Annotated in this window: 445 protein-coding genes, 3 rRNA genes, 15 pseudogenes, 4 riboswitches and 1 other annotated feature (2 of these 468 only partly in view); of the genes and pseudogenes, 356 read left to right on the top strand and 107 right to left on the bottom strand. The window is 30.0% G+C overall.

Annotated features, from left to right (window positions below):
• Positions 1-289, bottom strand: the start of a protein-coding gene (locus tag I6H46_RS03100) for a putative DNA modification/repair radical SAM protein (RefSeq protein WP_019119032.1). Its footprint begins 947 nt before the window's first position; the window shows 289 of its 1,236 coding nt (coding positions 1-289); it begins with the start codon at positions 287-289; its stop codon lies off the left edge, out of view.
• A gap of 144 nt (positions 290-433) precedes the next feature.
• Here I6H46_RS03100 and I6H46_RS03095 point away from each other — a divergent pair, with 144 nt between their 5' ends.
• On the top strand, positions 434-709 hold the full coding sequence (locus tag I6H46_RS03095) for a hypothetical protein (RefSeq protein WP_019119033.1): 276 nt from the start codon (positions 434-436) through the stop codon (positions 707-709).
• An 826-nt stretch (positions 710-1,535) separates the two neighbouring features.
• Positions 1,536-3,530 carry a C69 family dipeptidase gene (locus I6H46_RS03090; RefSeq protein WP_019119036.1) on the top strand — a complete coding sequence of 665 codons (1,995 nt, stop codon included), beginning with the start codon at positions 1,536-1,538 and terminating at the stop codon, positions 3,528-3,530.
• A gap of 279 nt (positions 3,531-3,809) precedes the next feature.
• Here the strand turns inward: I6H46_RS03090 and megL are convergent, their stop codons facing one another.
• On the bottom strand, positions 3,810-5,000 hold the full coding sequence (gene megL / locus I6H46_RS03085) for a methionine gamma-lyase (RefSeq protein ID WP_019119037.1): 1,191 nt from the start codon (positions 4,998-5,000) through the stop codon (positions 3,810-3,812).
• Between the two features lie 79 nt (positions 5,001-5,079).
• Between megL and I6H46_RS03080 the strand changes: the two genes are divergently transcribed.
• A complete protein-coding gene (locus tag I6H46_RS03080) occupies positions 5,080-5,997 on the top strand; it encodes a LysR family transcriptional regulator (RefSeq protein WP_004839646.1) in 918 nt (305 codons plus the stop codon).
• Here I6H46_RS03080 and I6H46_RS03075 read toward each other — a convergent pair.
• Positions 5,960-7,354 (bottom strand): Na+/H+ antiporter NhaC family protein, encoded by a 1,395-nt coding sequence (locus I6H46_RS03075; RefSeq protein WP_019119038.1) that lies wholly within the window; start codon positions 7,352-7,354, stop codon positions 5,960-5,962. The genes I6H46_RS03080 and I6H46_RS03075 overlap by 38 nt on opposite strands.
• Before the next feature lie 218 nt (positions 7,355-7,572).
• On the opposite strand from I6H46_RS03075, the gene I6H46_RS03070 reads away from it, so the two are divergent.
• The 3 genes from I6H46_RS03070 to I6H46_RS03060 all read left to right on the top strand — a co-directional run bounded on the left by I6H46_RS03070 (position 7,573) and on the right by I6H46_RS03060 (position 11,625).
• Complete coding sequence (locus tag I6H46_RS03070) at positions 7,573-8,268, top strand: ABC transporter ATP-binding protein (RefSeq protein ID WP_019119039.1); 696 nt, start codon at positions 7,573-7,575, stop codon at positions 8,266-8,268.
• Positions 8,268-10,508, top strand: coding sequence for an ABC transporter permease (locus I6H46_RS03065; protein ID WP_019119040.1), 2,241 nt, complete (start codon positions 8,268-8,270; stop codon positions 10,506-10,508). The genes I6H46_RS03070 and I6H46_RS03065 overlap by 1 nt, the downstream gene beginning before the upstream one ends.
• A gap of 163 nt (positions 10,509-10,671) precedes the next feature.
• A complete protein-coding gene (locus tag I6H46_RS03060) occupies positions 10,672-11,625 on the top strand; it encodes a 3-hydroxyacyl-CoA dehydrogenase (RefSeq protein WP_019119041.1) in 954 nt (317 codons plus the stop codon).
• Positions 11,626-11,695: 70 nt separating this feature from the next.
• Here I6H46_RS03060 and ade read toward each other — a convergent pair whose 3' ends face one another.
• The 14 genes from ade to I6H46_RS02990 form a co-directional block, all read right to left on the bottom strand.
• On the bottom strand, positions 11,696-13,387 hold the full coding sequence (ade, locus tag I6H46_RS03055) for an adenine deaminase (protein WP_019119042.1): 1,692 nt from the start codon (positions 13,385-13,387) through the stop codon (positions 11,696-11,698).
• Positions 13,388-13,397: 10 nt separating this feature from the next.
• Positions 13,398-13,835: a solute carrier family 23 protein gene (locus I6H46_RS03050; RefSeq protein WP_019119043.1), complete on the bottom strand. Its 438-nt coding sequence runs from the start codon at positions 13,833-13,835 to the stop codon at positions 13,398-13,400.
• Between the two features lie 225 nt (positions 13,836-14,060).
• Entirely contained in the window at positions 14,061-14,606 is a 546-nt protein-coding gene (locus I6H46_RS03045) for a GNAT family N-acetyltransferase (protein WP_019119044.1), read from the bottom strand.
• 346 nt (positions 14,607-14,952) lie between these two features.
• Positions 14,953-16,635: a sensor histidine kinase gene (locus I6H46_RS03040; RefSeq protein ID WP_200226128.1), complete on the bottom strand. Its 1,683-nt coding sequence runs from the start codon at positions 16,633-16,635 to the stop codon at positions 14,953-14,955.
• Complete coding sequence (locus I6H46_RS03035) at positions 16,636-17,376, bottom strand: response regulator transcription factor (protein WP_019119047.1); 741 nt, start codon at positions 17,374-17,376, stop codon at positions 16,636-16,638.
• Positions 17,377-17,382: 6 nt separating this feature from the next.
• A complete protein-coding gene (gene msrB / locus I6H46_RS03030; protein WP_019119048.1) occupies positions 17,383-18,552 on the bottom strand; it encodes a peptide-methionine (R)-S-oxide reductase MsrB in 1,170 nt (389 codons plus the stop codon).
• A gap of 9 nt (positions 18,553-18,561) precedes the next feature.
• Positions 18,562-19,113, bottom strand: a complete 552-nt coding sequence (locus tag I6H46_RS03025; RefSeq protein ID WP_019119049.1) for a redoxin family protein — start codon at positions 19,111-19,113, stop codon at positions 18,562-18,564.
• A gap of 8 nt (positions 19,114-19,121) precedes the next feature.
• Positions 19,122-19,838, bottom strand: coding sequence for a cytochrome c biogenesis CcdA family protein (locus I6H46_RS03020; RefSeq protein ID WP_004839634.1), 717 nt, complete (start codon positions 19,836-19,838; stop codon positions 19,122-19,124).
• 191 nt (positions 19,839-20,029) lie between these two features.
• Positions 20,030-20,146, bottom strand: a 5S ribosomal RNA gene (gene rrf / locus I6H46_RS03015).
• A gap of 49 nt (positions 20,147-20,195) precedes the next feature.
• Positions 20,196-23,260: ribosomal RNA gene (locus I6H46_RS03010) — 23S ribosomal RNA — on the bottom strand.
• A 143-nt stretch (positions 23,261-23,403) separates the two neighbouring features.
• Positions 23,404-24,930 (bottom strand): 16S ribosomal RNA (locus I6H46_RS03005).
• Together the 16S, 23S and 5S rRNA genes form the textbook arrangement of a ribosomal RNA operon.
• A 401-nt stretch (positions 24,931-25,331) precedes the next feature.
• Entirely contained in the window at positions 25,332-27,116 is a 1,785-nt protein-coding gene (pepF, locus tag I6H46_RS03000) for an oligoendopeptidase F (protein WP_019118877.1), read from the bottom strand.
• A 28-nt stretch (positions 27,117-27,144) separates the two neighbouring features.
• Positions 27,145-27,810: a rhomboid family intramembrane serine protease gene (locus I6H46_RS02995; protein ID WP_026074091.1), complete on the bottom strand. Its 666-nt coding sequence runs from the start codon at positions 27,808-27,810 to the stop codon at positions 27,145-27,147.
• On the bottom strand, positions 27,792-28,943 hold the full coding sequence (locus I6H46_RS02990) for a glycerate kinase family protein (RefSeq protein WP_019118875.1): 1,152 nt from the start codon (positions 28,941-28,943) through the stop codon (positions 27,792-27,794). Before I6H46_RS02990 ends, I6H46_RS02995 begins: the two co-directional genes overlap by 19 nt.
• Before the next feature lie 330 nt (positions 28,944-29,273).
• On the opposite strand from I6H46_RS02990, the gene ahpC reads away from it, so the two are divergent.
• Complete coding sequence (gene ahpC, locus I6H46_RS02985) at positions 29,274-29,843, top strand: alkyl hydroperoxide reductase subunit C (RefSeq protein ID WP_019118874.1); 570 nt, start codon at positions 29,274-29,276, stop codon at positions 29,841-29,843.
• A complete protein-coding gene (ahpF, locus tag I6H46_RS02980) occupies positions 29,843-31,369 on the top strand; it encodes an alkyl hydroperoxide reductase subunit F (protein WP_019118873.1) in 1,527 nt (508 codons plus the stop codon). The genes ahpC and ahpF overlap by 1 nt, the downstream gene beginning before the upstream one ends.
• A gap of 194 nt (positions 31,370-31,563) precedes the next feature.
• On the opposite strand, the gene I6H46_RS02975 is transcribed toward ahpF, so the two are convergent.
• On the bottom strand, positions 31,564-32,061 hold the full coding sequence (locus tag I6H46_RS02975) for a helix-turn-helix domain-containing protein (protein ID WP_200226126.1): 498 nt from the start codon (positions 32,059-32,061) through the stop codon (positions 31,564-31,566).
• Positions 32,062-32,198: 137 nt separating this feature from the next.
• Here I6H46_RS02975 and I6H46_RS10250 point away from each other — a divergent pair, with 137 nt between their 5' ends.
• A complete protein-coding gene (locus tag I6H46_RS10250) occupies positions 32,199-32,687 on the top strand; it encodes a TM2 domain-containing protein (RefSeq protein ID WP_019118871.1) in 489 nt (162 codons plus the stop codon).
• A 103-nt stretch (positions 32,688-32,790) separates the two neighbouring features.
• Here the strand turns inward: I6H46_RS10250 and I6H46_RS02965 are convergent, their stop codons facing one another.
• The 17 genes from I6H46_RS02965 to dnaA form a co-directional block, all read right to left on the bottom strand.
• Positions 32,791-33,180: a hypothetical protein gene (locus tag I6H46_RS02965; protein WP_019118870.1), complete on the bottom strand. Its 390-nt coding sequence runs from the start codon at positions 33,178-33,180 to the stop codon at positions 32,791-32,793.
• Positions 33,181-33,225: 45 nt separating this feature from the next.
• Positions 33,226-33,471, bottom strand: a complete 246-nt coding sequence (locus I6H46_RS02960; protein ID WP_019118869.1) for a glutaredoxin family protein — start codon at positions 33,469-33,471, stop codon at positions 33,226-33,228.
• 68 nt (positions 33,472-33,539) lie between these two features.
• Positions 33,540-33,728, bottom strand: a complete 189-nt coding sequence (locus I6H46_RS02955; protein WP_019118868.1) for a hypothetical protein — start codon at positions 33,726-33,728, stop codon at positions 33,540-33,542.
• Positions 33,725-35,341, bottom strand: coding sequence for an ABC transporter ATP-binding protein (locus tag I6H46_RS02950; RefSeq protein WP_019118867.1), 1,617 nt, complete (start codon positions 35,339-35,341; stop codon positions 33,725-33,727). Before I6H46_RS02950 ends, I6H46_RS02955 begins: the two co-directional genes overlap by 4 nt.
• Positions 35,328-36,332, bottom strand: a complete 1,005-nt coding sequence (locus I6H46_RS02945; protein WP_019118866.1) for an ABC transporter ATP-binding protein — start codon at positions 36,330-36,332, stop codon at positions 35,328-35,330. Before I6H46_RS02945 ends, I6H46_RS02950 begins: the two co-directional genes overlap by 14 nt.
• Positions 36,333-36,340: 8 nt before the next feature.
• Positions 36,341-38,242: an ABC transporter permease subunit gene (locus I6H46_RS02940; RefSeq protein ID WP_019118865.1), complete on the bottom strand. Its 1,902-nt coding sequence runs from the start codon at positions 38,240-38,242 to the stop codon at positions 36,341-36,343.
• 1 nt (position 38,243) lies between these two features.
• Positions 38,244-39,206, bottom strand: a complete 963-nt coding sequence (locus I6H46_RS02935) for an ABC transporter permease (protein WP_019118864.1) — start codon at positions 39,204-39,206, stop codon at positions 38,244-38,246.
• A 713-nt stretch (positions 39,207-39,919) separates the two neighbouring features.
• A complete protein-coding gene (locus I6H46_RS02930; protein ID WP_019118863.1) occupies positions 39,920-42,046 on the bottom strand; it encodes an ABC transporter substrate-binding protein in 2,127 nt (708 codons plus the stop codon).
• 364 nt (positions 42,047-42,410) lie between these two features.
• The gene (locus I6H46_RS02925; RefSeq protein WP_019118862.1) at positions 42,411-43,181 is read right to left on the bottom strand and encodes a SigB/SigF/SigG family RNA polymerase sigma factor; all 771 of its coding nucleotides are present in this window, start codon (positions 43,179-43,181) and stop codon (positions 42,411-42,413) included.
• A gap of 2 nt (positions 43,182-43,183) precedes the next feature.
• Complete coding sequence (locus tag I6H46_RS02920; RefSeq protein WP_019118861.1) at positions 43,184-43,516, bottom strand: ATP-binding protein; 333 nt, start codon at positions 43,514-43,516, stop codon at positions 43,184-43,186.
• Positions 43,516-43,824: an STAS domain-containing protein gene (locus I6H46_RS02915; RefSeq protein WP_004839615.1), complete on the bottom strand. Its 309-nt coding sequence runs from the start codon at positions 43,822-43,824 to the stop codon at positions 43,516-43,518. The genes I6H46_RS02920 and I6H46_RS02915 overlap by 1 nt, the downstream gene beginning before the upstream one ends.
• A 2-nt stretch (positions 43,825-43,826) precedes the next feature.
• Positions 43,827-46,268: a DNA gyrase subunit A gene (gene gyrA, locus I6H46_RS02910; RefSeq protein ID WP_019118860.1), complete on the bottom strand. Its 2,442-nt coding sequence runs from the start codon at positions 46,266-46,268 to the stop codon at positions 43,827-43,829.
• Between the two features lie 8 nt (positions 46,269-46,276).
• A complete protein-coding gene (gyrB, locus tag I6H46_RS02905) occupies positions 46,277-48,181 on the bottom strand; it encodes a DNA topoisomerase (ATP-hydrolyzing) subunit B (RefSeq protein WP_019118859.1) in 1,905 nt (634 codons plus the stop codon).
• A gap of 14 nt (positions 48,182-48,195) precedes the next feature.
• Positions 48,196-49,269 (bottom strand): DNA replication/repair protein RecF, encoded by a 1,074-nt coding sequence (gene recF, locus I6H46_RS02900; RefSeq protein WP_019118858.1) that lies wholly within the window; start codon positions 49,267-49,269, stop codon positions 48,196-48,198.
• Positions 49,269-49,478 carry an RNA-binding S4 domain-containing protein gene (locus I6H46_RS02895; protein ID WP_019118857.1) on the bottom strand — a complete coding sequence of 70 codons (210 nt, stop codon included), beginning with the start codon at positions 49,476-49,478 and terminating at the stop codon, positions 49,269-49,271. Before I6H46_RS02895 ends, recF begins: the two co-directional genes overlap by 1 nt.
• An 8-nt stretch (positions 49,479-49,486) precedes the next feature.
• A complete protein-coding gene (dnaN, locus tag I6H46_RS02890; RefSeq protein WP_019118856.1) occupies positions 49,487-50,599 on the bottom strand; it encodes a DNA polymerase III subunit beta in 1,113 nt (370 codons plus the stop codon).
• Between the two features lie 232 nt (positions 50,600-50,831).
• Positions 50,832-52,208 (bottom strand): chromosomal replication initiator protein DnaA, encoded by a 1,377-nt coding sequence (dnaA, locus tag I6H46_RS02885; protein ID WP_156328714.1) that lies wholly within the window; start codon positions 52,206-52,208, stop codon positions 50,832-50,834.
• Positions 52,209-53,010: 802 nt separating this feature from the next.
• Between dnaA and rpmH the strand changes: the two genes are divergently transcribed.
• The 31 genes from rpmH to I6H46_RS02730 all read left to right on the top strand — a co-directional run bounded on the left by rpmH (position 53,011) and on the right by I6H46_RS02730 (position 89,664).
• On the top strand, positions 53,011-53,145 hold the full coding sequence (gene rpmH / locus I6H46_RS02880) for a 50S ribosomal protein L34 (protein WP_004815746.1): 135 nt from the start codon (positions 53,011-53,013) through the stop codon (positions 53,143-53,145).
• Positions 53,146-53,202: 57 nt separating this feature from the next.
• Complete coding sequence (rnpA, locus tag I6H46_RS02875; protein WP_004839608.1) at positions 53,203-53,553, top strand: ribonuclease P protein component; 351 nt, start codon at positions 53,203-53,205, stop codon at positions 53,551-53,553.
• Positions 53,543-53,755 carry a membrane protein insertion efficiency factor YidD gene (gene yidD, locus I6H46_RS02870; RefSeq protein ID WP_004839607.1) on the top strand — a complete coding sequence of 71 codons (213 nt, stop codon included), beginning with the start codon at positions 53,543-53,545 and terminating at the stop codon, positions 53,753-53,755. Before rnpA ends, yidD begins: the two co-directional genes overlap by 11 nt.
• 41 nt (positions 53,756-53,796) lie before the next feature.
• On the top strand, positions 53,797-54,555 hold the full coding sequence (locus I6H46_RS02865; RefSeq protein WP_019118855.1) for a YidC/Oxa1 family membrane protein insertase: 759 nt from the start codon (positions 53,797-53,799) through the stop codon (positions 54,553-54,555).
• The gene (gene jag, locus I6H46_RS02860) at positions 54,521-55,390 is read left to right on the top strand and encodes an RNA-binding cell elongation regulator Jag/EloR (protein ID WP_200226123.1); all 870 of its coding nucleotides are present in this window, start codon (positions 54,521-54,523) and stop codon (positions 55,388-55,390) included. Before I6H46_RS02865 ends, jag begins: the two co-directional genes overlap by 35 nt.
• 118 nt (positions 55,391-55,508) lie before the next feature.
• Positions 55,509-56,873 (top strand): tRNA uridine-5-carboxymethylaminomethyl(34) synthesis GTPase MnmE, encoded by a 1,365-nt coding sequence (gene mnmE / locus I6H46_RS02855; protein WP_019118854.1) that lies wholly within the window; start codon positions 55,509-55,511, stop codon positions 56,871-56,873.
• Complete coding sequence (gene mnmG, locus I6H46_RS02850) at positions 56,863-58,779, top strand: tRNA uridine-5-carboxymethylaminomethyl(34) synthesis enzyme MnmG (RefSeq protein ID WP_019118853.1); 1,917 nt, start codon at positions 56,863-56,865, stop codon at positions 58,777-58,779. Before mnmE ends, mnmG begins: the two co-directional genes overlap by 11 nt.
• The gene (rsmG, locus tag I6H46_RS02845; protein WP_019118852.1) at positions 58,772-59,401 is read left to right on the top strand and encodes a 16S rRNA (guanine(527)-N(7))-methyltransferase RsmG; all 630 of its coding nucleotides are present in this window, start codon (positions 58,772-58,774) and stop codon (positions 59,399-59,401) included. Before mnmG ends, rsmG begins: the two co-directional genes overlap by 8 nt.
• A gap of 88 nt (positions 59,402-59,489) precedes the next feature.
• The gene (locus I6H46_RS02840) at positions 59,490-60,704 is read left to right on the top strand and encodes a CinA family nicotinamide mononucleotide deamidase-related protein (RefSeq protein WP_019118851.1); all 1,215 of its coding nucleotides are present in this window, start codon (positions 59,490-59,492) and stop codon (positions 60,702-60,704) included.
• A complete protein-coding gene (locus I6H46_RS02835; RefSeq protein WP_019118850.1) occupies positions 60,682-61,680 on the top strand; it encodes a ParA family protein in 999 nt (332 codons plus the stop codon). The genes I6H46_RS02840 and I6H46_RS02835 overlap by 23 nt, the downstream gene beginning before the upstream one ends.
• A gap of 2 nt (positions 61,681-61,682) precedes the next feature.
• On the top strand, positions 61,683-62,522 hold the full coding sequence (locus I6H46_RS02830) for a ParB/RepB/Spo0J family partition protein (protein WP_019118849.1): 840 nt from the start codon (positions 61,683-61,685) through the stop codon (positions 62,520-62,522).
• A complete protein-coding gene (locus tag I6H46_RS02825; protein ID WP_019118848.1) occupies positions 62,509-63,114 on the top strand; it encodes a cyclodeaminase/cyclohydrolase family protein in 606 nt (201 codons plus the stop codon). Before I6H46_RS02830 ends, I6H46_RS02825 begins: the two co-directional genes overlap by 14 nt.
• Positions 63,102-63,572: a DUF4446 family protein gene (locus tag I6H46_RS02820; protein ID WP_019118847.1), complete on the top strand. Its 471-nt coding sequence runs from the start codon at positions 63,102-63,104 to the stop codon at positions 63,570-63,572. The genes I6H46_RS02825 and I6H46_RS02820 overlap by 13 nt, the downstream gene beginning before the upstream one ends.
• Positions 63,573-63,637: 65 nt before the next feature.
• Positions 63,638-64,624 carry a phosphate acetyltransferase gene (gene pta / locus I6H46_RS02815; protein WP_019118846.1) on the top strand — a complete coding sequence of 329 codons (987 nt, stop codon included), beginning with the start codon at positions 63,638-63,640 and terminating at the stop codon, positions 64,622-64,624.
• Between the two features lie 94 nt (positions 64,625-64,718).
• Complete coding sequence (locus tag I6H46_RS02810; RefSeq protein WP_019118845.1) at positions 64,719-66,110, top strand: DUF1538 domain-containing protein; 1,392 nt, start codon at positions 64,719-64,721, stop codon at positions 66,108-66,110.
• Complete coding sequence (locus I6H46_RS02805; protein WP_004839594.1) at positions 66,110-66,706, top strand: P-II family nitrogen regulator; 597 nt, start codon at positions 66,110-66,112, stop codon at positions 66,704-66,706. The genes I6H46_RS02810 and I6H46_RS02805 overlap by 1 nt, the downstream gene beginning before the upstream one ends.
• Positions 66,707-66,742: 36 nt before the next feature.
• Positions 66,743-67,051: a thioredoxin family protein gene (locus I6H46_RS02800; RefSeq protein ID WP_019118844.1), complete on the top strand. Its 309-nt coding sequence runs from the start codon at positions 66,743-66,745 to the stop codon at positions 67,049-67,051.
• Positions 67,051-67,902 (top strand): NAD(P)/FAD-dependent oxidoreductase, encoded by an 852-nt coding sequence (locus I6H46_RS02795; RefSeq protein WP_019118843.1) that lies wholly within the window; start codon positions 67,051-67,053, stop codon positions 67,900-67,902. Before I6H46_RS02800 ends, I6H46_RS02795 begins: the two co-directional genes overlap by 1 nt.
• A gap of 311 nt (positions 67,903-68,213) precedes the next feature.
• Positions 68,214-68,684, top strand: coding sequence for a MarR family winged helix-turn-helix transcriptional regulator (locus I6H46_RS02790; protein ID WP_019118842.1), 471 nt, complete (start codon positions 68,214-68,216; stop codon positions 68,682-68,684).
• The gene (gene ftsH / locus I6H46_RS02785) at positions 68,685-70,772 is read left to right on the top strand and encodes an ATP-dependent zinc metalloprotease FtsH (RefSeq protein WP_019118841.1); all 2,088 of its coding nucleotides are present in this window, start codon (positions 68,685-68,687) and stop codon (positions 70,770-70,772) included.
• A 102-nt stretch (positions 70,773-70,874) separates the two neighbouring features.
• Positions 70,875-71,714, top strand: coding sequence for a MurR/RpiR family transcriptional regulator (locus tag I6H46_RS02780; RefSeq protein WP_019118840.1), 840 nt, complete (start codon positions 70,875-70,877; stop codon positions 71,712-71,714).
• Between the two features lie 185 nt (positions 71,715-71,899).
• Positions 71,900-72,805, top strand: a complete 906-nt coding sequence (locus I6H46_RS02775; protein ID WP_234287406.1) for a MupG family TIM beta-alpha barrel fold protein — start codon at positions 71,900-71,902, stop codon at positions 72,803-72,805.
• Positions 72,771-73,658, top strand: a complete 888-nt coding sequence (murQ, locus tag I6H46_RS02770; protein WP_026074089.1) for an N-acetylmuramic acid 6-phosphate etherase — start codon at positions 72,771-72,773, stop codon at positions 73,656-73,658. The genes I6H46_RS02775 and murQ overlap by 35 nt, the downstream gene beginning before the upstream one ends.
• Entirely contained in the window at positions 73,655-75,094 is a 1,440-nt protein-coding gene (locus I6H46_RS02765) for a PTS transporter subunit EIIC (RefSeq protein WP_019118837.1), read from the top strand. Before murQ ends, I6H46_RS02765 begins: the two co-directional genes overlap by 4 nt.
• A gap of 330 nt (positions 75,095-75,424) precedes the next feature.
• Positions 75,425-76,426 carry a signal peptide peptidase SppA gene (gene sppA / locus I6H46_RS02760; protein WP_019118835.1) on the top strand — a complete coding sequence of 334 codons (1,002 nt, stop codon included), beginning with the start codon at positions 75,425-75,427 and terminating at the stop codon, positions 76,424-76,426.
• Positions 76,427-76,434: 8 nt separating this feature from the next.
• Positions 76,435-76,929, top strand: a complete 495-nt coding sequence (locus tag I6H46_RS02755) for an RDD family protein (RefSeq protein WP_019118834.1) — start codon at positions 76,435-76,437, stop codon at positions 76,927-76,929.
• Positions 76,930-77,175: 246 nt separating this feature from the next.
• Positions 77,176-78,780 carry an ATP-binding cassette domain-containing protein gene (locus I6H46_RS02750; RefSeq protein ID WP_200226121.1) on the top strand — a complete coding sequence of 535 codons (1,605 nt, stop codon included), beginning with the start codon at positions 77,176-77,178 and terminating at the stop codon, positions 78,778-78,780.
• Positions 78,781-78,956: 176 nt separating this feature from the next.
• On the top strand, positions 78,957-81,485 hold the full coding sequence (locus tag I6H46_RS02745) for a ribonucleoside-diphosphate reductase subunit alpha (protein WP_019118832.1): 2,529 nt from the start codon (positions 78,957-78,959) through the stop codon (positions 81,483-81,485).
• A gap of 589 nt (positions 81,486-82,074) precedes the next feature.
• Positions 82,075-83,094, top strand: coding sequence for a ribonucleotide-diphosphate reductase subunit beta (locus I6H46_RS02740; protein ID WP_200226280.1), 1,020 nt, complete (start codon positions 82,075-82,077; stop codon positions 83,092-83,094).
• Positions 83,095-83,994: 900 nt separating this feature from the next.
• Positions 83,995-88,950 (top strand): FMN-binding protein, encoded by a 4,956-nt coding sequence (locus I6H46_RS02735; RefSeq protein WP_200226119.1) that lies wholly within the window; start codon positions 83,995-83,997, stop codon positions 88,948-88,950.
• 27 nt (positions 88,951-88,977) lie between these two features.
• Positions 88,978-89,664: a ferric reductase-like transmembrane domain-containing protein gene (locus I6H46_RS02730; protein WP_019118828.1), complete on the top strand. Its 687-nt coding sequence runs from the start codon at positions 88,978-88,980 to the stop codon at positions 89,662-89,664.
• 57 nt (positions 89,665-89,721) lie between these two features.
• Here the strand turns inward: I6H46_RS02730 and I6H46_RS02725 are convergent, their stop codons facing one another.
• From I6H46_RS02725 to I6H46_RS02700, 6 genes are all read right to left on the bottom strand, one after another.
• On the bottom strand, positions 89,722-90,711 hold the full coding sequence (locus tag I6H46_RS02725) for a hypothetical protein (protein ID WP_019118827.1): 990 nt from the start codon (positions 90,709-90,711) through the stop codon (positions 89,722-89,724).
• Positions 90,708-91,214: a sigma-70 family RNA polymerase sigma factor gene (locus tag I6H46_RS02720; RefSeq protein ID WP_019118826.1), complete on the bottom strand. Its 507-nt coding sequence runs from the start codon at positions 91,212-91,214 to the stop codon at positions 90,708-90,710. Before I6H46_RS02720 ends, I6H46_RS02725 begins: the two co-directional genes overlap by 4 nt.
• Positions 91,215-91,341: 127 nt before the next feature.
• On the bottom strand, positions 91,342-92,340 hold the full coding sequence (locus I6H46_RS02715; RefSeq protein WP_019118825.1) for an ABC transporter substrate-binding protein: 999 nt from the start codon (positions 92,338-92,340) through the stop codon (positions 91,342-91,344).
• Positions 92,330-93,016: an ABC transporter ATP-binding protein gene (locus I6H46_RS02710; protein ID WP_019118824.1), complete on the bottom strand. Its 687-nt coding sequence runs from the start codon at positions 93,014-93,016 to the stop codon at positions 92,330-92,332. Before I6H46_RS02710 ends, I6H46_RS02715 begins: the two co-directional genes overlap by 11 nt.
• A complete protein-coding gene (locus I6H46_RS02705) occupies positions 92,994-93,770 on the bottom strand; it encodes an ABC transporter permease (protein ID WP_019118823.1) in 777 nt (258 codons plus the stop codon). Before I6H46_RS02705 ends, I6H46_RS02710 begins: the two co-directional genes overlap by 23 nt.
• A 201-nt stretch (positions 93,771-93,971) precedes the next feature.
• Positions 93,972-95,201 carry a hypothetical protein gene (locus tag I6H46_RS02700; protein ID WP_200226117.1) on the bottom strand — a complete coding sequence of 410 codons (1,230 nt, stop codon included), beginning with the start codon at positions 95,199-95,201 and terminating at the stop codon, positions 93,972-93,974.
• Positions 95,202-95,393: 192 nt separating this feature from the next.
• On the opposite strand from I6H46_RS02700, the gene glpX reads away from it, so the two are divergent.
• From glpX to I6H46_RS02625, 15 genes are all read left to right on the top strand, one after another.
• Positions 95,394-96,356 (top strand): class II fructose-bisphosphatase, encoded by a 963-nt coding sequence (glpX, locus tag I6H46_RS02695; RefSeq protein ID WP_019118820.1) that lies wholly within the window; start codon positions 95,394-95,396, stop codon positions 96,354-96,356.
• A 561-nt stretch (positions 96,357-96,917) separates the two neighbouring features.
• Positions 96,918-97,241 carry a V-type ATP synthase subunit H gene (locus I6H46_RS02690; RefSeq protein ID WP_019118818.1) on the top strand — a complete coding sequence of 108 codons (324 nt, stop codon included), beginning with the start codon at positions 96,918-96,920 and terminating at the stop codon, positions 97,239-97,241.
• Positions 97,228-99,168 carry a V-type ATP synthase subunit I gene (locus I6H46_RS02685; RefSeq protein ID WP_019118817.1) on the top strand — a complete coding sequence of 647 codons (1,941 nt, stop codon included), beginning with the start codon at positions 97,228-97,230 and terminating at the stop codon, positions 99,166-99,168. The genes I6H46_RS02690 and I6H46_RS02685 overlap by 14 nt, the downstream gene beginning before the upstream one ends.
• Positions 99,161-99,628, top strand: a complete 468-nt coding sequence (locus I6H46_RS02680; RefSeq protein WP_004839566.1) for a V-type ATP synthase subunit K — start codon at positions 99,161-99,163, stop codon at positions 99,626-99,628. Before I6H46_RS02685 ends, I6H46_RS02680 begins: the two co-directional genes overlap by 8 nt.
• 9 nt (positions 99,629-99,637) lie before the next feature.
• Positions 99,638-100,189 carry a V-type ATP synthase subunit E gene (locus tag I6H46_RS02675; RefSeq protein ID WP_019118816.1) on the top strand — a complete coding sequence of 184 codons (552 nt, stop codon included), beginning with the start codon at positions 99,638-99,640 and terminating at the stop codon, positions 100,187-100,189.
• 10 nt (positions 100,190-100,199) lie between these two features.
• Complete coding sequence (locus I6H46_RS02670) at positions 100,200-101,195, top strand: V-type ATP synthase subunit C (RefSeq protein WP_019118815.1); 996 nt, start codon at positions 100,200-100,202, stop codon at positions 101,193-101,195.
• Positions 101,188-101,499 (top strand): V-type ATP synthase subunit F, encoded by a 312-nt coding sequence (locus tag I6H46_RS02665; protein ID WP_004839563.1) that lies wholly within the window; start codon positions 101,188-101,190, stop codon positions 101,497-101,499. Before I6H46_RS02670 ends, I6H46_RS02665 begins: the two co-directional genes overlap by 8 nt.
• A gap of 13 nt (positions 101,500-101,512) precedes the next feature.
• Positions 101,513-103,279 (top strand): V-type ATP synthase subunit A, encoded by a 1,767-nt coding sequence (locus I6H46_RS02660; protein ID WP_019118814.1) that lies wholly within the window; start codon positions 101,513-101,515, stop codon positions 103,277-103,279.
• Positions 103,279-104,670: a V-type ATP synthase subunit B gene (locus I6H46_RS02655; RefSeq protein WP_019118813.1), complete on the top strand. Its 1,392-nt coding sequence runs from the start codon at positions 103,279-103,281 to the stop codon at positions 104,668-104,670. Before I6H46_RS02660 ends, I6H46_RS02655 begins: the two co-directional genes overlap by 1 nt.
• Positions 104,671-104,673: 3 nt before the next feature.
• Positions 104,674-105,315: a V-type ATP synthase subunit D gene (locus I6H46_RS02650; RefSeq protein ID WP_004839560.1), complete on the top strand. Its 642-nt coding sequence runs from the start codon at positions 104,674-104,676 to the stop codon at positions 105,313-105,315.
• A gap of 93 nt (positions 105,316-105,408) precedes the next feature.
• Entirely contained in the window at positions 105,409-106,743 is a 1,335-nt protein-coding gene (locus I6H46_RS02645; protein ID WP_019118812.1) for a hemolysin family protein, read from the top strand.
• 197 nt (positions 106,744-106,940) lie between these two features.
• Positions 106,941-107,657: a glycerophosphodiester phosphodiesterase gene (locus tag I6H46_RS02640; protein WP_200226115.1), complete on the top strand. Its 717-nt coding sequence runs from the start codon at positions 106,941-106,943 to the stop codon at positions 107,655-107,657.
• A gap of 13 nt (positions 107,658-107,670) precedes the next feature.
• Positions 107,671-109,017, top strand: a complete 1,347-nt coding sequence (locus I6H46_RS02635) for an alanine/glycine:cation symporter family protein (protein ID WP_004839557.1) — start codon at positions 107,671-107,673, stop codon at positions 109,015-109,017.
• A 10-nt stretch (positions 109,018-109,027) separates the two neighbouring features.
• On the top strand, positions 109,028-109,684 hold the full coding sequence (locus I6H46_RS02630) for an MgtC/SapB family protein (protein ID WP_019118810.1): 657 nt from the start codon (positions 109,028-109,030) through the stop codon (positions 109,682-109,684).
• 96 nt (positions 109,685-109,780) lie between these two features.
• Positions 109,781-110,836, top strand: a complete 1,056-nt coding sequence (locus tag I6H46_RS02625) for a s-methyl-5-thioribose-1-phosphate isomerase (RefSeq protein ID WP_019118809.1) — start codon at positions 109,781-109,783, stop codon at positions 110,834-110,836.
• Positions 110,837-110,925: 89 nt separating this feature from the next.
• Here I6H46_RS02625 and I6H46_RS02620 read toward each other — a convergent pair whose 3' ends face one another.
• Positions 110,926-111,693 (bottom strand): DeoR/GlpR family DNA-binding transcription regulator, encoded by a 768-nt coding sequence (locus I6H46_RS02620; protein ID WP_019118808.1) that lies wholly within the window; start codon positions 111,691-111,693, stop codon positions 110,926-110,928.
• Positions 111,694-111,887: 194 nt separating this feature from the next.
• Between I6H46_RS02620 and I6H46_RS02615 the strand changes: the two genes are divergently transcribed.
• The 8 genes from I6H46_RS02615 to I6H46_RS02585 all read left to right on the top strand — a co-directional run bounded on the left by I6H46_RS02615 (position 111,888) and on the right by I6H46_RS02585 (position 119,601).
• Positions 111,888-112,907, top strand: coding sequence for a Na+/H+ antiporter NhaC family protein (locus I6H46_RS02615; protein WP_234287405.1), 1,020 nt, complete (start codon positions 111,888-111,890; stop codon positions 112,905-112,907).
• A gap of 27 nt (positions 112,908-112,934) precedes the next feature.
• Complete coding sequence (locus I6H46_RS09700) at positions 112,935-113,207, top strand: Na+/H+ antiporter NhaC family protein (RefSeq protein ID WP_325100619.1); 273 nt, start codon at positions 112,935-112,937, stop codon at positions 113,205-113,207.
• Between the two features lie 14 nt (positions 113,208-113,221).
• Complete coding sequence (mtnK, locus tag I6H46_RS02610) at positions 113,222-114,388, top strand: S-methyl-5-thioribose kinase (protein WP_026074088.1); 1,167 nt, start codon at positions 113,222-113,224, stop codon at positions 114,386-114,388.
• A 15-nt stretch (positions 114,389-114,403) separates the two neighbouring features.
• Positions 114,404-115,381 (top strand): 2-hydroxyacid dehydrogenase, encoded by a 978-nt coding sequence (locus I6H46_RS02605; RefSeq protein WP_019118805.1) that lies wholly within the window; start codon positions 114,404-114,406, stop codon positions 115,379-115,381.
• Positions 115,382-116,821, top strand: coding sequence for an FGGY-family carbohydrate kinase (locus I6H46_RS02600; protein WP_019118804.1), 1,440 nt, complete (start codon positions 115,382-115,384; stop codon positions 116,819-116,821).
• Positions 116,821-117,477 carry an L-fuculose-phosphate aldolase gene (locus I6H46_RS02595; protein WP_019118803.1) on the top strand — a complete coding sequence of 219 codons (657 nt, stop codon included), beginning with the start codon at positions 116,821-116,823 and terminating at the stop codon, positions 117,475-117,477. The genes I6H46_RS02600 and I6H46_RS02595 overlap by 1 nt, the downstream gene beginning before the upstream one ends.
• A 5-nt stretch (positions 117,478-117,482) precedes the next feature.
• Positions 117,483-118,661, top strand: a complete 1,179-nt coding sequence (locus I6H46_RS02590) for an iron-containing alcohol dehydrogenase (RefSeq protein ID WP_019118802.1) — start codon at positions 117,483-117,485, stop codon at positions 118,659-118,661.
• 211 nt (positions 118,662-118,872) lie between these two features.
• On the top strand, positions 118,873-119,601 hold the full coding sequence (locus tag I6H46_RS02585) for a putative ABC transporter permease (RefSeq protein ID WP_200226113.1): 729 nt from the start codon (positions 118,873-118,875) through the stop codon (positions 119,599-119,601).
• A 209-nt stretch (positions 119,602-119,810) separates the two neighbouring features.
• On the opposite strand, the gene I6H46_RS09695 is transcribed toward I6H46_RS02585, so the two are convergent.
• From I6H46_RS09695 to I6H46_RS02565, 5 genes are all read right to left on the bottom strand, one after another.
• On the bottom strand, positions 119,811-120,896 hold the full coding sequence (locus tag I6H46_RS09695; protein WP_234287404.1) for a hypothetical protein: 1,086 nt from the start codon (positions 120,894-120,896) through the stop codon (positions 119,811-119,813).
• Between the two features lie 77 nt (positions 120,897-120,973).
• Positions 120,974-121,759 (bottom strand): Ku family protein, encoded by a 786-nt coding sequence (locus tag I6H46_RS09690; RefSeq protein ID WP_234287403.1) that lies wholly within the window; start codon positions 121,757-121,759, stop codon positions 120,974-120,976.
• Between the two features lie 8 nt (positions 121,760-121,767).
• Complete coding sequence (locus tag I6H46_RS02575) at positions 121,768-122,559, bottom strand: metal ABC transporter permease (protein WP_019118799.1); 792 nt, start codon at positions 122,557-122,559, stop codon at positions 121,768-121,770.
• Positions 122,552-123,235 (bottom strand): metal ABC transporter ATP-binding protein, encoded by a 684-nt coding sequence (locus I6H46_RS02570; protein ID WP_019118798.1) that lies wholly within the window; start codon positions 123,233-123,235, stop codon positions 122,552-122,554. The genes I6H46_RS02575 and I6H46_RS02570 overlap by 8 nt, the downstream gene beginning before the upstream one ends.
• Positions 123,228-124,160 carry a metal ABC transporter solute-binding protein, Zn/Mn family gene (locus tag I6H46_RS02565; RefSeq protein ID WP_019118797.1) on the bottom strand — a complete coding sequence of 311 codons (933 nt, stop codon included), beginning with the start codon at positions 124,158-124,160 and terminating at the stop codon, positions 123,228-123,230. The genes I6H46_RS02570 and I6H46_RS02565 overlap by 8 nt, the downstream gene beginning before the upstream one ends.
• A 225-nt stretch (positions 124,161-124,385) precedes the next feature.
• Between I6H46_RS02565 and nagA the strand changes: the two genes are divergently transcribed.
• Positions 124,386-125,513, top strand: a complete 1,128-nt coding sequence (nagA, locus tag I6H46_RS02560) for an N-acetylglucosamine-6-phosphate deacetylase (protein ID WP_019118796.1) — start codon at positions 124,386-124,388, stop codon at positions 125,511-125,513.
• A 140-nt stretch (positions 125,514-125,653) separates the two neighbouring features.
• Here the strand turns inward: nagA and I6H46_RS02555 are convergent, their stop codons facing one another.
• Genes I6H46_RS02555 through yajC form a run of 5 tightly spaced genes read right to left on the bottom strand, consistent with a single transcriptional unit; the run spans position 125,654 to position 128,660 of the window.
• Positions 125,654-126,079: a PTS sugar transporter subunit IIA gene (locus tag I6H46_RS02555; RefSeq protein ID WP_019118795.1), complete on the bottom strand. Its 426-nt coding sequence runs from the start codon at positions 126,077-126,079 to the stop codon at positions 125,654-125,656.
• Positions 126,079-127,074, bottom strand: coding sequence for a PTS system mannose/fructose/sorbose family transporter subunit IID (locus I6H46_RS02550; protein ID WP_019118794.1), 996 nt, complete (start codon positions 127,072-127,074; stop codon positions 126,079-126,081). Before I6H46_RS02550 ends, I6H46_RS02555 begins: the two co-directional genes overlap by 1 nt.
• Positions 127,064-127,870, bottom strand: coding sequence for a PTS mannose/fructose/sorbose/N-acetylgalactosamine transporter subunit IIC (locus tag I6H46_RS02545; RefSeq protein ID WP_019118793.1), 807 nt, complete (start codon positions 127,868-127,870; stop codon positions 127,064-127,066). The genes I6H46_RS02550 and I6H46_RS02545 overlap by 11 nt, the downstream gene beginning before the upstream one ends.
• An 18-nt stretch (positions 127,871-127,888) precedes the next feature.
• Entirely contained in the window at positions 127,889-128,365 is a 477-nt protein-coding gene (agaV, locus tag I6H46_RS02540; protein WP_004839538.1) for a PTS N-acetylgalactosamine transporter subunit IIB, read from the bottom strand.
• Between the two features lie 19 nt (positions 128,366-128,384).
• On the bottom strand, positions 128,385-128,660 hold the full coding sequence (gene yajC, locus I6H46_RS02535) for a preprotein translocase subunit YajC (RefSeq protein WP_019118792.1): 276 nt from the start codon (positions 128,658-128,660) through the stop codon (positions 128,385-128,387).
• A gap of 555 nt (positions 128,661-129,215) precedes the next feature.
• Between yajC and I6H46_RS02530 the strand changes: the two genes are divergently transcribed.
• From I6H46_RS02530 to I6H46_RS02505, 6 genes are all read left to right on the top strand, one after another.
• Entirely contained in the window at positions 129,216-130,133 is a 918-nt protein-coding gene (locus tag I6H46_RS02530) for an N-acetylglucosamine kinase (RefSeq protein ID WP_019118791.1), read from the top strand.
• On the top strand, positions 130,130-131,065 hold the full coding sequence (locus tag I6H46_RS02525; protein ID WP_019118790.1) for a hexose kinase: 936 nt from the start codon (positions 130,130-130,132) through the stop codon (positions 131,063-131,065). Before I6H46_RS02530 ends, I6H46_RS02525 begins: the two co-directional genes overlap by 4 nt.
• The gene (locus I6H46_RS02520; protein ID WP_200226110.1) at positions 131,062-132,042 is read left to right on the top strand and encodes a tagatose 1,6-diphosphate aldolase; all 981 of its coding nucleotides are present in this window, start codon (positions 131,062-131,064) and stop codon (positions 132,040-132,042) included. Before I6H46_RS02525 ends, I6H46_RS02520 begins: the two co-directional genes overlap by 4 nt.
• Positions 132,043-132,162: 120 nt before the next feature.
• Positions 132,163-133,296 (top strand): SIS domain-containing protein, encoded by a 1,134-nt coding sequence (locus I6H46_RS02515; protein WP_200226108.1) that lies wholly within the window; start codon positions 132,163-132,165, stop codon positions 133,294-133,296.
• Between the two features lie 15 nt (positions 133,297-133,311).
• A complete protein-coding gene (locus I6H46_RS02510; RefSeq protein WP_019118787.1) occupies positions 133,312-134,025 on the top strand; it encodes a GntR family transcriptional regulator in 714 nt (237 codons plus the stop codon).
• A 149-nt stretch (positions 134,026-134,174) separates the two neighbouring features.
• On the top strand, positions 134,175-134,801 hold the full coding sequence (locus I6H46_RS02505) for a PepSY domain-containing protein (protein ID WP_019118786.1): 627 nt from the start codon (positions 134,175-134,177) through the stop codon (positions 134,799-134,801).
• 706 nt (positions 134,802-135,507) lie between these two features.
• Here the strand turns inward: I6H46_RS02505 and I6H46_RS02500 are convergent.
• From I6H46_RS02500 to I6H46_RS02480, 5 genes are all read right to left on the bottom strand, one after another.
• Positions 135,508-135,699 carry a DUF3784 domain-containing protein gene (locus I6H46_RS02500; RefSeq protein ID WP_200226106.1) on the bottom strand — a complete coding sequence of 64 codons (192 nt, stop codon included), beginning with the start codon at positions 135,697-135,699 and terminating at the stop codon, positions 135,508-135,510.
• 9 nt (positions 135,700-135,708) lie between these two features.
• Complete coding sequence (locus I6H46_RS02495; RefSeq protein ID WP_019118783.1) at positions 135,709-136,257, bottom strand: folate family ECF transporter S component; 549 nt, start codon at positions 136,255-136,257, stop codon at positions 135,709-135,711.
• Between the two features lie 39 nt (positions 136,258-136,296).
• Positions 136,297-136,377: riboswitch (THF riboswitch) on the bottom strand.
• 54 nt (positions 136,378-136,431) lie between these two features.
• Positions 136,432-137,373, bottom strand: a complete 942-nt coding sequence (locus I6H46_RS02490; protein WP_019118782.1) for a 2-keto-3-deoxygluconate permease — start codon at positions 137,371-137,373, stop codon at positions 136,432-136,434.
• 64 nt (positions 137,374-137,437) lie between these two features.
• On the bottom strand, positions 137,438-137,698 hold the full coding sequence (locus I6H46_RS02485; RefSeq protein ID WP_004839526.1) for a prevent-host-death protein: 261 nt from the start codon (positions 137,696-137,698) through the stop codon (positions 137,438-137,440).
• A 151-nt stretch (positions 137,699-137,849) separates the two neighbouring features.
• Complete coding sequence (locus I6H46_RS02480) at positions 137,850-138,536, bottom strand: GntR family transcriptional regulator (RefSeq protein WP_019118781.1); 687 nt, start codon at positions 138,534-138,536, stop codon at positions 137,850-137,852.
• 202 nt (positions 138,537-138,738) lie between these two features.
• Positions 138,739-138,925 (top strand) — a binding site (T-box leader).
• 139 nt (positions 138,926-139,064) lie between these two features.
• Between I6H46_RS02480 and thrS the strand changes: the two genes are divergently transcribed.
• The 12 genes and pseudogenes from thrS (at position 139,065) to I6H46_RS02420 (ending at position 149,241) form a co-directional block, all read left to right on the top strand.
• Positions 139,065-140,990 (top strand): threonine--tRNA ligase, encoded by a 1,926-nt coding sequence (gene thrS, locus I6H46_RS02475; protein ID WP_019118780.1) that lies wholly within the window; start codon positions 139,065-139,067, stop codon positions 140,988-140,990.
• A 134-nt stretch (positions 140,991-141,124) separates the two neighbouring features.
• On the top strand, positions 141,125-142,300 hold the full coding sequence (locus I6H46_RS02470) for a carboxylate--amine ligase (protein WP_019118779.1): 1,176 nt from the start codon (positions 141,125-141,127) through the stop codon (positions 142,298-142,300).
• 59 nt (positions 142,301-142,359) lie between these two features.
• Positions 142,360-143,679 (top strand): annotated as a pseudogene (locus I6H46_RS02465) (MATE family efflux transporter).
• Positions 143,680-144,216: 537 nt separating this feature from the next.
• On the top strand, positions 144,217-144,426 hold the full coding sequence (locus I6H46_RS02460) for a hypothetical protein (RefSeq protein WP_200226104.1): 210 nt from the start codon (positions 144,217-144,219) through the stop codon (positions 144,424-144,426).
• Positions 144,339-144,742: pseudogene (locus tag I6H46_RS10245) on the top strand (hypothetical protein); the annotation flags it as partial. The gene I6H46_RS02460 and the pseudogene I6H46_RS10245, both read left to right, overlap by 88 nt.
• A 6-nt stretch (positions 144,743-144,748) precedes the next feature.
• Positions 144,749-145,243, top strand: a complete 495-nt coding sequence (locus I6H46_RS10240) for a hypothetical protein (RefSeq protein WP_200226102.1) — start codon at positions 144,749-144,751, stop codon at positions 145,241-145,243.
• Positions 145,244-145,290: 47 nt separating this feature from the next.
• Positions 145,291-146,465: pseudogene (locus I6H46_RS10510) on the top strand (endo-alpha-N-acetylgalactosaminidase family protein); the annotation flags it as partial.
• A gap of 9 nt (positions 146,466-146,474) precedes the next feature.
• Positions 146,475-146,942, top strand: a complete 468-nt coding sequence (locus I6H46_RS10505) for a glycoside hydrolase family 101 beta sandwich domain-containing protein (protein WP_407648125.1) — start codon at positions 146,475-146,477, stop codon at positions 146,940-146,942.
• An 85-nt stretch (positions 146,943-147,027) separates the two neighbouring features.
• The gene (locus I6H46_RS02435) at positions 147,028-147,504 is read left to right on the top strand and encodes a hypothetical protein (RefSeq protein ID WP_234287402.1); all 477 of its coding nucleotides are present in this window, start codon (positions 147,028-147,030) and stop codon (positions 147,502-147,504) included.
• On the top strand, positions 147,501-148,229 hold the full coding sequence (locus I6H46_RS02430; protein WP_200226095.1) for a hypothetical protein: 729 nt from the start codon (positions 147,501-147,503) through the stop codon (positions 148,227-148,229). The genes I6H46_RS02435 and I6H46_RS02430 overlap by 4 nt, the downstream gene beginning before the upstream one ends.
• 16 nt (positions 148,230-148,245) lie before the next feature.
• The gene (locus I6H46_RS02425; protein WP_200226093.1) at positions 148,246-148,626 is read left to right on the top strand and encodes a discoidin domain-containing protein; all 381 of its coding nucleotides are present in this window, start codon (positions 148,246-148,248) and stop codon (positions 148,624-148,626) included.
• 345 nt (positions 148,627-148,971) lie between these two features.
• Positions 148,972-149,241: an albumin-binding GA domain-containing protein gene (locus I6H46_RS02420; RefSeq protein ID WP_234287401.1), complete on the top strand. Its 270-nt coding sequence runs from the start codon at positions 148,972-148,974 to the stop codon at positions 149,239-149,241.
• 108 nt (positions 149,242-149,349) lie between these two features.
• Here I6H46_RS02420 and I6H46_RS02415 read toward each other — a convergent pair whose 3' ends face one another.
• Positions 149,350-150,012: a hypothetical protein gene (locus I6H46_RS02415; protein ID WP_234287400.1), complete on the bottom strand. Its 663-nt coding sequence runs from the start codon at positions 150,010-150,012 to the stop codon at positions 149,350-149,352.
• Between the two features lie 250 nt (positions 150,013-150,262).
• Here I6H46_RS02415 and I6H46_RS02410 point away from each other — a divergent pair, with 250 nt between their 5' ends.
• A complete protein-coding gene (locus I6H46_RS02410) occupies positions 150,263-150,913 on the top strand; it encodes a hypothetical protein (RefSeq protein WP_019118776.1) in 651 nt (216 codons plus the stop codon).
• A gap of 282 nt (positions 150,914-151,195) precedes the next feature.
• On the opposite strand, the gene I6H46_RS02405 is transcribed toward I6H46_RS02410, so the two are convergent.
• Positions 151,196-152,470: a glucose-6-phosphate isomerase gene (locus I6H46_RS02405; RefSeq protein WP_019118775.1), complete on the bottom strand. Its 1,275-nt coding sequence runs from the start codon at positions 152,468-152,470 to the stop codon at positions 151,196-151,198.
• Between the two features lie 391 nt (positions 152,471-152,861).
• On the opposite strand from I6H46_RS02405, the gene rbr reads away from it, so the two are divergent.
• The 5 genes from rbr (at position 152,862) to I6H46_RS10230 (ending at position 156,359) form a co-directional block, all read left to right on the top strand.
• Positions 152,862-153,455: a rubrerythrin gene (gene rbr, locus I6H46_RS02400; RefSeq protein ID WP_019118774.1), complete on the top strand. Its 594-nt coding sequence runs from the start codon at positions 152,862-152,864 to the stop codon at positions 153,453-153,455.
• Positions 153,456-153,728: 273 nt separating this feature from the next.
• Positions 153,729-153,998 (top strand): ACT domain-containing protein, encoded by a 270-nt coding sequence (locus I6H46_RS02395; RefSeq protein WP_004839516.1) that lies wholly within the window; start codon positions 153,729-153,731, stop codon positions 153,996-153,998.
• Between the two features lies 1 nt (position 153,999).
• Entirely contained in the window at positions 154,000-155,355 is a 1,356-nt protein-coding gene (locus I6H46_RS02390) for a PFL family protein (RefSeq protein WP_019118773.1), read from the top strand.
• A gap of 126 nt (positions 155,356-155,481) precedes the next feature.
• Positions 155,482-156,204, top strand: coding sequence for a glucosamine-6-phosphate deaminase (gene nagB / locus I6H46_RS02385; protein ID WP_019118772.1), 723 nt, complete (start codon positions 155,482-155,484; stop codon positions 156,202-156,204).
• A gap of 23 nt (positions 156,205-156,227) precedes the next feature.
• Complete coding sequence (locus I6H46_RS10230) at positions 156,228-156,359, top strand: hypothetical protein (RefSeq protein WP_267907453.1); 132 nt, start codon at positions 156,228-156,230, stop codon at positions 156,357-156,359.
• 31 nt (positions 156,360-156,390) lie between these two features.
• Here the strand turns inward: I6H46_RS10230 and I6H46_RS02380 are convergent, their stop codons facing one another.
• The 4 genes from I6H46_RS02380 to I6H46_RS02365 all read right to left on the bottom strand — a co-directional run bounded on the left by I6H46_RS02380 (position 156,391) and on the right by I6H46_RS02365 (position 158,102).
• The gene (locus I6H46_RS02380) at positions 156,391-156,867 is read right to left on the bottom strand and encodes a hypothetical protein (RefSeq protein ID WP_019118771.1); all 477 of its coding nucleotides are present in this window, start codon (positions 156,865-156,867) and stop codon (positions 156,391-156,393) included.
• A 79-nt stretch (positions 156,868-156,946) separates the two neighbouring features.
• Positions 156,947-157,468 carry a sigma-70 family RNA polymerase sigma factor gene (locus I6H46_RS02375; protein WP_019118770.1) on the bottom strand — a complete coding sequence of 174 codons (522 nt, stop codon included), beginning with the start codon at positions 157,466-157,468 and terminating at the stop codon, positions 156,947-156,949.
• Positions 157,469-157,678: 210 nt separating this feature from the next.
• Positions 157,679-157,900, bottom strand: a complete 222-nt coding sequence (locus I6H46_RS02370) for a DUF2922 domain-containing protein (protein ID WP_019118769.1) — start codon at positions 157,898-157,900, stop codon at positions 157,679-157,681.
• Positions 157,901-157,919: 19 nt separating this feature from the next.
• Complete coding sequence (locus I6H46_RS02365; RefSeq protein ID WP_004839510.1) at positions 157,920-158,102, bottom strand: DUF1659 domain-containing protein; 183 nt, start codon at positions 158,100-158,102, stop codon at positions 157,920-157,922.
• 159 nt (positions 158,103-158,261) lie between these two features.
• Between I6H46_RS02365 and I6H46_RS02360 the strand changes: the two genes are divergently transcribed.
• The 12 genes from I6H46_RS02360 (at position 158,262) to I6H46_RS02305 (ending at position 182,113) form a co-directional block, all read left to right on the top strand.
• A complete protein-coding gene (locus tag I6H46_RS02360) occupies positions 158,262-159,170 on the top strand; it encodes a class C sortase (RefSeq protein WP_019118768.1) in 909 nt (302 codons plus the stop codon).
• Positions 159,154-160,035: a class C sortase gene (locus I6H46_RS02355; RefSeq protein ID WP_019118767.1), complete on the top strand. Its 882-nt coding sequence runs from the start codon at positions 159,154-159,156 to the stop codon at positions 160,033-160,035. Before I6H46_RS02360 ends, I6H46_RS02355 begins: the two co-directional genes overlap by 17 nt.
• Positions 160,004-160,843, top strand: coding sequence for a class C sortase (locus I6H46_RS02350; RefSeq protein ID WP_019118766.1), 840 nt, complete (start codon positions 160,004-160,006; stop codon positions 160,841-160,843). The genes I6H46_RS02355 and I6H46_RS02350 overlap by 32 nt, the downstream gene beginning before the upstream one ends.
• Positions 160,844-161,490: 647 nt before the next feature.
• Complete coding sequence (locus I6H46_RS02345) at positions 161,491-168,003, top strand: SpaA isopeptide-forming pilin-related protein (protein ID WP_234287399.1); 6,513 nt, start codon at positions 161,491-161,493, stop codon at positions 168,001-168,003.
• Positions 168,004-168,082: 79 nt separating this feature from the next.
• Positions 168,083-175,741, top strand: a complete 7,659-nt coding sequence (locus tag I6H46_RS02340; RefSeq protein WP_234287398.1) for a SpaA isopeptide-forming pilin-related protein — start codon at positions 168,083-168,085, stop codon at positions 175,739-175,741.
• Positions 175,742-175,934: 193 nt separating this feature from the next.
• Positions 175,935-176,726, top strand: coding sequence for a pilin N-terminal domain-containing protein (locus tag I6H46_RS10410; RefSeq protein WP_200226091.1), 792 nt, complete (start codon positions 175,935-175,937; stop codon positions 176,724-176,726).
• Between the two features lie 14 nt (positions 176,727-176,740).
• Entirely contained in the window at positions 176,741-177,160 is a 420-nt protein-coding gene (locus I6H46_RS02330; RefSeq protein ID WP_200226089.1) for a hypothetical protein, read from the top strand.
• Positions 177,115-177,465: a hypothetical protein gene (locus I6H46_RS02325; protein WP_200226273.1), complete on the top strand. Its 351-nt coding sequence runs from the start codon at positions 177,115-177,117 to the stop codon at positions 177,463-177,465. Before I6H46_RS02330 ends, I6H46_RS02325 begins: the two co-directional genes overlap by 46 nt.
• A 35-nt stretch (positions 177,466-177,500) precedes the next feature.
• The gene (locus I6H46_RS10405) at positions 177,501-178,037 is read left to right on the top strand and encodes a SpaA isopeptide-forming pilin-related protein (RefSeq protein WP_200226271.1); all 537 of its coding nucleotides are present in this window, start codon (positions 177,501-177,503) and stop codon (positions 178,035-178,037) included.
• Between the two features lie 24 nt (positions 178,038-178,061).
• The gene (locus tag I6H46_RS02315; protein WP_200226087.1) at positions 178,062-179,306 is read left to right on the top strand and encodes an MSCRAMM family protein; all 1,245 of its coding nucleotides are present in this window, start codon (positions 178,062-178,064) and stop codon (positions 179,304-179,306) included.
• 147 nt (positions 179,307-179,453) lie between these two features.
• The gene (locus I6H46_RS02310; protein ID WP_019118761.1) at positions 179,454-180,395 is read left to right on the top strand and encodes a hypothetical protein; all 942 of its coding nucleotides are present in this window, start codon (positions 179,454-179,456) and stop codon (positions 180,393-180,395) included.
• Positions 180,396-180,592: 197 nt separating this feature from the next.
• A complete protein-coding gene (locus tag I6H46_RS02305) occupies positions 180,593-182,113 on the top strand; it encodes an RNA-binding domain-containing protein (RefSeq protein WP_019118760.1) in 1,521 nt (506 codons plus the stop codon).
• A gap of 512 nt (positions 182,114-182,625) precedes the next feature.
• On the opposite strand, the gene I6H46_RS02300 is transcribed toward I6H46_RS02305, so the two are convergent.
• From I6H46_RS02300 to I6H46_RS02285, 4 genes are all read right to left on the bottom strand, one after another.
• Positions 182,626-183,342, bottom strand: coding sequence for a TraX family protein (locus I6H46_RS02300; RefSeq protein WP_019118759.1), 717 nt, complete (start codon positions 183,340-183,342; stop codon positions 182,626-182,628).
• 428 nt (positions 183,343-183,770) lie between these two features.
• The gene (locus tag I6H46_RS02295) at positions 183,771-185,732 is read right to left on the bottom strand and encodes a sodium-translocating pyrophosphatase (RefSeq protein WP_019118758.1); all 1,962 of its coding nucleotides are present in this window, start codon (positions 185,730-185,732) and stop codon (positions 183,771-183,773) included.
• 387 nt (positions 185,733-186,119) lie between these two features.
• Positions 186,120-186,779, bottom strand: coding sequence for a YitT family protein (locus I6H46_RS02290; protein ID WP_019118757.1), 660 nt, complete (start codon positions 186,777-186,779; stop codon positions 186,120-186,122).
• Positions 186,780-187,838: 1,059 nt separating this feature from the next.
• Entirely contained in the window at positions 187,839-189,077 is a 1,239-nt protein-coding gene (locus I6H46_RS02285; protein ID WP_234287397.1) for an aminopeptidase, read from the bottom strand.
• Positions 189,078-189,145: 68 nt separating this feature from the next.
• Here I6H46_RS02285 and pepF (I6H46_RS02280) point away from each other — a divergent pair, with 68 nt between their 5' ends.
• The 3 genes from pepF (I6H46_RS02280) to I6H46_RS02270 all read left to right on the top strand — a co-directional run bounded on the left by pepF (I6H46_RS02280) (position 189,146) and on the right by I6H46_RS02270 (position 193,279).
• Complete coding sequence (pepF, locus tag I6H46_RS02280) at positions 189,146-190,945, top strand: oligoendopeptidase F (RefSeq protein WP_200226082.1); 1,800 nt, start codon at positions 189,146-189,148, stop codon at positions 190,943-190,945.
• Positions 190,946-191,284: 339 nt separating this feature from the next.
• Positions 191,285-192,172, top strand: a complete 888-nt coding sequence (locus I6H46_RS02275; RefSeq protein ID WP_200226080.1) for a hypothetical protein — start codon at positions 191,285-191,287, stop codon at positions 192,170-192,172.
• A 429-nt stretch (positions 192,173-192,601) separates the two neighbouring features.
• Positions 192,602-193,279 (top strand): CPBP family intramembrane glutamic endopeptidase, encoded by a 678-nt coding sequence (locus I6H46_RS02270; RefSeq protein WP_019118752.1) that lies wholly within the window; start codon positions 192,602-192,604, stop codon positions 193,277-193,279.
• Positions 193,280-193,359: 80 nt separating this feature from the next.
• Here I6H46_RS02270 and I6H46_RS02265 read toward each other — a convergent pair whose 3' ends face one another.
• Positions 193,360-194,352, bottom strand: a complete 993-nt coding sequence (locus I6H46_RS02265) for a hypothetical protein (protein WP_019118751.1) — start codon at positions 194,350-194,352, stop codon at positions 193,360-193,362.
• Positions 194,353-194,740: 388 nt separating this feature from the next.
• On the opposite strand from I6H46_RS02265, the gene I6H46_RS02260 reads away from it, so the two are divergent.
• The 8 genes from I6H46_RS02260 (at position 194,741) to I6H46_RS02230 (ending at position 201,151) form a co-directional block, all read left to right on the top strand.
• Positions 194,741-195,406, top strand: a complete 666-nt coding sequence (locus I6H46_RS02260) for a winged helix-turn-helix domain-containing protein (protein ID WP_004839493.1) — start codon at positions 194,741-194,743, stop codon at positions 195,404-195,406.
• A 235-nt stretch (positions 195,407-195,641) separates the two neighbouring features.
• Positions 195,642-195,756, top strand: a riboswitch (FMN riboswitch).
• 277 nt (positions 195,757-196,033) lie between these two features.
• On the top strand, positions 196,034-196,630 hold the full coding sequence (locus tag I6H46_RS02255; protein WP_004839492.1) for an ECF transporter S component: 597 nt from the start codon (positions 196,034-196,036) through the stop codon (positions 196,628-196,630).
• 233 nt (positions 196,631-196,863) lie between these two features.
• Complete coding sequence (tsaE, locus tag I6H46_RS02250; RefSeq protein WP_019118750.1) at positions 196,864-197,289, top strand: tRNA (adenosine(37)-N6)-threonylcarbamoyltransferase complex ATPase subunit type 1 TsaE; 426 nt, start codon at positions 196,864-196,866, stop codon at positions 197,287-197,289.
• Positions 197,290-197,298: 9 nt separating this feature from the next.
• Complete coding sequence (gene tsaB / locus I6H46_RS02245) at positions 197,299-197,967, top strand: tRNA (adenosine(37)-N6)-threonylcarbamoyltransferase complex dimerization subunit type 1 TsaB (protein WP_019118749.1); 669 nt, start codon at positions 197,299-197,301, stop codon at positions 197,965-197,967.
• Positions 197,960-198,397: a ribosomal protein S18-alanine N-acetyltransferase gene (rimI, locus tag I6H46_RS09665; protein WP_019118748.1), complete on the top strand. Its 438-nt coding sequence runs from the start codon at positions 197,960-197,962 to the stop codon at positions 198,395-198,397. Before tsaB ends, rimI begins: the two co-directional genes overlap by 8 nt.
• A complete protein-coding gene (tsaD, locus tag I6H46_RS02240) occupies positions 198,398-199,408 on the top strand; it encodes a tRNA (adenosine(37)-N6)-threonylcarbamoyltransferase complex transferase subunit TsaD (protein ID WP_019118747.1) in 1,011 nt (336 codons plus the stop codon). It begins immediately after the preceding gene.
• A 17-nt stretch (positions 199,409-199,425) separates the two neighbouring features.
• Positions 199,426-199,773, top strand: coding sequence for a hypothetical protein (locus tag I6H46_RS02235; RefSeq protein WP_019118746.1), 348 nt, complete (start codon positions 199,426-199,428; stop codon positions 199,771-199,773).
• Positions 199,757-201,151, top strand: a complete 1,395-nt coding sequence (locus I6H46_RS02230) for a S41 family peptidase (protein ID WP_019118745.1) — start codon at positions 199,757-199,759, stop codon at positions 201,149-201,151. Before I6H46_RS02235 ends, I6H46_RS02230 begins: the two co-directional genes overlap by 17 nt.
• Positions 201,152-201,497: 346 nt before the next feature.
• On the opposite strand, the gene I6H46_RS02225 is transcribed toward I6H46_RS02230, so the two are convergent.
• The gene (locus I6H46_RS02225; protein WP_019118738.1) at positions 201,498-202,817 is read right to left on the bottom strand and encodes a C1 family peptidase; all 1,320 of its coding nucleotides are present in this window, start codon (positions 202,815-202,817) and stop codon (positions 201,498-201,500) included.
• 355 nt (positions 202,818-203,172) lie between these two features.
• On the opposite strand from I6H46_RS02225, the gene I6H46_RS02220 reads away from it, so the two are divergent.
• The 24 genes and pseudogenes from I6H46_RS02220 (at position 203,173) to I6H46_RS02115 (ending at position 218,266) form a co-directional block, all read left to right on the top strand.
• A complete protein-coding gene (locus I6H46_RS02220) occupies positions 203,173-204,516 on the top strand; it encodes an LCP family protein (protein ID WP_234287428.1) in 1,344 nt (447 codons plus the stop codon).
• Between the two features lie 147 nt (positions 204,517-204,663).
• Positions 204,664-206,624, top strand: a pseudogene (locus I6H46_RS02215) (polysaccharide biosynthesis protein).
• Positions 206,624-207,841 carry a DegT/DnrJ/EryC1/StrS family aminotransferase gene (locus I6H46_RS02210; protein WP_234287396.1) on the top strand — a complete coding sequence of 406 codons (1,218 nt, stop codon included), beginning with the start codon at positions 206,624-206,626 and terminating at the stop codon, positions 207,839-207,841. The pseudogene I6H46_RS02215 and the gene I6H46_RS02210 overlap by 1 nt, the downstream one beginning before the upstream one ends.
• 31 nt (positions 207,842-207,872) lie before the next feature.
• Positions 207,873-208,883, top strand: a complete 1,011-nt coding sequence (locus I6H46_RS02205) for an NAD-dependent epimerase/dehydratase family protein (RefSeq protein ID WP_004839481.1) — start codon at positions 207,873-207,875, stop codon at positions 208,881-208,883.
• Positions 208,873-209,517 (top strand): sugar transferase, encoded by a 645-nt coding sequence (locus I6H46_RS02200; protein WP_004839480.1) that lies wholly within the window; start codon positions 208,873-208,875, stop codon positions 209,515-209,517. Before I6H46_RS02205 ends, I6H46_RS02200 begins: the two co-directional genes overlap by 11 nt.
• 29 nt (positions 209,518-209,546) lie before the next feature.
• A complete protein-coding gene (locus I6H46_RS02195; RefSeq protein WP_234287395.1) occupies positions 209,547-210,365 on the top strand; it encodes an ATP-grasp domain-containing protein in 819 nt (272 codons plus the stop codon).
• Between the two features lie 68 nt (positions 210,366-210,433).
• On the top strand, positions 210,434-210,586 hold the full coding sequence (locus I6H46_RS09660; protein ID WP_234287394.1) for a hypothetical protein: 153 nt from the start codon (positions 210,434-210,436) through the stop codon (positions 210,584-210,586).
• Positions 210,556-210,744, top strand: coding sequence for a hypothetical protein (locus tag I6H46_RS09655; protein WP_234287393.1), 189 nt, complete (start codon positions 210,556-210,558; stop codon positions 210,742-210,744). Before I6H46_RS09660 ends, I6H46_RS09655 begins: the two co-directional genes overlap by 31 nt.
• A gap of 361 nt (positions 210,745-211,105) precedes the next feature.
• Positions 211,106-211,381, top strand: a complete 276-nt coding sequence (locus I6H46_RS02190; RefSeq protein WP_200226076.1) for a hypothetical protein — start codon at positions 211,106-211,108, stop codon at positions 211,379-211,381.
• A 100-nt stretch (positions 211,382-211,481) separates the two neighbouring features.
• Positions 211,482-211,649, top strand: a complete 168-nt coding sequence (locus tag I6H46_RS02185) for a hypothetical protein (RefSeq protein ID WP_200226074.1) — start codon at positions 211,482-211,484, stop codon at positions 211,647-211,649.
• Entirely contained in the window at positions 211,634-211,885 is a 252-nt protein-coding gene (locus I6H46_RS02180) for a glycosyltransferase (protein WP_234287392.1), read from the top strand. Before I6H46_RS02185 ends, I6H46_RS02180 begins: the two co-directional genes overlap by 16 nt.
• A 13-nt stretch (positions 211,886-211,898) precedes the next feature.
• Complete coding sequence (locus I6H46_RS02175; RefSeq protein WP_200226072.1) at positions 211,899-212,540, top strand: glycosyltransferase; 642 nt, start codon at positions 211,899-211,901, stop codon at positions 212,538-212,540.
• A 17-nt stretch (positions 212,541-212,557) separates the two neighbouring features.
• Positions 212,558-212,905 (top strand): glycosyltransferase, encoded by a 348-nt coding sequence (locus I6H46_RS02170; protein ID WP_200226069.1) that lies wholly within the window; start codon positions 212,558-212,560, stop codon positions 212,903-212,905.
• Positions 212,906-213,230: 325 nt separating this feature from the next.
• Positions 213,231-213,494, top strand: coding sequence for an EpsG family protein (locus tag I6H46_RS10225; RefSeq protein ID WP_200226067.1), 264 nt, complete (start codon positions 213,231-213,233; stop codon positions 213,492-213,494).
• Positions 213,495-213,528: 34 nt separating this feature from the next.
• Complete coding sequence (locus tag I6H46_RS10500; protein ID WP_200226065.1) at positions 213,529-213,729, top strand: EpsG family protein; 201 nt, start codon at positions 213,529-213,531, stop codon at positions 213,727-213,729.
• A gap of 143 nt (positions 213,730-213,872) precedes the next feature.
• Entirely contained in the window at positions 213,873-214,070 is a 198-nt protein-coding gene (locus I6H46_RS02155) for a hypothetical protein (protein ID WP_200226063.1), read from the top strand.
• Positions 214,071-214,170: 100 nt separating this feature from the next.
• Positions 214,171-214,383: a hypothetical protein gene (locus I6H46_RS02150; RefSeq protein WP_200226061.1), complete on the top strand. Its 213-nt coding sequence runs from the start codon at positions 214,171-214,173 to the stop codon at positions 214,381-214,383.
• 32 nt (positions 214,384-214,415) lie between these two features.
• Positions 214,416-214,658, top strand: a complete 243-nt coding sequence (locus I6H46_RS02145) for a hypothetical protein (protein WP_200226058.1) — start codon at positions 214,416-214,418, stop codon at positions 214,656-214,658.
• Entirely contained in the window at positions 214,631-215,248 is a 618-nt protein-coding gene (locus I6H46_RS02140; protein ID WP_200226263.1) for a glycosyltransferase, read from the top strand. Before I6H46_RS02145 ends, I6H46_RS02140 begins: the two co-directional genes overlap by 28 nt.
• Before the next feature lie 34 nt (positions 215,249-215,282).
• Entirely contained in the window at positions 215,283-215,714 is a 432-nt protein-coding gene (locus tag I6H46_RS10220) for an ATP-grasp fold amidoligase family protein (protein ID WP_200226056.1), read from the top strand.
• A gap of 52 nt (positions 215,715-215,766) precedes the next feature.
• Positions 215,767-216,219 carry an ATP-grasp fold amidoligase family protein gene (locus I6H46_RS10215; protein ID WP_200226054.1) on the top strand — a complete coding sequence of 151 codons (453 nt, stop codon included), beginning with the start codon at positions 215,767-215,769 and terminating at the stop codon, positions 216,217-216,219.
• Positions 216,220-216,388: 169 nt separating this feature from the next.
• Positions 216,389-217,576, top strand: a complete 1,188-nt coding sequence (locus I6H46_RS02125) for a lipopolysaccharide biosynthesis protein (RefSeq protein WP_200226053.1) — start codon at positions 216,389-216,391, stop codon at positions 217,574-217,576.
• Between the two features lie 151 nt (positions 217,577-217,727).
• Positions 217,728-217,901, top strand: coding sequence for a hypothetical protein (locus tag I6H46_RS02120; RefSeq protein ID WP_200226051.1), 174 nt, complete (start codon positions 217,728-217,730; stop codon positions 217,899-217,901).
• Positions 217,902-217,903: 2 nt separating this feature from the next.
• Positions 217,904-218,266 (top strand): serine O-acetyltransferase, encoded by a 363-nt coding sequence (locus tag I6H46_RS02115; RefSeq protein WP_200226049.1) that lies wholly within the window; start codon positions 217,904-217,906, stop codon positions 218,264-218,266.
• Between the two features lie 70 nt (positions 218,267-218,336).
• Here the strand turns inward: I6H46_RS02115 and I6H46_RS10400 are convergent, their stop codons facing one another.
• The 6 genes from I6H46_RS10400 to I6H46_RS10630 all read right to left on the bottom strand — a co-directional run bounded on the left by I6H46_RS10400 (position 218,337) and on the right by I6H46_RS10630 (position 220,801).
• Complete coding sequence (locus tag I6H46_RS10400; protein ID WP_234287391.1) at positions 218,337-218,474, bottom strand: hypothetical protein; 138 nt, start codon at positions 218,472-218,474, stop codon at positions 218,337-218,339.
• 188 nt (positions 218,475-218,662) lie between these two features.
• Positions 218,663-218,872, bottom strand: a complete 210-nt coding sequence (locus tag I6H46_RS10395; RefSeq protein ID WP_325100612.1) for an NAD-dependent epimerase/dehydratase family protein — start codon at positions 218,870-218,872, stop codon at positions 218,663-218,665.
• Positions 218,873-218,918: 46 nt separating this feature from the next.
• Complete coding sequence (locus I6H46_RS10390) at positions 218,919-219,419, bottom strand: GDP-mannose 4,6-dehydratase (RefSeq protein ID WP_325100611.1); 501 nt, start codon at positions 219,417-219,419, stop codon at positions 218,919-218,921.
• Positions 219,420-219,427: 8 nt separating this feature from the next.
• Positions 219,428-220,180 carry a UDP binding domain-containing protein gene (locus I6H46_RS10640; protein ID WP_456151202.1) on the bottom strand — a complete coding sequence of 251 codons (753 nt, stop codon included), beginning with the start codon at positions 220,178-220,180 and terminating at the stop codon, positions 219,428-219,430.
• Between the two features lie 41 nt (positions 220,181-220,221).
• The gene (locus tag I6H46_RS10635; RefSeq protein ID WP_456151200.1) at positions 220,222-220,596 is read right to left on the bottom strand and encodes a hypothetical protein; all 375 of its coding nucleotides are present in this window, start codon (positions 220,594-220,596) and stop codon (positions 220,222-220,224) included.
• Positions 220,565-220,801, bottom strand: a complete 237-nt coding sequence (locus I6H46_RS10630) for a hypothetical protein (protein WP_456151201.1) — start codon at positions 220,799-220,801, stop codon at positions 220,565-220,567. Before I6H46_RS10630 ends, I6H46_RS10635 begins: the two co-directional genes overlap by 32 nt.
• A gap of 451 nt (positions 220,802-221,252) precedes the next feature.
• Here I6H46_RS10630 and I6H46_RS02095 point away from each other — a divergent pair, with 451 nt between their 5' ends.
• The 24 genes and pseudogenes from I6H46_RS02095 (at position 221,253) to I6H46_RS01980 (ending at position 243,402) form a co-directional block, all read left to right on the top strand.
• Positions 221,253-221,810 carry a YveK family protein gene (locus I6H46_RS02095; protein WP_234287389.1) on the top strand — a complete coding sequence of 186 codons (558 nt, stop codon included), beginning with the start codon at positions 221,253-221,255 and terminating at the stop codon, positions 221,808-221,810.
• A gap of 1 nt (position 221,811) precedes the next feature.
• Entirely contained in the window at positions 221,812-222,474 is a 663-nt protein-coding gene (locus I6H46_RS02090) for a CpsD/CapB family tyrosine-protein kinase (RefSeq protein WP_019118723.1), read from the top strand.
• A gap of 45 nt (positions 222,475-222,519) precedes the next feature.
• The gene (locus I6H46_RS02085; RefSeq protein WP_200226046.1) at positions 222,520-222,972 is read left to right on the top strand and encodes a peptidase M23; all 453 of its coding nucleotides are present in this window, start codon (positions 222,520-222,522) and stop codon (positions 222,970-222,972) included.
• A gap of 848 nt (positions 222,973-223,820) precedes the next feature.
• Positions 223,821-224,168, top strand: a complete 348-nt coding sequence (locus I6H46_RS02080) for a CidA/LrgA family protein (protein WP_019118721.1) — start codon at positions 223,821-223,823, stop codon at positions 224,166-224,168.
• Between the two features lies 1 nt (position 224,169).
• Complete coding sequence (locus I6H46_RS02075) at positions 224,170-224,913, top strand: LrgB family protein (protein WP_019118720.1); 744 nt, start codon at positions 224,170-224,172, stop codon at positions 224,911-224,913.
• A 23-nt stretch (positions 224,914-224,936) separates the two neighbouring features.
• Positions 224,937-226,112, top strand: a complete 1,176-nt coding sequence (locus I6H46_RS02070) for an ArsA family ATPase (RefSeq protein ID WP_019118719.1) — start codon at positions 224,937-224,939, stop codon at positions 226,110-226,112.
• Positions 226,109-227,272, top strand: coding sequence for an ArsA family ATPase (locus tag I6H46_RS02065; protein WP_019118718.1), 1,164 nt, complete (start codon positions 226,109-226,111; stop codon positions 227,270-227,272). The genes I6H46_RS02070 and I6H46_RS02065 overlap by 4 nt, the downstream gene beginning before the upstream one ends.
• A 32-nt stretch (positions 227,273-227,304) precedes the next feature.
• Entirely contained in the window at positions 227,305-227,856 is a 552-nt protein-coding gene (locus I6H46_RS02060) for a LutC/YkgG family protein (RefSeq protein WP_019118717.1), read from the top strand.
• Between the two features lie 26 nt (positions 227,857-227,882).
• On the top strand, positions 227,883-230,042 hold the full coding sequence (gene ldhH / locus I6H46_RS02055; RefSeq protein ID WP_200226044.1) for an L-lactate dehydrogenase (quinone) large subunit LdhH: 2,160 nt from the start codon (positions 227,883-227,885) through the stop codon (positions 230,040-230,042).
• 2 nt (positions 230,043-230,044) lie between these two features.
• The gene (locus I6H46_RS02050) at positions 230,045-231,046 is read left to right on the top strand and encodes a polyprenyl synthetase family protein (RefSeq protein WP_019118715.1); all 1,002 of its coding nucleotides are present in this window, start codon (positions 230,045-230,047) and stop codon (positions 231,044-231,046) included.
• The gene (locus tag I6H46_RS02045; protein ID WP_019118714.1) at positions 231,046-231,966 is read left to right on the top strand and encodes a prenyltransferase; all 921 of its coding nucleotides are present in this window, start codon (positions 231,046-231,048) and stop codon (positions 231,964-231,966) included. Before I6H46_RS02050 ends, I6H46_RS02045 begins: the two co-directional genes overlap by 1 nt.
• A gap of 1 nt (position 231,967) precedes the next feature.
• Entirely contained in the window at positions 231,968-232,651 is a 684-nt protein-coding gene (locus tag I6H46_RS02040) for a ubiquinone/menaquinone biosynthesis methyltransferase (RefSeq protein WP_019118713.1), read from the top strand.
• A gap of 20 nt (positions 232,652-232,671) precedes the next feature.
• Positions 232,672-233,964, top strand: a complete 1,293-nt coding sequence (locus I6H46_RS02035) for an FAD-dependent oxidoreductase (RefSeq protein ID WP_019118712.1) — start codon at positions 232,672-232,674, stop codon at positions 233,962-233,964.
• On the top strand, positions 233,965-234,249 hold the full coding sequence (locus I6H46_RS02030; RefSeq protein WP_004839456.1) for a hypothetical protein: 285 nt from the start codon (positions 233,965-233,967) through the stop codon (positions 234,247-234,249).
• Positions 234,250-234,751: 502 nt separating this feature from the next.
• Positions 234,752-235,906 carry an iron-containing alcohol dehydrogenase gene (locus tag I6H46_RS02025; protein ID WP_019118711.1) on the top strand — a complete coding sequence of 385 codons (1,155 nt, stop codon included), beginning with the start codon at positions 234,752-234,754 and terminating at the stop codon, positions 235,904-235,906.
• Between the two features lie 349 nt (positions 235,907-236,255).
• On the top strand, positions 236,256-236,459 hold the full coding sequence (locus I6H46_RS02020; RefSeq protein WP_019118710.1) for a helix-turn-helix transcriptional regulator: 204 nt from the start codon (positions 236,256-236,258) through the stop codon (positions 236,457-236,459).
• A gap of 9 nt (positions 236,460-236,468) precedes the next feature.
• Positions 236,469-236,885, top strand: coding sequence for a hypothetical protein (locus tag I6H46_RS02015; protein WP_019118709.1), 417 nt, complete (start codon positions 236,469-236,471; stop codon positions 236,883-236,885).
• Positions 236,886-237,128: 243 nt separating this feature from the next.
• Positions 237,129-238,394, top strand: coding sequence for a tyrosine--tRNA ligase (gene tyrS, locus I6H46_RS02010; protein WP_019118708.1), 1,266 nt, complete (start codon positions 237,129-237,131; stop codon positions 238,392-238,394).
• A gap of 84 nt (positions 238,395-238,478) precedes the next feature.
• Positions 238,479-238,688: a TOBE domain-containing protein gene (locus tag I6H46_RS02005; RefSeq protein WP_004839451.1), complete on the top strand. Its 210-nt coding sequence runs from the start codon at positions 238,479-238,481 to the stop codon at positions 238,686-238,688.
• A gap of 324 nt (positions 238,689-239,012) precedes the next feature.
• Positions 239,013-240,950, top strand: coding sequence for a methionine--tRNA ligase (gene metG, locus I6H46_RS02000; RefSeq protein ID WP_019118706.1), 1,938 nt, complete (start codon positions 239,013-239,015; stop codon positions 240,948-240,950).
• Positions 240,950-241,716, top strand: a pseudogene (locus tag I6H46_RS01995) (TatD family hydrolase). The gene metG and the pseudogene I6H46_RS01995 overlap by 1 nt, the downstream one beginning before the upstream one ends.
• Positions 241,717-241,721: 5 nt before the next feature.
• Positions 241,722-242,252 (top strand): ribonuclease M5, encoded by a 531-nt coding sequence (rnmV, locus tag I6H46_RS01990; RefSeq protein ID WP_019118704.1) that lies wholly within the window; start codon positions 241,722-241,724, stop codon positions 242,250-242,252.
• The gene (gene rsmA, locus I6H46_RS01985; RefSeq protein ID WP_019118703.1) at positions 242,249-243,097 is read left to right on the top strand and encodes a 16S rRNA (adenine(1518)-N(6)/adenine(1519)-N(6))-dimethyltransferase RsmA; all 849 of its coding nucleotides are present in this window, start codon (positions 242,249-242,251) and stop codon (positions 243,095-243,097) included. Before rnmV ends, rsmA begins: the two co-directional genes overlap by 4 nt.
• A 74-nt stretch (positions 243,098-243,171) precedes the next feature.
• The gene (locus I6H46_RS01980; protein WP_004839446.1) at positions 243,172-243,402 is read left to right on the top strand and encodes a glutaredoxin family protein; all 231 of its coding nucleotides are present in this window, start codon (positions 243,172-243,174) and stop codon (positions 243,400-243,402) included.
• A 200-nt stretch (positions 243,403-243,602) separates the two neighbouring features.
• Here I6H46_RS01980 and I6H46_RS01975 read toward each other — a convergent pair whose 3' ends face one another.
• Both I6H46_RS01975 and I6H46_RS01970 read right to left on the bottom strand, forming a co-directional pair.
• On the bottom strand, positions 243,603-244,421 hold the full coding sequence (locus tag I6H46_RS01975; protein WP_019118702.1) for a MurR/RpiR family transcriptional regulator: 819 nt from the start codon (positions 244,419-244,421) through the stop codon (positions 243,603-243,605).
• A gap of 24 nt (positions 244,422-244,445) precedes the next feature.
• Complete coding sequence (locus I6H46_RS01970; protein WP_019118701.1) at positions 244,446-245,951, bottom strand: PTS transporter subunit EIIC; 1,506 nt, start codon at positions 245,949-245,951, stop codon at positions 244,446-244,448.
• A 349-nt stretch (positions 245,952-246,300) separates the two neighbouring features.
• Between I6H46_RS01970 and ilvA the strand changes: the two genes are divergently transcribed.
• The 11 genes from ilvA (at position 246,301) to I6H46_RS01915 (ending at position 259,426) form a co-directional block, all read left to right on the top strand.
• Positions 246,301-247,485 (top strand): threonine ammonia-lyase, encoded by a 1,185-nt coding sequence (gene ilvA, locus I6H46_RS01965; RefSeq protein ID WP_019118699.1) that lies wholly within the window; start codon positions 246,301-246,303, stop codon positions 247,483-247,485.
• Positions 247,486-248,916, top strand: coding sequence for a UDP-N-acetylmuramoyl-L-alanyl-D-glutamate--2,6-diaminopimelate ligase (locus I6H46_RS01960; RefSeq protein WP_019118698.1), 1,431 nt, complete (start codon positions 247,486-247,488; stop codon positions 248,914-248,916).
• Positions 248,913-250,115 (top strand): aminoacetone oxidase family FAD-binding enzyme, encoded by a 1,203-nt coding sequence (locus tag I6H46_RS01955; protein WP_019118697.1) that lies wholly within the window; start codon positions 248,913-248,915, stop codon positions 250,113-250,115. The genes I6H46_RS01960 and I6H46_RS01955 overlap by 4 nt, the downstream gene beginning before the upstream one ends.
• Positions 250,108-251,400: an NAD(P)H-dependent oxidoreductase gene (locus tag I6H46_RS01950; RefSeq protein ID WP_019118696.1), complete on the top strand. Its 1,293-nt coding sequence runs from the start codon at positions 250,108-250,110 to the stop codon at positions 251,398-251,400. Before I6H46_RS01955 ends, I6H46_RS01950 begins: the two co-directional genes overlap by 8 nt.
• Before the next feature lie 287 nt (positions 251,401-251,687).
• Positions 251,688-252,764 (top strand): NAD(P)-dependent alcohol dehydrogenase, encoded by a 1,077-nt coding sequence (locus I6H46_RS01945; RefSeq protein WP_019118695.1) that lies wholly within the window; start codon positions 251,688-251,690, stop codon positions 252,762-252,764.
• Positions 252,765-253,646, top strand: a complete 882-nt coding sequence (locus I6H46_RS01940; RefSeq protein ID WP_019118694.1) for a GTP-binding protein — start codon at positions 252,765-252,767, stop codon at positions 253,644-253,646.
• 82 nt (positions 253,647-253,728) lie between these two features.
• Positions 253,729-254,397: a response regulator transcription factor gene (locus I6H46_RS01935; protein ID WP_019118693.1), complete on the top strand. Its 669-nt coding sequence runs from the start codon at positions 253,729-253,731 to the stop codon at positions 254,395-254,397.
• Positions 254,398-254,585: 188 nt separating this feature from the next.
• The gene (locus I6H46_RS01930; RefSeq protein WP_234287388.1) at positions 254,586-255,329 is read left to right on the top strand and encodes a sensor histidine kinase; all 744 of its coding nucleotides are present in this window, start codon (positions 254,586-254,588) and stop codon (positions 255,327-255,329) included.
• 122 nt (positions 255,330-255,451) lie between these two features.
• Positions 255,452-256,225, top strand: coding sequence for an ABC transporter ATP-binding protein (locus I6H46_RS01925; protein ID WP_019118691.1), 774 nt, complete (start codon positions 255,452-255,454; stop codon positions 256,223-256,225).
• A complete protein-coding gene (locus I6H46_RS01920) occupies positions 256,212-258,203 on the top strand; it encodes an ABC transporter permease (protein WP_019118690.1) in 1,992 nt (663 codons plus the stop codon). The genes I6H46_RS01925 and I6H46_RS01920 overlap by 14 nt, the downstream gene beginning before the upstream one ends.
• 2 nt (positions 258,204-258,205) lie before the next feature.
• Entirely contained in the window at positions 258,206-259,426 is a 1,221-nt protein-coding gene (locus tag I6H46_RS01915; RefSeq protein ID WP_200226042.1) for an erythromycin esterase family protein, read from the top strand.
• 32 nt (positions 259,427-259,458) lie between these two features.
• Here the strand turns inward: I6H46_RS01915 and I6H46_RS01910 are convergent, their stop codons facing one another.
• A complete protein-coding gene (locus tag I6H46_RS01910) occupies positions 259,459-260,640 on the bottom strand; it encodes an NAD(P)/FAD-dependent oxidoreductase (RefSeq protein ID WP_019118689.1) in 1,182 nt (393 codons plus the stop codon).
• A gap of 149 nt (positions 260,641-260,789) precedes the next feature.
• On the opposite strand from I6H46_RS01910, the gene I6H46_RS01905 reads away from it, so the two are divergent.
• The 32 genes and pseudogenes from I6H46_RS01905 (at position 260,790) to I6H46_RS01750 (ending at position 288,538) form a co-directional block, all read left to right on the top strand.
• Positions 260,790-261,281 (top strand): AMMECR1 domain-containing protein, encoded by a 492-nt coding sequence (locus tag I6H46_RS01905; protein WP_019118688.1) that lies wholly within the window; start codon positions 260,790-260,792, stop codon positions 261,279-261,281.
• A 10-nt stretch (positions 261,282-261,291) separates the two neighbouring features.
• Entirely contained in the window at positions 261,292-261,705 is a 414-nt protein-coding gene (locus tag I6H46_RS01900) for an EamA family transporter (protein WP_026074082.1), read from the top strand.
• Positions 261,706-262,012: 307 nt separating this feature from the next.
• Complete coding sequence (ileS, locus tag I6H46_RS01895) at positions 262,013-265,123, top strand: isoleucine--tRNA ligase (RefSeq protein ID WP_019118686.1); 3,111 nt, start codon at positions 262,013-262,015, stop codon at positions 265,121-265,123.
• Positions 265,124-265,176: 53 nt separating this feature from the next.
• Positions 265,177-265,635: an NUDIX domain-containing protein gene (locus I6H46_RS01890; RefSeq protein ID WP_019118685.1), complete on the top strand. Its 459-nt coding sequence runs from the start codon at positions 265,177-265,179 to the stop codon at positions 265,633-265,635.
• Between the two features lie 355 nt (positions 265,636-265,990).
• On the top strand, positions 265,991-267,085 hold the full coding sequence (locus I6H46_RS01885) for a DMT family transporter (protein ID WP_040401662.1): 1,095 nt from the start codon (positions 265,991-265,993) through the stop codon (positions 267,083-267,085).
• On the top strand, positions 267,085-267,348 hold the full coding sequence (locus tag I6H46_RS01880; RefSeq protein ID WP_019118683.1) for a hypothetical protein: 264 nt from the start codon (positions 267,085-267,087) through the stop codon (positions 267,346-267,348). The genes I6H46_RS01885 and I6H46_RS01880 overlap by 1 nt, the downstream gene beginning before the upstream one ends.
• Positions 267,349-267,356: 8 nt before the next feature.
• Entirely contained in the window at positions 267,357-267,650 is a 294-nt protein-coding gene (locus I6H46_RS01875) for a BMC domain-containing protein (RefSeq protein ID WP_004839425.1), read from the top strand.
• A gap of 8 nt (positions 267,651-267,658) precedes the next feature.
• The gene (locus I6H46_RS01870) at positions 267,659-267,949 is read left to right on the top strand and encodes a BMC domain-containing protein (RefSeq protein WP_004839424.1); all 291 of its coding nucleotides are present in this window, start codon (positions 267,659-267,661) and stop codon (positions 267,947-267,949) included.
• Positions 267,950-267,959: 10 nt separating this feature from the next.
• On the top strand, positions 267,960-269,393 hold the full coding sequence (locus I6H46_RS01865; RefSeq protein WP_200226040.1) for an aldehyde dehydrogenase family protein: 1,434 nt from the start codon (positions 267,960-267,962) through the stop codon (positions 269,391-269,393).
• A gap of 8 nt (positions 269,394-269,401) precedes the next feature.
• Positions 269,402-271,951: a choline trimethylamine-lyase gene (cutC, locus tag I6H46_RS01860; RefSeq protein WP_019118680.1), complete on the top strand. Its 2,550-nt coding sequence runs from the start codon at positions 269,402-269,404 to the stop codon at positions 271,949-271,951.
• Positions 271,952-271,968: 17 nt separating this feature from the next.
• Positions 271,969-272,931, top strand: a complete 963-nt coding sequence (cutD, locus tag I6H46_RS01855) for a choline TMA-lyase-activating enzyme (RefSeq protein ID WP_019118679.1) — start codon at positions 271,969-271,971, stop codon at positions 272,929-272,931.
• Positions 272,932-272,939: 8 nt separating this feature from the next.
• Positions 272,940-273,278 (top strand): BMC domain-containing protein, encoded by a 339-nt coding sequence (locus I6H46_RS01850; RefSeq protein WP_004839420.1) that lies wholly within the window; start codon positions 272,940-272,942, stop codon positions 273,276-273,278.
• A complete protein-coding gene (locus I6H46_RS01845) occupies positions 273,275-273,730 on the top strand; it encodes a EutP/PduV family microcompartment system protein (protein ID WP_019118678.1) in 456 nt (151 codons plus the stop codon). Before I6H46_RS01850 ends, I6H46_RS01845 begins: the two co-directional genes overlap by 4 nt.
• Positions 273,718-274,266 carry an ethanolamine utilization cobalamin adenosyltransferase gene (locus I6H46_RS01840; RefSeq protein ID WP_019118677.1) on the top strand — a complete coding sequence of 183 codons (549 nt, stop codon included), beginning with the start codon at positions 273,718-273,720 and terminating at the stop codon, positions 274,264-274,266. The genes I6H46_RS01845 and I6H46_RS01840 overlap by 13 nt, the downstream gene beginning before the upstream one ends.
• Complete coding sequence (gene eutJ, locus I6H46_RS01835; RefSeq protein ID WP_234287426.1) at positions 274,247-275,092, top strand: ethanolamine utilization protein EutJ; 846 nt, start codon at positions 274,247-274,249, stop codon at positions 275,090-275,092. The genes I6H46_RS01840 and eutJ overlap by 20 nt, the downstream gene beginning before the upstream one ends.
• Before the next feature lie 2 nt (positions 275,093-275,094).
• On the top strand, positions 275,095-275,388 hold the full coding sequence (locus I6H46_RS01830) for a BMC domain-containing protein (protein ID WP_019118675.1): 294 nt from the start codon (positions 275,095-275,097) through the stop codon (positions 275,386-275,388).
• Positions 275,382-275,651, top strand: coding sequence for a EutN/CcmL family microcompartment protein (locus tag I6H46_RS01825; protein ID WP_004837443.1), 270 nt, complete (start codon positions 275,382-275,384; stop codon positions 275,649-275,651). The genes I6H46_RS01830 and I6H46_RS01825 overlap by 7 nt, the downstream gene beginning before the upstream one ends.
• Before the next feature lie 9 nt (positions 275,652-275,660).
• A complete protein-coding gene (locus I6H46_RS01820) occupies positions 275,661-275,948 on the top strand; it encodes a hypothetical protein (protein ID WP_019118673.1) in 288 nt (95 codons plus the stop codon).
• 1 nt (position 275,949) lies between these two features.
• Positions 275,950-276,594: a phosphate propanoyltransferase gene (locus tag I6H46_RS01815; RefSeq protein WP_019118672.1), complete on the top strand. Its 645-nt coding sequence runs from the start codon at positions 275,950-275,952 to the stop codon at positions 276,592-276,594.
• A gap of 138 nt (positions 276,595-276,732) precedes the next feature.
• On the top strand, positions 276,733-277,014 hold the full coding sequence (eutM, locus tag I6H46_RS01810) for an ethanolamine utilization microcompartment protein EutM (RefSeq protein ID WP_026065049.1): 282 nt from the start codon (positions 276,733-276,735) through the stop codon (positions 277,012-277,014).
• 29 nt (positions 277,015-277,043) lie between these two features.
• On the top strand, positions 277,044-278,636 hold the full coding sequence (locus I6H46_RS01805; protein WP_019118670.1) for an acetaldehyde dehydrogenase (acetylating): 1,593 nt from the start codon (positions 277,044-277,046) through the stop codon (positions 278,634-278,636).
• 42 nt (positions 278,637-278,678) lie between these two features.
• Positions 278,679-278,954, top strand: coding sequence for an ethanolamine utilization microcompartment protein EutM (eutM, locus tag I6H46_RS01800; protein ID WP_019118669.1), 276 nt, complete (start codon positions 278,679-278,681; stop codon positions 278,952-278,954).
• Between the two features lie 5 nt (positions 278,955-278,959).
• On the top strand, positions 278,960-279,751 hold the full coding sequence (locus tag I6H46_RS01795; RefSeq protein ID WP_200226039.1) for a tetratricopeptide repeat protein: 792 nt from the start codon (positions 278,960-278,962) through the stop codon (positions 279,749-279,751).
• The gene (locus I6H46_RS01790; protein ID WP_019118666.1) at positions 279,748-280,674 is read left to right on the top strand and encodes a DUF4037 domain-containing protein; all 927 of its coding nucleotides are present in this window, start codon (positions 279,748-279,750) and stop codon (positions 280,672-280,674) included. The genes I6H46_RS01795 and I6H46_RS01790 overlap by 4 nt, the downstream gene beginning before the upstream one ends.
• A 1-nt stretch (position 280,675) precedes the next feature.
• A complete protein-coding gene (locus I6H46_RS09635; protein ID WP_234287387.1) occupies positions 280,676-281,065 on the top strand; it encodes a DUF4125 family protein in 390 nt (129 codons plus the stop codon).
• Between the two features lie 241 nt (positions 281,066-281,306).
• Positions 281,307-282,167 (top strand): MerR family transcriptional regulator, encoded by an 861-nt coding sequence (locus I6H46_RS01780; protein WP_019118664.1) that lies wholly within the window; start codon positions 281,307-281,309, stop codon positions 282,165-282,167.
• Positions 282,164-283,249 carry a 1-propanol dehydrogenase PduQ gene (locus I6H46_RS01775; RefSeq protein ID WP_019118663.1) on the top strand — a complete coding sequence of 362 codons (1,086 nt, stop codon included), beginning with the start codon at positions 282,164-282,166 and terminating at the stop codon, positions 283,247-283,249. Before I6H46_RS01780 ends, I6H46_RS01775 begins: the two co-directional genes overlap by 4 nt.
• A 195-nt stretch (positions 283,250-283,444) precedes the next feature.
• Positions 283,445-284,572, top strand: coding sequence for an ABC transporter ATP-binding protein (locus I6H46_RS01770; RefSeq protein ID WP_019118662.1), 1,128 nt, complete (start codon positions 283,445-283,447; stop codon positions 284,570-284,572).
• Positions 284,565-285,362 (top strand): annotated as a pseudogene (locus I6H46_RS01765) (ABC transporter permease). Before I6H46_RS01770 ends, I6H46_RS01765 begins: the two are co-directional and overlap by 8 nt.
• Positions 285,352-286,149 (top strand): ABC transporter permease, encoded by a 798-nt coding sequence (locus I6H46_RS01760; protein WP_004839403.1) that lies wholly within the window; start codon positions 285,352-285,354, stop codon positions 286,147-286,149. The pseudogene I6H46_RS01765 and the gene I6H46_RS01760 overlap by 11 nt, the downstream one beginning before the upstream one ends.
• Complete coding sequence (locus I6H46_RS01755) at positions 286,146-287,225, top strand: ABC transporter substrate-binding protein (RefSeq protein ID WP_200226037.1); 1,080 nt, start codon at positions 286,146-286,148, stop codon at positions 287,223-287,225. The genes I6H46_RS01760 and I6H46_RS01755 overlap by 4 nt, the downstream gene beginning before the upstream one ends.
• Before the next feature lie 131 nt (positions 287,226-287,356).
• Positions 287,357-288,538 carry a diaminopimelate decarboxylase family protein gene (locus I6H46_RS01750; protein ID WP_019118658.1) on the top strand — a complete coding sequence of 394 codons (1,182 nt, stop codon included), beginning with the start codon at positions 287,357-287,359 and terminating at the stop codon, positions 288,536-288,538.
• Between the two features lie 56 nt (positions 288,539-288,594).
• On the opposite strand, the gene I6H46_RS01745 is transcribed toward I6H46_RS01750, so the two are convergent.
• Complete coding sequence (locus I6H46_RS01745) at positions 288,595-289,308, bottom strand: GntR family transcriptional regulator (RefSeq protein WP_019118657.1); 714 nt, start codon at positions 289,306-289,308, stop codon at positions 288,595-288,597.
• Between the two features lie 126 nt (positions 289,309-289,434).
• Between I6H46_RS01745 and I6H46_RS01740 the strand changes: the two genes are divergently transcribed.
• The 9 genes from I6H46_RS01740 to I6H46_RS01700 all read left to right on the top strand — a co-directional run bounded on the left by I6H46_RS01740 (position 289,435) and on the right by I6H46_RS01700 (position 295,937).
• Positions 289,435-289,656, top strand: coding sequence for a DUF3343 domain-containing protein (locus I6H46_RS01740; protein WP_004839399.1), 222 nt, complete (start codon positions 289,435-289,437; stop codon positions 289,654-289,656).
• Between the two features lie 60 nt (positions 289,657-289,716).
• Positions 289,717-290,862, top strand: a complete 1,146-nt coding sequence (locus tag I6H46_RS01735; protein WP_019118656.1) for a double-cubane-cluster-containing anaerobic reductase — start codon at positions 289,717-289,719, stop codon at positions 290,860-290,862.
• Between the two features lie 175 nt (positions 290,863-291,037).
• Positions 291,038-291,985, top strand: a complete 948-nt coding sequence (gene moaA / locus I6H46_RS01730; protein ID WP_019118655.1) for a GTP 3',8-cyclase MoaA — start codon at positions 291,038-291,040, stop codon at positions 291,983-291,985.
• Positions 291,986-292,456 (top strand): cyclic pyranopterin monophosphate synthase MoaC, encoded by a 471-nt coding sequence (moaC, locus tag I6H46_RS01725; RefSeq protein ID WP_019118654.1) that lies wholly within the window; start codon positions 291,986-291,988, stop codon positions 292,454-292,456. It abuts the gene before it with no gap.
• The gene (locus I6H46_RS01720; RefSeq protein ID WP_019118653.1) at positions 292,437-292,928 is read left to right on the top strand and encodes a MogA/MoaB family molybdenum cofactor biosynthesis protein; all 492 of its coding nucleotides are present in this window, start codon (positions 292,437-292,439) and stop codon (positions 292,926-292,928) included. The genes moaC and I6H46_RS01720 overlap by 20 nt, the downstream gene beginning before the upstream one ends.
• On the top strand, positions 292,915-293,373 hold the full coding sequence (locus tag I6H46_RS01715; protein ID WP_019118652.1) for an MOSC domain-containing protein: 459 nt from the start codon (positions 292,915-292,917) through the stop codon (positions 293,371-293,373). The genes I6H46_RS01720 and I6H46_RS01715 overlap by 14 nt, the downstream gene beginning before the upstream one ends.
• The gene (gene modA / locus I6H46_RS01710) at positions 293,363-294,229 is read left to right on the top strand and encodes a molybdate ABC transporter substrate-binding protein (RefSeq protein WP_019118651.1); all 867 of its coding nucleotides are present in this window, start codon (positions 293,363-293,365) and stop codon (positions 294,227-294,229) included. The genes I6H46_RS01715 and modA overlap by 11 nt, the downstream gene beginning before the upstream one ends.
• Before the next feature lie 6 nt (positions 294,230-294,235).
• A complete protein-coding gene (modB, locus tag I6H46_RS01705; RefSeq protein WP_019118650.1) occupies positions 294,236-294,910 on the top strand; it encodes a molybdate ABC transporter permease subunit in 675 nt (224 codons plus the stop codon).
• A complete protein-coding gene (locus tag I6H46_RS01700) occupies positions 294,903-295,937 on the top strand; it encodes a sulfate/molybdate ABC transporter ATP-binding protein (RefSeq protein WP_200226034.1) in 1,035 nt (344 codons plus the stop codon). Before modB ends, I6H46_RS01700 begins: the two co-directional genes overlap by 8 nt.
• A 14-nt stretch (positions 295,938-295,951) precedes the next feature.
• Here I6H46_RS01700 and I6H46_RS01695 read toward each other — a convergent pair whose 3' ends face one another.
• Genes I6H46_RS01695 through selD form a run of 4 tightly spaced genes read right to left on the bottom strand, consistent with a single transcriptional unit; the run spans position 295,952 to position 298,963 of the window.
• Complete coding sequence (locus I6H46_RS01695) at positions 295,952-297,085, bottom strand: aminotransferase class V-fold PLP-dependent enzyme (RefSeq protein ID WP_019118647.1); 1,134 nt, start codon at positions 297,083-297,085, stop codon at positions 295,952-295,954.
• On the bottom strand, positions 297,072-297,341 hold the full coding sequence (locus tag I6H46_RS01690) for a DUF3343 domain-containing protein (RefSeq protein ID WP_019118646.1): 270 nt from the start codon (positions 297,339-297,341) through the stop codon (positions 297,072-297,074). The genes I6H46_RS01695 and I6H46_RS01690 overlap by 14 nt, the downstream gene beginning before the upstream one ends.
• Entirely contained in the window at positions 297,341-297,925 is a 585-nt protein-coding gene (gene yedF / locus I6H46_RS01685) for a sulfurtransferase-like selenium metabolism protein YedF (protein ID WP_019118645.1), read from the bottom strand. The genes I6H46_RS01690 and yedF overlap by 1 nt, the downstream gene beginning before the upstream one ends.
• An 18-nt stretch (positions 297,926-297,943) precedes the next feature.
• Positions 297,944-298,963, bottom strand: a complete 1,020-nt coding sequence (gene selD, locus I6H46_RS01680; protein ID WP_019118644.1) for a selenide, water dikinase SelD — start codon at positions 298,961-298,963, stop codon at positions 297,944-297,946.
• Between the two features lie 254 nt (positions 298,964-299,217).
• On the opposite strand from selD, the gene dpaL reads away from it, so the two are divergent.
• The 8 genes from dpaL (at position 299,218) to I6H46_RS01635 (ending at position 313,727) form a co-directional block, all read left to right on the top strand.
• Entirely contained in the window at positions 299,218-300,462 is a 1,245-nt protein-coding gene (gene dpaL / locus I6H46_RS01675; RefSeq protein ID WP_019118643.1) for a diaminopropionate ammonia-lyase, read from the top strand.
• Between the two features lie 12 nt (positions 300,463-300,474).
• Positions 300,475-301,689: a knotted carbamoyltransferase YgeW gene (ygeW, locus tag I6H46_RS01670; protein ID WP_200226032.1), complete on the top strand. Its 1,215-nt coding sequence runs from the start codon at positions 300,475-300,477 to the stop codon at positions 301,687-301,689.
• 28 nt (positions 301,690-301,717) lie between these two features.
• Positions 301,718-303,037: a YgeY family selenium metabolism-linked hydrolase gene (locus I6H46_RS01665; RefSeq protein WP_019118642.1), complete on the top strand. Its 1,320-nt coding sequence runs from the start codon at positions 301,718-301,720 to the stop codon at positions 303,035-303,037.
• Positions 303,038-303,288: 251 nt separating this feature from the next.
• Positions 303,289-306,147, top strand: a complete 2,859-nt coding sequence (hydA, locus tag I6H46_RS09630; RefSeq protein WP_234287386.1) for a dihydropyrimidinase — start codon at positions 303,289-303,291, stop codon at positions 306,145-306,147.
• A gap of 130 nt (positions 306,148-306,277) precedes the next feature.
• Entirely contained in the window at positions 306,278-309,313 is a 3,036-nt protein-coding gene (ygfK, locus tag I6H46_RS01650; protein ID WP_019118640.1) for a putative selenate reductase subunit YgfK, read from the top strand.
• Positions 309,314-309,322: 9 nt separating this feature from the next.
• A complete protein-coding gene (gene ssnA, locus I6H46_RS01645) occupies positions 309,323-310,645 on the top strand; it encodes a putative aminohydrolase SsnA (protein ID WP_019118639.1) in 1,323 nt (440 codons plus the stop codon).
• Between the two features lie 206 nt (positions 310,646-310,851).
• Positions 310,852-312,222: a uracil-xanthine permease family protein gene (locus I6H46_RS01640; RefSeq protein ID WP_200226030.1), complete on the top strand. Its 1,371-nt coding sequence runs from the start codon at positions 310,852-310,854 to the stop codon at positions 312,220-312,222.
• A gap of 98 nt (positions 312,223-312,320) precedes the next feature.
• Positions 312,321-313,727: a uracil-xanthine permease family protein gene (locus tag I6H46_RS01635; RefSeq protein WP_019118637.1), complete on the top strand. Its 1,407-nt coding sequence runs from the start codon at positions 312,321-312,323 to the stop codon at positions 313,725-313,727.
• An 89-nt stretch (positions 313,728-313,816) separates the two neighbouring features.
• Here the strand turns inward: I6H46_RS01635 and I6H46_RS01630 are convergent, their stop codons facing one another.
• Entirely contained in the window at positions 313,817-314,890 is a 1,074-nt protein-coding gene (locus tag I6H46_RS01630; protein ID WP_200226028.1) for an MFS transporter, read from the bottom strand.
• A 627-nt stretch (positions 314,891-315,517) separates the two neighbouring features.
• Between I6H46_RS01630 and xdhA the strand changes: the two genes are divergently transcribed.
• The 14 genes from xdhA to I6H46_RS01570 all read left to right on the top strand — a co-directional run bounded on the left by xdhA (position 315,518) and on the right by I6H46_RS01570 (position 328,904).
• Complete coding sequence (xdhA, locus tag I6H46_RS01625) at positions 315,518-317,833, top strand: xanthine dehydrogenase subunit XdhA (RefSeq protein WP_019118636.1); 2,316 nt, start codon at positions 315,518-315,520, stop codon at positions 317,831-317,833.
• 12 nt (positions 317,834-317,845) lie between these two features.
• Entirely contained in the window at positions 317,846-318,139 is a 294-nt protein-coding gene (locus I6H46_RS09625) for an FAD binding domain-containing protein (RefSeq protein WP_234287385.1), read from the top strand.
• Positions 318,123-318,731, top strand: coding sequence for an FAD binding domain-containing protein (locus I6H46_RS01620; protein WP_234287384.1), 609 nt, complete (start codon positions 318,123-318,125; stop codon positions 318,729-318,731). The genes I6H46_RS09625 and I6H46_RS01620 overlap by 17 nt, the downstream gene beginning before the upstream one ends.
• On the top strand, positions 318,724-319,323 hold the full coding sequence (gene xdhC / locus I6H46_RS01615; RefSeq protein WP_019118634.1) for a xanthine dehydrogenase subunit XdhC: 600 nt from the start codon (positions 318,724-318,726) through the stop codon (positions 319,321-319,323). The genes I6H46_RS01620 and xdhC overlap by 8 nt, the downstream gene beginning before the upstream one ends.
• A gap of 15 nt (positions 319,324-319,338) precedes the next feature.
• The gene (gene hydA / locus I6H46_RS01610; RefSeq protein WP_200226026.1) at positions 319,339-320,721 is read left to right on the top strand and encodes a dihydropyrimidinase; all 1,383 of its coding nucleotides are present in this window, start codon (positions 319,339-319,341) and stop codon (positions 320,719-320,721) included.
• A complete protein-coding gene (gene xdh / locus I6H46_RS01605) occupies positions 320,721-323,357 on the top strand; it encodes a selenium-dependent xanthine dehydrogenase (protein WP_200226024.1) in 2,637 nt (878 codons plus the stop codon). The genes hydA (I6H46_RS01610) and xdh overlap by 1 nt, the downstream gene beginning before the upstream one ends.
• Positions 323,358-323,403: 46 nt before the next feature.
• On the top strand, positions 323,404-324,111 hold the full coding sequence (yqeC, locus tag I6H46_RS01600) for a selenium cofactor biosynthesis protein YqeC (protein ID WP_040401680.1): 708 nt from the start codon (positions 323,404-323,406) through the stop codon (positions 324,109-324,111).
• Positions 324,101-324,673 (top strand): nucleotidyltransferase family protein, encoded by a 573-nt coding sequence (locus tag I6H46_RS01595; protein ID WP_019118630.1) that lies wholly within the window; start codon positions 324,101-324,103, stop codon positions 324,671-324,673. The genes yqeC and I6H46_RS01595 overlap by 11 nt, the downstream gene beginning before the upstream one ends.
• Positions 324,660-325,481 carry a selenium-dependent molybdenum cofactor biosynthesis protein YqeB gene (gene yqeB / locus I6H46_RS01590; protein WP_019118629.1) on the top strand — a complete coding sequence of 274 codons (822 nt, stop codon included), beginning with the start codon at positions 324,660-324,662 and terminating at the stop codon, positions 325,479-325,481. The genes I6H46_RS01595 and yqeB overlap by 14 nt, the downstream gene beginning before the upstream one ends.
• The gene (locus tag I6H46_RS01585) at positions 325,462-326,238 is read left to right on the top strand and encodes an XdhC family protein (protein WP_019118628.1); all 777 of its coding nucleotides are present in this window, start codon (positions 325,462-325,464) and stop codon (positions 326,236-326,238) included. Before yqeB ends, I6H46_RS01585 begins: the two co-directional genes overlap by 20 nt.
• Before the next feature lie 69 nt (positions 326,239-326,307).
• Positions 326,308-327,291 carry a molybdopterin-binding protein gene (locus I6H46_RS01580; RefSeq protein WP_019118627.1) on the top strand — a complete coding sequence of 328 codons (984 nt, stop codon included), beginning with the start codon at positions 326,308-326,310 and terminating at the stop codon, positions 327,289-327,291.
• A complete protein-coding gene (locus I6H46_RS01575; protein ID WP_019118626.1) occupies positions 327,291-328,454 on the top strand; it encodes a M20 metallopeptidase family protein in 1,164 nt (387 codons plus the stop codon). The genes I6H46_RS01580 and I6H46_RS01575 overlap by 1 nt, the downstream gene beginning before the upstream one ends.
• 8 nt (positions 328,455-328,462) lie before the next feature.
• Positions 328,463-328,609, top strand: a complete 147-nt coding sequence (locus I6H46_RS09620) for a hypothetical protein (protein ID WP_234287383.1) — start codon at positions 328,463-328,465, stop codon at positions 328,607-328,609.
• On the top strand, positions 328,566-328,904 hold the full coding sequence (locus I6H46_RS01570; protein ID WP_019118624.1) for a hypothetical protein: 339 nt from the start codon (positions 328,566-328,568) through the stop codon (positions 328,902-328,904). Before I6H46_RS09620 ends, I6H46_RS01570 begins: the two co-directional genes overlap by 44 nt.
• A gap of 225 nt (positions 328,905-329,129) precedes the next feature.
• Here I6H46_RS01570 and I6H46_RS01565 read toward each other — a convergent pair whose 3' ends face one another.
• Positions 329,130-329,534, bottom strand: a complete 405-nt coding sequence (locus tag I6H46_RS01565) for a hypothetical protein (protein ID WP_019118623.1) — start codon at positions 329,532-329,534, stop codon at positions 329,130-329,132.
• Between the two features lie 92 nt (positions 329,535-329,626).
• On the opposite strand from I6H46_RS01565, the gene I6H46_RS01560 reads away from it, so the two are divergent.
• Both I6H46_RS01560 and I6H46_RS01555 read left to right on the top strand, forming a co-directional pair.
• Positions 329,627-329,851, top strand: coding sequence for a hypothetical protein (locus I6H46_RS01560; RefSeq protein ID WP_004839362.1), 225 nt, complete (start codon positions 329,627-329,629; stop codon positions 329,849-329,851).
• A 60-nt stretch (positions 329,852-329,911) separates the two neighbouring features.
• Positions 329,912-331,213 (top strand): pyrimidine-nucleoside phosphorylase, encoded by a 1,302-nt coding sequence (locus I6H46_RS01555; RefSeq protein ID WP_019118622.1) that lies wholly within the window; start codon positions 329,912-329,914, stop codon positions 331,211-331,213.
• A gap of 69 nt (positions 331,214-331,282) precedes the next feature.
• Here I6H46_RS01555 and I6H46_RS01550 read toward each other — a convergent pair whose 3' ends face one another.
• Complete coding sequence (locus I6H46_RS01550) at positions 331,283-332,071, bottom strand: hypothetical protein (RefSeq protein ID WP_019118621.1); 789 nt, start codon at positions 332,069-332,071, stop codon at positions 331,283-331,285.
• A 192-nt stretch (positions 332,072-332,263) separates the two neighbouring features.
• Positions 332,264-332,360, top strand: a riboswitch (purine riboswitch).
• A 58-nt stretch (positions 332,361-332,418) separates the two neighbouring features.
• Here I6H46_RS01550 and I6H46_RS01545 point away from each other — a divergent pair.
• The 3 genes from I6H46_RS01545 to I6H46_RS01535 all read left to right on the top strand — a co-directional run bounded on the left by I6H46_RS01545 (position 332,419) and on the right by I6H46_RS01535 (position 336,657).
• Positions 332,419-333,840 carry an NCS2 family permease gene (locus tag I6H46_RS01545; protein ID WP_019118620.1) on the top strand — a complete coding sequence of 474 codons (1,422 nt, stop codon included), beginning with the start codon at positions 332,419-332,421 and terminating at the stop codon, positions 333,838-333,840.
• An 8-nt stretch (positions 333,841-333,848) separates the two neighbouring features.
• On the top strand, positions 333,849-335,123 hold the full coding sequence (locus I6H46_RS01540) for an amidohydrolase family protein (protein ID WP_019118619.1): 1,275 nt from the start codon (positions 333,849-333,851) through the stop codon (positions 335,121-335,123).
• 199 nt (positions 335,124-335,322) lie between these two features.
• Positions 335,323-336,657, top strand: a complete 1,335-nt coding sequence (locus I6H46_RS01535) for a sodium-dependent transporter (RefSeq protein ID WP_019118618.1) — start codon at positions 335,323-335,325, stop codon at positions 336,655-336,657.
• 168 nt (positions 336,658-336,825) lie between these two features.
• Here I6H46_RS01535 and I6H46_RS01530 read toward each other — a convergent pair whose 3' ends face one another.
• The 7 genes and pseudogenes from I6H46_RS01530 to I6H46_RS01500 all read right to left on the bottom strand — a co-directional run bounded on the left by I6H46_RS01530 (position 336,826) and on the right by I6H46_RS01500 (position 342,677).
• Complete coding sequence (locus tag I6H46_RS01530) at positions 336,826-336,990, bottom strand: transposon-encoded TnpW family protein (protein ID WP_019118617.1); 165 nt, start codon at positions 336,988-336,990, stop codon at positions 336,826-336,828.
• Positions 336,991-337,112: 122 nt separating this feature from the next.
• Positions 337,113-337,502, bottom strand: a complete 390-nt coding sequence (locus I6H46_RS01525; RefSeq protein WP_004839355.1) for a bleomycin resistance protein — start codon at positions 337,500-337,502, stop codon at positions 337,113-337,115.
• 73 nt (positions 337,503-337,575) lie between these two features.
• Positions 337,576-339,037: pseudogene (gene mobQ / locus I6H46_RS01520) on the bottom strand (MobQ family relaxase).
• A 241-nt stretch (positions 339,038-339,278) separates the two neighbouring features.
• A complete protein-coding gene (locus I6H46_RS01515; protein ID WP_200226021.1) occupies positions 339,279-339,599 on the bottom strand; it encodes a DUF3847 domain-containing protein in 321 nt (106 codons plus the stop codon).
• Positions 339,600-339,713: 114 nt separating this feature from the next.
• Positions 339,714-340,218: pseudogene (locus tag I6H46_RS10385) on the bottom strand (hypothetical protein).
• 57 nt (positions 340,219-340,275) lie between these two features.
• Positions 340,276-340,893 carry a class I SAM-dependent methyltransferase gene (locus tag I6H46_RS01505; protein WP_039920586.1) on the bottom strand — a complete coding sequence of 206 codons (618 nt, stop codon included), beginning with the start codon at positions 340,891-340,893 and terminating at the stop codon, positions 340,276-340,278.
• Positions 340,894-341,041: 148 nt separating this feature from the next.
• A pseudogene (locus I6H46_RS01500) lies at positions 341,042-342,677 on the bottom strand (recombinase family protein).
• 563 nt (positions 342,678-343,240) lie between these two features.
• Between I6H46_RS01500 and I6H46_RS01495 the strand changes: the two are divergent.
• The 8 genes from I6H46_RS01495 to I6H46_RS01460 all read left to right on the top strand — a co-directional run bounded on the left by I6H46_RS01495 (position 343,241) and on the right by I6H46_RS01460 (position 350,408).
• Positions 343,241-343,945 carry an N-acetylmannosamine-6-phosphate 2-epimerase gene (locus I6H46_RS01495; protein ID WP_019118609.1) on the top strand — a complete coding sequence of 235 codons (705 nt, stop codon included), beginning with the start codon at positions 343,241-343,243 and terminating at the stop codon, positions 343,943-343,945.
• Between the two features lie 30 nt (positions 343,946-343,975).
• Positions 343,976-344,896 (top strand): dihydrodipicolinate synthase family protein, encoded by a 921-nt coding sequence (locus I6H46_RS01490; protein WP_200226019.1) that lies wholly within the window; start codon positions 343,976-343,978, stop codon positions 344,894-344,896.
• A gap of 11 nt (positions 344,897-344,907) precedes the next feature.
• Positions 344,908-346,413 carry a sodium:solute symporter gene (locus I6H46_RS01485; RefSeq protein ID WP_019118607.1) on the top strand — a complete coding sequence of 502 codons (1,506 nt, stop codon included), beginning with the start codon at positions 344,908-344,910 and terminating at the stop codon, positions 346,411-346,413.
• A 15-nt stretch (positions 346,414-346,428) separates the two neighbouring features.
• The gene (locus tag I6H46_RS01480) at positions 346,429-346,878 is read left to right on the top strand and encodes a YhcH/YjgK/YiaL family protein (RefSeq protein ID WP_019118606.1); all 450 of its coding nucleotides are present in this window, start codon (positions 346,429-346,431) and stop codon (positions 346,876-346,878) included.
• A 57-nt stretch (positions 346,879-346,935) separates the two neighbouring features.
• Positions 346,936-347,835 carry an ROK family protein gene (locus I6H46_RS01475; protein WP_019118605.1) on the top strand — a complete coding sequence of 300 codons (900 nt, stop codon included), beginning with the start codon at positions 346,936-346,938 and terminating at the stop codon, positions 347,833-347,835.
• 9 nt (positions 347,836-347,844) lie between these two features.
• Positions 347,845-348,660: a MurR/RpiR family transcriptional regulator gene (locus tag I6H46_RS01470; RefSeq protein ID WP_019118604.1), complete on the top strand. Its 816-nt coding sequence runs from the start codon at positions 347,845-347,847 to the stop codon at positions 348,658-348,660.
• 73 nt (positions 348,661-348,733) lie between these two features.
• On the top strand, positions 348,734-349,789 hold the full coding sequence (locus I6H46_RS01465) for an enoyl-CoA hydratase/isomerase family protein (RefSeq protein ID WP_200226017.1): 1,056 nt from the start codon (positions 348,734-348,736) through the stop codon (positions 349,787-349,789).
• A 97-nt stretch (positions 349,790-349,886) separates the two neighbouring features.
• The gene (locus I6H46_RS01460; RefSeq protein WP_200226015.1) at positions 349,887-350,408 is read left to right on the top strand and encodes a cysteine hydrolase family protein; all 522 of its coding nucleotides are present in this window, start codon (positions 349,887-349,889) and stop codon (positions 350,406-350,408) included.
• Positions 350,409-350,652: 244 nt separating this feature from the next.
• Here the strand turns inward: I6H46_RS01460 and I6H46_RS01455 are convergent, their stop codons facing one another.
• The gene (locus tag I6H46_RS01455) at positions 350,653-350,829 is read right to left on the bottom strand and encodes a hypothetical protein (protein WP_200226013.1); all 177 of its coding nucleotides are present in this window, start codon (positions 350,827-350,829) and stop codon (positions 350,653-350,655) included.
• A 511-nt stretch (positions 350,830-351,340) separates the two neighbouring features.
• Here I6H46_RS01455 and I6H46_RS01450 point away from each other — a divergent pair.
• From I6H46_RS01450 to thiE, 35 genes and pseudogenes are all read left to right on the top strand, one after another.
• A complete protein-coding gene (locus tag I6H46_RS01450; protein ID WP_234287382.1) occupies positions 351,341-352,309 on the top strand; it encodes an alpha/beta hydrolase in 969 nt (322 codons plus the stop codon).
• 343 nt (positions 352,310-352,652) lie between these two features.
• Positions 352,653-354,227 (top strand): Ig-like domain-containing protein, encoded by a 1,575-nt coding sequence (locus tag I6H46_RS01445; RefSeq protein ID WP_200226009.1) that lies wholly within the window; start codon positions 352,653-352,655, stop codon positions 354,225-354,227.
• On the top strand, positions 354,212-354,484 hold the full coding sequence (locus tag I6H46_RS01440; protein ID WP_200226007.1) for a hypothetical protein: 273 nt from the start codon (positions 354,212-354,214) through the stop codon (positions 354,482-354,484). Before I6H46_RS01445 ends, I6H46_RS01440 begins: the two co-directional genes overlap by 16 nt.
• 204 nt (positions 354,485-354,688) lie before the next feature.
• Positions 354,689-355,270: a hypothetical protein gene (locus I6H46_RS01435; protein ID WP_200226005.1), complete on the top strand. Its 582-nt coding sequence runs from the start codon at positions 354,689-354,691 to the stop codon at positions 355,268-355,270.
• On the top strand, positions 355,252-355,530 hold the full coding sequence (locus tag I6H46_RS01430; RefSeq protein WP_200226003.1) for a hypothetical protein: 279 nt from the start codon (positions 355,252-355,254) through the stop codon (positions 355,528-355,530). The genes I6H46_RS01435 and I6H46_RS01430 overlap by 19 nt, the downstream gene beginning before the upstream one ends.
• A 26-nt stretch (positions 355,531-355,556) precedes the next feature.
• Positions 355,557-355,652 (top strand): annotated as a pseudogene (locus tag I6H46_RS10495) (prealbumin-like fold domain-containing protein); the annotation flags it as partial.
• A 21-nt stretch (positions 355,653-355,673) separates the two neighbouring features.
• Positions 355,674-357,113: a SpaA isopeptide-forming pilin-related protein gene (locus I6H46_RS01420; protein WP_200226001.1), complete on the top strand. Its 1,440-nt coding sequence runs from the start codon at positions 355,674-355,676 to the stop codon at positions 357,111-357,113.
• Positions 357,053-357,268 (top strand): hypothetical protein, encoded by a 216-nt coding sequence (locus I6H46_RS09615; protein WP_234287443.1) that lies wholly within the window; start codon positions 357,053-357,055, stop codon positions 357,266-357,268. Before I6H46_RS01420 ends, I6H46_RS09615 begins: the two co-directional genes overlap by 61 nt.
• A gap of 44 nt (positions 357,269-357,312) precedes the next feature.
• On the top strand, positions 357,313-358,266 hold the full coding sequence (locus I6H46_RS01415; protein ID WP_200225999.1) for an MSCRAMM family protein: 954 nt from the start codon (positions 357,313-357,315) through the stop codon (positions 358,264-358,266).
• 73 nt (positions 358,267-358,339) lie between these two features.
• Complete coding sequence (locus I6H46_RS01410; protein WP_234287381.1) at positions 358,340-358,660, top strand: SpaA isopeptide-forming pilin-related protein; 321 nt, start codon at positions 358,340-358,342, stop codon at positions 358,658-358,660.
• A gap of 74 nt (positions 358,661-358,734) precedes the next feature.
• Complete coding sequence (locus I6H46_RS01405) at positions 358,735-359,817, top strand: prealbumin-like fold domain-containing protein (protein WP_200225996.1); 1,083 nt, start codon at positions 358,735-358,737, stop codon at positions 359,815-359,817.
• A 50-nt stretch (positions 359,818-359,867) separates the two neighbouring features.
• Positions 359,868-360,662 carry a G5 domain-containing protein gene (locus tag I6H46_RS01400; protein ID WP_200225994.1) on the top strand — a complete coding sequence of 265 codons (795 nt, stop codon included), beginning with the start codon at positions 359,868-359,870 and terminating at the stop codon, positions 360,660-360,662.
• Positions 360,608-360,886, top strand: a complete 279-nt coding sequence (locus I6H46_RS01395) for a hypothetical protein (protein WP_200225992.1) — start codon at positions 360,608-360,610, stop codon at positions 360,884-360,886. Before I6H46_RS01400 ends, I6H46_RS01395 begins: the two co-directional genes overlap by 55 nt.
• Complete coding sequence (locus tag I6H46_RS01390; protein ID WP_200225990.1) at positions 360,883-361,056, top strand: hypothetical protein; 174 nt, start codon at positions 360,883-360,885, stop codon at positions 361,054-361,056. Before I6H46_RS01395 ends, I6H46_RS01390 begins: the two co-directional genes overlap by 4 nt.
• On the top strand, positions 361,053-361,193 hold the full coding sequence (locus I6H46_RS01385; RefSeq protein WP_200225988.1) for a hypothetical protein: 141 nt from the start codon (positions 361,053-361,055) through the stop codon (positions 361,191-361,193). The genes I6H46_RS01390 and I6H46_RS01385 overlap by 4 nt, the downstream gene beginning before the upstream one ends.
• A gap of 206 nt (positions 361,194-361,399) precedes the next feature.
• On the top strand, positions 361,400-361,681 hold the full coding sequence (locus I6H46_RS01380; RefSeq protein WP_200225985.1) for a hypothetical protein: 282 nt from the start codon (positions 361,400-361,402) through the stop codon (positions 361,679-361,681).
• 44 nt (positions 361,682-361,725) lie between these two features.
• Positions 361,726-363,900, top strand: coding sequence for a SpaA isopeptide-forming pilin-related protein (locus I6H46_RS01375; RefSeq protein WP_200225983.1), 2,175 nt, complete (start codon positions 361,726-361,728; stop codon positions 363,898-363,900).
• Positions 363,863-364,066 (top strand): SpaA isopeptide-forming pilin-related protein, encoded by a 204-nt coding sequence (locus tag I6H46_RS01370; protein ID WP_200225981.1) that lies wholly within the window; start codon positions 363,863-363,865, stop codon positions 364,064-364,066. Before I6H46_RS01375 ends, I6H46_RS01370 begins: the two co-directional genes overlap by 38 nt.
• A gap of 4 nt (positions 364,067-364,070) precedes the next feature.
• On the top strand, positions 364,071-364,565 hold the full coding sequence (locus I6H46_RS01365) for a SpaA isopeptide-forming pilin-related protein (RefSeq protein WP_200226250.1): 495 nt from the start codon (positions 364,071-364,073) through the stop codon (positions 364,563-364,565).
• 50 nt (positions 364,566-364,615) lie between these two features.
• Positions 364,616-364,783, top strand: a complete 168-nt coding sequence (locus I6H46_RS01360) for a hypothetical protein (RefSeq protein ID WP_200225979.1) — start codon at positions 364,616-364,618, stop codon at positions 364,781-364,783.
• 47 nt (positions 364,784-364,830) lie between these two features.
• On the top strand, positions 364,831-365,253 hold the full coding sequence (locus I6H46_RS01355) for an LPXTG cell wall anchor domain-containing protein (protein ID WP_200225977.1): 423 nt from the start codon (positions 364,831-364,833) through the stop codon (positions 365,251-365,253).
• 150 nt (positions 365,254-365,403) lie between these two features.
• Entirely contained in the window at positions 365,404-366,579 is a 1,176-nt protein-coding gene (locus I6H46_RS01350) for an iron-containing alcohol dehydrogenase (RefSeq protein ID WP_019118596.1), read from the top strand.
• A 130-nt stretch (positions 366,580-366,709) separates the two neighbouring features.
• A complete protein-coding gene (gene proB, locus I6H46_RS01345) occupies positions 366,710-367,504 on the top strand; it encodes a glutamate 5-kinase (protein WP_019118593.1) in 795 nt (264 codons plus the stop codon).
• A complete protein-coding gene (locus I6H46_RS01340) occupies positions 367,473-368,735 on the top strand; it encodes a glutamate-5-semialdehyde dehydrogenase (protein ID WP_019118592.1) in 1,263 nt (420 codons plus the stop codon). The genes proB and I6H46_RS01340 overlap by 32 nt, the downstream gene beginning before the upstream one ends.
• Before the next feature lie 579 nt (positions 368,736-369,314).
• Entirely contained in the window at positions 369,315-370,082 is a 768-nt protein-coding gene (gene proC, locus I6H46_RS01335; protein ID WP_019118591.1) for a pyrroline-5-carboxylate reductase, read from the top strand.
• Positions 370,083-370,302: 220 nt separating this feature from the next.
• A pseudogene (locus I6H46_RS01330) lies at positions 370,303-372,233 on the top strand (aconitate hydratase).
• Positions 372,234-372,235: 2 nt separating this feature from the next.
• The gene (locus tag I6H46_RS01325) at positions 372,236-373,243 is read left to right on the top strand and encodes an isocitrate/isopropylmalate dehydrogenase family protein (RefSeq protein ID WP_019118589.1); all 1,008 of its coding nucleotides are present in this window, start codon (positions 372,236-372,238) and stop codon (positions 373,241-373,243) included.
• Positions 373,236-374,575, top strand: a pseudogene (locus I6H46_RS01320) (citrate synthase). The gene I6H46_RS01325 and the pseudogene I6H46_RS01320 overlap by 8 nt, the downstream one beginning before the upstream one ends.
• A gap of 35 nt (positions 374,576-374,610) precedes the next feature.
• Positions 374,611-374,710: riboswitch (TPP riboswitch) on the top strand.
• Positions 374,711-374,859: 149 nt separating this feature from the next.
• On the top strand, positions 374,860-375,057 hold the full coding sequence (thiS, locus tag I6H46_RS01315) for a sulfur carrier protein ThiS (RefSeq protein WP_019118586.1): 198 nt from the start codon (positions 374,860-374,862) through the stop codon (positions 375,055-375,057).
• Complete coding sequence (gene thiF, locus I6H46_RS01310) at positions 375,057-375,671, top strand: sulfur carrier protein ThiS adenylyltransferase ThiF (RefSeq protein WP_019118585.1); 615 nt, start codon at positions 375,057-375,059, stop codon at positions 375,669-375,671. The genes thiS and thiF overlap by 1 nt, the downstream gene beginning before the upstream one ends.
• A complete protein-coding gene (locus I6H46_RS01305) occupies positions 375,661-376,425 on the top strand; it encodes a thiazole synthase (protein ID WP_019118584.1) in 765 nt (254 codons plus the stop codon). The genes thiF and I6H46_RS01305 overlap by 11 nt, the downstream gene beginning before the upstream one ends.
• A 1-nt stretch (position 376,426) precedes the next feature.
• Positions 376,427-377,581, top strand: a complete 1,155-nt coding sequence (gene thiH / locus I6H46_RS01300; RefSeq protein WP_026074077.1) for a 2-iminoacetate synthase ThiH — start codon at positions 376,427-376,429, stop codon at positions 377,579-377,581.
• A gap of 8 nt (positions 377,582-377,589) precedes the next feature.
• Positions 377,590-378,129 (top strand): energy coupling factor transporter S component ThiW, encoded by a 540-nt coding sequence (thiW, locus tag I6H46_RS01295; protein WP_200225975.1) that lies wholly within the window; start codon positions 377,590-377,592, stop codon positions 378,127-378,129.
• Positions 378,104-378,925 carry a hydroxyethylthiazole kinase gene (gene thiM, locus I6H46_RS01290; protein ID WP_019118514.1) on the top strand — a complete coding sequence of 274 codons (822 nt, stop codon included), beginning with the start codon at positions 378,104-378,106 and terminating at the stop codon, positions 378,923-378,925. The genes thiW and thiM overlap by 26 nt, the downstream gene beginning before the upstream one ends.
• Positions 378,922-379,524, top strand: a pseudogene (gene thiE, locus I6H46_RS01285) (thiamine phosphate synthase); the annotation flags it as partial. The gene thiM and the pseudogene thiE, both read left to right, overlap by 4 nt.
• Before the next feature lie 178 nt (positions 379,525-379,702).
• On the opposite strand, the gene I6H46_RS01280 reads toward thiE, so the two are convergent.
• The 3 genes from I6H46_RS01280 to I6H46_RS01270 all read right to left on the bottom strand — a co-directional run bounded on the left by I6H46_RS01280 (position 379,703) and on the right by I6H46_RS01270 (position 382,574).
• A complete protein-coding gene (locus I6H46_RS01280) occupies positions 379,703-380,218 on the bottom strand; it encodes a hypothetical protein (protein WP_019118513.1) in 516 nt (171 codons plus the stop codon).
• Between the two features lie 66 nt (positions 380,219-380,284).
• Complete coding sequence (locus I6H46_RS01275; protein WP_019118512.1) at positions 380,285-381,019, bottom strand: amino acid ABC transporter ATP-binding protein; 735 nt, start codon at positions 381,017-381,019, stop codon at positions 380,285-380,287.
• Positions 381,012-382,574, bottom strand: coding sequence for an ABC transporter substrate-binding protein/permease (locus I6H46_RS01270; RefSeq protein WP_019118511.1), 1,563 nt, complete (start codon positions 382,572-382,574; stop codon positions 381,012-381,014). The genes I6H46_RS01275 and I6H46_RS01270 overlap by 8 nt, the downstream gene beginning before the upstream one ends.
• A gap of 565 nt (positions 382,575-383,139) precedes the next feature.
• Here I6H46_RS01270 and I6H46_RS01265 point away from each other — a divergent pair.
• Both I6H46_RS01265 and I6H46_RS01260 read left to right on the top strand, forming a co-directional pair.
• On the top strand, positions 383,140-383,928 hold the full coding sequence (locus I6H46_RS01265) for an Mrp/NBP35 family ATP-binding protein (RefSeq protein WP_019118510.1): 789 nt from the start codon (positions 383,140-383,142) through the stop codon (positions 383,926-383,928).
• Between the two features lie 9 nt (positions 383,929-383,937).
• Positions 383,938-384,918 carry a DUF1002 domain-containing protein gene (locus I6H46_RS01260; RefSeq protein WP_019118509.1) on the top strand — a complete coding sequence of 327 codons (981 nt, stop codon included), beginning with the start codon at positions 383,938-383,940 and terminating at the stop codon, positions 384,916-384,918.
• A 152-nt stretch (positions 384,919-385,070) separates the two neighbouring features.
• On the opposite strand, the gene I6H46_RS01255 is transcribed toward I6H46_RS01260, so the two are convergent.
• On the bottom strand, positions 385,071-386,342 hold the full coding sequence (locus I6H46_RS01255; RefSeq protein WP_019118508.1) for a Glu/Leu/Phe/Val family dehydrogenase: 1,272 nt from the start codon (positions 386,340-386,342) through the stop codon (positions 385,071-385,073).
• 112 nt (positions 386,343-386,454) lie between these two features.
• Complete coding sequence (locus tag I6H46_RS01250; protein WP_200225973.1) at positions 386,455-387,507, bottom strand: C40 family peptidase; 1,053 nt, start codon at positions 387,505-387,507, stop codon at positions 386,455-386,457.
• A gap of 206 nt (positions 387,508-387,713) precedes the next feature.
• Here I6H46_RS01250 and I6H46_RS01245 point away from each other — a divergent pair, with 206 nt between their 5' ends.
• A complete protein-coding gene (locus I6H46_RS01245; protein ID WP_019118506.1) occupies positions 387,714-389,777 on the top strand; it encodes a glutamine synthetase III in 2,064 nt (687 codons plus the stop codon).
• 708 nt (positions 389,778-390,485) lie between these two features.
• Here the strand turns inward: I6H46_RS01245 and glsA are convergent.
• A complete protein-coding gene (gene glsA, locus I6H46_RS01240; protein ID WP_019118505.1) occupies positions 390,486-391,415 on the bottom strand; it encodes a glutaminase A in 930 nt (309 codons plus the stop codon).
• Positions 391,416-391,500: 85 nt separating this feature from the next.
• Here glsA and I6H46_RS01235 point away from each other — a divergent pair, with 85 nt between their 5' ends.
• Together I6H46_RS01235 and I6H46_RS01230 are read left to right on the top strand one after the other, a co-directional pair.
• The gene (locus I6H46_RS01235; RefSeq protein ID WP_004839310.1) at positions 391,501-392,097 is read left to right on the top strand and encodes an HD domain-containing protein; all 597 of its coding nucleotides are present in this window, start codon (positions 391,501-391,503) and stop codon (positions 392,095-392,097) included.
• A complete protein-coding gene (locus I6H46_RS01230; RefSeq protein ID WP_200225971.1) occupies positions 392,094-393,230 on the top strand; it encodes an MFS transporter in 1,137 nt (378 codons plus the stop codon). Before I6H46_RS01235 ends, I6H46_RS01230 begins: the two co-directional genes overlap by 4 nt.
• Positions 393,231-393,241: 11 nt before the next feature.
• Here I6H46_RS01230 and I6H46_RS01225 read toward each other — a convergent pair whose 3' ends face one another.
• Positions 393,242-393,517: a GNAT family N-acetyltransferase gene (locus I6H46_RS01225; RefSeq protein ID WP_019118503.1), complete on the bottom strand. Its 276-nt coding sequence runs from the start codon at positions 393,515-393,517 to the stop codon at positions 393,242-393,244.
• A 131-nt stretch (positions 393,518-393,648) separates the two neighbouring features.
• Here I6H46_RS01225 and I6H46_RS01220 point away from each other — a divergent pair, with 131 nt between their 5' ends.
• Positions 393,649-394,431 (top strand): hypothetical protein, encoded by a 783-nt coding sequence (locus I6H46_RS01220; protein ID WP_234287379.1) that lies wholly within the window; start codon positions 393,649-393,651, stop codon positions 394,429-394,431.
• Positions 394,432-394,461: 30 nt separating this feature from the next.
• Here the strand turns inward: I6H46_RS01220 and I6H46_RS01215 are convergent, their stop codons facing one another.
• Complete coding sequence (locus I6H46_RS01215; protein ID WP_200225969.1) at positions 394,462-396,309, bottom strand: heavy metal translocating P-type ATPase; 1,848 nt, start codon at positions 396,307-396,309, stop codon at positions 394,462-394,464.
• Positions 396,310-396,530: 221 nt separating this feature from the next.
• Here I6H46_RS01215 and uvrB point away from each other — a divergent pair, with 221 nt between their 5' ends.
• The 8 genes from uvrB to mgtE all read left to right on the top strand — a co-directional run bounded on the left by uvrB (position 396,531) and on the right by mgtE (position 412,487).
• Positions 396,531-398,510 (top strand): excinuclease ABC subunit UvrB, encoded by a 1,980-nt coding sequence (uvrB, locus tag I6H46_RS01210; RefSeq protein WP_019118500.1) that lies wholly within the window; start codon positions 396,531-396,533, stop codon positions 398,508-398,510.
• Positions 398,511-401,324, top strand: coding sequence for an excinuclease ABC subunit UvrA (gene uvrA / locus I6H46_RS01205; protein ID WP_019118499.1), 2,814 nt, complete (start codon positions 398,511-398,513; stop codon positions 401,322-401,324).
• A 743-nt stretch (positions 401,325-402,067) separates the two neighbouring features.
• Complete coding sequence (locus tag I6H46_RS01200; RefSeq protein ID WP_200225967.1) at positions 402,068-402,847, top strand: Rib/alpha-like domain-containing protein; 780 nt, start codon at positions 402,068-402,070, stop codon at positions 402,845-402,847.
• A 63-nt stretch (positions 402,848-402,910) separates the two neighbouring features.
• Positions 402,911-406,606 (top strand): Rib/alpha-like domain-containing protein, encoded by a 3,696-nt coding sequence (locus tag I6H46_RS01195; protein ID WP_200225965.1) that lies wholly within the window; start codon positions 402,911-402,913, stop codon positions 406,604-406,606.
• 241 nt (positions 406,607-406,847) lie between these two features.
• Complete coding sequence (locus I6H46_RS01190; RefSeq protein WP_200225963.1) at positions 406,848-408,977, top strand: Ig-like domain-containing protein; 2,130 nt, start codon at positions 406,848-406,850, stop codon at positions 408,975-408,977.
• Positions 408,978-409,166: 189 nt separating this feature from the next.
• On the top strand, positions 409,167-409,751 hold the full coding sequence (locus I6H46_RS01185; protein WP_019118497.1) for a DJ-1 family glyoxalase III: 585 nt from the start codon (positions 409,167-409,169) through the stop codon (positions 409,749-409,751).
• A 167-nt stretch (positions 409,752-409,918) separates the two neighbouring features.
• Entirely contained in the window at positions 409,919-411,124 is a 1,206-nt protein-coding gene (locus tag I6H46_RS01180; RefSeq protein WP_004839298.1) for a S41 family peptidase, read from the top strand.
• Between the two features lie 4 nt (positions 411,125-411,128).
• Complete coding sequence (gene mgtE / locus I6H46_RS01175) at positions 411,129-412,487, top strand: magnesium transporter (RefSeq protein ID WP_004839297.1); 1,359 nt, start codon at positions 411,129-411,131, stop codon at positions 412,485-412,487.
• A 218-nt stretch (positions 412,488-412,705) separates the two neighbouring features.
• On the opposite strand, the gene I6H46_RS01170 is transcribed toward mgtE, so the two are convergent.
• The 4 genes from I6H46_RS01170 to I6H46_RS01155 form a co-directional block, all read right to left on the bottom strand.
• Complete coding sequence (locus I6H46_RS01170) at positions 412,706-413,950, bottom strand: YkvI family membrane protein (protein WP_004839296.1); 1,245 nt, start codon at positions 413,948-413,950, stop codon at positions 412,706-412,708.
• Positions 413,951-414,029: 79 nt separating this feature from the next.
• Positions 414,030-414,962, bottom strand: a complete 933-nt coding sequence (locus tag I6H46_RS01165) for a 1-phosphofructokinase family hexose kinase (protein WP_019118495.1) — start codon at positions 414,960-414,962, stop codon at positions 414,030-414,032.
• Between the two features lie 38 nt (positions 414,963-415,000).
• Positions 415,001-416,380, bottom strand: coding sequence for a UDP-N-acetylmuramoyl-tripeptide--D-alanyl-D-alanine ligase (locus I6H46_RS01160; protein ID WP_019118494.1), 1,380 nt, complete (start codon positions 416,378-416,380; stop codon positions 415,001-415,003).
• Entirely contained in the window at positions 416,377-417,423 is a 1,047-nt protein-coding gene (locus tag I6H46_RS01155) for a D-alanine--D-alanine ligase family protein (protein ID WP_019118493.1), read from the bottom strand. The genes I6H46_RS01160 and I6H46_RS01155 overlap by 4 nt, the downstream gene beginning before the upstream one ends.
• Before the next feature lie 174 nt (positions 417,424-417,597).
• Between I6H46_RS01155 and pepD the strand changes: the two genes are divergently transcribed.
• The 8 genes from pepD to I6H46_RS01115 all read left to right on the top strand — a co-directional run bounded on the left by pepD (position 417,598) and on the right by I6H46_RS01115 (position 425,232).
• A complete protein-coding gene (pepD, locus tag I6H46_RS01150) occupies positions 417,598-419,016 on the top strand; it encodes a beta-Ala-His dipeptidase (RefSeq protein WP_019118492.1) in 1,419 nt (472 codons plus the stop codon).
• Positions 419,017-419,669: 653 nt separating this feature from the next.
• Entirely contained in the window at positions 419,670-419,936 is a 267-nt protein-coding gene (locus I6H46_RS01145; RefSeq protein ID WP_004839291.1) for an HPr family phosphocarrier protein, read from the top strand.
• A 249-nt stretch (positions 419,937-420,185) separates the two neighbouring features.
• Positions 420,186-420,917 (top strand): Fe-S cluster assembly ATPase SufC, encoded by a 732-nt coding sequence (sufC, locus tag I6H46_RS01140; protein WP_019118491.1) that lies wholly within the window; start codon positions 420,186-420,188, stop codon positions 420,915-420,917.
• Positions 420,904-422,334: a Fe-S cluster assembly protein SufB gene (gene sufB / locus I6H46_RS01135; protein WP_200225961.1), complete on the top strand. Its 1,431-nt coding sequence runs from the start codon at positions 420,904-420,906 to the stop codon at positions 422,332-422,334. The genes sufC and sufB overlap by 14 nt, the downstream gene beginning before the upstream one ends.
• Positions 422,334-423,380, top strand: coding sequence for a SufD family Fe-S cluster assembly protein (locus I6H46_RS01130; RefSeq protein ID WP_019118489.1), 1,047 nt, complete (start codon positions 422,334-422,336; stop codon positions 423,378-423,380). The genes sufB and I6H46_RS01130 overlap by 1 nt, the downstream gene beginning before the upstream one ends.
• 1 nt (position 423,381) lies before the next feature.
• Positions 423,382-424,602 (top strand): aminotransferase class V-fold PLP-dependent enzyme, encoded by a 1,221-nt coding sequence (locus tag I6H46_RS01125; RefSeq protein WP_019118488.1) that lies wholly within the window; start codon positions 423,382-423,384, stop codon positions 424,600-424,602.
• Positions 424,602-425,036 (top strand): Fe-S cluster assembly sulfur transfer protein SufU, encoded by a 435-nt coding sequence (gene sufU, locus I6H46_RS01120; protein ID WP_019118487.1) that lies wholly within the window; start codon positions 424,602-424,604, stop codon positions 425,034-425,036. The genes I6H46_RS01125 and sufU overlap by 1 nt, the downstream gene beginning before the upstream one ends.
• A complete protein-coding gene (locus tag I6H46_RS01115) occupies positions 425,026-425,232 on the top strand; it encodes a hypothetical protein (RefSeq protein ID WP_019118486.1) in 207 nt (68 codons plus the stop codon). Before sufU ends, I6H46_RS01115 begins: the two co-directional genes overlap by 11 nt.
• Positions 425,233-425,265: 33 nt before the next feature.
• On the opposite strand, the gene I6H46_RS01110 is transcribed toward I6H46_RS01115, so the two are convergent.
• Positions 425,266-426,090, bottom strand: coding sequence for a Cof-type HAD-IIB family hydrolase (locus I6H46_RS01110; protein ID WP_200225959.1), 825 nt, complete (start codon positions 426,088-426,090; stop codon positions 425,266-425,268).
• Positions 426,091-426,177: 87 nt separating this feature from the next.
• Between I6H46_RS01110 and I6H46_RS01105 the strand changes: the two genes are divergently transcribed.
• From I6H46_RS01105 to I6H46_RS00875, 53 genes and pseudogenes are all read left to right on the top strand, one after another.
• Positions 426,178-427,290 carry an LCP family protein gene (locus I6H46_RS01105; RefSeq protein WP_019118484.1) on the top strand — a complete coding sequence of 371 codons (1,113 nt, stop codon included), beginning with the start codon at positions 426,178-426,180 and terminating at the stop codon, positions 427,288-427,290.
• A gap of 11 nt (positions 427,291-427,301) precedes the next feature.
• Positions 427,302-428,321, top strand: coding sequence for a type 2 isopentenyl-diphosphate Delta-isomerase (gene fni / locus I6H46_RS01100; protein WP_019118483.1), 1,020 nt, complete (start codon positions 427,302-427,304; stop codon positions 428,319-428,321).
• A gap of 337 nt (positions 428,322-428,658) precedes the next feature.
• Positions 428,659-429,282 (top strand): NfeD family protein, encoded by a 624-nt coding sequence (locus tag I6H46_RS01095; RefSeq protein WP_200225957.1) that lies wholly within the window; start codon positions 428,659-428,661, stop codon positions 429,280-429,282.
• Entirely contained in the window at positions 429,282-430,223 is a 942-nt protein-coding gene (gene floA / locus I6H46_RS01090; RefSeq protein WP_019118481.1) for a flotillin-like protein FloA, read from the top strand. Before I6H46_RS01095 ends, floA begins: the two co-directional genes overlap by 1 nt.
• Positions 430,223-430,678: a hypothetical protein gene (locus I6H46_RS01085; protein ID WP_070605878.1), complete on the top strand. Its 456-nt coding sequence runs from the start codon at positions 430,223-430,225 to the stop codon at positions 430,676-430,678. Before floA ends, I6H46_RS01085 begins: the two co-directional genes overlap by 1 nt.
• A gap of 99 nt (positions 430,679-430,777) precedes the next feature.
• The gene (locus I6H46_RS01080; protein WP_019118478.1) at positions 430,778-431,716 is read left to right on the top strand and encodes a PhoH family protein; all 939 of its coding nucleotides are present in this window, start codon (positions 430,778-430,780) and stop codon (positions 431,714-431,716) included.
• Positions 431,697-432,161: an rRNA maturation RNase YbeY gene (gene ybeY / locus I6H46_RS01075; RefSeq protein ID WP_019118477.1), complete on the top strand. Its 465-nt coding sequence runs from the start codon at positions 431,697-431,699 to the stop codon at positions 432,159-432,161. Before I6H46_RS01080 ends, ybeY begins: the two co-directional genes overlap by 20 nt.
• Complete coding sequence (locus tag I6H46_RS01070; protein ID WP_019118476.1) at positions 432,158-432,976, top strand: diacylglycerol kinase; 819 nt, start codon at positions 432,158-432,160, stop codon at positions 432,974-432,976. The genes ybeY and I6H46_RS01070 overlap by 4 nt, the downstream gene beginning before the upstream one ends.
• A complete protein-coding gene (gene cdd / locus I6H46_RS01065; protein ID WP_019118475.1) occupies positions 432,973-433,377 on the top strand; it encodes a cytidine deaminase in 405 nt (134 codons plus the stop codon). Before I6H46_RS01070 ends, cdd begins: the two co-directional genes overlap by 4 nt.
• Positions 433,374-434,255 (top strand): GTPase Era, encoded by an 882-nt coding sequence (gene era, locus I6H46_RS01060; protein WP_019118474.1) that lies wholly within the window; start codon positions 433,374-433,376, stop codon positions 434,253-434,255. The genes cdd and era overlap by 4 nt, the downstream gene beginning before the upstream one ends.
• Complete coding sequence (gene recO / locus I6H46_RS01055) at positions 434,242-435,000, top strand: DNA repair protein RecO (RefSeq protein WP_019118473.1); 759 nt, start codon at positions 434,242-434,244, stop codon at positions 434,998-435,000. Before era ends, recO begins: the two co-directional genes overlap by 14 nt.
• Positions 435,001-435,011: 11 nt before the next feature.
• Positions 435,012-435,887 (top strand): glycine--tRNA ligase subunit alpha, encoded by an 876-nt coding sequence (glyQ, locus tag I6H46_RS01050; RefSeq protein ID WP_019118472.1) that lies wholly within the window; start codon positions 435,012-435,014, stop codon positions 435,885-435,887.
• Complete coding sequence (gene glyS / locus I6H46_RS01045; protein ID WP_019118471.1) at positions 435,887-437,956, top strand: glycine--tRNA ligase subunit beta; 2,070 nt, start codon at positions 435,887-435,889, stop codon at positions 437,954-437,956. The genes glyQ and glyS overlap by 1 nt, the downstream gene beginning before the upstream one ends.
• An 8-nt stretch (positions 437,957-437,964) precedes the next feature.
• A complete protein-coding gene (locus tag I6H46_RS01040) occupies positions 437,965-438,777 on the top strand; it encodes a pyruvate, water dikinase regulatory protein (protein ID WP_019118470.1) in 813 nt (270 codons plus the stop codon).
• A gap of 45 nt (positions 438,778-438,822) precedes the next feature.
• On the top strand, positions 438,823-439,338 hold the full coding sequence (locus I6H46_RS01035; protein WP_019118469.1) for a GNAT family N-acetyltransferase: 516 nt from the start codon (positions 438,823-438,825) through the stop codon (positions 439,336-439,338).
• 9 nt (positions 439,339-439,347) lie between these two features.
• Complete coding sequence (guaA, locus tag I6H46_RS01030; RefSeq protein ID WP_200225954.1) at positions 439,348-440,883, top strand: glutamine-hydrolyzing GMP synthase; 1,536 nt, start codon at positions 439,348-439,350, stop codon at positions 440,881-440,883.
• Positions 440,884-441,297: 414 nt separating this feature from the next.
• Positions 441,298-441,516 (top strand): RNA-binding domain-containing protein, encoded by a 219-nt coding sequence (locus tag I6H46_RS10380; protein ID WP_081445744.1) that lies wholly within the window; start codon positions 441,298-441,300, stop codon positions 441,514-441,516.
• 178 nt (positions 441,517-441,694) lie between these two features.
• Positions 441,695-441,898 carry a hypothetical protein gene (locus tag I6H46_RS01020; RefSeq protein ID WP_081445743.1) on the top strand — a complete coding sequence of 68 codons (204 nt, stop codon included), beginning with the start codon at positions 441,695-441,697 and terminating at the stop codon, positions 441,896-441,898.
• 222 nt (positions 441,899-442,120) lie between these two features.
• The gene (locus I6H46_RS01015; RefSeq protein WP_200225953.1) at positions 442,121-442,510 is read left to right on the top strand and encodes an ATP-binding protein; all 390 of its coding nucleotides are present in this window, start codon (positions 442,121-442,123) and stop codon (positions 442,508-442,510) included.
• A 332-nt stretch (positions 442,511-442,842) separates the two neighbouring features.
• Entirely contained in the window at positions 442,843-443,880 is a 1,038-nt protein-coding gene (locus I6H46_RS01010; RefSeq protein WP_200225951.1) for an HAD family hydrolase, read from the top strand.
• Positions 443,881-444,086: 206 nt separating this feature from the next.
• Entirely contained in the window at positions 444,087-444,422 is a 336-nt protein-coding gene (locus I6H46_RS01005) for a plasmid mobilization protein (RefSeq protein WP_200225949.1), read from the top strand.
• Between the two features lie 107 nt (positions 444,423-444,529).
• Complete coding sequence (locus I6H46_RS01000; RefSeq protein WP_004839263.1) at positions 444,530-444,766, top strand: helix-turn-helix domain-containing protein; 237 nt, start codon at positions 444,530-444,532, stop codon at positions 444,764-444,766.
• A pseudogene (locus I6H46_RS00995) lies at positions 444,753-445,774 on the top strand (DNA cytosine methyltransferase). The gene I6H46_RS01000 and the pseudogene I6H46_RS00995 overlap by 14 nt, the downstream one beginning before the upstream one ends.
• Before the next feature lie 9 nt (positions 445,775-445,783).
• Positions 445,784-446,739: pseudogene (locus I6H46_RS10490) on the top strand (HaeIII family restriction endonuclease).
• A gap of 8 nt (positions 446,740-446,747) precedes the next feature.
• Positions 446,748-447,755 carry a DNA methyltransferase gene (locus I6H46_RS00985; RefSeq protein ID WP_200225947.1) on the top strand — a complete coding sequence of 336 codons (1,008 nt, stop codon included), beginning with the start codon at positions 446,748-446,750 and terminating at the stop codon, positions 447,753-447,755.
• 341 nt (positions 447,756-448,096) lie between these two features.
• The gene (locus I6H46_RS00975; RefSeq protein ID WP_200225942.1) at positions 448,097-448,909 is read left to right on the top strand and encodes an ATP-binding protein; all 813 of its coding nucleotides are present in this window, start codon (positions 448,097-448,099) and stop codon (positions 448,907-448,909) included.
• Positions 448,910-448,917: 8 nt separating this feature from the next.
• The gene (locus I6H46_RS00970) at positions 448,918-449,163 is read left to right on the top strand and encodes a hypothetical protein (RefSeq protein WP_200225940.1); all 246 of its coding nucleotides are present in this window, start codon (positions 448,918-448,920) and stop codon (positions 449,161-449,163) included.
• A 92-nt stretch (positions 449,164-449,255) separates the two neighbouring features.
• Positions 449,256-449,600: a hypothetical protein gene (locus tag I6H46_RS00965; protein WP_200225938.1), complete on the top strand. Its 345-nt coding sequence runs from the start codon at positions 449,256-449,258 to the stop codon at positions 449,598-449,600.
• Positions 449,601-450,296: 696 nt separating this feature from the next.
• Positions 450,297-450,419 (top strand): hypothetical protein, encoded by a 123-nt coding sequence (locus tag I6H46_RS10205; RefSeq protein WP_267907450.1) that lies wholly within the window; start codon positions 450,297-450,299, stop codon positions 450,417-450,419.
• Entirely contained in the window at positions 450,419-450,793 is a 375-nt protein-coding gene (locus tag I6H46_RS00960; protein WP_200225936.1) for a hypothetical protein, read from the top strand. The genes I6H46_RS10205 and I6H46_RS00960 overlap by 1 nt, the downstream gene beginning before the upstream one ends.
• Positions 450,790-451,422, top strand: a complete 633-nt coding sequence (locus I6H46_RS00955) for a hypothetical protein (RefSeq protein ID WP_200225934.1) — start codon at positions 450,790-450,792, stop codon at positions 451,420-451,422. Before I6H46_RS00960 ends, I6H46_RS00955 begins: the two co-directional genes overlap by 4 nt.
• A 384-nt stretch (positions 451,423-451,806) precedes the next feature.
• Complete coding sequence (locus tag I6H46_RS00950) at positions 451,807-452,157, top strand: hypothetical protein (RefSeq protein ID WP_200225932.1); 351 nt, start codon at positions 451,807-451,809, stop codon at positions 452,155-452,157.
• Positions 452,158-452,797: 640 nt separating this feature from the next.
• Positions 452,798-453,247, top strand: a complete 450-nt coding sequence (locus tag I6H46_RS00945) for a GNAT family N-acetyltransferase (RefSeq protein ID WP_050756653.1) — start codon at positions 452,798-452,800, stop codon at positions 453,245-453,247.
• A gap of 791 nt (positions 453,248-454,038) precedes the next feature.
• On the top strand, positions 454,039-454,371 hold the full coding sequence (locus I6H46_RS00940) for a plasmid mobilization protein (protein ID WP_200226246.1): 333 nt from the start codon (positions 454,039-454,041) through the stop codon (positions 454,369-454,371).
• A 91-nt stretch (positions 454,372-454,462) separates the two neighbouring features.
• Positions 454,463-454,687 (top strand): helix-turn-helix domain-containing protein, encoded by a 225-nt coding sequence (locus I6H46_RS00935; RefSeq protein ID WP_039920572.1) that lies wholly within the window; start codon positions 454,463-454,465, stop codon positions 454,685-454,687.
• Positions 454,688-454,963, top strand: a complete 276-nt coding sequence (locus tag I6H46_RS09590) for a type I restriction enzyme HsdR N-terminal domain-containing protein (RefSeq protein ID WP_267907449.1) — start codon at positions 454,688-454,690, stop codon at positions 454,961-454,963.
• Positions 454,964-455,006: 43 nt separating this feature from the next.
• Positions 455,007-455,081, top strand: a complete 75-nt coding sequence (locus tag I6H46_RS10200) for a hypothetical protein (RefSeq protein ID WP_267907461.1) — start codon at positions 455,007-455,009, stop codon at positions 455,079-455,081.
• A gap of 23 nt (positions 455,082-455,104) precedes the next feature.
• Complete coding sequence (locus I6H46_RS09585; protein WP_234287374.1) at positions 455,105-455,281, top strand: hypothetical protein; 177 nt, start codon at positions 455,105-455,107, stop codon at positions 455,279-455,281.
• A gap of 345 nt (positions 455,282-455,626) precedes the next feature.
• Positions 455,627-455,866, top strand: coding sequence for a DNA methyltransferase family protein (locus I6H46_RS10195; RefSeq protein ID WP_267907448.1), 240 nt, complete (start codon positions 455,627-455,629; stop codon positions 455,864-455,866).
• A 14-nt stretch (positions 455,867-455,880) separates the two neighbouring features.
• Entirely contained in the window at positions 455,881-456,162 is a 282-nt protein-coding gene (locus tag I6H46_RS10190) for a hypothetical protein (protein ID WP_325100609.1), read from the top strand.
• Positions 456,159-456,545 carry an N-6 DNA methylase gene (locus I6H46_RS10185; RefSeq protein WP_267907446.1) on the top strand — a complete coding sequence of 129 codons (387 nt, stop codon included), beginning with the start codon at positions 456,159-456,161 and terminating at the stop codon, positions 456,543-456,545. Before I6H46_RS10190 ends, I6H46_RS10185 begins: the two co-directional genes overlap by 4 nt.
• Positions 456,545-456,715, top strand: a complete 171-nt coding sequence (locus I6H46_RS09575) for a hypothetical protein (protein WP_234287373.1) — start codon at positions 456,545-456,547, stop codon at positions 456,713-456,715. Before I6H46_RS10185 ends, I6H46_RS09575 begins: the two co-directional genes overlap by 1 nt.
• A complete protein-coding gene (locus tag I6H46_RS00925; protein WP_200225930.1) occupies positions 456,696-457,511 on the top strand; it encodes a restriction endonuclease subunit S in 816 nt (271 codons plus the stop codon). The genes I6H46_RS09575 and I6H46_RS00925 overlap by 20 nt, the downstream gene beginning before the upstream one ends.
• Before the next feature lie 41 nt (positions 457,512-457,552).
• On the top strand, positions 457,553-457,768 hold the full coding sequence (locus tag I6H46_RS00920; protein ID WP_200225928.1) for a hypothetical protein: 216 nt from the start codon (positions 457,553-457,555) through the stop codon (positions 457,766-457,768).
• Positions 457,769-457,776: 8 nt separating this feature from the next.
• Entirely contained in the window at positions 457,777-457,935 is a 159-nt protein-coding gene (locus I6H46_RS00915; protein WP_200225926.1) for a hypothetical protein, read from the top strand.
• Positions 457,936-457,985: 50 nt separating this feature from the next.
• Positions 457,986-458,162 (top strand): hypothetical protein, encoded by a 177-nt coding sequence (locus I6H46_RS00910; protein WP_200225924.1) that lies wholly within the window; start codon positions 457,986-457,988, stop codon positions 458,160-458,162.
• A 79-nt stretch (positions 458,163-458,241) separates the two neighbouring features.
• On the top strand, positions 458,242-458,925 hold the full coding sequence (locus I6H46_RS00905; protein ID WP_004839251.1) for a Type 1 glutamine amidotransferase-like domain-containing protein: 684 nt from the start codon (positions 458,242-458,244) through the stop codon (positions 458,923-458,925).
• Positions 458,926-459,219: 294 nt separating this feature from the next.
• Positions 459,220-459,336: an HpaII family restriction endonuclease gene (locus tag I6H46_RS09570; protein WP_232618495.1), complete on the top strand. Its 117-nt coding sequence runs from the start codon at positions 459,220-459,222 to the stop codon at positions 459,334-459,336.
• 77 nt (positions 459,337-459,413) lie between these two features.
• Positions 459,414-459,656 (top strand): hypothetical protein, encoded by a 243-nt coding sequence (locus I6H46_RS00895; protein ID WP_200225922.1) that lies wholly within the window; start codon positions 459,414-459,416, stop codon positions 459,654-459,656.
• Positions 459,657-459,817: 161 nt separating this feature from the next.
• Positions 459,818-460,180: a hypothetical protein gene (locus tag I6H46_RS00890; protein WP_200225920.1), complete on the top strand. Its 363-nt coding sequence runs from the start codon at positions 459,818-459,820 to the stop codon at positions 460,178-460,180.
• A 35-nt stretch (positions 460,181-460,215) separates the two neighbouring features.
• A complete protein-coding gene (locus I6H46_RS00885; RefSeq protein WP_200225918.1) occupies positions 460,216-460,500 on the top strand; it encodes a hypothetical protein in 285 nt (94 codons plus the stop codon).
• A 238-nt stretch (positions 460,501-460,738) separates the two neighbouring features.
• Positions 460,739-460,933 (top strand): hypothetical protein, encoded by a 195-nt coding sequence (locus I6H46_RS00880; RefSeq protein WP_200225916.1) that lies wholly within the window; start codon positions 460,739-460,741, stop codon positions 460,931-460,933.
• Positions 460,934-461,273: 340 nt separating this feature from the next.
• Positions 461,274-461,373, top strand: partial view of a hypothetical protein gene (locus I6H46_RS00875; protein WP_200225914.1) — the 5' portion only. 200 nt of this gene lie beyond the right edge of the window; only the first 100 of its 300 coding nucleotides appear in the window; the start codon lies at positions 461,274-461,276; the stop codon falls past the right edge of the window.

Raw genomic sequence — 461,373 nt, 5'->3', positions numbered from 1 at the left:
AAAAATTAATAGTCAAATCAGCAACTTCTCTTGGAGAAAATTCCGCTCTCTTTGTGACATTTGATGACCTATTGATACAATATTCACAATCGTAAATGCACTTATTAGTAAATAAAATTTTTAAAAGAGAAATACATCTGCCATCCTCACTCCACGAATGACAAATCCCAGCAAGATGCCCATTGCCCAATCCTTTTGAAGAATTTTTTCTACTAGAACCCGATGAAGAACAAGACACATCATACTTGGCAGCATCCGTCAAAATTTTCAATTTTTCTAAAGTATCCATAGCCTACTCCTTTTAGACTCTTAATGTCTTATTATTATATAAGATTTTTTTAAAACTTTCAAGAAAATATCTTCAATAAGCTATTTGACACAAAATATTTTTTAACCTATTATAAAGATAAAGCAAAAAAGAAAGGAATATATTATGAAAACAAATCTATTAATAATAATAATTTTACTTGCAAGCTTGGTTGTAAACATCCTACTTTTAACAAAATACAAATTTGGCGACAAAAGAGATGCCGAAATTTTTAATTACACATCAATCCACACCCTTATAGCCTTTACAATCTACCTAGTTCTAGAAATATTTTTTTCATTGATAAGTAAAAAATCAAGTCCAGATTCCTTTACAAATCTTTTTATAATTTCCTTTTTGTTCTTGGTAAACCAATTAATGTATAGGAAAAAAATCAAATAATTTAAAATGAAATAAAAGATTAAAAATAAACACAAAAAAAATCGACTTTAAAATTTCTTTACAATTTAAAGTCGATTTATTTTATATGTCCACTAGCACAGGATTCTGTTTTTGGTTCAATCACTCTTATGTCCTTTCTTTTTTCATATTTCTATATTTATATATTAAATATCTTAGCACATTGACAGTTTTTGTATATTTTTTTATTTTATGGGAAAACTTCCTCCTAACAAAATCTTTATCTATTCAATTGTTAGCTTGCTTTTTTTCTATTTATCCTATAAACAAATCTTTTAGAAAAATGTCAGATGGCTCTACTTTAACAATTAATTTCCACCACTTTTTCCACAAAAACCTATATTATTTTCTTTTTTTAAATAAAGCTTCACTATTATAAAGTTTTATAATATAAGATTTCAGATTTTAAATCCATTTAAATTTTTATAGTATAAATACATTTATAGCTTTAAATCTCATATATTACTATAAACTTAAGCATTTTTATTATCCATGCTAGTGGACTATCAGAAGATTTTATCTTCTGTTATTATAATAATACCCAGTGAAATCGATTCTAAACATTTTTTTTAAAATTTTTTAATTTTTTTGAAATTTTTAAAAATCCTCTTTCTTAATCACCGAAATATCTTTTTTCATTTCTATAATTTGATTATAATAAGCAAAAAATAAATTTATTTCCAATTATTTATTACAAAAGAGAAAAGATTTTGCTCATTTCTGATAAAGAAATAAAGAAGAAAAACTATTTTTGGTAACGTTTGTCTATTTTATTTAATTGATTTATAATATGAATTGGAGGTACACTATGAAAATATTTAATAAATTATGTGTTTCAATATTGAGCGCAGTATTTTTATTTACTGCCTTAGCCTTACCTGCAAAAGCTTGTACAGGCGTTATAGTTGGTAGCGATTTGACTGAAGATGGTACTACAATTTTTGGTCGTACAGAGGATTTGGAAATAAATCACAACAAGGTTTATAAAATCAATGAAGCTGGCAAATACAAAAAAGGAGAAAAACTTGTAGATGTTTCTTACGCAGAAAAAGGTGGATATGAATTTGAACTTCCACACGATTCTTACCGTTTTACTTCTATAAGTGATACTACTCCTGAATATGGTAAGTTTGATGAGGCTGGCTACAACGAAAAAGGTCTTATGGCTGATATGACTGTTTCTGCATCTGCAAGCGAAGATGTTCAAAAGGTTGATCCATATCTTGATGGAGAAGAAGAAGGAAAGCCAATTGGAATTAGTGAGGCAATAATTACAACAGTTGTATTATCAAGTGCTGACAATGCACTAGATGCTGTAAAATTAATAGCTAATGAAGTTGCTACAAAAGGAGCTGCTGAAGGAAATGCTCTTGTAGTTGCTGACAAAACAGATACTTGGTATGTAGAAATTTATTCAGGCCATGAATTTGTTGCAATGAAATATCCAAAAGATAAATTCTCAGTTTTCCCAAATACTTTCTGGCTAAATGAAGCAAAACTTACAAAAGGCGAAGAAAGTGACAATTATATAATGAGCGAAGACGAAAATTATCTTTATTCTAAAGGAATTTTTGAAACAGCTAAGAAAGCAAAAACTTTTGAAGGAAATGAAGATGATAGAATTATAAATTTGGCAAAATCTTATGCAGAAAAGGAATTCTCTCCATCAAACCGTTCAAGAGTTGCATCAGGAATCAAATTCTTAAATCCTGATTCTAAAATTGATATGGAAACTGAAACTTATGAATTCCTACAAGATGCAAAAAAAGGTTCTATTTCTGTTAAAAATGTAATGGACTTTACAAGAAACAGACTAGAAAATTTTGATTTAGAAGCAAATGACAGAGGAAGAGATGAAACTTATCCAATAGGAAATAGAAATACTATGGAATCACACATCTTCCAAGTTTCAAAAGACGCAGAGGCAACAAATCCTGGAATAATGTGGCTAACACTTGGTTCCCCACTAGTTCAACCATACGTTGCATACTATCCAAACCAAGAAGATGCAATTGATGAAGTTAAAAACGAAACAAATGATCCACAAAAAGATAAGTCACATTATTGGATGGCAATGGATACCCTACACATGGTAGAGGCAAACAGAGATGACTTCATGAAAGACATCACTCCAGAAATTGACAAATTTGAAAAAGAACAAATAGCAAATACAAAAGTTTCAGGAGAAAAAGATCCAACAGAAAAAAATAAAGAAGAAGCTAAAAAAGCATTCGATTTATTAAAAGGATTCAACAAAGACTTAGAAGACAAATACAAAAATTATTTAAAGAAAAACGAATACGAATATACATTCTATGGAAGAAGAGCTACTGAAAACTTCACAGATACAACAATGGAAGTTAAAAAAAATACAAGCGATAAAGCTTTAAATCTTCAAGTTACACCAGACGAAGACGAAAAAGGTGGAAAAATCGAAATAGTAGACTCTTACGGAGAACCTGTAGAAAAATTAAATAATCCAGTAAAAATCTCAGTTCCTAAAAAAGCCTTTGAAAAAGAAGTTGCATTCGGCTCAAAAGATGACAAAATTGATGTAAAAGAAGAAGATGACAAATACGTATTCGAAACAGACAAATCATCAGTAGAATACAAAACAGAAGGCAAAGAAGAAGAGCCAAGCCAATCAAACGATGCATCATCAAAAGAAACATCAGCACAATCATCAAGCAATGAACAAGAAACAAATAAAACAGAAAACAAATCAAACAAAACATTAATAATCATTGCAGTTGCAGTAGTAGCAGCCGTTGTAGCAATATTTTCAAGAAAAAAGAAAAACTAGAAAATAAAATAAACTAAAAGCAAAAAATCGTATTGGTTTTTCCAATACGATTTTTTTGTAAGAAAAATTTTAAAATTTAAGTTTAGAAATTAAATAATAACTTACCTATCTTAACTAAATGAGCATAGCAAATGCGTGGATAGATCTCATTATTTAAGCAAATTCGAATAAATATCGAAAAGAATCCAAGCCTACTTGTCTTGAGTAATTTACCTATTATATATTTTATTATTTAGCAAATTAAAAAATCTCCCCGCGGGGAGATTTTTCATATAATTTTTAGATTAGGTCTAAGGCTTGATTTAAGTCTTCTATTATTTCGTCTGCATCTTCTAGGCCTACTGATAATCTGATTAAGCCTGGTGCTATTCCTGCTTCTTTTAGGGCTTCTTCTGAGTAGGTTGAGTGGGTCATTGTTGCTGGATGCTCAATTAATGTTTCTGCATCGCCTAGACTTACTGCTAGTGAACATAATTTTACGTTGTTCATTACGCATCTTCCTGCTTCGATTCCGCCTTTTACTTCAAATGTTACCATTGCTCCGTAGTCTTTCATTTGTTTTTTAGCTACTTCGTGGTTTTTGAAATCTTCTAGACCTGGATAATATACTTTTTCTACGTTTTTGTGTTTTTGTAATGCTTCTACAACCTTTTTGGTGTTTGCTACGTGTTGTTTCATTCTTACTTCGAGGGTTTTCATTCCTCTAAAGATTAGGAATGCATCGTGAGCTGATAGGACTGAGCCTGTGAAGTCTTTTTGGCCTACTAGTCTTACTTGAGTCATTAATTCTTTTGATCCGCATGAAAATCCTGCTATTACGTCGCCGTGTCCGTTTAGGTATTTGGTTGCTGAATGTACTACTATATCTACGCCAAGTTTTAATGGATTTTGTAGGTATGGTGTTGCAAAGGTATTGTCTGCGATTACTAATGTGTCTTTTGAGTTTGCTTTTGCAAGTTTTACTACTTCTTCTATATCTATTACATCTAGGGTTGGGTTTGCTGGTGTTTCTAGATATACTATTCTCGTGTTGTCTTTTAGATGTTTTTTGACTTCTTCTAGATCTGTCATATCTATAAATTCTACGTCTACGTTGAATTTTGTTATTTCATTTAAAAATGCAAATGTACATCCGTAGAGTGTGCCGCATGCTAGGATATGATCGCCTGCTTTGATAAATGGCCAGATTGATGATGTGATTGCTCCCATTCCTGATGATGTTGATACTGCTGCTTCTGCTCCTTCAAGGGCTGCTAGTTTTTTCTCCAAAGCATCGTTGGTTGGGTTTCCTAGTCTTGAATAGATAAATCCTTCTTCTTCTAGAGCAAATCTTCTTCCACCTTGTTCTGCGTTGTCAAATATAAAGGTTGATGTTTGATATATTGGTAGTCCTAATGAACCGTATGTATCTTTTATTGCGCCTGCGTGTATTGTTTCTGTTGCAAATGATCTTTTTTTGTTTTCTGTCATTTTCTAATCCTTTCATTTCCATTGTTTCATTTTTACCAAATATTTAATATAATATATCCAAAGAGACTAAGGAGATATTATGAATTTAAACAAAATTATTTACGCTATAGAAGTTTCTAAAACAGGTTCTATTTCAAAGGCTGCAAAAAACCTCTACACATCCCAGCCTGCCATTTCCATGGCTATAAATGATCTTGAAAAAGAACTGGGTTTTAAAATTTTTGAGAGAAATCAAAGTGGAACTCAAACAACCGCCAAGGGTCTTGAGTATCTCATAAAATGCCAAGATTTAATCAGCAAGTATAAGGAAATCCAAAGACAATATGCTCCAGATAATAAGGATATTTCTGAGCTTAGAGTGTCAAGTCAGCACTTTAATTTTGCTGTTTCAGCTTTTATGAAATTAATTGACAAGTACAAGGATAATTCTTTCAAATTTTATTTAAAAGAAACCACATCCCTTGATGCCATTAACCACGTTGAAAACGATTATTCTGATCTTGCCTTTATTTACATAAATGAACCTTATAGGCAAGCTATTTTTAATTTATTTAAAGAAAAATCTTTATCTTATGTTACAATTGCAAAGGTCATTCCTCATGTTTTCATTAACAAAGACCATCCATTAGCAAATGAAAATTTGATTAAGATAGATGATCTTTATAATTATCCTATGATAATTTATGAGCAAAATGACACTGAGATTTTACCGGAAGAATTTGTAAACCTACCTGATCACAAACAGGTTATCTATACCCAAGATAGGGGCACGACTTTAGGTCTTATTTCCAACACAAATTCTTTTAATGTTGGAACAGGTTGCCTTCATCCAAATAGTGGATTTCCTAATATCAAAACTGTTAAGCTTGAAAATCCAGAAAATTTATCTATGGATATAGGTTATGTTTACAAATCTTCCAAAAATCTTTCAAAGCTTTGTAAGGAATATTTATCCCTAACTAAGCGTGAGCTTGTTCATTGTCTTCCAAATTTTTAACATGACCTGCAACTTTTGATTCAGCCATATCATATTCAAAATTCCATTTATCTTTTGCAGCTGTAAATGGTACATAGATAGAAACTATGGAAACAACTCCCAAGATAAATTGATACCAGAAATATGGTATGATTTGGAATGGTGCTACAGCGCCTTTTGTAAAGCTTGCAGCTATCAATACTTGAGCAGCATAAGGTACTATTCCTTGGAATACACAAGAGAATGTATCAAGAAGTGATGCAGATCTTCTAGGATCAATCTTATATTCATTACACATTTTCTTTGCGATTGGACCTGAAATAATAATTGCAACAGTATTGTTAGCAATTGCTACGTCAGCAAGAGAAACAAGTGCAGCTATACCAAGCTCGCCAGATTTTTCTCCCTTAGCAAATTTTCTAATTTTTGCAATAATCCAATTAATACCGCCCTCTTTGGTAACCATATTAGAAAGACCACCAATTAACATAGAAAGTAAGAAGATTTCAAACATTCCAGTAAAGCCTTCCCACATAGTTTGAGAAAGAGCAAGCAAGTCAAATCCATTGTTCATAAGAAGAACAATACCAGATAAAACAATACCACCAGTTAAAACTAAAAATACATTAACGCCCATAAGAGCAACTACCAATACGAAAATATAAGGAATAATCTTAATAATATCGTAAGATAAATCTTTTTGAGCAGGTTGACTTTCAGGTGCACCCAAAATTAATAGCAAAATAAAAGTAATTATTCCAGCAGGAAGAGCCATCTTCAAGTTCATCCTAAACTTATCTTTCATTTCACAATTTTGAGTTCTAGTAGCAGCGATAGTTGTATCAGAAATAACAGATAAGTTATCTCCAAACATTGATCCACCAACCAAGGCACCAAGCATCAAAGCCATATTGATACCACCAGATTTAGCAAGACCAACAGCTATAGGTCCAAGAGCAGTAATAGTACCAACAGAAGAACCAGTAGCAATAGAAATGAAACAAGCTATCAAAAATACACCTGCAGTTAAAAATTTAGCAGGAACAAAAGAAAGTCCCAAACCAACTACAGAATCAACTCCACCAGAGGCAGAAGCCAAAGCAGAGAAAGCGCCAGCCAATATGTAAATCAAACACATAATAATAATGTTTGAGTCGCCACAACCTGCAACTAAATTGTCAAATTTCTCATCAATACTTCCACCAAATAATAAAAATGCACTAATAATACCAACAAAAGCTGCAATAGGTGCAGGCAATTGATAAAATGCCATTTCTACTCCTCTTAAATGAAGTACGATACCTGTGGCAAGATAAATAACGATAAAAACCAAAAATGGAATTAACGCCTTTCCTGAAATTTTTTCATTTTCTTTCACAATATTCACCCCTTTTTAAAAATGATTACGTTTTCACTATTATAATACATTAGATTGAAATCGTTGTAAAATACATATAAGTTATGGTGCATATAAGAAAAACTTATAAAAGCTTTTGCACATTTTAGTTGATAAAGGTTCTCATTTGTTTTATAATAAAAAAAAGATTGTATACTTGTTAATCTTTATTTGTAATTTTTTATTTAGAAGGGGTAATTATGATTAAAATTTCAAATTTACATAAGTTTTATGGAAAAAATTCTAACAAGATAGAAGTTTTAAAGGGAATTGATTTATCTTTTGATGAAGGAAAAATAATTTGTATTTTAGGGCCTTCTGGTTCTGGAAAATCTACCTTGTTAAATATTATTGGTGGAATTGAAACAATTGACATAGGAAATGTTAATATTTTTGGTCAAAATTTAGGTAAATTAAATAAAAAAGATTTGGAAATTTTTAGGCGTAATAATTTGGGCTTTGTTTTTCAATTTTATAATTTAATTAGTGATTTAAATGTTATAGAAAATATTGAGCTTGGTAAATTTTTGTCTGATAATCCTCTTGATATTGATGATTTGATAGATAATCTTGGTTTATCTGACCAAAAATATAAATTCCCAAATGAAATTTCTGGAGGTCAAGCGCAAAGAACTTCTATTGCAAGGGCTATGGTAAAAAGCCCTAGAATTTTAATTTGTGATGAGCCAACTGGTGCTCTTGATTATGAAAGTGCCAAGGATGTTTTGAATTTAATTGAAAATTTAAATAAAATTTATAAATCTACGATTTTAATTGCAACTCACAATACTAATATAAGTAAAATGTGTGATATTATTTTAAATTTACATGATGGTAAAATAAAGAATCTTTTTGTAAATTCAAATAAAATATCTGCTAAGGAGGTTTCTTGGTAATGAAAAATCCTCTTAATAAAAGAATTTATAGGCAAATAAAATCTAATCCTTTTAAATTTTTTTCTATTTTTTTAACTTTAACCATTTTAATTATTTTTTCATCATCATTTTTTACTGCCCAACAGTCTATTAAACATTTGTATTACAAGCAAATTGATGATGGAAAAGTTGAGGATGGAGAATTTGTTTGTATTGATAAACTATCTAATAAAACAATCAAAGCCTTGGAAGATCTTTCTTTGAATGTTTATGAAAATTTTTATTTTGAAGAAAAATATAATGATGATAGGACTTTAAGAGTTTTTAAAAATAGAAATAATATCAATATTAGTCAAATTTTTGATGGAAGATTGGCAAATAATGACAATGAAATTGCTATTTCTGCTAATTATGCAAGGGCAAATAAAATAAATATAGGGGATTTTTTGAAAATTAAAAATAAAAAATATCTCGTAACAGGCCTTGTTTCTTTGCCTGACTATTCTACTCTTCTTAAAAATAGGGAAGATATTGTTATGGATACGGGATATTTTGGTGTTTGTCTTTTGTCTTCTAAAACTTTTGATAAGATAAAGGATAAAAAAATTGTTTATAATTATTCCTATCATGATAAATTTTCTAAAAATAGTAAAGTTGCAAATAAAAGGCTTAAAAATTTTGGAAAAATTATCAATAAAAATAATCTAATGATTGATGGTGTTACAAGATATGACAATAAATGCATAACTTATATTATGGATGATATGGATGGGGATGTGCCTACTATGATTTCGGCTAGTATTTTATTATTTATTTCTCTAGCCTTTATTAGTGCTGTGCAAATTAAAAATTTAATTGAAAATGAATCTCCAATAATTGGTTGTCTTTTAGCTTCTGGTTACAAAAAAAAGGAATTATTAAAAAATTATATGGCTATGCCTTTATTTTTGGCAATTTTGGCATCCATTTGTGGAAATTTTATAGCCTTTACTTATTTTTATAAAAAATATGCTGATGTATATTATCTTTCCTTTGAACTACCAAAATTTGAGCTAAATACAAGCTATCTTACCTTTGCATTTACGACTATTTTGCCTATTTTTATATATTTAGTAATTAATTTTTTTGTTGTATATTTTTCTTTAAATCACAATCCTATTGACTTTTTGAGGAAAAATTTATATAAGAAAAATAAAATATCAAAACTTAAATTGAAAAATTTTTCTTTTATGCAAAAGGCAAAACTAAGATTGATATTAAACAACAAACTAAATTTTCTAGCCCTACTATTTGGAATTTTCTTAGCAAATTTGCTTTTGGTTTTCTCTATTTGCCTTGAACCTTCTTTTGAAAATTATGCAAAAAAAATGAAAGATGAGATGAAATATGACCATATTTACTTTGTAAAGACAAAGGATGAACTCATAAAATCAGATATGGCTAGCATTGTGAATGTAAATTTGGTAAATTTTGATGACAAAAAAATTCAAATTTATGGAGTTGATAAAAATAGCAAGTATGATAATGAAAATTTAAATGAGCTTAATAAATATGAAGTTGTTATATCATACGGTCTTGCACAAAGATTTAATCTAGAAAAAAATGATACAATAAAAGTCTTAAACTCTTATAATAATAAAACTAATACCTTAAAGATAAAAAAAATTGATGATAAGATAAAAACTTTGCAAATTTTAACAAATAGACAAAACTTAAATAAATTAATAGGAAAAGATTCCTCATATTTTAATAGCTACTTATCAGATAAAAAGTTAAATATTTCAAAAGAAAATTTAATAACAGAGATAAACAAAAAGGATATGACAAAATTTATGGACCATTTTTTTGACCACTTTAAATTTGTTTTTAAAATTGTCCTTCTTGTTTCGCTAGCCTTTTATTTTATAATAACGAGCGTTATTTCAACAACTATTATTGATAAATCAAAAGAAAATATAAGCTACCTTAAAATATTTGGATTTAAAGATAGAGAAGTTGTAAAAATTTACATCAATACCATACTCTTTTTACTAGTAATTTTTGAGATTGTTCTAATGCCACTACTGAATACAATACTAAAATTTTTAATAAAAATTTCTATGCAAAAACTAGATATTTTTGTAGATATATCTATCCCAAATAAAATATTTGCCTTTGCATTTTTCTTGAGTTTACTTACTTTTATAATTACACAAATTATTGAAAGCTATAAAATTTCAAAATTAGACATGGTAAAAGAGCTTAAAAATATCAATGGATAAATAAAAATTACACCTTGCTATCTGATGCTTTTGCTTATTTTTTTACATCTCCTTTTATATTTGCTAATTTTTTATGTCGATTTCTACAATAAAATTTAAAAAATCAAATTTTGGGTATATCAATATATATGAGTGGAAAATATATATAAAAAAGGAGCTAATAATGAAAATAAAAAATGTAACCATAGCTGGTGGTGGCGTTTTGGGTGCTCAAATTGCATACGTCACAGCTTTTCATGGATTTAATGTAACGATTTGGGGAAGAAGTGAAGGTTCTATTGAAAGAATTAAGCCAAGAATTGAAAATTTACACAATATTTTTTCTAAGGAGCTTATGGCTTGTCCTTCATATATTGGAGCTGAAAATCCAAATTATCCTAGGTCTTTTTTCAAGGATAAAAACGAAATTACTAATGAAAAAATAGAAGAATTAAAAAATGTAAATGAAAAAATTTTTAAAGAAATAAAATACACTACTGACTTAAATGAGGCTTTTTCTGATGCTGATTTTGTTATTGAGGCAATTGCAGAAATTGTTGATCAAAAGAAAGATTTTTATGAAAAAATTTCTTCTTATTTAAAGGAAGATGCAATTATTGCAACAAATTCTTCAACTTTCTTGCCTTCAACATTTAGAGAATATACAGGAAGAGAAGATAAATTTTTAAGTCTTCACTTTGCAAACTCAATTTGGAGACAAAATCTTGCTGAGGTAATGAAGCATGACAAAACAAGTGATGAGGCTTTTGAAAGTGTTATTGAATTTGCAAAAAATATAGGAATGTATCCAGCTGTAATTAAAAAAGAGCAAGCAGGATATATTTTGAATTCTTTGCTTGTTCCATTTATTAACGCTGGTCTAAATCTTTATGGAAATGATGTTGCTGAGCCAAAAGATATTGATATGGATTGGAAAATCGGAACAGGCTCTCCAAGAGGACCTTTCGAAATAATTGATATAGTTGGTATTACAACTGTAATAAATATTTCAAAAACAAATCCTCAAGCAAATGATCCAAATTCTCCAATTGCAAAAGCTATTAAAAAATTGGAAGAAAGAGCTGCCAAAGGCTTAAAGGGTATTGAAACTGGAGAAGGATTTTATAAATATAAATAAAAATATAAGGCGATAAATTATTTTTATCGCCTCAGACTGTTGACAAAGTAGGTGCAAATGCACCTACTTTTTAAACTTCTAAAGGAATGTGTTTAAATTCATTTACATCAAACAATCCTTTGTCTGTCATCTTTATATCCGGTATAACAGGTAGAGCCATAAATCCAAGAGTCATAAATGGATCTATTCCATCTCCTACTCCAAGCTCTTTTGCTTTTTCTAATAATTTCTTGATGTCTTCATGTACTTCTGTCATTGATTTACTACTCATAATGCCTGCTATATCAAGTCTTAAAGACCCTTCTAATTTTCCATTTGAAGATATTGCCATTCCACCACTCATCTCATCTATTTTCTTTATTACGTTTAGCATATCTTCATCATTGTCCCCAATAACAACTAAATTATGGCTATCGTGTGCTATTGTAGTTCCAACAGCGGCATTTTTTATATCATATCCCTTTATCAATCCTATTGCTATTGCAGAATTTCCGGTGTGTCTTTCAATTACCACTATTTTTCTTATTCCGTCATCTGAGTATTCGAAGTAACCATCTTTTACATCTACATCACAGATAATTTTCTTAGTTAAAAGTGATTCTTTTTCCATTTCAATTACATGGACTCTGTTTGAATTCAATCTAAGTTTTAAATCTTCTAATTTAAAATCTCTTATATTCATTTTTGAAAGTACCTTTGGAGAAAGTTTTTGTGGAAAATCTACTATTACTTTTCCATCTTCTGCTACTTTCTTGCCTCCAATGAAAACTGCTTTTGCGTTTATGTTATTCAAATCATCGAACAAAAAGAAATCTGCAACATACCCCGGTGCAATTGCCCCTGAATTTTCCATTTTGTAACACTGAGCCGGATTTAAAGTTGCCATTTTAATTGCATCTAAAGGTTCCATCCCCAATTTAATTGCTTTTCTCACATTGTTATCTACATTTCCATCTTTTAACAAGTCTTGCGGATGTCTATCATCTGTACAGAAGAAACAACGACTTATGTTATCTTTTGTAACTCCTTTTATCAGTGCTTCTAAATTTTTAGCAGCTGTACCTTCTCTTAATTGAATGTACATTCCTCGGCGAATCTTTTCTTTCATTTCATCTACAGCTGAACACTCATGGTCTGTTGAAATACCAGCTAGTACATAATCGTCCAACGCCTTTGCTGATAAAAGTGGGGCGTGTCCATCTACTACCTTATTGCTATTTTTAGCCAAGTCAATTTTTTCCAAGATGTCTTCTGATCGATTTACTGTTCCAACAAAATCCATCATTTCTCCTAAGCCCAAAACTCTCGGATTATTTATCATCTCTTTATAATCGCAAGCTTTTAAAATAGCTCCACTTGTTTCAAATGGTGTACATGGAACGCATGATGGCAACATTACATATACATGTGCCGGTAGATCTTTTGTTTCATCTATTATGTATTCAAGCCCATCAAGCCCACACACATTTGCTATCTCATGTGGATCTGCTATTATAGTTGAAACTCCTCTTGCAACTAAACATTTTAAAAATTCAGCTGGAGATACCATAGAAGACTCTATGTGCACGTGTCCGTCAGTCATAGTTGGTGATAGGTAGGATCCTTTTGCATCTACAATCTCATCTGCATCTTCATAATCTCCAATGCCAATAATTTTTCCATTCTTCACCGCTACATTTCCCTTGTAAATTTCATTTTGAAACACATCTATTACTTTGACATCTTTTATTATCAAATCCGCTTTCATATCACTCTTTAACATTTCTCTCTCCTTATAAAAATAACATTTTAACTAAAGACAAAATTCCCATAGCATACATTGGTAAAGATATTTGTTTAAATTTACCAGTTATAATATTTAATACTACATAAGATAAAATTCCTATCATAATACCATCCACAATACTGTAAGTAAGAGGAATTATGATAAAGGTTAAAAATGCAGGTATAGCTTCTATTATATTATCAAAATCTATAGCTTTTACTGCACTTGTCACTGCCATAAGTCCTGTTCGCCCTCCCTCTTCTATGCCGGCTGAAGTTTCTAATGTTGTTCCCACAATACTTGTTCCTAAACACCCCGCTACAATTGTTCCTAAAGAATCTACTAGAAAAGATTTATTCATATCTTTTGCTTCATTATTTTCATCTGTTAATCCCGCTTTTATTGAAAGGCCTGTTACAGTCCCTATATTGTTAAAAATAGACATGAAAATGAAAACGAATACACATACAGCCATGTCTGTAGTAAAAATTTAATGAGCAGTTAAACAGAAACAATCAGCCCAGATATTATAACATTCATTAAAAATTTAATAATATTAGAAAACCCTGGAGATTTTTCCTGGGTTTGTCTTCATTCTGAGGCGATAAATTATTTTTATCGCCTTTTAAATTTTTGTAAGCCCAGCTAATCCAAATAAATAATTTAAAAATTATTTCTCAAAATCTTCCCTCAAAATACCATAAACACAAGAATCAACAATCCCCTGATTATTATAATCAGCCTTTCTTAACCTACCCTCATAAACAAGACCACATTTTTCCATAACCTTGCCAGAATAAGGATTATTAGGATCATGAGAAGATTCGATCCTATCAAAACCAAGAGAAAATAAAAAAGAAATTATAGCAGAAAAAGCCTCAGAGGTATATCCCATATTCCAAAATTTTTTCCCAATACAATAACCAATATGACAAGAATTAACTCTTTTATCAATAGAAATCACACTAATAGTTCCAATCGGTTCAGCTAATTCTTTAAGTTCAATAATCCATTGAAAAAAATCATCATTTTTATAAGAATCAACCCAGTTTTTTATAACTTTTTCACTTTCAAAAACATTTTTATGAGCTTTCCATCTTAAAAACTTAGTAACTTCCTCATCACACATCCAATTCTTATAAGCCAAAGAGGCATCAGAAATCTTAGCCTTTCTTAAAATTAATCTATTAGTAAAAATTTTTTTAGTTAAATTCATAAAATTTATCCTCATTATTAAATATTTTTACATATATATTAACATACTAGATTTTCAAAAGTAAACTAAAACTTTAAATAAATTAAAACAAAAAAAATGAGCTGTTGAAACAGCCCAGACTGTTGACAAAGTATACAAATCCTCATGCTAAGAATATCATACGGAAAAAATTGATTTGATTTCAAATTTTAAAATTCGTCAAAAAACGCACTGTTTGAGCGTTAGCAAGTTTGCGTTTTTAGAATTTTGGAATTTAGAAATCAACAATTTTTGAAGTCCGATATTCGTGCTTGAGGGTTTGTCTACGCTCTGAGCTGTTGAAACAACCCATTTTTTATTAATTTTTTTAAATTTCTTTTATTATTTTTAGCTTATATGTTACTATTGTTTCGCCATTTTCTCTTTGCATTTTTAAATTATATTTTTCTCCACACAAAAGTTTTATCCTATTATTTACATTTTCCATGCCTATTCCTCCAAGTTTTGTTGGAATATTTTCTTTTTTTTCTTTTGGACCAAGTCCGTTATCTATAATCTTTATTATTAAATATTCTGAATTTTTTTCTACTATAATTTTAATGTAAGACTTGGATTTTTTTTCTCTTATTCCGTGATAAATTGCATTTTCAATTATTGGTTGGAGTATTAATTTTGGAACGTATAGGCTGCTTGTTTGTATTTTTTTTATAAATTCGTAGGTAAATTTATTGTCATATCTTATTTTTTGTATATCTAGATAATTTTTTGCGTGTTCTATTTCCTTATCAAGTTTTACGAAATCTTCATCAATGTTTAGGCTGTTTCTTAAAAGCATCCCTAAATTTTTGGTTACTTTTATTGCTTTTTCATTTTCGCCAAATTCTACAAGCCACAAAATTGTATCCAAGGTATTGTATAAAAAATGTGGATTTATTTGGCTTTGGAGAGCTTTGACTTGGTAGGTTCTTTTTTGTTCTTCTTTTTTTTCTATATCTTCTGTTAGAACAAAAATCCTATCTATTAGGTTGTTGTATTCTTTTGTTAAGATTTGTATTTCACTTGATGCTTGAGGGAGTGATTCTATTTTATATAATTTTTTGTCGGTTTTTTTGATTTCTCCAATCAAATAAATTATTGGTTTGCTTATTTTTTTTGACACAAAAATCGACACTAACAAAGTCAAAACAAAAACGATTAGGGCAAGAATTAGGGAGCTTTCTATTAATTGTTTTTTTAAATTAGAAATTGCGTTTGAAAAGGAAATTCCTACCAGCTTCCATTGGGTATTTGGAATAAAAACATTGGATGAAACAAAATCCATTTTTTCTGGTTTCATCCTCTTTTTTAAAAGTTTTTCGTAATCTTTTTTGCCAAAATCTTCCATATTTTTTGATTTAAAAAGGAGTTCTTCTTCTGAGGACAAAATAAAAACATAGCCATATTTGCCAAAATTTATTGTCGATAAAAAATCTTCCAAAAATTTATAGGAAAGATTTATAACCACAAAGCCCAATCTTTTGTTGTTTTTATCTTTAATTTCTTTGGAAATACTTATTATATTTTTTGACGAATCGCTAGATATTTTTGAAAAATCAGCCTTGCTTGCAAATGCCATATTATTTGAATTTATAAGTTTCTTATACCAAGAAATATTTTTCATATCCTTATTTGTTTCTAAATTTACTTTCTCATTTGAAATAATATTTCCATTTTCAGAAACTAGGAAAATTTTTTTTATAAATTCATCACTTTTTTCGCTAACTTTTATTATGTCCTTCAAATTTTTAAAATCTGTCTTATCATCCATTATATTTTGACTTTCGGCTGACATAGCCAACAGACTTGCAAGGTTTTTGTTTTTTTCTAGATAGCTTGCCACATAAATACTTGCATTTTTGACTTCTTGGCTTGTTTCTTCTTTTTCATATGTCATAAGCTTTGAAGAACTTTGCTTGTACCAAGAAAAAAGCATTAGAGATATTATAAGAATAGAAATTACAAAAAAGCAAGCACTTATTTTGAATTCTATTTTTTTGAAAATCTTTTTCATTTATTTTTTCCTAATTTGTTTTGGACTTTTGCCAAAATATTTTTTAAATTTATTAGAAAAATATGAAACATCATAGATACCAACGGCATCTGCTATCTCTTGATTTTTCATATCGCTTGTCAAAAGCAAAATCCTTGCCTTTTCCATTCTCAATTTATTGGATAAATCTTGGAAGGATAGACCGTAAATTTCTTTTATTAAACTGCTTAAATAATTATTATTGTAACCAATGTCGCTTGCCATCTTATTTAAAGAAAAATCTTCACAAAATACATTTTTATCAATATATTTTTTTATATCTTCATAAGATTCTTTTGCCTTTAAATTCTTATCATTATACTCTTTCAAAGACTCATTTTTTCTGTTAATATTAAGCTTATTTACAGCAGTTTTTAACATATATTCTACATCTTTTTTGCTAACAGGTTTTAAAATATAATCATCTACCTTTGCCCTAATAGCAGCTTGGGCATAATCAAAATAATTGTAGCCTGTAAGAATTAACAAGTAAGAATCTGGATTTTTCTCCTTTATTTTTTTACTAGCACTAAGACCATCAACTATAGGCATATTTATATCCATTATAACTATATCTATCTTGTTTTTTAAAGCCAAATCAACAGCCTCTTTCCCATTTTCCGCCTCAAAAACTTGATCGATTTCCAAATTTTCAAAATCTATTAAATTTTTTATGCCCTTTCTTATGATAGATTCATCATCTGCTATTAACAATTTATACATAATCCCCTACTTTACAAGATGTTTTAAATATCCATATCCCCTATCTTCCATATCTTTAAGTGGAATAAATTTAATCGAAGCTGAATTTATACAAAAACGAAGACCGCCAAGTTCTTTAGGGCCATCATTAAAAACATGTCCCAAATGAGAATCCCCAGACCTACTTCTCACTTCAGTTCTGTTCATATTATACGACTTATCTTCACGATATGTCACAACATCTTTGGCTATTGGCTTAGAAAAAGATGGCCAACCACAACCCGAATCAAATTTATCACTTGATGAAAACAAAGGCTCTCCAGTTGCTACATCAACATAAATACCTTTTTCCTTATTATCCCAATATTCATTAGAAAAAGAAGATTCAGTTTCATTTTTTTGAGTAACCCTATACTGAATATCCGTAAGTTTTCTTTTCAAATCATCATCCGATGGTTTTGGATATTTAGCAGGGTCAATCACAACTTCACTCGCCTTTGACAAGTCGATATGGCAATATCCATTTGGATTTTTCCTCAAATAATCTTGATGATAATCTTCAGCCACAGTAAAATTTTTAAGTTTCATATTTTCAACCACAATTTTTTCGCTGTATTTTTTTGCCTGAAAGTTCATAACCTTATCAATAACTTCCTTATCAGAATCATCCACATAATAAATCCCAGTCCTATATTGACTTCCCCTATCATTTCCTTGTTTATTAAGGCTAGTTGGATCAATTATTTTAAAATAATGATTAAGCAAGTCCTCAAGCTTTATTTTTTTACTATCATAAGTTACTTCCACAGTTTCCGCATAGCCACTTTTGCCACTACTTACCGTTTTATAAGTCGGATTATTAACCTTTCCATTTGCATAACCACTTACAGCATCATAAACCCCATAAATTCTTTGCATATATTCCTCAACACCCCAAAAACAACCACCAGCTAGGTAGATTTTTTTAAGATCATCCTTAGAATAATTTTCCTTTTCCTTATCCATATCTTTTTGATTTTCCATTTCCTTTAAATTTTTCTTATTATTAGAGTCAATAATTTCATCAATTTTTTTGCTAATTTCCTCATTTGTGCTAGAAATATTTCCATTATCCTTAGACTTATTCTTAGATTTATTAGAACAAGCCACCAAAAAGATAGCACAAATCAAAAAAACAAAAATAAATTTACTTTTCATACAAAACTCCTATTTAATCTGTTTAAAAATTTCATTAATAGTATCCTTATCCAAAGCCCCCGGAGCAACCTTGACAAGCTTACCCTCAGAATCCAAAAATACATTTGTAGGAGTAGATTTAACATTAAATTTTTTAATAAAATCCCCACTCGTATCATACAAAGTATTAATATTTTTATATTCCAAACCATCAAACCATTTAATAAAATCCTTCTTAGATTTTTCCCCCATTTGGTCAGGAGCAACCACACTTACAACCTGATAATCCCCATCACTATTAGACAATTCATCTAATTCGCCAAGACTTGACAAACAAATAGGACACCAAGAAGCCCAAAACTTAATATAAGTTTTCTTCCCCTTAAAAGACTCCAAAGAAACCTTGTTTCCGTCCCTATCCTCAAGATTCAAAGAATTATCACTATCTTTATTTTCCTTACTATTACTTGAAATATTTTTATCCTTCATATCATTCATATTTTTATCCGCCGATTTTTCACTAGAGCATGCACTAAGAGCAAAAGCTATCACTAAAAACGGTATCGCTAAAGATTTTTTCATATATCCTCCTAAATAAATAAATTATTAAAAAATGAAGTAAGATTAGGCAATTGATTAGTCATAAGAACAACGCCCATTACCATTATCAAAAATCCACCCAAACGTTTCATAAAAATAAGATGCTTTCTAAAAAAATCAAAATTTTTATTAAGAGTAGAAGATAAAACAGCCATCAATAAAAATGGAACCATAAGGCCAAACGAATAAACTAGCATCATAAAAGCCCCATAAAATTCCTTACCACTGCTTGCAGAAGTAAGAAGAACCGCTCCAAGAATTGGACCAACACAAGGTGTCCAACCCAAAGAAAAAGAAAGCCCCATAAGATAAGTCCCCAAAGCCTTAGTTTTCTTATTTTTAAAATTAACAGTCTTAGTAACATTCAATCTTTCAATATTAATAATTTCCATTTGATGAAGACCTAACAAAAACACAATAAGTCCCCCAATAAAAATTACCCATCTATTATTGACAAATTTTCCAAAAAAACCTGCACCAAAACCCAAAATAACAAAACTAGTAGCAAGACCCAAAATAAAAGTCATAGTTTTAATAATAGCACCAATATTTATATAAATTTTTCCAAATTTAAAATTTTTATATTCTCCCCTTTGATCCGTAATGATACCAATATAAGCAGGCATCAAAGAAAAAGTACAAGGAGCAAAAAACGATAAAAAGCCAGCAATAAAAACCGAGCTTAAAAGTAATTGATTTTCAATCATAAATACCTCCTTTTTTTTATAATATAATTATAAAATCAAAGGAAAAATAATAGAATAGAAATATCTTATGTAAAATATAAAAATAATCAGATATTAAAAAATAAAATAAAAATACAAGCAAAAAGAAATTTAAAATCAAAAAAAATATATTTATAGACAACAAAAAAGACTAGCTTATGCTAGTCTTGATTGTTTGGCAACTTCCTAGTCTCCCGGGAGGTCTCCCTCCGAGTACCATCGGCGTTAGAAGGCTTAACTTCTGTGTTCGGTATGGGAACAGGTGTATCCCTTCTGCCATCGTCACCAGATATTTAATATACTGTTTTTACCTTTTTAATTCAATAGCTATAAATATTTCCAGTCAAGATTTAAAGTTTAGTATCCATTAGCTTAATACATTACTGCACTTACACCTTGGACCTATCTAAGGTATTTTCTTTACCTACTCTGAGAAATCTTATCTTGAGGCATGCTTCGTACTTAGATGCTTTCAGTACTTATCATTCCCGCACTTAGCTACCGAGCCATGCTAGTGGCCTAACAACTCGTACACCATTGGTGCGTCCATCCCGGTCCTCTCGTACTAAGGACAGCTCCTCTCAAATTTCTTACGCCCACGCTGGATAGGGACCGAACTGTCTCACGACGTTCTGAACCCAGCTCGCGTGCCTCTTTAATGGGCGAACAGCCCAACCCTTGGGACCTACTCCAGCCCCAGGATGAGACGAGCCGACATCGAGGTGCCAAACCTCCCCGTCGATGTGGACTCTTGGGGAGATAAGCCTGTTATCCCCGGGGTAGCTTTTATCCGTTGAGCGATGGCCCTTCCATGCGGTACCACCGGATCACTAAGTCCGTCTTTCGACTCTGCTTGAGTTGTAGCTCTCGCAGTTAAGCTCGCTTCTGCCTTTATACTCTGCGAATGGTTTCCGTCCATTCTGAGCGAACCTTTGAACGCCTCCGTTACTTTTTAGGAGGCGACCGCCCCAGTCAAACTGCCCAACTGACAATGTCCCATGCCCTGATTCAAGGGCTATGGTTAGAACTTTGATATTAAAAGGTTGGTATCCCACCAGTGACTCCTCCTAGATTGGCATCCAGATATCTCAGTCTCCCAACTATCCTGTACATTTAATCTCAAAATCCAATATCAGCCTACAGTAAAGCTCCACGGGGTCTTTCCGTCCTAGCGTGGGTAAGTCGCATCTTCACGACTACTACAATTTCACCGGATCCTTTGTTGAGACAGTGCCCAAATCGTTACACCTTTCGTGCGGGTCGGAACTTACCCGACAAGGAATTTCGCTACCTTAGGACCGTTATAGTTACGGCCGCCGTTTACTGGGGCTTAAGTTCTAGCCTTCGATTGCTCTAAGCCTTCCCCTTAACCTTCCAGCACCGGGCAGGTGTCAGCTCCTATACTTCATCTTGCGATTTTGCAGAAACTTGTGTTTTTGGTAAACAGTCGCTTGGGCCTGGTTTCTGTGGCCATATTTCTATGGCTCCCCTTCTCCCGAAGTTACGGGGACATTTTGCCGAGTTCCTTAACAAAGGTTCTTCCGCGCGTCTTGGTATTCTCTACCTCCCTACCTGTGTCGGTTTTGGTACGGGCGCTTTGGTCTGGATAGTGACTTTTCTTGGCAACCTGGAATCGGCAACTTCTCTACTTATGTTTTCGATACCTATCGGCTTTTAGAATTTGTGAAAAGCGGATTTGCCTACTTTTCTTCCTACGGCTTTAGACCATCTTTCCATCTGATGGCTTTGCTTATCCTTTTGCGTCATCACTTCTCTCATATCGACTTCAAGCGGTACAGGAATATAAACCTGTTATCCATCGCCTACGCCTTTCGGCCTTGGCTTAGGTCCCGACTTTCCCTGAGGGACGAGCCTTGCTCAGGAGTCCTTAGGGTTTCGACGGGGATGATTCTCACATCCCTTCTCGCTACTCATGCCAGCATTCTCTCTTGTATTAGATCCACTTTTGCTTTCGCCTTGGCTTCGTCTCTAATACAATGCTCCTCTACCACTAATAGAGGTATTAAGTTTAGCTATGAGTCCTAGTTTTTAACTCTTAACCAGTGATTGTTAGTTCATAATTTCTTATGTTACTCACTTTTGACTTTAGACTTGTGTTTTTTTGAATATTTTTCTTTAATATCCTATCTTTATGTCTGCGTCTGAAATTTGTTTTTCTTTTTAATCTCTTCTGTTTTTGTTAAATATTTCCTAGTCTCATTTGTAAACTTAATCCCTCTATTAATCCGAAGCTTCGGTATTGAATTTGAGCCCCGTTCATTTTCGGCGCAAACCCACTTGACCAGTGAGCTATTACGCATTCTTTAAATGCATGGCTGCTTCTAAGCCAACGTCCTGGTTGTCTTAGTAGATTCACATCCTTTTCCACTTAATTCAAATTTTGGGACCTTAGCTGTCGGTCTGGGCTGTTTCCCTTTCGACTTAGAAGCTTATCCCCCTAAGTCTGACTCCCTGACTTGATTTTTTGGCATTCGGAGTTTGATAGGTTTTGGTACGGTAATCCGCCCTAGACCATTCAGTGCTCTACCTCCTAAAATCTTAGGTCAGAGGCTAGCCCTAAAGCTATTTCGAGGAGAACCAGCTATCTCCGGGTTCGTTTGGTTTTTCGCCCCTATCCACAGTTCATCCGATGCGTTTTAAACCGCACCCGGTTCGAGCCTCCATTGAATTTTACTTCAACTTCACTCTGACCATGGATAGATCACCCGGTTTCGGGTCTATTCTAACTTACTTCCGCCCTATTAAGACTCGCTTTCGCTGCGGCTTCTGATCTTAAATCATTAACCTTGCAATTTAGAATAACTCGCTGGCCCATTCTACAAAAGGTACGACATCACGTTCGTTCACGCTCTGTCTGCTTGTAGGCACTAGGTTTCAGGTTCTATTTCACTCCCCTTTCGGGGTTCTTTTCACCTTTCCCTCACGGTACTTGTTCACTATCGGTCACATGTTAGTATTTAGCCTTAGGGGATGGGCCCCCTATCTTCACACCGGGTTACTCGTGCCCGGTGATACTTTCCCTCTCGTTTATTAATGCTTTCGTCTACAAGACTTTCACTTTCTTTGGTTTATCTTTTCAGATAATTCGACTAACTTTAACAAATCGCTAATGAGTTAGGCTCTTTTCCTTTCGCTCGCCGCTACTTAGAAAATCGATGTTTCTTTCTTTTCCTCCTGCTACTTAGATGTTTCAGTTCGCAGGGTATCGCCTTACTAAGCTATGTATTCACTTAGTAATGATTGTGTCTTCCACAACCGGGTTGCCCCATTCGGAGACCTAGGGGTCAATGCTTTTTGTGAGCTTACCCTAGTTTTCGTTCACTTACGTCCTTTTTCGCCTTCATGTGCCAAGGCATCCACCTTGTGCCCTTTTTTTCTTGACTGGAAATATTTATAGCTATTTAATTTTATTAGGTACAATTTGACCCTCTTATATATAGAAAGTAAATTACTTCTTTTAACTTAACGAAGTTAATTTTAAAATTTCTTTTGGGTAAAAGTCAGCGTACCGACTTTTTACTCTTAGAAAGGAGGTGATCCAGCCGCACCTTCCGATACGGCTACCTTGTTACGACTTCACCCCAGTTACTGACCCTACCTTCGACTGCTGCGTCCTAAAAGGTTCGCTCACAGGCTTCGGGTATTGCCAACTCCCATGGTGTGACGGGCGGTGTGTACAAGACCCGGGAACGCATTCACCGCGACATTCTGATTCGCGATTACTAGCAACTCCAACTTCATGTACTCGAGTTGCAGAGTACAATCCGAACTGGGACAGACTTTGTGAGTTTCGCTTCAGATCGCTCTTTCGCTGCCCTCTGTATCTGCCATTGTAGCACGTGTGTAGCCCAAGTCATAAAGGGCATGATGATTTGACGTCGTCCCCACCTTCCTCCGGTTTATCACCGGCAGTATCGCTAGAGTCCCCAACTTAATGATGGTAACTAACGATAGGGGTTGCGCTCGTTATGGGACTTAACCCAACATCTCACGACACGAGCTGACGACAACCATGCACCACCTGTAATACAGTAGACCGAAGTCTTAAGAAACTATCTCTAATTCCCTCCGTATTATGTCAAGACTTGGTAAGGTTCTTCGCGTTGCGTCGAATTAAACCACATGCTCCGCTGCTTGTGCGGGTCCCCGTCAATTCCTTTGAGTTTCACACTTGCGTGCGTACTCCCCAGGCGGAGTGTTTAATGCGTTAGCTGCGGCTCCCAGATTATTCCAAGAACCTAACACTCATCGTTTACAGCGTGGACTACCAGGGTATCTAATCCTGTTTGCTACCCACGCTTTCGTACCTCAGCGTCAGATGATGACCAGAAAGTCGCCTTCGCCACCGGTATTCTTCCTAATATCTGCGCATTTCACCGCTACACTAGGAATTCCACTTTCCCTTTCATCTCTCAAGCCTAACAGTTTTAAAAGCTTTATATAGTTGAGCTATATTATTTCACTTCTAACTTACTAGGCCGCCTACGTACCCTTTACGCCCAATGATTCCGGACAACGCTCGGTCCATACGTATTACCGCGGCTGCTGGCACGTATTTAGCCGGACCTTATTCTTATGGTACTGTCATTTTCATCCCATAAAAAAGATTTTTACAACCCGAAGGCCTTCTAAATCACGCGGCGTCGCTGCATCAGGGTTTCCCCCATTGTGCAAAATTCCCCACTGCTGCCTCCCGTAGGAGTTTGGGCCGTGTCTCAGTCCCAATGTGGCCGTACACTCTCTCAAGCCGGCTACTGATCGTCGCCTTGGTGGGCTTTTATCTCACCAACTAGCTAATCAGACGCAAGTCCATCTTACACCGATAAATCTTTGGTCACTATATCATGCGATATTTTGACGTTATAGGGTATTATTCTTCGTTTCCAAAGGCTATCCCCTTGTGTAAGGCAGGTTACTCACGTGTTACTCACCCGTTCGCCACTAATCCACTTAATTTCATTCCGAAGAAATCAGCTAAGTTTCATCGTTCGACTTGCATGTGTTATGCACGCCGCCAGCGTTTATCCTGAGCCAGGATCAAACTCTCAATTATTGTTTGATCTTGACTTTTGTCATTTTTCGTTTTGGTTTACTCAAAGTAATTCACTTTACTTTTATTGTAGTTTTCTATATATTTTTTGAGGTTCAATGCCGTTACTTTGTAACGACTATTATATAATACCACGTTCATTTTATCTTGTCAAGCATTTTTTTAATTTTTTTATTAAAATCTTACTTTTTAGATTGTTTGTTTGAAGTGATATTAAATTTATAATACACTATTTAAATTACTTTGTCAATTTTTATTTTTCTTTTTGACTTTGCTCTTTAACAGTGCCTTTACATAATACTAGGATTTTTTATCTTTGTCAAATTTTTTTATTTTTATTTTTTTGCATTTTAAAAGAGCCTTATTTCAAAGTATTTTTACTCTTTTATAAGGCTCTTTTTATTTTATTTTTCTAATGATTTTTTTAATTCTTCTAATTTTTCTTTGCAAGCATCCATTGCTTTTTGGAGTGAATCTTTTTTGGTCATATCTACTCCTGCATCTTTTAATACTTCTATTGGATATTTACTTTTTCCTGCTTTTAGGAAGTTAAGATATTTTTCTAAATCTTTTTTATCTCCATGGAGGATTTTTTCTGATAGGCTTACTGCTGATGAGAAGCCTGTTGCGTATTGGAAGACGTAGTAGGACATATAAAAGTGTGGGATTCTTGCCCATTCTGTTGATATATATTTATCTACTTCTATATCTTTGCCAAAATAGTCTACGTTTAGGTCGTGATAGATTTGGTTTAATTTTTCTGCTGTTACAGGCATTGAATTTTCTACTAATTTGTTTGCCTCTAGCTCAAATTCTGCAAACATCGTTTGTCTAAAGACTGTTGATTTGAATGAATTTACGTAGTGGTTTAATAGATAGGCTTTTTCTTTTTCGTCTTTGGCATGGTCTATCATGTAGTTTAATAATAGAAGTTCGTTAGTTGTTGATGCTATTTCTGCCAAAAATATTGAGTAGTTTCCGTATATATATGGTTGGGTTTTTCTTGTGTAGTATGAATGCATAGAATGACCCAACTCGTGAGCTGTTGTAAAAAGTGAATCTAGGGAGTCGTTGTAGTTTAATAAAATGTATGGTTCTGTATCGTAGGAGCCTGATGAGTATCCTCCTGATCTTTTTCCTTCGTTTTCCATTACATCAAACCACCTATCGTCAAAGCCTTCTCTTGCTTTTTTAATGTAGTCTTCTCCAAGTGGAGCTAGGGCTTTTAGGATTAATTCTTTCGCTTCATCAAAAGTGTAGGTTTTCTTATAATCTTCTACTAATGGCAAATAAATATCGTGAAATCCTAAATCGTCCAATCCCAAAACTTCTTTTCTCAAACTTGTGTAATCTCTGTGGATTTCTATGTTGTCATGGATTACTTCTACTAAGTTATCGTAAACTTTTTCATCAATGTTGTTTGCAAACAGACTCATTTTTCTTGCTGAATCGAATTTTTTTAATTTTGCTATGGTGTTATTTGCTGTTATTTCGCCATCAAGAAGGGAGGCTGCTGTATTTTCAAATTGCTTGTAAACTGTATAATATTTTTCGTAAACTTCTTTTCTAAATTCACGATTTGAATCTAGCTCTAGGTTTGTGAAATTTGCATCTGTGATTTGAATTTCTTCATCGCCTTTTTTTACTTTCGGAAATTTAAGGTCAGCGTTTGAAAAAATCATATAAGTGTTTTGTGGATTTTGGGATAATTTTGCAAATGATGCTATAATTTTTTCTTCATTTTCGCCCAAGGTGTGGTCTTTATTTCTAAATAAATCTTCAAAATAATGAGCGTAAATTTTTAGCTCTTCTTTTTCTTCTATATATGTTTGTACTTTATTATAATCTTCTGACAAAATTTCTGGTGTTATAAATGAAAGTTCTTGGGCAAGATTTGCAAATAAATTATCTGCTATTTTTGACATTTCTTGATATTTTGCAACTCTTGTATCTTCGTCAGATTTTAATGAGGCATATACCCCAAGTTTTGAAAATTTTCTTTCTAATTTTTCATCTGTCTTTAAAAAATCGTAAAGACTATCGGCTGATTGTAAAATCTTTCCTTTGTATGCCTTAGTTTTTTCAATTAAGTTTTTTACTTCTTCTACTTCTTTGTAGAAATCTTCGTCTGTTTTGTAAATTTTTTCTGTGTCCCATTTTAGGGACTTGTCTATATCTTTTCTATCCATTTTTTCTCCTTTTATTTTGTTTAATTTTTTATATGGCTTGTAACATTGATTTATTTCCTATAAATACAAAGCCTATTGCAATTAGCACAAAGGCTAGAAGGGAAATAATTCTTGTGCTTGTTGGCAAGGTCATATTCATTATCGGGAAAAATCCTGCAAGAATAAATCCGCCCAAAAGCCCACCAATGTGTCCTGTAATTCCAATTCCTGGAACCATAAATGAATATATTATATTTATAGCAACAATTCCTATAAAGCTTGAGCCAAATTGTCTTAAAAATTCATTGTCCTTGTAATTGAACATAATCCCCAAGGCAAGTCCAAATAAGCCGTACAAAGAAGTTGATGCTCCAGCTGATACGCTTGTTACTTCTCCAAAAGCGTAGGTAAATAAATTGCCCATTATTCCACAAAGTAAATAAATTATTAGAAATTTTGTAGAACCATAAAGACTTTCAAATTCATCTCCAACATTATTTAAAAAATACATATTCATCAAAAGATGTATTATCCCAATATGTATGAAAATCGGGCAAAAAAGCCTCCACCATTCGCCATAATAAACATAGATTTTGCTCATAGCATTAAATCTCAAAAGATTTTCAATATTTTCACTGCCACCTGTAACAGTCATCAATATAAAAACTAGGATGTTTATTCCCATTAAAATTCTTGTCATTTTTCCCTTAGCCATAACTCCTCTTTCTCAAATTTATTTTCCATCTGTGAAAGATTATCAGAAATAAAAGCCCTAGCAACAGACCTAATTTCTTTCTCATAATCTCCCCTTTCAAGATTAGATTTTATTTTAAATTCATAAATATCATCTATATAAGGATTATCCCTCATATTTGGATAATCTTCATCTTGCAAGAAAATAATTTTTATATTTTCATTATATCTTTTAGCAAATTTAGAAAGATTAATAGAATTTTCTCCATTAAATTCATCAACATTTTCCGTAATAATTAAAAGGTCTTTGTCCCTAACCAGTTTTTGAAAATCAAGCAAAGACAAAACAAGTTCCATAGAATTAGAAATTTTTGCCCTAAAAAATATATAAAGAGCCCAAGAAACTCCGCCACCAGCACCAAGGTAAGGAAAATCTATTTCGCTTACACCCAAAGCCTCACTAACTTTTTTAGAAAAATGCTTGCAGGCTTTTTCAAGTTCTAAAATTTCATCAGGACTTGCTCCCTTTCTAATAGGTCTTTTTTCCAAAAAAGAATTTCTTTGAAAAAGAGTAAGAGGTTGGCTTGTAGCAATCTCCAAATCAACATCCATTATCCTCTTATCAAGACCAGACATATCAATAGAATCAACCTTAACCATATTTTTAGCAACAGGATTTAAAGAATTAAGATTTTTATCAAAAAACCTAACCCCCAAAGCATAGAGCATACCCATTCCCATATCATTAGTTGCAGTATCCCCAATGCCAATGAAAAATTTCTCACAGCCATTATTTAAACCATCAACAATCATCTCCCCAAGACCAATTGAAGAAGATTCCATAACATCAAGCTTATCCTTATACAAAAGTCTAAGCCCACAAGCCTGAGCCATCTCCATCACGCACAAATTTTCCTTTATAATATATCTAGAAGTTACCGCCTCGCTCAAAGGATTATGAACATTAACATAAGAAAAATCCCCGCCAATAACTTCCTTCATAATTTCAACAGTCCCCATTCCCCCATCTAAAAACGGAAGAATATTAACCTCATTATTCACATTTTCACTTTCCAATTCTTCCTTGAAATAATTTCCAATCTCAATAGAATTTTCAAAATCTTTAATAGAATCCAAAGCTAATAATATATTCATAATTCACCTCAATTAAATTATACCCAAACTATGTGGACAAATTATTAATTATCTTTACCAATTGTAAATTCAATGATATAATTAAATAGAAAGTTTATAAAATAAACTTTTACTGTTTAACTCATGGAAATCTTTGAAAAAAGATTTCGCCCATCAAAGAGCCACTTAAATACTTATAAGTGGCTTTTTAAAATTGCCTTTCCATAAATTTTGGAAGGGCATTTTTATTTGAAATTTATGATATTGATTTTAGATTTATAATGAGTATAATTATCATATACTTTGTTTCTTATTTAAAATAAAGTAATTTATTTAAAAATGGAGGATATTATGTCATTAATAGGAAAAAAATTACCTGAATTTAATTTGGATGCTTATGATCCAAAAACAAATGAATTTATCAAAATTAGCGATAAGGACCTTGAAGGTAAATGGAAAGTTTTAATGTTTTATCCAGCAGACTTTACTTTTGTATGTCCTACAGAGCTTGAAGATTTACAAGAAAAATATGGGCAATTAAAAGAAATGGGAGCAGAAGTTTATTCTGTAAGTGTTGATACACATTTTGTTCACAAGGCTTGGCACGACGAAAGTGAAGCTATAGGAAAAATCCAATACAAAATGATTGGCGATTCAAACAAAGAACTTACAAAAGCTTTAGATATTTTAACAGAAGATGGAAAAGCTGACAGAGCAACTTTTGTTATAGACCCTGATAATGTTATTCAAGCCCTAGAAATAAATGCGGGTGGAATAGGAAGAAAAGCAGAAAATAATATCTACAAAGTTAAAGCTGGTCAATATGTAAGAAAACATCCAGACCAAGTATGTCCTGCTAAATGGAATTCTGAAGATGATGATACACTAACTCCAGGACTTGACCTTGTTGGAAAAATCTAATGTTAGACAGTAAATTAAAAGATCAGCTGAAGGCTTATCTTAGAATGCTAAAGTCCAATGTAACAATTGGACTTTCGATAAATGAAGATGAAAATTCAAAAAAATTAAAATCTTTTATAGAAGAAGTGGAGTCTTTATCTGATAAGATAAAAATAAAAGAAGAAAATTTGAATTTCACCCCTGCTTTTAGCCTAAATGGAGAATTTGAACACGGAAAAATTGTTTTTGCAGGAATTCCTTTAGGACATGAGTTTGAATCATTTGTTCTTGCACTTTTACAAGTTGGTGGAATCGAACCAAAAATATCCAACGAAGAAAAAGAAAGAATAAAATCTATAAAGGAAAAAAGAAATTTTGAAACAATAGTTTCACTTTCCTGCCACAACTGCCCAGAGGTTGTACAAGCTTTCAATATTATGGCAGTTTTAAACAAAAATATCTCACACACAATGATTGAAGGTTCAATAAACCAAGATATATGTGAACAAAGAGATGTTATGGCAGTACCAGCAATTTTTGAAAATGGAGAATTTCTTGACGGGGGCAAAAAAACTATGGCAAGTCTTTTAGACCTTGTTGCAGAAAAAGTCCAAAAAGATTTATCCAATTTCAAAGATTACGATATCTTGATAGTCGGAGCAGGACCAAGTAGTGCTACAGCTGCAATTTATGGAGCAAGAAAAGGCCTAAAAGTTGCAATAGTTGCAGACGAATTTGGTGGACAAGTAAACGAAACTCTCGATATAGAAAATATAACAGGAATCCTAAAAACAGAAGGACCTAAATATATGCTATCAGTCAAAAACCAAGTAGAAAATCTTGGCGTAGACATAATAGAGGGAGTAAAAGCTGTCGATTTCGAAAAAAAAGATGATGAATTTAATATAATCCTAGAAGATGGAGCAAAAATAAATAGTAAGAGTCTAATTTTTGCAACAGGAACAAGATGGAGACTTCTTGGAATAGATGGAGAAGAAAAATTCAAAAACAAGGGCGTAGCTTTTTGTACCCACTGCGACGGTCCCCTATTTAAAGGAAAAGACGTGGCAGTTGTAGGAGGAGGAAATTCAGGAATAGAAGCAGCAATAGACCTTGCATCAATAGCAAAAACCGTTACAGTTCTCGAATTTTTACCAGAATTAAAGGCAGATAAAATATTACAAACAAAATTAGAATCCTTTCAAAACGTAAAAGTTATAACATCTGCCCAAACAACAAAACTCCTAGGAGATAAAAAACTAACAGGTCTTGAATATATAGATAGAAATACAAAAGAAGAAAAAACGATAGATCTTGCCGGAGTTTTTATCCAAATCGGTCAAATTCCAAACACAGAATGGCTAGAAGGAAAGATAAAACTCACAGATAGGGGCGAAATCGAAGTAGAAAAAGACGGTTCAACAAATATAGAAGGAATATTTGCAGCAGGTGATGCAATAAATTCCGTTTATAAACAAATAATAATAGCAGCAGGCTCAGGAGCTACAGCAGCCCTATCAGCCTTTAACTATTTAATAAGAAAATAAAAAATATTGGAATGTTGCAAAATAAATAAATCATCCCAATTGTTAGAGGAAATTCTATGAAGATTTTGCCTAAATTAGAAAGGTGCTATTAAAAATCTTTTAAGAAAAGCCTCTAGCTATGGAACAATGATTCTTATAGTTTTGCAAGATCCCCATTATTTTTTTACTTAAATTTGATAAAGATCCTAAAGTGCTCAATTTTCTTTTCTAAAAATATAATAAAAAACAATAAAGGGAGAAATTATAAAAATTATGGGCAAAACCAATTTCGAAAATGTGAAATAATCTATTTTTTCTAATTTTTCTCCCATACCTTTTATAGCTTGGGGGAAGGCTATTACTGATATGGCTAGAAAAATTGTTAGTATTAAAAATGGCATTTGTTTGGCGTCTCTACCTAAAGCCCCCTCCACAATACCAAAATAATATATTAAATAAAAAACAAGGCCTATAGCTGCATATAAAAAATCCCAAAAAATTTTTCCTATTTTCGATTCATCTTCTTCATTTTTAAAATATCCTATATCTACTCCAAAAATTTCTGACAATTTTACCAAATTTTCCATTGATGGCTCGCTTATTTCTTTTTCCCATTTGGATACGGCTTGTCTTGATATATTTAGTTCCTTTGCCAAATATTCTTGGGTAAGGTTCAATTCTTTTCTTTTGTTTTTAATTTTTTGTCCAATCATAAGTCCTCCTTAATATTATTTTAAGTAATGTTTTTCAAAAAAGCTAGCAACTATAGGGCAACTTTGGGGAAATTTTATGATTTTTTTATTTTTTTTATACAAATTATGATATAATTATAAAAAATAAGGAGAAATTTATGGGAGAAATTATAAAAATTGAAATTGATGATATAGTTGTAGGTCTTGATGATGGATCTGTTGTAAGGGTTAAACTTTCTGATGTGAATTTTATTCCTCAAATTGGGGACAAGGTCAAAGTTTTTAAGGCAGATGATGGATATTTGGTAAGTAAAATCAAAGAAAAAAATTTTGTTGAAAATCATAGCTTAAATGAAGATTTTGATGAAGATGATTTTAAGGTAAACAGGATTGAAGAAAAAAATAATGTGACTAATAATTATTATATAAACTCTTACAATAAAAGGGCTGTAAATAAAGTTGCTTATGTGCTTTTGGCGTTTTTTTTGGGAGGAATTGGAGCTCACAAATTTTATTCTGGAAAAATCGGCACAGGTATAGCTTATTTGATTTTTTCATGGACTTTTATCCCATCAATAATAGCCTTTGTGGAATTTATAATAGCTCTTACTAAAACTTCTGATGAATATGGAAATATATATGTTTAAAGGACTCTTGCAAAATTATGATTATTCATAGTTTTGCAAAAGTCCTTTTTTGTTTGGATTTTTGTTTTTTTATAAAAATATGTAGATTTCTCAATCTATATTCTTATTTTTTATTTTCTTCCAATTTTTTTAAGGCAAAAAATATTGCAACACACAAGTTTTCATCTTCATAAATTTCTAAGGTGTTTTTTGTAAAGTCAAAGTTTGCCAAAAATTCATCTTCTTTTATCAACGATAAATTTTCTCCGTTTTCTATTAATTTCATTTGCCTATTTATAATTTTCGCCTCATTTATTTTTTGGTCGTTCATTTTTTCAATTTTTAAATTTCCTATTACAGCTTGTTTTTTTCCTCTTAGGCTAAATAAGTTTTTTATTTTAAATCTTGCGACCAATTTCCCACTAGGACGCAATACATTGTACTTTCCTTCTAATTTATAGGTCATTCTGTCATTTTCAAAAATTTTTTCGTCTTTATATTGTAATTTTTTCATTTTTCCCTCACAAAAAAACCAGCAGGATTTCCCACTGGCTTAATTTTAATAATTTTCTTTTAGATATTCTATTATATCATCAGATTCGTACATTTTTTTATCACCAAAAACCATAAATGGAATTTGATCTTTGCCACCAAGCTCTATTAACTCTTTTGTGTTTTCTTCTCCACTTCTGCCATCTTTTACGTTGTAAGATGTGAAATCTACAATTTTATTTTCATGCATAAAGTTTAAAACTTTTAAACAATATGGACATTCTGGTTTAAAATATAAATCAAATTTACTCATAATACTTCCTTTCATATTCTTTTGTCATTTCTCTTTTAATTTATTACCCTTAAATTTATTTTGTAATCTTAAAAGAAAAATATTAAGGATGTAAAGAGTAGAAGTATTAATAAAACTGGCGGTAAAAAAACTTTCATAGCTGCCAAAAACATAGCGAGCCTATCGTCTTTTTCTAGATTATCTTTTTCTAAAAGCTCTTCTTTTTCATAGATTTCTTCTTTTGTTTTATTTTTGAAGGGATCTACTGGTATTTTCATAGATTAGCTTCCTCGGCTAATTCATGTTCTTTTTTAAGTCTTTCTTCTTCGTTTTTTTCGAAGGCTTTAATTTTTGTTTCTTCTGATACATCCATCAAATGGCAAGCTACAAAATGTCCAGCTTCTACTTCTTTAAGCTCTGGCTCAAATTGTTTACAAATATCCATGCAATATTTACATCTTGTATGGAAACGACAACCCTTTGGTGGTCTTACTGCTGATGGAATATCTCCTTCAATTGTTTGAAGCTCTTGTCCCTTATCAACATCAGTTCTTGGTATTGCTTGCAAAAGTGCTTTGGTGTAAGGGTGTTGTGGATTTGCAAAAATCCTATCAGAATCTGAAAGCTCGACCATAACTCCCAAATACATTACTCCTATCCTATCAGAAATATATTTTACGACTGAAAGGTCGTGGGTTATAAATAAATATGTTAAATTTAAGTCAGTTTTTAAATCTTGTAATAAGTTTATAATTTGTGATTGGATTGAAACATCAAGAGCTGATACTGCCTCATCGCAAACTATAAATTTTGGATTTAAAGCAAGGGCTCTGGCAATTCCAATTCTTTGTCTTTGTCCACCAGAAAATTGGTGAGGATACCTATGAATAAAATATGGAGCAAGTCCACATTGGTTCATTATATCTTGGATATATTCGTTGTAGCCTGCTTCACTTCTTGATTTAAAAAGTCCATGGCCCAAAACACCTTCTCCAATTATATTTCCAACTGTCATTTTTGTATCCAAAGAACCATAAGGATCTTGGAAAATTATTTGAAGATCTTTCCTAAGCTCTCTCATTTCTTCGTTTGTAAGTCTTGAAAGGTCTATTCCATCATCTACAAAACTTTCAAATTTTTCAAAAAGCTCTTTTGATTTTAATTCTTCTTTTTTAGCAGATATTTTTTGCTCTTTTTCCAAAACTTCCTTATCAAGTTTTTCTTTTCTATTCAAAAGTTCCTTGTATTTCGGATCATTTAGGATAGCATCTTTTAATTCTTTTTTATCTCTAATCCTTACTTCGTCTTTTTCTTCAATTTTTTTAATGTCTAGTAAAACTTTGGATCTTTCCTTGATTTTTTTGTAATAATCATCAAGAATAGAAGAAATTTCTGACAAATTGTCGCTTGCAAGAAGTCCTCCTGCTATTCTCATCATATTTTCATAATCTTCTTGGAGAAGTCTTCTTTGATGCATAGCAGCTTCATTTAATTCAGCTTTTTTTTCTTCATCTTCTGTTTTTTCTAGTTCATCATAAATTTTATGAAGTTTTTCAACTTCCTTATCATAAGAAGGGAATTTTTTTGGAATTTCTTTAATATCTTTTCCCATATAAGCTGGGGCAAGTCTATCAAGAGTTGTTCCGTAATAAAGAGTAGTTCCTTCAGTTTGTTCATAAATTTGAAGGATTGTTCTACCAAAAGTAGATTTTCCACAACCACTTTCTCCAACCAAACCAAAAGTTTCGCCTTCAAATATATCTATAGAAATATTTTCATTTGCATGGACATATTCGTTTGCTCCCCTAGAAAAGATAGATTTTTTCTTGATTGGGAAATATTTTTTAAGATTTCTTATTTTAAATAAGATCTTTTTATTATTTTTCTCCATCTTCTCTCTCCTTTCTATTTGGAAAGTGGCATCTTATTTTTTGATTTTCATTTACTGCCACAAGCTCTGGCATTTCTTTTCTACATTTTTCAGTAGCAAATTTACACCTATCTGCAAATTTACATCCATCAGGAAGGTTTAGTGGATGTGGAACAGAACCAGGTATAATATCGAGTCTTTCATTTCTATCACTTGTAATTGCTGGAATAGAATTTAAAAGAGCAACTGTATATGGGTGGTTGTAATCTGTTATATCGTGTTTAAAAATATAATCAACTGGAGATTGTTCTACTATTTGTCCACAATACATTACAGCAACCTCATCTGCCATTTGATTTATTACTCCCAAATCGTGGGTTATAAATAAAATTGAAGTATTTTGTTTTTCCTTTAATTCGTTCATCAATTTTAGAATTTGAGCTTGGATTGTAACGTCAAGGGCTGTTGTTGGCTCATCTGCAATTAATAATTTTGGCTCACAAGCAAGGGCCATGGCAATCATAACCCTTTGGTTCATACCACCAGAAAGCTCAAATGGATATTGTTTGGCAACAACGTGAGGATTTGGAATTTTTACTTGAGCAAGTAATTCCTCCACTCTTTTTGAAGCCTCTTTTTTATTCATTTTTTTGTGAAGAATTAAAACTTCTGAAATTTGTTTTTCCACTGTAAAAACTGGGTTAAGGGAACTCATTGGCTCTTGGAAAATCATAGAAATATCATTTCCCCTTACCTTTTCCATTTGATTTCTATTAAAATCAGAAATCTTTTTACCATCAAAAATAATTTCTCCGCTGTAGATTTTTTGGTTTGGCTCAAAAAGTTGCAAGATACTCATAGCAGTTTGACTTTTTCCAGAACCACTTTCTCCAACCAAACCCAAAGTTTTTCCTTCTTCAATTGTGCATGATACTCCATTTACTGCTTTTATAAGACCACGTCTTGTTTCAAAGTAGGTATGGAGTTTATTTATTTCTAGTAAATTTTTCATTTTTACACCTATCTCTCATTTGATCTTGGGTCTATTGCATCTCTTAGGGCATCTCCAATCAAGTTTACTGAAAATGCTGCCAAAAATACTGCAAGCGCTGGAATTACCCATCTCCACCAATAAATATTAATTACATCTGATGATTGGGCACTTGTCATCATATTACCCCAAGATGGCATTGGCTCTTGAACACCAAATCCTAAAAATGATAGACCTGCTTCAGTAAGTAGGTTTCCTGCAAATCCAAGAGTTGCATTTACAATTATTATTGATAGGATATTTGGCAAAATATGTCTTACAAGAATTGACGAATTTGTAACACCAAGTGCTTTAGCTGCAATTACATAATCTCTTTCTCTTTCAGCAAGAATTTGTCCACGAACAAGCCTTGCAATTCCTGTCCATCCAATAACACCAAGTAAAACCATTATCATCATAAGTCTTGTATTTTGACTTGTATTTACTGGAAGTAGAGCTGAAAGTGTAATAATTAATGGATAAAATGGGAATGATTGAACAATTTCTGTAATTCTCATCAAAACATTGTCAACACGTCCGCCAGCATAACCTGAAACCATACCAATAATTACACCAAGAACTACTTGGATAAGAACTGATACAAAAGAAATTATTATGGTCATTTTTCCACCGTGAATTAATCTTGTAAAAATGTCACGACCTTGGTCATCTGATCCAAATTTAAATCCTTTAAGTCCCCATGTATCAATTTTAGAATCCTTGCTTACAGCATAATTGTTGAAATAACCAGAAAATACTTTTTCATATTTTCCACTAGGAGCATCTGCTTCGCTATAATTATTATTTCCCCAAGAATATAATTTTCCATCTTCAGCAAGGACAGTAAAATGATTTGTTCCTGCAACTATATCTTTAATTTTTCCCTTAATTTTTGGAACATTATTTCCAGATAAATTAGCTCTTGAAGGTCCCCAAACATAAAGTTTTCCATTTTGATCAAGGGCTGCCGCAGAATTTGAAGTTAAGGCAACCTTAGAAATTTTTACCTTATTATTTTTAATTTCATCTGGTGCTCCAACATCTACCTCAGCTCCTCTTACACCAAGAAGTTTTGTAGAGCCATCTTTTAATACAGCCAAAATATTTGAACCGCTTGTATCAAAATCAACAACTTTTCCTTGAACTTCTTTTGGAATAAGATCAAGTCTTGAGTTCATAGTAGAACCCCAAACATATATATTATTTTTTTCAGTTAAAACTACAGAATATTGAACTCCACCACCAAGTTTTTTGATTCCTTCTTCTTTTATTTGGCTTTCTTGCATTGGTGGAAGTTTTGTTTGTTGGAAGGAATCATTACCCCAACCATAAACTTCATTATCTTCAGTTGCAACAAGAATGTGTCTATCTCCAGCAGCAACATCTTTTATTTTTTTACCATCAAGTTTTTCCTTTATATCATCAGGCATTTTCATAACATTATCTTCGTTATTTTTGCCCCAATAATAGAAATTTTTCTTTTTAGTAAGACCTACACCAAAAGTATTTCCTACAGAAATTCTTTCTACACCTTCTTTCTCCATTTCAGAAGGATATTTCATATATCCAGAACCTGCAGAAACATTTATAAGGTTACCCTCAGATTGGTAAGGATTAAAAGGAATCAATGCAGATCCAACAAAAACTGCTAGAATAATTCCAAGCATCAAAAGAAGACCAATAACTCCCAAAGGATTTCTAAAATAATTTTTTACAGCCATTTTCCCAGGAGAAGTAATGGCATCTTCCTTCAAAGACTCATTTTCATTTTTAGGATTAACATCTCCAAGATTTACATCAGCTTCTTCATTATTTGCCCTAGTTCCAAAAGTAAACAAAGAAAGAACTAATCTACCAAAAGATTTAAATGATTTATTTAATTCATCTTTCATATTAAGCCTCCAATTTTACTCTAGGATCTACAAGAGCATAAGCAATATCCATAATCAAGTTTCCAAGAAGAGTTAAAATTGCATAAAACATAGTTAAAGCAAGAATAACATTATAATCTTGAGCTAAAACAGATTTAATAAGAATATTTCCAATTCCCCTGTATGCAAAAATAGTTTCAGTTATAGCAGAACCCGAAAACATTGATAAAACAGCCCAAGTCATAGCAGTTACAACTGGAATTAGGGCGTTTCTAAAAGCGTGAGAATAAATTACAGTTTTTTCCTTTAAACCCTTAGCCCTTGCAGTTCTAATATAATCCTCATTTAAAGAATCAAGCATAGAATTTCTTACATATCTAGAAATAGATGCCATAGAACCAAAAGTCAAAGTCAAAGTAGGTAGGATTAAATACTTAACCCATTCGCCAAAAGTATTATTTCTAGGCATACCATTAGCAGGGAACCATCCTAGCCTAAAAGCAAATAAGAATATCAAAAATAATCCTATAAAAAATGTAGGCAAAGAAATTCCAACAAGAGTAAACACCTGGAAGAACTTATCAAAAAATCCTCCCTTATGAACAGCCGATCTTATTCCAATAAGCACCGAAAGCACAAAAGAAACTAGAGTCGAACCTATATTTAATAAAATTGTATTTTTAAGTGGCTCAGAAAGATATTCCTTAACAGGTCTTTTAGCTTGAGTAGATTCACCAAAATCTCCCTTCAAACTTCTTCCCATCCACATAAAATATTGCTCTGGCAACGATTTATCATAACCATAACGTTTCTCAAGATTTTTATACATTTGTTCTTGTTGAGCCTTGGTCATTCTTCCATCCTTTGGCATCATAGCTAAAACAGGATCGCCAGGCATTGATTTAGAAAGTACAAAAACCAAAATAGATATAATTATGGCTACAGGAATCAAATTAATGATTCTTTTTACTATGTATTTTAACATATTCATCCCTTCCTTATGTTTTTAAGCTTACCATCTAATATTTTACTCACATTGATTAATTAAAAATCCTTATAATTTTCAACAAAGATTTTGACTAAGAAAATATTACTTATAGAAATTTATAAATAAATATAAAAAAATTAGATAGAGTAAACTTATAATATCATAACCATTATATTAATATAAAAACCCATATTTGTCAATGAAAAATTTGTCATAAACTTATAAAGATTGACATTTATTTTTAAAAATTCATTATTCATGAGCAAAAACTTATCTCAATGCATATTAATTGAAAAATTATTCTACAATACGTTAATACTCTAATGATTTTAATTTATAAAGATGAATTTAGGAATTAATAAAAATAAAAAATATAAATTAATAAAAAATGATATTAAAAAGAAAAATAAATTTGATTAGAAAGCAAAAAAATATTGTGGATTTTCTAGAAATAGATTTCTATTAGCTAAATTTATGAAATGTAAAAAAATCATAGCAAATAAAAAACCCCTTATAAAACAAGTTAATAATTTAAATTAATTACAGTTTTTTTACTATTTATATTTCTAAATTTCAAAAAATTTTGTAATCATATTCCTTTTCTAATTTTTATACTAAGCAAATAAAAAAGAAATTTTATACTCATCAATTAAATCAATTAAAAAGAAGCCAAATTTATGGCTTCTTTTTGTCTTTTATTTAATTAAATCTTATTTAAGACTCATTTGGTTGATTTGGCAAGATACTGCCCATTCTGGTGTTAAACCATCAAATCCTTGAACTCTTGTTGATGCTGATGAGTGGATATTGTTAGAATAAAGTGGAATTTCTGGAAGGTAATCATTGTACCACTCTTGGAATTCTTCCCATTTATCTAGATAAGCTTTTTCATCACCAGGTTTTACTTGTCTTAATTCTTCTGTGATTTTATCAACTTTTGGATCATTTGTCTTTGTTTTGTTGTCATTTCCTTTACTATTGTATTGGTAGTAAGGATCAAATGGTGATCCAAATCCAAGTCCCATGTTGAATGCTGTGTATTCTGCTTTATCTCCTTCTTTTGGATTTTCTCTGTAGTTTAGAAGAGTATTAAAGTCACCTGCTTGAACATTGTATTCAAGTCCTGCTTGTTTAGCATTGTCTGGTAATTGGTTTGAAAGTAGTGTTGTTATTTCTGATTCTTTTGCACCAAATTGATTGATTTGTAATTTCTTTCCATTTTCATCGTATCTGTAGTAATCAAATTTGTCAGCATTATTTTTGTATTCTTCAGCTGCTTTTTTAACATCCCAAGCAGTTTTTCCGTCTTTTTCAAATTTGTATGGAGATTGGTCTAATCTCTTATTAGCTTCATCAACATTTAATGTATATTTTGTAAGTTTAGCCTCTACGTCAGCTCCTCTTTCTTTATACATCCATTGACTTGAACCATACATTCCATTTGTTACTACTGCATATCCACCTGCAAAGTTTTGTACGAAATCATCTCTGTTCATTAAAAATGCTACTGCTTGTCTTACTTCTTTGTATTGAGTTGGTCCCCTATCATCTAAGAATGATAAACATCCATAACCATTTCTGTCGTAAGCTACATATTGCAATTTCTTTTCTTCAGCAGCTTTTCTAATTTGAGAAATTCTTGAACCATTCATTTCATCTTCGAATACATCTATGTCCCCATTTTTAACAAGGTCTACAGATATTTCTGGGTTTATTGCTTGAATGATTACATTTGGAATTGTAGCTTTGTGTCCTTCAAAATCTCCAGCATATTGGTCGTTAAGTTCCATTTTAACCATATTATTTTCAAATGAAACAAATTTATAAGGTCCACAAGTAACTTTTGGTGCTTTTCTGTAGTCATTTGCATCAAAAAGCATAGCTTGTTCAACAAGCATTTCTGTAGGATCTATATCATTTCCGCTTTCAGCAGATTTTTTCTTATCTTCAAGAGTTTTTAATTTCTCTTCGTGTTCTTTTTTGTATTCTGGATCTTCTTCGCCAGCTTCTTTTACTTCTTCATCATAAGAAGATTTTTCTGTTTCAATTTGCTTATCAAGTGATTCAACAAAGGCTTTTTTATCATCGTCTGATAATTTATAACCATCTTTAAGAGCAAATTTAGATCCATCAATTGTTAAGTTTGGAGCTATATAATGAATTGGTCTTGGGTTCATTACCTTTAAAGATTCTTCTTCAAAGTATGGTAAGAATGATGAATCAAGTGTAATTTCAAAAGTATGATCATCAATTTTCTTAACACCTTCAAATTCTTTAGTTTTTCCTTCTCTAAAGTCATTGTAACCCTTTAATGAATCTCCACCTATTTCAGTAGATCCTGTTATTAGAGCATAATCTTGTGGTGAGTGTAAAAGAGCTTTAAATAAATAATCATCAGCTGTTACAGGCTTACCATCAGACCATTTAAGATCTTTTTTAATTTTGAAAGTGAAAGTTTTTGAGCCATCTTCATTTTCTTTTTCTTGAGGATCTCCATCAAGAACTGTTTTATTAACTACATATTTTCCACCCTTATCTTTAACATAAGTATCATAACCAACAGAACCTTGGATTCCCATAAATTCTCTTGCTCTTACGTCGTTTTGGCTGTTATTAAAACCTTGGATGAATTCTCCACCAAGTGAATCAACACCTACTACAAGTGTATCATCATTAGTTTGCTTTTTAAATTCTTCATCCTTAGCTTGTTCGTTACTTGCATTGTTGTCTCCAGCATTTGAGCCGTTATTGTCTTTGTTTCCGCTACCGCCACAAGCAGTAAGAGTTAAAACTAAGCCAAGCGCAAAAGCTTGTGAGAAAACTTTTTTTACATTCATCCTTCTCTCCTCTTTTCTTTTTATTTTTGATTTATATGAATACATTATAGTTTATATTTATGTTTTTGTCAAACTCCATTTGTTACTGATAATTTCAATAAAATTAAATAAAAAAAATATTTAAGAAATTTTACAATTTTATATTTATACAAAATTTTAAGTTTTTTTTGTAGAAAAATCAGAGATTTTTTTAGATTTATTAAGGTAAACTATTGAAATAATAAGTTTTGCTTCATTTGCATATTAATAGACTAAATTGTAATTTATAAAATTTAAAAAATTATATTTTCAAAAAATATTTGAGAAATTTTCTTAAATTTTTAAAAATTTTCAAAAAAATAACTAGCAGATAAACTGCTAGTTATTATTGCATTTTTTGCATTTCTATTGTGAATTTTTGTAGAATTTTTTTCTCTATTCTTGATACTGTCATTTGGGAGATAGAAAGTTTATTTGCTATATCTACTTGGGTTCTTCCTTCGTAGTATCTTAATTCTAAAATTTGTTTTTCTAAGTCGTTTAGTCTTTCGGTTGACTTATCTATCAAATCTTTTAATTCTACTGAATCAAAATTTTTGTCGTCTTCTCCTATCATGTCGGATAAATCTACGGAATTTTCTCCTTTTTGGACTTGATATTTCATATCCAAACTTTGTGGGGAATAAACCTTGCTTGCCTCTATTGTTTCAAGAATTGTTTCTTCATCTTCTCCAAGGTAAGCTGCAATGTCTTTTATAGTTGGGGTTCTTTGGAGTTCTTGGGGAAGAATTTTTTTTGCTACATTTATTTTTTTGTAGAGATTTTGAATTCTTCTTGGAACTCTTATTACCCAGCCCTTGTCCCTAAAATATCTTTTTAGCTCGCCCATTATTGTTGGAGTTGCAAAGGATGAAAATTCGTATCCTTTTGATGGATCGTACCTATCAATGGCATAGATTAGGCCAAGAGATGCTACTTGATAAAGGTCATCTTTTTCGATTCCTTTTCCTACGTATTTGTTGGAAAGGATGTCGACTATATACATATGTTCTTCTATAAGTTCATTTCTCAGATCCTTATCCCTTGTTTTATAAAATTGTTCAAATTTTTCTTTGATCTCTTTTTTTCTTTCAAGAGATGCTTTTGTATCTGCCATAATTATTTCTCTTTTGTAAGTATTATCTTATCTTCAACAACTTCTACCTTGTCTGCTAATTGTTCAAGGATAATTTGTTTGATTTTTAGATTTTCCTCTTCAATTTCCCTATCTTTTCCTATAACTTCTACTTTCATTAAATTTTCTTTTGTATAGAAATTTATTTTTATATTTCTATCGCTCATTTTATAATTTATTGCTTCTGATACAACAACTCTTATATCTTCGACTTCTTCTATGTCAAAGCCAATATCGCTTGCAAGGCTTGCTGCTAAAAGCCTCATTGATTTTAAATAAATGGTTTTTGGTGGAATTGTTAAACTTATGGTATCCATTATTCCTCCATCTCAAATAAATCACTTATGTCTGTTATTTTAAATAATTTTTTGATATTTTCTTTTGGATTAATTATTTTTACACTTTTATCTTTTTCTTTTTGATCTTTGTATATATTTATGAACATACCAAGACCTGTTGAATCTATATAATCCAATTTTTCAAGATCGATTATAAAATCTGTATCAGTATTTTTTAAATACTCATCGCAAAATTTAGAAAAATCTTCTTTTGAATAAACGTCTAAATCCCCAATAAGTTTTACTAATAAGTGATCATTTTTTTCTTCAATATTTGCCTTAAACATTTCTAGTCCTCGCTGTTTTCTTCATAATACTTGGTTACAGAAACAATAAAGTCCTCAGTATTTTCTAAATTCTTTAATTTTACTCCTAGGGTATTTCTACCTGTTGTTGATATGTCTCTTGCTGATATTCTAATCATATCTCCTTTTAAGGAAACCATCATTATGTCGTCATCCAAATTAGCAGGAAGAGTTGCTACCACATTTCCAGTTTTTTCTGTGATTTTGTGGCATCTTACACCTTTTCCTCCCCTATTTTGATTGTTAAAATTATTGAAGGATGTTTTTTTACCAAAACCATTTGCAGTTACAACTACCAAATAAACTTCATCCTCAACTATATTCATTGACACAACCTTATCATCATCTCCAAGTCTAATCGCCCTTACTCCTTGAGCGTTTCTTCCCATAGACCTGATGTCTGATGAGGCAAATTTTATTGCCATTCCTTTTTGAGTTGTTACAATTATATCACAAGGATGATCTATTTGCCTAATTGAAACAAGTCTATCATCATCTTCAAGTGAAATTGCTATAATTCCATTTCTTTGAATATTTGTAAATAATTGGGCATCAGTTTTTTTGATTTTTCCCTTTTCAGTTTGGAAAACTAATTGGCTGTTGTCACTAAGCTCTGACAATTCCATTATGTCAGTTATTTTTTCATTTGTTGCAAGAGAAATTATATTTATTATAGCTTGACCTCTTGATTGCCTGCTTGCTTCTGGAATTTCGTAGCATTTTAGTGAATAAACTCTTCCAAGATTTGTAAAACAAAGTAGGGATTCGTGAGTGTTTGTTGTAAGAATTTTTTGGATAAAGTCATTTTCCTTTGTATTTCCAGCGGAAATTCCCTTTCCTCCCCTATTTTGTACCTTATAAGTATTTATTGGAAGTCTTTTTATATAACCATCATGAGTTAGAGAAATTAATACGTCTTCTTTTTCAATTAATTCTTCAATATCAAATTCTCCCTCATCTGGAACAATTTTCGTTCTTCTGTCATCAGCAAATTTTTCTTTTATTTCTAAAATTTCTTCTTCGATAACTCCAATTAATTTTTCTTCATCATTTAAAATTGATGTGAAATATTCGATTTTTTCAGCTAATTCCTTATCTTCTGCTTGCAATTTTTCAATTTCAAGACCTGATAGTCTTTTTAATTGCATATCAAGAATTGCTTGAGATTGTAAATCTGTTAAGCCAAATCTTTCATTAAATATTTTTTTGATTTGGTCGTTATCATAAGATGATCTGATTATTTTTATAATTTCATCGATATTATCAATGGCAATAATCAAACCTTCAACTATGTGTTTTCTCTTTTGAGCCTTGTCAAGGTCGAATCTTGTTCTTCTTCTTACTACATTTTTTTGATGTTCAATGTAATATTTTATAAGTTCTTTTAAGTCAAGAATTTTTGGAACTCCATCAACAAGGGCAAGATTTATAATTCCGAAAGTTGTTTCAAGTTGAGTTTGTTTGTAAAGATTATTTAGGACTATATTTGCATTTGCATCCCTTTTTACCTCAATTACAATTCTCATTCCCTTTCTATCGGATTCATCTCTAATATCTGAAATTCCTTCAAGTTTTTTATCTTTAACATATTCAGCAATTTTTTTGATTAAATTTGCCTTGTTTACTTGGTAAGGAATTTCTGTAACAATTATTCTTTCCCTATTTTTTTTGAAAGGTTCAATTTTTGCAACAGCACGAAGTTTTAATTTTCCACGTCCTGTTTTGTAGGCCTTTTTGATTCCAGCTTTTCCAAGAATTTGTGCTCCAGTTGGAAAATCTGGTCCTTTTATAATTTCTGCCAATTCTTTTATAGAAATTTCTGGATTTTTCATATAAGCAATACAAGCATCAATTGAATCTCCCAAATTATGAGGAGCCATATTGGTTGCCATTCCTACTGCTATACCATTTGATCCATTTACCAAAAGATTTGGAAACCTTGATGGAAGAACTGTTGGTTCTTTTTCTTCTTCATCAAAGTTTGGCATAAAATCAACTGTATCTTTATTTATATCTCTAAGCATTTCCTTGGCGATTTTGCTCATTTTAACTTCTGTATAACGCATAGCTGCTGCGTCATCGCCATCAATTGAACCAAAGTTTCCTTGACCGTTTGCCAAAGGATACCTAGTTGAAAAATCTTGAGCAAGTCTTACAAGGGCATCATAAATTGCAGAGTCTCCATGAGGGTGGAATTTACCCATAACCTCTCCAACAACTCTGGCTGATTTTCTGGTTGGCTTATTTGGATCAAGTCCAAGACCTTCCATTCCGTATAAAATTCTTCTATGAACTGGTTTTAATCCATCACGTACATCTGGTAGGGCTCTTGAAACAATTACTGACATGGAATATTCCAAGTAAGCACTTCTCATTTGCTTTTCGAGATCTACCTCTATGATGTTTTTATAGCTTTCTTCTGTCATTTATCCTCCTAGACATCTAAGTTTTCAACATATTGGGCGTTTTCTTCTATAAATTCTCTTCTAGGTTCTACCTTTTCACCCATTAGCATCGAAAATGTTGCGTCTGTTGACATTTGTGAATCTTCTTTTTCATAAACTTGAAGTAAGACTCTGTTTTCTGGATCCATGGTCGTTTCCCACAATTGCTCTGCGTTCATCTCTCCAAGACCCTTGTATCTAGAAATTTTGTAATTATCTACTTTCCATTCTTTTACAATTTCATCTAACTCTTTATCTGTATAGCAATATCTTTCTTTTTTTCCACTTGAAATTTTATAAAGTGGTGGTTGGGCAATATATATATGACCATTATCTACAAGTGGTTTCATGTATCTATAGAAAAATGTCAAAAGTAAGGTTCTAATATGAGCTCCGTCTACATCGGCATCTGTCATTATTATTATTTTTCCGTAGCGAAGTTTACTTATATCAAATTCCGAACCAATTCCTGTACCAAAAGCTGTAATCATTGATTTTATTTCTTCATAATTTAAAATCCTATCAAGATTTGCCTTTTCTACATTCATTATTTTTCCTCTTAGAGGAAGAATTGCTTGAATTCTATTGTCACGACCACCTTTTGCAGATCCACCGGCTGAATTACCCTCGACTATAAAGATTTCATTTTCTCCTATATCTTGTGATTGGCAATCAGCAAGTTTTCCTGGAAGAGTTGTTGAATCAAGAATTGATCTTTTTCTTGTTAAATCTCTTGCCTTTCTTGCAGCCTCTCTTGCCCTTCTAGATGCTAGGGCTTTTTGGATTATTGATTTAGCGATTTTTGGATTTTCTTCTAAGAAATTTCCCATGTGCTCTGAGAAAAATGCATCTACTGCTCCTCTTACTTCACTATTTCCAAGTTTTCCCTTTGTTTGTCCTTCAAATTGAGGATTTGAAATTTTTACTGAAATAATTGCAGTAATTCCTTCTCTTGCATCATCTCCTTGAAGATTATCTTCATTTTCTTTTAAAAGATTATATTTTCTAGCATAATCATTTACACTTCTTGTCAAAGCTGACCTAAATCCTGAAAGATGAGTTCCACCTTCTAGGGTGTAAATATTATTTGCAAATGTTAGGATATTTTCGCTATATCCATCTGTATATTGAAAAGAAATTTCTATTTCTGTAGATTCTTGACGTCCTTCAAAATATGGTACTTCTTTAAAAATTGGAGTTTTATTTCTATTTAAATATTCTACAAATTCTTTTATTCCACCGTCATATTTAAATTCAATTTCTGACTCATCTCTTTTATCTTCAAAAATAAGTCTTACTCCCTTATTTAAAAAGGCCATTTCCCTAAATCTATTTTCTAGGGTTTTTTTATCATAAACAGTTACATCAAAAATTTCTGGATCTGCTTTAAAAGTGATTTTTGTTCCACTTTCTTTTGTATCCCCAATTATTTCAAGATCACTTGTTGGTTTTCCTCTTTCAAAAGTCATTCTATGAATATGACCTTCTCTTTTTACTTCTGCAATCAAATATTCACTTAGAGCATTTACAACTGAAACTCCTACTCCGTGAAGTCCTCCTGAAACCTTGTAAGCCTTATCGTCAAATTTTCCACCAGCGTGCAAAACTGTAAGAACTGTTTCTAATGTTGATTTTCCAGTTTGTGGATGCTTTTCAATAGGAATTCCTGATCCATCATCTTCTACTGTTACAATGTTATTTTCATCTATACTAATTTTTATGTAGTCACAACGACCTGCAAGAGCCTCATCAACAGAATTATCTACAACTTCGTAAACTAAGTGATGAAGTCCCCTTTCGCTTGTTGAACCTATATACATTCCTGGTCTAAGTCTTACTGGCTCAAGTCCTTTTAAGACCCTAATATTCGATGCATTATATTCTGAATTTTCCATAAGATTCCTTTCTATTATTTAATTCGACCATCTTTTATTTTTCTAATTTTACTCCTACTAACCCCATCCAAACTTTTGGTGTTGGTTGCTGTAATTATTGTTTGAAATTCTCCTAAATTTTCCAATAAAAAATTTGATCTTTTTTCATCAAGTTCTGAAAAAACATCGTCAAATAAGATTATCGCCTTATCTTGGCTAGTATTTTCTATTAAATTTACATTGGCAAGTTTAATATTTAAAATAGCAGATCTTTGTTGACCTTGAGATCCAAATTTTTTTGTATCCTTGCCATTTATTATTATATCAATTTCATCTCTTTGACTGCCTGATGTAGTCCTAAAATATTTTAAATCATCAGAAATATTTTTAGAAAATTTTTCCCCATATTCTTCCATTGAATTTGCTTTGATGTTTGGCTTATAAATTATGGTTAAATTTTCCTTATTTTCTGTAAGATTTAAATGATTTTTATTGGCATAGGTATTTATTAGGGAAATATATTTTTCCCTAAACCTATAAATTTTATAATTTAGCCTAATTATTTGCTGGTCAAATGCCATAAGCTCAGTTTTAAAATATTTTGACCTTTGATTTTTTAATAATTTATTTCTTTGACTTAAAATTTTATCAAAATCTTTTTTAACTGCCTTGTAGCTAAAATTAACACTAATTATTATATCATCAATCAAGTCTCTTCTAAAATTTGGTCCATCTTTTATTATATTTAAATCTTCTGGTGTAAATAAAACCAACTTAAAAAGAGATTTTAAATCCTTGTTTTTGTCATATTTTATTTCATTTACAAATATATCTTTTTTATTTTCATTTACACTTATGTGAACATTTTTGAAAGACTCATTTTTTCTAATAATTCCATCAAGGGACATTTCTTTTTCATTAAACATAATAAGGTCCTTGTCCCTAAAGGATTTGAAACTTTTTGCATTTGCCAAATAATATATGCTTTCAAGTAAGTTTGTCTTACCTTGGGCATTATCTCCCAAAAATATATTTATATTTTCATTAAATTCTATATTTTGAGAAAGATAATTTCTAAATTTATTGAGTTTTAAATTTTGAATCCACATTATACAAGACTTATTAAAAATTGATTGTCAAATTCTATTTCATCGCCCTTATAAAGTTTTTTGCCAGCTTGGAAAAATTCTTCGCCATTTACCAAAATTCCATATTCTTTTATAAGATGTTTGGCTTCTCCTCCACTTTGGGCTATGTCCGTTGCCTTTAAAAGATCTTTTGCTAAAATCTCGTCGCATTCAAATTCTATCTTTTCCATAAAAACTCCTATTCTGCAAGTCTAACTGGAAGAGCAAGATACGTAAATTCTTCATCATCATATTTTGATTCGTTTGGATAAATTAGGCATGGATTTAAAGATGATTTTAAATGCATTCTTATAGTTTGGGTATCACAAGCCTTAACTCCTTCTATCAAATATCTTGCATTAAAAGCAATTTTTACATCATCGCCTTCTTTTTGAATTTGTAAAACTTCTTTCAAATCTCCAATTTCAGAATTTGATTCGATTAGGCACTTATCATCTTCTATATTTATTTTTATAAGATTTGCTCTTTGGGTATTGTTTAATAATTGAGCTCTTTCCAAAGAATTAATAAGTTCTTGCCTATCAACAACAAGGCTTGTTGTAGAAATATCTGAAATTATATTTGTGTAATCAATATAATTTTTATCAATTACCTTGCAATACATCGTAGTGTCTCCAGATTCAAAAATTATATCCTTGTCGTCCTTATAAATTTTTGTAATTTTTTCATCATCAATTATCCTTGTCCATTCAGAAATAGATTTTCTTGGAATAATCAGTCTAGCCTTATCCATTGATGATGGATATGATAATTTTAATTTTTTAAGGGCAACCCTATATCCATCAAGGGCTACAAAATTTAAATATCCATCTTTTAATTCAAACAAAATTCCTGTAAGGGCAAGTTTTGTTTCGTCCAAGCTTGTTGCAAATTCTGTTTGTGAAATTGATCTTTTCAATTTATCATTTTGAATTTCTAAATAATCAACGCTTGGTATAGAGAAATTTTTCTTTTCATAATAATCAAAAGCTAGGATATTAAAGTTTGAACCATTGCATTTGATTTTTATTTTTGAATCTTCTAGCTCAATTTTTATTAGCTCATCTGGAAGTTTTCTTACGATATTTGCAATTATATTTGCATTTATTGCCATTTCGCCTTCTTGTACTACCTTACAATTGGCTTTTGTTACAATAGATATTTCTCCATCTGATGATGTTAGTGTTAAAGTATCATTTTTTGCTTCAAAGTATATTAATTCATGTATTTGTATATTGGTTTTTCTCGAAACAGCTTTCAAAGCTATGGAAATTTTATTTGATAAATCTTTTTGTTGAATTTCTATTTTCATATTTGCTCCTAACATATTATATAAACTTAGTAGTATTAGTATTAGGTAGTGTATATATGTGGATAAGTCTTACAAAGCTTTATTTATAAATTAAAAACTCAAATAATAAGTTCTGGATAAGTTTTTATAAGTCATCCACTTTTCCACACAATCCACAGACTAAAATAATTTTTTTAGAAAGTTAAGCTTATAAACAAGCTTATCCTCAAACTTATACACAATTTGTGGATAACTAAGCTTTTATTTCTTTAATAATTTCTTCTATTTCTTGCCTAAAATCTTGGTCTTCTTCCATTAAATCTTTAATTTTATCATGACCATGCATAACAGTTGTATGATCTCTATTAAATTCATTGGCAAGACTTACCAAAGAAATTGATAAAAGATCCCTGCAAAGATACATAGCAATTTGTCTTGGCATAACTATTTCTTTTTTTCTAGATTTACCTCTAAGATCAGCAAGTTTTACATGGTATCTTTCAGCAACTTTTTTTTGAATATCTTCTGCATTTATTTTTTTTCTATCATTATGAACTCTTGAACTTACACCAAGTCTTGCATCCTCAAGGCTTACAAATGATCTATTATTTGATTTTGCACAAGCAATTGAAGTTGCCAAGGCTCCTTCAAGATCCCTAATATTTGTTTCAATATTTTCTGCAATATATTCTAAAATTTTGTAATCAACAACAGCTCCAAGCTCATCTTGTTTTTTTTGTAAAATTGCAACCCTTGTTTCAAAATCAGGTTTTGAAATATCAACTATAATTCCCCAACCAAATCTTGATACAAGCCTATCTTCCAAGTGTTTGATTTCTTTAGGTGGCCTATCTGATGAAATTACAATTTGTTTTCCTTGATTATATAAATCTTCAAAAGTATGGAAAAATTCTTCTTGAGTACCAGTTTTATTGGCAATAAATTGAATATCATCAATCAAAAGCATATCAACAGAACGATATTTTTTCCTAAATTCTTCATTAGTATTATTTCTAACAGCAGAAATCATTTCATTAGTAAATTTCTCACTAGAAAGATACATCACATAGCAATCATCTCTTTTTTCAAGAATTTCATGAGCAATTGCCTGCATCAAGTGAGTCTTGCCAAGACCACTTGCTCCATAAATAAAAAGCGGATTGTAGACTCTTGAAACCTTATAATTAGCCATATTTTCAGCAACAGATTGGCTTGCTGCAAGAGCTAATTGATTTGATTTTCCTTGGACAAAATTTTTAAAAACATTATTTTTTTCAAGAAGAGGTTTAGGATACTTATTTACATTATTAAGTCTTAGTTGCCCATCATCATCAACATTTTTTCCAAGGCTTAAAACTTCATCATAATTAGGTCCATCTTTGGCAACAATTTCAATTTTATATGCCTTATTTTCTCTCTTATTTATATCATTTAAAATAGACTGGAGTTGAGGAACCCAAATTTGGTCAAAAATAAACTTAGTATCATTTTTTGGAATTTCTAAATAAATAGTATCTTCATATTTATTTAGTGGCTTTAAAATTCCAATCCAAGTTTCGTATTGTTGAAGATCTGGAACATTCATTTTCATTTTTTCTTTTAATTCATTAGTTATGTATTCTAGATTCATCTTACAGCTCTCTTTCATAAAATATTATCCACACTTAACAAAATGGTAAATTGTAATAAGTTAATTATATTTTTCGACTTATCCCCAAATTTTGGATAAGTTGTGGATAACTTTAATGTGGATAGGATAAATCTTTATTTTTAGAGAAAATTTTTGCTTATTTTTAAAAAAATAAAATAATACAATTAATTTATCCACAAAAAATATAAGCAAATCAATAAAAAATAGACTTATCATCATCTTTTACACAAGAGATTATACACTAATATAGCCATTTTGTAAAGTTATCCACAAAATGTTGATAAGTTTGGGATAAGCTAAAAAAATTTAAATTTATAAAAATTAAAACTATGTGGATAATGTGGATATCTTGATAAAATATAAAAATTTGTAAATATTTTTATGAGTAAATCTTTGATTATAGGAATTTATTAAAAAAATATTTCAAGAAATTTAAAAATTATTCAAATAAAGAACAATCAAAATTGTATGTGTATAAAATATAATTAAAAAAACTTATCCACACATAAATAATAATTTAAATTCGATGGATATTTGCATAAAATTTATAAAACTTATATTAGTATTAAAATTTCAAAAAAAATTAGAAATTTACACACAAAAATTTTAAATTTTAAAAAATTTAAAGGATTATTTTTTATTTTCAAATAAAAATATAAACCTATAAAATTTAAGCATTAATTTTTAATTTAAATTTTTGTATTTTTATATTTAAAACCTTGACTTTCTACCATTATTTAAATATAATAAAAGACAGCGTAAAATAATAGGAGGTGATAATATGAAGAGAACTTATCAACCAAATAGAAGAAAAAGAAAAAAAGACCATGGCTTTAGAAAAAGAATGTCAACTCCCGCTGGTAGAAGAGTTTTAAAATCCAGAAGACAAAAGGGAAGAAAGAAATTATCTGCATAATAAAAAAGCTGCGGCTTTTTTATATTGTAGATAAGTTAGAAGTTAGGTTTTATTCTTATGGAAAAACAATTTAGTTTAAGAAAGAATGTAGACTTTGAAAGAGTTTATAAAAAATCTAAGCACTACTACAATAGAGATTTTACCGTTTTTATAAAAAATAACGGTGTAAATAGGCCAAGGTTTGGCTTTTCTATTTCTAAAAAAATAGGCAAGGCAAATCAAAGAAACAAACTTAAAAGAAGACTTAGGGCAATTGTTTATGAAAATTATAGGAATATTAATAATGTAGATATAATTATTATTCCAAAAAAACATACCACAGATTTTACTTACCAAAAACTTAAATCTTCTTTGGGACACGTACTTAGTAAAGCCTTTAAGGACAAGAAAATTAGATATGTTAAATAAACTTTTTCTAATATTAATTAGATTTTATCAATTGTTTATTTCTCCACTATTAGGCTCTGGAAAATGTAAATATTATCCTACTTGTAGCCAATATGCTATTGACTGTTTTAAAAAGTACAATTTTTTTAAGGCCTTTTTTAAGGCTTGTTGGAGAATTCTAAGGTGCAATCCTTTTTCTAAAGGAGGATACGATCCGGCCTAGCAATTGATTTTTTATATTTACACTAGAGATTAGGAGAGATAATGTTAAGTTTTATAGCACAAATATTGGGTAGCTTAATGAAATTTATTTATGATTCTTTAGTAAATAATTTTACTGAACCATCTAATATAAGTTTTTATGCTATTTCAATAATTTTAATGACAGTTTTGGTATCATTAATTACTATACCAATGACTATGAATCAACAAAAACAAGCGGCAAAAAGTGGAGAGATTCAGCCAAAAGTTGAAGAAATTAAGAAAAAATATGCCTATGATCCTCAAATTATGCAACAAAAAATGCAACAATTATATAAGGAAGAAGGCGTAGGACCAGGAATATCTTCATGTTTGGTTATGATTTTCCAATTATTAATACTTTTATCTTTATATAGGGTTATTCAAAATCCAAATAAATTTATATTTGCAGGTGATATGCACCAAGTTAAAGATAATTTTTTATGGGTACCAACCCTTTCTAAGGCAGATCCTTTATTCTATGGTTTGCCACTTTTAACAAGTATAAGCCAATTAGGTGTTCAACTTTTCACAATGAAAACATCACCTCAAGGTCAAGCTCAAAATACTCCTGGTATGGGTTCTATGAATAATATGCTTTTGGCTATGCCAGTAATTTATTATTTTGTATTTAGAAACCTTCCTGCAGGTTTGCCTTTATATTGGACAACAAGCTCACTTGCAAGACTTTTAATTCTTGGAGGACAATATTTAGTTGGCCTAAGCAAAAGAGATAAAGAGGAAAAAGATGAAAAGATCAATAGTAAAAACAGCAAAAACTAAAGATGAAGCTATTAATGAAGCTTTGAAAGAAATTAATAAATCAATAAATGAAGTTGATATTGAAGTTATAGAAGAAGAATCTACAGGATTTTTAGGTTTAATTGGACAAAAAGATGCTGTTGTTAAAATTTCTTACGATGAAGATATTAATGAGGGAATTGATTCATTAATGAAAGAAATTGAAGAAGATAGCAAAAAAGAGCTAGAAAAAGAATTTGATTTGGAAGATTTATCAGAAAAAATAGAAGAAGAAAATTCTTTTGAAGATGAATTGGATGAAAAAGAAAATTTAGATGAAATAAATGAATCTTTTGAAGACTTAATAGAAGAAGATTTTGAAGATGAATTAGAAGATTCTGACCAAAAAGAAGACGAAGTAAGTCTTTATTACAAAGCAAAAGATTTGTTAGAAGAAATTTTAATCCAAATGCACTTTGAAGATGTAAAAGTTATTGGAAATTTAGAAGATAACATAATTAAGCTTGATGCAAAAATTGATCCAAAAGATACAGGAATCGTAATTGGAAAAAATGGAAGAACCCTTGATGCAATTGAAACTGTAATAAGAAAAATTATAAAAGCAAGATCAAATAAGGTTAAGCTTAATATAGATATAAACAACTATAAAAAAAGACGCGATGATAAAATTGTAATGCTTGCTGATAAGGCGTGCAAAAAAGTTCTAAAAACAAGAAAAAGTTGGAACTTAAAATATATGAATTCCTATGAAAGAAGACTTGCTCACGAGCAAATTTCAAAATATGATAAGCTTGATTCTCACTCAGAAGGAGTTGAGCCAAAAAGATATGTTGTAGTTGATTATAAATTAGATTAACATAAAGGATGTTTCACGTGAAACATCTTTTTTAATTGATAAAATTAATGTATAATATGGAAAGAATGAAAATTTTGTTTATGTCAAAGGTAAACAGTCATTTTAGAAAGGATGAATTATGAGTGAATCTACAATAGCAGCAATTTCTACGCCACAAGGTAGTGGTGGTATATCTATAGTTCGTATGAGTGGCGATAAATCTTTTGACATTATAAAAAAGATTTTTAAGCCAATAAATAACAGACCTTTAGATAGAGAAAAAGATAATAGGATGATGAGATACGGTCATATAGAAAAAGACGGCCGTATTTTTGATGAAGTTATGGTTAATTTTATGAAAGGACCAAATACCTACACAAGAGAAGATATTTGCGAGATAAATTGCCACGGTTCAATGATTTCTGTAAGAGATATTTTGAATTTATTATTGGATATGGGCTGTGAGCTTGCAGATAGGGGAGAATTTACCAAAAGAGCTTTTTTAAATGGAAGAATTGATTTATCTCAAGCTGAGGCAGTTCTTGATATTATAAATTCAACCAATGAATTATCACAAAAACAAGGTTTAAAGCATTTATCAGGTTTGTTGAGAGAAAAAATTGAGGAAATTAGAAATATAGAACTTGAGGCCTTATCAAGAATAGAATATTCGATTAATTTTACCGAAGATGGAGAGGATTTGCCAGTTGATAATATTATAGCTTTTATGCAAAAGGCATATGATGAAATTTCAAAACTTCTAGCAACAGCAAATAAGGGAAAACTTGTTAAAGATGGGATTGAAACAACTATAATTGGCAAACCAAATGTAGGAAAATCTTCACTTTTAAATGTTTTATTAAATGAAAATAGGGCAATTGTTACAGATATTCCTGGAACTACAAGAGATTCTATAACTGAGTATATAAATCTTGGAAATTTAACCTTAAAAATTAATGATACGGCAGGAATTAGGGAAACCCACGATGAAGTTGAAAAAATAGGAGTGCAAAGATCAAAAGAATTAGCAGAAGATGCAGATCTTATTATAGCAATATTTGATAGGTCCAGAAAACTAGATCACGAAGATAAGATGATTTTGGATATGTTAAAGGGAAAAAATGCTATTATAATCTTAAACAAAATTGATTTGGATTCAAAAATTTCAAAAAGTGATTTTGATGATTCTTTTAAAATTATCGAAACATCTATGGTTTCACGAGATGGAGTTGATAAATTAGAAGGAGCTATTTTTGATATTTTTGATTCAAAAGAATTAAATAAAGAATCTTTGATGATTACAAATTTAAGACATGAAAGATTATTAAATTCTTCAAGAAAAAAACTGGAATCATCATTAGATGATATAAAAGCTTTTGTTCCTATTGATTGTGTAGAAGTTGATTTGAGATCTTCTTATGATGATTTGGGACTTATAATAGGAGAAACTGTTTCAGATGAAATAATGGATAAGGTATTTAGGGAGTTTTGTGTTGGAAAATAATAAGTTAGAAAATAAAAATCATAAATATATAGACGAAGCATATGATGTAGTTGTTATAGGTGCAGGTCATGCTGGTTGTGAGGCAGGACTTGCCTCTGCTAGGCTTGGATTTAAAACTTTGGTTCTTACAACAAGTATGGAATCGGTGGCTGATATGCCATGTAATCCTAATATTGGAGGAACTGGAAAGGGACATATAGTAAGAGAAATTGATGCTCTTGGTGGAGAGATGGCAATAAATATTGACAAAACCTTTATACAATCAAGGATGTTAAATACATCAAAAGGACCTGCTGTTCATTCATTGAGAGTTCAAGCTGATAAAATCAAATACCATCAAGAGATGAAAAAAACTCTTGAAAATCAAGAAAATCTTGATTTGTTTGAACAAGAAGTAGATAAAATTAATATTGAAGATGGCAAAGTAAAAAGCGTTGAAACAATTCAAGGGGCAATTTTTCCTACAAAAGCTTGTGTGGTTTGTACAGGAACATATTTAAATGGAAAAATTTTGATGGGAGATTTTCAAAAAACATCAGGTCCACATGGTTTATCTGCAGCAACTCATTTATCCGATAGTTTAGAGCAATTAGGTTTTTCATTAAGACGTTTTAAAACTGGAACCCCAGCAAGAGTTGATAAAAAAAGTCTAGATCTAACAAAGACTGAAATTCAAAAAGGAGATGAAAATGTTGTTGCCTTTTCATTTTTAAATGAAGACAAAGATTTTTCAGATAAAAAACAAGAAGCTTGTTATTTGACATATACAACAGAAAAAACTAAGGAAATTATTATGGAAAATTTGGATAGGTCACCAATGTACGCAGGCCTTGTAAAGGGAATTGGTCCAAGATATTGCCCATCAATTGAAGATAAAATGGTAAGATTTCCAGATAGGGACATCCACCAAGTTTTTATTGAACCAGAAAGTCTTTCAACAGATGAGATGTATATTCAAGGCGTTTCATCAACTCTTCCTCAAGAAGTTCAAAAAGAATTCTATAAAACCATAGAAGGCTTAGAAAATTGTAAAATCATTAGACCTGCTTATGGAATTGAATATGACTGTCTTGATTCTACAAATTTAAAAAGAAGTTTAGAGTCAAAAGAGATTGAAAATTTATTTTTTGCAGGACAAATAAATGGCTCAAGTGGATATGAAGAAGCTGCAGGGCAAGGTCTTATTGCAGGAATAAATGCAGCTTTAAAATTAAGAGGAGAAGATGCATTAATTCTTGATAGGTCTGATGCTTATATTGGAGTTTTGATTGATGATTTAGTAACTAAGGGAACTAATGAACCATATAGGATGATGACTTCAAGGTGTGAATATAGACTTACAATGAGACAAGATAATGCTGATTTTAGGCTTACAGAAAAAGGACATGAAATAGGACTTGTATCAGATAAACGTTATGAAAAAATGGTTGTAAAAAGAGAAAATATTGAAAAAGAAATTTCTAGATTAAAAAATGTAATGATTAGTCCTAACGAAAAAAATAATGAAATTCTAGAAAAAATAGGTTCAAATCCTATAAAAACTGGATATAGTTTGTTCGATCTTATAAAAAGACCAGAATTAACCTATAAAAAATTGGAAGTTTTGGATCCTGATAGACCAGAATTACCAAAATTCCAACAAATTCAAGTTCAAACAGAAATCAAATATCAAGGATATATCAAAAAACAAATGGCAGATATAGGAAAATTTAAAAAACTAGAAAACAAAAAACTAGACCATGATATTGATTATAGTAAAATAAATGGATTGAAAAAAGAATCAGCAGAAAAATTAAATAAAATAAAGCCAGATTCAATAGGTCAAGCCTCAAGAATTTCAGGAGTTTCGCCAGCAGATATAAATGTACTTCTTATAAGACTCAAGTCGGGAGATTTAAATGGATAAGTTTAAAATATATGAACAAATGCTCATAGAAACAAATAAAAAATTTAATCTAACAAGCATTGATGACCCAAAAGAAATAAGGATAAAACATTTTGAAGACTCTCTTACTATAAAATCATATATAAACAAAGGAATGAAAGTTTTGGATATAGGATCAGGAGCTGGATTTCCAGGAATACCTCTAAGAATTGAAAAAGATTTTGATTTAACTTTGATAGATTCAGTAAATAAAAAAGTAAATTTTATGAATGAAGTAATAGAAGAATTAAAACTTGAAAAAGCCAAAGCTATTCATGTCAGAGCAGAAGATTACGCAAAAGATCATAGGGAAGAATTTGATATGGTTATTTCAAGAGCTGTTGCAAATTTATCAACACTTTCAGAATATGCTCTTCCATTTTTAAAAGTTGGCGGAATATTTATAGCAATGAAAGGCCCAAAGGCAGAAGAAGAATATGAACAAGCACAAAATGCTTTGAAAATTTTGGGAGGAGAATTAATTAATATTGACACAATTGATCTTTACGGAAATACAAGAAAAAATATTTTGATAAAAAAAGTAAGGTCAACGAAAAAGAAATATCCTAGAGGAAAAAATCAACCAAAGAAAAATCCTTTATAAAAATTAAAATAAATAAAAGAAAAAATGTTTCACGTGAAACATTTTTTTATTGAAAATATGTTATACTATTATAGAGAAAAGAGGATTTATGAAAGCACAAATTTTTTCTGTAGGAACAGAAATATTATTAGGAAATATTACAGATACAAATTCGAAATTTATAGGACAAAAACTTACAGAGTATGGAATAGATGTCTATAAGATGGTAACTATTGGAGATAATTTTGATAGATTGTTCCAAGCAATGAAAAATGCTTATGGAAAAGTTGATTATATTTTTGTAACAGGAGGGCTTGGGCCAACTGAAGATGACATAAGCAAAGAAGTTGCCATAAAAGTTATTGGCAAAGAAGGCCAAGTAGAAATTGATAAAAAATCAAAAGAAAGAATTGAAAGTTATTTTTCTAATAACAAAAAAGCTGTTAAGGTAAATTTAAAGCAAGTAAAATTTCCAAATGGTGCAATTATTTTAGATAACGACAAAGGAACAGCTCCAGGTTGTATAATGGGAGATAAGACTAAGATAATTCTTCTTCCAGGACCACCAAGAGAAATGGAATATATGTTTGAAAATAAACTTTCAAGTTATTTAAAAAAAGATGCTATTATTAAATCGAAGAATTTAAGAATAGGACTTTTGGGAGAATGGGATATGGCGAATAGAATTGATTTGTCATCAACAAACCCTACAATTTCTCCTTATTTTGATAATGAAGGTGGATTTTTAAGAATTACAGCAAAGGCTAAAAGCGAAAAAGAAGCAGATTTTTTATTAAATGAAAAAGAAAAAGAAGTTAAAAATGTTTTTGGAAATTTGTTTATTTCCGATGATGGTTTGAGAAAAGAAGAAACTTTAATAAATTTATTAAAAGAAAGAAATGAAAAAGTTTCTACTTGTGAATCTATAACAGGTGGATTGATTGCTTCATCAATAATAGATATAAGTGGAGCAAGTGAGGTAATAGAAGAATCCTATATAACTTATTCAGATAAAATTAAAGAAAAGATTTTAAATGTTTCACGTGAAACATTAGACAAATATAGTGCGGTAAGTGTTGAGTGTGCAAACGAAATGATCGAAGGCTTATACAAAATTACAAATTCAAGTCTTTGTATAGGATCAACTGGCTATGCTCACAAGGGAGAGGTAATTCTTGCTATAAAATATAAGAACCAAAAAGTTATAAAAAAATTTCAATTTTCAGCTGATAGGAATAAGGCAAGACTTTTTGCAAAAAATCGAGCCTTGGATCTTGCTATAATTATTATGAGAGGTAAGTATGAAGACAATATCGATATTTAATCAAAAAGGTGGAGTAGGAAAAACTACAAGCGTTGTAAATCTTGCGGTAGCCTTGTCAAAACTGGATAAAAAAGTATTGGTTATTGATTTTGATCCACAAGCCAATACAACAACAGGTCTTGGTTTTGATAAAAATGAACTTGAAAAATCAATATACAAGATGTTTTATGATGAAGGGGATAATTACAAGGATTATATTTTAAAAAGTCAGGAAGGTCCTTATCTAATAGCTAGCGAAAATTCCTTGTCAGGTCTTGAAGTAGAGCTTGTAAGTCTTGATGAAGAGGAAAGATTGAAAATGCTTAGCCAAATCATTGAAGAAATAAAAAAAGATTTTGACATTATTTTGATAGATTGCCCACCATCTTTGGGACTTTTGTCTTTAAATGCCCTTGTAGCTAGTGATTCTATAATTATTCCTATTCAAACAGAATACTATGCTCTTGAGGGAGTGAGCGAGCTATTAAAAACTTATCAAACAATAAAAGAATCAATAAAGGAAGATTTGGAAATTGAGGGAGTTTTGCTTTGTATGTTTGATAAGGATACGGATTTATCTTATGAAGTAGTAGAAGAAGTAAAATCATTTTTTAAAGAGAAAGTATTTTCTACTATGATTCCAAGAAATATAAAACTCGCAGAGGCACCATCATTTGGAAAATCTGTTATATCTTATGATGAAAAATCTAAGGGAGCTAGAGCTTACTTGTCTTTGGCAAAAGAGCTTGTAGAAAATGTTTTTGGAAAAAAGGAAAACTTAGAAAAAAATTCAAAGATTGAAGAAAAAAATGATAATTTAAATAATGCTGAGATAAAAAATTCAGAAAAAACTAAAGAAATCCGTGATGAAAAATCTAAGGAAGATAAAAACATAGTTAAGAATGATAAAAAAGAAAATTCTGATGAGACAATAGTAAAGAAAAACAAATTTTCTTTTAATCAAAATAAACTAGTAAATAATGAAAAGAGGGATTAGCTATGACGAAAAAAACATTGGGTAGAGGACTTGGATCTCTAATACCAGAAAATAACAAAAAAAATAAGGCCATAGTTAGGATTCCTTTGGAAAAAATTTATGCGAGGGAAGACCAACCTAGGAAAAATTTTGATGATAAATCACTTGAAGGTCTTAGTCAATCAATAGAAAAATATGGCTTATTAAATCCAATTGTTCTTAAAAAAAATGGGATAAGATATGAAATAATTGCTGGAGAACGTAGGTTTAGGGCAAGTAAGCTTTTGGGTTTAAAAGAAATTGATGCAATTATAAAAAATGTGGATACAAAGGATATTGATATATTATCTATTGTTGAAAATGTTCAAAGGGAAGATTTATCTGGTCTTGAAGAGGCCAATGCTTATAATGAGCTTTCAAAAAACTATGGTATGACTCAAGATGAAATAGCGAAAACTGTTGGCAAATCAAGATCTTACATTGCAAATACCCTAAGACTTTTAAAACTTGATGAAAATTCAAAAAAAGAGCTTGAAGAGGGAAATATTTCTTCATCCCAAGCAAGAACACTTCTTTCTATAAAGGATGAAGAAGATAGAAAAAAAAGCCTTGATGATTTTAAAAATAAAAAAACAAATATAAGAAAAGTTGAAAAGATTAGTTCTAAAAATAATAAAAAAAATCAAAAGGAAGATAATTTAGATAGGATTTTATTTGAGGATTTTGAGGAAAAATTTATTGACCTACTTAATTCAAAGGTAGAAATTAAAAAAAATAATGAAACTTATAGGGTTACTATTGATTGTTTTTCTATTGAGGAGATAGAAAATTTATATTGGAGATTAAAAAATGGAAAAGAATAAAATGATAGATTTTTCTGTAGACCATCTTATAGAAAATACCAGAAAAAAAACAGCTAATCCAGGCGGAGGAGCTATTACAAGTCTTGTTGGAAACCTAGGCTTAAACCTTATTTTGATGATGGCAAAAAAAGATTATAAGGATGAAAAATTAAATAAAAAATCCAAAAAAATCGAAGAGAAATTCAAAAAATATTCTGAAGAATTAAAAGAACTTATGCAAGAAGATATTGATAAGGTAAATCTTTTAATAAAAGCTTATAAAAATAAGGAAATAAAAAATTACGATGACTATATTATAGAGGCAAACAAGGCTCCAAAAAGAACTATAGAGCTTATGATAATTGTTATGCAAGATTGTGATTTTATTTTAAAATATGGAAATATTGATGCGATTTCTGATGGAGAAATAGGGCTTAGACTTGTAAAAGAATCAATCCATTCTTCTTTTATAAACCTTATTTTGAATGAGGAAAATATTACTGATCCAAATCATGAAAAAACAAATTACAAATCTATTATAAATTTCTGTGATAAATTATATAAGGATAATATGAAAATCATCGAAGAAAGGGAAAAGAAATGGGACAAATAATAGCTATAGTGATCTTATTTATTCTTGTTATTTTTGAATATTCTATGATAAAAGCTAATAATAACAAACTAAAAAGACAAAAAAGAAGATACGATCATCTACTTAGGGGCAAAAATCCTGATGTAAATCTTGAAGAATTAATTTTACAATTAAATGACCAAATCGAACAATCAAATAGAGAAATAAAATCTCTTGACCAAAGATCATCAGATACAAAAAATACTACAATGGGAGCTGTTAGCAAAATGGCAGTTGTTCATTATGATGCTTTTGATAGCCAAAGAGGAAGAAATTCGTTTTCATTAACTCTCCTAGATTCATATCACAATGGAATAATTCTTACAAATTTATATTCACAAGATGGCTCAAATACTTACTTAAAAGAGATTACAAATGGAGAATGTGACATAGAGCTTTCCGAAAGGGAAAAGGAATCTTTAGAAAAAGCAAAATTATAGAAGATAATTAAAATTATTGGGGTATAATATTAATGCTAAAATCGATTTATGATTAGGAGGTAATTATGGCAAACGATGGAGTTATGGAACTTGCTACTGAAAATATTAGGGGCAAAAATCGCAAAATAGTATTTCCAGAAGGCAATGACTCAAGAGTATTAAGAGCAGCTATTAGACATCAAAATGATGGTCTTATAGTACCAATACTTTTAGGAGATAAAGAAGAAATTCAAAAAGTAGCAGAAGAAGAAGGGGTAAAATTAGGAGATATTCAAATAATAAACCCTAGAGAAAGCGAACTACTTGATGAATTAGTAGATAAATACGTTGAACTTAGGAAAGGCAAAAACACCAGAGAAGATGGTGAATATATATTAAAGAAAGATAACAATTACTTTGGTACAATGCTAGTTCAAACTGGAAAAGCAGATGGAATGGTTTCAGGAGCATCAAATCCAACTGGAGATACTGTAAGACCAGCCCTACAACTTATCAAAACAAGAAAAGGTGTAAATAGAGTATCCGGTGTTATGATTATGCTTGGACCTAATGGAGAAAAATTATTATTTGCAGATACAGCAATAAATATTACTCTTCAATCAAACGAACTTGCAGAAGTTGCAGTAGAAGCAGCAAAAACAGCAGAAGAATTTGGAATTGAACCAATAGTTGCTATGCTATCATTTTCAACAAAAGGATCTGCAAAACACGAACTTGCAAGAAAAGTAGAAGAAGCTACAAAACTTGCAAAAGAAATGGATCCAAATCTTAAAGTTGATGGAGAAATGCAATTTGATGCAGCAATTTCACCACAAGTTGCAAGAAAGAAAATTCCTAATTCAGATGTAGCAGGAAAAGCAAAAGTATTCATTTTCCCAGACCTACAAGCTGCAAATATTGGATATAAAATTGGACAAAGACTTGGTGGATACGAAGCTTTAGGACCAATACTTCAAGGATTAAACAAACCAGTTAACGACCTTTCAAGAGGATGTAACGAAGAAGACGTATATAAATTAACAATACTAACAGCAAATCAAGTTAGAGATTAATAAAAATTTCAAAAGAGACAGTCGCTAGATTGCCTCTTTTGTTATACAAAAAATTAATATATAAAATATAAAAATAATAAAACAAAAAGGGGTGATGATAATATTTAGAGAAGAAATAAAACAAAATGCCAAAGCTGTTGTTCCTATAGCAGTTTTAGTTTTAATTTTAAATTTATTTAGACCAGTAGAAAACAAAATTATTATAAAATTTTTAATAGGATGTATTGGAATAATTTTTGGTCTTTCTATTTTTCTTACTGGAGTTAATCTATCAATTTCAAAAATTGGAACATATATGGGAGATTTTATTGCAAAATCTGAAAAAATAATTAAAGTTATTATTTTTGGAATTTTTATAGGATTTATAATTTCAATTGCAGAACCAGATCTTTTAATTTTAGCAAATCAAGTAAGAAGTGCTATCGGGCTTTCTTCCTTATTAATAGTAGCTATAATTTCGATTGGGGTTGGCTTTATGATTTCTCTTGGTCTTTTTAGGATATTTAAAGAAATAAAACTTTCAACACTTATGTTTATAATTTATGGTGTGATTTTTATTTTAATGTTTATAGTAAATGATTTGGGTCACGCTATAGCTTTTGATGCATCGGGAGCAACTACGGGTGCAATGACAACTCCATTTATTATTGCTCTAGGTCTTGGAGTAAGTAAATTAAAGGGAGAAAAAAAGGGAGAAGAAAATTCATTTGGCCTTGTAGGAATCGCATCAACGGGACCAATTCTTGCGGGACTTTTGATGACTATGTCTATAAATTCAAAAAATATTTTGCTAGAAGAACAAGCTCATCAACTAGCTTTGATTTCAGGATTTAAATCGGCAAGTTTTGCAATTTTGCCAATAACTTTGGTGTTTTTTATAATGGACAAGCTAGTTTTTAAAATTAAAAATAAAAAATCAATAAATCTTGGTTTGATTTACACTTACCTAGGACTGATTATATTTTTGGCAAGTGTAGAAGGTGGATTTATGGAACTTGCAAGATTTATGGGAGAGAATTACTCTGATTTTAGATTTGTACCTATCATTGGATTTATTTTGGGACTTTTGGTAGTTTTGGCAGAGCCTGCTGTCTTTGTTTTGGCAGAACAAGTCGAAGAAGTTACAGGAGGTTCAATCCATAAATCTTCAATAATGAAAGCTCTTTCTGTTGGAGTTGCTTTTGCAGTTATGCTTGCTATGCTTAGAATAAAAATAGAAGGCTTTAAATTATGGATGATAATTGTTCCAGGATTTTTAATAGCTCTAATTTTATCAAGAAATGTTTCCCAACTTTTTGTAGGAATTGCTTTTGATTCGGGAGGAGTTGCGTCAGGGCCAATGACTGCGACTTTTATATTAGGTTTTTGTCAAGGAGTTGCAGGAAATATTGAAGGTGGATTTGGAGTGATTGCCTTTGTAGCTTTAATGCCAGTGATTACAATTATGATAATGGGATCTTTTTATAAGGAGGCCATAGAAGGATAATGAAATATTTAAGAATAATAACACCAAGATCAAAAGGGTCAAAAATTATGAACCAATTAAAAGAAAAAGGTGCTAAGTCAATATCTTGCCTTTTGGCAGAAGGATCTGCCAATGCACATATTCTTGAAGTTTTAGAAATTGATAAGGAAAAAAAAGAAATAGTTTCAGCACTTGTAAACGATGATTTGGTAAATGATTTATTAGACCAAATAAAAGATAAATTTGATAAGAAAAACACATCTATAATGTTTACGACACCAGTAGATTACAAAGGAGAAATAGATATGGAATATGAAGCTTTGTATGTAATAGTTAATAAGGAAAATGCAGATAAAGTTATAGAAATATCCCAAAAAGAAGGAGCAAAAGGCGCAACTGTTGTTCATGGCAGAGGATCTGGAATTCAAAAAAAATCTGTGTTTTTAAATATGACTATAGAGCCTGAAAAAGATATTGTCATAATGCTTATAAAAAAGGAAATTTCAGAGAAAGTAAAATCAGCAATTTATGATGCAATGAATTTGGATGAAAATTCGAAGGGGATTTTATTTTCACTTCCTGTCACAGATGTGCGCGGGCTTGTTGAGCAAAATTAAGACGGTATAATTTAAAGAGAAAAAATGGAGGATATTATGAAAGAAATAAATACAAGTGAATTTGATACACACGTTTTAGAAAACGAAGGAATAGTTTTAGTAGATTTTTCAGCAACTTGGTGCGGACCTTGCAAAATGCAAAAACCAGTTCTTGAAGAAATGGAAGGCGAAGTTGATTTTGAAATATATTCAGTAGACGTAGATGAAAATCCAGACCTTGCAGGAAGATATAATGTAAATGCAGTTCCATCAATGATGTTATTTAAAGGTGGAGTTTTAAAAAATACTCTAGTAGGTTTTCAAGCTAAAGAAGTAATACTTGAAGAAATAGAAAAACTTAAATAATGGATTATGATTTAATAATAATAGGATTTGGGCCTGCAGGAATTTCTGCAGGTCTAAATGCTAGTATAAGAGGAAAAAAAGTTCTAATTATTGGGAAAAAATCAAAAGCCTTGGAAAAAAGTCCCTCAATAAAAAATTATTTGGGATTTAGTGATATAAAAGGCTTGGACTTATACAATAATTTTAGAGACCATATAAAAAATTATCCTGTTAAGATATTGGATAGGAAAATAAAGGCAGTTTATGCCATGGGAGAATATTTTTCAATAGATTTGGGCGAAAAAATGCTCACATCAAAAGCTTGCATAATTGCAACAGGAATTGATATGGGAAAAAGCATTGAAGGAGAAGATGAATTTTTTGCCAAAGGAATTTCTTATTGTGCAACTTGTGATGCCAGCCTATATAAAGGAAAAAAAGTAGTCTTGGTTGGCTATAATGAAGAAGCTATTGAAGAAGCAAATTTTATAAATAAAATGGCAAGCCAAACAATTTTTGTAAATCCTAATAAAAAACCTATAGAACTTGACGATGGAATTAAAATTATAAACAAAAAGCCAAAAAAATTTCTAGGAGCTTTGAAGGCCGAAAGTCTTATATTAGAAGATGGGGAAGAATTGAAGGCTGATGGATTTTTTGTAATAAAAAATTCTTCAAAGCCAAAAAGTCTTGTTCCATCAGTGAAGATTGAAAATAGCCATATAAAAGTAGACTTAGATATGAAAACAAACATAAAAGGTCTATTTGCCTGTGGAGATATAGTTGGCACACCTTATCAAATAAATAAGGCGGTAGGTCAAGGACAAATTGCTGGATTAAATGCGGCAAGTTATATAAGTAAAAATAAATAAAATGTTTCACGTGAAACAATTAATGTCATGCAATGAAGTGTGGCATTATTTTTTTGTTTAAATTTATTTTTAAAAAATTCATTTATAATTTATTTTTTTATGCTTGGAGATTTTTTAATTTCAAAAAAATTTATCATAATTTTAGCTCTAATAATATAAAAATTGTAAAAAACATAATTAATACATAATTAAAATTAATTATCAAAAATATTCTTTCTTTTTACTTGAAAAATGTCGTATTATATGTAGAATAATATTTAAGTAGATTATTCTATTCTAGATTACAGTCTATAAATTGTAAGGAGGTTTATATGACAAGAACACACATAGAATTTTTTGAATTTAATAACTCTATATTTTCAATGATTAGGGAAATATCACATAAGATAGATTTGCTTTTACAAGAAACAGCTCAAGAAATGGGCGTTACAACTCTTCAACTTAAAATGATTATGACTCTATCAGCATCTGATGAATCAGTTTCTATTGGAAATCTTGGTAAATCAATTGGAGTAAATGGTGGAAATATTTCTAATATTTGCAAGAAATTGGAAAAACAAGGATTTGTTGATAGAAATAGATCTGATGAAGATGAAAGAGTTGTTAATGTAAAATTAACACAAAAGGGTTTTGATGCTGCTGAAAAGGTAAGCAAATATTTTGATAAAATTAGACCTAAAGATGACGAAAAAAGTATAAATTCTAATTTAAAAACAATAATTAATGAATTAGATTCACTAGATAATTTATTAGACGATTACATTGTTAGGAGTGGTTTATAGATGCCATCATTTAAAAAAGGCAAAAGGCCTCTAGTCTATTATTGGATTATTGCCATTGTGGCATTTTTGGTTATTCAACAAATTTTGCAACCAATTAGGGCTGAGGGAAAACCAAAAGAGATAACTTATTCTCAATTTGTATCAATGATTGATAATGGACAAGTTAGAGAAGTTACAAAAGATGATTATAATTACACTTTCACAGCGGTAGTTGATGGAGATAAGCAAAAATTCATCACAGGCTTGTGGCCTGATACTGACCTTACTGAAAGGCTTCTTGAGGCTAGCAAAAAACACAAAAACTTGACCTTTACCAAGGAAGTTGAAACAAAGATGAGCCCATGGCTTACCTTGTTTGTTACAAGTATTTTGCCATTGTTGTTTTTACTTTTTATATTTTATATGGCAAATAGGTCTTTATCAAAGACTATGGGAGGCCGTGGCGGCGGAGACTTTATGAATTTTGGTAAATCAAACGCCAAAATTTATATGGAAAACAAAACTGGCAAGACCTTTGCAGATGTAGCAGGTCAAGAAGAAGCGAAAGATAGCTTAAATGAAGTAGTAGATTTCTTGCATGGACCACAAAAATACAAGGAAATCGGTGCGGTTTTACCAAAAGGAGTACTTCTTGTAGGCCCTCCAGGAACTGGTAAGACTCTTCTTGCAAAAGCTGTTGCAGGAGAGGCAAATGTTCCATTTTTCTCAATTTCAGGTTCTGAATTTGTAGAAATGTTTGTAGGAATGGGTGCTAGCAAGGTTCGTGATCTTTTCAAACAAGCAAAAGAAAAAGCGCCTTGTATAGTATTTATCGACGAGATAGATGCCATTGGTAAAAAACGTGATGTTTCAGGATATTCAGGAAATGACGAACGTGAGCAAACACTTAACCAATTGCTAAACGAAATGGACGGATTTGATGCTACTGAGGGAGTAGTTTTATTATCTGCAACCAACAGACCAGAAATTCTAGACCCAGCTCTAACAAGACCAGGACGTTTTGATAGAAGGGTTCAAGTAGAATTACCAGATTTAAAAGGTCGTGAAGATATATTAAAAGTTCATGCAAAAAAAATTAAGCGTGAAGATGAAATTGATTATGAAGAAATAGCAAAAAGAACTGCAGGAACAAGCGGTGCTGACCTTGCAAATATTGTAAACGAAGGAGCTTTGAGAGCTGTTAGAGAAGGACGTAAAAAACTAACTCAAACAGACCTTGAAGAATCAATCGAAACAGTTATAGCTGGTGCTCAAAAGAAAAATGCAGTTATTTCAGACGATCAAAAGAAAATTATCGCTTACCACGAAGTAGGACATGCTCTTGTTGCAGCAATTCAAACACAAAAAACCCCAGTAACCAAAATTACAATTGTACCAAGAACTGGTGGAGCTTTGGGTTATACAATGACTGTCGACAAAGATGAGAAATTTATAATGACAAAACAAGAGCTATTTGATGAAATAGTAACCTTGGCAGGTGGAAGAAGTGCAGAAGAATTAATATTTAATGCAAAAACCACTGGAGCAAGCAACGATATAGAAAAAGCCACAGCCATAGCAAGAAATATGGTAACAATTTATGGTATGGATGATGACTTTGACTTTATGCAACTTGAACAAATCCAAGGAAGATACCTTGGCGGTCAAAGATCAATGATAGTTTCAAATGGAACTGGAGATAAGATTGACCAAAAAGTAGGAAAAATTATTGCCCAAGCTCACATGAGAGCTATAGAAATTTTAAAAGATAATTTAGAAAAACTTCATGAAATTTCAGATTTTCTTTTAAAAGAAGAAACAATTACAGGCGAGCAATTTATGGAAATATTAAATAAAAAACCTGTAGAAAATAAAGAAAATCCTAAACAAGAACCTTCAAATGAAAATAAATTAGAAGAAAAAGCAATCGAAGATGAAATAAAAACATCAGATGACAAAAAAGAAAATTCTAGCGAAATTTCAAATGAAGATTTGAAAAAGGAATTGGAAGAAACTTTGAATGAAAATGAAGAAAAATCTTCAGATAAAGATTTAGATGATACAATAGCCCTAGGCTCAAGTGAACAATCAAATCAAGAAGATGAATAATAAAAAGAGCCTTAGTGGCTCTTTTTGTTTTAAGGGAAAAAGATTAAAAATAGAAAATAAAAATTAACTTCAAATTAAATGTTTTGGGGTTTTGAGGTTTATATGGAATATATAATTAGAATTGAAGATAAAAAAGATAGTTTTACTCAGACAGATAAAAATATTGCATCTTATATATTAAACAACAAGGACTTGATAATAAAACAATCGAGCATTGACCTTGCAAAAAATACAAAATCATCTCAGGCTGCTGTTACAAGATTTGTAAAAAAAATCGGCTATAATTCCTTTGTGGATATGAAAATATCAATTGCAAAAGCCTTTGAAGAAGAAAGTGATTTTATAGAAGATGAAATAAAAAAATCTGACAAAACAAAGGATATAATAAGTAAGTCTAAGGCAAATATACAAAAAACAATAGAAAAAACTTATGCATTAATTGATGAAGAAAAAATTGAAAAGGCGTGCCAAATTTTAAATAAGGCTAAAAAAATTTATCTTTCAGGAGTGGCAGGTTCTGGACTTATATGCGAAGATTTTTATTATAAATTATTAAGGGCAGGGGCAGATGTGTATTATGAGAAAGACGCCCATACAAATCTTTCAAGAATTTCTCATATAGGAAAAAATGATCTTTTAATTGCAATAACTTATGGGGCAAAAACAAAAGAAGTATTGGAATCATTTAATTATGCGAAAATTAAGGGAGCTTCTCTTATAAGTATAAGCAAAAATGAAAATTCAAAACTTGCAAAAGATTCTGACGTTTTTATAAAAATTCCATCAAGTGAAAAAGAAATTAGGTATGGAGCGATTGCGTCGAGATTTTCATCTTTAATCATAACGGATATTTTATATTTTTCTTATATAGGATTAAATTATGATTATGTAGTGGATAATTTAAAAGTTACCAAAGAATTTACAGACAAACTTAAAATTTAATTTTAAAAATATAAAGAAACACTTGAAATTATATTTCAAGTGTTTTATAATGTAAATGTGAAAAGCTTTTCTATGAGAAAAAGGAAGTATTTATGTTAGGTTTTAGTTTATATCTTAATCAAAATAAAGAAGAAATTATAAAAAAGCTAGAAGAATTTAAAAATTATGATTTTTAGTTTACATCTATGCACTATCCTCTAAAAGACGAGAATATGGATAAATTATTGTGGCTTTTGAATATGTTAAAAAATTCAAAAACGAAAGTTTGTGTAGATTTAAATGGAGAAGTTTTGAAAAAATTTCCTAAACTTTTAGATTTAAACATAATAATAAGGCTAGATTTTGGATTTAATAATGAACTAATAGCTAAATTATCTAAAAAAAATAAATTGGCTATAAATGCATCGACCATAGATTATAATAATCTAATGGATTTGAAAGAAAAAAATTCAAATTTTTCAAATATTAGTGCTTGGCATAATTATTATCCTCTTTCATATTCAGGACTTGGAAGTGATGAATTTATTAATAAAAATCAAATGTTAAAAGCATTTGGCGTTGATATTTTTGCTTTTTTTCAAGGAGATAATGATTTTAGGGGACCAATGTTTGAAAGTCTTCCAACTTTGGAAGAAGATAGGTGGGAAAATCCTTATTATTCTTATTTGAAACTTAAAAGAAAGTATAAAATAAAAAATCTCTTGTTATCTGAAGGAATCTCACAAAAAATTAAAAAATATATAGAAGATTATGAGAAAAATAAGCTAATAAATTTAGATGTTTTTTTGGAAGATGATTATAAAGATTTGAAAAAAATTGAAGTTAGAGAGGATATAAGCGATTATTTGATAAGAAATAAAAGGTCCTATAAATTTATTGAAAAAATCGATGATAGAGAAATAAAAAAGGGCGATTTAGTAATTTTAAATAAAAATGCCAAAAGATATTCTGGAGAGCTTGAAATAATTAGAAAAGATATAGGAGAAGATAAGATGAGAAATATTATTGGACATGTAGATAAGTCTCATCTTGGAATATTAGATTTGATAGGAGGAAGTGATAGACTTGTCATCAACAGAATCAAGAAATAACAAGAGCAAGGGCTTGGACACCAAGTCAACTCTAGAAATTTTAAAAATAATTAATAATGAAGATATGACAATAGCTAAAAAAGTTGGCGAAAAAATCCCAGATATTGAAAAACTAACAGATGCTATTGTAGATGTGTTTAAAAAGGGCGGTCATTTATATTATATTGGCGCAGGAACTAGCGGAAGACTTGGAGTTTTGGATGCGTCTGAAGCATTTCCAACTTTTTCCGTAGATAAAAATATGATAAAAGGAATTATTGCAGGAGGAGATAAGGCACTAAGAAATCCAATTGAAAACGCAGAAGATGATGAAAATTTGGCAAAAAAAGATTTGATAGACCATGGATTTACAAAAGATGATTTGCTTGTAGGAATAGCAAGCAGTGGAAGAACACCTTATGTTATTGGAGCATTAAAATATGCAAAAAAACTTGGGGCAAAAACAGGTTCGATAACTTGCAACATAGGTTCTGAAATTTCAAAATTTGCAGATTATCCAATAGAAATAGACACAGGAAGCGAAGTTTTGACAGGTTCTACTAGAATGAAAGCAGGGACTGCAACAAAAATGGTTTTGAATATGATTTCAACAACTTCAATGGTAAGAATCGGAAAAGTTTACGATAATCTTATGGTTGATCTTAGGGTATCAAATGAGAAATTAAAAAATAGGGCTTTGAAAATGATTGAAGATATTTGCAATATTGATAAAAGTTATGCAGAAAAATTACTAGATGATGCAGATGGCAGGGTAAAATGTGCAATTTTAATGGAAAAAAAATCAATTAGCAAAAAAGAAGCGCTTGAATTGTTGGAAGAAAACGAAGGATTTTTAAGAAAGGGAATACAATGAAACAAGATAACAAAAAAATCGCCACAGACCTTATAGAAAATTTTGGTGGAAAAGATAATATAACAGAAGTTATAAATTGTATGACAAGAGTAAGGGTAAAAGTTGTAGATGAAAGCAAGGTAAACTTCAAAGAAATTGAAAAAATTGATGGAGTTTTGGGAGTTTTAAAAGGAGAACAAATTCAAATAGTAACAGGCCCTGGCAAAAGTGAAAAAATAGCAAAAGAAATGTCAAATATGGCAAATGCAAAATTTTCTGAAGAAATAAAAAGCGATATAGAAAAAAGAACTAGAGAAAATAAAGCAAAAGTAAAAGAAAAACAAAATAAATCAAAATTTAAATCATTTTCAGCAACAATAGCATCAATTTTCGTTCCATTAATACCAGCTTTTGTAGGAGCAGGACTTATAGGTGGAATAGCCTCAGTTATGCAAAATATGATAACAGCAGGTTCACTTTCACAAGAAAATTTTGGAGCAGTACTTCAAGTTTTAAATATAATAAAAACTGGACTTTATGGATATTTGAATATATTTATAGGAATAAATGCAGCAAGAGTCTTTAAAGGAAACGAAGGCTTGGGTGGAGTAATTGGAGGTATGGTATATCTTTCAGCAATGAATCCAGACGAGCCATTAAAAAATATGTTTTTAGATTCAGCCCTACTACCAGGACAAGGTGGAGTAATTGGAGTAATTCTTGCAGTATTTATACTTGTAAAAATTGAAAATGCCCTTCACAATGTAATTCCAGATTCACTAGATATAATTATTGTTCCAACAATATCCTTATTAGTTACAGGAATTTTGACAATATTTATAATAATGCCAATAGCAGGATTAATATCAAACGGACTTATAGGAATAATTAACTCTGTAATAGAATTGGGTGGAGCGATTGCAGGATTTATTCTTGGTGCAGTATTTTTACCAATGGTAATGCTAGGACTACATCAAATTTTAACACCAATCCACATTGCGATGATTGAACAACAAGGCGCAACATATTTATTGCCAATTCTTGCCATGGCAGGAGCAGGACAAGTAGGAGCTGCAATAGCAATACTTGTAAAATGTAGAAAAAATAAAAGATTAACAGAAATAGCAAAAGGTGGATTGCCAGTAGGAATTTTAGGAATTGGAGAACCATTAATATATGCCCTAACTCTACCAATGGGAAAAGCATTTATAACAGCGTGTCTTGGTGGAGGAGTAGGAGGAGCAATAATTGGTGCAATAGGATCAATAGGAGCAACAGCAGTAGGTCCAAGTGGACTAGCCCTAATTCCACTAATTTATAATGGAAAAGCCCTAGGATATATATTTGGACTTATCGGTGGATATGTTGGAGGATTTATACTAACATATTTATTTGGAATAGATAAAAAATATATAGACGGAGAAGACATAGTAGATAGTATAGATTTTAAATTTTAATTAAATAAAAAATAATCTTGCCTTAGGGCAGGATTTTTTTTGCAAAAATTTCTTTGAAATAAAAATTATTTTAAAGAAAAAATTAATAAATTTTAAAAACATACAAAAAAATGGACTTTTACCTTTTGATTTTTGGTAAAAATCCTTTATGTAAATAGTCTCAATTAAGAGACTATACAAAAACAATTTCTCTTAGTGTCAACGATAATTGTCTTGCCTTTTCATTGTACTCAATTGTTAAAAAAAATCAAAACTTATTTTCTTATCCTTGATTCTTTAAATTTAGAATAATATAGTGTTATTATAAAATATAAAATTAAAGGAGTTAATATGAAAAAAAACAATGGCAAAAGATGGATAGCTGTGGCTATTGCTCTACTTTTGTTTGTAGCATCTTCTATCGTATCAAATAGGAGCGATAAAATATCTGAAAAACAGGCAGATAAATTGAAAAATGAATATTTAAATCAATTTAATCCTTTTTCAGCTACTGCAAATAAAAATATTGTAGAAGATGGGGATAAGAAAAATAAAATTGCTCTTATTTCTTATGAGGGAGCAATCGGAGATGGAGAAGTTTATGATTCTTTTATGGAACAACTTGATGATATATACAAGGATGATTCTGTTAAGGGTGTAATTATGCAAGTAAATTCTCCAGGTGGAGCTGTTTATAATTCTGAACAAATTGCAAATAAGATAAAAGAAATTCAAACTGACAAAAAAATCCCTGTATTTACAGTTATGAAGACAATGGCTGCAAGTGGTGGATATTATATTTCTGCCCCAACTGATAAAATTTATGCTTCAAATGAAACCTTAACGGGTTCTATTGGTGTAATTATGTCATCAAGATCTTTCCAAGGTTTGTTTGAAAAATATGGAATTAAAGAACAAAATATTACAACAGGCAAGATGAAAGATGCAGGATCTCTTGGAAAAGATATGACAGATGAGCAAAAAAAATATTTCCAAGACCTTATAAATTCGTCATTTGATAGGTTTATAAAAATTGTTTCTCAAGGTAGATCTATGAAAGAAGATCAAGTAAAAAAACTTGCAGACGGCAGGGTTTATGATGGAGCTCAAGCTAAAAATAATGGTCTTGTAGATAAAATTGGAAATCTTGATGATGCAATTGAAGATATGAAAAAAGATTATAAATTAAATAATCCAGAAGTTTTTGAATATGAAGGAAGTGATTATTCATTAAAAAAATTATTTTCAAAAGCTCAAAATTTAGTAGAAAAAAATTCTTCATCTGATCTTAGTGTTTTGAAAGAATTAATGGAAAAAGAATCTCCACTACCAATGTATTATTATGGGAAATAGGTGAAATTATGGAAAATATGGAAACAATAGAAAATAATTCTTTGAATGTACAAAAGACAATATCCATACCTCAATTTGCCTATGCTGGTTTTTTCCTAAGACTTGTGGCTTTTACAATAGACTCTATAGTTGCCTATTCTTTTTCAAATATTATTATGAAAATTTTTCAAATAAAAACGGATTTAACAATTATGAATATAGAAATAAATCCTTTGATTGAAACAGGAATTTGTTTGTTATATTTTTTCATCTTAACTTATTTGAACAACGGCCAAACTTTAGGAAAAATGGCAATGGGAATTAGGGTTATTTCTTTAAACGACGAAAAACTTAGTTTTTTTGATTGTTTGGTAAGAGAAGTTTTCGCAAGATATATTCAAAATTTTATAAAAATTTTGTACCTAATTATAGGATTTACCCCAAACAAACAATCTTTGGCAGATATGTTGGTTGATACGGTTGTTATAAAAGATGATGTGGTAGATTATCTTTTTGAAAATTAAAAAAATGGTTTAAAATAGCTTAGTCTATTTTAAACCATATTTTTTCGAAAATTTTAACATTAATAAGAATTCAAAAGAACATTTTAGATGCAAAAACTGTAATGATTATGGTATTTGTAGAGGATTAATATATTGCAATAATTACAAATGTAGTACAAACAATGCTTATGATTTTAATTACTATATTAAAGAATATGTTAAAAAGTTAGAAAGGGTAATTCTAAATTTTTTTAGATATGTGATATTATGAGAAAATATTTATTAGAAAATAAAAAAAATTTAATTATTTATATTATTATTTGTTTTTTTGCGGCAATTTTAAGTGCGGGTACTGCTTTTTTATATCAAAAATTAACTTTTTTTGCTGTATCTAAGGAATTTAAAAAGCTTATTTTTTTGGGGTTTATAGCAATTCCATATTTAACTATTGAAGCTATGTTTGATTATTTTCCTAGAAAATTTAAATCTAAAATTATTAATAATATAATTAAAAAACTTAGGGAGGATTTGATTATAAAAATTGATAGGGAAGATATATCATATCTTAATTTAGATTACAAAAAAGATTTTAAAAACAAGATGATTAATGATCTTGAAGCTATAAATAATTATTTTAATGGCATTTTATCTTCATTATTGTATATATTTATGTTTTTTATATCTCTTTTATCAGCTATTTATATACAAGGAACTTTAACTTTTATAATGCTATTATTTTCATTTATACCATTTTTATCACCTTTTATTTCTAGAAAAATTTTATCCAATAAAAAAGAAGAAGAACTTGATTCTAAGAGTGCTTATCTTGAAAATTTTGATGAATTTTCAGAAAATATTTTATTTATAAAAATATCCAAGCTAGGCTCATATTTTAATAATAAACTAGGCGAATTAGCAGAGATTTTGAAAGATAAATCTATTATTTTCGAATCATCATTGGCAAAAACATTTGCCATAAGTTATGGTTTGGGAAATATATTATATTCAGGGACTTGGATAGTCGGCGGATTTTTTGTATATAAAAATTTGATAGATTTACCATCGCTAATTGCTATGACAACACTTATGGTAACAATAGCAGGTCCTATTCAGTCAATTGCAGATTCATATAGTGGAATTATTTCATCTAAAAAAATTTTTGATAAATATTTAGAATATTTAGAAGAAACTAATATAGATAAAGGAACTATAGAGATAGGAAAAATTGATAAGTTAAGATTTGATAATATTGATCTGAAATTTGCGAATAATTACATAATAAAAAATATAAATTTGGAAATCAAATCTGGTAATAAATGTCTTATATTAGGAGATAGTGGAAGTGGAAAATCTAGTTTTCTAAATTTAATTTTAGGAATTTTTGCAAATGAGAATAAGAAAATATTTATAAATGGATATGCCCTATCTCAATTGAATAAAAAATCTTATTATGAAAATATATATTTCATCCCTCAAGATACAATTATTTTTACTGGATCAATAATAGATAATATAACTTTGTTTGATGAGGACAAAAATTATGATAGATGCTTAAAAATTTTAGATATGGTAGGTCTAAACTATTTAATAAAAAACAGAAATCTCAATTACAAAATAGATAAAACAACTCTTTCGGGAGGAGAAAAAAAGAGGATAGATCTTGCTAGAGCTATTTATTCAGATAAATCTATGATTATTATTGATGAAGTAACATCAGGTCTTGATACATATAATGAAAATTTAGTAGCTCAAATAATTAAAGAGATAGAAAATAAAATAATTATTTGCGTAAGCCATTCGACAAATCCTAATTTGTTAAATTCATTTAATAGAAAATTAAAAATAAAAATTAAAAAAATATATCAATTTTAAAAAATAATCCCTATAAGATTTTATATTAAATCTATAGGGATTGTTTTTTAAAAAATTATAAGTACTTTATACTTTTTAAAATTCCTATCTTGTGATATGATTGTTAGGTAGAAATTTCGGAATTACCACTATATATAGTGGATTAAATATAAAAATAACAATATTTAGGGGTGGATATGGAAGTTAAAAAAAGAGATGGTCAAGTTGTTGACTTTGAAAGGGAAAAGATTAATCGTGCAATCTTTAAATCTTTTAGGTCTGTTGATTCTGTTATTAGCGATGAAAATTTGGATAGAATTTCTCTTAATATAGAAAAAACAATCAAGGAAAGATACCCAAAAGACCATGTAGTTACTGTTGAAGAAATTCAAGATTTGGTTGAGCTTGAGCTTATTGAAAATAATTACTATAAGGAAGTTAAATCCTACATTCTTTATAGGGCAAAACACAATATGGACAGGAAGGTCCTAACCGATTTTGAATCTTTTATTGATGATGAATATACTCTTTCTATAATCAAAGATATTAATGATGAGTATGACAACCAAAGATATCCAATCGAGTCTTTGTATTTAAAATTTGAATCTTTTACCAAGAAAAATATGACCAAGGAAGCCTTGCTAAATGCCCTTATAAAGGCTGCAAGTGAGCTTACCAGCAAGGAAGCTCCGGATTGGGAATTTATTGCTGCAAGGTTTATGATTCATTTGATTAATTTAAAAATTAGCCTTAGCGAAGAAAAATATGGAATTGTTGATTTTAGGTCAAAAGTTCAATACCTAACTTCAGCTGGTCTTTATGGAAAATATATTTTAGAATCCTACACAAATAAGGATTTGGAGGAATTGGGAGCTTATCTAAAAGAAGATAGGAATAAATTATTTACCTATTCTGGTTTGGACTTGGTTGCAAAAAGATATTTGATTAAAACATTTGAAGGTGAATATATTGAAAGCGTCCAAGAAATGTTTATGGGAATTTCCATGCACCTTGCCATTGGAGAAAAAGACCAAGTTTCTTTTGCCAAAAAATTATATGATATTTTATCCCAATTAAAGGCAACCATGGCAACTCCAACCATGACCAATGCGAGAAAGCCATTTAACCAACTTTCTTCATGTTTTATAGACACAGTTCCTGATACCTTGAAGGGAATCTACCGTTCAATTACAAACTTCGCCCAAGTTTCAAAACACGGTGGTGGAATGGGTCTTTATTTTGGAAAAGTTAGGGCCCAAGGTTCTGATATTAGGGGAATAAAAAATGTAGCAGGTGGAGTTATAAGGTGGATAAAACTTGCCAATGACACAGCAGTAGCCGTTGACCAATTAGGTGTAAGACAAGGGGCTGTGGCTTGTTATTTGGATATTTGGCATAAGGATGTACCAGAATTTTTATCTCTAAGAACAAATAATGGTGATGACAGGATGAAGGCCCATGATATTTTCCCAGCAGTATGTGTGCCAGATTTATTCTGGAAAGAATGTAGGGACAATATTGGTGGAGATTGGTATATGTTTGATCCTCACGAAGTTTTGGTAAAATATGGCAAATCAATCGAAGATACCTACGGGGAAGAATTTGAAGAATTTTACCATAAACTTGTAAATGACAAGGAAATTTCAAAAAGAGTAATTGCCATAAAAGATTTGATTAGGCTTTTGATAAAATCATGGACAGAAACAGGAACACCTTTTGTATTTAATAGAGATGCAGTAAACAGAGCGAATCCAAACAAGCACAAGGGAATTATATATTCCTCAAATCTTTGTACTGAAATTGCCCAAAATATGAGCCCATCAGAGACGGTCAGCGAAGAGATAAAAACTGTTGATGGAGAAACTGTAATTGTAAATACAACCAAGCCTGGAGATTTTGTAGAATGTAATCTTGCAAGTCTAACTCTTGGAAATATTGATGTAAACGACAAAGAAGAATTAGAAGAAGTTGTTTCTACAATCGTTAGAGCTTTGGATAATGTAATAGATTTAAATTATTACCCAACTCCTTATGCAAAAGTAACCAATAAAAAATACAGGGCAATCGGACTTGGAACAAGTGGTTACCATCATATGTTGGTAAAAAATGATATAAAATGGTCAGAAGAAGATGCTCATCTTGATTTTGTGGACAAGGTTTATGAAGATATAAACTATTTTGCAATCAAAGCATCAAATGAAATTGCAAAAGAAAAGGGATCATATTCTTGTTTTGATGGAAGTGATTGGGATAATGGAGATTATTTCAAACAAAGAGGATATGAAAGCGAAAGATGGGAAAATTTAAAGAAAGACGTTCACGAAAACGGACTTAGAAATGGATATTTATTGGCAGTAGCTCCAACAGGATCAACCTCAATAATTTCAGGAACATCAGCAGGAGTTGACCCAATAATGAACAAATATTTCCTAGAAGAAAAAAAGGGAGCAATAGTACCAAGAGTTGCTCCAGGACTAAATACAAAAACCTTCTGGCTATACGAAAATGCCTATAATATTGACCAAAATATTTCAATGAGAGCATGCGGAGTAAGACAAAGACACATCGACCAAGCCCAATCAGTAAATGTTTATATAACAACAGAATACACAATGAGACAAATTTTAAATATTTACCTAACAGCATGGGAAGCAGGAGTAAAATCCCTATATTATGTAAGAGGAAAATCACTTGAAGTAGAAGATTGTGATTCATGTGCGTCATAGATTTATTAAAAAACTAATATAAATTAATCACTTCGGATTTGGGGAGTTTTTTCAATTTGAAATCAAATTAAATTTTTCCGTATCATATTCTTTGCTTTAGGATTTATCTCCCACAGGCAAATACCGAAAGAAGCGAAGCTTCTTACAAATTTAGCCCGCGCAGCGGTCGTTTGCAGGGGGAAAGTGGGGTTTTAGGGGATATAATTATTGAAATTGTTCCAGTGGTACAATTTCAATAATTATACCGCGGCGTTTATTCGTAGTTTTATTTTAAAATTAAATTTTAATTTAAGATTTTGTTAAATTTTAAAATTAAGTTAGCGTGGAAAAAAGGGGGAGAATTCGAAACTCCCCCATTTCCTCCGCCCTAACTTAACGAAGTATTGTATTAATTTAAATAAAATATTTAGCAAAGAAAAAAATTTTAATAGTTTTTAAATATTTTATAATTATTTAAAAGTAAAAATATAAGTTCGATTTTGAAAATGGGGTATAAAATTAAAAATATTAGTTTATAAAAAATTATTTCCCATAAGATAGGAGGCAAAAACATGGAAAAAAATATAAGGAAGAAGTTTCTAAAAGAGGAATTTTTAATGAGGATGGGGATATTGATCTTTCTAAAAGAAGAATAATAAATGGAAATACAACCAATCTTAATGATTTTAACAATGTAAAATACACATGGACAAGTGATTGGTATCGACAAGCTATGAATAATTTTTGGATTCCTGAAGAAATTAATTTAAACCAAGATATAAAAGATTATAGAAATTTATCTAAGGCTGAAAAAAAGGCTTATGATAGGATTTTGTCATTTTTGACCTATCTTGATTCAATTCAAACTGCAAATTTGCCAAATCTTCAAACCTATATAACAGCAAACGAGATAAATCTTTGCCTTGCTATTCAAACCTACCAAGAGGCAATCCACTCCCAATCTTATTCCTACATACTTGATACAATTTGCTCTCCTGATGAGAGAACTAGAATTTTGTATTTGTGGAAGGAAGATGACCACCTTTTAAAAAGAAATAAATTTATCGGCGACCAATACAATGAATTTATAAAAGACGATAGCGAATTTAATTTGATGAGAGTTTTGATTGCAAATTATATACTTGAAGGAATTTATTTCTATTCAGGCTTTTCATTTTTCTACAATCTTGGAAGAAATGGCAAAATGCCAGGAACTGTCCAAGAAATTAGATATATAAATAGAGATGAAAATACTCACTTGTGGCTTTTTAGGTCAATGATAAATGATTTGAAAGAAGAAAGACCAGACTTATTTACTGACGAATTAAAAGAATTCTACTTATCACTATTAAAAGAGGGAGTAGAACAAGAAATTGCCTGGGGAAAATATGCCATTGGAGATGAAATCCAAGGATTAAATTCACAAATGATTGAAGATTATATAAAATATTTGGGAAATCTAAGAGCAAAAGGACTTGGACTTGGAACAATTTATGAAGGATATGAAGATGAACCTCAATCAATGAAATGGGTTAGTGAATATTCAGATCCAAACCAAGTAAAAACAGATTTCTTTGAAGGAAAAGTTTCAGCTTATTCTAAATCTTCAGTTATTGAAGATGATTTATAAAATAAATTTTATAAACTGTTGTAGAATAGATATTTCTATTTTACAGCAGTTTTTTATTTGCAAAAAATCTAAGAAAATTAGACTTTTGCCTTATAAAAATTTTTTGTAAAAATAGAAGATATTTAAAAATAATCCAAAGTTTCAATTAATTTAAAGGAAATGGTGTTTGATTTGAAATCTTTGAAAATTTTTGATATAAATTTAATTTAAAATATTATACTTAGCCTTATTTAATTTATAGTAAAAATATTTTAAAGACTTGGATTTTGTTGTTTTTTTTAGTTTTTTTAAAAATTTTTATATTTAACAAAAAAATAAATTGAAATATTGTGTTTTTTTCTACAATTTTGTATAATAGAACAGATAGTGATTATCACTATTAGAACTAACGGGTTTTTAAATAAAAAACTTGTAAGAATTTATAAATTTTTAGAAAGGGGGAAAAGTGAAAAAATAAAAATTGATATTGAAAAAATATAGCTAGATTATAAAGCGAATAAAGTAATCATATAAAGGTTTTAATTATAAAAATTTATAAGGATTTAGATTTGTATTTATTCGGCAAAATATTTGATTAGATAAAAATATTATGGAAAACTTTACTAAGAATATCAAATAAAAATTAGTTATTTTTAAAAATACTATAAAAATGAGAAAAGCAAAGTTATTTTTACCAATATCAAGACTTATAAACCGAATATTTTAGATAGAAATTAAAATTGATTTAAACATTTTGAAAAATATCTAAAAATTCATCCTTGCAAAATAGATTATTTAATTTATTTGCAATTTGGAGTTTATACTCCACAACTCAATAATTTTTAAGATTTTTATGTAAATGAAAATCAAAAAGGTTTAGGTTACCTTTAATAACCTAAATATATTTTGTAAAGAGGAAAGATGAAAAATACATTTTTAAAGAAAGTATTGACCTTTATTATTGTAGGATTAGCGTCTATGGCTATGATAAAATCGTCTATGTTTGTCTTAGAAAAAAATAAGCTTGCGGCTGAAAAAAAAGACAAAATAGTAAGCGATAGCGCTCGTCTTGCAACAGATTTAAAAGATGGTCAATACGAAGCAAGTTCTGAAGGTTATGGTGGTTTGTTGACTGTTAGAATAACTGTTAAAAATGGAAAATTAACAGACATCAAGATTTTATCCCATAATGAAACTGAGGAATATTTTAAAAAGGCTTCAGCGATAATAAAAGAAATTTTAAGAACAGGAAAAGTAGATGTAGATTCTGTTACAGGAGCAACCATATCATCAAATGCTATAAAGGATGCTGTTTTAAAAGCACTCCAAAAAGCTGGTTCGAAAGAAAAAATAAAAGAAAAAGCTAAAAAAGAAGATAAAAAACCAGTAGAAGGGTTAAAAGATGGAGAGTATTTTGGTAGCGCAAATGGATATGGTGGAAATTTAACCGTAAAAGTAATCATAAAAAATGGAAAAATAAGTGGAATAGAAGTTGTTTCACAAAATGAAACACCAGAATATTTTAATAGAGCTTATGCTGTAATAAATAAAATTTTAAGTAGTGGAAGTGTAAATGTAGATTCAGTAACAGGAGCTACAGTATCATCAAACGCTATAAAAATGGCAGTAGCTGATGCCCTTCACAAAGCTGGCTCTAAGGAAAATGCAAAAGTGCAAGCTGTAAATAAAGCATCAAGCAATAATAAAAGAGCAAATGCTAAAGGGACAGTAGCAATTGGAAATAAAGACCTTAAAGATGGAGTTTACACAGGCTCAGGTCAAGGATTTAATGGACCAATAAGAGTTAGAGTAACCATATCGAAAGGCTCAATAACAAACGTGGAAATACTTTCACACAGCGATGACAATCCATATTTTGGTCGAGCAAGAGCAGTTATATCAAAAATTTTAGGAAAAGCTGACAAAAGTGTTGATACAGTTTCTGGTGCAACATATTCAAGTAGAGGAATACTTGATGCAGTAAGAAATGCTCTATCAAAAGCGGGTGGAAGCAAAAATGTTGATAATAAAAATAAAAAACCATCAAATACAAATCAAGCAAAAAAACCAAATAAAAAACCAGAAAAACCAAGTAAAGATAATAAGATTTACAAACAATACAAAGATGGTGTATACGAAGGAGTAGCAGAAGGCTTTAATGGTCCAATAAAAGTAAAAGTAACCATAGCAAAAGGTTCAATAACAAAAGTAGAAATCCTTTCACACAAAGAAGATGATCCTTATTTTAGCAAATCAAAAGGAGTAATCTCAAAAATGCTTGGTAAGCCTGGCAAAAACGTGGATACAGTATCAGGAGCAACATTCTCAAGCAAAGGAATAATAGATGCTATAAATAATGCAGTATCAAAAGCTGGAATTGAAAATAGTCCATCAAAACCTGACAAAAAGCCAGACCAACAAAAGCCAGATAAAAAACCAGAAGAAGATAAGAAACCAGAAAAACCAAGCGAAGAAAAAATAGATGAAGCCCTTAAAAAATATTATAACGATCAACCATTAAAAGACGGCGAATATACAGGATGGGGCATTGGATATATTAATACAAGAAAAATCAGAACATATATAAAAGTCGAAAATGGAGAAATTTCTGAAATAAGAGTAGGAGAAAATTCAGAATACGGCGATGATATGGGACCATTTAGACAAAAAGCAGAAAAAGTTTTATCCTTTATAAAAGGAAAAGAAGCAAGACTAAATCTTGCAAAAATGGGATTATACAGAGAGTATTTTGAAACAATAAGAAAAAGTAGTAACCCAAAAGCAAAAGCATTAGAACTTTTTGGTGCAGAATATGCAAATAATCTTAACGGATATAGAAATGATAATTCAGAATCAGATTTAACACTAATTTCAAGAACAGTTAAAGCTTATATGTCCAAAAAATATAAGTCAAAAGAATTATTTGATAGCGTTACAGGTGCAACAGTTAGTGCTAGTGGAATATCATCAGCAGCAAGAGAGGCTACAAAAAAATCATCAAATGATTACATTACAAATTCAGATGTAAAAGAAATCACAATAACAGCTCCAAAAAATAAAAACATAGAAGTAAACAAAGGCGATGGAGTTGATTTTACAGAAATGAAAGTAAACTTAATCAAAAAAGATGGAAGTCAAAAAGAAGTAGAATGGAAAGATTTCAAAGAAAATGGAATTAGCATTACAGACGAAAACGGAAAAATAATAGAAAACGGAAGCGACTTAAAAAATTATGCTGACAAAAAAATTATAAAAGCAAAAGTAATGCACCAAAAATCACTATCCTATGATGACTTTAGAATTTTAATCGGAAAATATAGTAAAGATTATATAATCGGATTAGAATACAGCGCAGATGGAAATAAGTGGTACAAAGTCGATAAAGTTGAAATGGATTACGTAGATAAAAGAAATATTTCCGACCATCAAGTTATCGATGCACCAACATCATTTGAATTTGAAAAAGTAAAACTTAGAGCAGTATCAAAAAATGGTAATCGTTATGAGTACACAGGCGATAAATTGCCAGTAAATAGACAAGTAAAATATACATTGCTCAAAGAAGAAAATCCAAATACACCAAAGACAATATATGTAAACTTCCAATTATCAGGAGAAGAATCCGATAAAAATTTAGTAGAAGAAAAAGAAAAAGAAGAAAAGCCAAAACCACAAGAAGAAGAAATAGAAGTAGACCAAAAAGTAATAGATACAAGTCTAATGGAATCAAACGGTCAACAGTGGATAGAAGGCAAAGAAATAAGACCAGCAACAGTAACAAGTCTAGATAAAGACGCAGAAATATTAAAAGAAATAGACGGATTACCAAAAGGCTTAATCTTTGACGGAAAAACAATAACAGGAATCCCAGAACCAAGCAATGAAGGTTGGCCAGAAGACGGCAGTGGATTTAAAACAATAACACTAAAATTCAAAGCAAAGAAAAAAGGCAAACTCTTAGTAAGAAAAATCACATATTGGTTATACAGAGACAAAGATAGAGATGGCATATCCGATGACGAAGATAAAGATCACGGCGAAAAATTCACACCACAAAGAAGCTCAAGCAAACCAATAATAGTAGAAGGGAAAGCCCCAAGTCTAGAAGAGTACAAAGAAAGATTTTCAAATATACCAAAAGACGGTTCAGTAGAAGTAAGCTTTAAAAACGAACCAGACTACAGCAAAGTAAGCGAAGTCCCACAAAGAGTGTACCTACAATTCAAAAGCAAAGGAACAAAAGAAGTAGGCGAAGCTTACGTGATGGTAATAGTGAAAAAAGCCGTTGAAAAAGAAGAAAAACCAAAACCACAAGAAGAAGAAATAGAAGTAGACCAAAAAGTAATAGATACAAGTCTAATGGAATCAAACGGTCAACAGTGGATAGAAGGCAAAGAAATAAGACCAGCAACAGTAACAAGTCTAGATAAAGACGCAGAAATATTAAAAGAAATAGACGGATTACCAAAAGGCTTAATCTTTGACGGAAAAACAATAACAGGAATCCCAGAACCAAGCAATGAAGGTTGGCCAGAAGACGGCAGTGGATTTAAAACAATAACACTAAAATTCAAAGCAAAGAAAAAAGGCAAACTCTTAGTAAGAAAAATCACATATTGGTTATACAGAGACAAAGATAGAGATGGCATATCCGATGACGAAGATAAAGATCATGGCGAAAAATTCAGCCCACAAAGAAGCTCAAGCAAACCAATAATAGTAGAAGGGAAAGCCCCAAGTCTAGAAGAATACAAAGAAAGATTTTCAAACATACCAAAAGACGGTTCAGTAGAAGTAAGCTTTAAAAACGAACCAGACTACAGCAAAGTAAGCGAAGTCCCACAAAGAGTGTACCTACAATTCAAAAGCAAAGGAACAAAAGAAGTAGGCGAAGCTTACGTGATGGTAATAGTGAAAAAAGCCGTTGAAAAAGAAGAAAAACCAAAACCACAAGAAGAAGAAATAGAAGTAGACCAAAAAGTAATAGACACAAGTCTAATGGAATCAAACGGTCAACAGTGGATAGAAGGCAAAGAAATAAGACCAGCAACAGTAACAAGTCTAGATAAAGACGCAGAAATATTAAAAGAAATAGACGGATTACCAAAAGGCTTAATCTTTGACGGAAAAACAATAACAGGAATCCCAGAACCAAGCAATGAAGGTTGGCCAGAAGACGGCAGTGGATTTAAAACAATAACACTAAAATTCAAAGCAAAGAAAAAAGGCAAACTCTTAGTAAGAAAAATCACATATTGGTTATACAGAGACAAAGATAGAGATGGCATATCCGATGACGAAGATAAAGATCACGGCGAAAAATTCACACCACAAAGAAGCTCAAGCAAACCAATAATAGTAGAAGGGAAAGCCCCAAGGCTAGAAGACTACAAAGAAAGATTTTCAAACATACCAAAAGACGGTTCAGTAGAAGTAAGCTTTAAAAACGAACCAGACTATAGCAAAGTAAGCGAAGCCCCACAAAGAGTGTACCTACAATTCAAAAGCAAAGGAACAAAAGAAGTAGGCGAAGCTTACGTGATGGTAATAGTGAAAAAAGCTGTTAAAAAAGAAAATAGTCAAGATAAATCTTCTAGCAAAAAGGCTATAAAGAAAAAGGAAAATTCTAAAAATAAAATAGAGGAGAAACCTTCTTTAAAACCTTCTGTAAATGAGAAAAAATATCCTGATAAAAATGAATCGAATAAAGATTCTGGTAATAAAGAGTTAGAAAAAACTGAAAAAGAAAATAGTGAAAGCGAAAAAGATTCTCTCAAAATTCAAAGCACAAAAAACTCTCAATTGCCCCCTTTAGAAAAAAATAAAGAGGAAATTATCATTGATGAAAGTAAAAATCCTACACAAAAGGAACAATAAGCTTATGAAAATAGAAAGGAGAATAAGATGACTTTAATTACTGGAATTTTGTTTACTATAATTTTTTATAGTTTAACTAAGGATTTGATTAAAAAATATCCTGTCATATTTTATCTAGGAATATATGCTTGGACAGGATTTGTAGTTTATTATTATAATATGGGCTTTGATAGAAATTTCCCTACTTGGTTTAATGAATATTTTATGAAGATATTTTCAAGGGGGATATTTGCTACAGCTTCATTTATGATAGTAATGTTTTTAGGAACTATTACAAAACATAATGATTTTTCAAAAAAATTGATGGCAATTCGTGGAGAAATGTCTATAATGGCAAGCTTATTAGTTTTTAGCCACAATATAATATTTGGTTTGCGTTATTTCCCAATTCTTTTTACAAATCCTAGCTCTATGCCTCAAAGACAATTAATAGCATCAATAATAACAATATTTTTATTGTTGATGCTGATTCCTCTTTTTGTAACTTCTTTTAAGACAGTTCGTCGCAAAATGAAAGCTAAAAGTTGGAAAAATTTGCAAAAAATGGCATATCCATTTTTCATAGGAATATATGTCCACGTTATGGTGTTATATTCAGCTAATTGGAAAGAAAATATGTTAGGAGTGGTTATATATACTCTTATATATTTGGCTTATATAATCCTAAGATTAAGAAAAAGAAATATAAAAATGCAAAAATCATTGGCAAAATAAAGTTAAAAATCCTCAAAATGAATTTAATTTCATTTGAGGATTTTTTTTGTCCTTATTTTATTTGGCACTTAATGAAAATTCTGCAAATTTTTCAAAGTTTCCATCACTTTCTTTGCCGGATGTTTCATTAATTTTTGAACGACTTAGGGTGAAATTAAATTTTCTTCCGTCTTTTATTTCGTCTAGGCTTAGGTCTGAGAAATAATTGTTGAAAATAAAAGTTGTTGAATTTTCATCTGCAACTCTTTCATCTAGAGAAATTTTATTTCCTTTTTCGTCAACTCCTTTTAGTTCATAAACATAGGCTTGATCGAGATTTTTTATTGTTGCTGTAAGGGTCATTGGATTTATTTTCATCAATGAAATTGTGGCGTTTGTTCCTTTTATTTTTAAATTTTCAGCGAAAATTTTGTTCTCTTCGTTTATTGTATTCATTGGAGATTCTATTGAAATTATTTGGCTTTTATTTGCATCTAAAAAATATAAATCTACGTTCGCCTTATCTTTTTTTGGAAAAGATTTGTCAAAACTTATCATAAGATTTTCTGAGGATGTTTTTTTATCTTCTAATAGGCCTTCTCCTCCTGATGAGCTCATAGCTTTATAAGTTTTTCCATCAACTACCACCTTATACAAATATGAATTGTTTTTTGTATTTTCCTCTAAATTTTTTCCATTTCTAAGGGTATTTATAAATATTTTATTATCTTCAAAGGCTATATTTCCTATCACAAATGAATCTTCTCCCACTGTTACTGGTTTATTAATTTCTGCCATATATTTGTAGGAATCAGGACTTGCACCAAAGGCTTCCATCATTGTTACTTTTATGTCTGTTGTAAATTTTGAAACTTCTGCTTTTACAATTGGAATATTAAGTCCAGCTACTAGGATTAATGCAGCTGCTATTGGCAAAAATTTTTTTGATTTTTTATTTTTTTTGTAGGATTTTGCAGTTTTTATTAATTTTTCTTTTTCAAAGTCGTTTAATTCGATTTTTTCAATTTCAAAATCCATATCATTTATTTTGTCATAGATATTTTTCATAATTTGCTCCTTAAAGTTTTTTTGGCACGGCTTACTTTGTTATAGAGTCTGTCTTTTGGAATTTTTGTGATTTTTTCTAAATCATCGTATGAATATCCTTCTATAAATAATTTTTTGAAAATCTCTCTGTCTTTTTTTGACAACATTTCAAGAATTTTTTCGCTTTCATCATAATTTTCTAAATTTTTATCATAAATAAAACCTGAAATATCATCAAGGTCAAGGCAGTCGTGTTTTGCTTCTTTTCTAATTGCGTCAATTGCCTTGTATTTGGCAACTCCTGCACACCGATTTTTAAAAGATGACCTAGTAGGATCATAAGAATTTATATTATCCCAAATTCCAAGGAGAGCATCATTTAAAATTTCATCTAGAATATTTCTCCTATTTCCTATAGTTTTTACAATAACTCCTTTTAATATAGGCCCATAAAGGTTAATGAATTCAATCAAATATTTTTCATCTTTGTTTTTAATTCCTTTTATTAAATTTTTATCATCCATTATTTCCTCCTTTGCCTATATATTCGTATAAAGTTGAGCAAATCTATCCTTACTTTAAATTATATCTTTAATTTTTTATAAAAAAACCACCTCGATTTTTTCGAGATGGTTTATAGGTTTTAAAATTTTATTTAAATAAAAGATTAATATCAAAATCTTTTTCTATCATTTTATTATCTAGCATGAATTTTTTTGTTCTTTCAAAGCCTTCTTTGTCTTTATCTGTAATTTTTGTTGAAAAATCATACATTGGATACATATAATCGTAGGCTTTATCGTCAAGGTCTAATTCTTTTTTTACAATTTCTTTTGTTTGGTCTTTATTTTTTTCCATAAATTCTGCTATTTCTTTTTGGGCATCATTTATTGCCTTTATTACATCTGGATGTTCTTTGGCAAATTTTTCTGAACTTGCTACGCAAATTATAGCGTCAATTAAATCTTCGCCGTTTGTAATTTCATAAAGTCCTGCTTCTTTTGCCTTATAAGCTGCAGGTCCTCCCAAAAGTGCTACGTCTAAATTTCCTGAATCAAGGGCAGCAGCTGCATCTGGAATTGACATATTTGAAAATTCTACGTCTTTTTCGCTCATTTTTTCTTTTTCTAAATATGCTAGAAGTTCTTGGTGTAAGTTTGTTCCTGCAGGGCCTCCGATTTTTTTGCCCTTTAAATCTGATGGATTTTTTATTGAATCATCTTTGGCAAAAAGTGAAAATGCCTTTGGTGCTTTTGAATACATATTTAAAACTTTCAAATCTTGACCATTTGCTTTTGCAAGAATTGCAGAAGAACCGCCAAGTCCATAAAGCAAATCAACGTCTCCGCTTGCAAGAGCAGCTGTTTGGTCTGCACCGCTTGTGATTTCCTTGTAATTAATTTTTACATTTGGAAGATGTTTTGCAAAAATTTCCTTATTTTTTTCGATAATTGATGGAACATTTAAAGGCGATGTTACATAAGTCACATTTAATTCGTCGATTGATAATTTTTCCTTGGTATTTGATGAAGGATTTGACATATTAGCATTTGAAATATTTTCGTTTGATGCATTGTCTTTGTTTGAGCATGATGTAATTGCAAAAACTAAGGCAAAAATTGATAAAATTTTTAAAAATTTATTTTTCATTTTCTTCTCCTATTATTTTTTTAAAATTTTCTCTCAAAATTTCCTTGGAGATTTTTTTATCTTCAAGATTGAAATCAGAAACTATTTTTCCATTTTTCATTACTATAATTCTTTGACCTAAATTGAGAGCTTCTTCAAGATCGTGGCTTACAAATAAAAATCCAGAATCTTTGATTTTCATATAAGAAATTAATTCTTTTTCAAGCCTTTCTTTGCTAATCTCATCAACAGATGCAAAAGGCTCATCCAAAAGCATAAAATTATTTGGAAAAATAAGAGCGCGAGCAAGGGAAACTCTTGCTTTCATACCACCAGAAAGCTGAGAAGGGTAGGCGTTTTCAAAGCCCTCAAGGCCAATTATTTTAATCCACTTTTTGCAAAGATTTTCATTTTGATTTGAAAATAGAATATTTTCTTTGACATTTAGCCATGGCAAAAGTCTTGGATTTTGAAAAACTATGGAAGTTTTTATGTCATTTTTAATAATTTTTCCAGAGTCGATTTCCAAAAGTCCGCCAATAGCCTTGATTAAAGTTGATTTTCCACAACCGGATGGGCCTATTAGGATATTTCTTTTTTGAGGATCTAAAGTTAAATTTATTTTATCCAAAGCCTTTATATTTTTATCGTCGATATTATAAGTTTTACAAAGGTCAATTAGACTTATACCATTCATTTTTAAGATCTCCCTTCAAAAAAAAGCTTGCAAATTTAACAAAAATTTTGTCAGAAATCATTCCAACAAAGCCTATTAGAAAAATCCCCACAAGAACTTTATCAGTCCTAGACATAAGCCTTGAAAAATTTATAAGATAACCAAGGCCTTTTGATGCGGCTATCATTTCTGCTGCAATAATTGACCTATAAGCATAGCCAAGACCAATTCTTGCGCCAACAAAAATATCTTTCAAACTTGATGGCAGGATAATTTTTTTAAAAATTTCCTTATTGTTATAAGAAAAAGCACGCGCCATTTCAATTAAATCAGGCTCTGCTACCATAAAACCCTTTTGAATATTTAAAAAAATAGGAAAAAATGACGCCAAAAAAACTATGGCGATTTTGCTAATTTCTCCAATTCCAAGCCACAAAATCAAGAGGGGAACAAGACCAAGAGGCGGAATACTTTTAAAAAAATTCAAAATATTTGAAAAATATGGGTAGGTTTTAGGTTTTAAATAAAAAATCAAAGCCAAAAAAAAGCTTACAAGAAAAGCCAAAAAATATCCAACAAATACTCTAAAAAGGCTTGCAAAAAGATTAGCAAAAATCGAACCATCAACAAGCATAGCACAAAAAGTTTCAAAAACTTTAAAAGGCCCAGGCAAATAAATTGGCGAAAAAATTCCGATTTTATAAATAAATTGCCAAAAAATCAAAATAAGTATAAGTATTGAAAGATTTTTAAAATTAAAGTTAAATTTTTTCATAGAAACTCCCCTAATATTTTACCAGAAAATGAGAAAGTTTATCAATAATTATTTGGAAAAAATTTGTAAGACTATTGATATTTTTTAAAAATTAATATCATTAATTATCAAAAAAAGTAAAGAAAAAACCCATACCGACTAATAATCGATATGGGTTAAGTATCGTTTAGTTTATTTATGAAAAATTATCATAAAAATCTCTTATTCAAATTTCAAAGAATTTATAATATTTTCATTTAAAAGTTGGGTTTTATTTGTATTTTTTAATGTACCTGCAAGGATAATATTTACAAAATAATCTTTGGTTTCAAAGGCTATTTTTTCTCCTTCTAGTGAAAATTGCTCGGTATAAATTCTTACTTTTGATTTTAAAAACAATTTTTCTTTTACCATTTCTTCTTTTACTTCTCCCATCGGGCTTATAAAAGCTGGTGGAATTTGACTGCCTTGACTTTGGGCAAAAGAATTTTTCAAATCAATTGCCTTATCTTTTTTTATTTTTGAAATTATAATTTGATTTATTGTTTTTCCTGAAACTTGATTTTCATAAACGGTCAAAGCTTCGCTTTCTTGGATATTTTTCATATCTTGAGGAATATTAAAAGAAAAATCTCCCATATCAATTTTTTCTGTTGCGTAAAGATTTATATATTTGTCAAAAGATTTGAATGATTTGGCAACCATATTAAAATCTTCACTTTCTGGATAGGTTGTCGACAATAAATCTGCCATTATATAAGGAGAGGCTTGGGATTTTTCCTTATCTTCTACAATTTGAAATTGAATAATATTTGTAGGCGTTGCCATAAATATATTTGTGTAAGAAAATTGATTATCTTCAACAATTGAATAATAAGTTTTCTTATAGTCGCTTTCAAGTCCAACAGGTTTTTGAACTACATTTGCATTTTCAATTTCCGAATTATATGTTTCTTTGTCAGAAATTTTATAAAGCTCATTTTTTATTTCGTCTTCTGATTTTTTTCCTTCTTCTAATAATTTTTTTATATTAATTGAAATATCATAATCATCAGATTTTGGAAAATCAATCACATAGGTATTTTTATTAGAAGTATTAGAATAAACTTTGCACCTGTTTGGTATCCTTATATTAAAAGCTTCCAAGAAAATATTTTTGTCGTAATCAAGATTTTTAAGCTCATCTTTTGTATAAGGCTCATTGGAAGAAGTGGAAATATCATTTGGATAATCTCCCATCATTCTTTCAACGAACAAGGAATTATCTCTTTGAAATCCTTCAATATTTTCGTGCTTATATTCTAATCTTTTCTTTTTTTCTTTTTCGCTTGAAATACTATTTGCTGATATTTTTTCTTTTATTGTGCAGTCATTAGATTTATTTATACTTTCATCGAAATTTATGCAAGATGAAAAAAGTAATATAAATAAAACAATCAAAAATTTTTTCATACGATCTCCAAATTTTATTTTACCTATTGATTATATCATAAATCCTTAAAAATTAAACAAATAAAAAGATTTTTACAAAAAATTAAAAATTTTAAAAAGGTCTTTAAAAAAGTTCCACTTCTTGGTATGATAAAAATGTAGGAAATGGTTTATTTCCTATTGACTTTAACAAGAGAATTTAGAGGAGAAAAAATGAATAGAGATTTAGGTATCAACTTATGTAGAGTAACAGAGGCAGCAGCTCTTGCAAGCGGAAAATATTTAGGCAAGGGTAAGAAAAACGATTCTGACAATATTGCAGTAGACCAAATGAGAGCAATGTTTAATTATTTGGGAATAAACGGCAGGGTTGTAATCGGAGAAGGAGAAATCGACGAAGCTCCTATGTTATATATAGGTGAAGAAATTGGCGATATGAGCCAAGATGATGTTGTAGATATAGCTGTAGACCCAATAGATGGAACAGCATCTCTTGCAAATGGAACTAGCAATTCAATATCAGTAATTGCAGTTGCACCACAAGGTTGCTTACTAAATGCTCCAGATGTTTATATGAATAAAATTGCCGCAGGAAGCAAGGCAAAAGGCGTAATAGATATAAAAAAATCAACAAAAGAAAATATAGAAAATGTAGCAAAAGCTTTAAACAAAAAAGTTTCAGATATTACAGTTTCAGTTTTGCACAGACCAAGACACGAAAAATTAGTTGAAGAAATAAGAGAAGCAGGGGCTAGAATTTCTATGGTAGAAGACGGTGATGTTTTGACAGCCATAGCCACAGAATTATCAGATGGAAAAATTGATTTGATAATGGGAATAGGCGGAGCGCCAGAAGGCGTTATAGCAGCCGCAGCCCTAAAATGTTTGGGAGGAGATTTCCAAGGAGTATTTGCCCCATCAGATTCAAAACAAGTAAAAAGATGCCTAAAAATGGGAGTAGATTTCGACAAAGTTTACACAATAGACGATTTGGTAAAAGGCGATGACGTATTATTTGCAGCAACAGGAATAACCGATGGAACTTTCCTAAAAGGCGTATCCTACACAAAAAATAATATGGCAAAAACCCAATCACTACTTCTAAGACTTCCATCAGGAACAATTAGATACATCGACTCTGTCCACAAACTAGATCAAAAACTAGACCAAAAATAAAGACAAAAACGACAAGCTTATAAAAATAATAAGGATAGATTTTAAAATAAATTGAGATTTCTTGGGGATTATGTAAGTTTTATTTAAAAAAAATAAACTCATAATCCCCAAAAAAATGCACAAAATTTTGGATAAAACAAAATCCTTAATTATTAAATAATTAAAAGCCATAGAAAAATATGTAAAAACAAACAAAGAAAAGTACAGAGCTTTTCTATTATTTTTTATTATATTGAAAATTTTTTTATTAAAAATTTTTGATTTATTAAAAGATTTCATAAAAACTCCTCAAAGTTATTGATAACTGTTATCAATTTTATTATATAAAATCAGAAATTTTTGTCAACAAAGTACATAAAAAAAATAAATTTTTAAAATAGAATAAAAAACAAAGCAAAATTTTATAGAAAATTTTAAATTCAAAAGAATGTATTTAAAAAATTATTTGAAAATAATTATTTAATCTTTTCGAATTTTTCTATAAAAATTGATTAAAATGGGTAATATACATCTATATGGTCAATATGCTATAATTAAACTATATATAGTAGGAGGTGAAGGATGGCAAGCGATGTAATAAATCAAGTTAAAGATGCAGAAATTGCAGCTGACAAACTTGTAGACGATGCCAAAATAAAAGCCAAGGAAATAATTGAATCATCAAAAATCGAAGCAAGCAATTCTTACAAAGAAAAAATCGAAAAGGCAAAAAAAGATGCCAGTGATTTAATCGAAAATGCAAAGAAAGAAGCAAGCGAAGAAAAGATTCCACTTATTGACAAGGCAAAAGATGAAAGCAAAGATATTTTAGACCAAGATGAGGAAAAAATTGAAGGGCTTTTAAATCTTTTAACAGAAAGGATTGTAAATAATGGCAATAGTTAAAATGGATAAGTTTAATCTTTTCTCTTTTGAAAATAATAGAAAAAGCCTTCTAGATATTTTACAAAAGTTTAACTATGTTCATTTTAACGATCTTGTGGTCGACGAAAAGGAAGACTACCTCAAAAAGGTATCTAACCAAGATAATCTTACAAGAATTGATGAAAAAAGATCAAAGCTAGAATATGCAATAAATTCTATAGAGAAGTTTTTGGATAAGGAAGAAAAATCTTCCCTAACAAAAAAGGACATGAGTCTTGATAATCTCTATAAAGAAGGCGAAAATTTTAGGTTTGATGAAATATATCCTCAACTAAAAGAATACATTGATATAAGGGATAAAAGTCAAGATAAGATTAAAAATTTAAAAGCAGCAAATGAAGAACTAGAAAGCTTTAAGGCTTTGGATTTGGATATAAATTCTATTGAAAACTCACACAGATTTTTCGTAGAAATTGGCTCAATTGCAGATCAGTTTTATAAAGATTTTGACCAAGATTTAGTCAAAAAAGATTTCAAAACTGCCCTAGTTGTAGATCTTTCCAAAAAAGATAGCCTAAATTATCTAATAGCTATATCAAGTCTTGAGGAAGCAAAAGATTTTAGAGAATTTCTAAGAGATCATGGTTTTTCAAAAGCAAATATTAAGACCAAAAAGAAAGTTAGTGAAAAAATAGCTTTAAATCTAGAAGAAATTGAAAATTTAGACAAAAAGCTTAAAGATAGTGAAGAAAAAATTAAGCAAATGAAAATATTTTTGCCAGATTTTTACCTTTACCAAACTTATCTAGAAAATTTAAGAAAAAAAGAAGCAAGTAGCGAATTTTTCATCAAAACAAAAAGAATAGACTTCGTTGAAGGCTATATTCCTCACAATCTAAACGAAAAGTTTAAAAAAGATTTGAAGGAAGTTTTGGGAGAAGATTTTGTACTTGATATAAATGAAGCAGACAAAGATGATCCAGACGTTCCAGTAATTCTTGATAACAACAAGCTTATCAAACCTTACGAATCAGTAGTAGAAACCTACTCACTACCAAAATATAACGAAGTTGATCCAACACTTTTGGTTTCAATTTTCTATACAATATTTACAGGTTTTATGCTTGGGGATTTGGGATATGGATTAATACTTTTTATTGGAACAATTTTACTTAGAAAATACAAAGATTTGCCAGAGTCAACTGACAAAATGGCAAGACTTTTTACAAGAGTTGGTCTTTCAGGATGTGTATTTGGACTAATATTCGGTTCATTTTTTGGAGGAATTATTCCACTACCAGGTCTAATTGATACACAAAAAGATTTCAACACCCTAATGGTTATTTCACTTATAATCGGTGGCATATCATTATTTACAGCTTTGGGCGTAAAAGCCTATATGTTAATTCGTGATGGCGATCCACTCGGTGCAATATTTGATGTATTATTGTGGTATATGGCAGTAGGTGGAGCTATAGCCTTATATTTACTTGATGGATCAGGAAAAAATGTTGCAAAAATAATAATGATTATAGGCATGATAGGCATAGTTCTTACAGGAGGACGTGAAAATAAATCTGTTGGAGGAAAAGTTGCAGGAGGTCTATATTCTTTATATGGTATGAGTTCTTGGATTGGAGATTTTGTATCATTTTTAAGACTTATGGCACTTGTTCTTTCAGGAGGATTTGTAGCTTATTCAGTAAACTTGATTGTAGGAATGTTGTGGCCAGCGGGAATTTTAGGAAAGATAGGAGCTATTATAGTTTTTGTAATTTTCCAATTATTTAACTTATTCCTATCAACCCTATCAGCATACGTTCACTCATTAAGACTTGTTTATGTAGAAATGTTTAACAAGTTCTATGAAGGTGGCGGCAAGAAATTTAGACAAATGATAGAAAACAGTAAATTTATAAATATAATCACAGGAGGATACAATGGTTGATTTTTTAGTTGAAAACGGTGGAAAGATAATGGGAGCAGTTGCTGTTGCTATAGCAGTATTCTTATCAGGAATGGGATCTGCCAAAGGAACAGGAATGACAGGAGAAGCAGCTGCGGGCTTAACTGTAGAAGAACCACAAAAATTTGGTAAGGCACTTGTACTACAACTTTTACCAGGTACACAAGGACTTTACGGATTCGTAATAGGATTTATGATTTTAGGAAAATTAGGTGGAGATCTTAATTTCCAACAAGGACTTTATTATATTTTCGCAGCTCTTCCAATTGGAGTAGTAGGATATTTCTCAGCAATAGCTCAAGCAAAAGTAGCAGTATCAGGTATGAATATACTTGCAAAAAACGAAGATAATTTCGTACAAGGAATAGTTTATGCAGTAATGGTTGAGTTATATGCAATCTTAGGATTTGTAATTTCCCTACTTCTAGTAAACAATATATAAGGCTTTATTATGAACAATCTTGATTTATTATTAGATAGAATAAAAGAAGACGGCAAAAAAGAAGCCGATCATATCCTATCTAATGGTCAAAAAAGAAAAGAAGAAATAATAAAAGAATCAGAAGAAAAAGCCCAAAAAGAAGTTTCAAAAATTATAGAAAATGCCAAAAAAGAAGCAAAAAGAATAAAAGAAAATTCAAAAGTAACTGTAAATAGACAGGCAAGAGATATAAAAATTGAAGCAAAAAATCAAGTTGTAGAAGAAGTTTTAGAAAAATTAATTGAAAAATTAGAAAAACTTGGACCTAATTCTTACAAAGATTTTGTCCTAAATAGACTCAAAGATTCAAAAATCGAAAAAGGCGAAATACTTTTACAAAAAGATATGAAATTTCATTTCAAAGAAGAAGATTTTAATGGGCTTAAAGTATCAAATGAAAGCGTAGAAGGTGGATTTGTTGTAAAAAACGGAAAAATTTCCTACGATAACACCTACAAGTCTTTGGTAAACTTTGAAAAAGATTCTTTAGAAAAAATTATAGTTGATGAAATATTTAAGTGAGGTGATTTAGATGGATAGAGAAAAATTTATTCGCCCATCCATTACTACAAGAGTATACGAAAAAAATCTCCTTACTTCAGAAAATTTGAAAAGGCTAATAGATACAGATAACCTAAATGAGGCTATATCATCCTTAAACGATACAAAATATGGCGAGCTTTTACAAAAATTAGATAGATATGAAGATTATGAAAAAGCCCTATCTCAAATGCTTTTAAATTCATACAAAGATATGATAAAAATAAGCCCTGACAAAAACTTGGTAAAATATTTGGAAGAAAAATATAATTTTCATAATTTGAAAGTTTTATTAAAAGAGCTTATTCAAGATGAGGACTACAAGTCTATTTATATTGATATAGGAAAAATTGACCTTGTAAAAATAAAGAGAAATCTAAAAGAAGACATAAATCAAAATGACAAGTATTTTTCTTATGCAAAAAAAGCCCTAGACCTTTATAAAGAAAATAAGGATCCTCAAGATATAGACTTATCTTTGGATAAAGATTTTTATGAAAAACTTTTGGAAGATAGCGAAAATCTCAATTATGAAAGTTTAATAAAATTTACCAAAGAAAGAATTGACCTTACAAATTTAAAAACACTTTTAAGAATTAAAGGTCAAGATCAAAGTGTAGACTTATTAGAAAAAGCCCTAATAGATGGAGGAAATATTGAAAAAAATCTCTTTAGAGATTCACTAAATGCAGAAAAAACTTCATATTCAAATCTATTTTTCAAAGAAAAAATTTACCCACAAGTAAAAAATGCTTTGGAAGAAGATGATTTGTATAAGGCTATGCAAAAAATAGAAAAAATAATCGATAATCACTTGATGGATTTTGCAAAAGAAAGCAAAAAAGTAAGTTATGGTCCAGAAGTAATTATGGGTTATCTTATAAGTCGTGAAATGGAAATTAAAAACTTGAGAATTATCCTAACAGCCAAACTAAATTCACTTTCTCGTGAATTTATGGAAGAAAGGTTGCGTGATTTGTATGTATAGGGTAGCCGTAATAGGAGATAAAGATTCTGTCCTAATGTTTAAGGCATTGGGAGTTGACGTATATACAGCAGTAGATGGAGAAGATGCAAAAAAACTTGTAAATAAACTTGCCCAAGAAGATGTGGGAATAATATTTATTACAGAAGATTTTGCAGCAAAAATCCAAGATACTATAGACAAATACAGAGAAAAAATGACTCCAGCAATTATACTTATACCATCCAACAAAGAAGATCTTGGACTTGGAATGGCAGATATAAATAAGAGTGTAGAAAAAGCTGTTGGAGCTAACATTTTGAACTAAAAGGAGACCAAATTTGAATAAAGGTAAAATCACAAGAGTATCAGGTCCACTTGTAGAGGCAAAGGGATTATCTGATGCTAATATCTATGATGTGGTCGAAGTTTCAAAAGATAAGCTCATCGGAGAAATTATAGAGATGAGAGGGGATGTTGCAAATATTCAAGTTTACGAAGAAACAACTGGAATTGGACCTGGAGATGAAGTAGTTTCAACAGGAGCTCCACTATCAGTTGAACTTGGACCTGGACTACTTGAAAGAATGTATGACGGAATCCAAAGACCACTAGAAAAACTTGAATTATTGGCAGGAGAATTCCTAAAAAGAGGAGTTACAGCCCCACCACTAAATAGAGAAAAATTATGGGAATTTAAAGCGGAAAAAGAAGTTGGCGATGAAGTAATCCCTGGAGATATTCTAGGAAGTGTTGATGAAACTTCAATAATTAACCATAAAATTATGGTTCCAAATGGAATAAAAGGAAAAGTTAAAGAAATAAAAAATGGAGAATTTACAGTTGATCAAACAGTTGCTGTAATTGAAACAGAAAATGGCGATAAAGAATTAAATATGATTCAAAAATGGCCAGTAAGATCTCCAAGACCATTTAATAGAAAACTTGATCCAGACACACCACTTATAACAGGACAAAGAGTTATTGATACATTTTTCCCAGTTGCAAAAGGTGGAGCTGCATCAATCCCGGGCCCATTTGGATCAGGAAAAACAGTTATCCAACACCAAATTGCAAAATACGCCGATGCTGACGTTGTAATTTATGTAGGTTGTGGAGAACGTGGAAACGAGATGACTGATGTACTTGACGAATTTCCAGAACTAATCGATCCAAAAACTGGCGAATCAATCATGAAAAGAACTGTACTTATAGCAAACACATCAAATATGCCAGTTGCAGCCAGAGAGGCAAGTGTTTATACAGGAATTACCATGGCAGAATATTACAGAGATATGGGATATTCAGTTGCCCTAATGGCAGATTCTACATCAAGATGGGCAGAGGCCCTTCGTGAGATGAGTGGACGTTTGGAAGAGATGCCAGGAGATGAAGGATTCCCAGCATATCTTGCAAGCCGTATAGCAGATTTCTACGAAAGAAGTGGAAAAGTTATTGTAAATGGACAAGTAGAAAAAGAAGGATCACTTTCAGTAATAGGAGCAGTTTCTCCTCCAGGTGGAGACTTATCAGAACCAGTTACCCAAGCAACACTTCGTATAGTAAAAGTATTCTGGGGACTTGATTATGATTTGTCTTACCAAAGACACTTCCCAGCTATAAACTGGTTAAATTCTTACTCACTCTACCAAGACAAGATGGATTCATATATAGATAAAACTGTTGATGAAAAATTCTCAAAAAACAGGATGAGAGCAATGAGTCTTCTCCAACAAGAATCATCCCTACAAGAAATTGTAAGATTAATTGGTCGTGATGGGTTAAGTGATGATGATAAATTAAAACTTGATGTAACAAAATCACTAAGAGAAGATTTCTTGCAACAAAACGCCTTCCACGAAACAGATGCTTTCTGTCCAATGGAAAAACAAGATTTAATGCTTGATACAATTCTTTATTTCTATGATAAAAGTCTAGAAGCTCTATCTGATGGAGCAAATCTTGATAGACTTGAAGAGCTTGAAGTAAAAGAAAAAATCACAAGATTAAAATTGATAAAAGATGAAAACTTGGAAGAATTTGACCAAGTTAAAGAACAAATCGACAAAGAATGCAAAGAAGCTGTAGCAAAGGGGGAGGATGAATAATGCTAAAAGAATATAAAAGCGTATCAGAAGTAGTTGGACCCCTAATGCTTGTCGAAGATGTTAGTGGAGTTGATTATGAAGAGCTAGTTGATATAGAACTTCAAACAGGAGAAAGAAGAAGAGGAAGAGTAATAGAAATTGACGAAAACAATGCTGTTGTCCAACTTTTCGAAGGTTCTTCTGGAATTAACTTAAAATCAACATCAGTAAGATTTTTAGGCAGACCACTAGAACTTGGCGTAAGCGAAGATATGATTGGAAGAACTTTTGATGGACTAGGAAGACCAATCGATGATGGCCCATCAATTATTCCTGAAGAAAAAAGAGATGTAAACGGAGTTGCAATAAATCCTGTAAGCCGTGATTATCCATCAGAATTTATTCAAACAGGTGTATCAACAATCGACGGATTAAACACCCTTGTTCGTGGACAAAAACTTCCAATATTTTCAGGCTCAGGACTTCCACACAATAAATTTGCAGCCCAAATTGCAAGACAAGCAAAAGTTTTAAATGATAGCGAAGACTTTGCCGTTGTTTTTGCAGCTATAGGAATTACATTCGAAGAAGCTCAATTTTTTAGACAAGACTTTGAAAAAACAGGAGCTTTGGACAGGTCAGTAATGTTTATAAATCTTGCAGATGACCCTGCAATCGAACGTTTATCAACACCAAAAATGGCTCTTACAGCAGCAGAATATTTGGCATTTGAAAAAAATATGCAAGTTTTGGTTATAATGACAGATATGACAAACTACGCAGAAGCTCTTCGTGAGGTTTCAGCAGCAAGAAAAGAAGTTCCAGGCCGTCGTGGATATCCGGGATATCTTTATACAGACCTTGCAACTTTATATGAAAGAGCTGGAAAATTAAAAGGAAAACCAGGTACAATTACCCAAATTCCAATTTTGACCATGCCAGAAAATGATATAACCCACCCAATCCCAGATTTGACAGGCTATATCACAGAAGGACAAATTATTTTATCAAACGAATTATATAACCAAGGAGTAAACCCACCAGTTTCAATTCTTCCATCCCTATCAAGGCTTAAAGATAAGGGAATTGGTGAAGGAAAAACAAGAGAAGACCATGCAGATACCATGAACCAAATTTATGCAGCTTATGCATCCGGAGTTGACGCAAGAGAGCTTCAAAAAATTCTTGGAGATTCTGCCCTTTCAAAGGCTGACCTTGCCTTTGCAGAATTTGCAAAACAATTTGAAGAAAAATATATAAATCAAGGATTCTACACAAATAGATCCATAGAAGATACCCTAAATCTTGGTTGGGAATTATTAAAAATAATACCAAAATCTGAACTAAAGAGAATCGATGACGAATTAATCGATAAATATTTGGATAAAGACGAAAACAAAAAGGAGTCTTAGGCTATGACAAGGCTTAATGTAACTCCAACCAGGATGAATTTAAATACCCTAAAGAAAAGACTTGCCACATCCAAAAGAGGCTATAAACTTTTAAAAGACAAACAAGATGAGCTGATGAGACAATTTCTTGAAAAAATCAGAGAAAATAAAAGACTTCGTGAAGAAGTTGAAGCTGATTTGAAAGAATCATCAAAAGGATTTTTGATGGCATCATCATTTATGAGCCCAGAATTTTTGGAAGAAGCAGTAAGTTTTCCAACACAAAAAATTGGGGTAGATATAAAGGTAAAAAATGTCATGAGTGTAAGAATTCCTCAAATGGAATTTAAAATTGACAAGGGAGGAAACGAAAATGCCTCCATGTATCCTTATGGTCTTGCCCAAACATCAGCTGATTTGGACCTTGCCATAAAAGGATTAAATAAGGTTATGGATAAACTTTTAACCTTGGCAGAGCTTGAAAAGTCAACTCAACTTATGGCAGATGAAATTGAAGGAACAAGAAGAAGGGTAAACGCCCTAGAATATAGGACAATTCCAGATTTGGAAGAAACAATAAAATATATTAGAGCTAAGCTAGAAGAAAATGAAAGAGCAACTATTTCAAGACTTATGAAAGTTAAAGATATTATATCCGAAGCCTAAGTCTTGAAAATAGAAAATTTCATAGTTTAGTAATAAAGATAAAAGGGACGTGTTAAGCGTCCTTTTAATAAATAAATTTTGAAGGAGAAACAAATGGATACGGAAGGACCCTACGCGAATTTAATAATTTTTTTAATAGTTTTGGCACTTATTTTATTAAATGCCTTGGTTAATATGATTTTTTCATCTTTAACTTCCCTAAATCATCAAAAATTAAGAGAGATGGTAGAAAATGGAGATAGTAAAGCTAAAGATGTTTTGATTTTATCTCAAGACCAACAAAGACTTATGCAAAGTCAAAATTTCCAAGATGGAGTTTTGTCAATAATTACAATTGCCTTTCTTTTATTAAATATAAAAGATTCTTTGAAAAATTTTTTAAATAGAGAATCAGATTTTATGCAAATGCTTATAATGATTCTTATGGTAATTGTTTTTGTAGTTATAAAAAGAATTTTTGCCAATATGATTCCTCAAAGAATTGGAATTAGAAATCCCTATACTATTTCTAAAAAGACAAGAGGATTTGCAAAATTGATTTTGTTTTTGACAAGGCCCTTTGTAAGTTTTATAAATAAAATTACAAATATCATTATGAATATTTTTGGAATTGAGTCTAAGGCTATTGAAAAAGAAGTTACGGCAGAGCAAATAAAATCCATTGTCCAAGTTGGAGAAGACCAAGGAGTTTTAAGACCATTAGAATCAAAAATGATTCATTCGATCATGGAATTTGACGACGTGTGGGCAGAGGAGATAATGACTGCAAGGCCTGAAGTATTTATGATTGATATAAAAGATAGGGAAAGAAAATATTTGGATGAATTTATCAAATTAAAACATTCAAGAATTCCAGTCTACGATGAAGAAGTCGATAATATTTTGGGAATAATTTATACCAAAGATTATCTCTTAGAGGCACTTGATGTGGGAATTGCAAGTGTTGATATTAGAAAATTAATAAAACCAGCCTTTTTTGTGCCAGAAAAAATTGAAATTGATAAATTATTTTCTCAAATGCAAAAAGATCACACTCACATGGCGATTTTGATAGATGAGTACGGTGGATTTTCGGGACTTGTTACTATGGAAGATTTGGTTGAAGAAATTGTTGGAGATATGGACGATACATTCGACAAGGACCTACCAGATATTAGAAGTTCAACCAAGGGTTCCTATATAGTAAAAGGTTCGACATCAATAAAAGATTTAAATGAATTTTTGGGACTAGATATAGATGAAGAAAACGACCAATACGATACAGTAGGTGGTTTTATAATCGATAAACTTGGCTTTATTCCAGATGAAGGCTGTGAAAAAGCGGTAATCTACAAAGATTACGAATTTAAAATTTTATATATTGAAGAAACTCGAATTAAAATTGTAAGAATTAAAAAAATAAAAAATCCTGAAAAAATTTCAGATTAAAATAAAAATAAATGAACCTATACAGCTAAGAAGTCCTATGTATGGGTTCATTTTTTGTGTTTGAATAATGTTATTATATTTTTGATAACAAAGTATTGTCAAATAAAAACTAATATGCTATAATACAAAAGTAATTTTATATGATGGAGAAAAGCTCAGATTTGTTTCTGGGCTTTTTGCGTCTATAAGGAGGTTTTATGTTAAATTATGCACACAGGGGCTTTAAGGCAAAGTATCCAGAAAATACTATGCTTGCTTTTAGAAAAGCTCTAGATGCGGGAGCAGATGGCATTGAACTTGATGTTCATTTATCAAAAGATGGACATTTGGTTATAATACACGATGAAAATCTGCTAAGAACTTGTGGCTGTGACCTTTTTGTTAAGGATTTAAATTTAGAAGAATTAAAAAAACTAAATGCAGCCTATGGATATGACGGAATTGATGAGAAAATTCCTACTCTTCGAGAATATTTTGATTTTGTAAAGGATACTAATCTTATTACAAATATAGAAATTAAAAATGGCTTAATTGCTTACGATGGAATTGAAGAAAAATTATATGAGCTTATGAAAGAATATGAAATTTGTGATAGGATAATTATTTCATCTTTTAATCATGAATCTGTTCTTAGGATGAAGGAAATCGATAGCACTTTAAAATTGGGATTTTTGGAAGAATCTGTTTTAGCTAATCCTGTGAAATATTTAAAAGATAATGGAATTTTTTATTTTCATCCTTTGGTAAATACTGTTGACAAAGATCTTGTTTCAAAGCTTCATAATGAAGGAATTTTTGTAAATGCGTGGCTTTCTTCAAAACTTTCTTATAATTTGGAAGATTTTGTTGAAATGGGTTTTGATGGTCTTATTACTGACTTCCCTGATAGGGTTGATGAATTATTAAAAAAATAAATAAGGAGATTTTATGCAGAATTTAGAACTATTTTTAGAAAAATTTAATAAGATATTGTGGGGAAATTGGCTTGTATTTGTATTGTTAGGCCTTGGTATACTTTATTCAATAGCAACTGGATTTGTACAAGTTAGACATTTTAAATTTATTATTCATAATACTTTGGTAAAAAGTTTTAAGGAAAGAAATATTGAAAAAAGAGAAGGTTCTTTGTCTACATTTCAAGCTATGATGGTAACTTTAGCTGGAAATATTGGTGGAGGAAATGTAGTTGGTGTAGCGACAGCAATTGTTGCTGGTGGATATGGTGCTATATTTTGGATGTGGCTTGCTGCATTTTTTGGAATGGCACTAAAATACGGAGAAATCGTTCTTTCACAAATTTATAGAGGAGAAGACGAAGACGGAAATATCTTATCAGGTCCAATGTATTACATAAGAGATGGATTAAAAGCTCCAGCTTTAGGAATTGTAATAGCAGTTTTGATGACTATAAAAATGATGGGAGCAAATCTTGTTCAATCAAATACAATTGCTACAATCCTTGCAGATAATTTTAAAGTCAATAATCTATTGACAGGAATTATTTTGACAATTTTATTATTTATGATAGCAATTGGGGGACTTAAAAGATTAGCAAAAGTTGCAACAAGCCTTGTACCTATTATGTCTATTCTTTATGTTGTATTATGTTTATTAGTTATAATTGTAAATATTAAAAACGTTCCTTTAGTTTTTAAGGCGATTTTTGATGGAGCATTTTCTTTCAAAGCTGCCGCAGGTGGTGTAGGCGGACTTGTTATAGCAAGAGCTATGCAATACGGTATAGCAAGAGGAATGTATTCAAATGAGGCAGGAGAAGGAACAGCACCATTTGCCCACGGTACAGCTATTGTAGATCATCCAGTAGAAGAAGGAATTACTGGAGTTACAGAAGTATTTTTAGATACAATAATTATTTGCTCCCTTACAGCAATAACAATAGGAGTATCTCAAATTCCAATAGACGGAGAAACAATACAAGCATCAAACATGGCAATTAGTGCAATAGGAACAGTATTTAAACCCCTATCTTATGTAGCAATATTTGCACTATTGATATTTTGTTTTACAACCCTTATGGGACAATGGTTTAATGCCGCAAAATCATTTACCTATGCCTACGGAGAAAAATTTACAAGCAAAGTTAAATTCATTTATCCATTTCTTTGCATAGTAGGTTGTTTAGGAAAAATAACAATGGTTTGGACAATTCAAGATATAGCCATGGGACTTGTAATAATTCCAAATATCCTTGCCCTATTAGTTTTAGTAAAAGAAGTAAGAAAACAAACAAAAGATTTTTTCGAAAACAAGTAGGAAAAACTAAATGGAAGACTTAGAATTTATAAAAATACTAATATTAAGATTATTTTTAGCTTGTTTAGTTGGTGTAATAATAGGTCTTGAGAGAGAATTTAAAGGAAAATTTGCAGGAATAAGAACACATACAATAGTAGCTTTGGGAGCAGCCCTTGCAATGATAGTTTCAAAATATGGCTTTTCAGATTCAAGCCATTACGATGCAGAAAGAATTGCAGCACAAATAGTATCAGGTATAGGATTTCTCGGCGGAGGTCTTATATTTATAAAAAAAGATTATATATCAGGACTTACCACAGCGGCAGGAATTTGGACTACAGCAATAATAGCCATGAGCATCGGCGCTGGAATGTATATAATAGGAATATGCTCAAGCATATTAATATTAATTTTACAATTGTTTTTAAAAGAAGAATTTGGGATTTTTAGTTTTATAAAAAGGCCCTATACCATAGATATAGTTTTAGATAATCCCATGAGCATAGAAAAAATATATAAGTACTTCAAAAAAGAAAATATAAAATTCAGCGAAAAATCCATAAATTATAGAGATGATAAGCTGATATTAGAAGTACAATATCACAATAAAAACGAAAATGAACTAATAGGAATTATAAATTTTTTGAGAGAAAACAGAAAGGTTTTTAAGTTTAGTTTGGATTAAAAAGCAAAGATAATCTCAAAAGTTTGAAAAATTTGTTTCTTTGTGTTAATATATTTTAAACGTTTTCTTGATTAATAATTGATAATGGAGATAATTATGGAAAGATATGATGAAGGCATGCCTTTTTTGCTAAAATATGAAAATGTTGCATGGTATCAAGATGGTACTGTAAGGATTTTAGATAGAAGAGTTTATCCAAGAGAGGTTATTTTTGTTGAATGTAAATCATATAAGGATGTAGTAAAAGCTATTCAAGATATGGTTACCCAAAGTGCAGGACCATATACAGCTTTAGGTATGGGAATGGCTCTTGCTTGTTATGAATCAAGAAGTTTATATAAAAAAGAACGTAAAAATTTTATTGAAAAGGCATCAATAGAGCTTGGAAATGCAAGGATAACAACTAAAGAAAGATATAGCAAAATAACTACTAGATGTTATAAAATAGCTGTTGATGCAATTGATAATGATAAAGATCCAGTAAAATTGATAATGGAAGATAATATAAAATCTATAAATAGACGTTATAAAACAATGATAGAAGTTGGGAAAAATCTTATAGATTTAATTCCAGAAAACTCAAGTATATTAACGCAATGTTATGGAGAAACAATAATAGGAGCTTTAATATCATTATTAAAAAAATCTAATAAGAAAATAAAAATTTATTGTGCAGAAACAAGACCATTTTTACAGGGAGCTCGCTTAACAGCATCTTGTTTCTCAGAAGAAGGATTTGATACAACAATTCTCACAGATAATATGATAGCTTATGCTATGGAAAATAAATTAATAGATATATTTACATCAGCTGCTGATTGTATAACAGAAGATGGTGGAGTTGTAAATAAAATAGGAACATTACAAATTGCACAGTTAGCCAAATTATATGACGTTAAATATTTTGTGACAGGAATACCTGACAAAGGAATGAAAAAATTAGATGACGTAAAAATTGAGATGAAAGATCCAGAAGAGGTATTGATTTGTAATGGAATAAAACATGCAGGAAATAAAGTCAAGGCGATATATCCATCTTTTGACAAAACGCCATCAAATTTAGTGGATAAAATAGTAACCGATGTAGGTGCATATAATCCTAAAGATTTATGTAAATATTTTGAAAATAAAGGTGAAATAAATTTTTATTAAGTTAATATATAAAAAATTAAAAATCGTGTCTGTAAAATTAACTTACAGACACGATTTTTTTGTAGTCAAATCTATATTTGAAATAAGAACTAAGCTTTAACATATTCTATATTTTTTTTATCAAGAATATTTTTGTTTTTTTCATCAAGACTTTTATTAGTTATTAATAAATCAACAAAATCAGTATCACAAATTTTATAATTTGTAAAATCAGATAACTTTGTATGGTCTACCATTAAGATTTTATAAGAAGAATTATCTATCATAGCCTTTCTGATGCTAGCTTCATAATTATTATTATCAAAAATTCCTAGCTCAATATTTAATTTTGGAGGGGAAATAATACATTTGTCAGCATAGTAATTTTTGATCTGTTCAAGGCCTTCCATTCCAACAGTCGACATATTATTATTTCTTAAATGACCACCTAGCATTATTAATTCAATATTATTTTTTGTTTCAGTACAAAGATTAGCTATTAGTATTGAATTTGTAGCTATTGTAACATTCATTTTATTAGAAATAATATGTTTTGCTAATTGATAACAAGTTGTGCTAGAATCCAAAAAAATCAAATCATTTTCGTTGATAAAATCAATGACTTTTTCTGATAGTCTGGTTTTTTCGTTTAATAATAAGATATTTCTTATCTTGGTAGGATAAGTCTTATCATTTTTTCTAGCCATAAAAGCGCCACCATGAGTTCTAGTCAATAATTTTGCCTTATCAAGTTCTTTTAAATCTCTTCTAATTGTTTCATCAGAGCATTTGAAAATTTTGCTCATCTCTGTTACAAGCAGGCTATCGTTCTCGTTTAATAGTTCTAAAATTTTATTTTGTCTTTCAAATTTCAACATATTATGTCCATTCTCTTTAAGTTGTAAAACAATAAAAATTGTTACTAAATAATATTAATATCATTGTAACATAAAAAAAGAAGAATATAAAATCAACAAAAACACAAAAATAATGTGGGATAGTGTTTACATCGGTCAAAAAATGTGATATTATAAAACCGATCAAAGAAAACGTTTTGAAAGAGGAGGTTATTATGAAGAGAGATGTTGAGAAAAAAGGTAGTTTCTTAGGGCTAATACCATTGTTGATATTCATAGCCCTGTATGTAATGATAACAATTGTAACCGGTAGCGCTAGTTCACTACCATTAAATGTTGGGATTTTGATTGCTTGCATCTTTGCTTTTATTTTCGCTTTGAAAAAACCAAAAAAAGAATTGAGTTTTGACGACTTAGTGACTATGTTTTGTAAAGGCGGAGGCGATGACACATTAATTTTAATGTTTGTTATATTTTTAGAAGCAGGAATGTTTTATTTAGTTGCTGACAAGATGGGAGCAGTAAAATCTGTTACAAATTTAGGATTAAGTATGTTACCTCAAAGCATGATATTGCCAGGTGTATTTATAATAGGATGTGTTTTAAGTTTCTCAATGGGAACATCAATGGGGACTGTAACAGCTTTAATGCCTATAGGTGTTGCTCTTGCTCAATCTACTGGAATAGAAATACCATTAATGTGTGGAACAGTTGTTGGTTCAGCTATGTTTGGTGATAACTTATCATTTATTTCAGATACAACTATAGCAGCAACTAGAACTCAAGGAGTTCAAATGAAGGATAAGTTCAAAGCTAACTTCTTAATGGTGTTGCCAGCAATAATTGTAACATTAGTACTTTTAACTTTTAAATCAAGTGCTGCCAATATTCCTACAGAAAATTTGGAGTGGGATTTGATTAGACTATTACCATACGTTATAGTTATAGGCTTATCACTTGCTGGTGTTCATGTTATGCTAGCCATGGGTGCTGCTATTTTGTCAGGTCTTATTATAGGAGTTGCTCAAGGATCATTTACCATAATTGAATCTTTTTCTGTTTTGGGTGAAGGAATCATGGCTATGGAAGATATGGCAGTGATTGCAGTAATGGTAGGCGGACTCGTTGCCTTGATGGAATATTTAGGTGGAATAGATTGGTTATTACATAGGTTAACTAGAAATGTTAAAGGAAGAAGTGGAGCAGAACTTGCAATTGCATTTTTAGTATTTTGAGTAGATGTTGCAACAACAAATAATACTATTGCAATAGTAACTGTTGGACCAATAGCCAAGGATATATCTGAAGAATTTGGAGTTGATCCAGCAAGAACAGCTAGTATTTTGGATTTATTCGCAAGTATAGGAAACGGTATCACACCATGGGCTGGACAAATACTTCTAGCTGCAGGAATAGCAAAAATATCCACCCTATCAGTTGTACCTTATTCTTGGTATAGTATCTTATTAGCAATATTTGGAATAATATTTATTATAATAGGATTCCCTAAACATGTGACAAAAAAAGGTGAATAATTATGGAGTAAAAACTGCTAAATAACTTAGAAATTATAGATTATGTTGTAGAAAAAGGATTTTTTAAAGATAAATCTACTTTAGAATGTGTAGAAATTGGTGATGGAAACATTAATTATGTATTTAAGGTTTTAGATAAAAAAACTAATAAATCATTAGTTATAAAACAATCTGACACATTATTAAGGTCATCTGGGCGTCCTTTAGATATAAATAGGAGCAAAATAGAATATAATATTCTAAAAACACAACATGAGATTTATCCTGGATCAGTGCCAGAAGTTTATTATTATGATGAAGATAAATCTATGATAATAATGGAAGATATATCTTCTTATAAAAATTTGAGAGAAGAATTATCTAAGGGAAACATTTATAAACATTTAAGTGATAATTTATCAGAATTTTTGGCTAAAACTTTATTACCGACTACAGACCTTTTTATTTCTAGAAAAGAAAAGAAAGAAAATGTAAAAAAATATACTAATCCAGATTTATGTGACATATCTGAAGATTTAGTTTTTACAGAACCTTATTATAATTATAAGGATAGGAATATAATAACCGAAGGTTTAGAAAGTTTTGTAGAAAAAGAACTTTATAAGGATGAAGAACTGATAGGAGAAGTTTTAAAACTAAAAGATAAATTTCAAACAAACTCACAAGCGCTTATCCATGGTGATCTTCATACAGGAAGTATTTTTGTAAATGATAAAGGCATTAAAGTCATAGATCCTGAATTTGCTTTTTATGGACCTATAGGATATGACATAGGAAATGTCTGGGGTAATATAATATTTGCTTTAGCAAATAGCCTTGTAATGAATGATAATAGAAAAGATAGTTTATTTCAGTTGTTAGAAGATACTATAGATAAAACGATAGATAAACTTGACAGAGCCTATGATAATTATATTACCAATGATTATTTTAGAAATATGTATTTTAAGAAATACTATTTAAAAGAAATAATTTCAGATTCTTTTGGATATGCTGCAACTGAAATAATCAGAAGAGATGTGGGGGATTCTAAGGTTAAAGAGATAACATCTATAAAAGATAATGATTTAAGAATAGCAATTGATAAAAAACTTATCCTTATAGGTAAATACTTGATAAAAAATAGAGATAGTATAGGAAGCGCAAAATATTTAATTGATTATATAAAAAAATTAAATTAAATTTAGGAGGTAACTGTGAAAGTTTATGTCAGAGCACCATATCCTGAAAATAGATTAAAAGAATTAGAAGAAATGTTTGATGATCTTGTGTACGATCCTTGGACAAAAACTGGAGAAAGATTTTATGAGGATGAGATGCTGGAAAAACTTTTGTCAGAAAAACCAGATGTATTAATTACAGAACTTGATAGAATTACTGAAAAAGTTTTGACAGGCTATAATGGTTTAAAAATAATTGGAGATTGTAGATCAAATCCAGCTAATATAGATGTATCAGCTTGTAGCAAGCATAACATACCTATATTATGTACTCCAGGAAGAAATTCAACAGCTGTTGCAGAGTATGTAGTCGGAATATTATTAATGAAGTACAGAAATTTAGATAAATCGATAGATTGGGTTAAAGACGGTGAATGGAAGGAAGGAACAACGCCTTATTATACCTGGATGGGCGATGAGATTTCAAATAAGAAAGTAGGACTTGTAGGCTTTGGTGCAGTAGGAAGAGAAATTGCAAAAAGGCTAGATGTATTTGGAGCTGAAGTTTCTTTTTATGATCCATATGTTGAAAAATGTGGGAAATATATAAAAAAAGATTTAACAGATATATTCAAAGATTCAGATATAATTAGCTTGCATTTGCCGGTAAATAGCGAAACGACAAATATGATAGATAAAGATTTATTAGATCACATAAAGCCAAAATCTGTATTAATAAATAGTGCAAGATCTAAAGTAGTAAATAATGATGATCTAATGAAATTAATAGAGGATAAGGATGTAGAAGTTATATTAGATGTACTTCCAGAAGAACCGCCAGAAAAAAGTGATATAGAATTTTTGAAAAATAAAAATGTAACTCTCACACCACATATAGCAGGAGCAACTTATCAAGTTACTAATCACCAAGCTGATATTTTGAATGATAGTATAAAAAAATATTTTAAAAACGAAAATTTGGAAAAAATTGTGTACAATAAGGAGATACTATAATTGAAAAGATATTATTTACTAATAGATATAGGAACTGGTAATAGTAAATTATCAATTATAGATAATTTTGGGAAAATAGTTAAGGATATATCGTTTAAAAATGAATATAAGGTAGATGAAAACTATGATGATTCTGTTTATTTTTGTCCTAATGAATATATGAAAATTTTAGATTCTAAATTGAAAAATTTATTATATGATTTTGACGAAAAAATAAGTGCAGTGTCATCAGCTAGTACAAGGCAATCAATAATTTTACTTGGCAAAGATAAAGCAATAATAGGACTTCCAAATATCGATAATAGAGCTAAAAAATATATAAGTAACTTTGAAATGGATAATATTTATAAAAAAACAGGCAAATATTTTACTGAAGATTTTCCAGCAGCTAAAATAATGGCATATAAAGAAATTTATAAAAAAGAATTTCAAAAAGTATTTAGCTTTACAAGCGTTAGTGAATGGATTGGTTACGAATTTACTGGAGTTTTATCAATTGAGCCAAGTCAAGCAACAGATACTCAATTGTACGATATAAATGATTTAAAATATTCTAACAAATTAGCACAAAAATTAGGGATTGAGTCCTTAACATTTCCTAAGATTGTAAAATCTGGCGAAAAGCTAGGTAAAATTTCAAATAACTGGGTTAAAAAGTATAAACAATTAGAATCTTCGGTATTTATAGTAGGTGGAGCTGATACACAGGTTGCTATGGAAAATTACAACAATTATATAGATTCTTTATTAATTGTATCAGGAACAACAAGTCCAGTAATTGCATATGAAAAAAAGATAGATAATATTGTTGATGATGAATTGTGGATAAATTCATATTTAAGAGGAGATGGATATATATTAGAAATGAATCCTGGCATAACAGGCTTAAATTATCAAAATTTTAAAGATGCTTTTATGAAAGATATATCGTATGAACAAATGGAGGAAGATTATTCTAAAATTGACGAAGTAAAAGTTATCTCGTTATTGACTTCTTGTTCAAAACCAAAATATCTTCAAAAAAAGTCAGGAACATTTATAATAAAAACACCTGTAGATTCATCGGCTGATAGTTTTGATTATGCATGGTCGATTTTAGCGGATATTGCTTGTTCTATATATACAAAAATAAGAAAACTAGAGAAGTTGAAAAAGAAATCATATTGTAAAATTATAGGAATGGGCAACGGATTTAAATCAGATACTTTGTGCAAAATGGTAGCTTCACTTAGTAATAAAGAGTTGATATTAACTAAAAATTATAATAATTCTACATTATTTGGTTTACTTAGAATATGTAATAGATACTTTGAAGATGATAAATCTTATATAATAAATGAACAAAAAACAAATTACAAACCCGTTGAAAATGGCTTGATAATAGACTACTATAATAAATGGAAATCTAATAATATTTATGTAATAAAAGGAGTTAAATAATGAATTATAATAAAGAAAGAGAAGAACTGGTTGAATATGGGAAAATAATGAGTAAAGAAGGTCTTAGTTCTGGAACGAGTGGCAATCTTAGTATATATGATGCTGAAAAAGGATTAGTTTTTATAACACCTTCAGGTGTTGATTACTTAAAGACAAAACCTGAGGATATAGTTGTTATGAATTTAGAAGGAGAAATTGTAGAAGGTGACAAAAAGCCATCAAGTGAATGGCATTTACACACACTATTTTACAAAAATAAACCTGAAGCAAGAGCTGTTGTACACACTCATTCTGTTTATTGTACAACTTTTTCATCTTTAAGAATGCCTATATATCCAGTTCATTACGTTATAGCAGATGCTAATGCTTTTGAAGTACCATGTGCTAGGTATGAAAGATATGGAACAGAAAAATTAGCTAAAGCGGCAGTTGAGGCTTCGGGAGATTCAAATGCTGTTTTACTCGCAAATCATGGCTTAGTTGTTTGCGGTAAAAACTTAAAATCAGCTTATGGACTTGCCAAAGAAATGGAATATATTGCAGAAATCCAATATAGAGCGATGAGTGTTGGAAAACCTGTTCTATTAACAGATGAAGAGATGGAAGAAGTAGCTGAGGGATTTAAAAGTTACGGTCAAGCACAAAAGAAGGATTAATAAGAATGAATTCATTTACGTATTATAGCCCTACAAAATATATTTTTGGTCTAGATTCACATAATAAATTAGGCGAAGAGCTAAAAAAACTTAAAAATAAAAATATATTAATAATTTACAGCTCCTCTTCTAAAAAAAGTGGATTGATAGACACAGTTGAGAAAATTTTAGATGAAAATATGATTTCATATGTAGAATATAGTGGAGTAAAAACAAATCCTACTACAGATATGGCTTATGAATGTATAGATCTTGCAAGAAAGAATGACGTAGATTTTATATTAGCTGTTGGAGGCGGAAGTGCGATTGATCTTGCAAAATCTGTTGCTGTAGGATTATGTTGTAATGGGGATGTTTGGGATTTTTATTTAGGTAAAGAAATAGAGAAAGCTGTTGAAATTGGTGTGATTTTAACTATAGCATCATCAGGAAGTGAAAGTTCACCAAATGCTATCTTAACAAATAATGACACTTTAGAGAAAATGGCAATAGAAAGTGATCTAATAAGACCAGTTTTTGCTATAATGAATCCAGAATTAACTATGACTTTGACAAGCTATCAAACAGCTTGTGGAATTACTGATATAATAGCACATTGCCTAGAAAGATATTTTACAAACACAGAAAATGTAGACTTAACAGATAGGCTACTTGAATCTATAATTAAATCAGTAATAAAAGAAGGCAAGAAAGCAGTTTTTTGTAAAGATGATGTAGAATCTAGAAAAAATATTATGTGGGCAGGAAGTTTAGCCCATAATAATATAATAGGTTGTGATAGAGAACAAGATTGGAATTCACATCATTTAGAACATGTTTTATCAGCAAAATATAATTGCAATCACGGTGCAGGAATGGCTGTTATATTTCCAGCATGGATGAGATATGTTGCGAAAAAACATAAAGCTGAAAGATTTGCTCAATTTGCAAATAGAGTTTTCGATATAGAAATAAATAATGACAAACCTATTGAAACGGCTATGATGGGAATTGAAAAATTTGAAGACTTTTTAGAAGAAATCAAAATGCCATTAAATTTTGTTCAGCTAGGAATTTGTGATTACGATATTGACGAATTAGTAAAGTTGAATAATTTAAATGGGGGAAAAACAAGTGGATTTTATTCTTTAAATGAAGATGATATAAGAGAAATTTATAAAATCGCAAGCGAAAATAGGTTATAAAGAATGAATTGCCAGCTCTTTTGGGTATTATTAATCGAGAAAAGAGCTGGCAATTTTTGTTAGGAAAAATATTAAAAAAATCAAATTAAACTATATGTAATCAATAGGCTAAACTATAAACTATATTTCAAACAATTTCTTTCGTTTTATTTTTTTTGCTAAATCGCTTATAATATTAGTAAAAGATTTAGAAATTAGGGATAGGTGGTTTATGGTAATTAATAGGTATATAGTTTTTTATTTTTTCTTTGCCCTTTTGGGTTGGGTTTGGGAAAGTATTTATTGTACGGCTCAAAATCAAAAATGGCAAAATAGGGGTTTTTTGTATGGACCTCTTTGTCCGATTTATGGTTTTGGTTCGATTTTTGCTCTTTTTGCTTATGATTTGGTAAATGGTGGAGTCTTGGAAAGACTTTCTTCGCTTCAAATTTTAGTTGTGGGATTTGTGGTTTCCATGATTTTGGAATATCCCACTTCATATATTCTTGAGAAATTATTCCATGCAAGATGGTGGGATTATACGGATGTGCCTTTGAATTTAAATGGAAGAACTTCTGTGCCAACTTCTGTTGGTTTTGGTCTTGCTGGAATTTTGGTTATGAATTATTTGATTCCTATGGCAGAGAATTTGTACTTGCTTTTGCCAGAAATTTTTGTAATAATTTTGCCTTTTATTTTGATTGGAATACATTCATCGGATTTAACTCTTACTGTTGTAAACTTGACGAATTTCCAAAAACAACTTGATGAAATTGAGGAAGAATTCCAAGAAAAAATGACTCAAAGAGTTGATAATTATTACAGAAAGAAAAAAATGTACAGTCCAAAAGCTCTAAGAAGGGTTGTTTCCTTTAGGATGAGTGAATCAAGAAATAAGATAGCAAGTAAGATAATTGAAGAAATCGAAAAAATCGAAAGGATAGAAAAAATTAAAAAATAAATGAAAAAACAGGTGGATTTGACCTATCCCATATAATTTGGGAGTAAGCTAAGATCAGCCTGTTTTTTATTTCTTTTCAATGTTGATTAGGAAAAATTAAATTTATATGATTTTTTATAGTTAATAAAAACTAGCTATCTTGATAAATGTCTGCCCTCTTTGATGGATTTGCCAGAAAGAGGGCATCTTATAGGTCATAGCTATGAATTTTAATGGTTATTTTCGCTACTGGTTGGATTTTCTTTTTTTATTTCTTCTGTTGGATTTATCTCCTTTACTTGTTTTGTATTTGTTTGGTCTTTTTCCTTTTTGTTTTCTTGGGTATTTGACTTATCGTTGTTGTTATTTTCTTTTTTGCTATTTTCTTTTTTTTCAATATTTTCTATTTTTTTATTTTCGGTAATTTCTTTTGTTTCATTTTCTTCTTCTATTGTTTCTTTTTTGATTGAAACTTTTGGTAAATCTTTTTTGTAGGTAATTTTTCCATTTTTCATTTCAAAATCTCTTGTATAGAAGTTTAGGGTTTGATCTTGTATGAATACTTGAACCATTGAATCTCCTATATTTAAAATATCTGATGAGTCTACTTTATAGTGGTTTTTCAAGAATTCTTTTATATCTTCGATTTTTATTTTTGATTTGTATTCTAGGTTTGTGTTTGGGTTTTCTATTTTGTATTTTATTGTTTTTACAACGTCTTTGGCTGTGTATGGACCAAATTTTTTATCTTTTTGCATTTGGATGATTTGTTTGATTGTTTTTGCATGATAATGGTTTTGATGGTACCAATAAAATATATTTTCTCTTATTCCGTTTGACCCATATACTGCTTCATTTTCTGGAAGATTTCCAAAATGTGTAAATTTTGATAGGTCGCCTTCAAGGTATGGAATTACTCCTTCTATTAATTCGGCTCTTATATCTTTATATTCGAAAATTTCATCGTCTGATACGGCAATATCATCGCTTTCGTTTTTTTCTACTATATATTCTGCGTCTGGATAAATATGTCTTGGATTTTCTTTTACTACCCCAACTTCTTCATCGCCTCTGTACAAATGCCAGTGGTCTTTGTGGTCAATTATTTTGGTAATTCCTTTTGGCCATTTTCCATCTTTATTTTCATCTTTTGGTGGCTTAACTTCAGGATTATTTTTTTCTGGTTTTTTGTTTTCTGTATGATTTTTATTTCCATATTCGCCAAAGTATGCCTTAGGGAATAAATCTTTTGGATTTGTGTAGGTTATTGCTTCTCTATTTTTTGAATCATAAACGTGGTAGTGGTCATTGTGCACAAGAATTTTTACTATGTCATACCTGTTTATAGTTCCCTTTCCTAAGATTGGAATTAATTTTAAATTTTTTATCTTTTCTAATCTTTGTTTTTCTTTATTTGATGAATTATTAACTTTATTATTTTCTTTGCTTTTTCTATTATTTTTACATTATTGTTTGAGTTTGCAAGTTTTTTATTTGTTTTGGTATTTTGATTTGAATGATTTCCAGTATATATTCCAATTTTTATATGTGGATATGAAGTGCTTGGATTTGAATATGAAATATATTCATTTCCATTTGCTGTATAGATATGCCAATGGTCGCCGTGTTGTAATATTTTTACAACCTTATCTCCCGATAGTTTTTGCGAATTGCTTGTTTTGTTTTTTGCTTGACTTGTAGGATTTGTGCTATGGTTTCCTGTGTATGTTCCAATTTTTATATTTGGGAAAAGCCCTGATGGATTTTCGTATGTTAAATATTCGCCACCATCTTTTGTATAAACGTGCCAATGATCGCCATGTTTTTTTATGGCAATAACATTTTTGTTTTTTAATTTGTTTGTATCAACTACATCTATAAGATCAACTCCTCCATCTTTTCCAAAATCTTTTGGATCTTTGTAAGAGATGTGTTCTTTGCCGTCTTTTGTAAAAATATGCCAATGGTCTCCGTGTTTTACAACTTTGACTATGTCATCTTTTTTAATTTCTGAATCGACTAAAACTTCTGTAGTATTGTCTTCTTTTATTTTTTGTTCTGTTTTTACGCTTGCTTTTTTTTCTTTTTTGTCTTGGATTTTTTCGTTATTTTTATTAAAACATGAAGTCAAAACGAAAGATGTTGCCAAAGCAAGGGCAATTATTTTTTTATTTTTCATATAATCTCCTATTTTTTTATTAAAAGTACTAAAATCAAACTAAATACCGCTATTAAAACTACAACTGAACCAGGTCTTAGGTTAAAAATATAAGAAAGCATAAGTCCTGCAAATACAAAAACCAAGGAAAAAATTATGGAAAGGATTAAGCTATTTTTGTAAGATTTGCAAATTTGTATTGCCATAATTGATGGAATAACCAAAAGTGAGGAAACTATCAAAGAGCCAATTGTTTTTGCAGAAATTGCTACAGCTATCGCTGTCAAAAAACTTATTGTAAAATTCAATAGCTTAACTCTAAGGCCCAAAATTTGAGAAGAATTTGGATCAAAAAGCAAAAGGTAAAAATCATTGTAAAAATGAAAATAAATTATTAAAAAGCAAAGACTTAAACCAACTAACAAATAAAATTCTTCTTGAGAAATTGTAACAATTGAGCCAAAAAGATATGAACAAATAGCATTTGCACTTGCGGATAAATCAGCCATAATTCCAGCAATTCCAATTGATGCTGCTAGTATAATTACTGTTGAAACTTCTTGGTAATTTTTCAATTTATTTCTAATAATTTCTATAGAAAAAGCAGCAAATATACAAAAAATCATAGCCGAAAGAATTGGGCTTATGCCAAATGCAAGACCTATGCTAAGACCTGCTAAAGATGAATGGGATAGAGTATCCCCAATCATTGAAAGTCTTTTTATCAGAACTAATTGACCAATACAAGGAAGGATAATAGCAATTAAAGCTCCAGCCACAAATGCCTTTTGCATAAAATCATATTCAAAAATATTAAACATAAAAATCTCCCAAACTTTCCTTTAATTTATTTTTGTCGATTTTTCTAATTTTCTTATCAGACAAATGAAAAACTTCATCAGAAAAAATAGATGCAAGTTTATAATCGTGGCTAATCATCAAAATAGTTTTTCCGTTGTTTGTTAAATTTTTCAAACGCTCATAAAAATCCCTAGAAAATTTCATATCTATAGCAGCCGTAGGCTCATCCAAAATAAGCAGCTTTGCATCTTTTATAAAAGCTAAAATCAAAGCCAGTCGTTGGATTTGTCCTCCAGACAAATCACAAAGAGCATGATTTTTCACATCAAGCAAATCAAAATCTTTCAAGAGCTTATCAATATCGTAAGATTTATTCAAAAATTTTATGTGGTTTTGAATAACTTCCTTAACATTCGTTGGAAAAAGTTTATAAGATTGAACAGAAGTTTGAGAAATGTAAGCTAAATCTTTGTAATGATTAGACTTTTCTATCAAATCAGAAAAAATTTTAATCTCTCCCCTATAATCCTTTAATTGATTTAAAATTAAACGAATAAGAGTTGTTTTTCCAGCACCATTTTCACCAATTATCAAGGCGAATTTTCCTTTTTCAACCTGCATAGATAAATTTTCCAAAATAATTTCATTTTCATAAGAAAAACTTAAATTTTTAATCTCTATTGCAAACTTACTCATAAAAAGACTCTTTCAAGGCTTCCAAATTTTTTTCCATCAATTTCAAATAACCCATTTCAGCTTCCTCTTTAGTCAAATTTTCCATAGTATATAAAGTTGAAGTTTTTGTATTCGTAGATTTTGCCAAAGTTTCAGCAACTTTTGGGGTAGCCTTTCCTTCAAAAAATATTGTAGAAATATCATGTTTTTTCACAAAATCAGCTATAGTTTTAAGTTGTTTAGCAGATGGCTCATCCTCAGGAGATATTCCTGTAACTGCAACTTGTTTTAAATTATAATCATCAGCCAAATAATTAAAAGCGGCATGAGAAACAACAAAATATCTTTTATTCTCATCAACATTTTTAAGCTCATCAGCAAATTTTTTGTCTAATTGCTTGAATTTTGCAATATTTTCATCAAGATTTTTCTTGTAGAAATTCTTGTTTTTAGGATCAATTTCAACAACTTTTTCATAAATATCCTCAAGCTCAGTCATGGCATTTTTTATAGAAAGCCAAGTGTGAGGATTTACCTTATCCTTTGAAACTTTTCCATCCTTTGCTGAAGAAAGTAAAGTTAAATTTTTAGAAAGATCAACAAATTTTTCCTTATTATCAGAAGAATTTTTTAAATCATCAATGAAAGTTTCCATAGAAGCTCCGTTATAAATTACCAAATCAGCCTTGATAATATTTTTAATATCGTCAGTTTTTAGCTCAAAAGAATGAGGCTCTTGGCTTTTATCAATAATAGATTTGACAATAAATTTATCGCCAACAATTCTTTTTGTAAGCTCCTCCACAGGAAAAAAGCTTGTATAAATTAATTTCTTATTAGAAGAATCTTCTTTTTTTGAAATATTTTCTTTTTGACATCCCCCAAATAAAAAAATAAATCCAAAAATTAAAAAAACCGCCAATAAATTTGTTTTTTTGTGTTTCATATAATCTCCTTTATTGCAAATGATTCGCATTATAATATTTTTAATTCTACTACAGAAAAAAAATAAATGCAAATGATTTGCAAGATAAAATTAAAGATTTTATAAATTATTCTATCCAAAGATTTTTTTAAGATTTGTAGAGATTATTATAAAATTTATCAAAAATATAAATTGAAAAAATTATTCATTTCGGTATTGTAAAAGTAGAAAAGAAAAGGAGAATTTATGATTTACAAAGCAGATTACGTAATACTAGAAGACAAAATTGAAAAAGATTTATTTGTAGAAGTGGAAGATGGAAAGGTAAAATCACTTTCCAAAAATGAGCCAGAAAATTTTACTTATTTGGAAGGAATTTTGGCTCCAGGACTTGTGGATACCCACATTCACGGCTACAAAAATGAGGATATAATGAATGCCAAAAAAGGAGCTTTGGATATAATTTCACAAGGCTTGCTTGAAACAGGTGTTACATCATTTTTGCCAACAACTCTTACAGATTCAACTGAAAGATTAAATGAAGCTGTAAAAGTTGTGGGAGAAGAATATAAGGATGTAAAGGGTGCAAAAGTTAGGGGAATATTTTTGGAAGGTCCATTTTTTACAGAAAAATATAAGGGCGCTCAAAATGAAAAATATATGTCCGATCCTGATATAGAAAAATTGAAAAAATGGAAAGAATTATCAGATGGACTTGTAAATAAAATTGCCATAGCTCCAGAAAGAGCCGGATCACAAGAATTTATAAAAAAAGCAAATGCCATGGGAGTTTATGTTGCCCTAGGCCACTCCGATGCCTCTTATGATGAGGCAATAAAAGCTGTAGAAGATGGAGCAAATATTTTTGTCCACACTTTTAATGGAATGAGCGGACTTCATCACAGAAATCCTGGTATGGTAGGAGCAGCTATGAATTCAGATGCAATATCAGAATTAATTTGTGATGGTCATCACGTAAATCCAGCTGCTGCAGAAATTTTGATAAATAAAAAAGGCTATGACAAAATTGCCCTAATAACAGATTGTATGATGGCAGGAGGAATGCCAGAAGGATCATATAAATTGGGAGAATTTCCAGTAAAAGTAGAAAATGGAACAGCAAGATTAGAATCAGGATCATTAGCAGGCTCAATTTTAAAATTAAAAGAAGCTGTTCAAAATGTAGTAAATTGGGATATAGTAGATGTATTTGAAGCAGTACAAATGGCATCATTAGTCCCAGCAAAATCCGTAGGAATAGATAATGTATGCGGAAAAATAAAACAAGGCTACGATGCAGATTTTATATTATTAGATTACGATTTAAATTTAAAAGCAACCTATCTAAATGGGGAGAAAAAATACCAAAAATAAATTATCAAAAACAGGTGTTAGCAAAATAAATGCTAACACCTGTTTTTTTGAAAATATTTAAATAAATTTACGAGCTTATTAAAATTTTAATACAATATTTGAACTAGGTTTTAAATTATTAATTAAAGTTGATGTAATTTTTATATTCCATCTTCAAAATTATCGTCTTCAATTTCGTTTTCGTTTTTGTATTGTATTACTGATTCTTTTCCGATATTAATTATTTCTTCAACGCTTTCATCAAGATTTCCAGAAGAATTTAAAGCTTGATAAAGGCTTGCAAAATTTAAACCTGCTATAACTCTTACGTTTGGAAGATCTCCCAAAGTCATTACGGCTCTATTAAATGGCGTTCCTCCTGCAAGATCGGCAAGAACTATAACATTCTCATAATCTTTTAATGATTTGTAATTTTCTTTTAATTTTTGGTCAAATTCATCAAGATTATCATTTTCTTTAAATTCTTGTATTTTTAAATTTTCAAATTCTCCTGCAATCATCTTAACAGCGGAATAAACTCCGCTGGCAAGAGATGCATGACTTGTTGCTATAACTGCATTAGCCATTAAAATACTCCAATATAGGCACCAGCTACACCGAGGATTAATAAGAAGGCAATACATTTAATTGGAGTCCATTTTTTCTTTGTCAATAAGAAAAATAGCAACAAAGTTATAGCTAGAGGTACAAGATCTGGAATTATTCCATCTAAAACTTCTTGAATTTTAACTTTAACAGGTTGTTCTTCGTAAGTGTTAAATTCGATTTCAGATTTTCCATTTCCTAAATCTCTTATAACTGCTCCATCGTTTAATTCTTTTTTGTCTTTGTCTTTATATAATAATTCGTCATATTCTGATAACTCATCGTTATTAACAACTGTATCTACTAGAACAGGTGCATTTGTTGTACCATTATCTACTTCAAGTGCTATTGATGTATCTCCATATACGCTTACTAAAGCTCCTACAACCAATACTCCAAGAATTGATGCTGCTCTAGTAAATTCTTTAGCGTTTTGCGTCAAAACATCAATGGCAGATTCGCCCATCCTATATGACCAATTCATCAACCAAAATCTTATAGCAAATTGGCATATATTAAATACTACAAAGAAAAGTATAGGACCTGCAATTGAGCCCTGCAAGGCCATGTTTGAAGAAATACCTGCAACGATTGGTACAAGGGTAAACCAGAATAAGGCATCTCCTATTCCTCCCAAAGGTCCCATGGCTGCAACTCTTACGGCTCTTATTGTAGGGATTTCAACTTTATTTTCTTCTAGTGAAAGGATAATTCCCATAACAAATGTTATAAGGAAAGGATGGGTATTAAAAAATTCTAGGTTGTGAGCCATTGATTTAGAAAGGTCATCCTTATTTGTGTGAATTTTTTCAAGACCTGGCAAGATTGAATATAACCATCCACCAGCTTGCATTCTTTCGTAGTTAAAAGATGCTTGAAGAAATAATGATCTCCATACCATCTTATTTAATGTTTTTTGATCTAGTTTTTGACTAGGATTGGTATCTTTATAAGAATTCATATCATTATATTCCATCTTCTTCTCCTCCTTCAAAATTTGCAGATGCACTTACATTTTTTAATCCTACATGAACTTGGTAATCCCAGAAAGCAAGTGCAAATCCTATTAATGAAATTATCAATAGAGCTGAACCAGATAGGGATTCGTTAGCCATTACTATAACTGCAAGGGCAAATCCGATAAAGAAAAATCCCCAAAGATCTCTTGAAACCATAAGTCTTAATAAAACTGCAAAACCTACAAATTTCATCATACCACCAGCAACTCCAAGACCGTGCATTAGAGTTTCTGGAATCATAGCTGCAAGTTTAGCACCGAATGAAGATCCTGCTATAAAGAATAAAACTACTATAATACCAAAAATACTTCCCAAAAGAATCATTGCGAAATAATTGATTTTTTCGATTCCTTTAGGGTCTGCATCTTTTGCATATTGATCAGCTTTTGCCATAACTGGACTCATCAAAGTAAATATAATTGTAACACCGTATTGACCTAAAAGTGCAAAAGGAATTGCTGCAGCTACAGCTGCATTAGGTTCAAGACCTGATGTTACGGCAAAAATAACAGAAACTATTCCGCCTATAACTGCATTTGGAGGTTGAGCTCCACCTACAGGCATATTTCCTATTGTCATTAATTGATAAGTTGCCCCAACTATAAGTCCTGTGTGCATATCTCCCAAGATAGCTCCTATAACAGGACCTGTAATTATAGGTTGATATAATGATTCTAGGAAAGAGAATTGGTCAATAGCTACTACAAAAGTAACTAGAAAAATTAAAATTATTTGTAATATATTAAAGTTCATACAATCCTCCTAGATATTTTATGAAAATAATTTATTAATGTCTTCTGCTGATTCAGTAGGTACCTTTCTAATTTCTAGATTGACACCTTTTTCTTTAAGTTTTTTAAAAGCCTCAACGTCGTTGTCGTCAACAGCAACAACTCCTGCAACTTGTCTTTTGCCTTCAGCCATGTGCATATTTCCTATATTAAGATCTTTAATAGGAACACCGCCTTCAACAAGTGTTAGAACGTCTTTTGGGCTTTCACATATTATGAAAATTTTTTGCCTATCAGCAGCCTTGTGTATAGTATCAATTGTCTTTTGAAGAGTCCAAAACCTAGTAGCAACACCATTAGGAGCAGCCATAGTCATAAGATTTTGTCTCATTTTATTATTTGCTACATCATCATTTGCAACAAGAATAAGATTTGCGCCAATAACCTTTGTCCATTGAGTAGCAACTTGTCCGTGTAATAGTCTATTGTCTATTCTAGTTAGAACAATATTAGGCATAATAAAACTTCCTTTCAAATTAATTTAGTATTTCACTAATAGAGTAACGGCTAACTTTAATTTCAACATCCTTGGCAATTTTGATGATAGCATAATCTTCTTTCAAAGAAACAATTTTTCCATAAATACCATCAGTCAAAATAACTTCCTTGCCAGGTTTAAGATTTTTGTGTAAGCTTTCAAAATATTTCTTTTTCTTTTTTAGATTTCTGTGGCTTAATATTTGACTAATTAGTACAAAAATAGCTATAAAAATCAATAAAACCAAGGATGTCCTTGCTATTTCACCTAACATAATCCTCCTTTCTTAAATTATCGAAATAATTTTACAAATTTTTAGAAACATTTTCCCAAATTTTAAAAAAATTATTCTCTAAATTTGAAATATAATTGCCAAAATTTTAAAGTGAGAAAAATTTTATAAAAATAGGATATTTTCTAGAAAACCAGAAAAATAAAATCAAAATATTTATCTGGTAATTACCATTATTTTATATAAAATTAATTGATATGTCAAGAATTAATTAAAAAAATAATTTTAAAAGCTCATTTAAGCGTAAAAAAGTCAAAGCAAACTAATAAAAAAACAAATTACAATAATAAAAATCCAATCAAAAATTATTCTTGCAAGAAAAATAAATTTTTCAAATCAAAGAAAACGATACATTAAAAAAAGAAATTATAAAATATTTTAAAGCTTAGAAAATTTTAATTTGAGATTTTTATAATTAAAAATTATTTTTAAATCCTGAATTTAAATTTATTTCCTTGACCTTGGTCTTTATTTTATATATACTAATATTAGCAATGGTAGTTACCAATGAAAAACTTTTGAAAAGGATGGTATCGTATGAGAGAAGTTTTTTTGGGAATTGATGGCGGTGGAACAAAAACGGCTTTTGTTCTTGAAGTTAATAAAAAATTATATGAGCACAAGGAAAAAACTATTCACTTAAAGCAAATTTCTAGAGAAGAATTTTTTAAAAGATTAAAAAATGGAATTGAAATTTTAGTCAAAAAGGCTGGAATAGAAATTTCTGATATTGATTTTACTTTTTTGGCTATGCCGGGCTTTGGTCAATTTAAGGAAGATGAATCTTTTATTCTTGAAAGTCTTGAAAAAATTTTGGGCTCTAAAAATTTCAAAGTTGGAAATGATTGTTTAAATGGTTGGGCAGGTTCTTTGAATGCGAATGCTGGTATTAATTTGGTTCTTGGAACTGGCTCAATTGGTTTTGGTGTTGATAATAATGGAAATAGTATGATGTGTGGAGGCTGGGGGCCTTTGCTTGGAGATGAGGCTAGTGGTTATTATATTGGTCTTAAAATTTTAAATATTTTTACAAAAATTTCTGATGGTAGATATGAAAAAAGTCCGATTTATGATCTTTTGAAAAAGGAATTGGAAATCTCTGATGATTTTGAAATAATTACTTTGGCAAATAATATGCAAAGAGATGAGCTTGCAAGTCTTTCAAAAATTTTCTCTAAGGCAATTGATGAAAATGATACTTATGCTTTAAATCTTTTGGATGATGTTGCAAAAGAGGCTAGCCTTGTTATAAATACTCTTATCAAAAAATTGGATTTCAAAGGTGCTGTTAAGGTTTCATATTCTGGTGGCGTTTTTAATTTGGGTCAAAGATTGCTTGATAAGATTGAACAATATGCTGATGATAGAGTAGAAATTGTAAAGCCTTTTGCAAATCCTTCTATTGGTTCTTTGATTTTGGCAAAGAAATTTTATGAAAAAGGAGAGATGATTTGATTTTAAGTATAACGGCAAATCCTTCTGTTGATATTTCATATAATATTGAAAATCTCAAAATTGATGATGTTAATAGGGTAGATCTTGTAAATAAAGATGCAGGTGGCAAGGGCATTCATGTTTCTTATGTTTTGAATGAATTGGGAGAAAAGGTAATAAATTCTGGTTTTGTTGGCGGAAAACTTGGGGAATTTATTGAAAAAAGGCTTGATGAAAGAAAAATATCTCATGATTTTATTAAGCTTGATGATGAAACTAGAAATTGTATTGCAATAATTCATGATAATAAGCAAACAGAAATTCTAGAAAAAGGTCCAAAGATTGGCTTGGAAAAGGAAAAAGAATTTTTGGATCATCTGGAAAAAATATCAAAAAATATTGAAATAATTAATATATCAGGCTCTTTGCCAAAAGGTCTTGATGCAAGTTTTTATCAAAAAATTATAAAATTTGCAAAAGAGAATAAAATATTTGTATCTCTTGATACATCTGGCAATACTTTGAAAGAAATTGTTAAAGGCGAAATTAAGCCTGATTTGATAAAGCCGAATGAAACAGAAATAAAAGATATTATTGAAAAAGAATTTCCAGAAAATGAAGAAGAAATAAGAAAAATATTTGAAAAATCTCCCCTTAAAGATATTCCTTATGTAATTATTTCTCAAGGAAAAGATGGAGCTATATTTAAAATAAAAAATAAAATTTATAAGGCTAAAGTTCCAAAGGTTAAAGCTATAAATCCTGTTGGAAGTGGCGATTCGACTTTGGCTGGAGCCTTATCTGCAATTTATAACAAGGAAGATGATGAAGATTTTATAAAAAAATCAATGACTTGTGGACTTTTGAATGTTCTTAATGAGGAAATTGCCCACATAAATATAAATGATTTTGATAAATACAAAGAAAAAATAGAAATAAAGGAGTTAATATGAAAATTTCAAAAGAAAAATTAGAAAATCTAGAAAAATTAGCAAATGAAGATGGAGTAATAGCAGCTCTTGCCATAGACCAAAGAGGTTCTATGGAAAAAATGATGAATAAAGCAAACGAATCTTTGAATAATGTTGAGGGAATTTCTGAATTTAAAAGACAAGTTTCAAAAGAGCTTACACCTTTTTCATCATCAATTTTGTTAGATCCAATTTATGGAAAAACTGCTATTGAAGCAAAAGATGAAAATGCAGGCTTAATTATAAGCTACGAGCAAACTGGCTATGATGAATATGAAGTAGGTAGACTCCCTAAATTAATTGATTTTATGTCAGGGCTTAGGGCAAAAGAAATGGGAGCAAACGCATTAAAAGTTCTCTTGTATTATGATGTTGACGAAGATGAAAAAATAAATGATGTAAAAAAAGCTTGGGTTGAAAGAGTTGGCTACGAGGCAGAAGGTTTAGGACTTCCATATTTTTTGGAAATTGTAACTTATGATTATACACTTGATAGCGAAAAAGATGAAAAATATGCAAAAGTTAGACCAAAAAAAGTAATTGAAGCTATGAAAGAATTTGATAATCCTAAGTATAAGGTTGATGTTTTGAAAGTAGAAACACCAGTTAATATGAATTTTGTAGAAGGCTATGGGGAAAATTTTGTTTATAGCAAAGACCAAGCTAAGAAATTTTTTAAAGACCAAGCTGATGCGACAAGTATTCCATTTATATTCTTATCAGGTGGTGTAAGTGCAGAACTTTTCAAAGAAACTTTAATACTTGCAAAAGAAGCAGGGTCAAATTTCAATGGAGTTTTGTGTGGTAGGGCTACATGGAAAGATTGCGTTGATATATATGCAAAAGATACAGAAAAATCAAAACAATGGCTTAAAGAACAAGGAAAAGAAAATATTCAAAGCTTAAATGAAGTTTTAAAAGAAACTGCTGTTTCAATATTTGAAAAAATTGAAAATTAAAAAATTTAAAAAATAAATCAAGATAATTATTAATAAATCAATCAAATTGGTCTTGAATAAAGTACCAAAGAAGATATAATATTATTTATATGATGGTTACTACCAATGAAGGAGGGCGTAATGCTTTTAGATGAAAGTAAGTTGGAAGAAAAAGATTTTAAATACACTTACACAGAAATTTTAAATCAAGCAGATACATGGCTTGAAGTTTATAATTTATACGAAAAAAGAAAAAATGATATAGAAAATTTTTTAAAAAAAGTTGGCAAAGATTGTAAGGTTATTTTTACAGGGGCAGGAACAAGTGAATACGTTGGAAACATTGCCCTTGATTATTTGAAAACTCATGGAGAATTTGAATTCGAATCAGTTGCAACAACAGATTTGGTTTCAGCTCCTTACCTACATTTTGAAAAAACTCAAAAAACACTTTTGGTTTCTTTTGCAAGAAGTGGAAATTCCCCAGAATCTCTTGCGGCTGTAAAACTTGGAAAAAAACTTGTGGATGATTTTTATAATTTGCCTATAACTTGTGCAAAAGAAGGAAAACTTGCTCAAGCTTTGAAAGATGATGAAAATTCTTATGTATTTTTGGAACCAGAAATTACAAATGATAAAGGATTTGCTATGACAAATTCATTTTCATCAATGTTGCTTGCGACTTTATTGATTTTTGATACAAAAACAAAAAATAAAAAAGAAATCGTAGAAAAAATTTCAAAACTTGGAAAAGAAATTTATAATAATTTGGAAGAAATTGAAAATTTAGTAAATTTTGATTTTAATAGGGTTGTATATCTTGGATCAGGTCCTTTGGGAAAATTGACAAAAGAAGCAAGATTAAAAATTCTAGAATTAACAGCTGGAGAAGTAGCAACAATTTGGGAATCATCAATGGGATTTAGGCACGGTCCAAAATCATTTGTTGATGAAAATACTCTTGTAATTTCTTTTGTTTCATCAAATCCTTATACAAGATTATATGATTTAGATATTTTAGATGAAATAGCAAATGATAAAATAGCAAAAAAAATAATAGGAATTTCAAATTCAAAATTAGATAGGGATTATGAATTGATATTTGAAGAAGATGGATTAGATGATGTATATCTTTGCCCTGCCTATATAATTATTGGACAAATAATTGCCTTAGTAACCAGCCTTAGAGTAGGAAATACTCCAGACAATCCATCAAGAAAACACACAGTAAACAGGGTTGTAAAGGGCGTTACAATCCACGATTATAAAAATTAAGGAGAATAAAAAATTATGTCAGCTCTTTACTCAAAACTCATAGATGAGTTGATCACAAAAATTTCCTTTATGGAAAAAGGAGACAAGCTCCCATCAGAAAGGCAACTTTGTAAAGACTACAATGTATCAAGAACAACTGTAAGAAATGCGGTTGGCTCTTTGGTAAATTCTGGCATGCTTTATCAAATTCAAGGAAAAGGAACTTTTGTTAGAGAACAAAATAGGCAAAATCTTTCAAATTATTATTCCTTTACCGAACAAACAAAAAGAAATGGCAAAAAGCCAAAATCAATCGTTATAAATTTTGAAATAAAAGAAGCAAATAGCGAGCTAAAAAAATTGTTAAAGTTGGAAAAAGATGACAAGATAATTCAATTTGATAGGCTTAGGCTTGCTGATGACATAGCAATGATGTATGAAACAACAATTATTCCTTATAAGAGATTTTCAAAAATAAATAAACAATTATTATCAAAAAAAGCCCTTTATGATATATTTGATGAATTATTTAATACAAAAATCTACCAAGTTAAGGAAAGTTTTTCAGTATCAAGCGTAGAAAATGAAAAGGCAAAAGCTTTAAATATGAAAAGTCAGAGTCCTTGTTTAAAAATTCAAAGAGAAAGTTTCGATATAGAAAATATAATGATAGAATATACAATTTCTTATGCGAGAGCAGATAAATTTTATTATGAAACATCTTATAATCCCCAATCATTAATTAAGTAGGTCAAAATGACCTGCTTTTTTATTTTGTAAAATATAAATCAATAAAATAGAAAAGCAAATAAATATTATTAAAAAAATATCAAAACTTGTTTAATTTTTTAAAAGCAGTATATTAAGACTGTATAAATTTTAAAATATGGAGGAAAAAAATGAAATTTAATAAAAATTTAAAATATGGAGCATCTGCTCTTGCCCTTGCTCTTTTACTTTCAGCTTGTTCTGGAGAAAATGCAAAAAATGCAAAGGAAGATGCAAAAGATGCTGTAAGCAATACAAAAGCAGCAGTTTCAGAAGAAGTAAATTCAGTTAAAGACAAGGCTGAAGACAAAAAAGATGAGATGACAACAGGAATTGAAGATAAAGAATTTAAAATCTCACTTGATGATGCTGTTAAAAAATTTAAAGAAGAATTTAAGGCAGATGAGATAGAAGTTTCATCACTTGAATTTGATGAAGATAATGGAAAATATGCTTATGATATCAAAGGATTTAATGGAAATGATGAATATGAAGCAAAAATAGATGCTGATAGCGGAGAAATTTTGTCAAAAGAACAAGACAAAGAAGATGATTCTAGTGATAAAAAAGCTATCGATCTTACAAAAATTAAAGATGCAAAAGAAGCTATTAAAAAAGCACTTGAAAACAACAAGGGATTTGTAAAATCCTATGAATTAGATGTAAATGATGAAGGAAAAACAGTTTACGAAATCGACGTTGTTGGCGGAGATGATGTAGAACTTGACGCTGAAACTTTGGATATAATTCAAAAATAATAGGAAATTAAAAAAAATAATTGATTTTAAATTCTTAGCTTGTATAATGAAAGTGTAAAGAAACTAACGTATAAGATGCATTAAAAAAGACAGGAATCGCACTCCTGTCTTTTTTTGTGGCTTAATGTTTTGCTTAATTCTTAAATTCAAACCACATTTTAATGCAATCGTAAATTACATTTGCAAATAAATTAAGAATAATAGTTGTTAACAAGTCTTCTATATGCATTTTACTCACCTCCTTTTTAAATTATGGAGATGTTAGCAAAACATCATTTATATTTTATCACAAGAATTATTTAAAAAATAGGAAATTTCAAAATGGATTTTTAATTTTATTTTTGAATTGTTAATGAATTATTAAACTGACTTTGTCTACGCTCTGGGCAGGATTTGTTCCTGATTTTTATTTATTTTTTAAGTATATTGATTTTAAATTCTTAGCTTGTATAATGAAAGTGTAAAGAAACTAATGTATAAGATGCATTAAAAAAGACAGGAATTGCACCTCCTGTCTTTTTTCTTAATGTTTTGCATTATTCCCATCATTTTTGCAAATAAAATCATAGATAAAATTTGCTATAACGCTAAGAATAATTGAAACTAATATATCTCTAAGATGCATTTTTACCACCTCCCTACAAAAAGTATAGAGATGTTTGCAAAACATCAAGTATATTTTATCATAAAGAAATTTTTAAAAAAATTATAAAAATAAAATTCCTAATATTAATTCAATCAATCCTACTTTTTTTGCATAATTTTCATCTTTTAATCCGTTTTTATAATCTTTTCTAAAGTTATTTATAAAATTATATTTTTTCTTAAAATAAATATTGAATCCAAAAAATATAAAGGCAATTGCCAATATCAAACTTATTATTTTAAATAATTTCATAAATTTCTCCTAGTAAGGAGCATTTTCTGGTTGTGCTCCCAATTTTTTTATCTCTATTCGTAAAATTTTTGCAAGTTTTGGCAAAATTATTAACAAAACTATGGTGTGAAATACGAAATTTATTGCCATCGTCGGAACTCTCATTGCAAATTGTGCCATAAATGGATTGCCAGTAAGTTGGCTAGTCCAAAGGGTATTTAAAAATAAACTGGTTATAAGAGAGTTTAAAATCGTAGCAAATACGATATTTTTTCTTGTGATTTCTTTTCTATAAAAAAAGAAAGTATAGATTAGGGCTGTGGCAATTTTTGTTGTAACAAAGGGCAAATAAAATCCTCCAGCTGTTGGGAAAATTAAATTCGAAATTATATCAATAATTATTGATGCAAAAACAGCAAGTGATGGATTAAAAATCGAGCACATAGCTGACGTTACAATAAAACCTAGTCCAACTTTTTGACTTACTGTAGTTATAGAAAAAAATCTTGAAACTACAATTGATAATGCTATAAAAAATGATAGCAAAATCAAGGTTCTGATGTTCTTTAAATTTTTCATTTTTCCTCCTATTTGGTAGTCTGCCATCATAGGAAATGATGTAGCGGATGCAGGTTAAAATCTTTCGTCTAGAAACAACATCCCATTTTCTAGCACTTAACGCCTTAACCCTACTCTACCTATTTTATTTTTCTATATAATTATATCACTTAAAAATTTAAATAGAAATTATCTTTAATTTTCATTCTCACGCTTAAGTTTATTTGCAAATTTACCCATAATAAAAGGAGTAAAAAAACTTGTAAGTAAAACACCAAGAGCGATTTGAGCCGTTGCAGTTTGAGAAATAGCTGCAAGACTTTGGTCACTATTAGCCAAAATTTCTGGAACAGAAGTTGAAAGACCAGCAATAGATGAAATTCCTATACTTGTTATGCCATTTTCCCTTAAAATTTTTCTTTCATAGAAAAATAATATAGGCAAAGTAAAAATGTAAAATAAAATACTTATAAAAATCCCTTGAAAACTAGCCTTGAAAGCGCTAATTAAATTTATACCAGAACCAAAAGACCAACCCATAAAAGGAGTCAAAATATTAATAGCAGGATAAAAAAATTCAGCCATTTCTCTGTCGAAATTTCCAATAATTATACCAAAAATCAAAGGAATTAAAATCGAAATAAGAGGAGTCCAATCAATTACAGAACTTTTTGAAATTGAAAAAATTAAAATAGGAAAAGCAGGCATACACAAAATTTCTGCAAGAGAAAAAGCTGCAATATCATCCTTATCCCCATAATCATAAGAAAGAGCAAGATATAAAGCAGGATTTAAAGAACAAATACAAGTGATAAAAGCAAGAGCAGAAATTCCAAAAATTCCATCAAGTCCAAAAAATTTAACAAATAAAATTCCAAAAATCAAAGAAATAATGAATTTTAATAAAAGGATAGAGCCTTGTTTTCTAATGATGTTTTTCAAATTTTTCAAATCAAGAGAAGTTGCCGACAAAAAACAAATCAAACCGAGAATATAATTTATCCCCTTTTTTGTAAAAAAAGTCCCAGAAACTGTACCAACATTAAAAAAATTTGGGAAAAAAGTATAAAAAATCGCAGAAATCAACATAGGAATAAGCAAAAGCCCTCCCGGGATTTTTTTCATAAATTTTAACATAAAAACTCCTTTTATCATTATAAAAAAAGAATTTTCCTAAAAATTTAAGAAAATTCTAATTTTTTTAATTATTTTCAATATCAAGTTTTAATTGAATATTGTATTCGTCCTTGATTTTTTCAATTAGTCTTTGAGCAAGATCCTCAATATTTTCATCAGGAAAAATTTCCTCTTTTTTAACTTCCTTGTAAGGAAGGACAATATATTTAATCTTGTTATTTTTCAAAATTACAGCAGAACCTTTTTTGTCAGCAAGCCTTGCAATTTTTGAAAAATTTTTGTTAGCAGTGGATATAGAAACTAAATTGTCGCCATTAATTTTCATACAAGCCTCCTATCCTATTTATAGCCATTTTACAAAAATTAAAACAAAAATAAGAAAAGGCAATATGTAAAATTAAAAATTCAATATTATTTTAAAACATAAATCCAATAAAAATTAAATTATATCAATTAATTAAAATGAAAAAAATAATTTAGAATAGCTCCTCATCTTCATAATTTGAAAAATCAATATCTTCAAGACTTGACATAGTAGTTGCCCAGTTTTTTTCAACAGCCTTTAAAGCCTTATCCAAATCTCTTTTTTTCAAAAATTTTATAATTTCTGCGTGCTCATCAAAACTTGACATCTTGTGGCTATCATCTTCAAAAAAATAAATATCCACCCTAGAAACTTTTCTTTTTAAACCATCAAGCAAAGATTCAATTTCTTTGTTTTGTGCAAGATCAATAATTTCTTTGTGAAAAGCTTGGTCTAATTCTAAAATTTTTATATGATTTTTTTTGTCTTGAACTTTTTTAATATTTTCATTAATATATTCAAGATTTTCTATCATTTCATCATTAATATTTTCAAATCCAAGCTCCAAAGCAAGTTTTTCCAAACTAGAAATTATAGGATAAATATTTAAAGTTTCATCAACATCGATAGGAGCAACCATTGTCCACCTGTTTGCCTTTGACAAAATAAGCCCCTCATCTTCAAGCCTTAAAATAGCCTCTCTAACAGGAGTTCTAGAAATCCCAAGGGCCTCAGACAATTCATTTATACGAATTTTTGATTTAGGTTTTAATTCGCCAGAAATGATTTTTTTTGAAATAAGGTCATAGGCTTCATCTTTTATAAATTTTCTTTTAATTGGAGAAGGTGTAAAATCCATAATAATTCCTTTCTTATTTCTTATAAGTATTATATCACATATTAGAAAATTTTAACAATTTTCTCTAGATTTTTAAATAAAAATTCATAGGCAAGTAAAAATCATTTTGCTTTTATTGAAAAAATCTGAAAACATTTTTAAAAGAATTTAAAAATAAATTTGCAAAAAAATATTTTGCTAGTAACATAGATTTATAAGAAAAAATAGATAGATGATGGGAAGAGTAAGGATTTTACTTTTTTTACAGAGAAAAAGTGTTTGCTGAGAGCTTTTGATTAAGATTATCCCCAAGACCACCCCTGATATTTTCGCTAATACGAAAGGCATGACCTGCCTTAAAACATTAATGAGTATAAATTAAGGTGGAACCACGACACATCGTCCTTTGGGATGGTGTGTCTTTTTTATTTTAAAATTTTAAATTCTATCTTATAAATTTATTTAATGGTTGTGCTTTATTTGAAATTTGTTACTAAATCTTTCTGAAATTTAAGAAAGTGTGGATAAAAATTTTTAAGGAGTGAGAAAATGATAAAAATTAAATTACCTGATGAAAGTGTAAAAGAATATGAAAAAGGTGTAAGTGTTGGAGATGTTACAAAAGATATTTCTGAAGGATTATTCAGATCAGCTTTGGGCGCTGTAGTTAATGGAAAAGTTATGGGCTATGCTGAACCTATTAATGAAGACTCTGATTTTAAGGTTATAAAATTTGAAGACAAAGAAGGAAAAGAAATTTTTTGGCATACAACAAGTCATTTGATGGCTGCTGCTATTAAAGAGATTTGGCCTGATGCAAAATTTGCGATTGGACCTGCAATTGAAAGCGGATTTTATTATGATATAGATCTTGAACACAGATTTGTTCCAGAAGATCTTCCAAAAATCGAAGAAAAAATGAAAGAAATTGCCAAAAAAGATTTGAAAATGGTAAGAAAAGAAATTTCAAGAAATGAAGCTTTGGAATATTTTAAAAAAGAAAATCAAGAATACAAGGTTGAATTAATTGAAGATCTTCCAGAAGATGAAATTATTACTCTTTATGAAATGAGCGATAATGTATTTGTTGACCTTTGCAAGGGACCTCATCTTCTTTCAACAAAATCAATCAAGGCAATCAAATTAAATTCTATAGCTGGTGCTTATTGGAGAGGCGACTCTGATAGAAAAATGCTTCAAAGAATTTATGGTATAAGCTTTGAAAAGAAAAAACAATTAGATGAATATATTGAACTTCAAGAAGAAGCTAAAAGACGTGACCACAGAAAAATTGGTAAGGAAATGAATTTATTTTCTTTCCATGATGAAGCTCCAGGATTCCCATTCTTTAAAGAAAACGGAATGATTTTAAGACATGAGCTTTTAAATTGGTGGACAGATGTTTTGGCTGAAAATGGTTACGGCGAAATTCAAACTCCACTTATAATGAATGAAGAATTGTGGCATAGATCAGGTCACTGGGATCATTACAAGGAAAATATGTATTTTACAAAAATTGACGGAGAAAATTATGCAGTAAAACCAATGAACTGTCCTGGATCAGTTTTAGTTTACGGAGAAGAACCACATTCATACAGAGATCTTCCAATTAGACTTGCAGAATACGGCCAAGTTCACAGACACGAATTATCAGGAGCCCTTCACGGACTTTTCAGAGTAAGAACATTTACTCAAGATGATGCCCACGTTTATTGTTTGCCAAGTCAAGTAAAAGATGAAGTATTTAAAATGATAGACCTTGCTGATCTTTTATATTCAACATTTGGCTTTAAATATAAAATAGAATTATCAACAAGACCAGATGATTTTATGGGAAAAATTGAAGAATGGGATTTTGCAGAAAAAGCCCTAGAAGATGCTTTGATTGAAAGAGGAATTGATTATACAATAAATCCAAAAGACGGAGCATTTTATGGACCAAAAATTGACTTCCACTTGGAAGATGCAGCAAAAAGAACATGGCAATGTGGAACAATCCAACTAGATTTCCAATTACCACAAAACTTTGACCTAACATATATAGACGAAAACGGCGAAAAGAAAAGACCAGTAATGCTTCACAGGGCCCTTCTTGGATCAATTGAAAGATTTATTGGTTCAGTTACAGAACAATTTGCAGGAAGATTTCCACTTTGGATAAATCCAAAACAAGTTGAAATAATTCCAGTATCAGATAAATTTGCAGATTTCGCAGACGATTTGGCTAAAAAAATCAAAAAAGCAGGCTACAGAGTAGAAGTTGACCACAGAAGTGAGGGAGTAGGATATAAAATCAGACAAGCTCAACTTATGAGAACAAACTACATGCTAGTAGTAGGCGAAAATGAAGAAAAATCTGGAAAATTAACAGTAAGAAATAGAGACGGAGAAGAAACAAAAGACGTATCTTTCGAAGAATTTATTGAAAAATTAGATGAAGAAAGAGATAACAAATCTTTAGAGTCAATATTTTAAATAGATATTTTAGAAGATTAGGGTTATAATTTAATCATTGGATTTAAGTCTAATGATGATTATTTCCCTTATTTTCTTTGTATATTGAATAAAATATTTTAAAACTTTATGATTTAGGAGGTTTTTTATTAATAATGGAAAAATTTAATGCTTTAATCTTGGGAACAGATTCCAATTCTTACTCCGTAGCAAGAAGTTTCTATGAGGCTTTTTCAAAAAAAGCTATTGTAGCTGGTAGTGCAGTATTAGTACCTTTTGTCGATTCAAAGATTGCTGATATTAATACAAAAAATAATTTTTCAACAGATGATGATGTTTTTGTAAAACATTTAAATAAGATAGGTAAGAAACACAAGGATGAAAAATTAGTTTTTTTTGTACCAACTGAAGAATATATGTCAATGCTTTTAAAAAACATAGACAGATTAGAATTTGATTTTGAAATTCCTTATCCTAACAAAGAAATGGGAGAAAAACTTATAGAAAAATCAAATTTTTATAAGTTATTAGATAAAAACAATATCATTTATCCAAAAACTCAACTAATAAATAAGGATAATTTGGATCAGTTGGACCTTGATGGCGAGCTTTTTTTAAAAGCTGATGATTATTCACAATTTTTGGATTTAGACCTTAAAAATAAGAAAAAGGGTTATAAAATAAAATCAAAACAAGAGGCAATAGATATTCTAAAGGAAATATTTGAAAAAGGCTACGATCATAATATGATAGTTCAAGAATATATAAATGGAGTAGATGGAAGCGAATATTCCCTCAATGGATATAGGGCTAATGATGGAAAAGTTTCAATGACCTTAGCTAGAAATTTATTATCAGATCATAGAGATATGTGGGTTGGCAATCATCTTGTTCAAATCGACTATCAAGATGAAGAATTTTATGAAATTGCAAAAAAAATAGTTGAAAAAATAGATTATTATGGTTTATTTAACTTTGACTTCAAAAAAGATTCTAAAACAGGAAAAATTTATTGTTTGGAAATGAATGTCAGACAAGGTAGAACTTTCTATTACACAAACCTTTCAGGTGTAAATTTAATAGAGCTTGCTATAAAAGATAAGGTGTTTGGCGAATCCTATGAAAAAAGACCAGACAAAAAATTTATGCTAAAAGCCTTGTCAGATAGCTTTATAATAGAAAATATTAATAAAGACTTGCTTGACGATTTTAACGAAAGATTAAGTTTTTCTCAAAATCCATTAATAAATGATCAAGATGATTCTAGAAAAAGAAGAAAAACAGTAGAAAAAAGTATAATAGGAAGAGAAAAGCAAATCGAAAATGAATAATAAATAGCGGCTTTTGCCGTTATTTTTTCTGTATTTTTTGTTTAAAGAAAGGAGTTTTGATGGCAGAAGTAAAATCAGAAAAACTTGGGAAAATGCCTGAGGGAAAATTGTTGTTTGAAATGAGTCTTCCAATTATAATTTCCATGCTTGTTCAAGCGATTTATAATATTGTCGATTCAATTTTTGTAGCTAGATTATCAGAAAAAGCTCTTACGGCTGTAACAATTTCTTTTCCAATTCAAAATATAATTATAGCCTTTAGTGTTGGCTTATCCATTGGTGTTTCGGCACTTTTGTCTAGGTATTTGGGAATGAAAAATGAAAAAAAGGCAAGTAGCGTTGCGGTTCACGGAATAATTTAGTCAGCACTTATGTCTTTGATTTTTGTTTTTATTGCAATATTTTTTGTTGAACCTTTTATAAAAATGCAAACAAATGATCCTAAAATTATTTCTTATGGTATAGATTATCTTCATATAGTTTGCTCATTATCCTTGGGGGTATTTTTCCAAATATTTTTTGAAAAACTTCTCCAATCAACAGGACTTACAGTTTATACCATGGTTACCCAAGTTATTGGGGCGGTTATAAATATAATTTTAGATCCCATTTTTATCTTTGGACTTTTTGGATTTCCAAGACTTGAAGTAAAAGGTGCTGCCATTGCAACAGTTACTGGACAAATTTTGGGAGCTTTGATAGGACTTTTATTAAATTTAGTAAAAAATAAGGAAGTAAAATTGACTTTCAAAGGCTTTTCAATGTCCCATTTAATTTTTAAAGAAATTTTTTCAATAGGGCTTCCGGCAGCTTTGATGAATGCAATCACATCTTTTGCAACATTTTTTATAAATACAATTCTTGCAGGCTTTGGTCAATCAGCCATAGCTGTTTATGGAGTATTGTTTAAACTACAAAGTTTTGAATTTATGCCGGTTTTGGGAATATCAAACGCTATAGTTCCAATAATTTCTTACAATTTTGGGGCGGGAAACAAAGAGAGAATAAAAAAATCAATAGAATTATCAATCACGTGGGCAACCCTTATGATAATTTTTGGTATGATAATATTTATGGTATTTCCAGAGGCGATTTTAAATTTATTTTCAGCCACAGATAGAATGAAAGAAATAGGAATACCAATGATTAGAATTGTTGCGATTTCATATTTGCCAGTAGGATTTTCCATAGTATGTGCATCAATTTTCCAATCCCTATCAAGTGCAGGCATAGCACTTTTTGAGCCATTTTTAAGACAATTTATAATTTTATTGCCATTGATGTATCTTATTGGAGAAAAAACTGGAGATATTAATAAAATCTGGTATTCATTTATAATAGCAGAATTTTTAGCAGGACTTTATTGTGCATATTTTTAAGACGCGATTACAAAGAAAAATAGAAATTTTATAATAAATTAATTTTTACCAGACTTATTTACTCAGGTCTGGTTTTTTTAATTTAAAAATTTTTAATATTAAGAATATTTACATCTGGGAAAATGTTTTGACAGCTTTGAGCAAATAGTGTATTATAAATTTGAAGTGGTAATTACCAAAATGTATATTGAAAACGATTTATAAAAGGGAGAAGATTTATGAAGTCAAAAAACCATGCAAAAAATAAATTGCCTAAAAAATACTAGCTTGCGCGATAAGTTTATCTGTGCTTACTATTGCGTCAAATGAGGCTTTTGCATCTGAAGAAAACCTACAAATGAACTTGTTGAAAAAGAAAATTTTGAAAAAAATGATAAAATGAAACTGAATTAAAAAATGACCAAATAAATAATGATGTTTCTAAAGAAGATGAAAACAAAAAGCTTTAGAAAATGAAAATAATAAAGAAGTTGAAAAAGAAAAAACAAATTCTTTTGAAATAATGAAAAGCCTAAATTAGAAGAAAACAAAAATGATTTGCCTAAAAAATCTCCAGCAAAAGAGAATGAACAAAAGGAAGTTATAGAATGGAATAAGGCTTCAAAAGAAGGAGAGGTTGAAGAAACTATAGTAGATAATACTCGCTATAATAATTTAAAATCAACTCAAAAAATGATAATGGTCAAAATACTGCAAATTTTAAAAAAGAAGGCGTTGAATCAAATCCTTCTGGTAATACAAATGTAAATGTTGATTTTATAGATAATTCTAATGAAAACCAATCTAGATTTGGAGTGTTTTTATATCACAAAGATAATTCAAATAATATTTCGTAGGCTATGATAGAGCAGGCTGGTTTTGGGAATATAAATTAAATGGAAAAGGCGATTATTATGGCGGAAAAAGAGTAGAAGCTCCTAAAAAAGGAGAGAAAAATTCTCTTTCAATTTCTATCAAAAGTGATGGTCAATTAAATGCAACTAATAATGGAAATGCTGTTTTTGATACAAAAGTTATTCCAAAAGAAATATTTGATGCTTTAATTAATAATAGGTCAGTATTATTAAAATTGGGTTCTTATGGAAATGAAACAACAAATATTTTAGTAAAAACTGACAATCAAGAAAATATTAAAGCTCAAGAAAAACCAATCGAAAAGGCAGATGAGGCTGATGATTCTAAGGCTGTTTATGACACCATAGAATCAAAAGAGATGAAAGCCACAATTGATACCTTATTTCCAAGAGTAAAAGAATATTCATATAAGGGAAAAACATTTAAGGCAAATGTAAATTTCACTGATACTCTAAATATAAATGGAATAAAAGTAAAACCAGATGTAAAATATGAAAAAATTTCAGCAAATGAAGCCAAATATACTCTAACAATAAAAGATGATGCAAATTATATAAATGCAATTCTTGATGTTAGAATGAAAATTCTAGATAATCAATTACATTTTAATATTGTAAATATAGTAAATAATAACAATATTAAAGGCGGTTCAATAATTGATAATCCAAAAAAACTGATAACTACGATTGATTTTAAAGATAATTTTTAGCATCTGTTTCAAGCAGTGAAGAAAATGCAAAATTTGATGGGGCAAGAATGAGTGTAAATACTCATCAAAAAGGCGATGACCACATTGATGTTACAAATCCTATGGGAAAAATAGAAAACAAGGGTTATATGTATGGCTTTGTTTCTAATAAAAATATTTCAGCAGGAGTTTGGTCAAATTCACAATTTAATTATGGCGGTGGAGCAAATGATTACACTAGACTTACTGTAAACAAAAAAACTTATGGAAAAGAAAATTTTGTAGGAATTGGCTCATCAGCTTTTCTTTATCAATTGGCTCACAAAAATGAAGATGGAACTTATAAAGTTTATGATGAGAGAACTTGGATAAAACCTGAAGCTAAAGTTATATTAGCAGATGATTTAAATAATGATGGTAAAGTTAATTGGCAAGATGGAGCTATTGCATATAGAAATATAATGAACAATCCAAAAGGATCTGAATATGTAAAAGATTTGATTGGACAAAGAATAGCAATGAATTTTGGTTCCCAAGCTCAAAATCCATTTTTGGCAACCCTTGATGGAATTAAAAAAGTTTATCTAAACACAGATGGACTTGGACAAATGGTTTTATTAAAAGGATATGGCTCAGAAGGACATGATTCTGGTCACTTAAATTATGCAGATATAGGAAAAAGAATTGGTGGAGCAGAAGACTTTGTAAAATTATTAGAATTAGCAAAAAATATGGAGCAAGAATAGGAATCCATGTAAATGCATCAGAAACTTATCCTGAAAGTAAATATTTTACACCAGATAGACTAAGAAAAGATGAAAATGGCAATTTTAAATATGGATGGAATTGGCTAGACCAAGGAATAAATATAGATGCGTCATACGATTTGGCAAATGGTAGATATAATAGATTCAAAGACTTATATGATATAGTTGGAGATAAATTAGATTTTGTTTATGTAGACGTTTGGGGCAATGGTCAATCAGGAGATAACAATGCTTGGCAAACTCATCAACTTGCAAAAGAATTAAATGATCTTGGCTGGAGAGCAGCTTTTGAGTGGGGATTTGCTGGAGAATATGATTCTACATTCCAACATTGGGCAGCAGATTTAACATACGGTGGTTATTCATTAAAAGGAATAAATTCTGATATAGTTAGATTTATTAGAAATCATCAAAAAGATTCATGGGTAGGAAATTATCCTAAATATGGTGGAGCAGCAGTTAATCCATTGCTTGGTGGCTATGATATGATTGATTTTGAAGGTTGGCAAGGAAGAAATGATTGGGATGGATTTATTAAAAATATTTTCAAAACAAATCTTCCAACCAAATTTATCCAACATTACAAGGTATATGAATGGAAAAATGGAAATCCAGTAAATATGTCTGACAATGGACAAAGCTATAAGTGGACTCCAGAAATGGAAATTAAATTAAGAAATGAAAAAGAAAATGGCAAATATGATGAGCTTATAATAACTAGAAAATCAAATGATGTAAATAATCCTTTGTACAAACAAAGAAAAATGACTTTAAATGGAAAAGTTGTGTTTGATGAAGGAAAATATTTGATTCCATGGACTCAAAATGGCGTTGAAAAACTCTACCATTTTAATCCAAAAGCTGGAAAATCTACATGGGAAGTTTTAGATGGTTGGAGCGGAAAAGTTTATGTATATGAACTTACAGATTTAGGAAAAACTAACGAAAAATAGTAGAAATTGTAGATGGAAAATTAGAACTTGATGCAAAAGCAAATACAGCTTATGTAATCTACAAAGAAAAACAAGAAAAGAAAATGTGAAATTTTCTGAAGGCATGGGAATTGAAGATGTAGGATTTAATTCAAAATCACTTGAACATTGGGATATAAAAGGGGATAAAAAATCCGCTGATGTATTCTTATCACAAGGTGCAAATCCAATGCTTAGAATAAATGATAATAAAGAAGAAGTAAGCCTTACACAAAAAATTACTGGACTAAAGAAAAATACTAAATACGCAATATATGTAGGAGTAGATAACAGATCAGATGCTAAGGCTTATTTGGAAATAAAATCTAATGGAAAAACTTATTCTAACTATACAGAAAAATCAATAGCAAAAAATTATGTAAAAGCTAACGCCCACAATACATGGCAAAAATCTGCAACTGTTGATAACACATCTTATTTCCAAAATATGTATGTTTATTTTACAACTGGAGATAATCCAGAAGATGTAACAATAACATTAAAAGAGAAAAAGGCGAAGGAGCAACTTATTTTGATGACTTGAGAGTTTTTGAAAATAAATCACAAATGTATGAAAATAGCCACGATATTGGCGATGGAGAATTTTTCCAAAACTTTGAGCAAGTTGGACAAGGTATTTTCCCATTTGTAATAGGAAATGTTGAAGGAGTAGAAGATAATAGAACTCATCTTTCTGAAAAACACGATCCATATACACAAAAAGGATGGAATGGAAAAGTTATTAATGATGTAATTGAAGGAAACTGGTCCTTAAAAACAAATGGACTTACAGGAAGAAATGCCCTAGTTTATCAAACAATTCCACAAAATTATAGGTTTGAAGAAGGAAAAACTTACCAAGTTGTATTTGATTACGAAGCAGGTAGCGATGGAACTTACGCATTTGTAATAGGAGAAGGAGAATATACAAATCCATCAAATTTAAAAGTATATCATTTGCCAAAAACTTGGGAAGATGGAAATGATAAAAGTACAAAGAGAGTTAAATTTTTGGTAGAAGGAGCAAAAGGAAGATGGATTGGAATTTTGTCAACAACAAAAGCAGCTGATCTTCAAAAAACTTCAGGCTCAGTATCAGATTTTAGGTCTTATAAGGATTTTGTTTTAGATAATCTTTTGATAAAACAAGTAGAAGTTACATCAAAAATATTAAAAGAAAATTTCTTGGAAAGTTTTACCCCACAAAAGATTTATCAAAATATAAGGAAGAATCAGTTAAAGATTACCAAGATGCTCTTGCAAAGGTAATATTGGCAGATGAAATATGAAACCAGAAGATATGCAAAAATTGATAGATGATGTATATCAAAAACAATCTGAATTAGAGGCTGTAAAAGATTCAATAGGTCTTGAAGATATAGAAAGTCTTGATGCGGTTGCACAAGCTGGCGAAGAATTGGAAAAAGCCTTTGATAAAAACACATCTACCACATGGCATTCTCCTTGGTATGATAATTCGATTGGAAAAAGTGCAACAGTAGAATTAAAACAAGCAACCTTGATAAAAGATTTTATATACATTCCAAGACAAAGTGGACATAATGGAATAATAAAATCAGGAAAACTTGAAATAATTGACGATAAGGGAAACTCTACAATTATAGAATTTAAAAATTTTGCAAAAGATGCAAAAGCAAAAAAGTAGAATTTGAAAAACCAATAAATGCCAAAAAAATCATAATCACACCAACCGAAACTTGTGGAGATAATAATAACGTATTTTTATCAGCAGCAGAATTTATTTTCTCACTTCAAGATATAGGACAAGGACACGAAAAAATTGACTATGATAAATTAAAAGAGATTATAGATTCAGTAGATGATGAAAATTTAGATTCATTAAAAGAAAATTTTGAATATATAAGAGAAAATGATTTGATAAGCAAAGATTCATACGAAAAAATCTTGGAATCTGTAGAAAATACGAAAAACTAAAAAAGCACAAGAAGATGCAATAAAGGAGCTAAATGATGCAGGAATAAAAGAAGATTTGTATTTGGAAAAAATAAGAAAGGCAAAAACAATAGAGGAAGTAGAAAAAATAAAAGAAGAATTACTAAAATTAAACGAACAAAAACCAGACGAACAAACTCCTCAAAATCCATCAAATCCACAAAATCCAGATGATTCATCAAATCCAAAAGATTCATCAAAAAATCCTAAAGAAAAAATAATTCTAATAAGGATGATGACAATAAAGCTCAAAGAAAATCTAAAAAAACTATTAAAAACGAATACAGCAAACAATCAAATAATGTAAAAACAGGAGTAGCAAGCTCTACAGGAGCAATACTAGCACTATTGGGCTCAGTTGTTGGTCTATTTAAAAGTAAAAAAGAAAATAAATATAAAATAAGGGCGAATGCCCTTATTTTTTGTTTTTATGGATTCCCAAAAATATATAATCTAAAAGACCTAATCTTATTTGATAAAAAATAAGAGATAGGAAAAATACCACAAGTCCTGTTGCTATTTGTAGGAGTGGACTTGTCAGATTTAGGAAGGAATTTAGGATTATTTTTGTAAAGGGGAATAGGTAGAGTAGTCCGCTCAAAAAATATTTTTCAAAATTCACTTCGTAAATATTTGTTTTTAGTATTAAATAAATTATCAAAACTACTGAAATGTGAAAGCCTATAAAAATTTTATATTTGTCTATGGCAAGGATTTCTATAAAAAATATCAATAGGGTTATTATATAAAGGTACTTATTTACTTCTTTTGCTGGAAGAATTCTTGCAAAGGAGAAATAAATAAAAATATAAAATAAGTATTTTTGATATTTTTCGATAGTTTGTAAATATTTTGTGTTATATATAAGCAAAAATAAAATTAGACTTATTATTCCAACTGCCATGGAAAAATAAGAGCCAAATATTTTGGTTGAGCATCTTTCTATGATATATAAGAGAAAAATTCCTAGTAAAATTTTGTAATTTTTATTAATTATAGTCAAAAAATTTTTTCTTACTACATTTATGTTGTAAATATCTACTTTATCTAATAAAATAAGTATAAGGCTTAGTGTCAAAAGCGGAATAAAAAATTAAAAAACTTTTTTATCCTTTTGATTTGAAAAGATTACTGAAAAATATGCGCAAATATACAAAAAATATATTTGTGTAAAGGTTATTTTATTTGTAAATAAGGGTAAGTATATTGTAATTAAGGTAAAAATAATTGCTATAAGATCTGCTATTATTATTTTTTGTTTTTTCATAGTATCACCACTATGATTATATAATAATATCAGCTTAAAAGAAAATTATTTAGGGGAAATTATGACAAGGAAAAAAAGAAGTGAGGCTTTTTTGGAAAAAAGCCAGCCAAACAGACAAAACACAAATAAATACAATAATAAAAAAATCCAAGATAAGAGGCGAAATAGAAGAAAAAGAAAACAAAGAGATAGCTTAATAAAGCTCTTACTTGTTTTTATAATTTTAATGATACCATTGTTTTTATACCAAAAATTTATAAATACACCACAAAGGACTATAAATAAGGCTGTTGCCTCAATCAAGAATTTGGATTATGAAAAACAAGAAAAATATTTTGATAAGATTACCAATGTAGAGGACATTTTGAAAAAATCTTATTCATCTGATAAGAAAGAACAAGAAGAATTTTTGAAGGCAAACTTTGCCAATTTAAAAGTCGATGTAAAGGGCAAAAAAAGGACAAAAGATGGATTGGAAGTTGAGGTTGATGTAACAAATATTTCCTATGTCGATGTATATGATAATTTAAAAAACAAAGACACAAATGTTCATGCAACATATATAAAAAAATTGTCCAATGACAATCAAGATAAATTAACGATAAGGGCAAAACTACTTCTAGAAAAAAAATTTACCTACTACAAAATATACGAATCTAGAGATTTTGTAAATGGAATTTTGGGTGGGGCATTGAAATATTCTGATAAATAATAATATAAAAAGCTGTAGATTACTACAGTTCAGACTGTTGGTAAAGTATACAAATCCTCATGCTAAGAATATCATACGAAAAAATTGATTTGATTTCAAATTTTAAAATTCGTCAAAAAACGCACTGTTTGAGCGTTAGCGAGTTTGCGTTTTTAGAATTTTGGAATTTAGAAATCAACAATTTTTGAAGTCCGATATTCGTGCTTGAGGGTTTGTTTACGCTCTGAACTGTAGTAATCTACAGCTTTTTTGTAAAACACATTATAAAATTTTTAAATTTTTTTAATATCCTGGTTTTCCTAATAATTTGAACATTTGAGATTTATATTCTTCAACTCCTGGTTGATTAAATGGATTTACTCCTAGCATATATCCACTTACTCCAACAACTATTTCAAAGAAATAAAATAATTCTCCCAAACTTTCAGCTGAAACATCATCAATTGTCAATAAAATATTTGGAACATTTCCCTTAACGTGGGCAATTATTGTCCCTTCCATTGCTTTTTCATTTACAAAAGACATTTTTTTGCCAGCAAGATAATTTAGATCATCAAGATTTTCTTCATCTTCCATAATAGTAAGGTCCTTATTGGCACTTTCAACTTTCAAAACAGTTTCAAATAAATTTCTCTTGCCTTCTTGAATCATTTGACCTACAGAGTGAAGGTCGGTTGTATTATTTACAGAAACAGGGAAAATTCCCTTTCCATCTTTTCCTTCACTTTCAGCAAATAATTGCTTCCACCATTCAGAAACATATTTTAATTTTGGCTCATAATTTACCAAAACTTCAAGGTCTTTGCCATCTTCATTTAACATATTTCTAATAGCCGCATATTGGATAGCCTTATTTTCTTCAAAAGAATCTACAGTATAATTTTCAATCCCTTTTTTAAATCCAGCGACAAATTTATCAATGTCAATTCCGGCAACACACAAAGGCAAAAGACCAACCGCAGAAATTACAGAAAATCTTCCACCAATATCATCAGGAACTACAAAAGTTTCATAGCCTTCCTTGTTAGCCAAATCCTTCAAAGCACCTTTTTGCCTATCAGTTGTAACAAATATCCTTTCCCTAGCCTCTTCTTTTCCATATTTTTCTTCCAAAAGCTCCTTAACAAATCTAAAGGCAATAGCAGGTTCAGTAGTAGTACCTGATTTTGAAATTACATTAATAGAAAATTCTTTTTCCTTTAGATAATCAAGAAGTTCATGCAAATATTCCCCAGAAATTTGATGACCTGCATAAATCAATTCAGTCTTATCATTTTTAGGAAAATATCCTTTCATAGCATAGTCAACAGCCTTAGTGCCAAGATAAGATCCGCCTATTCCAATAGTTACCAAACAATCAGAATTATTTTGGATTTTTTTGCTAGCTTTTTTAATTCTTTCATATTCTTCCATATCTAGGTTATTTGGCCTATCAATCCAACCCAAAAAGTCATTTCCTTCTCCGTCTTTGTTCATTAAAGAAGAAAAAGCATCAAGACTTTTTTCCTTATAAGAATTGAGATTTGATAAGTCGACATTATTAAAATCAATTTTCATTACAAATCCTCCTTTGGATAAATTATACCCAAAAAGGAATAATATGGGAAATTTATTTTGCTAATATAGTTAATAAATAAAGTAATTAATTAAATAAAATTAAAAAGCAAAAAATTATAAAACTAAAAGCTTACCTTTAATCCTTAAATAGCGCAATATAATTTTATAGTTTGCTTACAAAATATTTTGAAATCTAAATAAGTCGAAACTTTAAAAGTAATAAAATAGAAAGTCTCAATAATAGAAACATTTCTAAATTGATAATGATAATAAAAATCACTATTTAGAATGATTAAAACTTTAGAATCATTCTTGACAAATTTAAATAAAAAGATATACTATAATTGTAAAGACGAAACGGTAAAAAAATACGTAGAAAGGAAGTACATATATGCCAGAATTAAAAGGAACAAAAACAGCTAGCAATTTAATTACATCATTTGCAGGTGAATCTCAAGCAACAATGAGATACACAATCGCAGCTAAAATTGCTAAAAAAGAAGGATATGTTCAAATCAAAGAAATTTTTGAAGAAACAGCAAGAAACGAACAAGAACACGCTAAAGTATTCTATAAATATTTGAAAGAAGAATTTAAATTAGACGCAATCGAATTAAATCCAGAATATACAGCATTCCCAGTTGTATATCATGATACATTAACAAATCTTGAAGGTGCAATCGGCGGAGAAAATGAAGAAGCTGAAGATATGTATCCAAAATTTGCAGAAGTTGCAAGAGAAGAAGGATTTGAAGAAATCGCAAGAAGCTGGGAACAAATCGCAAAAGTTGAAGCAGCTCACAGAGATAGATACCAAAAATTACATGATAATATAGAAAATGGAAAAGTATTTGAAAAAGAAGAAACAGTTAAATGGAAATGTTTAAACTGTGGATATATCTACGAAGGCAAAAAAGCTCCAAAACTTTGTCCAGCTTGTAAACATCCACAAGACTTCTTTGAAGTTGCAAACTTTAACTATTAATAAGTAAAAATCAAACACGAAAATATAAAAAAAACAAAAATTAGAATCTTTCAAAAAAAGTCCTGCATAAAGCAGGATTTTTTTTGTCCAAAATTATCTTATTTTAAATTTTGTTTAGATAAATTTTTAAAACATTTAAAAGTGCAAATTAAAATTTCTTATACTTTATTTTTAGTCCTTATTTTTTTGAAATTATTTTCAAAAATTATAAATAAATTTCAATATTTTCGCTAATGTGCTAAAATATTTGTAAGAAAATAAAAGGAGATTTTTATGAAAGCAATTTTAACCATAATTGGAAACGACAAACCTGGGATAGTGTATAGGGTAAGCGAATTACTTTATAAATATAATATGAATATTTTAGATTTTAACCAAACTATAATGGAGAAAAATTTTGTGGGAATCATTAATGTTGATTTGACTAATGCCAATGAATCTTTTGAAAAAATAAAGGATGATTTGACAAAATTGGGCGAAGAAATTGGTCTTGAACTAAGACTTCAAAACGAAGACCTTTTTGATAAGATGGCAAGGATTTAATATGGATACAAAGCAAATTATTGAAACTATAAAAATGCTCGATCAAGAACACCTTGATATTAGAACAATAACCATGGGCATATCTCTTCTTGATTGTGCAGATAGTGATTACAAAAAATCTTGTCAAAAAATTTATGACAAGATGATGAAAGAAACTGAAAATTTCATCAAAACCACAAAACTTGTCCAAGAAATTTATGGGGTGCCTATAATTAATAATAGGATTTCCGTAACACCAATTTCTCTTGTTGCGGCAAGCTCAAAAATTGATGATTATACGCCTTATGCAGAAGTTTTGGACAAGGTTGCTAAGGAAGTTGGCGTTGATTTTATTGGGGGATTTTCTGCCCTTGTTCACAAATCTATGACAAAATCTGACGAAATTTTAATAAATTCAATTCCTAATGCCCTTTCTACTACAGATTATGTTTGCTCATCTGTAAATGTTGGTTCAACAAGATCTGGAATTAATCTTGATGCGGTAAAACTTTTGGGAGAAAAAATCAAAGAATTGGCAAAATTAACTAAGGACCAAGATTCACTTGGTTGTGCAAAATTTGTTGCCTTTGCAAATGCGGTCGAAGACAATCCTTTTATGGCTGGCTCTTTTCTTGGAGTAGGCGAAGGCGATACAGTTATAAACGTAGGAGTTTCAGGTCCTGGCGTTGTAAAATCTGCCCTTGAAAAAGATAGGGGAAAACCAATTAATGAAGTTTACGAAACAATCAAAAAAACAGCTTTCAAAATCACAAGAATGGGAGATTTGATAGGTCGTGATGTTGCCAAAAGACTTGGCAAAGAATTTGGAATTTTGGATTTATCACTTGCCCCAACTCCAGCAATTGGCGATAGCGTTGGAAGAATTTTAGAAGAAATTGGAATTGAAAATGTTGGAGGACACGGAACAACAGCTGCCCTTGCCATGTTAAATGATGCAGTCAAAAAGGGAGGACTTATGGCATCATCATCAGTTGGCGGACTTTCTGGAGCATTTATTCCAGTAAGCGAAGATGAGGGAATGATAAAAGCTGCCCAAGCTGGACATTTGACTTTCGACAAACTTGAAGCCATGACTTCAGTTTGCTCAGTTGGTCTTGATATGATTGCAATTGCCGGCGATACACCAGCATCAACAATTTCTGCTATGATTTTGGATGAGGCAGCCATAGGAGTTATAAATCAAAAAACAACAGCCGTAAGAGTTATACCAGTTTATGGCAAGAAAAAAGGAGAATTTGCAGAATTTGGAGGACTTTTGGGTTATGCTCCAATTATGGAAGTAAATAATTCAAGTGCAGAAAAATTTGTAAATAGGGGAGGAAGAATCCCAGCTCCAGTCCATTCATTTAAAAATTAGAACAAGGAAAAATCTTTTAAAAATCTAAAAGTCCAGTAAAATACTAATATCAAAGCTTAGGCAAAATAAATTTTACCCAATGCCTAAGAGCAAAAAATATAGCATAAAAAATAAAAAGGAGAAAAAATGAAAGTAATAGTTTCAGAATCATACGAAGAATTATCACAAAAAGCAGCCGATCTTTTTATAAGCATTTTGCAAGAAAAACCTCAATCAAAATTGGGACTTGCAACAGGCTCATCCCCAATCGGATTATATAAAAACCTAATAAAAGCTCAAAAAGAAGGAGAAATTTCTTTTCATTGGGCAAAAACAATAAATTTAGACGAATACGTAGGAATTAGTCCGGAAAATGAACAATCTTACCAATATTTTATGAATGAAAATTTATTTAACCACGTAAATATCAAAAAAGAAAATACCCACCTACCAAAAGCAGACACAAACGATGAAAAATACGCAGAAGAATACAATAAATTATTAGACGATTTTGGAACAAGAGATTTGCAAGTTCTAGGCCTTGGACCAAATGGCCACCTAGCTTTCAACGAACCAGGAGAATTTTTAAATAAAAGAACATCAATAGTAAAATTAGCAGATGCAACCATCGAAGCAAACTCAAGATTTTTCGAATCAAAAGATGATGTTCCAAAATACGCCATTTCAATGGGAATGGCAGATGCTTTTAATGCCAAAACCCTAATAGTTGTAGCAAGCGGTAAAAATAAAAAAGATGTAGTAAAAAAATTAATAGAAGGCAAAGAAATTTCTCCATCTTTCCCTGCATCCTTCTTATCACTTCATCCAAACTGCTACCTATTTGTAGACAAAGAGGCAATGGGAGAATAAAAAAATAAGAGGCTGTTGCAAAAATGAATAAGTCATTTCAAATTGCTAGAAAATATCTACAAAGATTTTTCCAATTAGACCCAAGTCTAAAAATCTTCGAAAGAATTCCTAGCCATATAATGATTATTCATAATTTTGCAACAGCCCTTTTTTAAATGCGAATTTTTACATTCCATAATAAGAAAATCACAAAGCAATTTCATCAATAAAATCCATAGATCTTCTCATCTTCGCCATATCTCTTGCAAATTTCATATACATAATCTTGCTTGCGTTGTTGAAATTATTTTTAAGCGCCCTGTCCCTATTTAGACTTGAAATAGTCATTCCATTTTTAAGAATTATAGTTGAGTTTTTAATATCCATTACATAATAACAATTCACAAAACCACGCCTAAAATCGTCATTTTCGGTTTGGTTAATCTTAAAAGGAAAAAACACATTAAAAGCATCGATGCAATAAGGCAAATTCCTAGAAACCTTTAAAATTTTCCTGATATTTTTGTGCATAAGTTTAACAGAAATAGATCTCTCACAAGCCATGTGTTTCAAAAAAACTTCGCAAGATCTCCTATCAACAAAAACTTTTTTGTTGGTATAAACTTCACATCCAATCCCAACTCCCTTGATTATAGTTGGAAGAATTGCAACAACTTTGTCCATAAATCCTCCTTTCTTTAAAGAAGAAAGACTTCTCTAGACATTAAGTGTACAATAAATTAATAATTTAGTCAATAATAGACTAAACCAAATCCTCTTTCTCAAAATATTTTCTAAGCTTTTTAATAATAAGGTAGTGATAATTAGTAATAGATTTAGGAGAAAGATTCAAAAGCCTTGCAATTTCCTTGTGAGAAAAATTCTTATCATATTTTAAATACAAAATTTCTCTCTCTTGCTTTTTTAAGGATTTAAGAGCATTTTCCAATTCCTTTATTTCGATTTTTCTTACAAAATCATCCTCAATCGAAATATCATCATCTATTTTTTCTATAATTTCCACACCTTGCATATCCTTAGAATTTAAAGAATAAATTTTTTCCCTCTTACACTCATTCAAAAAATAAAAATATAGCCTATATTTCAAATATCCACCAAAAGACCCTTTCTTAGCATCAAAGTCTTCTACAATTTCAAAGACCATGTCCCTTGCCATAATATAAGCCTCATTTTTGTCAAAAATATCAAATCTATTTGCCATAGAAAGCAAAAGAGGTTGGTATTTTTCAATAATCGCATCCAAATTTTCTATACATATTTTCATTAAATTTTCCTAACTGCGATCGCCTGTATTTGTCGACACCATAATTCTAGTAAAAATTTTGGAAAAAGTTTAATCAGATAAAATACAAAAAATTAAAAAAAATTCGCCTAAAAGAGATTTGGCGATAGAAAAATTAAAGTAAAAGGAATTTAATATAAAAATTATTATAAAAAAGAGCAAAAGAAAAGACGGGAAAACCCGTCTTTTATCTTATGCTAGTGTAAAATCATCTCTTGAAATATTTTCCATATAGGCTTTGTTCATAGTTGTGATTTTACCTTCTTTTGTTTGGAGAACTTTTGAATTTATCATCTCTCCCATTTGTGCTTTTACAATTTCGTTATTCAAATTTGCCTTTGGATGGTCTATACTTACCATTTTTGTTTTGCCCAAGGCATCTTTGAAAGATAGTTTTAGTTTTTTTGTTTGCATATTATTTCCTTTCTTTTAATTAAATAACTTCTTCAGTGATTTTTTCAAAACTATATGAATCTGTTTCGCTTAGCTTTATATAAGCATTGGCAAAATTTTTAAGCTCGTCATTAGTTAGAGCATCATCTAGATTTGAAAATGTTCTAGAAACTTTCTTTACTTCTTGTCCTTCGTTTACATCGAATTTAATTCTTAGCTTCATATTATCGCTCCTTTCATATATAGATAATCAAAATTGAGAAAATGTCCATAAAAATTTTATAGATTTTCAAATTTCTAGAAAAAAGCCTTTATTAATAAGTATTTTTGGTGTAAGATTAAATCTAGTAAGAAAGATTTATAAAAAATTTATGGTGATAAAATGGAAAATAAAAAGAAAAAATCAAAAAAAACGAATATAGTGTGGAAATTAATATTTTTGATAGGAATATTAATTTTATTGTATCCTATTATATCCAGATTTTATTATAGGATTGAATCGAACAATCAAGTTGAAGTTTTTAATCAAGGAAAATCAAAACTTGATAAAGAAGAAATCCAAAGAAGAATGGGACTTGCCAAAGCCTACAATGACTCCTTGTCAGGAGGTCCTACCAATGATCCTTTCACTGAAAAAAGATACAAAGAAGGTAGAAAAGAATATGCTAGGATGCTCGAAGTTGAGGAAATGATCGGTCATATTGAAATTCCAAAAATAAACCAAGACTTGCCAATCTATGCAGGAACAAGCGAAGATGTTTTGCAAAAAGGAGTAGGTCATTTGGAAGGAACATCCCTTCCAATCGGAGGAAATAATACCCACACAGTCCTTACAGCTCACAGAGGTCTTCCAGAAAAAACTTTGTTTACAAATTTAAATGAGCTTGAAGTAGGAGATAAATTTTATATTCATAATATAGAAAAAACTATAGCCTACCAAGTTGACCAAATAAAAGTCATAGAGCCAAGCAATTTTGAAGATTTAATGATAGCACCAGGACATGATTATGCAACCCTTTTGACCTGCACACCTTTTATGATAAATTCCCACAGACTTTTAGTAAGAGGACACAGAGTAGAATACGTAGAAAGTGTAGATGAAGAATTGATAAAAGAAAATAAAACAAATTGGATATTTAGAATTTTATTCTTCATAGCCCTAATTATAATAATCATACTTTTATGGAGAATTAGAAAACTAAGGAAAGAAAATAAAAAAACATCAAGTAAAATTGACCAAATCAAAGAAAAATTAGACAAGATAGGTGAAGATAATGAAAAGAAAGATTAATATAAAGAAAAATCTTCCCTTTTTACTAATATTTCTAGTAGGATTTTTGATTTTTTCCTATCCTTTTATAAGCCAAAAATTTTATGAAATAAAAGCCAATGATGAGATTGTTATTTTTAATAAAGAAAAAGAACAAATCGATAAAAAAGAATTAGAAAGAAGGATGGAGCTTGCAAGAGTTTACAACCAAACTCTTGATCCATCAAAACTTGTAGACCCATACGATGAAAAAGTAAAAGACGCCAAAGCAGAATACGCAAAAATGCTAGAAGTTCACGAAATGTTGGGACATATAGAAATCCCAAAAATCGCAGTCGATCTTCCAGTCTATGCAGGAACAAGCGATGACGTTTTGGAAAAAGGAGCAGGCCATTTGGAAGGAACATCCCTTCCAATAGGAGGCGAATCAACCCACACAGTTATAACAGCCCACAGAGGACTACCAAACGCACTTTTATTTAGAAATTTAAATCAAATGACAGAAGGCGATATATTTTATATCCATAATATAAAAGAAACCTTGGCGTACAAAGTCGACAAAATCCAAGTTGTCGAACCATCAAACTTCGAACCGATTTTAGTTTCAGAAAAAAAAGATTATGCGACCCTTTTAACCTGTACACCTTACATGATAAATTCCCATAGGCTTTTGGTAAGAGGATATAGGATTCCATATACCCAAGCCATAGATGACGGAAAAGCAAACACACCAAGACTAAAACCAAATTTCTTCCAATTATTCTTAGTACTCTTGCCAATACTATTATTTACAATAATGGTATATCTAAGAGAAAAAAGATATTTAAAGAAAATCAAAATGGAGGTAATAGACATTGAAAGAAAACTCAGCGAAAAAGAAAATTAAAATCTTTGGCTATATATTAATACTTTTTGGACTGATAACACTTGCCTTTCCATTTTCAAAAAGAATCTATTCAAATATAGAAAACAAATACAAAATAGAAAAAATAATAAAAGCCCAAAAAGAAGACGAAAAATTTGACCAAATAGAAGAAAAAGCCAAAGAATATAACGAAATAGTAAAAAAATCCGATATATCTATGGTTGATCCATTTACAAGCAAAAATCTTGGCTCAGTAAATATTTTAAATAATCAAGATGATATATTTGCCTACATCGAAATACCAAAATTAAACAAAAAAATCCCAATCTATCTTGATGCAAGCTATGAGCATATAGCTTGGGGACTTGGACAAGTTTCAGGAACATCAATTCCAATCGGAGGCAAATCAACAAGAAGTGTCCTTGCAGGTCACAGAGGATGGTGGGGAGATACCATGCTTTTGTATGCAGATGACTTAGTACAAGGCGATAAAATTTATATAAAAAGAGCAGAAAAAACTCTAACATACGAAGTTTCATCAAAAGAAGTAATAGGACCTTATGATTGGGAAAAATTAAAAGTTGTAGAAGGAGAAGACATTATTACCCTTCTAACTTGCCATCCATTTAGATGGCCAAGGCCAAAAAGACTTCTAATAAACGCAAAAAGACTAGAAGAAAAAGAAGAACAAGCACAAGATGAAATCCAAACTACCACAATAAGTAAAAATGTAAAAATCACAAATTATTTGTACCTAGGATTTTTGATAATAGATTTTCTTTTGATTTTATTCGTAATATCAAAAATAATAAAAACAATAAGGAAATAAAAATAAAGAAAAATCAAAAAACTTGGAAGAAATTTCCAAGTTTTTTTTGTGCCTAAAATTAATTTTTTATATTTGGAAAATTTTTTTCCGTAAATAAATTCACTATCATTCATTTTCTGTTGAAAAAATATTTAAGAAATATTTTTACACTACTTATAAAAAATTAGAAATTTTCAACGATAAGCTAATAATTTTATAAGAATAAATAAACAAAAAAATTTAAAAATATTTGTAGAAAATTGAGCTTTCAAATATTTTTAAATATATATTAAGTTTTTAAAAATATGTAAAAAATGTGTTGACTAAAAATTTTTTTTTAGATATAATTAAGAAAACTTAGAATTGTCTAAATTCTAAATAAATATTTTAGGACGATTTAAAATTTAAATTAATTTTTTGAAATAAGATGATTTCAAAGAAATTTTTCCATGCTTAAATCAAAATCCTAAAGACATACTAATTTATTTAAGAAAAAATGTAGGCTGATACTTTAGCAATGCACAGGAAAAAAATGTGGCAATAATTTTACTGCTTAAAAATCATGTGCTATTTATGGCTAAAAAACTAGACTTGTGGATAACAAGTCATAATTATTTAGGTAATTTTCAAAAAAAAAAAAAACATAAAATTGCCCTTGAGGAGTTCTTATGAAAAAGTTATTAAGAAAATTGACATCATTTGCAATCGCACTTTTTATGGTATTGCAAGTTATGCTACCAGCTTTTGCTACGAGGTCGAAGGCTGAAGAGCTTGAACCAAATACTATAAAAAACATTGAAAATCTTGAAACGAACGAAGATGCTTATTTGTCTATCACAGATTCCCAAAAAATTTATGATAAGAAAAAGATAGATAAGGATGAAAGCAAATTTTCTATTGCAGTAGGTCTTCCTTCTACAAGTTCAAGCTTTAGACTTGTAAAAAGAAATGACCTCAAGCTTTATGAAGATAAATTTTTCCAAACAAATGAAGATGCAAGTAAGGAATATTGGCGTATAAAAGATATGCTAAACTTGCAAGGTCTTGATCTTGATCTTGAAATCATCAAAGAAGACCAAGGATATAAAATCCTTACAAAAAATGAGATGAAAAATCTTGAACAAGGCAAAAAAGATAATTTTTATGGAGAAAATTATTCATACATAGACTTTAAAATATTAGATGATTTTGATTTTAATGAAAATGGAAATCAAAAATTACTTAACCAAGATAAATTAGTATTCAATTTAGAATTTATTAAAAATATATCCCCTGATCCTAATTACAATTTGTTTGAAAAGGATGAACAAGGAAATTGGAATATAAAAAATGAGGGAGATATATTTGCCCTTATTAATGAAGATAAGAAAAATCTTTATGACACCAATTCTTTGACAAATGATTTAAATAGCTTAAATGCCTATAAAGAAGAAAGAAAACAAGCTGAAGAAGAAAAGGCACAAAAAGAGGCAGAAGAAAAGGCAGAAGAAGAAAGAAAAGCCGAAGAAGAAAAAAAGCAAGCTGAACAAAAAGCTAAAGAAGAAGAAAAGAAAAAGGCAGAAGAAGAAAAGAAAGCCCAAGAAGAAAAACAAAAAGAAGAAAATGCAAATTTTGAAAAAGCCAACAAAGAATTAAAAGAGGCTTTGGAAGATGAAAATAATTCAATAGAAGATATACAAAAACTTCTTACAAAACTTGGCGAAAAATATAATTTGTCATTAGCAAGTCAAGAAAAATTAATGGCAGAAAATGATTCTGCAATAAAAGCTCTAGTGGAAAAAGATAGGAATGAAAATTTTAGGGCAAATATGCTTAGACAGTTGCCAAGAAAAGTTCCATCAAATTCATGGGACGGAAAACTTTTCCACCTAAATCTTGAAATGAATGTCAAAGCATCTCCAACAAATCCTATACCTCAAGGTTGGTATTTTGATGTTCAACTTGGACCATATTTAAAAGATGATATCGGTCAAGTTTGGAATGATTTGTATGATGGTAACAGACTAATAGCAAGTCCAGTATATGATAAAGAAAAACACACAATAAGGTATATTTTCCAAACAAGTGTTACAAAATCTACTACTCTAACAGTAGACCAATATTTGGGTTTTGATCTAGCTAATATTGGAAGACAAACAGAAATTGACATTGACATCAAGGTTGCACCAAAAAACAACCCAATCCAATCAATGACAACTAAACATGTAACTATAAATGATGAAAATCCTGTAGAAAGCTCTTACAATGTTGTAAGCCAAGGACAAAGTGAAGCAAAACATTATCCATTCCAACTAAATTGGACATCCGAACAACAATATAATGGTGGTTCAAATCCAACTATAGAATGGAACATAGAAGTGGACACAGCTTCCCTAAAAGATAAGAATCTTGATTTTAATAATTTAAATGTTTCTATATTTGCAGGAGCAGAACAAGGTCTAAAAAATTTCAAGTTCAAGGCATCAACAAATAAGTTTGATCTTGACGATACAAGTAATTATATTTCATCATCAAAATTGGGAGAAATTCTACAAAAAAACACTTCAATAGCTAAAAATGCTCTTGGAGAAAAATTATATATTAGAGTAAAGGCCGAAGTAAACAAAAATCGTCTACACGATTATTATTCTATAGGTCTAAGAATAAATCCAGATGGCAATTACATCAAAAAAATGCTTGACGAATTTATAGAAGAATATAACAAGCTTCCAGCAATCATCAAATGGATGAAGGGAGCTGAACAAGCAAAAGAATTTTCAAAACTTCCATTTAACCTAGTAGAAACAATGATTCCTGCAAAAAGTACCGAAAGGGACAACTTTACAAGCGAGAATCTTTACTACGATTCATCAAGAACAATCTATGCAAAAAGACAGTCAGATAATTTGGTAGACTGGTACGCCCTAGATTTATTAAGACTTGGCGAAAAACCAGATCAAGCCTTTAACTATCCTAATTTTTTAATAAATAATACACCAAGCAAACCAATTAATCCAAAAGTGTTCTACTATGTCCCACTAGAAAATGGACTTTATAAAAGAACTCCACAAATTAGCGAAGTTGTAACAGAATATGGAGATTTTTATCCAGGAACTTTAATCTCTTATGAATATGAAGACCAAAAAGGTACAAGAGATGATACTTATCGTTTCGAAGCAAATATCAAAGAGAAAAAAGTAAACAATCTAGTAGGAGAAACAACTACTGGTGGACGTATAAACTTATTTACAAAAAAAGTTTCCAACAAAGACCTAACAGATAAATACCTAGCCTACCTAGAAAATCCATATCCAATAATGCGTATTAACAAAAACTTTGATATGGTACAATGTTTCAACAAAGGTACTCCAGATCCTTCATTTAAGGGTAGCGACGGAATATTTCTTGATATACACGAAGATCCATCAGGAGATTATTTAATATCAAGACTTAACGAAATTGTAGGAAATCCTAAAGGAAATTATAGACTTGTTAACCACTTAAATGGAACACCAACAGACGATGGTATCGTATTAAATCCAAACGGAATGAGCCAAGGTCAAGCCATGGAAGATTTGATGAAAAGAATTTATTTCTATGGTGAACAAGTTAAAAAAGAATATACCCTAGGTAAATTCAACGACTTAATTGGAAGCGAAACTAATGGCGAAGTAATGCACAGGCTCATCGAAAACTCTATGTACCAAAGAGTACTCCATCATTTCACAGATGGTATAAGCATAAGTGAGGACTTTTTCGAAACTTCATCAAATTATAACGAAGATTCATGGAAAGTAAACTACACCCTAACAGGAGATAGAAATGCTGACGGTAGTTGGACAGGTGATTATTTCGATGGAGAGAAGAAAAATCATAATACTTACGAAGGTCTTAGAAAATTAAAAGATAATGAAACAACTATCAAAAACTACCCAATCGTAAAAAACACTCAATATGAGATGGCTAATGAATTATTAAAGAAAGTCATTGCATCTTACAAAAAAGGTTCTGATTGGAACAAAGATAAAGCAAACACAGTTCAATTAGTTTTTTACTCCCACACCAAAGAAGGTAAGTACCAAGAGTTAATCACAGGTCGTATTACAGAACCACTTGAAATTGATAAATATACAAATGATGGCAAGACAAAACTTGAAGGAGCAAAATTTACTTTTATCAACAAATATACAAATGAAAAAGTAGAATGGACTTCCAAAAAAGATAATAACGAAAAATTATATTTAAAACCAGGTTATTATATAGTTCAAGAAGAAGCTCCATCAGGATATGAGCCAATCAAAGAATTCGAAATTCAAGTAAAAAGAAGCCTAGTCAATGAAGATAAAGGTCCATACAAATTTAAAAATTTACCAGAAATTCATGTAAACGACGGCTACAAAACAGAAGTAATAATAAAAGACAAAGATATTCCAAAATCTGCTGAAGGCACAAATTTGGTAGAAGTTGACAAAGACAACAAAGTCAAAGTCAAATTAACAAATATCCAAGATAACCTAGGCGATTTAGAATTTGTAAAGAAAAATGAATTTGCAAAACTAAATGGAGCAGAATTTACACTAAGAAAAGTAACAGCAAACTCCCTTGATGATGTAAAAACTCAAATAAAAGATCCGACTAAAATTAAATACGATGATACTTACAGACAAACATCTAAAGGATATTATGGAGAGTTCAAATTTGAACAAATTCCAAAAGGCTACTATATCCTAGAAGAAACAAAAGTACCAGCAGGCTACCAAAAAGCCCCACTTTATATTCTTGAAGCAAAAGAAGAAACAGTTGCTGGAAAAAATAAAGTAGTTTTACATTTTGTAGGAGAGAATGCTCCTAAGGAAAAAGATGGTGACTTAACAATTGTAAGAAACTATCCAAAAGAAACTGAGATAGAATTTAGGAAAATTAGAGAAATACAAAATGGCGAAGAAAAGCAAGGTCTTACAGATGCTAGATTTAGATTAGAATCACTCTGGACCAAAGATGGATCAACCTACCTAAAAGATTTGACATCAGATTCTATCAAAAAAGACGGCGGCAAAGAAAACGAAAAAGGCTACTTCCGTTTTGATAAATTAGTCGAAGGTAACTACAAGCTAACAGAAATCCAAGCTCCTTATGGTTACCAAGTACTAGATTCATATTGGAGAATAGAAGTTCGCGAAGTAAATGGCGAGCTTGTAAAAACAGTCTATGAAGTCAAAAAAGACGGCAGTGGAGAAAAGAAGATAAATCTAAATGATGAGTCAGTCTACGAACTAACAAACAAGCCTAGAAAAATTGACATTCAGTTTACAAAATACCTAGGCGAACTAGAAAAAGATGAAGATGGAAAAATCAAACTAGATAAAGATGGCAAACCTATTGTCCACAAAGAAGAATACAAAAAGCAAATTCCAGGCAAAGATAATAAGCCAGTAAGCTTCGACCTTTATAGCTCAGACTACTACGGAGCAATAATTGGTAAAAAAGTAGATGGTAAAATACAACCAATACAAACTGGTATAACCCAAGCTGAAGATGGATTCTTCCACCTAAAGGGATTAGAATTTGGTAAGTATTATGTCCTAAGAGAAACAAATCCTCCGAAAGGATACAATGTTGCAAACGACATTCTACTTAAGGTAGAGGCAGAAGCCATAACCAACGTTGGTGAGATGAAGGTAATAGTAAGAGACCCTAACACCAACGCAGATACAGGTGCCCATTCTATCTTCAAAGGTGTAATCGACTTTAGAGAAGGCGAGCAACTAGGTAAATTCTCAATCAGAAAAACTGGTAATGCAATTTCCTATGTTGATAAAAATGGAAAACTTGTAATAATTAATAAGGACAACCCTAAGATTGTAGGTCTAAGACGTGCCTACTTCAGACTCTATACTGCAAATAAAGAATTTGAAATAGAGAAAAACCCAGGCGGTTATGCAAAAGAATATATCCAAAAAGTAACCCCAGGTAATCCAATCATCCTATACCTAACTGAAGAAAAAGCTAAAACAATGAGCGAAGAAGACCGAAAAAAATTAGGGGTCGCTGGTTACAAAAATTTCAAAAGCAAAGATGGAAAAGAAGTTAGATATGCAGTAGATGATAAGGGCAAGAGATTTAGAATTGGTGAAGACCCATCAACCCTACCAGCAAATCAAGGTATTGTGACTTTCGATAACTTAAAACCTGGCTACTACGTTCTACAAGAATTTAGAGGACCAGCAGGTTACGAAAAAACAACCGATGAGTGGTATGTATATGTAGATGAGGCTGGAAGAACTTACAGGTCAGATAAAAAATTCGACCCAAAAACCTTAGCTCAAGGAATCCAGTCAATAAGCTCCATCACAAACCCATCAATGAGCCCAAGACTACAAATGGCAGGACTTGATATATCAGAACCAATACAATTTAATAATTTGATGCAAGCTCCAAGCAACCCAAATCTAGATCAATTAAGTTATGATCTATCTAATGATGATGTAAGAGTAAAGGTAGAGGCTGGAAAAGTTGACACAAGTACAGGTGCTAGAGATATTAACATATCAATCAAGCCAACTGGATCAATTTCAACGCTAAAAGGTGATAAAATCCACGCTGTATTTTTAGTTGACAGGCTAAAAGATCAAAGTTTAGGTTACTTAGATATGAATATCAACTACTACATCACACAACTTGTCGATATGGCAAAAGCTAATGGATCACAACAGATTGACTTAACCATAATGCAGTTTGATAATAATTCTAACAATACTAAATTATTAAGCATAGTAAATCAAAACTCTGATACCATAAATGCAGAAGAAAAAAGATTTACTCCATATAATATAGATGGTAGTCAAGGAACAGAAGTAAGCTATAGAGACTACTTAGCAGCTGGCGGAGTGAGTGAAAGAAAAGTTGACAATAGGACTGATCCAAGTGCGACATTGAAAAACAAATTCAATAATAGAACCTTTGACAAGTCCTTCCTAAAAAATGGAACTTATGATAACAAATACCTATTTGTAATCAATACTCACAGATTACCAGATGCTGGGTCTGCTAATAATTACAAGGATGTATTATCTAATTTCACTAATAATGGATTTGAAATAAACTTTACCCATATTGTAGGAGCTAGTGCTTTGGTAGGTAATACAAAAAATATGTTGAATCAATGCAAGAAACTGAAGGAGTTAAGTTTGAATACTATCTAGGTGGAAAATAATAGACGGTGCTGGAAACAGTATTCTTGGAAGAGGAATATTCCAGCCTTTATCAGATTATAAATCTCCTGTGAAAGATGCGGTTATAAATGTAAACCTAGCTGATTATATCAAAACAGATGGAAAAGTCACAGAGACCATAGATGGCAATAGCACAAATCCTAACCTAGAAAATGGACCTTATTCTAAGAAATTCTCTTTAGATAAGGCGGATTCTGAATACAAATTATCTTACAAGATATATGTGGATGAAAATTCTACTGACAATCTCAATAAGATTGTAAATATCCATAATTTGATAAACTTTAAGGCAAATTCTGGTGCAAATCAAATGGATTTAGACCCAGATTCAAAGCTTGTGACCTATAGAGACAAGGAAGATACACCACCATTACCAAACACTTATAAAGTAAACCTAAAACAGCCACAAACAGGTGGTACAGTTAGTGCAAATCCAACATCTGAAAAGGCAGGAGAAACTATCACATTATCAGCAACGCCTGCCCAAGGTTATAAATTTGTTAAATATATCGTAACAGCAAACGGTCAACCTGTAACTGTTAACGGAAATCAATTCACAATGCCAGCATCAGATGTAACAGTAACTGCGATCTTCGTAGAAGATTCTACAACACCTCAAGGTGACAAAAATCTAGAGGTCAACTTCACATACTCTGGATCAGTTAATGGAAATGCAGCAGGTCCAGGTACTACTGATTCTCCAGGTAGACTAAAACTCTTCGAAGAAGGTAAACTAGAAGCAATAGAGACTATAGATGCTGTAAACTCAGGTAAGGTACAATTTAATACCAAGCTTGATCCTAGCAAAAACTATAGACTTGTCTATACTAGAGAAGATAAATTTGCCAAAGATTGGGCGCTACCAAATGTATCTAATTACACAATTGATAGCAAATCAATAGCAGATGCTAAAGATACCGTAAGTTTAAATATAGCTAATGGTAACACCATGGACATCTTCAATAAAGACGAAACTGGATTTAGGATTCCTCTAAGAATTACCAAGGTCAATGAAAACAATGGTGTCCTAACAGGTGCTCAATTTAGAGCTAGAAAGCTTCTAAAGAGTGATCAAATTATTGATGAAAAACCTCCTGTATATGGTAATGAGGAATTTGATGGTGTATCAGAAGCGACTGGTCTTCCAGGAGATAACTACTTCAGAGAATTGTCGCCAGGTCTCTATGAGCTAACAGAAATCAAAGCACCAAGTGGAGCTTATAGACTTCCTAAAGATGAAAATGGCAATGACAAGAAATGGTATTTCAAGGTAGAAGTCGCAAAAGATGCTAATGGAAACTACAAAAAACCATCTGACGATGACTACATGAAAATAGAATTCCAATTTACTGAAACCTTGCCAGAAAATGTAGAAGATGCAAGATGGGCAATACCAAAAAAAGATAGAAAAGAGCTTCTAGGTAAACCAATCAAAGGTATTAAGCTTGGCGATAATGAGTATGATAAATTCACTCAAATCATCAAGGACGACCACAGGTCAGACCCAGCAAGACCAGATGCTCCATACAAGGGTATCGACGATGTTAGAGTTACAAACTTCCTCAAAACAACAGAGCTAGGCTTCTACAAAAAAGACCTTGCGACCTATCAAAATATAGATGGAGCAGATTTTATTTTAAGAAGAGCAAAACTCGATGGAGATGGCAATCTAACATTTGATAATGAAGGAAATCCAAAATACGAAAATCTTAACGAAAAAGAAAAGGCTGATGATGGCAAAGAATATGATAAGTTTATCAAACCAGAAGGCTATGATGAAACTATCAACGGTGTCAAAAAGACGTCAAAGAAGGATACACAAGTTCTTTTCTCTAATCTAGAACAAGGTACTTATATCCTCAAAGAAACAAAGCCATCAGCTGGTTATAAGCTAGAAGATAAATTCCTAGCTATCACTTTCAAAGCCGATGAAAAAGGTTATTGGAAGCAAGTTATCAAGGCTTATGAAAAACAAAATGGAAAATATGTAGAAGTAGAAAAGCCTGGATTACATTTCCAAAAAGACCAAGAGGGAGATTTGGATATTGTATTTAACAACAAAGACTACATCGACTTCAAATTCCAAAAAATCGAAGGTGTAAAAGATGAAAAGGGAAATGATATTTTAGTAGAGTCATCAGACTTTAGGGTAACCCAAGTTGATGAAGATGGAAAGCCAATCCCTGGTGGATATGATCAACCTCTATATTCTTACGTAAGTTCAAAATTTACCTTCACAAGTCTTGGTGTTGGTAGGTACAAACTACAAGAAACAAAAGCTTTGGAGAAATTTATAAAACCTGATCCATGGTATTTCAGAGTAGTTCAAGATCCAAAAACCTACAAACTAAAAATAGTCTTTGAAAAACACGATGCGTCAATTAGATTTACGCCAGAAAATGAAACAGATGGCAAAAATACTCCACAACTTGACGATAAAGGCAATCCAAAAGACATCAAGGTTGCAAACTACAAAAAAACTAAATTTGTATTCAAAAAACAAGACCAAGATGGAAATATACTTCCAGATGTATATTTCAACCTCAAAAAATTAAGACAAACATTTGATAGCAAAGCTTATAACTATGATGCTGTCTCAGGTGCAACCTATATGTACAACAAAAGCGCACGTTCTCAAAAATCTGGTTCAGTCACATTCGACACACTTGGCGAAGGTATCTACGAACTAAGAGAGACCGACAAGCCAGAAGGCTACGACAGCAAGGCTGTTCAAGATAGGTGGATAATAACAGTTGAAAAAACTGAAAATGGTCTACAAGCAAAATACAATAAAGCTTTTGAGAAAAAATATTACGAAAAATATGCAAATCATGATAAAAATCCAAATAAAGAAGAAGATAATTATTACACAACCTATATCAAAAATGGCTTTGATAAGAAGAGTAATTTGGAACAAAAACAAGTTGGCGAATTTAATTACATCTTAACAAACACCAAAACCACTGTAGATTTGAAGTGGAAGAAGGTAAATGTAAACAAAGATACAATTGCCAAAGAAACTAAATTCGTAATGCTTAAAAACTCTGATGATCCAACAAAATTAGAAGATGCTAAAAAAGGAAATTCATCAGCAGCACCTTACGAACTCATAGAAACCGATGGTACATTTGAAGTTAAAAACCTATCCAAAGGTATCTACACATTAATAGAAACCCAAGCGCCAGATGGCTTCAAAGAAATGGATAGGCAAATAGTTATCCAAATCTACGAAGACGAAAAAGATAACTACAAGCTAAAGAAGAAATTCTATGAAATGAAAAAGGATGCCGATAGCGGCGAAAATGTATTGGTAGATAAAACTCAAGAGTTTTCATACATCTTTACTAGAAATAGAAATACAGAAGTAGATACAGATGGACCTGGATATTTCTACGTTAAAAACGATGAAAAACAACAATACTTCTACTTAACCAAAGGATTCCTAACAGATTCAAATGGTAGAAAAGTATTCAACAACATCACAAAAGGTAAGTTACACTTAAAACTAACCAACACAGATGACGATAAGGATGTATTTAGAACAACTATCGACCTTGCAAAAGATTCAAATGCTGGAATCTATAAGTTTGATGTAAACGGAATCAAAACTGGTAAGACCTATCTTCTAGAAGAAGAAAAAGCACCAGAAGGATATAAGCTATCATCAAATAAATACAAACTTTTATTTGTAAATGATACACAAAATCCTGGAAAAGTTATAGCTATATTAAAAGCTGTATTAGATAAAAATAACAAAGAGCTTAAAAATGCAAGAGGACAACTTGTTACAGAAGATGGAAAAGTAATCGGAGATGGAATAACAATCAATATTGCCGATCCAAATTCTATACTCAAAGTAATCAATGAAAAAAATAAAGTTGAATTTACAAAAGTTGGTAAAGACGAAGAAAAAGGAGAAGGTGGCAAACTTATAACCAAGGAAGTTCCACTACAAAATGTAGAATTTATCCTACAAAAACAAGATCCAAAGGATTGGGATAAAGAAAACAAAGGCTACTATCCAGTAACAAAAGATATAGAATTTATCAAAAAAGATAAAGAAGGTCTCTACATCGAAAAATCCGATGGAACAAAACAACGTAAAGTTGGAGTAAGCAATGTAACAATCGACAACAGCGCTTACAAAGGAAAATCTGACGACAAAGGTAAATTTACATTCGAAGGCCTAACAGATGGTTTCTATCAAATTATGGAACCAAATGCCCCAGATGGCTACATGCAAGTAAATGGTCCAGTCAAGAAATTCAGAGTTCTAGAAGGTAAAATTTACATCTACGACAAAGTCGACGACGAATTCGTAGAAAAAGAAGTAACCGATGCTAACATTGGAACACTTGGTAAAATCATCAACGAAAAACCAGGCAAGGGCGAATTTAAAATCAAAAAAGTTGACGAAAATAACAGGCCACTTGCAAATGTAAAATACACCCTTCACAAAACCGACGAAAACGAAACACAAGTTGGAGAAGAAAGAATAACAGATGAAAATGGAGAAATTTCTTTCAAAGACTTGCCTTATGGCTACTATTGGTTAAAAGAAAGAAAAACAATAAACGGCTACATCCTAGATACCAAGAAAAAATTAATCACTCTTGGAGGAGGAGATTGGGGCGAAACTCCAGCAAGAAAAGATGATGTTTCAAAATATATAAGCTTCGATGGAGATCAAAAAGAATTAATTTCTACAGCTGATATACCAAGTAAGACAACTGTATATCCAAACAAGGCTGAAGGAATGATTGCAAATTTCAAATTTAAAATCGATCCTAACAAAGAAATTAAACCTGGAGATTACTTCACAATCCATTTCTCAGAAAATGTAGATTTAGATGGAATATTTAAAGATAATGATAACAAAGGAAAAAATCCAGATTCACAATTTGATATAATCGGACCTGCTGGAAAACTTGCTGAGGCAAAAATAAATTCTGATAGAAAATCAATCACCTATACCTTTACAAAATACGTAGGCGACTACAGACCAGACTTTATGTCAATGTTTATGCAAATCTTCCCAAACAGAAGAGTTGTAGACCATACACAAGACATAACAGTCGATGTAAACATAGGAAATAACACCGATAAAACAAATACAAATTATCATTATTCAGATTCTATAAATATAAACTATAGAGGATACAATGCTGAAGAGGAATACGACGGATACCAAAATCCAGATACAGCTATATCATCATATATGCTAAGACTTGATCCAGATCAAAAGACCTTTACAGCAATTCTTTATCTAAATCCTTGGAACAGTAATATTTGGAATAAGAGTCTATCATTTACAACAGATAAATATATCAAGATAAATGAGAACCTATCAGTAAAAACCTATGTTAAAACTGGTTCAGGAAGCCACAAAACTGTGAATAATGCTACACAGGGATGGCAAAATGGAGACTTGCCAGATTCTTACGATATAAACGAAGATGACTTAGAATTAGTAAGCGATTCGAAATATGACTATGATGTATACGCTAGGAGAGTTCACACTGAAGTTAATTACTATGACGGTTATGACTATAGAAAATATGATTATTCTGCTAGAAGATGGAGATATTATCAAATTACAAAAGACAATACATTAACCGATAGAATTGAATTTAATAGTGTAATTAATAAAAATGGATATCCAAACGATGCAACCTACGTTATAGAAATCAAAGGAGAATTGGAAGGAAAAGCTCAATCACTAAAGACAACATCAGAGGCGGTATATAATAAGAAAGACTATTATGGTTACACACGAACACACACAGATCATTTCGAAACCTTCTCAGAATTCTTTAATCCTGAAGCGATTGGAGATGCTAACAAAGAATTAAAACTTCTAAACTTCAAAAACAAAATAGAATTTGTAAAAATTGACGGTGGAGTTTTATCAAATGTAGTAGACCAATCAAGCGAAAATCCAGAATCTCTCAAAGATTTAGGCATAGGAAGAGTTTTAGGAGGAGCAACATTCAAACTCCAAAAACAAAATGGCTTATCATGGGACGAAGTAAATAATTCAACAAGAATATCAGACGATAACGGAGTATTTTCTTGGGAAGGATTATCCGAAGGTACGTACAGAGTTATAGAAACCGTCACACCTGATAATGAACATTACGACTTGCCAGCAAAAGAAGTTTCTTCTTTCAAAGTAGATGAAAAAGGAAATATTGTAGAAATAAAAAACAATAAACAAATCATAGAAAACTACAAGAAAGCAGAAATAAGAGTAAGAAAAACTGACGAAAATGGACAAAGTATCAAAGGAGCAGAGTTCCTACTAGAAAAAGATAATGATGATAAATACACACCTAATATAGGAACATTAGAAAAAGATGGAACAATCTTATTTAATAATCTTCCAGCAGGAAAATATACTCTAACAGAGAGAAAAGCTCCAAAAGGCTACACCAAATCTGACGCAGTTTGGAAACTTGAAGTAACAAGAGATGGTAAAGTCAAATGGCTAAACTCATTCGATGATAAAAATGACAAGATGAAAACTGTAGAAAATATAACCTACAAACAAAATGGCAACAAGCCAGAAAATCTTGACACAGAAATTATCGGAATAGACAAAGAAAACAAAACATTTAGACAAAAAATAACCATCAAAGCAAAACCAAGCGACATAAAGAAAACAAAACTAATCCTAGAATCCACAGACCCATCACTAAAACTAAGTCAAGCAAATACAAAAGTAAGATTAGTAGCAGGCGATGGAGCAAATCAGATAGGAAATAAAGATAACACTTCTTATAAAGTTGCAATCAACGGTGGAGCTAGTCCAAACTTGACCTTAACAATCACACCTCCATACAAGGAAGAAGATAAAAATAAACCAGTAGGATCAGAACAAGGACAAACCCCACAAGAAGAAAAAGAAAAATACTATCAATTTATTGTGGATATGCCATACAAAGACGAAGGTAGAGTAGGAGCAAAAGCAACCTACCAAATCGGCACAATCAATAAAACAAGTGGTAAAGTAGAATTTGGCGAAAATGATACAAAACAAATCCTAGATAAATATCTGGAAAAAGCAACGCAAATAACAGTGGGCAAAAACAATGTCGCTATGACACAGTACGATGGTAAATATCTAGACCGTGACGTCAATCTAATAACATTAGACATCGCCAATATCAAAAACCCAGACATCTACTTCAAAAAAGTAGACGCCGATAAACCAGACAAGGCACTTGCTGGAGCAGAATTTGAAATTCGTAGAAAAAATGACAATGGAAATTTCGTTCCACTAACAAAAGACGGAACAGAATTTTTGCCAAAAATCAACAAAGAAGAAGATAAATGGAAAGTTACATCCAATGCCCAAGGTCAATTTGAATTTGAAAAAATTCCAAATGGCGAATACCAAATTGTCGAAACAAAAGCACCAGAAGGTTACGCACTTGTTGAAAAAATAGTCTTCAAATTTGATGTAGAAAATGGTAAAATAATATATAAGGATAAGAAGGACAATAAGATTTCTAAAATTGATTTGAATATTCAAGATAAAAATAAAGAAAATTCGGATACAAATAGAGTTTTAGTAACAAACAAAAAGGCAGAATATCCTCACACAGGAGGCCCTGGAGTTTGGATAGGATACACAATCCTAGGACTAATAATAATGTTTGTCGCAGTATTGACCTATTCAAAAAGAAAAGATAAACTTATAGTATAAGATGTCTAAAAATTTTCGGTAATAAACCTAATAATAACTTGCAAGAAAAATAAAATTTTCTTGCAAGCTTGGGTTATTATAAATGTAGGAATGTTTCTAGTATAAATCTTGAAATACAGATTATACATAATTGATAAGGCGAAAGCCAAAACATATCAAGGCAAATTGACAAAAAAATAAAAAGGAGAAAATTATGAAACACAAAATTTTGTCATTTTTAACAGCATTCGCAATGGTGTTCGGAATAGTTGCAGCACCTTTTGTAAATGCTAGTGCGGCTGATGATGAAAAAACAGAAACCGTAACAGTTCATAAAATCTTAATGGACAAAACATCATTTAACGCATTTGATGTAGGAACAACAGGTAAAGATGGTACCAAATATGATGGTAACAAAATAGCAAATGTAAAAGATTTCTTTGTTGCCAAAGAAAATACAAAAGGTACAGCTACTGAAATAGAAGGAGCATATTTCGTAGTTAAAAATGCAGATGGTACTAAATTCATCAAAGAAGACGGTACAGAAACTGACAAAGAAGAAGAAGCTCTAAAAGGTAAAACAACAAAAGATGGTTTAGTATTAAATACATCAAATCTAAAAAAAGGAACTTATAAAATTTATGAAGATCAATCTAAATCTTCTTATAAGAATGCTGATGGGCAATCAATTTTAGCAGATGCTAAAGCAGTTCCTATAGAAATTGCACTTCCATTAGTTAATGATAATGGAGTTGTAAAAAATGCTCACGTTTATCCAAAGAATACTGAAGATAAACCATTAATTGACAAGAACTTCAAATATGAACAAGGAAAATCAAAAGTAGCAGAAGGATATAAAGCTGCAGATGAAGGTGCAGGTGCAGAAGTTGGAGCAAAATATGAAAACTCTGATAAAACTAAAGCTACAGTAACTTCAGAACTTGGAAAGAAGATTCCATTCGAAGTTAAAACAAAAATCCCAGCAAAAGCTAAATATAAAAATTAGTTTGGGATGACCAAATGGAAAAAGGTCTTGTTTATAATAAAGACTTAACAATTTCTGGTCTTAATTTAGAAAAAGGAACAGATTATAAAGTATACGAAACAAACAGAGGATTTAGACTTGTAATGCAAGATTCAGGTCTTAAAAAAGTTGAAGAAGCTGCAGAAAAAGGTGAAGTTGAATTAACATTAACATATTCTGCACATCTTGATGGAACAGTTAAACCAGATCAAGTAAAAGAAAACAATGTAACATTTGATTACAGCAACAAACCAGGTGATGAAAATGAACCACCAGAAACAAAACCTGCTGATCAAAAAATAAAAGTTTCTAAAACATGGGCAGCAGATGGTCCGGAAATAACAGAAGCTGATAGACACGTTAAAGCAGTATTTACACTTCAAGAAAAACAAATGACGGAAGCTGGAAAGACGTAGCAGAATACGAATCAAATTATAAAGAAAACTTTGAACATGAATTTACTGGTCTAGATAATGCTAAAACATATAGAGTAGTAGAATCTGTGTCAGGTTATGAACCACAATATCAAAAAACTACTGAAGATGGCAAAGTTGTAATAGTAGATAAAATTGACAACGATAATCCAAAAACATTAAAACCAACTACTCCAAAGGTTGTTAATGGTGGTAGAAGATTTGTAAAAACTGATAGCGAAGACACACCAAACAGACTTGCAGGTGCTGAATTCTACGTTAAAGATTCTACTGGTAAAAATATCTAGTAGCTAAATCATCAACAAAAGCTGATGCTGAATCTATTGATGTATCTGAAAAGAAAACAGCACTAGATAATGCGGTAAAAGCTTATAATGAGCTTTCAGCTGAACAACAAAAAGGCGAAGCTGGAAAAGAGAAAAAAGCAGCTATAGATAAAGCTCAAAAAGAATACAATGAAGCATTTGTAAAAGCAGCACAAGCTTATGAATGGAAAGAAGCTACTACAGCTCCAACTGATGCAGTTGTATTAGTATCTGATTCTGAAGGTAGACTAGAAATTACTGGTCTTGAATATGGCGATTATAAACTTGAAGAAAAACAAGCTCCAAAAGGATTCGCTAAACTTAACGGAACAGTTGACTTTAAAGTAGAAAAAGGTTCATACGATAGCAAACAAGCAAAAGGAGAACTAGACTACAAACAAGAAGGTACTCAAGTATTTGGTAAACAAATCAAAAATAAATTAGTATCAATCCCACAAACAGGTGGAATCGGTTCAATCATCTTTGTAGTAGCTGGTCTTATGATTATGGGACTTGCAGCTTACAAAATGAAAGCTAACAAAGAACAAGCATAATATTAACTAAATAGAGGAGTTACTATGAAAAAGTTCAATAAAAATTTAATATCTTCCATATTTCTTATGGTAATATTACAGCTAGTTGCTCCTCTTTTGGCTTATGCTGAAAGCGGAAATAGCCTAAGAATTAATACAAATTATACTGATGAAAATTCCAAACAAATCGTAGTTGATTATGTTGATTATTGGAAAGTACCTGATGGTAAAATCGAAAATATCGAAAAACCAGAAAAACAACTTGACCTTATAAATTCTTATAAGGACAAGTATGATGAGGAAATTTCAAAAGATTTGGGAGAAATGAAAACTTCTAACAAATCTAAAGAAAAAAATGGGATGTATTTTGCTTTAATTGAAGGCTTGGAAAAGGGAGTATATCTTTTAAGATACAGGTCAGATGATCCATCAAGACCATATATTCCTTTCCTAGCAATCATTGACGAAAATACTGAAAATCCTCTAACAATTTATCCAAAAAAAGCTCCTGATACCCTAACACTTACAAAAAGGGATGGGGATGACCCAGAGAAAAAAGTTCTTGCAGGAGTTGGATTTGTTGTGGTAAATAAAAAGGGAGAGATTCTTAAATTTAACAAAATTAAGGATGACAAGGGCAACGAACAATTGACCTACTCCCCAAATGGGAAGATAACAGAAATTTTCACAGACCAAAAAGGTCAAATTAAATTATTTGGCTTAGAAGAAGAGGTAAAGTTCAAAGAAACAAAACCTCTAAAAGGTTATGAAAAAAACGTCGGAGAAAGTGAATTTAAAAGATCAGGAAGTATTGAGCTTTTAAATGAAAAAGACAAACCAGAAAATTATTTCTCATTCCAAAAAATCGACGGAACTAACAACGATCCACTTAAAGGGGCAATCTTTAAAGTTCAAGAAAAAACCAAAGATGGCTACAAAGACTTGGAAGAAAACGGAAAAGTCTACACCCTAACAAGTGGCGAAAACGGAGAATTTAAAACAAAAAATCTCCCTTACGGCGACTACAGACTAATTGAAACAAAAGCCCCACAAGGCTACGTTCCAGAATTAGACGCAGTAGATTTTACAATTGGAGAAACTTCATCAAACAAAACAATCAAAGTTAAAAACTACAAACCAACAACCCCAGGCCCAAAAGGAGGAAACAACAGACTAAGCAAAAGAGTAGACGCCATGGCAAAAACCGGCGACGCAACAATCTACTTAATCCTACTACTAGGCCTACTAATGATAGGAGTTGGTGTAAAATTTGTAAGGGCTAAAGAATAAAATATAATAAGAAAAAACAAACTACCTTGCTTGGCGGGGTAGTTTTTTGTTGGGAATAATTAAAAATAGTTAAAAATTATTTTTCTTCTACATATTTTATTAATAATTTGTATTTATTATATAGGAAATGAGGCAAAGGAGGATATCATGAATTCAAATAAAAAAAATTACTGTAAAAATTATATTATAGCTAATACGATTTTATGGATTTTCTTGTTGTGTATTAATTTCATTTTGTATATATTTTTTAATAATTTACAAAATACTGACAAGATATATGCTATATTATTAATTATTATATTAATAATTGTATTAGCTTTTAAAAAATATATGGATAAAAAAATTAAAAGTTCTAAAATTTTTAAGAAAAATAAATTAATTTATGAAGAAATTATGGATTATTCTAATACTGTTCTTTTACTTTTTATATTTTTATATATAAAAATTTTGATCAATATAATTTATAAATATGAAAGTTATGGGCTTATATATAAGATTTGTGTAATTTTATCATACATTAATTCAATGATTTTTATATTATTTTTCTTTAAGTTATTTGATTTTATAAGAAAGTATATTTTATGCATATCTTACAAAGAATTAATAATATATGGTTCATGGATTTATTTAGCTGGAATAATAAGTATTAATAATTGGCAAATAATATCCTTGTTATTCGCCTTTATTTCATTATGTATTAATTATGATAACTGTAGTTCAATTTATAAATACATATTTAAAGAAACATTAATTATAAATTCAATAAGAAAGCAAGAACTAAAGGATAAATTTGCATTTATGAGAATAATACTAGCTTTTCTTAATTTATTTATTTATATATTAATCATACTAACACAAAACTCTAAAATTACTCTTGATTTATATAGGTTTTTAGCTATAGATGATATAAATAAGTTTCCAAATTTTGTAAAAATATTTTTCCTCGGTGTTGATAGAATTTTTATAATCTTAATTATTTATTGTCTTTTTGTATTCCGTTATAAAGATAAATTTAAAAATATATTAAAAAAACTAATGAATTCTGATAGTTTTTTAGATTTTCCTTTTAAGTTACTGTTTCTTAATTAATATAGAATAAAATTTTAATCTATAGTATATTTAATATAAGCTAGATAATGGTCAAAGATAAATAAAAAATTAATATAATAATTAATTCGATACTTTATAATATCATATCCAAAACCAGTATTGGATTGTATTTGAAATAAATTTAATTAGGTCTTTTATTTAGTAAAACATAGTTTTTGAGTCAGGAGAATTTAATAATGAATTTTGATAAATTTTTAGATAAGGCAATTAAAAATGGCGAAGATGAACATATAGAATTTAAAGAAGCAAAAAATGATTTTCCTAAAGATGCATTGGAAACTATAAGTGCCTTTGCTAATACTGATGGTGGATATTTAATTTTAGGCGTTAAAGAAATTGCAGACGGCAAATTCGAAGCAGTTGGTGTTAAAAATATAGATAAAGTAAAAAGTAGAATGTATGACTTATTACTGCAACCAAAAGCTATAAATTATAATCCCATTGATTTTAATGATGTAAAAGAAATAAAATATAAAAATAAGGATATAGATTTATTGATAGTTCCTATACCTAAGATGAGTTATTCTGAAATGCCAATCTTTTTAAAAGATAATGATAGATATACTTATAGAAGAATTGGAAGAGATGATTATTTATGTGATAGAAAGACTATAGAGATGATGATAAGAGATTCTCTCGAAATATCTTTTGATAGCAAAATTATAAAAGGTTATTCTATAAATGATTTTGATATTGATACTATTAATGAATATAGGTATAAGTTTGAGAAAGGAAAACCTGAACATCCTTTTAATAAACTAAGTAATATCGAATTTCTCATTAAAATTAATGCTTTAAGACAATCAAGACAGAATAGTGATATTGAACCTACAGTAGCAGGTCTATTAGTTTTTGGAAAACATACTTCTATTAAAGAATATTTACCTCACTATAATGTTGAATATATTAGTAAAAAAGGCAATAACAAGAATTACGGTTTTATTGACAGATTGATATATGATGGAACATGGGGAGAGGATAATTTATATAATTTTTTTAATAAAACTGCAGACAAATTGTATCTTACTGTAAACGAATCTTCAGAGATATTGTCTGATTCTATAACTAGAAAATCATCTTCTAAATTTAAAATTGCAATTAGAGAGGCTTTAGTAAACTCTATAATACATTGTGATTATCAAGTTGATTTAGGGATAGTTATAACTAGATATTCTGATAATATAACATTTAAGAATGGTGGCTCTCTTAGAATAAGTAAACTTGATTTTTTCAAAGGGGAGCATTCTAAACCTAGAAATTATTATATACAGGAAATATTTAGATTGGTAAATTTATGTGAAAAGGCTGGATCTGGGGTGCCTAAAATAATGGAAGCTGTAGAATATAATAAATATAGATATCCATCTTTAATTACTGAAATTGATAAGTTTGAATTTACTCTTTGGGATACTTCCATTATTGATAGCTTTGATATAAAAAATGAAATAGAAAGGAATATACTTGAATTCATTTTAGCACACAAAACAGCTACAGTTAATGAAATTGTAAATAATTTAAATATTCATAGAAATACATCTTATAAATATTTAAATGGACTCAAAGATAAAGGGATATTATATCAATCCAAAATAGGAAATAAATATGTGTACATGATAAATATTAATAAGGATTTTGCTAAATATAGTGTTATTGATGTCATGTATTCTATGATCGATGTATTAAAAAATCATATGTAATGATATAACTTTTATTGGATTAATAAATTTATAGTAAAATTATATAATTAAATTAGCTTTATGTTTTTAAAAATGATTAATGTTAATACAAATGTGAAGACAGATGTGAAGACATATAATTATGATTGTTTGCTCAATAAATTAATAGAACATTAATATTTCAATGTTTTATCAAAAATAACTGTATCTAGATGTGAATTAAAATGAAATCTGTGTGAAGATAGATGTGAAGTAATAATGGAGTATATATTTACTTAAAAGTGCCAATAAATTTGTAAAATTCAACAATATCATAAATTGTATTTGATTCTAATTATTTTAAAAGAAGATTATTGTGAATATAGATGTGATGGTATTTATAAGTCAAGTTAGAAAAAACTTATGTATTTATTTATGAACTAAGATAGATAATTAGAGAAAATAATTGTTATTTTATTTTTTAGCGAAAATAAAATATTTAAATATAAATTTACCCTAGATTTATTAAGGATAAATTTATATTTATAAAATATCTACAAGCCAAACAAAAACCTACAAATTCCAAGTATCAATAAATGCACCGGATAGAACAAATAATTGAACCATTTATTTTGCTTTCCTTTTTCTCCGTTGTAAAAGTTAATGGTTGCAAAGCCCAAAATTGCATAAACTTCTTTTATTATTACAAGGTATGCCAATAAAGTTCCAACAAGTCTTTTGTCGAAAAAAAGATATAGGATAAAAATTATTATTATGGAATAATAATCGTAGTCAAATGATAGGAGAGTTGCGGAGATTGCGCTTATTGCAACTATTAGTATTGAAAGAAAAAGCCAAAGGTATTTGTTTTTGATTTTTTCTTTTAATTTATCAACCACCATCAAGGTCAATAGTCCAAGGGCGAGTGCCCACATTATATTTTGTGATCTGTTGTTTATAAAAACTTTTGATTGGAACATATCGTAAGGTATCTCTGAAATTACGGCGAAAATCAATAGATTTCTTAGATATTTGAATCTTGATTTTGTTTTGTAAAAGCCTTCTACAATCATAAAGGCAAAAATCGGAAAGGCAATCCTGCCCAGTATATCAAAAATCATTGATATTGTAACTAGTGGTTGTTGGTAATTTAGTTTTGGTGTAATGATTGCTTTGTTAAAATGGTCGATAAACATTGAAATAAAAGCAATATATTTCATCTGGGCACCATTTAATTGAAATTTTTTCTGTATTTGTTTAAATTTTTCCATTTTCTATTCCTTTCTATTTTTAAATTGTATATTTTTATAATTAAGTTTTTTATATTATACTATATTTTTTCTTGAAAATAAATATAATATTTTTTATTGCTTATGTTGAAGATTCAAATATATAAACTTGTGATTTGTAATGGAAAATATAAATATTAATTATCAAAGTCTTAAATTGAAATTTCAAAAAAGGGATTAATTTGCACTTAAAGCTAATAAAAAAGATTTTAAAAGAAAGAATAAATTGTAATATAAATTTAATTCAAGAGCTATCTTTATTCATTATATTCGATTGATATGGGTAATAGTTAGTTTTGTTTTTTAGAATATTAAGTAATTATAAAATCCCCATTAGATTTAATAAAAAAATGGAAAAAAATAAGCTGTTACAAAATACCTTATATTTTGTAACAGCTTTTATTTTTATATTAGATAAATAATCCTGCGCATACTACAGATACTACTGTAATAAGTTTTACTAGGATATTAAGTGATGGGCCGGATGTATCTTTGAATGGATCTCCTACTGTATCACCTACTACTGCAGCGTGGTGGGCTGGTGAGTTTTTGCCGCCTTCTGCTCCAGTTTCTATAAATTTCTTTGCATTATCCCAAGCTCCACCTGCGTTTGACATAAATATTGCCATTAATACGCCTGTTACTAGGGCTCCTGCTAATAGTCCTCCTAGGGTTTCTGGTCCAAATGCTTTTCCTATAAATAATGGTACTACGATTGCTAATGCTCCTGGTATTACCATTTCTTTTAGGGATGCTCTTGTTGAAATATCTACGCATGATGCGTAATCTGGATTTTCTGTTCCTTCTAGGATACCTGGTTTTTCTCTAAATTGTTTTCTTACTTCGTTAATCATTTCTGTTGCAGCTTTTCCAACTGAATTCATTGTCAAAGCTGAGAATAAAAATGGTAACATTCCTCCTACGAACATTCCTGCTACTACTTTTGAATCTAGTAGTGATAGGTTGTCAAGGTTTAATGTGTCGGTGTAGGTTACAAATAGTGAAAGTGCTGTTAAAGCTGCTGATCCTATTGCAAATCCTTTACCGATTGCTGCTGTTGTGTTTCCTACTGAATCAAGACTGTCTGTGATTTCACGAACTGATTCATCTAGTCCACTCATTTCTGCGATTCCACCGGCATTGTCTGAGATTGGACCGTAAGCGTCAACTGTTACTGTTGTTGCTGTGATTGATAACATTCCTACTGCTGCAAGGGCAATTCCGTACATTTGCATTGTGTGGAATGAAACTAAAATTCCTATAGCTATAAGAATGATTGGTCCTACTGTTGAAAGCATACCACTTGATAATCCTGCGATTATATTTGTAGCTGCTCCTGTTTGACTTTCTTCTGCTATTCTTTTTACTTGGCTATATTTTTCAGATGTAAATACTTCTGATAAAAATCCGATTGCAATTCCTACAAGTATTCCCACAATTATACAAATTGCTGCTTTCATATTTCCAAAAAATATTGGTGAAAGGATAAATGATGCTACAAGAACAATTGCTCCTGATAGATAAATTGTCATCATTAGGGCAGATTGTGGGGATTTTTGTTTCTTTCTTAGGAATAAGAATGCTGCAAGAACTGATGCAAGTATTCCTATTGATGAAAGTACAAGTGGAAATCTAATTCCAGCATCTCCAAAGATTGAAAAACCTAAAACCATTGATGAAAGGATTGCTCCTGCATAAGATTCAAAAAGGTCAGCTCCCATTCCTGCAACGTCTCCTACATTATCTCCTACGTTATCGGCGATAACTGCTGGGTTTCTTGGATCGTCTTCTGGAATTCCTTTTTCAACTTTTCCTACAAGGTCAGCTCCAACGTCTGCAGCTTTTGTGTAGATTCCTCCACCTACTCTTGCGAAAAGTGCAACTGAACTTGCTCCAAAAGAATATCCCATAAGGATTGTTGGGTCTCTAAAGATTAAATAAACAATTCCAACTCCCAAAAGTCCAAATCCTGTTACTGCAAATCCCATAACAGATCCACCAGCAAAGGCAACTTTGAGGGCAGATGGAAGTCCACTTTCCATAGCTTCGTTTGTACATCTAGCATTTGAGGCTGTAGAAATTCTCATACCTACATAACCTGCTGCCATTGATAATAAAGAGCCAAGGATATAACAAATCATGGTATTAATGTTAATAAAAATTGCTATAAGAATTGAAACAATAATTACAAAGATAACAACGTATTTATACTCACGAGATATAAATGCCATAGCTCCTTCTTTAATATTTCCTGATATAGTTCTCATTCTATCGTTTCCTTCGCTAACTGGAAGTATATTTGTTTTAATTTGAAGTCCCATAAAACAAATAGCGATAACTGCCACTATAACAGGTAGTAAATCAGATAACATAAATTCCTCCTATTATTAAATTTTACTCTTATTATTATATAACATAATATTGATATAAACAATCATTTTTGAAAGAATCTTGGAAAAAAGATGAAAAATTGTCTAAGAATTTTGTAAAAATTTTAAAAATCAAAAAATATCAAGGAAAGTGTAAAGTATTATATAAAAATAATCCAGAGATCTATCGACAAGATAAACATTCGCCTGCTTCGGTTGTTTATCTCTATTTATCGTTCAGAGGAAGCGGAGAGATCTCATTAATTAAAAAAATCTAGGATAAAAGTGCGTATATTAAAGAAAATAATAAGAAAAGTCCTTGCGAAAGATAAATTTATATAAAAAAAGGATATTTCAAAATACTTGATACTTTGAAATATCCTTTTTAAATTAACCTTTTGCATGATTTAAATTTCCTTGGCATACTTGCCAGGCTGGAATTTCCATTTTTAATTCGAATTGTCCTATCAAAAATGATGAGATAATTGTTGTCAAAAATGAATATATTAGGTGGTTCATTGGGATGTATATTAAAGAAAGGGCAAGAACTACGTAATCTGTAAATAGGTAAGCTCTTGATATTGGCCATTTTGTTTTTTTGGAAATTGTCATTGCCAAGGCGTCATCGCCTCCTGCACATCCTCCGGCTGTAACTGCTATTCCGCAGCCACATCCTATAAATATTCCACCAAATATTGCTGCCATTAATGGCATATCGTAAAGACTTGGAATTATTGGTCCAATAAAATCAAATATCCAATAAAATACTGCAAACATTATTGTTGCCACAATGGATTTTTTTAAAAATATTCTTCCAAGCATTGAAAAGCCTAAAAGATAGCATAAGCCATCCAAAATTGGTGTGGTGTAGGCAAGATTCATATTTAAGGCTTTTTTCAAAAATAAGCCAAGTCCCAAAACTCCTCCTTCGGTTATTTGTGCTTGTTCATGGACATTTATAACTCCAAATGCCATAACTAAACAACCAAGGGAAATAATCAAAAATTCTTTTTTCGTAACTTCTAAACTTCTCAGAAATTTTCTGAGCATAAATTTTCACTCCTAATCTGGCGATTAGCAAAACAAAAAAGACTGCTGTCTTAGTAATAACTAATCGCGCAATCTTCGGCTGGTGTTGATGCTTTTTTGTTTAGATTATTTTTTCTTGTAAAAACTCTGAGCTTATAGAAGAATTTAAGGTCAAATAAATCCCACATCAGGCACTTATTTGGCAAGGTTCGACTTCCACGAATCAGATAAAAACTACCGACAAAAAATCGGCAACCACCGTTTTACAACAGTTCTTCGTATATTATAATACCTTGTTTTTGTAAATTGTAAAGTTTTAGGGTTTTTGCTTAGAATTTAAAATAAAATAATAAACAAAATGATATAATAAAGATGTTATCGTACCCAAACTGGTAACAGTTGGGAGGTGAGGTTATGGAAAAGCTCGGTACCATTTTAATATCTGTCGCAGGTAATGTAATAGCTCATTATATTATCAAGTGGCTAGACAGATATATAAAAAACGATAATTAGCACAAAAAAGACAGGAGCGGCTACTCCTGTCTTTTTGTTTGTAATGGATATAACTCGGTACCATGCTCAATATTATTATATAAGTTTTTATAATATTTTCAATTTAATAGTTTACGATTTTTCAAAATGATATAATAATTTTGTTGTCGTACCCAAACTGGTAACAGTTGGGAGGTGAGGTTATGGAAAAATTCGACTCTATGATTATATCTATCGTAGCTGGTATAATAGCAAATTATATCAGCAAGCGGCTAGATAGATATATTAAAAGACGATAATTAGCACATAAAAAGACAGGAGGCGTCACTCCTGTCTTTTTAATTGGTCATGGTATATTCGACTCCATGTTTAATATTATTTTACATCTTTTTATTTTATTTTCAATATGTTTTCATTATATATATTTAAAAATCTACGTTATATAATTTTATGCTTACATTAAAAATTAGATCTCTGGATTAATTTTAGAATATAATTTACTTTAACTTTGCCTAATACTCAAAAAAATTAAGCTATTTAAATACTAATCTATTATTCTATATTTAATTATTTTTAAAATAAAATATTTTACGCCCAATTTCCATCAACAAATACATCAAATTCTTCCCCGTCTTTGTAGGCTTTTATATTTAAATCTTTTGCTCCTACCATAAAATCTTCGTGGATTAGGGAATCATTTAGGCCGATTTTGTGAAGATCTTTGTCTTCAACTTCTGTTCCGCCTTTTATAGTTGTTGGATAGGCTTTTCCAAGGGCGAAGTGGCATGATGCGTTTTCGTCAAATAGGGTGTTAAAAAATAGGATATTTGATTTTGAAATTGGAGATTCATAAGGAACTAGGGCAATTTCTCCCAAATATTTTGCATTTTCGTCTGATTCTAGCATTTCTTTTAGAGTATCGTAGCCTTCTTCTGCCTTAAAATCTACAACTTTTCCCTTTTCAAATGTAAATTCGAAATTATTTATTATAACCCCATTATAAACAAGGGGTTTTACAGAAACTAGCCTTCCGTCGACTCCGTCAAATTGTGGGGAAGTGAAAACTTCTTCTGTTGGGATATTTGGCAAAAATAAATCGCCTTTTTCATTTTTTGATGAAGCTGACATCCAAATGTGGTTTTTTGGCAATTTTACTCTTAAATCTGTTCCGTTTTTTGACCTGTAATGAACTTCGTCAAATTGGTGAGAATTTAAAAATTCTGCCTTTTCATTCAATAAAGAAATATGGTCATTCCAATTTTTTTTGGTTTTTTCCCAATTTTCATCAACACGGCTCACATCAAAAATAACTTCCCATAATTTGTCTACTGCCTTTTCTTCATCAAGGTCTGGGAAAATTTTCTTTGCCCATTTTTTGGTTGGATAGGCAATTACAAGCCATGAAACCATATCGTTCATGGTATATTTTACAAAATCTTTTAATTTTAGAGAATTTTCTCTAACAGCTTCTGCTATCTTTTTTTGGTCCAAATCTTTTAATAAGTCTGGATCATCGCCAATTATTGAAATCCTATTTGACCTATGTTTTTCAAGTTGGTAGATATTTTTTTCTATAATATAATCAGGAACTTCGTTTAAAGTTTCTTGGGTCTCGTAGGTATATTTTAATTTTGTAAGCTCTTCATCTTTCCAATTGATACTTACAAGTCTAGCACCTTTCTCGTAGGCATATTTTGCAATAAGTCTTGCAAGAGTAGGATCTTCCAAGGAAGAATTTATCAAAACGTCTTCATTTTTTTGTACATTTACACCAAATTCAACTGCAAGTTTGGCATAATTTTCTAATTTATTTTTGTTTACTGTCATATTTCCCTCCGTTTTTTTCATTATACTATATTGTGATGGTATAATAAAATTTAGAAATGGAGGATATTATGGTAAAAAGAAATGAAGTTGATATAAAAGAAACATGGAAATTGGAAGATTTATTTGAAAATGATGAGAAATTTTATGAAGAACTTGATAAAACAGTCAAAAAAAGTGAGAATTTCAAAAAAACATACAGTCAAATAGATTCTTCCGATAAATTATATAAGGGATTAAAAGATTTGTCAGAAATTTATGGGGCCATGCACAGGTTGGGATCTTTTGCAGGAATTTCTACAGAAGTTGATGCCAATGACCCATATCCACAAAAAAGATATGCAAATTTTGGGGCAAAGGCGAGCGAAATCTCTGCAAATTTAACTTTTTTTGATGGGCTTTTGACAAAAATTGATGAAAAAATCATAAATGAAGTGAGAGAAAATCACAAAGATTATGATTATTTTCTAAAAAGAGCCTTGGACAAAAATGACCATATTTTGGGAGAGGCGGCTGAAGAAGTTATTTCAAAATTATCTCCAACTTTTGATGCACCTTACGGCGAATATGCTTCTTTACGTTATGGGGATATAAAAGTTGATGATATTAAAATTGATGGAAAGGAAATTCCTTTAAATCACAATACTTTTGAAGAGTATTATGAAAGTGATAAAGATACAAAAGTAAGAAGGGAAGCTTTCAAAAATTATCACAAGGCACTTGGTCGCTACGAATCAGGAAATGGGGCAATTTATAATACTCATATAAATAATGAAAAAATCCTTGCAAATTTAAGGGGATATGATTCAGTAATCGATATGCTTTTGGATTATCAAGATATTCCAAGAGAAATTTATGACAATCATATTAATACAATTATGGAAAAACTTCCAAAGCACATGAGAAAATATGCAAATGTTTTGAAAAAAGTTTACAAACTTGACGAGATGACCTATGCGGATTTGAAACTTTCAATTGATTCTGGTTTTTCAAAAGAAATTGAAATTGAAGAGGCAAGAGATTATATAATCGATGGGCTAAAAGTTTTGGGAGATGATTATGTAGAAATGCTCAAAAAAGCCTTCAGCGAAAGATGGATTGATTATGCACAAAACGAGGGAAAAAGAACCGGAGCATTTTGCGATACACCTTACGGATCTCATTCCTATATAATGACAACTTACAACAAGGATATGAGCCAAGTTATGACCCTTGCTCACGAATTGGGACACGCTGGACATTTTGAAAATACAAACAAAAATCAAGATGCAATAAACACAGATGTTTCCATGTATTTTGTAGAAAGTCCATCAACAGCAAACGAAATCACCATGGAAAGATATTTACTAAAAAATGCCAAGGATGATAGGGAAAAATTGTGGGTTTTGGATACAATGATTTCAAAAACTTACTACCATAATTTCGTAACCCATTTTCTAGAGGCAGTTTTCCAAAGAGAAGTTTATGAAAGAATAGATAAGGGAGAAAGCCTAACAGCAGAAGATTTCAAAGAAATTTTTAATAAAAAATTAAAAGAATTTTGGGGAGAAGATGTAAAACTTGTAGAAGGATCCGATTTGACATGGATGCGCCAACCACATTATTACATGGGACTTTATCCATACACCTATTCAGCAGGCCTTACAATAGGAACAAAAGTTTCCGACAAAATAATAAACGGAAATAAAGAAGAAATCAAAAATTGGAGAGAAGTTTTAAACCTAGGCTCAACCCTAAGCCCAATGGATCTTGCAAAAAAAGCTGGAGTAGATATGACAAATACAAAAGCCTTAGAAGAAACCATAGAATTTATCGGAGAAATAATTGACCAAATAGATGAGCTTTGCGAGAAGCTTGGGTTGTATAAATAAAATAATTAAGAATAAAAAAACTAAAGGAAGGAGATGATTCTTCCTTTTTTTATTTTTTGGGTAGAAATAGAGTAAGAAATATTTATTATCAGGAGGAGCTATGACAAAAAAGAACTTACAATTGACGATGTAAATAAAGCTTTAAAAAAATTTGCAGAAAATGAAGATTTAGATGCAAAAAATCCTTATTTAAAAGAGGACGGTAAAATTTTTGATAAGATAGTTGGGGAATTTTGTGAGTCTTTAAATTCTAAAAATTCAAACGAGGGTTTCTATTGGTTAGAAAAATTTGGTGTTATTTCAGAAGGAGAAAAGTACAAGCCTAATGTAAATTATGGTATGCCAACACATGTGCATGGAGATTATAAAAATGGTTTAATATATCTTTGTTTACTAAATCCAGGTATGCAAATAAATGATAAAGAAAAATTTGATAATATTAAGTCTTATTATGAAGCTTTATCTAAAAAGGTAGAAAAAGGATTGACAAAGGAATATGGAGAATCAGATTATTATTTTTATGAACAAATGGATTTAGAAATAAAAGATAATTATAGAAATTTAGATAAAGAAATGGTTAAAGAATACATATACGATGAAAAAACTTCTATACTAACCAAGGAATTATTGAAAATAAAATATTATCTCCAAGAAAATGAATTTGATAAAACATGGAAAAAGCTAAAGAAAAAAGATGATTTAACTAGAAATATTTACTATATATGGCATTATTTTAAAAAATTATTAAAAGAATCTACCTATTTGAATTATAATAATTTGCCAGATGATTATAAATTGTATGGGGAAAGTAAAGATAAAGCTAGAGGAGTTACCACAAATAAAGTTGTAAATATTGAATTATGTCCTTTTAGATCAAAAAATGCAAATGCAGTTAAGAAATTAAGTAGAACTGACTATGGAAAATTTTCTGCTTATATAATTTGGTATAGAATTGGTAAGTATTTAAATGATTTAGAAAAAGATAATAATACAGAAAAACCAATATTTATTTTTAGATCTTATTGCAATAAAACAAGTCCTGATTGGAAAGATATATTAGTGGATACATTGTATGAAATAAACAAAGAAGAAATAGATAGTGAAATTATAAAAGAATATATCAAAGTATTTGAAAGAGAATATTTTTATATTTTCAACTCTCAAAATGGAATGATAAGTAAGGGTAATTTATCTTATTTTGATAAAAATAATGAAAAGAAAAAATAAGCAGTAAACAATTTGATGAATTAAGAGAATTGGTAAAACAATAATAAGTAACTAATCTATCTTAATTTAAATTCTTAGAAAATCTTTAAGGAAATAGAAATTTATAATCAAAAAATAAATAAGAGATCTCTCGACAAGATCGAGATGGGTTTTACTTTGTCTAGAGTTATTATTGATATTGATGTAATTAAGTAAAAATAATAATAAAATAAAACTAGACCTATATTAAGAAAAATCAAAAATAAAACTTTAGCAATTAAAATAAAGATGCCATCACCCATCCCGACCGAAGTGGAGGGATCTCTTTGGATTGGTACGCATAGAGAAATATTTCTCACTTGATGGGTTTTTATTTCTTCCTTATTGTAAATTTTAAATTCCTATTATTTTGGGTAAAAATATTCATATATGGAAAAAGAAAGGAATTTTATGAAATATTTATCTAAAAGATTTACTGGAAATTATGGGATAATTAAATTTATTTTTTTGTTATTATTGACTTTGTTTGGAGCTTTGCCTGCAAGTTATAGTATTTTGATTAGGGGCGTGGACAAGTCTTTGCTTTATATTATGACTGGGGCTTATATTCTTGCGGCTTTTTTATTTTTTCTTATTTTTTATAGGAAATTTGAATTGTCTGGGGGATTTTTTGCAAATTTAAAAGTGATTTTAATTTCTCTTGTGGCAATTTATACTTTGTCTTTTTTGATTGAATTAGCTTTTGGGGAAAATATTTCAAATCCTCAAAATCAAGAGGCGATTGAGTTTATGCTTAGGAGAAATTTTTCTCCGGCTCTTCTTGCTCATATAGTTTTTTTGGGACCTCTTGTTGAAGAATATACTTTTAGGGAGTATCTTCCTGGTGTTTTTAGAAATATTTTCAAAAGACGTGATCAGGATTTTAAGGATTTTTTCGCCCTTATTTTGGCGAATGTTTGTTTTTCTCTTGCCCATCTTCCAACTGATATTTATAGTTTTTTGGTATATTTTTCAATAGGCTTTGTCTTGGTTATGGTAAGATTTTTGACAAATAATTTGAAGTTATCGGCTTTTGTTCATATTTGTTGGAATTTATTGTCAAGTGTGATTTTATATTACGCTATTTAATTTTAAAATATTAAATAAAAATGGACTGTTGCAAGATTAAATGTTTTTTAATTCTGCAACAGTCCTTTTTTCGTAAATTTTTATTTATTATTTTCTTGTGGATTTTCTTGTTTTTTTTCTTCGATATTATTTTTTTTGAAACCAGAAGAAAAGTCGTAAGCACCACGTTTGATTATTATGTCATCAATTTTTGCTTTTGTAATTTTGTCTTTGTCTTGATTTTTCTTATCTTTTGTGGATTTATTTTTTACTTCTTTTTTATTTTCTTTATCTTTTGTATCTTCGGCTAAATCGGGTTTTTCAGAAATTTTTTCTTTTTTATTTTCGTTTTCTTCTTCTTTTATATTTTCATTTGTTTTTTCGTATTTAACTTCTTCTTTTAATTCTTCGCTTGTTTTTGTTTGGCTTTGTTCGTCATTTTCTAAAGAATTTTCAGTTGTATTTTTTGCGTCTGTATTTAAATCTGAAAGATTATCATATTCTTTATTTTTAATTGCTAGGGCAAAAACTACTATTGAAATAACAAATAAAATTATTGCCAAAATTACCAAAAATTTTGCGAATTTTGCTTTTTGTGGGCCAAAATCATTGGCTAAATTTTGTAAAGCTTGACTAATATTTGCAAAACTTCCTTCAATTGCCCCCAAGTCTGGATTTGAAAAATTAATTGCCATAATATTTGCTTTAACTACTTTAACAAATTCCATCAATGGCGAAATTGTAATAAAAGATATTAATAAAACCAATGTTCCAGCGGCTGAGAAAATATATTTTTTAATTTGTTCTTTAAAAATAAAAATTCCAGCAATCAACAAAACTAGATTTACAAAAAATAAAAATTTGATAAATCCTATGTATTGAATTATATTTTTGAATTTTCCAAGATATTCAAAAATAGCAAATTCCATTTGGCTTAAAAAATCTTCAATATTACCTGTGCCGTTTTCAATTGATTCGTAAATGTTTGAAAATGATTTCATCTTTGCCAAAATCATTCCCAAATAAAGAACCAATAATGAATTAGTAATAATTTGTCCAATATAGACAGCAAGTTTTCCCTGTTTTTTTGTCATAACTTCCTCCTTAATAATAAAAATATAACGGGAAAATATCCACATAATTTATACAAAATATTATATCATATTTCAATAAAATTTTCTGGATTTTTAGTCTTATAATTTATCGAAAGAATTTCTTACGGAAAACAATCAAATAATCATATAAAATAAATATTGGAATTTAAAAGAAAAATGAGGTAAAATAAACTTCGGAAAATTTAAAAGGATTTTGAAAAATTTTAAATTGTTTGAAATGAGCGATTTTAAAATAATTTTCAAAGCTTAAATAATTCTATAATAATTGTGAATATTTATATTGATATTTGCAAGAATTTTCTATATAATAGTAATGAGTGAAATTATTACAAATTAACGTGATAATATTTAAAAGTTAGGAGATCTTATGAAAATTGCATCGATGGAATACAAAAATGGGATTTCTAACTTGCTCAACTCTAAATTTGATGAGAATGAAGTTGTTGTAAAAAAATATGAGAATTTTGAAGACATTATTCTTGAAGATGATTTGTCGGAGTTTGATTTAATTTTAGTGGATATGACTCATACTAGGTGTATTGAGCTAATCCAGTACATAAAACAAACTACAAATATTCCGGTAATTTATCTTACAGATAGGTACAAAAAAAGTCCCTATGAGGCAAAAATTGACGACAAGGATTTTGTAATTCATTCTTATTCAAGGGATGAATTTATAAAATATACTTTGAAAAAGGTCGAAGAAATTAACAATTCCAAAATTATTTCTTTTGGTTTTTGTTCAATTGAAGTGGACAATGGGATTTTTAGGATAGGAAATGAAATTTTAGATCTTACAAAATCTGAAATTAGTCTTTGTACAATTCTAATAAAAAATATGAACAGACCAGTTTCAAAAGAAATTATTGTAAAAGAAATGTCAAAAATGGGAATTGAAACAACAGACAGATCAGTTAGAGAGCATGTTAGAAAAATCAGAAAAGAATTTAAAAAAGCAAAACTTGAACCAATTAAAACAGTAAGAGGACAAGGATACGAATGGATTTTAGAATCTTGTGAAATAGGAAATTAGCCCGATTTGTACAATGATTTTTATAATATAGAATATGAATAATTTTAAATAACCCAAATCTAACTAGCGGGAGAGGTATAAAAATTTTAAAATTAGAAAATTTAAATTTTGAAATTTTTATACTTTGTTAGATGGGTTATTTTTTTTGAAAAAATTTAGAGATTTTCAAATTCAAATAAAAAAATAAAATTGATATTGATTATCTTGTGCCACAAATTATTTTGTGATATTATATAAATATCTTCAGGGTGAGGTTTGATTCCTAACCGGCAGTTAAAGTCTGCGAGTTTTTTACTGAATGGGCGAAATTCCCATACCGACAGTTATAGTCTGGATGAGAGAAGATATTCTTTTTTATGAGAAATTATTTAGCCCTGAAAGGGCACGGATCGTATACAAACCCTCAAGCACGAATATCTGACTTCAAAAATTGTTGATTTCTAAATTTCAAAATTCTAAAATCGCAAACTCGCTAACGCTCAATCAGTGCGATTTTTAACGAATTTTAAAATTTGAAATCAAATCAATTTTTTCCGTATGATATTCTTAGCATGAGGATTTGTAAACTTTGTCAACAGTCTGAGCCCTGAAAGGGCATTTTTTTATGCCGAATTTTAGGAGGATTTTATGAGTCATGATCAAAAAAAATTAAGAAATTTAGTAAAAGTTGGAATACTTTCAGCTATGAGTTTTATACTTATGTTTATTCAATTTCCAATTCCAGTTGCACCACCTTTTATGAAAGTTGACCTTGCAGATGTGCCAGCTCTTATTGGTGGATTTTCGATGGGGCCTTTGTATGGAGTCTTAATTCAACTTATCAAAAATATTTTGAATTTGAGCAAGACAAGCACAGGCGGCGTTGGAGAAATTTCAAATTTTATAGTCGGAGGACTTTTTGTATTTGTATCAGCAAGTATATATAAAAGGAAAAAAACCAAAAAAAATGCAACTATAGCTATGATTTGTGGAATGTTAATTATGACACTTGCAGCAACCTTATCAAATGCTTTTGTAATTTTTCCACTTTACGGAAAAGCAATGGGAGTAGAAATGAGCGCCTTTGTAGCTATGGCACACAAAACAAATACTTTAGTAAATTCTTATTTTACTATGATGCTTTTCGCTATTGTTCCATTTAATTTGATAAAAGGTTCAATAGAAATTTTGGTAACAAAATTATTATACAAACACGTTTCAGGAATTTTGCACGATAGAAAATAATTATTTTAAATTTTAAAAACAGACTTTGTGGTCTGTTTTTTGTTTTTTCTGAAAGCTGAAATTTATTACTTTATAAATTTAATAAAAGAGATCTCTATTATTATTTTTGGAGATAGATAGAATTTTATTTTTACCTTAAAAATCATTGGAATTTTTTTATTTTAGACTATAATATATCTTACAAAAAGCTTCAAATTAAACTTTTGTAGTATAATAGATTAGAAGGAGTTTTTATGAGAATTAATTCTTTAAAGGAAATGGAAGATTTTGCTTTTGATTTTTCTAAAAAATTGAAAAAGGGCCAAGTTGTAAATTTAATTGGAGAAATGGGTAGTGGCAAAACTACTTTTACTTCTTTTGTTTGCAAATATTTTGGGATTTCTAATACTTCTTCTCCAACTTTTGCTCTTGTAAATATTTATAATGGAGAAAAGCAAGGGGAAGATTTTCCGATTTATCATCTAGACCTTTACAGGTTTGAAAGTCCTGATGAAATTTTAGATATAGATTTTGAAAATTATTTTTACCCAGAAGATGCTGTAACATTTTTGGAATGGGCTAACAAGGCAGAAGGATATCTTCCAGATGATATGATTGAAGTTAATATAGAAAAAATTGATGAAAACGCTAGGGAAATTAGCGTGAAATTTTTAGATTAGGAGATTTTAATGAGAGTTTTAGGAATTGATACATCAACTATGATTTCTACTGTAACTGTTGTAGAAGATGAAAAGATCATTGGGGATTTTAATGTAAATCAAGAAAAAACTCATTCGGAATCGCTTGTGCCAATGATTGAAACTTTATTAAATCTTTTGGGACTAAAGCTTTCTGATATTGATATTTTTGCAATTAGCCAAGGTCCTGGATCTTTTACGGGTTTAAGAATTGGAATGACAATTGCAAAGACTTTTGCCCAAGTTGGAAATAAAAAATTAATTCCAGTTTCAACTTTGAAGGCTCTTGCCTTAAATTCTTCTTCGAATTCTTTTAAGGCTTCTATGCTTGATGCAAGGGGAAAAAGAGTTTATGGGGCAATGTATGATGAAAATATGAATGAAATTGTTAAGGAAGATTTATATAATATAGATGATTTTTCGAAACTTTGTAATGAAAAAAATGTAGATTTTGATTTGGTTTCGGAAGTTGGTGAAAAATATAAGGACAAATTTGCTAGGGCAAGAATTTTGGATTTTTCTTATAATTCTTGTATTGGAAAAAATTTGTGTAAGCTTGCTCTTTTGAAAAAAGATGAGGACTATGATCTTTATAAGCTTGTGCCAAATTATTTGAGAAAATCGCAAGCGGAAAGGGATAGAGAAAAGAAAAATGATTAGGACAATGACTGTAGGAGATACGGATAAGGTTTATAAAATCGAATCTAGTGCTTTTTATAGACCCATGCCTAAAAAAGATCTTATAAATGATATTGAAAAAAATAAGCACAAAGAGTGTTTTGTATATGAAAAAAATGGAGAAACTCTAGGATTTTATATAATTTCAAAAATTTTGGATGAAATTGAAATTTATACAATAGCAGTTGATGAATTGTATCGCGGGCAAAATATCGGTTCATTTATGCTTGAACACATGATAAATTTTGCAAAGAGTTTAAAAGTTTCAAAAATTTGGCTAGAAGTTTCTACAAAAAATTTTCCAGCTATAAATCTTTACCAAAAATTTGGTTTTGAAAAAATTAGACTTAGGGAAAATTATTATGCCAGAGTTCACGAAGATGCTTATATAATGTTAAAGGAATTGGATTAGATGAAAGATTTTTATACAATGGGAATTGAAACTTCCTGTGACGATTCTTCAGTTGCTATTTTGAAAAACGACAGGGAAGTTTTGATTAATTTAATATCATCACAAATTGATATACATAAAATATTTGGAGGAGTTGTGCCAGAAATCGCATCAAGAAAACACCTTGAGGCAATCAATCCTTTGATTGAAAAGGCGCTTTTGGATACAAATTTATCTTATAGCGATATTGATTTAATTTCTGTTACCAAAGGTCCTGGACTTATTGGCTCACTTTTGGTAGGAATTTCTGCGGCAAAAGCTCTTTCTTTGTCAGCAAATATTCCAATGATTGGAACAAATCACATGCAAGGACATATTTGTGCAAATTATTTGTCAAATAAAGACCTAGAGCCACCATTTATTTCTTTGGTTGTAAGTGGAGGTCATACTTATCTTGTAAAAGTAAACGATTATACAGATTATGAAATAATTGGAACAACAAGAGATGATGCTGCTGGCGAATCTTACGATAAAATTGCAAGGTCAATCGGACTTGGCTATCCAGGTGGACCAAAAATTGATAAACTTTCCAAAGAAGGAAGAAAGGATGCCATAGATTTTCCAAGAATTATGCTAGAAAAAGATTCTTACGATTTTTCATTTTCAGGTTTAAAAACTTCAGTTTTAAATTATATGAACCACCAAAAGCAAAAAAATTTAGAAATAAACAAGGCAGACTTGGCAGCAAGTTTTCAAGAAGCCGTTGTAGATGTTTTGGTAGAAAAATCTATGCGATTGATAGATGAAACAGGATTAAATACATTTGCAGTATCAGGAGGAGTTGCTGCAAATTCTAGATTAAAAGAAAGACTAAAAGAAGAATGTGAAAAAAGGGGAGTCGAATTTTATTATCCAGATATAATTTTGTGCACAGATAATGCGGCAATGATTGCTATGGCAGGATATTTAAATTACAAAGCTGGAGCAAGGTCTGATAATTATTTGAAAGTGTATCCGAATTTAGGACTTTAATTTGATATAATAGACTTATGAGTAGAGAAATTACAAAATTAAAAAAATACAATACAAAAAATAAAATAGCATACTTTCTTTACTTTTTGTCTGCAATTTGCGTTTTCGCTTTTGGCATATATTATAAAGAAGGTTTTGAAATTGCTGGTGGAATATTTTTGCTTTTAAGAGGAATATATTTAATAAAAACCAACAACAAAAGCACAGGCTCAATTTTGAGAAATGAAAAAAAAGGACTTTACTTTAAACTTTTGATGATAATGGCTTTTTCATTAATAAATCCAATAGGCATTCTTCCCTTTTTATACGAAATAAAAAAAAGAGATTGGGTTATAAATGGAGGACTTGATGAAGAAAAAAAGTAAGATAAGCATTTTATTTTTGGCGATTATTATTTTATTTTCATCATGCGCTCAAAGGAGAATAAACTATCTAGAAAAAAGAAAAGATAGTTTGATTTCAGAAAAAAAGCCAAAAGAGAAGAAAATAATAGAAATAAATCCAGATAAAATTGATGAATTTAAATCAATAGAAGCCTATATGGCATGGTATAAAAAATTAGATGGGCCATGCAAATTAGTTTTTGAAGATAAGGTAGAAAAAAAAGAATTAAGCCAAGAAGAAATGGTAGAAGATTTCAATTATCTTTTTAATGAAATTAGAGATAATTATCCATTTTTTGGAGTTTTGAAAAGGCAATACGGAGTTGACTTTTTGGCAAATTATTCAAAATATTTAAGCGAAATAAAATTTTGCAAAAACGACCAAGAATTTACAAACACTATGCAAAAAATAATGGAAGATTTGCACAATGACCACGCAACAATTGCACAAAAAGATTACGTAGAAGAAACCTTAGAATACTATTCACATTTTTGGACAGATCCGTCAATGTATTACGAATTTTTAACACTGAACAAAGAAAGCGTAAGAGATAGATACGGAGTTGATGGAGTCCAATCAAATAAGGCTGATAGGAAAAAAATCAGGAGAAGAACCCTATACACAGAAAATTCCGGCGAAAATATGGAAGTAAAAATGCTAGCACCAAGTTTGGGACTAATAAAAATAAAAGAAATGCTAGCAGAATATGAACTTTCAGAAGATATGAAAAAATTAGACAAATTTTTAGAAGAAAATCAAGATTTAAAAACCATAATAATAGACATCAGAGAAAATTCCGGTGGAAATATAGAATATTGGCAAGAATATCTTTTGCCAAGACTCATAGACAAAAAAATTTCCGTAAACAACCACATGTTTTTTAAAGATGGAATGAGAACAAAGCTATTATTAGAAAGCGAAGAGCTTGGCTTTGAAGATATTTCAAATGTAAATATAGAAAAAATGGATCTTGAACACAAAGAAGATTTAAAAGATTTTTCATATTATAGCAAAGACAAAATAGAAATCACTCCAATGAAAAAAAATAAATTTAAAGGAGATTTGTATTTATTAGTTGACGAAGGAGTATATTCAGCAGCCGAAGGAATGGCAAATTTTTGTAAAAACGCAAAAATTGCAAAATTAGTAGGGAAAAAAACAGGGGGAGATGGAGTAACACTTGGCTTAATAAATGACGTATGCCCAAATTCCGGCTTAGTTTTCACCTACACAAACACCCTAGGCTACGCCCCAGACGGCATGATAAACGAAGAAGAAAAAACAAACCCAGACATAAACACAGAAAGCCTAAACGAATCAATAGATACAATAAAAAAATTGGAAAAAATTGAGGAATAAATAAAAGTGGCTGATGCAAAATTATTTATAATCATAGTTTTGCAAAAGCCACTTTTTATTTAATTAAAAACTAAAATTTCTCAAAATAAATTAAATTTAAAAATTTGAACATAATCAAAAGATAATTTTAATTTATCAAAAAATCGTTTCCGCTTGCTTTTTCGATTTGCTGGGGTATAATTTTTTACAAGAAGTAATACTACTTTTGTAAATTTTATAAAGTTGAACTTTGTTTAATCCCGGACTTATTTATTTTATACCGTATAACGTTCTTCTTTATTTTCCCAGCCTAGGCTGGGTTTTTTATTTATATTAAGCCCAGCTTTATAAATTTTTTTCAAAGATTTTATTTTATATTTTTTAGCATTTTATACATCGGGTCAAACTCATCATAATAGATTTTTTCCTTATCAAAGGCAGACAAAACTTTTTTGGTTAAATATTTTTTGTCGACTATTAACTCGAAAGTATTTTCCCTAAACCATTTGTCAGTCATAGAAAAATATCCATCGTGTCCATTATCTTCTCCCCATGAATTTTCAATTTTCCAAAATTTCACGTCTTTATCTTTTTTGTCAAATCCTGTAAGATTCATAGCGTGGCAAGCTGAAGAATATCTAGAATCAATTCTTTGAGCTTTTGTCATTTTTTCAAAATTGGTAAAAGTTTGGTCAAAATTAAATAAATTTTCATCCATAACTCCGCTTTCTCTGTCTTTATCTATGTCAACATCGCAAGCAAACCACATTGTTTCGTTATTTTTTATAGATTTTTGAGCAGATTTACTCATTGTATCCATGTCAACATTAATTCCAACAAGATCTGGCAAATCTATTGCATTTTTTGCGTTCTTATCAACCAAAATCCTATTGTAAGGATGTCTTGGATCGTTTAATAATTTTATTTTTCCATCAAAAAAATCCCCAACGTACTTATCAAAAAAATTCTTTGGCGTCATATCTTTTTCGATTTTGTAATTGTTGTCCTTGTCATAGTATTTAAAATCAAAATTTTCAACAGGTTTTCCAATGGATTTTACAAAAATATTGTAGGCATAGGATAGACCTTTTTTTCTTAAAATTTCAATTTCTTTTTCGTCATCCGTCGCTCTAATATCCATAGCGATTTTTTTGAGGGCATTTTCCAAAGTATAAAACATAAAAGAAGATTCCTCTGTATGGAAAAGTTCGCCCATATTTGTCTTTGGAACAATTCCATATTTTTTTATCAAATAATAGAAAAATTCAAAATATCCCCCGTCTTCTGGAGTTGAATAAAAAACATCTTCAACTTTTCTATCTTTAATATCCAAGTCTTTTGTATCAATAACTCTTTGCAAAAACAAATTTGCTTTTTCCATATTGTCATAAAAATAAAGAAAAGACTCAGAAAGCTCAAATTTTTCCATATTAAGTTTTTTGGCAATATGCATTCTAATCATATTAAGACCTGCAAACATCCAACATCTGCCAGTTTTTCTTTGATTAGTAACATCTTTAGTTTCAACTTCGTTAGAAAAAATAAAATCATGTTTGTTGATAATATTTTTATTTAAAGAAGCCTCCATTATCCCCATATTTGAAATGGCATTTTCAATAACTTTATTTTTAGGATCTTTTTCATAATTTTTCTCTAATTCTTTAAATGTTTTTTCATCTAATATCATAGGTCACCTCTTTCTTTGGAAATATTATACTTTCAACAAAGCAAAAAACGATAATAACTTGTTTTTATAATAATAGTAAGAAGTTTTATTTGTTAATTTGAAAATTATAAAAGAACTTTTAAAAATCAATTTTAAAAGTTATGAAAATCGCAAAATTTAAATGTTTGAAGTGCTTTATTATTGACAAATGCTACAAGTTGTTATATCATTGTTTGAGAATAATTACAAATTTTAAATGTAAGGAGAATTTTCCGACGATATGTTTAAAAACTTAATATCTAAAATTTCGATTTTTTTATCAACTATTGTGTACATAATATTTTTTTATTTTTTAAATAAATATAGCATTTTGCCAGTGAAATATAGGTTTATAGTTTTGGGACTTATATTCTTACTTATTTTTGGATTTTCTTTGTTGATTTTCAAAAGAAAAAAGGCTGGCAAGCCAATTAAAGCCTTTTTTATAATTGTACTTTTGTTTGTAAGTGCAGTGGAAGGCTTATTTATTTCTTACGCAAGTACTTCAATACAAACTGTTCAAAAAATCAATCAAAAAAAAGAAGTAAATAAAACAAAAATGTCTTTTGTTGTTTTGAAAGAATCTCCAATTGAAACATTGGATGATTTGAATGAAAATCAAGTTGCCATAGCTAAGCAAGTGGACAAAGAAAATGTTAAACAAGCTTTAGAAAAATTCAAAAAAGAAAATGGCGATGATTTAAATGTTGAAGACTTGGGAGATTATTTAACTTTAGGTAACAGCTTAATTAATGGAAATGTTCAAGCTGTTTTATTAAATGAAGGCTTCAGGGAAATGTTAGATGATAATATTGAAGGATTTAGCCAAAAAACTAGAGTTTTAAAATCTTATTCTGTTAAGGGAGATCAAAAATTAAATCAAAACAATGAAGTTGAAAAAGATCAAAGTTTTAATGTATATATTTCAGGAATAGACACTTATGGAGATCTTGCAACTGTATCAAGATCTGACGTGAATTTAATAGTAAGTGTAAATCCTAAAAAAGGAAAAATTTTAATAACAACAATTCCAAGGGATACCTATGTAAATATAGCTGGAATGGGAGATTATGCAAATGATAAATTAACTCACGCAGGCTTATTTGGAGTAGACACATCTATAAAAACTTTGGAAAATTTCCTTGATATAAATATAGACTATTATGCAAAAGTAAATTTCACAACTCTTATACAACTTATAGATTTATTGGGTGGAGTAGATGTCGAAAATCCTGTTGCTTTTGAAACCAATGGTGGCAAATATTTCCCACAAGGTACAATTCACATGGATGGAGATATGGCTTTGGCATATTCAAGAGAAAGATACCACCTTGCAGAAGGCGATTTTGATAGAGGAAAAAATCAAGTGAGAGTAATGACAGGTATAATAAAAAAATTATTATCAACTGAAACACTTTTGAATTTCAATTCGATAGCAGAAGTTGCACTTGATTCAGTAAATACAAATATGCCTTATGATAAAATGATAGAATTAGTAAATGGTCAAATAGATGACGCAAAGGACTGGAAAATAAAAAGTCAAGCAGTAACAGGAACAAGCGAACCAGGTCTACCATCATACCTAATGCCAGGAAGTAATTTATACATGATGAGAGCGGATGAAGAATCTATTGACCAAGTTCATGATGGGATTTTGAAAAATAATAAAACAGATAAATAAATATTTTAATTAAAAGGGTAAGGTATACAGTGCTTGAGATCTTTTTCTTAGTAAAAATTGTAAGCGGAGATGTCTTACCCTATGAGTATTTATATAAATAAAGAAAATTTAAAAAGTAAAAAAAGAAGAGCTATAAAAGGAATGAAAATGGATACTAAAAAAATAATAAATAAAAAACATATATACTCTTAGTTTTTGATATTATAATCATTAACTTAGCATATTTTTTAGCTTTATTTTTAAGGTTTGATGGAAGTTTAATTCAAATACCAAGGATATATTTAAAAGCTTTTGAAAACTATGCTCTTATAAATACAGTTATAACAATTGCTATATATTCAGCTTTCAAGCTATATAGAATAATTTTGGAATATGCATCATATACTGAATTAATAAAAATAACTCAAGCAGTAGCTTTATCATTATTAGTTCATATTTTTGGTATTTCAATTCTGTTTCAAAGGATGCCATTGTCATATTTCGTATATGGATTTTTGATTCAATATACTTTTACAGTAGGAATAAGATTTGCCAACAAAATGTTTATACAAGGAAAATATAATCTATTAGACAAAAATCCAGAATTTAAAAAAGCAATAATAATAGGAGCAGGATCAGCTGGACAGACAATAAAAGAAGATATAAACAAATCAAACAGACAAGAAAATACAAGCATAAAAGTAGTTGCATTTATTGACGATAATCCAGAAAAAAAAGGTCAATATATAGACGGGACAATAATTTATGGTGGTAGAGATTCAATAAAAGAGCTTGTAAACAAAGAAGATATAGATCTAATACTAGTAGCCCTACCATCAGCCCAAGAAAATCAAAAAAGAGAAATCCTACAAATATGCAATGAAACAAATTGTGAGGTAAAAGTCCTACCAGGAATTTACCAATTAGTTTCAGGAAGCATATCAATGTCTGGAATGAAAGATGTCCAAATAGAAGATTTATTAGGACGTGATCCAGTAAAAATATTTTCAAATGAAACATTTGATTACCTAAATGATAAAGTAGTCTTGGTAACAGGCGGTGGAGGTTCAATTGGATCAGAGCTTTGTAGACAAATCGCTCAATACGGACCAAAACTTTTGATAATATTAGATATATACGAAAACAATGCCTACGAAATTGAACAAGAATTAAAAAGAAATAATAAAGATTTAAAATTCATCACCCTAATAGGATCAGTAAGAGACTATGCAAGAGTAAAAAAAGTATTCGAAACCTACAAACCAGAAATAATTTTTCACGCAGCAGCTCATAAACACGTACCATTAATGGAAACAAGTCCAGTAGAAGCAATAAAAAATAACGTAAGAGGAACCTACATAGTAGCTCTTCTTTCATTAATATATGATGCAAAAAGATTTGTCCTAATCTCAACCGATAAAGCAGTAAACCCAACATCAGTAATGGGAGCAACAAAAAGAGTTTGTGAGAAAATAATCCAAGGAATAAATGACATAAGACAAAACAAAGAATACGAAAAACTAGCAAAAGTAACAATCAACGATGGAGATAGAATAGTTACAATAAATCCAAAAGATTACCTACAAGGAAAAACACCAAAAACAGAATTCGTAGCAGTAAGATTTGGAAATGTCCTAGGTTCAAACGGATCAGTAATCCCATTATTCAAAGAACAAATAGCATCAGGTGGGCCAGTAACAGTAACCCATCCAGAAATAATCCGCTACTTTATGACCATAAAAGAAGCAGTAAAATTAGTATTACAAGCAGGCTCAATGGCACAAGGCGGAGAAATATTCGTACTAGATATGGGAGAGCCAGTAAAAATAGATTACTTGGCAAGACAATTAATAAAACTATCAGGCTATAAACCAGATATAGATATGCCAATAGTATACACAGGCCTAAGGCCAGGAGAAAAACTATACGAAGAAAGACTAATGGATGAAGAGCTCCTATCAGATACAAAAGTCGAAGGAATATCCGTAGGAAGACCATTAGAATTTTCAAGAGAAGAATTTTTCCAAAAACTAGACAAAGTAATAAACCAAGAAAATATAGATGAATTAGACATAGTTGTTACGATAAATAATTTAATAAGTACGTTTATAGGAAAGGGTAATAAATAATGACAAAAAAAATGAACATACCATTCTCTCCACCAGACATTAGCGAAGAAGAAATTAATGAAGTAATAGATGCTTTAAAATCTGGTTGGATAACAACAGGACCAAAAACAAAAAAATTAGAAAAAGATTTGCTAGAATTTACAGGAACAAATATAGGAGTTTGTTTAAATTCTCAAACAGCAGCGGCAGAAATGACCCTTAGAGTTTTAGGAATTGGAAAAGGCGATGAAGTAATAACAAGTGCCTACACATATACCGCAACAGCTTCAGTAGTAGAACATGTTGGAGCAAAATTAGTTTTAGTAGATACCCAAGAAGAAAATTTAGAAATGGACTACGAAAAATTAAAAGAGGCCATAAACGAAAAAACAAAAGTAATAATCCCTATAGATTTGGCCGGAGTGCCTTGCGATTATGATAAAATATTTGAAATTGTAGAAGAAAAGAAAAATTTATTTAAGGCAAACAACGAAATTCAAAAAGCCTACAACAGAATAATAGTAATGGCAGATGCAGCTCATGCTTTGGGAGCAGAGTATAAAGAAAAAAAAGTAGGATCAGTAGCAGATTTTTCAAATTTTTCCTTCCATGCAGTAAAAAATTTCACAACAGCAGAAGGTGGATATGCAACATGGAAAGACAAAGAAGGAATAGACAACGAAAAACTCTACAAAAAATATCAATTATTATCCCTTCATGGTCAATCAAAAGATGCCCTAAGCAAAACAAAGCTTGGATCATGGGAATATGATATAGTAGGCCCTTGGTACAAATGCAATATGACAGATGTATTAGCAGGAATAGGACTTGCCCAAGTAAAAAGGTATCCAACACTTTTAAAAATAAGAAAAGAAATAATAGAAAAATACGACAAAGCCTTTAGACCGTTAGGAATAAAAAGTCTAAACCACTTTGACCAAAATCACAAATCATCAGGACATCTTTATATAACACAAGTTCCAGGAATAGATACAGAACAAAGAAATAAAATAATAGAAGAAATGGCAGAAAAAGGAATAGCATGTAACGTTCATTATAAACCACTTCCATTATTAACAGCCTACAAAAATCTAGGATTTGATATAAAAGACTATCCAAATGCTTATAACCATTTCGAAAATGAAATAACCCTACCTCTTCACACAAAACTTACTGATGAGGAAGTTGATTATATAATTGAAAATTATAGATATGTTATTGAAAATAGTAGTTTATAAATTATAAATGATTTAAAAGAGAGGTTTAATAATGTATATTATAATAGGAGCATCAAGTTTTATAGGTGTTTATACAGTCGAAGAATTTTTAAAACAAGGTTGTGAAATAATTGTAACAGGAAGAAATAATAAATTTAAAGAGCATTATGATAAACTAGGTGTAGATTATATAAACCTAGATTTGGTAAATAAAAAAGATTTTGATTTACTTCCTAAAGAAAATGTTGATGGAGTGATTCTTCTAAGTGGATTGTTGCCAGCAAACTCTAATGTAGATTTAGAGAATGAAGAAAATGCAGCAGATTATTTTGAAGTAAATACTATAGGAACTATAAACGTTCTTGAATATTGTAGAAAAAATAATATAAATAGAGTTATATCAACTTGTTCTTACGCTGATGTAAGGGGTGCTTGGGGAAAAAAAGCAATAACAGAAGAAGAACCACGTGATTTCATATATGAAGGAGATCATGCAGTATATATTTTTTCTAAGAATGCAGCAAATGATACAATGAAATACTATAATGAACAACATGGAATGAAAAATGCCTGGTTTAGATTTCCGCCAGTGTATGGTGTTGGACCTCATGATTCTCTTTATATAAATGGGAAATTAAAAAAATCTGGACTTAAAATTTTTATTGATAACGCAAAAAAAGGAAAAGATATTTGTATTTTTGGAGACAAAAATTTAAGTAGAGATATAGCTTATGTAAAAGATGTTGCACATGCATTTTATCTTGCTGTAAAAAGTGATAAAACTAGAGGACTTTATAATATGACATCAGGTCGTGGGGTTACTCTACAAGAACAAGCAGAAATAATAGCAGAAATCTGGGCTCCAAGTCCAGAAAGAAAATCTAAAATAACTTATAAACCAGAAATAAATAATAATACTAAATCTTATATGTTTTCAATGGAAAAGGCTAAGAATGATTTTGGATATGTTCCTAAATATTCTGATTTTAAATTGATGATGCAAGATTATAAGAAGGATTTAGACAATAATAAATATCAGGAGCTTTTTAAATATGTCAAGTAAAACTAAATTATCAGGGAGCTTAGTTTTTAGGGTTACAAAAAGAACCTTTGATATTTTGCTATCTTTAATATTGATGATACCAGTTATCTTAATTGTTATAATTTCATATATATTTATAAAAATTGAAGATGGTGGACCCTTATTTTATAAAGCGGAGAGAACTGGACTTTTTGGAATCCCATTTAAGATGTATAAGTTGCGTTCTATGAAAGAAAATGCTCCAGATATAAGGTTAGAAGATGGTTCGACATTTAATGGAGATGATGATCCTAGAGTGACAAAATTTGGTAAATTTGCAAGAAAAACAAGTATTGATGAACTTCCACAAATCATAAATGTTTTAAAAGGAGATATGAGTTTTATTGGTCCAAGACCTGATACACCAATGTACTTAGATAAATATACGGACGAAGAGAAAATTATTCTTACGGTGCGCCCAGGTATAACTGGTTATAATCAGGCTATTAACAGAAATTCTGTTTTAACAAAAGAAAAATTGGAAAATGATGTTTATTACGTGAAACACTTATCACTTTTTTTTGACTTGAAGATAATATTTATGACAATAAATACAATAATTATGCGTAAGAATATAAATAGAAATTATGAGGAAAGCAAAGATACTTTTGTTTAAAATAATAAATTATTGGAGTACATATATAAATGAAAAAAATAATGATATTAGGCGCAAGTATTTTACAAGTTCCTGCTATAGAAAAAGCTATAGATATGGGGCTTGAAGTCATTGCGGTTGATATAGATTCAAATGCACTTGGATTTAAAATACCAGATGTAAAAAAAGAAATTATTAGTACTATAGATATTGAATCTGTAATGAGTGCTGCAAAAAAACATAATATAGATGCGATAATGACTCTTGCTAGTGATATGCCAATAATGACTGTTGCAAAAGTTTCAAAGAAATTAGGGTTAGTTGGTGTTGATTTAGATACGGCTATAAAAGCAACAAACAAATCAAAAATGCGTGAATCTTTAAAAAGCTTTGGCGTGCCCGTGCCTTTATTTTATAAAGTTGATAGTCTAGATAAATGTATAAAAGCGGTTAATAAAATTAAGGATAAAGGTTACAAATGTATTTTAAAACCAGCTGATAATTCTGGGAGTCGAGGTATTGTATTACTACCTGATTTTAACGAGAAAACTATAAATATAGCTTATAATTATAGTAAAAATAATTCTAGAAATAAGATTGTAATGGTTGAAGAATTTATGGAAGGACCAGAAGTAAGTGTAGAGACAATCAGTGTAGATGGGAAATGTAATATAATTCAAATTACTGACAAAATAACAACGGGTGCTCCATATTTTGTAGAAATGGGACACTCTCAACCTAGCCAGCTACCAGATAGTATAAAAGATAAAATAAAAGAAATAACAATTGCTGCAAACAAAGCTATAGGTATAATAAGTGGTCCTTCACATACAGAAATCAAAATCACTCAAAATGGTCCAAAATTGTAGAAATTGGAGCAAGGCTTGGGGGAGATAACATAACAACACATTTAACTCCTTTGTCTACAGGGGTTGATATGGTTGAAAGTTGCATAAAAATTGCTTTGGGAGAAAAACCAGATATAAGAATAAAATACGATAAAGCATCAGCAATAAGATATTTCGATCAAAGTCATGGGAGAATTAAGTCTATAAGAGGGTGGAAGAAGCAAGTAAATTGCCTGGAATAATTCAAATATCAATAATTCACGGTAAAGATCATATTATTAATGGTATTAAAAGTAGTTCAGATAGAGTAGGATTTGTCATTGGACAGGCAGATGATTGTAAAGGAGCTATTTCAACTGTTATTAAGGCTTTAAGTCTTATAAAAATAGATCTTTATTAGGATTTAAAGTTTATAATATTTAAATGGAGTTTTAATAATGAAAGTTGCAATAATGTGTAATGGATTTAGCTCTAAAGGATTTGATAGGGAAGAATTAGTAGATAATTTAAATAAAAAGGTTATGACGTATATCTAGGGCTAATTAATGATGGAATAATTAACAAATGTTATAACGAACTCAATGCTAAATTAATATTTATAGATGCTAATAGAAATAATACAAATCCTTTTATAGAATTAAAATCATTATTGAATATAAAAATAAATTGAAAAAAGAGAATATAGATTACGTTATTATATACGGTATAAAAAACCACATATCAATGATTCTAGGAGCCAAAATAGCCGGAGTAAAAAAATAATGTGTGTTGTCAATGGAAGAGGTAATCTTTTTATATTAAAAGGTCTAAAATGGGATTTAGTCAGAGCAATATCACTTCCTATGCTTAAATTATCATATAGATTAGCGGATTTTATATGCTTTCAGAATAATGATGATAGAAAAGAATTTATAGATAAAGGTTTAGTTAAAAATACATCTAAGGTTTTTTTGACGGGTGGCTCTGGTGTTAATCTAGAAAAATTTAAAAAATTAGATCTTGTAAATGAAATTCATTCTTATTTTTATCAAGAATAACAGAATCTAAGGGGCTTAAGGAATATATTTATGCTGCAAAAATCGTGAAAAAAAATATCCGACAGCTGTTTTTGATGTTGTTGGACCATTAGATAATGCAGTGGAAAAATCAAGTTTAAATGACATTTTAAAAAAAGCTGAAGATGAAAATACTGTAATTTATCATGGAGAAACAAGAGATGTGTCAAAATGGATGGCAAAATCTAGATTTTTATATATCCTTCATATTATCCAGAAGGTGTTCCAAGATCAGTGTTACAGGCTTTAGCAAGTGGCAGACCTGTTATAACGTTTAATACACCAGGATGCAAAGAAACCGTAAAAAATGGTGTAAATGGTTTTGTTGTTGAGAAGAAAGACATTAAAGCTTTAGCAGAAAAAATGATTTGGATGATTGAACATCCTAAAGAAACAGAAAATATGGCACAAGAGTCTAGAAAGTTTGCTGAAGATAATTTTGATGTTTTTAAAATTAATGAGAATATAATAAATAGACTTAAATAACTTAAGGAGAACAATGATAAGAGTATTACATGTATTAGGTGGATTAAACAGAGGCGGAGCTGAAACTATGGTAATGAATTTTTATAGATATATAGACAAAAGTGAAGTTCAATTTGATTTTATTATTCATAGTGATTCGCAAAATGATTATAGAGAAGAAATAGAGAGTATGGGTGGGAAAATATACGTGTTCCCTAAGTTTAAAGTATATAATATTTTAAGTTATAGAAATACTTGGAAAAGTTTTTTTGACGCTCATCCAGAATATAGAATTATTCATTCCCACATTAGGAGTTATGCAAGTGTGTTTTTTCCTATAGCTAAAAAATATCATTTAAAAACAATTATACATAGCCATAGTACTTCAAATGGAAAAGGATTTAAGGCTATTATTAAAAATATACTACAAAAACCTTTAGTGAAACAGGCTGATTATTTGTTTGCATGTTCTGAATCTTCAGGAAAATGGTTATATGGAACGGAAAAAATAAAAGAAGATAATTATTTTTTAGTAAAAAATTCTATTGACGTTAATAAATATAAATATAATGAAAAAATAAGAACTAAATATAGAAATGCTTTAAATATTGAAAATAATTTGGTATTTGCTCATGTTGGGAGGTTATCTAGTCCTAAAAATCATATTTTTTATTAAAAGTTTTTAAAGGAATTTTGGAAAAAAACTCAAAATCTATTTTATTAATTATTGGAGATGGAGAGTTGAAAGAAGAAATAAATACAAAAATTAAAGATTTGAACTTGAAAGGGAAAGTATATATGATGGGTTCAAGAGAAGATGTTGATAACATTCTACAAGCGGTAGATGTCTTTCTCTTCCCGTCATTTTGGGAAGGATTACCAGTTGCTGTTGTGGAAGCTGAGGCTTCAGGTTTACCATGTATTTTATCAGAATCTGTAACAGAGGAAGTAAAATTATTACCAAATCTTAAATATTTGCCTATAAATCAAGGAGAAGGTGTATGGGTAAATTATATATTAAATATGAAAAAAATAGACTAAAAGAAGCGTCGGAAATTGTTAGATCAAAAGGTTTTGATATAAGAGATACAACTAGATGGTTATTAGAATTTTACAAGAATTTAGCTTCTTAGTTAAATTAATAGATGTGCTGCTTTAAATTTTGTTTTAAGCGAGTCAATCATCTATATAGGTTTTGATAACGAATTAGTTTAAGAAAGGGAATTTTTTGACAATTTATATATTTTTATTAGCTTTTATACTACTAAATGTGTTTTTAGAGGCATCATTTTCGTCTTTAAAAATTTCAAAATACAAATTGAATACGGGAAAAATTAGTTTTTTCTTATGTTTTATATCTATACTTATGATTGGGCTTATGAGAAATCAACATTTAGGCGTTGATGTAGATAACTATAGATATTATTTTTTGAAGTTTTATCCAAGTAAAAGCATTAGTTTTTTTATATTTAATTTTAAATATGATATTGGCTACGTTCTTTTAAATAAATTTATTAGATTATTTACAAGTAATTTTAGAATATTTGAAAATATTGTATTTATAATTAGTTATGGAATTTTTCTTACATTATATATAAAAGATCCAAATGCTTTTCACTTAGTTTTTTAGTATATTTAGGTCTTGGATTTTTAGGAACTAATTTATGCATTTTAAGGCAAGCTATAGCGTGCTCTATTTGCTTTTAAGTTTTGATTTTATTAAGAAAAACAAAAAATTAGTTAGTCTTTTATTAATATTACTTGCTGTTACGTTTCATAAAACGGCTATATTTTTCTTATTATCTTATCTAATTATTAAGGGGAATGATAGCAGAGTGTTATTGATTAAAAAAATTTGTTTCTAATGTTATCTATTTTAGGTGCTATGTATATAATCCCGCATCTGTATAAATTCTATTCGAATGATTACTCTAATACATCGGTTTCTGGTCAGGGATATAAATTACTATTTTTTTATATTATAATATCTTTTATTTTAAGAATAATAATGAATCGTAAAAAATTAAATAACGAAGTTAAAGATTATGAAGGATCATTTGGAGCGATATATCTTCAAATTGGTGCAATAAGTTTTTCGTTATTTGCGAGAGTTACAAGATATTTTGAACTAATATATACTCTTTCAATACCTAATATTACTTATGAATCTAAGTATAGGAAATTTATATATTTATTTTTGCATTAATATTTTCAGCATTATATATATATGGATTAGTAACTGATGGTTGTCAAATAGTACCTTTTGAATCATTTCTAACTTAATTATATTTTAATAGGAGATATTAATGAAAATTTTATTTTATATAAATACATTAGGAAAAGGTGGAGCTGAGAGAGTTGTAACAAATTTAGCAAATCAATTTGCAGATGAAAATAATACAATTATTTTAGTAACTTCTTATAAAGTTGAAAAAGAATATAAGACAAATTCAAATGTAAAAAGAATTTGCTTAGAAGACTATAAAAATCTTCAAAAAATAAGATTTTTAAAAATATAAATATTATTAGACAATTAAAAAAGATAATTTGCATGAAGAAACCTGACTTAGTTGTTTCATTTATGAGAGAGCCAGTTGTAAGGGCTTTGCTTGCTTCTAGAAAATTAGATGTTAAAAATATAATCTCTATTAGAAATGATCCAAGCAAAGAGTATCCAGGAATTACGGGGAAATTAATATCAAAATATATACTTCCTAAAGCTGATGGATGTGTTTTCCAAACTGAAGATGCTAAAAATATTTCCCGATCAAATTACAGGGTAAATCTAAAATAATATTCAATCAAGTTGATGAGAAATTTTTTGATGTAAATATATATGATCCCAAATATATAGTTTCAATAGGAAGACTAAGTCATCAAAAAAATCAAATGATGTTAATTAATGCATTTGCAAAAGTAAATGAAAAATATCCAGATGAGAAATTATTGATCTATGGAGATGGAGAACTGAAAGAAAAATTAAAAAATGAGATAAATAAAAAAGGACTTGAAGATAGAATATTACTTATGGGTTTAACGGATAATATTCCAAAGGTTTTATCAAAAGCAAAGATGTTTATCTTATCTTCAGATTATGAGGGGATGCCTAATACTCTTCTAGAAGCTATGGCAGCTGGTGTTCCATGCATATCTACGGATTGTCCGTGTGGTGGTCCTAAGGCTATTATAAATCATGGAGTAGATGGAATTTTGGTTCCTGTAAATAATGAAAAAGAGTTAGCAAAAAATATTCTTTTATTATTAGAAGATAATGAATTTTCGAATGAAATAAGGAAAAATGCAAAAGAAAAATCTGAAATATTTAAGCCAAATAATATATTTAAACAATGGCAAGAGTATTTTGAACAAGTGATAAATAATTAGAAAGGAAATTGTACAAAAATACAATTATGATAAAATGGTAAATAATATTATTAAAAAGGCTAATAAATATATATCAAATCAAGAATATAGATTGAGAGTAAATTCAAAACTTGGCTTGTATAATAATATGGACGATAAAAAGTTTATAGAAAAAATGTTTAAAGCTACTATGGATTATCCTTTAAATTTAGAAAATCCAAAATCTTTTAACGAAAAATTACAATGGTTAAAACTATATGATAGGAATCCATTATATACAAAATTAGTAGATAAATATAAAGTTAGAGAATATATATCTGAAAAAATCGGAGAGGACTATTTAATTCCTTTATTAGGAGTATGGGATGATCCAGAAGAAATTGATTTTGATTCTTTGCCAAATAAATTTGTTCTAAAGTGTAATCACAACTCTGGTCTAGGAATGTGTATATGTACAGATAAAAGTAAAATTGACATAAAAAAGTAAAAAATGAATTAAAAAGTGGGTTAGCTCAGAATTATTATCTTAATGGGAGAGAATGGCCTTACAAAATGTTTCAAGAAAAATAATTTGCGAAAAATATATGACAGATGAAACGGGAAAAAATTTAAGAGATTATAAATTTTATTGCTTTGATGGAAAGCCTAAGATTGTTGGAATTTATCAAGATAGAAATTCTGATAAAGAAACAACTGGAGATTTTTTTGATATGAATTTTGAATGGGTAGACTTAAGATTTGGAATGCCTAATGCTTTAAATAAACCTCAAAAGCCACAAAAATTTCAAGAAATGATTAAAATTGCGGAGATTTTATCTGAAGGAATGCCAGAGGTAAGAGTAGATTTATATATAAGCAATAATAAAATTTATTTTGGGGAGTTGACATTTTTTGATGGTGGAGGTTTTGATAAAATTGAGCCTCTTGAATGGGATTATAAATTAGGTAGTTGGATAAAATTACCGAAAAAAATGCTAAGCAACGGAGACTAATAATGAATAGAAAAAAGCTATTAGCTCTTAACACAAGTTCATCGCTAATATTTCAGTTAACTACAATTGTATGTGGCTTTATTGTTCCTAGACTTATATTAAAATCATACGGTTCTGAAGTCAACGGTTTAATAAATTCAATAATGCAATTTTAGCGATTATATCATTCTTGGAACTTGGAGTTGGAGCTGTAATTCAATCATCATTATATAAGCCTTTAGCGGAAAATGATTATAATCAAATAAGCAGAGTTATGGTTTCTGGTCAGAAGTTTTTCTCAAGACTTGCTACAATACTTTTGGTTTACGTTGTGATTTTGATGGGGATTTATCCGTTAATAGCAAAAACAAATTTTGGATTTTTGTATACTGCTATAATGATTCTAGTCATAAGTATAAGCTCTTTTGCTCAATACTATTTTGGAATTGTCAATAGTTTACTTATAACAGCAAACCAAAGGGGATATTTTTCTTACAATATTCAAACAATAACATTAATATTAAATACTATAGCTTGCTTTATTCTAATAAAATTAGGAGCATCAATTCACATAGTAAAACTAACTACATCATTAATATATTTAGCCAGACCACTAATTCTTTCGCTTTATGTAAAGAAAAATTATAAAATAAATTGGAATATAAAATACGATGAGGAACCAATAAAACAAAAATGGAATGGAATAGCTCAACACATTTCAGCGGTTGTATTAGATGGTACTGATAATATTGTACTTACAGTATTTATGGGACTTGAAATTGTTTCGGTTTATTCTGTATATAATATGGTTGTTATGGGAGTAAAAAAACTTCTTATGTCAATGACAAATGGAATTCAATCATTGATGGGTGAGCTTTTAGCTAGAGAAGAAATTGATAGATTAAGAAAATTTTTTGGTTGGGTTGAATGGAGTATTCATACTGGAACAACTTTTATTTTTGGAGTTACAGCTATTTTAATAATTCCATTTGTAGAAGTTTATACATCAGGAATACATGATGCAAATTATATTCAACCATTATTTGCAGTTTTAATAGTAGCAGCAAATGCAGGTCACTGTTTACGTCTACCATATAATATATTGATTTTAGCTGGCGGTCACTACAAACAAACGCAAAATAATTATATAATTGCAGCTATAATAAATATTGTAATATCAATTTTATTTGTAAATATTTTAGGCTTAGCTGGTGTTGCGATAGGAACGCTATTGGCTATGTTTTATCAAACAATATGGATGGCAATATATGATTCTAAAAATTTAATACGTTGGCCTATAAAATATTTCATAAAACAATTATTGGTTGATGGAATTACTGTTTTATTTTTGTTATTATTGCTAAATTTTCCACTATAAATGAGATTACATGGATTTCTTGGATTTTATATTCAATAAAAGTTAGTATTATTTCTCTAGTGTTTATGGGAATAATTAATGCAATATTTTATAAGAAATATATTACTGTTATATTAAAAAAATTAAAAAGATATTAGTTAAGGGAATAATAATGCGTGAAAATTGTAAAAGTAAATTAAAGGCAGATTTATGTAGATATGGTGGAGATTATAAAAAAATTCCTAAATTTCAAAAATGGTTTAGAAAATATCAAGATTCAAATAATCATCTATTAAAAATTTTCTATAAAGTTTTATTTGTTTTAAATAGAAAGAAAATTTTGTAGAATTGTCTGTTAATTCTAAGATTGGTAAGGGTTTATATATAGGACATCCTTTTGCGATTACAATAAATCCTGAATCTATTATTGGTGAAAATTGTAATATACATAAAGGAGTTACAATAGGACAAGAAAATAGAGGAAAGAAAAAAGGAACTCCTTCAATAGGTAATGAAGTATGGATTGGAATAAATTCGACAATAGTTGGGAATGTTCGTATAGGTAATGATGTATTAATTTCTGCAAACTCATTTGTAAATTTTGACGTACCAGACCACTCTATAGTAATAGGAAATCCTGGGAAAATTATCCCAAAAGAAAATGCAACTAAAGATTATATTAATAATAAATATAATGATACTTGTAAATAAATTTCAAAAATAAAAAGCTAATTATATAATAATTTAAATTACTATATAATTAGCTTTTTTTCAAAGAAATTTATATCTTATAAAATTCTTTATACCATTCAGCAAATTTTCTGATACCATCTCTTAGGCTAGTGTCTGGTTTGAAGCCAAAATCTTTTTCTAATGGTTTGGTGTCGGCGTAGGTTATTGGGACATCTCCTGCTTGCATTGGGACTAATTTTTTATGGGATTCGAAATCGTAATCTTCTGGTAATACTTTTGCCCTTATTAATTCTTCTTGGAGTATTGTTACAAAATCTAATAAATTTTCTGGGTTGTTGTTTCCAATATTGTAAACTTTGTATGGTGGAATTGGCAGTCCATCTTCCCCGTTTTTTCTTTCTGGTGCTTTTTGTATTACTCTTTTACACCTTCAACAATGTCATCAATATAGGTAAAGTCTCTTTTACAATTTCCGTAATTAAATATTTCTATTGTTTGGTCATTTAAAAGTTTGTTTGTAAAACCAAAATATGCCATATCAGGTCTTCCTGCTGGTCCATAAACTGTAAAAAATCTTAAGCCAGTTGATGGGATATTATATAGTTTACTATAGGCATGAGCCATAAGTTCATTAGATTTTTTGTTGCAGCATATAAGGATACAGGATTGTCTACCTTATCATCAGTGCTATATGGAACTTTTTGTTTGAACCATAAACTGATGATGAAGAAGCATAGACAAGATGTTCAACTCCTTTTGAACCATTGTCATAAGAATGACGACAAGCTTCCAAAATATTATAAAATCCAATCATATTTGAAGAAATGTAAGCATCTGGATTTGAAATTGAATATCTTACTCCAGCTTGAGCACCCAAATTTACAACTACATCTGGTTTGTGCTCTTCAAATATTTTATCAATAATCTCTTTATTTGAAATATCTTCTTGATAAAATTTGTAAGAAGAATTTGGATTTTCTTTTAGACATTTTTCAATTTCTTCAAGTCTCCATTTTTTAATATTCACATCATAATAATCATTCATATTATCAATCCCAATAATATTTATTGGTGATTGAGTTTTTAATAATTCAAGTACAAGGTTTGATCCGATAAAACCTGCAGAACCTGTAACAAAAACTGTTTTATTTTTTAAATCTATATTATTCATTTTTTACCTTAATCTCTTTTAAAAATATCTCTAGTATAAACTTTATCAATTACATCATCAAGACAAGAATCATATCTGTTTGCAATAATTGCTTGACTCATTTTTTTAAATTTCTTTAAGTTATTTACTACTTCTGAACCGTAAAAAGTTTCTCCGTTTTTAAGAGTTGGTTCATATATAACTACCTTTGCTCCCTTTGCCTTAATTCTTTTCATAACACCTTGGATCGATGATTGGCGGAAATTATCAGAATTTGATTTCATAGTAAGTCTATATACACCAATAACTTTTTCACTTTCTTTTTCTGGATCCCATTTGCTATTTGAAACATAGGCACCAGCTTTTCCCAAAACTTGATCAGCAATAAAATCTTTTCTAGTCCTATTAGAATCAACAATAGCAGAAATCATATTTTGAGGAACCTTATCAAAATTTGCTAATAATTGTTTGGTATCTTTTGGAAGACAGTAGCCACCATAACCAAAAGAAGGGTTGTTGTAATGAGAACCAATTCTTGGATCAAGACAAACACCATTAATAATTTCTTCGGTATTTAAATCTTTGCTTTCAGCATAAGTATCAAGCTCATTAAAATAAGAAACCCTAAGAGCAAGATAAGTATTAGCGAAAAGTTTTACAGCCTCAGCCTCAGTAAAGCCCATAAACAAAGTATCAATATCTTCCTTAATTGCACCCTCTTGTAAAAGATGAGCAAAAATTTCAGCCTTTTCACGACTTTCATCATCACAAGAAACTATGATCCTTGAAGGATAAAGATTATCATATAAGGCTTTGGATTCTCTTAAAAATTCCGGACTAAAATTATATTTTTAGTATTATATTTTTCCCTAACAGATTTAGTGTATCCTACAGGAATAGTTGATTTTATAATCATAGTAGCTGAAGGATTAACCTTCAAAACCAATTCGATAACAGATTCAACAGCAGAACAATCAAAAAAGTTCTTCTTAGAATCATAATTAGTAGGAGCAGCAATAACAACAAAATCAGCATTCCTATAAGCAGCCTCACCATCAAGAGTAGCAGTCAAATCAAGGTCTTTTTCCTCAAGATATTTTTCAATATATTCATCTTGGATAGGAGATTTCCTCTCATTAATTAAATCAACTTTCTCTTTAATAATATCAACAGCAGTAACATGGTTGTGTTGAGACAACAAAGTTGCAATAGAAAGACCAACATATCCCGTGCCGGCAACAGCTATATTGTATTTTTATTAGAAATTTTTTGTTTACTTTGTTTTTATCATCTTGAAATAAATCTGTAATTTCAAATTCTAAAGTATCTGATAAAGACTCAAGCTGTTCTATTGATGGAATATAGTTTTGAGATTCTAATTTGCTAATCATAGTCCTGTTTATACCAGTTATTTCTTCTAATTTTTTTGTGTTAAATTTTTTCTTTTCTTTTATCAGAAACGGTTTTTGACAATTTCTCTATTGATAGTTTTTTCATTTTTTCTCCAAATCATTATTATAACTTTTAATTAATAATAACAAAAGCGTGGGAATAAGTCAATTATAAATAACAATCATAAAATAAATTTATAGAAAACAAGATTATAAGCAATTTTAAATAACAAATATTTATGGGTTAATTTATTTGGTTTCTATATTTAAGTATATAATAATCTGGAAGTATTGATATTAAGTTAAAATTATTATAAACTATAAGATAGCTAGAATTTAAAATTCTTGAAATTATTATATTTTAGATTAAAAGGAGAAATTGGATGAATGATAATGAGTTAGACATAATAAGAGTTTTGAAAACTTTTATATGTAATATACATATAATTTATCTGTAGCCATAGTGTTAGGAGCAGGATTTTTCACAATAAGTAAAGTTTCAGCAGTTCCTACTTATGAAACATCAACGATTATAATGACAGAAAAATCATCGAATGATAGTATTAATGCTACTTATGCAAATCTTTCAAAATCTAATTTATTGGTATCAAAAGTAAAAAATAAATTAGGGTTAGAGATGTCTTACGAGGAATTTACTAATAAAGTTACAGTTGAGCCGATATCTAACACTAGAATGATTAACATAGTGGTTAAAGATACTATACCAAAAAGAGCTACGGATATTGCAAACCAAACAGCTATAGAACTAAAAAGTGCGATAGGAAAACTTAATAAAAACAGAGTTATAATCGTAGATAAAGCTAGACTGCCTAAAAAGAATATAAATCAAAATTCAAAGAAAAATGGTGCAATAGGATTTGTGTTAGGATTTCTAATAGGAACTTTAATATTATTAGTAAAAGAACTAACTAATACAAGAATCAAAAGTGCTGATGAAATAAAAGAATATTATGAGATTCCTTTGATAGGAATAGTTCCAGATAAGGCAAAAGGAGAATAAGATGATAGAAAATAATGGATATTTAAATAATTCATCTTTATATGATGAGTCTATATATTCTATAAAAACTGCTATAAAATATAACAAGAATTATAGTAAATGCAAGGTTATTGGCATGACCTCTTCAAAGCCTAATGAGGAAAATATTGAAATTTTATATGATCTTGCTAAAACTTTTGCCAAAGATTGTCTAAAAGTTGCTATTTTAGATTTTGATTTGAGAATGCCAAAATTAGGAAATATTATAAAAGCTGATAAAAATTTTGGGCTTACAGATTATTTTAATGGTGAAATTGCTGTTGAAAATTTACTGTTAAAAGATAAAACAGAAGAAAATTTATTTATTTTATTGGCAGGTCAAAGACCAACAAATCCAACTCAAATACTAGATTCAAAAAAAATAAAAGAATTGATAGAAAATTTATCAAAAGAATTTGATTATATATTTATAAATGTACCTCCGGTTGATTTATTGGCAGATGGCTCAATAATTTCAACTTATTGTGATGGTATTATTGTGGCAGTAAAATACAATGATACAAAAAAAGAAGACCTTGACAAGGCAATTAAAAATTTACAAGAAGTTGATGCAAATATAATAGGCTTATTGATGACCCATGCGCAGGTAGATAAAAATCTATATAAGAGCTATCTTAATAAATAGTTTTTATTTATAGAAAAACAGCTATTAGAAACTTTGGAGGAAAAGATGAAAATCAAAAAAATTATATGTCTTCTTGTTCTTCTGATTAGTTTGAGTTCATGTAAAGAAGAAAAAGAAAATTATCAAAGTAAAAATGTAGATGTAGATACAATATTTGATAGTAATTTTTCTTATGATTATTCAGATGATGAAGATGAGGACCTTGAAAAATTAACGAAATTGATTAAAAAAAGTGCAAATGAGATATCAAGTACTGAAGATATAAAAGAAAAAGAAGATAGCAATTTAGGAATGGGAAAAGAATTTGTAATATCATCAAAAACTGATTTTAGAAAAGAACCCTTTGAAGATGAAGATAATATTATAGAAAAAATTCCAAAGAATTCAAAGGTAAATTTAATCAAAAATGTAAAAGTTGATGGCAAAAAATGGTCTAAAATTTCTTTAGATGGAAATATTGGTTATGTTAGAAGAAATGTTTTGAAAAATGAGAAGTAAATAGTGTTTTAAATTAAGATTTATAAATACTCTCTTTGTAGATTGAATCTACAAGGGGGTATTTTTTTGATTAATTTATTAATTTTTAAAGTGTTTTGAATTTATGATATAATTTTAAATTTTAATGCTCAATATTTTGTATTAAAATTTTAAAATGATTAATGTAATATTTTTAAATTGTGAAATAATATATCAAAAGTGTCTATGCAATGTTGAATGAAACAACTTGGCGTTTGTATTTGACTAATAATTTTCTTGTTTTATTGATGAGAAATATTGTAATTACTTGTTATATTTTTTTATAATTATTTTACAAAATAAATCGGTATTGAAATTAGAAAAAACATTTTCTTTTTTAAAAAATTATGATATAATTTAAAAAAACATATTTCTGGATAGAAAATAATTTAATATAAATTTAGCATTACTACTACATATAAAATTTTTTATTGATTAATGTTAGTATTTTACACGTTTTGTTTATTAATTTTGATAAGTATATTTTTATTTGATTATTTTTCTTGTCCTTAATTTATATTATTATTTATTATAAACCCAAACAGTTTAATATTGGTTAAATACTCAAGAAATCGATATCAAGAGTTTGGATTTTTTTAATTTTATTTTTGTTGCTGTGAAATTATATGGATCCTATAATTTTAATATTTTTGCGACAAATTACACATAAGCTATTTTTTTATATTAAACAATAGTTTTAGCTGTTGTTTATGGAAGGAAGTGGGAGTTTAAAAAGATATTTGGTAGTAAAAAAATATATATTTAGTTTATATATTTGTGCTTAGAGTTTATAGGGCTTTTAAAAGAAAAATGTATTTTTAGGAGATTTTATGAAATATGTTAAAGAATTTTGTTATTTGATTTTTTTCTTGCTACTAGGCTTTGTAGCTAAGAAATTAACTGGGCTACCAATACCTGAACCAGTTTTTGGTATGATTTTTTTGTTTGTTGCTTTGCTATTTAAGATTGTAAAGGTTGAGGATGTTGGAGAAACATCAGATTTTCTAACTTCTATTCTAGCTTTTACTTTTACTCCTCTTGGTGTTGGTCTTATGGTGCAATTTGATGTAATTAAAGATAATGCAATACAAATACTTGTGGTTATGACTATATCTTGCTTAATAACTATGGCAGTAACTGCTAAAATTGTAGAAATAGTACAAAAAGTGAGGAAGTAATATGAGCGAATTTTTGAATACTTATATAGCTGATAATGATTTTTTTGGAATTGTTTTGAGCATAGTTATGTTTAGAATAGGAATGATGGTTAGTAAAAAAACTAAAATAGCGTTTTTTAATCCGTTATTGCTTGCTATAATATTTTGTATAGCTTTTTTGAAAATTACTGGTATTAGTTATGATAATTTTAATAAGGGTGGAAAGTACATATCATTTATGATAGCACCAATTACTGTTGCTTTAGTTGTAAGTTTGTATAGAAATATAGATAGATTAAAGGCAAATCTTGTTCCTATTTTAATAGGGGTAATAGTAGGGTCTATTGTTGCTATTTTGTCTGCTTATTTCCTATCAAAGATTTTTAAATTTGATAAGAATTTGACTTTGTCAATGATGCCTCAATCAGTAACTACTCCTATTGCAAAATCGTTGACTGAGGAATATATCGGTAAATTTGGGGCAGATGAAGTGACCATTAAGACTTATGCAGCAATTACTGCAATAACAGTTATACTTAGAGGAACTGTTGGAGCTATATTTGCACCTACAGTTATGAAAATCATGAGAGTAAAAGATTCTGTAGCTATTGGTATTGGTATCGGTACGGCAAGCCACGCAATGGGAACATCAAAAGCTATAGAAATGGGAGAAGTTGAAGGAGCTATGAGTGGATTATCTATTGCTATAGCTGGTATTTGTACAGTTATTTTGATGCCACTTTTTGTAATGCTTTTTATAATTTAGATTTTTTTGAATTTTGAAATTAAATGAATAAAAAAATTTTTATGTACACAGGAAAAGGCGGTGTTGGCAAGTCTACTATATCAAGCGCTACTGCTATTATTTCTGCAAAAAAAAATATAAATACAATTTTAATCAGTATAGACCAAGCTCATAGTTTATCAGATGTTTATGGAATAAAAATAGGCGGAGAGATTACTAAAGTCTGTGAGAATTTGTCTGTTGTTGAAATTGATAGCTCAAAAATTTTAGAGGAAAGATTTCCTGATATAAAGGCTGGTCTTGCAGATAGGTTTAGAAAAATAGATTTTTCAAAAGTATCTTATAATTCAAGTGTTGATATGCCATTTATTGCTAATATATTGTCATTGCTAAAAATATTGGATATATATGAAAAGTTTGATTTTGAAAATATAATAGTGGACTGTCCAGCATCAGCATCTACATTTGCTTATCTAAAAATACCAGAAATGCTTTCGTGGTATTTGGAGAAATTTTTTGGAATAGGTAAGGGAATAATTAGAACTTTAAGGCCTGTATCTAAATACAAATATAAAATCAACTTGCCAGATAATCAATCTTTGGATGAAATTGAAATTATTTATAAAAGGCTTATAAAATTAGAGGGGATTTTAAAAGATAGTAGGATTTCAACGGTTAGATTAGTTGGATTGGCTGAGAAGATGGTTTTAGAAGAAAGTAAAAGAGATTTATCTTACCTAAATCTTTTTGATTATAATGTAGATGGATTTTTTGTCAATAGACTTTTTGATGACGATAAGAGTGATTTTGTAAGAAAGAGAATAGAAATACAGTCAAAGCATTTAAAAGAGATTGAAGATTGTTTTTATAATATGCCAGTCTATAAAATAAAATTGATGAAAAAAGATTTAATAAATCTAGAGGATATAGAAAAATTTGCAGAGGAATTATCTTTTAAAGATTCAATTTTAGATATAAAACCTATTTGTGAAAGTTATAGTTATGAAAAAATCGATGATGGATATATATTGAGGATAAATATTTCAAAAATTCATGATTATGATGTCTATAAAAAAGGGACAGATATAAATATTAGAGTGGATGATATGAAAAGAATTATTAGCTTGCCCAATATTTTGTTTGATTCTTATATTCACAAATGTGTCCGCAATAACGATGAGCTTTATATATATTTAAAAGTAAAACAGGATAAGATATGAGAATTATTATAAATACTGGCAAGGGTGGAGTTGGAAAAACTACAATTTCAGCGCTAACAGCTATAAATATTTCCAAAAGATATAAAACTTTAGTTATAAGTAGTGATCTTGCTCATAGTTTAAGTGATTTGTTTGAAGAAAAATTAAATGATAGTCCCAAGCAGATAGCAAATAATCTTTACGGACTTGAGATTAATCCCATCAAAGAAAGTAAAAAAGCGTGGGGAAATATAAGCTCTTATATGAGAGAGCTTGTAAAAGAAAGTGTAACAACAGAAATACAGCTAGATGAGTTGTCACTTCTTCCTGGATTTGATGATGTATTTTCTCTACTTAAAATTTTAGAAATTTATAAAGAAGGAAAGTTTGATATTTTGATTGTTGATTGTGGGCCCAGTGGTGAAACAATATCCCTGCTATCGACTGGAGAAAAGTTTAATAATTTGTCGGATTCATTAGTACCATTAGTTAAGAAGTTTAATAGTATTTTTGGAAGCTTTATTGAAAAAAGAACAGACGTTAAAAAGCCAAAAGATATAGTATTTGATGAGTTTATAAGTTTATCAAAAAAATTATACGAACTTGAACGTATATTACAAAATCCAAATATAACAACAATCAGATTTATAAGCAAAGCAAATAAAGTTATAGCAAATGAAACTTTTAGATCTTATAGCCTTATAAATATGTATGGATTTTTATCGGATTGCGTATTTATTAATATGATATATCCAGAAGAAATTCAACAATCTTCTTATGGAAATCTATTAGATGAAGATAAAACAAATATTATAAAAATAGAAGAATTTTTCAAAGAAAAAAAAGTTTTTAAGATTCACTTACAAGATTATGAAGTTATCGGGTTAAAAGCCTTAAATAAGTTGCATGATAAGATATTTAAAAATCTTAAACTAGAAGATATTTTCGTTAATGATAAAGCGTTTTATATCATAGAAGAAAAAGCTAGTAAGATTATTGTAATAGATTTGAAATATGCTAAAGAAGAGGAGGTAGAAGTTAGAAAAATAGGAAATGATTTAGAAGTTTCTTACTTAAATTATAAAAGAAGATTTAAGTTGGCAGATAATATATCTTCAAGGAAAATAAGCTCATTTTCTTTGCAAGATAACAAGCTTAGAGTTGTAATGGACTATGACTAGAATATGTAAAAAATAAAAATGAGAGGTCGTAAATGATAGAAAATAAAATAGAATTATTTGACACTTTTGCAAAAAATTTAGAAAGTGTTAATGGTACTTGTTATAAAATAAGTAAGAATGATTTAGCAGAGACACTTGTAAATATTTACAAGGACAATGGAATAGAATCAACTTGTATGTTGGAAACAGAGCTTGCAAAAGAAGCAGGAGTAGTTGAAGCTTTTAGAAAAAATGATATTACAGTTTATACTAATCATATTAGACTAAACAGCGAAACAGCTAAAGGCGGAATAACAGAAGTTGCTTATGGCGTGGCTGAGCTTGGTTCTGTTGTACAAGCAAGTGATGAAGTAGATGCTAGGCTTATGGCTATTATGCCAGATTATTATATAGGAATAGTTAAAGGCTCAACAATTGTGGAAAGTTATGATGATATGTTTGACAAACTATCCGAATTAAAACCTTTCCCAAAATATGTAGGTTTTATAACAGGCCCTTCAAGGACAGCGGATATAGAGTGCGTAAGTACAGTTGGTGTTCATGGTCCTTTGCAAATGAGTATAGTGATAGTTACAGATCTATAGGTTTAAGATTATAAGAGGAGATTAATATGGTTGATAATATTAGTTTAAAAGAAGAGATAAAAGATGCGTTAGACAATGCAACTTTAGGTAGAACCCTCGGAAATTTTTGTAAGACTTATCCAAAAAGAAGACTAAATTCTTATCAAGGAATTGATTTTAAAGAAACTCAACAAGCTATAAAAAGAGTAAAAACATTTGCTGCCGAGCATGTTGATGAAATGATAAGTGAATTCAAAAAGAATTGCGAGGCAAGAGGAGGACACGTTGTTGTAGTAAAAAGCAAAGAAGAAGCTTCAAAATGGGTTGAAAACTTTTTAAAAGAAAAAGACATAAAAACAGCCGTAAAATCTAAATCAATGTGTTCTGAAGAAATTCATTTTAATAAGATACTAAAAGATAATGGTGTAGATTGCCAAGAAACTGATTTGGGAGAATTTATTATTTCACTTGAAGGAAATAGCCCAGTACATATGGTTATGCCAGCCTTGCATTTAAATAAGGAACAAGTTGCAGACTATTTTTCAGAATACACTAAAACTAAACACGAACCTATAATATCTGAAGAAGTAAAAACTTCAAGAAGAGTTATGAGAGATAAGTTTAAAAATGCAGATTTAGGAGTTTCAGGAGCAAATGTTGCCGTTGCTGAAACTGGAACAGTATTTACAATGACAAATGAAGGTAATGGTAGAATGGTAGGAACTCTTCCAAAAAATCATTTGTATATATTTGGAATAGAAAAATTTGTAAATTCAATTTCTGATGCTAGATGGATTTTTAAAGCTCTCCCTCGTAATGGTACTGCTCAAAGAATTACAGCTTACTTATCATTGTATACAGGTGCTTGTGAAGTAACTACTGACAAAGAAAGTGATACAAAAGAAGAAAAAGGATTCTATTGTTTGATTATAGATGATCCAGGCAGAAGAGAAATATTGGCTCAAGAGGGTTATAGAGAAATATTTAACTGTATTAGATGTGGAGCTTGTCTTGATGTATGTCCAGCCTTTGCTTTAGTAGGAGGACACGTATACGGTTCCAATGTTTATACTGGAGGAATAGGAACGCTTTTAACTCACTTCTTAATTGATAAAGATAGAGCAAATGAAATAGAAAGTGTATGTCTACAATGTGGCAGATGTAATGAAGTTTGTGGTGGTGGACTTCCAATAGCTGAAATGATAATGAAAGTTAGAGAAGAACACGTTAAGGAAAATCCAGATCCAATAAAGAAATTTGCATTAGATGCAGTAACAGATAGGAAACTTTTCCATTCATTATTAAGAATTGCATCTATTGCTCAAGAGCCATTTACTAAGGGCGACACAATGATTAGACATCTTCCAGATTTCGTATCAGGAATGACTGGAGGAAAAGTTTTACCATCAATAGCAAAAGTTCCGCTTAGAGATATTTTTGATGAAATTGAACAAAATGTAGAAAATCAAAAAGGAACAGTGGCTTTATTTGCTGGTTGTTTACTTGATTTTGTATATGTTGATACAGCTAAATCTTTGATTAAAATCATGAACTCAATAGGATACAAAGTAGAGTTTCCTCTAGGTCAAGCTTGTTGTGGTTGTCCTGCAAGTAATATGGGTGATGTCGAAAATGCTAGAAAAGAAGCAGAAATAAATATAAAAGCCATGGATGCAGAGAAATACGATTATATTCTTCTTGCTTGTCCATCATGTACTCATCAACTTCAATCTTACAAAGATTTCTTTGAACAAGGAAGTGAAATGTATGAAAGAGCAAAAGTTTTGGGAGAAAAATGCGTAGATTTTTGTAAATTATTCCATGAAAAAGATGACAAAGTAAATGCAGGAGATGGAAAAGAAGTAAAAGTTACTTACCATGATTCATGCCATTTAAAGAGAACTTTGGGAGTTTATGAAGAACCTAGAGATTTACTTAAAAATACAGAAGGCGTAGAATTTGTTGAGATGGAAGATAGCGATAACTGCTGTGGATTTGCAGGCTCTTATAATGTTTTATATCCAGATATTTCATCAAAAATATTAAAAAACAAAATAGAAAATATCAAAAATTCTGGAGCAGATGTGGTTGCTGTGGATTGTCCAGGTTGTATGATGCAAATTAGAGGAGGACTTGAAGCAGAAGGTCTTGATATTAAGGTAAAACACACTTCAGAAATAATATCTGAAAAGAGAGGATTAATCTAAAAATGAATTTTGCAATAAGTGAATGTTTAGCAAAAGAATCAAAGCAAACTATTATAGATTATTTAATTGATAAAACACTTGTAGAAATGAGAGAAATCTTAGGAGATTACAAGCAAAGCCAAAAGCTCTATAATATTATTGAGAATACTTTGATTTCTAGCGGAAAGATGATTAGAACAAAGCTTTTGATTTATATAAGCCTGATGGGAGAAAACCAAATTTCAGATAAAATAATTAGTCAATGCGCTGCAGTAGAAATAACTCATCTTGCATCACTTATTCATGATGATATAATAGACGATTCGCTAATTAGAAGATCACATAGGTCAATCCAATCAAAATATGGCAAAGATGTAGCCGTATTTGCAGGCGACTATATGATATCTAAAGTATTTAGTTACTTGGCAAAAAAAGGACTTGTCGAAGAAATTTCTATAATATCTGACACTATTAGAGATATGTGCAATGGCGAAGTTGGTCAAAATTTAATAAAATACAGACTAGATATTAGTGAAAAAGAATATTTTGAAAATATTTGCGGAAAAACTGCTTCATTTTTTAAAACAGTTTGTTATTTTGGAGCGAAAAATGCTGGATTCAATCAAATTGATATTAATAAAATGGTTGAATTTGGAAAAAACTTAGGCTTGATGTTTCAATTGAGAGATGACATTTTAGATTTATTCTCAAGTAAAGATGAAACAGGAAAAGGAGAGTTTGTTGATGTAAAAGAAGGAGTATACACATATCCTTTATTATCCAGCATGAATGATGACAAGTATGGAGATGAAATATATAAGCTGCTTAATAAAAACAAAGAAGTAAGTCTTAATTATGACGAATTACTTACATTAAGGCAATTACTCATAGAATCAAAAGCTTGTATTTTAAGCTCAAAAAAAATCAAGGAGTTTGCCGATAAAAATAGGTTGATACTAGCAAGTCTTCCAATTAGAGAATCTGATTACTTATATAAGATTTTAGATAAGATAGAGAAGAACTAATGAAAACTTATCAAAAGATGACATTAAAAAACATAATTAATTTTGCAAATCCAAAATCATTTGTAGCATCTATTATTCCTTCGATTTTTGGGATTTTGATGCTGATAAAATCAGGATATTCCATAAGTTTATTAAGGTCTTTGGGGTTGGTTTTATCGTGTGTTTTCCTACAATCATCCGTAAATACTATAAATGATTATAGTGATTTCATAAATGGAGTAGATAGTAAGGAAGATAACTTAAAAGAATCTGATAATATTATGTTCTATAATTGTATTAGACCAGAAAGCGTTAGAAATTTAGGGCTATTTTTTCTAGCAATTGGAATTGTGTTTGGACTTTTAACTTTAGAAAGTATAAATTATAAAAGTATCATCATAGGGATAATTGGAGTAATAACGGTTTTAAATTATTCAATGGGACCTTTCCCTATTTCATATCTTCCAGTAGGAGAAGTATTTAGTGGAATAGTAATGGGAGGATTAATACCTATCGGTGTATTTAGCGTGATTTCAGAAAAAATTGATTTTACAATTATGGGATATGCAATGCCTTTTATAATAGGGATTTCATTAATTATGATGAGTAACAATTCAAGTGACATAGAGAAAGATAAAAAAGCAAATAGAAATACACTTGCTGTTGTTATGGGTAGGAAAAATATTAGAATTTTATATAAAATATTAATTATAGTGTGGTTTATATCACAATCCTATCTAGTCCTTTATTTTGGAGGGTATAAAGCTTTAATCATAGATTTAATCATATTCTTTCTAAAAAGAAAATTTATATTTAGAATTTTTACAGCAAGCCTACTTCCCCAAGATAGAGTTAGGCAAATGATGGATATAGGACTTACAAATATTTTATTAAATTTCAGTTATTTAGTAATAATAGTCATAAGTTTAATAGGAGAATAATATGGAGAAAAGCAAAAAAGTTTATGAAATATTTCAAAAAATTTCGCCATATTATGACAAGGCTAATGATAGGATAAGCCTAGGATTACAAAAAAGTTGGAAAGAAACATTAGTAAAGGATATTTTGAAAAATATCAAAAATGATGAAAAAGTATTGGATGTTTGCTGCGGAACAGGAGATATAGCAATAGAAATAGCTAAAAAGAGTGATGCAAAAGTTGTTGGTGTAGATTTTTCAGAAAATATGCTTAGGATATCAAAAGAAAAATCAAAAAAAATAAATAACATAACTTTATTAAAGGCAGATGCAAAAAATATTCCATACGAAAATTCAAAATTTGATTATGTAACGATATCTTTTGGTTTAAGAAATACAGATGATTATGAAAAAGTAATAAACGAAATGGTTAGAGTAGGAAAAAAAGGAATATATATATTAGATTCCTTTCCAGTAGAAAATAAAATTATAAAACCATTTTATAAATTATTTTTTAAATATCTAATGCCAGTCCTTGGTGGAGGTATTAGAAGATATAAAGATTATATGTGGCTATATGAATCAACGAAGAATTTTATCAGTCCAAATGAAATAATAAAAATCTGTGAAAGATTTGGAGTTGAGAATATTGAAGTAAAAAAAATGCTCTTTGGAGCTTGCGTAATGATCAAAGGGCAAAAATTATAATTCAACACATGGGGGAAACAATGAGTGAAGATAAATTTGATGTTATAATTGTAGGAGGCGGTGTTGCAGGATTATCTGCAGCTATAGTTTTAGCAGAAAATGATTTAGAAGTTATGTTGGTTGAAAGAGGAGACTATTGTGGAGCAAAAAATGTGACAGGAGGCAGGTTATATGGTCATAGTTTAGAAAAAATAATACCAAATTTTGCCGAAGAAGCTCCTATAGAAAGAAAAGTAGTAAAAGAAAAAATATCAATGATGAGTGAAAAATCATCTTTTGATATAGGATTTTCATCAAAAGCTCTTGGCAAAGATAAAGATTCATCCTATGTAGTATTACATAGTAAGTTTGACCAATACCTAGCAGATAAAGCAGAAGAAGCAGGAGTTTCAATAATAAGTGGAGTTTTAGTAGAAAAATTACTTGTAGAAGATGGAAAAGTAGTAGGTATTGATGCTACAGGAGAAGAAGTATTTGCTGATGTAGTAATAATAGCTGATGGAGTAAACTCATTACTTTCTCAACAATTAGGAATAAAAAAAGAACTAGAACCTCATCAAGTAGCAGTTGGAGCTAAAGAAGTTATTGAATTATCAGAAGAAATAATCAATGAAAGATTTAATCTAGAAAGCGATGAAGGTATGAGCTGGCTTTCATGTGGCGATCCAACTATGGGAGGATTTGGTGGAGGCTTTATTTATACAAATAAAGATTCCATATCTATCGGAGTAGTTGCAACATTATCAGATATAGGTTATGCAAATACAAAAATAAACGATTTGTTAGAAAGATTCAAAGAACACGATAATGTAGCGCCATTTATAAAAGGTGGAAAAACAATAGAATATTCAGCACATCTTGTTCCAGAAGAAGGCATTCATATGATTCCAGAATTATATGGAGATGGTTTCCTTGTAGTAGGAGATGCAGCAGGTTTTTGCGTAAACCTAGGCTATACAGTAAGAGGAATGGATTTTGCAATTGAAAGTGGTAGACTTGCAGCACTATCAATAATAGCTAGCAAAGAAAAAGAAGATTTCAGTAAAGAAAGCTTATCAATTTATAAAAAACTTTTAGAAGACAGCTTCATAATGAAAGATTTAAATACTTTCAAGGCATTCCCAACAATATTAAGCAGAAGAGAAATTTTTAAAGACTTCCCAGAAATTATTAACGATGTAGCAGAAAGAGCTTTCAAAGTAAATGGCGAAGATTCCAAAGGATTTATAATGGGAACAGTAAACGACCTTGCAAGTAGAATGAGCGCAACACAATTATCAAACTTTATTTCCGCAGTAATGGAGGCACTATAAATGAAAAGAATGAGCATAGAAGATAAATTAGGTCTTGATATATACCATACAGATGAGCATAATTCACACATCGATGTAGATACAGACTACAAAGATGAAGAAGAAATAAATAAACTTTTAATGGCATGTCCAGCAGGTTGCTACACCTATGTAGATGGAGTTTTTGGTTTCAGTCACCTTGGATGCCTAGAATGTGGAACCTGTAGAATCCTATCACATGGAAAAATTGTAAAAGATTGGAAACATCCACAAGGAGAAGTAGGAGTAACTTTTAGACAAGGCTAAAGATAAGAAAATAAGAAAAAATTAGAAAATAATTAATCCACTAATCATAAAATTCGATATAAGACTAAAAATAAAAAACAGCATTGTAAAAAAATCTGATATGTACCCTCTTTACTGGACAAACCAGTAAGGAGGGTATTTTTTATTAAATTTATAAAAGAATACATAAAAAAGAAAAATTCCAAAAGATAAAAGATACTAGACAAGATAATTAAAAAATCATTTTGATGAAAAATTGCTTAGGCTAGAAAAATATTTTGCAAAATAAAAAGTAAATAGTTTTTTAAATAAAAATTAAATTGATTAAACCAAATTGTATTAATTAGTAGATAATAATTCGAAAAAATTAATTACATTAAATAATAAATTCTGATAAATTTTAATAATGTTATTTATATAACGAAAATTATATGTTAGATAAAAATAATGTTGACATTTAGGGACGATCTCATATAATGATAGTGATAAAAGATTAACAAAGAAAATTTATAAGGAGAAAATTATGACTATTACAACATTTCAAGTTCCTAGAACTATTGTTCACGGTGTGGACAGTCTTGAATATTTAAAAAATTTAGAGGGCAAGAAAGCTGTTCTTGTTACTGGTGGACATTCTATGAAAAAATTTGGATTTTTGGATCAAGCTAAAAAATATTTGGAAGAAGCTGGTATGGAAGTTATGATTCTTGATGGTGTTGAACCTGATCCTTCTGTAAAAACTTGTCTTGAAGGCGGCAAAAAAATGGAAGAATTTGGCCCTGATTGGATTATTCCAATTGGTGGAGGTTCTGCAATGGATGCTGCAAAAGCTATGTGGATTTTCTATGAACATCCTGGATATAGTTTTGAAAAATTAGCAGCTTTTGATAACCCACCACTTAGAACAAAGGCAAAAATGGCTTGTATTCCATCAACATCAGGAACTGCTTCAGAAATTACAGCATTTTCTGTAATTACTGATACAGAAAAAGAAATCAAATATCCATTGGTTCATCCTGATTTTGTTCCAGATGTAGCAATTTGTGATCCAGTTATTGCAAGCAAAATGCCACCATTAATCACAGCTCAAACAGGAATGGACGTTATGACTCACGCAGTTGAAGCTTTCGTTTCAACAGCAGCAGATGATTATACATCTCCACTTGCAATCAGAGCAATTGAGCTTGTTTTTGGAAATCTTAAAAAAGCTTATGACAATGGCGAAGATATAGATGCAAGAGAAAAAATGCACGACGCATCAACACTTGCAGGAATGGCATTTTCAAATGCATCACTTGGAATAGTTCACTCAATGGCTCACAAAATCGGAGGAATTTTCCACTTAACACACGGAGAAGCAAATGCAATTATGCTTCCATACATCATTGATTACAATAGAAAATCAACAGATAGATATGATGAATTAGAAAAAATCCTAGGAATTGATGATATTGCAGAAGAAATCAGAAAATTAAATGCTTCTGTAGGACTTACTGCAAATATAAAAGATGGCAAAAACACTGTAATTGAAGAAGATAAATTCTTAGAAGTTTTGGATAAAATGAGTGAAAATGCATTCAAAGATGCTTGTACACTTACAAATCCAAGAGAAACATCTCCAGAAGATATTAAGAAAATCTATGAGGCTGCATATTACGGCAAAAAAATAGATTTTTAAGTTAAATAAATCCTTAAAAAATAATTACTAAAAAATATAAATCGATTAGCAAAAAACAGGAGCGAGAGTTCCTGTTTTTATTTTTTTTTATTTTGAGCTGGGAATTTTTTTCTAAAGGATTTGGTAAATAATTGGATAAAATTAATAGAAGAGATCTCTCAACCAAACGAAACGAAGTGGAGTGCGTGGAGAGATCTCTTTTGTTTTTTTGGATTTTTATTTTACTTTATCAATGAAATTAAAATTTTTATTTATTAAAATTATATTTTTTTAATTTTACAAAAATTTATTATTATGGTACTATAAATGTAACAAAAAATGTACTAAAAATGTAACCGAGGATTTTGATATGGAAGTTGAGATTGAAAATAGGATTAGAGAATTTAGGAAAGAGAAAAATCTTTCTCAGCACAAATTGGCAAAGCTTGTTGGGCTTAAAAGAAGGTCGATTATGGCTTATGAAAATAATACTATTAGTCCAAGTCTTGAAACTGCCTACAAAATTTGCAAGGTTTTGGATAAGGACATCAAAGAGGTTTTTATTTTTAAATAAGGAGAGAAAATGGGATTTTTATTTAATGATGTGAATGAATTTAGGGAAAAAATATATGAAAAATTCAAAAATACTGATTCGTATTTATTTGCTATTAAACATAATTCAACTGGCAAGGGATTTTTGAAATTATTTGTTAGTAATTTGTATAACACAGTAGATTCTTCAAGGACTTTTCTTTTGCATTTTAATGAAAAGGGGATTTATGAAAAGGAAATTTCAAATTCTACAAAAGGCGATTTTATTCTTATGCCTTGGGATGAAATTGAAGTTTTTGAAATCGTTGAAGAATCTAGAAAAGCTTTTATAAATTTTTCTCATTTGGATAAAAATATTTCTTATGAGATTGATTTTGATGGGAAAATGGCTGTTGATAATAGGAAAAATTTTGAAAATTTAATGGAAAAATCTTGGCATAGATTATAAATTTTTGATATTTTTTTGAAAAATTTGAAAAAATCAAGCAATATTGTATAATTAATTTTAAGTAAATAGGACTTATAGGATTTACAGTAGGAAAAATTTGGGATAATTTTTTTGAAATTACAAAATTCTTTGTCCAAAGTTGGCTTTCTACTTAGTGGAAGCGTGGAGTATAAAAAGAAGTGGTACCGCATCAAGATGCCTTCTTATACTCTTTTTTTGTACTTAAAAATAAAGGAGAAAAAAATGAAATTTCAATACGAAAAAGAATATGATAATGTATTTGATGAATTAAAGGATCGTGGATATTTTGAGGCTGCAACTGATGAAGAAGAGTTAGCTGAAAAATTAAAGAATGAAAAATTAACTTTTTATTGTGGCTTTGATGCAACTGCTGATTCTTTGACAGTAGGTCATCTTATCCAAATTATGGTTATGATGAGAATGCAAAATTATGGCCACAGACCAATCGCTCTTCTTGGTGGAGGAACTACAATGATTGGGGATCCTTCTGGAAGAAGTGATATGAGAATGGTTATGACAAAGGAAAAAATCAATCATAATGCTAATTGTTTTTATAAACAATTTCAAAGATTTTTGGAATTTGAAAATGAGGGAGAAGATTCTGGCGACAAGGCTATAATTGAAAATAATGCAAATTGGCTTTTAAATCTTCCTTTTATAGATTTTCTAAGAGATGTTGGATCAAATTTCCTTGTAAATGAAATGCTCAAAAAAGACGCCTACAAAAATAGGATGGACAAAGGTCTTACATTTTTTGAATTTTCATATATGCTTTTGCAATCTTACGATTTTCTAGAACTATTTAGAAGACACAATTGTACTTTGGAAATTGGTGGCTCAGACCAATGGTCAAATATAATCGGTGGTTATGATTTGATTAGAAAAAAAGAAGACGCAAAAGTTTATGGAATGACTTTCAAATTACTTACAACTGCTGATGGAGTAAAAATGGGAAAAAGTCAAAAGGGTGCTGTTTGGCTTGATGAAGAAAAAACTTCAGCCTACGAACTTTTCCAATATATGAGAAATGTTGACGACAGGGACGTAGAAAAATTCCTCTTGATGTTAACTTTCCTTCCAACTGCTGAATGTAGAAAATTGGGAAATGGCAAGGATGCAAAAGAAATAAACCACGCAAAAGAAGTTTTGGCTTATGAAATTACAAAATTAATTCACGGCGAAGAAAAAGCAAAAGAAGCCCTAGAAGCATCAAAAGCTTTGTTCTCTGGAGCTGGAGATGAATCAGCAATGCCAACAACTGAAATAGAAAAAGAAGAACTCCCAATGGGAATATTAACCCTACTTACAAAGTTAGGCTTAACAAAATCAAATTCTCAAGCAAGAGATTCAGTAAAGGGCGGTGGAGTAAGTATAAATGATGAAAAAATAACCGACCCAAGATTTGAAATAAACGAAGACTTGTTTGAAGATGGGAAAATAATTGTAAAAAAAGGCAAAAAAACCTTCCACAAAGTTACAGTAAAATAAAATCAAGCAAGGTACTATTAAAAAATTTATATCAGAAAATTTGGGGTATAATAATTTGGAAAATAAAAATTTAAGGAGAACATTATGAAAATTTCAGCTAGAAATACAATTAAAGGAAAAGTAGTAGAAGTTGTTGAAGGTGCAGTTAATGGAATTGTTAAAATCGACATAGGAAACGGAACAATTATCACATCATCTATTACAAACAACGCTATCAAAGAACTTGGTCTTGAAGAAGGCAAAGAAGCTTATGCAGTAATTAAAGCAAGCAATGTTATGGTAGCTGTTGACTAATAAATAATAAATAAGGACAAATTTGCTTTTCTAATAAAAAAACCAAGTTTGACCTATTACCAGAGTGAGCATTAAAGCTTACTCTGGTTTTTTTGTGATTTTTTTTATTTCATAATTTTCTAATTGAATCCAATAATTTTTATCTTCTAATTTAAAGTTTATATTTTCTTATAAATATTTTTTACAATTTTAATTTTAAATTCTGTTTTATATTTTGCCAATTTTTTCTTATATATTTTAAATTGGAAAAAATAGACAAAAACGCTATAATATAGGTATATATAAAAAGAAATTTAGTTTTATTAATTTTAAAAAGGAGAATTTATGGATAAAAAAGCTTATTATATAACAACGCCAATATATTATCCAAATAGCAACTTACATATTGGTAATGTTTATACTTCAGTTATTGCTGATGTTTTGAAAAGATATAAGGCACTCAGGGGATTTGATGCTTATCTTACAACTGGAACTGACGAACACGGTCAAAAAATAATGAATGCAGCTCTTTCTCATGGATCTAAACCTCAAGAATTTGTTGATAGAATTGCAGGCGAAACAAAAGTTTTACTTAAAAAACTTGATATTGATTATGATTCATTTATTAGGTCAACTGATCCAAAACACGAAGAAAATGTAAAAAATATTTTCCAATATTTGTATGATAAGGGAGATATTTACAAGGGCCATTATGACGGATATTATTGCGAATCTTGCGAATCTTATTTTACTGAAAGCCAACTTGATGATGGAAATTGTCCTGATTGTGGCAGAGGAGTTAATCATCGTAAAGAAGAATCATATTTCTTTAGACTTTCAAATTATACTGATAAATTAAAGGAACTTTTCAAAGACCATCCAGAATTTCTTGAGCCAAAATTTAGGCAAAATGAAATGTTAAATAATTTTATTGACAAAGGTCTTGAAGATCTTTCTGTATCTAGAAATACTTTTGATTGGGGAGTTGATGTTCCTTTTGACAATGAACACGTTGTTTATGTTTGGATTGACGCCTTATCTTGTTATTTGACAGCTATTGGTTATGGTCACGATATGGAAAAATTTAATAAATATTGGCCAGCTGGTGTTCATTTAATTGGAAAAGATATTGTAAGATTTCATACAATAATTTGGCCAGCACTTTTGATGGCTTTAGATATTCCACTTCCTAAAAAAGTTTTTGCTCATGGTTGGATTTTGTTTGACAATGACAAGATGAGTAAATCCAAGGGAAATATTATGTATCCAGAACCACTTGTAGAGTTGTATGGAACTGATTCTTTGAAATATTTCCTACTTCGTGAATTTAATTTTGGAGCTGATGGAAACTTCCTTTCAAAGAAATTTATGGATAGGTACAATTCTGATCTTGTAAATGATTTGGGAAACTTACTTTCAAGAACTGTTTCAATGATTTCAAAATACAATGATGGAATTATAAAAAAAGGCTTGGAAAAAGATGAAATTGATGGCGAATTGATTGCCTTGGCTGAAAAAACTTATGAAGATTTTACAAAATTAATGGACGAATTCAAGTTTAATGAGGCTTTGGAATGTTTGTGGAATCTTGTAAGAAGATCAAATAAGTATGTTGACCAAACTGAGCCATGGATTTTGGGACGTGAAGAAAAATATGACAGATTAAATACTGTTTTATACAATCTTGCCGAATCTTTAAGAATTATTGCCCAAATGCTTGAGCCTGTAATGAGAAATACAACAGAAGAAATTTTAAAACAATTGGGAGTAGAAAACCAAGGTTTTGAATCTGCTTATAAATTTGGTTTGATTAAAGAAGGAACTAAAGTTAGTAAAGGCGAAAATTTATTTAACAGACTTGATACAGAAAAAGAACTTGAAAAACTTCACGATTTAAATAACAAGCTTGTAGAAGAAAGGCTTGGAGTTAAAAAGGAAGAAAAAGAAGAGGAAAGCCAATCAAAATCACAAATTAAAATTGATGATTTTGACAAGCTTGACCTTGTTGTTGGAAAAATTTTGGAAGTGAACGACCATCCAGATGCTGACAGACTTCTTGTTTTTAAAGTTGATATTGGAAGTGAAACAAGAACAATTGTTTCAAGCATAAAAGAATTCTACAAAAAAGAAGAATTAGTTGGTAAAAATATTGCTGTAATCAAAAACCTAAAACCTGTAAAAATGAGAGGAATTTTGTCAGAAGGAATGCTTCTTGCTGCAGGAGATGAAGCAGTTTTACTTACAACAATCAAAGACTGCAAACCAGGTACGGTGATTTCTTAATGAAATTAATAGATTCACACGCCCATTTAACGAGTGATGATTTTAATGAGGACAGATCTTTTCTAATAAAGGATCTGTCTAATTTTGCCGTAAATTATGTCATAATGCCAGCTTGCGATTTAGAAGATTCTATAAAACTGTTTTAAATCTTTCAAAAAAATATGATAATTTGTATGCCCAAGTTGGTTTTCATCCAGAAAATATAGAATCATTTGATGATTCTTCTATAGAAAAATTAGAAGATTTGGCAAAAAATCCAAAAGTTGTGGCTATTGGAGAAATTGGACTTGATTATTATTGGCAAGATGACAACAAGGATGAGCAAAAAGAAATTTTTATCAAGCAGTTAGATCTTGCAAGAAAAATAAATCTTCCGGTCGTAATTCATTCCAGAGATTCAATTGACGATTGTTTGGAAATTTTAAAAGATTATTCAGATTTAAAAGTTCAAATTCACTGTTTTTCTTATTCATATATCCATCTTATGGAATGTATGAAAAGGGGATATTATATTTCAATCGGGGGAGTTGTAACTTACAAAAACGCTGACAATGAAAAAAATGCAGCCATAAATGTAGATTTGGATAAGCTCATGCTTGAAACAGACTGTCCATATCTTTCTCCAGAACCTTACAGGGGGATGAGAAATGATCCAAGAAAAATCGTGGAAGTTGCAAGAGAAATTTCAAATCTTCGTGGGATGAAATTATCAAAACTTGCAAAAAGAACAAGCAAAAATGCTATGGAATTTTTTAATATAAAGTAGGTAATATGATAAAAGAAACAATAGTAGTTGAAGGAAAAGACGATATAAGTAATATAAAATCAGCGGTCGACTGTGAGCTTATAGCGACAAACGGCCTTGCTTTTGGCAAAGATTTGATTGAAAAATTAAAAGAAATTGACAAAAGGTGTGGAATAATAATTTTTACCGATCCAGATTTTGCAGGAAAAAAAATCAGGGCAAAAATTTCCAAAGAAATTCCAAACGCTAAGCACGCCTACCTTGATAGAAAAAAAGCAATCAAAAAGGGAGATTTGGGAGTAGAAAACGCCTCAAAAGAAGATATAATTGAGGCTTTAAAAAATGCTCATGCAACAAAAAGTGAAAAAAGAGAAGAATTTACCATGAAAGACCTTTTGGACAATAATCTCACTCTTACAAACGACAGCAGAAATAGAAGGGAAAAACTTGGCGATATTTTATCCATAGGATATTTTAATTCCAAGCAACTTTTATCAAAACTAAATTCCTTTGGCATAAGTCGAGAAGAATTTGAAAGTGCGGTTGAAAAATTATGAAAAAATTATATTCACCAAAAACAATAAAAACAATCCAAGACCTTTATGGATTTAAATTTAGCAAATCTTTGGGTCAAAATTTTTTGGTAGACAAAAATTTTGTTGATAAAATTATAGATTTATCAGAAGTTTCTGGCGAAAATATTTTGGAAATTGGACCAGGAATTGGAACAATCAGCCAAGAGATTGCAAAAACTTGCAAAAAACTTGTGGTAATAGAAATAGATAAGACTTTGATCCCAATTTTAAACGATAATCTTGGCGAATTTTCAAATGTCGAAATAATAAATGCAGATATTTTAAAAACTGACCTTGAAAAAATTGCCAAAGAAAAATTTGATGGAGAAGATTTTAAAGTTGTTTCAAACTTGCCATATTATATAACAACTCCAATAATTGAAAAATTATTTGAAGAAAATCTTTCATGCAAGGACATGACTATTATGGTTCAAAAAGAAGTGGCAGATAGGATGAAAGCAGATGAAAAAAGCAAGGACTATTCATCGCTTTCAGTTTTTATAAAATATTATGCAGAAATTACTGGGCAATTTAAAGTCCCAAAATCAGTTTTTATGCCCCAACCAAAAATAGATTCCCAAGTATTAAAATTAAAATTGAGATTGTATGATAAAAATGTTGATACAAACACCCTATTTAACATAGTAAGAGCAGGTTTCAATAAAAGAAGAAAAACTATCCTAAATTCCCTATCAAGCGTGATAGAAAAAGAAAATTTAAAAGAAATATTGGGAAAATTAGACTTAAAAGAAAATCTCAGAGCAGAAAATCTTTCCCTTGACGATTTTATAAAAATAGCCAATGAATTTGAAAAAATAAAAGGGTAGATTGAAAGAGATTATCATTTGAGTATAATAATGATGTTAGAAAAATAGATTTATAAAAAAAGATTGGAGAAAATATGAAAAAAGTAACAATTTACACATCAAACACCTGCCCACATTGTAAGGCAGCAAAAAATTATTTAAAAGAAAATAATATAGATTTTGAAGAAAAAAACGTAGACGAAGATAGAAGCGCAATCGACTATCTAGTAGAAAATGGCCACAGAGGAGTTCCGGTAATAAATATAGACGGAGAAGACATTGTAGGCTTTAACAAAGAAGTAGTAGATGAAAAATTAGGATTATAAAACAAAAACCCATCTTAGACCTTTTGAGATTTCTCTTTGGTCGGATGGGTTTTACTTTGTTTGGGCTAATTATTAGATGGATTTAATTAAGTAAGGCTAGACAATTAAATTAGAGTATTAGCTTACTTGATTTACCAATATTAATAACTTTATCTAAATACTATCAGCAATTTATTCCACAAAAAAAGTGAGCTTATAGCTCACTTTTTGTCTTCTTCTAAGGCATCTATTGTTTTTTTGTGGAGAAGTTTTCTGTAATCATCTTCTAGATTATTTTTTATGATTTTATTGTAGCAAAAATCCATAAAAACTAGAACTGGAAATTGTGGGGAGATTATATTTCCGCCTCTCAAATCTTCTATTGTTGGGATAATTACTTTTTCGTCCACAAATGAAAAATTATCTTTTGAATTTGATGTTACAAGAATTGTTTTTGCGCCATTTTCTTTGGCTTGTTTTAGGGCGAAAAGAACGGATTCTTTGTTGGCTGAAAGGCTTATGCCAATAAGCAGAGAATTTTCTTTTTGAAAAACTGCCCTCATTCTCATTTCATCTTGATAATCTATTGCCATTACTAAAATTCCAAGCCTTGTAAGCCTTGATTGCATTTCTCTTGCTACAAGTCCCGAACTTCCTATTCCCACAAACAATACTGATTTTGATTTTATAATCAAATCTGCTATTCTATCAATTTGTTCGTTGTCGATAAGGGATGGAAACATATTTAAAATTCTTCCGTAAGTGTTTAAAACTTCTTCTACATTAAATGAAGATTTGGAAATTCCTTTTAAAAATCCTTCTTCATACCTGTAAATAAATTCTCTATATCCCTTAAAACCACATTTTTGTGAAAATCTTGTTATGGATGATTCGGAAACGTGGAGTTTGTTTTTGATATTTTTTATTGAAAAATCTTCCTTGTGTTTATTTTTTATAAAATAATCGGCAATTAGTTTTTCAACTTCTGTAAATTTATCATAACTATCAACTATAGCAACAATGGCGGAATTTTTTATCATGGCTACCTCTTTTATTGAAATCTTCTAATCAACTACTCCAAGTATATCATTAATTTCGTTTTTATATAAGACTGCCTTTGCTCCATAGATTACTTGAACTCCTCCTGGAACGTCAAGAACTCCTGTTGCCCCTGTTTGTTTTAAAATATTTTTATCAACAATTTTTGGATCTTTTAAATTTACTCTTAGTCTTGTTATACAAGCGTCAACATCAATTATATTTTCACTTCCACCAAGTGCATCTAAAATAACAAGAGCTTCTTCGTAAAGATTTGAATTTGAATCTTTTTTATTATCTTTTTCTTCCAAAACTTCATCATCGCCTCTTCCTGGTGTCATTATATTAAATTTCTTTATTAAGAAAGAGAATGAGAAGTAGTAAAGAGCTGCCCAGATTAATCCAAATGGAATTTCTAATAACCAGTGAGTCTTTTCATTTCCTTGAAGTACACCAAATAAAATAAAGTCAATTACTCCACCAGAAAATGTATTTCCAATATTTATATTTAATAAATCAGCAATTAAGAATGATAAACCATCCAAGAATGAATGGAAAACATATAAAAGTGGTTGAACGAAAAGGAACATATATTCAAGAGGCTCTGTAATTCCTGTAATAAATGAAGTTAAAGCAACTCCCAAAAATAATCCCTTTAATTTTTTCTTGTTTTCTTCTTTTGCATTTTTGTACATGGCAAGGGCTGCTGCAGGCAAACCAAACATCATTGTTGAAAATCTTCCTGCAAAAAATCTTGTACCTTCAGTAAATAATCCAACGTGATTTGGATCAGCTAATTGAGCAAAAAATATTTTTTGAGCACCAACAATTTGCTCTCCAGCAACCATTTCCACACCACCAAGTTCTGTATACCAAAACATTGGATAAATCATGTGATGAAGACCGACTGCTCCAGATAATCTCATTAGCATTCCATATAAAAATGTTCCAAAAACGCCAAGTTTTGCAATTGATTTTCCAGCAGAAATTAATAAGTGTTGGAAAGGTGGCCAAACTATAAAGAAAAATACTCCGACAATAATTGCAACAAAAGATGTAACTATAGGAACAAATCTTGAACCACCAAAAAATCCTAGAACTTGTGGCAATTGAATATTGTAATAATTATTATGAAGATAAACTGCAATAAGACCAATAACCAAAGCACCAACAACACCAGTATCAATTGGATCTCCGTCAGGATTAAAAATTGAAAGAAGAGTTGATATAGTTGCATTCATTACCAAAAATCCAACGGCACCAGCAAGAGCTGCAACTCCTTTTTCCCTGTTTGCAAGACCAACCATAATACCAATACATAAAAGCATGGCAAGATTTGCAAAAATTATATTTCCAGCACCAGCCATAACCTTAAAAATAGTTTGTAAAACACTATTTGCTAAAAAAGGATAGGCATCAATTGTAGCTTGTGATGAAAAAGCACCACCAATTCCTAAAAGTAAACCTGCGGCAGGCAACAATGCTATCGGTAGCATAAAAGCCTTGCCGACTTTTTGTAAATACTTAAACATAAGTCCTCCTTAACTAATTACTTTATTCAATTATATAAGAAGAAAAAATGTTTTCAATATAAGCAAAAAATGAACTTTGTTTCAAAAAAAATTGATAAAATTCATAAAACGATGAAAGTACTTTCAAAAAAATTATTTTCAAAATATTAGAAATAAATTTTTTGAAAATAAATAAAAACGTTTTTTAATATTTTTTCTATAAAAAGATTAGAAATAAATAAAAAATAAGTAAGACTAAGCTTGAAAATTCAATATTGATTTTATTTGTCAAAATTTTCGATTTATTTTATAGAAAAACATTCTTATTTCCTTTTTCTTGTGATATAATTTAAGCAAAAGGAGGCATTTTATGTTTGATTTTAAAAGTGCAAAAAAAAGAGTAGACGAAGCTATTAACCCAACCCACATGTTTTATTCTGAAATTTTTTCAGATTTATCAAAAAACAATGTGTACATTAAACCAGAAAATTTACAAAAAACTGGTTCTTTTAAATTGAGGGGAGCTTATAACAAGATTTCAAAAATGGATGAAGAATCAAAATCCGTTGGAATCGTAACCGCATCAGCTGGAAACCACGCCCAAGGTGTAGCATTTTCTGCAAATCATCAAGGCATAAAGGCAATTGTTTGTATGCCAGAAACAACTCCAATGATTAAAGTTGATGGAACTTTAAAATATGGAGCTGAAGTTGATCTTCACGGACAAACTTTTGACGAAACAAATACATACGCTCAACAACTTGCCAAAGAAAAAGGATATACTTTTATTCCTCCATACGATGATGAAGATGTAATTGAAGGACAAGGAACAATTGCTCTTGAAATTTTAGAAAGTTTACAAGAAGCTGACTACATATTAGTACCAATCGGTGGCGGTGGACTTGTTTCTGGTATTGCAAAATGTGCAAAAGAAATGAAACCAGAAATCAAAATAGTTGGTGTAGAACCAGCAAATGCTGCATCAATGCAAGCTGCTATGGAAAAAGGTGGCCCAATTACATTAGATTCTGCTGATACAATCGCAGATGGAACTGCTGTTGCAAGAGTTGGAGATATTACTTACGAAATTTGCAAGGAAAATGTTGATGAATATATTTCTGTAACAGAAGAAGAAATCATGGTAGCCTTGACTACTTTGATGGAAAAACATAAACTAGTAGCAGAGCCTTCAGGAGCATTAAGTCTTGCTGCAAGTAAAAAACTTGGTTGCAAAAATAAAAATGTTGTTTGCGTAATCAGTGGTGGAAATATTGATATGTCATTTATTTCTCAATTAATTCACAAGGGACTTTATGAAGATGGAAGAATTGCAAGATTTACAGTTGAACTTCAAAATGCACCTGGAAAGCTTAGAGATCTTCTTGATGTTATAGCTTACACAAAAGCAAATATTGTTGAGGTACTTCACGATAGCCTTGCAGCAACTAGCAGATATAAAAATATCCAAGTTGAAATAACCCTTGAAACAAATGGAAAAGACCATATCAGGAAGATTAAAGAATTACTTACTGAGAAAGGATACAATATTCATTAAATGAAATTAGAAAAGATACTAAAAGAAATTTCCTACATTTCAAAAAATATTCAAAATGATAGAGAAATTGTAGGAGTTTCTTCAAATTCAAAAGAAATTAAAAAAGATTTTATATTTGTAGCGATAAGAGGATTTGAATTCGATGGACATAATTATATAGAAAATGCCCTAGAGAATGGAGCATCAACTATAGTCTATACAAATGATGACGTTGAATTTAAAAATGGAATAAATTATATAAAAGTTGAAGATGCAAGATTAGCTCTTGCAAAAATTTCAAATTTCTTATCAGATTTTCCATCAAAATCATTTAGAATGATTGGAGTTACAGGAACAAATGGGAAAACTACAACTGCAAATATAATCTCATTTCTTTTGAACAAACTGGGAGAGCCTTGTGCAAATATTGGTACAGATGGAGCTTTTTTTAACGGCAAAACTTTACCAACTGAGCATACGACACCAGAAATTACAGATATAAACTATATTTTAAATGAAGTCAAAAAAGATGGAATTAAAAATGTAGTTATGGAAACATCATCTCATGGTTTGTGCCTAAAAAGAAATTATGGAATAGCTTATGAGTATGGAGTTTTCACAAATTTATCTCCAGAACACATGGACTACCATAAAACTATGGATAACTATTTCAAGGCAAAAATGATTTTATTAAATCATTCCAAAAAACAAGTCGTAAATTTAGATGACGATTATGGTAAAAAAGCCAAAGAAATTTTCAAAGATGCCCTTACAATTTCTATAAACGAAGATTCAGCCTATAAGGCAGAAAATATAAAAAGAGTAGATTTGGGACTTGAATTTTTTGTAAATGGTGTTAAATTTCACTTAAAAAGATTTGGAATGTATGACATTTACAACGCCCTTTGTGGTATAACAATTGCAAATGACCTTGGTTTTGATTTGGAAGAAATTTCTAAAGCCTTGGAAGGATTTAAGGGAGTAAAATCAAGATTTGAATTTATAGAAAATGACCTTGGAATAAATATAGTAGTAGATTTTGCCCACACAACAACATCTTTTGAAAGTCTTTATAAAGATTTGCCAAAAGATAGAAAAAAATTTGCAGTGTACGGAATAAGTGGAGATAGGACTCCTGATATTAGAAGAGGTCTTGGTAGAATATCTGCAAAATATGATATATTTTCTGTAATAACAACCGATGATCCTAAATTTGATACCTTTGAAAATATTTCAAATCAAATTAAAGAAGGAGTCGAAGAAAATAATGGGGAATGCATTATTATAAGAAATCGAAAAGAAGCTATAAAGTATGCTATAAGTCATGCAAAAAAAGGGGATTTTGTTTTTATGCTTGGCAAGGGCGAAGAAGATTTCTTAAAATTAAAAGCAAATATTAAAACCTACTACAACGAAAAAGAAACCATAAGGGAAGTTCTAGAAGAATTATGAGAATTTTTGTAATAGGAGCAGGGGTAAGTTCGCTTGCCTTCTGCTCTTTTTTAGATAATAAAAATATAACAGTATTAGATTCAAACAAAGACAGTGGAAGAAAACTCCTTGCCACAGGAAACGGTAGGTGTAATTTTACAAATTTAAAGCTTTCCTATGAAAATTTTTATTCACAAGAAAAAGATTTTGTAAATTATTCTTTGGATAATTTTTCCAACAATGACTTATTAGAATATTTTGAATATTTGGGAATAGAATGGACAAATTTGCCATCAGGAAGATGCTATCCAAAAACAATGAGCTCACAGACTGTAAAAGATGCTCTCATGATGAGGGCAAATGAAAATGCAAAATTTATTTTTGACCAAAAAGTTTTGGACATTGATTTTAACAAAAAATTAATCATAACAGAAAAAAATAAATACAAGTACGACCTTCTTGTGATTGCATCTGGTGGAAAAACTTTAAAAAATTCGGGTTCTGATGGTTCTATTTTTAAAATTTTAGAAAAACATACAAAAATCGAAGATATGACTTTTGGAATAACAAATTTTAAGGCGAAAAATCCCTTGTCCAAAAAAGCTAAGGGTGTTAAGGTAAATGCTAAAGCAAGTTTGAAAGTAGATGGAAAATTTATAAAATCATCAACTGATGATGTGATTTTTCAAACTTATGGCCTTACAGGAACTGCGATTTTGGATCTTTCAAATTTAATTTCTCTTGCCTTAAAAGATGGTAAAAAAGTTAGTCTTGACATTGACTTTTATCCAGAGTATAAAAAAGATGGACTTTTAAAGAAATTAGAAGAAAAGTCAAAGAGATTTCCTAATAGAAATATCGAAGAATTATTAATTGGGAATTTAGATAAAAAACTCATAATTGATATATTAAAAAGGATTAAAATAAATCCTGGTAAAAAAAATATTTCAAGAAATGATTTAGAAAAAATTTCAAATATTTTGAAAAATCTTCCTTTTGATATTATGGATATAAATGACAAGAACAATGCCCAAGTGACTTTGGGAGGAGTATCTTGTAAGGAAATCGACAAAAAAACCATGAAATCTTTAAAAATTAAAGATTGTTATTTTATAGGAGAGGTTATGGATGTTGCTGGAGATTGCGGTGGATATAATATTCAATGGGCATTCTCATCAGCAAAAACTGCCTCAGAGGATATAAGGAGATTAAATGTTTAAGATAAATAGAAAGCTAAAAGAATTAAAACACAATGGAGAAAGAATTTCTTTGGCGATAATTGGTTGTGGAAAAATGGGAGCAAGTCTTATAAATCAATTGGGAGATATTGATGCAATAGAAGTTTCTCTTGTAATAGAACACACACCACAAAAAGCAAAAATTGCCCTAATTGATTCAGGAATTTCTGAAGATAAAATTATAAACACAGATTCTTATGACGAAGCCTATGAGGCTTTGAACAAGGGTTTTGTTGTAGTAAGTTCAAATTATAGACTTGCTTACAAACTTTTACAAATTACAGCCGTAGTTGATGCAACAGGAAATCCACCATTTGGAGCAGAGCTTGCAGCAAAATCAATTCAATATCATAAGCATTTTATTACACTTAATGTAGAATGTGATGCAGTTGTTGGACCAATTCTTTACGATATGGCAAAAAAAGCTGGAGTTGTTTATACAGGAATTGCAGGAGATGAACCAGGCTCAATAATAGATTTGTGCGATTTTGCTTATGGAATTGGCCTTGAGATTTTGGTTGCAGCAAAAGGAAAAAATAATCCATTAGATAACTATGCAAATGCAGAGATTTTAAAAGACCAAGCAAAAGAAAAAGGACTTTCTCCAAGAATGCTAACAAGTTTTGTCGATGGAACAAATACAATGATAGAATTAAATTCAGTTTGTAACTGCCTTGGATTTTTGCCAGATACATTTGGCTGTCATGGAATTGCTACAAGCCCAGAAACTGCCGTAGAAGATTTTAAATTAAAAGAAGACGGTGGAGTTTTATCATCTTACAAAACAGTAGAATTTTCTCCAGGCATGGCGCCAGGAGTATTTCTAATTGTAACAAGCGACAAAAAAGAAGTAAGAGATTTGATGAAATTTTTAGGCTTTGGAGATGGCCCAAACTATTTATTATTTAGACCATACCACCTAACAAGTCTTGAAACGCCAATTACAATCTACAATGCAGTTTTAGAAAATGAGCCAACAATAGCTCCACTTCATGGACAAGTTGCCGATACAGTTTCAGTTGCAAAAAGAGATATAAAAAAGGGAGAATATCTAGAGGGAATAGGATCAGATAAGGTATTTGGAAAATTAACCGACCACACAAGATCAATAAAAGAAGATCTACTTCCAATTGCCCTAATCACAGAAAAAACAAAAGCAATAGTAGATATTCCAAAAGATACAGTAATAAATTTATCAATGATAGAACTTGACGAAGAAGCAACAATAACAAAATTAAGAAGAAGACAAAATTCAATGAAATTATAGAAAATAAGACTGCAAACGCAGTCTTATTTTTTTGCTCTTTTTAATCTGCAATTATTTTTTTATAGGAAAAATTTTAAAAATAATTTAAAAATTAAAAATAAAAATTTGATTTGTGAAAATTTAATTTTATTATGATAGTATTATGAATTAGTTTAAAGTTATGGTTTTCATCAAAATTTAAAATAGAAAAATAAAATGATAAATGATTGACAAGTATTGAAAGATAAATTAAAATTAAATTGTAAATAAAACATAGAATAAAAAAAATAAAAAATAAGGAGGACTCTATGAAAGGGTTTGCGATGTTGGGAATTGGTAAGACAGGTTGGATTGAAAAACCAGAACCAGAAATGGGACCATTAGATGCGCTTGTTAAACCAATAGCTTTAGCTCCATGTAGCTCAGATATTCACACAGTTTGGGAAGGAGCTATCGGAGATAGACACGATATGATTTTAGGTCATGAGGCTGCAGGAGAAATTGTAAAAGTTGGAGAATTAGTTAAAGATTTTAAACCAGGGGACAGGGTTTTGGTTCCAGCTATTACTCCAGATTGGTCATCTCTTGAAAGTCAAGCAGGATTTCCAATGCATTCAGGCGGAATGCTTGCTGGATGGAAATTTTCAAACTTTAAAGACGGTGTATTTGGTGAAGTTTTCCATGTAAATGATGCTGATGCTAACCTTGCTTTAATTCCTGAAGGAGTAGATCCAGTTTTAGCTCCAATGTTATCAGACATGGTTACAACAGGATTCCACGGAGTTGAACAAGCTGACGTTCAATTTGGAGATGAAGTTTTAGTAGTAGGAATTGGGCCAGTTGGTTTAATGTCAGTTGCAGGAGCTAACCTAAGAGGAGCAAGTAGAATTTATGCAGTAGGAACTCGTCCAAATTGCGTTGAAGCTGCTAAATTTTATGGAGCAACAGATATAATTTCTTACAAAGACGGATCAATTTCTGAACAAGTTTTAAAACTTACAAATGGTAAGGGCGTTGATAGAGTTATAATTGCTGGTGGAACAGTTGATACTTTTGAAGAAGCAATCAAAGCTATGAAACCAGGTGCAAAAATTGGTAATGTAAACTACCTTGACGGAGGAGAATATATCAAAATTCCTAGAGTTGAATGGGGAGTTGGAATGGGCCACAAGGCAATTAATGGAGGCCTAACACCAGGTGGAAGACTCAGAATGGAAAAACTTGCTAAACTTGTTTCTTGTGGAAAATTAGATCTTTCAAAACTTGTTACCCATAAATTCAACGGATTTGAAAATGTTGAAAAAGCATTATACTTAATGAAAGATAAACCAAAAGATTTAATTAAACCAGTTGTAATTGTAGCAGAAGATTTAATGGAAGATTAGATGAAAATAATAATAGTATCAGGATTTTTGGGAAGTGGAAAAACAACCTTTATAGAAAAATTGTCAAAAAAATTGGATGATGCAGTAATTTTAGAAAATGATTATGCCAAGGCAAATGTAGATAAAGACTTATTAAAAAATACAGGAAAAGAAATTTTATCCTTGGAAGAAGGATGTATTTGTTGTTCAAAACAAAAAGATTTTGCAACAACGGTTATGAGTATAGAAAATACAATAAATCCAGAATATTTGATAATAGAGCCAACAGGTTTGGGCTATCTTTCTAAAATAATTGAAAATATTAGTCCAATTGAATATGAAAAAATTAAAATTTTAAAACCAATAGCCATAGTTGACTATTACAGTATAGATAAGATTATGGGAGAATATAAAGAACTTTTCCTAGATCAAATCCAAAATTCATCCTATATACTATTATCAAAAACTGAAAATATAAGTACAGAAAAAATCGAAAAAGAAGTAAAAAAACTTGAAGACTTAACAAAAGCAAAAGTTTTTACCAGCCACTACAATGATTTTGACAAAAAAGAATGGGACTCTCTTATTGGGGAATATGATAAGGAATCTCTAATAAGAGGGGACTATAAACATTTACACCTTGATAATTTGGTATATGAAAATGTAGTTTTCAAAGATTTCAATGAACTTGGGACAAATTTCAATGCAGTTTGCCAAAATAGGTTTGGAAAATTAATTAGGGCAAAAGGTCTTGTAAATGTAGAAAATAAAAAAGTTAAAGTTGATGTTGTCGATAATAAATTTTCAGTAGAAAAATACGAAGGAGAATCTTTTACAAATTCTTTGATATTTATTGGAGAAAAATTAGAAGAAAAATCTTTTGATATACTTTTTAAAAAATAATTAAAAGAAGCCCAGCGGCTTCTTTTTTTGTGAAAATTTTCAAAAACTAAAAAATCTATTATAATAATTTTAAGGAGTTATTATGGATATATTTATTGTTGAAGATGATAAAAAAATTTGTGAGGAGCTTTGTTTTCAGCTTGAGCTTTTGGGATATAAGTGTTTTGTTCCAAATGATTTTTCTAATATTTTGGATGAATTTCAAAAAAGAGATTATAAGCTTGTTTTGATGGATTTGAAACTTCCTTTTGAAAATGGATTTTATTGGTGTGAGAAAATTAGGGAAATTTCAAATCTTCCTATAATTTTTCTAACCAGTGCGGCTGATGATATAAATTTAATTAATGCTATAAATTATGGGGCAGATGATTTTATTTCAAAGCCTTTTTCTATGCAAGTTTTAAATATGAAAATCAAGGCCCTTCTTAGAAGGTCTTATGATTTTTCTGGGAAAAATTTAAACCTTTCTTATAAAAATATTTCTTTGATTAAGGATAAGATGATTTTAAAAATTAATGACAAGGAAATAAATCTTTCTAAAAATGAATTTTTGATTTTGGAAATCCTTATGGAAAAACCTGAAAAAATTATTTCGAGAGAAGCTATTATGGATAAACTTTGGGCGACTGATTCTTTTATTGATGATAATACTTTGACTGTAAATATCAACAGGCTTAGGAAAAAATTGAAAAATCTTTCTTTAGATGATTTTATTCAAACAAAAAAGGGAGTGGGATATTTTATAAAATGAAAAATTTTAAATTATTTTTTAGCATTAATAGGGCTTATATTTTCTCCTTTTTTATTTTTCTTATCTCATCTTTAATATTTTCTTTTGCCTTTCCTATAGATTTTAGGATTTTTTCCTATTGCTTATTAATTTTATTTTTTATTTTTTTATTTATAGGAATTTTTAGATTTTTTAAAGTAAAAAAGTGTTTGGAAAAAAATTCTTTTTCTTTTTTTGAGAAAAATCTTTATGAAAGGCATTTGAAAGAAATTTTTGAAAGTAAGGAAAAAGAAATAGAAAATCTTAGAATTTCTAGTAAACTAAGGCAAAATGATTTGGAAAATCTTTTGACAATTTGGACCCATCAAATAAAAACACCCCTTTCAAGTATTTCTTTGATTAGCGAAAGGGAAGAAAATTATGATATAAAAAGAGAACTAATAAGGATTGACGATTATATTGCATCGATTTTGTCCTTTATAAAATTAGGTCAGGATAGTCTGGATTATTCTTTTAAATCTTTTTCTATTGAAAAGCTTATTAAAGATATTGTAAAAAGATATAGGAGTTTTTTTATCCATAAAAATTTAAAATTAATTCTTGATATAGAAGATGAAAATATAGTTTCAGATCCAAAATGGCTGGGATTTGTCCTTGAGCAGGTTTTGTTTAATGCTATAAAATACACAGACAAGGGATATATAAAAATATCCTACCATGATTTTATTTTAAAAATTGAAGATTCTGGAATTGGTATTAAAAAAGAGGATTTGAAAAATATTAATAAATTTGGATTTAGTGGAGATAGTGATAAAAGAGATGCAAATTCAACTGGCATAGGACTTTTTTTGGTAAATGATATTTTAAAAAAGCTTGGATATGCTTATAAAATCGAATCTAAAGAAAAAATGGAACTATATTTTCAATTAATCTTAAAAAATCTGATATTATAGAAAATTAATCGGCATTTGCCGATTTTTTTAATCTTACAATATGTAAGTTTAGGGGAAAAATTGTAAGTTTAGATTAGGGATTTTTTCTTTTATTTTTTGTAATATAGACTCAGGAGGAATATATGAATATATTAGAAGTTAAAAATTTAAGAAAAGTTTATAATAGTGAAGATAAAAATACAGAGGTTGTTGCCTTAAAAGATATTAATTTTGATGTTGAAGAGGGCGAATTTGTTGCCATAATGGGCGAGAGTGGGTCTGGAAAGTCTACTCTTTTAAATTTGATTGCAACTTTGGATAAAGAAACTTCTGGAGATGTGATTTTGTCTGGTGAAAATACAAAAAATAAAAGTGATAAGGAAAGGGCAAAGTTTAGGAGGGAAAAATTGGGCTTTGTCTACCAATATTTTTCGCTTTTATCTTCTTTAAACAACAGGGACAATATATTTTTGCCTTTGGTTTTGGCAAATGAAAAATACAAAATTATGGAAGAAAAATTAGCTCCTATTGCAAGTGCCTTAAAAATTGAAAATCTTTTGGATAAATTTCCTTATCAAATTTCCGGAGGACAAAAACAAAGAGTTGCCGTTGCAAGATCTCTTATTACAAATCCAAAAATTTTACTGGCAGATGAGCCAACAGGAGCCTTGGATTCGAATTCATCAATGGAGCTTTTAAATATTTTTGAAAAAATAAACAAAAATGGGCAAACAATTCTTATGGTAACTCATTCAACCATGGCTGCTGCAAGGGCCTCTAGGGTTTTATTTATAAAAGATGGGAAAATTTTCTATGACCTTTATAAGGGAGATAGGACCAATGACCAAATGTATGAAAAATTGGTCAAATCTCAAATGATGATTTTATCTGGAGGTGAGGGATTTGAACAAGCTTAATTTTAAAATGGCGACAAGGGGAATAAAAAATAATAAATTTTTGTATTTTCCTTACATTTTGGCATCAAGTTTTATGCTTTTCATTTTTAATCTTTTAATAGATTTAAAAAGTGAAAAATTTATTCTAGACTCCAGGGGAAGCGAAATCATAAAAACTCTTTTGGAAATGGGTTCATGGATTGTGGCTATTTTTTCTCTGATTTTTCTTGTCTACATGGCAAAAACCATTGTCAAAAATCGCTACAAGGAATTGGGACTTTTGTATGGACTTGGAATGGACAAAAAATCTTTGAGAAAAATTTTGATTATAGAAAATTTAATTCTTGGAATTTTAGTCTTGATAATTGGAACATTTTTTACAATTCTTTTGGGACCTCTTTTTATAAATTTGGTGGCAAGAATTTTAAAAATTCAAACTCAAATTAAACTTTCTATAAATTTTTCTAAGTTAGCTTTGGGACTTATGATTTTTGCCACAATCTTTATTTTAATAACTTTGATAAGTTTAAATTCAATTAGAAAAACAAATCCAATTGAGCTTTCAAAACTTTCCCAAAAAGGAGAAAAAGAGCCAAGGGCAAATATTATTTCTATGATTTTAGCCATAATTTTGATTGGATATGGCTATTATACAGCCCTTTCAATTGATGGGGGAATATTTCAAGCTCTTCCAAGATTTTTACCAGCAAGTATAGCCGTAATAATTGGAACATATTTTTTCTTCAGGTCTCTTGTGATTTGGATTTTAAAAGCAATTAGAAAAAATAAAAAAATTTATTATAAGGGCACAAATATGACCTTTATAGGTGAGCTTATCAAAAGAAGCAAGGAATCTGCCATGGCTCTTTCATCAATTACAATTATCTCTTCACTTTTTCTTTTGAGTTTTGTTGTAATGAGTGCCATGTTTGTTGGGAAAAATGATTTATTAGATAGGATTGCTCCAAGTGATTTTTTGATCCAATACCAAGAAAATGATAAGGAAAGTGAAAAATATACAAAAAATTTCCTTGAAAAAAATATAGACAAAGAAAAAATAAAAAATCTTGGAGAATTTAAAAGAAAAGGTCTTGTAGTTAGTGAAAAATCACCTGGAAAATTTTCTATACTGGAAGATGATGATTTAAGAAAAACAATAATGGATGATAAAACAAAAATTATATCCATAACAGATATAAAATCCTTTAATATGGCAAATAAGACAAATATTTCTCTTAAAAAGGATGAGGCTATAGTTTTTGATTCCAAAGCAAAAAAATACGGAAAAATTTCTTTAGAAAATCAAAATTTGAAAGTAAAAGAAAATGCAAAAAACATTTCCTATGTCTTAATGGATCCTACGACAAGTCTTTTTCACAATATTCTTGTAGTTGTAGATGATTTGGATGAATTTTCAAAAAAAATATCTGATGGCAAAAATAATAAGATTTTCCCTAGTGTATCAGGAACGTATTTTGACCTAAAAGAAAAAAATCAAAAAAATATTGATGAGATGGCAAATACATTAAATAAAAATATATCTGATACAGATGAAATTTTAGTTAAAAATTCCATAGAAAACAGGATGGAATTTGATAAAATTCACACGGGAGCCTATATTGTTGTTCTTATTTTAGCCCTAGTATTTTTAATCTCAACCATAATTGTAATTTATTACAAACAAGCCGCAGAAGGTCTTGAAGATGGAAGAAATATAAAAATATTACAAAAAGTGGGAATGAGCAAAAAAGAAATAAAAAAATCAGTCAAAAAACAAAACTATTTTACATTTTTTGGTCCACTAATAATTTCAATAATCCATATTTTAATCGCGTCAAAACTTGCCTTTGGCATGATTCAAATGTTTGCCATGCTTGAGCTTAGAAGATTTATAGAAATAGAAGCGATTTGTATAATAATTTTCTCATTAATTTATATAATGATATTTAGAATAACCTTACCAATATATTTTGAGATGGGAAAATTAAATAAGGAGTAAAAATGAAAAAAATATTTAAAATTCTTCTATATATAATAATTTCAATTTCAATATTAGGATTTTTGTTTATATTTTTGTGGACAAAAATTCCGGAATTTAAAGCCAAAAAAGAAATTTCAGATTTGGGAAAATATGCTCAAAAAATAGAAGATATAAAGATTGATGACCAAGTAGAAATCATTGGTCTTGGAGAAGCTACACATGGTAACAAAGAATTTCAAGAATTAAAATTAGACATATTAAAAAAATTAGTAAAAGATGCAAATGTTAGAGCCTTTGCCTTGGAATGTGATTTTTCAGAAGGGATGGAAATAGATTCTTATGTAAAATCAGGAAAATTTCAAAAAAATCCATCAAAAATTTTCTCCTTTACAATCTATCATACAAATCAGATGAATGATTTAATAAATTGGATAAAAAAATACAACCAAAATCACGACCAAAAAATTTCCTTTTACGGTTTTGATATGCAAAATCCAGAAAATTCCGTAAAACTTTTAAAAGATTTTGTAAAAAAAGAAAATATAGATTTTGATATAAAAAGTCTGGATGTCTTAGAAAAAGATAATATTTCAATCAAAGATCCAAAGATGAAAGTCTTGGAAGAAAATTTAAAAAAATTAAATGAAAAACTTGAAAAAAATACCAAAGAAAAAAGACTTATAGAAAATATTCTATCAAGTTTTCCATATTATAAAATGGTTGATGATTATGTAAAATCAAGTGAATATAGAGATGAAAAAATGGCAGAAAATATTTCTTGGATAAAAGATTACGAAAAAAATTCAAGAATAATGATAGCAGGCCACAATGGCCATATTGGAAAAAAGGAACCAATGTATAAAAATATGGGAGAAAATTTACTGGAAAAATATAAAAAATCATATTTTCCAATAGGAACAGATTTTTATAAAACAAAGGTAAATATAAAAACTATGCAAAAAAATCAAAGGACAATACAAAAATTTATATCAGCAGATCCTTTTGCCTACCAGGCAAAAAATTATAAAAATTCCTATTATTTAGATTTTTCAAAAGTAAAAGATGGAGATTGTAAAAATCTCTTAGATTCAAAAATAAAAATGGGCTCATTAGGCGAAGGCTACACTTGGGTAATGAAATTTATCCCATACTCATATAGAATAGAAAATTCTCCAAAAGAAATTTTTGATTCGATGATTTTTGTATATGAAGCAAATCCTATTAAAAATATAGAAAATTAAAAAAGCTCTTGGGTTAGCCAAGAGCTTTATTTTTACATCCTAAAAATTTCTTTTCCAAGTTTTGTATTTTTTGGATCTTCTTTTTCGAATACTATTTTTTTAACGTCATTTTGGAATTTTATGTCTTTGTAGAGGATGCCTCCTACAAAATCTTCGCCTTTTTTGAATAATTTGTAGACTTTTTCTCCGTCTTCTTTTTTGATTTCTTCTATTGCTTCGCCTGAATTTAAGCCTGCTGAAAATAGTTTTATATCTCCAAGAAGTAGGGATGAAAATGGTTTTGGTGTTTGGTAGGTTTTGTTATCTCCTGTCATATTGCTTCCTGCAATTTCTCCCATTTCCATTGATGCTGTCCAAAGACCGATTGTAGCTTGTCCTAATTGCATACAGTCTCCTGCTGCATATACATTATCATCACTTGTTTTTAAATTTTCATTTACAAGGATTCCACGTTCAATTTCAAGTCCAGATTTTTCTGCAAGTTCTAGATTATTTCTCACACCAGTTTGAACCAAAATTGTATTTGCTTCGATTTCTTCTCCATCTTCAAGTTTTATTCCACAAACTTTACCATCTTTTTCTAAAATTTCTGCAGTATTTTTTCCTGTAGAAGTTTTGATTCCTGCGTCATTTAATTCTTTTTCTAACTTTTTGGAAAGTTCATTATCAAGTTGTTTTCCTAAAATATAGTCAAAAGTTTCAATAACAAGGACTTCGCAACCTGTATTTTTTACAGAAAAAGCAGCTTCAAGTCCCAAAAGTCCCCCACCAATTACTACAACTTTCTTGTTTTCCTTGATGTGGTTTTTGAAAGAATTTAAATCTTCAACACTTCTAATTGCAAAAACTCCATCAGCGTCAATATTTTTTATTGGTGGCACAAATGGATGAGATCCTGTTGCTATAAGGGCTTTTTTATATTCAATTTCTTCCCCATTTTTTAAAATTGCCTTTTTATTTTCAAGGTCAAGTTTTTCTACTTCACATTCAAGCTTTTCTTCTATATTATTTTTTTCGTACCATTCAGGTTTTTTTACCAAAATTTCATCATCTGTAAAATCTTTTGCAATAAGCTCAGATAATTTTGTTCTCCAATAAGTGTGTTTTGCTGATTTTGAAATTATAATAATAGAAGAATTTTCTTCTTTTTTTCGAATAGTTTCAGCAGCCTTTTGACCTGCTATTCCATTTCCAACAATTAAATAATCGTACATTTATTTTCTCCTTTTGTTTATTTATTAACTAAAATTTTTTCTCTTCCTATTAGTTTACCCATTTTCAATTAATTTATCTATAAATTGGGTAAATTAATAGAGTAAAAGGAAATAAAAATTGAAAATTAAAATAAAGAAAGAATTTCAAAATGGATGATTATGTAAAACTTGCTTATGATGCAATTAAATATTATTTGGAAAATAAAACGTATCTTAGGAATTTTGATAAAAAATTTGAAAATAAATTAAATGGGATAAGAGTTGAAGTGAAAATTGATGGAAGACTAAAAGGAATTTCTGGCTCAATTTTTCCAACTAGAAAAAATTTAGGACTTGATATAGTTTATGAGGCAGTAAATGCAGGATTTTTTGATCTAAAATTTAATCCAATTAGAAAAGAAAATTTAAAACATTTAGAGATAAAAGTTTTTGAATATTTTGATGTAGAAAAACTTAGATTTATTGAAGATTTCAAAGATTATGATGGAATAATGCTTTCTTTTATGGAAGAAAACTATTATGTCTATAGAAAAGACTTTGATTCTGATATAAAAATGCTAGAAAAAGCCCTAGAAATTTCTAATGTTGATAGCTGGGATAATTTTTCTATTGATAAATTTAAGCTTAAAATTCATAAATAAGGGAGATATTATGTGGCTTTTACTTGCGATTTTTTCATCAATTTTTGCAGCTCTTACTTCAATTTTGGCAAAAGTTGGAATTGAAGGGGTAAATTCAAATCTTGCAACTGCAATCAGGACTTTTGTAGTTTTAATAATGAGCTGGGGCATGGTTTTTATTACTTCTTCATTTTCTGGAATTTATAATATTAGCAAAAAATCCTGGATATTTTTAATTTTATCAGGTCTTGCAACTGGACTTAGTTGGCTTTGTTATTATGGAGCCTTAAAATATGGAAATGCTTCAAAGGTTGTTCCGATTGATAAAATGAGTGTGGTTTTAACTTTGATTCTTGCATTTTTATTTTTGGGCGAAGAATTTACGGCAAAATCTATTATTGGATGTATTTTAATTACAGCAGGAACTCTTTTTATGGTTTTATAAATATATATTTTTTTAAATAAAAAGCAATTTGACTTTTTCCTTTAAAAATAGTAAATTAGTCAGTAGATATAGGCAATTAAAAGAAGAGTAGTTTTAAAAAATAATTTACAGAGAGGCCTTTAGGTGAAAGTGGCTATGAATTTTTTATTATGAAGATCATCTTTTAGCTTAATAAATGAAAAAATTAGTTTATTACGTAAGATAGGCGTTAACTTCATACTCAATTTTTGGGTGGACCGTCCCTTCTGGGGGCGTTTTTTTATTATAATTTATTTTAAAAGAAAATTTATAAGAAAGAAAGGGAATTATGGCAAGTTTTAAATCACTAGATACAAAAAATACTAAACAAAGAGAACTTGATCTTTCCAAATATTGGCAAGAAATTGACCTGTTGGATAAGACTTTTACAACAAGAGAAGATGCAGACGAATATATAATTTTTGATGGCCCTCCAACTGCAAATGGAAAACCAGGAATCCATCACGTTATAGCAAGAACCTTGAAGGATATGACTTCAAGATATAAAAATATGATGGGCTTTAAGGTTTTGAAAAAAGCTGGATGGGATACACACGGACTTCCTGTTGAAATCGAAGTTGAAAAAGAATTAGGCTTTACAGAAAAAGATCAAATAGAAAAATACGGCGTTGAAAAATTCAACCAAAAATGTAAGGATTCTGTTTTTAAATATTCTGATATGTGGAGAGATATGTCAGACAGGATGGCTTTTCTTTACGATATGGACAATCCTTACATAACTTTGGACAATGATTATATAGAAACTGAATGGTGGCTATTAAATGAGGCTTTCAAAAAAGGATTAATTTATGAAGGCGCAAAAGTTATGCCATATTGTCCGAGATGTGGTACAGGTCTTGCAAGTCACGAAGTTGCTCAAGGCTATCAAATGGATAAGGCCATAACTTTAATTTGTAAATTTAAGAAAAAAGATGCTGACAATGAATATTTCCTAGCTTGGACAACAACTCCATGGACTCTTCCATCAAACGTAGCTTTAACTGTTCATCCAGAACTTAGCTATGTAAAAGTAAATGATAAAACTGATGGCTGCTATTATTATTTGGCAAAATCTTTGCTTGAAAAAGTTATGGCAGATCATGAATACGAAGTTGTTGAAGAGATGAAAGGAAAAGATCTTGAGTATGTTGAATATGAACAACTACTTCCTTATGTAAAACCAGATGGCAAGGCATTTTTCTTAACTTGTGCTGATTATGTTTCAGCAGAAGACGGAACAGGAATTGTTCACACAGCTCCAGCTTTTGGAGAAGATGACTACCAACTTGGAAGAAAATATAATTTGCCATTCGTTCAACCAGTTGACCTTGAAGGATGTTTTACAGAAACTCCTTGGAAGGGCAAATTTATTTTTGATACAAACGAAGAAATTTTCATTCATCTAAGAGATGAGGGAAAAGTTTATAAAAAACAAACAATCGAACACAATTATCCTCACTGTTGGAGATGTAAAACTCCGCTTGTTTATTACGCAAAACCATCTTGGTATATAGAAATGAGCAAACTTTCCGAAAAAATGGTTGAAAATAATAACGAAGTTAATTGGTATCCACAAACAATCGGGGATAAAAGATTTGGAAATTGGCTTGAAAATGTAAAAGATTGGGCAATTTCAAGATCAAGATATTGGGGAACTCCACTAAATCTTTGGAGATGTGACGATTGTGGTCATGTTGAATCAATTGGTTCAAGAAAAGAATTAGCAGAAAAAGCAAGAGAAGATATAAGTGAAGATATAGAACTTCACAGACCTTATGTTGATGATGTAACTTTAACTTGTCCAGAATGTGGAAAAGTAATGCACAGGGTTCCAGATGTAATTGACGTTTGGTTTGACTCAGGAGCAATGCCATTTTCACAAGTTCATTATCCATTTGAAAAAGGGGAAGATTTAGAAAATTATTTCCCAGCAGATTTCATTTGCGAAGGAATTGACCAAACAAGAGGATGGTTTTATTCACTCATGGCTATTTCAACAATTATTACAGGAAAAGCACCATACAAAAATGTATTAGTAAATGACTTGGTTGTTGATAAAAATGGACAAAAAATGTCAAAATCAAAAGGAAATACCCTAAATCCTTTCGAATTATTTGATAAATATGGGGCAGATGCTGTAAGATTTTATTCATTATATGTATCACCTTGCTGGGTTCCAACAAAATTTGATGAAAAAGGTCTAATTGAAGTTAAAAATAATTTCTTTAGAACAATCGAAAATGTTTATAATTTCTTTGTTCTTTATGCAAATACAGATAATATTGGACTTGATGAGATCAAAAATTTTGAAAATGTAGAGCTTGAAGAAATCGACAAGTGGTTATATTCAAGATTAAATTCACTATTAAAAGCTTATTACGAACAAATGGAATCTTTTGACTACAACAAGGTTGTTCATTTGGTAAATGATTTTGTTGTAGAAGACTTATCAAATTGGTATATAAGAAGAAATAGAAAGAGATTTTGGAGAGAAGATTTAACAGAATCCAAAAAAGCAGTTTACAAAACATGCTACGATGTTTTAGTAAGTCTTTCTAAAATGACAGCTCCAATAGCTCCATTTATTTCAGAAGAAATCTACAGAAATTTAACAGGCGGACTTTCAGTTCACGTTGAAAAACTTGATGAAGTTAATGAAGATTTAATTGATGAAAAATTAGAAGAGAAAATGGATCTTGTAAGAAAAATGGTTACACTTGGTCGTGCATCAAGGGAAAAAGAATCAATCAAGGTTCGCCAACCTCTAGAAAAAATAATAGTAGATGGATCATTTAAAGACACAATCGGTGATTTGACAGGTTTAATCAAAGAAGAATTAAATATAAAAGAAGTTGAATTTGCAGACGATCTTTCAGACTTTATGGATTATTATTTAAAACCAAATTTCAGAAAAGTTGGACAAATTTTTGCTAAAAACGTAGGAGCCTTTGGTAAATTCTTGGCTAGTGTTGATGCAAAAGAATTTGTAGAAAAAGTTGAAAATTCTCCACAAGAAATCGAAATAAATGGAGAAAAATACACTGTCGAAAAAGATTATCTTGATATAAGAATCCAAGCAAAAGAAGGATTTGATGTTGAGATGGATGGAAATGTCTTTGTAGTTTTAGATACAGAAATCACAGAAGATCTTAAAAAAGAAGGATATGCAAGAGAATTTGTATCAAAAATCCAAAATCTTAGAAAAGATAATGGATACGAAGTTACAGATAGAATTGATATTTTCTACAGCGCAGATGATGAATTGAAAAATGCTTTAAAAGAATTTGAAGAAGAAATCAAAAAAGAAACTTTAGCAGATACAATGGAAGTAAAAGACCTTGATACAGAAGAATTCGAATTAAATGATAAAAGTGTAAAAATTGAACTAGAAAGAAAATAAATATAAGAGGAAGTGGGGAAACTTGCTTCCTTTTTTTGTGGATTGGAGTATATATGAAAATTGTACTTATGAATATGGTAAAAATTTATGATGAAAAAAATAATAAGGTTCTAGTTTTAGATAAAAAGAAAAAATATGGCTGGGAGGGCCTCACTTTTCCAGGTGGAAAAGTTGAAAAAAACGAATCTTTTGAAAATTCAGTAATAAGAGAGGCAAAAGAGGAAACAAATTTAGAAATAAAAAATCCAAAATTCGTAGGAATAATTACTTGGGCATTTACAAATGATAAGGGCGAATTTCAAAAAGACGTTGGACTTTTGTATCAAACAAATGATTTTTCTGGAAAATTAATTGAAAATAATAGGGAAGGAAAATTGTTTTGGAAAGATTATGAGGAATTTAAAAAGATGGAAAAGATGAGCGATTCTATGCCAGAAATTTTAAAAATTTATGACGGTAAATACAGGGAAATTTATTGGGATGTGGATAAGGATAGAAAGGATTATTATTAATAAATTTAAAACTTAAAAAATATAAAGACTAATGGTAGCAGAATAGGTATGTTCTGCTATTTTTTAGTTATTTATCTAATTGATTTCACAAAAAACATTAAAAAATCAATTTATAAATATATAAGTATTTAAAATATATAAAAAATATAGAAAAAAAATCAAAAAGTTTTACGCTAAGGTTAAGATTAAAGATAATGTAAGAAAAGAAAAATATAAAAATATGACAAAAGAAAGCTAGAATTTCAATTGGAAACGTTGTTCTTATAAAAAAAGTTGACTTTTACGTTAGGTATATTGTTAATATCTAAACAAGGAAAACATTTATATGTTTTTAAATTAAGAAGAAGGAGATAGAGTGGTGGAAAAAACAAAAAATTATTCAGATGCTGTTAGTAAAGCTGAATCCACTAAGAAAAAACTTGATAAAAAGTATTTTAGCAAGGGTTTAAATATTGGTATTCAATCTGGTATATATTATGGACTTTACACAGCATTAGTAACTACAGCCACAGTGTATGGAATATGGAAGTTTTGGTATTCAGGTGAAGCTGGACTTTCAGATATTACATTGGCTTTTATTCTTGGAACACTTGCAACAGGAATAAACGATTTAACATCAGCAATCTGGGCTTTAGCAAATTCAATTATCAAGGGGAAATTTGGAGATTTTATAAAGACTTTAAAAACAAAGCCAGGAATGATAATGGTATTTGCAGCTATAGTCGGAGGGCCGATAGCAGGAGTTACATATATTCTTGCTGTTCAAATGGGAGGACCAGTTGTTATACCTATAGCGGGTCTTAATGTAGCTATTGGAGCAATTCTTGGAAGAATAATCTTAAAGCAAGAATTATCAGCAAGAACAATTTTAGGAATTGTTATTTGCTTAGCTTCGTCTCTTTTAATAGGCGCGACAAGTCTTACTGGAGAGGTTAAAGATGGAATGGTTTTAGGAATAATCCTTGCAATCGTGGCAGCATTTGGATGGGGACTTGAAGGAGTTATAGCTGGATTTGGAACTTCAATGATTGATTCGGAAATAGGAATAGCTATTAGGCAAACCACATCATCATTAGCAAATCTATTAATAGTTTTACCAGTTTTTGGAATAATTGAAGGGAGCGGAATACATCTTATTTCTGGTCTTTTCATAAATGCTATTACTGATCCAACAATTTTAATTTTATTTGCTAGTGGATTTTTTACATTTATATCATTTGCCTTTTGGTATAAAGGAAATTCAATGTGCGGAGCAGCTTTAGGTATGGCATGCAATGGAACATATACTTTCTGGGGTCCATTTTTCTGTTGGATTATACTTGGAATAATTTTGAAAAATCCAGGTTATGAAATAGTGCCAATAGCATGGTTAGGATCACTTCTTATGGCATTAGGAATATTTATAATGAGTGTAAATCCACTTGATTATTTTAAAAGAGGTAACAAATAATGAGAAGACCATTAAACTATGAAATATTAAAATATTTTACTAATGTGGATAAGGCGTCTGCAAAAGATGTTTATCAAGCGTTAAAAGATGAATTCAAAAATCACAAGGCTTTTACAATGGAAAATATAATAGAAAGTCTTATGACGGCTAAAGAAAATGGATTAATAGATGAGGATTCATATATGCTAATAGATGATGAATTAGTTGTTTATTATAAAGCAAGTGAAGAACAAAAAAATACTATAAATTCTTATATTAAGTAGGTGAAAATATGCAATACGAATCACAAGCAATAGGTCTTATAGAAACTTTGGGTATGTTGCCAGCTATAAAGGCATTAGATGCTATGCTAAAAGCAGCAGATGTAAAGTTTGTATCCTATGAAAACGTAGGATCAACTCTAGTTACTGTAATAGTAAGAGGAGATGTTTCATCATGTATGAGTGCAGTAAAAGCCGGAGTAGCTGAAGGTGAAAAAATTGGAAAAATAACAGCTCATAATGTTATGAAACGACCAGTAACAAATGTAAGTAAAGTAATTTCAGTTCATAAAGTAGAAGATTAGGAGAAAAGATGCAAGCATTAGGAGGCATAGAAACTTTCGGTTTAGTATATGTGCTAGAAGCCGCAGATGCAATGGAAAAAGCAGGTAGTGTAGAAATTATTGGTTACGAAAACGTAGCCAGTGGATATATTTCAATACTTGTAAAAGGAGATGTGTCAGCAGTTGAATCAGCAGTACAAGCAGGAGTTAAGGCAGTAGAAGCTATGGGAGCAGAAGTTTACTCGTCATTAGTAATACCAAGCCCACATCCAGATTTAGAGAAAGTAACCGAAATTTATAATTTAGATAATTTGATTTAAGGGGTGGACTATGAAAGTAATAGATACAGATCTTCTTTCGATTCAACAAGCAAGAATTTTATTAGAACAGGCAGAAAATTCTAGGGAAATTCTTCTTGACATTGACAAAGAAACAAGAAATGAACTATTAAAAAAAATAAAACAATATTACAAAACTAACATAGACCAACTTGCAAAAATGTCTTTTGAAGAAACATCATATGGAAAATATGAGGATGAGATAAAACTTGGAAATTATTATTTAGATAATTTGGAAAATGAATTGAAAGCATATCCTCAAATATATGATATAGTAAAAAATCAAAACTCAAGACAAGTAGCTCTTTCAAAAGGTGTTAGTCTTGTATTTATAGCCCCATACCTATCAACACTTACTAGTTTTCAAGCCATATATTTTGCAATAAGAGCTTTAAATCCTCTTATTGTAGTAAGTGATTTACGATGTGAAAAGACTGTAACAAAAATGGTTGAAGATATTAAGAAAATCTTAAAAGAAAATTTTTATCCAAGAGGTTTTTTAGATATTTTAACCTATAACTCTGACTTAGGAGAAAAAACCTTATATGAAAGTGAAAAAGTTTCATTCATATTGGAAAATCTTCTAAGCGAAAACAAAAGAAAAATCCAAAACGATAAGGCTCAAATTTTTAAAGCGGAAATAGGAAATAACATAGTATTTATCGACAAAGATTGTGATATAGATAAGGCAAGTTGTGAAGTTATAAATTCAAAAACATTTAATAACGGACTTTTGCCAGGAGTAGAGCAATCAATAGTAGTAGAAGAAAATGCTTATGAAAAGGTTGTAGAAAAATTTAAAGAATATGGAGCATTTTTTCTAAGCAAAGACGAACATATAAAACTTGAAAAAATATTATATGATCAAGACCATAATTGCAGAAAGGAACTTATAGGAAGAAGTGCAAGGCAAATCGCCGAAATTGCAGGAATAAAAGTTAATTCAGATACAAAAATTCTAGTGGTTACAAAACCATATGTATCAGAAAAAAGTCCTTATTCAAAAGAAAAATATAATCCTATAGTTTCTTTATATATAGAAAATGATTGGTTGAATGCTTGTGAAAAATGCGTTGAATTAATTTTAAACGACAAAAAAGGTCAAAGCCTTTCAATATATTCTGACGATGCATATGTAATTGAACAATTTATAGAAAAAAAACCTGTAGCAAGAGTTTTGGTGAACTCACCAACTGGTTTAGGTTCAGTAGGAATAGGAACAAACCTTCCCATAAGTTTTAGCCTATCAACAAAAAAAATAGAAGGATGCAATCAAACATCACTAACACCAAACCATTTTATGAAATTTAGAGAAATAGGTATATGTGATAAAAAAGATATAAGCTCCTTTCTAAGCGAAAAAACTGTCAAAAAAGATAAAGATTTATTTGATAAAATATTAAATTCATTAGAAAAAGATTATTAGGAGGAGAAATGGACTTAAGAGAATTTTCTAAGAAATTGGCAATGGCAACAGAGCATATGTCAGATTCAGAAAAAGAAAGTGTACGCAAATTATTTGAAAAAGTGCAAGATCAATTAAATAAAGAAGATAATAAAAATTGTGATTTAAGTGTGGGAATACAAAGTGAAGGAACACAAATTCCTAATGGACCTACTCAAAGACTTATTGATTTAAAGGCAAACTTTTTAAAACAAGTTCCAACTATAACCTTGCATAGGGCAAAAATAGTAACAGAACTAACAAAAGCAAATCCAGGAATGCCAAAGAATGTTCTAAGAGCAAAAGCTTTTAGAAAAAATTGTGAAACAGCACCACTTGTAATTCAAGATAATGAATTAATAGTAGGTTCACCTTGTGGGGCACCAAGAAGCGGAGCATTTTCTCCAGATATTTCTTGGAGATGGTTAAGAGATGAATTAGATACAATTGAAAACAGACCACAAGATCCATTCCACATTTCAGAAGAAGACAAACAATATTGTAAAGACGTATTGTTCCCATTCTGGGAAGGAAGAAGTCTTGATGAAGTATGTGAAGACCAATATAGAGATGCTGGAGTATGGGAATTATCAGGAGAATCTTTCGTATCAGACTGTTCTTACCACCAAGTAAATGGAGGAGGAGATTCCAATCCAGGATATGATGTAATCCTAATGAAAAAAGGAATGAAAGATATCCAACAAGAAGCAAAAGAGCACTTAGAAAAACTTGATTATTCAAATCCAGAAGATATAGATAAAATTTACTTCTACAAATCAGTAATAGAAACAACTGAAGGGGTAATGATATATGCTAAAAGATTAAGTGAATATGCAAAACAATTAGCTCAAAAAGAAACAAATCCAAAAAGAAAAATTGAATTGGAAAAAATAGCAGAAGTAAATGCTCACGTTCCAGCAAATAAACCTAGAACATTTTGGGAAGCGATACAAGCAGTTTGGACAATAGAATCCTTGCTTGTAGTTGAAGAAAACCAAACAGGAATGTCAATAGGAAGAGTTGACCAATATATGTATCCATTCTACAAAAAAGATATTGAAAGTGGAAGAATGAATGATTACCAAGCTTTTGAACTTGCAGGATGTATGCTAATAAAAATGAGCGAGATGATGTGGCTAACAAGTGAAGGTTCATCTAAATTCTTTGCAGGATATCAACCATTCGTTAATATGACAATCGGTGGAATCACAAGAGAAGGTGTCGATGCAACAAATGATTTAACATATCTTTTGATGGATGCGGTAAGACATGTGAAAATATACCAACCATCACTTGCAACAAGAATCCACACAAAATCTCCAGAAAAATATTTAAGAAAAATTGTAGATGTAGTAAGAGCTGGAATGGGCTTCCCTGCTTGCCACTTTGATGATACTCACATAAAAATGATGCTTGCAAAAGGAGTAAGCGTAGAAGATGCTAGAGATTATTGTATGATGGGATGCGTTGAACCACAAAAATCTGGAAGATTATATCAATGGACATCAACTTCATACACACAATGGCCAATAGCAATAGAATTAACATTAAACCACGGTGTTCCACTTTGGTATGGAAAACAAGTTACACCTGATTTAGGAAGTCTCTCAAACTTTGATACTTGGGAAAAATTTGAAAAGGCTGTAAAAGAACAAATTTCATATATAACAAAATTAACAGCAGCAGCAACTACAATATCTCAAATAGTTCACAGAGATATGGCACCTAAGCCTTTAATGTCAATAATGTATGAAGGCTGTATGGAACATGGAAAAGATGTTTCAGCAGGTGGAGCAATGTATAATTTTGGTCCAGGAGTTGTATGGTCAGGACTTGCAACTTATGCAGATAGTATGGCAGCGATCAAAAAATTAGTTTATGACGATAAAAAATATAGCCTAGAACAATTAAATGAAGCATTAAAAGCAGAATTTAAAGGCTATGAACAAATTAAAAGAGATTGCTTAGACGCTCCAAAATATGGTAACGATGATGACTATGCAGATAAGATTTGTAACGATATTATAAACTTTACAGAAAGAGAACACGCAAAATATAGAACACTTTATTCAAGACTTTGCCATGGAACACTTTCAATATCTAATAATACACCATTTGGACAAATGACAGGAGCATCAGCTAACGGTCGTGATGCATGGACACCATTATCAGATGGTATATCACCAACTCAAGGTGCTGACTTTAATGGGCCAACAGCAATTATAAAATCAGTATCAAAAATGGCAAATGATTCAATGAATATGGGTATGGTACACAATTTCAAAATTCAAAAAGGAATTTTAGATTCTATAGAAGGAGAAAATGCTCTTGTAACCTTATTACGTACAGCATGTATGTATGGAAATGGAGAGATGCAATTTAACTACTTAGATAATGAAACTATGCTAGATGCTCAAGAACATCCAGAAAAACATAGAGATTTAGTAGTTCGTGTAGCTGGATATTCAGCCTTCTTCGTTGAATTATGTAAGGATGTTCAAGACGAAATTATAAGTCGTACAATGCTAGAACATTTCTAGAATAGAAAGGAATATAAATGGATGTAGATTCAAATAAAGAAGGAATTGAAAGGACTGCTAGAATTTTCAATACTCAAAAGTACAACGTCCATGATGGTCCAGGAGTAAGAACTTTAATATTTTTCAAGGGTTGCCCACTTAGATGCAAGTGGTGCTCCAATCCTGAAGGATTAAAAAGAGAATATCAAGTGATGATTAAAAAAAATGCTTGTATAAATTGTGGTCAATGTGTTAGTGTTTGTCCAAAAAAAATTCATTATATGGAGAATGGAACACACAAAGTTCATAGAGATATAACTTGTATAGGTTGTAGAAGATGTGAGAAAAATTGCCTTCAAAAAGCTATAGAAATTGTAGGCGAAGACAAAACAATAACTGAATTAATGGATATTGTAAAAGAAGATAAAGATTTTTATATGATGAGTGGTGGTGGACTAACAGTAGGCGGAGGAGAATGTAGTGCTCAAGCTGAAAGTTTGAAATCCCTACTTGAAGCAAGTCATATGAGTGGAATTAATACAGCCATAGAAACTTGTGGATATACTTCAAGAAAATCTTTGGATTTAATAAAAGACCATGTAGATTTATTTTTATTTGATATTAAGCAAATGGATCCTGTAAAACATAAATATTGGACTGGAGTAAATAATGAAAGAATCTTATCCAATCTAAGATATTTACTCGAATGTGGAAAAAAAGTTAGGGTAAGGATGCCAATTTTAAAAGGAGTAAATGATAGCCACGAAGAAATAAAAGCAGTTGTAGATTTTTTAGAAGATTTTAAATGTTTTAAAAATTTCGATGGCATAGATTTACTTCCTTATCATAGGTATGGGGTTGGCAAATATGAACAGCTTGATATGGATTATCCAATGGATTCTGAAATGGAAGGTGAATTTGCCTTGTCCAATGAACAGTTAGATGAAATTCAAAAATGGATTGATGAAAAGAAAATCGAAGTGAATTTAGTAAGGCATTAGGTGATAATATGGAAAATTTACAAAGAATAGTTCAAGAATCAGTACCAGGCAAACAAATAACACTTCTTCATCTTATTTCTTCTCCCGATCCATCAGTAAATGAAAAAATTGGTTTGGATAAGGGAAATGCCATAGGAATTATGACCTTAACTCCAACGGAAAGTTCCATAATAGCAGCTGATGTGGCAGCAAAAGCTGCGAATGTAGAAGTTTGCTTTATTGATAGATTTAATGGATGCGTTCTTTTACAAGGAGATAATGAAAGCGTAAAACAGTCCCTACAAGCAGTTAAAGATACTTTTGAAAGTATGCTAAAATTTACTTCTTGTCCCGTAACAATGTCATGAGAAGAAAGTGGTTAATAGCTGGAAATGATGGAGTGGGAAAGACAAGTCTTGCAAGCTTAATTGAAGAGAAAAATCTTAAATCAAAAAAAAGTTTAGATCTTCAATTTAGAGAAAAAACTATTGAAGTATCAGAAGGATATATAGAAAATCCCTACTTAAATAGTGCTTTGATTATGGTTGGACAAAATCAAGCCTTAGTAAATATTTTTATGATAGATTTACAAAAAGATTGTCATGTTCCACCAAACTTTGCAAAATCATTTACCAGACCAACAATTACAATAATCAATAAGATTGATCTTTATGATGATGTAAAGTTGGAAAAATTAAGGCAAATAGCAAATGCTATTGGAAGTGATTATATATTTGAGATATCACTAAAGACAGGTAAGGGACTAGAAAAATTAAGAAAATATATAAAAGAAACTGAGGAAAAAAGATGCTTTTTATAACGGAAGATAATTTAAGATACAAATACAAAAAAAGCCCTTTTGACTCATACATCATTGAAAAAGGTAGTAAGCTAACTCCACAAGCTAGACAATTTCTTTTGGATTTTAGGATAGATATAGTTGATAAAACAAAGGCTAAAAACACAAAAAAGAAACAAAATAAGCTTGGGGATAATCCGATTTGTAAAAATTTGGATGAGAAAAAATTAGATGAAGAAGTGAGTTTGATAATTAAAAAAATTGCTTTTGAGCTTAAAGATTTTGACCATAAATTTGCTTCTTATCTAAATGACTTAGCGATAAAAATTTTTAAAAATGAAATTATAGACCTAGAGAAAATGAATTGTAAAGAAAGTGAAGCTATAGATATTTATATGAATATGAATCTTGATAATCCATATCTTAAAAGCTTTATAAGTATAGAAGAAGGTATTGATAAACTTAATAAGATTAAAGAAAAAAATAATGAAGATCTTATAGATAAAATAGCTATTAGACTTTATATCTGGTTTATAAATATTTGCAAAGGAGGATAAGCTTATCAATTTAGAAAATGTTAATAAAGTCATAAAAGACTTTGAAGAATCAATAAAAAAGCCTATAAAAACAAAAAATAAAAAACTTTACACAGGTATAGATTTAGGAACTGCTTTTATAGTTTTGTGTGTATTTGATGAAGATAAAAAACCAGTTGCAGGAGCATACGAATTTGCTCAAGTTGTTAAAGATGGAATGGTTGTGGATTATATAGGAGCTTGCGATATTGTAAGAAAGTTAAAAAATCAACTAGAAGAAAAACTAGGAGAAGAACTTCTTATAGCAGGATGCGCTATACCACCAGGAACAGAAAATATAGACGGCGGAGCAGTAAAAAATGTAGCAGAGTCAAGTGGTTTTATAGTTGAAAAAGTCCTAGATGAACCATCAGCTGCAAATAAATTATTAAATCTTGATAATGGAGCTGTAGTAGACATCGGTGGCGGTACAACTGGAATATCAATAGTAAAAGACGAAAAAGTAGTAAAAGTTTTAGATGAAGCCACAGGTGGAACACATTTTTCATTAGTATTATCAGGGGCATATAAAATTGACTTTGATAAAGCAGAAGAATTAAAAAGAGATTTTTCAAAACACCAAGAAATATTTCCTGTTGTAAGACCTGTTATAGATAAAATAATTTCTATAATCGAAAATGCAAGCAAAGATCAAAAAATAGATAAAATTGTTTTGGTAGGTGGTACAGCACTTTTAAGTGGAATGGAAGATTATGTTGGTCAAAAGACAAAAATAAAAACATTAAAACCATCAAATCCTATGTTTGTAACGCCAATAGGGATAGCTTTGTCATTAATAGAGGATTAAAAATGGATATTAAACTTATAAAAGCACCAAGCCCAGCCACACTTGATATTATAAAAAATAGATCCAAATTCAAATTGGAAAAAAATCCTGGAGCTTTAGGGCTTGTCCAAGGAAAATTAATAGAAATGACTATGGCAAGTGATATAGCCTATAAAACTAGTGGGGTAGAAGTAGTAGATGTTAGAGGATCATGTCCACAAAATATGATTATGCTTGCAATAATAGGAGAGATGGAAGAAGTTAAAGTTGCCCTAAGAAATATTGAAGAAAAAATTAAGGAAAAAGATATATGGTAATCGCAAAACTTATAGGTAATGTATGGGCTACAAGAAAATATGATTCACTAAATGGTCTTAAATTTATGTTAGTAGAAATTTTAGATGGAAGTGAAAAAAATAAAAAAATAGTAGCAGTAGATACAATAGGAGCTGGTAGAGGAGATAGGGTTATTATAACCCAAGGTTCATCTGCAAGAGCAATTCTTGAGGAAAATCAAAATCAAAAAATTCCTGTAGATGCTGTTATAGTTGGAATAATAGATGAGGATTGTGATTTCTAGGAGGTTTTGATGAAAAGACTCATAAGTCAAGAAGAAGTCTTAAAGAAAAAAAATGAAAAAGAAATCTATATCGATGACAACACTATAATCACAGCTGCTGCCAAAGACTTGGCAAAAGATTTTGGCATAGAATTTAAAAAATGTGATTGTAAAGATAAAAAAAATGATATAGAAGAAAAAAAAGAATGTAAAAAATCATCAGCTGTTTTATCAGAAGATCAAATTTACAAGATTCTAAAAAAAGGAATAGAACAAGGCCTATTATCTGAAAATGATATTGAAAGGATAATAGGATAGGATGAATGAATTTAGTCAGTTGCTAGAAAGCTTAGTAGACAATTATAAAAATAATAAGCAAAAAGTTAATATAGATCTTTATAAGATTCCTGTAGGAATATCAGGAAGACACATTCACTTATCTCAAGAAGATTTAGATACACTTTTTGGGAAAGGATATAAGCTTACACCAATAAAAAGCCTATCACAACCAGGACAATTTGCATGCAAGGAATGTGTGACAATAGCAGCAAAAAAAGGTTGCATAGAAAAAGTTAGAATAATAGGTCCAGTAAGAAAACAAAGTCAAGTAGAAATACTAAGATCAGATGCCTTTAAACTTGGTATAAAACCAGTACTAAGATTGTCAGGAGATATTAAAGATACTCCAGGAATCACAGTAATAGGACCAGAAGGAACAGTTGTTTTAAAAGAAGGCACAATAGTTGCTCAAAGACACATTCATTTTAACAATCTTCAAGCGAAAGAAAGAGGATTAAAAAATGGAGATATAGTTTCAATAAAAACTAAAGGCGAAAGATCAGCATTACTTGAAAATGTAAGTGTTAGAGTAGGAGATAACGGATATCTTGATTGTCATATAGATCAAGAAGAAGCCAATGCTCTAGGATTAGGTCCTAAAGACTTTATAGAAATTATTATATAAGGGGTTTAGATGACAGAAAAAAAGAAAGAAGTAGCAAAAAAAACAGAAGCTACAAAAAATGAAGAAGTGAAGACAGAAGTAAACAAAAAACACACAAATAAGATCGTAAAAAAAGTAGAAAAAAAGGAGATAAAAAAAATGGCACAATTAGACGCATTAGGAATGATCGAAACAAAAGGATTAGTAGGAAGTATTGAAGCAGCAGATGCAATGGTAAAAGCAGCTAACGTTACACTTGTAGGAAAAGAACACGTTGGAGGAGGACTTGTAACAGTTTTAGTTAGAGGAGATGTAGGAGCAGTAAAAGCAGCAACAGATGCAGGAGCAGCTGCAGCACAAAGAGTTGGAGAATTAGTATCAGTACACGTAATCCCAAGACCACACACAGAAGTTGAAACAATCTTACCACACAAAGAATAATTAACAAATAAATTAGAAAGAAGGTAAGCATGGCAGAATTAGATTTTGATCTATCTTCAATTCAAGCAGCAAGAGATCTTGCTAGAAAAGGAGCCGAAGCAGAAAAAAAATTAAAAAATTATACATTCGATCAAATTGATAGAATTATAAAAGCTATTGCTGAAGCTGGAGAAATTCACGCAAAAGAATTAGCAGAAATTGCAGTAGAAGAAACAGGCTTTGGAAAGGTAGAAGATAAAATATATAAAAATCACATGGCAAGTGGACTTTTATATGAAGAAATTAAAAATCAACAAACTATAGGAATAGTAGATGCTGACCAAGAAGGTCAAGTTATTACTATAGCAGATCCTGTTGGTTTGGTAATGGGAATTGTTCCATCAACAAATCCAACATCAACAGTTTTATACAATTCAATGATAGCTATAAAATCTAGAAACCCTATAATCTTTAGTCCACATCCAAAAGCTAGTAAATGTACATCAAGGGCAATAGAAATTGTAAATGATGCAGCCGTAAAAGCAGGAGCACCGGAAAATATAGTTCAAGGATTAACAAAACTTTCAATGGATGCAACAAATGAATTAATGCATGCTGATGAAGTTAAATTAATCATAGCAACAGGTGGTCCAGCAATGGTAAAAGCAGCATATTCTGCTGGAAAACCAGCTATAGGAGTTGGAGCAGGAAACTCTCCAGCTTATATAGAAAAAACTGCTGATATTAAAAAGGCTGTTAGAAACATAATGGCATCAAAAACTTTTGATAATGGAACAATTTGTGCATCAGAGCAATCATTAATAGTTGAAAGATCAAATAGACAAGAAGTTGTATCAGAATTTAAAAAAGCTGGTGCATATTTCATGACTGATGAAGAATGTAAAAAAGTTTGTGCCTTATTATTTAGAAATGGAACAGCTATGAATCCTAATTTTGTAGGTAGAAGTGCAAAAGTTATAGCAGATGCAGCAGGAATTAGCATACCAAGCGGAACTAAAGTACTTGTAGGAGAACAATATGGAGTTGGAAAAGAATATCCATTATCCTACGAAAAATTAACATCAGTACTTGGTTTTTATACAGTAAATGATTGGAAGGAAGCTTGCGATCTTTCATTTAAACTTTTGGAAAATGGAATAGGACATACAATGAGCCTACATACAGAAGATAAAGAAATAGCAAGAAAATTTGCTATAAAACCAGCAAGTAGGATCCTTGTAAACACTGGTGGAACAATGGGAGGAACAGGACTTACAACAGGCCTTCCAATAGCTCTAACCTTAGGATGTGGAACAATGGGAGGATCAAGTGTATCAGAAAATGTTGGTCCAAAACACCTTGTAAACTTCAAAAAATTAGTTTATGGAATAAAAGATGCTGATAAACTTGTTGAAGAAGATGAAATATTTAAAAAATATCACGGAAATAATTCTTCATTAAATAACAATTCATTACCAAATTATGGAAACCAAGCAAAATATTTTGAATATTCAACAGGTTGTAATAATTGTAAAACAGAAGAAGAAAAGAAATCTTCAAACTTTAATGAAACAGGTGAGATAAATCTAGAAGAATTAAAAGAAATGGTAGACTCACTAGTAAATGCCTTTAAAGGTGAATAAATAAGTTAATAAAAAAAATAAAAAATATAAAGGAGAGAAAAAATGAACGAAGCTTTAGGAATGATTGAAACAAAAGGATTAGTAGGAAGTATTGAAGCAGCAGATGCAATGGTAAAAGCAGCTAACGTTACACTTGTAGGAAAAGAACATGTTGGAGGAGGACTTGTAACAGTTTTAGTTAGAGGAGATGTAGGAGCAGTAAAAGCAGCAACAGATGCAGGAGCAGCTGCAGCACAAAGAGTTGGAGAATTAGTATCAGTACACGTAATTCCAAGACCACATACAGAAGTTGAAACAATTTTACCAAAAAATAAATAAGAATCATGAAATATGATTTATCAAACTTTTATAAAGATTTAAAGCTAAAGTTTAATAAATCAAATGGTAAGGAAGTTATTCTATTTTTGATGGAAGAATTTTCTAAAACTATAAGTTTAAAAGATGAAAGAGCCATTATCGCTGTTGGTAATGAGCTCGCATCTTTTCTTAGAGTAAAGGGTCAAACAGACTTGGCTTATAAGATTTATAAAGTTATAAAGAAATTAGTGTTAGATAATTACGGATTTATTTCAAAAGATTATGCTAGTCTTCTTATAAATATATCGAATTGCCATATAGTTTCTAAAAATTATGATTTAGCAATTGATACTTTGAATGAAACGGAAACTATTCTTAGCCAACTTAGTGATACAAAACATTTAATGGCAAGCGTATATAATAATAGATCTCAAGCTTTTAGGGCAAAAAATATGTTGGATTTAGCACAAGAAGATATTGAAAAAGCTCTAAAAATAATAAAAAATGAAGAAAAAATAGCTGTATCTAAGATAAATCTTGCAGAAATATTAATACTTAAAAAAAAGTATGCTAAAGCATTGGTAAATGTAAATGAGGCTATACTTTATTATGAAAAAAATAAATTAAGACTTCCACATTTGGCAAATGCTTATGCGACAGCTGCTAATATTTATTATAATAATAAAGAATATTATACGTCTGTATACTATTATGAAAAAGCTATAAAAGTATTTGATGAAACTGTTGGTGAAGGGCCAGTAAAGGAAATTCTAATTAAAAACCTTAATCAAGCTAAAAAGCAAAAGGAAATATCATGAATGGTATGGAATTATCAAAAAAATATTTTTATGATATAGCCTATCCAATTTTTAAAAATAATTGTCCAGAAATTTTAGATCTTTGTTCAATTGGTCTGGTTGGAGAAGGCTCTGAATGTTTTGGTCTTGATGATGAAATCTCAAAAGATCACGATTTTGGTCTGGGATTTTGTATTTGGTTAAAAGAAGATGATGTAAAAATTTATAAAAATAGGATTAATTCTGTTTTGGAAAAGTTACCAGATGAATTTCTAGGATATAAGAAAGTTGAGTCGAAACTGGTAGATAAAAGAGTTGGTTTATTCTCTTTAGAAGATTTTTATGAAAAATATACATCAGCTAGAAAGTTTCCAATAAGTGATATAGATTTTTTAAAAATACCAGAATCTTTCCTAGCTACTGTTACTAATGGAGAAATTTTTTTAGATAATTGTAAATTATTTTCAGACTATAGAAAATATTTATTAGACTTTTATCCAGAAGATGTACTCAGAAAAAAACTTGCAGCATATCTTTTCCAAATGGCTCAAGCGGGACAATATAATTTAAAAAGATCTCTTGATAGAAATGATATTTCAGCAGTTTTTTTTGCAAAAGCTGAATTTATGGAAGCTTTATTGGGAGTACTTTTTTTATTTGCAAAAGTATATATGCCTTATTATAAGTTAAGATACAAAAGATTAGCACAAATTAATTATTATCCTCGTGATTTGTTTGAGGATATGAATAAATTTATGGAATCAAATCACAAAAAAGATCTTGTTTACTTGAGTGAAAAGTTAAGTATATATGTAAAGGATATATTAAAATATAGATCTATTACTAAATCAAATGATGATTTTTTATTGGCTCATGCTATTGAAGTACAAAATTCAATTATAAATCCACAAATTAAGGCTATTAATTTGGTGAAAGGAAATTGATATGAGATATTTATTTAAAAATATTGACAAGAACTTGATGAAAGATATACTTAGAGATTATAATTTATTATGTGTTTTCGATGAGCTTTCTTGGATTTTAGATTTTGAATGGAAAAACTTTGATGAAATAAGGGGACTTAATGGTAGGGCAGTTTGCCAAGATTCACCTAAAGAATTTTTCATTATGAGGCTTTCTCAATATTTGGCGTATAATCAAAAAATTATAGATTATTTATATAAAGACTTAAAAGAAATTGAAAAAAATGGCGTAAATCCTATTTTTGATAAGTATGCTAGAATGATGGAATTTACAGATAAAGAAAAATTTGAAGATATTAAACAAAACTTAGAAGAATTGTCACCTGTTAAGTCCCATTTATTAGAAATATAAAAATACTCTAAATTCTAAATCTACAAATATTCCAAAAGATCTAAAAAGAGTAAGACCAACAAAATCTCAACATAAAAGAATTTCATCTAATGACTATTATGTAGCAGAAATTACTTGTTTGTCTTTGAAAACATTATGGGCTATAGAAGAGATGATTGAAAGCCCTTTTTATAATTTAGAAGAAAACATTTATAAAAATACTAAATACTTATTTGAAAAAGTAAATAATTAAGGAGTAAAAATGATCAATAAAGAAAAATTATATTCCATTGGTCAGGCTTCAAATAAAGCGGATGTATCCACAAGAGCTTTAAGACATTATGAAACTGTAGGACTTATAAAACCAGATGTAGTTAAAGAAAATGGATATAGATATTATACAGAGGATACTATTCTCTTGATTTCTATAATAAAATATTTGCAATTTATGGATTTTTCATTGTATGAAATTAGAGACTTTATATTTAATTCAGACTATGATGATGTGAGCAAATCATTCAATGAACTTATTAAAAGAACAAGTAATGAAATAAAAAAATTAGATGAGCGATTAACTATTATAAAAGATTGGAATGAGTTAATATCAGAAGCATCTTCAGCATTTATTATTGGCAATAATACCCCAAGTATTAAATATATAAAACAAAGTGAACTAATATCTTATCCTATAGATTTTAGTTTTTGTTATGAAGATACTGTATTAGATTTAGATTTTGCAAATTTTGTAAAAAGCGAAAATAACAAGATTACAGGTTCTGTAATGTTTTATTTTGATTCTTATATACAAAGATTAAAGTGTGAAAAGGAAAATAGAAACATTAGATGTTTATACATACAAAAAGCAGTTAAACCTATTGAAGATGAAAGAATCATTTTTACATTGAAAGATGGATTCTATGGTTCTATTTATCATTTTGGAAAATATGAAAATTTAAGTAAATCCTATGAAAAACTTAGAGAGTGGGCTAAAAAGTATAGATATAAATTATCAGAAGATGTTATAGAGAGATTTGTGGTAGATTCTTGGACTTTTAGAGATGAAAAAAAATATGTAACAGAGATACTAATACCGATAGAAATGAAAGTTGAGGAAAATATATGACGTTTTCAGTAAAGCCTACTATAAATGTTGGAGATGATAGCATAAAAATTTTAAATTCTTTAAATCCTAATAAAATTTTTTTTGTAACAGATCCATTTGTAGTAGAAAGTAAAATGATAGATCAGGTGACAAAATTTTTAGATAAAAATATTTCCTATGATATTTTTAGCAATATTCAACCAGATCCTAGCCAAGAATTAGTTGAAGAAGGGAAAAAAGCTTTAAAAAATTCAAATCCTGATTTAATCTGTGCCATTGGTGGAGGCTCAGCTATAGATGCTACTAAAGCAATTATATATGATATATATAAGGAAGAAAAAGTAAAAAAAATTTTTGCAGCTATACCGACTACAGCAGGAACAGGAAGTGAGTCTACAAATTTTGCAGTTGTAACAGTAGGCAATGATAAAAAAGTATTAATAGATGATATAATGCTCCCAGATTATGCTTTATTAATTCCCAAATTTACAAAAACTGTACCAAATTTTATTACAGCTGATACAGGTATGGACGTATTAACTCACGCAATAGAAGCCTATAGTAGTAAAAGTGCATCAATATATACCGATACTTTTGCAGAAACTTGCATAAAGACAGTTTTTGAAATATTGCCAAAAGTATATGATGAAGGAGATAGGTTAAAACTTAGAGAAAAAATGCTAGAAGTTTCAAATATGGCAGGAATCGCTTTTAACAATGCAGGACTTGGAATAAATCATTCTCTAGCCCATACAATTGGTGGAACTTTCCATATTTCTCACGGAAGATTAAATGCAATACTTTTACCTTATGTAATAGAATATAATTGTAAAAATAGTGAAGAGGCTAGAAAAAAATTAGACGATTTAGCTCAAAAATTAAATCATAGGGACTACACTTGTTTAATCAAAGTAATAAAAGAAATGAATAAAAAATTTAATATTCCAGAAAAATTAAGTGGACTTGGAAAAATTGATGAAAAAGCTTACCAAGATTCTATAGAAAAGATGGCACTTACAGCTTTAAATGATAGGTGTACACCAACAAATCCAGCTTTGGTAACAAAATTTGACTTGGCAAATATCCTAAGAGATGCTTTTTAAGGTTTTAAAATCAATGTGTAATAAAAAGTGTGATGGTTATAATTATTTATTAGCCGTCACACTTTTTATTTATATTTAAACAAATCACTATTTTATAAGCAAGTTCATAATATTATGTAAAATTTACTAATAAAATATTGTAGACTTGACTTGCAAATTTTTTCTTCTTTTATGTTATACTGTTAAAAGAAACTAATGGGGGGTGATCTTGTGTGTGAAAATTTAGATAAATATTCTGTGGTTTTAAAGGGCGTTTCTAAGTCTTTTGATGATGAAATGATTTTAAAATCGGTCGATTTGGAGCTTGAAAAAGGGAAATTTTATACTCTTTTGGGGCCTTCGGGTTGTGGGAAAACTACAATTTTAAATCTTATTGCTGGATTTTTGGAAGCAAATTCTGGAGAGATTTATATTAATGGAGAAAATGTTTTGGATGTTCCTGCAAGTAAGAGAAAGGTTAATACAGTTTTTCAAAATTATTCTCTTTTTCCTCATATGAATGTTTTTGATAATGTTGCCTTTGGTCTTGAAATTAAAAAAACTGACAAAAAAATTATTAAAAAAGAGGTTGAAAAGGCTCTTGATATGGTAAATTTATCAGGGTTTGAGAAAAGAGAAATTTCTCAAATGTCAGGAGGACAAAGACAAAGAGTTGCCATAGCTCGTGCTCTTGTAAATAAACCTGATGTGCTTTTGCTTGATGAGCCCTTGTCTGCCCTTGATATGAAACTTAGAAAATCTATGCAAGTTTTACTTCGTGATTTGCAATGGGAGCTTGGAATTACTTTTGTTTTTGTAACTCACGATCAAGAAGAGGCTCTTGCTATGAGTGATTGGATTTTTGTAATGGATAAGGGAGAAATTGTCCAACAAGGAAGTCCAAAAGATATTTACGATGAGCCAATCAATCGTTATGTTGCTCAATTTATTGGAGAAAGTAATATTTTAAAGGCAAGGATGGTTGATGATTATAAAGTAGAATTTGCAAATAAAACTTTTGCTTGCTCTGATGCTGGAATTAATAAAAATGAAAGGGTTGAAGTTGTAATTAGACCTGAAGATATTAATGTTGTTCCTATTGAAAATGCTGATATCGTTGTAAATATTGACAATATTTTGTATAGAGGAGTTTTTAATGAATTAATTTGTTTTGATTCTTCTGATTTTAGGTGGAAAATTCATACGACAAGAACTTTTGAAGAAGGCGATGATATTGGAATAAAAATTGATGCTGACAACATCCACGTTATGCGTTATAACGAAAGCGAGGATGATTTTGATAAAAGAATTGAAAAATATGCGATTGGAGAAGATGATGGCTAAAAAATACCAAAAATTATCTGCGATTTATTATTTGTGGATTTTAATTTTTATTATTGCTCCGATTCTTCTTTTGATTTATCAATCATTTTTTGATATTTATGGAAATTTTACTTTAAATAATTATATTTCCTATTTTTCAAATAAAAATTATATGATTATGACTTTCAATTCTTTGTTGACTGCATTTTTGATTACAGCTTTTACACTTTTGTGGGCTTATCCATTTTCATATTTTTGATCAAAGGCCAAGCACAAGGATTTTATTTTGCTTTTGGTAATTCTTCCAACTTGGATAAATTTGGTTTTAAAAGCCTATGCTTTTATTGGACTTTTCAATAAAAATGGAAGTATTATGGGATTTTTGGGACTTGCAAGTGAGGGATTTTTGTTTACAAATCCTGCCTTTATTTTGGTTGCTTCCTACGTCGAACTTCCCTTTATGATAATTCCAATTTTTAGGGCAATAGATTCTATTCCAAATGAATATATTATTGCGAGTGAAGATTTGGGAGCAAATAAATTTCAAACTTTTAGGAAAATAATCCTCCCACTTTCTATGGATGGAGTAATGGCAGCAAGCCAGGCGGTTTTTATTCCTTCTCTTTCACTTTTTCTTATAACAAGAATTATTGGAGGAAATAAAATTATAACTTTGGGAACAGCTGTTGAAGAGCATTATTTGGTAACTCAAAATTGGGGGATGGGATCAACTATTGGGCTTGTCTTGATTTTTATGATGTTTGCAGTTATTTCTATTTTAAATAAAAAGGCGGTCAAAGATGGAAAATAAAAAAAATAAAATTGGAAATTTGTATTTATTTTTTGTATTTATAATAATGTATTTGCCCTTAGCTTTTCTGATTTTTTATTCATTTAATAGCGGGGGAAATATGAATGTTTTTGAAAGCTTTACCCTAGATTATTACAAAAAAGTTTTTAATGACGAAAGGCTTATAAATATTGTAATAAATACTTTAATAATTGGCTTATTATCGTCTTTGATTGCAACAATTATTGGAACGCTTGGTGCAATTTCGATTTATTATATGAGAGATAAAAAATTAAAAAAGAAAGTTTTAAGTCTAAATTCAGTCCTTATGGTTTTGCCAGATGTTATGATGGGCGCTTCATTTTTGATTTTATTTTCTTTTTTATTAAAAATTCCTATGGGATTTTTTTCAGTTTTGCTTGCTCACATTGCCTTTTCAATTCCAATTGTGGTTTTGATGGTTCTTCCAAGGCTTTACGCCCTAAATTCTGATATGATGAAGGCTGCTGAAGATTTGGGAGCAAATGATATTACAATTTTAAATAAAATTATTCTTCCAAATATTGCAAGCGGAATATTTGCTGGATTTTTTATGGCACTTACTTATTCTTTGGATGATTTTGCAGTTACATTTTTTGTGACAGGCTCAGGATTTTCAACTCTTTCTGTAGAAATTTATTCAAGGGTTAGAACAGGAATTTCTTTGGAAATAAATGCGCTTTCTTCATTGATTTTTATTTTGTCATTAATTCTTGCAATCGGATATTATGTCATACAAAGTAGAGAAGAAAAAAGGAGGACAAGATGAATAAGGTTTATAAATTTTTCTTAGGAATTTTAACTCTTTGCCTTCTTTTGTTTGTTGGACAAAAAAAATTAAATGAAAAAGCAAAAGATCAGGATTCAAAAAATATTTATTTTTATAATTGGGGAGATTATATTGACCCTGAAATTATAAAAGATTTTGAAAAAGAAACAGGCTATCACGTGATTTATGAAACTTTCGATTCAAACGAGGCGATGATGGCAAAAGTTGAGCAGGGAAAAACTTCCTACGATTTGGCTTTTCCGTCAGAGTATACGGTTGAGATGATGAAAGATAAAAAACTTTTGAAAAAATTAGACCACAAAAAAATAAAAGGTCTTGAAAATATTGACCAAAGATTTTTAAATCTTTCTTATGATCCAAACAACCAATATTCGATTCCATATTTTTGGGGATCTTTTGGTATAATTTATAACAATAAAAAATACAAAAAAGAAGATTTTTCTTCTTGGAAAAATTTGTGGGATAAAAAATTTGAAGGAGAAATTTTATCTTTTGATGGAGCAAGAGAAACACTTTGCATTGGTCTTTTGGCAAATGGAAAAAGTCTAAATGAAAAAGATGAAAAAATTTTGAGAGAAACTAAGGATGACTTGGTTGGTTTTATGAAAAATGTAAAGGCAATTCTTGCTGACGAAATTAGAAGGTATATGGCTCAAGGAGAAGCTGATGTTGGAATTACATTTTCTGGAGAAGCCTCAATGGCAAAAGAAATAAATCCAAATCTTTCTTATGCTATTCCAAAAGAAGGTTCAAATATTTGGTTTGATACCATGGTTATTCCAAAAACTTCAAAAAATACAAAGGGAGCTTATGCTCTAATAAATTATTTGCTAAAACCAAAAGTTGCAGCAAAAAACGCAGATTATGTTTGGTATCCAACTCCAAACAAAAAGGCGATGAAATATATTGACAAAGAAGCAAGAAATGATAAGACCTTGTATCCAGATGATGAAGATATAGAAAAATTAGAAGTTTTCAAAAATTTGGGCAAAGAAACAACAATTTTATACAATGATTTGTTTTTGGATTTAAAAATTTCGCCACAAGCAGATTAGATATTTCCTTGAAAATTTACTAGTCAGTAATTTTTCAAGGATTTTTTTATAAATTAATTTATTGTATAATGGATTTAAGAAGTAAATTTAAATCATGAAGAAAGGTTTTCAGACAAAAATAGGAGAAAATTATGCAAGCAAAAAATATTGACGAATTTGTAAGAGAAAACGCCCCTTGTTATATTTATCAAAAAGAAATAATTGATAAATCTTGCCAAAAATTACAGGAAAAATTTAAAAATATAGAATTTTTATATTCAATCAAGGCAAATCCCTTTATGCCAGTTATAAAAACAATCAAAGAAAATGGAATTGGATCAGATGCAGCATCAAGCAATGAAGTTTTGCTTTCAATAAAGGCTGGTATGGAAAAAAATCAAATTTATTATTCTGCCCCAGGTAAAACTATGGAAGATTTACAAAAAGCTTGGGATAAGTGTATTTTTATTGCAGATTCTTTCCACGAACTTGATTTGTTAGATGAATTGGCAAAAAATCACGGAGAAATTTTAGAAATTGGCATAAGAGTAAATCCGAATTATTCTATGACAGATAAAAAAGCCCATTCAAGTAAATTTGGAATTGATGAAGATAAAATTTTTTCTTTCGATTGGGCTTACAAAAATTTAAAACTTGTAGGTCTTCACGTTCACGTTCAAAGCCAAATTCTTGACACAAATCTTCTTTCAAATTATTACAAAAATACTTATGATTTGGCAGTGAAATTTTCAAAACTATCACATGCTGACATTAAATTTATAAATTTTGGCTCAGGCATAGGAGTTGCCTACGACAAAAAAAACGAAGATGATGTGAATTTGGATATTTTGGCAAAAACTATGAAAGATTTATATGAAAAAAATAAAAATGAACTTGGGGCAAAATTTTTGATAGAAAGCGGAAGATTTTTGGTTATGGATTCGGGAGTTTATTACACGCCAATAATCGACAAAAAATATTCAAATGGGAAAACCTACCTTGTTGTAAAAAATGCCATGAATGGTTTTGTCAAAGGACCTATGAAAGAAATGCTAAAACAAGCTTTGGGATATGAGTGCGAAAAAGCCTTTGAGCCACTTTATACAGGAAAAAATCAATGCGAATTTGAAATTATTGGAGAAAATTCCCAAAAAGAAATTGTAGATATTGGGGGACACTTGTGTACAAGTTTAGATTTGTTAGCAAGTGATATAGAATTAAAAAAAGCAAATATTGGCGATATATTGAAAGTTTCAAACGCTGGAGCTTATTGCTTTAGCCTTTCGATTTTACACTTTGCAAGCCATGATTTGCCAAAAGAATTTTTGTTATAAAATTTAGTAAAAAAAGGCTTTTGTAAAATTTTTAATATTTCACAAAAGCCTTTAATTTATTTTATTTGGTCTTCTATATTTTCAAATTCCAAATCCTTGGAAAGTTTATTTATAGTATGTATGGTTGATTTCCAATTTTCAACTAAAAATTTTCTTGCCTTATCCAAATTTTTTTCTTTTAAGGCGTTAATTATATTCATGTGCTCCTTATAAGTTGTGAAATTTTCATCGCCTGTTTCAAAAAAATAAATTTCCATTCTTTCAACTCTTCTTTTTAGCTTATCAATAATTGGTTTTATTTCAGCATTTCCAGAAAGTTCGATGAAAGCATCGTGAAATTCGTTGTCTTTTTTTATAGTTTTTAATTGGTCTTTTTTTCTATGAAAATAACTTATATCTTCATTAATATCTTGAATTTTTTCAATAAATTTCTCGTCAATTTTGTCGAAAGCTTCAATCAAAGCAAGCTCCTCCAAGCTATAGATAATTGGATAAATATCTTTTGCCTCGCAAGGATTTATAGGAGCAACTATTGTCCAACGATTTGCCTTGGTCATTACTAAGCCCTCGCTTTCAAGTTGCAACAAAGCTTCTCTTACTGGAGTTCTAGAAATTCCCAAATCATCTGAAAGCTCTTGGACTCTAAGTCTTTCGCATGGTTTTAATTCTCCATTAATTATTCTTTGTGCAAGCAAATTATAGGCCTCGTCTTTTACAAAAGTCCTGCTTATTTTTTTTATTTTAACTTTATTTTTACTATTCTCGCTCATAAATTCCTCTTTTATCAAATTATTCTATACAAAAATATTATAACAGAAATATAAATATCTACAAACGTTTCATTGAAAAGGATTTAGTGATATGTTATACTCTACTTATAAATATGAGGAGGAGATATGAAACTTGTTGCAGGATTTGATACGACAAACGATGCTCTTTTGATGGAAAATTTTTGTAAAAACAAAAAAATAAATGGAGAATTAATTCCGGTTCCAGAAGAATTTGGAGCAGGTTGCGGTTTGGCTTTTAGATTTGAAGATGAAAATTTTGAAAAAATAAAAAAAATCCTCAATGATGAAAATATATCGTATAAGATTTTAAAAATTTTAGACATATAATTGTTTTTAATTTGAACTTATAAATAAAACCATAAAAGTGTTTTATCACAAGGAGGTAAAATGAAATTAGTAAAAGATTTACCGGAAGTTTTTGAAGAATTTGCTGAGCAAAGAAAAAATTCTTTTTTGCAAGTTAAAAAAATAAAAGATAGTGGAAAGCCTGTTGTTGGGATGTATTGTACATATTTTCCAAGAGAAATCGCCCAAGCCATGGGAGCAAGAACAGTTTCACTTTGTTCTACATCAGATGAAACTATAAGCGAGGCTGAAAAAGATTTGCCAATTAATCTTTGTCCTTTGATAAAATCATCTTATGGATTTGCAATCACAGACAAGTGTCCATTTTTTCATTTTTCAGATTTGGTAATAGGGGAAACTACTTGTGATGGAAAACAAAAAATGTATGAGCTTATGGGAGAATTTAAACCAGTTCATGTTATGAATCTTCCTCACAATCAAGGAGAAGATGCCCTTAATCTTTGGGAAAAAGAAGTTATTAGAGTAAAAGAAAAAATTGAAGATACTTTTGGAGTAGAAATTTCTGATGAAAATTTAGAAAATCAAATTAAGCTTGAAAATAAAATTAGAAAAGCTTTCAAAAAACTTGCGGGTACAATGGCAAATGATCCAACTCCTATGTCAGGCTATGATTATTTTAAAGTTTTGTATGGTTCAACTTTTAAATTTGATAGGGAAAATCTTGCTGATGAGCTTAATAATTTGGCAGAAAAAATCATGAAAGAATATGATAAAACTCGCCCAAAAAAACCAAGAATTTTAATTACAGGTTGTCCAATCGGTGAGGCAACTGAAAAAGTCATACAAGCTGTTGAAGATAATGGGGCAGTTGTTGTAAGTTACGAAAACTGTACAGGCGAAAAAAATTATGATAGACTTGTAGAAGAAAATACAGACGATCCAATAAAGGCAATTGCAAAAAGATACATAGATATTGGTTGTTCAGTGATGAGCCCGAATAAAAACAGATTTGATTTATTGGATAGGTTAATCGACAAATATAAAGTCGATGCAGTTTTGGATGTAGAGCTTCAAGCTTGCCACACTTATGCAATAGAAACTACATCAATTAGAAAATTTGTAACAGAAGAAAAAAATATCCCATACATATCTTTGGAAACAGATTTTTCAAAAACAGATATTGGACAAATAAATACAAGAATTGCAGCTTTTATAGAAATGCTTTAAGCTAATAGTGAACTTGGTGTAAGAGGGCAAATCTTTTAATTTTCACTTTAGTTATTTAATGAGATTTAGAAGATTTACTTTCTTTCCAAGTTCAATTTTTTTTAAAAATTTTAAGAACATTGTTTATTTGGCTTTAAGCTAGGATATTATAAAAATATAGAAAGTAGTTGATTATATGCTTGATAAGTATGAAAGAAAAATAGATTATTTGAGAATTTCTCTTACAGACCGTTGTAATTATAGGTGCAAATATTGTATGCCGGATGGTCTTTCTTGCAAAAAAAGTCATGAAGATATGTTGACTCTAGAAGAGATTAATGAAATAAGCAAAATTTTTGTAAAAAAAGGAATCAAAAAAATTAGACTTACCGGTGGCGAGCCTTTAGTTAGAAAAAATGTAGAAAGTTTGGTAAAAATGCTTGCTGAAATTGATGGACTAAAAGATTTGGCAATGACAACAAACGGATATTTTTTAAAAGAAAAGGCAGAAATTTTGTGGGAAAATGGACTAAAAAGATTAAATATTTCTCTTGATAGCCTTGATGAGAAAAAATATAAAATTATGAGCCAAGGTGGCGATTTAAAAAAAGTCCTTGATGCAATTTCTTATGCCAAAAATTTTGCTTATAAAATAAAAATTAATTTCGTCTTGATAAAGGGATTTAATGATGGAGAAATTTATGATTTTATAAAATTTGCCAAAGAAAATGACATAGAGCTTAGATTTATTGAGCTAATGCCAATAGGCGGTACGGCAGATTTTTCAAAAGATAAATTTATTTCAAGCGATGAAATTATAAAAAAATTAAATTTAATTCCAATAAAAAATCCCGATACTCATTCGCCAACAAGCCTTTACAAAGTACCAGATTTTGATTATACACTTGGGATTATTGAGCCATTAAGTCATAAATTTTGCTCTACTTGCAACAGATTAAGACTTACAGCTGACGGGAAAATTAGGCCTTGTCTTCATTCGGATTTAGAAATTGATTTAAAAAAAGCAATAAGAGCAAATGAAAATATAGAAAAATTAATTGATGAGGCTCTTATGAAAAAACCTAAAAGACATCATTTGGAAAAAGAAGTAATAAAAGAATCTATGTATAGGATAGGAGGATAAATGTTTACACATTTAGACAAAAATGGCAGGGGGCAAATGGTTGATGTTTCTCAAAAAGAAATTAGCCAAAGAGAAGCCATAGCCAAGGGTTCAATTGAATTAAAAAATGAAACGATAGATGCAATAAAAAATGAAAAAATAAAAAAAGGAGATGTCCTTGCCATTGCTCAAGTTGCAGCAATTCAAGCTGTAAAAAATACATCTTCGATAATTCCTATGGCTCATCCACTTTTATTAAATGGAATAAATGTAGATTTTAATTTTGAGGGAAATTTATTATTTTGCCAAGTAAAAGTTAAGTGCCAAGGAAAAACCGGCGTTGAAATGGAAGCTTTGACGGGAGTTTCAGCTGGTCTTTTGACAGTTTATGATATGTGCAAGGCTCTTGATAAGTCTATGACCATAAAAGATATATATTTAGTAAAAAAATCAGGAGGAAAATCTGGTCTTTATGAAAGAAAAAATTTATAATTACGCCTTTGTGGTAATTTCTGATACCAGATCAAGCGGAGAAAATAAAGACGGATGTATTGACGCTTGTGCAAAAACAATGCCAGAAAATTATAAGATGGTTTATAAGTCTATAATTAACGATGATTTGGAAAATATTGAAAATGAATTAAACAAATTAGTTGGTGAAAATATCCAATTAATTTTAACATCTGGTGGAACAGGACTTTCAAAAAGAGATAACACACCAGAGGCAAGTTTAAAAGTAATAGAAAAACAAACGCCAGGCATAAGCGAGGCTATAAGATTGATTTCAAAAGAAAAAACTCATATGTGGGCCTTATCAAGAGCAGTTTCTGGAATAAAAAATAATTCTTTAATTATAAATTTACCAGGATCTCCCAAGGCTGTCATAGAAAGTATAGAAGGAATTTTGCCTTTTTTAAGTCATGGCTTAGATATATTAGAAGGGGATAATAGTGGACACAATTAACGCAACAGTTTTATCAATAAATATTTCAAAGACAAAGGGAGTGAGAAAGGAACAGATAGGTCAGGGTTTATTTAAAAAAGATTTTGGGCTAGAAAATGACGCCCACGCAGGAAAGTGGCACAGGCAAGTAAGTCTTTTGGCAGTAGAGTCAATTAGAAAAATGGAAAATGAAAATCGCAAATTTGCTTTTGGGGATTTTGCAGAAAATATTACAACCCAAGGAATTGTTTTGCATGAGCTTCCAATAGGAAAAAAATTAAAAATTGGCGATTGCATTTTGGAAGTTAGTCAAATTGGAAAAGAATGTCACAAGGGCTGCGCCATAAAGCAAAGTGTAGGAAAATGTATTATGCCTTATGAGGGAATATTTGCAAAAGTAATTAAAGAAGGCGTGATAAAAACAGGTGATGAAATTAAAATTTTAGGAGAAGAAAATGAATATTAAAAAAATCGCAATGACAGCTCTAGCAGGAGCATTATTAATCGGAACAGCAGCTTGTGGTAACAACAAAAAAAATGACAACAATTCAAATGAAGCTATGTCAAATTCAAATGCAAGCGTAGAAAAATCAAATGAAAATGCGGGCAATATGGAGAAAAAAGACCTTGTAGTATTCGCAGCAGCTTCAATGACAGAAGCCTTAGAAGAATTAAAAACAGAATTTGAAAAAGAAAATCCAAATCTTAGTTTGACCTTCAACTTTGATTCATCAGGAACATTAAAAACTCAAATTGATGAGGGAGCAGACTGTGATGTATTTGTTTCAGCAGCTCAAAAACAAATGGATGAACTTGACAAAGAAGAAAAAATTGACAAAGAAACAAGATTTGATTTACTTGAAAATGAAGTAACTCTTGCAGTAGCAGAGGGAAATGAAAAAGGAATAAAAGATTTTAAAGATCTTGAAAAAGATGAAGTAGAAAAAATCGCTCTAGGAAATGCTGACGTTCCAGTTGGACAATATTCAGAAGAAATTCTTAAAAATTTAGGAATTTGGGATAAGATTCAAGATAAAGTTACACTTGGTTCAAACGTAAAAGAAGTTACATCATGGGTAAGTGAAAAAGCTGCTGATTGTGGAATAGTTTATAAAACTGACGCAAAAACAGCAGGACTTGAAACAGTAGCAGTAGCTGATGATTCAATGCTAGAAAATAAAGTAATTTATCCAGCAGCTTTACTTAAAAATTCAAAAAATCCAGAAGAAGGCAAAAAATATTTAGAATTTTTAAAAGGCGAAAAAGCATCAGAAATTTTAGATAAATATGGATTTAAGCCATTAAATAAAGGCATTAAATAAATAGATATGGACTTATATCCTTTATATAATTCAATAAGGATTGCAAGTATATCATCGGTAATAATATTTTTTCTTGGTATATTTGCTGCCTACTATATTAAAAAATTACCTGCAAAAGTAAAGGGGGCAATAGATGTGGTATTAACCTTACCCTTGGTATTGCCTCCTACTGTTGTAGGATTTTTTCTAATAAAAATTCTAGGACCAAATTCAGGACTTGGAAAAATCGCAGTAGAATATTTTAAATTTCCTCTTATAATGAATTGGTATTCAGCAATTTTTGCAACAGTCATAGTAACATTTCCTTTGATGTATAGGACAACTAGAGGAGCTTTTGAAGCTTATAACCAAAATTTATCATACGCAGCTCAAACTTTGGGCAAGTCAAATACATGGATTTTTTGGAAAGTTTTGATGCCAAATTGCAAAAAAGGCGTTATGGCAGGTTTAGTTTTATCATTTGCTAGAGCCCTTGGAGAATATGGAGCAACATCCATGGTAAGCGGATACACTCCAGGAAAAACTGCAACCATTTCAACAACTGTTTATCAATTTTGGAGAATCGGTCAAGACGCTGTTGCTTATAAGTGGGTTATGATAAATGTTTTGATTTCATTTGTTGTTCTTGTTGCCATAAATTTCTTAGAAGATACAAATCCAAAGGAAAAAAATTATGCTTGATGTTGAAATAAAAAAAGAATTTACAAATTTTAAACTTGATGCAAAATTTACAAATGAAGAAGGAATTTTGGGAATTTTGGGAGCATCAGGATCTGGCAAAAGCTTAACCCTAAAAGCAATAGCAGGAATTATAAAACCAGATTATGGAAGAATAGTTTTAAATGATAGAATCCTTTTTGATAAAGATAAAAAAATAAATATACCAACCAAAGATAGAAAAGTTGGCTATCTATTTCAAGATTACGCACTTTTTCCAAACATGACAGTTTATGAAAATATAAAAACTGGGCTTAGGGGAAAAAATAGAAATTCTGAAAAAATAATAAATAAAAAATTAGAAGAACTTCATATTGGACACATAAAAAATTCTATGCCAGAAATGATTTCTGGTGGAGAAAAACAAAGAGCGGCTCTTGCAAGAATTTTGGTAAACGAACCAGAAATTCTTTTGTTAGACGAGCCATATTCAGCAATTGATGGATATTTGAGATGGTCAATTGAGCTTGAAGTTAGAAAAATTATAGAAGAATATAAAATACCAACTCTTTTTGTCTCCCACGATAGGGATGAAATATACAGAATGTGTGATGACATTGTGATAATGACAAAAGGAAAATCAGAAGCAAAAAAACCAACCAAGGAGCTTTTTCACAATCCAGAAACCATGGCAGCAGCAGAGCTATCAGGTTGCAAAAATTTCTCAAAAGTTGAAAAAATTGGAGAAAATATTTATAAAGCCGAGGCTTGGAACCTTGATTTAGATTTAGAAAAAAATCACGAAGAAAAATTTATAGGCATAAGAGGCCATGATATAGAAATTTCCAAAAATAAAAAAGAAAAAAATTCTTTCCAAATGGAAATAATAAAAGAAATCGACCAAACTTTCAACACTTGCCTACTAATAAGAAAAAAAGAATGCGAAGGACAAATTACCGTTTTTATAGAAAAAGAAAAATGGAATGATTTAAAAAATGAAAAAAATCTATATTTTAATTTAGATGAAGATAAAATAATGTTTTTAAAATAAAAGCTAGGATTACCCTAGCTTTTTTCATTTGCTATATTTTTCACAGCCTCTATTGTTTTTTCTATTTCTTCTTTTGTGTTATAAAATGACAGGCTCATTCTTACTATGCCTTGTTTTTTTGTTCCCATTTTTTCGTGAAAAAGTGGGGCACAGTGGCTGCCTGCTCTTACGCAAATTTCGTAATCATCCCATAGTTTCATTGCTATATAATTTGCTGGAATATCTTTTATGTTAAATGCAATTATTGGAACGTGTTTTAAATTTATGTTTGAATAAAATTTAATTCCATCAATATCTTTTAGGCCATTATACAAGATTTTTGTAAGCTCATTTATATCCTTTTGAGGATTTTCTCTCAAAAATTCTATGGCACTTTTTAGTCCTGCAAAGGAATGAACATTTGCAGTCCCTGGCTCAAATAAATCTGGCAAGACGTGTGGTTGGGTTTTTGAAAATGAATCAAAACCTGACCCACCAGCAAAAACTTGTTTGAAATCAAAATCTCCATTTACAATAAATCCACCCGTTCCTTGGGGAGCGTGAAGTCCCTTGTGGCCTGTAAATAAAAATATTGATTCGGGATATTTTTTTATATCAAAAGGCACATATCCTGCAACTTGGGCTCCATCTATTATTAATTTCAAATCATATTTTTTGCAAATTTCATTTGCCTTATCAAGGTCTGTCAAAACTCCTGATACGTTTGATGCTCCTGTAATTACTAGAGCTTTTGTATTTTTTTTGACTAAACTTTCAATTTTTTCAAGATCAAGGCTAAAATCATCTTTTATATCGATAAAAGAAAGCTCTGTTCCGTTTTTTGCCAAATCATAAAGGGGTCTTAGGACGGAGTTGTGTTCTGCAAGGCTCGTTATGACGTGGTCGCCTCTTGTAAAAAGTGATTTTATCACAAAATTTAGGGCGAAAGTTATGTTTGGACACAAAACCACATTTAAGGGATTTTCCATACCGAAATAAGCCCCAACTTCTTTTCTGGTTTGCATCAATAAATTTAGGGCATCAAGGCTAACTTTATAAGCTCCTCTTGAGGGATTGCCAAAAGATTTTGAATTTATAGCATTATAAACTGCCCTTGCAACTGATTCGTCCTTGTCGATTGTAGTTGCAGCATTATCAAGATAAATCATAAGCTTTAACCTCTGGCTTTCTTTTGTTTTCTTTGTAAATAAGCAGGTATTTTTCTTCAAAATCGAGCTTGTTTTTTGAAAAAATTTCTTTTACTTTCTCATCAAAATTTTTTTCATACCTAAGACAAAGTCCGCAACCTGCATCAATTTCTGGCAAAAGAGGGACTAGCCTTGCCCTAATATTTTCGTTTTCGACTTTGCTTAGGGCAAGATAGGCTAAATTTGATGATTTGAAAGTATAAATTACATATTCCATTATGGTCTAATGGTGTGATGAGTTCTCATTAGAGAAGAGATTTCGTACATATTTGAAATTCTTCCAACTTTTAATTCTTCCTTTACTCCATAGTGGTCAAGGCAAAGACCGCAAGAGATAATTTCTACTCCATTATCAGCAAGTTTTTTCAAATCTTCTATGGTATTTTCTCTTTGAGTTGTCAAAAATACTCCCTTGTTGTAGCAAATTACAAATTTTGGAAGAACGTCTGCTTCAGTTATTGAAACTAAGAAACTTTCCAATAAAGATTTTGAAAAATCTTCATCTCCATCTCCGATTTTATCAGAATCAAAAACCACAACATAAGAAGAAGATAGGCTTTCTCCCTTATCATCTTTCTCTGTTTTTTCTTCATTTTTATTAAAAGTTAATTTGAAAACTCCATCTTCTTTTTCTTCGATTTCAATATCAAAGTTAGTTTCTTTTGCAAGTTTTTTCAAATTTTCTACAGCTATGTCCTCATTTACAAGCACATAAAAATTTTCTTCTCCATTTTTAATTTCTCTTTTTGCCATAATTACAGGCATTGGACATTCGATTCCTCTAGCATCAATTTCTTTCATTTTCATACTCCTTTATTTTTATTCGATAAATATTGATTTATCATATTTTTTACTTATTTGACCAACAATTTTTGCATTTATATTATTTTTTCTTAATTCTTCCAAGGCGTCTTTTGCATCATCCTTATTAATACTTACCAAAAGTCCTCCAGATGTTTGAGGATCGTATAAAACTTCCTCAAGAGCAAAGTTATCAACAAGAAATTCCACCATATTTTCCATATGCATCCTATTTCTTTGCCCTCCCTTGGTAAAAACAAATTCGCTTGCAGCTTTTTTTGCTCCATCAAGGATTGGAATATTTTTAGAATCAATTATGGCAGAATATTTATCGCCAAGCATTTCTGACAAGTGCCCCATAAAAGAAAAACCAGTAACATCAGTAGCTGAGCTTATCCTATATTTTTCCAAAATCTCCTTGGCATATTTGTTTAAAAATATCATAGAAGAAATGGCCTTATCCATTTCTTTTTGTCCAAGAATATCAATCCCGTAGGCATTTGTAACTAAAGTTACCCCCAAAGGCTTGGTTAAAATCAAAATATCTTTTTCCTTTGGCGTATTATTTTTCCAAACTTTATCAATATCGACTTTTCCCGTTACAGAAAGTCCGTATTTTATTTTTGGATCATGAATTGAATGACCGCCTACAAGAGATGCACCAGCTTCTATAACCTTGCTTGCACCTCCTTGGAGAATTTTTTTCAAAATATTTATATCTTCATCTTCAGGAAACAAAACAATATTTAGCCCACAAATTGGTTCAGCTCCCATAGCATAAATATCTGATAGGGCATTTGCCGCAGCGATTTGTCCAAAAATATATGGGTCAGAAACCATCGGCGGGAAAAAATCTAGGGTAGATACAATTCCATTATTTTTATCAACTCTTATAAGAGCACAATCATCCATGGTATCGTATCCAATCAAAACATCATCTCTTTTAAAATTTTTAATAGAAGATAAAGTTTCGCCTAGACTTTCTTGGGGGATTTTCGCATTACAACCCCCGCAAACTTCTAGTTCTATATTAGACATATCTTCCTTCTTTCTATAAATTATTGAATTTTAAATACTCTATTTAAATTATACTATACGAAAAATTTAATGAAAGAAAAAATTTGAATAGAAATTTTTCGAAAAAATTTCACAGGAAAATAAAAATTTAAAATAGAAAAATATTAAAAGATAAAAAATTAAAAAAATTTTTGAAAACATTTTTAAAAAGTATTGCATTTTGATGTGTGATATGTTACTATAATACCAGAAGAAGTTCTAGAAAGGAGAAAAGATTGAAAGAGAGTTTTAATATAGTTTTAAATGAAAGAAATTTGGAAGATTTAGCTGATTTAAGTTTTATTAATGAAGAAGAATCTTCAAAAGCTCAAAAATTTCATGCGAGCTTTCCCCAATATTCTGTAACACCATTAAAAAGATTAAACAATCTTGCAGATTTATTTGGTGTGGAGGATATATTTGTCAAAGACGAGTCATTAAGATTTGGTCTCAATGCTTTTAAAGTTTTGGGAGGATCTTATGCTATGGCAAAATACATAGCCCAAAAACTTGATATGGATTTAGATGATCTACCTTATGAGAAATTGATTTCTCCTGAAATCAAAGAAAAATTAGGCAAGGTAACTTTTATTACAGCAACTGATGGAAATCATGGTAGAGGAGTTGCTTGGACAAGCCAACAATTAGAACAAGATTGCGTGGTATTGATGCCTGACGGATCAGCTCTTGAAAGAAGAGATAATATCAGAAAAACTGGCGCTAAATGTGACATTATGGATGGACTTAACTACGATGCTTGCGTAAGACTTGCCAACAAATATGCTGAAGAAAAAGGATATATTATGGTTCAAGATACAGCTTGGGAAGGATATGAAGAAATTCCTACATGGATTATTCAAGGATATTCAACTCTTGCAAAAGAAGCATCTGATCAATTAAAAGAAGCAGGCAAAAAACCAACTCACATATTCTTACAAGCAGGAGTAGGCTCTTTTGCAACTGGAGTAACAGGATTTTTCTCAGACGAATATAAGGGAAGTGAGAAACCTTTTATAGGACTAATCGAGCCAGAAAAAGCAAATTGTAACTACCTAACAGCAAAAATAAATGACGGCAAAATCCACAACGTTGAAGGCGAAATGAATACAATCATGGCAGGGCTTGCTTGTGGAGAACCAGTTACTGTCGGATACCCAATTTTAAAATCTTACGTTGACGCATTTTTATCAGTTCCAGATAGTTCGGCTGCAAGAGGAATGAGAATTTTGGGAAATCCAATTGGAGAAGATGAGAGAGTTATATCTGGAGAATCTGGAGCAGCAACTGTTGGAGCTGTTAGTGAAATTTTACAAAGAGAAGATTTAAAAGATATAAAAGAAAAATTAAAATTAGATGAAAATTCAGTGATTTTATTTATCTCAACAGAAGGAGATACAGACTTCGAACACTACAGAAAAGTAGTTTGGGATGGATATTATACAAACGATGAAAAATTTGAATATAAAAAAATAATTAGATAGGAGAAAAAATTAATGACACAAGATATTAACAAATTATTAGAAAAATTAGAAGGCTTAGATTTTGAAAACTTATACCACGATGACTTTTTCCACACATGGGATAAATCACAAGATGAGCTTGAAGCAATTTTTACAGTTGCTGATACATTAAGAGCAATGAGAGAAAAAATCATTTCTCCAAAAATCTTTGATTCAGGACTTGCTATTTCATTATTTAGAGATAATTCAACAAGAACAAGATTTTCTTACGCATCAGCTGCAAATATGCTAGGACTTGAAGTTCAAGACTTAGACGAAGGAAAATCACAACAAGCTCACGGTGAAACTGTAAAAGAAACAGCTAACATGATTTCATTTATGGCTGATACAGTTGGAATAAGAGATGATATGTATATAGGCAAAGGCTACAAATATATGAAAGACTTTGCTGAATATGTACAAGAAGGATATGATCACGGCGTTCTTGAACAAAGACCACACCTTGTAAACCTTCAATGCGATATTGACCATCCAACTCAAGCTATGGCAGATTTACTTCACGTTATTCACGAATTTGGTGGAATTGAAAATCTTAAAGGCAAAAAAGTTGCTATGACTTGGGCTTATTCTCCATCTTATGGTAAACCACTTTCAGTTCCTCAAGGAATTTCAGGTTTATTTACAAGATTTGGAATGGATGTAGTTTTAGCTCATCCAGAAGGATACGAAATAATGCCAGAAGTTGAAGAAATTGCAGAAGAAAATGCTAAAAAATACGGCGGAAGCTTTACAAAAACAAATTCAATGGAAGAAGCTTTCAAAGATGCTGATATAGTTTATCCAAAATCTTGGGCTCCATTTGCAGCTATGGAAGAAAGAACAGACCTTTATGCAAAAGGAGATCAAAAAGGAATTGATGAACTTGAACAAAGACTTCTTGAACAAAACAAAGAACACATGGACTGGGCTTGTACAGAAGAAATGATGAAACTTACAAAAGATGGTAAAGCTTTATACATGCACTGTCTTCCAGCAGATATAACAGGACTTTCATGTGAAGATGGAGAAGTTGATGAATCTGTATTTGATAGATATAGAGATCCACTTTACAAAGAAGCAAGCTTTAAACCATATATAATTGCTGCAATGATATTCTTACAAAAAGTTAAAGATCCTAAAGCTACAATTGAAAAATTAATTGAAGCTAACAAAGAAAGATTAGTTGACAAAGAAGACGAAAATAAATAAGAATTTTAAAATTTAAAAGGAGATTTAAATGACAGAAATTAATTATGATTTAGTAAAAGAAACTGCTCAAAATTATTCAGAAGATATGAATGCTTTCTTGAGAGATTTAATCTTAAAACATGGAGAATCTTGCGAAGAAGGCGATAAATCAAAAAGAATAAAAGAAGAAATGGAAAAACTAGGCTTTAATAAGGCTTGGATTGATGGTCAAGGAAATGTACTTGGCGAAATGGGTACAGGCGAAAAACAAATCGCATTTGATGGTCACATTGATACAGTAGGAATTGGAAATATTGATAACTGGGAATTTGATCCATACGAAGGATTTGAAGATGAAAATTTAATTGGTGGTCGTGGTGGCTCAGACCAATTAGGTGGAATCGTATCAGCAGTTTACGGAGCAAAAATCATGAAAGATTTAGGATTCTTAAATGATAAATATAGAGTTTTAGTTACAGGAACAGTTCAAGAAGAAGACTGTGATGGAAACTGCTGGTTATATATGATTGAAGAAGAAGGAATCAAACCAGAATTTGTAGTTTCAACAGAACCAACAGACGGTGGAATCTACAGAGGACAAAGAGGAAGAATGGAAATTCGTGTAGAAGTTAAAGGTGTTTCTTGCCACGGTTCAGCTCCAGAAAGAGGAGATAACGCAATTTATAAAATGGCAAAAATCCTTAACGAAATTGAACAATTAAACGAAAATCCAGCAGACGATTCAGTAGAAATAAAAGGTCTTGTAAAAATGCTTGACGAAAAATATAATCCTGAATACAAAGAAGCAAACTTCTTAGGACGTGGAACAGTTACAACAAGCCAAATTTTCTATACTTCTCCATCAAGATGTGCAGTTGCAGATTCTTGTGCAATTTCACTTGATAGAAGAATGACAGCTGGAGAAACATGGGAGTCTTGCATAAAAGAAATTGAAGATTTACCATCAGCTAAAAAATTCGGCGCAAAAGTTACAATGTATGATTACGAAAGACCATCATGGACTGGCGTAAGCAAAAAACAAGAATGCTATTTCCCAACATGGGTAATTCCAGAAGATCACGAAGTAACAAAAGCATTAGAAAGAGCATACAAAGGTCTTTATGGAGATAAAAGAATTGCACCAAATGTAGAAAAAGAAATTGAAAAGAGAAAAGATTTACCATTAACAGATAAATGGACATTCTCAACAAACGGTGTTGCTATAATGGGAAGACACAATATTCCAGTAATAGGATTTGGACCAGGAGCAGAAGATCAAGCTCACGCACCAAACGAAGTTACATTCAAACAAGATTTAGTAACTTGTGCAGCAACATACGCAGTTCTTCCACTTGAATATATAAAATAAATTAAAAATATCAAGAAAGGCTTAAGCCTTTCTTGATATAAATTTATATCGGTTAATAATAAGATAAAACTTTCAAGTTTATGAAAAGCGATTAACTTTTAAAAATCTTTTGCTAAATGATAAATATACATAAAATTAATAATATAATATTTATAAAAGGAACTGTAGTATTTTGAATTGCTTCGAATTTGCAAAGTGTTTATTAAGAAAACGTTTAATATTAAATTAGAAAGTTGTTATCTTATTCAAATTTGAAATTTGAAAAGGAGGTAAGTTTTGGAAAACAAAAAAATCAAGTTTTAAATGGCGACATATATGATTTAACCGAATTAGGGATAAAAGAGATAAATAATCATGAAAATGATTATAATGAAATAAGCTCACCTATAAAGTCTACAGACAGAAATTGGCACACTAAGGATATATCGAATTTATGGATTGGAATGATTGTTTCTATAGCCGTGTATCAAGTAGCAAGTGGCTTGTTGGTGTCAGGAATGTCTTGGGGACAGGCTTTACTAACTGTTGTATTAGGACATACCATAGTTATGGGAGTAGCTATAGTTTTGGGTCATTTTGGTACAAAATATGGTATGGCATATCCGATGCTTAGCAAAATTGTATTTGGTAAAAAAGGTACAATTTTTCCATCATTTATTAGGGCTATTCTTGGGGTATTTTGGTTTGGTGTTCAAGCATGGATCGGAGGTCAAGCTATATATACGATAATTGGCGCTATTTTTCCAAGTTGGTTAGAAATGGGATTTAAAGCTCACTTTATTTCATTTATAATTTTTTGGATTATGAACGTATATATTGCTGCTTCAGGTAGCAAGGCAGTTAAAATACTAGAAGGCGTGTCAGCACCTATATTAATTGTTCTAAGCCTAATAGTTATTATCTGGGGACTTTATACCGCTGACTGGAGCTTTAAAACATTATTTGGAGCAAAAATACTTCAAGCAAAACCAGGTATTAGCTTTTGGAAACTTTTTTGGCCGGCTCTTTCAGCTATGATAGCTTTTGACGGAGGAATTGCATTATCAATGCCAGACTTTACAAGGAATTGTGTAAACCAAAAAGCACAAAGTGTTGGGCAAATTATTTCAGCTCCTTTAATGACATTTTATATTTCTTTTGTAGGAATGTGTGGGACAGCTGGTGGATTACTAGCTTTTGGTAAAGAAATTTGGGAACCTGCCGTATTAGTAGGAAATTTTCCTAGTATATTTATAAGAATTATATTCTCTATTTTTATAATTTTGGCTGTTTTAACTACTAATGTTGCTGGAAATTTAATTCCACCAGTGAATATCGCAGCGACTTTAACTAAAAATAAAATACCATATAAAGTTGTTACTATATTAGTTGCTTTATTGGCTTTATTAGCAAGGCCTTGGGATAGTTTGTCAAGTGCTTATAATCTTATTTTCAATGTAACTCAGTTATTAGGTGCACTTATTGGTCCTATATCAGGTATATATTTGGTATCATATCTATTTGAATATAAGACTGAAATAGATATGGTTGATGTTTATAAGACGAATGAAGGTAAGTATTTTTATAGCAATGGGTGGAACATCCCTGTAATAGTATTATTCATTATAATGACAGCATTAATATTTGCTGGTAAATATATTGAATCAATAACATGGATATTCAATAATGCTTATGTATTTGGTGTAATAGCTACAGGTGCTTTGTACTATTTATATCTTAAAATTGTTAAGAAAAATAGGAGATGGAATATGTCTTTAATTATTAAAAATGCTAATTTATACGGTGAAAATATAGTAGATATTAAAATAAATGGAGAGAAGATAGAATCTATAGGGTGCAATCTTAATGATGACGAGTGTGAAATATATGATGCGAAAGAAAGACTAACTTTACCAGGAGGCGTAGATGTTCACACCCATATGTCTCTAGATTTAGGTAAATTTGTTGCTGTTGATGATTTTCACACAGGTACAAGAGCTGCTGCTTGTGGAGGAACTACAACAATAGTAGATCATATAGCTTTTGGATCTAAAGAAAGCTATTTTGATGAAATGATAAAAAAATATCATAAAATGGCAAAAGATTTAGCTATAATTGATTACTCTTTTCATGGAGCAATCCAAGATTCAAGAGATAAAACATTGGAATTAATGGAATCATATCATAAAAATGAAGGTATAGTTTCAACAAAAATATACACAACTTATGGTGGAAAACTTAATGATGATAAAATTTTAAAAATATTGAAAAAAGCTAAAGAAACTGGGACAGTAGTATGTGTTCATTGTGAAAATGATGGAGCAATTGCAGAATTAAGAGAAGAGGCAAAGTCAAAGAATGAGTTAGATCCTATTTATCACGCAAAAACTAGACCGGCTGAAACAGAAGCGGAAGCAATCAATAGACTAATTTATTTATCTGAAATAGCAGGATATCCTAAATTATATATAGTTCACACCTCAACGGAATTAGGTTTAAATGAAATAAAAAAGGCTAGAAAAAGAGGAGTTAAAAATTTATATTGTGAGACATGTACTCAATACTTGTTATTAGATGAGCAAAAATATATTGATGGCGGTAATTCTGAAGGAATAAAATATATTATGTCACCTCCTTTAAGAAAAAAATCTGATCAAAATGCTTTATGGCAAGGGATAATTGATGGTGAAGTTAATGTTGTAGCTACAGATCATTGTCCATTTTTTTATGAAACAGAGAAGTTACCTTATAAAGATAATTTTTATGATTGCCCAGGTGGAGCACCAGGTGTTGAAGAAAGATTAGAGCTGATACTATCAGAGGGGTTAAAAAGAGGAATAAGTCTTGATAGATTGATAGAGGTATTAATAGCTAATCCAGCTAAAATATTTGGATTATATCCTAAAAAGGGAAATATTAACCCAAATAGTGATGCTGATATAATAATATTAGAAAAAGAAAAATATGTTATTAAACAAGAAAATAGACATTCAAATGTAGACTATACTTCATATGAGGGGTTTGAGTCCGATTATAAAGTTAAGACAGTATTGTGCAGAGGAAAGTTTGTATTATCAGAAGGGAAATATTTAGGAGTTCCAGGATATGGAAAATTTATAAAAAGAAATTAGCTAAATAATTTTCAATAAAAATTTTGATAATATTAATATATGAGTTTTTAATTAAGTCTGTATTAAACAATAGAGCGATTTTAAGATTTAAACCTATTAAATTATCATATTATAATTAAGGAGTAAAAAAATGAGTGAATTTATGAGACCTATACCTTTTAAAGACCTAATGAATTGGGCTTTGGAAGAATATAAGAATGAAGGTTCTATTTTTGGAATTAAAAAAGAAAAATTCTACAAAAATGAATCGGGAAAAATGTTAAAAACTGTTTTTGGAGATGAGATTTCATCAGCAGTAGGCCCTGCAGCAGGTCCTCAATCTCAACTTGCCCAAAATATTCTAGCATCCTATCTTGCAGGAGCAAGATTTATTGAATTAAAAACAGTTCAAAAACTTGATGGAGTAGATATACAAAAAGCTGTTGCAAAACCATGTATAAATTCGGAAGATGAATGTTATAACTGTGAATGGTCAACAGAGCTTACAGTAAAAGAAGCTTACAATGAATATGTAAAAGCATATTTTGCAATTATTGCTTTGGCGAAAGAATTAAATATTTCTGATAAAAAAGATTTTGCTTACAATATGTCAGTAGGTTATGATCTTGAAGGAATAAAATCTGAAAAAATTGATACATATATTGAAAATTTAAGAAATGCTAAAGACACAGAAGTATTTAAAGAATGTAAATTATATCTTGAAGAAAATATCGATAAATTTTCAAAATTTGATAAAAAAGATTTAGAAAAAATCAGCACAAATATTTGTGATTCTATAACTCTTTCAACCCTTCACGGTTGTCCTGCAGAAGAAATTGAAAAAATTGCATCATATCTAATAGATGAAAAGAAAATATCTACATTTATAAAATGTAATCCAACAATGTTAGGTTACGAATATGCAAGAAAAACCCTTGATGATATGGGCTTTGATTATATTTCTTTTACAGATTTCCATTTCAAAGATGACCTTCAATACGAAGATGCAGTCGTTATGATTGAAAGATTATTAGAACTTGCAAAGAAAAATGATCTTGCCTTTGGTGTAAAGCTTACAAATACTTTCCCAGTTGATGTAAAAAGAAATGAACTTCCAGCAGAAGAAATGTATATGTCAGGAAGAGCTCTTCTTCCATTAACTATTTCTATGGCAGCTATGCTTTCAGAAAAATTTGATGGCAAACTTCCAATGTCATATTCTGGTGGAGCTGATGCTAGAAATATTAAAGAAATTTTTGAAGCTTTAGGTCAACCAATTACAGTTGCTACAACAATTCTTAAACCAGGTGGATATTTAAGATTTAACCAATTGGCAAAAGAAACTGAGGATTTATTAAGTGATAAACTTCACGATGTTGATGTAGAAAAAACTGTAAAACTTAGAGATAAAATCATAAACGAATGGGTTAATAATAAACTGTACAGAGAAAAAGTTGGATCAAGAAAAACAAATTCAACTCTTCCACTTACAGATTGCTATAAGGCTCCTTGTAAAGATGGTGGCTGTCCAATCCAACAACAAATTCCTGAATATTTGCAATTAGTTGCTGAATGTGAATACGATAAGGCGATTGAAGTTATTGCGATGGACAATACTGCACCAACAATTCTTGGAAAACTTTGTGCACATTATTGCCAAGATCATTGTACAAGAGTTGACTATGAAAAGAGCCTTCAAATAAGAGATATGAAACTTATAGCAGCTGATAAGGCTCAAGATAAGTTTGTAGAAAATATTAAAGAATCAGAAATAAAATCAGACAAAAAAGTTCTTGTTATAGGAGCAGGTCCTGGTGGAATTGCTGTAGCATCTTATCTAAGAAGAAATGGAATGGACGTTACAGTAAGAGAAAAATTGTCAAAACCTTACGGAATTGTAAGCCATGTTATTCCTAAATTTAGAATTTCTGATGAACAAATCGAAAGAGATTACCAAATTGCTGTAAAACAAGGCGTAAAATTTGTTTTTGATTCTGAAGTAACAGAATCTTACGAAGAATTGAAAAAAGATTATGATTATATAATTGCAGCAACAGGTGCTTGGGAGAAGGGAAGATCTCCAGTAAAAGAAGGAAGCGAAAATATCCTTGATGCTCTTGATTTCTTGTGGGATGTAAGAATGAATGGCAAGGCAAATGTTGGTAAAAAAGTTGCAGTTGTAGGTGCAGGAGATGTAGCTATGGATTGTACAAGAACTGCTGCAAGACTTGAAGGAGTTGAAAGCGTAGCCTTAGTTTATAGAAGAACAGAAGCTTACATGCCTGCAACTCAAGAAGAAGTAAATGATGTAAAAGAAGAAGGACACAAAATTTATGAATTAGTAGCTCCTTATTCTTATGACGGAAAAGTTTTAAAATGCGAAAAAATGGAACTTGGAGAATTTGATGAATCTGGAAGAAGATCAATCAATTCAACAGGAGAAAAACTTGATCTTGAATTTGATACAGTAATTGGTGCAACAGGTGCAAGAGTAGATACAAGCGCATTCAAAGAAAATAATGTTAATTTAGATGATTGGGGCAATGTAAAAACTACAGAAAATTACGAAACAAATATCGACAATGTTTATGTAATTGGAGATTGTAGAGCTGGAGCAAGCACTATTGTAAAAGCAATGGGAGAAGCAAAAGCAGTTTGTCTTGATATTTTAGCAAAAGAAAATCTAGAAAATGATTTTGAAAAATTTGAAGTTAAAGAACAAAACAAAATAATTTTTGAAAAAAGAGGAAGACTTCAAGAAAAAATCCAAGGCAAAAATGAAGGATACAGATGTTTAAAATGTAATCAAATTTGTGAAATGTGTACAGAAGTTTGTCCAAACAGAGCAAACGTAGCTATAAAAGTTGATGGATTTAATAATCTTCATCAAATAATCCACTTAGATGGAATGTGTAATGAATGTGGAAACTGTGGATTCTATTGCCCACATGCAGGACGTCCTTACAAAGATAAACTTACAGTATTTTGGACAAAAGAAGACTTTGATGATTCAACAAATACAGGTTTCTTAAAAGATGGTAATAAATATCTAGTTAGACTTGAAAATGGCAAAGTAATTGAAACAGAAAACTTAGATGATTTGTCAGAAAATATGCAAAAATTAATAAAAGCTATCGAAGAAAACTATGCTTTCTATATAAAGCCAAGTGAAATTTTAAATTCATAAGGAGATAAGATGATATTATCAAATTGCCTAATAATTACAAACGATGAAAATAATAATTTTTATGAAAACGGCGCAGTTTATATCAAGGACAAATTAATAGAAGATGTTGGAGAAAATCAGGATATTTTAAAAAAATATCCTGATGAAGAAGTAATTGATTTAAAAGGAAAACTTCTTATGCCAGGAATGATTTGTGCTCACTCACATATTTATTCAGCTTATGCAAGAGGAATGGCAGTTTCAAAACCAACAGATAATTTCTTTAATGTCTTAGAAAATTTGTGGTGGGCTCTTGATAGGGAACTTACAACAGAAGATGTAAGATTAAATGCCCTAACAACTTATATGGAATCAATAGCAAATGGAGTTACAACAGTAATTGACCACCATTCAGGACCAAATTCTGTAGAAAATTCTCTATTTACTCTTGGAGAAGCTGCAAAAGAAGTAGGAATTAGAACAAATCTTTGCTATGAATTATCAGATCGTGATGGAGCTGAAATTAGAGATAAAGAAATAAAAGAAAACGTAGATTGGATTAAATATTCTCAAAAAGAAAATGATGATATGCTAAGAGGATTATTTGGACTCCACGCATCATTTACTCTTTCAGATGAGTCATTAGAAAAAGCTCTTGATGCAATGGATGGAGTTTATAACGGCTTCCATGTTCACGTAGCAGAAGGAATCGAAGACCAATGGGATTGTCAAAGAAAATATGGCAAAAGAATTGTAGAAAGACTAAATGATTTTGGCATAATAAATGAAAATTCACTTGCTATTCACTGTGTTCATATAAACGGAAGAGAAATGGAGATATTAAAGAAAAATAATACTCCAGTAATTTTCAATCCAGAATCAAATATGAACAATGCAGTAGGAGTTCCTCCAGTAAATAGATTTTTTGAAAAAGGATTAAAAGTAGGAATAGGAACAGATGCCTATACAAACGATATGTTTGAATCAATGAAAGTTTCAAATATTATCCAAGCTCACAATACCCAAGATCCAACAAAAGGATTTGGAGAAACTTTGGAAATGCAATTTAAAAATAACCCTGACATAGTTTCACATTTCCTAAACAATGAAGTAGGAAGAATCAAAAAGGGAGCTTATGCAGATTTAATTACAATAAATTACGATCCATATACACCAATCAACAAAGACAATTGGGGTGGACATAGTTTATTTGGTTTAACAGGAAGGCTTGTAAACGATACAATTATAAATGGAAAATTTGTAATGAAAGATAAAATAATTACAACAGTCGACCAAGCAAAAATCCATGCAGATTCAAGACAAAGAGCTGCAAAAATTTGGAAAAATCTTTAAAATTTATTAAGCTAGTTTATTTTTTAAACTAGCTTAATAAATAAAATTCTTATTTAAATATTTTATGAACTTATTTTTAAAATATAAGAAAAATTTTTTTATCAATTTATTTGTTTAAATTATAAGTAAATGTATCATATTATTGGAGTTTAAAAAATTCTAATATAGGATATAGAAAAAAATTATATCAAAAAAAAGGAGATGAGATGGAAAAAAAAGAAAAAAACACAAACACGTCCTTGTTTGACATGGATGCAAATCCGAGTTTTAAAAGGAGTTTGCCAATAGCCCTTCAACATTTATTGGCAATGATAGTAGGTAATACACTTCCGGCAATCGTTCTTACAGGGCAGTTAGCAAATACAGAATTTGCAGTGTCAGCTCAAGATGCAGTTTATTTAATTCAAGCTGGAATGTTTGTAGCAGCAATCGCAACATTTTTGCAATTATATCCAGTTTTCAAAGTTGGAGCAAAACTTCCAGTAATTATGGGAGTAAGTTTTGCCTATATTCCAGTTTTGACATCAATAGGAATAAAATATGGAATAGGAGCAGTTTATGGTGCCCAGTTAGTTGGTGGTGTAGTTGCCTTTGTGGTAGGAATGAATATAAAAAGAATTTATAAATTTTTCCCACCAATGGTTTCAGGAACAGTAGTTTTAACAATAGGACTTTCACTTTATTCAGTTGCCTTAAATTATATGGCAGGAGGAAATGGAAATCCTAACCAAGGAGATTTGGTTTATTGGGGTGTAGCATTTTTAACTTTAGCAGTAACTCTTTGCTGTAATATGTTTGGAAAAGGAATTATAAAACTTGCAGCTATTTTAATAGGAATTGGCGTTGGCTATGTTGCATCAATATTTTTTGGAATAGTTAATTTTGATGGAGTAAAAGAAGCCGCTTGGGTAACTCTACCAAGAATTATGCCATTTAAATTAGAATTTCCAATTGATGCAGTAATTACAATGTCAGTAATGTTTGTTGTAAATTCAATTCAAGCTGTAGGAGATTTATCATCAACAACAGCTGGAGGACTTAATAGAGTTCCAACAGCAGATGAGCTTGAAGGAGGAATTAAAGCAAACGGTTTAGCTTCAGTGATTGGTTCATTGATTGGTGGAATGCCAACAGCAACTTACAGCCAAAACGTAGGAATAGTTTCATTAACAAAAGTTGTTGCAAGAAAAGTTTTTGCAATCACAGCAAGCCTTATTCTTGTTGCAGGATTTATTCCGAAATTTGGAGCTTTAATGCTTTCAGTTCCACAAGCGGTTATAGGTGGTGCAACAATTACAGTTTTTGCACAAATAACAATGAGTGGAATGAAATTAATAATGTCAGACGAAATGAGCTCAAGAAATGTAACAATAGTAGGACTAGGAATAGCCCTTGGTATGGGAATTGTTCAACTAGGCGATCAGGCTTTAGCACAATTTCCAGAATGGTTTAGAATGGTATTTACATCCTCACCTGTAGTTTTAGCAACTTTAGTAGTTTTCTTACTAAATATAATAATGCCAAAGAAAACTATAGAAGAAGAAGAAGCTGAAAGAAAGGCGATGGATGATAAATAAAATAATTTTGTTTTAAAAATAAAATTATTATAAGGGGAGTTTTAAAATAGCTCCCTTCCTTACGGAAAAAATAAAAATAAATAGAGAAGGAAAAATTTATGGAAAAAGATAAAAAATTTACAGGTCTTTTTAATTTTGAAGGAGACGTAACAACAAAAGAAGCGTTACCTTTAGCTTTTCAACACGTTGTAGCCATGATTGCAAGTTGTATTACACCACCAATAATGCTTGCAGGAGCAAGTGGTCTTTCACCAAAAGATACAATGATTTTAATTCAAATAGCTTTAATAGGATCAGCACTTACAACTTTATTGATGATTTATCCAATTAAAATTATAGGATCAAGACTTCCTATGATATTTGGGGTTTCATTTGCTTATGTACCTACAATGATTGGTCTTGCCAATCAATTTGGAGCCCGAGGCCCCGCAGAAGTCGTTGCAATAGTTTTGGGAGCCCAAATTGTTGGAGGAATTTGTTCAATACTTTTTGGACTAGGATTAAAATACATAATGCCACTTGTCCCACCACTTGTTTCAGGAACAGTAGTTTTAGTAATAGGACTTTCACTTTATCCTGTAGCAATGAATTATATGGGTGGAGCAGGAAGCGTAGAAGTTGCAGGCTGGGGAGCTTGGCAAAATTGGTTAGTCGGAGGAATAACTTTAATATTAGGACTTGGATTTACACATTTTGGAAAAGGAATGTTTAAACTTGCAAATGTATTATTTGCTATGATTATTGGATTCATAATATCAATGTTTTTTGGAATGGTAGATTTTTCTCCAGTAAAAGAAGCTGGTTGGATTTCAGTAGTAGAACCATTTCACTTTGGAATTTCTTTTGAGCCATCAGCAATAATTTCAATTACAATTATTTTTATAGTAACGGCAATAGAAGGAATCGGTGATATGACCTCTACAACAGTAGGTGGTATGGATAGGATTCCTACACCAAAAGAATTAAGAGGTGGAATTGTTGGATATGGTGCTGCAAACTTAGTTGGAGCGATTTTTGGATGTCTTCCAACGGCAACATTTTCACAAAATGCTGGAGTTGTTTCAATAAATAAGGTAGTAAATAAAAAAGTATTTACCCTGGCATCTTTGATAATTTTAGTATCAGGACTTGTTCCAAAATTATCATCAATTCTTACAACAATTCCTTATCCAGTTTTGGGAGGAGCAACACTTTCAATTTTTGCTGCTATAACAATGAACGGAATTAGAATGATCACAAGCCAACCTCTAAGTGCAAGAAATACTTCAATAGTTGGAGTTTCTGTAGCTTTAGGTGTAGGATTTACTACAGTTGCAGCAAGCGCACAAAATGCTGGAGTTGTATTTATGCCAGAAGAATTAGCAGTAGCAATCGGATCATCACCAGTTGTACTTGCAGCAATTTCTGCAGTATTAATGAATTTAATTATTCCAGAAAAAGAAGAAGACAAGGCGAAAGAAGATTCACTTGCAAATCTTGAAATTAAAGAATTAGAAGAAGAGTAAAAATAAAAGCTTAAAATTTACAATAAAATAAAAGAAAAGTCTATAATATTGTGTAAAATATTTTACGCAATATTATAGACTTTTTTAAATTACTCCAATTTATCATTTTTTAAATTAATTTTAAATAAAGAAGGAATACCAATTGTAAATAATAATAAAAAGATTCCAGCTCCTACAAAAACAGCGTATACTGATATTATTTCAAATAAGTATCCAAATAATAACATACTTAGTGGCAAAGACACTTGAGTTAATGTGTTTAATATACTAAAAACCCTTCCTTGAAATTCTTGAGGGATATTTAGTATAGACCAGCTAGATAGAAGTATATTACATATAGTAATTGAAATACCAATTATTAAGAAATATCCTGCCAATATAATAGACCAACTGTTTTTAGTTAATTCTAATGTTAATAACAAACCTAACACAAAAGTTACTAAAGATATTAAGCTTATAGAATTTCTAGCAATATTTAAAGTTTTTTGGGATTTAATTTTTGATGAAATTAATGAACCTATTAATAAACCTATAGCCAAAATACTATCATTTAAAGCATAATTTTTGCTTGATAAATTTAAAATTTTTATTTCGACAAATGGCAAACCTATATTAACGATACCAAGAATAAAGTTTACCACTAAAACAAAAGCTAAACCAAATACAATTTTTTTGTATTTAAATATAAAATCAATACCATCTTTAAACAAAATTAGTAAGCTTTGACTTTCATTAACTTCTTTCTTTGTATTTTTATTAAAATCAACTTTCCAATAGATTACTAATACCAATAATTCCATAAACATTTCCATGAGTAAAATTCCAATTAATGCAAATTTATCAATAATAAATACTGCTATAATGGGAGATAAAACCATACTTACTGCTTGAATTATTTGTAAATGAGCTCTAAACGATTGAATATCATCTTTATCAACTATATTAATAGTAGAAGAATTTAAGCTTGTAGATAGGATTTGATCGGAAAGTTTTAAAATTATTAACAGACCTATAATATGTATATATTCTATCTCTATTTTTCTACTTGTTATAATAAATAAAAACAGAGAGATAGCACTAAGAAATTGAGAAAATCTAATAATTCTATTTTTATTGTATTTATCAATGGCACTTCCTAAAATAGGCAATAAAAAAATCGCCACTAAAGGTCCTATAATTTGGGAAAGGCTATAAAAAATATAGAACAATTTAATTTTTTAAAATATAAAGCCCAAGCACAAAAGAAAGTATGCTACTTCCTAGTTGACCGATAGAGTTTCCTAAAAGAAGTAGCAACTTTGAAAAATTTTTATTTTTTGATTCAAGATATAATAACCTCTCTTTTTAAGTTTGCATTAATTAATTTGTTTTTGTATAAGAAATTCTATGTCATAATAATGACGAAATTAATTTTTATCAAACTAAATTATCTAATAATTTCTCATAGCAATATAAATTAAACATACCTTAGTATGAATATTATATCAAAGATAATTATAATTATTTTTAAGAGCATAAAAGAAAAATTTGCTAATGACGGCTTATTTAAGATTATAAAAACAGATTTATATAAATGGAAAGTTCATTAAAAAATTTAAAAATTCTAAATTTTATTAATTCTAAAATATTGTTTGAAAAAATTTTAAAAATTATTTTTGATTTGACTAAAAATTTGCGTAAAAACCTTGAAAACGATTAGTAATTTGTGGTAATATATTATATACAATATGCAATTAAAAGGGAAATTGTAGAGAGATTTAAAATGCTTTAAAACATTTTAGGAGGTTAAAATGTACGTAGGAAAAAGTGTTAAAAGAGTTGACGCATACGATAAGGTAACAGGACGTGCAAAATATACAGAAGATTTAATAATAAATGGTGCTTATGTAGCGAAAATTTTACACTCAACAATTGGTCATGGAAAGGTTATCTCAGTTGATACAAAAAAAGCGGAAGAAGTTGAGGGAGTAGTTAAAATTATTACTTGTTTTGATGTTCCAAAACATTCATTCCCAACAGCAGGTCACCCTTGGTCAACTGATAAAAATCACCAAGACGTTGCTGATAGAAGATTATTAAATGAACACGTTAGATATTATGGTGACGATGTAGCTGTAGTTATTGCAGAAGATGAAGTTTCAGCAAGTCAGGCTTTAAAATTAATTGAAGTTGAATACGAAGAATATGATGTGGTTTTAGATCCTATTGAATCAATGAATAATGGATTAAGACCAATTCATGATGAATTTCCTGATAATATTTTGGGACATACCAAAAATTACAGGGGAAATTATGACGAAGCGATAAAAGAAGAAGGACTTATTAAAGTTGAAGGTTGGTACGAAACTCCAATCGTTCAACATTCCCACATAGAAAATGGAATTGCTTGTGCTTATGAAGAACAAGGAAAAATTGTAGTAATTGCTTCAACTCAAATTCCTCACATTGTAAGACGTGTTTGCGGTCAAGCTTTGGGAATTGGCTGGGGAAAAATTAGACTTGTAAAACCATATATAGGCGGAGGTTTTGGTAACAAGCAAGATGCTTTGTACGAGCCATTAGCAGCCTATCTTACAACTCAAGTTGGAGGTCATCCTGTAAAACTTGATACATCAAGAGAAGAAACTTTTGTTTCAACAAGAACCAGACACTCACAAAAACTTCATATAATTTCTTATGTAAGAGCTGATGGAACTTTTGCTGCTAGAAAATTAGAGTTATTTTCTAACAATGGTGCTTATGCATCTCACGGTCACTCTATAGCTGCCAAGGGAACAAATTGCTTCCACCAATTATATCCTTGTGATAACACACAAGCTGATGGATACACAGTTTATACAAACCTACCAACAGCAGGAGCTATGAGAGGATATGGAATTCCACAAACTATGTTTGCTTTTGAATCTCACCTTGATGATGTTGCTAAAGCTTTAGATATGGATCCATTAGAATTAAGAATGCAAAATATTATGCAAAAAGGCTTTATCGATGGATTTTCAAGAAATGAAAACTACTACGATTCTTTCAGAGAAGCAATTTCTGTTGGAAGAAAAGCAATTGATTATGATAAAAAGATAGAAGAATATAAAAATCAAACTGGAAATATAAGAAGAGGAATTGGTCTTGCTGCATTTTGGTATAACACAGCAGTTTATCCAATTTCACTAGAATCATCTTCTTGTAGGATGGTTTTAAACCAAGATGGTTCAGTTCAATTGCAACTTGGAGAAACTGAAATCGGCCAAGGTGGAGATACAGCATTTTCACAAATGGCAGCGGATGCTGTTGGTGTAAAAATGGAAGATGTTCATATAGTTTCAACTCAAGATACAGATGTAACTCCATTTGGTTTGGGAGCTTATGCTTCAAGACAAACTTTTGTTTCAAGTTTTTCTATCACAAATACTGCTAGAGTATTTAAAGAAAAAATATTAGATAGGGCAAGTAAAATTTTGGAATATACTCCACACAATCTTGATCTTGTTGATAGTATGATAATAAATAAAATAACTAACAAGCCATTATTGTCTTTAGGAGAACTTGCTACAGAAGCCTTGTATAATACTCGTGATAGTGAACATATTTCTGCTGAAGAAACTTATACAATAAGAAATAATGCTTTCTCATTTGGTTGTTCATTTGCAGAAGTTGAAGTTGATATTTCACTTGGAAAAGTTAAACTTCTAAGACTTATAAATGTTCACGATTGTGGTAGACTTATAAATCCTAGACTTGCTGAAGCTCAAGCTCACGGTGGAATGAGTATGGCAGTAGGATATGCTTTATCAGAAGAATTAAAATATAATGATAAGGGAAAAATTTTAAATGATAACCTTCTTGATTATAAATTATCTACAACCATGGATCACCCACACTTTGAAGCATATTTTATAGAAAACCCATCACCAGTTTCACCATATAATACAAAATCACTTGGTGAACCACCAACTTGTTCTCCAGCTCCAGCAATAAGAAATGCAATTTTAAATGCAACTGGAGTAGGAGTAAATAAATGTCCAATGACACCACACGTTTTGTTCCCACTTTTCAAAGAAGCTGGACTAATAGAAAATGATTATGAAAAAGACATGGAATATGATGCTTAAAGGAGAAAAAATATGTATGATGTAAAAAGAATTTATGAAGCCTATACAATTGACGAGGCTATAAAATTAAAAAAAGAACATCCTGAAGCAAGATATATAGCTGGTGGTTCTGATGTTTTGGTCAAAATCAGAGAAGGAAAAATGGCAGGACTTGAGCTTATTTCACTTTATCTTATAGATGAGCTTAGGGGAGTTAAGATGGAAGAAGATGGAACAATTAGAGTAGGATCTTTAACCAGCTTTACCCATATTACAAATGATCCAATAATTCAAAACACACTTAAAAACTTTGGGAGAAGCAGTTGATACTGCAGGTGGACCTCAACTTAGAAATATTGCTACAATCGGTGGAAATATTTGTAACGCTGCTCCATCAGCAGATTCTTGTACAACAGTTATGGCATATGATGCTATAATTGAATTAAAAGGCGAAAATGGTTTTAGAGATGTTCCTGTAAAAGATTTTTATATAAAATATGCAACAGTTGATATAAGAGAAACTGAAATTGTTACAGCAATAAAGTTTAAGAAAGAATCCTATGAAAATCATTACGGACATTATTTTAAATATGCAATGAGAAATGCTATGGATATAGCAACTTCAGCTGCATCAGCAAATGTAAAATTTGATGAAAATAATAAAGTAGAAGAAGTAAGAATATCTTATGGAGTTGCAGCAGCTATTCCGGTTAGAGCCAATGAAGCTGAAAAATCTTTAGTAGGAAGAAAATTAACAGATAATAATATAAATGTTTTTGCAAAAAAAGCCCTTGATGAACTATCACCAAGAGATTCTTGGAGAGCATCAAAAGCCCTAAGAACACAAATACTTTATGAAATAACAACAAGATGTTTAAAAGAAATTAGAAAAGAACACGAGGAGGGATTAAATGCATAGCAGAGAATATGGACCATATGGCCCAAAGCCAGAAGAAAAACTACATTACGAACCTCAATATAAGGTTATAAAATGTAGGATAAATGGAATAAGGGTTACAAAAATGGTTGATGTGAGAGCGTCACTTACAGATTTTTTAAGAAATGAATTTGCCCTAACAAGTGTAAAAAAAGGATGCGAAGTTGGAGAATGTGGAGCTTGTGCAGTTATAATTGATGGTGAAACTTTCAATTCATGTATCTATCTTGCAATTTGGGCAGAAGGAAAAGATATTTGGACAACTGAAGGACTAACTGCATCAGACGGATCACTATCAATTATCCAACAAGCTTTTGTAGATGAGGCAGCAGTTCAATGTGGTTTTTGTACACCAGGTTTTATAGTTTCAGCAACAGAAATAATTGCAAGAGGAAAATATTATACAATTGATGAGCTTAGAAAAGAATTAGCAAATCATATGTGTAGGTGTACAGGCTATGAAAATATCTTGCTTGCAGTTCAAAAAGCAAATAATATTGAAAATGGTTTTGAACAACTAGAAGAACATGTAGTAAATCAAATCAAAGAAGAAGATAAAAAAGATTATATGTAAAAAGCAGGTGAAGGCGTGTCTATATTGATTAAAAATGGAACTGTGGTTCTAGATGAAAAAATAGAAAATTTAGATATTTATATAGAAGATGAAAAAATCCAAAAAATTGGCAAAAATTTAAACCTAAGTGCTGAAAAAATTATTGATGCCAAAGATAAAATAGTTACGGCAGGTGGAGTAGACGTTCACACCCACATGTCTTTGGATTTGGGAAAATTTGTTGCTTGTGATGATTTTCATACAGGAACAATAGCAGCAAGTTATGGAGCTACAACTACCATTTGTGATCACATAGGAGCCTTAGAAAAAGGAGCAAGCCTTCACAAATTAATAGACCATTACCACGATATTGCAGACGGAAAAGCTGTTATAGATTATTCTTTTCACGGAGCAATGTATGAGGTCAATGATGATTTGATTGAAGAAATAGAAGATTTAATGGATGAGGGAATCCCATCCATTAAAATCTATTCAACTTATGCAGGAAAACTTGAAGATGATGAAATCCTAAGAGTTTTGAAAAAAGCAAAAGAAGTTGGGACAATAGTTTGTGTTCATTGTGAAAACGATGGGCTCATAAAAGAATTGAGAAAAGAGGCGATAGAAGCTGGTAATCTTTCTCCAAAATACCATGCCCTTACAAGACCAAATGAAAGCGAAGCAGAAACAATAAATAGACTTGCCTATCTTTCAAAAGTAGCAAATGATCCAAAATTATATATAGTTCACACATCAACCAAACAAGGACTTGATGAAATAAAAGCAGCAAGAGCCAGAGGACTTAAAAATATTTATTGCGAAACATGCACCCAATATTTAACTTATGATGAAAGTAAATATATGGACAATCCAAACGAAGAAGCGGTTAAATATATTTGTGCACCTCCCCTTAGAAAAAAATCAGACATAGAAGCCTTGTGGGAGGGAATAAAAAATGAAGATGTGGATGTAATAGCAACTGACCATTGTCCATTTATATATGAGAGCGAAAAAAAACCTTACGCTGATGATTTTACAAAAGCGCCAGGAGGAATTCCTGGAGTTGAAGAAAGAATGGAAGTGGTTTTGACTGAAGGCTTAAAAAGAAATATTCCATTAAGTAAATTAACAAATCTTTTGTGCAAAAATCCAGCAGAAATCTTTGGATTTTCAAATAAAAAAGGAAGTATAAAAGAAAAAAAAGACGCAGACATAGGGATATTTTCCAAAATTTCCTACACAATAAAAGAAGAAAACAGACATTCAAAATGTGATTATACAAGCTATGAAGGATACAAAACAGATGTAAAAGTTGATACAGTAATAGCAAAAGGAAAAATTATTTTGGATAAAAATGGATATTATGGAAAAAAAGGCATGGGCAAATTTATAAAAAGAAAATTAGATAAGGAAATATGATGACAAATAAAGATACGATTTTAATAGGAAAAAAAATACAAGGACAGGATCCCTTTATTATAAAAGTTAATGGGAAAACTTATGAAACATACGAAGATAAATCTTTATTAAGATTTCTTAGAGATGACTTAAAATTATTTTCTGTTAAAGATGGTTGTAGCCAAGGAGCTTGTGGAACTTGTACAGTTATAGTTGGAGATATTCACAAAAAATCTTGTATAGTTAGGCTATCAAAACTTAATGGAGAAGAAATTATAACAAACGAAGGTCTATCTCAAAAAGAAAAAGATGCCTTTACATACGCCTTTACTAAGGCAGGAGCTGTCCAATGCGGTTTTTGTATTCCTGGAATGGTTATGAGTGGAGCAAGTTTAATTAGACAAAATCCAAATCCTACAGAAAAAGAAATTAGAGAAGCTATCAAGGGAAATATTTGTAGGTGCACAGGCTACAAAAAAATCGTTGATGGAATAACTTTAGCTGGAAAAATTTTAAGAGGCGAAGAAGAAATAAAAGACGAAGAAAGTGATGCTTTTGTTGGAGCAAGAGCCGACAGAATTGATGCAAAAGAAAAAATTCTTGGAACAGGAACTTATGCAGATGATATAGAACTTCCAAATATGACTTATGGTTCTTGTGTAAGAAGTAAATTTCCAAGAGCAAGGCTTTTAAGTTTAGATACAAGCGAAGCCGAAAAACTTGATGGAGTTGTTGGAGTTCTTACTGCAAAAGATTTGCCAGTACAAAAAGTTGGACACATCCAAAGAGATTGGCCGGTATTTATTGATGTTGGACAAACAACAGCTTCCCTTGCAGATGCATTTTGTTTTGTAGTTGCAGAAGATGAAAAAACTTTGGAAAAAGCAAAAAAACTTGTAAAAGTTGAGCTTGAAGAATTAGAACCTGTTAGTTCAATCAAAGATGCTATGGCAGAAGATGCCCCACAAGTTCACGAAGGCGTTGACAATCTTTGCCAACAAAGACATGTTTCTCGTGGAGATGCAAAAAAAGCTTTGGAAAATTCAAAATATACAGCAACCTTTACTTACAAAACTCCACTTGGTGAACACGCTTTTCTTGAACCAGAATGTTGTGTGGCAGAACCATACAAGGATGGAGTAAGAGTTTATTCATCCGACCAATCAGTTTATGATACAAGAAGAGAATTGTCAATTATGTTTGATTGGGAAGATACTCCAGAAAGAATTGTCGTAGTAAATCCATTTGTCGGCGGAGGATTTGGTGGAAAAGAAGACATGAGTGTTCAGCCACCAGCAGCTCTTGCAGCTTATCTTTTCAAAAGACCAGTTAAACATAAATTTACAAGAGATGAATCATTAAGATGGCATCCAAAACGCCACCCAATGGAAGGAACATTTACAATCGGCTGTGATGAAAATGGAATTTTCCAAGGAATGGAATGTGAAATTTATTTTGATACAGGAGCTTATGCTTCACTTTGTGGACCAGTTTTGGAAAGAGCTTGTACTCACTCAGTAGGTCCTTACAATTATCAAAATACAGATATAAAAGGCTACGGATATTATACAAACAATCCTACAGCAGGAGCTTTTAGAGGATTTGGAGTTTGCCAATCAAATTTTGCAATGGAATCAAACATAAATATTTTAGCAGAAAAAGTTGGAATTTCTCCATGGGAAATTAGGTATAGAAATGCAATAAAACCAGGCGAAGTTCTTCCAAACGGACAAATTGCTGATAGATCTACTGCAATGGTTGAATGTCTTGAGGCTGTAAAAGATATTTATGAAAAAAATAAAGATCACGCAGGAATTGCAGTTGCTATGAAAAATGCCGGAGTTGGTGTTGGACTAAAAGATATTGGTAGGGTAAAAATTGTTGTTGAAAAAGATTTTGTAAGAGTATTTTCTGGAGCAACTTGTATAGGTCAAGGTGTTGGTACAATTATTTTACAAATGGTTGGAAAGGCAACAGGACTTCCATATCACAAAATAAAAGTTATGCCACCAAGCACTTTAACAAGTCCAGATTCTGGAACAACATCAGGTTCAAGACATACCCTTATAACTGGTGAGGCTGCAAAAAAATGTGCTGAACAACTTGCAAAAGATTTAGAAAACCATAGCCTTGAAGAGCTTGATAAAAAAGAATATTTTTACGAATATGATGATCCAACAGATCCGCTTGGCTCTGATAAACCAAATCCAAAATCACATATCGCTTACGGCTTTGCAGCCCATGTTGCAATTTTAGATGATGATGGAAAAGTTACAGATGTTTATGCTGCTCACGATTCTGGAAAAGTTGTAAATCCTACAACAATTGAAGGCCAAATCGAAGGTGGAGTTATAATGAGTCTTGGTTATGCTTTAACAGAAGATTTGAAAGTTCAAAATTCTGTTTTAAAAGCAAAATATGGAACAATGGGCTTGTGGAAAGCACCAGATGCTCCAAATATTCATACAATTTTAATTGAAAAAGATGAATTATTAGACCTTGCTTACGGAGCAAAAGGAATTGGAGAAATTGCAACAATTCCAACAGCACCAGCAGTTCAAGGAGCATATTATGCAAAAGACCACGATTTAAGATTAGAGCTTCCATTAAGAGATACAGCTTATAGTAAAAATAAAAAGAAAATTATAAAAAAATAGGAGAATAAAGGATTGTGAATTTCACAGTCCTTTAATTTATTTTATTATGGAAAAAAATTTAGATGAGATTTTAAAAATCAAAAAAAATGATGTGATTTCTATCACAGGATCTGGTGGCAAGACTTCTCTTATGTTTTATCTTGCAAATATTTTAAAGAAAAAAGGTTCAGTTTTAATTACTAGTTCTACAAAAATAAAAGTTCCAGAAAAAGACCAAGTCGACGAACTTTTTTTATCTTTTGATGATTATATAAAAAAAGATTTTAAAAATAAGATTGTAGGAATTGGCCAAAAGCTTGATGGAGTTAATAAATTAAAGTCTATTGGAGAAAATAATTTAAAAACTATAAAAAAAGACTTTGATTATATTATAATAGAAGCAGATGGATGTAGAAATCTTCCCCTAAAATTTTGGAAAGAATATGAACCAGTTATTTATGATTTTACAGATAAACTTGTTGGAATTTTTTCTATAAAAGTTTATGGAAAAGAAATTTCTCCTGATTTCATTTATAATTTTGATGAATTTAGGGAGAATATAAAAAGTGATATTGTAGATGAAGAAGTTTTTGAAAAACTTATAAAATCTGGAATTTTCGGAGATTTTTGCGGAGAAAAATTTATTTTCTTTAACCAAGCTGATAGTATTTTTGAGAAAAATCAGGCAAAAGGGGTAATAAGTTATTTAAGAGAGAAAATAAATTTGAAATATTTTTATGGATCAATTTTAAAGGAGAAATATTATGAAAATTAGTGCAATTGTTATGGCGTCTGGACTTTCTAGAAGAATGGGAGAAAACAAACTTTTACTTGATTTTAAGGGCGACAAACTTTATGAATGGGTTCTTGATTTGGTAGAAGAAATTGATTTTGATGATGTTATCCTTGTTTCATCTTATGATGAAATTCTTGAATCTGGCAAAAAAAGAGGATTTAAGGCGATTTTCAACGACAACAACGAAGTTGGCAAATCTGCATCAATTAAGCTTGGAGTTTTAAATTGTGATAAGGATTCTGCTATGATGTTTTTTGTAGCTGACCAACCATTATTAAAAGTTGAAACTGTTAATAAATTAATTGAAAAATATAAGGAAAATCAATTGATTACCTATCCAAGAACTGAAAAAAGAAGGGGAGCTCCTGTAATATTTTCACCAGAATACAGGGAAGGTCTTTTGTCTTTAGATTTTGACCAAGGCGGAATGATTTTGGTTAAGGATGATAATAAAAATGAAGTTAAAATTGACGATATTAAAGAATTGTGGGATATTGATACCTACAAAAATTTGGAGGAATTAGAAGATGCCTCTAAATAATATTGTAGTTTTTAGGGGCGGTGGCGATGTTGCAACTGGTTCTATCCAAAAATTATTTAGAACTGGTTTTAAGGTTTTGGTTTTGGAGATGGAAAAACCTCTTTGTATAAGAAGATATGTTTCAACTGCCCAAGCAATTTTTGATGGAGAAGTGCAAATTGAAGATTTTACTGCAAGAAAAGTTGAAAGTCTTGAACAAATTAAAAAAGCCTGGGATGAAAATGTAGTTCCAGTTTTTGTTGACCCAAAGGCTGAAATTTTAGAAGAATTAAAACCTATGGCTGTGGTTGATGGAACTCTTGCCAAAAAAAATATTGGAACAAATAAAAATATGGCTGATATTACAATCGCTCTTGGACCTGGTTATGAGGCAGGAGTTGATGTTGATTATGTAATTGAAACAAACAGGGGCCATGACCTTGGTAGGTTAATTTTTGAAGGTTTTGCAGAAAAAAATACAGGAATTCCTGGAAATATTAAAGGCTTTACAAGTGAAAGAATTTTAAGAGCAGTAGACGATGGACAAATCCAAGTTATAGAAGATATTGGTTCTGTTGTAAAAAAAGACCAAGTTGTCGCTCTTGTAAATGGAAAAGAAATAAAATCACAACTTGATGGAATGGTTAGGGGCATGATTGGAAATGGCTCTTTTGTTACAAAGGGTTTAAAAATTGGAGATGTTGATCCAAGAGTTATTCCAAAAAATGCAAAAACTATTTCTGATAAGGCAAGGCTTATTGGTGGAGGATGCCTTGATGCTATTCTTATAGGAAAAAGGAGAATTGAAAATGGATATACAAATTCTTAAAAAAATTGTAGAAAAACTTGATGGGGGAGAAAATGTTGCCTTGGTAATTCTTACAGAAACCAAGGGTTCAGCTCCCGGCAAGGACAATTCTTCTATGGCAGTTTTTGAAAATGGAGAAATTTCTGGAACAATCGGCGGAGGTCCTATAGAGTTTGATCTTATTAAACAAGCAAAAAAAGCTCTAGAAGATGACGAAGAAAAATCTTTTGATTATACTTTAAATGAAAAACAAGAAGTGAAAATGTCTTGTGGGGGAAGAAATAAGGGGTATATCAAAATTTTTAGGGCAAATCCCAGTTTGATTATTTTTGGGGCAGGTCATGTTGGACAAAAGCTTGCAAGAGTTGCTGTAAATACAAATTTTGACGTGACCGTAGTTGACCAAAGAGAAGATTTCGAAGACAAAAAAGATTTGGAAAATATAAGAGAATTTGTAATTTCAAATCCAAAAGATTTTGCTTCAACCTATAAATTTAACAAAAATACCTACATTTTAATCTGCACACCAGATTATGATGAGGAAGTTTTGGAAAATGTAATCGACAAAGATTATAAATTCCTAGGTATGATTGGTTCAAAAAGAAAAGTAAAAAGAGTTTTTGATAATTTGAAAGAAAAAGGAGTAAGTGAAGATTTACTTAAAAAAGTTCACGCTCCAGTAGGTTATGATATTGACGATGGAAGTGTTGAGGAAATTGCAATTTCAATTCTATCCTTGATGATTTCAATTAAAAATAATAAAGTAATAGAAAATTAAAAAATATACAAACCATTAAATATTTAATGGTTTGTAATTTTTTGGAAAAATTTATAAACAGGAGAATTTATGCTAAAAAAAATAAAAGTAGAAGATGCAGTTGGGCATGTGCTTTTTCATGATTTAACTGGAATAAAAGCAAGTGGCTTTAAGGGTGTGCTTTTTAAAAGAGGCCATGTAATCCAAAAAGAAGATATAGAAAAATTAAAAGATATTGGAAAAGAGAATATATTTGTGGGAGAGCTTGACAAAGGTTTTGTCCACGAAGAAGATGCAATAAGAGAAGTTGCAGATGATTTGATTGGAGAAAATATTTCCTATTCAAATCCATCAGAAGGAAAAATTGGCTTTAAAAGCAAGACCTATGGACTTTTTGTGATAAACAGAAAGGGACTTTTTGATCTAAATATGGAAGGAGATTACACCTTTGCAACTATTCCTTCATATTCAATTGTAAATGAGGGAGATAATTTGGTTGGAGGAAGGATTGTTCCTCTTTTTACCGAAGAAGACCAGGTTCAAAATATTAAAAAAATTGCAAAAAAATATGAGCCAATCTTTGAAGTGAAAAAATTTCAAAAATTAAAAGTTGGAGTAATTATTACGGGAAATGAAGTTTTTACAGGAAGAATAAAAGATATGTTTGAGCCTGTAGTTAGGGAAAAATTATCCCACTTTAACCATGAGCTTCTTGGAATTGAAAAATGTCCAGATGACAAAGAATATATAGAAAAAGTTTGTAAAAAATATCTAGAAGAAGACGCTGACCTTGTTATATTTTCTGGTGGAATGAGCGTGGATCCTGACGATATAACTCCATCAACCATAAAAGATTTATCTGATAAATTTATTATCCAAGGAATGCCAGTTCAACCAGGAAATATGCTCACTCTTGGTATGAAGGGGAAAACTTATTTACTTGGGGTTCCAGGAGCAAGTATGCATTCAAAATTTACAAGTTTTGACATATTCTTGCCAAGAATTTTTGCAAAAATCGACCTTAAAAAAGAAGATTTTATTGAACTTGGAGAGGGAGGACTATTAAACAAATAATGCTTGAAATTTCGAAAGAAGATTTAGAAGAAATAATAAAAATTAGACACGATATTCACATGCACCCAGAAGTTTCTGAAAATGAATTTAGGACAACAAAAATTATAAGGGACTTTCTGGAAAAAATTGATGGAATAGAAATTATAGATTTTCCAATAGAAACTGGTTTGATTGCAAGGCTTAATACTGGAAAAAATGGAGAAGTTATTGGTCTTAGGGCAGATATTGACGCTCTTTTACAAAAGGAAGAAACAGAAATTTCCTACAAATCAAAAAATGATAAGATCATGCACGCTTGTGGCCACGATTATCACACATCGGTTGTCCTTGCTATAGCTAAACTTTTATCAAAAAATAAGGAAAAATTAAATGGCGATGTGGTTTTTATTTTCCAAAAATCAGAAGAAATAACGACAGGAGCCAAGGAATATTTGGACAAGGGACTTTTTGAAAAAGTAAAAATTGACAAGATTTTGGGCCTTCACAATTGGCCAGAAATTGATTATGGCAAGGCGATAATAAAAAAAGGCCCTCTTATGAGCACAAAGGTCAATTTTAAAATTGAAATTATTGGAAAAGGCCAACACGGATCTATGCCACATTTAAACATTGACCCGATTGTCTGTGCTTCAAATATAGTAATGGCCCTTCAAACAATTATTTCAAGAAACACAAATCCATTTGACTCTGCAGTTTTATCCGTAAATTCTATAAATGGAGGCTCAGAAAACAATCTAGTTGTAGATAGGACTCATCTGTCTGCAACAATCAGATCACTTTCAGAAAAATCTTTGGAAAAATCAGTAAAAAGAATGGAAGAAATAGTAAAAAATATAGCCTGTGCCTATGAGTGTAAGTACGAAATAAAATACACAGAAAAAATTCCCCTAGTCTATAACCCAGAAGAAATGTATGAAAAAGTTTTAAAATCAGCAGAAAAAATTTTGGGAGAAGAAAATATAATAAAAGAAGGACAAACCATGGCAAGTGAAGATTTTGCCTTTTATATGGAAAAAGTCCCAGGATTTTTCTATTGGTTTGGAAGTGGAGAAGAAAATCACAAAAAAGAAGCCCTCCACAGCAAAAATTTCTACTGCTCAGATAAGGCAATAAAGCCCGCAGTAGAAGTTATGGCAAATGCAGTTTTGGATTTACAAAATTAGGAGGGATCATGTTAAAAAATAGAAAATACTACAATCTAGTAAAAAAACAATTAGAAAAAGATAAAATTTTAGAAAATTTTGAAAAAATAAATGGGAGAAATTACAAATGTAATGGAAATAGATGTAATAAATCTTCCAAAAAATTTAAAGTTTGACCAAAAAGAAGACCACGAAAATGGAATCTATGCCTTTGGGGCAAGTTTTTTAAATAGGGAATATGAAGTAGGAATCCTTCTTGATATAGAAGAAATAAAACCCCTATCCCCATTTTGGCTAGAAAAAGAAAAGAAAAATATAAACAAAAAAGATTTGAAATTTTTCCTAGAAAGTCTAGCAGAAAACTTAGAAGAAGGCAAAACAAATTTTCCAATTTTTGTTTTCTACAATAATAAAAACAAATTATCCATAAGCCCTCAGGCTATAAATCCTTTGGATATATTAAAAAAATAAGAGCAAAAGTTCTTCAGAGCGTAGACAAACCCTCAAGCACGAATATCGGACTTCAAAAATTGTTGATTTCTAAATTCCAAAATTCAAAAAACGCAAACTCGCTAACGCTCAAACAGTGCGTTTTTTGACGAATTTTAAAATTTGAAATCAAATCAATTTTTTCCGTATGATATTCTTAGCATGAGGATTTGTATACTTTGTCAACAGTATGAAGAGTAACAGCTCTTATTTTTTTGCCCTTTTATCCAAAAAGTATCTGATTTCCTTGTAAAGTAAAGATAAAATATAAGCTCCGGTTAGCATATATAAGTTAAATGAAATAGATTTAAATCCTTTAAAATCATTCACATCCATATCCAAAGAAACCAAAACCATAGATAAAATTAATATTAAAATAATTGTAAATACTACGGTTATTAAAAATTGATTTTTATATTTTTTGGACTTATACAAGTCAAAATGATCTGAAAAAAGCAAGGTAACAAAAATAAAAAGTAAATCTCCAATCAAAAGTACAGCTCCACTCATATTTGTTGCCAAAAATACTCCGCCCATTGCTAAAAATAAAATTAGTAAAATAAAAACCCTAAAAAGATTAGGTTTAAAATTCTTAATTAATTTTTTAATCATAAAATCCTCCTATATAAATAATATCATAATAAAAAGAAATTTATATATATTTTTTATATGGGGTAAAATCATTATATAGATTGGAGGATGACATGGCGATTTTTGATAGGAAAAATGAGAAAGCGTTTGAACAAATTGTTGATTATTATGAATTAGAAGAAATTAAGAAAGAGGATTTGGACCTTATTTTTAATAATTCTACTATGTTTGCTAGTGGTGGAATAAATGCTTTATTTGCACAAAATTGGCTTATGATTAAACAACTTGATAGGCTTAATAAGAATATTGAAAAATTAATTGATAAAGAAAACGCTTAATTTATATAAATTTTTCAAAAATTTGAAAAATGGGTATTTATATATAATTAGGAGGATATGATGAGATTTGTAGATATAATTGAAAAAAAGAAAAATAAAGAAGAATTAACAGATGATGAAATTAAATTTTGGATTGATGGTGTAACGGATGAATCAATTCCTGATTATCAAACTTCTGCTCTTCTTATGGCTATTGTTTTAAATGGAATGACAGATCATGAAACTGCAAAACTTGCAGAGTGTATGATGAATAGTGGCGATGTAATTGATTTGTCAGATATAAAAGGAATAAAGGCTGACAAACATTCTACTGGTGGGGTTGGAGATAAAACTTCTCTTGCTCTTGGCCCAATAATTTCTGCTTGTGGCTTAAAACTTGCGAAAATGAGCGGACGTGGTTTGGGTCATACTGGTGGAACACTTGATAAATTGGAATCAATTGAAGGCTTCAATGTATTTTTAAAAGAAGAAGATTTTAAAAAACAAGTCAATGAAATTGGCTTTGCAATTATTGGTCAAACTGGAGAGTTGGTTCCTGCTGATAAAAAACTCTATGCCCTAAGAGATGTTACAGCAACTGTCGATTCAATTCCGCTTATTGCATCATCTATAATGAGTAAAAAACTTGCATCTGGATCTGACACAATTTTACTTGATGTAAAATATGGAGAAGGTGCTTTTATGCATACAATTGAAGATGCCAAAAAATTAGCAAATGCAATGATAAATATAGGGAAAAAACTTGGCAAAGACACCAAGGCAATGATTACTGATATGAATCAACCTTTGGGAAATACAATCGGCAATGCTCTTGAAGTAAAAGAGGCAATTGAAACTGTTAAAGGAAATGGGCCAAAAGATTTTACAGAATTGGTTTTGACTGCAGGAGAGATTATGCTTGTTCAAGGAAAAATTGCAAAAAATAAAAATGAAGCAAGAGCTATGCTTGAAGATGCAATAAATTCTGGAAAAGCCTTTGAAAAGTTAAAGAAAATGGTTGAATACCAAGGCGGAAATGTAAAACAAATAGAAGATCCAGACCTTTTGCCTCAAGCAAAATTTAAAACTGAAATGAAATCCCAAAAAGAAGGTTACATTGATAACATTCATTCCATGAATCTTGGAATTTTATCAATGAAACTTGGAGGAGGACGTGAAAAGAAAGAAGATAATATAAATTATGCAGTAGGACTTGAAATGAAAGTAAAAAAAGGCGATAAAATCAAAAAAGACGATATTCTCGCAACAGTTTATCACGACGAAAAACTAACAGATGAATGGATAAAAAGTTTTTACAATACATTTTCCTACTCAAATGAAAAAACAAATCCAATTCCAGTTGTAGAAGAAATTTTGGAATAGTTTTGAAGTTAAAATAATAAAATTTTTTAAAAAAAACAATCCTAGCAAAAAAGCTAGGATTTTTAAATTTTACTTTTCTTTAATGAATTTAAAAATATAAATTGCGACAAGGCTTGTCATTATAAATAAAACAACCGCTCCAATAAATACAATATAATTAGAATTTTGAAAACTTGATGATGGTCTTTGTTTTCCTATTATTCCAATCAAGGAAAATAAAAATCCAATAATTAAGCCTGAATTTTTGTTTTCTTTAAAAACAAACAAAACCACAGCACTTGCAAGAATTAACAAAATTAGGCTTATAATTATTGCAAAAGTTGAATATGAATCTTTTCTATTTTCGAAAAGAACCATCATTATATTTGTAAAAACCGAAAAAATAATCCATCCTGCATGAATTCCTGTAGGAAGAGTGATAAGATATTTGTATTTTTTAGAAAAATCCTTATTTTGATCAATAGTTTTTACAAGATTAATCAAAATCAAAGCATAAGCCATTGCTCCTATAAGGGCTGGCATAAGATAATTATTGTTTACCATTACTACATAAATTCCATTTGCCATATTCCAAAAAATAAATAGTGGCATCAATTTTTCGTAATAAATTTCCTCATTTGTCATTGAAAGCTTTTTAATAAAAGGCAAAAGCAAAAATAAAAGAGAAAAAATATAAATGAAAATCCAAATATAAAAAGTAAAAAAGTCGGGTACAAGTGGATTTTCATACATTTCTAAAATATCTTTATATTTGTGTAAAAAAAATACTCCAACATAAGCCATATAAGAAAAAATCAATGTCAAAATGAACATTATTAATCCGATTAGGTAATTTTTATTTTTTAATTTCTTTTTCATAAGTCCTCCTAAAAATCTCAATAGATATTTACCCATTTTTAAAATAATTTGAATTTTTAATTTTTATTTTTAGAAAATCACAAAATTTTGAAAAAATCTTATAAAAAATAACTTTATTTCGCTAATAAGCTATTGACAAAGAAATGTTGTATGTAGTATAATACAGAAAACGTTATCTTAATTGTCGACAAATGATAAGTTTTGACTAAAAGCGATATAATCTCATAATTGGTTGAGAGTTTCTACGACTTACCGTAAATAAGTGGCTATGGCTTTTAAAGATTAATAGTTAATCTTAAAATAACTATAACTATTAAATTAGAAAAAAATTATGAAGGAGGATCCTTATGGACTCAAAAACAAATGGTTTTCTAAATAGGTTTTTTCATCTTAATGAAAATAATACTAATGTAAAAACTGAAATTATCGCTGGAATCACTACTTTTATCACTATCGCATATGTGTTGATAATTAACCCTCAAGTTTTGTCTTCGCCTTTTGAAATTATGGGTGATAGCCAAATGGCTCAAAAAATTTCAAACGGTGTATTTATCGGAACTTGTCTTGGTGCCTTTATTGGTACAATTTTAGTTGCTTTTTATGCAAAACTTCCTTTTGCTCAAGCTCCCGGCATGGGCCTAAGTGCATTTTTTGCTTATACTACTATGCTTGGTATGGGATATTCTTATGCCCAAGCTCTTGTAATTGTTTTTATCTCAGGAATATTATTTATTGTAATCACAGCTCTTGGAATTAGGGAGGCAATTATTCGTGCAATTCCCGATTCTATAAAACTTGCTATGACACCTGGAATTGGTTTGTTTATTACCATAATTGGTTTGAAAAACGCAGGTCTTGTTGTAGGAAATGAGGCTACCTTGGTTTCTCTTGTAGATTTTGCAAAATGGAGAGGCCCTGATGCAAATGTAGAACTTGTTATGGGTGCAGTCCTTTCACTTATTGGACTTTGTTTAATAGCAATTTTATCTTACAAAAAAGTTAAGGGAGCAATTTTGATTTCTATTTTAGCTTCAACTCTTTTAGGTATTCCAATGGGACTTACTCATATTTCAAATTTAAGCTTAAATTTGGGAGCACAAGTTAATGACTTTTTTGAAGTTTCATTTTTTAATTTAGATTTCGCAGGACTTTTTGCGGGAGAAAATATGTGGACATCAATTTTTACTGTAACTATGCTTGTTCTAAGCTTTTCACTTGTAAATATGTTTGACTCACTTGGAACTTTGCTTGCAGCAGCAAAACAATCTGGTCTTGTTGATGAAAAAGGAGAAGTTATTAATTTGAAAAAGGCTCTAATGAGTGATGCAATTTCTACTGCAGCAGGAGCTTTGGTTGGAACAAGTACAGTAACTACAGTTGTAGAATCATCAGCAGGTATTGCAGAAGGTGGAAGAACAGGACTTACAAGTCTTACAACAGCACTTTTATTTTTACTATCAATAATATTTGTGCCAATTATTTCAATAATCCCAGCACAAGCTACAGCACCAGCTTTAATTTTTGTAGGCGTTTTGATGCTTAGTGGCGTAAAAGACATAGATTTTAACGACATAACAAATGCACTCCCAGCATTTTGTACAATAGTTTTCATGCCATTTACATATTCAATAGCAAATGGTATAGCACTTGGCTTAATCACATATTGTATAGCAAAATTCTTTACAGGACAAAAAGATCAAATAAAACCACTAACACTAATAATTGCCCTTACCTTTGTATTTAGGTATGCCTTTATAACCTTAGGGTAGGTGGACAAATGACAAAAACTTATGCCCTAAAGGGAAATATAATTTATAGCAAAAATCAAAACGAAATAAATTGTTTTGAAAATTCTTATTTAATTTGCCAAGATGGAAAATCAATGGGAGTTTTCGAAAAATTAGATGAAAAATATAAAGACATAGAAGTAATAGATTTTGGAGAAAAAATAATTTGCCCAGGTCTTGTTGACCTTCATATCCACGCCCCTCAATATAATTTTAGGGGCATGGGCATGGATTTGGAATTGTTGGATTGGTTAAACACTTACACATTTCCAAGCGAGGCAAAATTTAAAGACGAAGATTATGCCAAAAGATCTTACCAAAGATTTGTAGATTATTTAAAATATGGACCAAATACAAGACATGTAATTTTTGCAAGTCTTCATGTAAAATCTACACAAATTTTGATGGATTTGATGGAAAAGTCAAAAATGGTTTCATTTGTTGGAAAAGTTAATATGGATAGAAATGGTGGAGTAGACCTTGAAGAAAAAGATGCAGATGAATCAGAAAAGGCAACACTTGATTGGCTAGAATCCATTAAAGGAAAATATAAAAACACCTATCCAATTTTAACACCAAGATTTATCCCATCATGTACTGATGAATTGCTTGAAAAATTAAGAAAAATAAAAGATGAGTACAATCTTCCTATCCAATCCCACTTATCAGAAAATTTGGGAGAGATAGAATGGGTAAAAGAATTAGTTCCAAAGGCTAAATTTTATGGAGATGCTTACAATATTTTTGATTTATTTGGCAAAAACAACAAAACGGTAATGGCTCATTGTGTATATTCAAATGATGATGAACAAGATTTGATAAAAGAAAACGAAGTTTTCATTGCACATTGTCCAGATTCAAATACAAATTTAACATCAGGAATTGCTCCTGCAGGAAAATATCTAAGAGAAGGACAAAAAATTGGACTTGGTTCGGATGTTGCAGGAGGAACTCACGCATCAATTTTTAAAGCCATGGCAGATGCCATAAAAGTTTCAAAATTAAGATATAGATTAGTTGACGAAAAAATAAAACCATTAAGCCTCGAAGAAGCATTTTATATGGCAACTTTGGGCGGAGGAGAATTTTTTGGAAAAGTCGGTTCATTTGAAAAAGGCTACGAATTCGATACTATAGTAATAGATGATGAAAAATTATTAGAAGAAGATAAATTCAACTTAAAACAAAGACTTGAAAGAATAGTATATTTGTCAAAAGATGAAGATATAGTTTCAAAATTTGTAAGAGGAAATAAAATATTTTAAAAAGCTTCGCCTGTTTTAAAGCAGGCGGAGTTTTTTTGTTGATAAAAACTCTTTATAAATTTTAAAATCGGAAGGATTTTTATGGATTAATTTTAATCTTTCTTACAAAGTTATAAAACTTACTTGCCTACTTTTTTAATATTTATTAAAATAAAATAAAAATTATTATTTTCTGTTATAATAATACTAGGAGTAAATTATGAAAGAAAAGAATTTAAAAAGAGATGGATTTCAAAGTAAGTGGGGCTTTATTTTAGCTTGTATAGGTTCGGCTGTTGGGATGGGAAATATTTGGAGATTTCCAATTCTTGTTTCTCAATATGATGGGATGACTTTTTTAATTCCATATTTTATATTTGTAATTTTAATTGCATCAACAGGAGTTATAAGCGAGATGGCTTTGGGAAGATTTACAGAATCTGGAACTGTTAGAGCTTTTGGTAAATGCACCGAATTAAGATACAATAACAAAAAAATTGGAGAAAGACTTGGAATAATTCCAGTTGTAGGTTCGCTTGCCCTTGCTATCGGCTATACTTGCGTAATGGCTTGGATTTTTAAATATACTTTTATGGCTTTTTCTGGAGATTTGAAAGCTATGGGAAATAATATGGACCTAATTGGCGAAACTTTTTCAAAAACAGCAAGCGGGGCAAATCTTTGGATAGTAATAGCCATAATTGTAAGTTTTTTTATTATGATTTTGGGCGTTTCAAAAGGAATAGAAAAATCAAATAAAATAATGATGCCAACACTTTTTATTTTATTTGTATTTCTTGCAATTTATATTTCAACAATGAATGGCTCATCAAAAGGCTACGAATATATTTTTACCATCAACAAAGATTTAATAAAAAATCCAAAAGTTTGGATATATGCCTTTGGCCAAGCATTTTTTTCACTATCAGTAGCAGGATCTGGAACAATAATTTACGGCTCATATTTATCAAAAAAAGAAGATCTCATTGCATCCGCAAAAAATGTAGCTATTTTTGATACAATAGCATCCCTTATGGCATCTTTTGTAATAATTCCAGCCATGGCAACAACAAATACACCTCTAGATACAGGCGGGCCAGGACTTATGTTTATATACTTAGTAAATGTTTTAAATTCTATGCCAGCTGGAAGATATTTGGGAATAATTTTTTACCTTTGCGTTTTGTTTGCAGGAATTAGCTCAATTATAAATCTATACGAATCATCAGTAGCCTATTTGCAAGAAAAATTTAATTTTTCTAGAAAAAAATCAACCCTTATAATTCATATTTTTGGTTGCATAATGGCAATATTGATTCAAAAAATTGTAGGAGAGTGGATGGATGTAATTTCAATTTATGTTTGTCCATTGGGAGCAGGACTTGCAGGAATAATGTTTTTGTGGGTAGGAGGAAAAGAATTTGCCCTAAAAGCAGTAAACCAAGGAGCAAAAAAACCAGTCGGAAATTTTTATTTTCTACTTTCAAAATATATATACGTAGGAGCATCACTAATAGCCTTGATAGCAGGAGCAATTCTTGGAGGAATAGGCTGAGAAATTATATAAAAGTAAACGAGATAATTATTTTATCTAGTTAGAGCGCAGACAAAGTCAGTTTAATAATTCAAAAATAAAATTATGCTAAAACTCATCTCGACTAGATGATTGTGCCTTGATTTGGGAAGATTTGTCAAGGACATAAACAAAATTTCTTTGACAAATTTATATCTTCTCTGTTTCTCTCTTGATTAGCCTTAGTATTTTATCTTTGTATGTTTCCCCTGTACCTTGCTTGAAATGTAGGTTTACAGTATATTTTATCTTTCCAAGATCCATTGTTAACTGTTTATTAGGTGGTGCTTGTATTCCTCTTTTTTCTTCTTCCATAAGTCCTCCTTTCCGTTTTTTAGGCAAAGAAAAAACAGTAAACCTTTTTTTGACTTACTGTTCTGTGAACTGCTATGTTATAGCCTATGTTTAGTTGTTTAGGTTAGACAAACTGTGAGTTATCAGTTTGTAAATCTTAATAAATATCCATTGGGATCTTGTATTAAGAACTCAATTTGTGTTTCTTCTGTACCATTAACTTGATATTTATTTCTTGTTAGTTCTCTATATATTTCAAAATTTAGAGTTTTCACTAATTTATAAAGTTCTTCAACATCTTCAACTGCTATTGAAAAATTTATACCCCTTCCCAAGGGATAACTTAATTCGCCCGTGTTCCACCCATCATCATGAATTTGTTCAAACATAAACTGACTATCTTGAAAAGACATGAAAACAAATTTTTCATCATTGCGTTCGTATTCTACTTTGAATCCTAATCTACTATAGAATCTTTTTGTTTTATTAATATCAAAAACTGAAAACTCTGGAATCATCTTATTAAAATCCATCTTCATTTCCCCTTACAACTTCAAATTTGTTTTGCTCAATATTTATAGCATTATACCATTTTTTCACTCAATTTTATAGGTCTAACTCGTTCCTCTTTACCTGTGATAGTTGCTTTTCTTGTTCCTGTAACTGCTCTATACAGGTCTTAACTTTTTCAGCCTGTTCTACTTCCTCTCGTATTTCTAATATTTGATTGTATAGGCTCTTTTTCTCTTTCTTCAAAGTGCTAGCCTCTGATTTCCACTTGGATATATTTAAGGTCTTACTTTCACCTAAATGCTCTTTCAGATATTTCTTGGCACTCTCAAATAGAATAATCTCTGCAGTATGCTCATTATAAAAATCTTCCTGTTTGCTTTTCTTTAATTTGGTATAGGCTTTGTAGATATCTTTATGTTTCAAATATTTCTCGGCTTGGTCGATAAGCTGTGTTTTATCATCAATTCTTTTTTCAGTGTCTTTGATAGCTTTTGTGGTCTTGTAATTCTTATCTCTTAAAGTAACTATGCTTTCTTTCAGTTCAGATATGGAAGTGATGTTTTTATCTTTAAGAAGCTGATAACTCTCAATATATTTCTCTAAGTCTGCATTATTGCTATCTGCGTTTTGATTGATAAGATTTTCAAAAATGGATAGTAGATTTTCTTTTGGTGGGATGGTGGATTTTATGTTTTCTGTTTCTGCTGTTTCTTCTTTTCCAATTCCTCTTATCCAATTTAACAAGGCTTTTATTCGTCTTGAAATTTCTTTTAATATCTTATTTTGATGTTTGATTTCTCGGTTAATATTTCCTCTGTCTGTGGCTATGCCTTTCTTCTCCATTTGTGTTGCTGATACTCCTAAATGAATGGTCGGTATTTGTTCTATTCCTTGTCTTTGATAAGAACGATGGTCTACTTTTTCCTGTATGCTGTTTTCTTCAAGATATTTGTTTGTAATGTCTGCCCATGCTTTTCGCCACTCTTCTGCTTTGTCTTGCTCATTCCAATCGACTGTATCTATTTTTCTTGTTTTGTAATTGCCGTTTTTGAGTTTTATCTTTTCTCCGTTTTCATCAAGGATATATTCCTTTTTTTGATTTTGCTCCCCATGTTTTATCTTCGTTTAACGGTCGCATGGTAAGTAAGATATGAGCGTGTGGGTTTCCGTCATTTTTATCGTGCAATGCAATATCGGCACACATACCGACTTTCACAAAATTTTCTTTTACATATTCTCGTACAAGTTCTATCTGTTTTTCTCTATTTAATTCTTTGGGTAAGGCAATTTCGATTTCTCTTGCAAGCTGTGAGTTTTTACTTTTTTCTATTTTCTCGACACTGTTCCATAAGACAGAACGATTTACAAATTCCTGCGGTGCATTTTGTGGTAGTAAAATTTCTGTATGGGCTATTCCGCCTTTTCTTGTAAAGTCGTGGACTATTCCGTCATATTCATTTTTTATCTTTTCGCCACTTCGATAGGCGGAAGCTGCCACTGCACTTTTGCCTTTGCCTCTTGAGATAATCTTTATACAAAGATGATATATCGCCATAGTTAAAAACCTCCTTTCCGTTTTTCTGATACTTTGATGTGGCGACGGATAAGACTTCCTAAAAAAATCGGATAGCTTTTATCGGTTTTCTTTTTGGAAGTACACAAGGGGTAGGAAATTTATTTCCGTAGGGGAGTGTAGCTCCCCTGTATCAGCGTTAGCTGATATGCCCTCTGCTAAGAGCCTTCGGAGAACGCACACACCCTTTAGGGTGTATAAGTGCGCCCTTGTAAACAAGGGACTATTCCTCTATGTCCGTTTCTTCCTCTTGGTTTTCTGTGTTTTGATTTTGATTTTCTTTTCGCTTCTCTATGATTTTTAAGATTTTTTGATTGATTATTTCTTTGATATTTTGGAATGTGATTAGCTGATAAAATTCATCTTTGGTGAAATCCTTGCTTTCTGTAAAGATACTTTCAAACACTCCTCCTTTTTCATAAAGCCGTATATCTCTCTTTTTTCGTTCTTCCTGTTTCTGTTGACTGATGAGCTTTTTTCTTTTGTTTTGTAACTGCTTAATTTCTTCTTCTGCCATTAAAATTTTTTCATCTATGTTTTTCATTTTCTGTTTACCTCTCTTTCTAATTTTGAGCAAAGAAAAAACAGTAAACCATTTGATTTACTGTTCTTATGGTATCTCTTATCAAATTATTAAATTGTTTATGCAACTCTAAATTTATCTTCCTAAAAAGCCAACAAACAAAGCTTGAATTGTAGCTATAATTGGTACAAAAAAAATGGAACTAATAAAAAATGTTCTCGAATTGCCAAATGTTTCATCCAATTATTAAACTCATAATCTTTGTGTCCCTCTGTTCCCGGAATAACTATCTTTTCTTTATATTTTCCTTGAAATAAGAGACAATCCAATAACAAAAAATCTCCTATATTTAATATACTCCACTGAATGTATCCCATCCAAAATATATTCCAAAAGCCAACGACTCCTGAATGTAAAATACTTATTGTTGAATAAATAAAACAAACTCCCACAATAATGATAGTAAGTGTCATGTTTATCTTTTCTCTTGCTTTGTCATTTGTTTCGGAGCTGTTTTTTGGATAGCCTTTGGATAAGAATCCAAAAAGAATCTTGGATTAATAAGTACCAAAGAAGCCACTGCACCGTTAAAAATAGCTGCTATAGCAATTCCGACAAGAATTGCCTGTATTAAATCCATAAAATCATCTCCCTTTTGCTTTTAAATTCATATTACTTTGTAAATAATAATTTAATATTACTTTTTATATGCAATCATTACACCAACTGGTGCAAGACCTCCATTTACCAATTTCATTTCAGCTACTGAAAATCCATATTCATGGGTAAATTCTTCAAATTCCTTTTTATCCCATTCTTGATACATCTTAAATCCTAAAATAGACATCAACCTTTTTATAATTTTTCTTTGTTTTCCCTCTTTCCATAGAAAAGTGGGGGCGAATAAAGTCCCATTAGGTTTTAACACCCTATATATTTCTTTCATCGCCTCATCCGGTTTAGGCATAATATGAAGTGCATTAGCTATTACTACACAATCAAATTTCTCATCTGTATAAATCAATGAAGTAGCATCAGCTATTTCAAAGACAAGGTTCTCGTATTCTCCATGTTTTCTTGCTTCAAAAATCATTTGTTTAGAAAAATCAGTTGCAATCCAACTTTTCGTATATTTTGAAAGGTTAAAGGATAATTGACCTGAACCACAAGCAAGTTCAAGTACATTCATATCCTTACTCAAATAGGGGGTTATGTATCCGCAAACTTTATCATAAACACCTTTATCCTTCTTCATAAAAGGAGCATACAACTTGGCGAATTTATCCCAAAATTTTTTGTTACTCTTATCACTCATCAGCAAAACTCCTCCCAACAACAAATTTTAAACTCTCTCCGCTTTTAGCATTTCACATTATTCCTTAAAGATGAAAGCTAATTGCAAGTTAGTCTAAATTAACTAATGATATTTTACCATTTTTAAGTCATTTTTCTATGCCCGCTTTTCATAGTACTTGACAGTTACCTATAAAGTTAAAATACACATCAACTTGTTGTTTTCTGTCTTTGCCTTTTCTTCCCCCTGTGGCTTCATGGACTACAACTTTTTCTATATACTCATTTATCATTTGTACTGTCAGTTCCTCAATATCTATATATTTCTCTATCATTTTTAGGAATTTATCGGTATCAACTTTTCTCTGATGATAGCTTTCTATTTCATTTTCAAAATACTGTATTTGCTTTTCTAAGTCTTGTTGCTCCGTATCATATATATTAAATAATCTATCAAAGTGTTTTACAGGAATTTTCCCAAGTGCGTGGTCTTCATACAGCTTTGTAATAAGTGTTGTCAATTCTCCATTTCTTGAGGACAGTTTTTCTAATTTCTCTTTATCCTCTTGATACTTTTCTTCTCTTTTTTCGTCGGATAACTTGTTCATCACTTTTAGAAATTCTTGCTTTTCTTCTTTTGCAAAATCTGTTATTTCCTTTATTGATTTTAAGAGAATTTCATTCACTGTTTTTACTTTAATGTAGTGCATACTGCAACTGCCTTTTCTGTGTCTGTAATGTTGACATACAAAAGAGTAATCACTATCATATTTCTTTTCTTTATGTTCTGCCGGCTCTCTGTAACTTAATTTTCCTCCACAATCTGCACAGATTAAAAGTCCTGTAAGTGGATTTGATGTTGTACCGTACTTCGGACTTCTTCTTACTGTCTTTCTTAGCCTTTGAGCATTATTCCATGTTTCTTCGTCAATGATAGCTTCATGGGTGTTTTTGAAGATAATGAGTTCCTCTTCTTTTGCCTTTCTTGGTTTTGTAGTCTACACTAATTGTCTTTCCCAATACAGTGTGTCCCATATATTCTCTTTTTTCTAAGATATAGCCTACTGTGGTCGGTGTCCAAAAATACGGGTCTTCTATTCCTCTTTTCTTGGAGCTATGGTTATTTTCAGGGTAATGTATTTCTGCATAGGCTGATGGGATAAGGACTTTATCTTTGGTTAGTATATCTGCTATCTGTGTTACTCCATATCCCTCTATTACAAGATGGTAAATGCGTTTTACGACCTTTGCACTCTCTTTATCGACAAGTAGCTCCTGTTTGTTCTTAGGGTTTCTAAAATAGCCGTATGGCACACTTGGGGATACTCTTTTACCCTCTTCCATTCTTGCTCTGAAGATAGATTGTATTTTTCTTGATGTATCTCTTGCGTACCATTCGTTCATAATGTTTAGAAATGGGGTAAAGTCGCTTTCTGCTTGTTTCTCACTGTCTATTCCGTTATTGATAGCAATAAACCTTACTCCCTTTTCTTTGAACAGTATTTCGGTGTAAAAGCCTACTTTGAGGTAATCTCTGCCAAACCTACTCATATCTTTTACTATCACAGTAGATACTTTGTTTTCTTCTACTGCTTTTATCATCTTTTGAAATCCCTCTCTATCAAAGGTTGTTCCGCTTACTCCATCGTCTGTATAGTGATAAATATTTACAAAGCCGTTTCTTTTGGCATAGCTTTCAAGTAGCTGCTTTTGATTGGTGATGGAATTGCTTTCTCCTTGCATTTCATCATCTCGACTTAAACGCTCATAAAGGGCTGTTTGTCCTGTTCTTTTCGTATTTGACATGAGAATTACCTCCTTTCCAAGTTTTTATTATTTTCTCTGTCCTTATAAGGCTAATCCTTTTGGCACAATCATCCATAAAACTAGTGTGATAACACGAAAAAGTTTGTAAAACAAACGTGTTTTAGTGTGAGTGAAACGAACGCATGGAGAGCTCCCATGAGATTTCTCCGCTCGTTGCACACGATAAATTGGGATAAACAACCGAAATCAACGGTTGTTTATCTGGTCGAAATGAGTAATTTTTTAGTTTGTCAACAATCTGACGAGATAATTATTTTATCTCGTTTTTTTATTGCGAAAAATTAGTTTGTAAAATCATATTAAATTTTTATTTTTTTTCTAAAAAATATTTTAAACCAGAGTAAATTTTTAATCAGCTTTTAGCAAATGATTTTAAAAATATTATTTTTTCTGAAATTAATTTCGTAAAATTCAAAAATCATATATTGGAAAACGGGAAAACGAATTTTGTGGATTTATTTTGTGAAAGTTATTTCAAAATAAATTAAAATATTGAAATTATATTTACGATGTAATATACTGTAACCATCAAGGAGGTAGATATGGTTGATATAGAGGAAATAAGTTCTATTAAAGGGAAATTAATAGTGTCATGTCAAGCCTTGCCAGATGAGCCTTTACATTCATCATTTATAATGGGAAAGATGGCAAAAGCTGCTAAGCAAGGTGGAGCAAAGGGTATCAGAGCTAATACGTGCGAAGATATTAAAGAAATAAAAAATGAAGTTGATTTGCCAGTTATTGGTATTGTAAAAAAAGATTATGAAAATTCTAAAGTTTATATTACACCAACTATGAAAGAAGTTGATGATTTGATTTCATCTAAGGCAGAAATAATTGCTATGGATGCTACAAAAGATTTAAGACCTGGTGGAATTGGGATTGATGAATTTTTTAAGGAAGTTAAGGAAAAATATCCTAATCAATTATTTATGGCTGATTGTTCTACTGTTGATGAGGCTATAAATGCTGACAAACTTGGGTTTGATTTTATTGGAACAACTTTGGTTGGATATACTGCCCAATCTAAAAATGATAAAATCGAAGAAAATGATTTCAAAATTCTTAGAGATATTTTAAAAAATGTAAATAACAAAGTTATTGCTGAGGGAAATATTAATACACCTGAAAAAGCTAAGAGAGTTCTTGAGCTTGGTGCTTACAGCGTAGTTGTTGGTTCAATTATTACAAGACCACAAGTTATAACTAAAAATTTTGCTGAAAAAATTAATGAATTAGAAAAATAAAAAATAAAAATATAAAGGAAGGGAAAAATTATGAGAAATTTAGACAAATATAAGGGAGTTATTCCAGCATTTTATGCTTGCTATGATGAAAATGGAGAAATTAGTCCAGAAAAAGTAAGAGAGCTTACAAAATATCACATTAAAAAAGGTGTGAAGGGTGTTTATGTAAATGGTTCTTCTGGAGAATGTATTTACCAAAGTGTTGAGGATAAAAAAATTGTTCTTGAAAATGTAATGAAAGAGGCTAAAGGTAAGCTTACTGTTATAGCTCACGTGGCTTGCAACAATACAAAAGATTCTATGGAGCTTGCAGCTCACGCAGAAAGTTTGGGTGTTGATGCTATTGCAGCTATTCCTCCAATTTATTTTAGACTTCCAGAATATTCTATTGCGTCATACTGGAATGATATTTCTTCTGCTGCACCAAATACTGATTTTGTAATCTACAATATTCCACAACTTGCTGGAGTTGCTTTGACAGGTTCATTATTTGCTGAAATGAGAAAAAATCCTAATGTAATTGGTGTTAAAAATTCTTCAATGCCAGTTCAAGATATTCAAATGTTCAAACAAGCTGCTGGAGATGATTACATAATTTTCAACGGTCCAGATGAACAATTTATTTCTGGAAGACTTATTGGGGCTGAAGGAGCAATCGGTGGAACATATGGTGTAATGCCAGAATTAATTTTGAAAATGGATGAGTGTCTAAAAAATAAAGATTTAGAAAAGGCAAGAGAAATTCAATATGCTGTAGATTCTATAATTTATAAAATGTGCTCAGCTCGTGGAAATATGTATGCAGTAATCAAGGCTATTTTAAAAATAAATGAAAACTTAGATCTTGGTGGGGTTAGAAAACCATTTGAAAACTTGGTTGATTCTGATATGGAAGTTGTAAATGAAGCAGCTAAAATGATAAATGATGCAAAAAATAAATATTTAGGCTAAGGAGAAATAAAATGCAGGGATTTACAAAAATTGATTTAGCAATATTAATTGTATATTTGGCAGCAGTATTGTTTGCAGGTCTTCATTTTTCTAAAAAAGAAATGAAGGGCAAAGAATATTTTAAAGGCGATGGAACAGTGCCTTGGTGGGTAACATCAGTTTCTATTTTCGCAACACTTTTAAGTCCGATTTCCTTTCTTTCTCTTGCAGGAAATTCATACGCAGGAACTTGGATTATGTGGTTTGCACAACTTGGAATGCTTGTAGCAATTCCTTTTACTATAAAATTTTTCTTGCCAATTTATAGTAAACTTGATATAGACACAGCTTATCACTATCTTGAATTAAGATTTGATAGTAAAGGTTTAAGAATTCTTGGTGCTATTATGTTTATAATTTACCAAGTTGGTCGTATGTCAATTATAATGTATCTTCCATGTATGGTTTTATCAAAACTTATGGGAATAAATGTAAATATTTTGATTATAATCATGGGAGTTATAGCAATAATTTACTCATATACTGGTGGACTAAAATCAGTTTTGTGGACAGACTTTATCCAAGGATCAGTTTTACTTCTTGGAGTAACTTTTGGACTATTTTACCTAATGGCAAATATTAACGGCGGATTTGGGGCAGTTGCAAACGAACTTTTCACAAATCACAAATTTTTAGCAGTAAACGAACCAATATTTGATGCAAATATATTTAAGGATTCAATATTTTTACTAATATTTGGAGCAGGTTTAAACACAATTGGCTCTTATGTTTCAAGTCAAGATATTGTACAAAGATTTACAACAACAACTGATACAAAAAAATTAAACAAAATGATGATAACAAATGGTTGTCTATCAATTTTTATTGCGACAGTATTCTATCTTATAGGAACAGGACTTTTCGTATTTTATAAAGTTCAAGCAAATCCATTGCCACCAGCAGCTCAACAAGATCAAATTTTTGCATCTTGGATTGCTTTTGAGCTACCAGTAGGATTTACAGGAATTTTACTTGCAGCAATTTATGCGGCAAGCCAATCAACACTTTCAACAGGATTAAATTCAGTTGCATCAAGCTGGGCTTTGGATATTCAAGCAAGCTTAAATAAAGATTTGAGTTTTGAAAAACAAACAAAAATCGGTCAAAGAGTTTCATTAATAGTAGGAATTTTTGCAATAATCGTTTCAATGATTTTGGCAAATGGAGATATAAAATCAGCTTACGAATGGTTTAATGGATTTATGGGACTTGTTTTGGGAATACTTGTAGGAACATTTATCCTTGGAGCATTTACAAAAACTGCAAATAAATTTGGAGCAACACTAGCCTTTATTGCAGCAAGTGGAGTTATGATTTATGTAAAATATTTCGTAGATCCAGCAAAAATTTCTTTCTGGTCATATTCAATTATATCAATAGTAGTATCTTTGGTAGTAGGACTTGTTGCATCAGCAATTTACAATAAAGTAAAGGGAAAAGAAATTACACTACCAAAAAATACAACAATTTATAATTAAGATTTGGAGTTTGAAATGATATTTGGAAATATAAAAAATTTAGATGAATTTTCATATTTAAGTGAAAAAATTAAGGAATGTTTTGATTTTTATAAAAATAACGATATGAAAAAAATGGAAAAAGGGACTCATCCTATAAAAGGCGAAGAACTTTTTGTAAATATCGTAGAATATGAAACAACTAATTCTGAAAATAGATTTTGGGAAGCTCACAAAGATTATCTCGATCTTCATCTTATGCTTGATGGAAGTGAACAAATTGATTTGAATTTTATCGATAATATGGACTTGGGTTCTTATAAAAAAGAAGATGATTATCAAGCAATGGAAGGCGAAAAAAATTCATCAGTAATTTTAACTGAGGGAGATTTTCTAATTTGTTATCCTAATGATGGTCATATGACAGCCATAAAAGTTAAAAATCCGCAAAAAATTAAAAAAGCAATTTTTAAAATCAAAATATAGGATATAATAGAGGCAGTGTGATGAGCATTTGCCTCTTATTTTTTAAAAGGAGATATTATGAAAAAATATATAAGCATAGATATTGGCGGAACAGCTATAAAATATGGACTAATTGATGATAAGGCAAATATTTTAGAAAATTATGAAATCGAAACAAATGCCCAAAAAGGCGGAGACCATATCCTAAATGAAGTTATAAAAATCGTAGAAAATTTTGTAAAGAAAAATCAAAATGACCAAATAATGGGAGTTTGTATTTCAACAGCAGGCGTAGTTGATACAAAAAACGGCTCAATTTATCACGCATCAGACTTAATTCCTAATTATATAGGAATAAATTTTAAAAAGGCAATCAAAGAAAAATTTGATCTTTCTTGTCAGGTTGAAAATGATGTGAATTGTGCAGGATATGCAGAATACAAGTCTGGAGCATCAAAGGACAGCTCAGTTTGTCTTACTCTTACAATTGGAACAGGAATTGGAGGATGTGGAATAATTGATGGAAAAATAATCCACGGGGCAAATGGTTCGGCTTTTGAAGTTGGATATATTAATATTAGAAATGATAAATTTGAAAATCTAGGTTCGGCAAAAACTTTGGTTGAAAAAGTTGCTAAAGAAAAAAATGAAGATATATCATCTTGGGATGGAAAAAAAGTTTTTGAAAATGCAAAAAAAGGCGATGAAATTTGCATAAAAGCAATTGATGAAATGTGTGATGTTTTGGGACTTGGAATTGCAAATTTATCTTATATGTTAAATCCTGATACAGTCGTACTAGGCGGTGGAATTATGGCACAAGAAAAATATTTGAAAAAAAGAATTGAAGAAAAAATTTCCCTATATTTGGAAAAAAGGTTTTTCGACAATATGACCTTAAAATTTGCCAAACACCAAAACCAAGCAGGAATCTTGGGAGCTTATTATAATTTTAGAGATTTGGAAGAAGAAAAATAGGAGAATATTTTGGACTATTATAATAAATCCGTTGTAGAAATAATAGAATCAAATTACGAAAATTTTACAGAAGTTGAAAAAAATATAGCAGATTTTTTCATTCACAATAACAAAAGAGAAGATTTTTCTAGCAAAACCATAGCAGAAAAATTATTTGTATCTCAAGCCTCCCTTTCAAGATTTGCACAAAAATGTGGATTTAGGGGATACAGAGAATTTGTTTACCAATATGGAGAAGATTTTGTAGAAAAAAATGAAGATATAAATGGAAATGTAAGCCAAGTTTTAAATACTTACCAAGAATTATTGAACAAAACCTACAGCCTAATCGATGAAAATCAAATTAAAAAAGTAATAAAATATATAAGCAAGGCTCACAGAGTTGTAGCTTGCGGAAAAGGCTCATCAGGACTTGCAGCAAACGAAATGGAACTTAGATTTATGAGAATTGGAGTAAATATAGATTCCATAACAGATTCTGATCAAATGAAAATGAGAGGAGCTTTTCACGATGAAGATTCTCTAATTTTTGGACTTAGCATTAGTGGAAATACAAGCGAAGTTTTGCTTTTTTTGTCACAAGCACACAACAAAAATGCAAAAACAGTTCTTATAACTTCACAAGTTAGAGATTTGTATAAAGATTATTGCGATGAAGTAATCCTTGTTCCATCATTACAACATTTAAACTATGGAAATGCAATAAGTCCACAATTTCCAATTTCTATTATGGTTGATATTTTATATTCATATTTTGTAAAAGAAGATAAAAATATAAAAGAAAAACTTCACGGGGACACATTAAAAGCCTTAGGGACTGAATAATTTGTAAAATATTTAACGTATAAATTTCTTGACATTTTTCATTTTAAAAATATCCTAAATATAGGAGATTAAAATGATAAGAGAAAAAATTATAGAAAATGTAGGTATTATTTACCTCGACAGACCAGAAATAATCAATTCCTTGAATATGGAAATGGTAAAAGATATAGAAAAGATTTTGAAAAAATGGGAAGATAACAAGAAAATAAAGGTAATTTTATTTGATTCAATTTGCCAAAAAGGATTTTGTGCAGGCGGAGATTTAAAAGCAATTTATTACGATTACCTTTTAAATGATAAGTGCCAAAACAAAGACGAATTTTATGAAGAAGAATTTGTTTTGGATAGGTACGTAAAAGATTACAAAAAACCAATTATAAGCCACTATTTTGGCATAGTTATGGGTGGAGGAATAGGACTTACCGTAAATTCAGATTTTATAATTGCAGACGAAAACGTAAATTGGGCGATGCCAGAAACAAGATTAGGTTTTGTGCCAGACGTTGGGGTTTGCAAACATATTTCAAAACTCCCTCAAGCCCTTGGACAATATCTAGGTCTTTGTGGCGAAAGTTTATCATCATCAGATTTAATAAAATATGATTTGGCAGATATTTATATAAAATCAAAAAATTACGATAAAGTTTTAAATATTTTATTTTCCCTATCAAAAAAATATGATGGAGAAAAATTAATAGAAGAATTAAAAAAACAAACACAAAAATATAAGGCCCAAGATAGTAATTCAAAAATTTCAAGAAATAAAGAAAATATAGAAAAATACTTTTCCCATTCAAGCATAGAAGAAATTTTAAAAAGTTTAGAAGAAAATAAAGATGATGATTTTGCCAAAAAAACATTGGAAAATTTAAAAGAAAGAAATCTTTTTATGCTTTTTTTACAATTTGAAAAATATTTTATTTGCAAAAACCTAACTAAAGACCAAGTTTTTGACCTTGACCTAAAAATTTTAAAATACGCAAGAAAAACTGGAACAATGAAAGAAGGAATAAGGTCATTAATAATAGACAAAGAAAGTGCAAATTGGAAAGAAAAATCACTAGATCAAGTTTCAGTAGAAAAAATAAAAGACTTATTGGGAATAGAAAAATTATATAAAGAAAGATAAACTTAGGATAAAACCTAGGTTTATTTTTTGGACTTTTCTAAGTTGATTTAAAAAAATATAAGTTATATACTAATAAAAATACCAAAAAGGAGAAAATATGGACGTATTATTAGTAATTGATTTGCAAAATGATTTTGTAGATGGAGCGCTAGGAAACAAAGACAATGATAAGATTGTAAAACCTATAGAAAATTTAGTAGAAAATTTTGATGGAGAAGTAATTTTTACAAGAGATACACACGATGAAAATTATTTAGAAAGCCTAGAAGGAAGTCATTTGCCAGTAAAACATTGCATAAAAAATTCAAAAGGTTGGCAAATAAAAATTGATACAAAAAATCACAAAATAATTGACAAACCATCATTTGGATCTTATGAGCTTGTAGAATATTTAAAGAAATTAAATGAAAAAGAAAAAATTGAAAATATCTATATGGTAGGAATTTGCACAGATATTTGTGTACTTTCAAATGCCATACTCATAAAAAACGCCCTATTAAATACAGAAGTAACAGTAATAGAAGATTTGTGCAAGGCAACAAACGAAAAAAATCACAAAATAGCCATTGAAGCAATGAAATCTTGTCAGGTAAATATCATAGATTCTAAAGGGAAATAAAATTCAAACTCCCCAAAAATAATTTTTAAAAATCTTATAAAATCGACTTCTAAGTTTTAATGTGCAAAAATAATCTTACTTGGAAATTACTTCAGGTGGGAGTGCACAAGATTTAAAGTGAAAAAGTCAGGGATTCAAGTCCCATATTTTCCAAAAAATATTTTAAAATCTTGAAAAAATAGGCTTTTGTGATATAATCTAATTAAGAGAAAAACTCTTACAAATCCTTGATTTATTCAAGGTATTATGGTGAACAAACATGGCAACCGCCAAAAAAAGACAGTAGGTGCGAACTACTGTCTTTTTCTTTCACTTGTTTTTGGAATAATATTTTTTTACAAAAAATAAAATCAAACCAACCAACAAGGGGAAAATAAAATTTTCCAATATTATGGCGAACAAACTTATCACCGCCTTTCACCTATTAAGTAATAGGCAAAAATATTATATCATAATAAATAAATGAAAATCATCAACCTTGAAAAACAAGTCCTTTGTGATATAATTTAGATAAGAGAAGAAAACTCTTGTCAAAAAACCCTTGATTAATTTCAAGGAATACGGATGTGAGAAATGTGGAATCACCACAAAAAAAAGACAGTAGGTCGCAACTACTGTCTTTTTATTTACTTGTTTTTGGAATAATATTTTTTTACAAAAAATAAAATCAAACCAACCAACAAGGGAAAAATAAAATTTTCCATTACGGATGTGATCAATCAAATCACCTCTTTTCGCCTATTAATTAATAGGCAAAATATTATATCATAATGAGATTTTATTTTTGAAATTATAAATTAAAAAGTTAAATATTTATTCAAATTAAATTAAACTTGTAAAAATATGGCATTTATTTGTGAAAAAATTTGTGGATTGAAGAATTTTTTTCCATATTGTATAATAAAACCAATATTATTTTGAGGAGATTAATGATGAAAAATAAAGTGAAAATAATAGTAGGAATTCTTTCTTTGGGATTGATTTTTGGGGGATGTAAAAATGAAAATAGTAAAGAAAATCCTTCATCAGATCCTACAATTGCATATTCTAATAAGAATTCAAATAAATCAAACGAAGAAAAAAATAAAAAATCTGATGTTGACAAAAAAGACCAAGGAAAAGTTGTTGATGGGTCAATAAATTCTGAAATTTTAAAACAAAATTGGAAATACAAAGTTTATTTGCCAAATGGTTATGATGAAAAAAGCGATGAAAAATATCCAGTTTTATATATGCTCCACGGTTTTGGCGGAAATTCTTCTTCAATTCTTGAAAAATCAAATACAAAAGATATGCTAGATAAAATTATGAAAGATAAAGAAAACAAAATGATTGTTGTCTTTGCTGATGGATTTTCTTCATTTTTCGTTGATAGCGACTATGATAAAAAAATGGAATCAGCTATAAAAGAGGAACTTATAAAAGAAATTGATGGAAAATATAAAACAGATGCAAACAAAACAAAAAGAGCAATCGGAGGATTTTCTGTAGGTGGCTACGGGGCAGCAAGTCTTTCGCTAAGAAATCCAGATTTGTTTTCAAAAGCTCTTTTGATTTCTCCAACACTTTGGGATAAACTTGATGAAGATAGCCTTATTAGGAGAAATTATATGGCGTTTTCAGATGGAAAGCAAATGTGGTCTGATGAAATTTATAAAGAAAAATTTCCTTCAAATTTTATAAATGAAAATACAAAAGATATTAATTTTTATATTAGAGCAAGCGAAGGCGATTCAAAAATAAACATTGAAGATGTAGAAAAATTCAACAAAGACTTAGAAAAATCTGAAATAAATACACAATTCAAAAAAGACGGCAAAGAATTCGACCACGATTGGGATTATTGGAATAAAATTACAGAAGAATCTTATATGTGGGTTTTGGAAAAATTTAATAAATAAATTTTGAAAAATTCTCTTGATTTGAAAAAATTAAGAGGATTTTTTTGTTTGAAAAATTTTTTAAAATAATTTTTCATAAAAAATAAAATCATCAAAATTTTAAATTTATATTAATCATTTATTTAAATAATATATCTAAAAAAGATTGACTAAAAAACTATAAAGTTATATAATTAATTATAATTAGAAGTGTGTAAAAATTAGGAAATTTCAACTTTTAATTTAAAAAAATTATAACTAATTTCTTTAATTGATTATACTGAAAAAATTAGATTTCAAAGCTAATTAAAGAAGAAAAAATATTAATTATAAATAAAAATCGAATTTTCAAAAAGGAGTTATTATGAAAAAGATTTTAAGAAAAATGATGTCATTTGTTATGGCTGTTTTTATGGTTTTACAAGTGATGTTGCCAGCTTTTTCAACCACATCAAAAGCTGAAGAAGAAAAACCAAATTCTATAAAGGGATTAGAGGAGATGAAAGATGATACCGATGTATATTTTTCAATCCTAAAATCACAGGAAATTTATGACAAAAGCAAAAAGAAAAAGGACGAAAATAAATTTTCTATAGCAATTTCTATGCCCGATACAACTTCGCAATTTAGGCTTATAAAAAGAAATGACCTAAAATTGTATGAAGATGGATATTTTGATACAAACGAAAAGGCAAGCAAGGAATATTGGCGAGTAAAAGATATGCTAAATTCCCAAGGTCTTGACCTTGATTTGGAAATCATAAAAGAAGATGAAGGCTATAAAATTGTAACAAAAGACCAATTAGAAAAGCTTGAAGAAGACGAAAATAAGAATATTTACGGTCAAAATTATTCCTACATAGATTTAAAAATAATGGATGATTTTGATTTTAATGAAAAAGGAATTCAAAAATTATTTGATGAAGATAAATTATTATTTAACTTAGAATTTATCAAATACACAAGCCTAGATCCTGATTTTGAATTATACGAAAAAGACGAAAAGGGAAATTTAAAAATCAAAAACCAAGGGGATCTTTTTGCCCTAATTCGTGAAGATAAAATAAAATTATATAATACAAACTCCTTAGAAGAAGATTACAATAAATTAAAAGCTTACAAAGAAGAAAAACAAACCGAACAACAAAAGGCTAAGGATGAAAAAGAGCAAGAAAATGCTCCAAGCCAAAGCCAAGAAGAAAAAGTACAAGATGAAAAATCTTCTTCTAATAAAGAAAATCTTTCACAAGATAAAAAAGAACAAAAAAACAAAGAAGATACAAAAGAAAACAAGGAAAGCAATACAGAAGTCCAAGTAGAATCAAAGGAAAATACAAAAGAGAACACAGAAAATAAAGATAATAAAGATTCTACAAAAGAACCAAAAAAAGAAGAACAAAAAGAAAAATCTTCACAAAAAACTCAAACACAAGAAAAAAGTGAAGATAAAAAAGAAAAGAATACTACAGAGAAAAAAGGCTTGTTGCCAAAACTTAGAATGTTATTTTTAGGTCAAGACGAACCAGCAAAGGTACAAGTAAGAGCAAACCAAAATAGAGAAAGTGAACCTAGTTTAGAAAACAATAAATTCACAATCATGACAAGGTTTGAAACATCAAACCAAGCTGGTTCTATACAACCAGGTCAACATTTTGATATAAAACTTGACGATAGGCTAATAGTAAAAGATCCAAAAAGTCTAAAACCAATAACCTACAAAAATGATCAAATAGCAACTCCTTCTTATAATAAGGAAACTAATACAATCACATATAGAATAACAAAACAAATTAAAGATAATGCAAAAATTCCTCTAAATATTGATGTTGATTATAATGTTGCAAAAATTAAACAACTTGATGGAGATGCTAAAAAGCATTTTATACAAAATACAATAAGTGGACCTGGAGTAAAAGAAACAAATTGCCACAAGTTGTAGTAGATGATAAGGGAAATGTAATAAATACAATTGCAGAACCAGGAAGTCATCAAGTTTTAGAAATTGTAGATCAAGGAGAAGATTACCAAGTATATATGGATGCAAATGGTACTCCTGTTTTGACAGATGGAGAATTAACTGCAATTGATTGGACAGTACATTTTTCAGCAACAAAAGACTTACTGGATTTAGGACTTATTTCAAACGCTACTCTAGTAAAAGGATCAGGTTTAAAAATTTTGAAAATATTATTTTAAATGGAAAACCTATTGATTCAGATGATATAACAACAAACGAAATCGAAGGAAAATTTGGTATAAGAGAATCCAAAATCATACCCTAAAAGAGTCAACAAAAGATGTTGTAGTTAATTTCCAAACACCAATAATGGGAAAACAACAAACATACATGATAGACTTTTCAGTTTTACTTAAAATAGAGGGAAAACTGGTGCAGTAAGATTGCTTTTTGATAAAGGGTATCCTGAACAAAAAGTAAAAGATGATACATCCATTCGTGTAGGAATGAATAATAGAACTACAATAATGGGAGAATTTACAAGCAATGATTCTGCAAAATGGACAGTTACAGATGGAGTATCTACAGGAGATGAAAATCATGGTCTTCCTCTTCAAACAAGAGAATTATCAGGAAAACAAAGCCTAACATCATCAAAAATGGCAGTTTATGGAATAGATACAACAACAGGCAAGATGGTTGAAAAAATTGGAGAAACAGACTTAAATAAAACTATTCCAGAAAAAGAAACAAATCCAAGCGAACCTCAACTTCCAGGAAGAATAGCAGTTTACGAATACAAGACTAATATAGATGAAGACGAAGCAGGATATACATTAGCTGGAGTAAACATAAATAAATATGAAGATGTAAAAGTAAATCAAAGTTGGAATAAACTTGACACCCAAAAAATTCCAGACCAAAAGATTATAGTTGAAGATGAAAAAGGAAATACAATAAAAACAATAGATGTTCCTGGAGAAACAGACTATAAAGTCAAAGAGATTTGGTACTTGATAAGGTAAAAACATGGAATATTTCTGCTGATGGAAAAGAAGAAAAAATAAATCATAAATTAATTCAAGAATTCCCAGCTGATTTTCAAGAAGGTACAAAAACCTACACCTACACAGAAGTAGCTAATTACCAAAAATCAGATGATAAAGTTCATCATCTTGTAAACTGGATATCAGAAAAAGACGAAAGCATAAATGCAAACTTTACAATAGTAAAAACCGATGCAAAAGATGGAAATAAAAATTATCAGGAGCAACATTTACATTAGAAAATGCTGATGGAGTAAGAGAAGTTATCACAGATGATAATGGTCAAGCTAGATTTTCAAACGTAAAACCTGGCACTTACGTACTTTCAGAATCAAAAGCACCAACAGGATATAAATTAGACCAAGAAGAAAAAGAAGTTATAGTGTCTAAAAATGGAAAAATATCTGTAAGCGGAAATAATGTAAGTATTACAGGAGGAAAAACACAAACCCAATTTAGAGAACATAATCAAAAACCAAGTTGGCCAGATTATATGAACTCAATGGATTTTGCAAAGATAGATGATAATGGAAATATAACAAGCTACATTTACCTAAAACCAAGAGCAAATTATACCGGAGGTTCAACAAATAGAGATACAAGATTAAATCTAAACGTAAACGGTGGACAAATACAAACAGTAGAAGTATTTGATGTCGACCCATACTATAGAGATAAAATTGTACAAGCTATGAAAGACCAAGGTACAGTTGAAAATGCAGAAAATCTTGGTTCGAGTGTCCTAAACAGAGGCGTAGATGATGATATAACAGCAAATAAAAATGTAAAAGATCCTTATACTGGAAAAACTGGTACACAAATAAAATTTCCTAAACAAAGATTTACAAATGATTGGGGATTTTTGGTAAAAGTCACAGCAACAGGAAATAAATCTACATCAGTATCTTACGATTGGTTGACCGATCCTCCACAAGATACATCAAAAAATGCAAGGATACAAGCAGACGTAAATATTTCGTCAGCCGACGCAGACGACAATGAGAGCATAATAAAAATTCAAAACGAAGAGTTGCCAAAACAGTCTGTAAAAATCATAAAAGTAGATGATGATAGACAAAAAAGAAATCCATTAGCAAACGCAAACTTTGTCCTAAAAGATAAAGAAGGAAAAGTATTAAAAACAGTTATAACAGGCGTAGACGGACAAGCAGATTTTGGAAAACTTCCAGCAGGAACCTATAGAATAGAAGAAGAGAAAGCTCCAAGAAATCACAATGAATCAGATGTTTACTTTGAAGTAAATGTGAGTGAAAATGGATCAGTAAAATATACAGCAAAATTCTTGGATGGAGTTGGAACACCAACTAATGGTATAGATTATTATATAGAAAATAAAGATATTGCTGACACAGGAGAAAAATTAAGAGTATTGAATGCTAGTCAAGAAATGACGCTTCCTGAAGGACCAGGATCAGGTTCTGTAGGATATAAACCAGGTGTATGGGAAGCTTATGAATTTGAATCACTCCACTATCATGCAGAGGCTCGTATAGAAGGAGCAAGACCAGGCTCAGTATTTAAAATACAATTTGATCCTAACTTAAACTTTGTACAATATGTTTATGAAATTCCAGATTTAAGAGATGAAAATGGTCAAGTCATAGCAAAAGCATATTTTGACTACCAAACTAATCTTTTGACTTATATATTTACAGAAAATCAAAAACAAGACTTTGCTAATTTCAAACTAGACATTAATGGAATAATTCCAGATAAATATTGGGCACAATACAGTGGAAAATGGACAGTAACAAATATATTGGATCCAGATGGTGTAGCCCAAAAAATTCATATACGATAGATGCAGATTATGAATGGTATTGGAATCAAGGACCAGGACCATTAACTGCAAATTACTATACAGATATATATGAAGAAAATGGAGAAAAATATTTTAAAGGAGTATCTTACTACAACGCAGTAGATGAAAAAAATCGAAAGCGGCAAGGACTTTAAGATACGACTGGATATCAGCAATTCAAAAAGAAAGAGTTCCACGTATGGAAAACTACCCAGCAGATGGACCACCAGCTTATGAATTGGATAATATGCAAATTTACAAAGTATATCCATACAAAGATTACTACAATGGAACTCATGGAAATCCAAAAGATATTGTAAATACAAAATTCAAATACATGCCTTTATCTTATGGTGTACGTCCTGAAAAAAATCCTGAAATATATAACTTAGTGTATTCAAGAGACGATTTTACTTCGTCATTCCAAGATAGACAAAGTAACCTTGCAGTTAGATACAATAAAGATAATATTAAATCATCTGGAACTATAAACCAATATAATCATGCAAGACACCCTCTTGAAATAGATGTGCCAGCAATTTCTAATGCAGATGAAGGTTACGTTATAATGCAAACTTTTAAAGTAACAGACTTTGAAAAATATAAGCAAAGATGGAGACTATATTATATGTCTGATGGTAACAGGCAAACTGCATCTTACCAAAAAGGAAATTATAACTCAGCTGCTGCTAGTCAATCTGGAAAAGAAATACCAAAAACTTATGTTCAAATAGTAAAATTACCAAACTTCCCTTATACTGCTGGTAAGTTTAAAATAAAGAAAACAGACCAATCAACAGGAAAAGATTTAAGAGGAGCAGTATTTACTCTAACTTCAAAAAATGGAAATACAATAAATAGGTCTACAGATAATGAAGGTATAGTAAACTTCACAGAGCTTGCGCCTGGAACATATACTTTAATTGAAAGTAAAGCACCAGAAGGATATAAAAAACTTGAAACAAAATGGCAAGTTATAGTAAACGACGATGGAAATGTAAGAATTACAGAAAATTCTATCACTGGAGTAGGCGGAAGATATGAAGGAAAAGATCTAACAATCCCAGTAAGTAATAAGCCAGCTGGAACAAAGTTTAGAGTTTACAAAAAGATAATGACGGCAAGGCTCTTCCAGGAGCAAAATTTGCAATAACAGATAAAAAGAAACTACAACAATAGCAGAAGGAATTTCAAATGCTAATGGTTTAGTTGAATTTAATAAGGAATTGCAAGATGGAACATACGTTCTAAAAGAAATCGAAACTCCAAAAGGATATAAAAAGCTTGATCAAAAATGGGTTCTTGAAGTAAGTGACGGAAAAACAAAAGTTTATACCTATGTTTCAGATTCAACACAAACTGATATAAAATCAATCCTTGCTCAAGGCGGAAATTGGATTAATGTAAAAGGAAGAGATACATCAAAGTTCACAAATTATGATAATAGATGGACAGGCTGGGCAGGAAATAATCAAAACGCACGTTACTTAGGAACAAGAATTATTGCAATAAATGAAGAAAAAATTACGTTGTTCAAAGATTTATAATAAATCCAGAAGCATCCGAAATTGAAGAAAATACAAAAGTGTCAATCCACAGAGAAAAACCACAGTATGATAATATGACTTGGTATGATGGAGATGCTGAATACAAAGTATTCAAATTAGATAAGCCAGTAACAGGATTAATTTCAGATGTAAGACTTGCAAATTACAATGTAGAAGATATAACAGATGAAGTTAAAAAATCTGAAAAAGCAGAAGCAGGAAGATACGGAGAACCTAACCGTTTGGCAATGACATTGCCTCCTACAAAACAACCTATAGTAGTTGATGTAAAAGTTCCATACAGAAATAAAGATGGTGGAGTTGGTCTTGGATTAGATTGGTACTCAGAAGATAATCAAATTTATTGGAAGAGTGATTACTACGAAAAAGTTTCAGATATCAAAAAATCTGACCCAATAATTGGAGAGGCTGGGAATATAAAAGGAACTTATATTTCAGAGGACTCACTTGATGTAACAAACGAAAAAGAAAGATTCCAATTTAAAGTTAAAAAAGTAAGAAAGCTAGATCCTAATCAAGCAATAGAAGGAGCAACTTTCAAATTAATAGGACCAGATCCTTCACAAGATGAAAGATATATGACAACCGACAAAAAAGGTATGATAACTTTCACAAATCTTGAACCAGGAACATATACTTTGGTAGAAGAAAGCCCTGCTTCAGGTTACGAAAAAGTAGACACAGATTGGACAGTAACAATTACAGCTGAGGGAAAAACTTTTATAAAACAAAATAATCAAAATGCCCAAAATACATCACTTTTAAATTCTAAGTCAGCTAGATCACTTTCCAATAAAGATAATGCAAATGAAGAATTAATAAATAATAGAACATATTATCTAGCAAGAATGGCAAAAGATTCTAGAGATGAAAATGAAGGACTTGAAATTTCTGAAATAAATCCAAGAAATCTTTTGGAAAATGCACAAAGAGCTGAGAGTGATTGGGAAAATATTGATCCAGCTAGGTCTGAAAAGACGCAATTATCAACAATAAAAGCTACCGATGATCCTGGAATAGTTTTAGAAACTAGAATGACAGAAATCAATAAGGTTGATAATAAATTTAAGCAGGTATTCTTGTTTGGAGAATCAAAATTCGCACCTACGACACGTAAAATCCAAATTCACAGTTAACCAGAGGAATTTGACGTTAGAGCCAATAATCCTAAAAAGCTATAGTAAAAGTGTACACTGTTACAGGATCAAGCTTAGACAATCTAGGAACAAAGACAGAAATAACTAATGTAAGATTTACTCAAGATTTTGTTAAAAATCATTTTAGATTGAAAAACGATTCAATCCCTTCAAGCGTAAAAGGTAATATATTAGTCGAAATAGAAACATACTATGAAGATGGTAAAGGAATAGGTCTAGGTGCAGATTATATTTCTAATACAAGAAGTTCAAGGTATAACACAAACTGGATAGGGGAATCTTACGCAAGTGAAGATAAAATTAACAAAGGCCCAGTTATAACTTATGATTATGTTTGGAAATTTGAAAATGATATTCAACCAAGTACAATTGATGTTCCAGAGCCTGACAAATATGAGGATGAAACTTGGACTGTAGAAGGAAAAGCTGGTAAACTTTATAGAAAATATAAGAGGGAGCTAGCTGATGGCGTTGCAACTGGAAATGAAGAAAAAACAGAAGAAACAAAAGAAGATCCAGCACCAGTTCCTAACGAATATCATCATGGTACAAAGAAAAGACCAGAATCTAGAACAACAAATCCTGTAAGTTTAACAAAAGAAATTCCATTTGATACGATAACAACTGACGATCCTAATTTAAAACAAGGCGAAATAGAAGTTGATGTAGATGGAGAAAATGGACAAGCTGAATATAAATATTCTGTAACATTTGATAGGAAAATGAACCAGATGCACAAAAACCAGCTGATTGGCCAGAAAATTTGCCAGTGCCAGAAAAACAAGCAGGAGAAAGAATTGCAGCTTATAACATTGAATTTGTAAGAGAGATTAAGCCAAAAGTTGATAAAAAACAACGTCGAGGAACAAGAGTTGACGGTGAAGAATTATTAGATAATACAGCAACAATTACAAATAAACAAACTGGTATAGAATTTAAAATCTTAAAACAAAAATCTTATGGTAAGTATATAAAAGGTGCAAAGTTCACTATTAAAAAATATACAGATAAAACTTACACAACTGTTGATAAAAATTTGAGGAAGTGACTGCTACATCAGATAAGGATGGTTTGGTAAGATTTATTGATAAAAATGGAGAAGTTGTAAAACTACAAAAAGATGCTTATTATCAAGTAGAAGAAGTGGAAGCCCCAGTTGGCTACAAAAAATTCCAGCTCCATGGAAGCTCCATGTTATTGAAGAAAAAGGACAATTGATAATTAAATCAACAGGTCCTGAGTACGCACCAGCAAACTATGTTGCAAGTGACAAGGCAAAAGCTGGAGAGAACTTAAATGATTCTAACGCTCAAATAAAATATTCATCAAAATTACAAATATCGATACTACTCTAGGAACTTATGTTCAAAGAATCTATATTGATACGAGAGGATATACTGGAAATGAAAAAATAAATGTACAAATAAATCCAGTAATAAAAAGAGATGAAAGAGATTATGGTACAGCAGCAGCTCCAACAACAGAAACCGGAGGAGTAAAAACAGCTTATAGAACAACTTATAAAATCAAAAACCCAGATGGCGTAGATATTAATGAAGTATTGAACAAGTACGACATTTCAAATCAAAATGTTTCAATGGTTAATACTGCAAGATGGAGACCATTCGATTGGGGATTTGATGAGGACCAATTAAATATTGAAAAGGGTGTTTATTTTATAGACATTGAAGGATATTTTGATAGAATTCCTAAAATAGAGATGATATTAAAAATTAGAAATATTGATATAAAAATCGACTTCTATGAAGGAGAAAGAAATTCCAACACCGTGGTGGAGCTGATAAGAACTATGATTTTGTTGATGGCGGTTCTTATCAATTAGGTAACATTAACCTTGGTGTTACAGGTGATACTAATTTTGGTAAAATGAGTACATCAAATAAGGAAGATCCAAATAAAAAAGGAAAATATCCAAATTATTTGAGTAAAGGTTGGTATGATGCTCGTGGAACATGGTGGGATACTGGTAGAATTTATCCTGCAATAGGAGATAAGGTAGGAAAACTTTCATCAGTAACTACAAGTGCAAATATCAATTCATTGTATGAATCTAACAATAGTGAAACTGTGGATAACGAGGGACTACGCATTAACAATGAACAGTCTGATTATAATATAACCTTCTCTAAACATGGTAGAGATGAAGAAGGATTAGATATTAATGATCCGAAAATTACTAAAAATAGACTAGAAGGTGCTGTATTTAAAATTCAAACTTATCTAGGTCCACAATATGGCTGGGAAGATGTTGAAGGAAAATATGTATCATCAGCTTTCAATGGATATTTTGGATTTAGAGGTCTTAAAGAAGGCCGTTATAGAGTTTTGGAAGTAAAGGCACCAAATGGCTACAAACAAATTAAAGATCCAATTATAGACTTCAATATAGAAGTTTCAAAGGAAGATTTAGTAATAACAGATCCAACTACTGGTTACGAAAAAATTATTCCAAAAGGAAATGGATATATTAGAATAAATTACCAAAATAAATCAATTTACCATTATGATGGAAAAGAAACCGACGGTAAACTAATTGACTATGTAACAGCAGCAACTGCTAAGAACATGGGTAAAATTATCAACGAAAAACCTGGAAAAGGTAAAATAAGTGTAAATAAAGTTGATGATAAAGGAAAAAGTTTAAAAGGATTTAGAAATCAAGCAGGCGATTTAATCGGAGCAAAATTCAAACTAACAAGAACGAGTGCGAAGAAAAATGAAAAGGGAGAGCCTGTAAGCAAATCAGAATATACTGAAACTATCGGAGAAGATGGAAATTTAACATTTGAAGGACTTCCTATAGGAAATTATAGGCTTGAAGAAATTGAATCTCATCCAGGATATGTAAAATCTGATAGTGTTTGGAACTTTACAATCGGTGGAGATAAACTTGACCCATACAGTGGACCTATTCAAAGAACTGGGAAAAATCTTACTGACTCAATAGAAATGACTGATTCAAGTATAGAAATTCTTAGACCGCACAAGCAAAAGGGAGATAATACTACAGGAAATGATGAAATAAGACCTCATCTTGGTCAAAGTATGTTATTTGAAAATAAATTCAAACCAAAGGATGGACTTGATATTAATCCTGGAGATTATTTTGTATTAAATCTTAGTGACAATATTGATCTATGGGGAATATTGAGAAATGAAAATAAGAATATAGATATTTTTGCTGATGGAGTTGGTACAATAGCAAAAGGAGAGTATGACAGAGAAAATAATAGAATAATTTATACTTTCACTGATTATGCTAGACAATTTGAATTGATAGAATTTTCAAATGCTTTAACAGCCCACATTAACTTATATAAAGTTCAAAATTCTTCTACTCAAAAACTTGGAATGAGAGTAGGAAATGATACTAAAAATTATAAGAACATGCGAGTAACTTATGATCCAGAAATGGCTGAAAATATAGTAGGTAATACACATCTTAATATGGCATCAAAGATAACAAGCTTTGATGTAAAAACTGGTAAGTTTGAACAATACTTCTACATTAACAAGCTAAGAAAAACATCTGGTCCATTGAATTTCTATTATAGACCAAATCAATTAGTTACAAATTTGGAAATAGAAACACAAGCATTGAATAATAATTCTGGTCAAAATATTAACTTATACATGCCTGAATCTTTTGGAGTTAATGATAACAGCCCAGGAACAACTAAGTATCATAAAGCTTATTGGGAGAGTGTTGCTCAAGGTGGAAGTGCAAATTATCGTTTAGAAAGCTCAAATGTTAGCCAAAATGATTCTTATATTGTAAAAGTCACAGGATATTTAAAGGTTGGAGAAGAAACTGATTATGAATCAACAGTATATCTTGAAGATGCTATAACAAGATATTATGTACAAAGAGTTAATAGTATTTACGTCTTTAAACAAAAAAATACAGGAGAAGCTAAGTTTAGTATAAAAGCTATAAATAAACCTAACAAAATACTATTTAAAAAGGTTGATTCAAAGAAAAATCCATTAAAAGGTGCAACTTTTGGTTTGTACAAAAAGATACAAAGATGGACTCTTTAAGTATGTCAATGGTTTTGATAAACAATCACAAGAAGATGGAACATTTGGATTTGATCATCTTGAAGAAGGAGATTATCAAGTGCAAGAATTTAATCCACCTATTGGTTATAAAAAATTGAAGGTGCTGTTTACGAGTTTACTGTTGAAAAAACTGGTAGAATTGTAAGAAAATAGTCAAAGAAGATGGAAGCGAACAAGTTGAAGAAATAAGTTCTACTGTTCCAATCGAAATTGTAAATCTTAAAGAGCAAATAATTAAGTTTAAGAAAACTGACCAGGATGGTAAACAACTTGCTGGTGCAGAATTTGAGCTTTATTATAAAGAAAATCCAGATGCAGATTACGAAAAAGATAAATTCGTCTTATACAAAGAAAATAATGGTAAGGGAAGAATATTCTTGAAAAAATCTGAAAAAGCTCCGCTAGGTTATACAAAGTCAGATGATAATATTCTAAAATCAGGAGATGATGGACTTATAGAATTTAAATTCTATGAGAATGGCTACTATGCACTAAAAGAAGTTAAAGCTCCAGATGGATATTCAAAAGTTGATGGTTTTGTAAGAGAATTTGCTATAATTGATGGAAAACTTAGAGTAAAATCACAAGCAAGTGTTGGAAATATTAAAAAGGATGAAAATCTACAGATGCTAATGATACAGTAGCTTATGCTACACTAACAAACAGAACTACTTCAGGTCTTGGATTGTTAGAAATGTATTATGTAATAAATCCAAATAACGAAGAAAAAACTTACTCTGATAACGATAAATTTATAATCGACTACATCAATAATACAGATAACAGATCTGGAAACGTAGAGGTTTATAGACTTAAAAAGGAGAAAAACCATCAGATAAGACAAAAGCTGATGCGAATATAGCTGCTAATTTACCAACAGAATTTGAAGGTAAGAGAGTAGAATTTAGTTTGAAAGAACTTGCAAGAGCTGAAAAATCTTCTGATAAGATTGTAATAAAGGTAAATGCACTAGACTATGGTGTAGCTAGAAATGATGAAATAAAAACAAGCTTAATTGCAAATGGAAAAACAGTTGAAGCTATGTATAGTTTTAATTCTGGAAGAATTCCAGCTAATTTACAAGCTTTACTTGATAACATAGAAAAACAAAAACAAAATGATGAAAAATCTTATGTTTATGTAGACTATGTTGAGCCAAAGGCAGATAATTCTGATGTAATGCAAATTATTAATAGGAAAGTATCTCTTCCAATGACAAATGGTATTAGAGCTTGGATAGGATTTACAATTATCGGTCTTATCCTTATGATTCTTGCAGCTTATTATTACAACAAAAAGAAAAACAAGGCGCTAGAAATTGAAAAAAATTAATAAAAATTAAAATTTAATTTGTAAATTTTAAAAGTTTTAACTGACTTTATTTTGAGTTTTTCTCAAATTAGAGTCAGTTTTTTTGTATAAAATTTAAATTTATATTGGTTAGTTTTGGGTAAGTATTTATTAGAGAAAAAAGGAGGATTTATGTTAGATTTTACTTATAATATTCCAACAAAAATACATTTTGGAAAAGATGCTCTTGATTTTGTGGGCGAGGAAGTTAAGAAATTTTCTGATAAGGTGCTTATAACTTATGGTGGTGGATCTATCAAGAAAAATGGAGTTTATGATAAGGTTATAAAAGAGCTTAAAGATTCTGGAGTTGAAATTTTTGAACTTTCTGGAATTGAACCAAATCCTAGGATTGATTCTGTAAGAGAAGGTATAAAAATTATAAAGGAAAATAATATCGGTGCAATTCTTGCTGTTGGTGGTGGATCTACAATTGATGCATCAAAATTTATGGCAGCTGGTGCTTGTGCAGATTTTGATCCTTGGGAATTTATTTCAAAAGGAAAACCAATGAGCCCTGCAATTCCACTTTTGTCAGTTCTTACCATGGCTGCAACAGGATCTGAAATGGATAATGGTGGGGTTATTACAAACCCTGAAACAAAAGAAAAACTTTCATCAGGTCACGAAGATACCAGACCAAAAGTTTCATTTTTAAATCCAGAAATCACATATTCTGTAAGTAAATTCCAAACAGCTTGTGGATCTAGTGATATTTTATCTCACATTTTTGAATCATATTTTAATGTTGATGATTCAATGTTTATGCTTGATAGAATTATGGAATCTTTGATGAAAACTGTAATAAAATATGGTCCAATTGCCATGAAAGATCCAAAAAATTATGAGGCAAGGGCAAATCTTATGTGGGCATCATCTTGGGCAATCAATGATTTTATTGCAAATTCTGCAAAGGCTGCTTGGACAGTTCATCCAATAGAACACGAACTTTCAGCCTTCTATGACATAACTCACGGTCTTGGGCTTGCAATTTTGACACCAAGATGGATGGAATATGTTTTGAGTGAAAAAACTGTTCATAAATTCTATGATTTGGGAGTAAATGTTTTTGATATTGATAAAAATCTTGACAAAATGGAAGTTGCAAAAAAAGCTATAGAAAAAACAAAAGAATTTTTCTTTGATACCCTTGGACTTGATTCAAATTTAAGAAAAATAAATATAGACGATGAATATTTTGACAAAATGAGCAAAAAAGCCTGTGGCAAAAACGGCAAAATAAATGGTTTTGTAGAACTTAAACCTGAAGATGTGAAAAAAATTTACCAAATGTGCCTTGAGGATTAATAATTTGAAAAATTTTAATAGTAATTTAAAATCAAATAATAAATAATTTTTAATACTAAACACCCTACAAAAAGGGTGTTTTAAATTGCTTATTTTTGTGTTTTCTTATAAAATATAAGAGGTGAAAAATATGAGAGAATTTAGTAATGAATTGAGAAAAATAGTTATAAAAGTAGGTTCTTCTTCTGTAAGCCACGAAAATGGTGGGGTTGATATTGAAAGAATCGAAGAACTTGCTAAGGAAATTGTAAATTTGGAAAACAAGGGCATTAAGGTGATTTTGGTTTCATCTGGTGCGATTGCAACTGGGGCAAACAGGCTTTCTATTAAAAGGCCTAGAAATGATATTAGCAAAAAACAAGCCACAGCTGCAGTTGGGCAGGTTACTTTGATGAATACTTTCCTCAAAGCTTTTGCGGAATATGGGTATTCTATTGGGCAGATTCTTCTTACAAGAATGGTTGAAACCAACGAAGTTATGAATTTTAATGCCAAAAATACTATAAATGATTTGTTGGAAATGGGAGTTGTTCCAATTGTAAATGAAAATGACACGATTTCTACTTACGAAATTGATTTTGGGGATAATGATACCCTATCATCTGTAGTTGCAAAATTGGTTGATGCTGATTTGCTTATGCTTTTGTCAGATATTGATGGACTTTATACAGATGATCCAAGAATTAATAAGGAGGCAAAATTAATCAAAGAAGTTAATGAAATTGACGAAAAATTAAGGTCAATGGGCAAGGATTCTTATTCAAATCTTGGAACTGGTGGGATGGCTACAAAAATTAATGCAGCTAACCTTTGTATGGAAAAGGGAATTGATACGGTAATTGCAAATTCGAAAGATTTGAAAAATATAAGAAGAATAGTGAAAGGAGAGGAAATTGGAACAATCTTTAAAAGAAAAATTGACTAAAATGGGCGAGCTTTCCAAAAAAGCAAAAAAAGATTTTGTAAAGCTTTCAACAAAAGATAAAAATAAAATTTTAGAAAATATAAAAATTTCCATGGAAAAAAACAGGAAAAATATTCTTGATGCCAACAAAAAAGACTACGACAAGGGACTTTCTAATAATATGGCAGAAGGTCTTCTTGATAGGCTAAAACTTGATGATAGTAGAATTGACTCAATGATTTTATCAATCGATCAAATGATAAAACTTCCTGACCCAATTGGAAAAATGACTGATGTGAGAACTCTTGAAAATGGACTTTTGATTGGGAAAAAATCTGTTGCAATCGGAGTTTTGGCAATGATTTATGAAGCAAGGCCAAATGTAACCTTGGATGCGTCAATTCTTGCCATAAAATCTTCAAATTCTATAATCTTAAGAAGTGGAAAAGAAGCCATAAATTCTTCCCTTGCCATTGCAAGTGCAATCAGAGAAGGAATAAAAAACACAGGTTTTGATGAAAATATTGTCCAAATAATTGACGATACAAGCAGGGATTCATCAACTGAGCTTATGAAATTAAATGGATATGTAGACTTGTTAATTCCAAGAGGATCAGCATCTCTTATAAATGCAGTTGTAAAAAATGCAAGTGTGCCAACCCTTGAAACTGGAGTGGGAAATTGCCATTTGTATGTTGATAAGTACGCTGATATTGAAAAGGCGATAAAAATTTTTGAAAACGGCAAAACTCAAAGAATAGGCGTGTGCAATGCCATTGAAAGTTTAGTCGTTCACAAGGACATCGACCAAAGTTTTTATGATGGACTAAATAAAATTGTAGAAAAATATAAATTAAAAGTTCACGCTTGTAAAAATACAATAGGAAAAATAAAGGGGGCAAGTCCTGCAAGTGAGAAAGATTATGGCAAAGAATATTTGGACTATGAATTTTCAGTAAAAGAAGTAGAAAATATAGATTGTGCAATTGATCACATTTACAAATATTCCACAGGCCATTCAGATGCAATAATTACAGAAAAAATAGAAGAAGCAAATAAATTTGTAGAAGAAGTGGACTCAGCCTGCGTTTATGTAAATGCTTCAACAAGATTTACAGACGGATCAGAATTTGGATTTGGAGCAGAAATAGGAATATCAACCCAAAGACTTCACGCCAGAGGACCAGTTGGATTGAATGAGCTTACAACATATAAATATGTGATTTTGGGGCAAGGGCAAATTAGGGAATAATCTTTTTAAAGATTATTTTAGAAATTTGGTTTTTTCTTGTAATAAATTGTTATATATATTTAATACTTCGTTATGTTAGGGCGGAGGAAATGGGGGAGTTTCGATTCTCCCCCTTTTTCCTCCCCCTAACGACCCCCACTTTTTTGCCCCCCTGCAACCGACCATTGCATGGAGCTGGTTTTGTAAGAAGCTAACGCTTCTTTCAAATTTTTGAAGATTGATTGCCATTTAAAAATAACTATAAATTCAAGTGAATTATTAGAGAAAAAATTGTTTGAACGTTAGTGAGTTATTTTTTCTCTTTTAATGAACTTAGAATTTATTTATTTTGGGCTTATTTTCTTATTTAATTTTGATAATCAATTAAAAAAACGAAAGAAACGCAAGTTTCTTTCTGATTTTGCTCCCTGCAAGGGCCGGTTAAGGGGTTATAAAGATGGGAGTTCTTAGGGGGAAGGAAAAAGGGGACAATCGGAAGTCCCCTGTTCCTTCCGCCCTAAGTATACGAAGGATAAATTTAATAAAACGATTAAATTTAATATGAAAACAAAATAAATATATTTTCTATAAGGAGGAAATATGAAAATTGGTGTTATCGGCATTGGGAATATGGGTTCTTCAATTGCCAAAGGTCTTTTGGGTAAAAATGAACTTTTTTTATCTAATAGGGGATCTAATTTAGAATTTTTTAAGGATAAAGAAGTTTCTATTATGGAAAACAGAAAAGTGGTGGAAAATTCTGATTATGTAATTTTGGCTGTAAAACCAAATTATTATAAAGAAGTGATTGATGAAATAAAAGATTTGTTGGAAAATAAAGTATTTATTTCAATTGCTGCAGGTTTTACTCTTGAAAAACTTGAAAATTTATTGGGATCTGACAAAAAAATTGTTATGACTATGCCAAATACTCCTGCATCTGTTGGGGAAGGGATGTCAATTCTTTGTCCAAATTCAAATGTTAGTGATGAGGAATTTTCAAATATTTTAGAAATTTTTTCATCTTTTGGCAAGGCTATAAAAATTGACGAAAATCAATTTGATGCAGCAAGTGTTGTAAATGGTTGTCTGCCTGCTTTTGTGGATTTATTTATGGAAAGCTTGTCTGATGGGGCAGTCCTTTGTGGACTTAAAAGAGATATTTCCTATAAATTAATCGCCCAAACAATAATAGGATCAGCAAAATTAATGGAAGAGTCAGGAGAGCATCCAGGACTTTTAAAAGATAAGGTGACAAGCCCAAAAGGAACTACAATCGAAGGAGTGAAGGCCTTGGAAGAAAATAATTTTAGGGCAGGATTGATAAAGGCAGTTGAGGCCTCTTTTAATAAGACTAAGAATATGTAGTTAAATTCATGGGGGATTTTTTAAATAAAATTTCCTATGAATTTATTTTTTATTCTTATTTTAATAGCTATTTTTTTTAATAGCTATTTTAAATTTTAACCTAATACAATTTATCATTTTAAATCTCTCCCCGCGTAATTTGCGTGGGATATTTTTTTGGAAATTATTTTACTTCGGCGTATAATTATTACAATAATATATTAAAGTAAAGAGGTAAAAAATGAAAAAATCATTAGCTATAAAAATTTTAGAAAACCATCTTTTACAAGGAGAGATTAAAACTGGCGAGGAGATTTGTATTAAAATCGATCAAACTTTAACTCAAGATTCTACTGGGACTATGGCTTATTTGCAACTTGAGGCTATGGACATTGAGGATGTAAAAACTGAAAATTCTCTTGCATATATTGATCATAATATTCTCCAACAAGGATTTGAAAATGCTGACGATCATGAATTTATAAAATCTGCTGCCAATAAATTTGGTATAACTTTTTCAAAAGCTGGTTGTGGAATTTGCCACCAAGTTCAATTGGAACAATTTGGAAAAGTTGGCAATACTCTTTTAGGTTCTGATTCTCATACTCCAACGGGCGGTGCTTTGGCACAAATTGCAATTGGGGCAGGGGGACTTGATGTTGCTGTTGCTATGGCAAGAGGTTTTTATTTTATAAAAGTGCCAAAAATTTTCAATATAAAACTCAAAAATTCTTTGAAAGATTATGTAAATGCCAAGGATTTAATTTTATATATTTTGGGAAAATTGTCTGTCAAAGGCGGAACGGGATATATTATGGAATATTCTGGAGAAGGTGTAAAATCTTTGTCAGTGACTGACAGGGCGACAATTTGTAATATGGGAGCAGAACTTGGGGCGACGACTTCAATTTTTCCATCTGATGAAAATACTTTAAAATATTTAAAAAGCCAAAATAGGAAAGAAGATTACAAAAAATTAGAGGCAGACGAGGACGCTTTTTATGATGAGGTTATGGAAATTGATTTAAGTGAAATTGAATCTGCTGTAGCAAGACCTCATTTTCCAGACCAATACCAAAAAATTTCTGAAATGGAGAAAATAAAAATCGACCAAGTTGCAATCGGATCTTGTACAAATTCATCTTATATGGATATGATGAAAGTTGCATCAATTCTTGATGGAAAAAAAGTTCATCCTGATGTTTCTCTTGTAATTTCTCCAGGTTCTGCCACAATTTTGGAAAAATTATCAGAAAACGGGGCCCTTGCAAAAATGATTAAGGCTGGGGCGAGGATTTTGGAATCGGGTTGTGGGCCTTGTATAGGCATGGGCCAAGCACCAAAAGCTGGTGGAATTTCTCTAAGGTCTTTTAATAGAAATTTTAAGGGAAGATCTGGGACAATTGATGCTAAAATTTATCTTGCAAGTCCAGAAACTTGTGCGATTTCTGCTCTTAATGGTTATATATCCAATCCAAAAGATGCTGAATTTAAAAAAGATTTTGACGAAAATATTATTTTTGACCATACTGATGCTTATTTTATAAAAAGAGAAGAAGATTTAGCAAAAAGAATTAAAGAAACTGTAAAGGGAAAAAATATCAAGCCTTTTCCAAAGGCAAGTCCTGTTTCTGAAATAAATTCAAAAATAATTTATAAGGCGGGCGATGGAATTACAACTGATGATATTTGTCCATCAAACGCTAGACTTTTGCCATTTAGGTCAAATATAGAATATTTATCAGAATTTGCCTTTACAACAAAAATCGATGATTTCAAAAAAAGAGCCGAAAAAAACTCTGGTGGTCTTATTGTTGCTGGTGTAAATTATGGTCAAGGATCATCAAGAGAGCACGCTGCTTTAATTCCTTTGCATCTTAATGTAAAAGCGGTTATTGCCAAATCTTTTGCAAGAATCCACAGGTCAAATTTGATAAATAATGCAATCTTTCCATTAGAATTTGAAAATGAAAGTGACTATGAAAATTATCTGAATTTGATAATATTCAAATAAAAAATATAGAAAATTCCTTAGAAAGCGGGGAATTTATTTTAAAAGATTTGGATAAGGATATAGAAATAAAAGTTAGGGGAGAATTTTCAAAAAGAGAAATTGAAATATTAAAAATGGGTGGCTATTTAAATTATGCCAAAAATTTAGAATTGGAGTAATTATGAAAGTAACTTTGATAAAGGGAGATGGAATCGGTCCAGAAATTTGTGATTCTATGAAAAAAGTTTTAAAGGCCTTGGGATCAAAGGTTGAATTTGAAGAAGTGAATGCTGGAGCGAGCGTTTTTGAAAAAGAAAATACCTTTATTCCAGATGAAGTTTTTAAATCAATTGAAAAAAACAAAATTGCTATTAAGGGTCCAATCACAACCCCAATTGGACATGGTTTTAGGTCAATTAATGTTGAGCTTAGAAAAAAATACGATCTTTTTGCAAATATTAGGCCAATAAAATCAATTAAAAATATAAAAACAAAATATGAAAATGTCGATATGGTAATTTTTAGGGAAAATACTGAAGATTTGTATATGGGACTTGAGGAAAAAATTTCTGATGATAAATTTCATTCAATAAAGGTGATAACACGAAAAAAATCTGAAAGAATTATAAGGGCAGCCTTTGAATATGCAAAAAAATTTAATAGGAAAAAAGTTACCATAGTTACCAAGGCAAATATAATGAAATTTACTGATGGTTTGTTTTTAAATGTTGGGCGTGAAATTGCAAATTCTTTCCCAGATATAGAATTTGAAGAGCTTTTGGTTGATAATACTGCCATGCAAATGGTTTTAAATCCAAACAAATTTGACGTTATAGTAACTGAAAATTTGTACGGGGATATTTTATCAGACTTGGCAGCAGGCCTTGTTGGTGGACTTGGCTTAATTCCTGGAGTAAACAAGGGAGAGAATATTGCAATTTATGAATCAGTTCATGGTTCTGCTCCTGATATTGCTGGAAAAAATTTGGCAAATCCAATTGCAATTTTACTTACAGCATCTCTTATGCTTGATGACATTGGGGAAGGAAATTTGTCCGAAAAATTAAGAAAGTCTATTGAAAAAACAATGGAAGATAAGAAAAATCATACAAAAGATTTGGGAGGAGATGCAAGTTTGGAAAAAATCACCCAAGAAATAATCAAAAATTTGGGAGGAGAAAATGAATAAAGATAAACTTGTAGACCTTTCAAAAAAAATAAAAATAGAAAATACAATAGATAAAAATCTCTACGATAAATTTTCCATAAAAAGAGGACTTAGAAATCAAAATGGGACTGGAGTTTTGGTTGGAGTAACAAAAGTCGGCGATGTTTGCGGTTATAAAATCGAAAATGGGGAAAAAATTCTAAGCAAAGGCGAACTATATTATAGGGGTTATCCCCTCACAAGTATGGTAAATGATTTTAAAAATACAAAAAGACTTGGCTTTGAAGAAATTATTTATCTTTTGCTTTTTAATAAATTAGCAAATAAAAATGACCTAGAAAGTTTCAAAAAAATTCTAGTAGAAGAAAGAAATTTGCCAAATAAATTTTTTGAAGATACAATCCTAAATCTTCCAGGCAATAATATCGTAAATATAATGATGAGGTCAGTGCTTGCCCTTTATTCTTATGACGAAATGGCTGATGATACAGATACTTTGAACGTTCTATCACAATCACTTTCTTTAATTTCAAAATGCCAATAATTGCAATTTATTCCTACCAAGTTAAAATTCACAATTTTGATGGAAAATCTTTGGTAATTCACAATCAAGATGAAAACAAATCAATTGCAGAAAATATACTTTCTATGCTTAGAATCGACCAAAAATATAAAAAAGAAGAAGCAGAAATTTTGGATTTATTGCTAATAATTCATGCAGAACACGGAGGAGGTAACAATTCAGCCTTTGCAACTCACGTGGTTTCATCATCAGGAACAGACACCTATTCAGCCATTGCCACAGGACTTGGTTCGCTCAAAGGGCCAAGGCATGGGGGAGCAAATTTAAAAGTAAGTCAAATGCTTGAAAATATTAGGGAAAATTTAAAAAATATAGAAGATGAAAAAGAAATAGAAAAATATTTGGAAAAAATTTTGGACAAAAAGGCCTTTGATAAAAAAGGTTTAATTTATGGTTTGGGACATGCGGTTTATACCATCTCAGATCCAAGGGCAGTTTTATTAAAAGAAAAGGCAAGAGAGCTTTCAAAAATTAAAAATAGACAAAAAGATTTTGAATTTATAGAAAAAATCGAAAAAATTGGTGGAAGGCTTTTGATGGAAAAATTAAAAAAACCATATCCGATTTGTGCAAATGTAGATTTATATTCAGGATTTTGCTATGAAATGCTAGATATTCCAAAAGATTTATATATACCAATCTTTGCCATAGCAAGAACAGTTGGATGGGCTGCTCACAGACTTGAACAAATCGAAGATTCAAAAATAATAAGACCAGCCTACAAATCACTAAGCCAAATAAAAAATTACATATCTTTGGAAGATAGGTAAAAAATTTTGCAAATTAAATAAATTTGTCCTATAATAAAAATAGCTAGGGGTGCTTTTAGCTGAGAGATGAATTTTCATCAACCCTTTAAACTTGATTAGGTTAAAACCTGCGTAAGAAAGCGATGATTATAAAAAAGTTTAAAGACCCTAGTTAGGGTCTTTTTTTTGATCCTAATAAAAAATTAATTTATAGTAGTTAGTCAAATAATCTATGTGCAAAACACAAATGGGGCATACCACCTCGGGTATGGTTTCTATTTGTGTTCTTTTTTTAGGAGGTGAATATGGTTTTAATAAATTACAAGGAAGTGAAAATAGAAAATGAAATTTCTTTGTATGAATTTTTAAAAGAAAATAAATTTGATCCTCACTTTGTGGCTGTTGAAGTCAATCAAGAACTTGTAAAAAGAGAAAATTTCAAAAATTTTCTTGTAAAAGATGGCTATAAGGTGGAAGTTTTTTCCTTTGTTGGAGGGGGTTGATGGATTTAAGAGATAAAATTTTAAAAAGACAAAATAAAAATGACAATGAAATATTTGAAAAAGCAAAAGTTTCGATTTTAGGTTGTGGAGGACTTGGCTCAAATGTTGCAATGATTTTGGCAAGAGCGGGCATTGGAGAAATTTTTTTGTATGATTTTGATAAGGTTGAATATTCGAATTTAAACAGGCAAAATTATAAAATTTCTGATATTGACAAAGAAAAAGTCCTTGCAACAAAAAAAATAATCGAAGAAACTATTCCCTTTACAAAAATTCATGCAAAAAATATGTTCTTGGATGAAAAAAATATGGATGAAATTATTGAAAAAACCGATTATTTTATTGAAGCTTTTGACAAGAAAGAGTCCAAGGTTATGGTCTTTGATTATTTTTCAAAAAAAGAAAATAAATTTCTTTTTACCGCATCGGGCATGGCAGGACTTGGAGATATTTCAGATATTAAGGTAAAAAAAATAAATAACATCACTATGGTTGGTGATTTCAAATCAGACGCAAAAAAAGATGGGCTTTATCTTGCCTATGTATCAATCATGGCAAGCCTTGAGGCTCTTGAGTGTTTGAAAAAAATAAGGAAGGATTATTATGGAAGATAAATTTATACTAGGTGGCAAGGAATTTAATTCAAGATTTATTCTTGGTAGCGGGAAATATTCTGTGGAACTAATTGATGCTGCTGTAAAAAATGCAGAATGTGAAATGATTACAGTCGCTCTAAGGCGAGCTAATACAAAAGATGTGGCAAATATTTTAAATTATATACCAAAACACGTTACAATTATTCCAAATACTTCTGGAGCAAGAAATGCTGATGAGGCAATTAGAATTGCAAGACTTGCAAGGGAAATGGGTTGTGGAAATTTTGTAAAAATTGAAATTATGAGAGATACAAAATATCTTTTGCCAGATAACGAAGAGACTTTGAAGGCTACAAAAGTTTTGGCTTATGAAGGTTTTGTTGTTCTACCTTATATGTATCCAGATTTAAATTATGCAAGAGATTTAAAAGATGCGGGAGCCACTGCTATAATGCCACTTGCTGCTCCAATTGGATCTAACAAGGGACTTGTCACAAAAGAATTTATAAAAATAATTATTGATGAAGTTGACCTTCCAGTAATTGTTGATGCAGGAATTGGTCTTCCAAGTCAAGCCGCAGAGGCAATGGAAATGGGAACTTGTGCAATTATGGCAAATACAGGAATCGCAAGTGCTTCTGATATTACAATGATGGCAAGAGCTTTTAAACTTGGAATTGAAGCAGGTCGTCTTGCTTATCTTTCAAAGCCGGGCAGAGTTTTAGAATCTGGAGCTGATCCATCATCTCCACTAAGAGATTTTTTTGATTAAGATGAATATTAAAAAAGTTACAGATTATTTTCCAGAAATGGATATAATCGATTCTCATATAAAAACCGAAGTTTTAGATAATTACGAAAAAATAAAAAATAAAAATGTAAGTGATTCTGATATTCTAAGAAGTTTAGAAAAAGAAAGACTTGATGAAGAAGATTTCTACAATCTTTTATCAGACAAAGCTTTAAATCATTTGGAAAAAATGGGAGAGCTTGCAAAAGATAAGAGAGTGAGATATTTTGGAAATAATGTTTGTCTTTTTTCTCCGATTTATATAGCAAATTATTGTGAAAATTCTTGCAGGTATTGTGGTTTTAGGGCAAAGTCTGATATAAAAAGGGCAAAATTAAATTTTGAAGAAATTGAAGAAGAAATGAAGGCTCTTTCAGATACTGGAATTGAAGATGTTTTGATTTTAACAGGAGAAAGTCAAAAATTTTCATCAGTAGAATATATTGCAAAAGCATGCGAGATAGCCAAAAAATATTTTAAAACAATAGGAATTGAAGTCTACCCTGCAAATGTAGATGATTATAAAAAATTAAAAGAAGCAGGGGCAGATTTTGTTACAGTTTTTCAAGAATCTTACAATCCAAAAACTTATGATTTTTACCATCCTTACGGTCACAAAAGATCTTGGGTTTATAGGATTGATACTCAAGAAAGAGCAATGATGGCAGGCTTTAGGGGAGTAGGTTTTGGAACGCTTTTTGGACTTAATGATCCAATTGAAGAAGCATTTAAATTAGGTCTTCACGCTCAAAAAATTCAAAAAAAATATCCTCACGCAGAAATTGCAATTTCTCTTCCAAGAATAAGACCAACCCACGGGGCAGATAAGCTTAAATTTTTTGAAGTAAATGATAAGAAATTTTTCCAAATCATGCTTGCTCTTAGAATATTTTTGCCATTTGCATCAATAACTCTTTCAACAAGAGAAGACCGTGATTTTAGAAATTTGGCAGTAAAATATGCAGCAACAAAAATTTCTGCATCAGTTGATACGTCAATTGGTCATAGATCAAAAAATTCTCAAGATACGGGAGATGAGCAATTTGAAATTGCAGATAATAGGTCATGTGATGATGCAATAAAAGATTTAAAAGCAATTGACATGACTCCAGTTTTTACTGATTATATAAATGTTTAGGAGAGATTATGAAAAAAAATAATTCTTTGCTTATTATGCTAACTCTTTGTATGTTTGTAACTATTGGAGTTGTTATTTCTCCAATTTTAAGATTTGAAGGTTTTGCTCCAACGGCTCATTTTGTAAATATTGTTTGCTCAGTTTTTTTGGGCCCTTGGTATTCACTATTAAATGGATTAATAACTGCATTTTTGAGAATGAGTTTTCTAGGAATTCCTCCTCTTGCCATAACTGGACAAATTTTTGGAGCTATGCTTTCTGGAATTTTTTATAGAAAATCGAAAGGAAATTTATTTGCAGCTGTAGTTGGGGAAATAATTGGAACAGGAATAATTGGAGCTATTGTTTCTTATCCAGTTATGAAATTATTTTATGGAACAGGCGATATAACTTGGTATTTTTACCTGCCTTCTTTTACAATTGCAACAATTATTGGAGGAAGTGTAGCTTATATTTTCTTAAAAACTTTGCAAAAATCTAAAGTTTTATATTCCATACAAAAAAAGCTTGGAGTAAATGTATATGAAAAATCTAAAAAAAATTCTTGAAAATAGAAAACTTGTTAGGGAAAAAATTCCATTAATTCACGCAATTACAAATCCAATTGCCATAAATATGGTGGCAAATTCGATTTTATTTCAAGGAGCCAAGGCAATTTGTGCCGAATGCGAAGATGAAATGGAAGAAATTGTAAAAATTTCTGATTCGCTTTCTATAAATCTTGGAAATATTACAAAGTCAAGATTAAAAGCAATGGAAATAGCGATGAAATTTGCAAATGAGAAAAATATTCCCGTAATAATGGATGTGGTTGGAGTTGGTGCAAGTAAAATTAGGCTTGATTTTGCAAAAAAATTACTAGAAAAATATAAATTTGAAGTCATTAAGGGAAATTCATCTGAAATTCTTTCTCTTTGTGGAGAAAACTCTCATGCCAAAGGCATAGATGCAGGAGATGAGGATAAGATTTCTTGTGAAAATATAAAATATTTTACAGAAATTTCTCAAAAACTTTCAAAAAAATACAAGACGGCAGTTTTGATTACAGGAAAAACTGATATATTATTAAAAGATGATAAGTATTTTTTGTTTGATAATGGTTGTGAAAATCTTTCAAAAATCACAGCCACAGGTTGTATGTTGACAGGCTTAATTTCTACATTTTTATCAGTTTCAAATCCAATTGAAGCGTCAATTTTGGCTCTTCTTATTTTGGAAATATCTGGAGAAATTTCTGATACAAAAAAGCCCTATAGTTTTTTTGTAAATTTGATGGATAATATATCAGAAATCAGCGATGAAGAAATTATAAAAAGAGCAAAAATAAAGGAGGGAAATTTGTGAAAAAATTATATTTGGTAACAAATTCAGATAAATATAATGAAGAAGAATTTTTAGAAAGAATTGAAGATGCCATAAAAGGTGGAGTCGATATTGTTCAATTGAGAGAAAAAGAAAAATCTGATATTGAAATTTTAAATTTAGGGAAAAAAGTAAAAAAAATTTGTGACAAATACGATATTCCTTTGTTAATTGATGATAAGGTTCATCTTGCTTGGGCTCTTGGCTGTGGCGTTCATGTTGGAAAAGATGATATGCCAATTGCACTTTGTAGAAAACTATTGGGAGAAAAAGCAATAATAGGAGCAACTGCAAAATCAGTAGAAGCTTCCAAAAAAGCAAAAAAAGATGGGGCAAATTATTTGGGAGTTGGGGCGATTTTTGAAACCAAAACTCACGTAAAAACCAAAAGAACATCAATAGAAACTTTGAAAAAAATAAAAGAAGAAGTGGACATAGACATTTATGCCATCGGTGGTTTAAATATTGAAAATGTAGAAATATTAAAAAATACAAAAGTCGATGGAATTTGCGTGGTAAGAGCAATAATGGATGCAGATGATGTTTATCAAACAAGCCCCAGTTTGAAAGAAAAATTCAAGAATTATAAAGTAAAAGTAATTTTAATCATAAAAAAATCCGTCAATACCCATTTAACCTTGCGGAGAGATCTCAAAGAAAGAGTGAAATTTAAAAATGAGTTTAACCAAAGAGATCTCTCTATTAAATAAATATATATAAGTTTTAATTTTAACCTTGAGACTTTTAAAATATAAAATCTTATTTTTTATTTACAAAATCAAGCAAAATATTATCTATAGATTCTATTTCTATATATTTAATTTCTCTAATGTCAATTTCAAATTCATCGTAAATTTGTCCGGAATTTATATCTACTGCGTCAACTATTGCAAAATCATCTTCTATATTTTTTACATAAGCACAAATTTGGTCAAAATAATCTAAGGATTTTCCTAAATTTATTATTTTTTTATTTTCCTTGGCGTATTTTACTATATCAAAAAAATCTGGAATACTTTTAAAAATTTCACCTATATTTTCGCCTGTCTTTTCTTCTTTAGTTGACTTCCAATATTCATTATAAATTTTTAATTTTTTCAAAAAATCAGATTTTTCATTTATTTTTACTAAATCTTTTGAAATCAAAGTGTAACCGTCAAATCTTCCTTGGTCGTCTAGGTTTTTTATCAAATAATTTTTTTCATTTTCATCTAGCAAAAATCCGTATGCAAATGATGAGCCATTATTTAAAATTTCTATTAATTTATTTTCCATAATTACCTCTTTTCATTTCCATTATACTAAAAATATACAAAATAAAAAGCAGGAAAAATCCTGCTTTTATCCCATATATCTTTTTAAGAAATCTTTTGTTCTTTGATTTTTTGGATTTGTGAAAATTTCTTCTGGAGATCCTTCTTCTAAAATTATTCCTTCATTCATAAACAAAACTCTTGTAGAAACTTCTCTTGCAAAATCCATTTCGTGGGTTACTACTATCATTGTGATTCCTTTTTTGGCAAGTTTTGTCATAACTTCCAAAACTTCTCCAACCATTTCTGGATCAAGGGCACTTGTTGGTTCATCGAAAAGTAAAACTTCTGGATCCATACAAAGGGCTCTTGCTATGGCAACTCTTTGTTTTTGTCCACCAGAAATTTGTGATGGCTTTGCGTTTATATATTGGTCCATGCCTACTAATTGTAGGAATTTTTTTGCTTTTTCTTCTGCATCCCTTTTTGAAATTTTTAAAACTTTTTCTTGGCTTAGGGTACAGTTTTGTAGGACAGTTTTATTTTCAAACAAATTAAAATTTTGAAAAACCATGCCGACTTTTGTTCTGTAGGCTCTTAGGTCAAATTTTTTGTCTAAAATATTTTCATTTTTGTACAAAATTTCTCCACTTGTTGGTTCTTCTAATAGATTTAAACATCTTAAAAGGGTAGATTTTCCTGAGCCTGATGAGCCGATTATTGTAACTACTTCTCCTTTTTGAACTTCCATATTTATATCTTTTAAAACTAAATTTTGTCCGAATTTTTTTTCTAGATTATTTACTTTTATTATATTAGGCATGAATTCCTCCTGTTACAGATCCAAGCACAAATTCTTTGTTGGTAAATTTCTTTTCAATTAACAAGATAATTCTTGTTGTTATGAAAGTTAAAATGAAATATATTATTGCAGTTATCAAATATGTTTGGAATATTTGGTAGGTTGAACCTGCTATTGATTTTGATACAAAGAATAATTCTGTTACGCTTATTACGTTTAATACTGATGTATCTTTTATATTTACGACAAATTCGTTTGCAATTGCTGGCAAAATTGATTTTATTGTTTGTGGAATTACAACATTAAACATTGTTTGTGAATGTGTCATTCCAAGTGCCTTACAAGCTTCGAATTGTCCTTCATCAACTGAATTTATTCCGCCTCTTACAACTTCTGCTAAGTAAGCTCCAGTATTAATTGAAACTATTATAAAGGCTGCAAGCATGGTTGACATATCGATTGATAAAAATTGTTTTGCACCATAAAATATTAGGATTGCTTGAACCATCATTGGAGTTCCCCTAAATATTTCTATGTAGCAAACCAAGATAAAGTTTACAATTTTTTGTAAAATATAGGCGAAAATATTTTTATTTTTATCTACTTTTATTTTTCTAATAACTGCAACTATAAGTCCAATTACAAATCCTATCAAGGTTGAAATAATTGAAATGAAAAGTGTTGAGAAAATTCCGTTTATAAATAGGGAAGAATATTCGCTCCAAATAGCTTTCATTTGTCCAAAAAATGAAAGTTGTTCGCCATCATCTTCTGATAATTTTACCATTTCATTCATTATTTTATCTTGATCTTTGACATTCATTTGAGATAAAATGTCGTTTATTTGATCTTTCATTGGGGAATTTTTTCTAAGACCTACGGCAATTGATGTATCGTCTGTTTCAGTTTTAAATCCTTTGCCTTTTTCAAATTCTACATAAGTTAAATCTTCATTTGCAGAAACGGCTGACATTGCTCCAGGTTTTTCTGAAACATATCCATCAATATTTCCAGCTTTTGTTGCAGAAATCATTGATGGGAAAGATTCCATTGCAGCTTGCTTATTAACTCCATCAATTTGATCAAGTACTGTGTAATGGAAAGTATTTAATTGTCCAGTAATTTTTGCATCTTTAAAATCAGCTATAGATTTTGCCTTTGCAAAAGAAGAATCTTTTTTCAAAACTATAACCAAATCAGAAATATAATATGAATTTGTAAAGTCGATTTCTTTTCTTCTTTCAGCAGTAGGGCTCATACCAGCAATAATTGCATCAATTTTTCCACTTGTAAGAGCAGGTGGAAGACCGTCCCATTCGATTTTGTAAATTTCTAATTTTTTTCCAAGTTCATCAGCAATTTTTTTTGCAATTTGAACGTCATATCCATTTGCAAATTCTCCCTTAGAATTTTTGATTTCAACAGCTCCATTAGCATCATTAACTTGAGAGAAGTTAAAAGGAGCATAATTAACTTCCATTCCAACCTTAAATGTGTCCTCATCGGCGTGTGAAATTTCCATTGTAAAAACAAAAGTCAAAACAAAAGCCATAAGAAACTTTAATATTTTTTTCATTATTTCCTCCAAATTTTTTCCTTTTTTTTAGTCGTAACTTTTTTATGGATTAAATATAAAAAAAACGATCCGCATCCCAAGGGACGAAGACCGTGTTACCACCCAAATTTAATATTTTTTCACAAAAATATCCTTATAAAGTACAAAATATACTTTCAAAGGATCCAATAAGAAAGTACAAAATTATACCCCTTTGCTATAACGTGCAAAATACGATACCGAATCAAAATATCCTCGGTACAACTCTAAGTCTTTATTCACTAAGATTATAAGATCTTTTTTCAGCCTACAAAGATTCTCTGTGCATATAATTTATTAGCTACTCTTCTTTTCAAAGTTTTTATATTTAATCTTAGACTAATGATACATCCTCAAATTACATTTGTCAAATAAATATTTATATTTTTATTTGAAAATTTATAATTTTTTTGATTTTCGCTTTTAAAACTTTTTTATTACAAAATTATAAGATATTATTAGCTTGAAAAAATTGGGATAAATTATAAATAGAAAAATATAAAAAATACCATATAATATATTTGAAAAAATCTTAAAGGAGATAGAAATGACACAAAAGAAAATGAATTTCGATAAATTTATAATAAAACCCAAAGAAGGATCAAATATAAAAAAAACAATTGCTATAATGTCAGGCAAGGGAGGGGTTGGCAAATCTTCTGTAACAAGTATGCTTGCAGCAAAACTTTCTAAAGATGGAAATAAAGTTGCAATTTTGGATGCAGATATAACAGGCCCATCAATCCCACAAGCTTTTGGCATAAAAGAAAGTGTGAGAAGTCTTGAAGATGGAACTTTAATTGCACCAGAAAGCAAGAGCGGAATAAAAATTATGTCAATAAATTTAGTTTTACAAGACAAATCCGCTCCAGTTGTTTGGAGATCATCAATTGTAAATAATGTTTTAAAACAATTTTACACAGACGTTGATTGGGGCGAAATTGATTATCTATTAATTGATATGCCACCAGGAACAAGTGATATTCCTCTAACAGTTTTCCAATCCCTAAATATTGATGGGGCTATTGCAGTTACAACTCCTCAAGATTTGGTAGGAATGGTTGTAGAAAAATCATTAAATATGGCAAAAATGATGGGCAAAGAAATTCTTGGAATAGTTGAAAATATGTCTTATTTTAAGGCGAAAGATACAGGAAATATTTACAAAATATTTGGAGAAGGAAAAACCGACGAAATTGCTGAAAAATTTAAAATTGATACAGTAGCAAAACTTGCAATAAATCCAGAAATTACAAGTTTGATTGACCAAGGAAAAATTGAAGAAGTTGAAGAAAGTGATCTTGATAAATTAGTAGAAAAAATCGAAAAATTATAAGGAGATATTATGAAAAAAATATTTAAAAACAAAATGTTAAAGGCATTTGCTTTGGGATTAATTTTAATTATCCCACAAGTTGCAAAAGCAAGTGGAGAATTCGATTCACAAAAAGAAGCTTATATGTATGGAGCTGGCTTAAATCAAAATCAAATTCAAGAAGTAAAAAATAAATTGGGACTATCTGATGATATAAATAAATCAAGTGTAAATGGCGACGATTGCCAAAAATATTTAGGCTACAAAGCAGAAGATTATAATATGATTTCATCAGTTTCAGTAAAAAAACTTCCAAAGGGAAGTGGAATCAAGGTAGAAATTTTAACACCAGAAAATATAACATCAATTACTCAAAGCCAATACACAAACGCTGCAATAACATCAGGAATTACCGATGCAGAAATTAAAGTTGCAAGTCCAACAAAAGTTACAGGAGAATCTGCCCTTGTTGGAGTGTATAAGGCAATAGAGATGTATGGAGAAAAAGTTAATACACAAAGCACTCAAACTGCTCAAGAAGAGCTTGGAACATTAAAGAAAATAAGCGAAGAAAATGAAAATAAGGAATCTTTTGACAAAGACAAATTGGACCAAGCAGTTGCAGAAGTAAAACAAAATTTAAAAGATTACAAAGATAAAAATGGACAAACCGCTGATAGCGAGCAAATTCAAATTTTTATAAAAGATGCTTTGAACAATGTAAATATGGGAGATATTTTATCAAATAACAATATACAAATTTTAGTAAATTATTTTGAAAAATATCAAGAAAGCCCATCAATTGATAGCAAGGCAGTAGAAGAAAATCTTAAAAAATTTGCAGGAACTTTGACAGAAAAAGGAAAAAAATTCTACGAAGACAACAAAGAAGACATTGACAAAGTAGGAAATGATATAAAAGAATCAGGTCTTTGGGATAAAATAGTACAATTTTTCAAAGACTTATTTGCATCTTTTACAAATTCAAATGACGATAGTTCAAATAATTAAAAATTAAAAAAAATATCTTAAAATTAAATGGAGGAGAAATCTATTACGATTTCTCCTCCATTTTTGTGCAAAAAATTGTAATTTACAAACTAAGCATTTGCATATAATTTTATTTTTATTTTTCAAATTATTGGCTAATAAATGTAGATTTGTTAATACCAACCACGAAGCTCCATTGCTTCTGCAATTCTTTTGATTGCAAACATATAAGATGCTTCTCTTATATTTGTATTAAATTCTTCTTTAATTTCAAAAATTCCTTCAAGAGCTTTTAGCATATCTTTTTCTTGTTTTTCTTGAACTTCTTCTTTTGACCAATAATTTCCATATTGATTTTGAATCCATTCATAATATGAAACCAAAACTCCACCAGAATTTGCTAGGACATCTGGAATTACTTCTACATTTTTTTCTTTTAAAATAATATCAGCTTCTGGAGTTGTTGGGCCATTTGCACCTTCTGCAATTAATTTTACATCTAAATTTTTGGCGATTTTTTCAGTAATTATATTTTCTAAAGCTGCAGGAATTAAAATATCAAATTTTGTTTGCCAAAATTCTTCATCAGATATTTTTTTTGCCTTAGGATAGCCTACAAGAGTTTTATTTTCATCTCTATATTTTTGTAAAGATTCATAATCAAATCCATCTTCAGAATATAGGGCTGATCTTCCGCACTCTTCATTTTCATCTCTTATAGAAAGATATTTAACTTTAGCACCTTCTTCTACTAAATATTTTAAAGTAAAACTTCCAACATTTCCAAAACCTTGAAGACCAATTTCTGCATTTTTCAAATCAAGTCCAATTTTTTTGGATGCATATTTTGTTGTAATAACAACTCCATATCCTGTAGCTTCACTTCTACCCAAACTTCCACCAAGGATTAAAGGCTTGCCTGTAAAAGTTCCAAAATCTTCTTTGTCGCCATTTAATTTTGTATATTCGTCAATAAAATATGACATAATTTTTCCATTTGTATTTACATCAGGAGCTGGTATGTCTATTCTTTCTCCCAAATATTTGTACAAGCCTCTAACATATCCACGAGAAAGACTTTCAAGTTCTCTATCAGATAATTTTTTTGGGTCAACACATATTCCGCCCTTACCACCGCCGTAAGGAATTGCCAAAAGCCCTGCCTTTAAAGTCATCCAAGTTGAAAGAGCTTTTACTTCTTCTACATTTACACTTTGATGAAATCTTACTCCACCTTTTGAAGGACCTAGGGCATGGTTGTGAGCTGATCTATATCCTTTAAAAACTTTTAGAGAACCATCATCCATTTTTACTGGAATAGAAATTTCTATAAATCTTTGAGGCTGTTTTAAAATTTCATAAACTGCTGGATTTAAATTTAATTTTTCACACGCTTTTTTTATTTGTAATTGTGCAGATTCTAACGGATTTAATGTATCTGTCATTTTTAACTCCTTTATATTTACTAATTAATTTCTATAAAATTTAATCTTTTAAATAATTATAACATTATTTTTTTTCGCTTACAATAAAAAAATACGCCACAAAGGACGTATTTTAATCTTCAATTAATCTTTTTATAATTGTTGGATTTCCAATTCCTGATGTTATAATTCCACTTCTAGGATTTGCTGCATGAACAATTCCTCCTTGGCCATCGGCAATTGCAACGTGGGTAATATTTGAAAGGCTTGTTCCATAAAATACCAAATCTCCTGCTTTTTCTTCTCCAAGTTTTATAGTTTTTCCATAATCAGCTTGGCTTTGAGCAAAGTGAGGAAGACTAATTCCAAATTCTTTATAAACTTGTTGGGTAAATCCAGAACAATCAACTCCATTTGTAAGACTTGTGCCAGCCCAAACGTAAGGATTTCCAATAAATTTTGTTGCAAAATTATAGGCTTGTGATCCAATATCATCTCCTGAAACTGTGTAATAAATATATTCAACTTCTTCAGTTTTTTCTTCTGGCTCATCTACCACATAATTTCTAACAATTTCATTTTCTTTTGCCTTATCTTTTTGATCGATTGGATACAAACTCAAATTATTCCTATCAAGATAATCCATATATCTTTTTACAGAATCATATATTTTTTTGTATTTATCTTTTATTTTATTTAAATCTTTTTCATCTTTTTTTGATAAATCAAAATTATCAATTTTTGCAAAACCAATTTTGTCGCCTTTTTTGACCTTTACAAAATTTTTGTTAGAATCAAAATCTATTAAATCAATTTTTTCTTTCTTTTTAAAATTTGAAATTTCTTTTGATTTTTCGTCAGCTTTTTCATAAATTTTACCATTTTTAATTGCTTTCATATCATCTAAAATATGAAACCAACTTTTTACTACATATCCATCTTTTCCTTCAAAATTAATTTTTAACCAATTTCCATTTTCTTCTTTTATTTCATAAAAATCAGGATAATCTATTCCTCCTAATATTTTTGAATCGCTATCATCTGATTGTTTTTCTCTAACATTTACACCTTCTGCAAGGTCGTAATTTATTAAAATAGATTTCGCCTTAGAAGTATTTGTTGGTGCAAATAATTGAAAAGAAATAAGAGTGGATAATAATAAAATTATTTTTTTGTTTTTTCTCATTTTCCCATCCTCGAATTATTATAATTTCAACTACTATTAATTTATCATTATATTGATATAGTGTCAATTAATTAAATTTAATTTGCAAAATATTTATAAAGTAAAAAAATATTTTTTGCCAAAAATTATGCATTAAAAATTTAATATGTATTTTTTTATGATATAATTATTTAAACAAATTTTAAAATATCAAGAAAGGTAAAAATATGGATTTAAAAGAATTTGGAAATTTGGCTTTTGATAAAAAAACTATGAAAGAAAATGTCCCTTATCCTGTTTATTTAAAATGGAAAGAGGCTGCAAGAAATAATACAACTCTTGATAAAGAAACTGCTGATTCCATTGCTCATGCTATGAAAATTTGGGCGATTTCAAAAGGAGCAACTTCATATACTCATTGGTTTCAACCTTTAAATGGAAAAACTGCAAATAAAAAAACGGCGTTTTTAAATAGAGATGATAAACACAATCCAATCAATAGATTTTCTGGAAACGAATTAATAAAAGGAGAGCCAGACGCCTCATCATTTCCATCAGGTGGAATGAGATCGACTTTTGAGGCTCGTGGTTATACATATTGGGATTTGACTGCAAATTCTTTTATTGAAGATAAAGTTTTATATATTCCATCAGTTTTTGTTTCCTTTTATGGGGAAAAACTTGATAAAAAATTGCCTTTAATTGAATCAATGAATATCTTGAGCAAGTATGCAAGTCCAATTTGCAATATGTTTTTGAAAGATGAAAAAACTTATAGGGTAAAGGCGAAAGTTGGACTTGAACAAGAATTTTATTTAATCGATAAAGAATTTTATGATAAAAGAATAGATTTAGAATATTGTGGAATGAGTCTTGTTGGACGTGATTCTATGGTTGAAAAGGAAATAATTTCCCATTATCTTGGTGCAATTCCTCAAAGAGTAAATGATTTTTTTGAAGATGTGAACGAACAGTTATATAATTTGGGAATTTATATGGAGGCTGAGCATAATGAAGTTGGGCCAAACCAATTTGAAATTGCAATAATGTATGAAAATTGTAATATTTCCGTAGACAACAACCAATTATTGATGCATATTTTAGAAAAAACTGCCGTCAAACACAATCTTTATTGTCTATTAAAAGAAAAGCCTTTTAAAAATATGGCAGGAAGTGGAAAACACAATAATTATTCCCTTACAACAAATTATGGAAAAAATTGTTTTTCTCCAGGAGATGACCCAAAAAATAATTATTTATTTTTATTATTTTTATCAGCAATGATTAAAGTTTGTAATAAATACCAAAATTTAATAAGACTTTCTTCATCATCAGTTTCAAATGATTATAGACTTGGCGGAAATGAGGCACCACCTTCAATAATTTCTGTTTTTATCGGCGAAGATTTAGAAAATATTTTAAAATCAATAGCAAAAGACCAAGAGATAAAAGGAATAAATAATAAAGTTAAAATTCCACATCTTGGAGAAATCCAAACAGATTCATCAGACAGAAATAGAACATCTCCAGTTGCCTTTACAGGAAATAAATTTGAATTTAGGATGTTAGGCTCTTCAAAATCAGCCGCAGATTTAAATACAGTAATTAATCTTGCTATGGCAGAAGTTTTAAAAGATATAGGCAAAAGGCTTGAAGGAAAAAATGAAAAAGATTTAAAAGAAGAAGTCTATAAAATAGTCAAAGAAATCTACAAGGAAAATTCAAAAATTTTATTCCAAGGCGACGGATACTCAAAAGAATGGATAAAAGAAGCGGAAAAAAGAGGACTTATTAACCATAAAAGCTTCTTAGACGCCTTAGTCTATGCAAAGAAAAATTCATCATACGAAATATTTAAAGAAGAAAAAATATTTAGCCAAAAAGAAATAGATTCAATAATAAACGTAGAATTTGAAGAAATAATAAAATTTTGCCAACAAGAGCTTGAAATTTTATCAAATTTAATCTATCAAGAAATTCTTCCTTCAGCAATGAAAGAAATAAAAGAAATAAAATCCTATCTTGCCTTTTTAGAAAATGAAAAATTAGAAGAAAAGGCAAAAAGAATAAATGAAAATGTAAAAGTTTTATTAGAATTTGGAGAAGAAATAAAAGAAATTCTAAAAGATTTTGAAAAAATAAAAGAAATAGAAGAAAAAGCAATCTACATTCAAGAAAAAACCAGAAAAATCACAGAAGAAATAAGAGAAGTAGCAGATAATTTAGAAAAAGAAATTTCCAGAGAAAATTATTCAATGCCTAGATATGTGGATATGTTGAAATCTTTATAGATTTAAAAAAAATTTAGAAGCTTGAAAAAGCTTCTTTTTTTGTGATATACATTTATTTCTTTCATTAATAAAATAATTATTTTATAAAATTAATACTTCGTAATGTTAGGGCGGAGGAAATGGGGGAGTTTCGATTCTCCCCCTTTTTCCACGCTGACTTGCTTTTTAAATTTAAAAAAATCTTAAATCAAAATTCAATTTCAAATTAAAACTACGAATAAAGTCCGCGGTATAATTATTGAAATTGTACCACTGGCACAATTTCAAGCTAATTATATCCCTAAAACCCCCACCTTTTTGCCCCCCTGCAACCGACCATTGCATGGAGCTTTTTTTGTAAGAAGCTTCGCTTCTTTCAATTTTTTAAAAATAATTATAAATTCAAGTGAATTATTAGAGAAAAAATTGTTTGAACGTTAGTGAGTTAATTTTTTCTCTTTTAATGAACTTAGAATTTATTTATTTTGGGCTTATATACTTATTAAATTTGGATAATCGATTTAAAAAATGAAAGAAACGCAAGTTTCTTTCTGATTTTGCTCCCTGCAAGGGCCGGTTAAGGGGGTTCGTTGAAAGGGGTTTAAGGGGAAAAATTGTGGGGACAATCGGAAGTCCCCTAATTTGTCCCCTTAATAACGAAGAATTAAAAAAATATCCTAATTTATTATTTTATTAAATTTTTTATTCAAAAAAGTCTTTTTCATATTTCTACAGAAATATATTTAGTCCTAAGTCTGCTGATAATATTTTTAATAAATTTTTCCCAACAACTGAATTTCCTGATTTATCTAATTTTGGGGAATATACGCAGATTCCGCATTTGTTTGGTACAACGCCTAAAATCGCTCCGCCTACTCCTGATTTTGATGGGATTCCTACTTTCATTAAATATTCTCCACTTTTTTCGTACATTCCACACGATGCCATTTGGGCAATTGTCATTTGGACTATGTTTTGTGGAATTATTAAATTTGATGAGTGGATGTCAAAGCCTTCGTTGGCAAGGAGCGCTCCTAGTTTTGCAAGGGATTCTACGTTTGTTCCTATTGAACAAATTCTAACGTATAAATCTAAAACTTCATCAGCGTTTTGGGCAAAAATATTTTTGCTTTTTAAATAATAAGCAATTGCTCTGTTTCTGTCTGTTGTAGAAATTTCTGATTCGTAAATATTTTCCATAAATGTAAATGTGCCATCGTTGCTCATTTGTTTTATTAATTCCATAACTCTATTAAATTTTTCTTCTTCGCTTTTTCCATAAATCATTGATGTTGTTGTCATTGCTCCAGCGTTTATAAAGGGATTTGCTGCCCTTTGGTCAATTGGAATTAATGAATTAAATTCGTATCTTGTTGGTTCTGTTCCAACTTTTGAAAATACTTCGTCTGTTGTGTTGTCTTTTAGTGCCATAATTAGGGTAAAAATTTTTGAAATGGATTGAACTGAAAATATTTTTTCTTTTTCTCCAAAATTATAAATATCTCCGCCTGTTGTTACAATAGAAAGGGCAAAGGCGTTTTCGTCTACGTTTTTAAGCTCGGGAATGTAGGAGGCAACTTCGCCTTGGTTTGAAAAATTTTTTGCTTTTTTTATGCATTCTTCTATCTCTTTTTCTATATCTTCTCTTTTCATAAACATAATATCACCTACTTACAATTTTATATAAAATATTTACCCGATTTGATATAATAATAATTAATTAAAGAAATAAAAGGAGTTTCTTATGATTATTTTGGAAATATTAAATGAAGATAAATGGCTAGAAGATTTTAAATTTTTTGAGGATTTTAAAAATTCTTCTTATTACAAAATTTTGTTAGATACTTATAAAAATTTAAATACAAAAATTCTTTACCAAAGCAAAATCCACGGTCAAGGTCATATTGAAAGAGTAATTTTTATTTCTATGCTTTTGGCTTTTAATTATAAATTGGACAAAAATGATACTGATATTTTAAGATTTGCTGCATCTTTGCATGATACAAAAAGAGTTGACGATTCTTATGATACAGAACATGGTTATAGGGCAGCTTTATATTCGATTGATTATGCAAAAATAAATGAAAGCGATAAAAATATTCTTCAAGCAGTTTTGGCAGTTCATTCAAGACCTGATAAACAAATGGATGAAACAATTGAAGAATTTTTTGTAAAAGATATGGATAGGGCTAGATATTTGTCAAAACTTTTCAAGGATGCTGATGCTCTTGATAGGGTTAGGCTTGGAGATTTGAATGAAAAATATTTGAGAAATGATTTTTCTCATGATTTGATAGATTTTTCTAATAAATTATTTGAAAAATATTTGGATAGACAATGAAAGAAAATTCTATTAGACAAAAAATTGCAATTTTATCAATTTCTTTGATTTTAACAAGCAATAGCATAATTTCTGGAAGTTTAGTTTATATACAAGAAGCCTTCAATCTTACTAGAAATGAGGCTGAATTTATAATAAGTCTTTCAAGCCTTGCTGTTATGATTTTTATTTTTTGTGCAGAATATTTGGCGATTTTTATTGGAATAAAAAATACAGTTTTGTTGGGACTTTTGCTTGTGGGATTTAGCGGAATTATTCCCCTTGTTTTTAGGACATATCCATCAATAATTATTTCAAGATTTCTCCTTGGATCAGGGCTTGGTCTTTTTAATGGGCATTCGGCAAATTATATTAATTTGCTCTACCATGATAATAATGAGAGAACAAAACTTCATGGTCTAAGAAATGCTTTTGAATTTATTGGGCAAATAATTCTTTTTTCCTTGGCAGGAATCCTTGTAAAATTTGATTATATGTACACATTTTCACTTTATACATCAGCATTTCTTATTTTTATATTTTTTAAAATCAATGTAGAAGATGTAAAAATTGAAAAAGAGAAGGCAAAAATCAATTTTGATTCAAATATTTTTCTTTTTATAATTTTTGCCATGCTTATGATTTTAAATGGAACGGCAATGCTAATGAGATTTCCTTTTGTTGCAAGCCAAAGCCGTGGAATTGATGTAAATGTAAGTTTTTATTTAAATTTTGTGCCAATTGTTGGAATGATTTCAGCATTTTTATTTACACCAATCAATTTGAAATTAAGAGAAAAAACTATATTTTTTGGCTTGGGATTTTTTATACTAGCAAATTTTTTGATAGTAAATTTTGAAAATAATCTTTTAGGATTTTTATTTTCTATTTTGCTTTTGACTTTTGGACAATCAATGTGTATGCCTTACATATTTGCAGAAGTGCCAAGATTTGTAAAAGGTCACAGCTCACGAATAGCCACAAATTTAATTTTTATAGGGTGTAATATAGGAGTATTTTTAGCACCATTTTTTATGAAAAGCATGGACAAGCTAATAAATACAAATTCTCTATCACAAGGCTTTGGAAGTTTTGTAATAATTTATTTTATTTTAGTTGGAATATTTTTTAGAAGAAATAAAAAAAGAGCCTAACTGGCTCTTTTTTATTTATAATACACATCCTTATATTTTTCGTCCTTTTCAAATTTATCTTTTATATATGGGCAGGTTGGAATTATTTTTTTATTTTCATCTCTTGCGTATTGAACTAATTCGTCTACCAATTTTCCTGCTATTCCTTGACCGCCATATTTTTTGTCAACCTCTGTGTGGGGTGCATCGATTAGATTTTCTTCTTCTACTATATCTATAAATCCTATTTTATTTTCCTTATCAAAAACTTGCACTTGTTTTTCTTTTTTATTTATTTTATATTCCATAATATCACCTCTATTTTTTTATACCCTAATTAGCTTAAAATATATTTAATTTAATATAAAAAAATATAATATTTTTGTTTAAAGTCGAATTTGCGGGTATAAATATTTTTGTAAGAGAAATTTTTGGAAAAATGAAAGGAATTATTATGAAAAGAGAATATAGTTATGGTTCAGTTATTTTGGTTGAGATTATAGTTGCAGTTTTTGCTTTTGTTCTCAACAGAATTTTTGGCAGCAGTGCAGATGAAAATATAATTTATAATGTCTTATCTTCTGTTATTACTTGGCTTGGTTCTTTTATAATTGCATCAGGTTTAATCAACAATAGAAAGGGAAGTGTTGGAGATTATTTAAATCAATTGCAAAGACTTGATAAAAAAGCAATAATTGTAAATTTAATTCTTATATTTATTACAATTGTTTTGACTTTTTCTTTTGGAAAAATTGGAGTTTTTGATGTAGAAAGTAAGAAATTAAATTTATTATCACTTTCTGTTCTTGGAACACTTCTTTTAGGCATTCTTTCAATTTTTACAGCCTATGCAAATCATATAGTTTCAGATCCAAGAAACAAAGACCAATCAATCATGGATGCACTTAAAAGTGTGTTTGCAATTGGAATAAAATTATTTGGCAAAACAATTTCTTTATATTTGTTGTATATAGTTTTACCAATTATCCTTATTTTTGGAATAATTATTGGAATTAGCGTTGGAACAAGAAGTCCTGAATCAGGTATTGGAATTATTATATTGGGCGGAGGACTTTTAGGTTTGTATTATATTTTAATTTCGCCACTGGTTTCAGCAAGACTTGCTGATAATTATTTAAATTTAACAGGAGATATAGACCAAGAAATTGAAAAAGAAAATACAGAAAACAATAATGAATTTACAATTACAAGAAACATATAAAAATAAGCAGGAAGATAAAAATTCTTCCTGCTAAATTTTTTTATTAAAAATTTTAATTGATGACAAGATTGAAATAATTAAAACTAATGCATCAACAAGGCTTACAAGCCACATTGGACAATATCCAATTAAAGTTAAAATCAAAAGCACAATTCTTGTAAAAATAAGTAAGATAAGATTTTTTTTGGCAGTTTTGTCTACAATTTTTGCAATTTTCATCAAATCTCTTAATTTCCCATAAGATTTATCAGAAATCATTATGTCAGAATTATAAATTGCAATATCTGAAGATTTTTGGCCCATGCTAATGCCAATATCAGAATTTTTCAAAACTTCGCCTTCTTTTATTCCATCTCCAACATAAATAATTTTGTGTTTATTTTTTTGCTCATTTTTTATTATTTCGACTTTTTCACTTGTAGAAATTTCTGCTGCATAGGAAATGCTAAGATTTTTCGCAAGATTTTCAACAACTTTTTCTTTTTCAGCTGATAAAACAGCAATATCCGAAAATTCATTTTTTAAATAATCTATGCTTTCTTTGGCATCATCTTTAATGGTGTCTTCCAAACTAACCTTGCAAACCAAAATATTATTTATTGACATAAAAATTGCCTTTTCATTTGAATCATCTTCAGCATTTACAAAGTCTTTTGAGCCGATTTTTATTTCTTCATTTTCATAAGTTTTTGCCCAAATGTCAATATCATTTATATTTTTACTTGCTATAAAATACGAAAAATTATCTCTGCGTCTAAGATTTTTCACTATGGCTTTTGCAATAGGATCTGCCGATAATTTTTCCAAATTATACAAATAATCCAAAAGCAAATTTTTGTTATAAGGAGAATAATATACAATTTCTTTTAAATCAAATTCCCCAACAGTCAAAGTATTTGTCATATCTGTATAAAAATAATCGCAATCAATCAACTTTTCAAAAGATTTTATATCTTTTACAAGGATTTTATTTTTATTTGCAAGAATTAAGCCAGAAATATATGAAAGAGAAATCCCAAGTATAAAAACTTTTGGACAAGAAACAATCAAAAAACTTGCAGATTTTTGCAAATATTTGCTCAAATCTCCTCCCAAAATAGGGAAAACTACAGCAAGAAAAATTGCCATAGCAATAAGACAAGGCGTATAAATTTTTGTAAATTGCTTAATCAATTTTTCACTTTGAGATTTTTTATTTCTTGATTTTTTTATCAAATTTATAATTTTTGCTGCCATAGATTCATCAAAAACTTTCACAGCCTTGTATTTTATCTCTCCAGTTTTTAGCATAGAAGTTGATAAAATTTCACTTCCCTTTTTAATTTCAATTGGCAAAGATTTGCCATTTAAAAATGAAGTATCCAAAAGCCCTTCGCCAGAAATCACAACAGAATCAACAGGGATGATATTTGCCTCTTTTGCAAGAAGTATATCGCCTTTTTTTATTTTTTTAATCGCAATTTTTGCCAAAGTCCCATCATCCAAAACTTTTGTAACTGTTTTTGGGACAATATCTAATAATTTTTTGAAATTTTCATCTATCGTATCTTTTGAAAGATTTTCAAAAAATTTGCCCAAATTAAATAAAAACATTATGGCACAAGCATCAACAAAAAATCCCATAAAAAACGCAATAAAACTTGCAAGAGTAATAAGGAAATTTTCATCCATAAATTTTTTATTAGAAATTGAATTTATTGCGTTTAAAAAAGTATCTGCTCCAACAGCAATATATATTGCAAGAAAACTAATAACAAGGAAAAAATTTTTCCCATTTTGCTTAAATTTATAAGTAACAAAGATAAAGAAAATTGCAAAAATTGTTAGGACCAACAATTCTTTTTTTCTTTCCTTTTTCATATTTTTAAAAATTTCCATATATATCAACCTTTCATAATTAAATTTTAAATTAAAAATTCTATACTTATATTCACAAAAAATTATAGCAGAAAGGCGAATTTGTGGCAAGATTTAAAGCTTTTAATCCCGAGTAAATAAGTTGAATTTAAAAAGTGAAAGTGTATATTGGAAAAGACTGAAAATAGATTTAAAAAAGAAAAAAGTTTAAAAAATTATGATTTACATAAAGGAAGTGTCAAATGACAAAAAATAAATTTATTTTAAAATCAGACTATACTCCAAAAGGAGATCAGCCAGATGCAATTAAAAAACTTGCTGATGGAATAAAAAATGGAAAAGCTCATCAAATTCTCCAAGGAGTTACAGGTTCTGGTAAGACTTTTACTATGGCAAATATAATTCAAGAAGTTCAAAAGCCAACTCTTGTCCTTGCCCACAACAAAACACTTGCCTACCAATTATTTACAGAATTTAAAGAATTTTTCCCAGACAATGCCGTTGAATATTTCGTATCGTATTACGATTATTACCAACCAGAAGCCTATGTTGCGGCAACCGACACATATATTGCAAAAGATTCTTCAATCAATGATGAGATTGATAAATTAAGACACTCAGCAACAATGAGTTTGTTTGAAAGACGCGATGTAATAATTGTGGCGAGCGTTTCTTGTATTTACGGCTTGGGAGATCCGGAAGAATATAGAAAATTAGTTTTGTCCCTAAGACCAGGTCAAGAAATTTCCCCAGAAGAAGTTATGAAAGAATTAATCGAAAGACAATTTGTAAGAAATGATTTTGATTTTTCGCGTGGAACTTTTAGAAGAAGGGGAGATGTTTTGGATATTTTCCCAGCAGGAAACGAAGAAAAAGCAATAAGAGTAGAATTTTTTGGAGATGAAATTGATAGGATTTCAGAATTTGATTCTTTGACAGGAAAAGTTACAAGCCACATCTCACACGGCTATATTTATCCTGCAAGTCACTACGCAACAAGTGCCGAAAAAGCAGCAGCTGCAATTACAACAATAAAAGAAGAATTAAAAGACAGACTTGTTGAACTTGAAAATGAAAATAAATTAGTAGAGGCTCAAAGGCTTGAGCAAAGAACAAATTACGATATAGAAATGCTAGAAGAAATTGGATTTTGTTCAGGAATAGAAAATTATTCAAGACATTTGTCCCAAAGACCTGCAGGATCTAGACCTTACACCCTTATAGATTATTTTCCAGATGATTTTATGCTTTTTGTTGACGAATCTCACGTTTCAATTCCTCAAGTTGGTGGAATGTATGAGGGGGACAGGTCAAGAAAACAAAATCTTGTAGATTTTGGTTTTAGACTTCCATCAGCCCTTGACAATAGACCTTTGAAATTTCCAGAATTTGAAAAATTAATTAAGCAAACAATATATGTTTCAGCAACTCCAGGTCCTTACGAAATGGAAAAAACAGGAGGAGATGTTGTTGAACAAATCATAAGACCAACAGGACTTTTAGATCCATTGATTGATGTAAGACCAGTAGAAAATCAAATTGATGATTTGATAGAAAATATCCATCAAATTATCGATAAAAATGAAAGAGTTCTTGTAACAACTCTAACCAAAAGAATGGCAGAAGATTTGACTGATTATTTATCAGAAAATGGAATTAAGGTAAAATATCTCCATTCAGATATAAAAACAATCGAGCGAAGTGAAATAATTAGAGATTTAAGACTTGGAAAATTTGATGTTCTTGTTGGAATAAATCTTCTTCGTGAAGGATTAGATTTACCAGAAGTTTCCTTAATTGTAATTTTAGATGCAGACAAGGAAGGATTTTTAAGAAGCGAAACTTCCCTTATCCAAACCATAGGAAGGGCTGCAAGAAATTCAAAAGGTCATGTAATAATGTATGCAGATAAAATTACAAGATCAATGAAAAAAGCCATTGATGAAACCGAAAGAAGAAGAAAAATTCAAACGGAATTTAACGAAAAACACGGCATAACTCCAACGACAATCAAGAAAAACATAGCAGAAATTATTCAAGTAACAAAATCAACAAATGAAACAGAAGAAGTAAAAGAAGAATTCTCACAAGAACAAATTGAAAATATAATTATAAATTTGGAAACAGAAATGTACAAGGCCGCAGAAGAATTAGATTTTGAAAAAGCAGCACAAATCCGTGACCAAATAGCAAAAATGAAAAGAGAATTTGCGGAGGTATAAATGAGTGAAAATAAAATAGTAATAAAGGGGGCAAGGACTAATAATTTAAAAAACGTAGACCTTACCCTTCCTCGCGATAAAATGATTGTATTTACTGGACTTTCCGGATCGGGAAAGTCCACCTTGGCTTTTGACACAATTTATGCCGAAGGTCAAAGAAGATATGTAGAAAGTTTATCATCATACGCAAGACAATTTTTGGGAAATTTGGATAAGGCTGATGTCGATACAATCGAAGGACTTTCTCCATCAATTTCAATCGACCAAAAAACAACCAACAGAAACCCAAGATCAACAGTTGCAACTGTAACAGAAATTTACGATTATTATAGGCTTTTATTTGCAAGAATTGGAGATGCCTACTGTCCTGTTTGTGGCAAAAAAATTGAAGCCCAATCAATCGATCAAATGGTAGATAGGATTTTAAAACTTGAAGAAAAAACAAGAATCCAAATCCTTGCCCCAGTAGTAAGAGCCCAAAAAGGTCAACACAAAAAGAAACTCGAAAATATCCAAAAAATGGGCTATGTGAGAGTGATGATTGACGGCGAAAGATATGATCTTGAAGAAGAAATCGAACTTTCAAAAACAAAAAAACACGATATATCAATAATTGTCGATAGGATTGTAATAAAAGAAGGAATAAATTCAAGACTTGCTGATTCCTTGGAAACTGCCCTTGAACTTACAGATGGACTTGTAGAAATAAATGTAATAGACGGAGATGATTTTATCCTTTCATCCAAACTTGCCTGCCCAGAAGGTCATATTTCCCTTCCAGAAATTACACCAAATATGTTTTCATTCAACGCTCCCCAAGGAATGTGCCCAGAATGTAATGGACTTGGTTTTCATTTGCAAATCGACCCTGACCTTGTAATTCCAGATAAAAATCTTTCCATAAATGAAGGGGCAATCGACCCATACGCCACAAGCGGAAAAGGAACATATTATAATGAAATAATTAAAGCCATTGCCAAAAATCACAAATTTTCCCTTGATGAGCCAATCAAAAATGCTCCAAAAAAAATGATTGATGAAATTTTGTACGGAACAAAAAAAGAAATTTCTTTTACCTTTGACAGCCATTTTTCTGGAAGAAAAAATTACACAGGACATTTTGAAGGAGCAATCAAAAATTTATCAGACAGGTACGAAAGAACAAATTCCGATTCTCAAAAGAAAAGAATGAGAGGCTTTATGAGCGAGGAAGAATGTAAAACTTGTCACGGGCAAAGATTAAAAGATGAAATCCTTGCGATAAAAGTAGATGGCAAATCAATTTCAGAAATTGCAGATATGTCAGTCGACAAAACCATAGAATTTTTTGATAATTTAAAGCTTTCTCCAATGAAAGAAAAAATTGCCGAACTAATAATAAAAGAAATAAAGGCAAGAATAAAATTTTTACAAGACGTAGGACTTGGATATCTTTCCCTTTCAAGAGCAGCCTCAACCCTTTCCGGTGGAGAAAGCCAAAGGATAAGACTTGCAACCCAAATTGGATCAGGTCTTGTTGGAGTTTGCTATGTTTTGGATGAGCCATCAATCGGACTTCATCAAAGAGATAATAACAAATTAATCAAATCACTTAGAAATTTAACAGATATTGGAAATACACTAATAATTGTAGAGCACGACGAAGATACAATGAAAGCCGCAGACTATCTTGTAGATATTGGACCAAAAGCAGGAGTCCACGGTGGAGAAATTGTAGCAAAAGGATCACTTTCCGACATAAAAAAATGCAAAAAATCAATCACAGGAGCCTATCTTTCAGGAAAAGAAAAAATCCCAGTGCCAAAAGAGAGGAGAACTTGGAACAAATATATAGAAGTAAAAAACGCCAGACAAAATAATTTAAAAGGAATTGATGTAAAATTCCCCCTATCAACCTTTACAGCAGTAACAGGAGTATCAGGCTCAGGAAAATCTTCACTTGTAAATGAAATTTTGTACAAGGCAGTTACCAAAAAATTAAATAAATCCAAAACCCACCCAGGAAAACACTATTCAATTGAAGGCGTAGAACAAATTGACAAAATAATTTCCATCGACCAATCCCCAATAGGAAGAACGCCAAGATCAAATCCAGCAACCTACACCAAATTATTTGACAATATCAGAGATGTATTTGCCATGACAACCGAAGCAAAAATGAAAGGCTTTGACAAGGGAAGATTTTCCTTTAACGTAAAAGGCGGAAGGTGCGAAGCCTGTAATGGCGATGGAACAATAAAAGTAGATATGATGTTCTTGCCAGACGTCTATGTTCCATGTGAAGTTTGCCATGGACAAAGATACAATAGAGAAACCCTCGAAGTAAAATACAAGGGGAAAAATATATCCGAAGTTTTGGATATGACAGTAGAAGAAGCCTTAAAATTTTTCGAAAACCATCCATCAATAGTAAAAAAATTACAAACCCTATATGACGTAGGACTAGGCTATATAAAAATCGGTCAACCATCAACAGAACTTTCGGGAGGAGAAGCCCAAAGAGTAAAACTTGCAAGCGAACTTGCAAAAAGATCCACAGGTCAAACCCTATACATTTTAGACGAACCAACAACAGGCCTTCACATGGCAGACGTTCACAAATTAATAGAAGTTTTAAACAGATTAGTCGACCAAAATAATACAGTAGTAGTAATAGAACACAATCTTGACGTAATAAAAGTAGCAGATTACATCATAGACCTAGGACCTGAAGGCGGAGATGGAGGAGGAGAATTAGTAAAAACAGGCACACCAGAAGAAATAGCAAAAACAAAAAAATCCTACACAGGACAATTTCTTAAAAAAATATTGTAGAAGATAAAATATATTTCAATAAGAAAATCAAGAAGAAAAACTAGGATAAAGATTAAAAATATAAAAATAATAAAACTTTAGCAATAAAACAAATATAGAATTACAAAGAAAAAAATGGGGTGTAGCGTATTTTTATTTTCAAATTAATAATGAATCACTAAACTAACTTTGTCTATAATCTAAGGCCACCTTGATGTGGTCTTTTATTTTTTCTATTTTTCTGGTATAGTAGAAAAAATCAAAACTCATTTTTCAAATATTTTAAGCAAGTAGGCAAGTCGTGATTTTTTATTTTTTTCAGATTTTTTCACGACTTAGCCATCTCATTTTTTTATTTAAATATTCAAAAATTTTTAAAATGTTTAAATTTAGAATTCTTTATTTTTATTTCCAAATATTTATAAAATAATCTCTTTTTGCTAATAATAATTCATCAATATTCACAAAAATTTGATAATAAAAATCAAAACGCTGATAAAATAGTAAATAATTTTAAATATATTTACTTGAAAAATAGATTGAAAAAATATTTATAAATTTTAAAGTGAATTATTTATGAATATTTTCAATAAGGATATTATAAAAATAAGTGGATTTTTTAATGAAAATGATATAATAATCTATACATAAAATTCTAATTTAAAGTTATGGTACAAAAATATGTTGCAAAAAGTCTTGCATAAATTATCATATTTCTGTATTAACACTTTAACAAAATATATTAATGAAAGGATAAGAAAATCATGAACAATTCGAAAAAGATGACTGAAATCATCGAAAAGAAAAAAGAATTAAGTCAAGAGAAAACTCCTAAGTATGGTACAAGAAAACTATCCATTGGATTAGTTTCATGTATGTTAGGATTTTCATTAATAATTGCTCCGGGATCTTCTAAGGCTGCTGAAGCTAGTGAAAATGAAACAGTAGCAACAGAGACAAATACGCCAGAAGAAAATCCAGTTGAAGAAGCTACACCAGTAGCAAATGAAGAAATTAAAGCAGAAGAAACAAAAGAAGAAGTTGTTGCAAAACAAGCTGATACTTTTATAGAAAAATTAGAAACTATAGAAGTAGAAGAAGGAGAAGAAATTGATTACAAAGAAGCTGTAACCAATCTCCCACAAGATGCAAAACTTGATGTTATAACACCAGTTGATACAAAAGAAGCTGGCGAAAAAACTACAAGTGCAAAAATAACTTTTGCTGATGGATCTGTAAAAGAAATTCAAATCAAAGTTAATGTTAAAGCTGTTGAAGCAACAGAAGAAGCAGAGGATTTAGAATTATCTGAAAAAGTAGAAAAACAAGCAGTAAAAGCTACAGAAAGTCCAAGTACTGGAGTGAGAGATGCAGCACCACCAGAAGACACAGCTACAACTCCAGACGCAAAAAATGCTGTGCATGCTTATGTTGGCGTAGTTAATGGACTAAATATTGATGCAGACCTATCTAAGGCAAGTGATAATCAATTTAAGCCAATTGCAGGTATCAAGGCTTATTTCCAATGGTTTGAAAAATGGTGAAATGGAAAAGAATATTCATCACCAGTTTATACAGCTACATCAGGAGCAGATGGTCAATTACACATGGGAATAAAATCATATATAGCCGAAGATGGAAACTTAATTAGATTTGATGCAGATCCAACAGTATCTGGTGGTAATGAAAGATATAGATTCTGGATTGATGAGTCAACTATTCCAGAAGGATACCAACTTCAATATATAACAGGTGAATCTGTAATATTCCCAGATCAAGGCTTACCAATAACACAAGGTGGTTCAGGATCAAACACTGTTAGAAATATTCATGGTAATTGGAAAATATTATTAATGCAAAAACCACTTGAACAAATGCATAAAAAACCTACACCAACAGAAATCCAACAAGATGGTGGATATCTTACAGGTACAGTTGGTTGGGATTACAAATCAGGAATTGGTGGAATCCAATGGAATACAGTAGCTCAAGTAGATACTCCAGCTAAAGATGTAACAGTAAAAGCTTCATATCTATCAGATTATGCGCTAAAACAAATTTATAGCGAATCTACTGCTGTTTATATGGGCGTTAAGAAACCTTCACATATTCGTGGAACTGGCTGGACAGCTGAGCAAGAAAAGAAATTACAAGATTGGATAAAAGAACAAGTTAAAAAAGATCCAGACAAATGGATAGCTGAAACAGTATCTGCAAAAACAAATGCTGATGGAAAATATATTATCCAATTTAAGGGAACTTGGGGAAATCTAAAGAATAGCGATGCTGGATTAAAAAATTATAATTATAAAGAAGGCCAAAATTCCAGTGGACAAGTTTGGAATAAGTGGACTAAAGAACAAATTGACAGACTTGGAACTGTTGCAGATAAGGCAGACAATGGAAGATTTGATTTTTCAAAAGCTGCTACAAATCAAGTAAAACACGTAAACTATGACTGGTTATTTGTATCTGTAGAAAATGCTGACCATCTCCGTGTTATGACACCATATAATAATAATCAATATACACAAATGAGTGATAAATTTGGTATCCATAGTGGTTGGTCTGGAACTGGATTTGGAGTTGGTGTAACTAATGCTATACCACAAATTTTACGTGCAGACTTTGCGCTTGCTCCAGGAGAAGTTAAATTTAATATAACAAATTATGACTCAGGCAAGAACACTGCAAAAGTAGGAGATGTTGCTAAAACATCAACAGAAGGCCTACCATACAATGGAGAATCAAGTGAGAACTTTAGAATAGTTTGGTATGACGAAGATGGAGATGAAGTTCAACGATCATCGGTTCAAAAACCATCAAGCACAGGTTCACTAGAATCAGCAGACTTTGACACAAGCAAAGTAACAAAGACAACTAATTATACAGCTAAGCTATATAGGGTAGATAGCGCAGGTAAAAATGCAGAATTGCTAGCTCAAGATTCATTTACAGTAGTAGTCGAAGATTCAAAGAAGATTACTTCAATGTATGATGAATTCGAATATAAAAACTCAAATCCTCTAAAAGATGCAACTTATTCTGCTAAGGGACTTCCAGGTGGTCTTACAATTGATCCTAAAACAGGAGATATTAAAGGAGTAGCAAAAGAAAGTGGTAAATTCGAAGTTGAAGTTATCTCAGTAGTTCCAGATGAATCAGGGGATATAACAGCATCAAGGTTCTATACTTTTACAGTTACAGATTCTCCATTAACAGATGGTAATGTAGGTAAAGAATATAATAAAAAAATAGAACCTAAACAAATTGATGGCTATGTATTTAAAAATGTAACAGCTAAATTTATAGATGGAAAAACTATTGATGGTCTAACAATTACAGGAGATCAAATTACAGGAACACCAAAAGCAAAAGTTGATGCTACTCAAGAAGAGCCAAATGTAGAAGTAACTTATGATATCTATCAAGTAAATGAAAAAGGCGAAGAAGTATTAATCAAAAAAGGACATGTAGATAGAGTACCTCTATCAATAGCTGAAGAAGAAAAAGACACAACAAAACCAGAAATTGGTGACCTAGACGATGATGACAATCCAGACACACCAGTAGCTCCAAAAGAAGACGAAAATAATAGAGGACCACAAGTATGGGCAAATGGAGCAAGAGTAACAGAAGGACAAGAAATCACACCAATCAAGGTAAACGTAACAGACGATACAGATAAAAATCCAACAGTAGAAGTAACAGGACTTCCAAAAGGATTAAGATACAACAAAGAAACAGGCAAAATCGAAGGAACACCTGACAAACTAACAAACTGGGCAGACACAGAAGAAGAAAGAGACTTCACAGTAACAATCAAAGCAAAAGATGCAGCTGGAAACGAATCAACAAAAGAAATCCAAATAACAATATTAAGAGATACAGATGGAGACGGAATACCAGATTCAACAGATCCAGACGACGACAACGATGGAATCAAAGATGAAGAAGATAAAAATCCAAAAGCATGGGATGCCAACGTTAACGGAAAAGTAGAAACAACTGTAGGAACACAACCAACAGCAGATCAATACAAAGAAAAGATAACAAACCTACCAAAAGGATCAGAAGTTGTAGTAAAAACAGAACCAGACGTATCAAAAGCTGGAGAAACAAAAGCAGTAGTAACAGTAACATTACCAAACGGAGAAGAAGTAGACGTTAAAGTACCAGTAACAGTAACAGATACAACACCAGCAGAAAAAGATGCTGATAAGTATGATGTAAAATATGAAGATGCAAAAGGAAAAGCTGGAGAAAAAACAACTGTAAAACCAAAAGTTACAGATAAAGACGGAAAAGCTACAAAAGTACCAGAAGGAACAAAATACACATTAGGTAAAGACGCTCCAAAAGATGCAACAATCGATGAAAACACAGGAGAAATCAAATACACACCAACAGAAGCTGACGCTGGCAATCCAGTAGAAATTCCAGTAGTAGTAACTTATCCAGACAAATCTACAGACAATGCAACAGCAAAAATCAATGTAGCAAAATTAGACGATATCATAGACAGAACAGCTGATCCAACAAAACCAACACCAGCAGGATATGTAAGAGTAACATTTGAAGCTGGCGAAGGAGTAAATCCTCTTGAAGGAGCTAAGGTTTATGATGTAAAAGAAGGCACAGTTCTTACAGCTGACAAATATCCAACAGTAACAGCAAAAGACGGATATGAAAATCCAACATGGTCAACAAAACCAGGAACAGCAATTACAAAAGATAATGCAAAAATTACAGCAATAGCTACTAAGAAAAACGAAGAAACTTCAAAAAAACCAGTAATCAATGATGTAACTGAAGGCGATGCTAAAATTTCTGGTACAGGTGTAGCTGGATCAGATATTGTTGTAATGAAAGGCAAAGATTTTATTCTAAAAACTAAAGTAAAAGACGACGGAACTTGGTCTGTAGATGTTCCAGCTGGAAAAACTCTTAAAAAAGGTCAAAAAATAGTTGTAAAACAAACTGAAAAAGATAAAAAACCAGCTACAGAAAATACAACTGTAAAGGAAAAAGCTCCAGCAGCTAAACCAGATGCTCCAACTCTAAAAGCAAATGATGATGGTTCTGTAACAGTAACACCACCAGCTGACAAAGACGTTGATGTTGTTCAAATCACATACACTGATGAAAAGAATCATCAAGGAACTCTTGTAGCAACAAAGGGCGATGATGGAGTTTGGAAATTGCCAGATGGAACTGACCCATCTATAAAAATAGACCCAACTACAGGCGTTGTGACAATTCCTGCAAATCAAGTTAAAGATGGAAGTGAAGTAAAGCTATAGCTCAAAAAGGTACAGATGTATCAGAAGTAGCGAAAGTAAATGCAAAAAATAATCCAGTAACTAAAAAAGAAATCACAAAATGGGTACAAGAAACAGCTGATGGAAGAACAATTGAATTAAAAAACAAGATGGTGCACATCCAGATAACGATGGAAAATCAGATATAGAAGGATATGAATTTGTTCGTACTGATAAAACAGAAGATGATACAACAATAACATATACAAATGTATATAAATTATTGTTAGGATCAAAAGCAGTTGGACTTGATGGAAAAGAACTTAAAGCAGCTACTATAGGATACGTTAAGGAAAATCCAGAAGAATTTACAGGATATACTTTCTTATTCGATGAAGCTGGAAATACACCATCAGATGTAGAAGGCAAAAAGGTATATGTAGTAAATAGAATCTACGCTAAAAATCCAGAAGTAGTAGAAGTAGCAAATCCTGATTCATTAACAGCAGATGAACAAAATAAAGTTAAAGAAGCAGTTAAAGCTGCAAACCCAGATCTATTAGATAATCAAATCTCTGTAAATGAAAAGGGAGAAGTTACAATAACAAGAGGAAATCAAACTGCTAAATTAGATCCTACTTTAACTGTTGTAAAACAAGGTCAAACAACAGCGCCAAAAATAACACAACCAAAAGCTGGCGATAAGAAAATCACAGGAACAGCAGAACCAGGTGCAACAGTAAAAGTAACTCTTCCAGACGGAACAGTAAAAGAAACAAAAGCAGACGATCAAGGAAACTGGTCAGTAGATACACCAGCATTAGAAAAAGATCAAACAGTAAAAGCAGTAGCTCAAGAAGATGGAAAAGACCAATCAGACGAAGCAACAAAAACAGTAGCAGAAGCTGATCCAACAGAAGCAACAGCAAAACCAGAAATCACAGCACCAAAAGCTGGCGATAAAGAAATCAAAGGAAAAGCAGAACCAAGTGCAAAAGTTGAAGTAGAATTACCAGACGGAACAAAAGTAGAAACAACAGCAGATGGAGAAGGAAATTGGACAGCAGAAGTACCAAAAGGTAAAGAGCCAAAAGAAGGCGAAACAGTAAAAGCAGTTGCAACAGTAGACGGAAAGACCCCATCAGACGAAGCAACAGCAACAACAGGCAAAGCTGATCCAACAGAAGCAACAGCAAAACCAGAAATCACAGCACCAAAAGCTGGCGATACAGAAATCAAAGGTAAAGCTGAACCAAATGCAAAAGTTGAAGTAGAACTTCCAGACGGAACAAAAGTAGAAACAACAGCAGATGGAGAAGGAAACTGGACAGCAAAAGTACCAGAAGGCAAAGAACCAAAAGAAGGCGAAACTGTAAAAGCAGTTGCAACAGTAGATGGAAAGAATCCATCAGACGAAGCAACAGCAACAACAGGCAAAGCTGATCCAACAGAAGCAACAGCAAAACCAGAAATCACAGCACCAAAAGCTGGCGATAAAGAAATCAAAGGTAAAGCTGAACCAAATGCAAAAGTTGAAGTAGAACTTCCAGACGGAACAAAAGTAGAAACAACAGCAGATGGAGAAGGAAACTGGACAGCAAAAGTACCAGAAGGCAAAGAGCCAAAAGAAGGCGAAACTGTAAAAGCAACAGCAACAGTAGATGGAAAGAACCCATCAGACGAAGCAACAGCAACAGTAGGAAAAGCCGATGATAAGGGTACAAAAGTAGGTGGAGATGTTAAACCAGTTAAACCAACTGATGATAAACAAGATACTGGCATCAAAGTTGAAAATCCTGATGATGATACAAAAGTTACAGCTAAAGATGAAGATGGTAAAGACGTTCCAGTTGAAATTGATGAAAATGGAAATGTAATTGTAACTCCAGGAACAAATGTTGATGGACCAATCACTGTAACAATTGAAGATCCAGATCTACCAGGCGGAAAAGTTGAAATCGAAGTTCCAGTTGAAGGACACGAAAAAGGAAGAGATGACAACAATTCTGATAAAGATGATAATAAAACAATAGCAGACAAGACTGATCCAACTGTTCCTTCAAAAACTGAAGTTAAGGATAAGAACAACTTAACTGATGAGGAAAAAGACAAGGTTAAAAAAGCAATCGAAGATGCTAATAAAGATAAATTCCCACAAGGAACAAAAGTTGAGATTGGAAAAGATGGAACTGCTACTATAACTTATCCAGATGGTTCAGTTGACATCATTAAAGGAAATGATTTGGTATCTCAAAAAGCAAATGCTGGTGCTAGTGGAAGCATAAATAGAGTTAATAGCTCTAATACAGGCAAAAATGTTAAAACAGGTGTAGGTTCTTCTGCAACTATTTTAGCAACATTGGCAACAGCCGTAAGCGGATTGTTCGCTTCTAAAAAAAGAAAAAATGATTAAAATTAATTTTTTCGAAAATAAAAAATAATTTTTTGTGAAGACCTTCGGGTCTTCATTTTTTTGTGGGGATTTTTTGATTTTATTTTTTTCTTATTAAAAAAGTTTTTATGGAAAATTATAAATTTATTTTATTAATTAATTTTTTATATGACTTTTGGGTGTGGGTATAATAGATTTATGGAGGAATTTATGGATAGATTTTTAGTTTTTTTGGCTGATGGTTTTGAGGAAATTGAGGCTTTGACTTTGGTGGATTATTTTAGAAGGGCTGATATTTTTGTAGATATGGTTTCTGTTGGCGATGATTTGTTTGTTTGTGGTTCTCACAATATTATTGTTAAGGCGGATAGGCTTATTGATGATATTGATTTGGATTTTTATGATGGGATTTATATTCCTGGTGGTAGTGTGGGTGCGAAAAATCTTAGGGATGATAAAAGGGTTATTGATATTGTAAAAAAATTTGATGAGGAGAAAAAAATTATTTGTGCTATTTGTGCGGGACCAACTGTTCTTGATAGGGCAGGTATTGTTAGTGATAGGAATCTTGTTTGTCATCCTAGTGTGGAAAAAAGCCTTTTGAATGTTGGAAATATTAAAAGTGACAAGCTTATTGTTGTGGATGGAAATATTTTTACGTCAAGGGGCGCTGGTGCTAGTGTTTTTTTGGCTTTGAAATTGATTGAAATTATTAAGGGGGTTGATGTAAAAAATAGTGTAAAGGCTGGTATTCAGGAAGATTTTGTTGAGAAATATTTTGGTTTTAATTTTTGATGTTAATTTTGAATAAATCAATTTTTATTTTTATTGATTTATTCTTTTTTTGCCTTTTTCTTTTATTTAAAAAAAGGTCTATATATGTTAAAATATAAGAATACTGATAGGTATTTAATTTCTATAAAAATCATATTTTTGGTTTTTAAATTTTAATTGGAGGTATTATGAAAAAGATTGGTAAGGTTTTATTGGCCTTTTTATTGATTATAGGGACTGGCTTTACGGGTTTTACTCTCGGAAAGAATTCTTCTAATGATAATCGTATGATTTCTGAACAAAATCAAAAGCACATGGCTTCTATGGAAGCTATGAAGGAATTGATTGATGAGAATTTCCTTTTTGATTATGAGGATAAGCAATTATATGATGGTTCTTTGAAGGGAATGTTTGAAAATTTGGGCGATCCTTATACTGCTTATTATACAAAGGAAGAATTTGACAAACTTATGGAAGATGTTAATGGGAAATATGCGGGCATTGGTGTAGCTGTTCAAGCTAGTGATGAGGGATATATCAAGGCGATTTCTGTTTTTGATGAATCTCCTGCAAAAAAGGCTGGCATCAATGTTGGCGATTATATTACCAAGGTTGATGGTGTTTCTTATTCTTCTGACCAATTGGAAGAGGCTGTGTCAAAAATTAGGGGAAATGTCGGAGAAAAGGTAAAGATTACTGTCCTTAGAAAAAATGCTGAGGGCAAGGCTGAGGAAAAAGATATTGATGTTGAAAGAGCTGATGTAAAGGTTGATACTGTTGAAAGCAAAGTTGTTGAAAAAGATGACAAAAAAATCGGCTATATAAAAATAAAACAATTTGAGGATGTTACTAAGGAAGAATTTGGCAAGGAGCTAAAGGCTTTGAAGGATGCTAAGGTTGATGGTATTGTTATGGATCTTAGAAATAATCCTGGCGGTGGGCTTGATGTGTGTCTTGCTATCGCTGATACTTTTTTGGATGAGGGTGTAATTGTTTCAACTGTTGACAAAAAAGGCAAAGAAATTGTTGAAAAAAGCGACAAGGAAATGGACAAAACTCCTATGACTGTTCTTATAAATGAAAATTCTGCTTCTGCGTCTGAAATTTTGGCTGGAGCTTTTAAGGATAGAAAGAGAGCAAAAATTGTTGGAAAAACTTCTTTTGGTAAGGGAATTGTTCAAAAACTTTTCCCTCTTGATGATGGGTCTGGTGTAAAAATTACTATTAGTGAATATTTCACACCAAACAAAACTAAAATTCACAAAATTGGTGTAAAACCTGATGTAGAAGTTGAAGATAAAAGTGAAAATGGAGCTTTGGATATAGAAAATCTTGACAAGGATACTCAATTTAATAAGGCTTTGGATACATTATTAGAAGAAATTAAGGGGTGATATTATGAACAGCTATAACAGCGAGCAAAGGATTGAAGAACTAAATAATCTTTTAGAAAAAAAAGATATTCCGGCTTTAAAGGATTCTTTGAGAAGAACTAACCCCGTAGATATAGAAGAATTTATGTCTGAGCTTGACAATGAAGAAAGTTTGATTGTTTATAGGCTTTTGAGAAAAGATGATGCTGCTGAGGTGTTTGCTGAATTAAAACAAGATGGCAAGCACAGACTTTTGACTTCTATTACAGATCCTGAGCTTGATGCTATTGTGAAAGCTTTAAATTTCGACGATGTAATTGATACGCTTGAGGAAATGCCTGCAACTGTTGTAAAAAGAATTTTGAGAAATTCTGATTCTGAAATGAGAAAAAGAGTAAATCAATTTTTACAATTTCCAGAAGATTCTGCTGGAAGTTTGATGACAACAGAATTTGTAGAAGTAAATCCAGAAATGACCTGCCAAGAAGTTTTGGACAGGATAAAAAAAGTAGGTTCAACAAAAGAAACTATTTACACTTGCTATGTAACAAATACTACAAAATCTTTATTGGGTTATGTTTCACTAAGGTTGATTGTAACAAGCTCATTAGATACAAAAGTTAAAGATTTGATGTATGAAGATGTAATAAGCGTGGAAGCTTACGAAGACCAAGAAGATGTAGCAAAAACTTTTAGAAGATATGGTTTTACAGCTTTGCCAGTTGTTGATAGCGAAAGAAGGCTTATTGGAATAATTACAGTTGACGATATTATGGATATAATGGAACTTGAAACAACTGAGGACTTCCAAAGAATGGCTGGTACAACACCGGATGAAGAAGAATATTCAAGCACATCAGCCTTAAAACTTGCAAAAAACAGATTGCCTTGGCTAATGTTTTTGATGGTTTCGGCATCATTTACATCAACAATTTTAAAATCAAGTCAAAGGGTAATAGAATCAATAATTGCCCTAAATATGTTTATACCAATGCTAACAGACTCCGGTGGAAACGCAGGAAGCCAATCATCAACTCTTGTAATACGTGGAATGGCAACAGGAGATGTAGAGCTTGAAGATTGGTATAAAGTAGTATTTAAAGAATTCGAAGTTGGAGTTATAGTAGGAGTTATAATGTCATTTTTAGCATTTTTAAAATGTCTATTATTTGACGGAGTAGCTATGGAAGTTGCAGCCATAGTAGGAATAACAATTTTTGTAATAATAATTATAGCAAAAGTTGTAGGAGCCTTACTCCCAATGGGAGCAAAAAAATTAGGCTTTGACCCAGCAATAATGGCAAGTCCACTAATAACAACAATTGTAGATTCTATAGGATTAATATGCTATTTCCAAATTGCAAAATTAATTATGGGAATATAAAAATATGCTTACTTTAATTAGTAAGCTTTTTTATTTTCGAAAATTGGTGTAAGAAATTTTAAAAATAAAATAATTTTTTAGTAATAAAATTAAATTAAGAATCACCCATCCCGACTAAACGAAACGAAGTGGAGTGCATGGAGGGATCTTTTTTTAAAATATGGCAAAATAAATAGACTGGATAAGGGAATTTATGCCCTTATCCAGTCTAAATTTTATTATTCTTCGCTATTTTCTTCTTCTAATTCTTCTTTCACTTCTTCGTGAACGGCTTGTTTTATTTCTTTGTTGTCTATTATGGAATTTTCTGCTAATCTTTCTAGTTTTTCTTTTTCCATTTTTCCAAATTCTTCGTCGTCATCTAGTTTTCTTTTTGTAAGAACAGATATTGCGAACCTTCTTCTCATTTCGTGTTTGATTTCTTCTCTTTCGTTAAACCAGGCAACTACTAGGATAATTGTAAGTATCATTCCTAAATATCCTAGTATTGGATAGAGGATTGACATTAATTTTTTAAAGCCTAAAAATGAAAGTCCAAAACCCATTAGGGTAAATATTATTAAATTTCTTCTAAATTTATTTTCTGTATCGGAAAATCTTCTTGCTGCTGAATAAAATAGGGAAATGGCTGTGTTAAAAATCATTCCAAAAATAATTAAAGACATCATAAGTCCCAAAATAGGGTGGATATTTTCTAAAACAATTTGCATTGGTATGTCGGAATCTTTTATCATTGGTAGGGTAAAAAATAGGGTAAGGCCTACTAGTGCTGTAAGAATTGCTACCATCAATCCTCCAAGCATTCCTCCAAGTCCTGCTTCGGCTGAATCGGTTTTGCTTCCTCCTAGGACAAATGCCATGGAGATTCCGCTAATCATGCATAAGCCAAAATAATTTAGTGTGGATAAGCCTATGTTTGGCAGTGGGGATTTTACACTTTGTCCAATTTGATTTAGACTTTGCCAATCTGGTTTTATTGTTATAAAAGTATAAATTGCTCCAAGGATTGCAAAAATAATTATTAGTGGTGTAAAGGCACCGATTACTTTTGTTACTTTATCGAAATCTAACATTCCAATAAAAATTACTAGTAGGGTACAAATTAGTGAGCCAACCCATGGTTTAAATCCAAATTGCTGATTTAAATTTGAGCCTGCACCTGCTATCATTACGAAACCCATCAAAAAGCAATTAATTATTAGGGCAAAATCCATAAATTTTGTCAAATATTTGCTTGAAACTTCTTCGATGACATCGATATGACTTTCTGCTAAATAGTGAGAGCCAAGTTGAAGAATTATTCCTCCAACTAAAACGTGCAAAATTCCTATGGCTATAAGTCCAAATAGCCCGGATATTCCAAAGGAAATAAAATATTGCATTAGCTCTTGACCGCTTGCAAGTCCTGCTCCGGTTAATACGCCTACATAAGCTAGCATTATACTTATAGTTTTTTTATTCATTATTTCTCCTTTTTGTTTGTTCTCCTTTAATAAAAAATTTTTTATAATAAAAGTGTTGGCTTATGCCAAGGCTTTTTGTTTAAGAAAATTGGTTTATTACTACTTTTGGTATTATTTTTTCAATTTCTTCTCTTGTTGGTAGGTCTAGCACTTCTGCTGTTGCTGTTGCTGCTGCTACGGCAACTTTGTATGCCTCAAGATAATCGCTTGATCTTACCAAAGTTCCTATAAATCCTCCTATCATTGAATCACGACAGGCTACTGAATTTACTACTTCATTTATGTGAATTTCTTCGGATATATATGAATGTCCATTTTGGCTAAAAAACATTGAGCCTTTTTTGCCGTATGAAACTATGGCATTTTGTGCTCCCATTTCTATAATTTTTTTGCCGTATTTGTCCATATCTTCTATTGTTTCAATTTTTGTTCCAAAAATTTCCATCAAATCTTCTATGTTTGGTTTTACTAGAATTGGTCCTTCTTTTATAACGTCTGGCAAATATTCTGCTGGTATGTCTGCTATAAATTGGGCTTTGTTTGCTTTTGCTATTGAAACCATTCTAGAATAAATATCTTTGTCAGATTTTTCTTCCATTGGTGGGACTGATCCTCCCATAACAATTGTATCGCCTTCGCCAACTCTTGATAAATAATATAAAAGTTCATCTACTTCGTAGTGGCTTATGTTTGGACCTTTTGAATTTATTGTTGTTTCCTCGTTATCTAGTAATAATTTTATATTTGTTCTATTTTCTTCTTCAATATTTACAAAATCTGTCATGATATTTTCTTTATCAAGCCAGTCTTCTATAAATCTTCCTTGATGTCCACCTGTAAATCCAGTTGCAATTGTAGGGATTTTTAATTGTGATAAAACTCTAGAAACATTAAGAGCCTTGCCTCCTGGAAGGGTAAATTCATCAGACACATGGTTTTTATCGCCAATATTCAGGTTTTTTACTTCTAAAATTACATCCACTGATGGATTTAGGGTAACTGTATATATCATAATTCCTCCAAATAATTAATCTTTTCTATTTTTATTTTTTATACTCTTAAATCATAAATTGCTTCGATGACTTCTTCCATGTGAAGTCCTCTAGAACCTTTTACAAAAACTAAAGTTGATTTTGTTATTAAAAATTTCAACTTATCTATAAGGTCATTTTTATTTTCAAAATAAAAACTTCTGTTTTCTGGGAAATTTTCAAGACTAGCTTTGTACATTTCTTTGCAAAGTGGGCCATAGAATAGGCAATAATTTATTTTTTTGGGATCTATATCAAGTCCTGATTTGTAATGAAGATTTTTTTCTCCATCGCCAAGCTCAAGCATATCTCCCAAAACTACAATTTTATTTAAATATCCATCCAAAAATCCTGCAAGCTCAAGTCCTTGTTTTAAAGATTGGGGATTTGATTTGTAGGCATCGTCAAGAATGTCAAAGCCATTTCTTTCTATTAATTCATTTCTATTTGCATTATTTGATACTTTGGCTAGACCATTATCAATTTCTTCATAAGAAAGATTAAATAATTTTCCAATAAGAACTGCCAAGGCTCCGTTATAAACTTGATGAGTGCCTAGCAAAGGAACTAAATAATCTTCGTTTTCGTATGAGAATTTTGTGTAAGTGCTTGAAAATTCTTTTGGACATACTTTAAAATCCACTCCATCTTCCTCGCCAAAACTTATTGTTTTTTGTTTTATTGTATAGGAAGGAAGAACTTTTTTTAATATTTCATCATCGCCATTATAGATAAAAATTCCATCAGCTTTTAGGCCTTCAAGAATTTCAAGTTTTGCTTTGGCAATTCCTTCTCTTGATTTTAATTTTAAAAGATGAGCATCGCCAATATTTGTAATCATTGCCATATCTGGTTTTGCAATATTTGAAAGGAGAGAAATTTCTCCAAAATCTTCTGTGCCCATTTCAACAACACCGATTTGTGTTTTTTCTGAAAAATCCAAAAGAGTCAAAGGAACTCCAATTTCATTATTTAAATTTCCTTGAGTTTTTTCTACCTTATATTTTTCTGACAAAACCGAATGAATTAAATTTTTGCTGGTTGTCTTGCCGTTTGAACCTGTAATTGCAATTATTTTTATATCAAGCTCATCTCTGTAAGCCCTTGCCAAATCTTGCAAGGCTTTTTTTGTATCAGAAACTTTTACAAAGGGAATTGAAATTGACTTTGGAATTTTATAATTTTCATCAATCAAAAAGGCAACAGCTCCAGAGTTCTCACATTCTTCTATAAAAATTCTACCATCAAATTTTTCTCCAACTATTGGGATATAGAGATTATCTTTTTTGATTGTTCTAGAATCAATTGAAATTCCTTTGATTTTGGTTTTAGAATACTTTGGGTTTGAAATTTCTCCACCAAGCATTTGTGCAATTTCTTCTAAAGTTCTTTCAATCATTTAAATCTCCTTTTTTGAAAACTTTTAAAACCTTCATCAATTAGCATATCAAGAATTTGTGAAAATTCTAGGTCAAAACTAATTTTGCAAAGTCTTGCAAAAAATGAAGTTGGGGTAAAGCCAGGGAAGGTGTTTATTTCATTGATGTAAAATTCATTATCTTTTAAAAATATATCAACTCTTGCAAATCCTTGGCAGCCACAAGCCTTGTAGCATTTTTTTGCAAATTCTAATAAATCTTTTTCAAGATTTTCATCCATTGGATAAGGAAGCATTTCTTTTGTAGATTTATCAAAATATTTTGCATCATAGTCAAGGAAAATATGGTCAGTTACATAAGCTCCAGGTTTTGATGCAATTAATTTATTATCGCCGATTATGGCAATTTCTACTTCTTGACCTATGATTGCCTCTTCAACTAAGATTTTTTCATCATATTTTAAAGATTCTTTTCCGAATTTTAAAAGGTCGTCTATGTTTTCTGCCTTGTTTACTCCAACTGATGAACCATTTGCTGATGGTTTTACAATCATTGGGAACTTAATATATTCTTCGCATTTTTTTGCAAAATCAATGTCGAAAGATTCTTCATTGGCATAAAGGTATCTTGCTTGTTTTAATTTATTTTTTTCGAAAATGTCGTTTGCAGTAACCTTGTCCATGCAAACAGAAGATGACAAAAGTCCATTTCCAATATAAGCTATATCAATTGCATCCAAAAATCCTTGGATAGTTCCATCTTCTCCATAAGTTCCATGAACACAAGGAATTATAATTGTATTTTCCTTATCCTTATCTTTTAATTCTAAAAGAAAATCAGAAATTGATTCTAAAATATTTTCTTTGCATTCTTTTACAAGTTCAAATTCATCGTCTGTATTTATAAAATCGAAAGCTTTTGAAAATCTACCTTTTTTATCAATATAAACAATTTTTAAATTGTATTTGTTTTTGTCTAAATTTTTTGAAATATTAAGGGCACTTCTAAGAGCTATTTCATGCTCGCTTGAAGGTCCACCGCATAATAAATAAGTATTAATCATATATCTCCCCACTCTAATTTTATATAAAAATTTTACTACATATTGGAAATTAGAGCAAATAAAAGAAGATTTTATTGAAAAATAAATTAATATTTATTATTTTCTTTTGAAAATTTTCGTGTTTTTATTTCTACAAATAAAAGTATAATATAAAATAAAAACAAGGAGGGAAAAATGAATTATAAAGATTTACAACCAAAAGAAGTTTTTCATTGGTTTAAAGAAATTTCAAATATACCAAGAGAAAGCGGAAATGAAAAAGAAATTTCAAATTTTTTGGTAGATTTTGCAAAAAAAAGAAATTTAGAATATTGGCAAGACGATTTTTTAAATGTATATATAAAGAAAGAAGCAAGCAAGGGCTTTGAAAATTATCCAGAAGTTTTACTCCAAGGACACATGGATATGGTTTGTGTAAAAGAAAATGGTTCAGACCACGATTTTTCAAAAGATCCAATTGAGCTTGTAATAGATGGAGATTGGCTAAGAGCAAACAAGACAACTCTTGGGGCAGATGATGGAATAGCAGTTGCCTATGCTCTTGCAATTTTGGATGATAAAAAAATTTCACACGGACCAATTTCTGTTTTGATAACAACAGGCGAAGAAACATCCATGGTTGGAGTTAATAATTTAGATACAAAAAAATTGGGAAATCCAAAATATCTTCTAAATATTGACAGCGAAGAAGAAGGAATTCTTACAATTGGTTGTGCTGGTGGAATGGATATAAAATATTCTTTTGAAAAAGAATACGAAAAATCAGACGGAGAATTTATTTCAATTGAGCTTAAAAATTTCCAAGGCGGACATTCTGGAATGGAAATTGATAAGTTTAAACTAAATGCAATCAAGGGACTTGTTAGAATAATTGACGGACTAGATTCATATAGGATTGGAAAAATTACAGGTGGAGTAAAAAGAAATGCAATTCCATCAGAAGCATTTGCGATAGTAGAAGTAGATGATGCAAAAAAAGCAATAAAAAATCTAGAAATAATAAAAGATGAAATCATTCACGAATACAAAAACTCAGATCCAAAAGGCGAAATAATTATAGAAGAATGCAACTTTGATGGAGAAGTTTTAACAAGAGATTTGTCAGAAAAAATTGTAAATGCAACAATGATTGTTGCAGACGGCCCTGTAAAAAAATATAAAGGAAATTTAGTTACAAGTTCAAATCTGGGTTTAATTGAAGAAGATGATAAAAAAATAAGTTTTGTAATTCTTGCAAGAAGCGAAGTAACATCAGCAAAAAGATTTAGACGAGATGTTATAAAAAAACAAGTAGAAATGTTTGGAGCAAAAGTAGAAACATCAAATGAATATCCAGGCTGGGAAAGAGAAGACAGCGAACTTTTGGAAATAATGAAAAATGTTTGGGAAAAATTAAATGGAGAAAAACCAGAAGTTTTAACAACTCACGGTGGACTTGAGTGTGGTTTGTTAAAACAAGATATGAATCAGACCCAAATGGTATCATTCGGCCCGGAAATAGAAGGCGCCCACAGCCCAGAAGAAAGAGTAAATATAAAATCAACAGAAAATAATTATAAATTCTTAATAGAACTTTTAAAAGAATTAAAATAAAAAGAGCTTTGAAAATTTCATACTGTTGACAAAATAAAAAATTAGCAATTTTTATAGGACAAACAACCGCCCACTCCGGTTGTTTGTCCTAATTTATATCGTAAGCAGTTAGTAGAGAAATCTCATGAACTCTCTCTTTATTCATTATTTTTACTCACATTAAAATACATTTTTTGAAAAATTTTTTGTTCTTATTAAAACTAATTTGCTTTGAAAAAGATTCCATGCTTTTGCGTTGGTTTTTAGAATTTGTAAGTAATAGCAACGCTTATAAATTTGCACTAAATTTTAGGGATAAATGTGAAAAATCAAAGAATATCTTTAGTTATTATAGTAAGTGACTTTATTTTTATTTTGAAAATATAATATTATTTAGACTAATGATTTGTCTACACTTTGAGAGGTTTGCACCTCTTTTTTATTTTGCTAAGTAAGATATTTAAAATCCTTGTTAAAAAAATTTTTCGTGCTATAATATTTACAGAAAAGGAAATCATTTTCTAAAAATTTAATATTTTTTTAACTATTATTTTCAAAAATGCAAGTATTGTATTATGATAGGAAAACGTGTATAATATATTTAAGATTTAAGGATTATAGTTAAAAAAATAATAGTTATAGAATTTTATTTATCAACAATTAATGGAGGTAATATGTACGAGGAAAAAGTTACGCTTGTAAATGAAATCGGTTTACACGCAAGACCTGCTTCTATATTTATTAGAGAAGCTGTCAAGCATGCGTGCGATATAAATGTAGAAAAAGATGGAAGAATTTATAATGCAAAATCAATTATGTCAGTTTTGTCTATGAGTGCCGGAAAAGGCGAAGAAATTATAATAAAGGCTCAAGGCGATGACGAAGAAGAAGCTGTAAAAAGTTTAGTTGATTTGGTAGAAAATAAATTATCTAATTATTAGCAACTTAAATTTACTTAAAAATAAAAATTAATACTTATTTAGAGAACACTTTTGATAGAAAAAGTGTTTTTTCTTTGCGAAAATTTTTAAAATTAATAATTTTGTAATATTAAAAAAATTTACAAATTATTTTTTAAAATTTCATATAAAAATGTTAAGATTTCAAGTTTTGACAATCCGTACTAAAGCAGTATACTTTAAATGTATATAAATTTATTTTCTCAAAAGTTAGGAAAAAAGAGGTAAGAAATGAAAGAATTATTAAAAGTTGAAAATTTACATGTTTCAGTTGGAGATACTGAAATATTAAAAGGAATAAATTTAAAAGTTAATGCTGGAGAAGTTCATGTAATAATGGGATCAAATGGTTCAGGAAAATCTACATTAATGAACGCTGTAATGGCAAATCCAGTTTATGATGTAACTGAAGGAAAAATATTTTTTGAAGGAGAAGATATAACAGATCTTACTACTGATAAAAGAGCAAAGGCAGGAATTTTTATGTCTTTCCAATCTCCTGATGCGATTAATGGTGTAAAGCTTAGAGATTTTCTAAAGCAAGCAAAAGAAGAAGTAACAGGAAAAAAACCTTCAATTTTAGGATTCAATAAGGAATTGAAAAAAGAAATGGATGATTTAAAATTATCTGAAGAATATGCAAACAGATATGTAAATGTAGGATTTTCTGGTGGAGAAAGAAAAAAATCTGAAATTTTGCAATTAAAAATTTTAAATCCAAAACTTGCTATGCTTGACGAAACTGATTCAGGACTTGACGTTGATGCGGTAAGAATTGTAAGTGAAGGAATAAAAAATTATTTAAACGAAGATAATGCTGTAATAGTTGTAACTCACCACAATGAATTATTAGAAAATATTGATGTAGATTATGTACACGTTTTAAAAGATGGAGTAATCAAAGAAACATCTGATGCAAGCCTAATGGAAAAAATTGAAAAAGAAGGATATGAGTGGGTTTAATATGACAGAAAAAAAATTTGATGAATCATCCTTTAAGGATATTGATAGGGGTATTTATGATGTCATTGACAAATTTGAATACTCAGATATTTCTGACAAGGGTTTGAATAAAAAAATAGTTGAAGAATTATCAAAAAAGAAAAATGAACCAGAATGGATGCTAAAAAGAAGACTTCAATCTCTTTTGATTTTTGAAAAAACAGAAAATCCATCATGGGGACCAGATCTTTCTGAATTAAATATGGCAGATATAACAACTTACGTTAAGCCAAAAACTGACAAGAAAAGCAATTGGGATGCTCTTCCAGAAGAAATAAAAGATACTTTTGATAGGCTAGGAATTCCTCAAGCTGAACAAGAATCTCTTGCAGGAGTTGGAGCTCAATATGACAGTGAGGAAGTTTACCATTCAATTCAAAAACATTTGTCAGATCAAGGAGTAATTTTTACAGATTTTGATACAGCTTTGAGAGAACATGAAGAAATTGTTCACAAATATTTTCAAAGAGCAATTCCACCAACACTTCACAAATATGCAGCCCTTCACGGAGCAGTTTGGTCTGGTGGTTCTTTAATTTATGTACCAAAGGAAGTAAATGTAGATATTCCTCTTCAATCTTATTATAGATTGAATGCTCCAGGAGCTGGACAATTTGAACATACAATGATTATTGCAGAAGAAGGAGCAAAAGTTCATTTTATAGAAGGATGTTCTGCACCAAGATATAATGTTGTAAATCTTCACGCAGGAAGCGTAGAAATATTTGTTCACAAAGATGCTGAAGTAAGATTTTCTACAATAGAAAACTGGTCAAGAAATATGTACAACCTCAATACAAAAAGAGCAATCGTTGAAGAAAACGGTCAAGTTGAATGGATTTCTGGATCTTTTGGTTCAAAAGTTTCAATGCTTTATCCAACCACAATTTTAAATGGCGAAGGAGCAAGAGCAGAATATACAGGAATAACTTATGCATCAAACGGTCAATATATTGACAATGGATGTTCAATGATTCATAACGCACCAAACACTTACTCAACTGCTCTTACAAAATCTATTACTCAAGGAAATGGAAAATCCATGACAAGATCTTATGTTAAAATTGGTAAAAATGCTAAGGGATCAAAGTCAACTGTTGATTGTGAAAACTTGATGTTATCACGTGAGTCAAAATCAGATACAATTCCAACTCTTGATATTAGAAATGATGAAGTTGATTGCGGTCACGAGGCAAAAATTGGCTCTCTTGATCAAAAACAAATATTTTATTTGATGAGCAGGGGAATTCCTGAAAATGAAGCAAAATCTATGATTGTAAGAGGATTTGCAGAGCCAGTTGCAAAAGAATTGCCTTTGGAATATGCAGTTGAGATGAATAATTTGATTGATATGGAATTGGAAGGAGCAAATGGCTGATGGAAAAAGTAAATGTAATGAGAGAGCCTACTTGGTCATACACCAAGTTAAATTATAGCGAAAAAGCTCCAAGTTTAAATGAAAATAAAGCTTATAAAAATTTTGAAAGCTCAAATAAAGAAAATAAATCTTTAGATGAAATTTTTAGTAAAAAAAATTATGGACTTTCAAAGGATTTCTTAAAAGAAAATAAAGAATTTAATAATTTAGATATTTATAGAGATGTTGATGGAGAAAAAGATTTAGAATTTATAAATTTAAATCTTGACGAAAATTCAAAGCAATTGGTTAATAAAATTGATATAAATGCAAAAAAAGGATCAAAATCCTCATTTTTAGTTAATTTTTCTCAAACAAAAGGCGAATCTTCTTACCTGAATTCTTTGATAAGGGTAAATCTTGAAGAAGATTCTTTTGTAAAATTGGTTGTTGTAGTAGATTTATTAGAAAATTCTCTTAATTTACAACAAATTTCATCAATTATTGGCGATAGGGCAAATTTTGATATTTCTTATATTGAACTTGGTGCAGACAAGTCTTATGTAAATATTAAAAATTTCCTTGATGGAGAAGAATCAAATCTTGAAGAAAATGGAGTTTATTTCAAACAAAACGAAGATTTTCTAGACATCGGAGCTTTCAACGATCACAAGGCAAAAGTAACAAAATCAAATTGTATGTTTAATGGTGCCCTTAAAGGAAAAGCTGAAAAAAGATGGAAGGGTGTAGTTGATCTTAAAAGAGGGTGCGAACATGCTGATGGAAAAATTGGAGATTATGCAGTAATGCTAAGTCCAGATGCTATTAATAGGTCTGCGCCAGTTTTGTTAAATGAAGAAAAAGATGTAGCAGGAGAACACGCTGCAAGCGTTGGAAGATTTGATAAGGCAATGTTATTTTATATAATGAGCAGAGGTTTTTCCAAAAGAAAAGCTGAAAGTTTGATGCTTGAAGCAAATTTCGCACCAACAATTGATAAAATCGACCATGAAGAATTGAGAGAAAAAGTAAGATACAAAGTTCACGCAATGAATACGAGGGATTAAGATGGATATAGAAAAAATAAGAAAAGAATTTCCATTTTTGGATGAAAAAAATACTGGAAAAAAAGTTATTTATCTAGATTCTGCGGCAACTAGCCAAAATCCAATCTCAGTTATGAATGCCCAAGCTTACTATTACAAATATTCAAATGCAAATCCTCACAGAGGTGCTCACTTTTTATCATGGAAAGCCACAGAAGCTTTTGAAAATACAAGAGAAAAGATAAAAGATTTTATAAATGCAGAAAAATCCGAAGAAATAATTTATACAAGAAATGCAACAGAATCTTTAAATCTTCTAGCATTTTCTTACGCTTGTGAAAATTTGAAAAAAGGCGATGAAATTGTAATTTCAATTTTAGAACACCACGCAAATTTAGTTCCTTGGCAAAGAGTTTGCAAAGAAACCGGGGCAATTTTAAAATATGTTTATTTAAATGATGATTATTCTTTAAATTATGACGAATTGAAAGAAAAAATTACAGAAAAAACAAAAATTGTTTCAATCACGGCCTCATCAAATGTGACTGGAGAGATGACAGATCAAAAATTAATTACAAAACTTGCTCATGAAGTTGGAGCAATTTCAATAGTAGATGCTTGCCAACTTGCTCCTCACAAAAAAATTGATGTAAAAGATTTTGATTGTGATTTTCTTGCTTTTTCTGCCCACAAAATGTATGGACCAATGGGAATTGGAATTTTGTATGGAAAATATGATTTGCTTGAAAAATTAAAACCATACAATCTTGGTGGCGATATGATTGAATATGTTTATGAGCAAGAATCAACTTTTGCAAAACCTGCCCAAAGATTTGAAGCAGGAACTCAAGATGTAGGTGGAGTTGTAGGTCTTTCTGCTGCTATTGATTTTATGAATGAAATTGGTGTGGAAAATATTTATGAACATGAAAATAAACTTGCAAGATATGCCTATGATTTGATTAAAGATATTGATAATATAAAAGTATTTTTCCCAGAAAAAAGAAATACAGGATCAGTTGTAGCTTTTACTTTTGATGATATTCATCCACACGATGTTGCAACAATTTTGGATATGAAAGGAATTGCTGTAAGAAGCGGCCATCATTGTGCAATGCCACTTCACACCTACCTTGATGTATCTTCAACTTGCAGAGCGTCATTTGCCATATATAATACTAGAGAAGAAGTAGAATATTTTGCAAAAGAGCTTAAAAATGTAAGAAAGGTGATGGGATTTTAATGGACTTAAATGATGTTTATACTCAAGTAATTCTTGAAAATTCTAGAAATCAAAAAAATAAAAGAAATTTAGAAAATCCAGATATAAAAGAGCCAGGTCACAATCCTTCATGTGGAGATGAAATTGTTTTGGAATTAAAACATGATGGAAATGTAATAACAGAGGCGGCTTTTACAGGACACGGTTGTGCAATAAGCCAAGCTGCAACTTCTGTAATGTGTGATGAAATTGTAGGAAAAACAATTGATGAAGCAAAAGAGATGGCAAAAATTTATATCGGAATGATAAAAAGAGAAGATATAAGCGATGAAGATTTGGAAAAAATTGGAGATGCTGCAGCTTTCCAAAATATTTCAAATATGCCACAAAGAGTAAAATGCGCACTTTTATCTTGGAAAACTTTAGACGAAGTGATAGATAAAGATGTCAAATAATAATTTTTTCAAAGATTATAGGATTTTGGAATTTATAACAAGTGCAATAACTTTTGTGCTTTTAATAATTCTTACCGTAATTCAATATATAAGTGAAAAAAAATATTGGTGGATAATTTTATTAGCAAGCATATTAATGGGCGCAAACGCCTATGTAAAATACAAAAAATTTAAAGAAAACAAAAAGCATTCTTAGAAAAAATCTAGGAATGCTTTTTTATTTAAATTTTTAAAATTTTTCAAAATTATTTTCTATTAATTTTTCTATAGCTTCTCCAACTCCTGCCTTATTATTTGATAAAGTTATATAGTCTGCGTGGGGTTTTAGATAATCGTTGGCGTTTTCCATTGCAACGGAAAATCCTGCCATATCTAGCATGGGAATATCGTTCATTTCATTTCCTATTGCCATAATTTCATCGATTTTGAAACCAAGTTTTTCACTCATTAATTTTATGGCATTTCCCTTGTTTGCGTTTTTGTTCATAACTTCAATTAAAACTGGAGCAGTTTTTGCGTAGTAATAATTTTCGTTTACAAAACTTGGCATATTATCCATAACTTTTTCTATATTCCAAGGCCAGCCCATAACCAAAAATCTACCAAAATTTTTATCTTCATCAAAATCATCGTAGGAAATTTTTTGTAATTTTAATTTTGTAATAAAAGAATCAAATCTTGTCAAAATATTTGGATTTTTATGTCTTGTATAAAAACTATCATCATCCATGGCTGAAACTTGAACTTTAAAATTTTTTAAAGCCTTATCAAGATTAATTAAATCTTTTGGTTTTTGAAAAACTCCTGTAATTACTTCCTTAGTGTAGTTGTCAAAAATATAGGATCCATTTTGAGAAATTGAAAAATGACCTTCGTGTTCTAGGTCGAGTTCTTTGACATAAGGAAGAATTCCAGAAAATGGTCTGCCACTTACTAGAGCTATATGTGCTCCTAATTTTTTTGCTTTTAATATCATTTCTTTATTTTTTTTTGGAAGACGTCTTGTATTTGTAAGCAAGGTTCCGTCTATATCAATTGTTATTAGCTTAATCATAATTTGATTATATCATATTTTTTTGAAATTTCTTATTTTTATTAAGTCTTTTTTTATGCTATAATTACAAGATGAGAAGGAGATATTATGAGATTTAAAAGATTTTTAACAACGATTATGGTGGCATTATTTGTATTTTTTTCTTCAAATGCCTATTTAAATAAATTACAGGATAAAAAAAATATAGATAATTATGGGGCTGAGGCTGCTGAAAATAATAAGGGAAAAAAGGTTGATAACGAAATTCTTGTGCTTTTGGTTGGAGTTGATGCAAGTCAAAATAAAGAAAATCCTGAGCCTACAAGGACAGATACAATTATGCTTTGTAAAATAAATTCTGAAACGGGAAAAGTTGATATTTTATCAATTCCTAGAGATTCTAGAGTAAAGGTTAGGGATGAATTTACAAAAGTAAATCATGCTCATGCTTATGGTGGAATTGAACTTACGTTAAAAACTTTAAGAGATTTTTTGGGCCTTGATATTGACTATTATGCAGAAATAAATTTTGAGGCTGTTGTAAATATAGTTGATGAAATTGGAGGAGTAAATTACAAAGTTCCTGAAGGAGTAAGACTTGATGAAGGAAATACACATATAAGACCGGGAATTAATAAAATGAACGGGCAAGATGTATTAACTTATTTGAGAGCTAGAAAAATTTATCAAAATGCTGACCTTGGTAGGGTTAATGCTCAACAAGAATTTATGAAGGGAATCATAAATGAATTGGTAAAAAAATCAAAAACAATAAATATGACTTCCTTGGTTGAATCATATTTTAAAGATGTAAAAACAAATTTGCCTTTGGGAACTATGATTGATTTTGCTAGCAAAATGTCTAATTTTTCTTCAGAAAAATGTAAAACTTATACTGTTCCAGGAAATCCACAATATATTGATGGAGTAAGCTATTATATTCCTAATTACGAAGAAACTTGGAAGATAGTTGATAAGGTATTTTCAAAATATAAATTAAAATCATGGAAAAAAGAAGATAGTTCTTATTGGGAATATCAAAACTATACTTACACTAACGATAATGAAAATTCAAATGAAGATTATCAAAATTCAAATAGTAATGAAGAAGACGAAGAATATTTGGATGAGGATTATGAAGACTTGAACCAAGAAGAAGAAAATACAGAAGATGAAAATTATTTCGATGAAGATGTGAATAACCTTAATGAAGATAATTAACAGGTGGAAAAATGGACGAGAAAAGAAGAGAAAGAAAAGACGAACATATTGAAAATTATCTTAGAAGTGAATTTAAGTCAAAAACATTATTAAACAACGTTTATGTGGAACACAATGCCCTAAGCAATGTAAATTTTGATGAAATTGATACATCAATAGAATTTATGGGAAATAAAATTTCTATGCCTGTGATGGTAAATGCAATGACAGGTGGAACTGAAATAAGTGAAGATATAAACGAAGATTTATCAAATATTTGTAGAGAATTAAATATACCAATGGCTGTGGGAAGCGAATCAATAGCCATAAAAGATAAAGATTCAAGAGAGTCTTTTTCCCTATTAAAAGATAAAAATGTAATAAAAATTGGAAATCTCGGTTGGGAAAATAAAATCGAAAATTTTGAATTTGCAAAAGATTTAATAGGAGCATCTGCTATGCAAGCTCACTTAAATATTGCCCAAGAGCTAGTAATGGATGAAGGAGAAAGAGATTTTTCTAAAAATTTTGAAAATTTAGAAAATATTAGCAAAAATATTTCAGTGCCTTTGATTGTAAAAGAAGTTGGCTTTGGAATGAGCAAAGAAGTAGGTCAAAAACTTTTAGATATTGGTGTAAAATATATTGACGTTGCTGGAAAAGGTGGCACAAATTTTATAGAAATCGAAGATATGAGAATATTTGACAAAGATTATTCAGAATTTTATTCATGGGGAATACCTACAGCAAAATCAATTCTTGATGTAAGAAGTTTGTCTGATGATTTTTTCTTAATAGCAAGCGGTGGAATAAGAAATTCGAGTGATGTTTGCAAATCTCTAATAATTGGTGCAGATATGTGTGCAATTTCTGGAGAAGTTTTGTCATTTCTACTAAGAGGCGATTACGATTATGCAATCAAATATCTAAAAGAATTAAACACAAAAATAAAAATATTTATGGCTCTAGTTGGAGTAAAAAATATAGAAGAATTAAAAAAAGTTCCATATAAATTAACAGGAAGATTAAAAGAATTAGTAGATGAAAATTAATTTTAAAAAATTTAATAATAAAAAATTTAATAAATTAGTATAAAGGAGAAAATTATTTCTCCCAGAGCGTAGACAAACCCTCAAGCACGAATATCGGACTTCAAAAATTGTTGATTTCTAAATTCCAAAATTCTAAAAACGCAAACTCACTAACGCTCAAACAGTGCGTTTTTTGACGAATTTTAAAATTTGAAATCAAATCAATTTTTTTCGTATGATATTCTTAGCATGAGGATTTGTATACTTTGTCAACAGTCTGAGGAGAAAATTATTTCTCCTTTTTTATTTTTAATTTGGGTATAAAAATAATGTAATATTTATTATAGAAAGGAGAAGTATGTTAGGGGATATTTTATTGGCTCTGTCATTTACGCTTGCATTTATATGTATAGTTGCTATAATTTTTACTGATAAAAAAATTTTATTTACTCTTATAGCAATAGCTTTATTTATATATTTTTACAAGTCAAATCTTGACAGGGGCGAAGCAGATATGATGACAATAATAGCTTTTATATCGGGCATTTTGTTACTTGCTATTGAGCTATTTGTACCTGGTTTTGGTATTATGGGAATTTCGGGTATTATTTTAACGACATATTCGCTAATTGATAGTTTTGATAATTCCCTATTTGGAATTTTGATTTTACTAATTACTGCGGCATCAATTTTTTTGAGTGTAACAATTTTTGTAAGATTAGGATTTTCTGCAAATTTATTTGACAAGGCTGTTCTAGTTAATACTCAAACTAAGGAAAGAGGATATAATTCCAAAAAAGATTATACATATCTTTTAGGAAAAAAAGGAAAAACGATAAGTATTTTAAGACCTACAGGAAGAATTACAATTGATGGAAAAATTTATGATGGAAAAACTTATGGAGATTTCATCAAAAAAGATGTAGGAATAGAAGTTGTAGAAATAAAAGATGGACATATTTATGTTAAGGAGGATATATAATGCCGATAATAATACCAGCTTTAGTAGTAATTTTTTTAATAGTATTTTTGACACTTGTGCCAATTGGTTTGTGGATTACAGCAAGATCATCTGGAGTGCCAGTTTCAATGGGCTCACTTGTTGCAATGAGATTTAGAAGAATTAATCCAAGTCATATAGTTTATGCTTTGATTAAATCTCATCAAGCAGGAATTCAAATTTCAAGTTCTGATTTGGAAAGTCATTTTCTATCAGGAGGAGATGTAAACCAAGTTGTAGATGCCTTGATTGCAGCAGAAAGAGCAAATATTGATTTGAATTTTCAACAAGCAGCAGCAATGAATCTTGCAGGAAGAAATGTTTTTGAAGCAGTCCAAGTTTCTGTAAATCCAAAAGTAATAAATACACCAACCATAGCAGCCGTTGCAAAAAACGGAATTGAAGTCAAAGTTATTGCAAAAGTTACTGTAAGAGCAAATATCGAAAGACTTGTAGGAGGAGCTGGCGAAGAAACAATTATAGCAAGAGTAGGCGAAGGAATTGTAACAACGGTTGGTTCATCAGATACGCACGCAGAAGTTTTAGAAAATCCAGATAATATTTCACAAACAGTTCTAATGAAAGGACTTGATAGCGGTACAGCATTTGAAATTCTTTCAATAGATATTGCAGATGTAGATATAGGACGTAATGTTGGAGCAGAATTACAAAGAGATCAAGCAGAAGCAGATAAAAATATAGCCCAAGCGAAAGCCGAAGAAAGACGTGTCCAAGCTATAGCGCTTGAACAAGAAAACAGAGCGAAAGTAGTAGAAGCCCAATCAAAAGTTCCACTAGCAATTGCAAGAGCACTAGAAAGCGGAAATCTTGGAGTTTTAGATTATTATAATATGAAAAATATAAACGCCGACACTCAAATGAGAAATAAAATATCAGAAACTGATAGCAGAGATGAAATTTAATGGCAAAAGATAATTTAAAAACCAAGTTTTATAAATTTATTTATCTTCTTGATAAAGAAAATAATAAAGAAGAAGGAAAAGATACACCAGATTTTGATACTTGGTTAAAAAATATAGAGAAAAAAGAAAATAATAATCTAAAAAAACAAAAAAAATTAAAAAAGAAGATGACATTTGGACAAGCTATGTCATCACTTGCAAAAGATACAAAAAATAAATCCAATAACAAAAAAACATACACAAATGATTACCAAAGATTTGAAAGAAAAAATCAACAAGCTTACAATGAAAAAAAAGTAAGTGCAAAAAAATCATACAAAAAAACCGAACAAATTTCAAAAAATCAAATCGAAGATTATTGGAAAGAAAATGAAAAAATAAAATTAGAAAAAAATGAATTAAAAAAGGCGATTATCTATTCAGAAATAATAGGAAAGCCAAAAGCAAAAAGATGAGTTTCTCATCTTTTTTCTTTTGCAACTAAGATGGTATAATAAACTAAAGGAGTGATTAAAATTAAGGATATTATAGAAATAAATAATACCGAAATAATTATGGGTTTATTCGGTAATTTTGATAAAAATAGAAAATATATTGAAAACAGATTTGATGTAAAAATTAAAACTGAAAATGGAAATATAAGTTTAAATGGAGAAGAGGTTAATTTAAATCTTGTAAAAAAACTTATTGAAGAAATTATTCAAGTAATAAAAAAAGAAGGAAATATTGACTATCAAAAATTAAAATATTTTTCTGATATGCTTGTTCGTGAAAACAAGGAAGTTATAAAATCTTCTCTTGATAAAGTTATTGTTACAACAGCAAATGGCAAACCAATTAAGCCAAAAACTTTAGGTCAAAAATCTTACGTTAATATGATTGAAAATAATGATGTGGTTTTTGGAATTGGACCTGCAGGAACTGGAAAAACTTATTTGGCTGTTGCAATGGCGATAAGAGCTTTTAAAAATAATGAGGTAAATAGAATTATTCTTACAAGACCTGCCGTTGAAGCGGGAGAGAGTTTGGGATTTTTGCCGGGAGATTTGCAAGATAAGGTTGATCCATATTTAAGACCTCTTTATGATGCACTTTTTGAAATTTTTGGTTTTGAAACTTATCAAAATTTAGTTGAAAAGGGCGTAATCGAAGTTGCTCCTCTTGCTTATATGAGAGGAAGAACTCTTGATAATTCTTTTGTAATTTTGGATGAAGCGCAAAATACAACTTTTGAGCAAATGAAGATGTTTTTGACAAGACTTGGCTATGGGTCAAAAGCTATTATAACTGGAGATATAACTCAAATCGACCTTCCTCGTGGAAAAAATTCTGGTTTGAAATCCGCATCAAGAATTCTTAGAAATGTTAGAGGAATAGAATTTATGGAATTTACTGCAATTGATGTAGTAAGACATCCTTTAGTTCAAAGAATAATTGAAGCTTATGATAAGGCAGATAAGGAAAAAGAAAAAAATGAATTTAATAATAAATAATGAAACAAAAGAAGAAGTAAACATTGAAAAATATCTTGAAAAAGTTATTAGAGAAGTTTTAAAGCTTGAAGATATTGATGAGAAAAAATGTGAAATATCTCTTTCTTTTGTTGATGAGGAAAAAATAAGACAATTAAATAGAGATTTTAGGTCAATTGATAGGGCTACTGACGTTTTATCATTTCCAATTGAAGATTTTTTTAATGAAGATAGGGAAAATATATTGAAAAAGCCCTATCTTATGCTTGGGGATGTTGTAATTTGTCTTGATGTTGCAAGAAAGCAAGCAGATGATTTGGGACATTCTTTTGAAAGGGAAATAATGTATTTAACTTGCCATTCAATTTTTCATCTATTAGGCTATGACCATATAGAAGATGATGATAAAAAAATTATGAGAGCTAAGGAAAAAGAAGTTATGAAAAATCTTGGAGTATTCAAATGAAAGATGAAAAACAATTAATTGAAGAAATAAAAGACCAAGTAAAAAAAGAATTAAAAGAAGAAAAGAAAAAAGAAGATGAGGATGAAAAATATATTCCAAAAGCAAAAAGTCCTGGGGAAAAATTTGTAAAAGGATTTGATTATGCATTTGAGGGCTTGGTTTTTGCAATAAACAATGAAAAAAATATGAAATTTCATGTCCTAACTTCTATTCTTGTTTTATTTATTTCTTTGTTCTTAAATGTTTCAAGAGTAGAGATGATGTTTTTGGTTTTTTCAATTGCCTTTGTAATTTCTTGTGAGCTTTTAAATACTTCTTTGGAACAAGCTGTAAATCTTGGCGGTGGAGGAAAAAAATCAAAAGAGGCAAAAGCAAGTAAAGACTTATCTGCGGCAGCCACTTTTGTGTCAGCTATGAACACACTTTTTATTGCTTATTTGGTATTTTTTGATAAGGTTGCAAATTTTTCATCATCAGTTGTACTAAGAATTTCAAGAAGACCATCCCATCTTGCCCTTATAACTGTATCAATTGTAATAATTTCTACCATATTTTTTAAAGGAATTTTTTACAAGGGCCATGGAACAGCTTTTCATGGTGGATTTGTTTCAGGACACACATCAATTGCCTTTTGCCTTGCTACAATTGGCTCAATGAGAATTGATGAAGGATTTTTGATTTTTGTATTTTATGGTCTTGCAATTATAGTTGCAGAAAGTCGTTTTGAGGCAAATATCCATTCTCTTCCAGAAATTATAAGAGGAGCGATTTTGGGAACGGCGACAGCTTTATTAATATTTGGAGTATTTTCATGAAAAAAGATTTAAAAGAATTAATACAAATTGCTATAGAAAATAAAAAAAATTCTTATTCGCCTTATTCAAAATTTAGGGTATCAAGTGTTGTATTGACAAAAAAAGGAAATATTTACAAGGGAGTAAATATAGAAAATGCAGCTTATTCAGTGACAATTTGTGCGGAAAGATCTGCACTTGCAGGGGCAATAAGCGCAGGCGATAAAGAAATTGATACAATAATTATTACAGGGGATAGTAATATGACTTATCCTTGCGGAGTTTGCAGGCAATTTATGGCAGAGTTTTTAGATTCTGATTCAAAAATTGTAATAGCAAATTCAACCAATGATTATAAGATATATGGACTTGATGATATTCTTCCATATAACTTTTCAAAAAAAGATTTGGAGGAAAAATGAAATCAGGTTTTGTATCGGTAGTAGGAAGGGCAAATGTAGGAAAATCTACTTTGATGGAAAAAATATTGGGAGAAAAAATCTCAATAATTTCAAATAAACCCCAAACTACTAGAGATGAAATAAAAATAATATATAATGACGAAAATTCACAAATAATTTTCTTGGACACACCAGGTATCCAAACGCCAAGAAATAAACTTCAAGAACATTTGCTAGAAGTTTCAGAAGATAGCCTAAAAGATTCTGATATAGTGACATTTATTGTTGACAATTCTCTAACAATTGGAAGACTTGATAAGATGATTTTGGAAATTTTAGAAAAAGTAAATGCCCCAAAAATTCTTCTTATAAATAAATGTGATCTTTTAGAAGAAGGAGAAATTGAACAAATTAAAAGAACTTACATAGGCTTAAATTCTTTTGATTATATAATTCCAATTTCAGCTTTAAACGATGAAAATATTGGAAAATATATAGAAACAGTAAAAGAAATATTGCCAGAAGGGCCTCTTTATTATCCATCAGATATGATAACTGACAAAAACGAAAGATTTATTGTGTCAGAAATTATCAGGGAAAAAGCTTTGAAAAATTTATCAAACGAAATCCCTCACGGAATTTTTGTAAGAATTGACCAATTTAAAAAAAGAGAAGACAAAAATTTATATGACATATACGCAAGTCTTATTTTGGAAAGACCAAGTCACAAGGAAATAGTAATAGGAAAAAACGGTAGTAAAATTAAAAAAATCGGCATGGAAGCAAGATGCGAAATTGAAGTTTTTATGGATAGCAAAATTAATTTGAAATTGTGGGTTAAGGTCGAAAAAGATTGGCGTAAAAAACAAAAATTGGTGGATAGGTTTGGTTACAAGTGATAATTCAAATGTAGAAGGATTTGTTTTAAGAGAATTTTCCTACAAAGAGTCAAGCAAAATCATAGAAATTTTTTCAAAAGATATGGGAAAAATTTCCATAATTGCTAAGGGAGTTTTAAATAAAAAAAATTCAAATCTTTCTTCAACTCAAAGATTTGTAAAAGCCTCATACAATCTTTATAAGTCTGGAGAAAAATTTTTTGGAATAAGAGATGCGTCATTATTAAAATCTTATTCGAAATCAAATAAAAATTTTGATATAATAATATACAAATCGGCAATTTGTGATTTGCTATTAAAAACAATTGATTATGACCAAAAAGACTTAGTTTACAATTTGTTGGACAAGACTTTTGACAGTTTTGAAAAAGCAAGTGAAAATTATTTAAATATTTTTCTTTGCTTTTTATTAAAGTACATATCTTTTTCAGGTTTTAAACCAAATTTAAAAGAATGTTCCTTGTGCGGATCAAAAATTAATCCTAGTGATGCTTATTTTTCTATAAAAGATGGGGGCATAGTTTGTTCATCTTGCAAGAAAATAAAAAAGGATATAGTATATCTTACAAGAGAAGAATATTTGTATATTTTAAAATTAATCTATACTCCAACTGATGAGGTTTCAAAGATTAATTTAAATATTGAAAAGGAAAAAATTATAAATTTGATAGTAAGCTATGTATTGAGATGTTTGGAAATTAGAAAATTTAGCTCACTTGATTGGGTAATGAAATTAGTCAAATAATAGGAGAAAAAATGTATTTTGAAGATTTAATGCTAAAATTAATAAAATATTGGGAAGAACAAGGTGCATCAATTATGCTTCCTTATGATTTGGAAAAAGGTGCAGGAACAATGAATCCTCATACTTTTTTGAGATCTTTGGGAAAAGAACCTTGGAAAGTTGTTTATGTAGAACCATCAAGAAGACCAGCTGATGGTAGGTATGGAGAAAATCCAAATAGATTATACCAACATCATCAACTACAAGTTTTACTTAAACCAACTCCAGAAAATATTCAAGATTTATATTTAAAAAGTCTTGAGGTAATTGGAATTAATCCAAAAGAACACGACATAAGATTTGTAGAAGACAATTGGCAATCACCAACTCTTGGAGCTTGGGGACTTGGCTGGGAAGTTTGGCTTGATGGAATGGAAATAACTCAATTTACTTATTTTCAACAAGTAGGCGGAATAAACTGCGAGCTTGAAAGTGGAGAAATAACCATGGGCCTTGAAAGAGTTTGTATGTATTTACAAAATGTAGATAATGTTTTTGATATTAAGTGGTCAAAAGATTTAAAATATTCAGATGTTTTCCAATTGCCAGAATATGAAAATTCAAAATATTCATTTGAAGATGCTGATAGCGAAGTTTTGGAAAAATTATTTGAAATTTATGAATCAGAAGCAAACAGATTAATTGACAAAGGTCTTGTGTATCCAGCTTATGATAACGTATTAAAATCATCCCACACTTTTAATACTTTGGATGCAATGGGTGCAATTTCTGCATCAGAAAGAAGTCACTATATTAAAAGAGTAAGAGATATTTCTAGTAAGGTTGCAAAATCTTATATTGAAAAAAGAGAAGAACTAGGATATCCACTTTTAAGAAAGGATAAGTAATGAGCAAATATTTATTAGAAATAGGAGTTGAAGAATTTCCTTCAGCTTATATAAATTCGACAAAAGAACAGCTTGAAGAAAAATTCAAAAAATTAATTGAAGAAAATAAATTAAGCGTAGAAGAAATAAAAGTAGAATCCACTCCAAGAAGATTTGCAATTTTACTTGATGGACTTGAAGAAAATAAATCAAACGAACTTATTAGTGTAAAGGGACCTTCTAAAAAAATTGCCTACGACCAAGAAGGTAATCCATCAAAAGCACTTTTGGGATTTTTGAGAGGACAAAAAGCAGAAGTTTCTGATGTAATTATCAAAGATTTTAAGGGCGAAGAATATATTTATGTAGAAAAAAAAGAAGAAAGTCCTTCAATAAAAGAAGTTTTACAAAAAAATATGTATGATTTAGTGAAATCATTAAATTTCCCAAGATCTATGAGGTGGGGAGGAAGATCAATTAGATTTGCAAGACCAATCAGATATTTTCTATCCTTATTAGATAATGAAATTTTGGAATTTGATGCTGAAGGAATTAAAGTATCAAATACAACAAAAGGCCACAGGGTTTTAGGAAAAAGTGAAATTCTTGTAGAAAAAATTGAAAATTATGTAGAGTTACTTAGAGAAAATTATGTAATTCTTTCTTACAAAGAAAGAAGAGAAATAATTTTAAGAGGTCTTAATCGCTATGCCAAAGAAATTGGTGGAAAATTTTTAAAAGACGAAGACTTACTTGAAGAAGTTATAAATATTGTCGAATATCCTACAGTTTTGATGGGAGAGCTTGATCAAGAATATTTAAAATTACCAAAAGAAGTAATTGTAACTCCAATGAAAGATCATCAAAGATATTTTCCAATTGTAGATGATAATGAAAAATTAATGCCATATTTCTTGCTTGTAAGAAATGGGGATGATTTTGCAAAAGAAAATGTAATTAATGGAAACAAAAAAGTTCTTACTGCAAGGCTTGAAGATGCAAAATTTTTCTATGATATAGATAATAATAAAAAATTAGAGGATTATGTGGAAGAGCTTAATAGATTGACATTTTTTGAAGGACTTGGTTCAGTTTATCAAAAAACTGAAAGACTTATTTCGCTTTCAAAAAATTATCTTGATGAATTTAAGCTTGGAGAAGATGTTTCAGATAATTTATTAAGAGCAGCCTATCTTTCAAAGGCAGATCTTGTAACAAAAATGGTTATAGAATTTACAGAACTTCAAGGAACAATGGGAAGAATTTATGCAATAAATTCAGGAGAAAACAGCCAAGTTGCAAATGCAATTGAAGAAGCCTATAAGCCTAGAAGCTCAGAAGATTCACTACCAAAATCAGTTGCAGGAATTGTTTTATCAATCGCTGATAAAATTGATACAATAGCTGGACTTTATATAATAGAAAATTATGTAACAGGAAGCCAAGATCCTTTTGGACTTAGAAGATCAGCAATTGGAGTTATAAATATAATTGCAGATAATAAAATTGATGTTGATTTGAAGGATTTAATCAAAGATGCCCTTTTTGTTTATACAGAGAAAAATGAAATTTCTTTTGATTATGATAAAACTTTAGAAAAAATAGTAGAATTTTTCATCGATAGACTTAAAAATATGCTCATAGACAAGGGCTTCCGATATGATTTTGTAAATGCAGTTCTTGCTACTGGAGAAACAAATATTTTATCAGTTATAGAAAAAGTAAAATCTGTTGAAGAATTTGTAGAAAAAGAAAATAGCGAAGAAATTCTAAATTATTTTACAAGAATCAATAATTTTACCAAGGATTTTGAAAATACAGAAGTTAATGTAGAAATGCTTGACCAAGGTTTAGAAAAACAATACTACGACCTTATAGAAAATTTGGATTGCGAAAAATATTTAAGCCAAAAATTATATACAAAAGCCCTAGAAGAAATTGCATCTACTATGGACCTTGGTAATGAATATTTGGATAATACAATGATAATGGTTGAAGATGAACAGTTGAAAAATAATAGGTTGGCACTATTAAATAAACTAGCAACAAATATTTCTAGAATATTTAATATAAAAGATTTAGTTAAATAGGTGATAGTATGGATTGTGATGTATTGAATGTTTATATAATCAGTGATTCCACTGGAGCAACAGCAGAAACATTTGTAAAATCAGTAATAACTCATTTTCCAAATGTAAATTTTGAAGTTAATAGAAAATTTAATATTGATAGTGAAAATAAAATTAACAAAATTGTTGAAAAAATTCCTGAAGATTCAATAATAATCCAAACTATAGCTGAGAAAAAACTTGAAGAATATTTGAAACAAAAAGCTAAAAAAGAAAATATAAAAGTTATAGATATATTAGGGCCAGCTCTTTCACTTTTTGAAGAAGTTACAGGGCAAAAAGCTCTAAGAGAGAAAAAACTCACAAGAAAATTATCTGATGATTATTTTTCAATGATAGAGTCCATAGAATTTGCCGTAAAATATGACGATGGAAAAGATCCAAGAGGAATAAAAGAGGCAGATATTTTACTACTTGGAGTTTCAAGAACATCAAAAACACCTGTGACTATGCTTCTTGCAACAAAAGATTATAAAGTTTTTAATCTTCCTTTGGTTCCAGAAATAAGACTTCCAGAAGAAGTTTTCGAAATTGATCCAAAAAGAATCATAGGTCTTACTATTGATCCTAATAAATTATCAAAAATTAGAGAAGATAGGTCAAAAGGCCTTGGCTTAAAATCAAAAAGCGAATATTTTGATAAGGAAAGAATCAATAGAGAATTAAAATACGCAAAGGGAGTTTTTGAAGATTTGGATTGTAAAGTTTTTGATGTAACATTAAAGACAATAGAACAAACAGCCACGGACGTTCTAGAATATTACAAAAAGAATTTTTCTTAAAAAATATGCTGCTTTTGCAGCTTATTTTTTATGTGGAGGAGGCTTATGGAAAATACAAAACTTATTTTATCAAGACGACTTATTATTAGAAAATTTGAAAAGGAAGATTTAGAAAAAAATCTGGAATTTATAAAAGATTCAAAATTTTTCTATTTTACAAATTTAGAAACAAAAGAAGAAGTAATCGAAAAAGTCTCAAAATTTTATAAAGAAAAAGAAGACTATAATTTTTGGCATATAGTAAAAAAAGGAACAAATGATTCAATAGGAGTTATAAAAGCTTTCGAAAAAAATGATGGAGTTGGACTTTTTATAATTATAAATAAATCACTAAGAAACAGAGGATATGCAAGAGAAGCCCTTGAGGTAGTCATAGATTATTTCTTTACCCTTGGCGAGAAAAAAGAAATTTATTTAAAAGCAGAAAAAAATAATGGAGCTTTTAAATCTATTATAGAAAATTTACACTTTAAAAAGTATGATGAAGATATAAAGTATAGCTACTACAAGATGGATAATCTTGATTATATGAAATATTTTGCAATATTTGGAGAAATATAGGAGGGATAGATGGAAAAAAAATCCGAAATTATGGTGTTGGACTTTGGTGGCCAATATAACCAACTTATTGTAAGAAGAATAAGAGAAATGGGAGTCTATGCATCACTTCATGATTGTGATGTGGATTTAAAAACTCTTGATCTTGAAAATTTGGACGGAATAATTTTGACAGGCGGCCCACAATCAATTCACAGTGACGATAGTCTAAAATTAAATCCAGAAATTTTAAATTTAAACGTGCCAGTTCTTGGGATTTGCTATGGCATGCAAGCTTTAGCTTATCATTTTGATGGAGAAATAAGCGAAGCAGAAAAAGGAGAATACGGAAAAACTCCTTTATTTGTTGACCAAAGATCAAAATTATATGAAAATGTAGCACAAGAATCAATAATTTGGATGAATCACAGAGATCAAGTCACAAAAATTGCAGATGGATTCAAAAAAACTGCTTGGACATTGAACTGTCCAATAGCAGGATTTGAAAACGAAGAAAAAAATATCTACGCCGTACAATTTCATCCAGAAGTTGCCCATTCAGAATACGGATTTCAAATATTAGAAAATTTCGTTTTAAATATTTGTAAAGCAAAAAAGACTTGGATAATGAAAGATTTAGCCAAAGAAACCATAGAAAATATAAAAGAAAAATATGCTGGAGAAAAAATGATTTGTGGATTATCTGGTGGAGTAGATTCAACAATAGCAGCGACACTTGTACACAAAGCAATAGGAAATGATCTTCAATGCATATTTGTAGACCATGGTTTATTAAGAAAAGACGAAGCAAAATCCGTTATGGAACAATACAAAAAAATTGGACTAAACGTAAAAATGGTTGATGCTTCAAAAGAATTTCTTGATTTACTAAAAGGCGTAGAAGAACCAGAAGAAAAAAGAAAAATAATAGGAAACCACTTTATAGAAGTTTTCGAAAGAGAAGCCAAAAAATTTGGCGATGCAAAATATTTAGTACAAGGAACAATTTATCCAGACGTAATAGAAAGCGGAAAAGGAAAAGGTTCAGTAATAAAATCCCATCACAACGTAGGTGGACTTCCAGAAGATATGCTTTTTGAAGGCGTAGTAGAACCACTAAGAGAACTCTTCAAAGACGAAGTAAGAGCGCTTGGAGAAAGCATAGGCGTTCCAGAAGAAATGGTATGGAGACAACCATTCCCAGGACCAGGACTTGCAATAAGAGTGTTGGGAGATATAACAGAAGAAAAATTAGAAATAGTTAGAGAAACCGACGCAATCCTAAGAGAAGAAGTAAAAAATGCAGGATTAGACAGAGAAATTTGGCAATATTTCACAGTATTTACCCCACTAAGAACAGTAGGAGTAAAAGGCGACGAAAGATCTTACGACTACGTAGTAGTAGTAAGAGCAGTATCAAGCAAAGATGCAATGACAGTAGAAGCCTTCGATATGCCATACGAACTCCAACAAACCCTATCAAATAGAATGATAAACGAAGTAAAAGGAGTAGGAAGAATAGTCTACGACATAACCTCAAAACCACCAGGAACAATTGAATGGGAATAGTAGCAAAATTTTCTAAAATGGCTTAATTACAAGCTATATAGAGAATGAAAAATGGCTACTGGTACTCAAATGGTACTGGAAGCAAAAAAGAATAATTTAAATAATAGTTCCAAGTGGTTTACATTTGGACAAAAAATTAGACCGTAGTTTTTAAGCTGCGGTCTTTTTGCGTACATATTTTTATAATAATACTATATGACAAAACCTAAACATAAATTCATAAAAATAGCTATCATGAATAGCTTTATAAAAAATGATTAAAATTAATTGGTAAAATTAGATTATTAATTAATTTAGCAAATAATTATATAATACGACAATAAATTGTTAGTTTAGAATTCTAGCTTTATCGCAAATCTGATATAATAATTATATTACAAGAGGACTGGAATGAGCCGATAAATCTAATCAGAAATAATTGAATTAAAAGGAAAATACACAGATACGATTACAAAGGAAATAGTATCTTTCCTTAATGGTGCAGGAGGATCTATTATTATCGGAGTAAAAGATGATGGTGTTGTGGTTGGTGTTGACAAAATTGATGAAATTCTTAGAAAAATATCTGATATTATAACAACTAAAATAGAACCGAACCCACAAGAAGAAATAAGTTCAGAAATTAAAATTTGATGATTGAAAAACTCTAATAGTAATTCATATAAATAAAGGTCATCATCATATTTATTGTCAAAAGAAATATGGATTCTCTTCTACTGGTTGCACAATACGAATCGGAACAACCTGTAAAGAGATGACACCGGAACAGATAAAAATTCGATATGAGAAAAAATTTATAGTTAATGAATACATGCTTAAGAAAAGATCAAATTCATCAGATTTATCCTTTAGAGAGCTTAGGATATATTACTCTGAAAAAGATTACCATTTAGAAGATAAATCTTTTGAAACTAATTTGAATTTAAGAAATGAAGATGGGGAATATAATTTATTAGCAGAATTATTATCTGATAGAAATAATATTCCGTTTATTTTTGTGAAATTTCAAGGATAGAATAAAGCTTCTATATCTGAAAGAAGCGACTATGGTTATGGATGCATATTAACTACTTATGAAAAAATAAAAAGCAGATTGCGGGCTGAAAATATATGTATTTCTGAAACGACAGTAAGGCCAAGAAAGGACACATATTTATTTGATTTTGACTGTGTAAATTAGGCGATTCTAAATGCTTTAGTTCATAACGATTGGACAATTACCGTGCCGCAGATTTCAATGTTTAATGATAGACTTTATATATTATCACATGGTGGACTTCCTAATGGAATGACAAAAGACCAATTTTTTGATGGAATAAGTAAGCCTAGAAACGAAACATTGATGAGGATATTTCTAAATATGGGACTAATTGAACACACCGTACATGGGATTCCTACGATTGTAGAAAAATATGGGAAAGATGTTTTTGAAATTGAAAGCAACTATATTAGATGCACCATACCTTTTGAACAAGAAGTAATTGACCAAATAGACAACAAAAATGTCGGTTTGAATGTCGGTTTGAATAAAACTGAGAAGAAAGTGATTGAACTTCTTATTGAAAATCCAATCTTGACATCAATTGAACTTTCAGAAAAAATAGGTGTAACAAAGAGAACTATCTAAAGAGCATTCAAATCTTTACAAGAAAAGAAAATGATAGAAGGAGTTGGATCAAAGCGTGATGGAAATTGGATTGTTGCGAGATGAAAATACCACTTTTAATTTCAGGTATATCAATTCAGATTTACTTTAATATGTTTAAATTTAAACCTGTAATAAGTTTTCAGATATATAATTACTAATAACAGTGATATAATTAGTCAAAATAGCTTTACAGTCTAGTTTTTAAAAGCTAAATAGATTTTATAAGGAGTAAAAGTAATGGATTATAAAAAGAAAAAGATATAATTTTAGCAATTTGCTATGACTTCGATAAGACACTTACGCCAGATGATATGCAAGCTCAAGGATTTATACAGTCCTTAGAACAGAACGTGGACGAATTTTGGAACGAATCTAATAAATTAGCAGAAGACAATGATATGGATCAAAATTTGGCATGGATGTACAAGATGGCCAAAGATTCCAGAGGTAAACATATTTTCAACAAGAAAACTCTTTTAGAATATGGAGCAAATGTTGAATTATTTCCAGGAGTCGAAGAATGGTTTGACAGAATAAATAACTATGGAAAAGAAAAAAGCATTCAAGTTGAACATTATATAATTTCATCAGGCTTAAAAGAAATGATTGAAGGAACTAAAATAGCAAGCCACTTTAAAAAGATATACGCAAGTTCATTTTATTACGATGCCGATGGTGTCGCTGTCTGGCCAGCACAATGCATAAACTATACGAGTAAGACCCAATTTCTCTTCAGAATAAAAAAAGGTGCTCTTGATATTAACGATACAAAGGTAAATGATTATTTTAAAGAAGATGAATACCGAGTTCCCTTCAGAAATATGGTCTATATAGGCGACAGTGATACAGATATACCATGTATGAAACTTGTATCTACAAATGGTGGCTACTCCATTGGCGTCCACGGAAAAGATTCAAAAAATAAAGTTTTTAAGATGATAGAAGAAAACAGAATAAAATATTTTACAGAAGCCGATTACACTGAAGGATCAGAATTAGAAATATTAGTAAAAAATATTATAGATAGAACAGCTGCTAACGAAATTTTGGAGAGAAAAAATGCAGAATGCTTAAGAGAAATGAAGAGCGAAAGAACAAACAAGGATGAGAATTATATCAAAAAGGAAGATTTAATAGACCAATTAAGCGAAAGCCCATCATTTTCTAAAACCCATGAAATAATTAAAAAAATGAGCTCTATAGACTCTTGGGAAAGTAAACAAATTGAAAGAATATTAAAAATTGCTTTAGCTAATAATCAAGTTAGATATATTCTTAAGGATCACGATGTGAAAAATTTTATGAATATATTTGTACAAAATCAACAAGTCGTTTTTCTCAAGAAATAAAAGATATTATTGAATAGAATAATATTCTTTGGACATTCAAAAAACAGAAAAATTAATATATCAGATAATTAGATTATTTAATCCAAGAAAAATATAATATGACTTTTTTAAGGCACCTTTTTAAAATATAGGTGTCTATTTTAATGAATTTTACCTTGTTAGGGAGAACCCTAAGACCCCAAAAGATATAAGCAAAGGAGAAAATTATGGATAATAGAACAAGAAAAAATCAACTTAAAATATATTTAACAGACGACGAAAAAGAAATATTTGAAAAGAAAATGAAACTTGCAAATTGCAAAACAATGTCCCACTTTCTTAGAAAATGTGTATTAGAAAAAGAAATTTATATTGTAGACCTAGAACCATTTAGAGATCTTCAATGGTTACTTTCAAATGTAACAAATAATATAAACCAGATTGCAAAAGCTACTAATATGACTGGTGTTATTTATAAGAAAGATATTGATTATATGAGAGAAAAAATAGAAAAATTATCAAAAGAAATATGGGACATACATTCCCCGTTATTAAGAAAATAATTATCTAATTGGTTCGAGATAAGAGAATAAAAGCCTGTTAAAAGAATGGTTTTAATGGTATAATTAAGACAATATAGATAAATATAGGGAGTTGTTTCGAATATCTCATGTTAAAATTTAGTTATAAAAAATTGTTTAAAAAACTTATAGATTTAGAAATGAAAAGTACTGAACTTATGGACAAAGCACAAATAAGTAAAAGTACATTTTATAAAATAAAAAATGGACAAAATGTTACTACAGATGTGCTTTTAAGAATTTGCAATACATTGAATTGTGATATTTCAGATGTGATGGAATGTGTAGAGTTTGAAACAGAGGAGATAAAAGATGAAATTGATTAGTTTGTTTTCAGGAGCAGGTGGACTTGACTTAGGATTTCAAAAGGCGGGTTATGAGATAGTAGCAGCCAATGAATTTGACAAAACTATTTGGGAAACATATGAAAAAACCATGAAGCAAAATTGATAAAAGGCGATATATTTAAAATACCTTCAGATGAATTTCCAGAATGTGATGGGATAATAGGTGGACCACCTTGTCAATCATGGAGTGAAGCAGGATCCCTTAAAGGAATTAATGATCCTAGAGGACAACTATTTTATCAATATATCAGAATTTTAAAAGATAAGAAACCTAAATTTTTCCTTGCTGAAAATGTAAAAGGAATGATGGCAAAAAGACACAACTCTGCAGTAGAAAATATAGTTTCACAGTTTGAAGAAGCTGGATATGATGTATTTATACATTTATTAAATGCAAGTGACTATGGTGTTCCCCAAGATAGAAAAAGAGTCTTTTATGTAGGATTTAGAAAAGATTTGAATATTAGTTTTGATTTACCTCCTAAACCATACGATTATAAGTTGACATTTAGAGACGCCATTTATGACTTAAAAGATAACGCAATTCCTGCTTTAGAAAAGAATAAAACTAATGGTGATAATTGCAATTTTTCAAATCACGAATATTTTATAGGAGCATACTCTCCGATATTTATGAGTAGGAATAGAGTGCGTGATTGGGATGAACAAGCATTTACTGTTCAGGCTTCTGGTAGACAATGTCAATTGCATCCTCAAGCTCCTAAAATGATTAAAAAAGATAAGAATAAGCAAGTATTTGAACCAGGTAAGGAAGAGCTATATAGAAGATTGTCTGTTAGAGAATGTGCAAGGATACAAGGATTTCCAGATGATTTTAAATTCTATTATACAAATCTAAATGATGCCTATAAGATGATAGGAAATGCTGTTCCAGTAAATCTCGCTTATGAAATGGCTAAAGCCATTGACTTAGCACTTAATAAACCAAGTATATTTTCTTATCCTAAACAATTACAAATGATTTAGAGGTGTGTTATGAGTAAAAAAAGCAATAATCAAGGTAGAGCCTATGAATTTGCGTATTTGAATACTTTACATGAAGAAATATCAAAATACAGGGTCTCAAAAATTGAAAAAAACTCAAGCTACAAAGCTGCTGAAAAGGCATGGAATACTTTAGAAGAATCTGAAAAAGATATGTATAAGGTAAGTGCTTTGGCAGGAACTAATACTATTTTAGAATTAGAGCCTTTAATATTAGATGATGGAGATGATGAGCTAGAATTAAAAATTCAGACTGATAATAAGGGTAAAGATGGAGACGTAAGGGACGTTTTAATCATTAGAAAAGGCATAGAATGGGAGATTGGTCTAAGTGTAAAGCATAATCATTTTGCAGTTAAGCACAGTAGATTATCTAAAGGATTAGACTTTGGAGAAAAATGGTACGGTATAAAATGCTCTGATAAATATTGGGAAGATATAAAGCCTATTTTGATTATTTAGAAGATGAAAAGGCAAAAGGATCAAAATGGAGAGATCTTCCTAGTAAAGAAGACGATGTTTACTTACCTCTTCTAAATGCTTTTAAGGATGAACTTGATAGACAAAATAATGTTTTTGGTAAAGATATTCCAAAATTAATGGTTGAGTATCTTCTTGGAGAGTTTGATTTTTATAAAGTAATTGGTATTGACAGTAAACAAATGACACAAGTTCAAAGCTATAACCTAAGAGGTACTTTGAATAAAGAAGGCATAAAACGCAAAAGAAGTGTTAAGCTACCAATAGCTTCGTTACCAACAAGAATTGTAAGCTTAGAATTTAGACCAGGAAGCAAAAATACTTTGGAACTGTACCTTGATAGGGGTTGGCAATTTAGCTTTAGAATACACAATGCAGCAACTAAAGTAGAAACAAGTTTGAAGTTTGATATACAGATAATAGGTATGCCTACTACTATTATTTCTATAGATTGTAAATGGAAGTAGAGGGTTTTATGAATAAAATAGCCGAAGAATTAAATAGCTATCCTGATAATTATTGGGATTTTAAAGGGATAACTAAATCAGGCATACACAATATTGGTAAATACCCTGCTACTATGGTTCCAGATATGCAGTATCAATTATTAAGTGTTATAAGCAAGCATTTAAATAACAAAAATATTACTTTGTTAGATCCTTTTTGTGGATCTGGAACAACATTAGTTATCGCGCAAGAATTAAGGATTAATTCTGTAGGGATTGATATAAATCCATACGCTACATTATTGTCGTTTGTAAAAACTCATAAATATGATAGAACGGATGTTTGTGATGCAATTTCAACAATTAAAAGTAATTTAAAACAGGAATCAAATTTTCCAATATATGATTTTTATAATATTAAAAAATGGTTTAGAGATGATATAATAAAATCTTTGAGTCAAATAAGGCATTGTATATTATTAGAGAGAAGTCAAGATATAAGAAAATTTTTTTGGATTTGTTTATCTGAAGTTATATTTAAATTTAGTAATGATAGGACTAGCACGTTTAAATTACACGCTCTTCCAAAGGAAAAAATAGATTTAATAGAAGATAAATGTATAGAATATTTCATCAAAATTATTAACGATAATTCAGAACATTTAAATTATAGCAATACAACTAGTTCAAATATAATATACGGTGATTCAAGTAGTATCATCAATAATAAATTAAAAGGTAAATTTGACATTATATGTACTTCTCCACCGTATGGTGATAATCCGACAACAGTAACATATGGACAAGCTTCTATTTTATTCTTAAAATGGATTGATTCAAAAGACTTATCTTGCAGTCGAGAGCTATTAGAAAGATATACAACTATAGATAAAATAAGTATAGGTGGAGAAAAAAGAAATATAATTAATACTAAAAATATAAAGTCATTAAATGAATTCTTGGACAAGATTTCATTAAAAAAACAATCAAAAGTAATTAATTTTTTGAGGATTATTATATATCACTTAAAAATATGAATAAATGCTTATCAAAAAATGGCTATTTAATAATGACAGTTGGAAATAGAAGCGTGGATGCAGTAAGGCAACCTTTAGATGATATAAGCATTGAAATATTGGAAAGTTTAGGTTTGAAATTGGTGTCTAAATTCAATAGGAATATTTTATATAAGAATTCACCTTCAAGATTACCTTTTAATAAAAACGAAAGATCGATAAGTACTATATCTCAAGAAACGATATTGTTGTTTAATAAAATGGAGGATTAATGTGAGTGATACAATAAAAAAATTAAAGTAGATTCAAGGTTAATTTACCAACTAGGAGAGGCTTTAATAGATAATAATAAAGTTGCGCTTATGGAACTTATAAAAAACTCATCAGATGCTGATGCTACCATATGTAAACTTACCATTGACACATCTTATCAATCTGAACATGGAAGAGGAAAAATAACTATAGAAGATAATGGTAATGGGATGAATGAGCATATAATTGAAAATGGTTTTTTAATAATAGCATCATCTTTTAAAAACAATTATCAAAAAATTTCTCCAAAATTCAAAAGAATTGCTCAGGGAAATAAGGGAATAGGAAGACTATCATTAAATAAATTAGGAAAATTTGTAAAAGTTACTACTAAATTAGACACAGATTTTTTATTTGAGAACTATAAAGAATTTGACTTAAAAAGAAGTTTTGGGGTTGATAATTTAGATGATATTCTTAAGGAAAATAAGGATAAATATTATAGCTTTAAAATAAATTGGGAAGATTTTAACGCTGATAATGTTTCTATAGATGATGTGAGTATTACTATTAAACACGAAGAGTATAATGATAGTGTCAAATTTAATGGAGAAAATCACGGAACAAGAATAGAAATTTTAGGAATAAAAGATTTAGATTATTGGAAGGAGAAAGAGGTTGTAAATTTAATTAATGATGAAATCAATCAATTATTTAATCCCTTCATTGAAAAAGAATATAGTTTTTTGGTAAAAGTTAAGGTAGATAACAACCCTGTTTTCTCTAATGATATAATAGATAAGGAAAGAATAAGAAAAACTTCATTTTCATACGCTAATTTTTGTTATTTCTCAAATCGAAAGAAATTAAATATAAGTCTGAAAAGGAATAAGCATTATATAAAAAAGAAATTGACAAGTTAGTTAAAATCATGGAGAATTCAAATTTCATTCTTGAAGGAAAAATTGATTATGAAAAACAGTATAAGTTATATAGTGATACATTTGTTGAAATTGATTTAAATAACCTTCAAAAACTTAAGGAAACAATAGCAGATTACCAATGTGATGTCACAAAATTTAATTTATATGATGAAGATAAAATTTTTTTACCAGGCGATTTTCAAGGTGAAATTTTTGCCTATGATTTTCTAATGATAAAGAAATACATCAAATAAAGAAATATGTTAACAATTTCTTAGGTATAAAGGTTTATAGAAATAATTTTAGAATCCTACCTTACGGTAATATTGATAACGATTGGTTGGATATGTCTGGGTATAATACAAGAGTTAAATCCATAATATATAAAAAACATACAACTATAGGCTATGTTAAAGTTGATGGTCTAGAAAATCTTGATAAGATAAAGGAAATGACTAACAGGCAAGGAATTCAATTAGATAATTATGGCGAAAATTTTATTTTATTAATGAAAAATGTAGTGTATGGGACAATATCTAAGATGGAGAAAGAATTTAATGAAAATCTTAACGCACCTAAAGCAAAAACATTAAGAGAAAAAAAACCTGGTGAAATAATAAAATATCAAGTATCTTATTTAAAAAAATTTCTGATCCTCAAACAGAAACCAAAGCTAAGATATCTGAAATAAGAAAAGATATTGAAAATAACAATCTTGATAATTTACAACTGATAGAAAAAGTCAATAGTCTTAATAAAAACCTAAATGATATAAATAAATATAATTTAAAAAAAGAAAATCTCATAAACAATGAATATAAATATATAAATGAATTAAACCCTATTATTGGGAGTGCAATAATTTCACAAGCATTATCACACGAAATAAATAGATTGTCAAACCAGATAGAATCTTCATCGAAGTATATTAGGCGATTATGTCAAGACAATAGTGAAATATGTAATCATATTGATATAATAGACACAGATTGTTTTTACTTATCTAGGTATGCATCATTACTAGACATAAATTCTAGAGCTAAGAGAAGAAAATATGAAACTTTTTAATAGGAGATTATGTAAAGTCTATATTATTAGATAATCCGATTTTTTTTATAAGGGTAATAACTATAAATATAGTATTGAAGGAGATGATTTTTAGTCAGAGGCATAAAGTCAAATGTAAAGATTATAGTAGAAAACATGGTTCTAAACTCGTTATATTGGCTAGAATATTACAAAATTAAAAATCCTATGATCACATTAGTTTTTTTACCAACTCTTAGAAAACTTATTTTTATGATAATGGTATAGGTATAGATAAAAAATATCTGAAAAGATATTTGAGCCATTTGTATCTAATAAACCAGAAAACGATGGGCGTGGCATGGGATTGTATATAGTTTCAGAGTTGCTAAAAGATTTTGGAGCTATGGTTTCATTATCTGAAGAAAAAATATATATGGAAATAAGTATAAATTTATTATTGAATTTTGGAGGATTGATGTAATGTATGATTTTTTCAATAAAGATGACTTAATAATTATTGTTGACGATGAAATAATTCCAAATAATAAAGAAAACTTTAAGTTAATAGATTTACAGGATAATATGGTTACATTAATTGCAAAAAAATTAGATTTGACTATTGATGAATATGAAAATTATTCGCTTTTAGATATTGAGAACCTTCTTGAGGAACAAAACTCTAGTTTAGAAGATTTAATAAATTATGAGATTCCTGAAGAATTCAAGCTAGCAAACTTAGTAAAGTATAATCCATTTGATATTTCTGAAAGTACCATTATCGACAAAATAATGGAAGTTAATGCAAAAAGAAATTTTATAGTATTAGATAAATTTTTAGAAAAAATGAAAATATGAATATTATAAAAAATTATTTAACAAAATTAAGTGAAATTATTTTAGAATACTATATAGGAATTGTTTTTTACTCATCAGATCCAAATGTAATAGAATCTTTAGAAGATTCAAAATTATTCTTAGAGAAGATTGGGTTGGGACATAATGAAATAGAAAATCTATCAATGCATGTAAATTTTGTAGATAAAGGTTCGAAAGATAAACTATTATGTTTTGAAAAAGCATTTAGAAAATCGCAAAATAGTAATCTACTATCTTTATATTCTGAAAGTTATGATAAGACAATTCAAGAATTGAAAGAAAGAATGTGGGATATTAATAATAATGAATCATTAATTCATTATGATTACTTAATAGAAGGAATGCAAATTGATGATATATTTTATGAGATATATAAAAGTAGATTTAATAAAATATATAGTGAAAAATGTTTTGAAGAATATGGAAAATATATAAACCCAGTAAGAAAATCAATACAAATTTATGAAGGAAATAAGAATCTTGAAGAAGAAGAAATAAAAAGAAGGGTTTTTATTTCACGAAGTGTCAAAGAATTAAATAATCTATTAAAGAAGGAGTCTTATTTATCTGAATGTAAAAAAGTGATGATATTAAGTTTGGGGATTTAATTAAAATAGAAGATTCTCATTACATGGTAATTACTCAAGATTGTGACTTGTCTATAAGACTATTGGGCGGAAGAAAATCTAATTTTATTACACTAATAAAAATTAATTATTCGATTGATGATTTTACTAATAATTTAATTTCTAAAAAATTAAATATATATTTAATCAAACATTTGGTGATACAAAGTCTGGATATAATATTGTAGATATTATAAAGTCAGATATAACTTCTTTTAAAAAATTGAACATAAGTGAATCTATGATTGATAATATTTTTATCAATAAGGAAAAAGACAAATGTGATATAAAGTGTAAAATGAAAATATTGAATTAGATCCAAATATTAACCTGTATACAGTAGATAATTTATTTATTGATTGCATATTGATAAACTTTAATAATAGCGATGCTATGAATGTAACAATTGAAAATATTAATAATTCGAAAGAAATTAGACTAGCTACGAAGAAGAATATTATAAATAATTTTAATAATTTTATAGATAGATATTCTAAATTGCAATACGATTCTTTGAAAGAAATATCGGATAATAATCTTATATCTGATTTAATACCTATAGAATTTATATTTGATAAAGGTAAAAAACTCACTGGTTTCTCTATTGGACAAAATAAAATCAAAAGAGTTGCTCATATTGAATATATAAAAGCATATGATTTATTTAAAGAATTTTGGGTAAATATTCTCGCTTATCTTTTAATAGTCCGCCTCTGATATAGTAAATTATATTAATATTTTTTAATTGATAACGGTACTAGGACTGGGATGGGACTAAAAATTTGAAAACGTCCTATAATTAGGTGGATTTAGTGATACAAGAAAAAATAGCATGTGGTATTTGAATGGTTTGGGATATATTGTACGTTTGGAAAAGAAGAGTGGGAATAGAGTAACAAATATGTTTCTGCTATAAAACTGTTGAAAATACAGTATTTCAGCGTTTTGCAGGAGCAAAAAACTCCTTAGTGATACTGTTTTGATACTAAAAAGGTGAAAAAGTAGGCTCAAAAGGGAGTTGTTGAATTTAGGTGAATTCTTTAAAGCCTTCCATCATTTTGGTGGGAGGCTTTTGTGGAAATAGTGGGTGACGAATTAGAAAATTCCAATTTGTTATTGCATATGAAAGTTATGAGTGGTATCCTTTACTTAATATATTATGAAAGAGGGGTGTTCAATTATGAAGAATAGAAAAGTCAATTTTAAATCTGAATATCTTTTGAATACCTCGGTTATTCTGAATTGAGAAGTAGTTTGCCGTGGTTTTATAAGCCACGGCACTTTTTTATCTTTGGTTATTCATAGATATTCATACAAGACCATTTTTAAATTATTAAAAGAGTTTATGGAGGAATTTATGATTAATCTTAGAAAAATTACAGAAGAAAACTTTATTGATGCATTTAATCTGAAATTGGGGAATGGACAGGAAAAATATGTTTCCAATCCAATCCGTAGTTTAGCCCAAGCCTATGTTTACCGTGAACAGTGTCAGCCTTTTGGAATATATGATGAAGACAAAATGGTTGGTTACGTTATGGTCATATATGATTACGATATTCCAGAATATGATATTTGGCATATGATGATTGATTATTCCAATCAGGGAAAAGGATACGGAAGAGTCGCACTTGAACAAATAATCGCTTATATTAGAGAGAAGCCCTTTGGTGATTCAAACAAAATTACACTTACTTGCAATAAGGATAACAAAGGTGCTTTGAAACTATACCATAATGTTGGATTTGCAGAAACAGGTGCGGAAGACGAGGATGAAATTGAGCTTTCTATGGTATTACAGCAATAAATCCAAGTTCGTCTAAATCATCGAATAGTGTAAAAACAAAGCACATAACTTTAAGATTATAAATCTTTTAGCTATGTGCTTTTTCTATGCTTATTTTATATCCGGTGGAACCTTTGCTCTGATACCACTTTTATAGAACTTGACATTGCTTTATTCAAATGGAACATAATCTTTTTTCAAACTATCGGGATAGTTTGCTTTCTAATCCTGTAATTCCTCTTTTGTAATTTCGTTATTCTCATATTTTTCTTTCATTTCCTGCCATTGGTCAAGCATATTGCGTATTCTTAGAATAGCTTCACTGCCAAAATATAAACCTGTGATACTGTTTTGATACTAAAAAACTCTAAAACCACATATAATAGGCATAAAAATAGCCAAAAACAGAAACTACAAAGATACTGGCATGGAATTAAAGAAACAAATATGCTATGGTAATTATTGAATAGGAGTAAAAAATATTGCGAGCAATATTTTTTACGTTTTCCACCATTTATCAAGGTGTGAAGCACCGCAGTATAAATGGATGGAAACCCTTCTTCAGGGAAGAAAAGCCGACGCGACGAATAGGAGCGTTGGCTTTTCTGATTCGCTAATGGGATTGAAAATTACTTAGTAATTTTCAAGTATGATAGTGACTTGCTCAAAGGGAGAGAATGAAAAATGGCTACTGGTACTCAAATGGTACTGGAAGTAAAAAAGAATAAATTGAATAATAGTTCCAAGTGGTTTACATTTGGACAAAAATTAGATCATAACTTAAGTGTTATGGTCTTTTCTATTTTAAAAACATCTTTTTTAATAAGATTCAACTTAAAATATATTTAACAGATGAAGAAAAAGAAATCTTTGAAAAGAAAATGAAACTTGCAAATTGCAAAACAATGTCCCACTTTCTTAGAAAATGTGTATTAGAAAAAGAAATTTATATTGTAGACCTAGAACCATTTAGAGATCTTCAATGGTTACTTTCAAATGTAACAAATAATATAAACCAGATTGCAAAAGCTACTAATATGACTGGTGTTATTTACAAAAATGAAATTGAATCAATGAACAAAGAAATAGAAAAATTGGCAAAAGAAATATGGGATATACATTCCCTATTATTAAGAAAGAAATAAGATATATAAGTTTGTAGAGCTGTCTATATATACAGTTGCAGAAACTTGTTTTATTTGATATAATATATATGTTTATATGGGGGGTCAAATAATGAGCAATGAAATTATATTTACGATAAATGAAGTACTTAATGAAAAAAATATTAGCAAGAATTGGCTTGAAGAAAATGCTAATTTACAAAGAAGTCAATTAAACTCATATGCAAATAATAAAGTAAAACGAATAGATCTTGACGTATTAGCAAGAATTTGTATAGCGCTAAATGTCGAAGTTGGCGATCTTATTAAATTGCAAAGAAATAAAGGAGAACTTTAAATGGAATCAAAAGTAATAGTTATACCTGAAGGTAAGGTATGTGATTATATAGATGGAAAATTTAGAAAAGATACGCCAGAAGAATATGTACGTCAAACTATTGAAAAAAGACTAATAAACGAACATAAATATAATCGAGATCAAATAAGCGTTGAATATACAGTTCAAATTGGTTCTGGTAAAAAGAGAGCAGACATAGTTATATTTCCTGATGAAAAAGTTGATAAAATACAAGAAAATATAAAATTATTATTGAATGTAAAAGTGAAAAATTGAAGCTAGTAACTCTAAAGATGGGGTCGCTCAATTAAAATCATATATGTCAGCTTGTTCCAATGCAGAATGGGGCATGTGGACAAATAGTAAAGAAAAGTTTGTATTCAAAAATATATAGATGATTCTGGATCTATACAATTTATGGACTATAATGACATTCCATCAGCTGATGGAAGCTTAGATGATATTAATAGACCTAAAAGAACAACTTTAAAAAACGCATCAGATGATAATTTGTTATTCACATTCAAAACATGTCATAACCATATTTATGTAAATGAAGGAATGCAAAAACAACCTGCTTTTTTGAACTTTTAAAAGTTATTTTTGTAAAATTGAAGATGAGAGGGACATTCCAAAACCATTAGAATTTTATGCAACAAGTGAAGAAAGATCTAATGGTGATGGTCAACTAACCATTAAAAATAGGATAGAAAAGATATTTGAAAGAGTAAAAAAAGAAAAGAAAAATGCAAAGATCTTTGAACCGAATGATAGCATAAAATTACATCCAAGGACATTATCCTATATAGTGAGCGAATTACAAAAGTATAGTCTTTTAAATACAAGAATAGATATTAAGGGAAAAGCATATGAAGAAATAGTTGGTGCTTACCTTAGAGGGGATCGTGGTGAATTTTTACACCCAGAAATGTAATGCAGATGGTTGTTGAAATGATAAATCCTACTATTGATGAGAAAGTTTTGGACTCATCTTGTGGAACGGGAGGATTTGTTGTAACTGCTATGACTCATGCTATGAAGCAATTAAGGTCAGAATTCACAAAAGATATTGGAAAAGATAAAGAAAACTGGAATGATTATGAAAAGAAAGCTTTCCAAGATAAAATTTCTGACATGGCAAAAATAACTATTTTGGATTTGATATTAATCCAGATTTAGTAAAAGCGACAAAGATGAACATGGTTATGAATAATGATGGCAGCGGAAATATTCTTCAAACAAATTCCCTCTTACCTCCCCATGAATGGACAGATGATTTTAAAACAAGATTAGCATCAGCTCTACAAATTGATAAAAAATCAATTATAAATCACTATGATATAGGATTTTTTGATGTAATTGTAACCAACCCACCATTTGGTAGTAAGATTCCAATAAAAGATCATGCTATATTATCTCAATTTGAACTTGCCAGAATATGGAATCAGGATAAAAAACAGGTAAATGGACAATGACTGATAGGTATCAATCATCTGTTTCCCCTGAAATATTATTTATAGAAAGATGCTATCAATTTTTAAAACCAGGTGGAAGAATGGGCATAGTTCTTCCTGATGCTCTATTGGGTTCGCCAGGCACTGGTTATATAAGAGAGTGGCTGATTAAAAATACAAAGATTATTGCAAGTATCGATTTACACGAAGATACATTCCAACCAAGAAATGGTACTCAAACATCAGTGTTAATCTTACAAAAGAAAACAAAAGAAGAAATATCCAAAGAAGAATCTACTGGACAAATGGCTGATTATAACATTTATATGGCAATAGTTGACAAAATTGGTCATGATAAAAGAGGAAACACTCTTTTAAAAGAGATAATGAAGGAAACGAGATAATGGTTCCTGAAAAACAAAACGTCTATAGATTAGATGAAACATCGGCAGGAGATAAAACAGCCCAAATGGAAAGTATAGAGAAAATTGTTGACGATCAAACAATTCTCGTACCAGATATTTTAGAAAATGGAAGATTAATGAGGGAATATCATGGTAAATTCAGCAGCTAAAAAATTAGAAAAACAACTAATAGAAATAGTTGAAATACCTAAGGATGATATTAACTGGTCTAGTGTTTCTTTGAGCGATATTTTAACTAGAGATAAACGATTAGAAGCATCAACATTTAATATAGATAGAGATCATGCATTACAGCTATTAAACAATAGTAAATATGAAGTAATAACTTTAGGATCAGATAATATTGGGTTTAATGATTGCTACTATGGACCACGTGCAAAAAGAAATTATTTAAGCGATATAGATAGTACGTCTATAGGGTTTCTTGGAAGTTCAGAAATGTTAGATATTTATCCTAAACCAATAAAATATGTTTCTCCCGATAATTCTATGGTTAAACAACTTTCTTTGAGTGAAGAAATAATTTTGATATCTCGATCTGGAACTATAGGTAATGTAACTTTTGTAAATAAGTCATTAGCAAAATATTTAGTTAGTGAACATGCAATAAGGTTAGTTATTGATAAATTTCCTGGATATGTATATGCCTATCTTAAAACCGATATTGCACAAAATTTATTGCATGCAGAGAAATTTGGATCAGTAATATTAGAAATTGAACCAGAAGCATTAAAAAACATGCCTATTCCTAACCCTCCAGATATGATTAAGAAAAAAATTGACGATTTAATTCTACAATCATATGCTAAAAGAGATGAATCAAATAAACTTATTGATGAAGCAACTAAAATTATGATTGATGAGCTAGAGTTACCTCCAATTGAAGAATTAAAGAAAGAAGCTTTTTCTTACAGCAAAGATATTAATTCTTTTCTACAAAATTAAGTGATTTAGATGGAAGATTAGAGGGAAGCTATCATATTCCTTTGATAGATGTTATAGAAAAATATATGAGTAAACATGCCGATTTAAGGTATTTAGATGATAAAGCTTTAGTAAAAGATATTATTTTGCCTGGAAGATTCACTAGAATATATGTTACAAAAGAACATGGAGTTCCATTCATAGGAGGTAAAGATTTATTTCAACTAAAGTCAGAAACAGGAAAATACTTATCAAAAAAGCTCATAAAAACAGGTTAGAAAAAGAATTGCTCATAAAAGAAAATTCAATTATATTACCATCAAGAGGTACACTAGGATCTGTAATGATGGCTATGCTTCATCAAATAGGAAAATATGCTATAAGTGATAATTTAATTCAAATGCAATGTGAAAAAGACTATGTAGGTTATATATTTATTTTTTAAATTCCATATATGGGGAAAAACTAATATATAGACAAAAATATGGTGGTGTTGTGAACGCTATAGAACCTATTCAATTGAAAAAAGTATCTGTACCGTTTTTAAAAGATGTTAAGAAAATTGAACTAATAAATAATCTTGCTTTCAAGGCAAATGAATTACGTTATCAAGCTTACAAACAAGAACAAGAAGCTATTAATATCATGAATAAAGAGGTGTTAGGACTATAAATAGAGTAAAATAGTTATGTAAATATAAGGAGTTCAAGACTTTACTAAAGAAACAGATTTTAAACACAGGAGGAAATTTATGATTATAGCTATTGGAGGAGGGGAAATATCCCAAAATCAAACCTACGATATAGATAAATTCATTGTCGAGTCATCAAAAAAAGAAAATCCAAATTTTCTATTCATTCCTACAGCAAGTAAAGATGCTGAAGCTTATATAGAGATCATCAATAATTTATACGAGAGCTTAGGATGTAAAACTGATACCTTGTATTTATCTAACGTAAAAGTAAACAAGGAAGAGGTTAATCAAAAGATAGAAAATGCAGACATCATCTATGTTGGCGGCGGCAATACTCAATACATGATGAAAGTTTGGGAAGAATATGGTGTAGATAAGGCGCTAATTAGAGCTTATAAAAGTGGAAAAGTACTGGCAGGCTTAAGTGCAGGCTCTATATGCTGGTTTATTGCAGGCCATAGTGATAGTGAGTATATAGAAGGTGTTGAAAATCCAAAACCTATATGGGTTAAGGGTTTAGGTATTATTCCTTATTTACACTGTCCTCATTATGACGAGCCTGATAGAGTAGGATTTGATGAGTTTTATGTTGGACAGCTAACAGATGCGATTGCAATAGAAAATCAAGTGGCAGTTGTTTGGGATAATTATAAGATGTACGTTATTAAATCGAACCCTAATAAAAACGCATATAAAATTTCTTGGAGTGATACAGGTTTGAATAAAGAAGTTTTATTTTAAGGTTTTTCTCCGGTACTGGGACTGGGACGGGACTAAAAATTTGAAAATGTCCTATAATTAGATGGATTTAGTGATATTAGAAAAAATAGAATCTAGTATTTTGAATGGTTTGGGATATATCGTACGTTTGGAAAAGAAGAATGGGAGTAATCGAAAAATTTTCTAAAATGCCTTAATTACAAGCTATAAAGAGAATGGGAAATTGATACTGGTACTCAAATGGTACTGTAAGTAAAAAAGAATAACTTGAATAATAGTTCCAAGTGGTTTACATTTGGACAAAAAATTGAGAATGTGAATTATTTTGAAGAATATCTTCTTAAAAATACAAAATATGAAACAGCATCCACATCAAGACATGAATTTGAAGAAGTCTATAGTGTGAAGATGAAGAAGATTTTATTAAGTTAAATCTTCAAATCAGGTTTAGATAAATTTTGAATTTTAAATATAAAAAATTAAATTTATAATGTGTATGGAGGAGTAAAATGGAAGGTATAAAAGAAGTGATGAGTATTAATATAGAAAATTGTAATTGTGTCAAAAGTGCAAATATTAATATAAATACCAATTCACTTAATATTAAATATGGTTTGAATGGAACGGGGAAATCTACAATTAGTAAGGCAATTTTATATTTTTCAAATAAAGATAATGATTCGTTATCTAATTTAAGACCATATAATTCAGATGTAGATCCTAAAATAAAAATTGTAAGTTTAAGAAAGTAAGATTATTTGATGAAAACTATGTAAATAGGTACCTTTTTGAAAATGATAGCTTTTAAATAATTCATATCAAGTTTTTTGCGTGATAAAGAATTAGATAAGATCAGGGAAAATACAGAAAATTTATTAAAAAGTTTGAAAAATATTTTGAACAATCGGAAGAATTGAATGATTTGATGAACTTTCTTCCTAGTTATAGAAACATCACTAATTTTGATAATGGTAATATTTCAAAAAGAGGTGGCTTAGGAGAATTATTAAAAGGAAATGGTTCGGGATTTGATAATCACGAAGAGTTAAATTCATATAAACCGTTTTATGAAAATAGAGACTTTTCTGATGTATCAAAATGGGCTAAATGGAGAAATGATGGAATAAAACAAATGAATGGTGAATCGTGCCCATTTTGTACTCATAATATGAATTTGGAAAGTATTGAAAAACAAAATAAAACAATATCAACTGTATTTAAAAACTCTGCTTTAAAAACGGCAAATGAAGTATTGGATTTTTACAAAATGCTGTAGAAAAAGGATATATTGAACAAAACTCTGTTAAAATTTTGGAGAGATATATTGGTGATAGTTCTAAATCTAATGAACTATTAGCTGAGATGAATCAGATTGGAATCGAAACAGAATATTTATACGTAAAAATAAAGCAATTATTTAGATTTAAGCCCATGAATGTATCTCGTGAGCAACTCGAAGATATAGAGTCACAGCTGGATAATTTTATTATTGATAATAGACAAATATCTAGATTTTATACAACTGAGAAAATTAAATTTTTAATAAAAGAAATTAATGGGAAAATTGATGAACTAAGAGAAAAACATCAGCTATAAAGACATTATTTCTTAAATGTCAGCAAAAAATGGAGGATTTAATAAAGGATAGGAGAGAAGATATAAATGATTTTTTTCAATAGCAGGTTTTCCTTACAAATTTATATTAAAAAACAATGGGGAAAATAATGCTATTTGTTATTTAATTCCAAGTAATGCAGACGAAATTGACAAAATAGAAAACCCTCAAAATCATTTAAGTTGGGGTGAAAAAAATGCTTTTTCTCTAGTAATGTTTATGTTTGAAGTAGCCAATGATGATGTAGATCTAATTATTTTAGACGATCCTATAACTTCTTTTGATAAAAATAAAAAATTTGCTGTAACAAAAAGATTATTTGATAAGAAGGAGTTTAGTTTTAAAAATAAAACTGTATTGATGTTAACACATGATTTACAGCCAGTTATTGATTACGTACAAGGCAAATTTTAAGAAGATATGATATACATACACCAGTATATGCAACATACCTTATTAATAATGATGGGAATTTAGAAGAAAAAGAGATAACAAAAAGTGATTTGAAAAATATTGTGGAATTAACTCGAAGTATTGCTATCGAAAGTTCTTATGACATCGCTACTAGGATTATTAACTTGAGAAAATTTATTGAATTAACAACACCTAATTTTTAGAAAATTCTGCATATGATGTTTTATCAAATCTAATACATGGAAGATCTTCAGATAAATATAAGAGTAGAATAGATTATGAAAGTAAATCGGATTTTATTAATAAAGGAATGGATTTTATAAATGAATTTATACCTAATATGAATTACAATGATCTAATTGATGAAACAAGCGATGATAAATTATTACAATTAGTTAAAAATGGAAATATATATACACAAATAATAGCGATTAGATTTT

Origin of the sequence: Anaerococcus obesiensis (assembly GCF_016599815.1) — a bacterium.
Classification (GTDB): domain Bacteria; phylum Bacillota; class Clostridia; order Tissierellales; family Peptoniphilaceae; genus Anaerococcus; species Anaerococcus vaginalis.
Note: the sequence above shows the minus strand (reverse complement) of the source record. Positions and strands in the feature narration are given on the sequence as shown.

Coding starts and splice junctions, on each gene's coding strand:
- I6H46_RS02645 (WP_019118812.1), top strand. CDS start 105,409: ATGGATACGGAAGGACCCTACGCGAATTTAATAATTTTTTTAATAGTT.
- I6H46_RS02955 (WP_019118868.1), bottom strand. CDS start 33,728: ATGAAAATACCAGTAGATCCCTTCAAAAATAAAACAAAAGAAGAAATC.
- I6H46_RS02975 (WP_200226126.1), bottom strand. CDS start 32,061: ATGATTGGACAAAAAATTAAAAACAAAAGAAAAGAATTGAACCTTACC.
- I6H46_RS01160 (WP_019118494.1), bottom strand. CDS start 416,380: ATGATTGAAAGAACTTTAGAAGAAATTGCACAAATGCTTGGTGGAGAA.
- I6H46_RS02575 (WP_019118799.1), bottom strand. CDS start 122,559: ATGTTTAATATTTTTGAATATGATTTTATGCAAAAGGCATTTGTGGCT.
- I6H46_RS03045 (WP_019119044.1), bottom strand. CDS start 14,606: ATGAATTTAACTAAAAAAATTTTTACTAATAGATTAATTTTAAGAAAG.
- rbr (WP_019118774.1), top strand. CDS start 152,862: ATGCCAGAATTAAAAGGAACAAAAACAGCTAGCAATTTAATTACATCA.
- I6H46_RS01780 (WP_019118664.1), top strand. CDS start 281,307: ATGATCAATAAAGAAAAATTATATTCCATTGGTCAGGCTTCAAATAAA.
- I6H46_RS10215 (WP_200226054.1), top strand. CDS start 215,767: ATGGCCTTACAAAATGTTTCAAGAAAAATAATTTGCGAAAAATATATG.
- I6H46_RS01480 (WP_019118606.1), top strand. CDS start 346,429: ATGATATTTGGAAATATAAAAAATTTAGATGAATTTTCATATTTAAGT.
- I6H46_RS01415 (WP_200225999.1), top strand. CDS start 357,313: ATGGAAAACTACCCAGCAGATGGACCACCAGCTTATGAATTGGATAAT.
- I6H46_RS01790 (WP_019118666.1), top strand. CDS start 279,748: ATGAATGGTATGGAATTATCAAAAAAATATTTTTATGATATAGCCTAT.
- I6H46_RS01040 (WP_019118470.1), top strand. CDS start 437,965: ATGGATTGTGATGTATTGAATGTTTATATAATCAGTGATTCCACTGGA.
- I6H46_RS02655 (WP_019118813.1), top strand. CDS start 103,279: ATGCTAAAAGAATATAAAAGCGTATCAGAAGTAGTTGGACCCCTAATG.
- moaA (WP_019118655.1), top strand. CDS start 291,038: ATGCTTGATAAGTATGAAAGAAAAATAGATTATTTGAGAATTTCTCTT.
- I6H46_RS02365 (WP_004839510.1), bottom strand. CDS start 158,102: ATGAAGCTAAGAATTAAATTCGATGTAAACGAAGGACAAGAAGTAAAG.
- I6H46_RS01575 (WP_019118626.1), top strand. CDS start 327,291: ATGCTTGAAATTTCGAAAGAAGATTTAGAAGAAATAATAAAAATTAGA.
- uvrA (WP_019118499.1), top strand. CDS start 398,511: ATGAGTGAAAATAAAATAGTAATAAAGGGGGCAAGGACTAATAATTTA.
- rimI (WP_019118748.1), top strand. CDS start 197,960: ATGATTAGGACAATGACTGTAGGAGATACGGATAAGGTTTATAAAATC.
- I6H46_RS01750 (WP_019118658.1), top strand. CDS start 287,357: ATGCAAGCAAAAAATATTGACGAATTTGTAAGAGAAAACGCCCCTTGT.
- tyrS (WP_019118708.1), top strand. CDS start 237,129: ATGAAATTTCAATACGAAAAAGAATATGATAATGTATTTGATGAATTA.
- I6H46_RS02520 (WP_200226110.1), top strand. CDS start 131,062: ATGAAAATTTCAAAAGAAAAATTAGAAAATCTAGAAAAATTAGCAAAT.
- yqeC (WP_040401680.1), top strand. CDS start 323,404: ATGGAAAAAAATTTAGATGAGATTTTAAAAATCAAAAAAAATGATGTG.
- I6H46_RS10410 (WP_200226091.1), top strand. CDS start 175,935: ATGAAACACAAAATTTTGTCATTTTTAACAGCATTCGCAATGGTGTTC.
- I6H46_RS01360 (WP_200225979.1), top strand. CDS start 364,616: ATGTATTATGTAATAAATCCAAATAACGAAGAAAAAACTTACTCTGAT.
- I6H46_RS01450 (WP_234287382.1), top strand. CDS start 351,341: ATGAAAAATAAAGTGAAAATAATAGTAGGAATTCTTTCTTTGGGATTG.
- ahpF (WP_019118873.1), top strand. CDS start 29,843: ATGTTAGACAGTAAATTAAAAGATCAGCTGAAGGCTTATCTTAGAATG.
- I6H46_RS01215 (WP_200225969.1), bottom strand. CDS start 396,309: ATGGAAATTTTTAAAAATATGAAAAAGGAAAGAAAAAAAGAATTGTTG.
- I6H46_RS02915 (WP_004839615.1), bottom strand. CDS start 43,824: ATGTTTAAGGCAAATATTGAAGAAAAAAATGATCACTTATTAGTAAAA.
- ldhH (WP_200226044.1), top strand. CDS start 227,883: ATGGTTGATAATATTAGTTTAAAAGAAGAGATAAAAGATGCGTTAGAC.
- I6H46_RS10195 (WP_267907448.1), top strand. CDS start 455,627: ATGGTTGTTGAAATGATAAATCCTACTATTGATGAGAAAGTTTTGGAC.
- I6H46_RS09620 (WP_234287383.1), top strand. CDS start 328,463: ATGTTAAAAAATAGAAAATACTACAATCTAGTAAAAAAACAATTAGAA.
- eutM (WP_026065049.1), top strand. CDS start 276,733: ATGGCACAATTAGACGCATTAGGAATGATCGAAACAAAAGGATTAGTA.
- I6H46_RS02270 (WP_019118752.1), top strand. CDS start 192,602: ATGAAATATTTATCTAAAAGATTTACTGGAAATTATGGGATAATTAAA.
- era (WP_019118474.1), top strand. CDS start 433,374: ATGAAATCAGGTTTTGTATCGGTAGTAGGAAGGGCAAATGTAGGAAAA.
- I6H46_RS01900 (WP_026074082.1), top strand. CDS start 261,292: ATGTGGCTTTTACTTGCGATTTTTTCATCAATTTTTGCAGCTCTTACT.
- I6H46_RS01085 (WP_070605878.1), top strand. CDS start 430,223: ATGGCAAAAGATAATTTAAAAACCAAGTTTTATAAATTTATTTATCTT.
- I6H46_RS02565 (WP_019118797.1), bottom strand. CDS start 124,160: ATGAAACACAAAAAAACAAATTTATTGGCGGTTTTTTTAATTTTTGGA.
- I6H46_RS01775 (WP_019118663.1), top strand. CDS start 282,164: ATGACGTTTTCAGTAAAGCCTACTATAAATGTTGGAGATGATAGCATA.
- I6H46_RS01910 (WP_019118689.1), bottom strand. CDS start 260,640: ATGTACGATTATTTAATTGTTGGAAATGGAATAGCAGGTCAAAAGGCT.
- I6H46_RS00985 (WP_200225947.1), top strand. CDS start 446,748: ATGAATAAAATAGCCGAAGAATTAAATAGCTATCCTGATAATTATTGG.
- I6H46_RS01105 (WP_019118484.1), top strand. CDS start 426,178: ATGAGATTTAAAAGATTTTTAACAACGATTATGGTGGCATTATTTGTA.
- I6H46_RS02210 (WP_234287396.1), top strand. CDS start 206,624: ATGACAAAAAAAATGAACATACCATTCTCTCCACCAGACATTAGCGAA.
- I6H46_RS02175 (WP_200226072.1), top strand. CDS start 211,899: ATGATAAGAGTATTACATGTATTAGGTGGATTAAACAGAGGCGGAGCT.
- I6H46_RS01940 (WP_019118694.1), top strand. CDS start 252,765: ATGAAAATAATAATAGTATCAGGATTTTTGGGAAGTGGAAAAACAACC.
- I6H46_RS01125 (WP_019118488.1), top strand. CDS start 423,382: ATGGATATAGAAAAAATAAGAAAAGAATTTCCATTTTTGGATGAAAAA.
- I6H46_RS02595 (WP_019118803.1), top strand. CDS start 116,821: ATGAATTATAATAAAGAAAGAGAAGAACTGGTTGAATATGGGAAAATA.
- I6H46_RS01960 (WP_019118698.1), top strand. CDS start 247,486: ATGAAATTAGAAAAGATACTAAAAGAAATTTCCTACATTTCAAAAAAT.
- I6H46_RS02515 (WP_200226108.1), top strand. CDS start 132,163: ATGCTTTTAGATGAAAGTAAGTTGGAAGAAAAAGATTTTAAATACACT.
- thiH (WP_026074077.1), top strand. CDS start 376,427: ATGAATATTAAAAAAGTTACAGATTATTTTCCAGAAATGGATATAATC.
- I6H46_RS02405 (WP_019118775.1), bottom strand. CDS start 152,470: ATGAAAATTGATTTTAATAATGTCGACTTATCAAATCTCAATTCTTAT.
- I6H46_RS02830 (WP_019118849.1), top strand. CDS start 61,683: ATGACGAAAAAAACATTGGGTAGAGGACTTGGATCTCTAATACCAGAA.
- I6H46_RS01560 (WP_004839362.1), top strand. CDS start 329,627: ATGGCGATTTTTGATAGGAAAAATGAGAAAGCGTTTGAACAAATTGTT.
- I6H46_RS02230 (WP_019118745.1), top strand. CDS start 199,757: ATGAAGAAAAAAAGTAAGATAAGCATTTTATTTTTGGCGATTATTATT.
- I6H46_RS02120 (WP_200226051.1), top strand. CDS start 217,728: ATGCGTGAAAATTGTAAAAGTAAATTAAAGGCAGATTTATGTAGATAT.
- I6H46_RS01875 (WP_004839425.1), top strand. CDS start 267,357: ATGCAATACGAATCACAAGCAATAGGTCTTATAGAAACTTTGGGTATG.
- I6H46_RS02650 (WP_004839560.1), top strand. CDS start 104,674: ATGACAAGGCTTAATGTAACTCCAACCAGGATGAATTTAAATACCCTA.
- I6H46_RS01145 (WP_004839291.1), top strand. CDS start 419,670: ATGTACGAGGAAAAAGTTACGCTTGTAAATGAAATCGGTTTACACGCA.
- I6H46_RS01115 (WP_019118486.1), top strand. CDS start 425,026: ATGTCAAATAATAATTTTTTCAAAGATTATAGGATTTTGGAATTTATA.
- I6H46_RS02715 (WP_019118825.1), bottom strand. CDS start 92,340: ATGAAAAATAAATTTTTAAAAATTTTATCAATTTTTGCCTTAGTTTTT.
- I6H46_RS01970 (WP_019118701.1), bottom strand. CDS start 245,951: ATGTTTAAGTATTTACAAAAAGTCGGCAAGGCTTTTATGCTACCGATA.
- rpmH (WP_004815746.1), top strand. CDS start 53,011: ATGAAGAGAACTTATCAACCAAATAGAAGAAAAAGAAAAAAAGACCAT.
- I6H46_RS10395 (WP_325100612.1), bottom strand. CDS start 218,872: ATGGCTCATGCCTATAGTAAACTATATAATATCCCATCAACTGGCTTA.
- I6H46_RS02085 (WP_200226046.1), top strand. CDS start 222,520: ATGAAAATCAAAAAAATTATATGTCTTCTTGTTCTTCTGATTAGTTTG.
- I6H46_RS02305 (WP_019118760.1), top strand. CDS start 180,593: ATGAATTTTGATAAATTTTTAGATAAGGCAATTAAAAATGGCGAAGAT.
- I6H46_RS01230 (WP_200225971.1), top strand. CDS start 392,094: ATGAAAGAAAATTCTATTAGACAAAAAATTGCAATTTTATCAATTTCT.
- I6H46_RS10225 (WP_200226067.1), top strand. CDS start 213,231: ATGATTGGGCTTATGAGAAATCAACATTTAGGCGTTGATGTAGATAAC.
- I6H46_RS02895 (WP_019118857.1), bottom strand. CDS start 49,478: ATGGAAAAGATAGAATTTGAATGCGACGAGATTTTAGCAAAAGATCTT.
- ilvA (WP_019118699.1), top strand. CDS start 246,301: ATGTTTGATTTTAAAAGTGCAAAAAAAAGAGTAGACGAAGCTATTAAC.
- thiF (WP_019118585.1), top strand. CDS start 375,057: ATGGATTTAAGAGATAAAATTTTAAAAAGACAAAATAAAAATGACAAT.
- I6H46_RS02045 (WP_019118714.1), top strand. CDS start 231,046: ATGAAAACTTATCAAAAGATGACATTAAAAAACATAATTAATTTTGCA.
- agaV (WP_004839538.1), bottom strand. CDS start 128,365: ATGCCTAATATTGTTCTAACTAGAATAGACAATAGACTATTACACGGA.
- msrB (WP_019119048.1), bottom strand. CDS start 18,552: ATGAAAAGTAAATTTATTTTTGTTTTTTTGATTTGTGCTATCTTTTTG.
- I6H46_RS01245 (WP_019118506.1), top strand. CDS start 387,714: ATGGATTTAAAAGAATTTGGAAATTTGGCTTTTGATAAAAAAACTATG.
- I6H46_RS02065 (WP_019118718.1), top strand. CDS start 226,109: ATGAGAATTATTATAAATACTGGCAAGGGTGGAGTTGGAAAAACTACA.
- I6H46_RS02545 (WP_019118793.1), bottom strand. CDS start 127,870: ATGAACTTTAATATATTACAAATAATTTTAATTTTTCTAGTTACTTTT.
- I6H46_RS01850 (WP_004839420.1), top strand. CDS start 272,940: ATGGAAAATTTACAAAGAATAGTTCAAGAATCAGTACCAGGCAAACAA.
- I6H46_RS02675 (WP_019118816.1), top strand. CDS start 99,638: ATGAACAATCTTGATTTATTATTAGATAGAATAAAAGAAGACGGCAAA.
- I6H46_RS01465 (WP_200226017.1), top strand. CDS start 348,734: ATGATAAGAGAAAAAATTATAGAAAATGTAGGTATTATTTACCTCGAC.
- ade (WP_019119042.1), bottom strand. CDS start 13,387: ATGTTAAAGAGTGATATGAAAGCGGATTTGATAATAAAAGATGTCAAA.
- I6H46_RS01475 (WP_019118605.1), top strand. CDS start 346,936: ATGAAAAAATATATAAGCATAGATATTGGCGGAACAGCTATAAAATAT.
- I6H46_RS01545 (WP_019118620.1), top strand. CDS start 332,419: ATGGACTCAAAAACAAATGGTTTTCTAAATAGGTTTTTTCATCTTAAT.
- xdhA (WP_019118636.1), top strand. CDS start 315,518: ATGTACGTAGGAAAAAGTGTTAAAAGAGTTGACGCATACGATAAGGTA.
- selD (WP_019118644.1), bottom strand. CDS start 298,963: ATGTCTAATATAGAACTAGAAGTTTGCGGGGGTTGTAATGCGAAAATC.
- I6H46_RS02940 (WP_019118865.1), bottom strand. CDS start 38,242: ATGAAAGATGAATTAAATAAATCATTTAAATCTTTTGGTAGATTAGTT.
- I6H46_RS02040 (WP_019118713.1), top strand. CDS start 231,968: ATGGAGAAAAGCAAAAAAGTTTATGAAATATTTCAAAAAATTTCGCCA.
- ahpC (WP_019118874.1), top strand. CDS start 29,274: ATGTCATTAATAGGAAAAAAATTACCTGAATTTAATTTGGATGCTTAT.
- I6H46_RS02810 (WP_019118845.1), top strand. CDS start 64,719: ATGATAATATTTAGAGAAGAAATAAAACAAAATGCCAAAGCTGTTGTT.
- I6H46_RS02225 (WP_019118738.1), bottom strand. CDS start 202,817: ATGATATTAGATGAAAAAACATTTAAAGAATTAGAGAAAAATTATGAA.
- I6H46_RS02075 (WP_019118720.1), top strand. CDS start 224,170: ATGAGCGAATTTTTGAATACTTATATAGCTGATAATGATTTTTTTGGA.
- tsaD (WP_019118747.1), top strand. CDS start 198,398: ATGAAAGATTTTTATACAATGGGAATTGAAACTTCCTGTGACGATTCT.
- I6H46_RS02505 (WP_019118786.1), top strand. CDS start 134,175: ATGAAATTTAATAAAAATTTAAAATATGGAGCATCTGCTCTTGCCCTT.
- sufC (WP_019118491.1), top strand. CDS start 420,186: ATGAAAGAATTATTAAAAGTTGAAAATTTACATGTTTCAGTTGGAGAT.
- I6H46_RS10250 (WP_019118871.1), top strand. CDS start 32,199: ATGGGAGAAATTATAAAAATTGAAATTGATGATATAGTTGTAGGTCTT.
- I6H46_RS02370 (WP_019118769.1), bottom strand. CDS start 157,900: ATGCAAACAAAAAAACTAAAACTATCTTTCAAAGATGCCTTGGGCAAA.
- I6H46_RS02150 (WP_200226061.1), top strand. CDS start 214,171: ATGAAAATTTTATTTTATATAAATACATTAGGAAAAGGTGGAGCTGAG.
- I6H46_RS02960 (WP_019118869.1), bottom strand. CDS start 33,471: ATGAGTAAATTTGATTTATATTTTAAACCAGAATGTCCATATTGTTTA.
- thiW (WP_200225975.1), top strand. CDS start 377,590: ATGAAAAAAAATAATTCTTTGCTTATTATGCTAACTCTTTGTATGTTT.
- I6H46_RS02345 (WP_234287399.1), top strand. CDS start 161,491: ATGAAAAAGTTATTAAGAAAATTGACATCATTTGCAATCGCACTTTTT.
- I6H46_RS10190 (WP_325100609.1), top strand. CDS start 455,881: ATGAACATGGTTATGAATAATGATGGCAGCGGAAATATTCTTCAAACA.
- I6H46_RS02275 (WP_200226080.1), top strand. CDS start 191,285: ATGCCAACACATGTGCATGGAGATTATAAAAATGGTTTAATATATCTT.
- I6H46_RS02620 (WP_019118808.1), bottom strand. CDS start 111,693: ATGTTGAAATTTGAAAGACAAAATAAAATTTTAGAACTATTAAACGAG.
- I6H46_RS02825 (WP_019118848.1), top strand. CDS start 62,509: ATGGAAAAGAATAAAATGATAGATTTTTCTGTAGACCATCTTATAGAA.
- I6H46_RS02330 (WP_200226089.1), top strand. CDS start 176,741: ATGGAAAAAGGTCTTGTTTATAATAAAGACTTAACAATTTCTGGTCTT.
- I6H46_RS02945 (WP_019118866.1), bottom strand. CDS start 36,332: ATGAAAAATTTACTAGAAATAAATAAACTCCATACCTACTTTGAAACA.
- I6H46_RS02205 (WP_004839481.1), top strand. CDS start 207,873: ATGTATATTATAATAGGAGCATCAAGTTTTATAGGTGTTTATACAGTC.
- I6H46_RS09690 (WP_234287403.1), bottom strand. CDS start 121,759: ATGAAAAATAAAAAAATAATTGCCCTTGCTTTGGCAACATCTTTCGTT.
- rnmV (WP_019118704.1), top strand. CDS start 241,722: ATGATAAAAGAAACAATAGTAGTTGAAGGAAAAGACGATATAAGTAAT.
- sufU (WP_019118487.1), top strand. CDS start 424,602: ATGGACTTAAATGATGTTTATACTCAAGTAATTCTTGAAAATTCTAGA.
- I6H46_RS00945 (WP_050756653.1), top strand. CDS start 452,798: ATGATTAATCTTAGAAAAATTACAGAAGAAAACTTTATTGATGCATTT.
- I6H46_RS01825 (WP_004837443.1), top strand. CDS start 275,382: ATGGTAATCGCAAAACTTATAGGTAATGTATGGGCTACAAGAAAATAT.
- I6H46_RS02050 (WP_019118715.1), top strand. CDS start 230,045: ATGAATTTTGCAATAAGTGAATGTTTAGCAAAAGAATCAAAGCAAACT.
- yqeB (WP_019118629.1), top strand. CDS start 324,660: ATGCCTCTAAATAATATTGTAGTTTTTAGGGGCGGTGGCGATGTTGCA.
- I6H46_RS02640 (WP_200226115.1), top strand. CDS start 106,941: ATGTTAAATTATGCACACAGGGGCTTTAAGGCAAAGTATCCAGAAAAT.
- I6H46_RS02295 (WP_019118758.1), bottom strand. CDS start 185,732: ATGTTATCTGATTTACTACCTGTTATAGTGGCAGTTATCGCTATTTGT.
- I6H46_RS02835 (WP_019118850.1), top strand. CDS start 60,682: ATGAAGACAATATCGATATTTAATCAAAAAGGTGGAGTAGGAAAAACT.
- I6H46_RS10230 (WP_267907453.1), top strand. CDS start 156,228: ATGAATAAGTCATTTCAAATTGCTAGAAAATATCTACAAAGATTTTTC.
- rsmA (WP_019118703.1), top strand. CDS start 242,249: ATGAAAAAATTATATTCACCAAAAACAATAAAAACAATCCAAGACCTT.
- I6H46_RS01275 (WP_019118512.1), bottom strand. CDS start 381,019: ATGCCTAATATAATAAAAGTAAATAATCTAGAAAAAAAATTCGGACAA.
- I6H46_RS01760 (WP_004839403.1), top strand. CDS start 285,352: ATGGAAAATAAAAAAAATAAAATTGGAAATTTGTATTTATTTTTTGTA.
- I6H46_RS01525 (WP_004839355.1), bottom strand. CDS start 337,502: ATGGATTTTAATAAGATGATTCCAGAGTTTTCAGTTTTTGATATTAAT.
- I6H46_RS02775 (WP_234287406.1), top strand. CDS start 71,900: ATGCACTATCCTCTAAAAGACGAGAATATGGATAAATTATTGTGGCTT.
- I6H46_RS00905 (WP_004839251.1), top strand. CDS start 458,242: ATGATTATAGCTATTGGAGGAGGGGAAATATCCCAAAATCAAACCTAC.
- thiM (WP_019118514.1), top strand. CDS start 378,104: ATGAAAAATCTAAAAAAAATTCTTGAAAATAGAAAACTTGTTAGGGAA.
- I6H46_RS02780 (WP_019118840.1), top strand. CDS start 70,875: ATGGAATATATAATTAGAATTGAAGATAAAAAAGATAGTTTTACTCAG.
- cutD (WP_019118679.1), top strand. CDS start 271,969: ATGGATGTAGATTCAAATAAAGAAGGAATTGAAAGGACTGCTAGAATT.
- I6H46_RS01015 (WP_200225953.1), top strand. CDS start 442,121: ATGTTTAATGATAGACTTTATATATTATCACATGGTGGACTTCCTAAT.
- I6H46_RS01735 (WP_019118656.1), top strand. CDS start 289,717: ATGAAATTAGTAAAAGATTTACCGGAAGTTTTTGAAGAATTTGCTGAG.
- I6H46_RS02590 (WP_019118802.1), top strand. CDS start 117,483: ATGAATTCATTTACGTATTATAGCCCTACAAAATATATTTTTGGTCTA.
- I6H46_RS09585 (WP_234287374.1), top strand. CDS start 455,105: ATGGACTATAATGACATTCCATCAGCTGATGGAAGCTTAGATGATATT.
- I6H46_RS02670 (WP_019118815.1), top strand. CDS start 100,200: ATGGATAGAGAAAAATTTATTCGCCCATCCATTACTACAAGAGTATAC.
- jag (WP_200226123.1), top strand. CDS start 54,521: ATGAAAAGATCAATAGTAAAAACAGCAAAAACTAAAGATGAAGCTATT.
- I6H46_RS01690 (WP_019118646.1), bottom strand. CDS start 297,341: ATGGAATATGTAATTTATACTTTCAAATCATCAAATTTAGCCTATCTT.
- I6H46_RS02500 (WP_200226106.1), bottom strand. CDS start 135,699: ATGAAATTATTTAAAATAATAAGTTTGATATTGGCAATTGCCTTTATA.
- I6H46_RS01700 (WP_200226034.1), top strand. CDS start 294,903: ATGCTTGATGTTGAAATAAAAAAAGAATTTACAAATTTTAAACTTGAT.
- I6H46_RS01925 (WP_019118691.1), top strand. CDS start 255,452: ATGAATATATTAGAAGTTAAAAATTTAAGAAAAGTTTATAATAGTGAA.
- I6H46_RS01550 (WP_019118621.1), bottom strand. CDS start 332,071: ATGAAAAAGAAATTAAAAAATAAAAATTACCTAATCGGATTAATAATG.
- I6H46_RS02570 (WP_019118798.1), bottom strand. CDS start 123,235: ATGAGTAAGTTTGCAATAGAGATTAAAAATTTAAGTTTTTCTTATGAA.
- proB (WP_019118593.1), top strand. CDS start 366,710: ATGAGAGAATTTAGTAATGAATTGAGAAAAATAGTTATAAAAGTAGGT.
- I6H46_RS02425 (WP_200226093.1), top strand. CDS start 148,246: ATGAAACCAGAAGATATGCAAAAATTGATAGATGATGTATATCAAAAA.
- I6H46_RS02060 (WP_019118717.1), top strand. CDS start 227,305: ATGATAGAAAATAAAATAGAATTATTTGACACTTTTGCAAAAAATTTA.
- I6H46_RS02745 (WP_019118832.1), top strand. CDS start 78,957: ATGGAAGTTAAAAAAAGAGATGGTCAAGTTGTTGACTTTGAAAGGGAA.
- nagA (WP_019118796.1), top strand. CDS start 124,386: ATGATTTACAAAGCAGATTACGTAATACTAGAAGACAAAATTGAAAAA.
- I6H46_RS02630 (WP_019118810.1), top strand. CDS start 109,028: ATGGAAGACTTAGAATTTATAAAAATACTAATATTAAGATTATTTTTA.
- I6H46_RS01870 (WP_004839424.1), top strand. CDS start 267,659: ATGCAAGCATTAGGAGGCATAGAAACTTTCGGTTTAGTATATGTGCTA.
- I6H46_RS00895 (WP_200225922.1), top strand. CDS start 459,414: ATGGAAGGTATAAAAGAAGTGATGAGTATTAATATAGAAAATTGTAAT.
- I6H46_RS03080 (WP_004839646.1), top strand. CDS start 5,080: ATGAATTTAAACAAAATTATTTACGCTATAGAAGTTTCTAAAACAGGT.
- I6H46_RS09615 (WP_234287443.1), top strand. CDS start 357,053: ATGGACAGTAACAAATATATTGGATCCAGATGGTGTAGCCCAAAAAAT.
- I6H46_RS01565 (WP_019118623.1), bottom strand. CDS start 329,534: ATGATTAAAAAATTAATTAAGAATTTTAAACCTAATCTTTTTAGGGTT.
- I6H46_RS00965 (WP_200225938.1), top strand. CDS start 449,256: ATGTCTGGGTATAATACAAGAGTTAAATCCATAATATATAAAAAACAT.
- I6H46_RS02015 (WP_019118709.1), top strand. CDS start 236,469: ATGGGATTTTTATTTAATGATGTGAATGAATTTAGGGAAAAAATATAT.
- I6H46_RS01305 (WP_019118584.1), top strand. CDS start 375,661: ATGGAAGATAAATTTATACTAGGTGGCAAGGAATTTAATTCAAGATTT.
- I6H46_RS02725 (WP_019118827.1), bottom strand. CDS start 90,711: ATGAAAAATATCTATGACAAAATAAATGATATGGATTTTGAAATTGAA.
- yidD (WP_004839607.1), top strand. CDS start 53,543: ATGTTAAATAAACTTTTTCTAATATTAATTAGATTTTATCAATTGTTT.
- I6H46_RS09635 (WP_234287387.1), top strand. CDS start 280,676: ATGAGATATTTATTTAAAAATATTGACAAGAACTTGATGAAAGATATA.
- I6H46_RS01530 (WP_019118617.1), bottom strand. CDS start 336,990: ATGGAAGAAGAAAAAAGAGGAATACAAGCACCACCTAATAAACAGTTA.
- I6H46_RS02585 (WP_200226113.1), top strand. CDS start 118,873: ATGGTAATTAATAGGTATATAGTTTTTTATTTTTTCTTTGCCCTTTTG.
- I6H46_RS02555 (WP_019118795.1), bottom strand. CDS start 126,079: ATGGCTAATGCAGTTATAGCAACAAGTCATGCATCTCTTGCCAGCGGA.
- I6H46_RS10505 (WP_407648125.1), top strand. CDS start 146,475: ATGATTGATTTTGAAGGTTGGCAAGGAAGAAATGATTGGGATGGATTT.
- I6H46_RS01260 (WP_019118509.1), top strand. CDS start 383,938: ATGAAAAAAATATTTAAAAACAAAATGTTAAAGGCATTTGCTTTGGGA.
- I6H46_RS01170 (WP_004839296.1), bottom strand. CDS start 413,950: ATGAATAAAAAAACTATAAGTATAATGCTAGCTTATGTAGGCGTATTA.
- I6H46_RS02665 (WP_004839563.1), top strand. CDS start 101,188: ATGTATAGGGTAGCCGTAATAGGAGATAAAGATTCTGTCCTAATGTTT.
- I6H46_RS09575 (WP_234287373.1), top strand. CDS start 456,545: ATGGTTCCTGAAAAACAAAACGTCTATAGATTAGATGAAACATCGGCA.
- I6H46_RS02925 (WP_019118862.1), bottom strand. CDS start 43,181: ATGGCAGATACAAAAGCATCTCTTGAAAGAAAAAAAGAGATCAAAGAA.
- ileS (WP_019118686.1), top strand. CDS start 262,013: ATGGCAAGTTTTAAATCACTAGATACAAAAAATACTAAACAAAGAGAA.
- I6H46_RS02355 (WP_019118767.1), top strand. CDS start 159,154: ATGAAAAGAAAGATTAATATAAAGAAAAATCTTCCCTTTTTACTAATA.
- I6H46_RS02735 (WP_200226119.1), top strand. CDS start 83,995: ATGAAAAATACATTTTTAAAGAAAGTATTGACCTTTATTATTGTAGGA.
- I6H46_RS02720 (WP_019118826.1), bottom strand. CDS start 91,214: ATGGATGATAAAAATTTAATAAAAGGAATTAAAAACAAAGATGAAAAA.
- mgtE (WP_004839297.1), top strand. CDS start 411,129: ATGAACAGCTATAACAGCGAGCAAAGGATTGAAGAACTAAATAATCTT.
- I6H46_RS01980 (WP_004839446.1), top strand. CDS start 243,172: ATGAAAAAAGTAACAATTTACACATCAAACACCTGCCCACATTGTAAG.
- gyrB (WP_019118859.1), bottom strand. CDS start 48,181: ATGGAAAATTCAGAATATAATGCATCGAATATTAGGGTCTTAAAAGGA.
- yajC (WP_019118792.1), bottom strand. CDS start 128,660: ATGTTAGGTGAAATAGCAAGGACATCCTTGGTTTTATTGATTTTTATA.
- I6H46_RS02315 (WP_200226087.1), top strand. CDS start 178,062: ATGAAAAAGTTCAATAAAAATTTAATATCTTCCATATTTCTTATGGTA.
- I6H46_RS01795 (WP_200226039.1), top strand. CDS start 278,960: ATGAAATATGATTTATCAAACTTTTATAAAGATTTAAAGCTAAAGTTT.
- I6H46_RS01815 (WP_019118672.1), top strand. CDS start 275,950: ATGAATGAATTTAGTCAGTTGCTAGAAAGCTTAGTAGACAATTATAAA.
- dnaA (WP_156328714.1), bottom strand. CDS start 52,208: ATGAATCTAGAATACATAACTAATGAATTAAAAGAAAAAATGAAAATG.
- sufB (WP_200225961.1), top strand. CDS start 420,904: ATGAGTGGGTTTAATATGACAGAAAAAAAATTTGATGAATCATCCTTT.
- I6H46_RS02615 (WP_234287405.1), top strand. CDS start 111,888: ATGAAGAGAGATGTTGAGAAAAAAGGTAGTTTCTTAGGGCTAATACCA.
- I6H46_RS01535 (WP_019118618.1), top strand. CDS start 335,323: ATGAAAGAAAAGAATTTAAAAAGAGATGGATTTCAAAGTAAGTGGGGC.
- I6H46_RS01445 (WP_200226009.1), top strand. CDS start 352,653: ATGAAAAAGATTTTAAGAAAAATGATGTCATTTGTTATGGCTGTTTTT.
- I6H46_RS02380 (WP_019118771.1), bottom strand. CDS start 156,867: ATGGACAAAGTTGTTGCAATTCTTCCAACTATAATCAAGGGAGTTGGG.
- I6H46_RS01845 (WP_019118678.1), top strand. CDS start 273,275: ATGAGAAGAAAGTGGTTAATAGCTGGAAATGATGGAGTGGGAAAGACA.
- pta (WP_019118846.1), top strand. CDS start 63,638: ATGGCAAACGATGGAGTTATGGAACTTGCTACTGAAAATATTAGGGGC.
- I6H46_RS01495 (WP_019118609.1), top strand. CDS start 343,241: ATGGTTGATATAGAGGAAATAAGTTCTATTAAAGGGAAATTAATAGTG.
- I6H46_RS02935 (WP_019118864.1), bottom strand. CDS start 39,206: ATGTTAAAATACATAGTAAAAAGAATCATTAATTTGATTCCTGTAGCC.
- ygfK (WP_019118640.1), top strand. CDS start 306,278: ATGAGTGAATTTATGAGACCTATACCTTTTAAAGACCTAATGAATTGG.
- I6H46_RS01540 (WP_019118619.1), top strand. CDS start 333,849: ATGACAAAAACTTATGCCCTAAAGGGAAATATAATTTATAGCAAAAAT.
- I6H46_RS01185 (WP_019118497.1), top strand. CDS start 409,167: ATGGATAGATTTTTAGTTTTTTTGGCTGATGGTTTTGAGGAAATTGAG.
- rsmG (WP_019118852.1), top strand. CDS start 58,772: ATGGATAAGTTTAAAATATATGAACAAATGCTCATAGAAACAAATAAA.
- I6H46_RS02635 (WP_004839557.1), top strand. CDS start 107,671: ATGCAGAATTTAGAACTATTTTTAGAAAAATTTAATAAGATATTGTGG.
- I6H46_RS09660 (WP_234287394.1), top strand. CDS start 210,434: ATGGTTGAAAGTTGCATAAAAATTGCTTTGGGAGAAAAACCAGATATA.
- I6H46_RS01375 (WP_200225983.1), top strand. CDS start 361,726: ATGAGTACATCAAATAAGGAAGATCCAAATAAAAAAGGAAAATATCCA.
- floA (WP_019118481.1), top strand. CDS start 429,282: ATGCCGATAATAATACCAGCTTTAGTAGTAATTTTTTTAATAGTATTT.
- moaC (WP_019118654.1), top strand. CDS start 291,986: ATGTTTACACATTTAGACAAAAATGGCAGGGGGCAAATGGTTGATGTT.
- proC (WP_019118591.1), top strand. CDS start 369,315: ATGAAAATTGGTGTTATCGGCATTGGGAATATGGGTTCTTCAATTGCC.
- I6H46_RS02840 (WP_019118851.1), top strand. CDS start 59,490: ATGAAAGCACAAATTTTTTCTGTAGGAACAGAAATATTATTAGGAAAT.
- I6H46_RS02765 (WP_019118837.1), top strand. CDS start 73,655: ATGAAACAAGATAACAAAAAAATCGCCACAGACCTTATAGAAAATTTT.
- I6H46_RS01280 (WP_019118513.1), bottom strand. CDS start 380,218: ATGGAAAATAAATTAATAGAAATTTTAAATAATGGCTCATCATTTGCA.
- I6H46_RS02495 (WP_019118783.1), bottom strand. CDS start 136,257: ATGAAAAATTTAAAGAACATCAGAACCTTGATTTTGCTATCATTTTTT.
- I6H46_RS03040 (WP_200226128.1), bottom strand. CDS start 16,635: ATGAAAAAGATTTTCAAAAAAATAGAATTCAAAATAAGTGCTTGCTTT.
- pepF (WP_200226082.1), top strand. CDS start 189,146: ATGGTAAAAAGAAATGAAGTTGATATAAAAGAAACATGGAAATTGGAA.
- I6H46_RS02470 (WP_019118779.1), top strand. CDS start 141,125: ATGGAAAAATTTAATGCTTTAATCTTGGGAACAGATTCCAATTCTTAC.
- I6H46_RS01740 (WP_004839399.1), top strand. CDS start 289,435: ATGAAACTTGTTGCAGGATTTGATACGACAAACGATGCTCTTTTGATG.
- metG (WP_019118706.1), top strand. CDS start 239,013: ATGGATAAAAAAGCTTATTATATAACAACGCCAATATATTATCCAAAT.
- glyQ (WP_019118472.1), top strand. CDS start 435,012: ATGTATTTTGAAGATTTAATGCTAAAATTAATAAAATATTGGGAAGAA.
- fni (WP_019118483.1), top strand. CDS start 427,302: ATGGACGAGAAAAGAAGAGAAAGAAAAGACGAACATATTGAAAATTAT.
- I6H46_RS00960 (WP_200225936.1), top strand. CDS start 450,419: ATGTATGATTTTTTCAATAAAGATGACTTAATAATTATTGTTGACGAT.
- I6H46_RS01130 (WP_019118489.1), top strand. CDS start 422,334: ATGGAAAAAGTAAATGTAATGAGAGAGCCTACTTGGTCATACACCAAG.
- I6H46_RS02805 (WP_004839594.1), top strand. CDS start 66,110: ATGAAATATTTAAGAATAATAACACCAAGATCAAAAGGGTCAAAAATT.
- I6H46_RS03035 (WP_019119047.1), bottom strand. CDS start 17,376: ATGTATAAATTGTTAATAGCAGATGATGAATCTATCATAAGAAAGGGC.
- I6H46_RS01905 (WP_019118688.1), top strand. CDS start 260,790: ATGGATGATTATGTAAAACTTGCTTATGATGCAATTAAATATTATTTG.
- I6H46_RS01975 (WP_019118702.1), bottom strand. CDS start 244,421: ATGATAAAAAATTCCGCCATTGTTGCTATAGTTGATAGTTATGATAAA.
- I6H46_RS01570 (WP_019118624.1), top strand. CDS start 328,566: ATGGAAATAGATGTAATAAATCTTCCAAAAAATTTAAAGTTTGACCAA.
- I6H46_RS02680 (WP_004839566.1), top strand. CDS start 99,161: ATGGTTGATTTTTTAGTTGAAAACGGTGGAAAGATAATGGGAGCAGTT.
- I6H46_RS02200 (WP_004839480.1), top strand. CDS start 208,873: ATGTCAAGTAAAACTAAATTATCAGGGAGCTTAGTTTTTAGGGTTACA.
- I6H46_RS02510 (WP_019118787.1), top strand. CDS start 133,312: ATGTCAGCTCTTTACTCAAAACTCATAGATGAGTTGATCACAAAAATT.
- I6H46_RS01865 (WP_200226040.1), top strand. CDS start 267,960: ATGAAAGTAATAGATACAGATCTTCTTTCGATTCAACAAGCAAGAATT.
- thiS (WP_019118586.1), top strand. CDS start 374,860: ATGGTTTTAATAAATTACAAGGAAGTGAAAATAGAAAATGAAATTTCT.
- I6H46_RS02795 (WP_019118843.1), top strand. CDS start 67,051: ATGGATTATGATTTAATAATAATAGGATTTGGGCCTGCAGGAATTTCT.
- I6H46_RS01840 (WP_019118677.1), top strand. CDS start 273,718: ATGCTTTTTATAACGGAAGATAATTTAAGATACAAATACAAAAAAAGC.
- xdhC (WP_019118634.1), top strand. CDS start 318,724: ATGCATAGCAGAGAATATGGACCATATGGCCCAAAGCCAGAAGAAAAA.
- I6H46_RS01195 (WP_200225965.1), top strand. CDS start 402,911: ATGGGAATAAAATCATATATAGCCGAAGATGGAAACTTAATTAGATTT.
- I6H46_RS01950 (WP_019118696.1), top strand. CDS start 250,108: ATGTTTAAGATAAATAGAAAGCTAAAAGAATTAAAACACAATGGAGAA.
- I6H46_RS03050 (WP_019119043.1), bottom strand. CDS start 13,835: ATGTCTATTTTTAACAATATAGGGACTGTAACAGGCCTTTCAATAAAA.
- I6H46_RS02025 (WP_019118711.1), top strand. CDS start 234,752: ATGACTATTACAACATTTCAAGTTCCTAGAACTATTGTTCACGGTGTG.
- I6H46_RS03090 (WP_019119036.1), top strand. CDS start 1,536: ATGAAAATATTTAATAAATTATGTGTTTCAATATTGAGCGCAGTATTT.
- I6H46_RS01515 (WP_200226021.1), bottom strand. CDS start 339,599: ATGAAAAACATAGATGAAAAAATTTTAATGGCAGAAGAAGAAATTAAG.
- I6H46_RS02930 (WP_019118863.1), bottom strand. CDS start 42,046: ATGAATGTAAAAAAAGTTTTCTCACAAGCTTTTGCGCTTGGCTTAGTT.
- I6H46_RS02705 (WP_019118823.1), bottom strand. CDS start 93,770: ATGAAAAAATTTAACTTTAATTTTAAAAATCTTTCAATACTTATACTT.
- I6H46_RS01325 (WP_019118589.1), top strand. CDS start 372,236: ATGAAAGTAACTTTGATAAAGGGAGATGGAATCGGTCCAGAAATTTGT.
- I6H46_RS02800 (WP_019118844.1), top strand. CDS start 66,743: ATGAAAGAAATAAATACAAGTGAATTTGATACACACGTTTTAGAAAAC.
- I6H46_RS01235 (WP_004839310.1), top strand. CDS start 391,501: ATGATTATTTTGGAAATATTAAATGAAGATAAATGGCTAGAAGATTTT.
- I6H46_RS01005 (WP_200225949.1), top strand. CDS start 444,087: ATGGATAATAGAACAAGAAAAAATCAACTTAAAATATATTTAACAGAC.
- I6H46_RS10185 (WP_267907446.1), top strand. CDS start 456,159: ATGACTGATAGGTATCAATCATCTGTTTCCCCTGAAATATTATTTATA.
- I6H46_RS01000 (WP_004839263.1), top strand. CDS start 444,530: ATGTTAAAATTTAGTTATAAAAAATTGTTTAAAAAACTTATAGATTTA.
- I6H46_RS01585 (WP_019118628.1), top strand. CDS start 325,462: ATGGATATACAAATTCTTAAAAAAATTGTAGAAAAACTTGATGGGGGA.
- I6H46_RS02145 (WP_200226058.1), top strand. CDS start 214,416: ATGAAGAAACCTGACTTAGTTGTTTCATTTATGAGAGAGCCAGTTGTA.
- I6H46_RS02965 (WP_019118870.1), bottom strand. CDS start 33,180: ATGAAAAAATTACAATATAAAGACGAAAAAATTTTTGAAAATGACAGA.
- ftsH (WP_019118841.1), top strand. CDS start 68,685: ATGCCATCATTTAAAAAAGGCAAAAGGCCTCTAGTCTATTATTGGATT.
- I6H46_RS02730 (WP_019118828.1), top strand. CDS start 88,978: ATGACTTTAATTACTGGAATTTTGTTTACTATAATTTTTTATAGTTTA.
- I6H46_RS02260 (WP_004839493.1), top strand. CDS start 194,741: ATGAAAATTGCATCGATGGAATACAAAAATGGGATTTCTAACTTGCTC.
- I6H46_RS00975 (WP_200225942.1), top strand. CDS start 448,097: ATGGAACTTATAAAAAACTCATCAGATGCTGATGCTACCATATGTAAA.
- I6H46_RS01165 (WP_019118495.1), bottom strand. CDS start 414,962: ATGATATATACAGTTACCCTAAATCCATCAGTGGATGTAATTTTAGAA.
- pepD (WP_019118492.1), top strand. CDS start 417,598: ATGAATTATAAAGATTTACAACCAAAAGAAGTTTTTCATTGGTTTAAA.
- I6H46_RS02070 (WP_019118719.1), top strand. CDS start 224,937: ATGAATAAAAAAATTTTTATGTACACAGGAAAAGGCGGTGTTGGCAAG.
- sppA (WP_019118835.1), top strand. CDS start 75,425: ATGAAAAAAAACAATGGCAAAAGATGGATAGCTGTGGCTATTGCTCTA.
- I6H46_RS01595 (WP_019118630.1), top strand. CDS start 324,101: ATGAAAATTAGTGCAATTGTTATGGCGTCTGGACTTTCTAGAAGAATG.
- I6H46_RS01805 (WP_019118670.1), top strand. CDS start 277,044: ATGGCAGAATTAGATTTTGATCTATCTTCAATTCAAGCAGCAAGAGAT.
- I6H46_RS00925 (WP_200225930.1), top strand. CDS start 456,696: ATGGTAAATTCAGCAGCTAAAAAATTAGAAAAACAACTAATAGAAATA.
- I6H46_RS01830 (WP_019118675.1), top strand. CDS start 275,095: ATGGATATTAAACTTATAAAAGCACCAAGCCCAGCCACACTTGATATT.
- nagB (WP_019118772.1), top strand. CDS start 155,482: ATGAAAGTAATAGTTTCAGAATCATACGAAGAATTATCACAAAAAGCA.
- modB (WP_019118650.1), top strand. CDS start 294,236: ATGGACTTATATCCTTTATATAATTCAATAAGGATTGCAAGTATATCA.
- I6H46_RS01110 (WP_200225959.1), bottom strand. CDS start 426,090: ATGATTAAGCTAATAACAATTGATATAGACGGAACCTTGCTTACAAAT.
- I6H46_RS01635 (WP_019118637.1), top strand. CDS start 312,321: ATGGAAAAAGATAAAAAATTTACAGGTCTTTTTAATTTTGAAGGAGAC.
- I6H46_RS02710 (WP_019118824.1), bottom strand. CDS start 93,016: ATGAATGGTATAAGTCTAATTGACCTTTGTAAAACTTATAATATCGAC.
- I6H46_RS02030 (WP_004839456.1), top strand. CDS start 233,965: ATGAAAAGAATGAGCATAGAAGATAAATTAGGTCTTGATATATACCAT.
- I6H46_RS02005 (WP_004839451.1), top strand. CDS start 238,479: ATGAAAATTTCAGCTAGAAATACAATTAAAGGAAAAGTAGTAGAAGTT.
- I6H46_RS01200 (WP_200225967.1), top strand. CDS start 402,068: ATGAACAATTCGAAAAAGATGACTGAAATCATCGAAAAGAAAAAAGAA.
- uvrB (WP_019118500.1), top strand. CDS start 396,531: ATGACAAAAAATAAATTTATTTTAAAATCAGACTATACTCCAAAAGGA.
- I6H46_RS03060 (WP_019119041.1), top strand. CDS start 10,672: ATGAAAATAAAAAATGTAACCATAGCTGGTGGTGGCGTTTTGGGTGCT.
- glpX (WP_019118820.1), top strand. CDS start 95,394: ATGAATAGAGATTTAGGTATCAACTTATGTAGAGTAACAGAGGCAGCA.
- I6H46_RS01180 (WP_004839298.1), top strand. CDS start 409,919: ATGAAAAAGATTGGTAAGGTTTTATTGGCCTTTTTATTGATTATAGGG.
- guaA (WP_200225954.1), top strand. CDS start 439,348: ATGGAAAAAAAATCCGAAATTATGGTGTTGGACTTTGGTGGCCAATAT.
- I6H46_RS01820 (WP_019118673.1), top strand. CDS start 275,661: ATGAAAAGACTCATAAGTCAAGAAGAAGTCTTAAAGAAAAAAAATGAA.
- I6H46_RS01580 (WP_019118627.1), top strand. CDS start 326,308: ATGCTAAAAAAAATAAAAGTAGAAGATGCAGTTGGGCATGTGCTTTTT.
- I6H46_RS02375 (WP_019118770.1), bottom strand. CDS start 157,468: ATGAAAATATGTATAGAAAATTTGGATGCGATTATTGAAAAATACCAA.
- I6H46_RS02530 (WP_019118791.1), top strand. CDS start 129,216: ATGAGAGAAGTTTTTTTGGGAATTGATGGCGGTGGAACAAAAACGGCT.
- tsaB (WP_019118749.1), top strand. CDS start 197,299: ATGAGAGTTTTAGGAATTGATACATCAACTATGATTTCTACTGTAACT.
- recF (WP_019118858.1), bottom strand. CDS start 49,269: ATGTGGATTCAAAATTTAAAACTCAATAAATTTAGAAATTATCTTTCT.
- I6H46_RS10400 (WP_234287391.1), bottom strand. CDS start 218,474: ATGCAAGCAGGAGATGTCCCAATAACCTACGCCGACACCAAACCATTA.
- I6H46_RS01460 (WP_200226015.1), top strand. CDS start 349,887: ATGGACGTATTATTAGTAATTGATTTGCAAAATGATTTTGTAGATGGA.
- I6H46_RS02255 (WP_004839492.1), top strand. CDS start 196,034: ATGAGTCATGATCAAAAAAAATTAAGAAATTTAGTAAAAGTTGGAATA.
- I6H46_RS02235 (WP_019118746.1), top strand. CDS start 199,426: ATGAGTAGAGAAATTACAAAATTAAAAAAATACAATACAAAAAATAAA.
- I6H46_RS10220 (WP_200226056.1), top strand. CDS start 215,283: ATGGTAAATAATATTATTAAAAAGGCTAATAAATATATATCAAATCAA.
- I6H46_RS01070 (WP_019118476.1), top strand. CDS start 432,158: ATGAAAGATGAAAAACAATTAATTGAAGAAATAAAAGACCAAGTAAAA.
- I6H46_RS01155 (WP_019118493.1), bottom strand. CDS start 417,423: ATGATTAATACTTATTTATTATGCGGTGGACCTTCAAGCGAGCATGAA.
- I6H46_RS01250 (WP_200225973.1), bottom strand. CDS start 387,507: ATGAGAAAAAACAAAAAAATAATTTTATTATTATCCACTCTTATTTCT.
- I6H46_RS02685 (WP_019118817.1), top strand. CDS start 97,228: ATGGCAATAGTTAAAATGGATAAGTTTAATCTTTTCTCTTTTGAAAAT.
- I6H46_RS10205 (WP_267907450.1), top strand. CDS start 450,297: ATGGGATTGTATATAGTTTCAGAGTTGCTAAAAGATTTTGGAGCTATG.
- I6H46_RS02080 (WP_019118721.1), top strand. CDS start 223,821: ATGAAATATGTTAAAGAATTTTGTTATTTGATTTTTTTCTTGCTACTA.
- I6H46_RS02920 (WP_019118861.1), bottom strand. CDS start 43,516: ATGGATACCATAAGTTTAACAATTCCACCAAAAACCATTTATTTAAAA.
- I6H46_RS02485 (WP_004839526.1), bottom strand. CDS start 137,698: ATGAAAATTAATGGCGACAATTTAGTTTCTATATCCACTGCTAACAAA.
- I6H46_RS01745 (WP_019118657.1), bottom strand. CDS start 289,308: ATGAGCGAGAATAGTAAAAATAAAGTTAAAATAAAAAAAATAAGCAGG.
- I6H46_RS03065 (WP_019119040.1), top strand. CDS start 8,268: ATGAAAAATCCTCTTAATAAAAGAATTTATAGGCAAATAAAATCTAAT.
- I6H46_RS03070 (WP_019119039.1), top strand. CDS start 7,573: ATGATTAAAATTTCAAATTTACATAAGTTTTATGGAAAAAATTCTAAC.
- I6H46_RS01270 (WP_019118511.1), bottom strand. CDS start 382,574: ATGAAAAAAATATTAAAGTTTCTTATGGCTTTTGTTTTGACTTTTGTT.
- I6H46_RS09625 (WP_234287385.1), top strand. CDS start 317,846: ATGTATGATGTAAAAAGAATTTATGAAGCCTATACAATTGACGAGGCT.
- I6H46_RS01010 (WP_200225951.1), top strand. CDS start 442,843: ATGCAAGCTCAAGGATTTATACAGTCCTTAGAACAGAACGTGGACGAA.
- pepF (WP_019118877.1), bottom strand. CDS start 27,116: ATGGATAGAAAAGATATAGACAAGTCCCTAAAATGGGACACAGAAAAA.
- I6H46_RS01035 (WP_019118469.1), top strand. CDS start 438,823: ATGGAAAATACAAAACTTATTTTATCAAGACGACTTATTATTAGAAAA.
- I6H46_RS01225 (WP_019118503.1), bottom strand. CDS start 393,517: ATGGAATATAAAATAAATAAAAAAGAAAAACAAGTGCAAGTTTTTGAT.
- I6H46_RS02480 (WP_019118781.1), bottom strand. CDS start 138,536: ATGGATTTTACACCTTCTCCAATTAAAAGAAAATTTATAAAAGATGAA.
- rnpA (WP_004839608.1), top strand. CDS start 53,203: ATGGAAAAACAATTTAGTTTAAGAAAGAATGTAGACTTTGAAAGAGTT.
- I6H46_RS00970 (WP_200225940.1), top strand. CDS start 448,918: ATGGAGAATTCAAATTTCATTCTTGAAGGAAAAATTGATTATGAAAAA.
- I6H46_RS02995 (WP_026074091.1), bottom strand. CDS start 27,810: ATGGCTAAGGGAAAAATGACAAGAATTTTAATGGGAATAAACATCCTA.
- I6H46_RS02090 (WP_019118723.1), top strand. CDS start 221,812: ATGATAGAAAATAATGGATATTTAAATAATTCATCTTTATATGATGAG.
- I6H46_RS01485 (WP_019118607.1), top strand. CDS start 344,908: ATGCAGGGATTTACAAAAATTGATTTAGCAATATTAATTGTATATTTG.
- I6H46_RS01935 (WP_019118693.1), top strand. CDS start 253,729: ATGGATATATTTATTGTTGAAGATGATAAAAAAATTTGTGAGGAGCTT.
- I6H46_RS01405 (WP_200225996.1), top strand. CDS start 358,735: ATGACTTGGTATGATGGAGATGCTGAATACAAAGTATTCAAATTAGAT.
- I6H46_RS02195 (WP_234287395.1), top strand. CDS start 209,547: ATGAAAAAAATAATGATATTAGGCGCAAGTATTTTACAAGTTCCTGCT.
- I6H46_RS01720 (WP_019118653.1), top strand. CDS start 292,437: ATGAAAGAAAAAATTTATAATTACGCCTTTGTGGTAATTTCTGATACC.
- I6H46_RS02755 (WP_019118834.1), top strand. CDS start 76,435: ATGGAAAATATGGAAACAATAGAAAATAATTCTTTGAATGTACAAAAG.
- I6H46_RS01220 (WP_234287379.1), top strand. CDS start 393,649: ATGAAAGGAATTATTATGAAAAGAGAATATAGTTATGGTTCAGTTATT.
- I6H46_RS02550 (WP_019118794.1), bottom strand. CDS start 127,074: ATGGAATATAATGATATGAATTCTTATAAAGATACCAATCCTAGTCAA.
- I6H46_RS03020 (WP_004839634.1), bottom strand. CDS start 19,838: ATGATTGAAAATCAATTACTTTTAAGCTCGGTTTTTATTGCTGGCTTT.
- I6H46_RS01890 (WP_019118685.1), top strand. CDS start 265,177: ATGAAAATTGTACTTATGAATATGGTAAAAATTTATGATGAAAAAAAT.
- mnmE (WP_019118854.1), top strand. CDS start 55,509: ATGAGTGAATCTACAATAGCAGCAATTTCTACGCCACAAGGTAGTGGT.
- megL (WP_019119037.1), bottom strand. CDS start 5,000: ATGACAGAAAACAAAAAAAGATCATTTGCAACAGAAACAATACACGCA.
- I6H46_RS02020 (WP_019118710.1), top strand. CDS start 236,256: ATGGAAGTTGAGATTGAAAATAGGATTAGAGAATTTAGGAAAGAGAAA.
- I6H46_RS02625 (WP_019118809.1), top strand. CDS start 109,781: ATGGAAAGATATGATGAAGGCATGCCTTTTTTGCTAAAATATGAAAAT.
- I6H46_RS02290 (WP_019118757.1), bottom strand. CDS start 186,779: ATGCTCAGAAAATTTCTGAGAAGTTTAGAAGTTACGAAAAAAGAATTT.
- ygeW (WP_200226032.1), top strand. CDS start 300,475: ATGACACAAGATATTAACAAATTATTAGAAAAATTAGAAGGCTTAGAT.
- I6H46_RS02820 (WP_019118847.1), top strand. CDS start 63,102: ATGGGACAAATAATAGCTATAGTGATCTTATTTATTCTTGTTATTTTT.
- I6H46_RS01755 (WP_200226037.1), top strand. CDS start 286,146: ATGAATAAGGTTTATAAATTTTTCTTAGGAATTTTAACTCTTTGCCTT.
- I6H46_RS00880 (WP_200225916.1), top strand. CDS start 460,739: ATGTTTGAAGTAGCCAATGATGATGTAGATCTAATTATTTTAGACGAT.
- I6H46_RS01020 (WP_081445743.1), top strand. CDS start 441,695: ATGCTTAAGAAAAGATCAAATTCATCAGATTTATCCTTTAGAGAGCTT.
- I6H46_RS10500 (WP_200226065.1), top strand. CDS start 213,529: ATGCATTTTAAGGCAAGCTATAGCGTGCTCTATTTGCTTTTAAGTTTT.
- gyrA (WP_019118860.1), bottom strand. CDS start 46,268: ATGACAGAAGAAAGCTATAAAAACATCATAGAGGTAGATCTCGAAAAG.
- I6H46_RS01255 (WP_019118508.1), bottom strand. CDS start 386,342: ATGACAGATACATTAAATCCGTTAGAATCTGCACAATTACAAATAAAA.
- I6H46_RS02750 (WP_200226121.1), top strand. CDS start 77,176: ATGAGAAAATATTTATTAGAAAATAAAAAAAATTTAATTATTTATATT.
- I6H46_RS01490 (WP_200226019.1), top strand. CDS start 343,976: ATGAGAAATTTAGACAAATATAAGGGAGTTATTCCAGCATTTTATGCT.
- I6H46_RS02360 (WP_019118768.1), top strand. CDS start 158,262: ATGGAAAATAAAAAGAAAAAATCAAAAAAAACGAATATAGTGTGGAAA.
- I6H46_RS01955 (WP_019118697.1), top strand. CDS start 248,913: ATGAGAATTTTTGTAATAGGAGCAGGGGTAAGTTCGCTTGCCTTCTGC.
- I6H46_RS02990 (WP_019118875.1), bottom strand. CDS start 28,943: ATGAATATATTATTAGCTTTGGATTCTATTAAAGATTTTGAAAATTCT.
- I6H46_RS02410 (WP_019118776.1), top strand. CDS start 150,263: ATGACAAGGAAAAAAAGAAGTGAGGCTTTTTTGGAAAAAAGCCAGCCA.
- I6H46_RS02690 (WP_019118818.1), top strand. CDS start 96,918: ATGGCAAGCGATGTAATAAATCAAGTTAAAGATGCAGAAATTGCAGCT.
- I6H46_RS02390 (WP_019118773.1), top strand. CDS start 154,000: ATGGATACAAAGCAAATTATTGAAACTATAAAAATGCTCGATCAAGAA.
- I6H46_RS01080 (WP_019118478.1), top strand. CDS start 430,778: ATGGGTTTATTCGGTAATTTTGATAAAAATAGAAAATATATTGAAAAC.
- I6H46_RS01665 (WP_019118642.1), top strand. CDS start 301,718: ATGACAGAAATTAATTATGATTTAGTAAAAGAAACTGCTCAAAATTAT.
- I6H46_RS00955 (WP_200225934.1), top strand. CDS start 450,790: ATGAATATTATAAAAAATTATTTAACAAAATTAAGTGAAATTATTTTA.
- I6H46_RS01265 (WP_019118510.1), top strand. CDS start 383,140: ATGACACAAAAGAAAATGAATTTCGATAAATTTATAATAAAACCCAAA.
- I6H46_RS01945 (WP_019118695.1), top strand. CDS start 251,688: ATGAAAGGGTTTGCGATGTTGGGAATTGGTAAGACAGGTTGGATTGAA.
- thrS (WP_019118780.1), top strand. CDS start 139,065: ATGATAAAAATTAAATTACCTGATGAAAGTGTAAAAGAATATGAAAAA.
- I6H46_RS01505 (WP_039920586.1), bottom strand. CDS start 340,893: ATGAGTGATAAGAGTAACAAAAAATTTTGGGATAAATTCGCCAAGTTG.
- dnaN (WP_019118856.1), bottom strand. CDS start 50,599: ATGAAAATAGAAATTCAACAAAAAGATTTATCAAATAAAATTTCCATA.
- glyS (WP_019118471.1), top strand. CDS start 435,887: ATGAGCAAATATTTATTAGAAATAGGAGTTGAAGAATTTCCTTCAGCT.
- yedF (WP_019118645.1), bottom strand. CDS start 297,925: ATGAAAGAAATTGATGCTAGAGGAATCGAATGTCCAATGCCTGTAATT.
- I6H46_RS00935 (WP_039920572.1), top strand. CDS start 454,463: ATGAGCAATGAAATTATATTTACGATAAATGAAGTACTTAATGAAAAA.
- I6H46_RS02285 (WP_234287397.1), bottom strand. CDS start 189,077: ATGACAGTAAACAAAAATAAATTAGAAAATTATGCCAAACTTGCAGTT.
- I6H46_RS03025 (WP_019119049.1), bottom strand. CDS start 19,113: ATGAAAAAATCTTTAGCGATACCGTTTTTAGTGATAGCTTTTGCTCTT.
- I6H46_RS02155 (WP_200226063.1), top strand. CDS start 213,873: ATGAATCGTAAAAAATTAAATAACGAAGTTAAAGATTATGAAGGATCA.
- ybeY (WP_019118477.1), top strand. CDS start 431,697: ATGAATTTAATAATAAATAATGAAACAAAAGAAGAAGTAAACATTGAA.
- I6H46_RS02310 (WP_019118761.1), top strand. CDS start 179,454: ATGAATTCAAATAAAAAAAATTACTGTAAAAATTATATTATAGCTAAT.
- I6H46_RS09590 (WP_267907449.1), top strand. CDS start 454,688: ATGGAATCAAAAGTAATAGTTATACCTGAAGGTAAGGTATGTGATTAT.
- I6H46_RS01880 (WP_019118683.1), top strand. CDS start 267,085: ATGAGAAGACCATTAAACTATGAAATATTAAAATATTTTACTAATGTG.
- I6H46_RS02035 (WP_019118712.1), top strand. CDS start 232,672: ATGAGTGAAGATAAATTTGATGTTATAATTGTAGGAGGCGGTGTTGCA.
- I6H46_RS02190 (WP_200226076.1), top strand. CDS start 211,106: ATGTGTGTTGTCAATGGAAGAGGTAATCTTTTTATATTAAAAGGTCTA.
- I6H46_RS01915 (WP_200226042.1), top strand. CDS start 258,206: ATGAAAAAAATATTTAAAATTCTTCTATATATAATAATTTCAATTTCA.
- ssnA (WP_019118639.1), top strand. CDS start 309,323: ATGATATTATCAAATTGCCTAATAATTACAAACGATGAAAATAATAAT.
- I6H46_RS02265 (WP_019118751.1), bottom strand. CDS start 194,352: ATGACAAAAAAACAGGGAAAACTTGCTGTCTATATTGGACAAATTATT.
- I6H46_RS01770 (WP_019118662.1), top strand. CDS start 283,445: ATGGGGGGTGATCTTGTGTGTGAAAATTTAGATAAATATTCTGTGGTT.
- I6H46_RS02790 (WP_019118842.1), top strand. CDS start 68,214: ATGACAAGAACACACATAGAATTTTTTGAATTTAATAACTCTATATTT.
- glsA (WP_019118505.1), bottom strand. CDS start 391,415: ATGTTTATGAAAAGAGAAGATATAGAAAAAGAGATAGAAGAATGCATA.
- I6H46_RS02950 (WP_019118867.1), bottom strand. CDS start 35,341: ATGGAGAAAAATAATAAAAAGATCTTATTTAAAATAAGAAATCTTAAA.
- I6H46_RS02865 (WP_019118855.1), top strand. CDS start 53,797: ATGTTAAGTTTTATAGCACAAATATTGGGTAGCTTAATGAAATTTATT.
- I6H46_RS01640 (WP_200226030.1), top strand. CDS start 310,852: ATGGAAAAAAAAGAAAAAAACACAAACACGTCCTTGTTTGACATGGAT.
- I6H46_RS02395 (WP_004839516.1), top strand. CDS start 153,729: ATGAAAGCAATTTTAACCATAATTGGAAACGACAAACCTGGGATAGTG.
- xdh (WP_200226024.1), top strand. CDS start 320,721: ATGACAAATAAAGATACGATTTTAATAGGAAAAAAAATACAAGGACAG.
- eutM (WP_019118669.1), top strand. CDS start 278,679: ATGAACGAAGCTTTAGGAATGATTGAAACAAAAGGATTAGTAGGAAGT.
- tsaE (WP_019118750.1), top strand. CDS start 196,864: ATGAGAATTAATTCTTTAAAGGAAATGGAAGATTTTGCTTTTGATTTT.
- cutC (WP_019118680.1), top strand. CDS start 269,402: ATGGACTTAAGAGAATTTTCTAAGAAATTGGCAATGGCAACAGAGCAT.
- I6H46_RS02700 (WP_200226117.1), bottom strand. CDS start 95,201: ATGAAAAAATTTTTGATTGTTTTATTTATATTACTTTTTTCATCTTGC.
- I6H46_RS02300 (WP_019118759.1), bottom strand. CDS start 183,342: ATGGAAAAATTTAAACAAATACAGAAAAAATTTCAATTAAATGGTGCC.
- I6H46_RS01695 (WP_019118647.1), bottom strand. CDS start 297,085: ATGATTTATCTTGATAATGCTGCAACTACAATCGACAAGGACGAATCA.
- I6H46_RS01350 (WP_019118596.1), top strand. CDS start 365,404: ATGTTAGATTTTACTTATAATATTCCAACAAAAATACATTTTGGAAAA.
- I6H46_RS10390 (WP_325100611.1), bottom strand. CDS start 219,419: ATGAATAATATAGATTTAAAAAATAAAACAGTTTTTGTTACAGGTTCT.
- I6H46_RS02490 (WP_019118782.1), bottom strand. CDS start 137,373: ATGTTAAAATTTATGAAAAAAATCCCGGGAGGGCTTTTGCTTATTCCT.
- I6H46_RS03095 (WP_019119033.1), top strand. CDS start 434: ATGAAAACAAATCTATTAATAATAATAATTTTACTTGCAAGCTTGGTT.
- modA (WP_019118651.1), top strand. CDS start 293,363: ATGAATATTAAAAAAATCGCAATGACAGCTCTAGCAGGAGCATTATTA.
- I6H46_RS01555 (WP_019118622.1), top strand. CDS start 329,912: ATGAGATTTGTAGATATAATTGAAAAAAAGAAAAATAAAGAAGAATTA.
- I6H46_RS01095 (WP_200225957.1), top strand. CDS start 428,659: ATGTTAGGGGATATTTTATTGGCTCTGTCATTTACGCTTGCATTTATA.
- cdd (WP_019118475.1), top strand. CDS start 432,973: ATGAAAAAAGATTTAAAAGAATTAATACAAATTGCTATAGAAAATAAA.